Source organism: Janibacter sp. Soil728 (assembly GCF_001428305.1).
GTDB lineage: Bacteria > Actinomycetota > Actinomycetes > Actinomycetales > Dermatophilaceae > Janibacter.
This window is the reverse complement of sequence record NZ_LMRZ01000005.1, coordinates 1-454,107: the sequence shown is the minus strand read 5'-3', so window position 1 is coordinate 454,107 and position 454,107 is coordinate 1. Positions and strand designations below refer to the sequence as shown.

At 69.6% G+C, this 454,107-nt stretch carries 434 protein-coding genes, 9 tRNA genes, 1 pseudogene and 1 riboswitch (1 of these 445 only partly in view); of the genes and pseudogenes, 220 read left to right on the top strand and 224 right to left on the bottom strand.

The annotated features are described in order from the left end of the window. From trpC to ASG73_RS12850, 11 genes are all read left to right on the top strand, one after another. Nucleotides 1-284: the 3' end of an indole-3-glycerol phosphate synthase TrpC gene (gene trpC / locus ASG73_RS12900; protein ID WP_055995792.1), read on the top strand. The gene continues 508 nt to the left of window position 1, outside the view; the window shows 284 of its 792 coding nt (coding positions 509-792); the start codon falls outside the window, past its left edge; it ends in the stop codon at nt 282-284. Beyond that, nucleotides 281-1,573 (top strand): tryptophan synthase subunit beta, encoded by a 1,293-nt coding sequence (trpB, locus tag ASG73_RS12895; protein ID WP_235499450.1) that lies wholly within the window; start codon nt 281-283, stop codon nt 1,571-1,573. Before trpC ends, trpB begins: the two co-directional genes overlap by 4 nt. Next, complete coding sequence (gene trpA, locus ASG73_RS12890; RefSeq protein ID WP_055995789.1) at nt 1,570-2,367, top strand: tryptophan synthase subunit alpha; 798 nt, start codon at nt 1,570-1,572, stop codon at nt 2,365-2,367. Before trpB ends, trpA begins: the two co-directional genes overlap by 4 nt. Next, nucleotides 2,364-2,846 (top strand): DoxX family protein, encoded by a 483-nt coding sequence (locus ASG73_RS12885; RefSeq protein WP_055995786.1) that lies wholly within the window; start codon nt 2,364-2,366, stop codon nt 2,844-2,846. Before trpA ends, ASG73_RS12885 begins: the two co-directional genes overlap by 4 nt. Next, nucleotides 2,843-3,643: a DsbA family protein gene (locus ASG73_RS12880; RefSeq protein WP_055995784.1), complete on the top strand. Its 801-nt coding sequence runs from the start codon at nt 2,843-2,845 to the stop codon at nt 3,641-3,643. Before ASG73_RS12885 ends, ASG73_RS12880 begins: the two co-directional genes overlap by 4 nt. Then, nucleotides 3,643-4,515 (top strand): prolipoprotein diacylglyceryl transferase, encoded by an 873-nt coding sequence (gene lgt, locus ASG73_RS12875; RefSeq protein WP_156466282.1) that lies wholly within the window; start codon nt 3,643-3,645, stop codon nt 4,513-4,515. The genes ASG73_RS12880 and lgt overlap by 1 nt, the downstream gene beginning before the upstream one ends. Before the next feature lie 123 nt (nt 4,516-4,638). Next, entirely contained in the window at nt 4,639-9,210 is a 4,572-nt protein-coding gene (gene gltB, locus ASG73_RS12870; protein WP_055995779.1) for a glutamate synthase large subunit, read from the top strand. Beyond that, on the top strand, nt 9,203-10,660 hold the full coding sequence (locus ASG73_RS12865) for a glutamate synthase subunit beta (protein WP_055995777.1): 1,458 nt from the start codon (nt 9,203-9,205) through the stop codon (nt 10,658-10,660). Before gltB ends, ASG73_RS12865 begins: the two co-directional genes overlap by 8 nt. 81 nt (nt 10,661-10,741) lie before the next feature. Continuing rightward, on the top strand, nt 10,742-12,238 hold the full coding sequence (pyk, locus tag ASG73_RS12860; RefSeq protein WP_055995775.1) for a pyruvate kinase: 1,497 nt from the start codon (nt 10,742-10,744) through the stop codon (nt 12,236-12,238). Nucleotides 12,239-12,283: 45 nt separating this feature from the next. Then, nucleotides 12,284-12,369 (top strand) — tRNA-Leu (locus ASG73_RS12855). Nucleotides 12,370-12,398: 29 nt separating this feature from the next. Next, nucleotides 12,399-12,998, top strand: coding sequence for an ANTAR domain-containing response regulator (locus tag ASG73_RS12850; RefSeq protein WP_055995772.1), 600 nt, complete (start codon nt 12,399-12,401; stop codon nt 12,996-12,998). Between the two features lie 36 nt (nt 12,999-13,034). On the opposite strand, the gene ASG73_RS12845 is transcribed toward ASG73_RS12850, so the two are convergent. From ASG73_RS12845 to ASG73_RS12835, 3 genes are all read right to left on the bottom strand, one after another. After that, nucleotides 13,035-13,787: a DUF554 domain-containing protein gene (locus tag ASG73_RS12845; protein ID WP_082567223.1), complete on the bottom strand. Its 753-nt coding sequence runs from the start codon at nt 13,785-13,787 to the stop codon at nt 13,035-13,037. A 101-nt stretch (nt 13,788-13,888) separates the two neighbouring features. Then, nucleotides 13,889-14,332, bottom strand: a complete 444-nt coding sequence (locus ASG73_RS12840; RefSeq protein ID WP_055995769.1) for a hotdog fold thioesterase — start codon at nt 14,330-14,332, stop codon at nt 13,889-13,891. Between the two features lie 69 nt (nt 14,333-14,401). Further along, nucleotides 14,402-15,994: a hypothetical protein gene (locus ASG73_RS12835; protein WP_156466281.1), complete on the bottom strand. Its 1,593-nt coding sequence runs from the start codon at nt 15,992-15,994 to the stop codon at nt 14,402-14,404. A gap of 207 nt (nt 15,995-16,201) precedes the next feature. Between ASG73_RS12835 and polA the strand changes: the two genes are divergently transcribed. Then, nucleotides 16,202-18,868, top strand: coding sequence for a DNA polymerase I (gene polA, locus ASG73_RS12830; protein ID WP_055995763.1), 2,667 nt, complete (start codon nt 16,202-16,204; stop codon nt 18,866-18,868). Nucleotides 18,869-18,873: 5 nt separating this feature from the next. Here polA and ASG73_RS12825 read toward each other — a convergent pair whose 3' ends face one another. Then, nucleotides 18,874-19,923: a nucleotidyltransferase family protein gene (locus ASG73_RS12825; protein WP_082567222.1), complete on the bottom strand. Its 1,050-nt coding sequence runs from the start codon at nt 19,921-19,923 to the stop codon at nt 18,874-18,876. Next, nucleotides 19,872-21,815, bottom strand: a complete 1,944-nt coding sequence (locus tag ASG73_RS12820; RefSeq protein ID WP_162253988.1) for an acyltransferase family protein — start codon at nt 21,813-21,815, stop codon at nt 19,872-19,874. Before ASG73_RS12820 ends, ASG73_RS12825 begins: the two co-directional genes overlap by 52 nt. A 57-nt stretch (nt 21,816-21,872) precedes the next feature. Here ASG73_RS12820 and ASG73_RS12815 point away from each other — a divergent pair, with 57 nt between their 5' ends. Both ASG73_RS12815 and ASG73_RS12810 read left to right on the top strand, forming a co-directional pair. Further along, a complete protein-coding gene (locus ASG73_RS12815; protein WP_156466279.1) occupies nt 21,873-22,514 on the top strand; it encodes a hypothetical protein in 642 nt (213 codons plus the stop codon). Between the two features lie 5 nt (nt 22,515-22,519). Continuing rightward, the gene (locus ASG73_RS12810) at nt 22,520-23,350 is read left to right on the top strand and encodes a class I SAM-dependent methyltransferase (protein ID WP_235499449.1); all 831 of its coding nucleotides are present in this window, start codon (nt 22,520-22,522) and stop codon (nt 23,348-23,350) included. A 45-nt stretch (nt 23,351-23,395) separates the two neighbouring features. Here the strand turns inward: ASG73_RS12810 and ASG73_RS12805 are convergent, their stop codons facing one another. Beyond that, on the bottom strand, nt 23,396-24,664 hold the full coding sequence (locus ASG73_RS12805) for an oligosaccharide flippase family protein (protein WP_055995748.1): 1,269 nt from the start codon (nt 24,662-24,664) through the stop codon (nt 23,396-23,398). A gap of 149 nt (nt 24,665-24,813) precedes the next feature. On the opposite strand from ASG73_RS12805, the gene ASG73_RS12800 reads away from it, so the two are divergent. From ASG73_RS12800 to ASG73_RS17940, 5 genes are all read left to right on the top strand, one after another. Continuing rightward, entirely contained in the window at nt 24,814-29,103 is a 4,290-nt protein-coding gene (locus ASG73_RS12800) for an alpha-(1->3)-arabinofuranosyltransferase domain-containing protein (RefSeq protein WP_162253987.1), read from the top strand. Then, complete coding sequence (locus ASG73_RS12795) at nt 29,100-29,942, top strand: glycosyltransferase family 2 protein (protein WP_055995742.1); 843 nt, start codon at nt 29,100-29,102, stop codon at nt 29,940-29,942. The genes ASG73_RS12800 and ASG73_RS12795 overlap by 4 nt, the downstream gene beginning before the upstream one ends. Continuing rightward, nucleotides 29,939-31,048, top strand: coding sequence for a glycosyltransferase family 4 protein (locus ASG73_RS12790; protein ID WP_055995739.1), 1,110 nt, complete (start codon nt 29,939-29,941; stop codon nt 31,046-31,048). The genes ASG73_RS12795 and ASG73_RS12790 overlap by 4 nt, the downstream gene beginning before the upstream one ends. Before the next feature lies 1 nt (nt 31,049). After that, nucleotides 31,050-32,726 carry a hypothetical protein gene (locus tag ASG73_RS12785; protein ID WP_055995736.1) on the top strand — a complete coding sequence of 559 codons (1,677 nt, stop codon included), beginning with the start codon at nt 31,050-31,052 and terminating at the stop codon, nt 32,724-32,726. 90 nt (nt 32,727-32,816) lie between these two features. Next, nucleotides 32,817-32,972 carry a DUF2613 family protein gene (locus ASG73_RS17940; protein ID WP_156466278.1) on the top strand — a complete coding sequence of 52 codons (156 nt, stop codon included), beginning with the start codon at nt 32,817-32,819 and terminating at the stop codon, nt 32,970-32,972. Between the two features lie 81 nt (nt 32,973-33,053). Here the strand turns inward: ASG73_RS17940 and ASG73_RS12780 are convergent, their stop codons facing one another. Continuing rightward, complete coding sequence (locus ASG73_RS12780) at nt 33,054-34,292, bottom strand: glycosyltransferase family 4 protein (RefSeq protein WP_055995733.1); 1,239 nt, start codon at nt 34,290-34,292, stop codon at nt 33,054-33,056. Nucleotides 34,293-34,347: 55 nt separating this feature from the next. On the opposite strand from ASG73_RS12780, the gene ASG73_RS12775 reads away from it, so the two are divergent. Genes ASG73_RS12775 through ASG73_RS12765 form a run of 3 tightly spaced genes read left to right on the top strand, consistent with a single transcriptional unit; the run spans nt 34,348 to nt 40,029 of the window. Then, a complete protein-coding gene (locus ASG73_RS12775; protein ID WP_235499448.1) occupies nt 34,348-35,220 on the top strand; it encodes a class I SAM-dependent methyltransferase in 873 nt (290 codons plus the stop codon). 13 nt (nt 35,221-35,233) lie between these two features. Then, nucleotides 35,234-35,956 (top strand): class I SAM-dependent methyltransferase, encoded by a 723-nt coding sequence (locus ASG73_RS12770; protein WP_055996099.1) that lies wholly within the window; start codon nt 35,234-35,236, stop codon nt 35,954-35,956. Beyond that, entirely contained in the window at nt 35,953-40,029 is a 4,077-nt protein-coding gene (locus ASG73_RS12765; protein ID WP_055995728.1) for an alpha-(1->3)-arabinofuranosyltransferase domain-containing protein, read from the top strand. The genes ASG73_RS12770 and ASG73_RS12765 overlap by 4 nt, the downstream gene beginning before the upstream one ends. Here the strand turns inward: ASG73_RS12765 and ASG73_RS17610 are convergent. Continuing rightward, the gene (locus ASG73_RS17610; RefSeq protein WP_162253986.1) at nt 39,920-41,137 is read right to left on the bottom strand and encodes an acyltransferase family protein; all 1,218 of its coding nucleotides are present in this window, start codon (nt 41,135-41,137) and stop codon (nt 39,920-39,922) included. The genes ASG73_RS12765 and ASG73_RS17610 overlap by 110 nt on opposite strands. Nucleotides 41,138-41,177: 40 nt before the next feature. On the opposite strand from ASG73_RS17610, the gene ASG73_RS12755 reads away from it, so the two are divergent. The 4 genes from ASG73_RS12755 (at nt 41,178) to ASG73_RS12740 (ending at nt 44,495) form a co-directional block, all read left to right on the top strand. Further along, the gene (locus tag ASG73_RS12755; protein ID WP_055995721.1) at nt 41,178-42,221 is read left to right on the top strand and encodes a GHMP family kinase ATP-binding protein; all 1,044 of its coding nucleotides are present in this window, start codon (nt 41,178-41,180) and stop codon (nt 42,219-42,221) included. Beyond that, nucleotides 42,218-42,826, top strand: a complete 609-nt coding sequence (locus ASG73_RS12750) for a D-sedoheptulose-7-phosphate isomerase (RefSeq protein WP_055995718.1) — start codon at nt 42,218-42,220, stop codon at nt 42,824-42,826. The genes ASG73_RS12755 and ASG73_RS12750 overlap by 4 nt, the downstream gene beginning before the upstream one ends. 44 nt (nt 42,827-42,870) lie before the next feature. Continuing rightward, complete coding sequence (locus tag ASG73_RS12745) at nt 42,871-43,380, top strand: D-glycero-alpha-D-manno-heptose-1,7-bisphosphate 7-phosphatase (protein ID WP_055995715.1); 510 nt, start codon at nt 42,871-42,873, stop codon at nt 43,378-43,380. Between the two features lie 122 nt (nt 43,381-43,502). Further along, nucleotides 43,503-44,495 carry a DUF3068 domain-containing protein gene (locus ASG73_RS12740; protein WP_055995712.1) on the top strand — a complete coding sequence of 331 codons (993 nt, stop codon included), beginning with the start codon at nt 43,503-43,505 and terminating at the stop codon, nt 44,493-44,495. 88 nt (nt 44,496-44,583) lie between these two features. Here ASG73_RS12740 and ASG73_RS12735 read toward each other — a convergent pair whose 3' ends face one another. Next, nucleotides 44,584-45,411, bottom strand: a complete 828-nt coding sequence (locus ASG73_RS12735; protein ID WP_055995709.1) for a class I SAM-dependent methyltransferase — start codon at nt 45,409-45,411, stop codon at nt 44,584-44,586. A gap of 148 nt (nt 45,412-45,559) precedes the next feature. Between ASG73_RS12735 and rpsA the strand changes: the two genes are divergently transcribed. From rpsA to ASG73_RS12710, 5 genes are all read left to right on the top strand, one after another. Continuing rightward, entirely contained in the window at nt 45,560-47,077 is a 1,518-nt protein-coding gene (gene rpsA, locus ASG73_RS12730) for a 30S ribosomal protein S1 (protein ID WP_055995706.1), read from the top strand. 130 nt (nt 47,078-47,207) lie between these two features. Then, nucleotides 47,208-48,407: a dephospho-CoA kinase gene (coaE, locus tag ASG73_RS12725; RefSeq protein WP_055995703.1), complete on the top strand. Its 1,200-nt coding sequence runs from the start codon at nt 47,208-47,210 to the stop codon at nt 48,405-48,407. Next, on the top strand, nt 48,408-48,761 hold the full coding sequence (locus ASG73_RS12720; RefSeq protein WP_055995700.1) for a hypothetical protein: 354 nt from the start codon (nt 48,408-48,410) through the stop codon (nt 48,759-48,761). It abuts the gene before it with no gap. A gap of 114 nt (nt 48,762-48,875) precedes the next feature. Then, entirely contained in the window at nt 48,876-50,963 is a 2,088-nt protein-coding gene (uvrB, locus tag ASG73_RS12715) for an excinuclease ABC subunit UvrB (RefSeq protein ID WP_055995697.1), read from the top strand. A 232-nt stretch (nt 50,964-51,195) separates the two neighbouring features. After that, a complete protein-coding gene (locus tag ASG73_RS12710; protein WP_055996096.1) occupies nt 51,196-52,185 on the top strand; it encodes a TerC family protein in 990 nt (329 codons plus the stop codon). Between the two features lie 90 nt (nt 52,186-52,275). Here the strand turns inward: ASG73_RS12710 and ASG73_RS12705 are convergent, their stop codons facing one another. Beyond that, complete coding sequence (locus tag ASG73_RS12705) at nt 52,276-53,163, bottom strand: EamA family transporter (RefSeq protein ID WP_055995694.1); 888 nt, start codon at nt 53,161-53,163, stop codon at nt 52,276-52,278. A gap of 24 nt (nt 53,164-53,187) precedes the next feature. Between ASG73_RS12705 and ASG73_RS12700 the strand changes: the two genes are divergently transcribed. After that, the gene (locus ASG73_RS12700; protein ID WP_055996092.1) at nt 53,188-53,820 is read left to right on the top strand and encodes a LysE family translocator; all 633 of its coding nucleotides are present in this window, start codon (nt 53,188-53,190) and stop codon (nt 53,818-53,820) included. A gap of 16 nt (nt 53,821-53,836) precedes the next feature. Here ASG73_RS12700 and ASG73_RS12695 read toward each other — a convergent pair whose 3' ends face one another. From ASG73_RS12695 to ASG73_RS12685, 3 genes are all read right to left on the bottom strand, one after another. Next, on the bottom strand, nt 53,837-54,727 hold the full coding sequence (locus ASG73_RS12695; RefSeq protein WP_055995692.1) for a bile acid:sodium symporter family protein: 891 nt from the start codon (nt 54,725-54,727) through the stop codon (nt 53,837-53,839). Nucleotides 54,728-54,877: 150 nt separating this feature from the next. Next, entirely contained in the window at nt 54,878-55,546 is a 669-nt protein-coding gene (locus tag ASG73_RS12690; RefSeq protein WP_055995689.1) for an MBL fold metallo-hydrolase, read from the bottom strand. Further along, nucleotides 55,543-57,399 carry a glycoside hydrolase family 15 protein gene (locus ASG73_RS12685; RefSeq protein ID WP_235499447.1) on the bottom strand — a complete coding sequence of 619 codons (1,857 nt, stop codon included), beginning with the start codon at nt 57,397-57,399 and terminating at the stop codon, nt 55,543-55,545. Before ASG73_RS12685 ends, ASG73_RS12690 begins: the two co-directional genes overlap by 4 nt. A 79-nt stretch (nt 57,400-57,478) precedes the next feature. On the opposite strand from ASG73_RS12685, the gene uvrA reads away from it, so the two are divergent. Continuing rightward, nucleotides 57,479-60,571: an excinuclease ABC subunit UvrA gene (uvrA, locus tag ASG73_RS12680; protein ID WP_055995687.1), complete on the top strand. Its 3,093-nt coding sequence runs from the start codon at nt 57,479-57,481 to the stop codon at nt 60,569-60,571. Nucleotides 60,572-60,719: 148 nt separating this feature from the next. Here uvrA and ASG73_RS12675 read toward each other — a convergent pair whose 3' ends face one another. The 5 genes from ASG73_RS12675 to ASG73_RS12655 form a co-directional block, all read right to left on the bottom strand. After that, nucleotides 60,720-61,424, bottom strand: a complete 705-nt coding sequence (locus tag ASG73_RS12675; protein WP_268766363.1) for an ABC transporter ATP-binding protein — start codon at nt 61,422-61,424, stop codon at nt 60,720-60,722. 5 nt (nt 61,425-61,429) lie between these two features. Beyond that, nucleotides 61,430-62,314: an ABC transporter ATP-binding protein gene (locus ASG73_RS12670; RefSeq protein WP_055995681.1), complete on the bottom strand. Its 885-nt coding sequence runs from the start codon at nt 62,312-62,314 to the stop codon at nt 61,430-61,432. Continuing rightward, nucleotides 62,311-63,978 (bottom strand): branched-chain amino acid ABC transporter permease, encoded by a 1,668-nt coding sequence (locus ASG73_RS12665; protein WP_055995678.1) that lies wholly within the window; start codon nt 63,976-63,978, stop codon nt 62,311-62,313. Before ASG73_RS12665 ends, ASG73_RS12670 begins: the two co-directional genes overlap by 4 nt. After that, nucleotides 63,975-64,934, bottom strand: a complete 960-nt coding sequence (locus ASG73_RS12660) for a branched-chain amino acid ABC transporter permease (RefSeq protein ID WP_055995675.1) — start codon at nt 64,932-64,934, stop codon at nt 63,975-63,977. The genes ASG73_RS12665 and ASG73_RS12660 overlap by 4 nt, the downstream gene beginning before the upstream one ends. A gap of 167 nt (nt 64,935-65,101) precedes the next feature. After that, on the bottom strand, nt 65,102-66,331 hold the full coding sequence (locus tag ASG73_RS12655) for a branched-chain amino acid ABC transporter substrate-binding protein (protein ID WP_055995672.1): 1,230 nt from the start codon (nt 66,329-66,331) through the stop codon (nt 65,102-65,104). A gap of 211 nt (nt 66,332-66,542) precedes the next feature. Between ASG73_RS12655 and ASG73_RS12650 the strand changes: the two genes are divergently transcribed. The 10 genes from ASG73_RS12650 to ASG73_RS12605 all read left to right on the top strand — a co-directional run bounded on the left by ASG73_RS12650 (nt 66,543) and on the right by ASG73_RS12605 (nt 75,657). Then, nucleotides 66,543-66,929, top strand: coding sequence for a Rieske (2Fe-2S) protein (locus ASG73_RS12650; RefSeq protein ID WP_055995669.1), 387 nt, complete (start codon nt 66,543-66,545; stop codon nt 66,927-66,929). A gap of 9 nt (nt 66,930-66,938) precedes the next feature. Then, on the top strand, nt 66,939-68,882 hold the full coding sequence (gene uvrC / locus ASG73_RS12645; protein WP_055995666.1) for an excinuclease ABC subunit UvrC: 1,944 nt from the start codon (nt 66,939-66,941) through the stop codon (nt 68,880-68,882). Between the two features lie 17 nt (nt 68,883-68,899). Next, complete coding sequence (gene rapZ, locus ASG73_RS12640; protein ID WP_055996089.1) at nt 68,900-69,793, top strand: RNase adapter RapZ; 894 nt, start codon at nt 68,900-68,902, stop codon at nt 69,791-69,793. A gap of 2 nt (nt 69,794-69,795) precedes the next feature. Then, the gene (locus tag ASG73_RS12635) at nt 69,796-70,746 is read left to right on the top strand and encodes a gluconeogenesis factor YvcK family protein (RefSeq protein ID WP_055995663.1); all 951 of its coding nucleotides are present in this window, start codon (nt 69,796-69,798) and stop codon (nt 70,744-70,746) included. A gap of 57 nt (nt 70,747-70,803) precedes the next feature. Continuing rightward, nucleotides 70,804-71,787: a DNA-binding protein WhiA gene (gene whiA, locus ASG73_RS12630; RefSeq protein WP_055995660.1), complete on the top strand. Its 984-nt coding sequence runs from the start codon at nt 70,804-70,806 to the stop codon at nt 71,785-71,787. Nucleotides 71,788-71,890: 103 nt separating this feature from the next. Beyond that, nucleotides 71,891-72,898: a type I glyceraldehyde-3-phosphate dehydrogenase gene (gene gap, locus ASG73_RS12625; protein ID WP_055995657.1), complete on the top strand. Its 1,008-nt coding sequence runs from the start codon at nt 71,891-71,893 to the stop codon at nt 72,896-72,898. 36 nt (nt 72,899-72,934) lie between these two features. Further along, entirely contained in the window at nt 72,935-74,143 is a 1,209-nt protein-coding gene (locus tag ASG73_RS12620) for a phosphoglycerate kinase (RefSeq protein WP_055995654.1), read from the top strand. A gap of 1 nt (nt 74,144) precedes the next feature. Next, on the top strand, nt 74,145-74,939 hold the full coding sequence (gene tpiA / locus ASG73_RS12615) for a triose-phosphate isomerase (RefSeq protein WP_055995651.1): 795 nt from the start codon (nt 74,145-74,147) through the stop codon (nt 74,937-74,939). A gap of 94 nt (nt 74,940-75,033) precedes the next feature. Further along, the gene (secG, locus tag ASG73_RS12610) at nt 75,034-75,279 is read left to right on the top strand and encodes a preprotein translocase subunit SecG (protein WP_055995648.1); all 246 of its coding nucleotides are present in this window, start codon (nt 75,034-75,036) and stop codon (nt 75,277-75,279) included. A gap of 27 nt (nt 75,280-75,306) precedes the next feature. Further along, nucleotides 75,307-75,657, top strand: coding sequence for an RNA polymerase-binding protein RbpA (locus ASG73_RS12605; RefSeq protein WP_055995645.1), 351 nt, complete (start codon nt 75,307-75,309; stop codon nt 75,655-75,657). 65 nt (nt 75,658-75,722) lie between these two features. Here ASG73_RS12605 and pgl read toward each other — a convergent pair whose 3' ends face one another. Genes pgl through tkt form a run of 6 tightly spaced genes read right to left on the bottom strand, consistent with a single transcriptional unit; the run spans nt 75,723 to nt 83,961 of the window. Next, on the bottom strand, nt 75,723-76,457 hold the full coding sequence (gene pgl / locus ASG73_RS12600) for a 6-phosphogluconolactonase (protein ID WP_055995642.1): 735 nt from the start codon (nt 76,455-76,457) through the stop codon (nt 75,723-75,725). After that, nucleotides 76,454-77,578 (bottom strand): glucose-6-phosphate dehydrogenase assembly protein OpcA, encoded by a 1,125-nt coding sequence (locus ASG73_RS12595; RefSeq protein WP_055995639.1) that lies wholly within the window; start codon nt 77,576-77,578, stop codon nt 76,454-76,456. Before ASG73_RS12595 ends, pgl begins: the two co-directional genes overlap by 4 nt. Then, the gene (gene zwf / locus ASG73_RS12590) at nt 77,575-79,119 is read right to left on the bottom strand and encodes a glucose-6-phosphate dehydrogenase (RefSeq protein WP_055995636.1); all 1,545 of its coding nucleotides are present in this window, start codon (nt 79,117-79,119) and stop codon (nt 77,575-77,577) included. The genes ASG73_RS12595 and zwf overlap by 4 nt, the downstream gene beginning before the upstream one ends. Next, complete coding sequence (locus tag ASG73_RS12585; protein ID WP_055995633.1) at nt 79,116-80,732, bottom strand: glucose-6-phosphate isomerase; 1,617 nt, start codon at nt 80,730-80,732, stop codon at nt 79,116-79,118. The genes zwf and ASG73_RS12585 overlap by 4 nt, the downstream gene beginning before the upstream one ends. Beyond that, entirely contained in the window at nt 80,729-81,868 is a 1,140-nt protein-coding gene (gene tal, locus ASG73_RS12580) for a transaldolase (RefSeq protein WP_055995630.1), read from the bottom strand. The genes ASG73_RS12585 and tal overlap by 4 nt, the downstream gene beginning before the upstream one ends. Further along, complete coding sequence (gene tkt, locus ASG73_RS12575; RefSeq protein WP_055996086.1) at nt 81,865-83,961, bottom strand: transketolase; 2,097 nt, start codon at nt 83,959-83,961, stop codon at nt 81,865-81,867. The genes tal and tkt overlap by 4 nt, the downstream gene beginning before the upstream one ends. Nucleotides 83,962-84,275: 314 nt before the next feature. On the opposite strand from tkt, the gene ASG73_RS12570 reads away from it, so the two are divergent. Then, entirely contained in the window at nt 84,276-85,229 is a 954-nt protein-coding gene (locus ASG73_RS12570; protein ID WP_055995627.1) for a heme o synthase, read from the top strand. Nucleotides 85,230-85,608: 379 nt separating this feature from the next. Here ASG73_RS12570 and ASG73_RS12565 read toward each other — a convergent pair whose 3' ends face one another. From ASG73_RS12565 to ASG73_RS12555, 3 genes are read right to left on the bottom strand one after another with little or no spacing between them, the layout of a single operon-like run. Then, nucleotides 85,609-86,523: a COX15/CtaA family protein gene (locus ASG73_RS12565; RefSeq protein WP_055995624.1), complete on the bottom strand. Its 915-nt coding sequence runs from the start codon at nt 86,521-86,523 to the stop codon at nt 85,609-85,611. 52 nt (nt 86,524-86,575) lie between these two features. Continuing rightward, nucleotides 86,576-87,331, bottom strand: coding sequence for an ABC transporter permease (locus ASG73_RS12560; RefSeq protein ID WP_055995621.1), 756 nt, complete (start codon nt 87,329-87,331; stop codon nt 86,576-86,578). Further along, nucleotides 87,324-88,031 carry an ABC transporter ATP-binding protein gene (locus ASG73_RS12555; RefSeq protein WP_055995618.1) on the bottom strand — a complete coding sequence of 236 codons (708 nt, stop codon included), beginning with the start codon at nt 88,029-88,031 and terminating at the stop codon, nt 87,324-87,326. The genes ASG73_RS12560 and ASG73_RS12555 overlap by 8 nt, the downstream gene beginning before the upstream one ends. Before the next feature lie 87 nt (nt 88,032-88,118). Between ASG73_RS12555 and ASG73_RS12550 the strand changes: the two genes are divergently transcribed. The 9 genes from ASG73_RS12550 to ASG73_RS12510 are packed head-to-tail and all read left to right on the top strand — an operon-like array spanning nt 88,119 to nt 95,281. After that, nucleotides 88,119-88,847: a helix-turn-helix transcriptional regulator gene (locus tag ASG73_RS12550; protein ID WP_082567217.1), complete on the top strand. Its 729-nt coding sequence runs from the start codon at nt 88,119-88,121 to the stop codon at nt 88,845-88,847. Then, entirely contained in the window at nt 88,844-90,265 is a 1,422-nt protein-coding gene (gene sufB, locus ASG73_RS12545; RefSeq protein ID WP_055995612.1) for a Fe-S cluster assembly protein SufB, read from the top strand. The genes ASG73_RS12550 and sufB overlap by 4 nt, the downstream gene beginning before the upstream one ends. Next, complete coding sequence (gene sufD, locus ASG73_RS12540; protein WP_055995609.1) at nt 90,265-91,434, top strand: Fe-S cluster assembly protein SufD; 1,170 nt, start codon at nt 90,265-90,267, stop codon at nt 91,432-91,434. Before sufB ends, sufD begins: the two co-directional genes overlap by 1 nt. Further along, nucleotides 91,431-91,766, top strand: a complete 336-nt coding sequence (locus tag ASG73_RS12535) for a non-heme iron oxygenase ferredoxin subunit (protein ID WP_055995606.1) — start codon at nt 91,431-91,433, stop codon at nt 91,764-91,766. The genes sufD and ASG73_RS12535 overlap by 4 nt, the downstream gene beginning before the upstream one ends. A 31-nt stretch (nt 91,767-91,797) precedes the next feature. Continuing rightward, on the top strand, nt 91,798-92,577 hold the full coding sequence (gene sufC, locus ASG73_RS12530) for a Fe-S cluster assembly ATPase SufC (protein WP_055995603.1): 780 nt from the start codon (nt 91,798-91,800) through the stop codon (nt 92,575-92,577). A gap of 2 nt (nt 92,578-92,579) precedes the next feature. Continuing rightward, a complete protein-coding gene (locus tag ASG73_RS12525; RefSeq protein ID WP_055995600.1) occupies nt 92,580-93,860 on the top strand; it encodes a cysteine desulfurase in 1,281 nt (426 codons plus the stop codon). Next, entirely contained in the window at nt 93,860-94,330 is a 471-nt protein-coding gene (gene sufU, locus ASG73_RS12520) for a Fe-S cluster assembly sulfur transfer protein SufU (protein WP_055995597.1), read from the top strand. The genes ASG73_RS12525 and sufU overlap by 1 nt, the downstream gene beginning before the upstream one ends. Further along, nucleotides 94,327-94,656, top strand: coding sequence for a metal-sulfur cluster assembly factor (locus ASG73_RS12515; RefSeq protein WP_055995594.1), 330 nt, complete (start codon nt 94,327-94,329; stop codon nt 94,654-94,656). Before sufU ends, ASG73_RS12515 begins: the two co-directional genes overlap by 4 nt. A gap of 28 nt (nt 94,657-94,684) precedes the next feature. Further along, on the top strand, nt 94,685-95,281 hold the full coding sequence (locus tag ASG73_RS12510; protein ID WP_055995591.1) for an acVLRF1 family peptidyl-tRNA hydrolase: 597 nt from the start codon (nt 94,685-94,687) through the stop codon (nt 95,279-95,281). 372 nt (nt 95,282-95,653) lie between these two features. Here the strand turns inward: ASG73_RS12510 and ypfJ are convergent, their stop codons facing one another. Further along, nucleotides 95,654-96,568, bottom strand: coding sequence for a KPN_02809 family neutral zinc metallopeptidase (gene ypfJ, locus ASG73_RS12505; RefSeq protein WP_055995588.1), 915 nt, complete (start codon nt 96,566-96,568; stop codon nt 95,654-95,656). Nucleotides 96,569-96,682: 114 nt separating this feature from the next. Between ypfJ and abc-f the strand changes: the two genes are divergently transcribed. The 5 genes from abc-f (at nt 96,683) to ASG73_RS12480 (ending at nt 103,369) form a co-directional block, all read left to right on the top strand. Continuing rightward, entirely contained in the window at nt 96,683-98,281 is a 1,599-nt protein-coding gene (gene abc-f, locus ASG73_RS12500) for a ribosomal protection-like ABC-F family protein (protein WP_055995585.1), read from the top strand. Nucleotides 98,282-98,360: 79 nt separating this feature from the next. After that, on the top strand, nt 98,361-100,013 hold the full coding sequence (locus ASG73_RS12495; protein WP_082567216.1) for a nitrite/sulfite reductase: 1,653 nt from the start codon (nt 98,361-98,363) through the stop codon (nt 100,011-100,013). Further along, entirely contained in the window at nt 100,010-100,750 is a 741-nt protein-coding gene (locus tag ASG73_RS12490) for a phosphoadenylyl-sulfate reductase (RefSeq protein WP_156466277.1), read from the top strand. The genes ASG73_RS12495 and ASG73_RS12490 overlap by 4 nt, the downstream gene beginning before the upstream one ends. Before the next feature lie 10 nt (nt 100,751-100,760). Then, nucleotides 100,761-101,408: a sirohydrochlorin chelatase gene (locus ASG73_RS12485; RefSeq protein WP_055995578.1), complete on the top strand. Its 648-nt coding sequence runs from the start codon at nt 100,761-100,763 to the stop codon at nt 101,406-101,408. A 68-nt stretch (nt 101,409-101,476) separates the two neighbouring features. Continuing rightward, entirely contained in the window at nt 101,477-103,369 is a 1,893-nt protein-coding gene (locus ASG73_RS12480; RefSeq protein WP_055995575.1) for an ABC transporter ATP-binding protein, read from the top strand. A gap of 3 nt (nt 103,370-103,372) precedes the next feature. Here ASG73_RS12480 and ASG73_RS12475 read toward each other — a convergent pair whose 3' ends face one another. The 3 genes from ASG73_RS12475 to ASG73_RS12465 are packed head-to-tail and all read right to left on the bottom strand — an operon-like array spanning nt 103,373 to nt 104,633. Then, nucleotides 103,373-104,143, bottom strand: a complete 771-nt coding sequence (locus tag ASG73_RS12475; protein ID WP_055995572.1) for an SURF1 family cytochrome oxidase biogenesis protein — start codon at nt 104,141-104,143, stop codon at nt 103,373-103,375. Next, nucleotides 104,143-104,358: a hypothetical protein gene (locus ASG73_RS12470; protein ID WP_055995568.1), complete on the bottom strand. Its 216-nt coding sequence runs from the start codon at nt 104,356-104,358 to the stop codon at nt 104,143-104,145. Before ASG73_RS12470 ends, ASG73_RS12475 begins: the two co-directional genes overlap by 1 nt. Further along, on the bottom strand, nt 104,355-104,633 hold the full coding sequence (locus ASG73_RS12465; protein WP_055995565.1) for a DUF3099 domain-containing protein: 279 nt from the start codon (nt 104,631-104,633) through the stop codon (nt 104,355-104,357). The genes ASG73_RS12470 and ASG73_RS12465 overlap by 4 nt, the downstream gene beginning before the upstream one ends. 130 nt (nt 104,634-104,763) lie before the next feature. Between ASG73_RS12465 and fabG the strand changes: the two genes are divergently transcribed. Both fabG and fabI read left to right on the top strand, forming a co-directional pair. Beyond that, nucleotides 104,764-105,474 (top strand): 3-oxoacyl-ACP reductase FabG, encoded by a 711-nt coding sequence (gene fabG, locus ASG73_RS12460; protein ID WP_055995562.1) that lies wholly within the window; start codon nt 104,764-104,766, stop codon nt 105,472-105,474. A 34-nt stretch (nt 105,475-105,508) separates the two neighbouring features. Then, nucleotides 105,509-106,264 carry an enoyl-ACP reductase FabI gene (gene fabI, locus ASG73_RS12455; protein WP_055995559.1) on the top strand — a complete coding sequence of 252 codons (756 nt, stop codon included), beginning with the start codon at nt 105,509-105,511 and terminating at the stop codon, nt 106,262-106,264. 292 nt (nt 106,265-106,556) lie between these two features. Here the strand turns inward: fabI and serB are convergent, their stop codons facing one another. After that, nucleotides 106,557-107,288 carry a phosphoserine phosphatase SerB gene (gene serB / locus ASG73_RS12450; RefSeq protein WP_055995556.1) on the bottom strand — a complete coding sequence of 244 codons (732 nt, stop codon included), beginning with the start codon at nt 107,286-107,288 and terminating at the stop codon, nt 106,557-106,559. Nucleotides 107,289-107,297: 9 nt separating this feature from the next. Continuing rightward, on the bottom strand, nt 107,298-108,545 hold the full coding sequence (gene glgC / locus ASG73_RS12445; protein WP_055995553.1) for a glucose-1-phosphate adenylyltransferase: 1,248 nt from the start codon (nt 108,543-108,545) through the stop codon (nt 107,298-107,300). A 95-nt stretch (nt 108,546-108,640) separates the two neighbouring features. Here glgC and glgA point away from each other — a divergent pair, with 95 nt between their 5' ends. Further along, nucleotides 108,641-109,837 (top strand): glycogen synthase, encoded by a 1,197-nt coding sequence (gene glgA / locus ASG73_RS12440; protein WP_055995550.1) that lies wholly within the window; start codon nt 108,641-108,643, stop codon nt 109,835-109,837. On the opposite strand, the gene ASG73_RS12435 is transcribed toward glgA, so the two are convergent. Together ASG73_RS12435 and ASG73_RS12430 are read right to left on the bottom strand one after the other, a co-directional pair. After that, complete coding sequence (locus ASG73_RS12435; protein ID WP_200946818.1) at nt 109,810-110,214, bottom strand: GNAT family N-acetyltransferase; 405 nt, start codon at nt 110,212-110,214, stop codon at nt 109,810-109,812. The two genes, glgA and ASG73_RS12435, sit on opposite strands and share 28 nt — an antisense overlap. Before the next feature lie 117 nt (nt 110,215-110,331). Beyond that, nucleotides 110,332-111,087 carry a hypothetical protein gene (locus tag ASG73_RS12430; RefSeq protein WP_055995544.1) on the bottom strand — a complete coding sequence of 252 codons (756 nt, stop codon included), beginning with the start codon at nt 111,085-111,087 and terminating at the stop codon, nt 110,332-110,334. Between the two features lie 38 nt (nt 111,088-111,125). Here ASG73_RS12430 and ASG73_RS12425 point away from each other — a divergent pair, with 38 nt between their 5' ends. From ASG73_RS12425 to ASG73_RS12395, 7 genes are all read left to right on the top strand, one after another. Further along, nucleotides 111,126-111,911 carry an ABC transporter ATP-binding protein gene (locus ASG73_RS12425; protein WP_055995541.1) on the top strand — a complete coding sequence of 262 codons (786 nt, stop codon included), beginning with the start codon at nt 111,126-111,128 and terminating at the stop codon, nt 111,909-111,911. Nucleotides 111,912-112,009: 98 nt separating this feature from the next. After that, nucleotides 112,010-112,465: an NfeD family protein gene (locus tag ASG73_RS12420; RefSeq protein ID WP_055996080.1), complete on the top strand. Its 456-nt coding sequence runs from the start codon at nt 112,010-112,012 to the stop codon at nt 112,463-112,465. A 94-nt stretch (nt 112,466-112,559) separates the two neighbouring features. After that, the gene (locus tag ASG73_RS12415) at nt 112,560-113,744 is read left to right on the top strand and encodes an SPFH domain-containing protein (RefSeq protein ID WP_055995538.1); all 1,185 of its coding nucleotides are present in this window, start codon (nt 112,560-112,562) and stop codon (nt 113,742-113,744) included. Nucleotides 113,745-113,805: 61 nt separating this feature from the next. Next, nucleotides 113,806-114,579, top strand: a complete 774-nt coding sequence (locus ASG73_RS12410; RefSeq protein ID WP_055996077.1) for a sulfite exporter TauE/SafE family protein — start codon at nt 113,806-113,808, stop codon at nt 114,577-114,579. Next, the gene (locus ASG73_RS12405; RefSeq protein ID WP_055995535.1) at nt 114,576-115,301 is read left to right on the top strand and encodes a sulfite exporter TauE/SafE family protein; all 726 of its coding nucleotides are present in this window, start codon (nt 114,576-114,578) and stop codon (nt 115,299-115,301) included. The genes ASG73_RS12410 and ASG73_RS12405 overlap by 4 nt, the downstream gene beginning before the upstream one ends. A gap of 10 nt (nt 115,302-115,311) precedes the next feature. Next, nucleotides 115,312-116,121, top strand: coding sequence for a TrmH family RNA methyltransferase (locus ASG73_RS12400; protein WP_055995532.1), 810 nt, complete (start codon nt 115,312-115,314; stop codon nt 116,119-116,121). A 45-nt stretch (nt 116,122-116,166) separates the two neighbouring features. Further along, nucleotides 116,167-116,400 (top strand): DivIVA domain-containing protein, encoded by a 234-nt coding sequence (locus tag ASG73_RS12395; protein WP_055995529.1) that lies wholly within the window; start codon nt 116,167-116,169, stop codon nt 116,398-116,400. Between the two features lie 32 nt (nt 116,401-116,432). On the opposite strand, the gene ASG73_RS12390 is transcribed toward ASG73_RS12395, so the two are convergent. Beyond that, a complete protein-coding gene (locus ASG73_RS12390) occupies nt 116,433-116,978 on the bottom strand; it encodes a YbhB/YbcL family Raf kinase inhibitor-like protein (RefSeq protein WP_055995526.1) in 546 nt (181 codons plus the stop codon). A gap of 31 nt (nt 116,979-117,009) precedes the next feature. Beyond that, nucleotides 117,010-117,201, bottom strand: a complete 192-nt coding sequence (locus ASG73_RS12385) for a hypothetical protein (protein ID WP_055995523.1) — start codon at nt 117,199-117,201, stop codon at nt 117,010-117,012. Between the two features lie 14 nt (nt 117,202-117,215). Here ASG73_RS12385 and ASG73_RS12380 point away from each other — a divergent pair, with 14 nt between their 5' ends. From ASG73_RS12380 to ASG73_RS12340, 8 genes are all read left to right on the top strand, one after another. Next, nucleotides 117,216-117,626, top strand: a complete 411-nt coding sequence (locus ASG73_RS12380; protein WP_055996074.1) for a VOC family protein — start codon at nt 117,216-117,218, stop codon at nt 117,624-117,626. An 87-nt stretch (nt 117,627-117,713) separates the two neighbouring features. Then, nucleotides 117,714-117,799, top strand: a tRNA-Leu gene (locus ASG73_RS12375). Between the two features lie 665 nt (nt 117,800-118,464). Next, nucleotides 118,465-119,028 (top strand): hypothetical protein, encoded by a 564-nt coding sequence (locus ASG73_RS12365; RefSeq protein ID WP_156466276.1) that lies wholly within the window; start codon nt 118,465-118,467, stop codon nt 119,026-119,028. Between the two features lie 338 nt (nt 119,029-119,366). Further along, nucleotides 119,367-120,029, top strand: coding sequence for a hypothetical protein (locus tag ASG73_RS12360; protein WP_156466275.1), 663 nt, complete (start codon nt 119,367-119,369; stop codon nt 120,027-120,029). A gap of 17 nt (nt 120,030-120,046) precedes the next feature. Further along, nucleotides 120,047-121,456: a DNA/RNA non-specific endonuclease gene (locus ASG73_RS12355; RefSeq protein ID WP_055995514.1), complete on the top strand. Its 1,410-nt coding sequence runs from the start codon at nt 120,047-120,049 to the stop codon at nt 121,454-121,456. Between the two features lie 9 nt (nt 121,457-121,465). Next, nucleotides 121,466-121,960: a hypothetical protein gene (locus ASG73_RS12350; RefSeq protein WP_055995511.1), complete on the top strand. Its 495-nt coding sequence runs from the start codon at nt 121,466-121,468 to the stop codon at nt 121,958-121,960. Between the two features lie 335 nt (nt 121,961-122,295). Then, nucleotides 122,296-123,210, top strand: coding sequence for a hypothetical protein (locus tag ASG73_RS12345; protein WP_055995507.1), 915 nt, complete (start codon nt 122,296-122,298; stop codon nt 123,208-123,210). 100 nt (nt 123,211-123,310) lie between these two features. After that, nucleotides 123,311-123,586, top strand: a complete 276-nt coding sequence (locus tag ASG73_RS12340) for a hypothetical protein (protein ID WP_055995504.1) — start codon at nt 123,311-123,313, stop codon at nt 123,584-123,586. A 224-nt stretch (nt 123,587-123,810) separates the two neighbouring features. On the opposite strand, the gene ASG73_RS12335 is transcribed toward ASG73_RS12340, so the two are convergent. Continuing rightward, a complete protein-coding gene (locus ASG73_RS12335) occupies nt 123,811-124,917 on the bottom strand; it encodes a sterol desaturase family protein (protein ID WP_055995502.1) in 1,107 nt (368 codons plus the stop codon). Nucleotides 124,918-125,125: 208 nt separating this feature from the next. Here ASG73_RS12335 and thrS point away from each other — a divergent pair, with 208 nt between their 5' ends. Then, nucleotides 125,126-127,174 (top strand): threonine--tRNA ligase, encoded by a 2,049-nt coding sequence (gene thrS, locus ASG73_RS12330; RefSeq protein WP_055995499.1) that lies wholly within the window; start codon nt 125,126-125,128, stop codon nt 127,172-127,174. A gap of 25 nt (nt 127,175-127,199) precedes the next feature. Beyond that, a complete protein-coding gene (locus tag ASG73_RS12325; RefSeq protein WP_055995496.1) occupies nt 127,200-127,682 on the top strand; it encodes a GNAT family N-acetyltransferase in 483 nt (160 codons plus the stop codon). A gap of 21 nt (nt 127,683-127,703) precedes the next feature. Here ASG73_RS12325 and ASG73_RS12320 read toward each other — a convergent pair whose 3' ends face one another. After that, nucleotides 127,704-128,405 (bottom strand): DUF6882 domain-containing protein, encoded by a 702-nt coding sequence (locus tag ASG73_RS12320; RefSeq protein WP_156466274.1) that lies wholly within the window; start codon nt 128,403-128,405, stop codon nt 127,704-127,706. An 89-nt stretch (nt 128,406-128,494) separates the two neighbouring features. Here ASG73_RS12320 and ASG73_RS12315 point away from each other — a divergent pair, with 89 nt between their 5' ends. The 6 genes from ASG73_RS12315 (at nt 128,495) to ASG73_RS12290 (ending at nt 133,024) form a co-directional block, all read left to right on the top strand. After that, a complete protein-coding gene (locus ASG73_RS12315) occupies nt 128,495-129,058 on the top strand; it encodes an HIT family protein (protein ID WP_055995491.1) in 564 nt (187 codons plus the stop codon). 61 nt (nt 129,059-129,119) lie between these two features. After that, complete coding sequence (gene pgsA, locus ASG73_RS12310) at nt 129,120-129,755, top strand: phosphatidylinositol phosphate synthase (RefSeq protein WP_055995489.1); 636 nt, start codon at nt 129,120-129,122, stop codon at nt 129,753-129,755. Continuing rightward, complete coding sequence (locus ASG73_RS12305) at nt 129,752-130,687, top strand: phosphatidylinositol mannoside acyltransferase (RefSeq protein ID WP_055996071.1); 936 nt, start codon at nt 129,752-129,754, stop codon at nt 130,685-130,687. The genes pgsA and ASG73_RS12305 overlap by 4 nt, the downstream gene beginning before the upstream one ends. Beyond that, entirely contained in the window at nt 130,684-131,871 is a 1,188-nt protein-coding gene (locus ASG73_RS12300; protein ID WP_055995486.1) for a glycosyltransferase family 4 protein, read from the top strand. The genes ASG73_RS12305 and ASG73_RS12300 overlap by 4 nt, the downstream gene beginning before the upstream one ends. Continuing rightward, the gene (locus ASG73_RS12295; RefSeq protein ID WP_055995484.1) at nt 131,868-132,440 is read left to right on the top strand and encodes a hypothetical protein; all 573 of its coding nucleotides are present in this window, start codon (nt 131,868-131,870) and stop codon (nt 132,438-132,440) included. The genes ASG73_RS12300 and ASG73_RS12295 overlap by 4 nt, the downstream gene beginning before the upstream one ends. A gap of 92 nt (nt 132,441-132,532) precedes the next feature. Further along, nucleotides 132,533-133,024, top strand: a complete 492-nt coding sequence (locus ASG73_RS12290) for a hypothetical protein (RefSeq protein WP_055995481.1) — start codon at nt 132,533-132,535, stop codon at nt 133,022-133,024. 62 nt (nt 133,025-133,086) lie between these two features. On the opposite strand, the gene ASG73_RS12285 is transcribed toward ASG73_RS12290, so the two are convergent. Further along, a complete protein-coding gene (locus ASG73_RS12285) occupies nt 133,087-134,418 on the bottom strand; it encodes an aminotransferase class I/II-fold pyridoxal phosphate-dependent enzyme (protein WP_055995478.1) in 1,332 nt (443 codons plus the stop codon). 129 nt (nt 134,419-134,547) lie between these two features. Here ASG73_RS12285 and pdxS point away from each other — a divergent pair, with 129 nt between their 5' ends. After that, nucleotides 134,548-135,441, top strand: coding sequence for a pyridoxal 5'-phosphate synthase lyase subunit PdxS (gene pdxS, locus ASG73_RS12280; protein WP_055995476.1), 894 nt, complete (start codon nt 134,548-134,550; stop codon nt 135,439-135,441). Nucleotides 135,442-135,538: 97 nt separating this feature from the next. On the opposite strand, the gene ASG73_RS12275 is transcribed toward pdxS, so the two are convergent. The 4 genes from ASG73_RS12275 to ASG73_RS12260 are packed head-to-tail and all read right to left on the bottom strand — an operon-like array spanning nt 135,539 to nt 137,715. Continuing rightward, nucleotides 135,539-136,594 (bottom strand): YihY/virulence factor BrkB family protein, encoded by a 1,056-nt coding sequence (locus ASG73_RS12275; RefSeq protein ID WP_055996069.1) that lies wholly within the window; start codon nt 136,592-136,594, stop codon nt 135,539-135,541. Further along, a complete protein-coding gene (locus ASG73_RS12270) occupies nt 136,594-136,962 on the bottom strand; it encodes a DUF3618 domain-containing protein (RefSeq protein WP_055995472.1) in 369 nt (122 codons plus the stop codon). The genes ASG73_RS12275 and ASG73_RS12270 overlap by 1 nt, the downstream gene beginning before the upstream one ends. Further along, on the bottom strand, nt 136,959-137,396 hold the full coding sequence (locus tag ASG73_RS12265; RefSeq protein WP_055995469.1) for a phage holin family protein: 438 nt from the start codon (nt 137,394-137,396) through the stop codon (nt 136,959-136,961). The genes ASG73_RS12270 and ASG73_RS12265 overlap by 4 nt, the downstream gene beginning before the upstream one ends. Beyond that, nucleotides 137,389-137,715 carry a hypothetical protein gene (locus ASG73_RS12260; protein ID WP_055995466.1) on the bottom strand — a complete coding sequence of 109 codons (327 nt, stop codon included), beginning with the start codon at nt 137,713-137,715 and terminating at the stop codon, nt 137,389-137,391. Before ASG73_RS12260 ends, ASG73_RS12265 begins: the two co-directional genes overlap by 8 nt. Before the next feature lie 157 nt (nt 137,716-137,872). On the opposite strand from ASG73_RS12260, the gene pdxT reads away from it, so the two are divergent. The 12 genes from pdxT to ASG73_RS12200 all read left to right on the top strand — a co-directional run bounded on the left by pdxT (nt 137,873) and on the right by ASG73_RS12200 (nt 149,256). After that, a complete protein-coding gene (gene pdxT, locus ASG73_RS12255) occupies nt 137,873-138,487 on the top strand; it encodes a pyridoxal 5'-phosphate synthase glutaminase subunit PdxT (protein ID WP_055995463.1) in 615 nt (204 codons plus the stop codon). Between the two features lie 44 nt (nt 138,488-138,531). Then, complete coding sequence (locus ASG73_RS12250; RefSeq protein ID WP_055995460.1) at nt 138,532-139,293, top strand: YebC/PmpR family DNA-binding transcriptional regulator; 762 nt, start codon at nt 138,532-138,534, stop codon at nt 139,291-139,293. A gap of 85 nt (nt 139,294-139,378) precedes the next feature. Further along, nucleotides 139,379-139,915, top strand: a complete 537-nt coding sequence (gene ruvC, locus ASG73_RS12245) for a crossover junction endodeoxyribonuclease RuvC (RefSeq protein WP_055996067.1) — start codon at nt 139,379-139,381, stop codon at nt 139,913-139,915. Continuing rightward, on the top strand, nt 139,912-140,505 hold the full coding sequence (ruvA, locus tag ASG73_RS12240; RefSeq protein WP_055995457.1) for a Holliday junction branch migration protein RuvA: 594 nt from the start codon (nt 139,912-139,914) through the stop codon (nt 140,503-140,505). Before ruvC ends, ruvA begins: the two co-directional genes overlap by 4 nt. Continuing rightward, entirely contained in the window at nt 140,502-141,623 is a 1,122-nt protein-coding gene (gene ruvB / locus ASG73_RS12235; RefSeq protein ID WP_055995454.1) for a Holliday junction branch migration DNA helicase RuvB, read from the top strand. The genes ruvA and ruvB overlap by 4 nt, the downstream gene beginning before the upstream one ends. A gap of 140 nt (nt 141,624-141,763) precedes the next feature. Then, complete coding sequence (gene yajC, locus ASG73_RS12230; protein WP_055995451.1) at nt 141,764-142,069, top strand: preprotein translocase subunit YajC; 306 nt, start codon at nt 141,764-141,766, stop codon at nt 142,067-142,069. Nucleotide 142,070: 1 nt separating this feature from the next. Continuing rightward, nucleotides 142,071-143,984, top strand: a complete 1,914-nt coding sequence (secD, locus tag ASG73_RS12225) for a protein translocase subunit SecD (protein ID WP_055995448.1) — start codon at nt 142,071-142,073, stop codon at nt 143,982-143,984. A gap of 5 nt (nt 143,985-143,989) precedes the next feature. Further along, on the top strand, nt 143,990-145,204 hold the full coding sequence (secF, locus tag ASG73_RS12220) for a protein translocase subunit SecF (RefSeq protein WP_082567211.1): 1,215 nt from the start codon (nt 143,990-143,992) through the stop codon (nt 145,202-145,204). After that, entirely contained in the window at nt 145,201-145,731 is a 531-nt protein-coding gene (locus ASG73_RS12215; protein WP_055995442.1) for an adenine phosphoribosyltransferase, read from the top strand. The genes secF and ASG73_RS12215 overlap by 4 nt, the downstream gene beginning before the upstream one ends. A gap of 9 nt (nt 145,732-145,740) precedes the next feature. Next, nucleotides 145,741-148,032, top strand: a complete 2,292-nt coding sequence (locus ASG73_RS12210) for a RelA/SpoT family protein (protein WP_055995438.1) — start codon at nt 145,741-145,743, stop codon at nt 148,030-148,032. A 94-nt stretch (nt 148,033-148,126) separates the two neighbouring features. Then, a complete protein-coding gene (locus ASG73_RS12205; RefSeq protein ID WP_055995435.1) occupies nt 148,127-148,438 on the top strand; it encodes a hypothetical protein in 312 nt (103 codons plus the stop codon). After that, a complete protein-coding gene (locus ASG73_RS12200) occupies nt 148,432-149,256 on the top strand; it encodes an HTTM domain-containing protein (RefSeq protein WP_055995432.1) in 825 nt (274 codons plus the stop codon). The genes ASG73_RS12205 and ASG73_RS12200 overlap by 7 nt, the downstream gene beginning before the upstream one ends. A gap of 33 nt (nt 149,257-149,289) precedes the next feature. Here ASG73_RS12200 and ASG73_RS12195 read toward each other — a convergent pair whose 3' ends face one another. Beyond that, nucleotides 149,290-150,663 (bottom strand): DUF349 domain-containing protein, encoded by a 1,374-nt coding sequence (locus ASG73_RS12195; protein ID WP_235499446.1) that lies wholly within the window; start codon nt 150,661-150,663, stop codon nt 149,290-149,292. 56 nt (nt 150,664-150,719) lie between these two features. Between ASG73_RS12195 and ASG73_RS12190 the strand changes: the two genes are divergently transcribed. After that, nucleotides 150,720-151,424, top strand: a complete 705-nt coding sequence (locus ASG73_RS12190; RefSeq protein ID WP_055995430.1) for an MBL fold metallo-hydrolase — start codon at nt 150,720-150,722, stop codon at nt 151,422-151,424. After that, entirely contained in the window at nt 151,421-152,788 is a 1,368-nt protein-coding gene (gene hisS / locus ASG73_RS12185) for a histidine--tRNA ligase (protein ID WP_055995427.1), read from the top strand. The genes ASG73_RS12190 and hisS overlap by 4 nt, the downstream gene beginning before the upstream one ends. 20 nt (nt 152,789-152,808) lie before the next feature. On the opposite strand, the gene ASG73_RS12180 is transcribed toward hisS, so the two are convergent. Then, nucleotides 152,809-153,402, bottom strand: a complete 594-nt coding sequence (locus tag ASG73_RS12180; protein ID WP_055995424.1) for a helix-turn-helix domain-containing protein — start codon at nt 153,400-153,402, stop codon at nt 152,809-152,811. Nucleotides 153,403-153,709: 307 nt separating this feature from the next. Beyond that, nucleotides 153,710-154,333 (bottom strand): hypothetical protein, encoded by a 624-nt coding sequence (locus tag ASG73_RS12175; protein WP_055995421.1) that lies wholly within the window; start codon nt 154,331-154,333, stop codon nt 153,710-153,712. Nucleotides 154,334-154,459: 126 nt separating this feature from the next. Between ASG73_RS12175 and xerD the strand changes: the two genes are divergently transcribed. From xerD to der, 8 genes are all read left to right on the top strand, one after another. After that, on the top strand, nt 154,460-155,386 hold the full coding sequence (gene xerD / locus ASG73_RS12170; protein WP_055995418.1) for a site-specific tyrosine recombinase XerD: 927 nt from the start codon (nt 154,460-154,462) through the stop codon (nt 155,384-155,386). Between the two features lie 62 nt (nt 155,387-155,448). Next, complete coding sequence (locus ASG73_RS12165; protein WP_055995415.1) at nt 155,449-156,336, top strand: ParA family protein; 888 nt, start codon at nt 155,449-155,451, stop codon at nt 156,334-156,336. A 5-nt stretch (nt 156,337-156,341) separates the two neighbouring features. Beyond that, nucleotides 156,342-157,265 carry a segregation and condensation protein A gene (locus ASG73_RS12160; RefSeq protein ID WP_055995412.1) on the top strand — a complete coding sequence of 308 codons (924 nt, stop codon included), beginning with the start codon at nt 156,342-156,344 and terminating at the stop codon, nt 157,263-157,265. After that, nucleotides 157,258-157,902: an SMC-Scp complex subunit ScpB gene (scpB, locus tag ASG73_RS12155; protein ID WP_055995409.1), complete on the top strand. Its 645-nt coding sequence runs from the start codon at nt 157,258-157,260 to the stop codon at nt 157,900-157,902. Before ASG73_RS12160 ends, scpB begins: the two co-directional genes overlap by 8 nt. Then, complete coding sequence (locus ASG73_RS12150; protein WP_055995406.1) at nt 157,899-158,810, top strand: pseudouridine synthase; 912 nt, start codon at nt 157,899-157,901, stop codon at nt 158,808-158,810. The genes scpB and ASG73_RS12150 overlap by 4 nt, the downstream gene beginning before the upstream one ends. After that, nucleotides 158,807-159,931, top strand: coding sequence for a prephenate dehydrogenase (locus ASG73_RS12145; RefSeq protein WP_082567210.1), 1,125 nt, complete (start codon nt 158,807-158,809; stop codon nt 159,929-159,931). Before ASG73_RS12150 ends, ASG73_RS12145 begins: the two co-directional genes overlap by 4 nt. Nucleotides 159,932-159,953: 22 nt before the next feature. Further along, nucleotides 159,954-160,652, top strand: a complete 699-nt coding sequence (cmk, locus tag ASG73_RS18420; RefSeq protein ID WP_055995402.1) for a (d)CMP kinase — start codon at nt 159,954-159,956, stop codon at nt 160,650-160,652. Between the two features lie 51 nt (nt 160,653-160,703). Beyond that, on the top strand, nt 160,704-162,224 hold the full coding sequence (der, locus tag ASG73_RS12135; protein ID WP_442905390.1) for a ribosome biogenesis GTPase Der: 1,521 nt from the start codon (nt 160,704-160,706) through the stop codon (nt 162,222-162,224). Nucleotides 162,225-162,233: 9 nt separating this feature from the next. Here der and ASG73_RS12130 read toward each other — a convergent pair whose 3' ends face one another. Both ASG73_RS12130 and ASG73_RS12125 read right to left on the bottom strand, forming a co-directional pair. Continuing rightward, nucleotides 162,234-162,605, bottom strand: coding sequence for a hypothetical protein (locus ASG73_RS12130; protein WP_156466273.1), 372 nt, complete (start codon nt 162,603-162,605; stop codon nt 162,234-162,236). Next, complete coding sequence (locus ASG73_RS12125; RefSeq protein WP_156466272.1) at nt 162,602-162,967, bottom strand: hypothetical protein; 366 nt, start codon at nt 162,965-162,967, stop codon at nt 162,602-162,604. Before ASG73_RS12125 ends, ASG73_RS12130 begins: the two co-directional genes overlap by 4 nt. A 167-nt stretch (nt 162,968-163,134) precedes the next feature. On the opposite strand from ASG73_RS12125, the gene ASG73_RS12120 reads away from it, so the two are divergent. After that, nucleotides 163,135-163,208, top strand: a tRNA-Pro gene (locus ASG73_RS12120). 103 nt (nt 163,209-163,311) lie between these two features. Here ASG73_RS12120 and ASG73_RS12115 read toward each other — a convergent pair. Then, nucleotides 163,312-164,519: pseudogene (locus ASG73_RS12115) on the bottom strand (IS481 family transposase). A gap of 342 nt (nt 164,520-164,861) precedes the next feature. Then, nucleotides 164,862-165,110, bottom strand: coding sequence for a DUF3775 domain-containing protein (locus ASG73_RS12110; RefSeq protein WP_055995392.1), 249 nt, complete (start codon nt 165,108-165,110; stop codon nt 164,862-164,864). 129 nt (nt 165,111-165,239) lie between these two features. Here ASG73_RS12110 and ASG73_RS12105 point away from each other — a divergent pair, with 129 nt between their 5' ends. Beyond that, nucleotides 165,240-165,593, top strand: a complete 354-nt coding sequence (locus ASG73_RS12105; RefSeq protein ID WP_082567209.1) for a helix-turn-helix domain-containing protein — start codon at nt 165,240-165,242, stop codon at nt 165,591-165,593. A 3-nt stretch (nt 165,594-165,596) separates the two neighbouring features. On the opposite strand, the gene ASG73_RS12100 is transcribed toward ASG73_RS12105, so the two are convergent. After that, nucleotides 165,597-166,184: a ClpP family protease gene (locus ASG73_RS12100; RefSeq protein ID WP_055995389.1), complete on the bottom strand. Its 588-nt coding sequence runs from the start codon at nt 166,182-166,184 to the stop codon at nt 165,597-165,599. Next, nucleotides 166,181-166,810 carry a ClpP family protease gene (locus ASG73_RS12095; protein WP_055995384.1) on the bottom strand — a complete coding sequence of 210 codons (630 nt, stop codon included), beginning with the start codon at nt 166,808-166,810 and terminating at the stop codon, nt 166,181-166,183. The genes ASG73_RS12100 and ASG73_RS12095 overlap by 4 nt, the downstream gene beginning before the upstream one ends. Nucleotides 166,811-166,900: 90 nt before the next feature. Between ASG73_RS12095 and ASG73_RS12090 the strand changes: the two genes are divergently transcribed. Together ASG73_RS12090 and ASG73_RS12085 are read left to right on the top strand one after the other, a co-directional pair. After that, nucleotides 166,901-168,301 carry a sigma 54-interacting transcriptional regulator gene (locus ASG73_RS12090; protein WP_235499444.1) on the top strand — a complete coding sequence of 467 codons (1,401 nt, stop codon included), beginning with the start codon at nt 166,901-166,903 and terminating at the stop codon, nt 168,299-168,301. Beyond that, complete coding sequence (locus ASG73_RS12085) at nt 168,291-170,324, top strand: vWA domain-containing protein (protein WP_055995378.1); 2,034 nt, start codon at nt 168,291-168,293, stop codon at nt 170,322-170,324. The genes ASG73_RS12090 and ASG73_RS12085 overlap by 11 nt, the downstream gene beginning before the upstream one ends. Nucleotides 170,325-170,331: 7 nt before the next feature. On the opposite strand, the gene ASG73_RS12080 is transcribed toward ASG73_RS12085, so the two are convergent. Genes ASG73_RS12080 through ASG73_RS12060 form a run of 5 tightly spaced genes read right to left on the bottom strand, consistent with a single transcriptional unit; the run spans nt 170,332 to nt 174,693 of the window. Next, entirely contained in the window at nt 170,332-171,120 is a 789-nt protein-coding gene (locus ASG73_RS12080) for a putative hydro-lyase (protein WP_055996052.1), read from the bottom strand. A gap of 4 nt (nt 171,121-171,124) precedes the next feature. After that, nucleotides 171,125-172,009 (bottom strand): biotin-dependent carboxyltransferase family protein, encoded by an 885-nt coding sequence (locus ASG73_RS12075; RefSeq protein WP_055995375.1) that lies wholly within the window; start codon nt 172,007-172,009, stop codon nt 171,125-171,127. Beyond that, nucleotides 172,006-172,620 (bottom strand): 5-oxoprolinase subunit B family protein, encoded by a 615-nt coding sequence (locus ASG73_RS12070; protein ID WP_055995372.1) that lies wholly within the window; start codon nt 172,618-172,620, stop codon nt 172,006-172,008. The genes ASG73_RS12075 and ASG73_RS12070 overlap by 4 nt, the downstream gene beginning before the upstream one ends. Beyond that, a complete protein-coding gene (locus ASG73_RS12065; RefSeq protein ID WP_055995370.1) occupies nt 172,617-173,384 on the bottom strand; it encodes a LamB/YcsF family protein in 768 nt (255 codons plus the stop codon). Before ASG73_RS12065 ends, ASG73_RS12070 begins: the two co-directional genes overlap by 4 nt. Nucleotides 173,385-173,433: 49 nt before the next feature. Next, nucleotides 173,434-174,693, bottom strand: coding sequence for an NRAMP family divalent metal transporter (locus ASG73_RS12060; RefSeq protein ID WP_082567208.1), 1,260 nt, complete (start codon nt 174,691-174,693; stop codon nt 173,434-173,436). 133 nt (nt 174,694-174,826) lie between these two features. Here ASG73_RS12060 and ASG73_RS12055 point away from each other — a divergent pair, with 133 nt between their 5' ends. Both ASG73_RS12055 and ASG73_RS12050 read left to right on the top strand, forming a co-directional pair. Continuing rightward, complete coding sequence (locus ASG73_RS12055; protein ID WP_055995367.1) at nt 174,827-175,507, top strand: GntR family transcriptional regulator; 681 nt, start codon at nt 174,827-174,829, stop codon at nt 175,505-175,507. 62 nt (nt 175,508-175,569) lie between these two features. Continuing rightward, on the top strand, nt 175,570-176,472 hold the full coding sequence (locus ASG73_RS12050; protein ID WP_055995364.1) for an SDR family oxidoreductase: 903 nt from the start codon (nt 175,570-175,572) through the stop codon (nt 176,470-176,472). A gap of 5 nt (nt 176,473-176,477) precedes the next feature. Here the strand turns inward: ASG73_RS12050 and nhaA are convergent, their stop codons facing one another. The 4 genes from nhaA to ASG73_RS12035 all read right to left on the bottom strand — a co-directional run bounded on the left by nhaA (nt 176,478) and on the right by ASG73_RS12035 (nt 180,104). Next, the gene (gene nhaA, locus ASG73_RS12045) at nt 176,478-177,761 is read right to left on the bottom strand and encodes a Na+/H+ antiporter NhaA (protein WP_055995361.1); all 1,284 of its coding nucleotides are present in this window, start codon (nt 177,759-177,761) and stop codon (nt 176,478-176,480) included. A 62-nt stretch (nt 177,762-177,823) separates the two neighbouring features. Further along, complete coding sequence (locus tag ASG73_RS18185; RefSeq protein WP_200946815.1) at nt 177,824-177,994, bottom strand: hypothetical protein; 171 nt, start codon at nt 177,992-177,994, stop codon at nt 177,824-177,826. A gap of 77 nt (nt 177,995-178,071) precedes the next feature. Then, on the bottom strand, nt 178,072-179,496 hold the full coding sequence (locus ASG73_RS12040; RefSeq protein WP_055995358.1) for an MFS transporter: 1,425 nt from the start codon (nt 179,494-179,496) through the stop codon (nt 178,072-178,074). Between the two features lie 107 nt (nt 179,497-179,603). Then, nucleotides 179,604-180,104 (bottom strand): DUF6328 family protein, encoded by a 501-nt coding sequence (locus ASG73_RS12035; RefSeq protein WP_055995354.1) that lies wholly within the window; start codon nt 180,102-180,104, stop codon nt 179,604-179,606. Between the two features lie 93 nt (nt 180,105-180,197). Between ASG73_RS12035 and ASG73_RS12030 the strand changes: the two genes are divergently transcribed. Then, on the top strand, nt 180,198-180,746 hold the full coding sequence (locus ASG73_RS12030; RefSeq protein WP_055995351.1) for a type 1 glutamine amidotransferase domain-containing protein: 549 nt from the start codon (nt 180,198-180,200) through the stop codon (nt 180,744-180,746). Nucleotides 180,747-180,777: 31 nt separating this feature from the next. Here the strand turns inward: ASG73_RS12030 and ASG73_RS12025 are convergent, their stop codons facing one another. Then, nucleotides 180,778-181,398 (bottom strand): cysteine hydrolase family protein, encoded by a 621-nt coding sequence (locus ASG73_RS12025; RefSeq protein WP_162253985.1) that lies wholly within the window; start codon nt 181,396-181,398, stop codon nt 180,778-180,780. A 106-nt stretch (nt 181,399-181,504) separates the two neighbouring features. On the opposite strand from ASG73_RS12025, the gene ASG73_RS12020 reads away from it, so the two are divergent. Beyond that, nucleotides 181,505-181,774, top strand: a complete 270-nt coding sequence (locus ASG73_RS12020; protein ID WP_055995345.1) for a DUF7218 family protein — start codon at nt 181,505-181,507, stop codon at nt 181,772-181,774. Between the two features lie 55 nt (nt 181,775-181,829). On the opposite strand, the gene ASG73_RS12015 is transcribed toward ASG73_RS12020, so the two are convergent. The 4 genes from ASG73_RS12015 to ASG73_RS12000 all read right to left on the bottom strand — a co-directional run bounded on the left by ASG73_RS12015 (nt 181,830) and on the right by ASG73_RS12000 (nt 185,392). Further along, the gene (locus tag ASG73_RS12015) at nt 181,830-182,219 is read right to left on the bottom strand and encodes an ectoine synthase (RefSeq protein ID WP_055995342.1); all 390 of its coding nucleotides are present in this window, start codon (nt 182,217-182,219) and stop codon (nt 181,830-181,832) included. 42 nt (nt 182,220-182,261) lie between these two features. Continuing rightward, nucleotides 182,262-183,542 (bottom strand): diaminobutyrate--2-oxoglutarate transaminase, encoded by a 1,281-nt coding sequence (gene ectB, locus ASG73_RS12010; RefSeq protein ID WP_055995339.1) that lies wholly within the window; start codon nt 183,540-183,542, stop codon nt 182,262-182,264. Nucleotides 183,543-183,598: 56 nt separating this feature from the next. Then, nucleotides 183,599-184,114, bottom strand: coding sequence for a diaminobutyrate acetyltransferase (gene ectA, locus ASG73_RS12005; RefSeq protein WP_055995336.1), 516 nt, complete (start codon nt 184,112-184,114; stop codon nt 183,599-183,601). Nucleotides 184,115-184,252: 138 nt separating this feature from the next. Next, on the bottom strand, nt 184,253-185,392 hold the full coding sequence (locus tag ASG73_RS12000; protein ID WP_055995333.1) for a MalY/PatB family protein: 1,140 nt from the start codon (nt 185,390-185,392) through the stop codon (nt 184,253-184,255). Nucleotides 185,393-185,478: 86 nt separating this feature from the next. Between ASG73_RS12000 and ASG73_RS11995 the strand changes: the two genes are divergently transcribed. The 9 genes from ASG73_RS11995 to gcvP all read left to right on the top strand — a co-directional run bounded on the left by ASG73_RS11995 (nt 185,479) and on the right by gcvP (nt 193,691). Further along, nucleotides 185,479-186,471, top strand: coding sequence for a DUF881 domain-containing protein (locus ASG73_RS11995; RefSeq protein WP_156466271.1), 993 nt, complete (start codon nt 185,479-185,481; stop codon nt 186,469-186,471). Beyond that, nucleotides 186,468-186,800, top strand: coding sequence for a small basic family protein (locus ASG73_RS11990; protein ID WP_055995328.1), 333 nt, complete (start codon nt 186,468-186,470; stop codon nt 186,798-186,800). Before ASG73_RS11995 ends, ASG73_RS11990 begins: the two co-directional genes overlap by 4 nt. After that, on the top strand, nt 186,797-187,687 hold the full coding sequence (locus ASG73_RS11985; RefSeq protein WP_055995325.1) for a DUF881 domain-containing protein: 891 nt from the start codon (nt 186,797-186,799) through the stop codon (nt 187,685-187,687). The genes ASG73_RS11990 and ASG73_RS11985 overlap by 4 nt, the downstream gene beginning before the upstream one ends. Nucleotides 187,688-187,707: 20 nt before the next feature. After that, nucleotides 187,708-188,097: a glycine cleavage system protein GcvH gene (gene gcvH / locus ASG73_RS11980; protein WP_055995322.1), complete on the top strand. Its 390-nt coding sequence runs from the start codon at nt 187,708-187,710 to the stop codon at nt 188,095-188,097. A gap of 80 nt (nt 188,098-188,177) precedes the next feature. Further along, a complete protein-coding gene (locus tag ASG73_RS11975) occupies nt 188,178-188,630 on the top strand; it encodes an FHA domain-containing protein (protein ID WP_055995319.1) in 453 nt (150 codons plus the stop codon). A 2-nt stretch (nt 188,631-188,632) separates the two neighbouring features. Continuing rightward, nucleotides 188,633-189,334, top strand: a complete 702-nt coding sequence (ftsR, locus tag ASG73_RS11970; RefSeq protein WP_235499443.1) for a transcriptional regulator FtsR — start codon at nt 188,633-188,635, stop codon at nt 189,332-189,334. A 20-nt stretch (nt 189,335-189,354) separates the two neighbouring features. Continuing rightward, entirely contained in the window at nt 189,355-189,843 is a 489-nt protein-coding gene (locus ASG73_RS11965; protein ID WP_082567206.1) for a bifunctional nuclease family protein, read from the top strand. Between the two features lie 163 nt (nt 189,844-190,006). Further along, nucleotides 190,007-190,582: a MerR family transcriptional regulator gene (locus tag ASG73_RS11960; protein ID WP_055995313.1), complete on the top strand. Its 576-nt coding sequence runs from the start codon at nt 190,007-190,009 to the stop codon at nt 190,580-190,582. Between the two features lie 43 nt (nt 190,583-190,625). Next, nucleotides 190,626-190,719: riboswitch (glycine riboswitch) on the top strand. Nucleotides 190,720-190,790: 71 nt separating this feature from the next. Beyond that, complete coding sequence (gcvP, locus tag ASG73_RS11955; RefSeq protein ID WP_055995310.1) at nt 190,791-193,691, top strand: aminomethyl-transferring glycine dehydrogenase; 2,901 nt, start codon at nt 190,791-190,793, stop codon at nt 193,689-193,691. A 114-nt stretch (nt 193,692-193,805) separates the two neighbouring features. Here the strand turns inward: gcvP and ASG73_RS11950 are convergent, their stop codons facing one another. From ASG73_RS11950 to ASG73_RS11925, 6 genes are all read right to left on the bottom strand, one after another. Continuing rightward, complete coding sequence (locus tag ASG73_RS11950) at nt 193,806-196,979, bottom strand: AAA family ATPase (protein WP_055995307.1); 3,174 nt, start codon at nt 196,977-196,979, stop codon at nt 193,806-193,808. Then, complete coding sequence (locus ASG73_RS11945) at nt 196,976-198,151, bottom strand: exonuclease SbcCD subunit D (protein WP_055995304.1); 1,176 nt, start codon at nt 198,149-198,151, stop codon at nt 196,976-196,978. Before ASG73_RS11945 ends, ASG73_RS11950 begins: the two co-directional genes overlap by 4 nt. A 111-nt stretch (nt 198,152-198,262) precedes the next feature. Next, the gene (locus ASG73_RS11940; protein WP_055995301.1) at nt 198,263-200,740 is read right to left on the bottom strand and encodes an ABC transporter permease; all 2,478 of its coding nucleotides are present in this window, start codon (nt 200,738-200,740) and stop codon (nt 198,263-198,265) included. Nucleotides 200,741-200,742: 2 nt separating this feature from the next. Further along, nucleotides 200,743-201,513, bottom strand: coding sequence for an ABC transporter ATP-binding protein (locus ASG73_RS11935; RefSeq protein WP_055995298.1), 771 nt, complete (start codon nt 201,511-201,513; stop codon nt 200,743-200,745). Nucleotides 201,514-201,590: 77 nt separating this feature from the next. Next, on the bottom strand, nt 201,591-202,280 hold the full coding sequence (locus ASG73_RS11930; protein ID WP_055995295.1) for a response regulator transcription factor: 690 nt from the start codon (nt 202,278-202,280) through the stop codon (nt 201,591-201,593). Next, complete coding sequence (locus ASG73_RS11925) at nt 202,277-203,536, bottom strand: sensor histidine kinase (protein WP_162253984.1); 1,260 nt, start codon at nt 203,534-203,536, stop codon at nt 202,277-202,279. The genes ASG73_RS11930 and ASG73_RS11925 overlap by 4 nt, the downstream gene beginning before the upstream one ends. A gap of 114 nt (nt 203,537-203,650) precedes the next feature. On the opposite strand from ASG73_RS11925, the gene ASG73_RS11920 reads away from it, so the two are divergent. Continuing rightward, a complete protein-coding gene (locus ASG73_RS11920) occupies nt 203,651-205,132 on the top strand; it encodes a hypothetical protein (protein WP_055995289.1) in 1,482 nt (493 codons plus the stop codon). Between the two features lie 6 nt (nt 205,133-205,138). On the opposite strand, the gene ASG73_RS11915 is transcribed toward ASG73_RS11920, so the two are convergent. Continuing rightward, complete coding sequence (locus tag ASG73_RS11915; RefSeq protein ID WP_055995286.1) at nt 205,139-205,735, bottom strand: histidine phosphatase family protein; 597 nt, start codon at nt 205,733-205,735, stop codon at nt 205,139-205,141. Nucleotides 205,736-205,817: 82 nt separating this feature from the next. On the opposite strand from ASG73_RS11915, the gene ASG73_RS11910 reads away from it, so the two are divergent. From ASG73_RS11910 to ASG73_RS11900, 3 genes are read left to right on the top strand one after another with little or no spacing between them, the layout of a single operon-like run. Beyond that, nucleotides 205,818-206,273: an OsmC family protein gene (locus ASG73_RS11910; protein ID WP_055995283.1), complete on the top strand. Its 456-nt coding sequence runs from the start codon at nt 205,818-205,820 to the stop codon at nt 206,271-206,273. 6 nt (nt 206,274-206,279) lie between these two features. Further along, nucleotides 206,280-207,332: an ArsO family NAD(P)H-dependent flavin-containing monooxygenase gene (locus ASG73_RS11905; protein ID WP_055995280.1), complete on the top strand. Its 1,053-nt coding sequence runs from the start codon at nt 206,280-206,282 to the stop codon at nt 207,330-207,332. 18 nt (nt 207,333-207,350) lie between these two features. Next, complete coding sequence (locus ASG73_RS11900; protein ID WP_055995277.1) at nt 207,351-207,971, top strand: L-threonylcarbamoyladenylate synthase; 621 nt, start codon at nt 207,351-207,353, stop codon at nt 207,969-207,971. Nucleotides 207,972-208,004: 33 nt separating this feature from the next. Here the strand turns inward: ASG73_RS11900 and ASG73_RS11895 are convergent, their stop codons facing one another. Then, nucleotides 208,005-209,198, bottom strand: a complete 1,194-nt coding sequence (locus tag ASG73_RS11895; RefSeq protein ID WP_055995274.1) for a glycine C-acetyltransferase — start codon at nt 209,196-209,198, stop codon at nt 208,005-208,007. 3 nt (nt 209,199-209,201) lie between these two features. After that, a complete protein-coding gene (gene tdh, locus ASG73_RS11890) occupies nt 209,202-210,242 on the bottom strand; it encodes an L-threonine 3-dehydrogenase (protein WP_055996043.1) in 1,041 nt (346 codons plus the stop codon). Nucleotides 210,243-210,351: 109 nt separating this feature from the next. On the opposite strand from tdh, the gene ASG73_RS11885 reads away from it, so the two are divergent. Beyond that, entirely contained in the window at nt 210,352-210,675 is a 324-nt protein-coding gene (locus tag ASG73_RS11885) for a DUF4190 domain-containing protein (protein WP_055995271.1), read from the top strand. Between the two features lie 6 nt (nt 210,676-210,681). On the opposite strand, the gene ASG73_RS11880 is transcribed toward ASG73_RS11885, so the two are convergent. Beyond that, nucleotides 210,682-211,758: a methyltransferase domain-containing protein gene (locus ASG73_RS11880; RefSeq protein ID WP_327077494.1), complete on the bottom strand. Its 1,077-nt coding sequence runs from the start codon at nt 211,756-211,758 to the stop codon at nt 210,682-210,684. Nucleotides 211,759-211,954: 196 nt separating this feature from the next. Between ASG73_RS11880 and ASG73_RS11875 the strand changes: the two genes are divergently transcribed. Then, nucleotides 211,955-213,286 (top strand): mechanosensitive ion channel, encoded by a 1,332-nt coding sequence (locus ASG73_RS11875; protein ID WP_055995265.1) that lies wholly within the window; start codon nt 211,955-211,957, stop codon nt 213,284-213,286. Between the two features lie 97 nt (nt 213,287-213,383). Here ASG73_RS11875 and ASG73_RS11870 read toward each other — a convergent pair whose 3' ends face one another. Beyond that, on the bottom strand, nt 213,384-213,749 hold the full coding sequence (locus ASG73_RS11870) for a hypothetical protein (protein WP_055995262.1): 366 nt from the start codon (nt 213,747-213,749) through the stop codon (nt 213,384-213,386). Next, entirely contained in the window at nt 213,742-215,373 is a 1,632-nt protein-coding gene (locus ASG73_RS11865; RefSeq protein WP_055995258.1) for an AMP-binding protein, read from the bottom strand. Before ASG73_RS11865 ends, ASG73_RS11870 begins: the two co-directional genes overlap by 8 nt. A gap of 52 nt (nt 215,374-215,425) precedes the next feature. On the opposite strand from ASG73_RS11865, the gene ASG73_RS11860 reads away from it, so the two are divergent. Further along, nucleotides 215,426-215,947, top strand: coding sequence for a GNAT family N-acetyltransferase (locus ASG73_RS11860; RefSeq protein WP_327077493.1), 522 nt, complete (start codon nt 215,426-215,428; stop codon nt 215,945-215,947). 24 nt (nt 215,948-215,971) lie between these two features. On the opposite strand, the gene ASG73_RS11855 is transcribed toward ASG73_RS11860, so the two are convergent. Then, nucleotides 215,972-216,706 carry a class I SAM-dependent DNA methyltransferase gene (locus ASG73_RS11855; RefSeq protein ID WP_055995255.1) on the bottom strand — a complete coding sequence of 245 codons (735 nt, stop codon included), beginning with the start codon at nt 216,704-216,706 and terminating at the stop codon, nt 215,972-215,974. 7 nt (nt 216,707-216,713) lie between these two features. Continuing rightward, nucleotides 216,714-216,869 (bottom strand): hypothetical protein, encoded by a 156-nt coding sequence (locus ASG73_RS17935; RefSeq protein ID WP_156466270.1) that lies wholly within the window; start codon nt 216,867-216,869, stop codon nt 216,714-216,716. A gap of 61 nt (nt 216,870-216,930) precedes the next feature. Between ASG73_RS17935 and ASG73_RS11850 the strand changes: the two genes are divergently transcribed. Beyond that, nucleotides 216,931-219,288 carry an ATP-binding cassette domain-containing protein gene (locus tag ASG73_RS11850; protein WP_055995252.1) on the top strand — a complete coding sequence of 786 codons (2,358 nt, stop codon included), beginning with the start codon at nt 216,931-216,933 and terminating at the stop codon, nt 219,286-219,288. On the opposite strand, the gene ASG73_RS11845 is transcribed toward ASG73_RS11850, so the two are convergent. The 4 genes from ASG73_RS11845 to ASG73_RS11830 all read right to left on the bottom strand — a co-directional run bounded on the left by ASG73_RS11845 (nt 219,251) and on the right by ASG73_RS11830 (nt 223,815). Next, complete coding sequence (locus ASG73_RS11845) at nt 219,251-220,117, bottom strand: SDR family oxidoreductase (RefSeq protein WP_055995249.1); 867 nt, start codon at nt 220,115-220,117, stop codon at nt 219,251-219,253. The two genes, ASG73_RS11850 and ASG73_RS11845, sit on opposite strands and share 38 nt — an antisense overlap. After that, a complete protein-coding gene (locus tag ASG73_RS11840) occupies nt 220,114-221,247 on the bottom strand; it encodes a hypothetical protein (RefSeq protein WP_055995246.1) in 1,134 nt (377 codons plus the stop codon). Before ASG73_RS11840 ends, ASG73_RS11845 begins: the two co-directional genes overlap by 4 nt. 74 nt (nt 221,248-221,321) lie before the next feature. Continuing rightward, nucleotides 221,322-222,374, bottom strand: coding sequence for an AraC family transcriptional regulator (locus ASG73_RS11835; protein ID WP_055996036.1), 1,053 nt, complete (start codon nt 222,372-222,374; stop codon nt 221,322-221,324). A 25-nt stretch (nt 222,375-222,399) separates the two neighbouring features. Next, a complete protein-coding gene (locus tag ASG73_RS11830) occupies nt 222,400-223,815 on the bottom strand; it encodes an FAD-binding oxidoreductase (protein WP_055995244.1) in 1,416 nt (471 codons plus the stop codon). Nucleotides 223,816-223,987: 172 nt separating this feature from the next. Here ASG73_RS11830 and ASG73_RS11825 point away from each other — a divergent pair, with 172 nt between their 5' ends. From ASG73_RS11825 to ASG73_RS11795, 7 genes are all read left to right on the top strand, one after another. Then, the gene (locus ASG73_RS11825; RefSeq protein WP_055995241.1) at nt 223,988-224,320 is read left to right on the top strand and encodes a single-stranded DNA-binding protein; all 333 of its coding nucleotides are present in this window, start codon (nt 223,988-223,990) and stop codon (nt 224,318-224,320) included. Between the two features lie 47 nt (nt 224,321-224,367). Further along, entirely contained in the window at nt 224,368-224,694 is a 327-nt protein-coding gene (locus ASG73_RS11820) for a hypothetical protein (RefSeq protein ID WP_055995238.1), read from the top strand. A 182-nt stretch (nt 224,695-224,876) separates the two neighbouring features. Next, the gene (locus tag ASG73_RS11815; protein WP_055995236.1) at nt 224,877-225,395 is read left to right on the top strand and encodes a putative immunity protein; all 519 of its coding nucleotides are present in this window, start codon (nt 224,877-224,879) and stop codon (nt 225,393-225,395) included. 54 nt (nt 225,396-225,449) lie between these two features. Next, nucleotides 225,450-226,313: a GNAT family N-acetyltransferase gene (locus tag ASG73_RS11810; RefSeq protein WP_055995233.1), complete on the top strand. Its 864-nt coding sequence runs from the start codon at nt 225,450-225,452 to the stop codon at nt 226,311-226,313. 52 nt (nt 226,314-226,365) lie between these two features. After that, nucleotides 226,366-226,602, top strand: coding sequence for a FitA-like ribbon-helix-helix domain-containing protein (locus tag ASG73_RS11805; protein ID WP_156466268.1), 237 nt, complete (start codon nt 226,366-226,368; stop codon nt 226,600-226,602). A 162-nt stretch (nt 226,603-226,764) separates the two neighbouring features. Next, on the top strand, nt 226,765-227,160 hold the full coding sequence (locus tag ASG73_RS11800; RefSeq protein ID WP_055996033.1) for a VOC family protein: 396 nt from the start codon (nt 226,765-226,767) through the stop codon (nt 227,158-227,160). Between the two features lie 21 nt (nt 227,161-227,181). After that, nucleotides 227,182-227,748, top strand: a complete 567-nt coding sequence (locus tag ASG73_RS11795) for a 2'-5' RNA ligase family protein (protein ID WP_055995228.1) — start codon at nt 227,182-227,184, stop codon at nt 227,746-227,748. A 122-nt stretch (nt 227,749-227,870) separates the two neighbouring features. Here the strand turns inward: ASG73_RS11795 and ASG73_RS11790 are convergent, their stop codons facing one another. Next, nucleotides 227,871-228,158 carry a hypothetical protein gene (locus tag ASG73_RS11790; RefSeq protein WP_055995226.1) on the bottom strand — a complete coding sequence of 96 codons (288 nt, stop codon included), beginning with the start codon at nt 228,156-228,158 and terminating at the stop codon, nt 227,871-227,873. A 726-nt stretch (nt 228,159-228,884) separates the two neighbouring features. Between ASG73_RS11790 and ASG73_RS11785 the strand changes: the two genes are divergently transcribed. Genes ASG73_RS11785 through ASG73_RS11775 form a run of 3 tightly spaced genes read left to right on the top strand, consistent with a single transcriptional unit; the run spans nt 228,885 to nt 231,841 of the window. After that, a complete protein-coding gene (locus ASG73_RS11785; RefSeq protein ID WP_055995223.1) occupies nt 228,885-229,991 on the top strand; it encodes a tyrosine-type recombinase/integrase in 1,107 nt (368 codons plus the stop codon). Then, nucleotides 229,988-230,320, top strand: a complete 333-nt coding sequence (locus tag ASG73_RS11780; RefSeq protein WP_055995220.1) for a helix-turn-helix domain-containing protein — start codon at nt 229,988-229,990, stop codon at nt 230,318-230,320. Before ASG73_RS11785 ends, ASG73_RS11780 begins: the two co-directional genes overlap by 4 nt. A 15-nt stretch (nt 230,321-230,335) precedes the next feature. After that, on the top strand, nt 230,336-231,841 hold the full coding sequence (locus ASG73_RS11775; protein ID WP_055995219.1) for a hypothetical protein: 1,506 nt from the start codon (nt 230,336-230,338) through the stop codon (nt 231,839-231,841). Nucleotides 231,842-232,233: 392 nt separating this feature from the next. Here ASG73_RS11775 and ASG73_RS17605 read toward each other — a convergent pair whose 3' ends face one another. The 4 genes from ASG73_RS17605 to ASG73_RS11760 all read right to left on the bottom strand — a co-directional run bounded on the left by ASG73_RS17605 (nt 232,234) and on the right by ASG73_RS11760 (nt 235,033). Beyond that, a complete protein-coding gene (locus ASG73_RS17605; protein WP_162253983.1) occupies nt 232,234-232,686 on the bottom strand; it encodes a GNAT family N-acetyltransferase in 453 nt (150 codons plus the stop codon). 238 nt (nt 232,687-232,924) lie between these two features. Further along, on the bottom strand, nt 232,925-234,094 hold the full coding sequence (locus ASG73_RS11770) for an NAD(P)/FAD-dependent oxidoreductase (protein ID WP_055995216.1): 1,170 nt from the start codon (nt 234,092-234,094) through the stop codon (nt 232,925-232,927). A gap of 389 nt (nt 234,095-234,483) precedes the next feature. Next, nucleotides 234,484-234,729, bottom strand: coding sequence for a YlcI/YnfO family protein (locus ASG73_RS11765; protein ID WP_055995213.1), 246 nt, complete (start codon nt 234,727-234,729; stop codon nt 234,484-234,486). Beyond that, nucleotides 234,719-235,033 (bottom strand): hypothetical protein, encoded by a 315-nt coding sequence (locus ASG73_RS11760; RefSeq protein WP_055995211.1) that lies wholly within the window; start codon nt 235,031-235,033, stop codon nt 234,719-234,721. Before ASG73_RS11760 ends, ASG73_RS11765 begins: the two co-directional genes overlap by 11 nt. Before the next feature lie 519 nt (nt 235,034-235,552). On the opposite strand from ASG73_RS11760, the gene ASG73_RS11755 reads away from it, so the two are divergent. Beyond that, nucleotides 235,553-235,987, top strand: coding sequence for a hypothetical protein (locus ASG73_RS11755; RefSeq protein ID WP_055995208.1), 435 nt, complete (start codon nt 235,553-235,555; stop codon nt 235,985-235,987). A 325-nt stretch (nt 235,988-236,312) separates the two neighbouring features. Here the strand turns inward: ASG73_RS11755 and ASG73_RS11750 are convergent, their stop codons facing one another. The 4 genes from ASG73_RS11750 to ASG73_RS18075 all read right to left on the bottom strand — a co-directional run bounded on the left by ASG73_RS11750 (nt 236,313) and on the right by ASG73_RS18075 (nt 238,993). Continuing rightward, nucleotides 236,313-236,621 (bottom strand): AbrB/MazE/SpoVT family DNA-binding domain-containing protein, encoded by a 309-nt coding sequence (locus ASG73_RS11750; RefSeq protein ID WP_055995205.1) that lies wholly within the window; start codon nt 236,619-236,621, stop codon nt 236,313-236,315. Nucleotides 236,622-236,679: 58 nt separating this feature from the next. Next, entirely contained in the window at nt 236,680-237,387 is a 708-nt protein-coding gene (locus ASG73_RS11745) for a VOC family protein (RefSeq protein WP_055995202.1), read from the bottom strand. A gap of 30 nt (nt 237,388-237,417) precedes the next feature. After that, nucleotides 237,418-238,461, bottom strand: coding sequence for an FUSC family protein (locus ASG73_RS11740; protein ID WP_055995199.1), 1,044 nt, complete (start codon nt 238,459-238,461; stop codon nt 237,418-237,420). Nucleotides 238,462-238,534: 73 nt separating this feature from the next. Further along, complete coding sequence (locus ASG73_RS18075) at nt 238,535-238,993, bottom strand: Lrp/AsnC family transcriptional regulator (protein WP_055995196.1); 459 nt, start codon at nt 238,991-238,993, stop codon at nt 238,535-238,537. A gap of 90 nt (nt 238,994-239,083) precedes the next feature. Here ASG73_RS18075 and ASG73_RS11730 point away from each other — a divergent pair, with 90 nt between their 5' ends. The 8 genes from ASG73_RS11730 (at nt 239,084) to ASG73_RS11695 (ending at nt 246,341) form a co-directional block, all read left to right on the top strand. Further along, on the top strand, nt 239,084-239,902 hold the full coding sequence (locus tag ASG73_RS11730) for a hypothetical protein (RefSeq protein ID WP_055995193.1): 819 nt from the start codon (nt 239,084-239,086) through the stop codon (nt 239,900-239,902). Between the two features lie 15 nt (nt 239,903-239,917). Continuing rightward, nucleotides 239,918-240,826 carry a ketopantoate reductase family protein gene (locus ASG73_RS11725; protein WP_156466266.1) on the top strand — a complete coding sequence of 303 codons (909 nt, stop codon included), beginning with the start codon at nt 239,918-239,920 and terminating at the stop codon, nt 240,824-240,826. 5 nt (nt 240,827-240,831) lie between these two features. Continuing rightward, entirely contained in the window at nt 240,832-241,269 is a 438-nt protein-coding gene (gene arfB, locus ASG73_RS11720) for an alternative ribosome rescue aminoacyl-tRNA hydrolase ArfB (protein ID WP_055996027.1), read from the top strand. A gap of 129 nt (nt 241,270-241,398) precedes the next feature. After that, a complete protein-coding gene (locus ASG73_RS11715) occupies nt 241,399-242,775 on the top strand; it encodes an APC family permease (RefSeq protein ID WP_055995190.1) in 1,377 nt (458 codons plus the stop codon). A 3-nt stretch (nt 242,776-242,778) separates the two neighbouring features. Continuing rightward, a complete protein-coding gene (locus tag ASG73_RS11710) occupies nt 242,779-243,258 on the top strand; it encodes a universal stress protein (protein WP_055995187.1) in 480 nt (159 codons plus the stop codon). Between the two features lies 1 nt (nt 243,259). After that, nucleotides 243,260-244,003, top strand: a complete 744-nt coding sequence (locus ASG73_RS11705; RefSeq protein WP_055995184.1) for an SDR family oxidoreductase — start codon at nt 243,260-243,262, stop codon at nt 244,001-244,003. Nucleotides 244,004-244,032: 29 nt separating this feature from the next. Beyond that, the gene (locus ASG73_RS11700; RefSeq protein WP_055995181.1) at nt 244,033-244,884 is read left to right on the top strand and encodes an NYN domain-containing protein; all 852 of its coding nucleotides are present in this window, start codon (nt 244,033-244,035) and stop codon (nt 244,882-244,884) included. A gap of 146 nt (nt 244,885-245,030) precedes the next feature. Beyond that, nucleotides 245,031-246,341 (top strand): M15 family metallopeptidase, encoded by a 1,311-nt coding sequence (locus ASG73_RS11695; protein ID WP_162253982.1) that lies wholly within the window; start codon nt 245,031-245,033, stop codon nt 246,339-246,341. A 21-nt stretch (nt 246,342-246,362) separates the two neighbouring features. On the opposite strand, the gene ASG73_RS11690 is transcribed toward ASG73_RS11695, so the two are convergent. After that, nucleotides 246,363-247,718 carry an MFS transporter gene (locus ASG73_RS11690; RefSeq protein ID WP_082567199.1) on the bottom strand — a complete coding sequence of 452 codons (1,356 nt, stop codon included), beginning with the start codon at nt 247,716-247,718 and terminating at the stop codon, nt 246,363-246,365. Between the two features lie 252 nt (nt 247,719-247,970). Between ASG73_RS11690 and ASG73_RS11685 the strand changes: the two genes are divergently transcribed. Beyond that, nucleotides 247,971-248,333, top strand: coding sequence for an RNA polymerase-binding protein RbpA (locus tag ASG73_RS11685; protein WP_055995175.1), 363 nt, complete (start codon nt 247,971-247,973; stop codon nt 248,331-248,333). Between the two features lie 199 nt (nt 248,334-248,532). Here the strand turns inward: ASG73_RS11685 and ASG73_RS11680 are convergent, their stop codons facing one another. Genes ASG73_RS11680 through ASG73_RS11665 form a run of 4 tightly spaced genes read right to left on the bottom strand, consistent with a single transcriptional unit; the run spans nt 248,533 to nt 251,816 of the window. Beyond that, nucleotides 248,533-249,042, bottom strand: a complete 510-nt coding sequence (locus ASG73_RS11680) for an FxsA family protein (RefSeq protein WP_055995172.1) — start codon at nt 249,040-249,042, stop codon at nt 248,533-248,535. Further along, nucleotides 249,039-249,824 carry a polyprenol monophosphomannose synthase gene (locus tag ASG73_RS11675; protein ID WP_055995169.1) on the bottom strand — a complete coding sequence of 262 codons (786 nt, stop codon included), beginning with the start codon at nt 249,822-249,824 and terminating at the stop codon, nt 249,039-249,041. The genes ASG73_RS11680 and ASG73_RS11675 overlap by 4 nt, the downstream gene beginning before the upstream one ends. Further along, a complete protein-coding gene (gene lnt, locus ASG73_RS11670; RefSeq protein ID WP_055995166.1) occupies nt 249,817-251,403 on the bottom strand; it encodes an apolipoprotein N-acyltransferase in 1,587 nt (528 codons plus the stop codon). The genes ASG73_RS11675 and lnt overlap by 8 nt, the downstream gene beginning before the upstream one ends. Next, the gene (locus ASG73_RS11665; protein WP_055995163.1) at nt 251,394-251,816 is read right to left on the bottom strand and encodes an Lrp/AsnC family transcriptional regulator; all 423 of its coding nucleotides are present in this window, start codon (nt 251,814-251,816) and stop codon (nt 251,394-251,396) included. Before ASG73_RS11665 ends, lnt begins: the two co-directional genes overlap by 10 nt. Before the next feature lie 38 nt (nt 251,817-251,854). Between ASG73_RS11665 and ASG73_RS11660 the strand changes: the two genes are divergently transcribed. Continuing rightward, complete coding sequence (locus tag ASG73_RS11660; RefSeq protein WP_055995160.1) at nt 251,855-252,799, top strand: 5'-3' exonuclease; 945 nt, start codon at nt 251,855-251,857, stop codon at nt 252,797-252,799. 70 nt (nt 252,800-252,869) lie between these two features. Here ASG73_RS11660 and ASG73_RS11655 read toward each other — a convergent pair whose 3' ends face one another. From ASG73_RS11655 to ASG73_RS11635, 5 genes are all read right to left on the bottom strand, one after another. Then, nucleotides 252,870-255,725 carry a DEAD/DEAH box helicase gene (locus tag ASG73_RS11655; protein ID WP_055995158.1) on the bottom strand — a complete coding sequence of 952 codons (2,856 nt, stop codon included), beginning with the start codon at nt 255,723-255,725 and terminating at the stop codon, nt 252,870-252,872. Between the two features lie 42 nt (nt 255,726-255,767). Next, the gene (gene tatC / locus ASG73_RS11650; protein ID WP_235499441.1) at nt 255,768-256,625 is read right to left on the bottom strand and encodes a twin-arginine translocase subunit TatC; all 858 of its coding nucleotides are present in this window, start codon (nt 256,623-256,625) and stop codon (nt 255,768-255,770) included. A gap of 25 nt (nt 256,626-256,650) precedes the next feature. Beyond that, nucleotides 256,651-256,914: a Sec-independent protein translocase subunit TatA gene (gene tatA / locus ASG73_RS11645; RefSeq protein ID WP_235499440.1), complete on the bottom strand. Its 264-nt coding sequence runs from the start codon at nt 256,912-256,914 to the stop codon at nt 256,651-256,653. Nucleotides 256,915-257,001: 87 nt separating this feature from the next. After that, entirely contained in the window at nt 257,002-257,964 is a 963-nt protein-coding gene (locus ASG73_RS11640) for a helix-turn-helix transcriptional regulator (protein ID WP_055995149.1), read from the bottom strand. Beyond that, nucleotides 257,961-258,950, bottom strand: a complete 990-nt coding sequence (locus ASG73_RS11635) for a helix-turn-helix transcriptional regulator (RefSeq protein WP_055995146.1) — start codon at nt 258,948-258,950, stop codon at nt 257,961-257,963. The genes ASG73_RS11640 and ASG73_RS11635 overlap by 4 nt, the downstream gene beginning before the upstream one ends. A gap of 38 nt (nt 258,951-258,988) precedes the next feature. On the opposite strand from ASG73_RS11635, the gene ASG73_RS11630 reads away from it, so the two are divergent. Then, nucleotides 258,989-260,092 carry a DUF3866 family protein gene (locus tag ASG73_RS11630; protein ID WP_055995144.1) on the top strand — a complete coding sequence of 368 codons (1,104 nt, stop codon included), beginning with the start codon at nt 258,989-258,991 and terminating at the stop codon, nt 260,090-260,092. An 82-nt stretch (nt 260,093-260,174) separates the two neighbouring features. Here the strand turns inward: ASG73_RS11630 and ASG73_RS11625 are convergent, their stop codons facing one another. The 7 genes from ASG73_RS11625 to dop form a co-directional block, all read right to left on the bottom strand. Beyond that, complete coding sequence (locus ASG73_RS11625) at nt 260,175-260,561, bottom strand: FKBP-type peptidyl-prolyl cis-trans isomerase (protein ID WP_055995141.1); 387 nt, start codon at nt 260,559-260,561, stop codon at nt 260,175-260,177. A 72-nt stretch (nt 260,562-260,633) separates the two neighbouring features. After that, on the bottom strand, nt 260,634-261,668 hold the full coding sequence (locus ASG73_RS11620; RefSeq protein ID WP_055995138.1) for an FKBP-type peptidyl-prolyl cis-trans isomerase: 1,035 nt from the start codon (nt 261,666-261,668) through the stop codon (nt 260,634-260,636). 70 nt (nt 261,669-261,738) lie between these two features. Beyond that, on the bottom strand, nt 261,739-263,127 hold the full coding sequence (gene pafA / locus ASG73_RS11615) for a Pup--protein ligase (RefSeq protein ID WP_055995135.1): 1,389 nt from the start codon (nt 263,125-263,127) through the stop codon (nt 261,739-261,741). 9 nt (nt 263,128-263,136) lie between these two features. Next, the gene (gene prcA / locus ASG73_RS11610; RefSeq protein ID WP_082567197.1) at nt 263,137-263,832 is read right to left on the bottom strand and encodes a proteasome subunit alpha; all 696 of its coding nucleotides are present in this window, start codon (nt 263,830-263,832) and stop codon (nt 263,137-263,139) included. After that, entirely contained in the window at nt 263,829-264,653 is an 825-nt protein-coding gene (prcB, locus tag ASG73_RS11605) for a proteasome subunit beta (protein ID WP_055995131.1), read from the bottom strand. The genes prcA and prcB overlap by 4 nt, the downstream gene beginning before the upstream one ends. Next, the gene (locus ASG73_RS11600) at nt 264,650-264,847 is read right to left on the bottom strand and encodes a ubiquitin-like protein Pup (protein WP_055995128.1); all 198 of its coding nucleotides are present in this window, start codon (nt 264,845-264,847) and stop codon (nt 264,650-264,652) included. The genes prcB and ASG73_RS11600 overlap by 4 nt, the downstream gene beginning before the upstream one ends. Before the next feature lie 33 nt (nt 264,848-264,880). Next, on the bottom strand, nt 264,881-266,377 hold the full coding sequence (gene dop / locus ASG73_RS11595; protein ID WP_055995125.1) for a depupylase/deamidase Dop: 1,497 nt from the start codon (nt 266,375-266,377) through the stop codon (nt 264,881-264,883). Between the two features lie 114 nt (nt 266,378-266,491). Between dop and ASG73_RS11590 the strand changes: the two genes are divergently transcribed. From ASG73_RS11590 to ASG73_RS11580, 3 genes are read left to right on the top strand one after another with little or no spacing between them, the layout of a single operon-like run. Continuing rightward, on the top strand, nt 266,492-267,445 hold the full coding sequence (locus ASG73_RS11590; RefSeq protein ID WP_055995122.1) for an alpha/beta hydrolase: 954 nt from the start codon (nt 266,492-266,494) through the stop codon (nt 267,443-267,445). Beyond that, on the top strand, nt 267,445-268,449 hold the full coding sequence (locus ASG73_RS11585) for an alpha/beta hydrolase (protein WP_055995119.1): 1,005 nt from the start codon (nt 267,445-267,447) through the stop codon (nt 268,447-268,449). Before ASG73_RS11590 ends, ASG73_RS11585 begins: the two co-directional genes overlap by 1 nt. Next, on the top strand, nt 268,442-269,041 hold the full coding sequence (locus ASG73_RS11580) for a DUF3054 domain-containing protein (protein WP_235499439.1): 600 nt from the start codon (nt 268,442-268,444) through the stop codon (nt 269,039-269,041). The genes ASG73_RS11585 and ASG73_RS11580 overlap by 8 nt, the downstream gene beginning before the upstream one ends. Here ASG73_RS11580 and arc read toward each other — a convergent pair. Genes arc through ASG73_RS11565 form a run of 3 tightly spaced genes read right to left on the bottom strand, consistent with a single transcriptional unit; the run spans nt 269,038 to nt 272,902 of the window. Continuing rightward, nucleotides 269,038-270,699: a proteasome ATPase gene (gene arc, locus ASG73_RS11575; protein ID WP_156466264.1), complete on the bottom strand. Its 1,662-nt coding sequence runs from the start codon at nt 270,697-270,699 to the stop codon at nt 269,038-269,040. The genes ASG73_RS11580 and arc overlap by 4 nt on opposite strands. Nucleotides 270,700-270,758: 59 nt before the next feature. Further along, complete coding sequence (locus tag ASG73_RS11570) at nt 270,759-271,781, bottom strand: tRNA (adenine-N1)-methyltransferase (protein ID WP_055995116.1); 1,023 nt, start codon at nt 271,779-271,781, stop codon at nt 270,759-270,761. Between the two features lie 11 nt (nt 271,782-271,792). Next, nucleotides 271,793-272,902: a site-2 protease family protein gene (locus ASG73_RS11565; protein ID WP_055995113.1), complete on the bottom strand. Its 1,110-nt coding sequence runs from the start codon at nt 272,900-272,902 to the stop codon at nt 271,793-271,795. Nucleotides 272,903-272,938: 36 nt separating this feature from the next. Between ASG73_RS11565 and metH the strand changes: the two genes are divergently transcribed. Both metH and ASG73_RS11555 read left to right on the top strand, forming a co-directional pair. Beyond that, entirely contained in the window at nt 272,939-276,700 is a 3,762-nt protein-coding gene (metH, locus tag ASG73_RS11560) for a methionine synthase (protein WP_055995110.1), read from the top strand. After that, a complete protein-coding gene (locus ASG73_RS11555; RefSeq protein WP_055995107.1) occupies nt 276,697-277,554 on the top strand; it encodes a RecB family exonuclease in 858 nt (285 codons plus the stop codon). The genes metH and ASG73_RS11555 overlap by 4 nt, the downstream gene beginning before the upstream one ends. A 42-nt stretch (nt 277,555-277,596) precedes the next feature. On the opposite strand, the gene ASG73_RS11550 is transcribed toward ASG73_RS11555, so the two are convergent. Then, a complete protein-coding gene (locus tag ASG73_RS11550; protein WP_156466291.1) occupies nt 277,597-278,247 on the bottom strand; it encodes an HAD family hydrolase in 651 nt (216 codons plus the stop codon). Nucleotides 278,248-278,342: 95 nt separating this feature from the next. On the opposite strand from ASG73_RS11550, the gene ASG73_RS11545 reads away from it, so the two are divergent. Continuing rightward, nucleotides 278,343-279,200: a PAC2 family protein gene (locus ASG73_RS11545; protein ID WP_055996017.1), complete on the top strand. Its 858-nt coding sequence runs from the start codon at nt 278,343-278,345 to the stop codon at nt 279,198-279,200. 32 nt (nt 279,201-279,232) lie between these two features. Here the strand turns inward: ASG73_RS11545 and mshC are convergent, their stop codons facing one another. From mshC to ASG73_RS11525, 4 genes are read right to left on the bottom strand one after another with little or no spacing between them, the layout of a single operon-like run. Beyond that, nucleotides 279,233-280,474, bottom strand: coding sequence for a cysteine--1-D-myo-inosityl 2-amino-2-deoxy-alpha-D-glucopyranoside ligase (gene mshC / locus ASG73_RS11540; protein ID WP_055995101.1), 1,242 nt, complete (start codon nt 280,472-280,474; stop codon nt 279,233-279,235). A gap of 23 nt (nt 280,475-280,497) precedes the next feature. Continuing rightward, the gene (locus ASG73_RS11535) at nt 280,498-281,286 is read right to left on the bottom strand and encodes an SCO1664 family protein (protein WP_055995098.1); all 789 of its coding nucleotides are present in this window, start codon (nt 281,284-281,286) and stop codon (nt 280,498-280,500) included. 3 nt (nt 281,287-281,289) lie between these two features. Then, a complete protein-coding gene (locus ASG73_RS11530) occupies nt 281,290-281,817 on the bottom strand; it encodes a DUF3090 domain-containing protein (protein WP_055995095.1) in 528 nt (175 codons plus the stop codon). Further along, nucleotides 281,814-282,530, bottom strand: a complete 717-nt coding sequence (locus ASG73_RS11525) for an MSMEG_4193 family putative phosphomutase (RefSeq protein ID WP_055995092.1) — start codon at nt 282,528-282,530, stop codon at nt 281,814-281,816. The genes ASG73_RS11530 and ASG73_RS11525 overlap by 4 nt, the downstream gene beginning before the upstream one ends. A 49-nt stretch (nt 282,531-282,579) precedes the next feature. Between ASG73_RS11525 and ASG73_RS11520 the strand changes: the two genes are divergently transcribed. Beyond that, nucleotides 282,580-283,584, top strand: coding sequence for a magnesium and cobalt transport protein CorA (locus tag ASG73_RS11520; protein ID WP_055995089.1), 1,005 nt, complete (start codon nt 282,580-282,582; stop codon nt 283,582-283,584). A 22-nt stretch (nt 283,585-283,606) separates the two neighbouring features. On the opposite strand, the gene ASG73_RS11515 is transcribed toward ASG73_RS11520, so the two are convergent. Continuing rightward, nucleotides 283,607-283,942 (bottom strand): hypothetical protein, encoded by a 336-nt coding sequence (locus ASG73_RS11515; protein WP_055995086.1) that lies wholly within the window; start codon nt 283,940-283,942, stop codon nt 283,607-283,609. A 38-nt stretch (nt 283,943-283,980) separates the two neighbouring features. On the opposite strand from ASG73_RS11515, the gene ASG73_RS11510 reads away from it, so the two are divergent. After that, nucleotides 283,981-284,181, top strand: a complete 201-nt coding sequence (locus ASG73_RS11510) for a DUF5703 family protein (RefSeq protein WP_442905375.1) — start codon at nt 283,981-283,983, stop codon at nt 284,179-284,181. Nucleotides 284,182-284,205: 24 nt separating this feature from the next. Here ASG73_RS11510 and ASG73_RS11505 read toward each other — a convergent pair whose 3' ends face one another. From ASG73_RS11505 to ASG73_RS11495, 3 genes are read right to left on the bottom strand one after another with little or no spacing between them, the layout of a single operon-like run. Beyond that, complete coding sequence (locus tag ASG73_RS11505) at nt 284,206-285,531, bottom strand: M20/M25/M40 family metallo-hydrolase (RefSeq protein ID WP_055995079.1); 1,326 nt, start codon at nt 285,529-285,531, stop codon at nt 284,206-284,208. Beyond that, on the bottom strand, nt 285,528-286,253 hold the full coding sequence (locus ASG73_RS17930; RefSeq protein ID WP_055995076.1) for a DUF3592 domain-containing protein: 726 nt from the start codon (nt 286,251-286,253) through the stop codon (nt 285,528-285,530). The genes ASG73_RS11505 and ASG73_RS17930 overlap by 4 nt, the downstream gene beginning before the upstream one ends. Before the next feature lie 7 nt (nt 286,254-286,260). Beyond that, on the bottom strand, nt 286,261-287,040 hold the full coding sequence (locus ASG73_RS11495; protein WP_055996014.1) for an alpha/beta hydrolase family protein: 780 nt from the start codon (nt 287,038-287,040) through the stop codon (nt 286,261-286,263). A 51-nt stretch (nt 287,041-287,091) separates the two neighbouring features. On the opposite strand from ASG73_RS11495, the gene ASG73_RS11490 reads away from it, so the two are divergent. After that, a complete protein-coding gene (locus tag ASG73_RS11490) occupies nt 287,092-287,859 on the top strand; it encodes an MOSC domain-containing protein (protein ID WP_055995073.1) in 768 nt (255 codons plus the stop codon). Here ASG73_RS11490 and ASG73_RS11485 read toward each other — a convergent pair. The 4 genes from ASG73_RS11485 to ASG73_RS11470 all read right to left on the bottom strand — a co-directional run bounded on the left by ASG73_RS11485 (nt 287,832) and on the right by ASG73_RS11470 (nt 291,812). Continuing rightward, nucleotides 287,832-288,197, bottom strand: coding sequence for a VOC family protein (locus tag ASG73_RS11485; RefSeq protein WP_055996011.1), 366 nt, complete (start codon nt 288,195-288,197; stop codon nt 287,832-287,834). The genes ASG73_RS11490 and ASG73_RS11485 overlap by 28 nt on opposite strands. A 109-nt stretch (nt 288,198-288,306) precedes the next feature. Further along, entirely contained in the window at nt 288,307-289,152 is an 846-nt protein-coding gene (locus tag ASG73_RS11480; RefSeq protein ID WP_055995070.1) for a MaoC/PaaZ C-terminal domain-containing protein, read from the bottom strand. Beyond that, nucleotides 289,152-290,489: a 3-oxoacyl-ACP reductase gene (locus tag ASG73_RS11475; protein WP_055995067.1), complete on the bottom strand. Its 1,338-nt coding sequence runs from the start codon at nt 290,487-290,489 to the stop codon at nt 289,152-289,154. Before ASG73_RS11475 ends, ASG73_RS11480 begins: the two co-directional genes overlap by 1 nt. A 33-nt stretch (nt 290,490-290,522) precedes the next feature. Further along, the gene (locus tag ASG73_RS11470) at nt 290,523-291,812 is read right to left on the bottom strand and encodes an acetyl-CoA C-acetyltransferase (protein ID WP_156466263.1); all 1,290 of its coding nucleotides are present in this window, start codon (nt 291,810-291,812) and stop codon (nt 290,523-290,525) included. 125 nt (nt 291,813-291,937) lie between these two features. Here ASG73_RS11470 and ASG73_RS11465 point away from each other — a divergent pair, with 125 nt between their 5' ends. Continuing rightward, nucleotides 291,938-292,612 (top strand): TetR/AcrR family transcriptional regulator, encoded by a 675-nt coding sequence (locus ASG73_RS11465; RefSeq protein ID WP_055995061.1) that lies wholly within the window; start codon nt 291,938-291,940, stop codon nt 292,610-292,612. 109 nt (nt 292,613-292,721) lie between these two features. Here the strand turns inward: ASG73_RS11465 and ASG73_RS11460 are convergent, their stop codons facing one another. Then, nucleotides 292,722-293,606, bottom strand: coding sequence for a TetR family transcriptional regulator (locus tag ASG73_RS11460; RefSeq protein WP_200946810.1), 885 nt, complete (start codon nt 293,604-293,606; stop codon nt 292,722-292,724). Between the two features lie 158 nt (nt 293,607-293,764). Between ASG73_RS11460 and ASG73_RS11455 the strand changes: the two genes are divergently transcribed. The 5 genes from ASG73_RS11455 (at nt 293,765) to ASG73_RS11435 (ending at nt 300,670) form a co-directional block, all read left to right on the top strand. Then, nucleotides 293,765-294,721, top strand: a complete 957-nt coding sequence (locus ASG73_RS11455; RefSeq protein ID WP_055995058.1) for a cyclase family protein — start codon at nt 293,765-293,767, stop codon at nt 294,719-294,721. A 7-nt stretch (nt 294,722-294,728) separates the two neighbouring features. Then, the gene (locus ASG73_RS11450) at nt 294,729-296,375 is read left to right on the top strand and encodes an AMP-binding protein (protein ID WP_055995054.1); all 1,647 of its coding nucleotides are present in this window, start codon (nt 294,729-294,731) and stop codon (nt 296,373-296,375) included. After that, a complete protein-coding gene (locus ASG73_RS11445; protein WP_055995053.1) occupies nt 296,368-297,420 on the top strand; it encodes a phosphotransferase family protein in 1,053 nt (350 codons plus the stop codon). Before ASG73_RS11450 ends, ASG73_RS11445 begins: the two co-directional genes overlap by 8 nt. An 88-nt stretch (nt 297,421-297,508) precedes the next feature. Further along, nucleotides 297,509-298,678 (top strand): acyl-CoA dehydrogenase family protein, encoded by a 1,170-nt coding sequence (locus tag ASG73_RS11440; RefSeq protein ID WP_055995050.1) that lies wholly within the window; start codon nt 297,509-297,511, stop codon nt 298,676-298,678. 57 nt (nt 298,679-298,735) lie between these two features. Beyond that, nucleotides 298,736-300,670 (top strand): acyl-CoA dehydrogenase family protein, encoded by a 1,935-nt coding sequence (locus ASG73_RS11435; RefSeq protein ID WP_055995047.1) that lies wholly within the window; start codon nt 298,736-298,738, stop codon nt 300,668-300,670. Nucleotides 300,671-300,684: 14 nt separating this feature from the next. Here ASG73_RS11435 and ASG73_RS11430 read toward each other — a convergent pair whose 3' ends face one another. The 3 genes from ASG73_RS11430 to ASG73_RS11420 all read right to left on the bottom strand — a co-directional run bounded on the left by ASG73_RS11430 (nt 300,685) and on the right by ASG73_RS11420 (nt 303,530). Next, the gene (locus tag ASG73_RS11430) at nt 300,685-302,370 is read right to left on the bottom strand and encodes an ABC-F family ATP-binding cassette domain-containing protein (protein WP_055995044.1); all 1,686 of its coding nucleotides are present in this window, start codon (nt 302,368-302,370) and stop codon (nt 300,685-300,687) included. 71 nt (nt 302,371-302,441) lie between these two features. After that, entirely contained in the window at nt 302,442-302,675 is a 234-nt protein-coding gene (locus tag ASG73_RS11425) for a superinfection immunity protein (RefSeq protein ID WP_055995042.1), read from the bottom strand. Between the two features lie 15 nt (nt 302,676-302,690). After that, on the bottom strand, nt 302,691-303,530 hold the full coding sequence (locus ASG73_RS11420) for a PhzF family phenazine biosynthesis protein (protein WP_055995040.1): 840 nt from the start codon (nt 303,528-303,530) through the stop codon (nt 302,691-302,693). Between the two features lie 31 nt (nt 303,531-303,561). Here ASG73_RS11420 and ASG73_RS11415 point away from each other — a divergent pair, with 31 nt between their 5' ends. Beyond that, nucleotides 303,562-304,686 (top strand): cysteine desulfurase family protein, encoded by a 1,125-nt coding sequence (locus tag ASG73_RS11415; RefSeq protein ID WP_055995037.1) that lies wholly within the window; start codon nt 303,562-303,564, stop codon nt 304,684-304,686. Here the strand turns inward: ASG73_RS11415 and ASG73_RS11410 are convergent. The 8 genes from ASG73_RS11410 to ASG73_RS11380 form a co-directional block, all read right to left on the bottom strand. Beyond that, on the bottom strand, nt 304,673-305,785 hold the full coding sequence (locus ASG73_RS11410) for a methyltransferase (RefSeq protein WP_055995034.1): 1,113 nt from the start codon (nt 305,783-305,785) through the stop codon (nt 304,673-304,675). The two genes, ASG73_RS11415 and ASG73_RS11410, sit on opposite strands and share 14 nt — an antisense overlap. A gap of 79 nt (nt 305,786-305,864) precedes the next feature. Beyond that, the gene (locus ASG73_RS11405) at nt 305,865-306,740 is read right to left on the bottom strand and encodes an HNH endonuclease (protein ID WP_055995032.1); all 876 of its coding nucleotides are present in this window, start codon (nt 306,738-306,740) and stop codon (nt 305,865-305,867) included. Next, a complete protein-coding gene (locus tag ASG73_RS18640; RefSeq protein ID WP_162253981.1) occupies nt 306,631-307,203 on the bottom strand; it encodes a DUF222 domain-containing protein in 573 nt (190 codons plus the stop codon). Before ASG73_RS18640 ends, ASG73_RS11405 begins: the two co-directional genes overlap by 110 nt. Beyond that, nucleotides 307,193-307,546: a hypothetical protein gene (locus ASG73_RS18070; RefSeq protein WP_055995029.1), complete on the bottom strand. Its 354-nt coding sequence runs from the start codon at nt 307,544-307,546 to the stop codon at nt 307,193-307,195. The genes ASG73_RS18640 and ASG73_RS18070 overlap by 11 nt, the downstream gene beginning before the upstream one ends. Nucleotides 307,547-307,743: 197 nt before the next feature. Next, a tRNA-Val gene (locus tag ASG73_RS11395) sits at nt 307,744-307,817 on the bottom strand. Between the two features lie 218 nt (nt 307,818-308,035). Then, a complete protein-coding gene (locus tag ASG73_RS11390; RefSeq protein WP_162253980.1) occupies nt 308,036-308,593 on the bottom strand; it encodes a PGPGW domain-containing protein in 558 nt (185 codons plus the stop codon). A gap of 26 nt (nt 308,594-308,619) precedes the next feature. After that, nucleotides 308,620-309,468, bottom strand: coding sequence for an aminotransferase class IV (locus tag ASG73_RS11385; RefSeq protein ID WP_055995024.1), 849 nt, complete (start codon nt 309,466-309,468; stop codon nt 308,620-308,622). Continuing rightward, on the bottom strand, nt 309,465-310,487 hold the full coding sequence (locus ASG73_RS11380) for a chorismate-binding protein (RefSeq protein WP_055995020.1): 1,023 nt from the start codon (nt 310,485-310,487) through the stop codon (nt 309,465-309,467). Before ASG73_RS11380 ends, ASG73_RS11385 begins: the two co-directional genes overlap by 4 nt. 226 nt (nt 310,488-310,713) lie before the next feature. On the opposite strand from ASG73_RS11380, the gene ASG73_RS11375 reads away from it, so the two are divergent. Continuing rightward, the gene (locus ASG73_RS11375) at nt 310,714-311,568 is read left to right on the top strand and encodes a helix-turn-helix domain-containing protein (protein WP_055995017.1); all 855 of its coding nucleotides are present in this window, start codon (nt 310,714-310,716) and stop codon (nt 311,566-311,568) included. Between the two features lie 23 nt (nt 311,569-311,591). On the opposite strand, the gene ASG73_RS11370 is transcribed toward ASG73_RS11375, so the two are convergent. Next, nucleotides 311,592-312,356, bottom strand: a complete 765-nt coding sequence (locus ASG73_RS11370) for a sigma-70 family RNA polymerase sigma factor (protein ID WP_055995014.1) — start codon at nt 312,354-312,356, stop codon at nt 311,592-311,594. A gap of 196 nt (nt 312,357-312,552) precedes the next feature. On the opposite strand from ASG73_RS11370, the gene ASG73_RS11365 reads away from it, so the two are divergent. Both ASG73_RS11365 and ASG73_RS11360 read left to right on the top strand, forming a co-directional pair. Then, nucleotides 312,553-312,870, top strand: coding sequence for a PRC-barrel domain-containing protein (locus ASG73_RS11365; protein ID WP_055995011.1), 318 nt, complete (start codon nt 312,553-312,555; stop codon nt 312,868-312,870). An 88-nt stretch (nt 312,871-312,958) separates the two neighbouring features. Then, nucleotides 312,959-313,633, top strand: coding sequence for a GAF and ANTAR domain-containing protein (locus ASG73_RS11360; protein WP_055995008.1), 675 nt, complete (start codon nt 312,959-312,961; stop codon nt 313,631-313,633). Nucleotides 313,634-313,678: 45 nt separating this feature from the next. On the opposite strand, the gene ASG73_RS11355 is transcribed toward ASG73_RS11360, so the two are convergent. Continuing rightward, complete coding sequence (locus tag ASG73_RS11355) at nt 313,679-314,290, bottom strand: flavodoxin family protein (protein ID WP_055995005.1); 612 nt, start codon at nt 314,288-314,290, stop codon at nt 313,679-313,681. A 253-nt stretch (nt 314,291-314,543) separates the two neighbouring features. On the opposite strand from ASG73_RS11355, the gene ASG73_RS11350 reads away from it, so the two are divergent. Then, nucleotides 314,544-315,539, top strand: coding sequence for an FUSC family protein (locus tag ASG73_RS11350; RefSeq protein ID WP_162253979.1), 996 nt, complete (start codon nt 314,544-314,546; stop codon nt 315,537-315,539). Nucleotides 315,540-315,639: 100 nt separating this feature from the next. On the opposite strand, the gene ASG73_RS11345 is transcribed toward ASG73_RS11350, so the two are convergent. The 4 genes from ASG73_RS11345 to ASG73_RS11330 are packed head-to-tail and all read right to left on the bottom strand — an operon-like array spanning nt 315,640 to nt 322,759. After that, nucleotides 315,640-317,874 carry a catalase gene (locus ASG73_RS11345; protein ID WP_055994999.1) on the bottom strand — a complete coding sequence of 745 codons (2,235 nt, stop codon included), beginning with the start codon at nt 317,872-317,874 and terminating at the stop codon, nt 315,640-315,642. A 34-nt stretch (nt 317,875-317,908) separates the two neighbouring features. Beyond that, nucleotides 317,909-319,396 (bottom strand): FAD-dependent oxidoreductase, encoded by a 1,488-nt coding sequence (locus ASG73_RS11340; protein ID WP_055994996.1) that lies wholly within the window; start codon nt 319,394-319,396, stop codon nt 317,909-317,911. A 14-nt stretch (nt 319,397-319,410) separates the two neighbouring features. After that, nucleotides 319,411-321,456, bottom strand: a complete 2,046-nt coding sequence (locus ASG73_RS11335) for a CocE/NonD family hydrolase (RefSeq protein WP_055994993.1) — start codon at nt 321,454-321,456, stop codon at nt 319,411-319,413. Nucleotides 321,457-321,460: 4 nt separating this feature from the next. Continuing rightward, nucleotides 321,461-322,759, bottom strand: coding sequence for an ATP-grasp domain-containing protein (locus tag ASG73_RS11330; protein WP_055994990.1), 1,299 nt, complete (start codon nt 322,757-322,759; stop codon nt 321,461-321,463). A 129-nt stretch (nt 322,760-322,888) separates the two neighbouring features. Between ASG73_RS11330 and ASG73_RS11325 the strand changes: the two genes are divergently transcribed. Further along, complete coding sequence (locus ASG73_RS11325) at nt 322,889-324,265, top strand: NAD-dependent succinate-semialdehyde dehydrogenase (RefSeq protein WP_055994987.1); 1,377 nt, start codon at nt 322,889-322,891, stop codon at nt 324,263-324,265. A 62-nt stretch (nt 324,266-324,327) separates the two neighbouring features. Here the strand turns inward: ASG73_RS11325 and ASG73_RS11320 are convergent. From ASG73_RS11320 to ASG73_RS11300, 5 genes are all read right to left on the bottom strand, one after another. Next, nucleotides 324,328-324,402: transfer RNA gene (locus ASG73_RS11320), tRNA-Val, on the bottom strand. Nucleotides 324,403-324,429: 27 nt separating this feature from the next. Continuing rightward, a tRNA-Cys gene (locus tag ASG73_RS11315) sits at nt 324,430-324,500 on the bottom strand. 23 nt (nt 324,501-324,523) lie between these two features. Further along, a tRNA-Gly gene (locus ASG73_RS11310) sits at nt 324,524-324,596 on the bottom strand. Between the two features lie 182 nt (nt 324,597-324,778). Beyond that, nucleotides 324,779-324,853: transfer RNA gene (locus ASG73_RS11305), tRNA-Val, on the bottom strand. A gap of 42 nt (nt 324,854-324,895) precedes the next feature. Then, nucleotides 324,896-324,968: transfer RNA gene (locus tag ASG73_RS11300), tRNA-Gly, on the bottom strand. A 123-nt stretch (nt 324,969-325,091) separates the two neighbouring features. On the opposite strand from ASG73_RS11300, the gene ASG73_RS11295 reads away from it, so the two are divergent. Further along, nucleotides 325,092-326,768: an acyl-CoA dehydrogenase family protein gene (locus tag ASG73_RS11295; protein ID WP_055994984.1), complete on the top strand. Its 1,677-nt coding sequence runs from the start codon at nt 325,092-325,094 to the stop codon at nt 326,766-326,768. A gap of 14 nt (nt 326,769-326,782) precedes the next feature. Here the strand turns inward: ASG73_RS11295 and ASG73_RS11290 are convergent, their stop codons facing one another. Next, nucleotides 326,783-327,661, bottom strand: coding sequence for a polyphosphate kinase 2 family protein (locus ASG73_RS11290; protein ID WP_327077491.1), 879 nt, complete (start codon nt 327,659-327,661; stop codon nt 326,783-326,785). Nucleotides 327,662-327,709: 48 nt separating this feature from the next. Between ASG73_RS11290 and ASG73_RS11285 the strand changes: the two genes are divergently transcribed. Then, complete coding sequence (locus tag ASG73_RS11285; protein ID WP_235499437.1) at nt 327,710-328,417, top strand: dihydrofolate reductase family protein; 708 nt, start codon at nt 327,710-327,712, stop codon at nt 328,415-328,417. Here the strand turns inward: ASG73_RS11285 and ASG73_RS11280 are convergent. After that, complete coding sequence (locus tag ASG73_RS11280) at nt 328,386-328,760, bottom strand: DUF3592 domain-containing protein (protein ID WP_055994978.1); 375 nt, start codon at nt 328,758-328,760, stop codon at nt 328,386-328,388. The two genes, ASG73_RS11285 and ASG73_RS11280, sit on opposite strands and share 32 nt — an antisense overlap. Before the next feature lie 73 nt (nt 328,761-328,833). After that, nucleotides 328,834-330,000, bottom strand: a complete 1,167-nt coding sequence (locus ASG73_RS11275; protein WP_055994975.1) for an alpha/beta hydrolase family protein — start codon at nt 329,998-330,000, stop codon at nt 328,834-328,836. A 46-nt stretch (nt 330,001-330,046) separates the two neighbouring features. Between ASG73_RS11275 and ASG73_RS11270 the strand changes: the two genes are divergently transcribed. Further along, nucleotides 330,047-331,108 (top strand): ATP-dependent DNA ligase, encoded by a 1,062-nt coding sequence (locus ASG73_RS11270; RefSeq protein ID WP_442905374.1) that lies wholly within the window; start codon nt 330,047-330,049, stop codon nt 331,106-331,108. Nucleotides 331,109-331,119: 11 nt separating this feature from the next. Here ASG73_RS11270 and ASG73_RS11265 read toward each other — a convergent pair whose 3' ends face one another. Beyond that, complete coding sequence (locus ASG73_RS11265) at nt 331,120-332,202, bottom strand: DNA polymerase domain-containing protein (protein WP_055994972.1); 1,083 nt, start codon at nt 332,200-332,202, stop codon at nt 331,120-331,122. A gap of 55 nt (nt 332,203-332,257) precedes the next feature. After that, a complete protein-coding gene (locus tag ASG73_RS11260) occupies nt 332,258-334,192 on the bottom strand; it encodes a penicillin-binding transpeptidase domain-containing protein (RefSeq protein WP_055994969.1) in 1,935 nt (644 codons plus the stop codon). 114 nt (nt 334,193-334,306) lie between these two features. Here ASG73_RS11260 and ASG73_RS11255 point away from each other — a divergent pair, with 114 nt between their 5' ends. The 5 genes from ASG73_RS11255 to msrB all read left to right on the top strand — a co-directional run bounded on the left by ASG73_RS11255 (nt 334,307) and on the right by msrB (nt 340,010). Then, nucleotides 334,307-335,164 carry a LysR family transcriptional regulator gene (locus ASG73_RS11255; protein ID WP_055994966.1) on the top strand — a complete coding sequence of 286 codons (858 nt, stop codon included), beginning with the start codon at nt 334,307-334,309 and terminating at the stop codon, nt 335,162-335,164. Next, on the top strand, nt 335,133-336,038 hold the full coding sequence (locus ASG73_RS11250; protein ID WP_055994964.1) for a serine hydrolase: 906 nt from the start codon (nt 335,133-335,135) through the stop codon (nt 336,036-336,038). Before ASG73_RS11255 ends, ASG73_RS11250 begins: the two co-directional genes overlap by 32 nt. Before the next feature lie 14 nt (nt 336,039-336,052). Next, a complete protein-coding gene (locus tag ASG73_RS11245) occupies nt 336,053-336,958 on the top strand; it encodes a hypothetical protein (RefSeq protein ID WP_055994961.1) in 906 nt (301 codons plus the stop codon). Between the two features lie 98 nt (nt 336,959-337,056). Continuing rightward, on the top strand, nt 337,057-339,483 hold the full coding sequence (locus tag ASG73_RS11240) for a lamin tail domain-containing protein (RefSeq protein WP_055994958.1): 2,427 nt from the start codon (nt 337,057-337,059) through the stop codon (nt 339,481-339,483). Between the two features lie 98 nt (nt 339,484-339,581). Next, nucleotides 339,582-340,010: a peptide-methionine (R)-S-oxide reductase MsrB gene (msrB, locus tag ASG73_RS11235; protein ID WP_082567186.1), complete on the top strand. Its 429-nt coding sequence runs from the start codon at nt 339,582-339,584 to the stop codon at nt 340,008-340,010. Between the two features lie 2 nt (nt 340,011-340,012). On the opposite strand, the gene ASG73_RS11230 is transcribed toward msrB, so the two are convergent. The 3 genes from ASG73_RS11230 to hemG are packed head-to-tail and all read right to left on the bottom strand — an operon-like array spanning nt 340,013 to nt 342,662. After that, the gene (locus ASG73_RS11230) at nt 340,013-340,498 is read right to left on the bottom strand and encodes a hypothetical protein (RefSeq protein ID WP_055994955.1); all 486 of its coding nucleotides are present in this window, start codon (nt 340,496-340,498) and stop codon (nt 340,013-340,015) included. Continuing rightward, nucleotides 340,498-341,217 carry a hydrogen peroxide-dependent heme synthase gene (gene hemQ, locus ASG73_RS11225; RefSeq protein ID WP_055994952.1) on the bottom strand — a complete coding sequence of 240 codons (720 nt, stop codon included), beginning with the start codon at nt 341,215-341,217 and terminating at the stop codon, nt 340,498-340,500. The genes ASG73_RS11230 and hemQ overlap by 1 nt, the downstream gene beginning before the upstream one ends. Next, entirely contained in the window at nt 341,214-342,662 is a 1,449-nt protein-coding gene (hemG, locus tag ASG73_RS11220; protein WP_055994949.1) for a protoporphyrinogen oxidase, read from the bottom strand. Before hemG ends, hemQ begins: the two co-directional genes overlap by 4 nt. 106 nt (nt 342,663-342,768) lie before the next feature. On the opposite strand from hemG, the gene ASG73_RS11215 reads away from it, so the two are divergent. After that, nucleotides 342,769-343,728, top strand: a complete 960-nt coding sequence (locus ASG73_RS11215) for a DUF4349 domain-containing protein (protein WP_055994946.1) — start codon at nt 342,769-342,771, stop codon at nt 343,726-343,728. Between the two features lie 3 nt (nt 343,729-343,731). Here ASG73_RS11215 and hemE read toward each other — a convergent pair whose 3' ends face one another. After that, complete coding sequence (gene hemE / locus ASG73_RS11210) at nt 343,732-344,775, bottom strand: uroporphyrinogen decarboxylase (protein WP_235499436.1); 1,044 nt, start codon at nt 344,773-344,775, stop codon at nt 343,732-343,734. A gap of 103 nt (nt 344,776-344,878) precedes the next feature. Here hemE and ASG73_RS11205 point away from each other — a divergent pair, with 103 nt between their 5' ends. The 3 genes from ASG73_RS11205 (at nt 344,879) to ASG73_RS11195 (ending at nt 348,300) form a co-directional block, all read left to right on the top strand. Next, entirely contained in the window at nt 344,879-345,460 is a 582-nt protein-coding gene (locus tag ASG73_RS11205) for a DUF3000 domain-containing protein (RefSeq protein WP_055994942.1), read from the top strand. Then, nucleotides 345,457-346,683, top strand: coding sequence for an HRDC domain-containing protein (locus ASG73_RS11200; protein WP_055994939.1), 1,227 nt, complete (start codon nt 345,457-345,459; stop codon nt 346,681-346,683). The genes ASG73_RS11205 and ASG73_RS11200 overlap by 4 nt, the downstream gene beginning before the upstream one ends. Nucleotides 346,684-346,758: 75 nt before the next feature. Further along, a complete protein-coding gene (locus ASG73_RS11195) occupies nt 346,759-348,300 on the top strand; it encodes a helix-turn-helix domain-containing protein (protein ID WP_055994936.1) in 1,542 nt (513 codons plus the stop codon). Between the two features lie 134 nt (nt 348,301-348,434). On the opposite strand, the gene ASG73_RS11190 is transcribed toward ASG73_RS11195, so the two are convergent. Then, nucleotides 348,435-349,907: a GntP family permease gene (locus ASG73_RS11190; RefSeq protein WP_055994933.1), complete on the bottom strand. Its 1,473-nt coding sequence runs from the start codon at nt 349,905-349,907 to the stop codon at nt 348,435-348,437. A gap of 176 nt (nt 349,908-350,083) precedes the next feature. On the opposite strand from ASG73_RS11190, the gene ASG73_RS11185 reads away from it, so the two are divergent. Next, a complete protein-coding gene (locus tag ASG73_RS11185) occupies nt 350,084-350,863 on the top strand; it encodes a 3-hydroxybutyrate dehydrogenase (protein WP_055995996.1) in 780 nt (259 codons plus the stop codon). 25 nt (nt 350,864-350,888) lie between these two features. After that, the gene (locus tag ASG73_RS11180; protein WP_235499435.1) at nt 350,889-352,742 is read left to right on the top strand and encodes a helix-turn-helix domain-containing protein; all 1,854 of its coding nucleotides are present in this window, start codon (nt 350,889-350,891) and stop codon (nt 352,740-352,742) included. A gap of 50 nt (nt 352,743-352,792) precedes the next feature. Here the strand turns inward: ASG73_RS11180 and ASG73_RS11175 are convergent, their stop codons facing one another. From ASG73_RS11175 to ASG73_RS11125, 11 genes are all read right to left on the bottom strand, one after another. Next, entirely contained in the window at nt 352,793-353,719 is a 927-nt protein-coding gene (locus ASG73_RS11175; RefSeq protein WP_055994927.1) for an alpha/beta fold hydrolase, read from the bottom strand. Beyond that, entirely contained in the window at nt 353,716-354,750 is a 1,035-nt protein-coding gene (locus ASG73_RS11170) for a branched-chain amino acid ABC transporter permease (RefSeq protein WP_055994923.1), read from the bottom strand. Before ASG73_RS11170 ends, ASG73_RS11175 begins: the two co-directional genes overlap by 4 nt. Next, nucleotides 354,747-355,631, bottom strand: coding sequence for a branched-chain amino acid ABC transporter permease (locus tag ASG73_RS11165; RefSeq protein WP_055994920.1), 885 nt, complete (start codon nt 355,629-355,631; stop codon nt 354,747-354,749). Before ASG73_RS11165 ends, ASG73_RS11170 begins: the two co-directional genes overlap by 4 nt. Continuing rightward, on the bottom strand, nt 355,628-356,386 hold the full coding sequence (locus ASG73_RS11160; RefSeq protein ID WP_235499434.1) for an ABC transporter ATP-binding protein: 759 nt from the start codon (nt 356,384-356,386) through the stop codon (nt 355,628-355,630). The genes ASG73_RS11165 and ASG73_RS11160 overlap by 4 nt, the downstream gene beginning before the upstream one ends. Next, a complete protein-coding gene (locus ASG73_RS11155) occupies nt 356,383-357,117 on the bottom strand; it encodes an ABC transporter ATP-binding protein (protein WP_055994917.1) in 735 nt (244 codons plus the stop codon). The genes ASG73_RS11160 and ASG73_RS11155 overlap by 4 nt, the downstream gene beginning before the upstream one ends. Beyond that, nucleotides 357,114-358,316 (bottom strand): substrate-binding domain-containing protein, encoded by a 1,203-nt coding sequence (locus ASG73_RS11150; protein WP_055994914.1) that lies wholly within the window; start codon nt 358,314-358,316, stop codon nt 357,114-357,116. Before ASG73_RS11150 ends, ASG73_RS11155 begins: the two co-directional genes overlap by 4 nt. Nucleotides 358,317-358,493: 177 nt before the next feature. Next, nucleotides 358,494-360,356 (bottom strand): 1-deoxy-D-xylulose-5-phosphate synthase, encoded by a 1,863-nt coding sequence (dxs, locus tag ASG73_RS11145; RefSeq protein WP_055994912.1) that lies wholly within the window; start codon nt 360,354-360,356, stop codon nt 358,494-358,496. A gap of 90 nt (nt 360,357-360,446) precedes the next feature. After that, the gene (locus ASG73_RS11140) at nt 360,447-360,890 is read right to left on the bottom strand and encodes a hypothetical protein (RefSeq protein ID WP_235499433.1); all 444 of its coding nucleotides are present in this window, start codon (nt 360,888-360,890) and stop codon (nt 360,447-360,449) included. A 175-nt stretch (nt 360,891-361,065) separates the two neighbouring features. Next, the gene (locus ASG73_RS11135; RefSeq protein ID WP_055994906.1) at nt 361,066-363,867 is read right to left on the bottom strand and encodes an aconitate hydratase; all 2,802 of its coding nucleotides are present in this window, start codon (nt 363,865-363,867) and stop codon (nt 361,066-361,068) included. A 112-nt stretch (nt 363,868-363,979) separates the two neighbouring features. Continuing rightward, nucleotides 363,980-365,317 carry a class I SAM-dependent RNA methyltransferase gene (locus ASG73_RS11130; RefSeq protein ID WP_055994904.1) on the bottom strand — a complete coding sequence of 446 codons (1,338 nt, stop codon included), beginning with the start codon at nt 365,315-365,317 and terminating at the stop codon, nt 363,980-363,982. Beyond that, entirely contained in the window at nt 365,314-367,275 is a 1,962-nt protein-coding gene (locus ASG73_RS11125; RefSeq protein WP_055995990.1) for an APC family permease, read from the bottom strand. Before ASG73_RS11125 ends, ASG73_RS11130 begins: the two co-directional genes overlap by 4 nt. Nucleotides 367,276-367,362: 87 nt before the next feature. Here ASG73_RS11125 and ASG73_RS11120 point away from each other — a divergent pair, with 87 nt between their 5' ends. Then, nucleotides 367,363-368,028, top strand: a complete 666-nt coding sequence (locus ASG73_RS11120) for a potassium channel family protein (RefSeq protein WP_055994901.1) — start codon at nt 367,363-367,365, stop codon at nt 368,026-368,028. A 3-nt stretch (nt 368,029-368,031) separates the two neighbouring features. Continuing rightward, nucleotides 368,032-368,724 carry a potassium channel family protein gene (locus ASG73_RS11115; RefSeq protein ID WP_055994897.1) on the top strand — a complete coding sequence of 231 codons (693 nt, stop codon included), beginning with the start codon at nt 368,032-368,034 and terminating at the stop codon, nt 368,722-368,724. Nucleotides 368,725-368,835: 111 nt separating this feature from the next. Here ASG73_RS11115 and ASG73_RS11110 read toward each other — a convergent pair whose 3' ends face one another. The 7 genes from ASG73_RS11110 to ASG73_RS11080 form a co-directional block, all read right to left on the bottom strand. Further along, nucleotides 368,836-369,546: a DUF3159 domain-containing protein gene (locus ASG73_RS11110; protein WP_055994895.1), complete on the bottom strand. Its 711-nt coding sequence runs from the start codon at nt 369,544-369,546 to the stop codon at nt 368,836-368,838. Then, complete coding sequence (locus ASG73_RS11105) at nt 369,539-369,904, bottom strand: OB-fold nucleic acid binding domain-containing protein (RefSeq protein WP_055994892.1); 366 nt, start codon at nt 369,902-369,904, stop codon at nt 369,539-369,541. Before ASG73_RS11105 ends, ASG73_RS11110 begins: the two co-directional genes overlap by 8 nt. Next, nucleotides 369,904-370,626: a DUF3710 domain-containing protein gene (locus tag ASG73_RS11100; protein WP_055994888.1), complete on the bottom strand. Its 723-nt coding sequence runs from the start codon at nt 370,624-370,626 to the stop codon at nt 369,904-369,906. The genes ASG73_RS11105 and ASG73_RS11100 overlap by 1 nt, the downstream gene beginning before the upstream one ends. Further along, nucleotides 370,626-371,108 (bottom strand): dUTP diphosphatase, encoded by a 483-nt coding sequence (dut, locus tag ASG73_RS11095; protein ID WP_055994884.1) that lies wholly within the window; start codon nt 371,106-371,108, stop codon nt 370,626-370,628. Before dut ends, ASG73_RS11100 begins: the two co-directional genes overlap by 1 nt. A 3-nt stretch (nt 371,109-371,111) precedes the next feature. Further along, on the bottom strand, nt 371,112-371,411 hold the full coding sequence (locus tag ASG73_RS11090) for a DUF4193 domain-containing protein (protein WP_055994881.1): 300 nt from the start codon (nt 371,409-371,411) through the stop codon (nt 371,112-371,114). A gap of 132 nt (nt 371,412-371,543) precedes the next feature. Continuing rightward, nucleotides 371,544-372,404, bottom strand: coding sequence for an inositol monophosphatase family protein (locus ASG73_RS11085; protein WP_055994878.1), 861 nt, complete (start codon nt 372,402-372,404; stop codon nt 371,544-371,546). 1 nt (nt 372,405) lies between these two features. After that, nucleotides 372,406-373,515 carry a ferrochelatase gene (locus ASG73_RS11080; RefSeq protein WP_055994875.1) on the bottom strand — a complete coding sequence of 370 codons (1,110 nt, stop codon included), beginning with the start codon at nt 373,513-373,515 and terminating at the stop codon, nt 372,406-372,408. Between the two features lie 95 nt (nt 373,516-373,610). On the opposite strand from ASG73_RS11080, the gene sepH reads away from it, so the two are divergent. Further along, on the top strand, nt 373,611-374,948 hold the full coding sequence (gene sepH / locus ASG73_RS11075; protein ID WP_055994872.1) for a septation protein SepH: 1,338 nt from the start codon (nt 373,611-373,613) through the stop codon (nt 374,946-374,948). A 39-nt stretch (nt 374,949-374,987) separates the two neighbouring features. On the opposite strand, the gene ASG73_RS11070 is transcribed toward sepH, so the two are convergent. Genes ASG73_RS11070 through ASG73_RS11055 form a run of 4 tightly spaced genes read right to left on the bottom strand, consistent with a single transcriptional unit; the run spans nt 374,988 to nt 380,136 of the window. Then, entirely contained in the window at nt 374,988-375,668 is a 681-nt protein-coding gene (locus ASG73_RS11070; RefSeq protein WP_055994869.1) for a thymidine kinase, read from the bottom strand. Nucleotide 375,669: 1 nt separating this feature from the next. Continuing rightward, the gene (locus ASG73_RS11065; protein WP_055994866.1) at nt 375,670-376,830 is read right to left on the bottom strand and encodes an alkaline phosphatase family protein; all 1,161 of its coding nucleotides are present in this window, start codon (nt 376,828-376,830) and stop codon (nt 375,670-375,672) included. A gap of 7 nt (nt 376,831-376,837) precedes the next feature. Further along, nucleotides 376,838-377,434 carry a DUF5998 family protein gene (locus ASG73_RS11060; protein WP_055994864.1) on the bottom strand — a complete coding sequence of 199 codons (597 nt, stop codon included), beginning with the start codon at nt 377,432-377,434 and terminating at the stop codon, nt 376,838-376,840. Between the two features lie 20 nt (nt 377,435-377,454). Then, nucleotides 377,455-380,136 carry a bifunctional acetate--CoA ligase family protein/GNAT family N-acetyltransferase gene (locus ASG73_RS11055; RefSeq protein ID WP_055994861.1) on the bottom strand — a complete coding sequence of 894 codons (2,682 nt, stop codon included), beginning with the start codon at nt 380,134-380,136 and terminating at the stop codon, nt 377,455-377,457. A 135-nt stretch (nt 380,137-380,271) separates the two neighbouring features. Between ASG73_RS11055 and ASG73_RS11050 the strand changes: the two genes are divergently transcribed. Further along, a complete protein-coding gene (locus tag ASG73_RS11050) occupies nt 380,272-382,707 on the top strand; it encodes a DNA gyrase/topoisomerase IV subunit A (protein WP_055994858.1) in 2,436 nt (811 codons plus the stop codon). Nucleotides 382,708-382,835: 128 nt separating this feature from the next. Here the strand turns inward: ASG73_RS11050 and ASG73_RS11045 are convergent, their stop codons facing one another. Together ASG73_RS11045 and ASG73_RS11040 are read right to left on the bottom strand one after the other, a co-directional pair. Then, nucleotides 382,836-384,278 carry an APC family permease gene (locus tag ASG73_RS11045; protein ID WP_055994854.1) on the bottom strand — a complete coding sequence of 481 codons (1,443 nt, stop codon included), beginning with the start codon at nt 384,276-384,278 and terminating at the stop codon, nt 382,836-382,838. A 132-nt stretch (nt 384,279-384,410) separates the two neighbouring features. After that, on the bottom strand, nt 384,411-386,546 hold the full coding sequence (locus ASG73_RS11040; RefSeq protein ID WP_055994851.1) for a DNA gyrase/topoisomerase IV subunit B: 2,136 nt from the start codon (nt 386,544-386,546) through the stop codon (nt 384,411-384,413). Between the two features lie 218 nt (nt 386,547-386,764). On the opposite strand from ASG73_RS11040, the gene ASG73_RS11035 reads away from it, so the two are divergent. Together ASG73_RS11035 and ASG73_RS11030 are read left to right on the top strand one after the other, a co-directional pair. Continuing rightward, nucleotides 386,765-386,989 (top strand): DUF7455 domain-containing protein, encoded by a 225-nt coding sequence (locus tag ASG73_RS11035; RefSeq protein ID WP_442905372.1) that lies wholly within the window; start codon nt 386,765-386,767, stop codon nt 386,987-386,989. Between the two features lie 13 nt (nt 386,990-387,002). Next, complete coding sequence (locus tag ASG73_RS11030; protein ID WP_055994845.1) at nt 387,003-387,518, top strand: DUF456 domain-containing protein; 516 nt, start codon at nt 387,003-387,005, stop codon at nt 387,516-387,518. A 48-nt stretch (nt 387,519-387,566) separates the two neighbouring features. Here the strand turns inward: ASG73_RS11030 and ASG73_RS11025 are convergent, their stop codons facing one another. From ASG73_RS11025 to ASG73_RS11000, 6 genes are all read right to left on the bottom strand, one after another. After that, entirely contained in the window at nt 387,567-388,007 is a 441-nt protein-coding gene (locus tag ASG73_RS11025; protein ID WP_055994842.1) for a DUF3040 domain-containing protein, read from the bottom strand. Nucleotides 388,008-388,084: 77 nt separating this feature from the next. Then, nucleotides 388,085-389,353 (bottom strand): DNA polymerase IV, encoded by a 1,269-nt coding sequence (gene dinB, locus ASG73_RS11020; protein WP_055994839.1) that lies wholly within the window; start codon nt 389,351-389,353, stop codon nt 388,085-388,087. 6 nt (nt 389,354-389,359) lie between these two features. Then, entirely contained in the window at nt 389,360-390,139 is a 780-nt protein-coding gene (locus ASG73_RS11015) for a class I SAM-dependent methyltransferase (RefSeq protein ID WP_055994835.1), read from the bottom strand. Nucleotides 390,140-390,307: 168 nt separating this feature from the next. Further along, nucleotides 390,308-394,033, bottom strand: a complete 3,726-nt coding sequence (locus tag ASG73_RS11010; RefSeq protein WP_055994831.1) for a DNA polymerase III subunit alpha — start codon at nt 394,031-394,033, stop codon at nt 390,308-390,310. Continuing rightward, a complete protein-coding gene (locus ASG73_RS11005; RefSeq protein ID WP_055994828.1) occupies nt 394,030-394,506 on the bottom strand; it encodes an SAV_6107 family HEPN domain-containing protein in 477 nt (158 codons plus the stop codon). The genes ASG73_RS11010 and ASG73_RS11005 overlap by 4 nt, the downstream gene beginning before the upstream one ends. A 10-nt stretch (nt 394,507-394,516) precedes the next feature. Beyond that, nucleotides 394,517-394,813 (bottom strand): DUF6504 family protein, encoded by a 297-nt coding sequence (locus ASG73_RS11000; RefSeq protein ID WP_055994825.1) that lies wholly within the window; start codon nt 394,811-394,813, stop codon nt 394,517-394,519. 140 nt (nt 394,814-394,953) lie between these two features. Here ASG73_RS11000 and ASG73_RS10995 point away from each other — a divergent pair, with 140 nt between their 5' ends. The 3 genes from ASG73_RS10995 to ASG73_RS10990 all read left to right on the top strand — a co-directional run bounded on the left by ASG73_RS10995 (nt 394,954) and on the right by ASG73_RS10990 (nt 397,871). Continuing rightward, nucleotides 394,954-396,039, top strand: a complete 1,086-nt coding sequence (locus ASG73_RS10995) for a polyprenyl synthetase family protein (RefSeq protein ID WP_055994822.1) — start codon at nt 394,954-394,956, stop codon at nt 396,037-396,039. A gap of 447 nt (nt 396,040-396,486) precedes the next feature. After that, complete coding sequence (locus tag ASG73_RS17925) at nt 396,487-396,903, top strand: DUF6318 family protein (RefSeq protein WP_156466261.1); 417 nt, start codon at nt 396,487-396,489, stop codon at nt 396,901-396,903. A 116-nt stretch (nt 396,904-397,019) separates the two neighbouring features. Next, nucleotides 397,020-397,871 (top strand): hypothetical protein, encoded by an 852-nt coding sequence (locus ASG73_RS10990; protein ID WP_055994819.1) that lies wholly within the window; start codon nt 397,020-397,022, stop codon nt 397,869-397,871. Between the two features lie 9 nt (nt 397,872-397,880). Here the strand turns inward: ASG73_RS10990 and ASG73_RS10985 are convergent, their stop codons facing one another. Then, complete coding sequence (locus ASG73_RS10985) at nt 397,881-398,234, bottom strand: Rv2175c family DNA-binding protein (RefSeq protein WP_055994815.1); 354 nt, start codon at nt 398,232-398,234, stop codon at nt 397,881-397,883. Between the two features lie 228 nt (nt 398,235-398,462). Between ASG73_RS10985 and ASG73_RS10980 the strand changes: the two genes are divergently transcribed. The 3 genes from ASG73_RS10980 to ASG73_RS10970 are packed head-to-tail and all read left to right on the top strand — an operon-like array spanning nt 398,463 to nt 401,925. After that, the gene (locus ASG73_RS10980) at nt 398,463-399,584 is read left to right on the top strand and encodes a LysM peptidoglycan-binding domain-containing protein (protein WP_055994812.1); all 1,122 of its coding nucleotides are present in this window, start codon (nt 398,463-398,465) and stop codon (nt 399,582-399,584) included. Between the two features lie 35 nt (nt 399,585-399,619). Beyond that, nucleotides 399,620-401,485: a Stk1 family PASTA domain-containing Ser/Thr kinase gene (gene pknB / locus ASG73_RS10975; protein ID WP_055994810.1), complete on the top strand. Its 1,866-nt coding sequence runs from the start codon at nt 399,620-399,622 to the stop codon at nt 401,483-401,485. Then, nucleotides 401,485-401,925: a DUF2177 family protein gene (locus tag ASG73_RS10970; protein ID WP_055994808.1), complete on the top strand. Its 441-nt coding sequence runs from the start codon at nt 401,485-401,487 to the stop codon at nt 401,923-401,925. The genes pknB and ASG73_RS10970 overlap by 1 nt, the downstream gene beginning before the upstream one ends. A 68-nt stretch (nt 401,926-401,993) precedes the next feature. Here the strand turns inward: ASG73_RS10970 and ASG73_RS10965 are convergent, their stop codons facing one another. From ASG73_RS10965 to ASG73_RS10950, 4 genes are all read right to left on the bottom strand, one after another. Beyond that, entirely contained in the window at nt 401,994-403,319 is a 1,326-nt protein-coding gene (locus ASG73_RS10965; RefSeq protein WP_055995987.1) for a class II 3-deoxy-7-phosphoheptulonate synthase, read from the bottom strand. Between the two features lie 88 nt (nt 403,320-403,407). Continuing rightward, entirely contained in the window at nt 403,408-404,088 is a 681-nt protein-coding gene (locus tag ASG73_RS10960; RefSeq protein ID WP_055994805.1) for a response regulator, read from the bottom strand. Beyond that, nucleotides 404,085-405,269: a MacS family sensor histidine kinase gene (macS, locus tag ASG73_RS10955; protein ID WP_055994802.1), complete on the bottom strand. Its 1,185-nt coding sequence runs from the start codon at nt 405,267-405,269 to the stop codon at nt 404,085-404,087. Before macS ends, ASG73_RS10960 begins: the two co-directional genes overlap by 4 nt. A 4-nt stretch (nt 405,270-405,273) precedes the next feature. Then, nucleotides 405,274-406,104 carry a lysophospholipid acyltransferase family protein gene (locus ASG73_RS10950; protein WP_055994799.1) on the bottom strand — a complete coding sequence of 277 codons (831 nt, stop codon included), beginning with the start codon at nt 406,102-406,104 and terminating at the stop codon, nt 405,274-405,276. A 107-nt stretch (nt 406,105-406,211) separates the two neighbouring features. Between ASG73_RS10950 and ASG73_RS10945 the strand changes: the two genes are divergently transcribed. Then, a complete protein-coding gene (locus tag ASG73_RS10945) occupies nt 406,212-406,754 on the top strand; it encodes a hypothetical protein (protein WP_156466260.1) in 543 nt (180 codons plus the stop codon). A 9-nt stretch (nt 406,755-406,763) separates the two neighbouring features. Here the strand turns inward: ASG73_RS10945 and ASG73_RS10940 are convergent, their stop codons facing one another. Genes ASG73_RS10940 through ASG73_RS10910 form a run of 7 tightly spaced genes read right to left on the bottom strand, consistent with a single transcriptional unit; the run spans nt 406,764 to nt 411,515 of the window. Next, nucleotides 406,764-407,471, bottom strand: a complete 708-nt coding sequence (locus ASG73_RS10940) for an endonuclease/exonuclease/phosphatase family protein (protein ID WP_055994793.1) — start codon at nt 407,469-407,471, stop codon at nt 406,764-406,766. Continuing rightward, nucleotides 407,468-408,442, bottom strand: coding sequence for an ROK family glucokinase (locus tag ASG73_RS10935; RefSeq protein ID WP_055994790.1), 975 nt, complete (start codon nt 408,440-408,442; stop codon nt 407,468-407,470). Before ASG73_RS10935 ends, ASG73_RS10940 begins: the two co-directional genes overlap by 4 nt. Continuing rightward, the gene (locus ASG73_RS10930) at nt 408,439-409,413 is read right to left on the bottom strand and encodes an ROK family protein (protein ID WP_055994788.1); all 975 of its coding nucleotides are present in this window, start codon (nt 409,411-409,413) and stop codon (nt 408,439-408,441) included. The genes ASG73_RS10935 and ASG73_RS10930 overlap by 4 nt, the downstream gene beginning before the upstream one ends. After that, nucleotides 409,413-409,739: a hypothetical protein gene (locus ASG73_RS10925; RefSeq protein WP_055994785.1), complete on the bottom strand. Its 327-nt coding sequence runs from the start codon at nt 409,737-409,739 to the stop codon at nt 409,413-409,415. Before ASG73_RS10925 ends, ASG73_RS10930 begins: the two co-directional genes overlap by 1 nt. Beyond that, nucleotides 409,732-410,643, bottom strand: a complete 912-nt coding sequence (locus ASG73_RS10920) for an ArsA family ATPase (RefSeq protein ID WP_055994782.1) — start codon at nt 410,641-410,643, stop codon at nt 409,732-409,734. The genes ASG73_RS10925 and ASG73_RS10920 overlap by 8 nt, the downstream gene beginning before the upstream one ends. A 7-nt stretch (nt 410,644-410,650) precedes the next feature. After that, nucleotides 410,651-411,094: an SRPBCC family protein gene (locus ASG73_RS10915; protein ID WP_055994779.1), complete on the bottom strand. Its 444-nt coding sequence runs from the start codon at nt 411,092-411,094 to the stop codon at nt 410,651-410,653. Nucleotides 411,095-411,104: 10 nt separating this feature from the next. Beyond that, the gene (locus ASG73_RS10910) at nt 411,105-411,515 is read right to left on the bottom strand and encodes a hypothetical protein (RefSeq protein ID WP_156466259.1); all 411 of its coding nucleotides are present in this window, start codon (nt 411,513-411,515) and stop codon (nt 411,105-411,107) included. A gap of 97 nt (nt 411,516-411,612) precedes the next feature. Between ASG73_RS10910 and ASG73_RS10905 the strand changes: the two genes are divergently transcribed. After that, nucleotides 411,613-413,403 (top strand): AMP-dependent synthetase/ligase, encoded by a 1,791-nt coding sequence (locus ASG73_RS10905; RefSeq protein ID WP_055994773.1) that lies wholly within the window; start codon nt 411,613-411,615, stop codon nt 413,401-413,403. 12 nt (nt 413,404-413,415) lie between these two features. On the opposite strand, the gene ASG73_RS10900 is transcribed toward ASG73_RS10905, so the two are convergent. Further along, on the bottom strand, nt 413,416-413,691 hold the full coding sequence (locus ASG73_RS10900; RefSeq protein WP_235499432.1) for a hypothetical protein: 276 nt from the start codon (nt 413,689-413,691) through the stop codon (nt 413,416-413,418). Nucleotides 413,692-413,767: 76 nt separating this feature from the next. Further along, nucleotides 413,768-414,802 (bottom strand): DUF2332 domain-containing protein, encoded by a 1,035-nt coding sequence (locus ASG73_RS10895; RefSeq protein ID WP_055994767.1) that lies wholly within the window; start codon nt 414,800-414,802, stop codon nt 413,768-413,770. Between the two features lie 63 nt (nt 414,803-414,865). On the opposite strand from ASG73_RS10895, the gene ASG73_RS10890 reads away from it, so the two are divergent. Further along, nucleotides 414,866-416,557, top strand: a complete 1,692-nt coding sequence (locus ASG73_RS10890; RefSeq protein WP_055994764.1) for a DEDD exonuclease domain-containing protein — start codon at nt 414,866-414,868, stop codon at nt 416,555-416,557. Further along, the gene (locus ASG73_RS10885; RefSeq protein WP_055995983.1) at nt 416,554-416,832 is read left to right on the top strand and encodes an Lrp/AsnC family transcriptional regulator; all 279 of its coding nucleotides are present in this window, start codon (nt 416,554-416,556) and stop codon (nt 416,830-416,832) included. The genes ASG73_RS10890 and ASG73_RS10885 overlap by 4 nt, the downstream gene beginning before the upstream one ends. 56 nt (nt 416,833-416,888) lie before the next feature. Here ASG73_RS10885 and trpD read toward each other — a convergent pair whose 3' ends face one another. Beyond that, nucleotides 416,889-417,950 carry an anthranilate phosphoribosyltransferase gene (gene trpD / locus ASG73_RS10880; RefSeq protein WP_055994761.1) on the bottom strand — a complete coding sequence of 354 codons (1,062 nt, stop codon included), beginning with the start codon at nt 417,948-417,950 and terminating at the stop codon, nt 416,889-416,891. After that, a complete protein-coding gene (locus tag ASG73_RS10875; RefSeq protein WP_055994758.1) occupies nt 417,947-418,411 on the bottom strand; it encodes a response regulator transcription factor in 465 nt (154 codons plus the stop codon). The genes trpD and ASG73_RS10875 overlap by 4 nt, the downstream gene beginning before the upstream one ends. A 105-nt stretch (nt 418,412-418,516) precedes the next feature. Between ASG73_RS10875 and ctaE the strand changes: the two genes are divergently transcribed. The 6 genes from ctaE (at nt 418,517) to ASG73_RS10845 (ending at nt 424,609) form a co-directional block, all read left to right on the top strand. Then, nucleotides 418,517-419,164 (top strand): aa3-type cytochrome oxidase subunit III, encoded by a 648-nt coding sequence (gene ctaE / locus ASG73_RS10870; RefSeq protein ID WP_055994755.1) that lies wholly within the window; start codon nt 418,517-418,519, stop codon nt 419,162-419,164. Between the two features lie 56 nt (nt 419,165-419,220). Beyond that, the gene (gene qcrC / locus ASG73_RS10865; protein WP_055994752.1) at nt 419,221-420,003 is read left to right on the top strand and encodes a cytochrome bc1 complex diheme cytochrome c subunit; all 783 of its coding nucleotides are present in this window, start codon (nt 419,221-419,223) and stop codon (nt 420,001-420,003) included. 40 nt (nt 420,004-420,043) lie between these two features. Further along, nucleotides 420,044-421,168 carry a cytochrome bc1 complex Rieske iron-sulfur subunit gene (gene qcrA, locus ASG73_RS10860; protein ID WP_055994749.1) on the top strand — a complete coding sequence of 375 codons (1,125 nt, stop codon included), beginning with the start codon at nt 420,044-420,046 and terminating at the stop codon, nt 421,166-421,168. Between the two features lie 2 nt (nt 421,169-421,170). Continuing rightward, nucleotides 421,171-422,877: a cytochrome bc1 complex cytochrome b subunit gene (gene qcrB / locus ASG73_RS10855; RefSeq protein ID WP_055994745.1), complete on the top strand. Its 1,707-nt coding sequence runs from the start codon at nt 421,171-421,173 to the stop codon at nt 422,875-422,877. Between the two features lie 132 nt (nt 422,878-423,009). Beyond that, the gene (locus ASG73_RS10850) at nt 423,010-424,227 is read left to right on the top strand and encodes a multidrug effflux MFS transporter (protein ID WP_055994742.1); all 1,218 of its coding nucleotides are present in this window, start codon (nt 423,010-423,012) and stop codon (nt 424,225-424,227) included. Between the two features lies 1 nt (nt 424,228). Next, a complete protein-coding gene (locus tag ASG73_RS10845; protein ID WP_055994739.1) occupies nt 424,229-424,609 on the top strand; it encodes a metallopeptidase family protein in 381 nt (126 codons plus the stop codon). 26 nt (nt 424,610-424,635) lie between these two features. Here the strand turns inward: ASG73_RS10845 and ASG73_RS10840 are convergent, their stop codons facing one another. The 4 genes from ASG73_RS10840 to ctaC form a co-directional block, all read right to left on the bottom strand. Next, nucleotides 424,636-425,847, bottom strand: coding sequence for a L,D-transpeptidase (locus tag ASG73_RS10840; protein WP_235499431.1), 1,212 nt, complete (start codon nt 425,845-425,847; stop codon nt 424,636-424,638). A 115-nt stretch (nt 425,848-425,962) separates the two neighbouring features. After that, on the bottom strand, nt 425,963-426,364 hold the full coding sequence (locus tag ASG73_RS10835) for a cytochrome c oxidase subunit 4 (protein WP_055994736.1): 402 nt from the start codon (nt 426,362-426,364) through the stop codon (nt 425,963-425,965). Continuing rightward, on the bottom strand, nt 426,361-428,106 hold the full coding sequence (ctaD, locus tag ASG73_RS10830; RefSeq protein ID WP_156466258.1) for an aa3-type cytochrome oxidase subunit I: 1,746 nt from the start codon (nt 428,104-428,106) through the stop codon (nt 426,361-426,363). The genes ASG73_RS10835 and ctaD overlap by 4 nt, the downstream gene beginning before the upstream one ends. Further along, a complete protein-coding gene (gene ctaC / locus ASG73_RS10825; RefSeq protein ID WP_442905371.1) occupies nt 428,106-429,014 on the bottom strand; it encodes an aa3-type cytochrome oxidase subunit II in 909 nt (302 codons plus the stop codon). Before ctaC ends, ctaD begins: the two co-directional genes overlap by 1 nt. Nucleotides 429,015-429,151: 137 nt before the next feature. Between ctaC and ASG73_RS10820 the strand changes: the two genes are divergently transcribed. Beyond that, nucleotides 429,152-430,321: a cysteine desulfurase family protein gene (locus tag ASG73_RS10820; protein ID WP_055994730.1), complete on the top strand. Its 1,170-nt coding sequence runs from the start codon at nt 429,152-429,154 to the stop codon at nt 430,319-430,321. Here the strand turns inward: ASG73_RS10820 and aat are convergent. The 4 genes from aat to ASG73_RS10800 form a co-directional block, all read right to left on the bottom strand. Continuing rightward, nucleotides 430,284-431,048, bottom strand: a complete 765-nt coding sequence (gene aat / locus ASG73_RS10815; RefSeq protein ID WP_200946807.1) for a leucyl/phenylalanyl-tRNA--protein transferase — start codon at nt 431,046-431,048, stop codon at nt 430,284-430,286. The genes ASG73_RS10820 and aat overlap by 38 nt on opposite strands. A 19-nt stretch (nt 431,049-431,067) precedes the next feature. Beyond that, nucleotides 431,068-432,057, bottom strand: coding sequence for a carbohydrate kinase family protein (locus ASG73_RS10810; RefSeq protein ID WP_055994727.1), 990 nt, complete (start codon nt 432,055-432,057; stop codon nt 431,068-431,070). Between the two features lie 102 nt (nt 432,058-432,159). Then, the gene (locus ASG73_RS10805; RefSeq protein ID WP_055994724.1) at nt 432,160-432,546 is read right to left on the bottom strand and encodes a HesB/IscA family protein; all 387 of its coding nucleotides are present in this window, start codon (nt 432,544-432,546) and stop codon (nt 432,160-432,162) included. Nucleotides 432,547-432,661: 115 nt separating this feature from the next. Beyond that, a complete protein-coding gene (locus ASG73_RS10800) occupies nt 432,662-433,828 on the bottom strand; it encodes a glycerate kinase family protein (protein ID WP_055994721.1) in 1,167 nt (388 codons plus the stop codon). Between the two features lie 40 nt (nt 433,829-433,868). On the opposite strand from ASG73_RS10800, the gene nadA reads away from it, so the two are divergent. Continuing rightward, entirely contained in the window at nt 433,869-435,080 is a 1,212-nt protein-coding gene (nadA, locus tag ASG73_RS10795; protein ID WP_055994718.1) for a quinolinate synthase NadA, read from the top strand. Between the two features lie 568 nt (nt 435,081-435,648). After that, nucleotides 435,649-436,581, top strand: a complete 933-nt coding sequence (locus ASG73_RS10790) for a hypothetical protein (RefSeq protein ID WP_055994715.1) — start codon at nt 435,649-435,651, stop codon at nt 436,579-436,581. 81 nt (nt 436,582-436,662) lie between these two features. Here the strand turns inward: ASG73_RS10790 and ASG73_RS10785 are convergent, their stop codons facing one another. The 6 genes from ASG73_RS10785 to ASG73_RS10760 form a co-directional block, all read right to left on the bottom strand. Beyond that, nucleotides 436,663-437,301 carry a maleylpyruvate isomerase family mycothiol-dependent enzyme gene (locus tag ASG73_RS10785; RefSeq protein WP_156466257.1) on the bottom strand — a complete coding sequence of 213 codons (639 nt, stop codon included), beginning with the start codon at nt 437,299-437,301 and terminating at the stop codon, nt 436,663-436,665. Nucleotides 437,302-437,404: 103 nt separating this feature from the next. Beyond that, on the bottom strand, nt 437,405-438,250 hold the full coding sequence (locus ASG73_RS10780; RefSeq protein WP_055994710.1) for a phosphatidylinositol-specific phospholipase C/glycerophosphodiester phosphodiesterase family protein: 846 nt from the start codon (nt 438,248-438,250) through the stop codon (nt 437,405-437,407). A 238-nt stretch (nt 438,251-438,488) separates the two neighbouring features. Next, on the bottom strand, nt 438,489-439,526 hold the full coding sequence (locus ASG73_RS10775; RefSeq protein ID WP_055994708.1) for a glutathione S-transferase family protein: 1,038 nt from the start codon (nt 439,524-439,526) through the stop codon (nt 438,489-438,491). Between the two features lie 26 nt (nt 439,527-439,552). After that, the gene (locus tag ASG73_RS10770) at nt 439,553-440,080 is read right to left on the bottom strand and encodes an O-acetyl-ADP-ribose deacetylase (protein ID WP_055994706.1); all 528 of its coding nucleotides are present in this window, start codon (nt 440,078-440,080) and stop codon (nt 439,553-439,555) included. 3 nt (nt 440,081-440,083) lie between these two features. Beyond that, nucleotides 440,084-440,677, bottom strand: coding sequence for a hypothetical protein (locus ASG73_RS10765; RefSeq protein ID WP_055994703.1), 594 nt, complete (start codon nt 440,675-440,677; stop codon nt 440,084-440,086). Nucleotides 440,678-440,691: 14 nt separating this feature from the next. Beyond that, complete coding sequence (locus tag ASG73_RS10760) at nt 440,692-442,056, bottom strand: dipeptidase (protein ID WP_055994701.1); 1,365 nt, start codon at nt 442,054-442,056, stop codon at nt 440,692-440,694. Nucleotides 442,057-442,121: 65 nt separating this feature from the next. Between ASG73_RS10760 and ASG73_RS10755 the strand changes: the two genes are divergently transcribed. Next, a complete protein-coding gene (locus tag ASG73_RS10755) occupies nt 442,122-442,706 on the top strand; it encodes a DUF3043 domain-containing protein (RefSeq protein WP_055994699.1) in 585 nt (194 codons plus the stop codon). Between the two features lie 70 nt (nt 442,707-442,776). Here ASG73_RS10755 and ASG73_RS10750 read toward each other — a convergent pair whose 3' ends face one another. Then, nucleotides 442,777-442,983: a hypothetical protein gene (locus ASG73_RS10750; RefSeq protein WP_055994694.1), complete on the bottom strand. Its 207-nt coding sequence runs from the start codon at nt 442,981-442,983 to the stop codon at nt 442,777-442,779. Next, nucleotides 442,980-444,089, bottom strand: coding sequence for a glycine cleavage system aminomethyltransferase GcvT (gcvT, locus tag ASG73_RS10745; protein WP_055994691.1), 1,110 nt, complete (start codon nt 444,087-444,089; stop codon nt 442,980-442,982). Before gcvT ends, ASG73_RS10750 begins: the two co-directional genes overlap by 4 nt. Before the next feature lie 83 nt (nt 444,090-444,172). On the opposite strand from gcvT, the gene ASG73_RS10740 reads away from it, so the two are divergent. Further along, a complete protein-coding gene (locus ASG73_RS10740) occupies nt 444,173-445,660 on the top strand; it encodes a leucyl aminopeptidase (protein ID WP_055994688.1) in 1,488 nt (495 codons plus the stop codon). Nucleotides 445,661-445,733: 73 nt separating this feature from the next. On the opposite strand, the gene ASG73_RS10735 is transcribed toward ASG73_RS10740, so the two are convergent. Further along, on the bottom strand, nt 445,734-446,777 hold the full coding sequence (locus ASG73_RS10735; protein WP_156466256.1) for a hypothetical protein: 1,044 nt from the start codon (nt 446,775-446,777) through the stop codon (nt 445,734-445,736). Between the two features lie 143 nt (nt 446,778-446,920). On the opposite strand from ASG73_RS10735, the gene lpdA reads away from it, so the two are divergent. The 3 genes from lpdA (at nt 446,921) to ASG73_RS10720 (ending at nt 451,264) form a co-directional block, all read left to right on the top strand. Beyond that, nucleotides 446,921-448,321 carry a dihydrolipoyl dehydrogenase gene (gene lpdA / locus ASG73_RS10730; RefSeq protein WP_055994682.1) on the top strand — a complete coding sequence of 467 codons (1,401 nt, stop codon included), beginning with the start codon at nt 446,921-446,923 and terminating at the stop codon, nt 448,319-448,321. Nucleotides 448,322-448,449: 128 nt separating this feature from the next. Further along, nucleotides 448,450-450,354 carry a 2-oxoglutarate dehydrogenase, E2 component, dihydrolipoamide succinyltransferase gene (gene sucB / locus ASG73_RS10725; protein WP_055994678.1) on the top strand — a complete coding sequence of 635 codons (1,905 nt, stop codon included), beginning with the start codon at nt 448,450-448,452 and terminating at the stop codon, nt 450,352-450,354. A gap of 1 nt (nt 450,355) precedes the next feature. Continuing rightward, on the top strand, nt 450,356-451,264 hold the full coding sequence (locus ASG73_RS10720; protein ID WP_055994675.1) for a TIGR01777 family oxidoreductase: 909 nt from the start codon (nt 450,356-450,358) through the stop codon (nt 451,262-451,264). Nucleotides 451,265-451,444: 180 nt separating this feature from the next. Here ASG73_RS10720 and ASG73_RS10715 read toward each other — a convergent pair whose 3' ends face one another. Further along, nucleotides 451,445-453,124 carry a serine/threonine-protein kinase gene (locus tag ASG73_RS10715; protein WP_055994673.1) on the bottom strand — a complete coding sequence of 560 codons (1,680 nt, stop codon included), beginning with the start codon at nt 453,122-453,124 and terminating at the stop codon, nt 451,445-451,447. A gap of 85 nt (nt 453,125-453,209) precedes the next feature. Here ASG73_RS10715 and ASG73_RS10710 point away from each other — a divergent pair, with 85 nt between their 5' ends. Beyond that, the gene (locus ASG73_RS10710; protein ID WP_055994670.1) at nt 453,210-453,941 is read left to right on the top strand and encodes a peptidase E; all 732 of its coding nucleotides are present in this window, start codon (nt 453,210-453,212) and stop codon (nt 453,939-453,941) included. The last annotated feature ends 166 nt before the right edge of the window (nt 453,942-454,107 follow it).

Genomic DNA, 454,107 nt, shown 5'->3' with positions numbered 1-454,107 from the left:
AGGCCGAGGCCGCCCGCGCCGTCGACCTGGGCGCCACCGTCATCGGGGTCAACAACCGCAACCTCAAGACACTGACGGTCGATACCGACACCTTCGCCCGGCTGGCTCCGCTGGTGCCCGCATCGTGCGTTCGCGTCGCCGAGTCCGGCGTTCGTGGGCCGGAGGAGGCAGCGCTCTTCGCCCGGGCCGGCGCCGATGCGATCCTCGTCGGCGAGGCTCTCGTGATCGGCGGCGACCCAGCCACCGCAGTCCGGTCCATGATCGAAGCGGCCACCCACGCATGAGTGAGGACGAGATGACCACCGAGCAGCCAGGGACCGAGCAGGCAGGGACCGAGCAGGCAGGGACCGAGCAGGCAGAGTCCGTCCCGGCACAGGTCCACGTGCCGGGACGCTTCGGCGCCTTCGGCGGACGGTACGTCCCCGAGGCCCTCATCCCGGCGCTCGAGGAGCTCGACGAGGCGCGGCAGAAGGCGCTGGTCGACCCCGAGTTCATCGACGAGCTGGCCACCCTCCACCGCACCTACACCGGCCGCCCGAGCATCATCACCGAGGTCCCGCGGTTCGCCGAGCACGCCGGGGGCGCCCGGATCATCCTCAAGCGTGAGGACCTCAACCACACGGGCAGCCACAAGATCAACAACGTCCTCGCCCAGACGCTGCTCACCAAGCGCATGGGCAAGCGGCGAGTCATCGCCGAGACCGGGGCCGGTCAGCACGGCGTGGCCACCGCCACGGCAGCCGCCCTGATGGGGCTGGAGTGCACGATCTACATGGGCAAGGTCGACACCGAGCGGCAGGCCCTCAATGTCGCGAGGATGAAGATCCTCGGCGCCACCGTCGTCGCCGTCGAGCACGGCAGCGCGACGCTCAAGGACGCCATCAACGAGGCCATGCGCGACTGGGTGACCAATGTCGACCACACGCACTACGTCCTCGGTACGGTCACCGGGCCCCACCCCTTCCCAGAGATGGTCCGCGACTTCCACAAGATCATCGGCGAGGAGGCTCGTGGTCAGGTCCTCGAGCTGACCGGCCGCCTGCCCGACGCGGTGATCGCCTGTGTCGGTGGCGGTTCCAACGCCATGGGGATCTTCCACCGCTTCGTCACTGATCAAGGTGTGCGCCTGATCGGTGTCGAGGCCGGCGGCGACGGCATCGACACCGGCCGGCACGCGGCTCGCTTCGCGACCGCGGAGCCCGGGGTGCTGCACGGGGCGATGAGCTATCTCATGCAGGACGACCAGGGGCAGACGCTGGAGACGCACTCCATCTCGGCGGGGCTGGACTACCCCAGCGTCGGGCCCGAGCACTCGTTCCTGCGCGACAGCGGGAGAGCCGAGTACCGCTATGCGACAGACGATCAGGTGATGCACGCCTTCCAGCTGCTGTGCCGCACCGAGGGCATCATCCCGGCGCTCGAGTCCGCACACGCACTCGCTGCGACGCTCGACGTGGGCAAGGAGCTCGGCCCGGACGCTCTGCTCCTGGTCAACCTCTCGGGGCGCGGTGACAAGGACATGCACACCGCGGCCGAGTGGTTCGGCCTCGTCGACAAGGACGGCCAGGCATGAGTGCGCTCAGCGAGGTCTTCGCCCGTTGCAAGGCCGAGGGCCGCGCCGCCCTCATCGGCTACCTGCCCGTCGGCTACCCCGACGTCGAGGGCTCGCTCGCCGCGATGACCGCGCTGGCCGAGGCCGGCGCCGACATCGTCGAGGTCGGCATGCCCTACAGCGACCCCGTCATGGACGGTCCCGTCATCCAGCGGGCCGCGACCGAGGCGCTGGCGAAGGGGGTGCACGTCGACGATGTCTTCCGCGCGACCGCCGCGGTCCGAGACGCCGGTGCCGTCCCCGTGGTCATGTCCTACTGGAACCTCGTCCTGCGACGCGGCGTCGATCGCTATGCGGCTGATCTGGCCGCGTCGGGTGGGGTCGGCATGATCACGCCGGACCTGATCCCGGAGGAAGCAGGGGAGTGGCACGAGGCCAGCGAACGCCATGGCCTGGATCGGATCTTCCTCGTCGCACCCAGCTCCACGGCCGAGCGCATATCGGTGGTCACCGGCGCATCCAGCGGCTTCGTCTACACCGCCTCCACGATGGGCATCACCGGCACCCGCGGCAGCGTCGGCAGCGGCGCTTCCGAGCTCGTGGCGCGGCTGCGTGAGGCGACCGACCTGCCGCTGTGCGTGGGGCTGGGCGTGAGCAACGGCGCGCAGGCGGCCGAGGTAGCCTCCTTCGCCGACGGCGTCATCGTCGGATCCGCCCTCGTGAGCACGCTGCTCGACCGCGGTCGGGACGAAGGTCTGGCCGCTCTGCGCGAGCTGACCGCAGAGCTCGCCGAGGGTGTCCGGGGACGCGCGTGAGCGCTGGCCGTCTGCGTGACCACGTCGGACTCGTCGCCCGGCTGGTCCTCGGTGGCGTCCTCGTCGTGGCCGGCGTGCTCAAGGTGGGCAACCCTCTGGGTGCCGCCCGGGCGGTCCAGGCCTACGACGTGATGCCCTTCGAGCTGGCCCGCTGGATCGGTTATGCCCTGCCGTGGGTCGAGATCGTCGTCGGGGTGCTGCTCGTCATCGGCCTCTTCACCCGCGTCTCGGCGGTCGTCGGGGCCGTGCTGATGGCCGCCTTCGTCGTGGGTATCGCCCAGGCGTGGGCGCGCGGTCTGAGCATCGACTGCGGCTGCTTCGGCGGCGGCGGGCAGGTCGCGTCCGACCAGACCGAGTACGGCCGTGAGATCGCCCGTGACCTCGGGCTCGCCCTGTGCGGCGCGTGGCTCGTCGTCCGTCCCGCCTCCACCCTGAGCCTCGACCGGGCCCTCTTCGGCGCCCACAAGGAGTCAGCATGACCACCAACGACCGCAAGGCCAAGGCACGGGCTGCCGGCCAGGCGGCAGCGAGCGGTGGCGCCAATGTCATCGTCGTCGCCGGCATCGTCGTCGTCCTGGCGATGGCGCTGATCATCGGCGGCGTCGTGTGGGCCAGCCAGGACACCGGGAGCAGCGCCGGTGGCGCGAGCCAGCTGCCCGACGGCGTGACCAAGGGCCAGCCGATCGAGCCCTTCGCCTCCGCGAAGCCGGCCGAGGACGCGCCCGTCGTGGACGTCTACGAGGACTTCCGCTGCCCCATCTGCCAGGTCTTCGAGCAGTCGATGGGCAGCACGATCAACGAGCTGGCCAAGGACGGCACGATCCGGCTGCGGGTCCACCTCAAGACCGTGATCGACAGCAACACCGGTGGCGACTCCTCCGCCGTGGCCGGGGCGAGCGCGGTCTGTGCGGCCGACCAGGGCGTCTGGGAGAAGTACCACACGGCACTCTTCGCGCTCCAGCCCGCGCAGGAGACGAGCGCCGGTTTCCCCTCGTCCGACTACACCAAGGCGGCCAAGGGCGCCGGGCTGTCCGGTGAGCGCCTCGCCGCCTGGCAGAAGTGCACCGACCAGGGCACCTACGTCGACTACGTCAAGAGCGTCGACGACGAGACGGTCAAGCAGGGCATCACCGGCACCCCCGTCATCGAGGTCGCCGGCACCAAGCTGAGCTGGGGCGCCCTGATCGACCAGAACACACGGCGGGCCGACACCGCCACGCTGACCGAGGTCCTCACCTCCGGCTCGGTCCCCGCTGACCTGGTGCAGAAGCCGTGATGCCGACAGCGCTCCCTTCGCCCACCGTCGGGGTCATCGACCTCGGTCCGTTGACCATCCACGGCTACGCCCTGTGCATCCTCGCGGGGATCTTCATCGCCGTCTGGATGGGCGACCGGCGCCTGCAAGACCGCGGGGGAGAGCCGGGCGTGGTCCTGGACATCGCCATGTGGGCGGTGCCCTTCGGGATCATCGGCGGTCGGCTCTACCACGTCATCACCACGCCCCAGCCGTACTTCGGCGACGGTGGACACCCCATCGACGCGCTGAAGATCTGGCAAGGGGGCCTTGGCATCTGGGGCGCCGTCGCCCTGGGTGCCGTGGGTGCCTGGATCGGCTGCCGCAAGGAGGGGGTGCGATTCCTCACCTTCGCCGACGCCGCCGTGCCGGGCATCCTCGTCGCCCAGGCCGTCGGCCGCTGGGGCAACTGGTTCAACAACGAGATCTACGGTCCCCGCACCGACCTGCCGTGGGCTCTGGAGATCCACCGGTGGGACAGCAGCACGGGCCGGGCTGTGGTCGACGGCGCCGGCCAACCCGTGGTGCTCGGGACCTTCCACCCGACCTTCCTCTACGAGTCGCTCTTCCTTCTCGGGCTCGCCGTGCTCCTGCTCGTCCTCGACCGGCGCGTCCGCTTCGCGCCCGGGCAGGTGATGGCCCTCTACATCGGTGGCTACCCCGTCGGGCGGCTCTTCATCGAGATGATCCGCACGGACGCGGCCAACACGATCCTCGGTCTGCGGGTCAACATCTGGACGAGCATCCTCGTCTTCGTCCTCGGTGTGGTTCTCTACACCCTCCTCGGTCGCAGGGCCGAGGAGCCCGATGAGTCGAGTATCTCACCTAGTGAGACATCAACTCTCACTAGGTAAGACAAAAAAGCTGTACACTCAGCGCACCGCGGCCGTCGACGTCCGCGCCCATCCCTGACGAAGCGCGCCCGTCGTTCGCCACTCGAACGCCGGGCGTCTTCTCGATCCCACACACCGAGGACGGTGACCGACGTGACCCCAAAGTCCTTCTCCCCATATGAGCGCTGGTCGGCACTTCCCCCTGACACCGGTCTGTACCGGCGTGACGCGGAGAAGGACGCCTGCGGTGTGGCCATGGTCGCCACCATGCGTGGGCACGCGGGGCACGACATCGTCGAGCACGCGCTGCTGGCACTGACCAACCTCGAGCACCGTGGTGCCACCGGCGCCGACCCGCTCGTCGGTGATGGCGCGGGCATCTTGTCGCAGGTTCCTGACCGGTTCTTCCGCGAGGTCGTCGACTTCGCGTTGCCCGAGGCCGGTCACTACGCCGTCGGGACGGCCTATGTGCCGACCGATGCCGCCGAGCGCGAGGCGATGACCCAGCGCATCGAGGCGATCGCCAAGGAGGAGGGCCTACGGGTCCTCGGTTGGCGACAGGTCCCCGTCCAGCGCGACATCGTCGGTCAGATGGCCCGCGACTGCATGCCTGACTTCTGGCAGCTCTTCGTCGCAGCACCCGGTGGCGAGGTGTCCGGCCTGACCCTGGAGCGGTTGGCCTTCGTCACCCGCAAGCGCGCCGAGCGTGAGACCGGGGTCTACCTCGCCTCGTTGTCCGCTCGCACCATCGTCTACAAGGGCATGCTCACGACGGCGCAGCTCGAGCCCTTCTACCCCGACCTGTCCGACGAGCGCTTCGAGAGCGAGCTGGCCCTGGTCCACTCGCGCTTCTCGACCAACACCTTCCCGAGCTGGCCGCTCAGCCACCCCTTCCGGTTCATCGCCCACAACGGCGAGATCAACACGGTCAAGGGCAACCGCAACTGGATGCGGGCGCGGGAGTCGCTGCTCTCCAGCGACATCATCCCGGGCGACCTGCAGCGGATCATGCCGATCTGCGCACCCGAGGCCTCCGACTCCGCGTCCTTCGACGAGGTCCTGGAGCTGCTCCACCTGGGCGGTCGCTCCCTTCCTCACTCGGTGCTGATGATGATCCCCGAGGCGTGGGAGAACCACGCGACGATGCCCCAGGAGCTCAAGGACTTCTACGAGTTCCACTCGATGTTCATGGAGCCGTGGGACGGGCCCGCGTGCGTCACCTTCACCGACGGCCGCTACGCCGGTGCAGTCCTGGACCGCAACGGCCTGCGACCGGGTCGCTACTGGGTCACCGATGACGGACTCGTCGTGCTCGCCTCCGAGTCAGGGGTCCTGGACCTCGATCCCGAGCACGTGGTCCAGAAGGGTCGGCTCATGCCGGGCCGGATGTTCCTCGTCGACACCGCAGAGGGCCGGATCGTCGAGGACGACGAGATCAAGGGCCAGCTGGCGGGGGAGCACCCCTACGGGGAGTGGCTCGACGACGGTCGCATCATGCTCGGTGACCTCCCGCCGCGCGAGCACATCCTGCACACCCCGGCCTCCGTCGCCCGACGCCAGCAGACCTTCGGCTACACGCAGGAGGAGCTGAAGATCCTGCTGACGCCGATGGCGAGCACGGGCATGGAGGCCCTCGGGTCGATGGGCACCGACACCCCGGTGGCCGTCCTGTCGCAGAAGCCGCGGCTGGTCTTCGACTACTTCACCCAGGTCTTCGCCCAGGTCACCAACCCGCCGCTGGACTCCATCCGCGAGGAGCTGGTCACCGCCCTGGGCACCGCCATCGGTCCTGAGGGCAACATGCTCACGGCCGATCCGCAGCACGCCCGCCAGGTCGTCCTGCCCTTCCCGGTCATCGACAACGACGAGCTGGCCAAGATCGTCCACATCGACGCCGACCGCGACCACGCGGGACGCGCCAGCCACGTCGTGCGCGGTCTCTTCGACGTCTTGGCCGGTGAGGAGGGGCTGCGCGCAGAGCTCACCCGGATCTGCTCCGAGGTCTCCGAGGCGATCGCGCGTGGAGCGCGCTACATCGTGCTGTCCGACCGCGACTCCGGACGGGACCTGGCGCCGATCCCGTCGCTCCTGCTCACCTCCGCCGTGCACCACCACCTCATCCGCGAGAAGACCCGCACCCAGGTCGGCCTGATCGTCGAGGCCGGTGACGTCCGCGAGGTCCACCACATCGCGCTGCTCATCGGCTACGGCGCGGCGGCGGTCAACCCGTACCTCGCGATGGAGTCCGTCGAGGACATGGTCCGACGTGAGGTCATCACCACGGTCGACGAGGAGACCGCGGTCCGCAACCTGATCAAGGCCCTCGGCAAGGGGGTGCTGAAGGTGATGTCGAAGATGGGCATCTCGACCGTCGCCTCATACCGTGGCGCCCAGGTCTTCGAGGCGCTCGGCCTGTCCCAGGAGCTCGTCGACGAGTACTTCACCGGCACCGTGAGCCAGCTCGGTGGGGTCGGTCTCGACGTCATCGCCGCCGAGGCAACGGCCCGTCACGCCACGGCCTACCCGCCCGAGGGGATGCGCCCGCCGCACCGCAAGCTCGAGGTCGGCGGCGAGTACAAGTGGCGTCGAGAGGGCGAGCCGCACCTCTTCGACCCCGATACCGTCTTCCGGCTCCAGCACTCCACGCGGGCGCGCCGGTACGACATCTTCAAGCAGTACACGGCCCGGGTCAACGAGCAGTCGGAGCGCCTGATGACCCTCCGCGGCCTCTTCGCCCTCGCCGACGGCGAGGAGCGGCCGTCGATCCCCGTCGACGAGGTGGAGCCGATCGGCGCCATCATCAAGCGCTTCTCCACCGGCGCCATGAGCTACGGCTCGATCAGCCAGGAGGCGCACGAGACCCTCGCTGTGGCGATGAACCGACTCGGGGCCCGCTCCAACACCGGTGAGGGCGGCGAGGACCTCGACCGCCTCATGGACCCGGTGCGTCGCAGCTCGATCAAGCAGGTCGCCTCCGGTCGCTTCGGCGTCACCTCGGCCTACCTCACCAACAGCGATGACATCCAGATCAAGATGGCCCAGGGTGCCAAGCCCGGCGAAGGGGGGCAGCTGCCCGGCCCCAAGGTCTACCCGTGGGTGGCGCGCACCCGGCACTCCACGCCCGGCGTGGGCCTGATCAGCCCCCCGCCCCACCACGACATCTACTCGATCGAGGACCTGGCCCAGCTGATCCACGACCTCAAGAACGCCAACCCGCAGGCGCGCGTGCACGTCAAGCTCGTCAGCGAGGTCGGTGTGGGTACGGTCGCGGCCGGCGTCAGCAAGGCGCACGCCGACGTGGTGCTCATCTCCGGTCACGACGGCGGGACCGGCGCCTCGCCGCTCACCTCGCTCAAGCACGCGGGCGGCCCCTGGGAGCTCGGTCTGGCCTCCACGCAGCAGACCTTGGTCCTCAACGGCCTGCGCGACCGGATCGTCGTGCAGGTGGACGGTCAGATCAAGACCGGGCGTGACGTGATCATCGGCGCCCTGCTCGGCGCGGAGGAGTTCGGCTTCGCGACCGCCCCGCTCGTCGTCAGCGGCTGCATCCTCATGCGGGTCTGTCATCTCGACACCTGCCCCGTCGGCATCGCGACGCAGAACCCCGAGCTGCGCGCGCGCTACTCCGGCCAGCCGGAGTTCGTCGAGACCTTCTTCGAGTACATCGCCGAGGAGGTGCGCGAGCTGCTCGCCGAGCTGGGCTTCCGCACGCTCGAGGAGGCCATCGGGCGGGTCGACCTGCTCGACACGCGCAAGGCCATCGACCACTGGAAGGCCTCGGGCCTCGACCTCGGCCCGATCTTCGCCAAGGTCGCGTCCGTGGACGGCTCCGGGGTGCGGCACACCAAGGCCCAGGAGCACGGGCTGGAAGGCGCGCTCGACCATCAGCTGATCGAGCTCGCTGCACCCGCGCTCGAGGACGGCACCGCTGTCAGCGGCGAGTTCCCGGTCCGCAATGTCAACCGGACCCTCGGCACGATGCTCGGTCACGAGGTGACCAAGCGCCACCCCGAGGGACTGCCGGACGGCACCATCGAGCTGACCTTCACCGGGTCGGCCGGGCAGAGCCTGGGGGCCTTCCTGCCTCGGGGCATCACCCTGACGATGGTCGGTGACGCCAACGACTACGTCGGCAAGGGCCTCTCCGGAGGTCGCGTCATCGTGCGTCCGCCAGAGGGCGCGCGATACGTCGCCGAGAGCAATGTCATCGCCGGCAATGTCATCGGCTACGGCGCGACCTCGGGTCAGCTCTTCCTGCGCGGGGTCGTCGGCGAGCGCTTCTGCGTGCGCAACTCCGGCGCCTCCGCGGTCGTCGAAGGCGTCGGTGACCACGGGTGCGAGTACATGACCGGTGGCACGGTCCTCGTCCTCGGCCCCACCGGACGCAACTTCGCTGCCGGGATGTCCGGTGGCAATGCCTTCGTCCTCGACCTCGACGAGTCCTTGGTCAACCCCGAGCTCGTCGACATCACCCCCCTTCGCACCGGCGACCGCGAGGTCGTGCGCGAGCTGCTCACCCAGCACCTCGAGCACACCGGCTCCGCCGTCGCCCAGCGGCTGCTCGACGAGGGCGAGGCGGCCTACGACCGCTTCTCGCTCGTCCTGCCCCGCGACTACCAGCGCGTCCTCGACGTGCGAGCCGCTGCCGAGGCCGAGGGCCTCGACCTTGATGGCACGCAGGTCTGGGACCGGATCATGGAGGCTTCCCGTGGCTGACCCGACCGGCTTTCTCACCACTCGCGAGCGCGAGCTGCCCGCCCGTCGACCCGTCGACGTGCGCATCAAGGACTGGAAGGAGGTCTACGAGGAGCAGCAGTCAGGACAGCTGCAGCGCCAGGCCGGCCGCTGCATGGACTGCGGCATCCCCTTCTGCCACTCCGGCTGCCCGCTGGGAAACCTCATCCCCGAGTGGAACGACCTCGCGTGGCGTGGCGACTGGCACGACGCCATCGAGCGGCTGCACGCGACCAACAACTTCCCCGAGTTCACCGGCCGGCTCTGCCCGGCCCCCTGCGAGACCGCGTGCGTGCTCGGCATCAACCAGCCGGCCGTGACCATCAAGCAGATCGAGGTGACGACGATCGAGGAGGCCTTCGGTCGTGGTGACGTGCCGCCGCAGATCCCCGACCGCCTCACGGGCAAGACCGTGGCCGTCGTGGGCTCCGGGCCAGCCGGTCTGGCTGCCGCGCAGCAGCTGACCCGCGCCGGTCACACCGTCGCGGTCTACGAGCGTGCCGACAAGCCGGGCGGCCTGCTGCGGTACGGCATCCCTGAGTTCAAGATGGAGAAGCGGATCGTCGACCGCCGCATCCAGCAGATGAAGGCCGAGGGCACCCGCTTCCGCTCCGGCGTCGACATCGGCACCGAGATCACCGGCCAGCAGCTGCGTGACCGGTACGACGCGGTCGTCCTGGCCGTCGGCTCGACCGTCCCGCGCGACCTGCCGGTCCCGGGCCGTGAGCTCGACGGCGTGCTCCAGGCGATGGACTTCCTGCCTCCGGCCAACCGGGTGGCGCTCGGCGAGGAGGTCGAGGGACAGGTCACCGCAGAGGGCAAGGACGTCATCATCATCGGTGGTGGCGACACCGGTGCCGACTGCCTCGGTACCTCGATCCGGCAGGGCGCGCGCTCGGTGACGAGCCTCGAGATCATGCCGCAGCCGGGCGAGGACCGTCCGGGCAACCAGCCCTGGCCCACCTATCCGATGCTCTTCCGGGTCGCCTCCGCCCACGAGGAGGGCGGCGACCGGGTCTACGCGGTCTCCACCACCGAGATCATCGGCGACGAGGACGGCGCCGTCTCCGGCCTGCGTCTCACCGAGGTCGAGCGCACCGACTCCGGCTTCGGGCCGGTCGAGGGCACCGAGCGGGTCCTGCCGGCCCAGCTCGTGCTCCTGGCGATGGGCTTCCTCGGTCCGGAGCCGGAGGGCGTCGTCGCCCAGCTGGGCGTGGAGACCGACGAGCGCTCCAATGTCGTGCGTGGCACCGACTACCAGACCGGCGTCCCCGGCGTCTTCGTCGCCGGCGACGCGGGCCGTGGGCAGTCGCTCATCGTCTGGGCCATCGCGGAGGGTCGCGCTGCCGCTCACGGGGTCGACAGCTACCTCATGGGTTCCTCGCAGCTGCCGCGCCCGATCAACCCGAACGACCGGCCGCTGATCGCCTGAGGGGCAGGATGACGACGGCGAAGGGGAGGGGGACCGCTTCAGGTGGTCACCCTCCCTTCGTCATGGTCATAGGCTGGCAGCATGCGTCGCGCCAAGATCGTCTCCACTCTCGGCCCTTCCACCTCCACCCCTGAGCGCATCCGCGAGCTCGTCGCCGCCGGCATGGATGTCGCCCGGCTCAACCTCTCGCACGGTGAGTACTCGGTCCACGAGGCCAACTACCGCAGCGTCCGGGAGGCGAGCGACGCGACCGGCCACGCGGTGGGCGTCCTCGTCGACCTGCAGGGCCCCAAGATCCGCACCGGGCGCTTCGCCGACGGGCCGATCGTCCTGGCCGCAGGCGACCACTTCACCATCACGACCCGTGACGTCCCGGGTGACGAGCAGGTCGTCGGGACGACCTACCCGGGCCTTGCCGGTGACGTCAGCGCGGGGGACACGATCCTCGTCGACGACGGCAAGATCACCCTGGCCGTGCATGACGTCGACGAGACCGACGTGCGGTGCGTCGTCGTCTACGGCGGACCGCTCTCGAACAACAAGGGCATCAACCTGCCCGGCGCGGCCGTGAGCGCACCGGCACTGTCGGACAAGGACGAGCAGGACCTGCGATGGGCGCTCGGTCTACGTGCCGACTACATCGCGTTGAGCTTTGTCCGGTCGGCGCAGGACATCACCCGGGTGCACGAGATCATGGACGAGATCGGGGTGCGTCTGCCCGTCATCGCCAAGATCGAGAAGCCCCAGGCGGTCGAGGCGCTCGAGGAGATCATCGACGCCTTCGACGGCATCATGGTCGCCCGCGGCGACCTCGGGGTGGAGCTCCCCCTCGAGCAGGTCCCGATCGTGCAGAAGCGTGCCGTCGAGATGTGCCGGCAGAAGGCCAAGCCGGTCATCGTCGCCACCCAGGTGCTCGAGTCGATGATCGACAACTCGCGACCGACCCGGGCAGAGGCCAGCGACGCCGCCAATGCCGTGCTCGACGGCGCGGACGCGCTCATGCTCTCGGGGGAGACCGCGATCGGGAAGTTCCCCATCGAGGTGGTCAAGACGATGTCCAAGATCATCGAGACCACCGAGGAGGAGGGCCTGAGCCGGATGCGCGACCTCATGGGTCCGCCCACCACCCAGGGTGGGGTCGTCACGGCGGCCGCCGCGGAGGCGGGGGAGGCCCTAGGCGTGAAGTACCTCATCGCCTTCACCCAGACCGGTGGCTCCGCGCGTCGTCTCGCCCAGGTCCGCTCCGGCTTGCCCATGCTCGCGTTCTCCCCGGTGCAGGACACCCGTTCCCAGCTGTCGCTGGTGTGGGGGATGCAGACCTTCCTGACGCCGGCCGTGACGCACACCGACCAGTACGCCCTGATGGTCGACGAGCAGCTCCTCGAGCTGGGCTGGGTCGAGGAGGGAGACCGCGTGGTCATCGTCGCCGGTTCGCCCCCCGGGGTGCCCGGCTCGACCAATGCGATGCGGGTGCACCGGATCGGTGACGCGAAGAACAAGACGACCGTCGCCTACCGGGACGGTGCCTCCGATGTCCCGGACGGCACCACCGGCGCGCTACCCGGCGGGATGGGCTGAGTCGGAAGCACCCCCCTTCGGTCGGTATGCTTGCGGCGCACTCCGGCCGGGGTGGTGGAATGGCAGACACGGAGCACTCAAAATGCTCTGCCCGCAAGGGCGTGCGGGTTCAAGTCCCGCCCTCGGCACCAGACAGTCACCAACGACGGAGGACAAGACCATGACGGCGGAGACCGAGAGCCACCAGGGCCTGCGGGTACTGCTCGCCGAGGACGAGGCACTGATCCGCCTCGACCTGGCCGAGATGCTCACCGACGCCGGCTACGACGTCGTCGGGCAGGCCAGCAACGGTGAGGAGGCCGTCTCCCTCGCCGACTCGCTGCGACCGGACCTGATCATCATGGACGTCAAGATGCCGGTCATGGACGGGCTGACGGCCGCCGAGACCATCGGGAGCAAGCGCATCTGCCCCGTGATCATGCTCACGGCCTTCTCGCAGAAGGAGCTCGTCGAGCGGGCTCGTGACGCAGGCGTCATGGCCTACATCGTCAAGCCCTTCACCGTCTCCGACGTCACGCCCGCGATCGAGGTCGCGACCTCCCGCTGGGCGGAGCTGAAGGCCCTGGAGTCAGAGGTCGCCGACCTCGGCGAGCGTCTGGAGACGCGCAAGGCCGTCGAGAAGGCCAAGGGCGTGCTGATGAAGAAGCTGAAGATCACCGAGGCGGAGGCCTTCCGCTGGATTCAGAAGACGGCGATGGATCGCCGTCTGGGGATGCGCGAGGTCGCCGATGCCGTCGTCGCCGGGATGGACAAGGCCTGACCGGCGCCAGCCGGGTCCGGCGTGGTTCGGACCGGGTCAGCCCAGCCAGACGACGAGCTGGGTGAGCAGGGGAGCGATGATCAACGCGGGGAGCATGTCCCCGACCGGGATCTGACGGATCCTCAGCAGCCGCAACGCGATCCCCACGAGGATCAGACCACCGGTGGCCGTGAGCGCGGCGATGTGCGCATCGGGCAGGAGCGCGCCGAGGCCCACTCCGAGGATCGTCAGCGAGCCCTGGACGACGGCGACGCTCACCGCTGAGAGCAGCACTCCCACCCCGAAGGTCGAGGCGAAGGCCAGGGCGGCGAAGCCGTCGAGGACGGACTTCAGGGCGAGCTTGTCGATGCCGCGTCCCAGACCGTCGTCCAGGGAGCCCAGGATCGTCAGCGGTCCGACGCAGAAGAGCAGGCTCGCGGTCAGCCAGCCCTCGATGAAGCGCTCACGTCCTTCGGAGTCGTCGTTGCCCCGGCCGACGAGCGACTGCACGCGACCTGCGAGGGTGCCGAGCCACCTCTCGATGCCGAGCAACGAGCCCACGACGCTGCCGACCAGCAGCGAGCCAAGGACGATGAGCACCGGTGCGCCGGAGCCGACGGCGTCCCCCAGGGCCGGCGAGGTGACGTCCATGACCGACAGGCCGGCCATGAGCAGGGTGACGAGCCCGAGGCAGTCCGTGACGACGTCACGGGTGTGCTCGGGCAGGCGACCGCCGATGGCCATGCCGAGCAGCGCTCCGGCGATGACCGTGAGCACGTTGAGCACCGTCCCGGCACCGATGAAGTCCACGGGTCTCCTTGTCGTCAGCTGCCGGGGTCACGATAGACGCCGAGCTCACCCTCCCGGTGTCCACATCTCGACCGCCGAAGGAGAGGGGAGCCGCGTCCCACTCAGGCGCCGGGCGGCAGATCGCGCAGGATGCAGGTGATGCGCGAGGTGCAAACGCGACGGCCCTCGTCGTCGCTGATCGTCACCTCGTAGCAGGCCACGCTGCCGCCGAGCGTCACGGGCACGGCGGTCGCGGTGACCCACCCGGTGCGCACCGCGCGGTGGTGGGTGGCGTTGATGTCGAGCCCGACCGCGATCTTGCCGAGGGTGTGCGCGTGCAGCGCCGAGCCGATGGAGCCGACGGTCTCGGCCAGGACGACGCTCGCGCCGCCGTGCAGGATCCCGTACGGCTGGGTGTTGCCCTCGACGGGCATGCGCGCGACGATGCGGTCGGCCGTGGCCTCGAGGACCTCGACGCCCATCCGTTCCGGAAGGGTGCCCCGGACCGCGTTGAGCTCGTCCACGGTCGGGGGTTGGCTCCGCGTGGGAAGGGTGGCGTCGGTCATCGTGACTCCTACATCTGTTGATCCGGACGCGGGTCAGCCTGCCATGGGCGCCGGTCGTCGTTCCACTCCCTACCAGGGGGACGGCACCTGGACGTAGACGGCGACGGAGTCCTGCGAGGAGACCTCGACGGTGCCGAGCGAGCGGAATCCCGCCGGGGGAGTGCGATTGGCCGTGTCGCTCCCGATGAGGTGGACGCGCACCGTGTCCGCCGGCGCCCTGACCGTGGCGAACCGCTCGGCGTCCTCGGACGTCGGCCACGCGTAGAGGTAGTGGGTGGTGAACCCGGCTCGTTCCAGCTGCAGCGCGACCGCGGGGGTGGTGGACAGGCCCGCCAGGTAACCGCGTCCGCTCACCGCGACAGAGGATCCCGGAGAGAACTCGCTGCTCGCCTCGAGCACGAGCGCGCTGGCGCCGCGCCCCAGGTCGGAGCCGACGGTGCCCACCGGGTGGGCCAGTACGGCCAGGAGCAGTGAGACAGCGGCGGCAGGCGGGACGAGCCTCATGACGACCAGCCGGTCGAATGCCCGCGGCAGCTGGCGCACGTGCATGGCGGCCCGCCACGCGACGGCTGCCCAGGCGAAGACCACGACGGGGATCACGCTGGCCAGGTAGTGGCTGGCAAACCCGTCGACAGGAAGGCGGGCCACCGTCACGAGGAGCAGAGCCGCTCCGAGCAGCGCCACCCGGGCGGGCACGGGTGCGACGCGCCGGCGGCGGGCGGCTCCCCACGGCACGGCGGAGCCGGCCAGGAGACCCAGGACCAGCGCCCCCAGCACCTGGATGGTCCACGACGGCTCGTAGACGAGGTCCAGACCGAGGGGCCGGAATCCGCCGGGCACCGGGGCGAAGAGTCCCACGCGCCCCAGGGCGCCCTCGAGCCCCTGGGCGGCGACACCGGAGCGGGCGGCCCTGGCCAGCTGCACGAGATTGCCCGGGTCGTGGCGCAGGGGCTCGAGGAGGACCGGTGCCCAGACCAGCCCGGCACAGACCAGGGCCCACGTGACTGCGGGCGACGGGCGGATCTGGGCCAAGGAGCGACCAGGGGTGCGGCGTGGTGGACGACGCTCCCGGAGGGCTCGCCACCCGGCCACCGCGAGCGCGGCCGCCGCGATGCCCAGCCCGATCGGCGCGTAGGCGAGATTTGCCTGCGCGACGACGGCTGTCGTGACGACGAGCGGCCAGCCGGTCCCCGGCAGGCCGGCCACGCAGGCCGTCAGGAGGACGAGCGCCAGGTAGATGGGCAGGAGACCGAAGTAGGGGTTGAAGGGACGAAAGAGTGCCTCGGGACCCAGCGCCGCCTGCACCACCAGCAAGCCGGCGCCGAAGACCACGACGGCAGGGTCGCCACCGATGCGGTGGGCCCAGTGGATGGKGGCCACCGAGCACACCGCCGCCACCACGACGCAGGTGAGGGCGATGGCCCAGCCGCTCCCCACGAAGCCGGCCGGCATGAGGATGTGCAGCTCCAGGGGGCCCAGATGGTGGTTCGCCAGCGCCGCTTCGCCGCCACCGGCGGTCGAGCGCATCCCTTGCAGCGGAAGTTCGCCGTTCAGGAGCTCACGGGAGCGCAGCACGATGGTGGCGTCGTCACCTTCTGGTGTCCACGAGGTCAGCACGGCCCGGATGAAGGCGCCCAGGGGCGCCAGGACCACGAGTGCCATCCACAGGTGACGATGTGTCAGGTGTCTGCCGACGGGTGGGGCGATGGCAGACCTCCGGGAGCAGATGTGTGGACTGGTTGTCCCTGAGGGCTCGTGGGCCATGAGCGACAGGTCCGTAGAGTAGCGGGCCCTCGACGGTGGAAGGCCTCGGAGACCGGCATCCAACGCCTGCGGGGAGTGTCGGCGCGAGCGCCTAGGCTGTCTCGCGTGAGTCGACTACTGCTGTTGGATGGACACTCCTTGGCCTATCGGGCCTTCTTCGCGCTCCCCGCGGAAAATTTCTCGACGAGCACAGGTCAGCACACCAACGGTGTCTACGGCTTCGTCGCCATGCTGATCAATGTGCTGCGGGACGAGGAACCGACGCACGTTGCGGTGGCCTTCGACGTCTCCCGGGCCAACTTCCGCAGCGCGGAGTACCCCGAGTACAAGGCAGGCCGCAGCGCCACGCCGGACGCCTTCTCCGGGCAGATCCCGCTGCTCCAGGAGGTCCTGGACGCGCTCAACATCACCCATGTCGAGCTCGAGGGCTACGAGGCGGACGATGTCATCGCCACCCTGGCCGCCCACGGGCGTGCCGCGGGGATGGACGTCCTGATCTGCTCCGGCGACCGGGACACCTTGCAGCTCGTCGACGAGCACTCGACGGTCCTCTACCCCAAGAAGGGCGTGTCGGACCTGGCCCGCATGACCCCCGACGCCGTCACCGACAAGTACGGCGTGGGCCCGCAGCTCTACAGCGACCTCGCTGCACTCGTCGGGGAGGCGAGCGACAACCTCCCGGGTGTGCCCGGTGTGGGCCCCAAGACGGCGGCCAAGTGGCTCAACGCCCACGGTGACCTCCAGGGCATCGTGGCCGCCATCGACCAGATCGGCGGCAAGGCCGGTCAGTCGCTGCGCGACAACATCGACCAGGTCCTGCGCAACCGTCGACTCAACGGCCTGCTGCGCGACGTCCCGGTGCCGGTCGGCATCGACGACACGGAGCGAAGGGAGTGGGACCGCGAGCGGGTGCACACCCTCTTCGACAGCCTGGAGTTCAGGGTCCTGCGTGAGCGCCTCTTCGCCACCTTCGACACCGCGGAGTCCGAGGTCACCGGTGGGGTGGAGATCGATGGCCGCGTCCTGGGTGCGGGCGAGGTCGCGCCCTGGCTGGCCGAGAACGGCGTTGCTCGTCTGGGTGTCGACGTCGTCGGTGAGTGGGGCAGAGGACGAGGTGAGGTGACCGGGCTGGGTCTGGCCACCGTCGAGGGGAAGGCCGCCTTCGTCGACGTGCTGCAGCTCGCAGCCGAGGACGAGAGCGCACTGCGCTCCTGGCTCGTCGATGCGGAGCGACTCAAGGTCCTGCACGATGCCAAGGGCCCGATGCTCGCACTCGCGTCCTCAGGTCTGCCGTTGGCCGGGCTCGTCGTCGACACCGCCATCGCCGCCTATCTCGTGCGTCCCGACCAGCGTTCCTACGACCTCGGCGACCTGGCCGTGCGCCACCTCGGAAGGGACCTCTCCGGCGGCGAGGACGAGTCCGACCAGGGCATGCTCGACTTCTCGGCCGACGACTCCGAGATGGGCCGGACCTCGATGATCCGTGCGGCCGCGGCCGTCGAGCTCGCCCCCGTGCTCGAGGAGCAGGTCGAGGAGACCGGCGGCGCAGAGCTGATGCGGGCGGTGGAGCTGCCGGTGGTGGGCGTGCTCGCCCAGATGGAGACCGCGGGGATCGCGGTGGACGCAGATGCGCTCACCGCTCTCGAGTCGGACTTCGCCGCCAAGGTCGCCGCCGCGCAGGCCGATGCGTGGGCCGCGATCGGCGACGAGCAGATCAACCTCGGGTCGCCCAAGCAGCTGCAGACGGTTCTCTTCGACACCCTCGGGCTGCCCAAGACCCGCAAGACCAAGACGGGGTACACGACCGACGCCGACGCGCTCGCGGACCTCCACGCCAAGACCGAGCACCCCTTCCTCGAAGCCCTCCTGCGGCACCGGGACGCCACGCGCCTGCGGGTGACGGTCGAGGGCCTGATCAAGTCGGTCGCCGACGACGGACGCATCCACACGACCTACCAGCAGACGATCGCTGCGACCGGGCGCCTGTCGTCGACCGACCCCAACCTGCAGAACATCCCGATCCGCACCGAGGAGGGACGGCGCATCCGCGAGGTCTTCGTCGTGGGATCGGGCTACGAGTCACTGATGTCCGCCGACTACAGCCAGGTCGAGATGCGCGTCATGGCCCATCTGTCCGGGGACGAGGGGCTCATCGAGGCCTTCCGCACGGGGGAGGACCTGCACCGCTTCGTCGGGGCGCGGGTCTTCGGCGTCGAGCCGGAGGGGGTCACTCCCGAGATGCGCAGCAAGGTCAAGGCGATGTCCTACGGCCTCGCCTACGGCCTGAGCGCCTTCGGTCTGTCCAAGCAGCTGAACATCTCCACGGGTGAGGCCACGGACCTCATGGACGAGTACTTCCAACGCTTCGGCGGGGTGCGTGACTACCTCGAGGAGATCGTCGACCGCGCCCGCGCGACCGGCTACACCGAGACGATGCTGGGCCGGCGCCGCTACCTGCCGGACCTGACGAGCGACAACCGTCAGCGACGTCAGATGGCCGAGCGGATGGCACTCAACGCCCCGATCCAGGGGTCGGCGGCCGACATCATGAAGCTGGCCATGCTCCGCGTCGACCGGGCCATCGCGCAGGAGGGGCTGACCTCACGTGTGCTGCTCCAGGTCCACGACGAGCTCGTCCTCGAGGTCGGGGCGGGGGAGGACGATCAGGTCGAGGCACTGGTGCACCGAGAGATGGGCAGCGCCGTCGAGATGGATGTCCCCCTCGACGTGTCGGTCGGACGCGGTCACAGCTGGCACGAAGCCGCGCACTGAGCGAGTCAGCCGGCGACGGCGGTGCGGGCCTCTTCCGTGCCCAGGGCATCGTCGGTGACCACGACGTCCGCGCCCACGTGCGCGCGGCGGCCGATGACCGAGCGCAGGACCTGACAGTGTGCGTCGAGGTGGGCCCCGGCCAGGACGAGCGCTGACTCCAGGCGCGCCCCGGCGCCGATCACGGCTCCCGGGTGGACCACCGTCCCGCCGGTGAGGACCGCACTCGGGTCGACAGCGGCGCCGGGCAGCACGAGGGAGGGCCCCCGAGGTGCGGGAGCGGCGCCCGGCCACGGTGCGAGCAGGAGGTCACGGTTGGCGGTCACGAGGGCAGCGGGGGAGCCCACATCGAGGAAGTAGGCGCTCTCGCGATAGGCCCGCAGGGCTCCTCGCTCGACGAGCGCGGGGAAGACCTCCTTCTCGAGAGAGACCTCGCCGTCGCGGGCGATGTCGTCCACGAGCTCGGGTCGCACCACGTAGGTGCCCGCGTTGACGGTGAGCGAAGGGGGAGACGCGGACTTCTCGACGAAGGCCGTGATCCGCCCGTCGTCGTCGGCGACGACGCTGCCGTAGGCGCGAGCGTCCTCGACCTCACGCACGTGCACGATCCCGGTGGTCTCCCCGGACGCCGCCCGGAGCATGGCCACCTGCGCCGCGAGGTCGTGCCCTGACAGCAGGTCACCGTTGAGGACCACGACCGCGGCTGCGTCGGGTAGTGCCTTCAGCGCCTCCCGCAGGCCGCCGCCCGTCCCGAGAGGGGTCTCCTCCACGACGGTGACGAGCTCCATGCCGGTGGCGCGCAGCCGCTGGACGAGGACGTCGAAGTCCTCGTGCCGATAACCGGTCGACAGCACGACCCGGTCGACGCCGAGCGCACGCAGTGCCGTGATCTGGTGCTCGACCAATGTCCACGGGCCCACCGGCAGCAGAGGTTTGGGGCTGTCAGCCGTCAGGGGGAGCATCCTGCGGCCCCGACCTCCCGCCAGGATGACGGCGGCCAGCCCGGTCAGGAGGGGTCCTGTCCGTGCGCGATCCGCTGCAGCCGCGGCGCGAGCCACTTCCAGAAGATCGGACCGGACTGATCGGTGAAGTGGATCCCGTCCTTGTAGAGCGGGACCTTGTTGATCGTGGAGTGGACCTTGTCGTCGGGGCAGAGCAGGGAGTACTGGTCGACGACGGGGACGCCGTTCTTGTCGGCCCAGTCCGCGACGGTGGCATTGAGGTCACGGACGTACTGCGTGTCGTTGACCCGCTCGATCTCCTCGCTGCCGAAGGTGGGCATCGAGTGGCAGGAGAGGTTGAGCACCGCGAAGTGGCTGTCACCGGCCGCAACCTTGGCCTTGTCCAGGTTGTCGTCGATGAGCTGCGTCCAGGCATCGGACCCGAAGGTGACCACACGGCCGTCGACCTTGCGGTCGGTCACCATCGTCTGCGCGACGAAGTAGAGCACCACGTCCGGAGTCTCTGCGGACAAGGTCGTGGCCCAGCTCTTGCGCCAGTCGGCACAGCCCGGCTGCTCCGGCAGGGTGGCCCCGTCGGCATACCGGGGGGAGTCGAGAGGGTCGCACCCGACATTGGTCAGTCCTTGGATCTCCAGGTCCGGATGGTTGGCGGATCGAAAGCTGGCGATGAGGCTGTCCGGAACCGAGTTGCCGATGAAGGTGACCGAGGTCATCTGGCCCCCCGGCCGATAGGGCACCTGCGGGACGGCGACGTCGGACGAGTCGGTCAGCTGGGTCGACACCGTCCGTGCGGCGGCCGGCATCGCGAGGGCCCCGAGGACGAGAAGCGGAACCGTGCCCCAGCAGACGGCGGCGCTCACTCGTGGAACCTTGGGGATCAGCGCGCGGACGCCGTCGCGGCGGACCGGGCGCTCGATGAAGCGGAAGGACAGCCAGGAGAGCAGCGCCGTGAGTGCCACCTGCAGCGTCACCCGGGCGGCTGTGGGCCAGGGCAACACCTGGTCGTTGAGGAAGACGATGATCGGCCAGTGCCAGAGGTAGAGCCCGTACGACACCATCCCGATGCGGCGAAGAGGCTCCCACGACAGGGCACGCTGGACCACGGAGGTGGCGGGGCTGGTCGCGGCGACGAGCACGATGGTGATGAGGACCGACAGGGGTACGGCGAGTCCCTCGAAGAGGACGGACTGGGCCTGCCCGGCCCACCAGAAGGCGGACACGACCACGAGCAGGGCCGGCAGCGCCAACCGCCGGCACCAGAGGTCCGCGACCCGGACACGTCCACGGTCCACAGACCCGGGGCCACCACTGACGAGCGCTGCCACGGCCGCCCCGACGAGCAGCTGGTGGGCCCGAGTGTCAGTGCCGTAGTACACGCGACTGGGGTCGAGCCCCGGGTGGTGAAGGAGCGCCATGAGCAGCGCGGAGGCAGCGCTGAGCACGATGAGCACCCCTGCGAGGTGCACGCGTCGGCGGATCATGGCCAGCAGCCCGACGAGAAGGAGCGGGTAGATGATGTAGAACTGCTCCTCCACCGCCAAGGACCAGGCGTGCCGCAGCGGCGAAGGAGCCGCCACCTGACCGAAGTACGCCTCGTCCCCGAGCACGAACCGCCAGTTGGCCACATATCCGAGGGTGGCCAGGACATCGCCGGAGACATTGCTCGTGCGGCCGGAGACGGTGAGGAAGGTCGCGCAGACGAGGACCGCTGCGAGCACGATGAAGAGAGCGGGAAGCAGTCTGCGCGCGCGTGCCTTCCAGAATCCGACGAGGTCGATGCGGCCCCGGTTGCGTCGGTACTCGGACAGGAGGAGCGAGGTGATGAGGAACCCGGAGATGACGAAGAAGACATCGACACCGAACCAACCACCCGGCAACCACGTCGGCAGCAGGTGGTAGATGATCACCGATATGACGGCAAATGCCCGAAGCCCGTCGATGGCTGGGCGGTAGGGCAGGGATGTGTGCGTGGCTGCTGGCGTCGTCATGTCCTGATTCCGAAGGGGGTCACCATTATGACCCGACTGGTGGGTAATATGCGCTGCATGAATGAGCATCCCGTGGCGCCCTCGCCCACACGGCAGTTCGCCCCACTGGCCGTCATCCTGGGCATCCCGCTGTTGTTTGCGGCCATCTTCTTCTACACCACGCCGATCATGATTCCGTCGGGTGGCGCCCAAGGGATCTTCAAGTGCGGCTCACCGAGCTCGCCCAACGTCGAGGCCAAGAATGTCTGCCTGGAGCCGGAGTCCGTGGGCAAGAACAAGGCGGTGTACTCGGGACTCTCCGGGGTGGCACTGATCGGCCTGGGCGCGGTCTGGATGCTGCGTGGGCAGCGTGACGAGGACGACGAGTGGGAGGGCGACGCACGGCGTTCGCGCCGCGACGACGACATCGACCTGCGTTCTGACGATCGCGGCCGGGACACCGCGCGTGGCACCGACCGTGACGCCGGACGAGGCTCCCTTCGAGGAGGCCCCCGATCGGGGGAGGACAGCGAGTGGCAGCGTTCTCGCCCGGCCGACGACTCCGAAGCACACACCGACGAGGGTGACGACACGGACGAGACCCGCGTGTCGCGACGCTCCTCCGGCAAGCGGCGCTCCGTGCTGCGCGACGACGACTTCGCCGACCCGCCGGCACGGCGGCGTTCGGACGACGACTGGGAATCGGACGGCTGGCGCTGATGCGGGTGGATGACTTCCTCGCCGAGGTCGACAAGGCCTTCGACGGGGACCCTCGCACGAGCGCGCCCATCGACCCCACCTTCGAGCGCATCGCCGCGACGGTCAACGGCTACACCTCGGCCAACGAGCTGGCCGTGCTCAACGCCGCTGCGCGGGTCATGCCCGCCGACGAGTGCTACCTCGAGGTCGGCAGCTACAAGGGCCGCTCGATGTGCGCGGCCGTCCAGGGGGTCGCCGACAAGGCCTTCTACGTGGTCGAGAACTACCTCGAGTTCGGGATGCAGGGGCAGGAGGCCCGGGCGGAGCTCCAGGACAACCTGCGCACCCACGCGGCACACGCCGACGTACGCCTGATCGAGGGCAACTGCTTCTCGCTCCTGCGCCGACCCGGCCTGATCGACCGACCGGTCGGGGTCTACTTCTACGACGGCGAGCACACCGGCCTGTCGCACTACCTGGCGCTGGGGATCATCGAGCCGTGGCTGGCCGACGAGGCGATCATCCTCGTCGACGACGCCACCTACCCGATGGTGAGCGACGCGCACGAGGACTTCATCGCACGGCACCCGCAGTGGCGGGTCGAGCGCCGCTGGGACGCCGAGACCAACGGCGACCCGCGCTGGGCCAACGGCCTGCACGCCCTGAGCTTCCGGCGTGACGCGGCCACGGCGCGCGGCAGCGACGAGCCGTGGGACGTGCGGTGGCGTCGGCTGGCCTACCTGTCCTCTCTCGGTCCGGGGCAGAAGGCGGCCTGGAAGGCCATCCACCGCTTCCCCGAGCTCATCCCGCTCGCGAAGAAGCTCTACCCGTCCAAGAAGGCCAGCTCGATCGACTGAGCGGCACCGGGCTCGCCGGCGGGTGTCATCCGCCGGCGGGTGTCATCACTCGCGGGTGAGGCCCAACGCCTCCGTGGTCTCGAGAGAGTCCGGGCCGGGGGTGACCTCCCCGCGCGGGACCCGCAGCAGCCCGACGAGGGCGACGACGGCTGCCGTGCCGCCGACGGTCGCGAAGATCTGGTAGGGCGAGTCGTTGAACCAGAGGAGGACCAGGACACTCTGGACCGCGGCTGCCGCCCAGACGGCGACGGTCATCACGTGGTCCCCCCGGCTCATGCCGGCGAAGAGCCAGACCTGGACGACGGCCCACAGGGTTCCGATGACGGCGGCCCAGACGAGCAACGGCTCGGCGTCCACGTAGGCGGCCCCTCCGGAGAGCGCGACGAGTGGGCCGGGAAGCAGCGCGCACCCCAGCGCCACGCCCGTGCCGATCGCCAGAACCGCCAGCGCCGAGCGGTGGAGCGTCAGCCGCACCTGGCCGCCGCCACCCGCGTCGGCGACGGCGGGAACGACGGCCAGCGCGACGAACTGGGTGCCCCAGAAGACGACCTTGCCGAAGAGTGCCGCCAGGGCGTACGAGCCGCTGTCATGGTCGGAGAGCACGGTCCGGGCCAGCACGACGTCGAGGCTCGACAGGGCCATCAGGCCGGCGAGCGCGACATTGCTGCGGACGAGGTCGCTGATCACCTCGAGGGCACGAGGAGCCCGGCCCCCGGGGGCGAGCTCTCGTCGAGAGAGCACGAGGGCGACCACCAGCGTCACCGCCGACGCGGCGAAGGTCGCGGCGAAGACCTCGGCCACCGAGAACTCCCACCCGACGGCGCACACGGCGGCGAGCACCCGGGTGCCGGCCGTGACGAGATAGATGACGGACAGCCGCCCGAAGGCCTCGCGCCCGAGGAGGACTCCTTGGATGGCGCCGGTGGCCGTCATCGGGGGAAGCATGAGTGCCATCCACACGACTGACCACGGGGTGTCCAGGCGCAGCAGATCACTCAGCAGGGGAGCGGTCACGATCGCCGCGACGGCCAGCACGATGCCGACCGTGGCCGATGTCCTCAGCCCGGTGACCTGACGGTCAGCCGCCCGGTGAGCGCGCGTCTGACGGCGGGCGATGACCACCTGGAAGGCGCCCGCGGGCATCGCGAGGAGCACTCCGTAGGTGTTGAGGGCGGAGAATCCGCCGAAGTCCGCCGGGCCGAGGCTCGAGGAGACCAGGGCGACGAAGACGTAGCCCATGACATTGGCCAGGCCCATCGCCAGACCGAGCCCCAGCCCCGCCATCGGCAGGGCGCGACGCATGTGCGCGGACATGGCGGTCCTCCGGCGGGGTTCGAGGCGATGGGATGGGTCGAGCCAGATGTTACGCCCCGGTAGCGCGGTCGGGGTCGTCGGTTAGGATCGATCGTCCGGCGTGCTGCAGGCGCGTCATCCTTCAAACCCGGACGAGAGGAGACGACAGCGTGCGCAGCCGGCTACGGCTTCCCCGTGTGGTCTCCGGGCGGCCGGTGACCCTGGTGCTCATCCTCGTCCTGGGCGCCATCGTCTTCGCCAACAGCTGGGGCGTCTTCCAGACCGACATCAAGCCGGAGGTCTACCTCGCGCCCGGGGAGATGCTCCCCAGGTACCTCGCCGCCTGGACCTCCTCGCCGTATCTCGGCTCGCCGAACTTCAACGTCGGGCTGGTGCCCGTGCTGCTCGTCACCGCGGCACTGCGGGCGGTCGGGCTGGACCCGGAGATGGCCTTCAAGGTCTACCACCTGATCCTCTGGGTCCTGGCCGCGTGGGGGACCAACCGTCTCCTGCGCACCCTCGTCCCGGCCGCCAGCGTGTGGGCAGGGTTGCTCGCCGGAGTCGCCTACATCGCCAACCCGTACGCGGTGGCCGGTGGGAGCACTCTGGCCATCGCCCTGCCGATGGCCCTGCTGCCGTGGTTGCTCGTGGCGATGACCAAGGCGCTGCGCGACCCCTCGAGCTGGGCCTGGCCCGCCGGGGTGGCACTCGTGTTCTTCGGCATGAGTGGCATGAATGTCGGTGTCGTGCCCGTCTACCAGCTGCTGCTGGTCATCCCGCTCGCCCTGTACGTGCGTTCTGACAGTGACCTCACGTGGCGGCAGGTCGCCCGGACCCTGGCCAAGTGCGCCCTCCTCGTCGTGCTCGTCTCGCTCTACTGGCTCGTCCCGGGAGCTGCCGCATCGGCCACCGGTAGCCAGATCGCGGAGGGCTCGGAGACGCTCGACGGCATCGCTCGCACGAGCTCCTTCGTCGAGGTCCTGCGCGGACTGGGGCTGTGGTCCTACTACGGGTCGTCGGACGCAGGTCCCTGGCTCCCGCAGTACGCCCTCTACTTCACCAGCTCCGTGATCATCCTCTTGACGATGGTCTGGCCGTCGGCGGCGCTCCTGTCCCTCAAGGTCGTCCCGGCCCGTCTGGCGCGGTTCTGCGCGATCGCCGCCGGCATGGTGGCCGTCGTGATGGTCGGTCTCTACCCGGGTGGGAACGGCAGCTCGCCCTTCGCCGTCGTGCTCCGGCTGGTCTTCGAGCACGTCGGACCGCTGATCGCCTTCCGGACGACCAACAAGATCGGCGCCGGTCTCGCGCTGGCCTTCGCCCTGCTCCTCGGGCTCGCCCTCGTGAGGGTCCTCCCTCGGCTCCTGCGCGGGCACGGCCGTGCACCGCTCGCGGCCGGTGCTGGCACGGCGGTCGTCCTCGCGCTCATCGCGCCCGCGGTGACTGGCAATCTCTACGTGTCGCCCCTGGACGTCCCGGACTACTGGCGTGAGGCCTCCGCCGCCATCGACCGAGGCAACCCGGACCAGCGGGTCCTGGTGCTGCCTGGCCAGACCCGTTCGAGCTATCGCTGGAGTCTGGACCGTCCCGATGACCTGCCCAACTCGCTCTTCACCAGGGACGCGGTCATCCCGGAGACCATCCCCAACACCTCGCAGAGCGGGGGCAACTTCTTGGCCGCTCTGGACAGCACGCTGCAGTCGGGGACGGCCGGGACACACGACATCTCTCCCTTCGCCCGCTACCTCGGGGCCGACCAGGTCCTCCTGCGTCACGACGTCGTGTGGGAGGACACCGGCGGGGCCCGACCGGCCAGCACCGCGCGTGCCCTCGCCGAGGACTCGGGTCTGCAGGGGCTGCGCAACTTCGGCGCCCCGGGTCAGAACATGTTCACGCGGGCCAACCCTCCGCTCTCGCAGGAGGAAGCGGTCCTGACACCGCTGCAGCTCTACGGGGTCCACAACTCGCAGGGCATGGTGCGCGCGACGAGCGCCAGCGACAGCCTGGTCGTCGCCGGTGACGCCTGGGCGATCCCTCCGCTGCAGCAGGAGGGGCTCCTCGACGGGTCGCCGGCGATCCGCTACGCCCACGGCATGACGAGCGACCAGCTGCGCACCCTGCTGTCCGATGACGGTCGGATGGTGGTCACCGACACCAACCAGCGACGCGCGGCCATCACCAACCGGCTGACCTCCAACCAGGGCGCCATCCTGCCGGCCGACGAGACGCCCAAGGTCACGCGCACGCTCGGCGACGACCCGCGGGACCAGAGCACGCTCGTGCCCGAGGGCATCCGGGTCAAGGCCACCTCGGCGGGTGGCGCCTTCTTCGACCTGCCGCACGGCGTCGCCGAGAACGCGATCGACGGCGACCCCACGACGTCCTGGCTCTTCGGGGACTTCCGACGAGCAAAGGGGCAGTCGCTCACCCTCACGCTGCCGAAGGAGCAGCGACTCGGCAAGGTCGAGGTGGACACGACCTCCTTGGGGGACGTGCGCATCGACAGCCTCGACGTGCAGGCGGGTGACGCCCACGAGAAGGTCAAGGTGCGCAAGGACGGCACCGCAGTGCTCAACCTCGGGGGGGTCACCACCGATGAGGTGAAGCTGACCGTGGGCGGCATCCGCGGCAAGGGCTTCAGCCTCGTGGGCGTCTCCGAGATCACCATCGGTGGGGTGTCCGCGACCGCGGCCCGGACCACGCGGGTGCCCGACACCCTCACCCGGCTCTACGGCGAGCTCAGCCCCGCGGAACGGCAGGACTTCGCCGACCGCCCCCTCGACGTCTTCTTCAGCAGGGTCAAGAACACCGACGCCACCAACGACGACACCGAGCAGGGACTGCGTCGGGACTTCACGATCCCCGATGACCGGACCTACCGCGTCGAGGCCCAGATCCGCTCGCTCGGCCCTCGTGAGGTCCTTGCGGACGAGCTGGCCGGGCTCGACACGACCTACCGGGCCCGCTCCAACCGCACCTACTTCGACTCCCTGACCCGCCGGGCCTCCAAGGCCGTCGACAGCTCGTCCTCCACAGGCTGGGTCCCCGGCGGCGACATCACCGACGGGTGGTGGGAGATCGTCGGGCCCGAGCGCACGCTGCCTCGGGTCACCATCACCCAGGCGCCCGGCCCCGGCGACGAGGGTGACACGGCCTGGGCCACCCGAGCCTCCGTGATCGTCGACGGCACCAAGGTCGCGTCCGGACGGATCGGCCAGGGCACCTCGAGCATCGACCTGCCGTCGGGCACGCGCGGCAAGAAGGTCCGGATCACGCTGGACGAGGTCGACGACTCGAAGGGGAGCCGACCGGCCCGCTTCACGACCATCGACACCGGAGCCACGATCACGAAGGGGGCTGGCGGGGACCGGTGCATCACCGTCGCCACCCTGGACGGCAAGCCGGTCATGATGCGACCCGAGGACCCCGAGGCAATCGCTGGGCCCGGGGATCCCGCCACGGCGTGGACGGGCTGCGGCAAGGAGTCCATCGTCTGGGGTGAGCACCAGCTGCGCCCGGTGGACGACGTGCAGCTCGACCGGGTCTCCCTGCACGACGTGGTGGGTACCACGGCTCCCGAGCGCGTGCCCTCACCGGTCGTCGAGGTGCGGCGGAGCAAGGTCTCGTCGTCGATGAAGGTCGAGGTCGGGGCTGCCAGCACGCCCTACTTCCTGTCGATCGGGCAGGGCCACGACCCTCGGTGGAAGGCCACCCTCGAGGACGGGACCGACCTGGGAGCGCCGGTCGTCGTCAACGGGTATGCGGCTGGTTGGTACGTCGACGACCTCAGCGCGCACACCGTCACCATCGGCTACGGCCCCCAGCGCTCCGCCAACGTGGCCCTTGCACTCTCCGTGCTCGGACTGCTCCTGTGCGGGCTCCTCTTCTTCGTCCCGGTCATCCGGCGTCGCGTCGCCGCGATCCGTGCGCAGCGCGAGAGCGAGTGGGGGGACCAGGCAGCAGACCCGGCAGAGCCGACAGCGCCTGTGGCCGACGACGGGGCGCTCGAGCCCGCCGGGGCGACGATCACGGCGGCCCCGGAGCAGGACGGCGAGGACGGCGAGGATCCGGTACGTCCGGTGCGCCGACCGGTGACCCACGCGTTGGGAGACCTCCTCATGGGTCTCGACGGACGGCATCGTCTGGCTCTCGAAGCCGGGATCGTCGTGGGTGCGGCGGTGCTGACCGGGGTCGGCGGGGGCCTCGCGGCACTGGCCGCGATGCTCCTCGTCCGGCGATTCGGTCCCCGGGCCGGGCTGTTGATCTCTGTCGGTGCCGGGCTCGTCCTGGTGTCCGCTCTGGCCTTCGTCCTCCAGAGTGCCATCGGCGGAACCCTGGGCACGGTCAGCGCCGACGCCGTCAAGGCGGCCCTGGTGCCCCACCACATCGCAGGCGCCGGGCTCGTGCTCGCCGTCCTCGGAACCTTCATGCGCCACGACCCACCTGAGGAGCAGGACACGTGACCGGACCAGACCAGGACGCCGAGCGGGCGACCGTCACCGTGGTGGTCCCCACCCGCAACAACATCCGCACGATCGAGGCCTGCCTGCGTTCGGTGGTCGAGCAGACCCACCGCGGGGTCGAGCTCGTCGTCGTCGACAACCACAGCACGGACGGCACGCCGCAGGTCGCCGAGCGCTTCGCCGACCGGGTGATCACTGCCGGGCCGGAGCGCTCCGTCCAGCGCAACACCGGCATCGAGGCCGCCGGATCGGAGTGGGTGCTCTGGCTGGACAGCGACATGATCCTCCCGCCCCGCACGATCGCCCTGGCGCTGGACACGGCCCGGGCAACGGGGGCCACGGGGATCGCGCTGCCCGAGCGGACCATCGGTGACGGGTTCTGGACCGCCTGCCGCGCTCTCGAGCGGGAGTGCTACCTGGACGACCCGTGGCTGCACAACCCCCGCCTGGTACGTCGCGACTACCTGCTCGGCGACGGTGCCTTCCATCCCGACATGTCAGGTCCCGAGGACGCGGACCTGCGGATGAAGATGCGCAGCTCCGGAGCCGGGATCGAGCTCGCGCCGATCATCATCGATCACGACGAGGGTCGCCTGACCGTGCGTGACGTCATGAGCAAGCGCTACTACTACGGACGCAGCATCCCTGCCTTCGCCGAGCAGCACGAGGGAGCGGTGGGCGCCCAGGGCAAGGCGGTGCTGAGGTCCTACCTGCGCAACCACCGCCGACTGCTCGGGGACCCGGCACACGCCATCGGCATGGTCGCGCTGCGGGCGATGGAGGCCGGCGGCTACGCGATGGGCGCGCGTCGCGGACGCAAGGACCGGACGACGCCATGAGTGACGACCTGCGTCGCCTGCTCTGGGTCTCTCTCCCGGACCAGCGCGCCCGACGCGAGCTGTACTGGATGTCGCGGATGCCGAGGACCCTCGTGCGGGCGATGTCCCAGCAGGAGCCCGTCGGGGAGATCGACTGGATCCCGAGCACGTACAACCGACCGATCAAGCGCTTCGTCGAGGCGGGAGCCCTGGCCTGGGTGCGTGGGCTCACCGACCAGGACCCGGGGGAGTACGACTGGGTGACCTCGCTCGAGCTGTGCTCCCTGGTGACGGGACAGGCCTCTCGCTGGCGACGGGCCGCTCGATCCGCCGGCGCGGGCCGTCCGCTCCAGGCCGTCATCACCTGGGAGAACCTGCCGAACCAGCCGCTCTACAAGGTGCCGCCCTACCGTCAGGCCCTGAACTCCTGCCGCGATGCGGATCTGCTCTTGTGCATGGTCGACGCCGCGCGCGACCACCTCCTGGCCAACGACTTCGACGACGAGCTCATCCGCGTGGTCAAGCCCGGCGTCGACACCGAGCTCTTCCACCCGGCCACCGAGCCGGTGACGGAGCCGATCGTCGTCTTCGCCTCGCCCCTGGCCGACAACAAGGGCATCGACCGGGTGCTCGAGGCGATGGCGATCGTCCGACGTGAGATCCCCGAGGCCCGGCTCAAGGTGGCCGGTCGTGGCCCGCTCGAGCACCTCGTGCAGGCAGCGGCGCAGGACCCGCACTCGGGCATCGAGCTCATGGGCTCTCTCGACACCGCAGGGGTCGCTGACCTGATGCGGTCCGCGGCCGTCTTCACCACGGCGCCGCGTCCGACGTGGAAGTGGACCGAGCAGCTCGGTCTGGCCTACCTCGAGGCGCTGGCCTGCGGGCTGCCGATCGTGACCACCCGCTGTGGCACCAACGACGAAGCCGTCCAGCCCCCGAACCGTCTGGTGGAGGACGACGCCGAAGCACTCGCGGACTCGCTCCTGCACTTCCTGCGGGACCCGCGTGTGCGGGCGGAGGTCGCCGTGGCCAACCGCGCCCATGCGCTCACCCACCACGACCTGCCCACCCAGTGCGCGGCCATAGGTTCCGCCTTCGCCGAGATCGAAGCCCTGCACCGGTCCTGACGTGTCGATGACGAAGGGGGAGCGGCACCTCACCGCCGTCGGCGCGGCCATCGGGGTGGTGCTCGGGCTGCTGGCCCTGGGGCCGGCGCTGGCCCCGGGCTACACCCTCCACTACGACCTCGTCTTCGTCCCTGACCTGTCCCTGTCGGCACGCACCCTCGGGATCGACGGCAGTGTCCCCAGGGCGGTTCCCAATGACCTCGTCGTCGCGCTCCTCGGCCTGGTGCTGCCCGGTTGGCTCGTGCAGAAGATCCTGCTTCTCGGTGCCTTCGTCGTGGGAGGAGCCGGTGCGGGACGTCTCGCGCGGACGGTGCCCGGTGCTGCGGCGGCCGCGGTCTTGTGGTCCTGGAACCCGTGGGTCGGCGAGCGTCTGGGCATCGGCCACTGGGGTTACCTGCTCGGCTTCGCGATGCTGCCCTGGGTCCTGTCGGCTGCCACCCGGGTGAGGCACCGGCGCGGCCGGGCGCTGCTGGTGGTCGCGCTCACGGCCGCGGCACTCGGCGGGTCCACCCCGGGTGTGCTGGCCACCGTGCTGGCCACCGTCACCGTCGTGTGCATCGGCGGACCTCTTCGCGCGGTGCTGCGCGACCTCGCGATCGTCATCGGGACCTCGTTGCTGGCCAACGCGGCGTGGTGGTGGCCCTTCCTCCGCTCGGCGCCCAAGGCGGCCGATGCCCAGGGGGCCGATGCCTTCGCGGCGGGCGCGGACACCCCCTTCGGTGTCGTGGGATCTCTCGTCCTCGGCGGCGGGCTGTGGAACGACCGCACCTGGTTCGTCGAACGGACGACCTGGCCGGTCGCTCTGGCTGCCCTTGTCGCGGTCCTCCTGGTGCTCGCACTCGCCGTGGGTCGACGCAGCTGGTGGAGCGAACCCAGGGAGCGGGCCGCGACGGCTGCCGGCGTGATCGGACTGCTCGTGGCCGCCCTGGCGGCGGTGCCCGGAGGCCCCGGCCTGCTCGAGGCGGTCGTGACACACGTCCCGGGCGGCGGGCTCCTGCGGGACGCTCAGAAGTTCACTGCACTGTGGGTCCTGCTGCTCGCGGTGGCCACCGCGGTCGTCGTGGACCGGCTGGTCGAGCGCAAGGCCCCCGTGGTGCCGATGCTCCTCGCCGTGGCGTGGCCGGTGGCCACCCTCCCTTCGCTCGCCTGGGGCCACGCCGGAGCGTGGGGAAGCGTCGACTACCCGCAGGACGTGCGCACGGTGACCCAGCAGCTCGCGGACTCGGGCGACCCTGTCGCCGTCTTCCCCTGGTCCACATATCGGCGCTACGCGTGGAATGACGACCGGGTGGTCCTCGACCCGTGGAACCGGCTCCTGCCGCAGCCCGTGGTCTCCGACGACCGACTCCCGCTGAGGGACGGCACGGTGGCGGGCGAGGACCCGGCGGCAGCACGGGTCACCCGTTCCCTGGACGAAGGGGGTGACACCGTCGCGGTGCTGCGCTCGCTCGGCGTCCGGTGGGTCGTCGTGCAGCGGGACCAACCCGCTCCGGCCGGCTCCGTGCCGGACCTGTCGGGCACCCCGACCACCACGGTGGGCGACCTCGAGGTGCACGACCTGGGCCCGAGCACCCAGAGCGCACCTCCACCGGACCGGCTGCGCGCACTGGGACTGCTGGGCACGGCCGGCGCCGTCCTGCTCAGCGCTGTGGTGCTCCTTCGTCACCGTCGTGAGTGAGACGAGGGCGACACCCCGGACGGGGTCGCGGCAAGTGACCGGCCGGTATACAGTGGGCACGATTCGTATCCGCACCATGGAGGACCACCAGTGAACAACGACGCCTCGAAGAAGATCGCCTACAACGTGGGCGGCACCGTCGTCGGCGCGCTCTTGGCCGCCCTCGCGATCTTCGGCATCGTCCAGGTGCAGAGCAGTGCCTCGATGCCGCAGACCAACGACCAGGTCATCAACTACAACAGCTGACCTGCCCCACACCCCACGCGAAGGGGGCGTCCGCTCAGCTGAGCGGACGCCCCCTTCGGCGTGGTGCGGTGTGGTGACCGGTCAGGAGGCCACGGCCGCCAGCTCGTCGACGGGCGACTCCTCGACCGTGCGGTGGGCGATGAGCGCGTCGAGGTCGATGACGTCGTCGCGGTAGCGATCGCTGAGGCCGAGGACGGAACGGATCACCGACTCCAGGCGGTGGCCGGCGCGGACCCAGTCGAAGGAGCTCGCGTACAGCCGGGCGGTGCGGCCGAGGTCGCGGCGCAGGGCGGCCTCGTCGACGAGGGTGATGACGTGCTCCTCGAACTCGCTGACGGAGTCGGCGAGCAGGCCGGTGCGTCCATGGACGATCGACTCGCTGGGGCCGCCGGCGAAGCTGTAGGCGACCGCGGGGGTGGCGTGCAGGCCGGCCTCGACGATGGTCAGCCCCCAGCCCTCCTTGTGCGAGGGCATGACGACGACCCACGCCCGAGCGAGCAGCTCGTGCTTGTGCGACTCCTCGACGAAGCCGTGCAGGTGCACGCGGTCGGAGACCCCGAGGGCGCGCGCGTGGTCGGCGATCGCTGCCTCCCAGTAGCCGCCACCGACGACGTGCAGCTCCAGATCAGGGTGGGTCTGAGCGCGGGAGGCCAGGATGTCGACGGCCTGCTCGACGTGCTTGTGGGGGACGAGCCGCCCCAGGAAGAGCATGGTCGGGGTCTCGGTGCGCTCCAGACGGGCATAACGATCGAGATCGGCGGGACGGTCATTGCCCGAGTAGACGAGGTCGACGCGCTGGGGGTCGACTCCCAGCTCCTCGAGCTCGGCGCGCGTGGACTTCGAGACGGTGACGTACCGGCTGCCGCGGTAGACCCGCGGTGCGACCTTGGACTCCAGGAGCCAGCCCAGGCGGGCGATCTTGGGGCCGAAGACGGCACCCCACTGGTCGCGGTGGACGTGGTGGACGATGTTGATGACCGGCACCCTGGCCACGAGGGGCGCCCAGAAGGGCACGCCGTTCTGCACGTCGAGGATGACGTCGTAGCTGCGGCCGTGCCGCAGGACGTGCCACATGCCGTGGAGGTAGACGCTGAACTTCGAGCCGCGGCGCACGACGGACACGTCTCCGTGCTGGGTGCGCGGGCTGGCGCCGGGGAAGGACGCGGTGAAGATCGTCACCTCGTGCCCGGCCTGCGTCAGGACCTCGGAGGTCCGCTCGGTGAAGGTCTCTGCCCCTCCGGCCTCGGGATTCTCCCGGTCGCGCCACGAGAGGTAGAGGACCCGAAGTCGTTCCTTCGGGGCTGCCGTGGTCGGCGTCATCGTCACTCCTTGTCGGCGTCACGGCTGTCGCGGCACCGACGGATAGGCTAACGCTGTGAGTTACCCAACGGTAGGTGAGAGTGGCCACGTCGGCTGTGAGGTGTGCGATGCCGTCGTGCGCGGGTACGCGATCCGCGGGGGGTGCGTGGTGGAGCAGTGCGAGCGCTGCGGGCACCTGCGGCGTGACCTGGAGCGGTGCCCCGCCGACCACCGTGACCTGGCCTATGGCGGCGAGCCGACCCTGGACCGCATCCGGCTCGACCTGACCTATCGGGAGCTGGTGCGTGATGGTGTGCCGTCGCGGGTCTTCGAGGTCGGCTACGGGTCCGGGTCGATGCTGCGGCGCTTCCTCGACGACGGTGCCGAGGTCGCCGGCGTCGATCCCGACCAGCTCGGTGTCGGTGTCGACGAGGTCGTGCGGGCCCGCGGCGACCTGCGGGTCGGGGGGATCGAGGACGCCTCGAGACTTCCGGGCGAGCAGGATCTCGTCTACGGCATCCACGTCCTCGAGCACGTCACCGACCCGCACATCGCGCTGCGCTCGTCCTGGGAGCTGCTGCGCCCCGGGGGCCGGGCCAGCTTCATCACGCCGGCCGGCGACAGCTCCGGGGTCGAGCGCTACGGGGCCGCCTGGTGGATGCTCGAGGACCCGACCCACATCCGATTCTTCTCGGCCGACTCGCTGGCCCGCGCCGCCGCGAAGGCCGGCTTCGTCGACATCCGGGTCCGCCGGCTGCTCCTCGACAGCCTGAGCGTCGATGCGGCCAGCCTCGCGAGGGCGGTGCGTCCCGGCCCGCGACCTCGCGGTGTCCTCGGTTCCCGGTCGGTCCTCGCGGCCGCGGTCGCCAGCGTTCCCCTCGTCGTCGGGCAGCGTCTGGTCTCGCCGCGCAGCCGCCCGACCATCCAGCTGATCGCGCGTCGTCCATGATGGAGGCGTGCCGATGACCTCCAGTGAGCCGATGCCTCGCGGCGTGCGCCGCTCGGTGCGCCTCTTCCGCTCCTTCCTGGTGGAGCAGAGCGACCCGCACCGCTTCTACTCCGAGCTGGCCGGGGACTCGATCGCCCTCCTGCGGGAGCACACCTCCCTCGAGGGGCGCACCGTCCTCGATGTGGGGGCGGGACCCAGCGAGTTCGCTCGGGCCTTCCGCGCCGCAGGCGCCCACTACGTCCCCGTCGACCACGACGCCAGCGTCGCGTCCGTCCGCGACGGGGGAGTGGTGGGCGATGCCCTCCGCCTACCGGTCGCCGACGGCAGCGTGGACATCGTCTTCTCCAGCAACATGTGGGAGCACGTCCCCGACCCGGAGGCCGTGGCCGACGAGCTCTTGCGGGTGACGCGACCCGGCGGGTTGGTCTTCCTGTCCTACACCAACTGGCTCTCGCCCTGGGGTGGTCACGAGACCTCACCGTGGCACTGGCTGGGCGGTCAGCGAGCGATCGCGCGCTACGAGCGCAAGCACGGTCACCCGCCCAAGAACCGGGTCGGAGAGACCTTGCACCGGGTGAGCGTGCGGCAGGGGCTGGACTGGGCGCACGGGGCGGATGCCGACGTGCTCGCCGCCCGCCCGCGCTATCTGCCGGACGTGGCGGCACACGTCCTGCGGCTGCCCGGCGTGCGTGAGGTCATCACCTGGAACCTGCTGCTCATCCTGCGTCGCCGATGACCGAAGGGAGCGACCCGAGCGTCGTCGACGTCGCCAGGGCGCGCCTGCAGCGGATCGTCGCGGTCCTGCTCGTCGCGGTGATCCCCTGGCTGGTGGCCCCGGGCATGCTCGAACCCGACACCAAGAGCGACCTCGTCATCTCCCCGGGCCGTTACCTGGGACGGGCCCTGTGGGCGTGGAACGACCACACCGGCATCGGAGAGCTGCAGAACCAGGCCTACGGGTACCTCTGGCCGATGGGCCCGGTCTTCCTGGCGGGAGATGCTGTCGGAGCCCCCGGCTGGGTGACCCAGCGGGTGTGGTGGACGCTCATCCTCGTCGTCTCCTTCGTGGGTGCGGAGCTGTTGGCTCGACGCGTGGGCGGACTGCCCACGATCCCGGCACTGGTCGTCGGCGCGGCCTTCGCGTTGTCGCCTCGGGTGCTCACCGTGCTGTCCGAGATCTCGGTGGAGGTGTGGCCCCAGGCGCTCGCCCCGTGGTTGGTCCTGCTCGCCGCGAAGGGGGTGGCCCCCGGTGCCCTGCCCGCGACCCGTCGGCGCATGGCGGTGGGGACCGGTCTGCTGACCGCGTGCCTCGGCGGTGTCAACGCCACCGTCTCGCTGGTGGCCCTGGTCCCTGCGGCCGCGTGGATCGTGCTGGCGCCGGGCGGGCGACGCCGCTGGCGCGCACTGCTCTGGTGGTGCGGGGGAGCAGCCCTCGGCTCCGCGTGGTGGCTCGGTCCGCTCGTGGTCCTCGGCCGCTACTCGTACCCCTTCCTCGACCACATCGAGCTCGCCTCGACGACGACCGCGGTCGCGTCCGTCACCAATGTGCTGCGGGGCGCCAACCACTGGATCGCCTACATCCTCACGGGGGGCGATCACCCGACCTGGCAGAGCGGCTGGCTGCTGGCCCAGTCGGTGACCGGGATCATCGCGACGACGACGGTGGCGGGCCTCGGGCTCGCCGGTCTCGTCCGTCGCCGCTCGGGTCACGACGACGCCGGGGGGGAGGCTGCGTCCGTGGCCGGTCGCCACCTCACCCGGTGGGCGCTCACGCTCGTCCTCGTCGGGGTCGTCGTCATGGCGGTGGGCCGCTCCGGGTCGGCTTCCGGCCCCCTGTCGACGACGGTCCAGGGCTGGCTCGACGGGTCCCTCGCTCCCTTCCGCAATGTCCACAAGGCGGATGTGCTGATCCGGCTGCCCGTGGCGATCGGCGTCGGACTGCTCGCGCACTGGGCCACCCGGGTCGAGCGTGGTGCCGGGGCACTCGTGCGTCAGGTGGTCGTCGTCGGGACGGTGCTGGCCCTCGTCGGCTCGCTGGCTCCGTTGTGGGCATCACGGGTGGGCGATGCCTGGGCCGCGGACGGGGTGCCGACCGCGTGGCAGGACATCGCCGCCGACATCGACTCGATGGCCGCGACCGACGGGGGGACCACGCTCGTCCTGCCGGGCGCGCGCAGTGCGGACTTCACGTGGGGTCGGCTCACCGACGAGCCCCTGACGGCGCTCGCCAGCTCGCCGGTGCTCGTCCGGGCGGCCGCGCCCTTGGGACACCCCGGCGCGACCCGCATCCTCGACCGGGTGGACGATCTCACCGCGACCGGACGCAGCCAGCCCACGCTCGCCCAGGGCCTGCGGCGGTTGGGCGTCTCACGGGTCGTCGTCCGAGGAGGCCTCGACCCGGATGTCGGTGCCGTGGACTCGCGGCAGGTGGCAGCGACCTTCTCCGCGAGTCCCGGGGTGAGCCTCGCCGGATCGGTGGGGGAGGGCACCGAGCGGATCAGCGTGTGGCGGCTGGACGAGCCGGCAACCCCGGCGTCCCTCGTGCCGAGCGCGAGCACGGTCTCCGTGGCGGGTGCGCCCGAGGCCTGGTTCGCGCTCGTCGCGGCGGGGCTGCTCGACCCCGACGCACTGACCACGGCGTCCGACGGCGCACACGCTGACGTCCGGTCCGACACCTTGCGGTGGCAGGCACTGAACTCCGGTCGCCCCCCGGCACGCGGCCACGGGCCGACACTGCCTGCTGACGACGTGCGACCAGGAGTCGTGGGGACCCGCGATCTGGCCCCGGGAGGCACCGCGGTGGGGCGGACGACGCGGTTCTACGAGGGGCTCGACGCGCTGCACGTCAGCTCCAGCGCTGCTGACCCCTTCGCCGCCGACTGGCGCGGGGCGGGCCACGGACCGGCCGCGATGGTCGACGGTGACTCACGCACTGCCTGGCTGAGTGGCGACGAGGCACCCACCCAGACCGTCACCGTGGACCTGCCGGACGGCAGCCGACCGGACGCGCTCCTGCTCCACGAGGCCTGGGGTGCGGACATCGCCAGGATCGCCGGGGTCGAGGTCGACGGGAGCGAGGGCCACCGCCTGCGGGGGACGACGACCTGGCGGGTGCCGCTCGACGGCCGGGAACGCCGGACACTGACCATCTCGTTGACGGCTGACGCAGGCCTCGCCGGCACCGCACAGCAACCCCTGGGGGTGCGTGAGCTCGAGCTGGAGGACGGACCACGGCTGTCGACGGGCCTGAGCGTCCCGGAGGGACCCGGACCGGTCCTCCTCACGAGGGACCCCCGAGGCGCGGCGGACCCCGAGCTGGGGGAGGACCCGCCAGACCTCGTGCGGCGCGTGGGGCCGCTGCCGCAGACCACGGTGTCCGCGACGGTCCGAGCCCGCGCGGACGAGTCCGGTCAGGCGGTGGTCGCCGCGCCGTGGAGTCTTGGCGGCAGCACCCTGCCCGACGACGCCCGGCCCGCCGACGGGCTGACGGCGTGGCCGATCGCCGCGATCGACAAGGATCCCGCGACCCGCTGGCGTCCGTCCGCACGCACCGCCGAACCCACCCTCGCGCTCGACTTCGGCGCCGAGAAGCAGGTCAGCACCCTCACGCTCGATCGTCCTGCCGGGTCGGTGACCGTGGCGACGGACTCCGGGCGCTACGTGCTCCCGACCGGGACGAGCCTGCGGATCCCCGAGCAACGCACGCGGACCCTCTCCCTGACCTTCACCCGGCCTGCGGGGCGGGCCTCGTGGTCAGCGCCCGAGGTGAGCCTCGACGGCCTCTCCGGGCCGACAGGTCCGCTCACCCTGCCCTGCAGCGAGGCTGGCGCGGTCGGTCGGGACGACGGGCGGATCGGGCTGTCCCTCACCGCCTCACGTCGCGCCCTCATCGCCGGTGAGCCGGTCCCGGCGACGGCATGCGGTGATCTCCCGGCGGGAGACGGTGAGGTCAGCGCGCGCGCCGTCCCCGGGTTGCTGCCGGAGACGGTCTCGCTCGTCCCGACCGGGTGGACCCGCACGCAGGTCGCGCCGGAGCGCACGGTGACCAGCCGCCGTGAGCACGTCGGCCGGTGGGTCTTCGACGTCGGCCCCGGCGGGCGGTCCGTGCTGGCCCTGAGCCAGGGAGCCAATGCCGGGTGGCGCGCCACGGACGATCAGGGGCGCCAGCTCGAGCCCGTGACCGTGGACGGGTGGCGGCAGGCCTTCGTCGTCCCGGAGGGCAGTACGTCCCGGGTCGTGGTCGACTTCGCGCCCAACGAGCAGCACCGACTCGCGCTGGCCGGTGGAGCAGCGCTCGTCGTGCTCCTGTGCCTGTGGGCGCTGCTCGAGATCGTGGTGCGGCGCCGCGCCGCAGCGCGTGGCCCTGACGCGACGGACGCAGTGGACGGCGAGAGCCGTGCTGAGGATGACCATGCCGATGACAGCGTGGACGGCAGTGCGGCGTCGGCCGAGGGGGCAGGGCCCGGCGCACCCGCCGTTCTGGTCGTGCTCACCCCAGCCCTTGCCGCCGCGGTCGTCGGCCTCCTGGTGGCCGGCCCGCTGGGGATGCTGGCCTCCGTCGTCGGGGCCCTGGTGCCGCTGCGCCGCCGCGCCCTGGCCGTCGCCCTGGTCCTGACCGGAGCCGGTGTCGCGCTCGCCGTGCTCGGAGTGGCCGAGCGTCAGTCAGCCGGCTCGCTCGTCTCGCAGCTGCTCGGGGCACTCACCCTCGGGGTGCTGGTTGCGGCTCTGGTGCGACCGAGGCGCGGTGTGCGCGGTCCAGGATCGGACGCTCGACCAGCGTCCACGACAGGTGCCCCAGGCCAACGCTGACGACCGTCACGAGGAGCAGTGTCGGGGCGAAGGGCGCCGCGAAGAGTCGTAGGTCCAGCATGGCGAAGACCACCTGCAGGACGAGGACGTGCCAGAGGAAGACGGCGTACGAGATGTTGCCGAGCCAGCGCAGCAGACCCGCCCAGGGTGAGGACGTGAGGGACTCGGTGAGGCCGCGCGAGGTCCCGGCGAGCAGCAGGCAGGCGGCGACGACCCCGTAGAGCAGCTCGGCGGCCAATGCCTCAGCAGGTGTCGGGGCCTCGATGCCTCGTGGACCGGCAACGGGGGTCGAGGCGATGATCCACACGACGAGGGCCAGCAGCAGGAGTGTCCCGGGGCTCGAGCGCAGGACCGACAGCATCGGTCGCGGGCTCACCTCGATGTCGGCCCGCTCGGCCTCGACCAGCACCGCCGTCGCCGTGCCGATCGCGAACCACGCCGCGTGCCCGGCAGCACTCGTGGCCAGCACGCCGGCCCACTGGGGGTCGGGCACGAGGACCGAGGCTGCCTGCACGCACAGTCCACCGACGGCGATCACGGCACACAGCACGAGCATCCGCCGCGCCCGGGCGGCGGGGGAGTCGGCGCGCACGAGGGGGGCGACGACGAGCGCGATGAGAGGCAGGAGGAGGTAGAAGGTGATCTCTGTGGTCAGGCTCCAGGTCTGGGTGAAGGACTGGAAGGTGCGACCGCTGAACCCCTGGCCGACCACGAGGTGCACGAGCACCGTGGGCAGGTCGAGCACGCTGCCCGCCGCGCCACCCAGGGCGGCGGCGACGGCGACGACCGCGACGAGCGTCACCAGGTACGCGGGGAGGATGCGCGCCGCGCGCCGCACGAGATATCGGCCCGTGGACCACAGCGCGTGCCCGCCCAGCCCACGACGGACGAAGGGGGTGGACAGCAGGAAGGCGGAGAGCGCGAAGAAGACCGCCACACCCAGCTCTCCCCGAACGGCCAGACCACCGAGCGTGCCGTGCGCCCCGGCCCCGGTCCAGAAGGCGACGTGCGAGAGCAGGACGAGCCATGCCGCGACGGCCCGGAGCAGGTCGAGTCCCAGGATGCGTCCCGGACGATGCCTCGCGGTGCTGATCTCGTCGCCTACCATTCGGTAATAATCGCTGATTTCCACTCTGGGGAGGACATCCATGACCGTGCGTCCCGTGCTGCGCGCCCGCGCACCCCTTCGGGTCAGTTTCGCCGGTGGGGGCACCGATGTCGCCCCCTTCCCCCAGCGCGAAGGGGGAGCCGTCCTCAGTGCGACGATCGGCAGCTATGCCTACGCGACCCTTCGGCCGCGCTCCGACGGGCACATCACGGTCGAGTCGCACGACTACGGGACCTCGATCGGGTACGAGGTGGGGACCCCCCTCGTGCTCGACGGGACCCTCGACCTGCCCAAGGCCGCGATCGCTCGGATCATGACCCTCGAGGGCGCCATCCGCTCCGACGGGTTCGACCTCTTCCTGCACACCAATGCGCCTCCCGGCTCCGGCCTGGGCAGCTCGAGCGCCGTCATGGTCGCGGTCATCGACCTCGTCGCCAGGCACTGCGGTCTGGACCTGGGGCCGCACGAGATCGCCGAGCTGGCCTACCGGCTCGAGCGTGAGGACCTGCAGATCCCCGGCGGGTACCAGGACCAGTACGCGGCCGCCTTCGGCGGGTTCAACTTCATGGAGTTCCGTCAGGACGGCCAGGTCGTCGTCAACCCGCTGCGGATCCGTCCCGACACCGTCCACGAGCTCGAGCACAACATGCTGCTGGCCTACACCGGCCGCACGCGGGTGAGCGACCACATCATCGAGGACCAGGTCACCCGGTACGAGACGGGCAACGAGGACGCCGTGGCGGGCCTGCGGGCCCAACGCGACCTCGCCGACGCCATGCGCGTGGCCCTCCTGCGCGGCAAGGTCGACGAGATCGGCCACCTCCTCGGCCAGGCCTGGCAGCAGAAGCAGAAGATGTCCTCGCGCATCACCACGCCCCTCATCGCCGAGGCCGTGGAGACGGCACTCGGCTGCGGGGCCTTCGGTGGCAAGGTCACGGGTGCCGGCGGTGGCGGGCACATGATCTTCATCTGCGAGTTCGAGAAGCGGCACGTCGTCGCCGACGAGCTCATCCGCCTGGGGCTGTCGGTCTCGGAGTTCACCTTCACCAAGCACGGCGTCACGACCTGGAAGGGGCAGCAATGACATCCACCGAGACCGGGACCGGCCTCGTGGCCCAGCAGCTCGGTGCCGGGATCGCCGCCTGGGTAGCGCTCGCGGAGCAGATCGGCGCGCCCGCGAAGCGTCAGGCCGTCGAGGCCGCGGGACAGGTCGTGCTCGATGCGCTGCGTGCGGGTGGGACCCTGCTCGTCGCGGGCAACGGCGGCTCGGCGGCCATCGCCAGCCATGTGGCCGCGGAGTTCCTCGGCAAGTGCATCCACGACCGCCACCCCCTTCCCGCCATCAGCCTTGCCGAGTCGCACTCGTCGCTCACCGCGATCGGCAACGACTACGGCTTCGACCAGGTCTTCCTGCGCGGCGTGCAGGCCTTCGGGCGACCGGGAGACGTCCTGCTGGCGATGTCGACCTCGGGCACGAGCCCCAATGTCGTCGCGGCGCTGGCCGAGGCTCGACGACGTGGCGTGGCGACCATCCTCATGACCGGCGCGAAGGGGGCCGGTCAGGGCGCTCTGGCCGATCACCTCCTCGTCGTGCCGTCCAGCGAGACCCCCCGGATCCAGGAGGTCCACATGTTGTGGGCGCATGCCTGGTGCGAGGCGGTCGACCTGGCCATGCAGGACCCGTCCTGATACCGAGCCCGTGGTGGTTCGGCCCGCCGGCGCTTCCCGCGCCCGTGGACGGTGCTCCCTTCGATCTCGCCCTCCTCGATCGCGACGGGACGCTCAATGTCCGCGTCCCGGACGGCTATGTCACCCGCCCTGACGATCTCGAGCTGCTCCCCGGGGCGGCCGAGGCGGTCGGTCGGCTCACGCGTGCCGGGTGTCGCACGGTGCTCGTCACCAACCAGCGGGCGATCGCGCGCGGCCTGATGAGCCGCGCCGACCTCGTGGCGGTGCACGCACGACTCGCCGGCCTTCTCGCGGGGGAGGGCGGCCGGCTGGACGCGATCGTGGTGTGCCCGCACGGTCGTGACGAGTGCGGCTGTCGCAAGCCCCTCGACGGCCTCTTCCGCGAGGCCCTGCGTCGGGCGCCGTGGGCGGACGCGCGTCGGTGCGTCATGGTGGGCGACATGCCGTCCGACCTGGCGCCCGCTGACCATCTCGGGATGCGGACCGAGCGGGTCGGGGTGGACCGTCCGGTCGACCTCGTCGTCTCCCGGCTCTTCGGGGCCGCGGGCCGGTGACACGGCGCTCGCGTTCATCCGACGTGGTGAAGGCCACGTCGCCTAGTCTGTCCTCGGACGGAGGCGGCGCTCACGAGGTGCTACTGTCCGGTAAGTTATTTAGGGCCAAGGAGGGTTCTCTCGTGCGCAAGTACCTGCTGCCGATGATCATCATGTGTGTCGGCGCGTTCATCCTCACCATGGGACTGCTCTTCAAGTTCTATGCATATCCGCGTCTGGCGGTCGTTCCGACCGACCAGAACACGACCCAGGTCGTGCAGGACTCGAATGCCAAGTTCTTCGACGCCGACAATGTCGAGCCCGGCCAGGGTGAGCTGACGACGACGGCGCGCATCATCGGTGACCCGGAGGCGTCCAAGCAGGCCTCGGAGGAGACCGGCAAGGACGTCGCGATCTGGAACAGCGGTCAGGTCAGCGACAACAACGGTGACAACATCCCGATGGACGGCAGCACCGAGGTGCTCGTCTTCGACCGGCACACCGGCGAAGCCATCAACTGCTGCGGCGAGTCGAAGAACGGCGAGGCCGTCGAGCGCTCTGGCCTGCTCGTGAAGTTCCCCTTCGACACCCAGCCGGTCGACACCTACACGTGGTGGGACAGCACGGTCGGCGACGCCTTCCCCGTCAAGTTCACCGGTGAGGAGGACCTGCAGGGGATGAACACCTACGTGTTCACCCAGGAGGTCCCGGAGACCAAGTACGCGACGCGTGAGCTTCCGGGCAACCTCTTCGGCGGGTCCGCCAGTTCCGGCGCTGTCGAGGCCGACCGCTACTACTCCAACAAGCGCACCTTCTGGGTCGACCCGGTCACCGGCGTCGTCCTCGACCGCGTCGAGGAGCAGAAGCAGGAGTTCCGGTACAACGGCAAGACGCTCAACGCGCTCGAGACGACCTCCCGGTTCACGCCGGACACGGTCGCCGGCAATGTCGAGGACTACAAGTCCAAGTCGGCGCAGCTGCACATGGTCCAGTCGACCCTGCCCCTGATCTTCACGATCCTCGGGATCGTGCTGCTCCTCGGCGGGCTGGTGCTCTCGCTCGTCATCGGGCGCCGCCGCACCCCCGAGACGGAGCGCAACGACGACCCGCGCGAGGACCCGGTCTTCGGGCGCTGAGACACCCGCACCACACAAGGGCCGGGCCGACGTCATCCATGACGCCGACCCGGCCCTTGGTGTCTCGGCTCCGGGGTCGGGGCCCGGCTCAGCTGGGCCGGGTGGCGACGAAGATCGCCGTCCCCGGGAGGTGCTGGCCCCGCAAGGGTGACCAGCCGCCCCACACCTCGGTGTTGTCCTGAGGCCATTCCGGCTCGTGCACGGCGCGCAGGATCAGCCCGGCGTCGAGGATCTCTGCGATCCGGTGTCCCATGGTGCGGTGGTGCTCCACATAGCTGGCCTCGTCCCACTCGGCCTCGACATAGGGCCGCTCGTCGAAGTAGGACATGGTGGCGGTCAGGCCCTCCGGACCCGGCACGTCGGGGAAGGCCCATCGGATCGGGTGGGTCGTCGAGAAGGCGAGCCGGCCCCCGGGTCGCAGCACCCGGGCCAGCTCCGCCATGAGCCCCGCGGAATCGGCGACGAAGGGGGTGGCCCCGTATGCGGAGAAGACGATGTCGAAGCTCGCGTCGGCGAAGGGCAGCCGCGTGGCGTCCGCCTGAGTGAGCAGTGGGGCCGTTCCCTCGGTGCGGGCATCGATCGTCCGGGCCGAGCGCAGCATCCCGGCGGACAGGTCGGTCGAGACGACCCGGGCGCCACGAGCGGCGCACCACCGCCCACCTTGAGCACCACCGCCGCCGAACTCGAGGACGGTGCGGCCCTCGAGGCTGCCCGGGTCCCCGAGCACGTGCAGGTCGGCCTCCGACCATCCCTCAGGGCCCCAGACGAGGTCGGCGTCACCGAGGAAGGGCCCGTGCTCGACGAGGTAGGCAGAGGCCTCCTGGTCCCACCAGCCACGGTTGGCCGTGACCGTCTCGGCCTGGCTGCTCGCCCGGCGGCTGACCGCTTCTGTGTACTCGACGTGCTGCTCGTCCATGGGGCGGACGCTAGTCGACGACCCTGCTTTGCTCCCTTCGCCCCGGACCCACTACGATGAGCAAGCGTATTTGTGTGCCCACCCGGGCACGCGGGTGCGATGCACCCGTCCCGCACAATCATCTGTCCACAATCGGAGTTCCTACTACATGACTGCCAGCACGGTCGACACGACCGCCGCCCCTCAGGTTGCCATCAACGACATCGGCTCTGAGGAAGATCTTCTCGCCGCCATCGACGCCACGATCAAGGACTTCAACGATGGCGACATCGTCGAGGGCCACATCGTCAAGGTCGACCGCGACGAGGTGCTTCTCGACATCGGCTACAAGACCGAGGGCGTCATTCCCTCGCGTGAGCTGTCCATCAAGCACGATGTCGACCCCTCGGAGATCGTCGCCGTCGGCGACCTCGTCGAGGCCCTCGTCCTCCAGAAGGAGGACAAGGAAGGCCGGCTCATCCTGTCCAAGAAGCGCGCGCAGTACGAGCGCGCCTGGGGCACCATCGAGAAGATCAAGGAAGAGGACGGCGTCGTCACCGGCACCGTCATCGAGGTCGTCAAGGGTGGACTCATCCTCGACATCGGCCTGCGTGGCTTCCTCCCCGCCTCCCTCGTGGAGATGCGTCGCGTCCGCGACCTCCAGCCGTACGTCGGCAAGGAGATCGAGGCCAAGATCATCGAGCTCGACAAGAACCGCAACAACGTGGTCCTGTCGCGTCGTGCCTGGCTCGAGCAGACCCAGTCCGAGGTCCGCACGACCTTCCTCAAGGAGCTCCAGAAGGGGCAGGTCCGCACGGGCGTCGTCTCCTCGATCGTCAACTTCGGTGCCTTCGTGGACCTGGGTGGCGTCGACGGTCTCGTCCACGTCTCCGAGCTGTCCTGGAAGCACATCGACCACCCGTCCGAGGTCGTCGAGGTCGGCGACGACGTCACGGTCGAGGTCCTGGACGTCGACATGGACCGCGAGCGCGTCTCCCTGTCGCTCAAGGCGACGCAGGAGGACCCGTGGCAGCACTTCGCCCGGACCCACGCGATCGGTCAGGTCGTCCCGGGCAAGGTCACCAAGCTGGTTCCCTTCGGTGCGTTCGTGCGCGTCGAGGACGGCATCGAGGGTCTGGTCCACATCTCCGAGCTGGCCGAGCGCCACGTGGAGCTGCCCGAGCAGGTCGTCAACGTCGGCCAGGAGATCTTCGTCAAGGTCATCGACATCGACCTCGAGCGTCGCCGCATCTCGCTGAGCCTCAAGCAGGCCAACGAGGACGGCTCCAACGTCACGGAGTTCGACCCCACGCTCTACGGCATGGCTGCCGAGTACGACGAGCAGGGCAACTACAAGTACCCCGAGGGCTTCGACTCCGAGACCAACGAGTGGCTCGAGGGCTACGACACGCAGCGTGAGGCCTGGGAGAAGCAGTACGCCGACGCCCACTCGCGCTGGGAGGCGCACCGCGCCCAGGTCGAGAAGGCTGCTGCGGACGACGCAGCCGCCGCCGAGGGTGGCAACGACACCGTCGCCGCCACCTCGTACAGCTCGGACAGCAGTGGCAGCAGCAGCAGCAGCAGCTCGTCCACCCCGAGCGCCGGTGCCCAGGCACCGACCAACGAGGGCACGCTGGCTTCCGACGAGGCGCTCGCCGCGCTCCGCGAGAAGCTCACGGGCAACTGACCCGAGCAGCACCTCTGACAAGGGGGCGTCGCACCGATCCGGTGCGGCGCCCCCTTCTCGTGACGCGGGCAGAGCACGTCTCCCCAAGACGGCGCCTTCGTCGTCGGTGGACGTGCATAGGATCGGGCCCATGCTGCGCATCGGACTCACAGGTGGAATCGGGTCGGGCAAGTCGACGGTCTCCCGCCGGCTGGCCGAGCTCGGGGCCGTCGTCGTCGACGCCGACCTCATCGCGCGGGAGGTGGTCGAGCCGGGGGAGCCTGCGCTGGACCAGATCCGGGAGCGGTTCGGCGACGGCGTCTTCACGACCGACGGCGCCCTGGACCGGCCCGCTCTGGGACGCGTGGTTTTCGGCGACCCGCAGGCGCTGACTGCCCTGGAGGGCATCACCCACCCGGCGATCTGGGGGCGGACGGCGCAGCGTCTCGCCGCGGCGCAGGAGGCCGGCACCGCGATCGCCGTGCACGACATGCCATTGCTCGTCGAGAAGGGCATGGCGGGGGAGTACCACCTCGTCCTCGTCGTCGACACCGACGAGGAGGAGCGGGTGCATCGCCTCGTGGAGCTGCGGGGGATGCCGCAGGACGAGGCCCGCTCACGCATCGCGGCGCAGGCCACGGACGAGGAGCGTCGCGCCGTCGCCGACGTGCTGCTCGACAACAACGGCAGCCCCGAGGACCTCGTCGTGGCCGTCGACCGGCTGCGGCAGGAGCGGCTGGCCCCCTTCGCCGACAACCTGGCGACGTCCACCGCGGTGCGGGCGCCGCACGAGGTGGTCCTGCACGAGGTTGATCCCGACTGGGCCGGTCAGGCCGCGCGAGAGATTGCCCGCCTGCGCCACCGACTCGGTGATCTTGCCGTCACGGTGGACCACATCGGCTCGACGGCGGTGCCGATGTACGCCAAGCCGATCATCGACCTGCAGATCGGGGTCACCGATCTCGCCGTGGCGGACTCCTCGGCCTTCCGCCAGGCCATGGTCGAAGGGGGGTGGCCCCGGATCGAGGGGATCGACCAGGACTCGTCGAAGGACGGAGCGCCCTGGCCCAAGCGCTACCACCTCGGCTGCGATCCCGCGGTGCTCCTTCACCTGCACGTGCGCGAGGTGGGTTCACCCGGCTGGCGGTGGGCGGTGCTCTTCCGCGACTGGTTGCGTTCCGAGGAGTCGGCGCGGGTGGACTACCGCGCCGAGAAGGAGCGACTCGCCGCCTCCGGCCTTCGGCGGGGTGAGTACGCAGAGGCCAAGGAGCCGTGGTTCGACGCAGCGCACGAGCGGATCGAGGCCTGGGCGCGCGAGACCGGGTGGTCCCCCGAGGGTCAGGGGGCCTGAGTGCCGTCCTACCGCGTCGCGGTCGACGTCCACGGGGTCTCGCCGGGCATCCCACCCGAGAGCCTGCTGCCCCGGGCCGAGGAGCTGCTCACCCTCGGGCACCGCGTCGAGGACCGGTCGGTCGAGATCGTGAGAGGGCAGCCGCAGATCCACCTGCGCTTCCTCGTGACCGGCGCCAACGACGCCGCCGAGGATGAGGAGGCCGAGGACGCCGTGCGTGGCCTGGTGATGGCGCTTGCGCCCATCGCGCGGCTGGGTCGATGGACCCTGCGCCGCGGTCCCGGCGGCCACTGGAGGGTCATTCGCAGCGGCGACTCCCGCGAGCGGCTGACGGAGTACCCGGTCGACTTCTGAGGGCCCTTCGAGGCGGCGCTGGCGCGCCTCGGGTCCTGAGGGGGAGTCCGCGCAGCGGGCGAGCGTCTCGAAGGGCAGGAACCGCTGTCGGTGGAGTGACATACGGTTGACGTCATGCGCCCGGTGACTGATCTGCAACGCACGGTGGCTCCCTTCGAGGTCGTCTCGGACTTCGAGCCGGCCGGTGACCAGCCCAAGGCGATCGCCGAGCTGACGCAGCGGGTCCGGGCGGGAGAGCAGGACGTCGTCCTCCTCGGCGCCACGGGCACCGGCAAGTCCGCGACGACCGCATGGCTCATCGAGCAGGTCCAGCGACCCACCCTGGTGATGGCGCCCAACAAGACGCTGGCCGCACAGCTGGCCAACGAGTTCCGCGAGCTGCTGCCCAACAATGCCGTCGAGTACTTCGTCAGCTACTACGACTACTTCCAGCCCGAGGCCTATGTGCCCCAGTCGGACACCTACATCGAGAAGGACTCCTCGGTCAACGAGGAGGTCGAGCGGCTGCGTCACAGCGCCACCAACAACCTGCTCACCCGACGCGATGTCGTCGTCGTCGCCTCGGTCTCCTGCATCTACGGCCTCGGCACCCCCCAGGAGTACGTCGACCGGATGGTCACGCTCGAGGTCGGGGCCGAGATCGACCGTGACGAGCTGCTGCGCAAGTTCGTCACGATGCAGTACACGCGCAACGACCTGGCCTTCACCCGCGGCACCTTCCGGGTGCGCGGCGACACGGTGGAGATCATCCCGGTCTACGAGGAGCTCGCCGTGCGGATCGAGTTCTTCGGCGACGAGATCGAGCGCATCCACACCCTCAACCCGCTCACCGGCGAGATCGTGCGTGAGGAGGAGCAGATGCACATCTTCCCGGCGACCCACTACGTCGCCGGGCCGGAGCGCATGGAGCGCGCCATCGCGGGCATCGAGACCGAGCTCGAGGAGACGCTGGCGAGCATGGAGCGCCAGGGCAAGATGCTGGAGGCCCAGCGGCTGCGCATGCGCACCACCTATGACATCGAGATGATGCGCCAGGTCGGCAGCTGTGCAGGCATCGAGAACTACTCGATGCACATCGACGGACGCCTGCCCGGCACCGCCCCCAACTGCCTGCTCGACTACTTCCCCGAGGACTTCCTCCTCGTCATCGACGAGTCGCACCAGACCGTGCCGCAGATCGGTGCCATGTACGAGGGCGACGCCTCCCGCAAGCGCACCCTCGTCGAGCACGGCTTCCGGCTGCCCAGCGCGATGGACAACCGCCCGTTGACGTGGGAGGAGTTCCTCGAGCGCACCGGGCAGACGGTCTACCTCTCGGCGACGCCCGGCGACTACGAGATGGCCAAGTCCGACGGGTACGTCGAGCAGGTCATCCGGCCGACCGGCCTCATCGACCCCGAGGTCGTCCTCAAGCCGACCAAGGGCCAGATCGACGACCTGCTGCACGAGATCCGCCAGCGGGCCGATCGTGACGAGCGGGTGCTGGTGACGACCCTGACCAAGAAGATGGCCGAGGACCTGACCGACTACCTCCTCGACAAGGGGGTGCGGGTGCGCTACCTCCACTCAGACATCGACACACTCCGGCGCGTGGAGCTGCTGCGCGAGCTGCGGCTGGGCGAGTACGACGTCCTCGTGGGGATCAACCTGCTGCGCGAGGGGCTCGACCTGCCCGAGGTCTCGCTCGTGAGCATCCTCGATGCCGACAAGGAGGGCTTCCTGCGCAGTGCGCGTTCGCTCATCCAGACCATCGGTCGCGCCGCGCGCAATGTGTCGGGTCAGGTGCACATGTACGCCGACAAGGTCACTCCGTCGATGCAGCAGGCGCTCGACGAGACCCAGCGTCGCCGGGTCAAGCAGATCGCCTACAACCGCGAGCGCGGGCTCGACCCCCAGCCGCTTCGCAAGAAGATCGCGGACATCACCGACATGCTCCGACGAGAGGACGCCGACACCGCCGAGCTGCTCGGGTCCGGGCGGAGCCAGTCCCGAGGCAAGAGCCGGGGCGGCACGGCGGGCGCGGAGCCGGCCGAGCGCGGACGGGACCTGCCGGCGACCGAGCTGGCTCGCCTCATCCAGGAGCTCACCGACCAGATGCACCAGGCGGCCACCGACCTGCACTTCGAGCTGGCAGCCCGGCTGCGCGACGAGATCGGTGACCTGAAGAAGGAGCTGCGGCAGATGACGGCCGCGACCCGCTGACGCAGGCCCTCGCCTCGGGGTTCGGCACATCAGCTCCCATGGCGTGAGAGACTCGAGGCAACGGAGGGGAGTATCCCCGGAGCTCTGTCTCGTCAGCACGGTCGGTCCGTCCGGCCCGGGGCAGGGGCCTGACCCAGGTGGGAGAGACCTCCGGACGTGTGTTCCTCTGTCCGGAAGGCTTCTCTTGTCCACCATTTCCTCGCTCCAGCCGGCGATCATCAGCGGCGGCACCATGGAGGTGCCGACGTGGGTGTGGCTGCTCACGCTCGCCGTGGCCGCAGCGGTGCTGACCTTCGACGTGATCATGGTGGCCCGCCGGCCACACGTGCCCTCGACGAAGGAGGTCTCGGTCACCCTCGGGATCTACGTCACGGCAGCCATCGCCTTCGGCATCGGGCTGTGGCTGGCCGAAGGCGGTGACCGCGGCACCGAGTTCTTCGCCGGCTGGTTGACCGAGTACTCGCTCTCGGTCGACAACCTCTTCATCTTCATCATCATCATGGCGAAGTTCGGCGTCCCGCAGCGCTTCCAGCAGACCGCCTTGCTGTGGGGCATCATCATCGCGATCGTGCTGCGGACGATCTTCATCTTCGTCGGCGCTGCCGCGATCAACCAGTTCGCCTGGGTCTTCTACATCTTCGGCGCCTTCCTCATCTACACCGCGATCAAGCTCGCGACCAGCGGCGACGACGAGGAGGAGGACTGGGAGCCCAACGGGGTCGTCAAGTGGTTCCAGCGCACCGTGCCGAGCACGAGCGAGTGGTCGGCCAAGCTCTTCACCAAGGAGAACGGCAAGCGGGTCGCGACCCCGATCTTCATCGTGGTCGTCGCACTCGGCATGACGGACCTGCTCTTCGCGCTCGACTCGATCCCGGCGATCTACGGCCTGACCAAGGAGCCGTACATCGTCCTCACGGCCAACCTCTTCGCCCTCATGGGTCTGCGGCAGCTGTACTTCCTCATCGGTGGTCTGCTGAAGAAGCTGGTCTACATGAGTCTGGGTCTGTCGGTCCTGCTGGCCTTCATCGGTGTCAAGCTCATCCTCCATGCGCTGCACGAGAACACGCTGCCCTTCATCAACGGTGGAGAGCACGTGGCCGTCCCAGAGATCTCGACGGTCTTCTCGCTCGGCGCCATCGTCGTCATCCTCGGTGTGACGACGATCGCCAGCCTGTGGAAGTCCAACAAGGACGCCAAGGCGGACATCGGCTCGCGGAGCTGATCACAGGTCCTCCCGTCCTCCGACGAAGGGGGCCGCTCACCATCACGGTGAGCGGCCCCCTTCGTCATGTCTGCCGAGCAGGACGGGCCGTCAGACGGGGAGTTCGGCCTTCGGCCGACGGGCCGCGCCCAGGCCCAGGACAAGGACGCTGGCGAGGACGACGAGGGCCATCCCGAAGAGCTGCACCCCGGAGAGCCTCTGACCGAGGACGATGAGGCCCGCAAGAGCGGCGACCGCGGGCTCGAGGCTGAGCAGGATGCCGAAGACGGCCGGAGCCAGACGCCGCAGGGCGAAGAGCTCGAGCGAGTACGGCAGGACCGAGGAGAGCACGGCGATGCCCAGGCCCTTGAGCAGGACCTCCCCGTCCCAGGCAGCGGTGCCGTGCCGAGCGACATCCCACAGCCCGAAGGGCAGGACGACCACCGTCGCGACGACCATGGCCAGGGCCAGGCCCTCGAGCTGGGGGAAGGCTGCGCCGGTGCGGCCGGAGAAGACGATGTACGCGGCCCAGCAGGCTCCGGCCGCGAGGGCCAGCAGGATGCCGGTGGTCTCGAGCTGGTCGAAGGGCAGGCTCAGGGCACGTGAGATCAGCACGACGCCGATCGCGGCGGTGGCGACGGCGAGCAGGTCGCGCGGGCGGCGGGAGAGGACGGCCGCGAGCGTCAACGGTCCGACGAACTCGATGGTCACGGCCACCCCGATCGGCAGGTGGCCGAGCGAGGCGTAGAACGCGAAGTTCATCAGGCCCATCGCGATTCCGAAGCAGATGATGGTCCCGAGGTCACGACGGCTGTGCCCACGCCACCGGGGCCGGGCGATCGCGAGGAGCACGAGGGTGGCGATGCCCAGCCGGAGGATGACCGATCCGGCCGCGCCGATCTGGGGGACGAGTGTCGCAGCCAGAGCTCCACCGAACTGGACGGAGAGCACGCCACCCAGCACGAGGACGGGTGCTGGGATGGCATCGACACGACTCACGGCCTCACCCTAGTGTTCGCTCTCATGACGACCTACCTCTCCTTCCTCGCGCTGGTGCTCGTCATCACGATTGCGCCGGGGCCGGACACCGCGCTCACCCTGCGGGCGTCACTCGTGCGTGGCCGCTCCGAGGGGCTGCTCACCATGGCAGGGGTCAGTGCTGCGGGGGCCGTCCAGGGACTGCTGGCGGCCGGGGGTCTCGGGGCGATCATCGTCGCGAGCGAACCGCTCTTCCTGACCGTCAAGTGGGTGGGCGCGGCATACCTGCTCCTCCTCGGCGCGCAGGCACTGCGAGCTGCGTGGAAGGGCGACTTCAGCGGCACTCCCGAGGAGGAGTCGACGGCTCGATCCGGGGCGCGCGGTGACCGTCGCCGAACCCTCGCTCAGGGCTTCTTGTGCAACATCACCAACCCCAAGGTGCTGGCCTTCAACCTGGCCGTCCTCCCGCAATTTGTCGGGGGTGGGGCCGGACTGCCGGTCCTGGCGGTCTACGCGCTCAGTCTCGTGGCCATCGGCGCGGTGTGGCTCACCGGCATCGTCCTGCTCGCCGACCGGGCCCGGGGTGCGCTGACCGCCCCGCGTGCCCGGCGCCGGATCGAGGCGACCATGGGCGTGGTGATGATCGGCTTCGGTGCAACCGTCGCCGCCACCCACTGACGACCGCTGGAGCCGGTCAGTCCACCCGTTGCGCTGCCGGGCTGCTCGCCGCGGCACGGGTGCCGCGGCTGATGGCGAAGCCAAAGGCGGGCGCGAAGATGTACATGAAGATGGAGTAGATGGCGGCCGCGATCGCGACCTCGGTGCTGCCCAGCACGCTGAGGGCGATGGTCAGGGCGATCGTCGTGTTGTGGATGCCGACCTCCATCGCGGTGGCGATGGCTTGGGGGGCGTCCAGTCGCATGACGCGGGCGCCGACGTAGCCGAGCGTCAGGCTCGCGAGGCAGAAGAGCGCCGTCACCACTCCGACCTGCTCGAGGTACGTGCCCAGGTTGGCCCGCTCGCCGACCAGGGCCCCGACGGCCACGATGACGAGCACGGTGATGGAGAAGATGCGCACGGGCTTGTCGGCGCGCACGGCGAAGGCGGGTGAGCGCCGACGGACGGCCATGCCCAGCGCCACGGGGACGAGGACGATGGCGACGACCTGAAGGACCTTGCCGAACTGCAGTCCGAGCTCGCCGTCCGCGGCGAAGTAGTTGATCGCGAGATTGGTGATCACCGGGATGCTCACCGCTGCCAACACCGAGTTGATGGCCGTGAGCGTGATGTTGAGGGCCACGTCGCCCCGGAAGAGATGGCTGAAGAGGTTGGCAGTGGTCCCGCCGGGGGAGGCTGCCAGCAGCATCACACCGACCGCCAGCAACGGATCGACGTCGAAGGCGATGACCAGGCCGAAGGCGACGAGCGGCAGCACGAGGATCTGCAGGACGAGCGCCACGACGACGGCCTTGGGCGAACGAGCGATCCGGCGGAAGTCGCCGACCGTGAGGCTCAGCCCGAGGCCGAACATGATGATCGCGAGCGCAATCGGCAGCCCGATGGAGATGAGTGCGGAGTCGTTCATGACGGGTGTCCTCGAGTCTGGTCAGGCCTCTGTGGCCAGAGGGACACCGCCGAAACGTTACTGGCGGGTAGCGATGTCGTGAAGTGATGATTGTGATGGCTCGGTCATGGGCCGTCAACCTCGCACGTCACGACGTCGCGCCCGGGAACCTCACCAGCCGCGCTCGCGCCACTCGTCGAGGTGCGGCCGCTCCGTGCCCAAGGTCGTGTCCGACCCGTGGCCCGGGTAGACCCAGGTGTCGTCGTCGTACACGTCGAAGACCCGCTGGGTGACGTCGGCGAACAGGGCCTGGAAGCTCTGGCCCGCCATCTTGGTGTTGCCGACACCGCCGGGGAAGAGGCTGTCACCGCTGAAGAGGTGGACATGTCCGTCAGGGTCGTCGTAGGCCAGCGCCACCGACCCGGGAGTGTGCCCCCGCAGGTGGACGACGTCGAGCACCGCGTCACCGAAGGCGATCCGGTCGCCATGACGCAGCCGGTGGTCCGGCAGCTGGGGAAGCGAGGAGGCGTCGTCCTCACCGGCGTGGGTCTCGGGGGACAGGTCCTTGGTCACCTCGACGAGTGCCCGCACGTGGTCCCAGTGCTGGTGGGTCGTCACGAGGTGGTCCAGACCGGAGCCACCGACCGCGACGAGGTCCCGGATCCGCTCGGCCTCGTCGGCCGCGTCGATGAGCAGCTGGGCGCCGCTCGTGCGACAGGTGAGCAGGTAGACGTTGTTGTGCATCTCGGACACGGACATCTTGCGGATGATCAACCCGGTCAGCTCGCGGGTGGACCAGGGCCCACCGGGCGTGACGTCGGGGTCGTAGGTCTGGCTCATGCTGGTGCTCCTTCGACGGGGTGGATGGGAGTGGCGGTGTCGTCGGTCTCGGGCTCCTGCCCGTGCTCCTCGGCGGCCTCCGCGTCGCGCAGCGCGTACGCAGCGCCGATGAGGGTGAGGTGGCTGAAGGCCTGGGGGAAGTTGCCGGCCTGGCGCTGTCCGCCGACGTCGTACTCCTCGGCGACGAGACCGACGTCGTTGAGCAGACCGCACAGGCGTCGCATGAGCGCATGGCCCTTGTCGAGCTGGCCGGTGAGGGCATAGGCGCTGACGAGCCACCACGAGCAGGCGAGGAAGGGGTGCTCGTCGCCTTCGAGACCGTCGACGCCGCTCTGGGTGCGGTACCGCAGGAGGAGGCCGTCGCGCATGAGGTCGCGCTCGATGGCCGCCACGGTGCTCAGTACCCGAGGGTCGTCGGGGGGCAGGAAGCCGACCATGGGGATCAGGAGCAGGGAGGCGTCGACCTCGTCGGTCTCGAAGTGCTGCGTGAAGGACTGCTTCTCCTCGTTCCATCCCTTCGCGAGGACGTCCGCGCGCACCCGCTCGCGCAGGTCCCGCCACCGCTCCACGTCCCCTTCGTACCCGTGCAGCTCCACGGCCCGGATCGCTCGGTCGAAGGCGGCCCACACCATCACCCGGGAGTGGGTGAAGTGGCGCAAGGGCCCGCGGATCTCCCACAACCCGTTGTCGGCCTGGTCCCAGTGCTCCGCGAGGTTGCCCACGAGGGCTCGCTGAACGGCCCAGGACTGGGGCGACTCCTTCAGGCCCTGGGCGCGCGCGTCCTCGAGGGCGATCATGACCTCGCCGAGGACGTCGGTCTGCTTCTGGTTCACGGCGCCGTTGCCGATGCGCACCGGGAGGCTGTCGGCATAGCCGGGCAGGTGGTCCAGCTCGCGCTCGGGCAGCTCGCGGCCACCATCGACCGCGTACATGATCTGCATGTCCTCGGGATCGCCGGCGATCGCGCGCACCAGCCAGTCGCGCCACAGCTTGGTCGCGCCGACGTAGCCCGACTTCAGGAGCGACTCGAGGGTGAGAGAGGCGTCTCGGAGCCAGCAGTAGCGGTAGTCCCAGTTGCGGCTGCCGCCGAAGTCCTCCGGGAGGCTCGTCGTGGCTGCGGCGACGATGCCGCCCCTCCGGGTGTCGGTCAGCAGTCGCAGGGTGAGCAGCGAACGAACCACCTCGGCCCGGTACGGGCCCTCATAGGTGCAGCGTGCGGCCCACCGCGAGGAACGGTCGTGGGTGGCCTCGATGCGCGAGTGGATGTCCAGCGGCGGGGGGATGGGCTTGTACGACGCCACCCAGGTCGTCGAGAAGTTGTAGTGCTCGCCGGCCCGGACCGTCCACCGGTCGCGGTGGTGTGCGCCGTCGGGTCGGGGAAGTCGAGAACCGCGGAAGACCAGCATGTCGTTGCCGGCGATGGCGGTGATGACCTCGGTGTCCTGCTCGTGACCGGGGGAGTGCGCCACCCAGGGACGGATGCGGCCGTAGCCGAAGCGCACGACCCACTCCTGCTGCATCTCCACCTCGCCCTCGAGGCCCTCGACGACGCGCACGAGGTCGGCTCGGCCATCGCCGAGCGGCATGAGGTCGATGACCTTGACCGCGCCCGTGGCCGTCCGGTGAACGGTCTCGAGGATGAAGGAATCACCGCGGTAGGCGCGCGTGGTCTCGGCATCGGCGACCGGCCCGATGAGCCACCGGCCGTGCTCGGGGGTACCCAGCAGTGCGGTGAAGCTCGACGATGAGTCGAAGCGCGGCAGGCACAACCAGTCCACCGACCCCTTCATCGACACCAGGGCCGCGGTCTCGGTGTCGCCGATGGCTGCGTAGTCCTCGATCGGGGTGCTCATCGTCACAGGCTAGGCCGTGAGGACCAGCCCTGCGCAGAGGGTGGAGTGGGCTGTCGGTGGCGGCACCTAAGGTGGAGGCGTGACTGTTGCCAAGGCCTCCGGCTCCCGCCTGCACGACCGGATCGTCGTCCAGGGTGCCCGCGAGCACAATCTCAAGAACATCCACATCGACATCCCCCGAGACTCGCTCGTGGTCTTCACCGGCCTGTCGGGCTCGGGCAAGTCCTCGCTCGCCTTCGACACCATCTTCGCCGAGGGCCAGCGCCGCTACGTCGAGTCGTTGTCGGCATACGCGCGTCAGTTCCTCGGCCAGATGGACAAGCCGGACGTCGACTTCATCGAGGGTCTGTCCCCGGCCGTCTCCATCGACCAGAAGTCGACCAACCGCAACCCGCGCTCCACCGTCGGCACGATCACCGAGGTGCACGACTACCTGCGTCTGCTCTTCGCGCGGGTCGGCCGACCGCACTGCCCGGTCTGCGGTGAGCCCATCACCCGGCAGAGCCCCCAGCAGATCGTCGACCGGCTGCTCGAGCTGCCCGAGCGCACCCGCTTCCAGGTCCTGGCACCCGTGGTCCGCGCGCGCAAGGGGGAGTTCGTCGACCTCTTCTCCGAGCTTCGGGCGAAGGGGTACAGCCGGGCCCTCGTCGACGGCGAGGTCGTCGCGCTCTCGGAGCCGCCGACGCTGGAGAAGCAGGTCAAGCACACGATCGACGTGGTCGTCGACCGCCTCGTGGCGAAGGGGGAGGAGGACCGCGCGGCCAAGCAGCGCCTCACCGACTCCGTCGAGACCGCCCTCGGGCTCGCCGGTGGGGTCCTGACGATCGACTTCGTCGATCTCGAGGAGGACGACCCCGATCGGCAGCGCCGTTACTCCGAGACGATGGCCTGCCCCAACAACCACGCCCTCAACATCGACGAGATCGAGCCGCGCTCCTTCTCCTTCAACTCGCCCTTCGGCGCGTGCCCGGTCTGCACCGGTCTGGGGACCGAGCTCGAGGTCGACGCCGACCTCGTCATCCCGGACGACGACCTGACCCTCGGTGAGGGCGCGATCGCACCGTGGGCGCAGGGCACGCAGTCCGCCCAGTACTTCCAGCGCACCATGGCTGCGCTCGGCGACGACCTCGGCTTCGACATGGACACGCCGTGGCGGGCCCTGCCGAGCCGTGCCCGCGAGGCGCTGCTCGAGGGACGCAACCACAAGGTCCACGTCAAGTACCGCAACCGCTTCGGTCGGGAGCGCTCCTACAGCACGGGCTTCGAGGGTGTCATCCCCTTCATCAAGCGGCGGCACACCGAGACCGAGTCGGAGTGGAGTCGTGAGAAGTACGAGGGGTACATGCGGGAGATCCCGTGCCCCACGTGCTCGGGCACCCGACTGAAGCCGGAGTCCCTCGCCGTCCTCGTCGGCGGTCACAGCATCGCCGATGTCTCCTCGCTGTCCATCCGCGAGGCCGCCGGCTTCCTCGACACCGTGGACTTCAGCGAGCGTGAGCAGCAGATCGCCGAGCAGGTCATCAAGGAGATCAACGCCCGGCTGGGCTTCCTCCTCGACGTGGGCCTGGAGTACCTCTCGCTCTCGCGAGCGGCGGGCACCCTGTCCGGCGGCGAGGCGCAGCGCATCCGGCTGGCCACCCAGATCGGCTCGGGCCTCGTGGGTGTCCTCTACGTCCTCGACGAGCCGAGCATCGGCCTGCACCAGCGTGACAACCACCGGCTCATCGAGACCCTGACCCGGCTGCGCGACCTCGGCAACACCCTCATCGTCGTCGAGCACGACGAGGACACCATCGCGGCATCCGACTGGGTCGTCGACATCGGTCCGGGAGCCGGCGAGCACGGTGGTCACGTCGTGCACTCCGGACCGATGGCAGACCTGCTGACCAACGACCGGTCGGTCACCGGGCGCTACCTCTCGGGCGAGCTGGAGATCCCGCTGCCGGCCGTGCGTCGTCCCCAGGATCCCGGGCGTGAGCTGACCGTCAAGGGAGCCAAGGAAAACAACCTGACCGACATCGAGGTGTCCTTCCCCCTGGGCAACTTCGTCGCCATCACCGGGGTCTCGGGCTCGGGCAAGTCGACCCTCGTCAACGACATCCTCTACAACGTCCTGGCCAACAAGCTCAACGGAGCCCGCAGGGTCCCGGGCCGACACAAGACGGTCACCGGTCTGGACAACCTCGACAAGGTCGTCCACGTCGACCAGAGCCCCATCGGGCGGACCCCGCGGTCCAACCCGGCGACGTACACGGGCGTCTTCGACCACGTGCGCAAGCTCTTCGCCCAGACGAGCGAGGCCAAGGTCCGTGGCTACCAGCCGGGCCGGTTCTCCTTCAACGTCAAGGGCGGCCGCTGCGATGCGTGCTCGGGCGACGGCACGCTGAAGATCGAGATGAACTTCCTGCCGGACGTCTACGTCCCGTGCGAGGTGTGCCACGGCGCGCGGTACAACCGCGAGACCCTCGAGGTGCACTTCAAGGGCAAGAGCATCTCCGAGGTCCTCGACATGCCCATCGAAGAAGCCGAGGACTTCTTCGCCGCGGTACCGGCGATCGCCCGTCACATGAAGACCCTCAACGCCGTGGGGCTGGGCTATGTGCGACTCGGCCAGCCGGCCACCACCTTGTCCGGCGGCGAGGCCCAGCGCGTCAAGCTCGCGGCCGAGCTGCAGAAGCGCTCCAACGGGCGCACCATCTACGTGCTCGACGAGCCCACGACGGGTCTGCACTTCGAGGACATCCGCAAGCTCTTGATCGTCCTGCAGGGCTTGGTCGACAAGGGCAACAGCGTGCTGGTCATCGAGCACAACCTCGACGTCATCAAGTGCGCCGACTGGGTCATCGACATGGGCCCCGAAGGGGGATCCGGCGGCGGCCAGGTCGTCGCGAGCGGGACACCCGAGCAGGTGGCCGCGGTGCCGCGGTCCTTCACCGGCCAGTTCCTGAAGCCCGTCCTCACCTCGGCCGTGACCAAGCCGATCGTGGGCGAGCTGGTCATCGAGGACGACGTGGCCCCCGTGACCAAGGCGGCGAAGAAGACCGCCAGGAAGACCACCACGAAGAAGGCCGTGGCCGCGAAGAATGCCCCGGCCAAGAAGGCAGCAGCCAAGAAGAAGGCCGTCTCCAGCCAGGCGAGCGCAGCAGCCCGCCGCGCGAAGAAGGCAGGCTGACGGGAAGGCGGGGAGTGGGGGTGGCGCGCATCAAACCGAAGTTCGCCTGACAGGTCCAGGTGACGTGCACGATCACTTGGCGAACTTCGGCGTGCGCCACCCCCACTCCTCGCCGACCGACAGACCAACAGGCGGCGAGGAGCGAGCGTCAGTCCTCGCCGAGATATGCCTTGCGGACCTCGTCGCTGTGCAGCAGGTCGTGGCCGGTGCCCTCGGTGACGATCTTGCCGACCTCGAGCACATAGCCCTTGGTCGCCAGACGCAGGGCGGCGCGCGCATTCTGCTCCACGAGCAGGATGGTCGTGCCCTGGGCTTGCAAGGTCTTCACCGTGGACATGATCTTCTTCATCATGATCGGGGAGAGACCCATCGAGGGCTCGTCGAGCATGAGCAGCTTCGGCCGCGAGAGCATGGCCCGACCCATGGCGAGCATCTGCTGCTCGCCACCGGAGAAGGTGCCGGCCGGCTGGTTGTTGCGCTCACCCAGGATCGGGAAGAGCTCGTACGCGGCATGGATGTCCTTGGTGATCTCCTTGTCGCGACGCCCGAAGGCGCCCAGACGAAGGTTTTCCTCCACGGTCATCTTCGGGAAGATGCGTCGACCCTCGGGGGAGTGGGCCAAGCCCATGGTGACGATCTCGTGCGCCGGCATGCTGTCGATCCGCTTGCCCTGGAAGGTGATCTCGCCACCACTGGGCCGGAGCAGACCGGAGATCGTGCGCAGGGTGGTCGTCTTGCCGGCACCGTTGGTCCCGATGAGGGTGACGACCTCCCCTTCGTCGACGGAGAAGGAGATGCCCTTGACCGCGACGATCTTGCCGTAGGAGACCTCCAGGTCCTTCACCTCGAGCATCGCGCTCATCGGCCCTCCTCCTCGTGGTCGGGTTCGCTGAAGGCCGTCGTGACCTCGAGCGGCTCCACCTCTTCGTCCTCGTCATCAGCCGCACCGATGTAGGCCTCGATGACCCGGTGGTCCGACTGCACCTCGCCGGGGGTGCCCTCGACGAGCACCTCGCCCCGCACGAGGCAGAGGACACGATCACAGAGGTTGAAGATGAAGCGCATGTCGTGCTCGATGACGACGACGGCCAGACCGGAGTCGCGGATCTTGAAGATCAGCGCCATGGCCTGCTCGGTCTCCTTGGGGTTCATCCCCGCGGTCGGCTCGTCGAGCAGCAGCACCTTGGGATCGGTCGCGAGGGCGCGCGCGATCTCGAGGCGACGCTGGTCACCGTAGGGCATGTTGCGAGCCAGCAGGTGGGCACTGGCCTCGAGCCCCACGTACTTGAGCAGCTCGTGCGCCCGCGCGGTCGTCTCGGCCTCCTCCCGGCGGAACTTCGGACCTCGGATGATCGAGGTGAAGGCTCCGGAGGAGGTGCGGCAGAAGCGGCCGACCATGACGTTCTCGAGCGCGGTCATGTTGCTGAAGAGGCGGATGTTCTGGAAGGTGCGAGCCATCCCCGCCTTGACCACGGCCCGAGGCTTCGGCGGGATCGTGGTGCCGAAGAGCGAGACCTGTCCCTCCGTCGGTTTGTACATCCCGGTGAGGCAGTTGAAGAAGGTCGTCTTGCCGGCGCCGTTGGGTCCGATGAGGCCGACGATCTCGCCTTCTCTCACCTCCATCGACACATCGCCGACGGCGACGAGGCCGCCGAAGCGCATCGTGACGTTGCGGGCATCGAGGATGACCTTGCCCTCGCCCGAGGCCTCGGCGTCGGACGGTGTGACGGTCGCGGTGCTCACTTGGCTGCCTCCAGCTCGTCGATGACCACTGTCTCGGCCAACTCCTCGTCGTCGTCGTGGAACTCCAGCTGACGCCGCTTGCTCGCGATGAGTCCCTCGGGGCGCACCCGCATCATGACGACGAGCACGAGGCCGAACATCAGGAGCCGGTAGTCGTCGAGGAAGCGCAGCTTCTCGGGAAGGAACTTCAAGATGGCGGCCCCGATGAGGACACCACCGACCGTGCCCATACCGCCGAGGACGACGGCAGCGAGCAGGAAGGCCGACTCGAGGAAGATGTAGCTGTCGGGAGAGACGGCCTGGTCCATGTGGGCCTTGACCGTCCCCGCCATACCGGCGAGCGAGGCGCCGCCGGCGAAGGCCAGGATCTTCAGTCCGAAGACGTTGACACCCATCGCCTCGGCCGCCCGCTCGTCCTCGCGGATCGCCACCCAGCCACGCCCGATGCGTGAGTTGTTCAGGTGGGTGAAGACGATGATGACGAAGACGATGAGGGCGATGAGGACGAAGTAGTAGTTGCCTGCTCGGGGGATGTCGATGCCCAGGATGTTGTGGGTCTGCCCGAAGTTGAACCCGAAGAAGTTCAGGTCCGGGATGGCGTTGATGCCGTTGGACCCACGGGTGATCATCGGGCCTGACTGGCCGTCGAGGTTGAACATCGCCAGTCGGAAGATCTCACCGAAGGCGAGGGTCACGATCGCGAGGTAGTCACCGGACACCCGCAGGGTGGGGGAGCCGATGATCAGGCCGAGGATGCTGGAGACGAGGCCGCCGATGAGCATCACGACGAGGAAGGGCGGCTTCCACCCGATCGTCGCGAAGGCCGAGTACGACATCGTCGCGCCGACATAGGCGCCGGCACCGAGGAAGGCGATGTAGCCCAGGTCGAGCAGGCCGGCCAGCCCGACGACGATGTTGAGCCCGAGCGCGGTGGCCGCGAAGATCAGGACATTGCCCGCGATGTTGAGGTTGGCCTCCGACCCACCCTGGGTGAAGGGGAAGGCGAGGACGACGACGAAGGTCGCGAGCAGGAAGACCCGCTGGTGTCGCATCGTGACGCCACCCACCCACGAGGCCATGTTGGAGCGGGTCGCCGTCAGGGTCACGCCGATGAGCATGCCGACGAGCAGCACGAGCACCCACGGGTCTGTCTGCTTCAGGGCGTACTGCGCCGTGTAGAGACCGAGCCCGACGAGCAGGGCGATGACGATGATCTCCAGCCAGGCCGGCAGTGCGATCTCAGCCGGGTCGAGGACCTTGGTCTCCGGCCGCAGGTAGCCGGCGGCCGCGATGAGCAGGCCCCCGACGAGAGCAATCCAGACGCCCTCGTTGGCGTTGATGAGGCCACCGGTCTGGTGCGTGATGGCCACGAGTGTCGTGACGGCGAAGATCGCAGCCGTGACACCCATGGTGCGCAGCCCGCGGGCTGGGTCGATGTGCTGTGACCAGCGGCCCAGCGGCCCGGCGGCGACGAGCGCGAGGAGCAGTGCGATCACGCCCATGACGATGGCGTAGACCTGCAGGGTGACCGGCCAGAAGCGGACCGAGATGTCGCCCAGGATCGGCTCGTAGCTCCAGGACAGCAGGCCGGAGACGATGAGGAGGACGGAGCCGGCCAGCGCGAGCGGGCCCGCGAGACGGGGATTGTGGGACAGCTTGCTCATGCGCGGTCCACCACCTTTGCGCCCATGATTCCTTGGGGTCTGAAGACGAGGACGAGGATGAGGATCGAGAAGGCCCAGATGTCCTTCCACGGCGAGCCGCCGGGGAAGTACTGGATGGCGATCGACTCGAGGATCCCGAGGACCAGGCCACCGACGACGGCGCCCTGGATGTTGCCGATCCCTCCGAGGACGGCGGCGGTGAAGGCCTTGAGCCCGTAGATGAAGCCCATCTTGAAGTTGATGTTGGTCGTCTGCAGGCCGTAGGCGACACCGGCGACGGCCGCGAGCGCCGCGCCGATCGCGAAGGCGGTGACGATGATCCGGTCGACATTGATCCCCATGAGACGGGCGGTGTCCGGATCCTGCGAGACGGCCTGCATGGCACGGCCGCTGCGGGTGCGGTTGATGTAGTACCAGAGCCAGATCGCGCTGATGGCCAGACAGGCCACGGTGAAGATCGCCGGTCGCTGCAGGATGATCCCGCCGAGGTCGAAGGACTCTCCGGAGATGCCGTCGACCCGGGGGAAGACGACCTTCTGCTTGGCGGAGGGGAAGTCGAAGGGGTTGGCGTCCGAGATGAAGAGCGTCGGGTCGTTGTAGCCCACCCGGACGAGCTCCTGCAGGAAGACCGAGATGCCGATGGCCGTGATGAGTGGAGCCAGGCGCGGCGCGTTGCGCAGCGGGCGGTAGGCGATCCGCTCCATGACGACGGCAACCGCGACGGCCGCAGCGACGGCACCGATGAGGATGAGGGGGAGGGTCCACAGGGCGGTCTGGCCCGGGAAGAGGATCAGTGAGGTCGAGAGCGCACCGAACGCGCCGATCATGAAGATCTCACCGTGCGCGAAGTTGATCAGCTGGATGATGCCGTAGACGACGGTGTAGCCGACGGCGATGAGCGCGTACAGGGACCCGATGGTCAGACCGTTGACGATCTGCTGGGCGACTAGTTCCACGTGTCCTCCTGGGGCGTGAGCGCAGGTCGTGCGGTCACCACGTGTCGAGGGAAGTGTCGAGAGGTGTGTCGACTGGCGTCGAGAGGTCGTGCTCAACGCTGGGGTGGAGAGGCGTGACGCCTCCCCACCCCAGCGGTTGGTCCGACGTGGGAGTCAGACCAGGTCGATCACTTGAACTCTTCGGTGTTGACGTCCTTCCAAGCGCCGCCCTTGACCTCGTAGACCGTCAGGATGCGGGTCTTGGTGTCGCCGTACTCGTCGAAGGCGACCTTGCCGGTGACGCCGTCGAAGGAGACATCCTTCATCGCGTCGATGGTGGCCTGACGGGCGTCCTCGACCGTCTCGGCGTCCTTGAGGGAGACCTTCATCGCGTTGATGATGGCGGTGGCGGCGTCGTAGGCGTAGGCGCCGTAGGCCTCCGCGGGGTCGCTGTAGCCAGCCGCCTTGTAGTCGTCGAGGAACTTCTTGCCGGCCTCGAGGCTCTCGGTGGGCGCGCCGACCGAGGTGGCCAGATCGCCGGCGGAGCCCTTGCCGGCGAGCTTGATGTACTCACCCGAGAAGATGCCGTCTCCGCCCATGAGGGGGACGTCGAGACCGCCGGCCTTCATCTGCTGGCTCAGCGGTGCGGCCTGCGGGTACTCGCCACCGTAGTAGACCGCCTTCGGCTTCTTGGCCTTGAGCGAGGAGACGACGGCCGAGAACTTGTCCTCGTCCGGGTTGATGGTCTCGGCCGCGACGATCTTGCCGCCGAGCTTCTTGTACTCGGCGGAGAAGGCGTCGACGAGGCCCTGACCGTAGGTCTTCTTGTCGTGGACGGTGGCCAGCTCCTTGATGCCGGCCTTCTCGTAGAGGTAACGCGCGGCGAAGGGGCCCTGCACGTCGTCCGTGGTGCAGGTGCGGAAGTAGTTGTCGTAGGTGCGCGCGGGCGCATCGACCGGCTTGGCCCCACGGGTCAGGGTCGGGTTGGTGTTGGCCGGCGAGACCATGGTGATCTTCGCCTTGTCGAGGATCGGCTGCACCGGTCCTGCGACGGAGGAGTTCAGGGTGCCGACGACGCCGATGACGTCCTTGTCGGAGGCGAGCTTGGAGGCAGCGTTCTTGCCGACCTCGGGCTTGCCCTCGTCGTCCTCGGGAGCGACCTCGATCTTCCAGTCGCCGAGGTCGCCTGACTCGTTCGCCTGCTTGGCTGCCAGCTCCACGGAGTGCTGGATGCCGAGGCCGAGGGCGGAGAGGTCGCCGGACAGCGGCGAGATGACACCGATCTTGACGACCTTGTCGCCGCTGCCGCCTGCATCGCCGGAGCCGCCGCTGTCGCCGCCGCGGGTTCCGCATGCGGTCAGGGCCATGGATGCGACGAGGAGCGTCGCACCGGTAGAGATGACGGAACGCCTGTTCACGAGTCCTCCTGGTTAGGGGTCTGGCCGTGGGGCCGCGGCCGGCAACGTCGGTGTCGCAGGCTGTGGAGGGGAATCTAGGCCCCCGAAGGGCGAGATCGGTCTCACGTGGCAAGACCGTGTCCGGCTCGTTACCAAGTCCTGACGATCAGCCGTTGAGCGGCGGTGGTGGGACGATGGCAACCTTCCAACCATCACACGCCCGGAGGCCACCGTGACGACCACTCGCCGAACAGCCATCTGCCTCACGGCCGCATCCGTGGGCGGGGTCGGCGCACTGAGCGCCTGCGCTTCCACGCAGGACTCCGAGAAGAAGAGCGCAGGCGCTCGGGTCGCGACGAGTGACGTGCCCGAGGGCGGGGGGCTGGTCCGCGACGGGGTCGTCGTCACCCAGCCTCGACCAGGCGAGTTCAAGGCCTTTGACGTGCGCTGCCCCCACCAGGGGTGCGCGGTCGACCAGGTGACGGCCGAGGCGATCGTCTGCCCCTGCCACGGCAGCCAGTTCGCCCTCGCAGACGGCGCCGTGACCCAGGGCCCGGCCACCGAGGGCCTGACACCGAGGACCGCGACCGTCGACGGGGCTGACGTGGTCGTCTCGTAGGCTCGAGGGGTGGCAGATCCGGCAACCTATCGTCCCGCTCCGGGGGCTATCCCGACCGACCCCGGGGTCTATCGCTTCCGGGACGAGCACGGCCGAGTCATCTATGTGGGCAAGGCCAAGTCGCTGCGCTCTCGCCTCTCGTCCTACTTTCAGGACATCGGTGCGCTTCACCCCCGCACCTCCCGCATGGTGCGCACCGGCGCGAGCGTCGAGTGGACGGTCGTCTCCACCGAGGTCGAGGCCCTGCAGCTCGAGTACTCGTGGATCAAGGAGTACGACCCGCGGTTCAACGTCAAGTACCGCGATGACAAGTCCTATCCCTACCTCGCGGTGACCCTGGGCGAGGAGTACCCCCGAGCCCAGGTCCTGCGCGGGGCCAAGCGCAAGGGGACGCGGTACTTCGGTCCCTACACGCACGCGTGGGCGATCCGCGAGACGCTCGACCTGCTCCTGAGGGTCTTCCCGGTGCGTACCTGCAGCGCAGGCGTCTTCAAGCGCGCCGAGCAGTCGGGGCGCCCGTGTCTCCTGGGCTACATCGACAAGTGCTCGGCACCCTGTGTGGGCCGCGTCAGCGAGCAGGAGCACCGCGCCCTCGCCCAAGAGCTGTGCGACTTCCTGGCCGGGGACACGGCGCGTTTCGTCCGACGTCTGGAGCGCCGGATGAAGTCCGCCGCAGCCGACCTCGACTTCGAGCAGGCAGCACGTCTGCGCGACGACGTCGCAGCCCTGACCAAGGCCCTCGAGAAGTCCGCGGTCGTTCTGCCGGACGGAACCGACGCCGATGTCTTCGCCCTCGCCGACGACGAGCTCGAGGTGGCCATCCAGGTCTTCCACGTGCGCGGGGGACGTATCCGGGGCCAGCGGGGCTGGGTCGCGGAGAAGGACGCCGAGGACCTGCCCGGACTCGTCGAGCACCTCCTCCAGCAGGTGTACGGCGGCGAAGGGGGCGAGAACGTCCCGAAGGAGGTCCTCGTCCCGGTGCTGCCGCCCGACCCCACGCAGGTCGCCGCGTGGCTCAGTGAGAGACGGGGGAGCAGCGCCGACCTGCGCGTACCCCGACGTGGTGACAAGCGCTCCCTGATGGAGACCGTCGCCCGCAATGCCCACCAGTCGCTGGCTCGCCACAAGGTCGCCCGAGCGGGCGACCTGACCGCACGCAGCCAGGCACTGCAGGACCTGCAGGAGATCCTCGGTCTGGACGACGCCCCCCTACGTATCGAGGGTTACGACATCAGCCACATCCAGGGCAGCGACGTCGTCGGGTCGATGGTCGTCTTCGAGGACGGGCTGGTCCGCAAGGCCGAGTACCGCCGATTCATCGTCCGAGGCGACATCGACGGCCGCACCGACGACACCGCGGCCATGCACGAGGTCCTCACCCGGCGCTTCCAGCGGCACCTGAAGGACCGTGAGCGCGAGGCGACCGACCCTGACACGGGGGAGACGCGCCGCTTCGCCTACCCACCCAACCTCGTGGTCGTGGACGGTGGGGCCCCCCAGGTCGCCGCTGCCCAGCAGGTGCTCGACGAGCTGGGTGTCGACGACGTGGCCATCGTGGGTCTGGCCAAACGGCTGGAGGAGGTCTGGGTGCCGGGGGACGAGCACCCCGTGATCCTCCCGCGGACCAGCGAGGCGCTCTACCTGCTGCAACGTCTGCGCGACGAGTCGCACCGCTTTGCCAACACCTTCCACCGGGAGCGTCGCAGCAAGTCGATGACCCGGAGTGCACTCGACGGGATCCCCGGTCTCGGCGAGGCCAGACGTGGGGCACTTCTGGCTCGTTTCGGCTCCGTCAAGCAGATCCGAGCCGCCAGCCCGGAGGAGATCGCGACCACCGCGGGGATCGGACCTGCACTGGCGCAGCGGATTGCGGCAGAGTTGGCCGGGGAGACCCCGACACCCGCCGTGAACCTCACCACCGGTGAGGTCCTCGACGAAGGAGAGCAGCCGTGAGTGAAGTCGACACCGTGATGCGTGAAGCAGGTGGCCCCGGGCCCGAGATCGTCGTCGTCACCGGCATGAGCGGTGCCGGCCGGTCGACGGTCGGCAAGGTCATGGAGGACCAGGGCTGGTATGTCATCGACAACCTGCCCATCAGCCTGCTGCCGGACCTCCTGCAGGTCTCGGCCGAGCGCGAGGGCAAGCTCGTCGGTGACAGCCCCATCCAGCGCATCGGCATCGTGCTCAACGTGCGAGCGCAGGGCTTCGAGACTCTCGCCGAGTCGATCCGGCTGCTGAAGGAGCGTGGCTGGCGTACCCACCTGATCTTCCTCGACGCCACCAACGAGGCACTCGTGCGTCGCTTCGAGAGCGTGCGGCGCCCGCACCCGCTCCAGGGCACGGGACGGCTGCTGGACGCCATCGTGCGTGAGCGGGAGGTCCTGGCCGACCTGCGGGCCACGGCTGAGAGTGTCGTCGACACCTCGGGACTCAACGTCCACCAGCTCGGTCGCAAGGTCAGCCCCCTCTTCATGACGGGTAGCGCCGAGCGGCTGCGGCTGGCGGTGCTGTCCTTCGGCTTCAAGTACGGGGTCCCCCTGGACGCCGACTTCGTCTTCGACATGCGCTTCCTGCCCAACCCCTTCTGGGTACCTGAGCTGCGTCCGCACACCGGTCGCGAGACCCAGGTCGCCGACTTCGTGCTCTCCCAGCCGGGCGCCCAGGAGTTCATCGATGGCGTGGACACCCTGATGGACCCGGTCATCGCCGGTTACCAGCGCGAGAACCGCCGCTACGTCACGCTCGCCGTCGGCTGCACCGGAGGCAAGCACCGATCCGTCGCCATCGCGGAGGCCGTCGCCGCGCGACTGGCCTCGGACGAGGTCACGACCTTCGTGGTCCATCGCGACCTGGGGCAGGAGTAGTGATGGTGGACGCCCTGAGGTCGGCCAAGGTGGTCGCCCTCGGTGGTGGCCACGGGCTGGCGGCGAGCCTGTCCGCCCTTCGTCTCGTCTGCGACCAGGTCACCGCGATCGTGACGGTCGCGGACAATGGTGGGTCCTCTGGCCGGCTGCGCACCGATTACGGGGTCCTGCCCCCCGGGGATCTGCGGATGGCCCTCACCGCGCTGTGCGACGACAGCGAGTGGGGCCAGACGTGGAGCGACGTCCTCCAGCACCGGTTCACGGGCGAGGGTGAGATGTCTGGCCACGCGCTGGGCAACCTGCTCATCGTCGCCCTCTGGCAGCTGCACGAGGACCCGGTGAGCGGGTTGGACCTCGTGGGCCGGCTGCTCAGCACGCGCGGACGAGTGCTGCCCATGGCTGCGGTCCCCCTCGATCTCGTCGCCGAGGTCAGCGGTCTGGACCCTGCGGACCCAGCGGCGATCACCACGGTCCGCGGTCAGGTGGAGGTGGCCGGCACGACGGGCCTCGTCGAGTCGATCTCCCTCGTCCCCGCCAATCCTCCGGTCCGGCCCGAGGCGGTCGAGGCGGTCGAGGAGGCGGATCACATCATCCTGGGGCCCGGGTCCTGGTACACCTCGGTCCTCACGCACCTGCTGGTCCCAGAGCTTCGCGACGCCCTGACCCGGGCGAGCGCCCGCAAGGTGCTGACGCTCAACCTGGAGATGCACACCGCGGAGACGCGCGGGTTCTCCGCCACCCAGCACCTGGAGACCCTGCACGCGATGGCACCGGAGCTGCGCTTCGACACCGTGCTGGCAGATCCCTCCACCATCGAGGAGCACGACCGGCTCGAGCGCGCCTGCATCACGCTCGGCGCAGAACTGGCCGTCGCCCCGCTCGCGCGGCTGGACCGGGCGGGGGAGCATGACGCACTGCGACTCGCGGCGGCCTATCGTGACATCCTCTCGTGAACCCGGCGACGCAGCAGCGATGACGGGAACAGCAGACGACGTGGAAGGAACCCACCGATGGCGATGACCGACAAGGTCAAGGACGAGCTGAGCCGAGTAGAGGTGACCAAGACCTGCTGCCGCAAGGCGGAGGTTGCCAGCCTGCTCCGTTTCGCCAACGGTCTGCACCTGGTCAACCGCCAGATCGTCATCGAGGTCGAGCTCGACAGTGCGCAGACGGCCCGCCGGCTGCGCAAGAACATCAAGGAGCTCTACGGCTACGACTGCGACCCGATCGAGCAGCTGGCCGCTGGTGGCCTGCGCCGCGGGAGTCGCTACCTGGTCCGGGTGAGCAAGGACGGGCAGGCGCTGGCTCGCCAGACGGGGATCATCGATGCCGACGGGCGACCTGTCCGCGGGCTGCCCCCACGGGTCGTCGGCGGGTCCCAGTGTGATGCCGAGGCTGCGTGGCGGGGGGCCTTCCTCGCGCACGGGTCGCTGACCGAGCCGGGCCGCAGCTCCTCCCTCGAGATCACCTGCCCGGGTCAGGAGGCCGCGCTCGCCCTCGTCGGAGCGGCGCGACGTCTGGACATCCCGTCCAAGGCCCGTGAGGTCCGGGGGATCGACCGGGTCGTCATCCGTGACGGCGACGCGATCGGCGCCATGCTCACGCGTCTGGGCGCTCACGAGGCCGTGCTGGCCTGGGAGGAGCGCCGCATGCGCCGTGAGGTGCGCGCCACGGCCAACCGCCTGGCCAACTTCGACGACGCCAACCTGCGTCGCTCGGCCCGTGCTGCCGTCGCTGCCGGCGCTCGGGTGCACCGCGCTCTGGAGATCCTCGGTGACGACATCCCCGACCACCTGCGCGAGGCCGGTCAGCTCCGGCTGGAGCACAAGGAGGCCTCTCTCGAGGAGTTGGGTCAGCGCGCCGACCCGCCGATGACCAAGGACGCGGTCGCCGGTCGTATCCGGCGCCTGCTGGCCATGGCGGACAAGCGTGCCGAGGACGATGGCATCCCCGGGACCGAGTCCACGCTCACCTCGGACATGCTCGACGGCTGATCGCGCCCGGGCGGCCTCCCGTGCACGTGACGCAGGCCATAGGGTGAAGGAGAGCGGAGCCGCGCTCGCGGCGATCGTGGAATCTCCCAGGGAGGCACCCACAGTGACTGTTCGTGTAGGTATCAACGGTTTCGGCCGGATCGGCCGTAACTTCTTCCGCGCCATCGCGGCGTCCGGAGCTGACGTGGAGGTGGTGGCCTTCAACGATCTGGGTGATGACGCCACCCAGGCGCACCTGCTCAGGTATGACTCGATCCTCGGACGCTTCGACGGCACGGTCGAGGTCGTCGAGGGCGGGATCAGCGTCGACGGACGCCTCATCACCTCGCTGGCCGAGCGCGACCCCGCGCAGCTGCCGTGGGACGACCTCGGCGTCGACGTCGTCATCGAGTCGACCGGTCTGTTCACCGACGCTGACGCGGCCCGCGCCCACATCGACGGTGGCGCCAAGAAGGTCATCATCTCCGCGCCCGCCAAGAATGCCGACATCACGATCGTCATGGGCGTCAACCACGACCGATACGACGCCGTCGAGCACACGATCATCTCCAATGCCTCGTGCACGACCAACTGCCTGGCCCCCATGGCCAAGGTCCTCAACGACGGGCTCGGGATCACCAAGGGCCTGATGACGACCATCCACGCCTACACGGCCGACCAAAACCTGCAGGACGGGCCGCACAAGGACCTGCGGCGGGCGCGGGCCGCCGGTCTCAACATCGTCCCGACGTCCACGGGTGCGGCCAAGGCCGTGGCGCTCGTGCTGCCCGAGCTGGAGGGCAAGCTCGACGGCTACGCCCTTCGGGTCCCGGTTCCGACCGGATCGGTCACGGACCTCACCTTCGAGGCGGGACGCGAGACCACGGTCGAGGAGGTCAACGAGATCATGCGGGCAGCGGCCACCGAGGGCCCTCTCGTGGGCAAGCTCGTGTACACGCAGGACCCGATCGTGTCCAAGGACATCGAGACCGACCCCGCGAGCTGTATCTTCGACTCCGGCCTCACCAAGGTCATCGGCAACCAGGTCAAGGTGGTCGGCTGGTACGACAACGAGTGGGGCTACTCCAACCGCCTCGTCGATCTCGTCGTCCACATCGGCGCAACACTGTGAACCACCGCACGCACCACCCGAAAGGCACCTCACCTCGTGAAGACCCTCGCTGAGCTCGGCGACCTGCGCGGCAAGCGCGTCCTCGTCCGCTCCGACCTCAACGTCCCGCTGGACGGCCAGAGCATCACTGACGACGGCCGGATCCGGGCTTCGCTGCCCACGATCACGCAGCTGTCCGGAGCGGGTGCGCGGGTGGTCGTGTGCGCCCACCTCGGGCGACCCAAGGGGGCGCCGGACCCGCAGTTCTCCCTGGCGCCGGTCGCGGTCCGTCTCGGCGAGCTGATCGGCGCCGACGTGGCCTTCGCCGACGACACGGTCGGTGACTCGGCACGGTCCACTGTCGAGGGACTGCAGGACGGCCAGGTGGCCCTGCTGGAGAACCTTCGCTTCAACCCGGGCGAGACGAGCAAGGACGCGGCCGAGCGGGGCGCGTTCGCCGACCAGCTGGCACAGCTCGCGGACGCCTACGTGTCCGACGGCTTCGGCGTCGTGCATCGTGCGCAGGCATCCGTCTACGACATCGCCACCCGGCTGCCTGCCGCGATGGGCGGGCTGGTGCAGACCGAGGTCGATGTCCTGCAGCGTCTGACCAACGACCCGGAGCGTCCCTACGCCGTCGTCCTCGGTGGCGCCAAGGTCAGCGACAAGCTCGGTGTCATCGACAACCTGCTCGGCACGGCCGACCGGCTCCTCATCGGTGGGGGGATGGTCTTCACCTTCCTCAAGGCCCAGGGGCACGAGGTCGGCAGGAGCCTCCTCGAGGAGGACCAGCTCGGCGTCGTGACCGAGTACCTCGAGCGAGCCGAGCGCGACGGCGTCGAGATCGTCCTCCCGACTGACGTCGTGGCCGCCACGGACTTCTCCGCGGACGCCGACCACGAGGTCGTCGCCGCCGATGCGATCCCGGCCGACCGGATGGGCCTGGACATCGGCCCCGACTCGGCCAAGCACTTCGCCGACAAGCTCGCCGACTGCCGGACCGTCTTCTGGAACGGACCGATGGGGGCCTTCGAGATGGCTCCGTACGCGGCCGGCACCGAGACCGTGGCCCGCGCGCTCGTCGAGGTGACGAAGGGGGGAGCCCTCACCGTGGTCGGTGGTGGTGACTCGGCTGCCGCCGTGCGCCAGCTCGGCTTCGCCGACAGCGACTTCGGCCACATCAGCACCGGTGGAGGCGCCAGCCTCGAGTACCTCGAGGGCAAGGAACTGCCGGGACTGTCCGTCTTCGATGGTGAGGAGGGCTGACATGGCCCGGGCACGCACCCCGCTCATGGCGGGCAACTGGAAGATGAACCTCGACCACCGCCAGGGCACCCACCTGGTACAAAAGCTCGACTGGACGCTGCGCGACGCCAAGCACGACGTGGCCAGCGTCGAGGTCGTCGTGATCCCTCCCTTCACCGACCTGCGCTCGGTCCAGACGCTCGTCGAGGGCGACCGGCTCGCGCTGCGTTATGGCGCCCAGGACCTCAGTCCCCACGACGAGGGCGCCTACACCGGCGACATCTCGGGAGCCTTCCTCGCCAAGCTCGGCTGCAGCTACGTCGTGGTCGGTCACAGCGAGCGTCGTGACGGGCACGGCGAGGACGACGAGCTCGTCGCAGGCAAGGCCGTCGCGGCCTTCCGTCACGGGCTCGTGCCGATCGTCTGCGTGGGCGAGGGCCTCGAGGTGCGACAGGCGGGCGAGCACGTCGCGCACGTCCTGGCGCAGGTCGAGGGGAGCCTCGCGGGCGTCACCCCGGAGCAGGCACAGACCGTCGTCGTCGCCTACGAACCCGTGTGGGCCATCGGCACCGGCGAGGTCGCGACACCCGAGGACGCGCAGGAGGTGTGTGCGGCGATCCGCGGCAAGCTGGCACAGCTGTACTCGTCAGAGACTGCTGACGCGGTGCGGGTCCTCTACGGCGGCTCGGTGAAGTCGGGCAATGTCGCCTCGATCATGGCCGGTGCCGATGTCGACGGGGCGCTGGTCGGTGGAGCCTCGCTGCAGCCCGAGGAGTTCGCCGCGATCTGCCGATATCAGCAGCACCTGACCACCTGAGGTCCATGTGCCGGCCCGCGAGGTATCCTGACGCGGGCGCCATCATCACGATGGCACCACACCCGAATGTTCCGACCGACAAGGACCTGATCGCGTGAACGCCGTCCGCATCGGACTGCAGGTGATCCTCGTGATCACCGGCTTGATCCTCACTCTGCTCGTTCTCATGCACAAGGGGAAGGGCGGTGGCATGTCCGACATGTTCGGTGGCGGCATGTCCGCGTCCCTGGGCAGTTCCTCCGTCGCCGAGCGCAACCTCTCGAGGTTCACCGTGGTCATTGGGCTGATCTGGTTCACGGCCATCGTCGGCATCGGCCTCGTCGACCGCTTCGACGCCTGACGCGTCACTCACACACCAGGAGCTCGTATGGCAGGTGGCAGCGCGATCCGCGGTAGCCGAATCGGCGCCGGACCCATGGGCGAGGCCGAGCGTGGCGACGCAGCCCCGCGAGCCTTCGTGACGTACTGGTGCGCCAACGGCCACGAGGTCACGCCGTCCTTCTCGGTTGACGACAGCGTCGAGATCCCCGAGCAGTGGCGCTGCCAGCGCTGCGGCCTGCCCGCAGGGCAGGACAAGGACAACCCGCCGGCCGCTCCGACCGCAGAGGTCTACAAGACCCACCTCGCCTACGTCAAGGAGCGTCGCTCCGACACCGAGGGTGAAGCCATCCTCGAGGAGCGTCTGGGCGAGCTGCGTGACCGTGGCCTGATCCAGTGATCGACTGACCACAGCACGGCCGAAGGGCGGCACCTCCGCGAGGAGGTGCCGCCCTTCGGCCGTGCTCAGGCCAGGCGGGACGCGGCGGCCTCGTCGACCAGCCAGAGGGTGCGCTCGAGTCCACGGACCTGCGCTGCGCTGCTCTGCGCGGCAGCGGCCCCGCCGACCCCTGCGGCCACAGCCTCGGCCTTGTCCTGGCCGGCCACGACGAACCACACCTCGCGAGAGTTGGACAGGCACTCGATCGTGATCGTGACCCGCACGGGCGGAGGCTTGGGGGCGTCGTGCACCGCCACTGCGAGGACGTCGGCGGTCAACTGTGCAGGGTGCCCGGGGAAGAGCGAGGCGACGTGACCGTCGGGACCCACGCCGAGCAGGACGATGTCCCACAGCCCGGCCCCGTGCTCGCGCAGTGCCTGCTCGTAGGCAGCGGCTGATTCCTCCGCCGACGCCGAGGTGTCCGGGCCGGCGACCCGGTGCACGTGCTCCGGCAGCAGACCCAGCGACGACAGGCCGGCACGGTCGTTCTGGGTGTCATTGCGGTCGCCGTCACCAGCCGGCAGGTAGCGCTCGTCGCCCCACCAGACGTGCACGCGGGACCAGTCCACGATCTGTCGCTGAGGGTGCTGGGCCAAGGCGGAGACCAGGGCCGACCCCATCGACCCACCGGTCAGGGCCACGTGGGCGATGCCCCGCTCCACGACCGCGTCCTGGACGGCAGCCAGCAGCCGCCCACCCGCCATGGCGGCCACGCTCGTCGTGTCCGGGTGGCGCAGCACGAGCGGTGCCGCACCGCTCATGCCGGGTCCGCCGAGTCGAGGCGGTCGAGGACAGCGGACTTGACCGCCTCGGTGTCAGAGTGTGCCTGCTCTGGCGCGGCCTCGACCATGGCGCTGCGCAGAGCCTTCTTGGAGCTGTCCGCGAGCTCCTCCGTCACCCGTCGGGCGTCGCTCGGGGAGGGGACGAGCCCGTCCTCGACCGCATCGGTCATCGTCATCCGTCGCCGGGTGACCTTGGGCAGACCGCGGGTGAGGGCGTCCTCGTAGACCTCGTCGGGGTCCAGACGGCGCAGCTCGTCGGCCAGGCACTCGGCATCGGAGCGCGGTGCCAAGGCGATGGCTCGACGCGGCTGGCCGGCCTGGTCGAGGGTTGCGGTGTCGTCAGAGAGCGGGCGCACGAGGTCGATCGGACCGGAGGCTCGCTCGAGTCGCACGCTGACCAGCCCGGACCCGGTGCGTGAGCGCACGAGGGAGACCGGGCAACGCAGACGGTGCTGGAGCCACCCGGCCAGCAGGTCGGCCGAGGGGGAGTCCTCGCCGCCGACGACAGTCGCAGCGGTGACCTGGTCGAAGGGAGCCTGGTCCAGCGTCGTCGCGAGCAGCCCGCGCCACAGCGTGATCCGGCTCCACGCGAGATCGGTGTCGCCCGGTGCGTAGGTGCGTGCCAACCGCTTGAGGGTCGACGAGATGCCCTCGGCCGCAGCGCAGTCGGTGATCCGTCGCTGCGCCATGGCCCCCACGGGGTCGGCTGCAGGGTCCTTGGGTGCGTCGGTGGGCCACCAGGCGACGACCGGTGAGTCCGGCAGCACGAGTGGCGTGACGACGCTGCGGGCATGCCGGGTCAGCTCACCGTAGAGACGCAGGACGACCACCTCGGAGGCCCCGGCATCGCCCCCGACCCGGATCTGGGCATCGAGGCGAGCCTTGCCGCGCGGGTTGGCGATGATCACGCAGATGATCCGCGCCGGGTGCTGGTGGCTTGCCGAGTTGGCGACGGCCAGCGCGTCCTCGGCGTCGTCCTCGGGCACCACGACCACGAGGGTGAGCACGCGGCTGAGGGCCATGGCCCCGACGTCCCCGCGGATCTCGATCAGCCGCTGGCTGACGGCGGAGGTGCTGGCGTTGGGCAGATCGACGATCACGGCATCCTCCAGGTTCGTCCGTCACGCTGCATCATCGTGTCGGCCGAGGGCGGGCCCCACGTGCCGGCGCCGTACTGCTCGACGCGACCCTTCTGCTTGCTCCAGTGCCGCTCGATCGGGTCGAGGATCTTCCAGGAGAGCTCGACCTCCTCGTGGCGCGGGAAGAGCGGTGGGTCACCGAGCAGCACGTCGAGGATGAGTCGCTCGTAGGCCTCGGGGCTGGACTCGGTGAAGGCGCGCCCGTAGCCGAAGTCCATCGTCACGTCCCGCACCTCCATCTGGTTGCCCGGGACCTTCGCGCCGAACCGCATGGTCACCCCTTCGTCCGGCTGGACCCGGATGACGACGGCGTTCTGGCCCAGCTCCTCGGTCTCGGTGTCGGCGAAGGGCAGGTGCGGCGCCCTCTTGAAGACGACCGCGATCTCGGTCACCCGCCGACCCAGCCGTTTGCCGGTGCGCAGGTAGAAGGGCACTCCGGCCCAGCGGCGATTCTCGATGTCGAGACGCACGGCGGCATAGGTCTCGGTCGTCGAGTCAGCGGCCACGCCGTCCTCGTCGAGGTAGCCGATGACCTTGTCGCCGCCCTGCCAGCCCGCGGCGTACTGACCGCGGACGGTGCCGCGACCGAGGTCCTCGGGGACCCGGACGGCCTCCAGCACTTTTTCCTTCTCGGCGCGCAGGGAGCCGGCCGCGAAGCTCGTCGGCTCCTCCATGGCGGTGAGGGCGAGCAGCTGGAGGAGGTGGTTCTGGATGACATCTCGTGCTGCCCCGATGCCGTCGTAGTACCCCGCCCGGCCACCGATGCCGATGTCCTCGGCCATGGTGATCTGGACGTGGTCCACGTAGTGGCTGTTCCACACCGGCTCGAACATCTGGTTGGCGAACCGCAGCGCGAGGAGGTTCTGGACCGTCTCCTTGCCGAGGTAGTGGTCGATGCGGAAGATCGCGTCCGGGGGGAAGACCTCCTCGACGATGGCGTTGAGCTCCTGTGCGCTGCCCAGGTCGTGCCCGAAGGGCTTCTCGATGACCACCCGTCGCCAGGAGTCCTCGGTGCCGGTGGCCAGGCCGGACCGCTGCAGCTGCTGGCAGACGGTCGAGAAGTACCCCGGAGGGATCGACAGGTAGAAGGCGTGGTTGCCTCCGGTACCGCGCTGCTCGTCGAGCTCCCGGACGGTCTGCGCGAGCAGGTCGAAGGCGTCGTCGTCGTCGAAGGTGCCCGGGACGAATCGGAAGCCCTCGGACAGGCTGCGCCAGACCTCCTCGCGGAAGGGGGTGCGGGAGTGCGCTCGGACCGCGTCGTAGACGACCTTGCCGAAGTCCTGGTCGGCCCAGTCACGGCGGGCGAATCCCACGAGCGAGAAGCCGGGGGGCAGCAGGCCGCGGTTGGCCAGGTCGTAGATGGCCGGCATGAGCTTCTTGCGGGCGAGGTCACCCGTCACACCGAAGAGCACGAGGCTGCACGGGCCGGCGATGCGCGGCAGACGCTTGTCGCGGGGGTCGCGCAGCGGGTTGGACTCGGCCGTGACGCGAGCCGGGCTCATGCCTGCCCACCGCGCAGGGCCTCGGTGACGCGGGCGAGACCGGCATCGTGGTCGCTCAGGCGCAGGACCAGCACCGGTCGACCGTGGTCGGCGAGCACCTGGGCGTCGCCGGCCGACTGCGCAGTGATGAACTCGCCGAGGGTGAAGTCACGCCCGGGGACCGGCAGGTCCTGCTGAGGCACGTCGGTGACCTGGATGTAGACGCCGGTGGCCGGACCACCCTTGTGGTACTGCCCCGTGGAGTGCAGGAACCGAGGCCCCCAGCCGAAGGTCACGGGGCGCTGCACGCGCTCCGCGAGCGCGTCGGCGACCTGGGCGAAGGGGGCGTCCGCCTCCCGATCGAGGTAGGCCATCACGGCCACGTACCCGTGCTCGGGGTCGAGCTGACCCAGGAGCGCCTCGACGGCGCCCTCGAGCGTGCTCGCTCCACCCAACCAGTCGTCTCCGTAGTGGGCGATCGTCACCGGTCCGTCGCTCGCGTCGGCGGTGGTGGTGGTCTCGCCGTCGCCGGACATCAGGTCACGTGCGGCCTGCTTGGCGCTCTCGACATCGGGCTGGTCGAAGGGGTTGATCCCCAGGAGCCGGCCGGCAACTGCCGTCGCCGTCTCCCACAGGAGGAACTGCGCTCCGAGGGAGCCACCGACATCGACGGTCGAGGCGGCCTCCGGGGCAGCCTCGTCGCCGTCCTCGGGCACGAGCCGCACGATCGTCGCGTCGTCCGGGGGAGTGCTGTGACCCGGTGCGAGCAGGACCACGGGCAGCAGCCCCTTGCCCTGCTTGCCCGTGGACTCGGCGATGAGCTGCTCGGCCCAGTCACCGAGGCCGTGAGCGGCGCTCCCGTGGTCGACGAGGTAGATCTTGTCTCGTAGGGGATCGGTCCCGCCCATGGCCGCACCCAGACGCAGGGCAGGGTTGGCCTCGTCATCCTCGGCGAGGAGGTCGGCGACCGACTCGGCGTCGTCGAGAAGGTCCTCGATGTCCACGCCGGCCAGACCGGAGGGGACGAGGCCGAAGGCGGTGAGGGCCGAGTACCTGCCACCCACGTCCGGGTCGGCATTGACGACCCGTTGGCCCTTGGACCGAGCGTCCTCCTCGAGGGGGCTGCCGGGGTCGGTGACCACGACGATGCGCTGCGAGGGGTCGATGTCCGCGTCCGTGAAGGCCTGCTCGAAGATCCGCCGCTGGCTGTCGGTCTCGACGGTGGAGCCCGACTTGCTGGAGACGACGACGACGGTGCGCTCCAGGTCCACCGCGGCCGCGCGTACCTGGTCAGGGTGGCTCGAGTCGAGGACGACGAGGGGGACGCCTGCCGTGGCACAGATGACCTCGGGGGCGAGTGAGGATCCACCCATGCCGCACAGCACGACTCGGTCGACACCCTGCTCGCGCAGCTGCTCGCGCAGGGCCGCGACCTCACCGACGAGGTGGCGGGAGGTGCGTGGCAGACCGACCCACGACAGGCGCTTGGTGGCCTCTTCCTGCGCGTCAGGACCCCACAGGGTGGCGTCCTGCGCGAAGATCCGGCTCGCGACGGCGTCAGCGACGAGCGAGGGCACGTGGCCGGCGACGGCGTCCGCGGCGGCTCCTGCAGCGGCGACCGTCAGGCTGGTCACTTCGAGGCCGCCTTGGACAGCTCGGCCTCGACCCCGCCGAGCAGCTCGGCCCAGGCCTTCTCGAACTTCTCCACGCCCTCCTTCTCGAGCTTGGCGGTGACCTCGGTGTAGCTGATGCCCAGGCCCTCCAGGGCGTCGAGGACCTGCTGCGACTCCACGTAGGTGCCGGTCACGGCGTCCCCGGTGATCTCACCGTGGTCGATGGTCGCGTCGAGCGTCTTCTCGGGCATGGTGTTGACCGTGTTGTCGACGGCCAGCTCGGTGACATAGAGGGTGTCCGGGTAGGCCGGGTCCTTGACGCCGGTGGAGGCCCACAACGGACGCTGGCGGCGTCCCCCTTCGGTCTCGAGGCGCTGCCACCGTGGCGTGGCGAAGACCTCTTCGTAGGCCTGGTAGGCGAGCCGGGCGTTGGCCAGGCCGGCCTTGCCGCGCAGTGCCTTGGCGGCCTCCGTGCCGATCTCGCCGAGCCGGCCGTCGACCTCGCTGTCGACGCGGGAGACGAAGAAGGACGCGACCGAGTGGATCGTGGAGATGTCCTTGCCGGCGGCCAGGGCCTGCTCGATGCCCTCGACGAAGGCGTTCATCACTGCGCGGTAGCGCTCGAGGCTGAAGATCAGCGTGACGTTGACGCTGATGCCCTCGGCGAGCGTCGCGGTGATGGCGGGCAGACCCGCCTGCGTCGCGGGGATCTTGATGTAGACCTGCGGGCGGTCGACCGTCTCGGAGAGCTGCTTGGCGACGACAGCGGTCTGGTCGGCGTCCTGCGCCAGGCGCGGATCGACCTCGATGGAGACGCGGCCGTCGACCCCGTCGGTGGCCTCGTAGATCGGGGCGAAGAGGTCGCACGCCTCGCGCACGTCGTCAGTGGTCAGGGCGAAGACGACCTCGTCGACGCCCTTGCCCTCGCCGGCCAGCTGGGTCAGCTGCTCGGTGTAGGCGTCGCCGTCGGCCAGTGCGGCCTGGAAGATCGACGGGTTGGTCGTCACGCCGACGATCCCGCTCGTGTCGATGAGCTCCTGCAGGTTGCCGGAGCGCAGGCGCTCACGGCTGAGGTCGTCGAGCCAGACCGAGACTCCGGCCTCGCGCAGCGCGGCGATGGGTGGGGGTGCGGTGGGCAGCTGTGCCATGTCGATCATCCCTTCGCATTCTTGATGGAGGCCTTGGCCGCCTTGACGACGGCGGCCGGCGTGATGCCGAACTTCTCGTAGAGGGTCCCGGCGTCGGCCGAGGCGCCGAAGTGGTCGATGGCGACGCTCTCTCCGGCGTCACCGATGATGTCGCGCCAGCCGAAGGGGGTGGCCGCCTCGACGGACACGCGGGCCCGCACGCCAGCCGGGAGGACCTTGTCCTTGTAGGCCTTGCTCTGCTGGTCGAACCACTCGCGGCAGGGCATCGAGACCACACGGGTGCCGATCTTGGCCTTCTCGAGGGTGATCCGTGCCTCCATGGCGACGGCCACCTCGGTGCCGGTGGCGACGAGGATGACGTCGGGGACGTCGGTCGACGACTCGGCGAGGACGTACGCGCCCTTGGCCGCTCCCTTCGCGGGGGCGAACTCGGACCGGTCGATCGTCGGGGTGCCCTGACGGGAGAGCGCGAGAGCCGCGGTCGAGGTGTTCTTCAGGATCTGACCCCAGCAGACACTGACCTCGTTGGCGTCGGCCGGACGCACGACGTCGAGCCCGGGCATCGCACGCAGCGCGGCGAGGTGCTCGATCGGCTGGTGGGTCGGACCGTCCTCCCCGAGACCGATCGAGTCATGGGTCCACACATAGGTGACGGGCAGCTGCTGCAGCGCCGCGAGGCGGACTGCGGGGCGCATGTAGTCGGAGAAGACGAGGAAGGTGCCTCCGTACACGCGGGTCAGTCCCTCGAGGGCGATGCCGTTCATGGCCATGCCCATGCCGTTCTCGCGGATCCCGAAGTGGAGGGTGCGGCCGTACTCGTTGCCCTTCCACGTGTTGGTCTGCTTGCCCTTCGGGATGAAGGAGGGTTGGCCGTCCATCGTCGTGTTGTTGGAGCCGGCGAGGTCTGCGGACCCGCCCCACAGCTCGGGCATGACGTCGGCGAGGGCGGTGAGGACCTTGCCCGACGCGGCGCGCGTGGCCAGGCCCTTGTCCGAGGTCTCGAAGGTCGGGAGCGCCTTGTCGAGGCCGGCGGGGAGCTTGCCCGCGACGATCCGGTCGAGCATCTCTGCACGCTCCGGGTTGGCCTTGCGCCAGGTCGTGAACTTCTTGTCCCAGTCCTTGTGGGCGGCCTTGCCGCGCTTCTTGACCTCGCGGGTGTGGTCGAGGACGGCCTTCTCGACCGCGAAGTCCTTCTTCGGGTCGAAGCCGAGCAGCTCCTTGGTCGCCGCGACCTCGTCCACGCCGAGCGCTGAGCCGTGCGAGGCGCCGGTGTCCTGCTTGGTGGGGGCCGGCCACGCGATGATCGTGTGCAGGACGATCAGGGTGGGCGCCTTGGTGTTCTTCTTCGCCTGCTGGGTCGCCGCGTAGAGCGCGTCGACGTCCTCGACATAGGCGTTGCCGTCACCGGTCTTGCGCCAGTCGACGTCGATGACCTCCCAGCCGTAGGCCCGGTAGCGCGCACCCACGTCCTCGGTGAAGGCGATATCGGTGTCGTCCTCGATGGAGATCTGGTTGGCGTCGTAGATGACGTTGAGGTTGCCGAGCTCCTGGTGGCCGGCGAGCGAGCTGCCCTCCGCGGACACGCCCTCCTGCAGGTCACCGTCGGAGGCGAGGCACCAGATCGTGTGGTCGAAGGGGGAGGCCCCCGCCTTGGCCTCGGGGTCGAAGAGCCCACGCTGGCGACGCTGGGCCATCGCCATGCCGACGGCGGAGGCGATGCCGGACCCGAGGGGACCGGTGGTGATCTCGACGCCGGGCGTGTGGTGGACCTCCGGGTGGCCAGGAGTCAACGAGCCCCAGGTGCGCAGCGCCTTGAGGTCGCTCAGCTCGAGGCCGTAGCCGGAGAGGAAGAGCTGGATGTACTGCGTGAGCGAGGAGTGCCCGATCGACAGCACGAAACGGTCTCGACCCAGCCAGGTGGGGTCGGAGGGGTCGTGCGTCATGACCTGCTGGTAGAGCAGGTACGCGGCGGGCGCGAGGCTCATCGCCGTCCCCGGGTGGCCGCTGCCGCACTCCTGCACCGCATCCGCGGCGAGCAGGCGGACCGTGTCGACCGCGCGGACGTCCAGGTCCTTCCAGCCGGTCTTCTTGGCGACCGGCATCGGCAGGTCCGCTGACCGGGAGGAGGTTCCTGCCTTGCCGCCGGGGTTCGCCGAGGCGACGGTGCGGGTGGTGCCCTTGGGGGCAGCGCTGCTGGCTGCCTTCTTCGCGGGAGCCTTGGGGGAGGTGCCGGTGTCCGTGCTCACGGAGGACCTTTCTGCTGCGGAGGCGTGCGTGCTCGCCTCCACACTAGTGCGCACGTGATGTGCGCGACGCTCCGTGGGGCGGGGCCGGATCGACTCCGGGGCACGGGTAGAGTGGGCCTCAGGCCAGCGTCCGGCGCGGCCCGACCAACCCCCTTCGGCAAAGGCAGTCCGTGACCACTCTCGAGTCGACGCGCGAGCTGTCGCCGGCGACCCGCCCGTGGCGTCGCACCGTGCGTGCGTACGTCGCCCTCACGAAGCCTCGGATCATCGAGCTGCTCCTCGTGACGACGGTCCCGGTGATGTTCCTCGCCCAGCGCGGCGTCCCGTCCCTCTCGCTCATCCTGCTCACGCTCGTCGGTGGCAGCCTGAGCGCTGGGGCGGCCAACACCTTCAACATGGTCTACGACCGTGACATCGACGCGCAGATGGGCCGCACGCAGAACCGTCCGCTCGTCACCGGCGAGGCCTCGGCCCGCGGTGCGCTGATCTTCGCCTTCGTGCTGACGGCTCTCGCGACTGCGTGGCTATGGTTGCTCGTCAACCCGCTGTCGGCCATGCTCTCGCTCGCTGCGATCGTCCTCTACGCCGTCCTCTACACGATGATCCTCAAGCGGCGCACCTCGCAGAACATCGTCTGGGGCGGCATCGCCGGGTGCATGCCGACACTCATCGGCTGGTCCGCCGTGACCAACTCCGTCGAGTGGCCCGCGATCATCCTCTTCCTCGTGATCTTCTTCTGGACGCCGCCGCACTACTGGCCGCTGTCCATCGGCTTCGCCGACGACTACGCCGCAGCCGGTGTGCCGATGCTCCCCGTCGTCAGGCAGATGACGACCGTGGCCCGCCAGATCGTCGCCTACTCGTGGGTGATGGTCCTGACCTCCCTCGTGCTCATCCCGGTGGCCGACATGGGGTGGATCTACGTCGTGGCCGCAGTCGCCTCGGGGGCGCTCTTCGTCGCCGAGGCGCACCGCCTGCTGGCCGTGGCCAAGACGGGCGAGACCAAGCAGTCGGTCCTCAAGCCGATGCGGCTCTTCCACTTCTCGATCACCTACGTCACCCTGCTCTTCCTCGGTGTCGCGATCGACCCGCTGCTGCACCTGCCGCTGCCCGGCCTCGCCTGACGCATTCGAGCCTGCACGACCCGCGTGGTCGGGTGTCGTGGATGCCATCGCTCCCGAAGGGGGCAGGTCGACGCGCTGTCCCGCTTGCGCGTCGCTCCCGGCGAGGAGGGTCGGCGCGCTGCCGAAGTCCGGTTCCTGAGGAGATTGCGCAGCAAGCGTCTCGAAGGGTCGTCGTCGTGTGGCCGGCGGTTGTCGTGCCGGACTTCGGCTTGATGCTGCGCCGCCCCCCCTCGCCGTCCGCTGTGCGCCTCATGGCCGGCTCGGGGGTCAACGACACCTCGCGTGCTCGGGGACGCGGGGTGTCGTTGACTCGCTGGTTCGAAGAAGGACCGCGACCCCGAGGTCGCGGTCCTTCTTCGAACCAGCTGTGTGGTGGGGCTCAGTCGGTTGAGGGGAGGGGCTCAGGGCTTCTCGACAGGACGACTGCGCGGACGATGACGACGACGAGGGCGCTGGCACCGAACATGTGGGCCAGGACGAGGACCTCGGGCAGATCGGTCAGGTACTGGACATATCCGATCAGGCCCTGGGCGAGAGTGACCATCAGGACCAACCACCAGGCGCGGGCCGGGCCGGCTGCCTTCTCGGTGAGCCTGGCTCCAAGCCAGACGGCCACACAGATCCCGATGAAGAGCATCACGGCGTCGGCGTGCAGCCACGAGATGGTGCGCGGGTCGAAGCCGGTGCGGGCGGGGGCGTCGGCGTCGCCGGAGTGGGGTCCGGAGCCGGTGACGACGGTGCCGAGCACGAGGACGACGACGGCGACGGCCGAGAGCACCCACTCCAGACGGGTGACGAGCGGGTGGAGCAGCGAGCGGGTCGCACCGCCCGGCTGCGTGTATCGCCAGTACAGCCATGCAGAGACGGCGACGAGCCCCATCGAGCACAGGAAGTGGAAGGCCACGATCCAGGGGTTGAGGCCGGTGCGCACCGTGATGCCGCCGACGATCGCCTGGGCGCCCACGCCGGCCAGCACGACCCACGCGGCCCGGATCAGCTCGGGACGCTCACGAGCCCAGCGGTAGAGGCCCCACAGCACGAGCAGGGCGAGGATGCCCACGACACCCGTGAGTGTGCGGTTGCCGAACTCGATGAACTTGTGGAGGCCCTCCTCCTGCTCCACCGTCGGCACGTACGAACCGGGCACGCACTCGGGCCACGTCGGGCAGCCGAGCCCGGACCCGGTGAGGCGGACGAGCCCGCCGGTGACGACGATGCCGACCTCGGCGATCAGGTTGAGCAGCAGCAGGCGGGGCAGCCACGCGCGGGCTGCCGAGGAGAGGGTCTGTGACACGCCACTACGGTATGTCGTAGCCAGAGCGTGCTCGACCACGGGGGCGAAGGGGTCAGTCCCGCCAGCGGAAGGTGCGCACCACCGCGAGGCTGAGCACGGCGCCCCACAGCGCGAGCACCGCCCAGGGCAGCAGGGGCACTCCGGCACCGGTCAGGCCGTCGCGGAAGGCGTCGCCCAGGGCTCCGGAGGGCAGCCAGCGCACGATCGCGTCGAGGCCGCCCACGGTGTCGCCGGGCAGGAGCAGACCCCCGACACCGGCGAGCAGGACCCAGACGAGGTTGGCCAGTGCCAGGACGGCCTCCGCCCGCAGCGCTCCGGCCAGGAGGAGCGCGAGAGAGACGAAGACCCAGACGCCCAGCGCCGCAGAGAGCGGTGCGAGGAGCAGGCCGAGCAGGTCCGGCCGCCAGCCGAGGGCGACACCGAGTGCGCCGAGGACGACGAGCTGGACGATGGCGATCACGGCCACGGCCACCGCCTTGCCGGCGAGCAGCCCGTCACTGCCGACGGGCGAGGTGGCCAGGAGGCGCAGCACGCCGTAGCGCCGGTCGAAGGCGGTCTGGATCGCCTGGCCGGTGAAGGCCGTCGACACGACGGCCAGGGCGAGCACGCCAGGGACGACGAGAGCCACTCGTGGCTCGGGCAGATCCGGGTAGGGCGAGGCGATGAGGGCCACCATCGCCAGGGCGGGCAGCACGAGCGAGACGAGCAGCTGCTCGCCGTTGCGGGCGAGGATCTCTGCCTCGAAGCGTGCCTGCGCGAGGATGCGGCGCCCCTGCGGCTCGGCGGGGGAGAGTGTGGTCTCAGCCACGGGTTCCTCCGGTCAGGGCGAAGTAGGCGTCCTCGAGCCGGCCCCCCGCGGCGATGGCAGCGGGGGTGCCGTCCGCGACGACCGTGCCGCCGTCGAGGATGACGATGCGGTCTGCCAGGCGCTCGGCCTCGTCGAAGCCGTGGGTGGTGACGACGAGCGCGACGCCTTCGTCCCGCCGCTCACGGAGCAGGTCCCAGACGGCCAGCCGGGCGTGCGGGTCCAGCCCCGCGGTCGGCTCGTCGAGGAAGGCGACCTGCGGGTCACCGAGCAGCGCGGCGGCCAGGGCGACGCGCTGGCGTTGCCCACCGCTCAGGCGGCGCACCGGCGTCCGGGCGAAGGGGGCGATGTCCAGACGCTCGATCAGCTCGTCCACGCGGTGGCTCCGGTAGAGCCGCTGCAGGTGCCCGAGGAGGCGCGCGGCCGAGACGCTCTGGGGGAGCCCGCCGTCCTGGAGCATGACGCCGACGCGGGCCCGGTGGTCGGCGCCTGCCTGCCACGGGTCGGTGCCGAGGACCCGGCAGGTCCCGGAGTCGGGACGCTGGAGGCCTTCGAGGCACTCGATGGTGGTCGTCTTGCCGGCGCCGTTGGGGCCGAGGACGCAGGTGATCTCGCCCGTCTCGGCAGCCCACGTGGCCCCGTCGACGGCGCGGGTGTCGCCGAAGACGCGGCGCAGGTCCTCCACGACGACGGCACGTGTCACGAGAGGCGAGTCTAGGCAGCATGGTCGACGGCCTCGGGTTAGGGATGCCTTTGTTGCCTTGTGCCGCTAATTACGTAACATGGATGTGTGGTTAATTCTCCGCACCTCACGAAGACGCCGTCGGTCCCCGACGACGTGACTCGTGATGCGCGCACGCGAGACCGCGTCCTGGCTGTCATCAGCGAGCAGGGACCGATCACCGCGGCCGTGCTGGCCGCCCAGCTGGGTCTGACCGCCACCGGCGTGCGCCGACACCTCGACCAGCTGGCCGAGACCGGTGCCGTGACCAGTCGGGCGCCCCACACGGGCAAGCGCGGCCGCGGCCGCCCTGCCCGCGAGTGGGTCGTCGGTGACACCGGGCACGAGCACCTGACCGCGGACTACGACGAGCTGGCCGCCGATGCCATGCGCTTCCTGCGCGAGACCAGCGGCGAGGACGCCGTGCGCGCCTTCGCCGACCAGCGCATCCGCTCCCTCGAGGAGCGGTGCGAGAGCCAGATCGCGGCCGCGGGCGACGACCCGCGCGCCCGCACCGAGGCACTCGTCGACGCCCTTCGCGTCGAGGGCTACGCTGCCAGCGCCCGCACGGTCGGCGACGACGTCGTCGTCGGCCTGCAGCTGTGCCAGGGCCACTGCCCGGTCCAGCACGTCGCTGCGGAGTTCCCCGAGCTGTGCGAGGCGGAGACCGACGCCTTCTCCCGCCTCCTCGGCGTCCATGTCCAACGCCTGGCCACCCTGGCCCAAGGCGATCACGTCTGCACCACCTTCGTCCCCACCCCGGGGGCGCGTCCCCACACAGAGAGGTCCACCCGATGAGCACCAACATCGAAGAGCTCAACCCTGGGCTCAAGGACATCGGCCGTTACGAGTTCGGCTGGTCCGACAGCGACGCGGCAGGCCAGAACGCCAAGCGTGGCCTCAACGAGGATGTCGTCCTCGACATCAGCGACCGCAAGAGCGAGCCGCAGTGGATGCGCGACCTGCGTCTGAAGTCCCTGCGCCTCTTCGGCAAGAAGCCCATGCCGAGCTGGGGGAGCGACCTCACCGGGATCGACTTCCAGAACATCAAGTACTTCGTGAAGTCCACCGAGAACCAGGCCGCCTCGTGGGACGAGCTGCCCGACGACATCAAGAACACCTACGACCGACTCGGCATCCCCGAGGCGGAGAAGCAGCGCCTCGTCGCCGGCGTCGCCGCCCAGTACGAGTCCGAGGTCGTCTACCACCAGATCCGCGAGGACCTGGAGCAGCAGGGCGTCATCTTCGTCGACACCGACACCGGGCTGCGCGAGCACGAGGACCTCTTCCGCGAGTACTTCGGCACCGTCATCCCCGCCGGTGACAACAAGTTCGCGGCGCTCAACACGGCCGTGTGGTCGGGTGGCTCCTTCATCTACGTCCCGCCGGGCGTCCACGTCGACATCCCGCTGCAGGCCTACTTCCGGATCAACACCGAGAACATGGGCCAGTTCGAGCGGACGCTGATCATCGCGGACGAGGGCTCCTCCGTGCACTACGTCGAGGGGTGCACCGCGCCCATCTACACGACCGCGTCGCTGCACAGCGCCGTCGTCGAGATCGTCGTGAAGAAGAACGCCCGCGTGCGCTACACGACCATCCAGAACTGGTCCAACAACGTCTACAACCTCGTCACCAAGCGCACCACGGTCGCCGAGGGCGGGACGATGGAGTGGGTCGACGGCAACATCGGCTCCAAGGTGACGATGAAGTACCCCGCGTGCTTCCTCATGGGCGAGTACGCGAAGGGGGAGACCCTCTCGATCGCCTTCGCCGGCGAGGGGCAGCACCAGGACGCGGGCGCCAAGATGGTGCACGCCGCCCCCAACACCTCGAGCTCGATCATCTCCAAGTCCGTGGCACGTGGTGGCGGTCGCACCTCCTACCGAGGCCTCGTGCAGGTCCTCGAGGGAGCGACCAACAGCAAGTCCAATGTCGTGTGTGATGCCTTGCTCGTCGACACGATCAGCCGGTCCGACACCTACCCCTACGTCGACGTCCGCGAGGACGAGGTGCAGATGGGTCACGAGGCCACGGTCTCGAAGGTGTCCGCGGACCAGCTCTTCTACCTCATGTCCCGCGGGCTCAACGAGGAGGAGGCCATGGCGACGATCGTGCGTGGCTTCGTCGAGCCCATCGCGCGCGAGCTGCCGATGGAGTACGCCCTCGAGCTCAACCGTCTCATCGAACTCCAGATGGAAGGAGCCGTCGGCTGATGAGCCTGCTGGCTGACTCGGGCCCCAAGGCCCATACCCATTCCGCGGACACACTCGTCCCGGACCAGTCCCGCGCGGAGCGCATCCGCTCCTGGCAGGTCTCCGACTTCGAGGTGCCCACCGGGCGCGAGGAGGACTGGCGCTTCACGCCGGTCGGCGAGCTGACCGATCTCTTCAGCGACGCCGGTGACAGCTCCTCCCTCGCCGTCACGCACGAGCTGCCCGAAGGTGTGACCCGCTCGACGGTGTCCGCCGACGAGGTGCGCGCTGCTGGCGTCCCGTTGCCGTCCGACCGCGCTGCTGCTGTGGCGGCGAGCGGTGACTCGGTCGTCGTCATCGACGTCCCGGCCGAGGCGGAGCTCACCGAGCCGGTGCGCATCCGGCTCGACGGTGCGACCCGCGAGACCGTGCGTTCGCACCACGTCGTGCGCGTCGGCGCCTTCGCCAAGGCGACGGTCGTGGTCGAGCACTCGGGTACGACCGACTACACCGAGCTGCTCTCCGTCATCTCCGGTGACAGCTCGCAGCTGACCATCGTCTCGCTGCAGGACTGGGCCGATGACGCCCACCACCTCGGCCAGCACGACGTCGTCGTCGGTCGTGACGCGAGCGTGCGACACATCGCCATCACCATCGGTGGCGGCATCGTGCGACTGAACACCAACGCGACCTACGCCGGTCCCGGTGGCTCCTTCGAGGGCCTGGGCGTGTACTTCGCCGACGCCGGGCAGCACCTCGAGCACCGGCTCTTCGTCGACCACGAGGCGCCGCACTGCACGAGCAATGTCGAGTACAAGGGCGCGCTCCAGGGCGAGACCGCGCACACCGTGTGGGTCGGCGATGTCCTCATCCGCGCGGCGGCCGAGGGCACCGAGACCTACGAGCTCAACCGCAACCTCGTCCTCACCGACGGCGCGCGTGCCGACTCCGTCCCCAACCTCGAGATCGAGACGGGCGAGATCATCGGTGCCGGCCACGCGTCGACGACGGGTCGCTTCGACGACCAGCAGCTGTTCTACCTGCAGTCGCGTGGTGTGCCCGAGGACGAGGCTCGTCGACTGGTCGTGCGCGGCTTCTTCAACAGCATCGTCCAGCGGGTAGGTGACCCCGAGATCAGCGAGCGCATCATGGCCGCGATCGACGTCGAGCTCGAAGGGGGCGCTGCATGAGCGCTGTCGCCGAGCCCGGCTTCATCCGGGTCTGCCACCTCGACGAGCTGACGACCGGGGAGGCCGCCAAGGCCGAGGTCTCCGGTCGCGTCATCGCCGTGGTGCGCACCGAGGACGGCACCGTCCACGCGATCGACGACGAGTGCACCCACGGCAAGGTCTCGCTCTCCGAGGGCGAGGTCGACGGCTGCACCATCGAGTGCTGGCTGCACGGCTCCCGCTTCGACCTGCTCTCCGGTCGGCCCACCAGCCTCCCGGCGACCGTCCCCGTCGCCGTGCACACCGTCCAGGTGAGCGCCGACGGTGACGTCCTCGTCGCGCTGGCCGACTGACCACACACTTCACGAAGGAAAGACGACGAACATGGCAACGCTAGAGATCACCGACCTGCACGTCAGCGTCTCCACCGAGGACGGCCCCAAGGAGATCCTCAAGGGCGTCACGCTCACCATCAACTCCGGTGAGACGCACGCGATCATGGGCCCCAACGGGTCCGGCAAGTCCACGCTGGCCTACTCCATCGCCGGCCACCCCAAGTACACCGTCACCTCCGGCACGGTGACCCTCGACGGCGAGGACGTGCTGGCCATGTCCGTCGACGAGCGGGCTCGCGCCGGGCTCTTCCTCGCGATGCAGTACCCCGTCGAGGTTCCCGGTGTCACGGTGAGCAACTTCCTGCGGACCGCCAAGACGGCGATCGACGGCGAGGCTCCCAAGCTGCGGCACTGGGTCAAGGACGTCCGCAATGCGATGGACGAACTGCGGATGGACCCCGCCTTCGCCGAGCGCAATGTCAACGAAGGCTTCTCCGGTGGCGAGAAGAAGCGCCACGAGATCCTCCAGATGGAGCTGCTCAAGCCGAAGTTCGCGATCCTCGACGAGACCGACTCGGGTCTGGACGTCGATGCCCTGCGGGTCGTCTCCGAGGGTGTCAACCGCGCCAAGGCGGGCACCGATGCCGGCGTCCTGCTCATCACGCACTACACGCGGATCCTGCGCTACATCACCCCCGACCAGGTGCACGTCTTCGTCGACGGACGCATCGCCGAGCAGGGTGGGGCCGAGCTGGCCGACCGGCTCGAGGCCGAGGGCTATGACCGCTTCCTGACGACGGGGGAGCCCGCCACGACCGCTGGGGCCTGAGCATGACGCCGCAGCTGATCCCCGAGGGCGAGCTGGCCGCGATCCGCGGCCAGTTCCCCATCCTCGAGCGCACGGTGCGCGGCGGGACGCCTCTCGTCTACCTCGACTCCGGTGCGACCTCGCAGAAGCCGCTCGCCGTCCTGGACGCCGAGCGGGACTTCCTGCTCACCGCCAACTCGGCGCCCCACCGCGGGGCGCACGCGCTGTCCGAGGAGGCCACCGAGGCCTACGAGGGTGCCCGGGCCGCCATCGCCGACCTCATCGGTGCGCAGGAGCGTGAGGTGGTCTTCACCAAGAACGCCACCGAGGCGCTCAACCTCGCTGCCTACGCCTTCTCCAACGCGGAGGTGGGATCCCCCCTTCGTGTCGGTGAAGGGGACGAGATCCTGATCACCGAGGCCGAGCACCACGCCAACCTCATCCCCTGGCAGGAGCTGTGCCGTCGTACCGGTGCCACCCTGCGCTGGATCGGCGTGACGGACGAGGGGCGTCTCGACCTCGACCAGCTCGACGAGATGGTCACCGATCGCACCAAGGTCCTGGCCTTCACCCACGCGTCCAACGTGCTGGGCGCCGTCAGTGATGTCCCACGTATAGTCGCCGCTGCCAAGGCTGTCGGGGCCATCACGGTCCTCGACGCCTGCCAGTCGGTGCCGCATCTGCCGGTGGACGTCACCGAGCTCGGCGTGGACCTGCTCGCCTTCTCCGGCCACAAGATGTACGGCCCGAGTGGCATCGGCGTGCTGTGGGGCCGCTACGACCTCCTCGAGCAGATGCCCGCCTTCCTCACCGGCGGGTCGATGATCGAGATCGTGCGGATGGAGGGCAGCACCTATGCGCCGCCGCCCACCCGCTTCGAGGCCGGCGTGCCGATGACCAGCCAGGCCATCGGCCTGGGCGCCGCAGTGCGCTGGATGCAGGACATCGGTGTCGAGCGCATCGCCGCGCACGAGCAGGCCCTCACGGCGCAGCTGCTCGAGGCAATCGCCCAGCGCCCGTGGGTCCGGCTCATCGGTCCGGCCGACGTGGTGCACCGCGGAGCAGCAGTGTCCTTCGTCGTCGAGGGTGTCCACGCGCACGACGTGGGCCAGGTCCTCGACGACCAGGGCGTCGCCGTCCGCGTGGGTCACCACTGCGCGTGGCCGCTGCACCGCGCCTTCGGCGTCGCAGCGACCACCCGCGCCTCGCTGGCCGTCTACAACACCCCGGCCGAGATCGACACGCTCGTCGCGGCACTCGACCGCGTGCCCGCGATCTTCGGCGTCGAGACAGGAGCCGCCTGATGGACCTGTACCAAGAGCTCATCCTCGACCACTCCAAGCGTCAGGTCGGTCACGGCCTGCGCGAGGGTCAGCTGGCCGAGGTGCACCACGTCAACCCGACCTGCGGTGACGAGGTGACATTGCGCGTCCACCTCGACGGCACCGGGCGCGACGCAAAGATCACCGACATCTCCTACGAGGCGATGGGCTGCTCGATCTCCATGGCGAGCACCTCGATCCTCGCCGAGGAGATCACCGGGGTGGACGTCGACGACGCCATGGTCGTGCACGAGGCCATGCGCCAGATGCTGACCAGCCGCGGCCAGGACCCGGGTGACGAAGACGTCATCGGCGACGGCGTCGCCCTGGCCGGCGTCGCCCAGTACCCAGCGCGCGTGAAGTGTGCTCTGCTGGGCTGGATGGCCCTCACCGACGCGCTGGCCCAGGCCGGCGTCGACATCGCGACCGCATCCCAAGGAGAGACCGCATGACTGCCCAGGCACCGACCCCGAGCAATGTCGCTGATGTCGAGGAGGCGCTGCGCGACGTCGTCGACCCCGAGCTGGGGATCAACGTCGTCGACCTCGGCCTCGTCTACGGCATCACCGTCGACCCGCAGAACCACGCGGTCATCGACATGACCCTCACCTCCGCGGCCTGCCCGCTCACCGATGTCATCGAGGACCAGGTCTCCCAGGCCCTCACCGACCTCGTGACCGACTCCCGGATCAACTGGGTCTGGATGCCGCCGTGGGGTCCCGACAAGATCACCGATGACGGGCGCGAGCAGCTGCGCGCTCTCGGCTTCAACATCTGAGTCCCCAGAACACCTGAGAGGACATCCCATGTCCCGCACCGTCGAGGTGGCCCCGGCTCSCCTCGACCGGTGGGTCGAGGGATTTGCAGCCCGGCACGACGGCGCCACCCGCGCCGACGTGCCGGGCTCCTTCGTGCTCACCGGCGGTGATGGCGCCACGGCGACGGGGGAGTGCTTCGAGCACTCCCGGATCGGGCTGGTCCTCGTGCGGCGCGGCGGCCACGCGGTCGGCCGTGACGAAGGGGGCGAGCTCGTCGCCCACACGTGTGGCACCGCCTACGTGCAGGGACGCACCAAGAAGGGCGGCTGGAGCCAGCAGCGCTACGCGCGCCGTCGTGGCAACCAGGCCGACGGGGTGATCGACAAGGTGGGCGAGCTCGCCCTTCGTCATCTCCCGGCGGGCGGCAGTGACGCGCTCGTCCTCGGAGGTGATCGACGGATGGCCGAGCAGGTGCTCGACGACGATCGGCTCGCGTACCTGCGCGACCTGCCGCGCCGGGTCCTGTGGGACCTGCCCGACCCGCGCTACTCGGTGCTCGCGGACGCGGCTCGACGGGCGCGCGTCGTGCGGATCACCCTCGAGGACGCCGGCGACGGGCGGACCAGTCACCCTGTCGAAGCCTGACCCGCGAACCCCGACGGGTGAAAGACGCTGCGCGTCCCCCAGCACGCGCTGCGTCTTTGACTGCCGGGTGGACCACTCAGGCGCCGCCATTCGAAGAAGGACCGCGCCCCAGAGTCCGCGGTCCTTCTTCGAACCAGCCACCCTGTCGAAGCCTGACCCGCGAACCCCGACGAGTGAAAAACACTGCGCGTCCCCCAGCACGCGCTGCGTCTTGACTGCCGGCCCTGGGCGCCTCAGCGGAGGGCGATGAGGGTCGGCGCAGCAGCAAGCCGAAGTCCGACACGACAACCGCCGCACGCACGACGACGACCCTTCGAGACGCTTGCTGCTCAAGTTCCTCAGGAACCGGACTTCGGCAGCTCGCGGACCGGGTCAGATGTTGTTGGGGTCGCTGACCTCGAAGGTGTCGCACTGGTTGACCGAGTCGGCCTTCATCCCGCGCAGCAGCCAGGCCTGACGGGCCTTGGCCGAGCCGTGGGTCCACGACTCGGGCTGGACGCCGCCACCGGACTTCTTCTGGATCTCGTCATCACCGACGGACTTGGCAGCGCCCATGGCGTTGGTGACGTCCGAGTCGCTGACATCGGTGAGCAGCGCCTCACCCTGGGCGTCCTTGGTCTCGGTCGCGTGCTGGATCCACATGCCGGCGAAGCAGTCGGCCATCAGCTCCACCCGCACGGCGCCCGAGTCGGCGCCCTGGGGGTCCTTCTGCGCCTCGCCGAGCACCCCGTAGACATTCTGGATGTGGTGGCCGTACTCGTGGGCCAGGACGTAGAGCTCGGCCATCACGCCGTCCTCGGCACCCAGCTGCTGCTCCATGATGTCGAAGAAGTCGGTGTCGATGAAGATCTGCTCGTCGACGGGGCAGTAGAAGGGGCCGACCTGGTTGCTCGCCGTGCCGCACTGCGACTGCGTCTGTCCGGTGTAGACCACGACCTTGTTGGGTCCGCGGAAGTCCTGGTTGGCGTCCTGCAGCGCCTTGGCCAGGTCGGGCTGGCCGCTCCAGAAGTCGTAGAGGCTGTTCTCGCCGAGCACCATGAGGCAGTCGCGATCCTTCTTGGCGTCCGCGCCGCTCTTGCACTTCGCGGAGAGGCTGTCGCCAGAGCCGGTGTCCTGCGACGTGCTGTCGCCGCCGGTGATGTCCCCGCCGAGGAGGTAGACGACGAGAGCGATGATGATGCCGACGACGCCACCACCTCCAGCGAGCACCGGACCGCGGCCCCTGCCTCCGCCACCGCCGCCGCCCATGCGTGAGGTGTCGAGCGAGGCGTTGTCGTTGATGCTCATGGGCGGTTCCTCCATGGGACTCGGTCCGGTGGACCGGGACGGATGCGGTGACCGGCGGGTCTGCGACTTACACTAACCGGCGACCCACCATTCGTACGTGCAGGAGAACCACCCGTGATCACAGCAAGCAGCATCGAGCTGCGGGCAGGCTCGCGGATCCTGCTGGACGGCGCCTCCTTCCGCATGGCAGCAGGCGATCGCGTCGGCCTCGTGGGCCGCAACGGAGCCGGCAAGACGACCCTGACCAAGGTGCTCGCCGGCCAGGCCCAGGCCGCCTCGGGGAATGTCTCCTCGACCGGCGGGATCGGCTACCTGCCCCAGGACCCGCGCACCGGTGACCTGACCGTCACTGGTCGCCAGCGGATCCTCTCGGCCCGTGGGCTCGACCGGATCGTCACCGACCTGCGCGCCACCGAGAAGAAGATGACGAGCGCCGACCCGCAGACGCTGGAGAAGGCCATCGGGCGCTTCGGGCGGCTGCAGGAGGAGTTCGAGGCGGCTGGCGGGTATGCCGCAGAGTCCGAGGCCGCGAGCCTCGCCTCGGCCCTCGGGATCGACGAGGACCGGCTCGACCAGAGCCTCGAGACGCTCTCGGGTGGTCAGCGACGAAGGGTGGAGCTGGCCCGGATCCTCTTCTCCGGCAATGAGACGCTCCTGCTCGACGAGCCGACCAACCACCTCGACGCCGACTCGATCGGGTGGCTGCGCGAGCACCTGCGCAACTACAAGGGCGGGCTGATCATCATCAGCCACGACGTCGAGCTGCTCGAGGTCGTCGTCAACCGGGTCTTCCACCTCGACGCCAACCGGTGCGAGCTGGACATCTACAACATGGGCTGGAAGAACTACCTCCAGCAGCGCGAGACCGATGAGCGCCGTCGCAAGCGCGAGGTGCAGAACGCCACCAAGAAGGCGACCGTCCTGCTCGAGCAGGCCGACAAGATGCGCGCCAAGGCCACCAAGGCCACCGCTGCCCAGCAGATGATCAAGCGCGCCGAGCGGATGCTCGCCGGCGTCGAGGGCGAGCGGACCGAGGACCGGGTGGCCAAGCTGCGCTTCCCGGACCCGGCGCCCTGTGGCCGGACCCCCCTTCGTGCCACAGGCCTGTCGCGGTCCTACGGCAGCCTCGAGATCTTCACCGACGTCGACCTGGCCATCGACCGGGGGACCAAGGTGGTCGTCCTGGGGTTCAACGGTGCCGGCAAGACGACCCTGCTGCGGATGCTCGCCGGGGTCGACGCGCCGGACACCGGGCAGGTCGAGCCGGGGCACGGCCTCAAGCTCGGGTACTACGCCCAGGAGCACGAGAACCTCGACGTCGACCGGTCGGTGCTGGCCAACATGAAGTCGGCCGCTCCTGACCTGGGTGAGACCGAGGTCCGCAAGGTGCTCGGCTCCTTCCTCTTCAGCGGGGATGACGTCAACAAGCCCGCCGGCGTCCTGTCGGGTGGGGAGAAGACCCGACTGTCGCTCGCGCTGCTCGTCGTCTCCAGCGCCAACGTCCTGCTCCTCGACGAGCCGACCAACAACCTCGACCCGGCCAGCCGTGAGGAGATCCTCGGCGCGCTGTCGACCTTCAAGGGTGCCGTCGTCCTCGTGACGCACGACGAGGGCGCCGTCGACGCCTTGAAGCCCGAGCGGATCCTGCTGCTGCCCGACGGCGTCGAGGACTACTACAGCCCGGACTACCGGGATCTCGTCACCCTCGCCTGAGGATCTCGCTCCAGCACGTGAGACACATAACGACGGGTTATGAGTTCCATAAGTAGGCCCCTACTATGGGCGTGTGACTGTGACGACCCGACCCACCCGTACGAAGTCCACCGGCGCCTGGGCTGACGGCGACCGGACCCCGCTGAACCCCAATGAGGCGTTCAAGCAGGAGGACGACGCGCTCAACGTGCGCGCGCGGATCATCGACGAGTACTCGAAGCAGGGCTTCGACTCCATCGCCGAGGACGACCTGACGGGGCGCTTCCGCTGGATGGGTCTGTACACCCAGCGCAAGCAGGGACTGGACGGGACGCACACCGGTGAGGACGACATCTCGGACTCCCGCTTCATGATGCGCGTGCGCAGCGACGGGGGACAGCTGACGACCGAGCAGCTGCGCGCCATCGCCACGATCAGCACCGACTTCGCGCAGGACACGGCCGACATCTCCGACCGGCAGAACATCCAGCTGCACTACATCAACATCGAGGACGTCCCCGAGATCTGGCGTCGGCTGGAGGCGGTCGGGCTGTCGACGACCGAGGCCTGCGGTGACTGCCCCCGCACGATGATCGCCTCGCCCGTCGCCGGGATCGAGAAGAACGAGATCGTCGACGGCACCGATGCGCTGCTGGAGATCAAGCGGAAGTTCATCGGCAACCCCGAGTTCTCCAACCTGCCGCGCAAGTACAAGACCGCGATCTCCGGCTCGCCCACCCACGACATCGCGCACGAGATCAACGACATCTCCTTCGTCGGGGTCGTCCACCCCGAGCACGGCCCGGGATTCGACGTCTGGGTCGGTGGCGGACTGTCGGTCAAGCCGATCTTCGCCCAGCGCCTGGGCGTGTGGGTCTCGGCTGCCGAGGTCCCCGACGTCTGGGAGGCCGTGACGGGGATCTTCCGCGACCACGGCTACCGGCGGCTGCGCAACAAGGCCCGGCTGAAGTTCCTCATGGCTGACTGGGGACCGGAGAAGTTCCGCGAGATCCTCGAGCAGGACTACCTCGGGCGTCGTCTCGCTGATGGGCCGGAGGCCACGGTCGCACCCGGCACCCGCCGTGACCACGTGGGGATCCACGAGCAGAAGGACGGCAACGTCTGGGTCGGCGCAGCGCCGATCGCCGGGCGCATGACCGGGACCAAGCTGACCCGGCTGGCCGAGCTCGCCGAGGCCGTGGGCAGCCACCGCATCCGCTTCACGCCGCACCAGAAGGTCCTCGTCCTCGACGTGCCGCCGGCCGATGCGGACCAGCTCGCCCTCGACCTCAAGGAGCTCGACCTCGAGGTCCACCCGAGCGAATGGCGCCGCAATGTCCTCGCGTGCACCGGCCTGGAGTTCTGCAAGCTGGCCCTGACCGACACCAAGAACCGCGCCCGTTGGACGGTCGAGGAGCTCGAGAAGCGCCTGCCGGACATGGACGTCCCCTTCAGCATCCACCTCAACGGTTGCCCCAACGCCTGCGCCCGCAGCCAGGTCGCCGACGTCGGCCTCAAGGGCATGCTCGAGCAGAAGGAGGACGGCAGCTACATCGAGGTCTTCCAGGTGCTGCTCGGCGGCTCGCTCGCCGAGGACACCTCGCTGGCCCGCAAGACCCGCGCACTCAAGGTCGCCGGCGATGACCTGCCCGACTACATCGAGCGCCTCGCCCGCACCTACCTGGCCCAGCGCGAGGACGCCGAGTCCTTCGCCCACTGGGTGCGCCAGGCCGACGAGGACGACATCCGATGAGCACGGCGATCTCCACCGACCGCCTGCGGGAGCTCGCGAGCGAGGGCGAGTCGCTCTTCGCCGAGCTCGAGGAGCAGCTGGGCGGGGACCACGAAGGTCGGATCGAGCTCGGCCGTCGGGCACTGCTGTGGGCGCACGAGACCTTCGGCGACGACCTCACCGTGGCCAGCTCGATGGGTGACGAGGTGCTCGTCCACCTCGTCGGCACGACCCTCGACACGGCCGACGTGTTCTTCCTGGACACCGGGTACCACTTCGCGGAGACCCTCGGCACCCGTGACGCCTACGAGGCGATGCTGCCGATCACCATCCGCACCATCTACCCGAAGCTGACCGTCCCCGAGCAGGACGCCGAGCACGGGCCGAAGCTGCACGACCGCGACCCGAACCTGTGCTGCGCCATGCGCAAGGTCGAGCCGCTGAACCGCGCCCTCGAGGAGCACGGAGCCTGGGTCACCGGCATGCGCCGCGAGGACGCGCCGACCCGCACCGACATCACGATCGTCGGCTGGGACGAGCGCCGCGGCATGGTCAAGCTCAACCCGATCGCTGGCTGGACCCAGGACGACGTCGACCAGTACGCGGCCGAGAAATCGGTCTTCCTCAACCCCCTTCGTCAGAGCGGGTACGCCTCCATCGGGTGTGCCCCCTGCACCCGGCCCGTCGCCGAGGGCGAGGATGCCCGCGCCGGACGTTGGTCGGGAACCGACAAGGTGGAGTGCGGACTCCACACGTGACGAGCCCGGCATGACCACCGTCCTGCTGGCGCACGGGTCCCCGGACCAACGGCACTCGCACACGTTGGAGCGGTTGTGCGAGCGCGTCGCTGGCCCACTGCGGGAGGCCGGTCACGGCGAGACCCAGCTGGCCTACATCGAGCACGACCACCCGCGCCCGCAGGACCTCGGGCCGACCCTGACCGACGAGGTCACCGTCGTCCCCATGCTCATCACCCCTGCCTTCCACGCCCGCGTCGATGTCCCTGCGGCGGTGCGGGCCCTCGGTGCAGCAGGGGCGCCCGTTCGAGTGGCTCCCGCGCTCGGGGGAGACCCGCTGCTGCTCGACGCCGTCGACGAGCGGCTGCGCGCCGCCGGGCACGCTGTCGACCGACCGGTCCTGCTCGTCGCCGGGGGATCACGCTCCGGGCAGGCTGGGCAGAGCATCCGCACACTGCTCGATGCGCATCCACGACCGGGCTGGCTGACGATGACCCTCGCAGCTCCCAGAGCCGGCGCCACGACCGGTCGCGTCGTCGTCCCGGCGACCCTCGCCGAAGGGGTCCTCCACGACAAGGTGGCCGCCATCGCGCAGGCCGCAGGGTCCCCCTTCGTCCCCGGGGGACTGGCGGACACCACCGCCGTCGCCTCGCTCGTCCTGCGCCGCGCCCTGGGCTGACACACCCGTAGGGAATCCTGAGGGGACCGGCGGGGTTGTCGCCTCCGGACGACGAGGAGCAGACACGGATGACGATGAACAACGCCTGGGGCCTCATGCGCTCGATGAGCAGCAACGAGACGACGCGAGCGCCCCTGCCCCCCGGGACCGCCCGGCGGGTTCTGGGCTATGCCCGACCCTTCAGCCGGGTCATCGCCGGGTTCCTCGTGCTGGTCGCCGTCGGATCAGTCACGGTCGTCGCAGTGCCCCTGCTGCTGCAGCGCCTCATCGACGACGGAGTGATCCCCCAGGAGCGTGGCGTCGTCGTCACGATCTCGCTCCTCGTGGCGCTCATCGCGCTCGTCGAGGGCGTGACCACACTCGTGCAGCGCTGGCTGTCCGCGCGCATCGGCGAGGGGCTCATCCATCACCTGCGCACCGAGGTCTTCGCACACGTGCTGCGCCAGCCGATCGCCTTCTTCACCCGGGCACAGACCGGTGCGCTGGTCAGCCGGCTCAACAACGACGTCATCGGCGCCCAGCAGGCCTTCACGACCGTGCTGTCCTCCGTCGTCAGCAATGTCATCTCGCTCGTGCTCATCCTCGGCGCGATGTTCGCCCTGTCGTGGCAGCTGACGCTCGCCGCCCTGGTGCTCGTGCCCTTCTTCATCCTCCCGGCCAAGTGGATGGGCCGGCGCCTGGCCTCACTCTCGTCGGAGCAGATGAACCTCAACGCCGACCTGGGCAACCAGATGACCGAGCGCTTCAACGTCGCCGGCGCGCTGCTCGTGAAGATCTTCGGGCAGCCCTCACTCGAGGTGACCCAGTACGACCAGCGCGCTGCCAGGGTGCGCGACATCGGCGTGCGGATCGCGGTCAACCGCGCGGTCTTCTTCGTCATGCTCACGCTCCTGGCCTCGCTCGCCACCGCGATGGTCTACGGTTTCGGCGGCATCATGGCCGTCGAGGGAACCCTGACGGTCGGCACGCTCCTGGCCCTCGCGGCACTGCTGGCCCGCCTCTACGGTCCGCTCACCGCCATCTCCAATGTCCACATCGACATCCTCACGGCGCTCGTCTCCTTCGCCAGGCTCTTCGAGCTGCTCGACATGCCCTCGAGCATCCAGGAGAAGCCCGATGCGCAGCCGCTGCCCACGGGGGAGGCGCTGTCGGTCGAGATGGACGACGTGCACTTCACCTACCCGGGAGCCGACTCGATCTCCCTGCGCTCCCTCGAGGGCACGACCACGGGCGATCGCGAAGAGGGGGGCCCTGTCCTGCAGGGAGTGAGCCTGCGGGCCGAGCCCGGTCAGCTCATCGCCCTCGTCGGGCCGAGCGGCGCCGGCAAGAGCACGATCACCTCGCTCGTCACGCGCTTCTACGACCCGACGGGTGGGGCGGTGCGCATCGGCGGGCGCGACCTGCGCGACGCGACCCTCGAGTCGGTCAGCGCCACCGTGGGGATGGTGACCCAGGAGGCGCACCTCTTCCACGACACCCTGCGGGCCAACCTCGCCTACGCGCGGCCCGAGGCGACCGAGGCGGAGATGTGGGAGGCGCTCGAGTCCGCCCGGATCGGCCACCTCGTCCACACGCTGCCGGCAGGGCTGGACACCGTTGTCGGGGATCGCGGGCACCGGCTCTCCGGCGGTGAGAAGCAGCGCTTCGCCATCGCCCGCCTGCTGCTGAAGTCGCCCGCCGTGCTCATCCTCGACGAGGCCACCGCCCACCTGGACAGCGAGTCGGAGGTGGCCGTGCAGCGCGCGCTCGACGCCGCACTCGAAGGGCGTACCGCGATCGTCATCGCCCACCGCCTGTCGACGATCCGGGCAGCCGACCAGATCCTCGTGGTGGACGACGGCCGGGTCGTCGAGCGCGGCACCCACGAGGAGCTGCTCGCGGCCGCTGGCCTCTACGCCACCCTCTACGCCACGCAGTACGACGGGGGCGTGTCGCAGGACGCAGCCGAGGTCACCGGCTGAGGATCACCCGTCCTCCTCGTCCCAGATGCGCACCTTCTTGGTGCGCGGCGTGCGCTCAGAGCCGTCCTGCGCCTCGCGCCGCAGCGCCATGACGAGGAAGACCCAGAAGGCGGGGATGGCCAACCACCACTGGATGGCATAGGCCATGTGCGGCCCGGTGCCGGTGTCGGGGACCTCGAGCGGGTCCGGTCGCGGGACCTTCGGGTCCTCGGACTGGAGCGACAGGTAGCCACCGAGCAGCGTGCCGTCGACCTCTGCGTCAGCCTCCGGCAGGTTGATGCTGGCGAGCTGACCCGGCTGCATGTCGCGACCCAGACTCTTCTCGCCCAGTCGGATCCAGCCGGTTGCAGTGACCTCACCCGAGGGTGCCGGCGGGACCTCGGGGTCGACGTCGGCCCCCTTCGGGCTGTTGTCCACCCACCCGCGGTCGACGAGGAGAACCTCCCCACTCCTGAGGCGAAGGGGGACGAGCACCTCATAGCCGTAGGTGCCGTCGAGCGGTCGGTTGCGCACGAGGAGCTGCTCGTCGGCCAGGTACTCACCTGTGGCGGTGACGCGTATCCACTCGTCCTCCAGGGACGCCGGTGTGTCCGTGAGGACATCGGTCACCGGGACGGGAGTGGCCGCGTAGTGGTTCTCGATGCGGTCGGCGCCAGCGGCCTTGTCCTCGTACTTGCCCCACTGCCACTGGCCCAGCCAGACGAAGACGATGGACATCAGGACCGCGAGGGCGAACCACCCGAGCCATCTCGGGGTGAGGGCACGACGCAGCATCAGCCGGCGTCGGCAGGGATCTCGTCGACCGCGCAGGTGGCCACGGGGAAGCCGCGAACCGCGAGGTGGTCACGCAGGACATCTTCGTGCTCGCCGCACGCCAGCCACACCTTGCGGCGGGACTCGTCGTGGATGCGCGGGTTGCGCCACAGGACCGCTCGGGTCGCCTGCTGGCGGCACGCCTTGCGGCTGCAGACCAGGTCCTCGGTGCTCACCGGTGGCCCACCTGTCGTCGCGGGTCGTCCACCGCGGTCATCGTCGTGTCCTCGGGGCGGGGCCGCACGGCGTTGACGAGGACGACCGCGATGTAGGGCAGGACCACAGCCAGGGCGACACAGACCCAGCGCAGCCACCCTTCGAAGAAGTAGGCGCCGATGAAGCAGGCCGTCCGCAGGGCCATCGTCGCCAGGTACTGACGCATGCGTCCGATCTGCTCGTCGTGGAGCGAGATCGGGGCGGTCGTGACCGACGGGATGGACGTGTGTGGCACGTCTTCAGACTACGCCGCACGCCGCCAGGGCGTTCCACGGGGCGGGCTCGGTGCCACATACCCGGCGGTAGTGCTCTAGCGTCGTGCCCAGACGTGATCTGACGCACTTGAACCACGACGAAGGAGCAGGATGACACCGCGCCGAGTGCTCGTCACCGGAGGTAATCGAGGCATCGGCGAGGCCATCGCCCGACGCCTGCAGCAGGACGGCCACACGGTCGTCGTGACCTCGCGGTCGGGCGACCCCGTCGACGGGCTCGACGTCGTCGCCTGCGAGATCACCGACAGTGACTCCGTGGACGCCGCCTTCGTCCAGGCCAAGGAACGCCTGGGAGGTGACGTGGAGGTGCTCGTCGCCAACGCGGGGATCACCAAGGACACCCTGCTCATGCGGATGACCGATGACGAGTTCTCCTCGGTCGTCGACACCAACCTGCACGGCACCTTCCGCTGCGTGCGCCGCTCGGCGACCCCGATGGTCAAGGCCCGCTTCGGTCGGGTCGTCCTCATCTCCAGCGTCGTCGGTCTCTACGGCTCGCCCGGCCAGGCCAACTACGCCGCCTCCAAGGCAGGGCTCGTCGGCCTCGTCCGGTCGATGACGCGTGAGCTCGGAGCGCGGGGCATCACTGCCAATGTCGTCGCACCCGGATTCATCGAGACCGACATGACGGCGGAGCTGCCCGACAAGACCAAGGCCGAGTACCAGGCCGCCATCCCGGCACGTCGATACGGCGGGGCGCACGAGGTGGCCGCGGCCGTCTCCTTCCTCGCCTCCGACGACGCGTCCTACATCTCCGGCGCGGTCATCCCCGTCGACGGCGGCCTCGGCATGGGCCACTGACACACCTTCCTTCCCGCAGAACGAAAGGCAGCAGATGCTCACCGGCAAGACCTTCCTCATCACGGGCGTCCTCATGGAGTCCTCGATCGCCTTCCATGTCGCCAAGCTCGCTCAGGAGCAGGGCGCCAAGGTGATCCTCACCAGCTTCGGCCGGACCATGAAGATCACCAGGACGATCGCCAAGCGGCTGCCCCAGGAGGCGCCGGTCATCGAGCTCGACGTGACGAGCGAGGAAGACCTCGCCGCGCTGGCTGACCGCATCGGCGAGCACACCGAGCGACTCGACGGGGTCCTGCACTCGATCGGCTTCGCCCCCGAGGGAGCCTTCAACTTCCTCGAGGCGAAGTGGGAGGACGTCGCCACCGCGGTGCACGTGTCGGCCTACTCGCTCAAGGCGCTCGGCGTCGCCGCACTGCCACGCATGACCGAAGGCGGCTCGATCGTCGGCCTGACCTTCGACGCGTCCTTCGCCTGGCCGGTCTACGACTGGATGGGAGTCGCCAAGGCGGCCTTCGAGTCCACCAACCGCTACCTCGCACGTGACCTCGGTCCGAAGGGGGTCCGCTGCAACCTCGTCGCCGCCGGCCCGATCCGCACGACCGCAGCCAAGTCGATCCCCGGCTTCGAGCAGTTCGAGGAGTCCTGGGACGACCGCTCGCCCATCGGCTGGGATGTCAACGACCCGGTACCGACGGCCAAGGCCTGCACGATGCTGCTGTCGGACTGGTTCCCCGCGACGACCGGCGAGATCATCCACGTCGACGGTGGCGTGCACGCGATGGGAATCTGAGCCCCGCTCGCTGAGAGGCCGTCCGCGGCCGTCCGAAGGGTCGCGCTCCCGGTGAGGACGGCCGGCGCGCTGCCGAAGTCCCTCGTCGGTGGGTGGGTGCGTTGTCGTTCTCGACTTCGGCTTGAGGCTGCGCCGACCCTCCTCACCGTCCGCTCGGCTTGAGGCTGCGCCGACCCTCCCTTCGGCCCGTGGCGGTCGACCTGGCGTCGTTGTGCCCACCTGGTCGACGTAGGACTGCCAGCCGGGCGCACGTATCGACACCGGGCGCTGGTATCGACGCCGGGCGCAGGGCTCAGGCGAGGGGGTGACCGCCCTCGTCGTCGGGCTGGGCGAGCGGGGTGATGCCCAGGATGTCCAGGACTCGCCGCAGGTCGGGCTCGTCGATCGAGACGTCCGCCTGCTCGCGCACGGCGGGCTTGGCGCAGAAGGCGATGCCGAGCTGGGCCGCGGCCATCATGTCGAGGTCGTTGGCTCCGTCACCCACAGCGACCGTCCGGTCCATCTCGATGCCGGAGGCGGCGGCGAGCCGGGTGATGAACTCGGCCTTTGCCGCACGGTCGACCACATCGCCGAGCACCTTGCCGGTGAGGCGACCGTCGACGATCTCGAGGTGGTTGGCCCGGGCGTGGGCGATCCCGAGCTCGCTCGCCAGATCGTCGACGACCTCGGTGAAGCCACCGCTCACGAGCCCGACGGTGTGGCCGGCCTCGACGAGCGTCGTGACGAGGGTACGGGCGCCTGGCGTCAGCCGGACCGCGGCGCGAACCCGATCGAGCACCTCGACGGGCAGCGCCGCGAGAGTGGCCACCCTCGCGTGCAGACTCTGCGCGAAGTCCAGCTCACCTCGCATTGCTGCCTCGGTGACCGCAGCGACCTCCTCGCGGGTCCCGGCGTGCTCGGCGATGAGCTCGATCACCTCGTCGCGGATGAGGGTGCTGTCGACGTCCATGACGAGGACGAGCGGTCCTTCGCCGGGGAGGGCGGGTGCCGGTGCCTGCTCGGTCGTGCCCGGGGTGCGTGCCATGGCAGGAGTCTAGGTCTGGTCGAAGACGTATCCCTTGCCCACCACGGTGATCCCCGACTCGGTGACGTGCAGGCCACGCGCCCGGTCCTCGTCGTGGTCGTGCCCGAGGCGGATTCCCTCCGGAAGGTGCACCCCCTTGTCGACGATGACCCTGTTCAGATGTGCGTACCGGCCCACGTCCACACCGTCGAGCAGCACGCTGTCCAGCACGTCGCTGTAGCTGTGGACAAAGACGCCGGGGGACAAGACGCTGTTGTGCACGTGCCCGCCGGAGACGACCACGCCGGGGGAGACGATCGAGTTGTTGGCCCCGCCGGCCCGCTCGCCGTCGGCGTGGACGAACTTCGCCGGCGGGTAGGGGCCGTGGTTGGTGTTGATCGGCCAGCTGTAGTTGTAGAGGTTGAAGACGGGGTGGATCGACGTCAGGTCCATGTGTGCGTCGAAGTAGCTGTCGAGCGTCCCGACGTCGCGCCAGTAGCCGCGGTCGCGGTCGCTCGACCCCGGCACGGTGTTGTCCGCGAAGTCGTAGGCGTATGCCGACCCCCGCGAGACGAGGTCAGGGACGATGTCCCCACCCATGTCGTGCTTGCTCTCCAGCTCGGCATCGCGCTTGACCGCGTCCATGAGCGCCTGCGCGCTGAAGACGTAGTTGCCCATCGACGCGTAGATCTCGTGGGGTGCATCGGGCAGCCCGGCCGGGTCGCTCGGCTTCTCCCGGAAGGCGGTGATCCGTCGCCCGTCGTCAGCCACCTCCATGACGCCGAACTGGTCGGCCATGGCGATCGGTTGCCGGATGGCCGCGACCGTGCAGTCGGCGCCGGTCTCGATGTGCTGGGCGACCATGTCGGAGAAGTCCATCCGGTACACGTGGTCGGCACCGACGACCACGACGATGTCGGGCCGCTCGTCGACGATCGCGTTGAGGGACTGGTAGATCGCGTCCGCGCTGCCCGTGTACCAGCTCTTGCCGCGCCGCTGCTGGGCCGGGATGGGTGCCACGTAGTGGCCCAGGGGCGAGGCCAGCCGCCAGGCCTGGCTGACGTGCCGGTCGAGGCTGTGCGACTTGTACTGGGTGAGCACGATGATCTTGGCGTAGCCCGAGTTGACGACATTGCTCAGGGCGAAGTCGACGAGGCGATAGATCCCGCCGAAGGGGACGGCTGGCTTGGCGCGGTCAGCGGTCAGCGGCATGAGGCGTTTGCCCTCGCCGCCGGCGAGCACGATGGTCAGGACCTTGGGTTGGCTGCGCACGATCAGGCTCCCTCTCGTCGCTCACTGACGTCCGGCCGGGGCCGGCGCCTTCGTCCTGCCCAAACCTAGTCGCAAGAGCAGGCCGGCCATAGGGTGACGCCATGCGCGTCGACATCCTCAGCAAGGAGTACCCACCCGCGGTGTACGGCGGGGCGGGGGTCCACGTCGCGGAGCTGACCCGGGCCTTGCGCGAGCGTGGTGACACCGACGTGCGCGTGCGCTGCTTCGGCGACCCGCGGGGCGAAGGGGGGACCACCGGCTACGCGGACCCGCCCGGCCTCGCAGGGGCCAACCCCGCCCTCACGACGATGGGCGTCGACCTGGCGATGGCGGCCGACTGCGGGGGGACGGACCTGGTCCACAGCCACACCTGGTACGCCAACTTCGCCGGTCACACCGCCTCGCTCCTGCACGGGGTCCCGCACGTCGTCTCCGCGCACAGCCTCGAGCCGCTGCGCCCGTGGAAGGCCGAGCAGCTCGGCGGCGGTTACGCCCTGAGCTCGTGGGTGGAGCGCACCGCCTACGAGGCCGCCGCCGGTGTCATCGCCGTCAGCCATGGCATGCGGGCCGACATCCTGCGCAGCTACCCGGCGATCGATCCCGATCGCGTCCACGTCGTGCACAACGGCATCGACTCGCAGCTGTGGCAGCCAGCAGAGGACCTGACGGTCCTGCGCCGCCACGGCGTCGACCCTGACCGTCCCTCGGTGCTCTTCGTCGGGCGCATCACCCGACAGAAGGGCCTGCCCCACCTCCTGCGGGCCGCCCGTGCACTGCCGCCGGAGGTGCAGCTCGTGCTCTGCGCCGGCGCCCCGGACACCCCGGAGATCCTCGCCGAGGTCGAACAGCTGATCACGCAGCTGCGGTCCGTGCGTGACGGCGTCGTCTGGATCCCCGAGATGCTCCCGCGGGCCGAGGTCATCGCGCTGCTGACGTCCGCGACCGTCTTCGCCTGCCCCTCGGTCTACGAGCCCCTGGGCATCGTCAACCTCGAGGCGATGGCGTGCGGGCTGCCGGTCGTCGCCACCGCCACGGGCGGGATCCCCGAGGTCGTGGTCGACGGGGAGACCGGGTGGCTCGTCCCGATCGAGCAGGTTCAGGACGGCACGGGTGCCCCGGTGGACACCGACGGGTTCGAGGCCGATCTCGCGGGTGCCCTCACCGACGCGCTGTCCGATCCTGCGCGGGCACGCGAACGGGGAGCCGCTGGGCGTGAGCGCGCCGTCTCGCAGTTTTCGTGGACGAGCATCGGCGACCAGACCATGGCCGTCTACGAGAGCGTGCGGCACCAGTCCTGACGGGTGATCTCGCTGATCACCTCGCCGAGCTCCGCGCCCGGGAGCGGCTCGCCCCACTCACGAACCTCCGTGCGCAGCTCACGCATACCGAGCCGGCGCATCACGCCGCGCGACCCGGTGTTGACGACCATCGTCTCGGCTCGCACGACGTCGAGCTGCGGGTCGGCGAAGGCTTCGGTCACTACGGCACTGGCACCCTCGACGGCCAGGCCCTGCCGCCACCAGCGACGAGCGAGCCGGTAGCCGAGCTCGGCCACGCCCCCTTCGCGCGGCCACACGGCCCACCAACCCACCGGTTGGTCGTCGACGTGCCCGATCCACATCGGCCCGGGCAGCTGCGGTGCCCAGTGGTCGCGCCTCCTGCGCGGTCCGGCCACGGCCGAGGATGTGGCGCAGCACCTCCGGGTCGGAGTCGAGCTCGACGAGGAAGGGGAGGTCCTGCGGCTGCGCAGGGAGCAGCCGGAGTCGCTCCGTGTGCAGCGGCCGGACGCACGTCACCGGATGGGGACCCAGCCGGCCATCTGGGCGCACGCGGCATTGGTGGCATCGGCGAGGCTCTGCTCGCAGGTCCGAGCGAGCCGGCGCAGCGCGGCGGACCGGGTCGCGTCGTGAGCGGCGGTGACCGCTCCCGAGGAGCTGAGGCCGATCTCGGCGGCCACGGCGACGGTTCCTGCCAGGCCGATCACCTTGCGGGCGCGCTCTGGCAGGGCGTCGGGCAAGGACCAGTCGGCCCCGAGGCGGTCGTCGACGAGATCACGCGACAGGTCATCCGCCCAGGGCGCACCGCCGATGCGGTCCAGCTCCTCGACGGAGGCGAGCAGCTCGCGGCGCAGGTGCCGCTCGAGCTGCGAGGGCTCCAGCGCCTCGATGCGGTGGGGTGGCACCGGGTCGGCATCGTGCTCGACCCAGTCGATGCGCAGACCCTGGGCCCCCTCCGAGCCGAAGGTCGAGATCGATGGCACGAGCATCCCGCCGAGACCGGCCACGAAGACGGCCTCGCCGGCGTGGACTGCGGCGTCGGTCGCGATGGGGCCACAGCGTGGCAGTCCGCCGAGGTCTCCGGGACCGGGGAGCGCGACGAGGAGGGCTGCTTCGCCCATGTCCCGCCACACGCGGACCTGCTCGACGAGGCCCTCGGTGTGGTCGACATCGGGCAGTGCGCGCTCGATCGCGTGGGTGAGTGTCGTGCCGCCGGACCAGGCATGCGTGACCCACAGGGCGACACGGACGGAGGCAGGCAGCTCGGGCATCGCAACGATGGTAGTTCGCGGTCGATAGGGTCGGGTCCATGAGTGATGTCCTCGCACTGGCCGGTGCCACCGTCGTCCGTGGTGAGTCGACGCTCGTCTCCGAGATCGACTGGGAGGTCGAGGAGGGCCAGCGGTGGGTCGTCCTCGGGCCCAACGGTGCTGGCAAGACCACGCTTCTGCAGCTCGCTTCGGCTCGCATGCACCCCACCCGAGGGGTCGTCGGCATCCTCGGCGAGGTCCTCGGCGCCGTCGACGTCTTCGACCTGAGGCCGCGCATCGGGCTGGCCTCGGCCTCTCTCGCCGACCGCATCCCCGGCAGCGAGAGAGTCTCCGATGTCGTCGTCACGGCGTCGTGGGGCGTCGTCGGTCGCTGGCGCGAGGGCTACGACGATCTCGACCACGCGCGTGCTCGCGAGCTCCTCGAGGCGCTCGGAGCGGGCCACCTGAGCGACCGCACCTACGGGACCTTGTCGGAGGGGGAGCGCAAGCGCGTCCAGATCGCCCGGGCGCTCATGACCGACCCGGAGCTGATGCTCCTCGACGAGCCTGCCGCCGGTCTCGACCTCGGCGGCCGCGAGGACCTCGTCCAGCGCCTCGGTGCCATCGCCGGCGACCTGGAGGCTCCTGCCCTCGTGATGGTCACCCACCACGTCGAGGAGATCCCGCCCAACTTCACCGATGTGCTCCTCCTGCGCGAGGGCCGGGTCGTCGCGCAGGGGCCGATCGAGATCACGCTCACCGAGGCCAACCTGTCGGACACCTTCGGTCTCGACCTGGTGCTGGAGCAGCACGGGGACCGCTGGTCGGCACGAGCGCGCGGCTGACCCCCTTCGACACTGGGTGGTCGCACCCGGTGCGCCGGTGATCACTCTCACAGCACCGTTGGGCATGATGGACACACGCGAGCACAAGGGGGATGAGCATGGACTGGTTGGGTGACAACCTGTGGCTGGCCTGGATGGGGCTGGCACTCGTGCTCATCGCCATCGAGGCGATGACCGTGGACTTCGTCTTCGTCATGCTCTTCGGCGGCGCCCTCATGGGTGCCCTTGCGGCAGCGCTGGGCGCGCCGGTCGTCCTCCAGGTCGTGGTGGCCGTCATCGTTGCGCTGCTGCTCATCGCCGTCGTGCGGCCGATCATCAAGCGCCAGTTCACCAACCCGGCAGCCTCCGCCGACATCGGGTCGGGCGCACTGTCCGGGAGGAGCGCGCGGGTGCTCGAGACGGTGACGGAGACCGACGGCCGAGTCCGTCTGGCCGGCGAGACGTGGAGCGCGCGGGTCCCCGACGGCAGCCCCGCGTGCGAACCGGGTACCGAGGTCCGAGTGCTCTCCATCGACGGCGCCACGGCGATCGTCACCCACCAGAACCTGACCTGACGGCCCGGTCCGTCACGCACGAGGGACGTCCATCGGGCGTCTCCCCAAGGAGGACCGGGGCACAGCGACCGGTCCGACACCCGAAAGGACACCCATGGGCATCCTGATCTTCCTCGCAGTACTGCTCGTCTTCGCGCTCGTCATGCTCTTCAAGACGGTGCGGATCGTTCCGCAGCAGACCGCGCTGATCATCGAGCGACTCGGCCGCTACTCCCGCACCCTCGAGGGCGGGATCCACATCCTCATCCCCTTCGTCGACAGGGTGCGCGCCAGCGTCGACCTGCGTGAGCAGGTTGTGAGCTTCCCGCCGCAGCCGGTCATCACGTCCGACAACCTGGTCGTCAACATCGACACGGTCATCTACTACACGGTCACCGACGCCAAGCGGGCCGTGTACGAGATCGCCAACTTCATCCAGGGCATCGAGCAGCTGACGGTCACGACCCTGCGCAATGTCATCGGCTCCCTCGACCTGGAGCAGGCCCTGACCAGTCGCGACCAGATCAATGGCCGGCTGCGAGGGGCGCTCGACGAGGCGACCGGACGCTGGGGCATCCGCGTCAACCGCGTCGAGCTCAAGGCGATCGACCCGCCGTTGTCGATCCAGGAGTCGATGGAGAAGCAGATGAAGGCCGAGCGCGACCGCCGTGCGGCGATCCTCAACGCCGAGGGCGTCAAGCAGTCCTCCATCCTCACCGCAGAGGGCGAGAAGCAGTCGGCCATCCTGCGTGCCGAGGGCTCGGCCCAGGCGGCTGTCCTGGAGGCCCAGGGCCAGTCCCGCGCCATCAAGCAGGTCTTCGACGCGATCCACCGCGGCAAGCCGACGCAGAAGCTGCTCGCCTACCAGTACCTGCAGGTGCTGCCCCAGATCGCGACGGGTGATGCCAACAAGATGTGGATCATCCCGAGCGAGCTCACTGACGCCCTGCGCGGCATCGGTGGGGCACTTGGCGGCAATGGCACTGACGGACACGGCGTCGACGCCGAGGAATTTGTCGACCCGGGTCCCGAGGACGACTCCAATGTCTTCGCCGAGACCGCGCTGGAGGACCCGGGCCAGGCGCTGGCCGAGGCACGCGGTCAGGCCGGCCAGGCCTCGCGCGAGGCCAGTGAGCACGCGACCCCCGCATCACGGGTGCAGCCCTCGCAGGCAGCGCCTGGGCGTCCGCAGGTACCGACCGAGGAGACGCAGCCGCAGGGGAGTGGCCCGGAGGGTCCCGAGGCACCCGAGCAGCCGCCGGCCCCGCCGGTGCAGGGCGACCCGGACGCCTCGCACTGACGCGTTCCGCGTGGCATCCCGATGACCTGACACCCGGTCCGCCCCGTCTAGGGTGGGCCGGGTGTCGTGGCTCGAGATGGGTGCAGTGGTCCTCGCAGGCGTATGGGCCGGAGGGATCAACACCCTCGTCGGGTCAGGCACGCTCGTGACCTTCCCCGTCCTGCTCGCGCTGGGTGTCCCTGCCGTCACGGCCAATGTCTCCAACTCCATCGGCCTGGTCCCCGGGGGTGTGAGCGGCAGCCTGGGCTACCTGCCCGAGATGAAGGGGATGGGCCGCCGGCTCGCGCAGCTGGCCCCGATGTCGATCCTCGGCGCGATCACGGGAGCCCTGCTCCTGCTGTGGCTGCCGGCGGAAGCCTTCGAGGCGATCGTCCCGGTCCTCATCGGCATCGGCATCCTGCTGGTGATCTTCGGCCCCCGACTCCAGGCCTGGACCAAGGGGCACCACGAGGACGGCGGGCCGATGCCCACCGGTCACCTCGTCGCGCTCATGGCAGGGGTGCTCGTCGCGGGTGTCTACGGCGGATACTTCGGTGCCGCCCAGGGCGTCATCCTCATCGGCCTGCTCTCGGCCCTGTCCACCGAGCCGCTCCAGGCGCTCAACGGGCTGAAGAACGTCCTGGGTCTCGTGGTCAACGCGGTCGGGTCGCTGGTCTTCATCATCACCGCTCCCGAGCTGATCGACTGGCGGATCGCCGGACTCGTCGGCATCGGTGCCGTAGTCGGGGGCATCCTCGGGGCTCGCTACGGACGCCGTCTGCCGCCGAACGCCTTGCGCGCCGTCATCGTCGTCGTGGGCGTGGTGGGCATCGTGAAGTTCGTGTTCTTCCCGTGATCGAGTGGATCGACCCGGTCCTCCTCTGCCTGGGGCTCGTCGTCGCCGTCGGCGCCTTCGTCCAGTCCTCGATCGGCTTCGGGATCGCGGTGGTCTCCGCTCCCTTCGTCGTCGTGCTGCGACCCGACCTCATGCCGACGTCCATGCTCGTGTGCGCCTTCGTCCTGCCCATCCTGCAGCTGGCCTCCGGCCCCCGTGAGATCTCGTGGCGTCCCCTCGGGTGGGCCGTCGGCGCACGCCTGGTCGCAACACCGCTCGGCGTGTGGCTCGTCGCGTCGACGTCCACCGACGTGATCGCCCTCTCAGTGGGAATCCTCATCCTCGTCACGGTCATCGCCTCGGTCGTGGCGGTCGACATCCGACTCACGCGCAGCAACGCGATGGCGGCGGGTGCCATCAGCGGGGTCTCCGGCACAGCAGCCTCCATCGGCGGGCCCTTCTTCGCGCTCGTCCTGCGCCACGAGCCGCCCGACCGGTTGCGGGCCACGCTGGCCGTCTTCTTCATCGCCGGCGCCGTGATGGCCGTCGCCGGTCTCGCCCTGGCGGGCGCCGCGACGTGGGAGCAGGTCCGCGCGGGAGCGATGTGGACCCCCTTCGTCCTGCTCGGTCACCTCGTGGCCGGTCCGGTGAGGCGGCGGTTGCCCGCCGCCGCGGTGCGTCGGGGCGTCCTCGTCTTCTGTGTCGTCGCGAGCGTGAGTGTCATCGCCCGCACGCTCATCTAGCCTCACACCTGTGCCGATCCCCATCACCGACCCCACTGACGAGCGCCTGCGCGACTTCGTCGGGCTGACCGATGTCAAGATGCGCCGCGTCCTCGAGCCGGAGGGTGGGCTCTATCTCGCCGAGAGCGAGAAGGTCATCCGACGGGCACTGGCCGCCGGGCATCGACCACGCGCGATGCTCATGGGCGAGCGGTGGCTGACGGATCTGGCCGACGTGGTCGCGGACGCCGAGGCTGGCGGCGTGCCGGTCTACACCGGCACGGCCGAGATCATCGAGGACATCACGGGGTTCAACCTGCATCGCGGGGCGCTGGCGTCGATGCACCGGCCGGCCGTCAGGCCGCTCGCCGAGGTCCTCGACGGGGCGAGGCGGGTCCTCGTCATCGAGGACGTGGTCGACCACACCAACGTCGGAGCGATCTTCCGGTCGGCGGCTGCGCTCGGGACAGATGCCGTGCTCGTGACACCCCGATGCGCAGACCCGTTGTACCGCAGGGCCATCCGGGTCTCGATGGGGACGGTCTTCCAGGTCCCGTGGACGCGGATCGAGCCGTGGCCGGCGGGGATCGAGGACCTGCGTGCCGCGGGGTTCACCGTCGCCGCCCTGGCCCTCACGGACGACGCGATCAGTCTCGACGAGCTCGCGGCGGACCCGCCAGAGCGGCTCGCGCTCGTCCTCGGGACCGAGGGCGACGGGCTCGCCCACCGCACCCTCGGCCGCGTCGACGTCACGGTGACGATCCCCATGGCCGGGGGAGTGGACTCCCTCAACGTGGCCGCCGCCGGGGCAGTCGCCGCCTGGGAGCTCCGGGTGCGCTGAGCGTGCCGGCTGGTCGCAGCGGACCCGACAGGAGAGAATCGTGCGATGAGCAGCACAGGAGCCTCTCGCCCCACGTTCACCACGACCCGGTTCCGCGAGGGCTATGCCGTCGGTGACGTCGATGCCTTCCTCGACTCGGTCTTCACCGCCATCTCGACCGGGCAGCCTGTGCCTCGCATCGCCACCGCGGTCTTCCGTCCGGTCCGCATGGGGAGCGGCTACGACATGGCGGAGGTCGACGCCTTCCTGGACGAGCTCGAGGCGGGTCTGACGCGCTGACCCTCAGCGCGCGGACACGTCCGTCATACCCCTCAGGCCCGGTAGGTGCCGGTGATGACGGCCCGCCCGATCGTGTGCTGGAGGTAGGTGAAGGCAGCGACGGTGCAGGTCACCGAGTCGTCGATGCCCAGGTCGTCGGTGTCGAGGGCGTGCACGGCGAAGACGTAGCGGTGGGCGACATCGCCCTGCGGCGGAGCGGCCCCACCGAAGGCCTTGGAGCCGAAGTCGGTTGCCGTCATGAAGGCACCCTCGGGCAGCTGCGCGCCACCCTCGGCGCCCCCGCCCTCCGGCAGGGAGGTCGTGCTGGCGGGCAGCCCCACGACGGTCCAGTGCCAGAAGCCGGCGGGGGTGGGCGCGTCGGGGTCGAAGCACGAGACGGCGAAGCTGCGGGTGCCCTCGGGGGCCCCGGTCCAGGCGAGCTGAGGGCTGCGGTTGCCACCGCTGAAGCCCCAGTCGTCGAAGACCTGGGCATCGGCGAGCGGGCCGCCGTCGGTGAAGCTCTCGCTCGTCACCTCGAAGGGGGCCGTGGCGGGCAGCAGGTCGTAGGGAGCCGGTGCGGTCGGTCGCGTGAGATCCATGGATCCGACCCTAGGACGTGAGGATCGTGCGTCAAGCGCTCGTCCAGTGGGCCGGTCGGCGCACGAGTCGGTCGAGGAGACGCTGGACCTCGGCGGCATGGTCGTCGGTGAGCCCGCTGTGCACGCACCCGGACGCACGACGGTGGACCGCGAACCGGGTCGCGGTGACGGTCTCGAGCACGGGGCCAGAGCGGGTCCGGTTGGCGTGGAGGGCCGCTTTCACGCAAGGTGGACGTCATGCTCCATGGACGACGACCGCCCCACGACTACCTCGGCACCGTGATCGGCACGCCTGACCCGAGGGGGTTGGCGCGCTTCTACGCGGAGGTCCTCGGGTGGCGGATCCAGAACGACGAGGAGGACTGGGCGACCATCGCGCCGGAACGCGCCCACGTCTACCTGGGCTTCCAGCTCGAGCGGGAGCACGTCATGCCGGCCTGGCCCGCCCTGCCGGGCGACCAGCAGATGCAGATGCACCTGGACATCGAGGTCAGCGATCTCGACGTGGCCGTCGAGTCCGCGCTACGCCTCGGTGGGCGACTGTCGGAGCACCAGCCGCAGGAGGAGGTCCGGGTCCTGATCGACCCGTCGGGGCACCCCTTCTGCCTCTATGTCGGCGCTGCTGAGGTGGCTGCGGAGACCCCGTGACGGGCGGATTTCTCACTCTCGACATCCGCGTGTAAAGTTTCACGTCGTTGCCCCGGTGGTCCCAAAAGACTGCCGGATGCACCACTCGTCCGGGTGGCGGAATTGGCAGACGCGCTAGCTTGAGGTGCTAGTGCCCGTATTAGGGCATGGGGGTTCAAGTCCCCCCTCGGACACAGAGAGTCGCTCACGAAACTGTGAGCGTGGGTTCACGAAACCTCGGTCAGATCTTCGATCTGGCCGAGGTTTCGTGCTGTTCAGGGCCTTTTGGTGCTGAGTAGCTGTTTGGGAACGACGAAGGCCCCGCCGGGTGGACGGGGCCTTCGGCATGAGTGCCTCGCCCGTGTGGGTGCGTGCCTCGGTCCAGCGGCGCAGGCACGCGGCAGACGCAGGCTCTGTGGCGGTCGGTGGCCCGCGACCTGCGGGAGCGGTTCGGGTGGAGCCTGTCCGCGCAGTCCCTGTACAGGCGCAGTGGGGTGGTGCCGCCTCCCGATGGCAGGGAGGGCCCGAGGCGCTGGTGGTGGGCGGCGACGATCGACGACTGGGCAGCACAGGTAGAACTGCACTGGTGCGAGGTATGTCGGCACGCCTTCATCACGTCGGGAGGGTTGAAGGAGCACTGGACGCGCGTGCACGAGGGCTGAGCCTCTCGTCACAGACGAGGCTCTCGTCCTGCAGGTCGCCTCTTCTTGTGGTCGTATGGTCGCGAAAGTGGCTCGATCTGAATCCGCTGGCGAGGGGGTCGCCGGAAGTGCTGCCCCTTCGTGAGTGGATCACGGTGTGAGTTCAAGACGTGAGTCAGGGGGGCGTGCATCTGCCCCTTGGGTTTGAGGAGCAGATGATGAACACGCGACGAGCAATGAGCACGGCGTTGGCCTTGGTCGCCAGTGGGGTGCTGCTGACCGGGTGCGGTTCCGACCCCGATCAGCCGACCGACACGGCCGCGACGTCTTCGAGCAGCTCGAGCACGTCATCGACCTCAAGCTCGGCTACCACACCAGCGGACCCGAACGCCGCTCGAGCGATCCAGGCGGTCAAGGGCCTTGAAGCGACCTCGGACAAGCTCTATACGACCCCGTCGATGAGCAACGGTGAGTTCGGAGCGTATGCGACGGGGGATGTGTTCAAGCAGCGGTCGTACTCGCTGTCCCAAGCCCGCTCTGCGGGGGAAGAATGGGAGGGGAAGACAAAGGTAGAGGTGCTGACCGTGACCGAGCGTTCAGACACCAGGCAGATGGTCGTCGCTTGCCTCGACCTAACGCGCGTGTCTGCGACCGACTCGTCGGGTCAGCCGATGGACCTGGGTAAGCGCTACAGGCAGGAATACACGGTCGACAAGAGCGATGGTCCAGGACAGGACGGCAAGTGGCGAGTGTCTGCGGAGAAAGCCACCACGGAATGCTGATGCTTCGGACGGCTGCGACGCTGTCTGTATCAGTTGTCTTGTTGTCGGGTGCGGCGATTGGATACGCATCCACGTCCGAGAGACCTGCTGATTGCACAGCAAACGAGGTGTACGACAAAGGCACGTGTCGTCTTGTTATCCCACTGGAGGAGGAACGGACTGAGGACCGGCCGGGCGAGACGGAGAAGGCGCAGGACGGTTCGACTCGACCGGCGAGTCAGTCTAGGAATGCTTCGACCGCCAAGCCGGTGTGTCGTGACGACGGGAAGGTCATCCCCTGTGTGCAGAAGGGGACTGGCGCGTGGTGGTCTGCCTCGGCTGGGTGTTATGTCAGCGCGATGGCCTCGCCGCCACCGAAGTCGGCCGGGGTGTGGCAGGGGAATACGAACGGTGCGATCTACTCGTGTCTGGTCGACAGTGCTGGGGGGATGACCGTTGGTGGTCCAGGCGACGGTGCTATGCGCAACCGGATCTTCTGGTCGGCCACGCCTCCGGATGGGTCTGAGGCGGTGACTCGTCTGCCGAATGCGCGCACCTTGGCCGACCAGGCGATCGCGCTGATGAAGTTGCGCGCTCCGAAGCTCGGGATCGCGCCCAAGGACGCGCCGGGCAGTGTCGGCCTTGTGGGGTTGCCGGTGTGGATGTGGGTGGAGGACGCTGGCAAGCACACCATGGGCCCGGTCACCGCGTCGGCGTCCTCGGGTGGCCACACGGTCACTGCGAACGCGAAGGTCACGAAGCTGACGTGGGACATGGATGACGGCACGACGGTCACCTGCACCGGCAAGGGCACGAAGTACGACACGTCGTTCGGGGTGACCGAGTCCCCGGACTGTGGGCACATGTACGACGCGATGGGCGAGTACGACGTGTCGGTGACTGCCACCTGGAGCATCGCGTGGTCCGGGTTGGGGCAGTCGGGCACCATCCCGATGGAGCTTGAGCGGTCGACGACCATCCGCATCGGTGAAGCGCAGGCCGTCGTGACCTCGACGGGCTGAGCAAGGGAGGGCAGGGGATGAGCACGGGGGTTTCGCACGGCGCGGACACGGATCGTCTGCGGTCGGTGGCGCAGGGCCTGTCGGGGTCTGCGCGGACTGTGCTGCAGGTGCAGCATTCGGGGACGTCGTCGATGGGTGCGCTGGTCGAGTCGTGGGCGGGTCCGGACACGGAGGTCTTCGCGGCTGACTGGCAGCAGTCAGTGGAGGTGTTGGCGGCTGCGGCGGAGCGGTTGTCGACGCTGGCGATGCTGTTGGTCGAGCAGGCCGAGCAGCAGGATCAAGGTTCACGCGGGTCGGGTCGCGGCGGTCCCGGGACGGTGGAGAGGCCCTTGGATGTGCGAGACGTCCTGGGTGATCTCGCAGCCCCGCTGAGCCCACCGCGGCTGCCGTGGGTGAACGCCAGCACGGCGTTGCCGCCGTCGATGCCGTTCGCGGACAACCCGGTCAGCCGATGGTTGACGGATGTCCGGAAGAAGTTCGGTCGGTTCGGTATCCCGATGCCGCCTGCGCCTGGGGAGGTGCTCGACGGAGCGAACGACTGGTGGCGCCGCGAGGTGATCTTCACCGACCAGGGCGCTGATGTCCTCGACGGGATCGACGGTGCTGCTGACTGGGTGGAGCGCGTTCCTGAGCTGGGGTACTCCATCCCGGTCCCCGGGTCCTTCTTCGCGATCCCCGTCGACAATCCGTTGAGTCGTAAGGGCGCGCAGTACGCGGCTGACGAGATCAGGTCCTACGGCGACATGGCTGAGGACCCCTTGGGGTATGTGAAGAACGAGCTGAGCACGAACGCTGGCCGGGCCGGGCTGGCGGCCGGTGTCTTGCTGGGGCCGTTGGGTCACAGCCTGCGTCACCCCATCGGGGATGCGGTGGAAGGGGTCGCGAAGCATCTTCCGGGCATACACACACCGGTCAGGCGCATCGGTTCCTACGAGATCCCAGATCATGCCGTGCGAGTGGACAGCGGGAAGAAGTTCGCGTGGAACAAGGACTTGAACAACCCGGAGCCGAACAGCACCTATGTCGTGGACAACCGGTTCGTGTACGTCACCGACGAGCAGGGTCGGATCGCGGAAGCCCATGGTGTCCTGACGGATGAGAAGGGGCACCGCAATGGGTACCAGCAACGCACGGCCGGCGGGAGTGACCGGTTGCCGGGCGACCAGGGTGGACATATCTTCGGCAGGGGCGTGGGAGGGCCGGGGGAGGGCATCAACCAGTGGGCGATGTCGAGGCAGGCCAACCAGTCCGACTACGCGCGTCTGGAGCGCCAGTGGATGACGTTGCTGAAGGAGAACCCGCCCCCGACCATCGAGTCCAAAGTCGTCCCGGTCTACTCAGGAGACTCCAAACGCCCCGACAATTTCATGGTCGAATGGACCAAGAACGGCCAACGGCAAGAACGAGTGATGATCCGAAACAAGTGAGGAGGCGCGATGGACATTGTGCAGGTGGGGCAGATGCAGGAGGCGATCGTGCGTGACCTCGCGGAGCAAGCTCCGCCGGGATGGACTCAGGTGAGGGTGGCGGCCACATCGATCGATGGCTTCATGCAGTTCTCAGCCCTGGGGTATGTGCCTGGTGAAGAACCTGACGTCATGTGGCCGGACACGGCAACCATCGTCACGTCGGATCTGAGCGAGGCAATGTACGAGCCGGGCAAGGGCACGTGGTTCTCGATGGAATGCACGGTCGAGCCCGCTGGGGAGTATCACTTCACGTTCAACTACGACCAGCCCGCCTCGTTCGGGGATCGTGAGCCCGCAGAGGAGTCGTGGATCAATGATCTGCGTCGTTACCCGCGTGACTGGGACAACATCCCGGACTGGCACTTGGTGAAGCAGCGCTACACCGAGGACGAGTGGCTCGCCAGCGTCCAACGGTACAAGGAGTGGCTCGACAGCGACGACGAGAAGCCGTTCCAAGGCTGACCGAGTGGGGTGTGCTTTCAGCCGCCTCGGGCACCGGTGGGTCCTATCAGTGCGCGGGGCGTGGTCAGGGCACGAAGCCGTTCCCCTCGCACCAAGCAGCGAGCAACTCGTTCAGTCGCTGGGCGCCCACCGCGGTCCCGCGAGGTTCGAGAGACTCGAAGCCGTCCCTTGCCGGATGGCACTCCGGTGAGGGTCAGGGCCACGGACTACGACCAGAAGGTGCTCGAGGTGTTCGTGCGGAAGGATTCCATGGGGGACGATGATTGGGCTGCCGTCGATCGCGCGCGGGCCAGTGCCAAGACGAAGGGAATCTTCGGGGAGGTCAAGGAGTGGCCGTGAAGCAGCGGGTCAGCATCTACAAGCATGGTGAGGACGTCCTCATCGGTGTCAACACCTTCTTCGCATCTCATCCGGGTTCGACAGACACCACCATCTGCGAGTTGCTGCACGCCCCGGACGACGAGACCTTGGGTGGCACGGTGCTGCGCTTGTTGGACCAGTCGGGGATCCTCGACCTGGCGTTGATCGCGAAGGGCTCTCCGGGGCGTTCGTATGCAGCTGCCACGTTGGGGCTGCCGTCGGACACGGTCCTGACCACGGAGGCAGTCTGCGTAGACGTCACTCGTCGCGGCCAGCGGTTGATCCTCGAGCCGTCGATTTCCGACGGTGCCGGAGGAGGATTTGAAGGGGGTCTAGAGCCGGTCGTGGTCGACGAACCCGCGGAAGCTGGGGTCGTGGGGCACGTAGTTCGAGAGTGCGCCACCCGCGCTCAGGAGGCCAGTGCCGGTGTCCTGCGTCCGGCCGGGTCGTGGCGGGGGCAGCAGGCAGGTGCTGGGTCGATCCCTTCCGAGGGTGTGGTCACGGCCCGTCGTGCCCACAGTGGATGGTCGGTGACAGCTCGTATTGATGCTCGCGGGGGTGGACAGTCCGGTGTGGCGTCGTCGAGTGTTGGCTACGTCGCCAGAGAGGGCTCGCTGACGCGTCTGGGTCAGGTGGTTGTCGAGGTGCTGGATCAGGCCCACGGGCGCGACCTGCAGCCAGGCGATGAGGACCCGGCCGGTGGCGAGCGTCAGGTGCTTGTCGAGGCAGACGAGTCCGGCTTGACGATCTACCCGCAGGCGATCAGTGTCGACACGGGGGTGTGGGATTTTCCCGCTCACCAGGATGTGCGGACCCTTCCGCGGCAGGCGTCGTTAGCAGACATCGGCCAGGCGGTTTCTTTGGCGGCGGAAGAGGCGGCTGACTGGTGACGCCTGCAGTCGAGGTGTAGCAGCCGGCTTGTCGAGCGTGATGGTTGAGGTGACGTGCCCGCTTTGGAGGAGTCATCCACCCGCCAGCAGGCCGGGGCGTGTGTCGACCTCTCCCTCGATGGAATGCACGGTCGAGCCCGCTGGGGAGTATCATTTCACGTTCAACTACGACCAGCCCGCCTCGTTCGGTGACCGTGAGCCCGCAGAGGAGTCGTGGATCAATGATCTGCGTCGTTACCCGCGGGACTGGGACAACATCCCCGGACCGGACTGGCACTTGGTGAAGCAGCGCTACACCGAGGACGAGTGGCTCGCCAGCGTCCAGCGGTACAAGGAGTGGCGCGAGAGCGACGACAAGAGGCCGTTCCAGGGCTGACCGAATTGAGTGCTTGCAGGCCGCCAAGCGGCAGGCCGGTGGCCCTGTCACAGTGACGACCCAGTGTTCGCTGCGGGATCTCACACACCATCAGGACGCCTGCTTGCTGGCGCCCTGCGTCGCCCGTGAGTGGACCGCCATACGCTCCGGCATTCATCGTCGTCGCACCGCGAGTTTGGCTGCCACGCCCACGGTGGCGTTGGCGCTTCGGCGCGACCGCGCGACTAGGCGACGTGCTCCTCGTACTCGCGGTCCCCGCGGAAGGGCATCAGCGTCTGGGCGACGAGTCCGCGGGGCACGGTCTCGAGCTTGAGCACGCCGTACTCCTGCGGCCAGCTGCCGTCACGCGGGAGCTTGAAGCTGCCCATGAGCATGTCCACGATCGGCAGGTGAATGGCGTAGTTGCGGTCCCAGTAGTCGACGTGACGGGCGTGGTGCCAGTGGTGGTAGCGGGGGAGCACCACGAGGTACTCGAGCCAGCCGAAGCGCACCCCGATGTTGGCGTGCGCTACGACCGCCTGCAGCCCGACGAGGATGACGTAGGCGTTGATGGCAGCGGTGGAGAAGCCCAGCACCATCAGCGGCAGGAGCACGATGCTGCGAGTGAGCACCGTCTCGACGAGGTGGACGCGCGACCCGGCCAGCCAGTCCAGGTCGCGGCTGGAGTGGTGCACCGCGTGGAAGCGCCACAGCGTCTTGATCCGGTGGTAGGCCCGGTGCAGCGTGGCCTGCGCGAGGTCGGCGGCGAAGACCGCGAGGAGGAACTGCGCCCACAGGGGGAAGCCGATGACGACCTCCTTGACCGGGTCGATCGCGATGGCCGCCGCGACCGTGGTCGTCGTGGTCGTCACGACGATGAGGATGAACTGAACGAGGACGTGGCTGAGGAAGAAGTAGCAGACGTCCGTGCGCCAGCCGGCCCGCAGGATGGCGTGCGGTCGGTGGGCCAGGTAGTGCTCGAGGGGGATGAAGACCACGGCCGAGAAGAACAGCGACAGGATGAACCAGTCGACGCCCAGCGAGTAGGGGGTCGCTGCCACCTTGTCCATGGGGACGGCGGCACCGCCGAGGAAGACGGCGAGTGACGCCGCGACAAGACCGATGAGAGCGATCCGCCGGCGCTGACCGGCCAGGATGGCCACGGTGCCCACGAGGAAGGTCGCGACGAACCCGAAGAGCAGCAGACCGCGGGCGAAGTCGGAGGTGTAGACGCTCCGGAACTCCTGACTGGTCAGCACCTCGGGGTAGTGGAAGCACAGCACGGCCAGCAGACACAGGACGCCGAACCAGGCAGCGGCGTGCGGCAGGAGGCGACGGTCGGTGGAGAGCATGGCCCGAGCGTACGAATCCCACGGAGCCCACCGCCTGAGGTGCCGTACTCAAACCGGGGCCTCGAGACGCCCGCTGCGCGGGCTCCTCGGCCAGCGTTGATGGACGTGCTGGGCGGGCTCCTCGGCCAGCGTTGGTGCACCCCCTTCGCGGGGATAGAGTTCGACGGTGCCCGACCGGGCACCTCGCACCGTCCCACAGGAGTTCCCCGTGTCTGCCCAGATCACCATCAACGTCGCCGGAGATGAGCGATCGGTGGACCAGGGCACTACCGCCGCGGACCTCTTCGAGGGTGACCGCGCGGTGCTCGTCGCTCGCGTCAACGGCGAGCTGCGCGACCTGGCCCACGAAGTTGCCGTCGGCGACGTCGTCGAGGCCGTCACGGCCGCGGAGCAGGACGGACTCGACGTGCTGCGCCACTCCACCGCCCACGTGCTCGCCCAGGCCGTCCAGCAGATCAACCCGTCCGCCAAGCTCGGGATCGGCCCGCCGATCCGTGACGGTTTCTACTACGACTTCGACGTCGAGGAGCCTTTCACCCCCGAGGACCTCAAGGCCCTCGACAAGGCGATGCAGCGGATCATCAACGAGGGCCAGACCTTCGTGCGCCGCGAGATCAGCGACGACGATGCTCTCGTCGAGCTGAGCGACGAGCCGTACAAGTGCGAGCTCATCGGCCTCAAGGGCGGTGCATCCGAGGACGCCGCCGAGGGCGCGTCCGTCGAGGTCGGTGGTGCCCAGCTGACGATCTACGACAACGTGCGTCGCGACGGCACCCGCGCCTGGGGCGACCTGTGCCGGGGGCCCCACGTGCCGAGCACCAAGGTCATCGGCAACGCCTACAAGGTGATGCGCAGCGCCGCCGCCTACTGGCGCGGCAGCGAGAAGAACAAGCAGCTGCAGCGCGTCTACGGCACGGCGTGGCCCACCAAGGACGAGCTGAAGGCCTACCTCGACCGCCTCGCCGAGGCCGAGAAGCGTGACCACCGCAGGCTCGGCCGCGAGCTGGACCTCTACTCCTTCCCCGACGAGATCGGCTCCGGCCTGCCCGTCTTCCACCCCAAGGGCGGTGTCATCAAGCGCGAGATGGAGGACTACGTCCGCGCCCGGCACATCGAGGAGGGCTTCGAGTACGTCGGGACCCCCCACATCGCCAAGGAGCAGCTCTTCCACACCTCGGGCCACCTGCCCTACTACGGCGAAGGGATGTTCCCTGCCCTCGACGTCGACGGCATGGACTATCGCCTCAAGGCGATGAACTGCCCGATGCACAACCTCATCTACCGCAGCAAGCAGCGCTCCTACCGTGAGCTGCCGTTGCGGCTCTTCGAGTTCGGCCACGTCTACCGCCACGAGAAGTCGGGTGTCATCCACGGACTGACCCGTGTGCGCGGCTTTGCCCAGGACGACAGCCACTCCTATGTCACCAAGGAGCAGGCACCGGACGAGATCCGCCACCTCCTGGACTTCGTGCTGTCACTGCTGCGCGACTTCGGCCTCGATGACTTCTACCTCGAGCTGTCCACGCGTGACGAGGACGGCGACAAGAGCGACAAGTTCATCGGCTCCGACGCGGACTGGGCCGAGGCGACCCAGGTCCTCGAGGACGTCTGCCGTGAGACCGGGCTCGAGCTCGTCCCGGACCCGGGTGGCGCCGCCTACTACGGCCCCAAGGTCTCGGTGCAGGCGCGCGACGCCATCGGTCGCACCTGGCAGATGAGCACGATCCAGTACGACTTCAACCAGCCCTCGCCGGAGCGCTTCGCCCTCGAGTACCAGGCTGCCGACGGATCCCGTCAGCAGCCGGTGATGATCCACTCGGCGAAGTTCGGCTCGATCGAGCGCTTCGTCGGCGTGCTCGTGGAGCACTACGCGGGCGCCTTCCCCGTCTGGCTCAGCCCCGTCCAGGTCCTCGGGGTCCCGGTCGCCGAGGAGTACAACGACTACCTCTGGGACGTGCTGAAGCAGATGAAGGCCCAGGGGATCCGCGTTGAGCTCGACGACAGCGACGACCGCTTCCCCAAGAAGATCCGCAATGCCAGCAAGTCCAAGGTGCCCTACACGCTCATCGCCGGTGAGGAGGACCGCAGCAACAACGCGGTCTCCTTCCGCTACCGCGACGGCTCCCAGGAGAACGGCGTGCCGATCCAGATCGCGATCGAGCGGGTGCTCGCCGCGATCGGGTCCAAGGACCAGGTCATGTCGGCGCCCAGCCTGACCAACCCGGGCCCGGATGCCCGTCCCGCCGGGACGATCTGACGACCCGAGCCGCTAGGTTGCCGTCATGGACGTGAACCAGCGCCCCGTGCACCTGCGCCCCGTCGAGCGCGAGGACGCCTTCTCGCTGGCAGCCCTGCGCCTGCAGCAGGACAAGGAGCTCGACCGAGCGACGCGCGAGGGGTTCGTCGGTGAGTACGCCGACGCCTTCCTCGAGGACTTCACCACCTATCGCGGGTGGCTGGCGGAGCAGGGCGACGGCCGCCCCGTCGGATGTCTGCTCGCGCTGCGCGTGCGCAAGCTGCCGACGCTCGCCCGCACGGGGCGGCCGGAGTGGTGGTACGTCCAGCAGGTCTTCGTCTCGACCGACCGTCGCCGTGAGGGCATCGGCCGTCGCCTCGTCCACGCTGCCCAGGAGGCCGCGGGCGCGGAGCGGGTGCGGTGGCTGCGGCTCAACGCCAGCGACGCCGGCGCGCCGCTCTTCGACGCGATGGGCTTCGGTGACCCGATGGACCGCCTGCGCGAGTGGGTGCCGGGCCACGCCCCCTGAGGGAGCCCCGAGGCCGTGGCGTCAGGCGCCGTGGAGCGACATCTTGGCTCCGGTGATGCGGCGCTGCTCGTCGAAGGTGAAGTCGACCGTTCCCGTCTCGTCCGACAGCAGGACGTGCTCGCCGTCCTCGGTGACGGTGAATCCGGGGCGGTGCTCCGCCAGTCCCAGGACCGACGAGCGGTGATCGGTGATGTTGCCGGCACTGAGGACGTACTCCAGGCGGGCGGCGACCTGCATCAGCTCGGGCTCGGGGACGTCGAGGCCCTCGAGGACGAAGACCAGCCGGGTTCCCTGACCGGCGTTGACCGTGTAATAGGGGGAGAGGCGAGTTGCCTCGACGGCCACGTAGCCGACGAGGTGCGCCAGCTGGATGACGGCCTCGGCGATGTCTTCACCCGGCTCGAAGGGCAGCTCGGGTGTCGTGAGATCGGTGATGCCGTAGCGCTCACCGAGGGCCTTGACCCGGGCCGCCACCTCGCCGCCGCCCAGAGGGTGGGCCCAGCCCCACAGCATCGAGCGGGGTCCGGGGGCGACCGAGGCGATGAGATGGGCGGTGGCGTCGAGCGAGCGCTCTGCGCCGACGAAGCGGAGCGTGCCCTCCTCGAGGTCTCCCTCGAAGCGGTGCTCGCCGAGCTGCTCCTCGAGGTACTCGCCGAAGAGGGTCTGCTTGAGGTTGGCATAGAAGGCGGCGCGGTTGGCGACATCCTGAAGTCCCGGGTGCATGTCCACCATGCTGCCGGACCGCACAGCGTCCGTCGTGACGAAGGGGGGAGGACCCTCCCTTCGTCATCGGCCGTGACAGGATCGGCCCCATGACCGAGCCGCACGACCCCCAGCTCGAGGACGAGCGATCCTTCGCCGGTGTCCCGGACGGCTTCGACCGGCTGTGGACTCCTCACCGGATGGCCTACGTGACGGGGGAGCGGCCCAGCGACGAGGCCGGGGACGGGTGCCCCTTCTGCGCCGCACCGGGCAAGGAGGACGCCGAGGGACTGGTCGTCCACCGAGGCGAGACCTGCTTCGTCGTCATGAACCTCTTCCCCTACAACGCCGGTCACGTGCTCATCTGCCCCTACCGGCACGTCTCCCTCTACATCGACCTCACGGACGAGGAGACGGCAGAGTTCACGGCGCTGACCAAGACCGCGATCCGGGTGCTGCAGAAGACGTCCAACCCGCACGGCTTCAACCTCGGGATGAACCAGGGGGCCGTGGCCGGCGCGGGAGTGGCCGCACACCTGCACCAGCACGTCATCCCTCGCTGGGGTGGCGACATGAACTTCCTGCCGATCATCGCCCAGACCAAGGCCCTGCCGATCCTCCTCGAGGACGCCCGGGCGGCGCTCGTGGCTGCTTGGCCGACGGATGGTGACTGAGCGGGACATCACCGCGAGCCGTTCGGGAGGAGCGGCGCGTCGCAGTTACTCTTGACGCGAGATGCTCAATCGATACGCACGCGCCGCGGCCACCCGGATCCTGACTCCCGTGGCGAAGTTCCTCATTCGTCTCGGCCTCAGTCCCGACGCGGTGACGATCCTCGGCACGCTCGGTGTGTGCCTTGGCGCGTTGGTCTTCTTCCCGCGGGGTGAGCTGCTGATCGGCGTGCTCGTCATCACCGCCTTTGTCTTCTCCGACACCCTCGACGGTGTCATGGCGCGACTGCTCGGCCGTACGAGCAAGTGGGGCGCCTTCCTCGACTCGACGCTCGACCGCGTCGGGGACGCGGCGATCTTCTCCGGGCTGGCCATCTGGTTCTTCCAGGGTGGCGACGATCGGGTGATGGCGTGGCTCGCGTTGGGCTGTCTCATCCTTGGCAGCGTCGTCTCCTACGCCCGCGCCCGTGCCGAGGGGCTGGGGATGACCGCGAGCGTCGGTATCGCCGAACGTGCGGACCGCCTCGTCGTGGCCCTCGTGACGACCGGTCTGGTCGGTCTGGGTCTGCCCGAGGTCGTCCTCAAGGTCGTCCTCGCCCTGCTCTTCGTCGCCAGCGCCGTCACGATCATGCAGCGCGTGTTGTTCGTGCGTCAGCAGTGCCTCGACGCCGAGGCCGACGCGGCGACCCCCACGCCGTGACCCGGGTACGTCGTCTGGCCACGGTCTGGGGCTTCCTGCTGGCCTGGCGGGTGTTGCGGCTGCTGCCGGCCGGCCTGACCTACCGCCTCTTCGACCTGGCCGCTGACCGGACCCACGCCGGCAACGGTTCGTCGGTCCAGCGGCTGCGGGCCAACTACGCCCGGATCCGCCCCGAGCTGAGCCCTGCCGAGCTCGAGGACCTCACGGCGAAGGGGGTGCGTGCCGCCCTTCGCTACTACGTCGAGGCCTTCCGTCTGCCGGCCATCGCCGGTGACCACGTCGACTCCGTCGTCCGCTACGAGGGGGCCATGCCCCAGATGAAGGCGGACCTGCTGGCAGGACGACCGGTGCTGGCGTTCTTGGGGCACACCGGCAACTGGGACCTCGCGGGCGTCTGGTGCGCCCGCCACCTGGGAACCGTGGTCACCGTCGCCGAGCGGCTGGAACCCGAGGAGATGTTTCAAGCCTTCCTCGACTACCGCGAGGGTCTGGGCATGGTGATCCACCCGGCCGAGCACGGGACCTTCGCCAGGCTGCGCGCACAGCTCGCGACCGGCGAGCCTGTCGTCATGCCGCTGCTGGCAGACCGGGACCTGTCCGCCAGTGGGGTCGAGGTCGACCTGTGCGGGCACCGAGCCCGTATGGCCGCCGGCCCCGCTGCCCTCGCCGTCGAGAGCGGTGCGCCGCTCTATCCCGTCACCCTGCGCCACGAGCGGGTCGGTCGCACGTGGGGCATGGTCATCACCATCCACGACGCGGTGGACGTTGCGCCGCAAGGCAGCCCGGACGCTGTCGCTCGCACCACCCAGGCGTGCGCCGACGCCTTCGGCTCGGCGCTCGTCGCACACACGCAGGACTGGCACATGATGCAGCGGGTCTTCGTCGACGACCTCGATCCCGCGCGGGATGCTGCCAGGACGGAGGCAGCATGAAGATCGGTCTGGTCAGTCCTTACTCCTTCGACGTGCCCGGCGGCGTCCAGTTCCACATCCGGGACCTGGCCGAGTACCTCATCAGGAACGGCCACGAGGCATCGGTGCTCGCCCCCGCGGACGAGGGGACGGACCTGCCGCCCTATGTCGTGCCGGCGGGCCGAGCGGTCCCGATCCGCTACAACGGCTCGACCGCGCGACTGCTCTTCGGGCCGGTGGCGGCGGCCAAGGTCGGGCGGTGGTTGGACGAGGGTGACTTCGACGTCATCCACATCCACGAGCCGCTCGCGCCCAGCCTGTCGTTGCTCGCGCTGTGGGCCGCGACCAGCCCGGTGGTGACGACCTTCCACACCTCCAACGTCCGTTCCCGGGTCATGCAGGCCACCTACCCGCTGCTGCGACCCTCCCTGGAGAAGATCCGCGGGCGCATCGCCGTCTCCGAGGACGCGCGCCGCACCGTCACGACCCACATCGGCGGCGACGCGGTCGTCATCCCCAACGGCGTCGACACCGCAGCCTTCGCCCGGGCCACCGGGGACCCCCGGTGGGTCGGCGGTCCCGGCAGTCCCACCATCGTCTTCCTCGGACGCATCGACGAGCCCCGCAAGGGCCTGCCGGTACTGGCCGCTGCCATGCCGGCCATCCTCGATGCCGTGCCGGGAGCCCGACTGCTCGTCGTGGGCCCGGGCGGCACGGAGGCGGCCAGAGCCAAGCTCCCCGAGCGGGTCCGGGCCGCCACCGAGTTCCTCGGGGCGCTCTCCGACGAGGACAAGGCCTCGGCGCTGGCGTCCGCGGACCTCTACATCGCGCCGCACACCGGCGGAGAGAGCTTCGGCATCGTGCTCGTCGAGGCGATGGCTGCCGGTGCGCCGGTCCTGGCCAGCGACCTGGCTGCCTTCCAGCGGGTGCTCGACGGTGGCCGCGCCGGGATGTCCGGTGCGCTCTTCGCCAACGGCCGCTCCGAGGACCTCTCCGCTCGTGCGGTGGAGCTGCTGCGGGACCCGGCCCGGTTGCAGGTGCTCAGCGACCTCGGACGTCAACGAGCCCAGACCTTCGACTGGCAGGTCGTGGCCAAGGAGATCCTTGCGGTCTACGACACCGTCGCCGATGCCGGGTCCCACCACCGCGAGGTCACCCGCCTGCGACCCGGACTCGAGCGCCGCACCGGGGGAGGGCCCGCATGACCGTCATCAGCTGGATCGTCGTCGTCATCTGTCTGCTCGTGATCATGGCCTGGTACCTCTCCTACAGCGCAGCGCGGCTCGACCGGCTGCACGCCAAGGTCGAAGGCGCGCTGTCTGCCCTCGACGCCCACGTCGTGCGGCGGGCCGAGGCCGGCCTCGAGCTGGCCAACTCCGGTGCCATCGACCCCGCGAGCGGCTTCCTGCTCGCAGCGGCCGCGAGCGAGTCCCTCGAGCGGGTCAACGAGCGGACCTTCGAGTCCGATCTCCTCGAGGGCCAGCACTTCGCCGGACGGGAGACCGTCGAGAGCGAGCTGACCGAGGTGCTCCATGCGGCGCTGCCACCGGAGGTCTCCGGCGACATCGAGGCGAAGGGGGGAGTCGGCGCGGCTGCGCTGGAGCGGGTCCGCGAGGCCGGCCTGCGCGTGCAGCTCGCCCGGCGCTTCCACAATGAGGCCGTCAAGGAGGTCCAGCGGGTGCGGGCCAAGCGCGTGGTGCGGCTCTTCCGCCTGGCCGGCTACGCGGACCTGCCGCAGACCGTCGAGTTCGACGACGCCCAGATCGGCAGCTGAACCGGACCACTCGTCAGCCGGCCGGGTGACGACGTCGCGGTGCGGGTGGCGAGGCCCTCGCCAGAAGCCGTCCGGGCAGGCATGATCTGGGCATGAGCCTGACAGACCTGACCCTCGTGACACCGCTCAACGAGCTGCTCACCCTGACCGGCCTGCCCCGGGTCGGTCTGGAGCAGCTCGCCGTGGCCCAGCTGGCCCTCGTGGGTGGTGACCGCGCGCTGGCGGCGCTCCCGATGCGACGTCGTCGCCGACGCCGGGGTGGCGGCATCGGGTTCCTCGGTCTCTGCTGCTGCCTCCTGCCCTTGGCGGTCGTCGGGCTCATCGTCTATCTGCTGTGGGCGCGGCAGAAGGGCAAGGACCCTCGCGCAGCCCTCGGCGACATCCGCTCCAATGTCATGGGCAACTCCTCGCAGCCGACCCAGCAGGCACCCCCGCCGCCCGGCACCGGACACCAGGCGCCACAGCCCCCTTCGTCCCACGGCGAGACGCCACCGCCTCCCGCGTCCGATCGCACCGCACCGCCGCCCCCTCCGGGAGAGGGCCCGGTCGACCCTCCACCGCCGAGCGGTCCGGACCGCCTCTGACCCGGGGGCCCTGGGCCCACGGGCTCACCGTCCGCTGAGGTGAGTCGTGCGGGAGGTGTCTCTCAACCGACCTCGTGGACAGCGTCCACGAGATCTCCGGCAAGGGTGGCCGCGTCATCGTCACCGAGGTCGTGCACGGTCAACCTCAGGTGGTGCGAGGGCTCGTCGCTCTCCTCGAGCCGGAAGTCGTCGCCAGTGCGCACGAGCCATCCCCGACGGGTCAGCCGCTCTGCGACGTCACGCGCGGGCACGGGCAGGCCGACCCACAGGCTCATCCCGTCGCCGGCGACGGTGGGCAGGCCGCGCTCGGTGAGACGCTCGGCGAAGGAGTCATTGCGCTGCGCATAGTGCGCACTCGCCTGCTCGATGAGGGTCAGTGCGGCCTCGTCCGTCATCACGGAGTGCGTGATCCGTTGCAGCAGGTGGCTCACCCACGTCGTGCCGGGGCTGAGGCGCATCTCGAGCCTCGCGGCCGTGTCGGCATCGCAGGCCGTCACCGCGAGGCACATGTCGGGCCCCGCGAACTTCGAGACCGACCGCACGAGCGCCCAGCGCTGGTGCTCAGGTCCGACGATCGAGTGGAAGGGCTGCCGGGACAGGTAGGAGTAGTAGTCGTCCTGCACGACGAGGACGTACGGGTGCTTCGACATCACCTCGCGGAGGGCCTCGGCCCGGCGGGCGCTCAGTGACGCGCCCGTGGGGTTCTGCGCGCGGGGCGTGCTCACGACGGCTCGTACTCCCTGGTCGAGGGCCTGGCGCAGGCCGTCGACGGTCATCCCCTCGGCGTCGACGGGGACCGGCACGGCGCGGTAGCCCCCGAGCTGGGCGAGATGGATGCTCGCGAGGAAGCAGGGATCCTCGAGGGCCACGGTGTCGTCACGCAGCAGTGCCTGTGCCAAGAGTCGCTCGACGGCGTCGACGGCGCCACTGGTGAGTGTGAGGTGCAGCTCCGCGGTGGCCGCCGGCACGTCGGGAGCCATCCACCCGCGCGCCCAGGACAGGAGGTCGCGATCGATCGTGGGTTCGCCGTAGAGCACGTGCCGGCCCGCGGCGGCAGCGAGAGCCGGTCCCAGGTCCGGGATGAGTCGGGGGTCGGGATTGCCGGTGCCGACGTCGCGGAGCGAGCCCGCGGCGGCGAAGCCCTCCTGCGGGACTCGTGAGCGCCGCGCGACCCGGGTGCCGGCCCGGCCCTGCGAGACGACGACACCGGAGCGGGCCAGCACGCGGTAGGCGGCGACTGCCGTGTTGCGATTGACCCCGAGCTGCTCGGCCAGCGCCCGCACCGGCGGAAGGACGTCACCGGGGGAGAGGTGGCCGCGCTCGACGAGTCCGCGCACGCTGTCGGCGATCTCGGCGGCCGTCCCCCCGGTGATGGGGGCTGCTTCGGTAGTCACGTCCCGGAGTCTAGATGGGGTTCTCGTCACGCGAGCGGCAGGGAGGACTTTGATCTGTGCCGTGCTAGTTTCTGGCCTAGATCAAACATTGGCCCGGGTGCGCCGGGACCACGGACGAGGGAGAAGACCATGGGTAGCGACACGACGACCGGGACCGCGCGCGTCAAGCGTGGCATGGCGGAGATGCTCAAGGGTGGCGTCATCATGGACGTCGTCACGCCTGACCAGGCCAAGATCGCCGAGGACGCCGGCGCCGTCGCCGTCATGGCGCTCGAACGCGTCCCCGCCGACATCCGCGCCCAGGGTGGCGTCTCGCGGATGAGCGACCCCGACATGATCGACGGCATCATCGAGGCCGTCTCGATCCCCGTCATGGCCAAGGCGCGCATCGGACACTTCGTCGAGGCGCAGATCCTGGAGTCCCTCGGCGTCGACTACATCGACGAGTCCGAGGTCCTCACCCCGGCCGACTACGCCAACCACATCGACAAGTGGAACTACACCGTCCCCTTCGTCTGTGGTGCGACCAACCTGGGTGAGGCACTGCGTCGCATCACCGAGGGCGCGGCGATGATCCGTAGCAAGGGCGAGGCCGGTACCGGTGACGTCTCCAACGCGACCACGCACATGCGTCAGATCCGCCAGCAGCTCGCTCGTCTGAGCACGATGGCCGACGACGAGCTGTATGTCGCAGCCAAGGAGCTGCAGGCCCCCTACGAGCTCGTCAAGGAGGTCGCTGCCAACGGCAAGCTGCCCGTCGTGCTCTTCACCGCCGGCGGCATCGCCACTCCCGCGGACGCCGCGATGATGATGCAGCTGGGCGCCGAGGGTGTCTTCGTCGGCTCCGGCATCTTCAAGTCCGGCAACCCCGTCGAGCGCGCCGAGGCGATCGTCAAGGCGACCACCTTCTTCGACGACCCGGACGCCCTGGCCAAGATCTCCCGCGGACTGGGGGAGGCCATGGTCGGCATCAACGTCGACGAGATCCCCGAGCCGCACCGGCTGTCCGAGCGCGGCTGGTGACGGCCAGCTGATCCAGTCAGAAGGGCGCCCCGACCGACGGCCGGGGCGCCCTTCTGCCAGTACGTGGGTCAAGGAGCCGTGGGGATGATCCGGCCGATCAGTCCGGGTCCCGGTGGGAGTGGTTGCGCAGCCGACGTCCCTCCCGCACATCGGCCTCGTGCTTCTCCCGCTTCTTGTCGATGCCCCTGGAGTCCCGGGCCGGCAGCTGGATCTCCTCCTCCGCGGGCATGCCGGCCTGCAGCTCCCGGCCACGCTCGAGCTCGGTGTCGAGCTCGGCCCCGAAGAGCAGGGCGACATTGGTCAGCCACAGCCACAGGAGGAAGACGATGATGCCGGCCATCGAGCCGTACGTCTTGTTGTACGACCCGAAGCTGGCGACGTACACCCCGAAGACGACCGAGGCGAGCACCCAGACGAGGATCGCCAGCAGTGCGCCCGGGCTCATCCACCGCATCCTGGGCTGGCGAACGTTGGGCGTGGCGTAGTAGAGGATCGCGACGATGAGGACCACCACAGCCAGGAGTACCGGCCACTTGGCGATCTGCCAGATCGTCACCGCGGCCGATCCGAGGCCCAGTGCCGAGCCGATCGACGTCGCCACGGGACCCGAGACCACGAGCCCCACGAGCACGAGGGCGACGAGCACGAGCAGCACCAGGGTGACGAGCAAGGTGATGGGACGCAGCTTCCAGAAGGGGCGCCCCTCCCTGAAGCCGTAGATGCGGTTCATCGCCCGGGAGAACGCGTTGACGTACCCGGACGCTGACCAGAGGGCGCCGACGAGACCCAGGACGAGGGCGAGGCCCGCCCCCGGAGTCTGCGACAACGAGGTCATGACCGGCTCGATGGCGTCGGCCACGGAGGCGCCGGCGGTGTCCCGCACGACTCCCAGGATGGTCTCGACCGTCTGGGGTCCCTGCCCGACGAGGCCCACGAGGGACATCAGCGCGATGAAGGCGGGGAAGAGCGCCAGGACCGCGTAGTACGTCAATGCTGCGGCGAGGTCGGTGCACTCGTCCGCGGAGAACTCCCGCGCCGTCTTGCGCAGCACGTAGCGCAAGGTGGGCCTGGTGATGTCCGTCGGCGCGTCGGGCTTGCGGGATTCCTCCGGGTGCGGCGCCGTGCCGTCGCCGCGACGTGCTCGTGCGGCCATCAGCGCGCGGACCGCACGGAGCGGGCCCACCGGGTGCGTGAGCGGAGGGCCCGCACGACGAGCGGCCCGCCCACGACCACGGCGAGCGCGAGCCCTCCCGCCAGCCATGCCAGGGGCAGCGGCCTGCCGTCGCGGTCGGTCGCGGTGCGCCGGACGTCGGCCACGGCGTGCTGCGCCCTGGCCAGCTGGGCGTCGGCGCCGTGCTTGGCCCTGCTCCTGACGTCGAGCTTGGCGGTGAGTGCGTCGACCGTGTCCGCCAGGTCGGCCCTGGCTGCGGCCGCATCGCGCTCGAGCCGCTCGACGTCCGCGTCCTGGCCCGTAGACCCGTTGCCGTCGAGCCCGCGCTCGTGCTCGTCGAATGTGCTCATGTGTGCTGTCCTCCCTTGACGGTGTCGATGTCCGCCCTGACGTTGTGGACGGTGCGCTCGACCGGCGGCGTCGCCTGCGTCACCTGCTTCTTGCCGACGAGGGCGAGCACCCCCGCGACGGCGAGCAGGACGATCCCCACGACGAGGGCGGCCAGCCAGAGCGGCATGACGAGGTCCAACGCGATGACGGCGGTCGCGATGAGCACCGCGACGCCGTAGAGCGCGACGAGACCTGCTCCGCCGAAGAGGCCGGCGCCGGTGCCCGCCTTCTTGGCGCTCTGGGTCAGCTCCGCCCTGGCGAGCGCCATCTCCTGCCGGACGAGCTGGCCGATCTGCTCGGTCGCGTCTGCGATGAGCTGTCCGGTCGTCTCGTGCTGCGCCCCGATGTCGGTGCGTCCTGCGGCGTGAGCGCCTTCGTGGTGCTGATCAGCCATGCGGCCCCCCGCCGTGCGTCGTGCCGCCACCTGTCGGAGGCATACCGAGGTCCGGCGTCGTGCCCGAGGTGGAACTGCTCCGCGAGTCGGTGGACGAGTCACCGCCGGTGTGCTCCTTGACCTTCGACGTGACCTTGTCCCCGGCCTTCTGCCCGAGGTCGCCGGCCGCCTGCTGCGCCTGACCGGCCTTGCGTTGCACCTTGGGGTCACGCCAGATCTTGCGGGCCGTCGTCGCCATCGTGTCGTACTGCTCTCGTCCTGCTCGGGTACCGAGCACGTAGCCGGCAACGCCGGCCACGATCATCGAGATCTTGTTCATGACAACCTCCAGGGTCTCTTCGTGTTGCTGGGTCAACGGGCTTACCCCGGTTCCGGCCATCAAAACCGAGGCCACGCCGGCACGTGGTGCGGCGGTCGCGGACTGTGTCCCGGGGCGCGTGCGGGTGCCCCACTCGATGCGGACTACATTCCGTGACATGAGCGATCCCTCCCGGCCCGTCATCGGCGTCCTCGCAGTCCAGGGCGATGTCCGTGAGCACCGTGCTGCGCTCGAGGAGTCCGGGGCGAGCACCGTCGCCGTGCGCCGCCCCGAGGAGCTGGCTGCGGTGGATGCCCTGGTCCTTCCCGGCGGGGAGTCGACGACCATCGACAAGCTGACGCGCATCTTCGGGCTGCGGGACCCCCTTCGCTCCCGCATCGCCGACGGCATGCCGGTCTACGGCAGCTGCGCCGGGATGATCCTGCTCGCCGACCGGATCCTCGACGGGCATCGCGACCAGCAGACCCTCGGTGGTCTCGACGTCACGGTGCGCCGCAATGCCTTCGGGCGACAGGTCGACTCCTACGAGGTCGACCTCGACGTGGCGGGCGTGGCCGGGGGACCGCTGCGGGCCGTCTTCATCCGCGCGCCCTGGGTGGAGGCCTGCGGCCCGGACGTCGAGGTCCTCGCGAGCGTCGAGACCGAGGGTGAGTCCCATCCTGTCGTCGTCCGTCAGGGCCATCTGCTCGCGACGAGCTTCCACCCCGAGGTGACCGGTGACCACCGCATCCACCGGCTCTTCGTCGACATGGTGCAAAAGACGAGCGCGTAAGATCCTTTTTCGGACCACCTGCCAGCCACACCGAGGAGACCTACGTGTCCGGCCACTCCAAATGGGCAACCACGAAGCACAAGAAGGCGGCGATCGACGCCAAGCGCGGCAAGCTCTTCGCCAAGCTGATCAAGTACATCGAGGTCGCGGCCCGCACGGGCGGTGCTGACCTCACGGGCAACCCCACCCTCTACGACGCCGTGCAGAAGGCGAAGAAGAACTCGGTCCCCATCGACAACATCGAGCGCGCGATCAAGCGCGGGTCCGGTGCTGAGACCGGCGGCGCCGACTGGGAGAACATCACCTACGAGGGCTACGCGCCCGGCGGTGTCGCGATCCTCATCGAGTGCCTCACCGACAACAAGAACCGCGCGGCCACCGAGGTGCGAACTGCCCTGAGCCGCAACGGCGGCAACCTGGCCGACCCCAACTCGGTCGCGTACCTCTTCAACCGCAAGGGCGTCGTCATGGTGCCCAAGTCGGAGCAGAGCGAGGACCAGCTGCTCGAGGTCGTGCTCGAGGCCGGTGCCGAGGAGATCAACGACTTCGGCGAGTCCTGGCAGATCGTGTCCGAGGCGACCGACTTCGTCGCCGTGCGCACCGCTCTGCAGGAGGCGGGCGTCGACTACGACTCCGCCGAGGCCTCCTTCCTGCCGAGCATGCAGGTGCCCCTCGACGCCGACGGCGCGAAGAAGCTGATGCGGGTCGTCGAGGCGCTCGAGGACAGCGACGACGTCCAGGACGTCTTCTCCAACGGAGACATCTCCGACGAGGTCATGGCCCAGCTCGAGGCCGAGGACGAGTGATCCGGCGTGTCGGCGGCGCCGCGCGCGTCGCCGACACGTAGCCTCGACCAGAACAGGTGTTCGAGTCGAGGGTCGGAGGATGCACGTGCGAGTGCTGGGCGTGGACCCCGGGCTGACCCGGTGCGGACTCGGGGTCGTCGAAGGGGAGGCCCGCGCGCTGCGGATGGTCGCGGTGGGCGTCGTGCGCACCTCGGCGGGGCGTGACACCGGTGATCGTCTCGCCTACGTGCAGGACGAGCTCGACGCGTGGCTCGACCGCTTCACGCCCGACGTCATCGCCCTGGAGCGGGTCTATGCCGCCGAGCACGTCCCCACCGTCATGACGACCGCCCAGGTCAGCGGACTGGTGCTCCTGGCCGGCGCCCGGCGCGGCCTGCCCGTCACCCTGCACACCCCCACCGAGGTCAAGGCAGCCGTCTCCGGCTCCGGCCGAGCAGACAAGGCCCAGATCACGACCATGGTCACCCGTATCCTCTCCCTCTCCGAGCCGCCCAAGCCGGCTGACGCCGCCGACGCCCTGGCCCTGGCGATCTGCCACCAGTGGCGAGGTGCGGGCAACACCCGCCGTGAGCTCGCCGCGGCCAGTGAGCGGGCCCGTCTGCGATCGGTGGCGGGGGCATGATCGCGTCCGTCACGGGTACCGCCCAGCACGTCGGCCTCGACCGGGTCGTCGTCGACGTGCACGGCGTCGGTCTGCTCGTCCACACGCCGCCGTCGGTCGCTGCCGGATGCCGCACCGGCTCGTCCGTGGCGCTGGCCACGAGCATGGTCGTGCGCGAGGACTCGATGACGCTCTACGGCTTCGCGACAGCGGGGGAGCGCGACACCTTCGAGCTCGCCCAGACCGTCAGTGGGGTCGGCCCCAGGGTGGCGTTGGCCATCCTGTCGGTCCTCAGCCCTGACGAGCTGTCCGCAGCCGTCGCCGCCGAGGACATCGCCACCCTGACCAAGGTCCCCGGCATCGGCAAGAAGGGCGCGGAGCGGATCGCTCTCGAGCTGCGGGACAAGTTGCCGCAGGCCCCCGGTGCAGGGGCAGCGAATGGTGCTGCGGTGCCCGCAAGGGCCTGGCAGGAGCACGTCGCCGACGCCCTCGTCGGTCTGGGCTACTCGACCAAGCAGTCCAGCGATGCGGTGGCCACGGTCGCCGACGAGCACGGCAGTGAGGACGTCTCCAGCGCCCTGCGGGCCGCCCTGCAGGTGCTGGCCAGATGAGCGGCTTCAGCTCAGAGATCCGGGTGGCCGACGAGGACCCCCGGGAGGGAGATGGCTCCTTCGACGCGACGGCGCGCATCGTCGACGCGGGCGGGAGCGATGACGAGGGGGCCGTCGAGGCGGCGCTGCGACCGCGGCGCCTCTCGGAGTTCCCCGGCCAGACCAAGGTGCGCAACCAGCTGGGTCTCGTCCTCGAGGCGGCCCGCCGCCGTGGCTCCCCACCCGACCACGTCCTGCTCTCGGGTCCTCCCGGGCTCGGCAAGACGACGCTGGCCATGATCGTCGCGGCCGAGCTCGAGCAACCCATCCGCGTGACCTCCGGACCGGCCATCCAGCACGCCGGTGACCTGGCCTCGGTCCTGTCCTCCCTCGTCGAGGGCGAGGTCCTCTTCCTCGACGAGATCCACCGCATGTCCCGGCCCGCAGAGGAGATGCTCTATCTCGCGATGGAGGACTTCCGTGTCGACGTCATCGTGGGCAAGGGCCCGGGTGCGACCGCCATCCCGCTGGAGCTGCCCCCCTTCACCGTCGTCGGCGCGACGACCCGAGCGGGACTGCTGCCGGCGCCCCTGCGCGACCGCTTCGGCTTCACCGGGCACCTCGACTTCTACGAGGTCGCCGACCTCGAGCGAATCCTGCAACGCAGCGCCCGCCTGCTGTCCGTCCCCGCTGATGCCGACGCCCTGGCGGAGATCGCCCTGCGCTCACGCGGCACACCACGCATCGCCAACCGGTTGCTCCGACGTGTGCGCGACTGGGCCCAGGTGCACGGCACGGGGGAGGTCGACCTGACGGCCGCCCGGTCGGCACTGACCCTCTTCGATGTCGACGAGGCGGGGTTGGACCGCCTGGACCGTGCTGTGCTCGAGGCGATGTGTCGACGATTCGCCGGTGGACCGGTGGGGCTGTCGACCCTGGCCGTGGCCGTGGGGGAGGAGACCGACACCGTCGAGACGGTGGCCGAGCCGTACCTGGTGCGGCAGGGTTACATCGTGCGCAGCCCCCGTGGCCGACTCGCCACGCCTCAGGCGTGGGAGCACCTCGGACTCACCCCGCCACCGGGGGTACAGCCTCCCCTGCAGCTGCCTGAGGCGTCGGATGGTGGCCGTTTCGGCTGATGCAGACACGAAACCTTCTGGCCGTCGTGTCCGTTGGTGACGTCGGAGATGTCTGACCTAGACTCGACCCTTGGCTCGGGTCCACCCGAGCCTCTGCGACGTCCCCCGACCGACCAGCCCCGACTCAGGAAGTCCCCCTCATGAATCAAGGCTCGCAGACCGCCAGCCTGCTCCTGCTGCTCCTCCCGCTCGTGCTCATCGGCTTCATGCTCTGGTCTGCGCGACGACGGCAGCGCACGATGGCGCAGTTCGCGGCCTCGCTGCAGGTAGGAGACGAGGTCTTCACGACCTCCGGCATCCTCGGACGGATCATCGAGCTCGACGATGAGCGCGCGCGGCTGGAGGTGGCTCCGGGCACCGTGCTGACCTTTGACCGTCGGGCCATCGGCATGAAGGTCGAGGCCCCGACTGCGGGGCCCACCACGGAGCAGGGCGGACAGGACTGAGATGGCTGAGCGTCGACGCAGCAAGGACACCGCGCGCAAGGACCACGCCAAGCGCACCCTCGTCTGGCTCTTCGCCGGGATCATCGTGCTCACCGGCGCGCTGGGCTTCGGTGTGGTCAAGAAGGACGCGACCTGGGCCCCGCGGCTCGGTCTGGACCTGGCCGGCGGCACCCAGATCGTGCTCGAGCCCCGGGTCACCGGTGGCGGCAGCGTCTCCCAGGAACAGCTGGCCGAGGCGCGCGACATCATCGTGCAGCGCATCGACTCGCAGGGCACCACCGGCGCCGAGGTGACCACGCAGGGCAACTCCAACATCGTGGTCGCGATGCCGGGCACACCGACCAAGGAGCAGGAGGACGCCATCGCGGCGTCCTCGCAGATGCAGTTCCGTCCCGTGCTGGCAACGGCCGTCGGCGATCCTGCGCTGCTCCAGCCGCAGCCCTCGGACACCAGCACGTCCGGATCCTCCAGCCCCTCCTCGAGCGGAGAGAAGTCCGACGGTGCCTCGTCCAGCGGCGGGTCCAAGACGACCCAGCCGAGCGCCAGTCGCAGCGAGACCCCGGCGTCCCGCGACCAGGCCCGTACCGCCGAGCCGAGCCCGTCGAAGACCACGTCGCCCAAGAGCGCGAAGACCTCCCCGTCGAAGGACGCGTCGGCCAAGCCCTCGGCGACGGCCCCCGCTGACCCGGCCCAGCAGAGCTGGAAGCCCTCCGGCAAGCCGACCGGTCCGATGGACCCCAACAACATCAGCACCAAGGTCTGGCAGAAGTTCCAGGACCTCGACTGCTCCAAGCCTCCCGAGCCGACGCCTTCCGGGCAGGAGGGTGAGGCGATCGTCGCCTGCAAGCAGGACGGCTCGATCAAGTACGTCCTCGGCCCGGTCGTCGTTGCCGGTACCGAGATCGCCAACGCCGAGGCCGGGTATCGCGTCGGCCCGCAGGGCCAGCAGACCAACGAGCCGGAGATCTCGCTCACGCTGACGAGCAAGGGTCGCGGTGAGTACGGAGACATCTCCAAGAAGATGGTCCAGATGCCCAGCCTGCAGCCGCCGGTCAACCCCCCGGGTTCCTACAACGCGCTGGCTGCGGTCCTCGACTCGCAGGTCCTCATCGACCCCGGTTTCAACGAGGCCATCCCCAGCGGCCAGGCGAGCATCTCCGGCTTCACCATCGACGAGGCCCGCAACCTCGCGAAGTCGCTGAAGTTCGGCGCGCTTCCGCTGTCCTTCGACGTGCAGACGCGTCAGGAGATCAGCCCGACCCTGGGCTCGGAACAGCTGCGCTACGGCATCATCGCCGGCATCATCGGCCTGCTCATCGTCTTCGGCTACGCCATGGTCCAGTACCGCGCGCTGTCGATCGTCGTCGTGGGCTCGATGCTCATCGCCTTCGCCATCACGTATCTGGCGATCGCCTTGTTGGCGTGGGGATACAACTATCGCCTCGACATGGCGGGGGTGACAGGTCTGATCATCGCCATCGGTGTCACCGCCGACAGCTTCATCGTGTACTTCGAGAGAGTCAGGGACGAGCTACGCGAAGGGAGGAACCTGCGCGCAGCAGTCGAGGCAGGTTGGGCCCGGGCCAAGGGCACGATCCTCGTCGCCGACGGCGTCAACTTCCTGGCGGCGGTCGTCCTCTACGTCCTGGCCAGCTCCGGTGTGCGGGGCTTTGCCTTCACTCTCGGCCTGACCACGCTCATCGACCTCGCGATCTTCTGGCTCTTCACCCACCCGATGCTCACCATCTTGGCGCGCGGCAAGTTCTTCGCCTCCGGACACCCGTGGTCCGGCTTCGACGTCAACACGCTGCGTCAGGCCAAGGTGCGCTACAAGGGCCGGGGCAACTTCGACATCGACGGCCCGGCCGATCGTGACAACCCGGCACAGGTGCCGGTAGAGGGAGGCGCACGATGAGCCGCATGGCGGACTGGGGCAATGACCTCTACACCGGACGGCGATCGTTCGACTTCGTCGGCCAGTCGAAGAAGTGGTACGTCTGGTCGGCGGTCATCATGGCGATCGCCGCTCTGGGCTTCGTCGTGCGACCGATCAACCTCAGCCTCGAGTTCACCGGCGGGTCCGAGTTCCGGGTCGCCACGCAGTCGGCGCCGGCCAACTACGAGGAGCGGGCCACTGCGGCCGTCCGGGACATCGCCGGAGCAGGCTCCTCGGCCAATGTCTCCACGCTCGGTGGCAGCACCGTGCGGGTGCAGACCGAGGAGCTGAGCGCCGACGAGGGCCGCGAGGTCTCCGACGCACTGGCCAAGACCTTCGAGGTGCAGGACAACAAGGTCAGCTCCAACTTCATCGGCCCCTCATGGGGTAAGTCGGTCAGCCAGCAGGCACTGCGTGCACTCGTCGTCTTCATCGTGCTGACCACGGCGATGATGGCTTTGTACTACCGCAACCTCAAGATGGCTCTGGCGTCGATGATCGCCTTGGCGCACGACATGCTCATCACCGTCGGCATCTACAGCTGGACCGGCTTCGAGGTGTCGCCGGCAACGATGATCGGGTTCCTGACCGTCTTGGGCTACTCGCTCTACGACACCGTCGTGGTCTTCGACCACGTCAAGGAGAACACTCGAGCCTCCTTCGCCAACCGTCGGATGAGCTTCGACCGGGCGGCCAACCTGGCCGTCAACCAGACCCTGGTCCGCTCGATCAACACCACGGTGATCGCCAACCTGCCCGTTGTGGCAGTCCTGATCATCGGCTTCGCCGTCCTCGGCCCGGGCACCCTGCTCGACCTGTCACTCGCCCTCTTCGTCGGCACGACCGTGGGTGCCTTCTCGTCCGTCTTCATCGCCACGCCTCTGCTGGTGGACCTGCGGCGCAAGGACCCCGAGGTCGTCAAGCTGGCCAAGGATGCGGAGAAGTACCAAGCCCGCCAGTCGCGTGAACCGGCTCTGGCCACTGCGGGAGCCCAGGCCTCCGCCAGCAGCAGCACGGTGACGTCGGCACAGCCCCGGGATGCCAGATCGGAAACCTCCTCTGTCGACGCGGCGAGTGACGTGTCGGGGGAGGCGCAGGGGCAGACCCTCACCGGACGCAAGGTCCACAAGTACGCGCAGTCCGGTGGCCCGCGCAATCAGCCGAAGAAGACCCCGCGCAACCGTCGGGGCAAGGAGTGACCACGAGTTCCCTCGCGCAGCGCATCCTCGATGCGCTGCGCGATGTGCCCGACTTCCCCGAGCCCGGTGTCAGCTTCAAGGACATCACGCCGCTGATCGCGGATGCGGAGCTCTTTGCCGAGGTCGTACGTGCGCACGCGCAGCCGTGGCAGGGCAAGGTCGATGCCATCGCTGGGCTCGAGGCGCGAGGCTTCATCTTCGGTGCAGCCATCGCCCTGCACATGGGACTGGGCTTCATCCCTGTCCGCAAGGCTGGCAAGCTGCCGGGCCCGACCGTGGGTGTCGACTACGCGCTGGAGTACGGCACGGCACGCATCGAGATCCACGAGGATGCGGTGTCCGACGGCACCCGGGTCCTCGTCGTGGACGACGTCCTGGCGACCGGCGGGACCGCGGCTGCGGCCTGCATCTTGCTCGAGACCTGTGGTGCGGTGGTGCCCGGCGTCGAGATCCTCGTGGAGATCGAGGCACTGCCCGGTCGAGACGCTCTGGCAGGTCGTGCCGTGCGGAGCCTGGTCACGGTCTAGGCTCCCTTCATGAGCGAGCGCAACACCGGTAGTGGCAGCGGGTTCTCCCCCCGCTCGCTCGCCCGTGCGTCCTTGGCCCGGCTGGGCAGTGGTCGCGCGGCAACCCCAGGTGTCCTCGACCCCCTGCTCCAGATCGTGCGACAGAGCCATCCCAAGTCCGACCTGTCGATCATCGAGCGCGCCTACGACGTCGCCGAGCGGGCTCACGAAGGTCAACGGCGCAAGAGCGGTGACCCGTACATCACGCACCCGCTGGCGGTCACCACGATCCTCGCCGAGCTCGGCATGACCCCGGTGACTCTCGCGGCAGCGCTGCTCCACGACACCGTGGAGGACACCGACTACTCGCTCGATGAGCTCGAGGAGGAGTTCGGCGCCGAGGTCGCCAAGCTCGTCGATGGCGTCACCAAGCTCGACAAGGTCACCTACGGCGACAACGCCCAGGCCGAGACCGTGCGCAAGATGATCGTGGCGATGGCTCGCGACATCCGCGTGCTCGTCATCAAGCTGGCCGACCGGCTGCACAACGCGCGGACCTGGCGCTATGTCTCGGCGGCGTCCGCGCAGCGCAAGGCCCAGGAGACCCTGGAGATCTACGCGCCCTTGGCCCACCGCCTCGGGATGAACACCATCAAGTGGGAGCTGGAGGACCTCTCCTTCGCCACGCTCTACCCCAAGGTCTACGAGGAGATCGTCCGGCTCGTCGCCGAGCGTGCCCCCGCTCGCGAGGAGTACCTGACGACGGTCAAGAGCCAGGTGGTGACGGATCTGCGTGAGGCGCGGATCAAGGCCACGGTCACCGGGCGACCCAAGCACTACTACTCCGTGTACCAGAAGATGATCGTCGGCGGCCGGGAGTTCGGCGAGATCTATGACCTCGTCGCCGTGCGAGTCCTCGTCGACACCGTGCGGGACTGCTACGCGGCGCTGGGTGCTCTGCATGCCCGGTGGAACCCCCTTCCGGGGCGGTTCAAGGACTACATCTCGCTGCCGAAGTTCAACATGTACCAGTCGCTGCACACGACGGTCATCGGTCCGCAGGGCAAGCCCGTCGAGATCCAGATCCGTACCCACCAGATGCACCGCCGGGCCGAGTACGGCGTCGCGGCCCACTGGAAGTACAAGGACCGCGGCAACCCGGACGGTGGCCGGGTCGACGACGGTCAGGCGGGGGAGATGGCGTGGCTGCGCCAGTTGCTCGACTGGCAGAAGGAGACCGCGGACCCCAGTGAGTTCCTGGACTCCTTGCGCTACGAGATCAACACCCGTGAGGTCTATGCCTTCACGCCCAAGGGGCAGGTCATCGCCCTTCCTGCCGGGGCGACCACCGTCGACTTCGCCTACGCGGTGCACACGGAGGTCGGGCACCGATGCATCGGCGCCCGGGTCAACGGCCGGCTCGTGCCACTGGACTCACCGCTGGAGAACGGCGATGCCGTCGAGGTCCTGACCTCCAAGGCCGAGGGGGCGGGCCCCTCACGCGACTGGCTCAACTTCGTCCGCTCGGCCCGCGCGCGCAACAAGATCAAGCAGTGGTTCACCAAGGAACGTCGTGAGGAGATGGTCGACTCCGGCAAGGAGGCCATCGCCAAGGTCGTGCGCAAGCAGAACCTGCCGCTGCACCGCCTGGTCACCGTGGAGTCACTCACGTCCGTCGCGAGTGAGCTACGACGTCAGGACGTCGACGGTCTCTACGCCGCGGTCGGTGAGGGGCACGTGTCGGCGCAGCATGTCGTCTCGCGGCTCATCGCGGCTGCCGGGGGACAGGACGGCGCGACCGAGGACCTCGCTGAGGCAACGGTGCCCGGTCCGATCGGCCGCAGCCGCAGCACCAATGACCCCGGTGTGGTGGTCAAGGGCATGGACGACCTGTGGGTCAAGCTCGCCAAGTGCTGCACCCCGGTCCCGGGCGACGAGATCATGGGCTTCATCACCCGCGGCAACGGCGTCTCCGTCCACCGGGTCAAGTGTCCCAACGCCACCTCGCTGAAGAAGGAGTCCGAGCGGCTCATCGAGGTGGAGTGGGCACCGAGCAGCACGAGCGTCTTCCTCGTGCAGGTCCAGGTCGAAGCACTCGATCGGGCCGGCCTGCTCTCCGATGTCACTCGCGTGCTCTCCGAGTCGGGGGTCAACATCCTCTCGGCCGCAGTGCAGACCTCCCGCGATCGGGTGGCGATCCTGCGCTTCTCCTTCGAGATGGGCGAGGTTGCCCACCTCAGTCACGTCATCCAGCAGGTCAAGCGCATCGAGTCGGTCTTCGACTGCTTCCGCATCAACGGCGGGAACGGCAAGAAGCGCTGATCACACCCCCTTCGAGCAGAAGCGGGAGGGAGTCGGCGAGGACCGCTCATCCGGCCCCTGCCCAAGCGCCAGGAACGTCGCTAGGCTGCCCGCCATGGGAGTGCCGCGGGGGGTCGTGCTGGGCGTGATCGCTGCACAATTCTGTGTGCCGCTCATCGCGCTGGTCGCCAGCGAGCCGCCCACGCGGCTGGGGTTCCAGATGTACTCAGGGCTCGGCAGTCTCGACGTGACCGTCGAGGACGAGCACGGGCAGGACGTGGAGTACGACCCGGCGGAGGTCTTCGCCGTCTCACCGCGGGTCGAGATCGACTGGACCCGGCGACTGCCAGAACGTCTGTGCGCCATACCGGGAGCCGCGCAGGTGACGGTCGAGCGACCTGATGGGTTGAGGACCGTGAGGTGCTGAGGCTTGCGCTGCACGTCGATCCACGTCCGGTCGCGGTCGCCCGCATCGGGCTGGCACTAGCCGCACTCATCAACACCTTGGAGATGTACGCCCTCCTCAGCGGTCTGGCCGCGGGCAAGCTGGCGATGCCGCTCACCGACTGGGTGCCGTCGGTCTCCCATGTGGCAGTGCAGGTGGTTCTGGCCGTGGGCGTCACCGCGTCGGTGTCGATCCTCCTGGGGGTTGGCACCGCGGCAGCCGCCATTGCCTACTCCCTGACCATGGGGACCGTGCTCCTGTGGGACCAGCAGACGTACAGCAGCCATCAGGTCATCGTCGTGCTTCTGATCGCCTATCTGGCCTTCGCTCGCTCTGACCGGGCCTACAGTCTGGTGAGCCGTGGCCGACCGCGACGTGAGGTCCCCTGGTGGCCGCAGCTGCTGATGATGACCCAGCTGAGTGCGCTCTACCTGTTCGCTGGCCTGTCCAAGATCAACCACATGTTCCTGCCCGGTGACGCACTCGCAGGCTGGATGCGCTATCCGTTGCCAGAGTGGGTCTACCAGCCCATGGCCGTGGCGACGATCGTGACCGAGATGGGGCTTCTGGCCGTGGGCCTGTGGGTGCCCCGATTGCGGATGGTCGCCGTGGTTGCCGGCATGGGCCTGCACCTGAGCATCCTCACGCTGCTGGCGGACAGCACTATCCAGCTGGTGGCCTTCGCCCTCGCGTGTGTGCCCCTCTACCCGCTGTTCCTGGCTCGTCCGAGTCTGCGTCGATACGGGCAGGACGATCCCGGACCACTCATGACGGGAGCCCCGGGACCGACGCTGTCGTGATCTCGGGGCTCCCGTGCGTGGTTGGCCGAAGCGTCAGCCGCCGAACTCGTCGAGGCCCTTGCGTGCCTGGTCGAGCCAGGCCTGCTGAGCCTCCAGCTGCTCGCGCAGCTTGGCCGCCCGGGAGGTGTCGCCCTTGGCCTCCGCGGCCTCGACGTCCTCGCGCAGCTCAGCCACCTTGGACTCCAGCTGGGTGGCCATCGACGAGGCGCGAGCCGACAGCTCGGGGTTGGTGTTGGACCACTTCTTGTCCTCGAGGTCGCGGACGGACTGCTCGACCTTCTGCATGCCCTTCTCCATCCGAGCGATGTCCGCACGCGGCACCTTGCCCGCGGCCTCCCACCGGTCCTGGATGTCGCGCAGCGCAGCCTTGGTCTTCTCGAGGTCCTTGATCGGCAGCAGCGCCTGTGCCTCCGCGAGGATGGTCTCCTTGGCCTCGAGGTTGCCTCTGTGGGCCTCGTCCTCGGCCGCCGCATCGGCGTCCTTGGCGTTGAAGAAGGCATCCTGGGCGGTACGGAAGCGCTCCCACAGCTTGTCGTCGTCGTTGCGTCCGGCGCGGCCGGCACTGCGCCAGTCGTCCATGAGGCGCTTGAAGGCTCCGGCCGTGGAGTTCCAGTCGGTGGACGTCGACAGACGCTCGGCCTGCACGACCAGGTCCTCCTTGACGGCCTTGATCTCGCCGCGGCTGACCTCGAGGTGCGCGAAGTGGGAACGACGCGCCTTGTCGAAGCCATTGCGGGCCTTGGAGAAGCGCTGCCACAGCGAGCTCTCGACATCCTTGTCCAACCGGACCTTGCCGCGCTGGTGGGTCTTCCACTCGTCGAGCAGGGCGCGCATGCGGGCCGTGGACTGCTTCCACTGGACCTTCTCGATGGGCTGCGCGGCAATGGTCTCGGCCTCGGCCACGATGGCCTCACGCTCGGCGCTGGCCACCTTCTTGGCCTCGGCGCGCTGAGCGGACTCGGTCTGGCGCTTGGTGGCCAGCCCCTCCTCGAGCTCGGTGATCAGGGTGGCCAGGGCCGGCAGGTCACCGACGACATTGGGTTCCTGGGCGTGCTCACGCAGGCTCTTCAGGCCGTCGCCGATCTCCTTCGCGGAGACATCCGGGACGTCGAGGCGCTGGCGCAGCAGGGTCGCGGAGGCGAAGAGCTCGTCGTACTTGCGGGCGAAGTACTGCAGGGCTTCCTCGGGCGTGGCGTCGGGGTAGGACCCGACCTCGCGTTCGTCTTCGCCCTCACGGACGAAGACCTTGCCCTCCTCGTCCACTCGACCAAAAGCGGCCGATGCCGAGTGGTCCGTCGTGATCGCCGGCACCTCGGGGGCGGGGGTGGCAGGCGGTCGGGGGGCCATGCGGGCCAGGGCCGCAGGCGAGGGCGCCGAAGGGCGCGGGGCGTTGGTCTCGTCACTCACATGCCCGAGGTTACCCAAGGGCGCGGCGCGAGGGGGCCCGCACGTAGGCTTGAGCCGTGCTGACCCTCTCCTTCCCGGCGCAGGCCTTCGGGACAAACTGCTATGTCATCGCCGATGCCCCCGGCGAGGAGTGCATCATCGTCGACCCGGGCATCGGGATCGAGGAGACCTTGCGGGAGGTGCTGACGACCCACCGGCTCAAGCCGGCCGCGGTGCTCCTCACGCACGGTCACATCGACCACATCTTCTCCGTGACCCCTGTCTGCGGAGGGGATCTGGCCGCCTACATCCACACTGACGACCGCTACCGCCTCGTCGACCCGCTGGGGTCCTCGTCCCTGGGACCGCAGCTGAGCGGGATGCTCGAGCAGCAGTTCGGCAAGAAGGTCACCTGGCGTGAGCCCGACACGATCGTCGAGGTCACCGACAGCCAGGTGGTCACGGTGGCTGGGATCGACCTCGAGGTCATCCACGCGCCGGGGCACACCGAGGGCTCCGTGATGTTCGCGATGGGGCAGGTGCCCGAGGGCGTCCCCGCCGGGGCCGAGGTGGACCGCACCCTCATCACGGGTGACGTGCTCTTCGCCGGGTCCATCGGGCGGACCGATCTGCCGGGCGGGTCGCACGAGGCCATGCAGGACTCCCTTCGTCGGGCTGTCCATCCGCGCCCTGACTCCAGTCTCGTCCTGCCCGGTCACGGCCCCGCGACGACGCTGGGCCGCGAGAAGGCGACCAACCCGTATCTGCAAGGACTGTCATGAGCACCCCCCGCGCCACCAAGATCACGCCGCTGTCCGGCTTCCCGGAGTACCTGCCTGAGCAGCGGGTCGTCGAGCAGCACTTCATCGATGTCATCCGCTCGACCTTCGAGCTGCACGGCTTCCCGTCGATCGAGACCAGGTCGGTCGAGCCGGTCGAGAGGCTCCTCGGCAAGGGTGGCGATGCGGACAAGGAGATCTACGGGATCCACCGCCTGGCTGATGCCGAAGGCGGCAGCACCGGCGCAGGTCGTGAGAGCGAGCTCGGTCTGCACTTCGACCTCACGGTGCCCTTTGCCCGGTATGTCGTGGAGAACGCCGGACGGTTGAGCTTCCCCTTCCGCCGCCACCAGATCCAGAAGGTCTGGCGCGGTGAGCGGCCCCAGGAGGGGCGCTACCGCGAGTTCACCCAGTGCGACATCGATGTCGTCGACACCGGGGAGCTGGCGCCGCACTTCGAGGCCGAGATGCCGCTCGTCATGGCCGAGATCTTCGCCAAGCTGCCGATCCCGCCGATGGTCATCCAGGTCAACAACCGGATGATCCCGGAGGGCTTCTACCGGGGGCTGGGGATCGAGGACGTCGCCGGCACCCTGCGCATCGTCGACAAGCTGGACAAGATCGGCCCGGACAAGGTCGCGGCGCTGCTCGTCGAGGCCGGACGGACCGCGGAGCAGGCGCAGGCCTGCCTCGACCTGGCGGCGATCCGGACTCAGGACACCTCCTTCGTCGAGCGGGTCCGGGCGCTTGGCGTCGAGCACACCGTGCTCGACGAGGGCCTCGCAGCGCTCTCTGCCGTCATCGAGACCGGTGCCGCGGCGGCGCCGGGCGCGATGGTCGCGGACCTGAAGATCGCCCGCGGTCTGGACTACTACACGGGCACTGTCTACGAGACGCAGCTCATCGGCTACGAGTCGTGGGGCTCCTTCTGCTCCGGTGGTCGCTATGACGAGCTGGCCAGCGATGGCAAGAACACCTACCCCGGTGTCGGCATCTCGATCGGCCTCTCTCGGCTCCTCGGCCTGCTCCTGGGCAAGGGACTGGTCGGTGCGAGCCGCAAGTCGCCCTCCGCTGTCCTCGTGGCCGTCACGGACGAAGGGAGCCGCCCCGCCTCCGTGGCGGTGGCGACGGCACTGCGTGCGCGGGGGATCCCGTGTGAAGTCGCGCCTGCTGCTGCCAAGTTCGGCAAGCAGATCCGCTTCGCCGAACGTCGTGGGCTCCCGTACGTCTGGTTCCCCGACTCCGGGGAGTCCGGTGGGGACCAGGTCAAGGACATCCGCTCCGGTGAACAGGTCGACGCCGACGCGGCGACATGGGAGTGCCCCGTGGAGGACCTGCGTCCGCAGGTCGTCGCGCTGGGGGAGTAGGCAGAGAGGTATCAGCGGTATCAGCTTGCGGGCCGCTGCCAGGTCCACTCACGACCCCGCAGGGACGAGTCCTGGCGGAGGTCCTCGGGCGGGTGCCACGTGACCGACCCCAGCGGGCTGGGCCTGCGCCCGGCCTGATCCCGGGCGATGAGGTCTGCGGCCTCCCACAGGTCGTCAGACGCTTCGGTGGGCGTGGCAGCGTCTTTGGCAACGATGGCGAACCGGTAGCCCGCGCGTTGGAGCAGGGCCTCGATCTTGCCCAGAGGCATCGTGGCTGCGTCCTTCTCCATCCGACCCACCGACGTATGGCTCCATCCGAGCTCAGCAGCGAGCTCGCGCTGGCTGAGGCGGGCCAGACGACGGAATCTGCGCGAGACCAGGCCCACGCGTCGGCTTGTCACGATCCGGCTGCGCGCGTCCTCCATCTGCGCGGTCTTGGTCGGCAGGGAGCGGCCGCGGGGCGCGGGTGGGTGCCACAGGTCGTCCTCCACCACATTGGGCCAGTACAGGCAGTCGAGACAGTCCTCGCAGTCACCCGGCTCCTTGCACACCGCGCAGTCCATGGGGCAGGTGAGTGAAGACTGCTCCGCAGGGTCGACGTCGACGGGTTCCATGACCCAAGTCTGCGACGCGGGGCATGACCACCGACGGGCTTGTGCCGACCTGTGGATGACGGAGGGGCGTGGCGTCGCCGTGTTGATCGAGCGGGTCGATCGTGTCGCTCTGCTGTTGCTCCGTACTTTGTGCCAGGACACCTGTCGCAGGAGACCTGTCGCCAGGAGACCTGTGTGTCACGAGACCTGTGTGCCAGGACACCCCTGGCACAAAGTACGGGCCAACGGCATAGGCGGTGGCACACCCTTCGGCCTGAGCCGGTGTCGCCAGCTCAGTCAGTCAGTCAACTCAGTCAACTCAGTCAACTCAGTCAGCGGAGATCGTGGGCTCGGGAGGCCGCAGGCCGCAGTCGCTCAGCTCGAGCAGGGCGAGCTCACGGATCACCTCGGAGTCACCACGCCGCCAGGCGCCCGTCGGGTCGTCGCTGATCCGGGCCAGCCGCTGCAGGGGCTGGTTGGCCATGGCGCGAAGGGCGAAGAGGTCCAGGTCGTCGACCGAGCCCACCAAGGCCTGGGCGGCGGTGGCTCGCCGCACAAAGCGCCATCTCGACGCCAACCAGAAGGCACCGACGATGAGGATCGGGGTCAGCGCGGTGACCCACCCCAAGGTCGTCGCCAGCGTGTCGACCGCAGACACCAGGTCACGACCGGCGTCCTCGATCGACGATCCGGCACCCGCTGCATCGCGGAAGGGCTTGGCCACCTTGTCGTCGAGGAGCGGCAAGTCGTCGACATTGTCACCGGCTGTCGTCAGCTTGTCCCGGAAGCCTTGGCCCGCACTCTCCAGTCGATGGCCCGGCTCGCCCAGCTTGAGCGTCGTCGCGTGCACGACTGTCCCGACCCATGCCCAGAGCAGAATCCAACCGAGCATGAGCAGGTCCGCGACGATCTGACCGGTCCGACGGGCGGGTAGATCCGCATACAGCTTCATGTGCCCATTAGACTCCCCGGCGTGGTCGCGACCACCCGTGGGCACAATGGAGTGCCCACGGTTCGACCACCCTCACGGTTCAGCCACGCAGAACGGTTCAGCCACGCAGATCTCAGGAGTGAGCCGGTGACCACGACGCCCCTGGAGCGCGCGGTGCGGACCTGGCTCACCCAGCTGGACGTCGAGCGCGGAGTCTCCGCCCACACCCTCTCCGCGTACACGCGGGACTCCGGCCGCTACGTCGAGCACCTCGCCGCCGATGGCATCAGCGACCCGCTGGACGTCACCGAGGCCCACGTCGCCGGTTTTCTCGCCGCTCTGCGCACGGGGGACGACTCCCACCCGCCCCTGGCCGCCAGCTCCGCGGCACGCACGCTCGTCGCGGTCCGTGGACTGCACAAGTTCCTTGCTCTCGAGGGAGTCACCCAGCACAACCCCGCCGAGGACGTCGCCCCGCCGACCCCCCCTTCGCGCCTGCCCAAGGCCATCAGCCTCGACGAGGTCACCCGACTCATCGACGCCGCGGGGGTGGGGGACGGGCCCGTCCCGATGCGGGACCGCGCTCTCCTGGAGCTGCTCTACGCGACCGGAGCACGCATCTCGGAGGCCGTCGGCCTCGACATCGACGACCTCGACCTGGAGATCGGAGCGGTCCGGCTCCTGGGCAAGGGCAACAAGGAGCGGGTCGTCCCCGTCGGCTCCTACGCGACGCAGGCCGTGCAGTCGTGGCTGGTCCGCGGACGACCCGAGCTGTCGACGAAGGGCAAGGCGGGACCAGCACTCTTCCTGAACAGGCGAGGAGCCCGGCTGTCGCGGCAGAGCGCCTGGGCGGCCATCACGGCCGCCGCGGACCGAGCCGGCCTGACGGGGCACGTCTCCCCGCACACGATGCGCCACTCCTTCGCCACCCACCTGCTGGAGGGCGGCGCCGACGTGCGGGTCGTCCAGGAGCTCCTCGGCCACGCCTCCGTGACGACCACTCAGATCTACACGATGGTCACGGTGCAGCAGCTGCGCGAGGTCTATGCGCAAAGCCACCCCCGCGCCCGCTGATAGTCTCATCGCTGATCAGCGAGAGGCTGACCGACCGCCAGACCCGATGGAGTGATCCGACTGTGGCATCCGAGGTGACGCCGCCGCTCGAATTCGAGCACGACCTGACCCAGTACGGTCCGACCGGCAGGCCCCTGCCCACCTTCCCAGAGCCAGCACCGCTGGACTCGCACGGGCCGGCCCGCATCATCGCCATGTGCAACCAGAAGGGCGGGGTCGGCAAGACGACCACGACCATCAACCTGGGCGCTGCACTGGCCGAGGCCGGCCGCCGTGTCCTGCTCGTGGACTTCGACCCGCAGGGCGCCCTGTCCGTGGGACTCGGTGTCCCGACCCACATGCTGGACATCACGATCTACGACCTGCTCGTCTCCCGCGGGCACGAGATCAGCGAGATCATCCAGCACACCTCGGTCGAGGGCCTGGACGTCGCCCCGGCCAACATCGACCTGTCGGCTGCCGAGGTGCAGCTCGTCGGTGAGGTCGCGCGCGAGCAGATCCTCTCCCGCGTCCTGCGCCCCGTCCTGGACGACTACGACGTCATCCTGATCGACTGCCAACCCTCGCTGGGGCTGCTGACGGTCAACGCGCTGACGGCCGCTCACGGGGTCGTCATCCCGCTGGAGACCGAGTACTTCGCCATGCGTGGTGTCGCGCTGCTCGTCGAGACGATCGACAAGATCACCGACCGGCTCAACCCCGGCCTGACCGTCGACGGCATCCTCGCCACGATGTACGACGGGCGCACCCTGCACAGTCGTGAGGTCGTCGGGTCCGTCGTCGAGCACTTCGGCGACCGGGTCTTCCACACCGTCATCTCGCGCACGGTGAAGTTCCCCGACGCAACTCTTGCCGCCGAGCCGATCACCACCTACGCCACCGGGCACTCCGGGGCCAATGCCTACCGGCAGCTGGCCCGTGAGCTGATCTCGCGCGGCGGCGCTCCCTGACGACAGTGGAGGCCCCCGCGGCCACTGCGCCCACCCCCTCGCCCCTCACGACCCCGCCAGAGGCCACCGTCCCCGGTGGTGTCATCACCAAGCGGGGCGCCGAGCAGGCCTTCACCGTGCATCTCGACAACTTCGAGGGGCCCTTCGACCTCCTGCTCGGTCTGATCAGCAAGCACCAGCTGGACATCACCGAGATCGCTCTGGCCAAGGTCACCGACGAGTTCATGGTGCACCTGCGGGCCCTCCAGGCCAGCGAGCCGGCATGGGACCTGGGCCAGACGAGCGAGTTCCTCCTCGTCGCCGCGACATTGCTCGACATCAAGGCCTCGCGGCTGCTGCCCAACACCGGCGACGGGGATGAGGAGGACCTCGAGCTCATCGAGGCCCGCGACCTCCTCTTCGCGCGGCTCATGCAGTACCGCGCCTTCAAGGATGTCGCGGCCCAGTTCGGCGAGACCATGGCGGGCACCGGTCGGATGACACCGCGTCAGGCGGGCCTGGAGCCGCACCTGGCAGCGCTGCTGCCCGAGCTCGTCATGAGCATCACGCCCGAGCAGCTGGCCATGATCGCTGCCCGCGCCCTCACCCCTAAGGAGCCCGAGACCATCGGGCTGACTCATCTGCACGCACCCGCCGTCAGCGTGCGCGAGCAGGCCGTCATCGTCGTCGACCGGCTGCGCGCCGAGGGCGCGCTGTCCTTCCGGTCGCTCGTGCGCGATGCGGACACGACCCTCGTGGTCGTCGCCCGCTTCCTCGCCCTGCTCGAGCTCTTCCGCGACAAGCAGGTCACCTTCGACCAGCCGGAGGCACTCGGAGACCTCGAGGTCAGCTGGACCGGCAGCCAGGAGAGCACCGTGGACGTCGGTGCCGAGTTCGACGAAGGGGAGCCACCGCCCCCTTCGCTCGCGGAGGAGGAGCCCAATGAGTGAACCCACCCAGGCCGACCCACTGACCCAGGCCGAACCACTGGCCGAGGGCGACGACGTCCAGGTGGCCTTCGACGTCGGTGAGCTGCCCGGAGGTGCCCGAGCGGCCATCGCGGCGGTCCTGATGATCGTCGAGGAACCGGTCACCGACCATGCCCTCGCGTCGGCACTCGAGCTGCCCGTCGAGGAGATCCGCGAGCACCTCGGTGCGCTCGAGAGCACCTACGCCGACGGCCAGCACGGCTTCACCGTGCGCAATGTCGGCGGGGGATGGCGCTTCTACAGCCACCACGCCTACGCGCCGGTCGTCGAGCGCTTCGTCATCGACGGCCAGCAGTCCAAGCTGACGACCGCCTCCTTGGAGACGCTCGCCGTGATCGCCTACCGGCAGCCGATCGCCAGGGGTCGCATCAGCGCGATCCGAGGAGTCACCGTCGACGGCGTCGTGCGCACGCTGCTGACCCGCGGACTGATCGTCGAGGTCACCAAGGACGAAGAGTCCAACGCGACGCTCTACGGGACCACCCCCTACTTCCTGGAGCGGATGGGTCTGAACTCTCTGGACGACCTGCCGCCCATCGCCCCTTACCTACCCGACGCAACAGTGCTCGACGAACTCATGAATGAGGCCCGCCCATGACCCCGCCCCAGAACCGCCGTCCCGGAGGCCCCCAAGGCGCAGGCCGTGGCAAGGGACCCAAGAAGCCGCCGCGTCCCGGCCGCCGCAACCAGCCCGACCGGGGGACCACCGGCCGCAGCCGCAGCGGCCAGGCCGAGCTGGCGCCGCAGCCCCCGCAGGCCGCTCCGATCGACATCCACGACCCCGAGGGGACCCGCCTGCAGAAGGTTCTGGCCGCGGCCGGGATCGGCTCCCGACGTGCCTGCGAGCTCCTCATCAGCGAGGGCCGGGTCGAGGTCGACGGTCAGGTCGTGCGCGAGCTCGGCGTGCGCGTGGACCCCATCCGCCAGACCGTGCACGTCGACGGCGAGCGCGTCCACCTCGACGAGTCGCGCGTCTACCTCGCCTTCAACAAGCCGACGGGTGTCGTCACGACGATGTCCGACGAGCTGGGTCGGTTGAGCATCGGTGACTACGTCGCCGGTCGCCCGGAGCGCCTCTTCCACGTCGGTCGACTCGACGCCGACACCGAGGGTCTGCTCATCCTCACCAACGACGGCGACCTCGCCCACCGGCTGCAGCACCCGGCCCACGGTGTGCTGAAGACCTACATCGCCGAGATCCCGGGCCCGGTGCCCAGGGACCTGGGCAAGCAGCTGCGCGAGGGCGTCATGCTCGAGGACGGCCCGGTGAAGGTCGACTCCTTCAAGATCGTCGACTCGCGTCCGGGCAAGGCGCTCGTCGAGGTGATCCTCCACGAGGGCCGCAAGCACATCGTGCGCCGCATGCTCGAGCACGTCGGTCACCCCGTCCTCTCGCTGGTGCGCGTGCAGGTCGGGCCGATCACCCTCGGCACGACCAAGTCGGGCCGCTGGCGCAACCTGAGCCGTCAGGAGATCAGCGAGCTGTACAAGGCCGCGGGTCTGTGACCGCTTCGGTCGAGGCGAAGGGAGCGGCCGCCTCGCTTCCTCCCGTGCACGTGATCGGGACCGGGCTCATCGGGGCGAGCATCGGACTGGCCCTCACGGGTGCCGGCGCCGACGTGACGCTGGAGGACCAGTCGGAGACCTCCGTCGCCCTCGCCCGTGATCTGGGTGCAGGTCGGATCACCGGCCCGGTGGATCCCGGAATCGTCGTCGTCGCAGCGCCACCCGACGTCGCCCCACGGCTCGTCCTCACCGCCCTCGAGAGGTGGCCCGAGGCCGTCGTCACGGATGTCGCCTCCGTCAAGCAGGTCGTGCTCGCCGACCTCCTGCGCGCCGGCGCGCCGATCGAGCGCTATGTGGGCAGCCACCCGATGGCCGGGCGGGAGCGCTCCGGTGCCATCAGCGCCCGGGCCGACCTCTTCGAGGGGCGGGCGTGGGTGCTCTGCCCGCACGAAGGGAGCGACCCCGGGGCCACTCGACTCGTCTCGACCCTGGCGCGGGCCACCGGAGCAGCGGTCACGACGCTGACCGCCGAGGACCACGACGCGGCCGTCGCGGCCGTCTCGCACGTCCCGCAGCTCGCGGCCTCCCTCGTGGCAGCGCGCCTGGAGCACCTGAGCGAGCAGGCCATCGGTCTGGCCGGTCAGGGCGTGCGTGATGTCACGCGGATCGCTGCGAGCGACCCCGGCCTGTGGACCCAGATCCTCTCCGGCAACGCCGGCGCGGTCGCCGAGGTGCTGCGTGCCATGTCCGTGGACCTCGTCGGGGTCGTCGACGCCCTCGAGGCGCTCGCGCAGGACGCCCACGTCGCCGATGCGCCCGGAGCACGGGCGGTCCTGGCCCGCAGGATCGCCGACGGCAACGCCGGGCACGCCCGGATCCCGGGCAAGCACGGCGCCCCGCCGGCCGCCTACGCCATCGTCCGGGTCGTCGTCGACGACCGCCCCGGAGAGCTGGCACGACTGCTCGTGGAGATCGGCGAAGAAGGGGTCAACCTCGAGGAGCTGCGCCTCGACCACGGTCTCGGCCTGCCCTTCGGCCTCGCCGAGGTCTCCGTCCTTCCGGCCGCCGCCGGACCGCTGAGCGAGGCCCTGGGGGCCCGTGGTTGGCAGATCCACTCCTGAGCGGCGACTAGGCTGACCCATCATGACCAGCCAGCCCACCCCCTTCGTCATCGGTATCGACGGACCCTCAGGGTCCGGCAAGTCGAGCGTCTCGCGCGCTGTGGCCACCCGCCTCGGCGCGGGCTACCTCGACACCGGGGCGATGTACCGGGCGCTCACGTGGTGGTGCCGCCACACCGAGGTCGATCTCGGTGACGCAGCGGCGATCACCCGAGCCGCTCTCGGGCTGCCGCTGACCATCGGCGACGACCCCGCGGCTCCGACGGTCCTGGTCGACGGCACGGATGTCGCCGAGGCGATCCGCACGAGCGAGATCTCCTCACTCGTGTCGACCATCGCAACCGTCCCCGAGGTGCGGGTGGAGATGCAGCGGCGCCAGCGCGAGCTCATCGAGGACATCGCCGAGCGGCACGGGGCGTGCGTTGCCGAGGGCCGTGACGTCACGACCGTCATCGCGCCGGACGCACCCGTGCGCATCCTCCTCACGGCCAGCGAGGAGGCCCGCCTGCGGCGCCGCTCGCTCGAGGTCCACGGTGCCAGCGACCGGGCCGCGATCGAGGCCACCCGCGACCAGGTCGTGCGTCGGGACCGCGACGACTCCACCGTCTCGCAGTTCACCGAGGCTGCCGAGGGCGTGAGGGTCGTCGACACATCCGACCTCGACTTCGAGGGGTCCGTCGCGGCCGTCATGGCGCTCGTGGACGCCGCCCGCACGCGCTGACCGACGCCCCCTTCCGTCTCACTGCGGCTGATGCCGCCCATGGCTGCGACAATGGCCATGACCACCGACTTTCCAGGAGCACCGTTGAACACCACCCCAGAACCCACCGACCCCACCGGGACCGATGACCCGGCGCTGGCCGAGGGCGTCGAGCGGGTGCTGCGTGCCGGGCTCGAGGACTTCGACCTGACCCCCGAGGACCGGGCGCTCATCGACGGCTTCCAGCCGGACGAGGTCGAGACCGTCACCGGACCGCTCCCCATCGTGGCGATCGTCGGTCGGCCCAATGTCGGCAAGTCGACCTTCGTCAACCGCGTGCTGCGCCGCCGTGAGGCCGTCGTCGAGGACACCCCGGGTGTCACCCGTGACCGCGTCGCCTATGACGCGGAGTGGTCCGGGCGACGCTTCACGCTGCTCGACACCGGCGGCTGGGAGATCGGCGCCGAGGGCATCCACCTGCGCGTTGCCGAGCAGGCCGAGGTCGCCATCGAGATGGCCGATGTCGTGGTCTTCGTCGTCGACGCGATCGTCGGCGCCACCGATACCGACGAAGCCGTCGTCAAGCTGCTGCGTCGCTCGGGCAAGCCCGTCATCCTGGTGGCCAACAAGGTCGACGACCAGCGCTTCGAGCCCGACGCCGCTGCACTGTGGAACCTCGGTCTCGGGATGCCTTACCCGGTCTCGTCACTGCACGGCCGGGGGAGCGGCGACGTCCTGGACGCCGTCCTCGACGTCATGCCCGCGGTCTCGGCCAGCGGCGGCACGGTCGCCGAAGGGGGACCCCGTCGGGTCGCGCTCATCGGACGTCCCAACGTCGGCAAGTCCAGCATGCTCAACCAGCTCGCCGGGGAGGAGCGGGTCGTCGTCGACAATGTCGCCGGTACCACCCGTGACCCGGTCGACGAGATCATCGAGCTCGGTGGCCGACAGTGGCGCTTCGTCGACACGGCTGGTATCCGTCGGCGTGTGCACCAGACCAAGGGTGCGGACTTCTACGCGTCGCTGCGCACCCAGGCCGCACTGGAGAAGGCCGAGGTCGCCGTCGTCCTCATCGACACCCACGAGCCGATCGCCGAGCAGGACCTGCGGATCATCACCCAGGTCGTCGAGAGCGGCCGCGCGCTGGTCATCGCCTACAACAAGTGGGACCTGCTCGACGAGGAGCGTCGCTTCTACCTCGAGCGCGAGATCGGACGCGACCTCGTGCAGGTCACCTGGGCGCCGCGGGTCAACCTCTCGGCCCTGACCGGACGGCACGTCGACCGGCTCACCCCGGCCCTGGACACGGCCCTGAACTCCTGGGACAGCCGAGTACCGACCTCGAAGCTCAACTCGGTGCTGGGCGAGATCGCGTCGTCGCACCCGCACCCCCTGCGTGGGGGCAAGCAGCCCCGCATCCTCTTCGCGACCCAGGCCTCGACGCGCCCGCCGCGCTTCGTCATCTTCGCCTCCGGCTTCATCGAGGCCGGTTACCGCCGGTTCCTGGAGCGTCGTCTGCGCGAGGAGTTCGGCTTCGAAGGGACCCCGATCGAGATCAGCGTGCGAGTGCGGGAGAAGCGCGGACGTCGCTGAGCCCGCGCCTCAGTAGTGGCTGCCGTCCATCGCGGCGGACAGCCACACCGTCGTCGCGATCAGCGCGCTCACCTCGAGGAGCACGACGACCACCCAGGTGAGGGCGCCGACGAAGCAGGCCGTCGCGAGGAGACGCAATGACTCCCTCGACCTGCTGAAGGCACCCACCAGCAGCATGAGCAGGGGGCCGAGCAGGGCAGCGGTCGCCGTGACGAGCACGACCGGGACGAAGTTGGCCAGGTGCCCCTCACCCGCGTACCGCTCCATGGCCACGGTGCTCAGGACTGCGCCGACCAGTGGCGTGACGAGCCCGACGCCCACGCCGACGAGCACGGCAGCCGCCCTCGAGGACGGCTCCGGCGTGGGCGCGTGAGGAGTCACATGCCCTCGAAGATGGCGGTCAGCCCGCCGATCAGGAAGAGGATGCCGACGGCGACGGTCGAGACGAGCCAGGTCCCCGACGCGACGAAGGCCCCCAGGCCCCACCCCGGGAGCTGGTCCGACGCCACCAGTGAGAAGCCCAGGATGATCAGGGCAAGAGGAAGGGTCACGACGGCGATGACCACGAGGAGCGCGACGAGCACGGCGGCGTCGCTGTCGGAGGTGACGGCGAAGGCCCCCCACACCAGCAGACCGAGGAGCACGGGGCCCAGCAGGCCCGCGAGGGCGCCGATCGCGGACCCGAGTCCCACCCCCGGATCGCGCGTGGGTGCAGACTCCTTCGGCAGTTGATACGTGCTCATGCTCGGCTCTCGGGTGTCGACATCGGTTCGCGATGACGCTACGCCAGATGGCAGGCCAAGGCCGTCCGTGGGCAGTGCGCACAGGGGAGATGCCCACGTCGTGGGGCCGATTCGGTGAGTGCCGCTGACGTGGGTTAAGGTGACGTTCGCTCCTTCGGGAGCAGCCACGGGCTGTGGCGCAGCTTGGTAGCGCACTTGACTGGGGGTCAAGGGGTCGCAGGTTCAAATCCTGTCAGCCCGACGTTGTCCTGAGTCGCGACATCGTTGACACGGTGTCGCGACTCAGGACTTTTTTTGTAGGTTCGCGCGGGTTGTCGTGGATGTCGCGACTCATCGGTCAACGATCATGACGGGGGTCGGGTCGGGGGTTGGTAGTCGCGGTCAGGGTCGATGTGGTGCTCGGTCAGGACTTCTCCGGTGGCGGCGTGGCTGGTGATGACGTGGTTGTCGTGGATGAGCATCAGGACGGGTTGGCCGGCGTGGGCGCGGCCGATGCCCAGGTGGCGTAGCTTGCCGGCGTAGCGCAGTGACACGGTGCCGGAGGTGGCGATCTTGTCGGTGCGGGAGCGCCATTCGGGCTCGGTCGCTGGGGTCACGGCCGTGGCTTTGGGCAGTGCCGTGTACGCGGTCGCGGGGGTTCGCCGGGCCACGGATCGGTGGGGTCGCTGGTGGTTGTACCAGCGCTCGAACTCGTCGAGGAGTTGTTGTAGGTCGGCGATCGTTTCCGGGCGGGGGTGGGCGCGGAGCCACCGTTTGAGGGTTTGGTGGAAGCGCTCGATCTTGCCTTGGGTCTGGGGGTGGCCGGGGTGGCCGTTCTTCTGCTGGATGTGGTGGGCCTCCAGGAGCTTTTCGAAGCCGTTGCGTCCACCTTTGCGGCCGGCCAGCCGGGCGGTGAAGACCAGTCCGTTGTCGGTCAGCGTGGAGGCTGGCACGCCGTGCTGGTCGATCAGGGACTGCAGTGCGTCCACGACCATGGGTCCGCTGTAGGCCGATGCGGCGCGGATGTGCAGCAGGTAGCGGGAGTGGTCGTCCAGGAAGTCCAAGACCTCGACACGGGTGCCGTCGGCCAGGTGCCAGTGGGTGGGGGCACCTCCCTGCACGAAGTGCTTGGGGGAATGTCGGCCTGCCAGCAGCCGTTGGGCAGGTCGGCCTCGAAGCGGATGTAGGAGGACTTCGGGCGCTTCTTCGGTTCGGGAATGACCAAGCCTTGCGAGTGCAGGATCCGGCGGATGGTCGAGGTCGAGGGCGCCGGCATCCCTTCGTGCTGCAGGTGCCAGGCGATGGTTTCTGGGCCGGCGTCGGCGCCCGTGGTGCTCAGCTGTCGCCGTAGCTCGATGATCCGTTCGCGTACCGCCGCGCTCGTGGTCTTTGGGCGTGACTTCGGGGCGCGGCTTCGCGGGGCCAGACCGTCGGGGCCTTCGGCCTCGTAACGGCGGATGAGGGTATGGACCCACTGGCGGGTGACGCCGAAACGCTGCGCTGCTTGGGTCGCGGTCAGACCCTGGTCAAGCACGGACCGCACGATCACCAGATTCTTGTCACGAGAGCTCATGACCGATCGTCGACGAATTTGGAGTGTCAACGATGTCGCGACTCACCGGTCAACGATCACCACCACGAGTTCGTCAACGATGTCGCGACTCACCAGTCAACGATCACTCGCGGATCTAGCGCCCCGACCTGTAGACGATGTCGTGAACTCGGACACTGTCAGCCCGACGTTGTGATGTCTCAGGACATCGGAAGAGCCGGACCTACAGAAATGTAGGTCCGGCTCTTGCGTTCTGCGGGCCAGAGCCGCTCGTTCGAAGAACAAGCGCGACTCCTGGGTCGCGGTTCTTCTTCGAACCACACCCCCGGGTGGACCCGCTGCCATCACGGCTGACCCGACGCCTCAGCGTGGAGAGGCCGCCGTCACCGTCGGCGGCCCGATCGACTCGTCCGCGGCGATGGCGTCGATCTCGGTGACCAGACGGGCGAACTCCTCGTCGTCCACCGTGACGCCGGCGGCGTCGAGCCCTTCGCGCAACTTGTCCGCGATCTTGGTCTCCCCGGCGCTGTAGTCCCACGAGGTGGCGGTGTCGACCGCCTTCTGCGCGGCCTCGCGAGCCGCGTCCATCTCCTCGGTCGAGTACTCGGTCATCTGCGGTCCTCTCGTCGTGGGGCGGACATGTCCATGCGGCCCTACCCGGGGCAGGCGCTGCCATGCACGAGGGTTCTGCCCAGAGCAGAATCTCCGTCGGGCCGGACCCCGCCGGATCTACGCTGAGGCATGAGCGACGCAGCGCTGACCCGAGGCCGTGAGGCGACCCCCTTCGAGCAGGCACTCCTGGCCCGGCGACGGCGCCGCGAGCCCTTGTGGCGAGAGGCGCTGGGCACCGAGCTGCGCCGACTGCGGCACGAGCGGGGCCACACCCTGGGGGAGACCGCAGACCGGGCGGGCATCTCGCCCCAATATCTCTCCGAGATCGAGCGCGGCCGCAAGGAACCCTCGAGCGAGATGATCGCCGCGGTGGGTGGTGCCCTCGACGTCACCATCCTCGACCTCACCCTGGCCGTCGCCGAGGCGGTCCGGACGCCGCAGCACTCCCGCACCACGGCGTCCGTCCTCGCCCTCGCTGCCTGACCCTCAGCGCGTGGCCATCACCTCGTCGATGAGCCCGTAGTCCCTGGCGGCCGTCGCGGTGAAGACCCGGTCCCGGTCTGTGTCCGTGCGCAGCTCCGCGACAGGCCGCCCGGTGGCCGACGCCAGGACCTCCTCGATGTCCGAGCGCACCCGAACGAGCTCGTCGGCCTGGAGGATCAGGTCGGGGATGGGACCGCGACCCTGCGCTGACGGCTGGTGCAGCACGACCCGGGCGTGGGAGAGCGCAGCACGCTTGCCGGGTGCCCCCGCGGCGAGCAGCACCGCCCCGACGGACACGGCCTGACCGACGCAGGTCGTCGCGACATCGGGTCGGATGTAGCGCATGGTGTCCAGGACGGCGAGCATCGCGCTGGGGTCACCCCCTTCGCAGTTGATGTAGAGCTGGACGTCCCGGTCCGGCGCGACCGACTCGAGGTGGATCAGCTGGGCGATGAGCGCATTGGCGACACCCGCGTCGATGCCGGTCCCCAGGTAGATGATGCGTTCGGTGAGCAGGTGCGAGTAGACGTCCATGATCCGCTCGCCGCGCGGGTGCTGGGCGATGACACTGGGGATCGGGTAGGTGCTCATCGGGTGCTCCCCACGAGAGCGCCGGCGAACCCCGTGCGTTCCCGCGCTTGCGGGGAGACCTCGTCGAAGGTCGCGACGATCGCGTCGACGAAGCCGTAGTCGACCGCCTCCTGCGCCGAGTACCACCGGTCCCGCAGCGAGTCCCCGAAGACCCGCTCCAGCGGCTGCCCGGTGTCCCGCGCGATCAGGCCGAGGACCGTGTCGCGGGTGTGCCGCAGGTCGTCGGCCTGCAGCTCGACATCCACCGCGGTCCCGCCGATCCCGGCTGAACCCTGGTGCATGAGGACCCGGGAGTGCGGCAGAGCGCGACGCTTCCCCTTCGTCCCTGAGGAGAGCAGGAACTGCCCTGCGCTGCAGGCGATCCCGAGCGCCAGCGTGCTCACGTCGTTGGGCACCAGTCGCATGACGTCACGGATCGCGAGCATCGCCGACACGGAGCCGCCTGGGGAATGGATCCACAGCGCGATGTCCGCGACCGGGTCAGAGGCGGCCAGAGTCATCACCTGGGCCGCGAGGAGGGTGCCGTTGTCGTCGTCCAGCACGCCGTCCAGGACGAGCACGCGCTGGTCGAGCAGCTCGCGCCTGGTCCGGTCGTCGAAGAGTCGTGGGGTCGGTGTGTCAGCCATGCCTCCACCCTGCTCCGACGAAGGGGGAGGACCGTCACCCTTCTGCTCCGGGCAGATCCGCTGTCAGCAGAGGGGTCTAGCCTCATGCAGGTGAGCACCTCGACTGCCGCCCCGACCGCCTCGACCGTCGGCGAGCTGCGTGCCGCCGGACACGTCGCCAAGCCCCTGCGTGTGGAGATCCGCGACAACCTGCTCGATCGTCTGCGGGCAGGTGAGGACCCGTGGCCGGGACTGCACGGCTACGAGGAGACGGTCATCCCGCAGGTGGAGCGAGCGCTGCTCGCGGGCCACGACATCGTCCTCCTCGGCGAGCGCGGTCAGGGCAAGACGAGACTCTTGCGCACCATCGTCGGACTCCTCGACGAGTGGACCCCCGTCATCGCCGGCTCCGACCTGGCAGAGCATCCCTTCGAGCCGATCACGCACGAGTCCCAGCGGCGTGCACAAGAGCTGGGCGACTCCCTTCCCATCCTCTGGCGGCACCGCGACGAGCGCTATGTCGAAAAGCTGGCGACACCCGACACCTCCGTCGCTGATCTCATCGGTGACGTCGACCCGATGAAGGTCGCCGAGGGGCGTGCCCTGGGCGACCCCGAGACGATCCACTTCGGGCTCATCCCGCGCAGCCACCGCGGCATCGTGACGATCAACGAGCTGCCGGACCTCGCCGAGCGGATCCAGGTGGCGATGCTCAATGTCATGGAGGAGCGCGACATCCAGGTCCGCGGTCATGTCCTGCGTCTGCCCCTCGACGTCCTCGTGCTCGCGAGCGCCAACCCCGAGGACTACACCAACCGCGGTCGGATCATCACCCCGCTCAAGGACCGCTTCGGCGCAGAGATCCGCACCCACTACCCCCGCGAGCTCGAGGCGGAGATCGCCGTGACGCGGCAGGAGGCACAGCTCGTCGCCGAGGTCCCCGACCACCTGATCGAGGTCCTTGCCCGCTTCACCCGCAATCTGCGCGAGTCCTCCGCGGTGGACCAACGCAGCGGCGTCAGTGCCCGCTTCGCCATCGCCGGTGCCGAGACCATCGCCGCCTCGGCGCTGCACCGCGCGGCCACCCAGGGCGAGGACGAGCCGGTGGCCAGGGTCGTCGACCTCGAGACCGCCGTCGAGGTCCTCGGCGGCAAGATCGAGTTCGAGAGCGGGGAGGAGGGGCGTGAGCTCGAGGTCCTCACCCACCTGCTCCGCACCGCGGTCGCCGACACCGTCCGACACCTCGTGCACGGGATCGACTTCGGACCGCTCGTGCGGGCGGTCGAGGAGGGCGCCGAGATCTCGACCGGCGAGCAGGTCACCGCGCGTGACTTCCTCGACGGGCTCCCCGCGTTGGGCGAGTCGACCGTCTACGACGAGATCTTCGAGCGCTTCACCGCCGACTCCGACGGCGAGCGGGCCGCCGCCCTCGAGCTGGTCCTCGAGGGCCTGTACCTGGCCCGCAAGATCGGCAAGGACTCGTCGGGAGGCGCGACCGTGTATGGCCACTAGCCGCAGCCGCAGCCGCAGCCGCAGCCGCTTCCGTCGTTACGACGGCGGAGACCCGCTCGCGCCACCCGTCGACATCGCCGAGGCCCTCGACGCCATCGGCGAGGACGTCATGGGCGGTTCCTCGCCGGAGCGTGCACTGCGGGAGTTCCTCCGGCGGGGCGGTCGGCAGCAGACCGGGCTGGACGACCTCGCCCGCCAGGTCAACGAACGCCGCCGTGAGCTGCTCCAGCAGCATGGTCTCGACGGCACCCTCCGCGAGGTCCGCGAGCTGCTGGACCGTGCTGTCCTCGAGGAGCGCAAGCAGCTCGCACGCGATGTCCACCTCGACGACCTCGAGCGCGACTTCGCCGAGATGAGGCTGGACAACCTCTCCGCGTCGACCGCGGCCGCGGTGAGCGAGCTGCAGGACTACCCCTGGCAGTCCACCCGGGCCCGGGCGGACTACGAGCAGATCAAGGACCTGCTCGGACGCGAGGTGCTCGATCAGCGCTTCGCCGGCATGAAGCAGGCCATGGAGGGCGCCACGGATGCCGACCGGGCCGCCATCGACGCGATGCTGCGCGATCTCAACGAGCTCCTCGAGAAGCACCAGCGGGACGAGGACACCCCGCAGGACTTCGCCGAGTTCATGGACAAGCACGGGGACTTCTTCCCTGAGGGCCCGCAGGACGTCGATGAGCTCATCGATGCCATGGCCCAGCGTGCCGCAGCGGCGCAGCGGCTGCTCAACTCCATGACACCGGAGCAGCGCGAGGAGCTGATGCAGCTGTCCTCGCAGGCCTTCGGCTCACCTGCGCTCATGGAGTCGCTGGATCGGCTCGACGGCAACCTGCAAGCGCTGCGTCCCGGTGAGGACTGGAACGGGGCCGAGCAGTTCGGGGGAGAGCAGGGGCTCGGCCTCGGCGACGGCACCGGCATGCTGCAGGACATCGCCCGGCTCGATGCGCTCGGTGACCAGCTCTCCCAGTCACATGCCGGGGCGGGCCTGGACGACATCGACCTCGACGAGCTGGCTCGAGCACTCGGCGACGAGGCGGCGATCGACGCGCGCGCCCTGCGTGATCTCGAGCAGGCGTTGCGCAGCAGCGGCTCGGTGCGACGCGACTCCGAGGGGCAGCTGCGGCTCACCCCCAAGGCCATGCGTCAGCTGGGCAAGGCGCTGCTGCGCGACATCGCGCAACGGATGTCAGGACGGCAGGGCCAGCGCGACCTGCGCCAGGCCGGCGCGGCCGGCGAGCGGTCCGGAGCCTCACGCGCATGGGAGTTCGGCGACACCGAACCCTGGGACATCCCGCGCACCGTGCTCAACGGCGTCCTGCGTCGGGCCGCCGATGGCAGCCGCCGCAGCATCACGACCGACGACATCGAGGTCTCCGAGACAGAGGCGCGCACCCAGGCGGCAGTCGCGCTGCTCGTGGACACCTCCTTCTCCATGGCGATGGACGGGCGCTGGGTTCCCATGAAGAGGACCGCGCTGGCCCTGCACACCCTCATCCGCACGCGATTTCGCGGAGACCATCTCCAGCTCATCGGCTTCGGTCGGCACGCCAGCGTCATGGAGATCGAGGAGCTGACCGGCCTCGACGCGTACTGGGACAAGGGGACCAACCTCCACCACGCGCTCCTCCTGGCCAACCGTCACTTCCGGCGGCACCCCAATGCCCAGCCCGTGCTGCTGATCGTCACGGACGGCGAACCGACGGCCCACCTCGAGTCCGGCGGCGAGGCCTTCTTCGACTACCCACCGCACCCGCTCACCATTGCCATCACGGTCCGCGAGCTCGACCACGCGGCGCGGCTCGGGGCGCAGACGACCTTCTTCCGCCTCGGGGAGGACCCCGGGCTCGCGCGCTTCGTCGAGACGCTGGCCCGACGCGCCGGGGGCAGGGTCGTGGCTCCAGAGCTGGACGACCTCGGCGCCGCGGTCGTGGGGTCCTACCTGGGATCGCGCCAGCCCGGTGGGGGAGCGCCCGGCGAGTACGGCGACTGGTTCGGCGGGCGCGGGTTCTGGTTCGGGACCTGAGCCGGCCCTACGGCACGAGGTAGTCGCTGTCCCGAGCGTCGGTGATCGCCATCATCCCGGGCGCGTGACCGATGGCGAAGGGGGGCCGAGACTGCATCACCGCGGCCTGAGGAGTCACCCCGCACGCCCAGAAGACGGGGATCTCCCCATCAGCGATCGGCACCGACTCACCGAAGTCGGGCGATGCGAGATCCGTGATCCCGAGTGCCTCGGGATCACCGATGTGCACAGGCGCACCGTGCACGGCCGGGTATCGCGAGGTGACCCGGACGGCGGTCGCGACCTTGTCCGCCGACATCGGCCGCATCGACACCACGAGAGGGCCGCCGATCGACCCGGCGGACCGGCACGGCCGGTTGGTGCGGTACATCGGGACATTGCTGCCGACCTCGACATGGCGCACCGGTACTCCTGCCTCGAGCAGGGCTGCCTCGAAGGTGAAGCTGCACCCGATGAGGAAGGCCACGAGGTCCGTGCGCCACAGCTCGCGCACATCCGACACCTCGGCCACGAGCTCCCCGTGCTCGTAGACGCGATAGCCGGGCAGGTCGGTCCGCAGGTCGCCGTCGAAGATCCCGCAGCCCACCTCCCCGGGCTCGGTGACATCGAGGACGGGGCAGGACTTCGGGTTGCGCTGCGCGAAGAGCAGGACGTCGTAGGCCTGCTCCCGGGGGACGGCGATGAGGTTGGCCTGGGTCCAGCCTGCGCTCCAGCCGGAGGTGGGGACGCGCAGCCCGTCGCGGAAGCGTGCCCGCGCCGCCGTGGGGTCGAGCGCTGCCTTCGAGGTGGTGATCATCGAGTCACCCACGCCGAGCACCACCGATCAGGACGAAGCGCAGTCGTTGCCCCGGCTGGGCCTGTGCAGCCAGACCGACGTCGTCCGAGAGGACGACCCCGATCACGGGGTAGCCACCGGTCACGGGATGGTCGGCGAGGAAGAGGGTGGGCTGCCCGGTGGGCGGCACCTGCAGCGCGCCGGGGACCATCCCTTCGCTCTTGAGCTCGTCGTCCCGGGCGCGCGCGAGCACTGGTCCGGACAGGCGCATCCCGACGCGATTGCTCTCGGCCGTGACCTCGTAGGTGCCGCCCGTGAGCGCATCGAGGGCAGCAGGCACGAACCAGTCCGTCCGGGGGCCGGGGGCCACCCGCAGACGGACCTCGCCCGTGGTGGGTGTGGCCACTGGGGCGACGTCGACCAGGGGAGGAGCACCCGGGGTCGGGCCGATCGGCAGCAGGTCGCCCGGGGCGGGTACCGCAGGTCCGAGCACGGCCATCGTGTCGGTCGAGCGCGACTGCAGGACCGGCGCCACGTCGATCCCACCACGCACGGCCAGATAGCTGCGCAGACCGGCCGTCGCCGGCCCCAGACGAAGGGAGGCTCCGTCCGGCAGCCAGGTCACGGCGGCGTGCCCGACGGGCCGTCCGTCGATGGTCGCGGGCGTCATCGCACCCGTCACGGTCACCCACATGCCACCGCGGGCCCGGACCTCGAGCCCTCCGAAGGTCACCTCGAGCGCAGCGGCTCCCTCACGATTGCCGAGCAGGCGGTTGGCCAGCCGGAGCGAGCCGAGGTCTGCTGCACCGGAGCGACCGACGCCCAGGCCCGCGAGGCCCTCACGGCCGAGGTCCTGGACCGTCGACTGGGGCCCGGTCGCGACGATCTCGAGCGCGCGGAAGGTGCTCATGCCGCCGACTCCACGTAGCGCACCACGGTCCCCGGCACGAGCAGCGCTGGCGGCTCGCGGTGGATGTCCCAGACCTCCAGCGCGGTCCGGCCGATGAGCTGCCAGCCACCGGGCGACTCCCGGGGGTAGACGCTCGCGAACTCACCGGCGAGCGCGACGGACCCCGGCGGCACCTTGGTCCGTGGGTTGTCACGGCGAGGTACCTGCAGGCGCTCGTCGCCACCCACCATGTAGCCGAAGCCGGGTGCGAACCCGCAGAAGGCGACCGTCCACGGGGTCCCGGTGTGCGCCTCGATGACTCCGCGCTCGTCGAGTCCCGTGAGTCGGGCGACCTCTGACAGGTCCTCACCGTCGTAGACCACGGGGATCTCCACCTCGCCGGTCTTCGCCCGGTGGTGGGTCCCCACGGAGATGCTCGAGACCTGTCGGGCCAGTCGCTCCACGTCCGTCACCGTGCGGTCGATGGTGATCAGGAGCGTCGTCGCGGCCGGCACCATGTCGATGACGCCGTCCGGCAGGTCCTCGTCGAGGTGGGCGTAGAGCGCGAGCACCTCGTCCATGTCGGACATCTCCACGAGCAGCCCGGAGTCGGCGCATGGCATGAGCTTCATCCGACCTCCCCGACGAAGGGAGTGAGTGGCACCCCGGCCTGCTCCAGGCCGGCACGCACCTGCCGCGCGATCTCCACCGCTCCGGGGCTGTCGCCGTGCACGCACAGCGACCCTGCTGGTGCGGCGACGATGCTGCCGTCCGTGGCGACGACCTCTCCCTTCGTCGCGATGCGGATGCACCGCTCGGCGATCTCGGCGGGGTCGTGCAGCACGGCGCCGGGCTCGCGACGGGAGACGAGGGTGCCCTCCGGTGTGTAGGCACGGTCGGCGAAGGCCTCGCCCACCGTGGTCAGGCCGGCCTCCTCCGCGAGTCGTAGCCACGCCGACCCCGGCAGCCCGAGGACGGGCAGGGTGCGGTCGTAGGAGACGACGGCCTCGACGACCGCTGCTGCCTGCGCCTCGTGGTGGACGATCGCGTTGTACAGCGCGCCATGGGGCTTGACGTAGCGCACCCGCGTGCCCGCCACCTTGGCGAAGGCCTCGAGCGCACCGATCTGGTAGAGCACGTCATCGGTGAGCTCGGCCGGCACCATGTCGATGAAGCGCCGGCCGAAGCCCGCCAGGTCGCGGTAGCCGACCTGGGCGCCGATGGCGACCCCTCGGTCAGCAGCACGGTCACAGCTGTGCCGCAGGACCGAGGGGTCGCCGGCGTGGAAGCCGCAGGCGACATTGGCGCTGGTCACCACCTCGAGCATCGCGTCGTCGTCACCCAGGGTCCAGCTGCCGAAGCTCTCGCCGAGGTCTGCATTGAGGTCGATCTGCATCTTGCTGCTCCTGTCAGTCACACGGGCTGCTGGTCAAGGCGGAAGTGGGTCACTGGCTCCAGAGGTCGACGATCCCGCTGAAGGACTGGTAGCCCAGGTAGATCGTGAGCAGCCAGATCACGAGACCCAGGTAGGCGAGCCACTTGGGGTAGACGTACCCGCCCAGCAGGTCCTGGCGGCGCAGGGCGACCCAGACGAGGATCCCGAAGCCGAAGGGCAGGATCAGGCCGTTGAGGGCGCCGGCGAGGATGAGCAGTGTGGCAGGGGACTGCCCGAGGGAGAGGTAGATCGAGGCCGAGATGACGATGAAGCCGACGACGACCCACTGGCTGTGCTTCTTGATCCTCTCGTTGAAGGTCGTGAGGAAGCTGACCGAGGTGTACGAGGCGCCGATGACACTCGTGATGCTCGCGGCCCACAGGATGACGCCGAAGATGCGCAGGCCCACCGTCCCCAGTGCGGCCTCGAAGGCGACAGCCGGCGGGTTGTCGACACCGATGAGGTTCACCCCACCGACGACGACGCCGAGGATGGCCAGGAAGAGCAGCCCGCGCATGACGCCGGTGACGAGGATGCCGGTGATCGAGCCCCTGCTGATCTCGGCGACGCGCTCAGGACCGGTGATGCCGGAGTCCACGATGCGGTGGGCGCCGGCATAGGTGATGTAGCCGCCCACGGTTCCGCCGATGAGGGTGGTGATGATGAGGAAGTTGACCTTGTCGGGAAGCACGGTCTGCTTGAGCGCATCGCCGTAGGGGGGCTGAGTGGCGATGGCCGCGTAGGCGACCATGGCGATCATCAGCACGCCGAGGACCACGACGATACGGTCCATCGCGACACCAGCCTTCTTGCTGACGAAGATCGCGATGGCGATGAGAGCGGACACCGCACCACCGACCTTGGCGTCGAGGCCGAACATCGCATTGGCCCCGAGACCGGTGCCGCCGATGTTGCCGATGTTGAAGACGAGCCCGCCGAAGACGACGAGGGCGGCCAAGACGTAGCCGAAGCCGGGGATCACCTTGTTGGCGAGGTCCTGGGCGCGCATGCCGGAGACGCCGATGACGCGCCAGACATTCAGCTGGACGGCGATGTCGACGATGATCGAGATGAGGATCGCGAAGGCGAATGCCGCGCCGAGCTGTGCGGTGAAGACCGTGGTCTGGGTGATGAAGCCGGGTCCGATCGCGCTGGTCGCCATGAGGAACATGGCTCCGAGGAGTGCTCCCTTGGTCGCCGTCCCTGCAGTGCCGGGCGGTGGCATCTTCGAGGGCTTCGGTGTCGCGTCTGGGACTGGAGCCTGCGTCATGGTGGTTCTCCTCAATGCTCACGGGACCACCTCATTGTGCTCCCGATCACGTAAACTAGCGATTGTTGAACAATCCCGCAATACCCCCTTCGGCTAGTGTCGGACTCACAGCGGCGACGAAGGGGTGTGCAGCATGGTGGACGACTGGATCTCGGCACTCGAGTCCGAGCGCGCGTCGATGGGACGTGCGAGCGCGAGCGAGAAGGTCGCTGATGCCTTGCGCACCCGGATCATCGAGGGGGATCTGCGGCCTCGTACCCGGCTGTCCGAGGAGCGCATCGGCGCGGCCCTGGGCGTCTCGCGCAACACGCTGCGCGAGGCCTTCCACCTCCTGGGCCACGAGCGTCTGGTGGTGCGCGAGTTCAACCGCGGGGTCTTCGTCCGGGCGCTCGACCACGACGATGTGCGCGACCTCTACCGCTTCCGTCGGATCCTCGAGGTGTCCTCGATCCGGCAGGCGGCGCTCGATGGCTCCGACCTCACCCGCCTGCACGCGGCCGTGGACGAAGGGGGTGCTGCCGCCGCTGTCGAGGACTGGCGGGGCCTGGGGTCGGCCAACATGCACTTCCACGAGGCCCTGGCTGCGCTGGCCGGCAGTCGCCGGGTCGACGAGGCGATGCGACAGGTCCTCGCCGAGATGCGGCTGGTCTTCAGCACGATGTCCGACCCGCGCACCTTCCACGAGCCCTATCTCGAGGGCAACCGACAGCTGGCCGCACTGCTGTCGGCCGGGAACCACGACGAGGCCGAGCGTGCGCTGCTCACCTACCTCGATCGGGCTGAGGCCCAGCTGCTCGCCGCGATGTCCGCGTAGGTCGGTTTCCCCCGCCATCCGCTCGGGTAGTGCAGCCACGTCCCCATGACGAAGGAGTGCACATGATCGAGTCAGAGCTCAGCCGGCGGGCTGCCGACATGGCCACCGGACCCGATGGAGGGTTCCCCGCACAGCAGCAGTCGCTCCCCGGCTCCACGGCCGCCATGGATCCCGTCCCTGACCACGGTGAAGAGAGCTGGGTGGGGTCGGGGCGTCTGGAGGGCCTGCGCGCCCTGATCACCGGCGGCGACTCCGGTATCGGCCGTGCCGTCGCGATCGCCTATGCCCGCGAGGATGCAGACGTGGCGATCTCCTTCCTGCCCGAGGAGCAGGAGGACGCCGAGACGACCGCCGGATGGATCAGGGACGCCGGCCGTACCGCAGTGCTCTGCCCCGGCGACATCAGTGAGCGCAGCACCTGCGACGAGGTCGTCGCGACCGCGGTCGATGGTCTGGGCGGCCTGGACGTCCTCGTCAACAACGCCGGCGTCCAGATGGCCCGTGACAAGGGCCTGGAGGCCATGAGCGACGAGCGCATCGAGCGGGTGCTGCGCACCAACCTGCACGCCCTCTTCTGGCTGACCCGCGCTGCGCTGCCGCACCTGGGCCGCGGCGCCAGCATCATCAACGTCAGCTCGATCCAGGCGTACGAGCCGTCGACCTCGCTGCTCGACTACGCGTCGACCAAGGCGGCGATCAACAACTTCACGGTCAACCTGGCCGCGGAGGTCGGGTCACGAGGAATCCGGGTCAATGCCGTCGCGCCGGGGCCCATCTGGACGCCGCTGCAGCCGGCGACCCAGGAGGAGAAGAAGATCGAGGCGTTCGGGGCCGACACCCCGCTAGGACGTGCCGGACAACCGGGTGAGCTCGCGGGGGCCTTCGTCTTCCTCGCTGCTCCCAAGGAGGCCAGCTATGTTTCGGGCACCGTGGTCGGGGTGACGGGCGGCAAGCCCGTCTTCTGACCGGGTCAGGCCGCTTGGGCTCCAGCACGTCTGGCGGCTCGGCTGCGCATGGCGAGGAAGCCGCCACCCACCAGTGCCGAGATGAGTGACCCGAGCAGGACGCCGATCTTGACGTGCTCGTCCGCGACGCTTGCCGCACCGTAGGCGAGCTCACCGACGAGCAGGGAGACCGTGAATCCGACGCCTGCCACGAAACCCATCCCGATGATGTCCGGCCAGCGCAGGTCGTCGTCGAGCTGGAAGGCGGGCAGGCGACTGAGCAGGAAGGTCGTCAGGGTGATGCCGATCGGCTTGCCGAGGAAGAGGCCGGCGATGATGCCGATGGTGATGGGGTCCTGCATCGCCGTGCGGAGACCGTCGAGGCCTCCCACCGCCACACCAGCGGAAAAGAAGGCGAAGACGGGCACGGCGACGAGCGTGGTGAAGACGCCCCACTGATCGGCCAGGTAGGCGGCGACACCGTCATGGACGGGCGCACCGTCGGAGTCGGTCGACGTCTGCACTCTCGCCCGCTGGGTGGCGATGACCGGGACGGTGAAGCCGAGGAGGACCCCTGCGACGGTCGCATGGATGCCGGAGGCGTGGACAAGTCCCCACGTGAGGACACCCAGTGGCACGAGCAGCCACCACGAGATGATCCCGCGCTGGGTCGCGAGGGCGAAGAGTGCCAGCGGGACGACCGCCAGGAGCAGCCACTGCAGCTGCAGTCCCTCGGTGTAGACGATGGCGATGATCGTGATCGCGATGAAGTCGTCGACGATCGCGAGGGTCAGCAGGAAGACACGCAGTGCCGGCGGCAGGAAGCGACCCACGACGGCGAGCACCGCCACGGCGAAGGCGATGTCGGTGGCCGTGGGGATGGCCCAACCGCGCATGGCCCCCTCGGAGTCGGACGAGAGCGCGATCGCAGCGAAGATCAGGGCCGGCAGCGCGACGCCGCCGAAGGCGGCCGCGATGGGCAGCGCGGCCTCCCTCGGGTTGCGCAGCTTGCCGGCGACGAACTCCTCCTTCAGCTCCAGGCCGACGACGAAGAAGAAGATGGCGAGCAGCCCGTCAGCCGCCCACGCCCCGACGCTCAGGTTGAGATGGAGGAACTCCGGACCGAAGGTGGTGTCACGCAGGCTCGTGTATGCATCGACACCGCCCGAGTTGGCGAGGACGAGGGCGAAGAGGGTGGCGCCCAGGAGCAGAGCTCCGCCGAAGGCATCGCTCTGAGCCGTGGCATGGGCGCCGCGCCACAGCTGGTGCGGCGCCAGACGGCTGGGGGGCGTGGGGGAGGAGTTGGACACAGGACGGCCTTGTCGTCGACGCGGGTGGTGGGCGTGGGTGGATCACCGTGAAGGGTGATTCCTCAGCCGGATGGTGGCGGGCAGCCCGCGATCTCCCCGTGGGCATTGGTGCCCCAGGTGCTGGTCCAGCCATTGGTCCCCGGGTGACGCACGGTCCTCAGGAGCCGCCGCATGCGGGCGGCCTGAGCCGCCAGACGGGGTGGCGCAGCGTCGCGCGATGTGGGACCGGTCACGCACAGAGTCTATGGAACGCCTCGACGGGAGGTGCCCGCGGGGCCGTGGGCACCTCCCGTCGAGGTTGTCGAGCAGGTCAGCGGCCAGCCGCGTCCATCGCGTCGGACTCCTCGGCAATGGCCTCGCTCCCGTAGTCCTGCGGCTCGGACTCGGGGATGTGCGTCCCGTGCAGCGATGCGCCGGCCGTCTCCTTGACGAAGAACATCGCGATCATCCCGATGACACAGGCGCCCATCATGTAAGCGGCGGGGAACTCCAGGAACCCGGTGCCCTCGACCGCGGCCTCGTTGACCGATGCGGCCGTCCCGCCGAAGGCTGCGGTGAAGACGTTGTACGTCACGGCGAAGCCGGCGAAGCGCACGTGGGCCGGGAACATCGCGGGGAAGGTCGCCGAGATCGTCGACAGCTGCGGGATGTACAGCAGGCCCAGCACCGCGAAGCCGACCATGGCGCCCACGAACCCGGTGCCCATGAGGTAGTACATCGGCAGCGCGAAGACGAAGAGTCCGATGAGCGAGAACCACCACATCGGGCGACGCCCGACGAGATCGGAGTAGTGCCCGGCGAAGGGCAGCAGGGCCATCATGATCAGCTCACCGACGATGATGACGATGAGGGACTGGTTTTCACCGATGCCGATCTTGGTCTGCAGATAGGTCGGCATGTAGGTCAGCAGCGTGTAGTTGACGACATTGAGCGGGACGACCAGGCCGGCCATCGTGAGCATCGGCTTCCAGTACTCGACCATGAGGTCGCGCAGGCCGTGGCTTGCCGACTCCTCGCTCTCGCCGGCGTCCTCGAGGTCGGCGTAGACGGGCGTCTCGTCGAGCTTGGAGCGCAGGTAGAGGCCGATGCCACCCAGCGGTCCGGCGACGAAGAAGGGCAGACGCCAGCCCCAGTCGCTCATCGCCTCGTCACCGAGGACGATCTGCAGGACCAGGACGATGCCGGCACCGAGGGCGAATCCACCCAGGGTGCCGAACTCCAGGAAGCTGCCGTAGAGACCGCGACGCTTGTCCGGCGCGTACTCGGCCATGAAGGTCGCTGCGCCGCCGTACTCACCGCCGGTCGAGAAGCCCTGGACCAGGCGCAGGATGATCAGCAGGATCGGGGCGGCGATCCCGATGGTCTCCGCGGTCGGCAGCAGGCCGATGCAGAAGGTTGCTGCTGACATCATGATGATCGTCATCGCCAGGACGCCCTTGCGGCCCAGCCGGTCGCCGAGAGGGCCCCAGAAGAAGCCGCCGAAGGGGCGCGCGATGAAGGAGACCGCGAGGGTCGCCAGCGTCAGCAGCGTTGCGTGCTCACCGGGGAAGAAGTGTTGTCCGATGTACGTCGCGACGACGGCGTAGGCGCCGTAGTCGTACCACTCGGTCGCGTTACCCATCGCGGAGGCGGCGACGGCCTTGCGGATGGTCTTGCGGGGCGGCAGGTCCTCGAAGGCCGTGCCGCCCGACCCCGCTTCGGGGATGGGTTCACCAGAGGTGCCAAGGGTGCTCATGGATCTCCTTGTCGTTGATCATTTGTCCGCGCCGAGGCGGCTTTGCACCCGACCCAACGTACGGAGAAGGCCACCTCGTTGCATGCCGAAACGCCACATTCCAAGAATCAGCGGTGTGAGGAGACTCGCCTTCCCACGAGCCACGGCACCACGACGGTGGCGCCGATCACGGCGACCGCCATGCAGGCGCAGACCGCCGCCGCGGCGGTGCGACCGACGACGACGTCCACGACGAAGGACGCCAGACCCACGATCAGCAGACTGACGGCGACGAGCACGTAGCGGGCGACGAGGTGTCCCACCCGGACCAGCTGGTCCTTGCGCTGCAGCCGGAACAGGCGGCGGTGCACGGCGATCGGCGTGACGAGCAAGGTGGTCGTCAGGAAGGCCAGCAGGACCAGGACGAGGTAGAGGCCTCGCTGGGCACTGTCGAGGTCGGCGAAGGCGGACTGGAAGGGCAGCGTGAGCAGGAACCCCGCAAGGATCTGGACGCCGGTCTGCAGCACGCGGAACTCCTGCAGCAGGTCGTTCCAGTTGCGGTCCGCACGCTCGTCCGCCGTCTCCCGCCGGCCCGGCGTGCCCTCGTCCGCCTCTTCGTGCCCGCTCATGGGTCCATCCTGCCGGGATGTGGTGCTCGCGCATGTCGAGCGGCCCGCCGGGTAGGCCGGGTCCTGACAACACCTCGACGAAGGGAGCACAGCATGAGCAGCCAGGACCAGACGGACAGCCGCCGCGTCGCCGTCCTCGTGGCGATGGAGGGCATCGAGCAGGTCGAGCTCACCGGCCCGTGGAAGGCCTTGGAGGAGGCCGGTTGGGAGCCGGTGCTCGTGGCGCCCGAGACGGGCGAGGTGCAGGCCTTCGAGCACCTCGAGCCGGCAGACACCTTCCCCGTCGACACCACGGTCGCCGATGCCTCGATGGACGACTTCGCGGGTCTGGTGCTGCCGGGTGGCGTGGCCAACCCCGACGCGCTCCGGCTCGACGAGGCCGCGGTCCGGCTCGTACGTGACGCGGTCACGGGTGGCAGACCGGTCGCTGCCATCTGCCACGCCATCTGGATGCTCGTCGAGGCCGATGTCCTGCGCGATCGTCGGGTCACCTCGTGGCCCAGCCTGCAGACCGATGTACGCAACGCCGGCGGCACCTGGGTGGACGAGGAGGTCGTGCGTGACGGTCGGCTCGTGACCAGCCGCAAGCCGGACGACCTGCCGGCCTTCAACGCCGCACTCCTGGACCTGCTCTCGACCTGAGCCGAGGGCACGGCTCGTGCCTGTGGGGGCCTCATGCGGGTGCCCTGTCCTCGGACGCCGTGACGCGGCACAGCGCATCGGGGCTCAGGACGGGGAATCGGTACTCGTCCCTGAGGGTGTCGAGGGTCAGCTCGTGCAGCTCGGGCCGGTGCGAGGCGATGGCGTCGCGCACCAGCACGACCTCGATGTCGTTGGCGAAGGCATGCGCTGCGGTGAGCAGGACGCAGGTGTGCGTGGAGACGCCGATGACGACCACTGCCTCGATGTCGAGGTCGAGCAGGGTCGATCCCAGATCGGTCCCCACGAAGGCATCGTCGCGCGTCTTGGTGACCTCGATCGCCGCTGAGAGGTCGAGCTCGGAGAGGTTCTCGGTGTGGTCGTCCCCCTCGAAGAGGTATCCCTGGTCGTCCTCGAGCATCGTGATCGTCCAGGTCGAACGGTCGCGCTGGTGCATCGTGCGCACGTTGACGATCGGGAGGTGCTCCCGCTCGGCCCACCGGATGACCTGTCGGGCACGGGTCACGATCTCCTCGCGGTGGGCCGCGAGAGCCTGGTCCTCGAAGAAGGCCTCCTGCAGGTCGACGACGAGCAGGGCGGTGCGGTCCAACGGCGCACGCCATGGTGCGCGCGTCCTGAGCGACGGGGAGGTCATGCCCCCTTCGTACCCCGCTGCGCCGCAGTCATGCCGAGCACAAGCATGTCGGTGTGAGTTGCGGGTAGGGCGAAGAGCACACGACAGAGAGAGGACGTGGATCGAGATGCCCGAGGACAAGCCCGGACCCAGCATCAAGGACCCTGAGCTCTACGAGGAGCTGCGCGACGACGGCGCCAGCAAGGAGAAGTCGGCGCGTATCGCCAACGCTGCGGCAAACACCTCACGGGAGGAGGTCGGTCGTCGTGGCGGCGAGTCCGGATCCTACGACGACTGGAGCGTCGACGAGCTGCACGACCGGGCCCGCGAGCTCGAGATCGAGGGGCGCTCCTCGATGGACAAGGACGAGCTCATCGAAGCACTGCGCAACCACTGACGACATGTCGAAGGGGACGGACCCGGATGGTCCGTCCCCTTCGTCGGGTCGTGGCTCAGTCCTCGGTGAGGACCGGGTAGACGCCGTTCTCGTCGTGGACCTCACGGCCGGTGACCGGGGGGTTGAAGACACACGCGCAGTGGATGTCCTCCTCGACGGTCACGGTGTGCTTGTCCGCGTCGTCGAGCATGTACATCACGCCGGGCTCGAGGGGGTAGGTCTCCCCGGTGTCGCGGTCGAGGAGCGTGCCCCTGCCCTGGTAGACGTAGACCGCCTCGACGTGGTTGGCGTACCAGAACTCCGAGGACGTGCCGGCCTTGAGGATCGTGATGTGGAAGCTGAAGCCGACCTTGTCCTTGGCGAGGACCATGCGCCGGCTCTGCCAGTTGCCGTGCGTGACGTCGTACTCGGTGCCATCGAGGTCGTTGACGTTCAGAACCTTCATGTGGATCTCCTTGTCGTGGTCTGTCGGGGTGGGGAAGGGGGATCAGGCCGTCGTGCGGGCGGGCGCGCCGAGGACCTCGCGAGCAGCGTCCTCGAGCTGGTCCAGACCCCCGGCCAGCTCCTCCTGCGTGATGGTCAGCGGCGGCATGATCTTGACGACCTCGCTGGACGGGCCGGAGGTCTCGACGAGCAGCTTGCGGGCAAAGGCCGCCTTGGCGATCTTCTCCGCCACCTCGACGTCCTTGAAGGCGACGCCGGACAGCAGTCCACGGCCCCGCAGCTCGCTGCCCTCGGCGAGGCCGGCGAGGACCTCCAGGCGCTCGGTGAGCTGCTGGGCGCGCGCCGCGATGTTCTTCTCGAGGGTGTCGTCGGCCCAGTAGGTGCGCAGTGCCTTGGCCCCGGTGACGAAGGCGGGGTTGTGGCCGCGGAAGGTGCCGTTGTGCTCGCCGGGCTCCCAGTCGTCGATCTCGGGCTTCATCAGGGTCAGCGCCATCGGCAGACCGTAGCCGGAGATGGACTTGCTGAGGGTGATGATGTCCGGGTCCAGGCCGAAGTCCTCGAAGGAGAAGAACGTGCCGGTACGGCCGCACCCTGCCTGCACGTCGTCGACGATCATCAGCACGCCGTACTCGCGGCACAGGTCCTGCAGCTCCTTGAGCCACTGGCCACGAGCCGCCTTGAGGCCACCCTCGCCCTGGACCGTCTCGACGATCACCGCGGCGGGCAGGCTCGTGCCCGAGCCGCTGTCGGCCCAGATGCGCTTGAGCCAGGCGAAGTCCGAGGTCTCGCCGACGATGTAGTCGTCGTAGGGGGCCGCGGTCGCGTGGTAGAGCGGGGTCCCGGCGCCGGCGCGCTTGAAGGCGTTGCCGGTGACGGCGAGCGAGCCGAGGGTCATGCCGTGGAAGGCATTGGTGAAGTGCACGACGTCCTCGCGACCGGTCGCCTTGCGGGCGGTCTTGAGTGCGGTCTCGACGGCGTTGGTCCCGGTCGGGCCGGGGAACTGGATCTTGTGGGTCATCCCGCGCGGCTCGAGGATCAGCTCGGTGAAGGCCTCGAGGAACTCACGCTTGGCCTTGGTGTGCATGTCCATCGAGTGGGTGACGCCATCGCGGGAGATGTACTCGACGAGCGCCTCCTTGAGGATGTCGTTGTTGTGCCCGTAGTTGAGGGCGCCGGCGCCGGAGAAGAAGTCCGTGTAGCGCTCGCCGTCCTCGGTCGTCTGGTACGCGCCCTTGGAGGTGTCGAAGACGACGGGCCAGTTGCGGCAGTAGCTGCGCACCTCGGACTCGCGCTCGGTGAAGATGGCTGTGGCGGGGTTGCTCATGGGGTGGTCCTTCCGTGGAGGGATCGGCAGGTGTGGGTCGGTCGGTGCGGCAGGGATCAGAACGGTCCGATGCGGTGCAGCACCTCCGGGTCATGGCCTTCGTCTGGGAAGTGGGCCTTCACGAAGAGGTCGATCTCCTCGTGCTGTGCGCCGTGGGTGCGCGCGAAACCGGCGAAGAGGGCTCGCGAGGCGGCGTTGTCGTCGGTGATGGTCGTCTCCAGGACGTTCACCCCGGGGACGTGCGCTGCGAGGTGGTCGAGCATGCGCCCGGCCAGACCGTGCCCCCGCTGGTCCGCGTCGACGGCGACCTGCCAGACCATGAGGGTCTGGGGCGCGTCCGGACGGACATAGCCGCTGACGAAACCGACGACCCTGCCCTCGCGCTGCGCGACGACGCTCGTCGCGGCGAAGTCCCGTGCCCACAGCAGGTAGGCATAGGAGGAATTGAGGTCGAGTGTCTGCGAGTCCCTGGCCACGCGCCACATCTCGCCGCCGTCCTCGATGGACGGTTGGCGCAGGATGAACGGGGCCGACGGGGAGCTCTGGCGGGGTGTCTCTTCGTCGTTGGTCACCTGTTTCAACCTAACGTGACCAGCGCAGAGATCAAATCCGCACCGCTCGACATCGACGAAATCGGTTGTGCGACAACAAATCTGGCGCCTTCGTGATCCGAGACACCTTGCGGTCGTGGCTGACGGAAGAGGCGCAGGTCACTCCCTTCGAGCCTGCAACGACGCTGCCATCCGCTCGATCGCCTCGGTGAGGATGGCGGGGGAGGTGGCGAAGTTGAGCCGGGCATACCCCTCTCCGTCTCCGAAGGGGGGTCCGGGCGTGAGGGCCACCCGTGCGACGTCGCGGAAGTGGGCGGCAGGGTCCGTCCCGAGATCCAGCCGGGCGCAGTCGAGCCACGCGAGATAGGTGGCCTCCACGGGGAGCCAACTGACGTCGGGGAGGTGCTCGGCCAGCAGCTGTGCGAGCAGCGTCCGGTTGGCGTCCAGGTCGTGCACGAGGTCTGCGAGCCAGTCGCGTCCTGCGAGCAGGGCGGCCGTGTGCAGCCGCACCCCCACGTGGCTCGTCGTGTACTCGAGTCCCGGTGGCAGGGCCCGCACGGCGTCGGCCGCCTGCGACCCACCGAAGATGACGGCGGCCTTGGCCCCGGCGAGGTTCCACCCCTTCGCGGGGGAGAAGACCGTCATGCCCGACTGGGCCTCCGGCAGGGAGAGAAGGGGGGTGAAGCTCGCCCCGGGCAGGACGAGCGGGGCGTGGATCTCGTCGCTGACGATCCTGACGCCACGACGCTCGGCCGCGAGGGCGACCTGCGTGAGCTCTTCGCGCGTCGGCACGGTCCCGGTCGGGTTGTGCGGGTTGGACAGCAGCAGCGCTCCCCGGCCGTGCTCGGCGAAGGCGGCGTCGAGCGCTGCGCAGTCGAGGCGACCTGCGGGCGAGAGGGGGACCGGCACCAGACGGCGGCCCAGCTCGTGCACGACCGCATGGAAGGGCGGGTACACGGGGACGGTGATGTACACCGGGTCGTCCGGGCCGGTGAGCGCGGCGAGCCCGGCGCGGACCCCAGCCATGACGTCGGCCACCGGGCGGGCGAGGGAGATCTCGACCTGAGTGCCCCACTCGGCGTAGAGCGCGGCGCCGGCCTCGGTGTACGGGCGGGTTACGGGGTACCCCAGGTCGCCGTCCCGGGCGATGCGGGCCAGCTCGTCCGTCACGGCTGGCGCTGGGACGGCGTCCATCTCCGCGACCCACAGGGGGAGCACGTCGGGGCCGTGGAGCCGCCACTTGATGCTGGTACGGCGGCGCAGAGCCGCCTCGTCGAGGGTGAGGACGCGTCTTTCCATGCCTCCACTCTCGCAGGCCGTGGACCACCTAGGGTGGTGCGTGTGGCCATGAGGTCACGGTGATCCCGACCCTGAAGGAGCGGCGCGTGAGGTCCGAGCTGCCCGAAGACGCCACGCCTTCGGACGCCCGCTCGGCCAACGACCTCGGCGAGGGCGAGGAGGACTACGCGGACGCCCGCGGTGTGGCTCATCCCGCTCCTCGCCCGGACGCCTCCATGACGCTGCTGACCTCGATGCTCGAGCGCCCGCTCGATCCCGGCTACCAGGCCGCGGCCGAGGCCCGCATGGCCCAGGGGAAGCCGCCCAGCACGGGCACCCGACGACTGCGGCTGCTCGTGTGGCTGCTCCTCATCGGCCTGATGATCGGGGTCTGCACCGCCCAGCTCCGCGATCGTGACGGGTCGCGAGCGGCCGTACGCGCGGACCTCATCCGCCAGATCGGTGAGCGGCAGGCCGTCGTCGACGAGCGAGGCGTCACGATCCGTGGGCTGCAGACAGAGATCGATGTCGCCACGGCCCATCTGGACCCTGACCTCGTCGGAACCCAGCGCAAGGTCCTCGAGGACCAGCGCGTGGCCAGTGGACTCGCAGCAGTGAAGGGACCCGGGGTGCGGCTGACGCTGGACGACTCCCCGGGGACGTCGAACAGCGCTGATGGTGACCCGCGCACGGGCCTGTCCGATGAGGGCCGGGTCAAGTCCAGTGACATGCAGGTCGTCACCAACGCCCTGTGGCAGGCCGGCGCCGAAGCCATCACGATCAACGGCCAGCGGCTCACCTCGCGCACCGCGATCCGGTTCGCCGGTGAGGCGATCCTGGTCAACTTCCGTCCCCTCACCCGGCCGTACACCATCGAGGCGATCGGCGATCCCAACGCCATGCAGACGAACTTCGCCGAGGGCCAGGGCGGCTCGTACCTCACCAGCCTGCGCCTGAACTACGGCATCCAGACCTCGTTGACCGCGCAGGACGAGCTCACGCTCCCCAGCGCCGTCAATGTCAGCACGCGGGAGGCCAAGGTCGTCCCGGACGGCCAAGAGCCACCTCGTGTGAAGCCACTGAAGAAGGAGACCTCGTGATCCCCGCCCTGGGACTCGTGGCCGGCATCGTGCTCGGTCTCGTGGTGCAGCCGGACGTACCGGTGTGGCTCCAGCCGTACCTGCCGATCGCGGTGATCGCCGCCCTCGACGCCGTCTTCGGCGCCGTGCGAGCCACTCTCGACGGCATCTTCGACGACAAGGTCTTCGTCGTCAGCTTCCTGTCCAATGTGGTCGTGGCCGCGTTCATCGTCTTCCTGGGCGACCAGCTCGGGGTCGGCTCGCAGCTCTCGACAGGCGTCGTGGTCGTCCTCGGCGTCCGCATCTTCTCCAACGTCGCCTCGATCCGTCGACACCTCTTCAAGGCATGACGGACGCACGCGACCCGGCCCGGCCCGAGGACCTGGAGCCGGAGGACCTGGAGCCCGAGGACCTCGGAGCCGACACGAGCCACACGAGCACGCCGGACGAGGCGCCCGCTCCGGATGCGGCGGAGACGCCTGCCGCTGCGGCCAAGCAGCCGGGACCGAGCCCGTGGCGACGCGTCTACCTCATGGCCCGCCCACGGTTGACGCGGGCCAACGCCTTCGCGCTGCTGCTGGCCGCCCTCCTCGGCTTCGCCATCGCGACCCAGGTGCGCCAGACCCAGTCGCAGGGCCTGGAGGACCTGCGGCAGGACGAGCTGGTGCGCATCCTCGACGACGTGACCCAGAACGGCGTGAGGCTCGACGACGAGATCACCGACCTGCAGTCCACCAAGGACGGCCTGGCCAACAGCGATGCCAGCTCGCCCGAGGCCATCGCGGCAGCCCAGGAGCGGGCCGACACCCTCGGCATCCTGGCGGGCACCGAGCGGGCGACCGGTCCCGGGATCCGGCTACGGATCACCGACACCGACGGCCAGGTCGGCGCGCCCGCCCTGCTCGACGCCGTGCAGGAGCTGCGCGACGCAGGAGCAGAGGCGATGCAGATCGGCGATGTACGAGTCGTGGCCAGCACCTGGTTCCGTGACGCCGATGGCGGCATCGAGGTCGACGGGGTCCAGCTGAAGGCGCCGTACGAGCTCATCGTCATCGGAGACCCCCAGACCATGAGCTCCGCGATGGAGATTCCCGGGGGCGTCTCGGAGTCGGTTCGGAGCAAGGGCGGCAAGGTCGAGATCACCGAGTTCGCGTCGATCAACGTGGAGGCGTTGCATACCGAATCATCGCCTCGTTACGCTCGGCCCGTCCCGGAGCCGACTGACGGCTCGCAGTGAATGGATCGTTGAGGAGACAGATGAGCGACGCCACCTATCCCGAGAACCTTCGGTACACGAGCGATCACGAGTGGGTCAGCGAGGCGGGCGAGGGCATTGTCCGCGTCGGCATCACCCACTACGCCCAGGAGGCTCTCGGCGACGTCGTCTACGTGAGCCTGCCCGCCGTGGGCGACGCCATCGAGCCGGGGGACTCCTGCGGCGAGGTCGAGTCCACCAAGTCGGTCAGTGACCTCTACGCACCGCTCGGAGGCACCATCACCGCTGTCAACGACGCGCTCGAGGCGACTCCCGAGCTGGTCAACTCCGACCCGTACGAGCAGGGCTGGATGTACGAGCTGGAGCTGGCCGACGGGGCTGACACGTCGGCATTGCTCGATGCCACGGCGTACCAGACCGAGATCGGCTGAGACCAGATCACCCCCAGGGCCGGCCCGTTGTCGGGCCGGTCACGTAGGCTTGACCACGGACACCAAGGAGGGAGCGCTGGATGAGCGGCAACGAGACCAACCGACCTGCACGACAGGACCCGGCGACGCAGCAGTTCACGGGGATCGAGAGCAGCCAGCCTGCCGATCTGCCGGACTCGGACTATCACCTGACCCGCGAGGAGCAGGCGACTGTCGATGCCCTGCAGCCGTCGACGGCACTGCTCATCGTGCTGAGGGGCCCCAACACGGGTGCCCGCTTCCTCCTCGATGACGCCGAGGTGACCACTGGGCGCGGGCCCGACAGCGACATCTTCCTCGACGACGTCACCGTCTCCCGCAAGCATGCGGTCTTCTCACGTGAGGACCAGGGCTTCGGCGTGCGCGACGTGGGGTCGCTCAACGGCACCTACGTCAACAAGGAGCGCATCGACCAGTCGACACTGCGCACCGGCGACGAGGTCCAGATCGGCAAGTTCCGGCTCGTCTACTACGCCAGCTCCTCTGCCAGCTGACCTTGGCTGACGATCGCGTCGGCATCGGCGCCCTCATCCGGCAGCTCGAGGGCGACTTCCCGGACGTCACCATCAGCAAGATCCGCTTCCTCGAGAGCGAGGGGCTGGTCGAGCCGGCACGTACGCCGTCGGGGTACCGCAAGTACTCCGACGGCGACGTCGAGCGTCTGCGCTTCGTGCTGACCGCTCAGCGTGACCGCTTCTGGCCGCTCAAGGTGATCCGTGAGCGGCTCGACGCGATGGACCGCGGCCTTGCCGTGGCAGACGATGGCGTGGTCGCCCCACCAGCAGGCCCCGCCGACGAACCCAGTCGACTGTCGCCACGTGCGGCCCGGCCGCTGCGCCTGACCGCGATCGAGCTGCAGCACGCAGCAGACATCGACACGGGCACCTTCCGTGAGCTGATCTCCTACGGCCTGCTGCCCAAGAACCGTGAGCACTTCGATGCCGAAGACCTCGACGTCGCACGGATCTGCGGCTCTCTCGTCACGGCCGGCATCGACGTGCGCCACCTTCGCCCCTTCAAGAGTGCCGCCGAGCGTGAGCTGTCCTTGGCAGATCACGTCCTGGGTCAGCAGACCCTGCGCGGACGAGGTGCGGCCACCGCAGCAGTTGATGACGAGTCGGTTCGACGTGAGGTCCTCGAGGACTGCCTCGACCTTCACATCGCTCTCGTGCGCCGTGTGCTGGGTCCGACGGAGTGAACGCGGGATACGGTAGGAGCGTGAAGTCGCTCGACGTCCTTGGTGTCCGCGTGGAGATGCCCACCTCCCAGCCGATCGTTCTCCTGCGGGAGCGCGACGGAGGTCGGCATGTCCCGATCTGGATCGGCGCGGCGGAGGCGACTGCCATCGCCTACGCGCAGGAGGGGGTCGTACCGCCCCGACCACTGACCCACGACCTGCTCGTGGACGTCATCGCCGCGGTGGGCCGTGAGCTCGTGACCGTGCGGATCGATGCCGTGCTCGAAGGCGTCTTCCACTCCACGCTCGTGCTCGACGACGCGACCGAGATCTCGGCCCGCACCTCCGACGGCGTCGCCCTGGCGCTGCGCACCGGTGCGCAGATCGTCGCCACGGACGAGGTGCTCGACGAGGTCGGCATCGAGTCGTCCGACGAGGAGGAGGACGAGGTCGCCAAGTTCAAGGAGTTCCTCGACGATGTCTCGCCCGAAGATTTCGATGCCCCGGACGAAGGTCCGCCGGCCAGCTGATCGGTTCACCGCGACCTGATCGTTACCGACATGTGCGCGACCGCTCGGCGAGGATGTTTGACGACCCCCTCGGTGCGCCGTAGCGTCGAAGACACACCCGTACGACAATGGTGTGATTCCCATCCGAACCGGCTGGGACCGACGGTGAAGTGGGGAGGGCGCAGTGGACGCCACGAACGACGAGGGTAGGACTCAGTTCCGCACCCAGGGCGTGCTGTTCGACGACGACCTGCCCGAGCTCTCCGAGGACATCGGCTACCGGGGACCTGCTGCCTGCAGCGCGGCCGGCATCACCTATCGACAGCTCGACTACTGGGCCCGCACCGGGCTCGTCCAACCGTCCGTGCGCGGCGCTGCGGGCTCCGGCAGCCAGCGCCTCTACGGGTTCCGCGACATCCTCGTGCTCAAGGTCGTCAAGCGGCTGCTCGACACAGGAGTCTCCCTGCAGCAGATCCGAGTCGCGATCAACCACTTGCGCGAGCGTGGTGTCGAGGACCTGGCCCAGATCACCCTCATGAGTGATGGCGCCAGCGTCTACGAGTGCACCTCCGCCGATGAGGTCATCGACCTCGTCCAGGGCGGGCAGGGTGTCTTCGGCATCGCCGTCGGACGCGTCTGGCGCGAGGTCGAGGGGTCCCTCCTCGAGATCCCCAGCGAGCGGATGGCCCCTGAGGACTCAGCTCCCACGGAGCTGCCGGGCGATGAGCTGTCGGCTCGCCGCCGCGCCAAGCTCGCCTGACGCGCTGACTCGCGTCGGGCGCTGATAGCCTTGAGCCCGCTGCTCACCCCGCGGGGGAGAGTCCTCGCGCATTGCGCGGGGCGCCGAAGGGGCAAATCTCCCCGGAACCTCTCAGGCGCCAGGACCTCGTGGATCAGGCACTTCTGAAGCGTTGATCGTGACAGAAGGGGAGGCTGACTGTGTGTCCACCCACGCCCAAGGGAGCCTCATGAGCGTCTCGTCCCCCCTGTCCGAATTCGTCGGTCGTCACATCGGTCCCCGTGAGGACGATGTCGAGCAGATGCTGACCGCGATCGGGCAACCCGGCCTCGACGCACTGTGCGACGCTGCCGTTCCCGGCGCCATCCGCCAGACCCAGGCCCTCGACATCGAGGCCTCGCCGAGCGAGCTCGCCGTCCTGGAGGAGATGCGGGGCCTGGCGGACAAGAACACTGTCCTGACCTCGATGATCGGACTGGGCTACTACGGCACGATCACCCCGTCGGTCATCCAGCGCAATGTCCTGGAGAACCCGGCCTGGTACACGGCATACACGCCCTACCAGCCGGAGATCAGCCAGGGCCGGCTCGAGGCACTGCTGAACTTCCAGACGATGGTCGCCGACCTCACCGGTCTGCAGACCTCCGGTTCATCACTCCTCGATGAGGGCACGGCCGCCGCCGAGGCGATGACGGTCATGCGCCGCTCGAGCAAGGTGGCCAAGGATGCCGTCCTGCTCCTCGACGCCAATGTCTTCCCGCAGACCCGCGCCGTGGTGCAGACCCGATCGGTGCCCCTCGGACTCGATGTGGTGGTCGCCGACCTCACTGCCGTCACCACGGCAGACGCGCTGCGGTCCGTGGCGGGCGATCGTGAGGTCTTCGGAGTCCTGGTCCAGTACCCCGGCGCGGACGGCGCCATCACGAACTGGCACGCGCTGACCGACGCGGCTCACGAGGCGGGCGCCCTCGTCACTGCTGCCGCTGACCTGCTGGCGCTCACCCTGCTCACCCCGCCGGGGGAGTGGGGCGCCGACGTCGCCATCGGAACCACCCAGCGCTTCGGTGTGCCGATGGCCTTCGGTGGTCCACACGCCGGTTACATGTCGGTGCGCGCGGGTCTCGAGCGGACCCTGCCGGGCCGACTGGTCGGCGTGTCGGTCGATGCGGCCGGTCGTCCGGCCTACCGTCTGGCGCTGCAGACCCGAGAGCAGCACATCCGTCGGGACAAGGCGACGTCCAACATCTGCACGGCTCAGGTTCTCCTGGCCGTCATGGCCTCGATGTACGCGGTGTACCACGGCCCCCAGGGTCTGAAGGCCATCGCCGAGCGCGTGCACGGCACCGCGGTCACCCTCGCCGAGCGTCTCCGTGGCGCTGGCGTCGAGGTCGCCGACGCCCCGTGGTTCGACACGCTGCGCATCACCCTCCCCGGTGGCGCCGACGCGGCCGTGTCCGCTGCGGTGAGCGCGGGGGTCAACATCTGGAAGGCCGACGAGGACACCGTCCTGGTGTCGGTGGACGAGACGACTGACGCGAGTGAGGTCGCTGCCGTCGCGCGGGCCCTCGGCGCCAGCAGCCCTGACTCTGCCGAGCACGAGGCCGGCACGTCTCCCGCGCCGCGCGTCACCCCGGCCTGGCCGGGTGAGCTGCTGCGCACCAGCGAGTACCTCACGCACCCTGTCTTCCACTCCCACCGCAGCGAGACCGCGATGCTGCGGTACCTGCGTCGCCTGTCCGACCGTGACTTCGCGCTCGACCGAGGCATGATCCCGCTGGGCTCCTGCACGATGAAGCTCAACGCCACGACCGAGATGGCGGCGATCACGTGGCCGGAGTTCGCCGGCCTGCACCCCTTCGCCCCCGACGACCAGACGGTCGGTATCCGCGAGCTCGTGGGTCAGCTGAGCACCTGGCTGAGTGAGATCACCGGGTACCACTCCGTCTCCCTGCAGCCCAACGCCGGCTCCCAGGGTGAGCTCGCCGGGCTGCTCGCGATCCGCGCCCACCACGCAGCCCAGGGCCAGGTGCAGCGGCGCGTCTGCCTCATCCCCGCCAGTGCCCACGGCACCAATGCTGCGTCTGCGGTGATGGCAGGGATGAAGGTCGTCGTCGTCAAGACCGCAGAGGGCGGTGACATCGACATGGACGACCTGCGCGCCAAGGTCGAGCAGCACAAGGACGACCTCGCCGCGATCATGGTCACCTACCCCAGCACGCACGGGGTCTTCGAGGACACGATCAGCGACCTGTGCGCCCTCGTGCACGACGCCGGTGGTCAGGTCTACGTCGACGGTGCCAACCTCAACGCGCTGGTCGGTCTCGCCCAGCCGGGCAAGTTCGGCGCCGACGTCAGCCACCTCAACCTGCACAAGACCTTCTGCATCCCGCACGGTGGCGGCGGCCCGGGCGTCGGGCCGGTCGCCGTGCGCGAGCACCTGGCTCCCTATCTGCCGAACCACCCTCTGGCAGCGGCCGCCGGCCCGGCGACGGGAGTCGGGCCGATCAGCGCCGCACCCTACGGATCGGCGGGGATCCTGCCGATCTCCTGGGCCTATGTCCGCCTCATGGGCGGTGCGGGTCTCTCCCGTGCGACGCAGATCGCGGTGCTCAACGCCAACTACATCGCGCACCGGCTGGGCGATCACTACCCGGTCCTCTACGCCGGCCCCGGCGGCATCGTCGCGCACGAGTGCATCATCGACCTGCGCGGCCTCACGAGGGACTCGGGCGTGACCGTCGACGATGTCGCCAAGCGCCTCATCGACTACGGCTTCCACGCCCCGACGATGAGCTTCCCCGTGGCGGGGACGTTCATGGTCGAGCCGACCGAGTCCGAGGACAAGGGCGAGATCGACCGCTTCTGCGATGCGATGATCGCCATCCGTCAGGAGATCGACGAGGTGACGGCCAGCGGCGACGTCGACTCCTCCGTCCTGCGTCATGCCCCGCACACCGCCGCCGAGCTCGCGGGGGAGTGGGCGCACTCCTACGACCGCGCCACGGCCGTCTTCCCGGTCGGCGTGGCGCCAGCCGACAAGTACTGGCCCCCGGTCGCCCGCATCGACGGAGCCTACGGAGACCGCAACCTCGTGTGCTCCTGCCCCTCGCCGGAGGCCTTCGAGGACTGATCATCCAGTCTCAGGGCCTCCCGATTTCGGGGTGACCCGATGAACCGCCCCTTCGCACGAGTTCGAAACTCATGCGAAGGGGCGGTTCTTCTTGCTGAGCGAAGGGGGGCGGGCTCAGGCTGCGTCGGTGGCGGAGTCCGAGGTGCCTTCGACGTGGACCGTCGACCCGTGCTGGCTCTTGTCCACCCGCACTCGCGTGGTGATGCGGGTACGCATCTCTGCCACATGGCTGACGACGCCGACCGTCCTGCCGCCGTCACGCAACCGGTCGAGGACGTCGAGCACCTGCTCGAGGCTGTCCTGGTCAAGGCTGCCGAAGCCCTCGTCGACGAAGAGGGTCCCGAACTCCTGGCCCCCGGACTCCTCACGGATCGCGTCCGCCAGACCGAGGGCCAGTGCGAGCGACGTGGTGAAGGACTCACCGCCCGAGAGGGTGCTCGTGGGGCGCTCTCGCCCGGTCCACAGGTCGCGGACCAGCAGCCCGAGCCCGCCTCGGCGCTGCCCACGCGCCGAGGAGTCGTCATGGGCCAACTCATAGCGCCCGTCGGCCATGACGGTCAGGCGCTCGTTGGCCAGCTCGACGATCCGCTCGAGGCGGGCCGCGAGGACATAGGTCGACAACCGCATCCGCTTGTCGTTGTCGCTGCTCGTGCCGTTGACCAGATCGGCCATCCTGCGGACCACGGCAGCCTCGTCGGCCGCTGGGCCGAGAGTGACGCACTCGCCCCGGATGTGACCGGCGATGCGAGAGAGCTGTCGCTGGGTGGCGGCAGCCGTGGCCTGACGCTGCTTCGCCTCGTCGGCCCGGCTCCGCGCCGACTGGGCCGCTGACGTCAAGGCCTCGACGTCAGGCAGGTCCGTGGCAAGGGCCGTCACGACATCGTCCTCCTCGAGGACGGCCATGGCTGCGCGCAGCCGGCTCTGGTGGTCCTCGACCTGCGTCTGCAGGTCAGCGACATCGCGCGTGGTCCGGGCGGCGGCCAGGACGGAGTCGACGTCGTCGAAGTCGTGGGCACCAAGCGTCGCGCCGAGCAACGCGGACGCCTCATCACGTGTCGCGCTCGCCCGGGTCGCCGCACGGGTGGCACCGGCGAGTCGCTCGACGAGCGCGACGACCTCACGGTGATGACGCATGGCAGCCTTCACGGCTCGGGGCGCCGTGTCGACGGCGTCGTCAGCATCTGGATCGGTCAGCTCGTGCTGGGACGGAGCCTGGTCGTTGGGGTCGACCAGATCGACGCAGGGGCAACCGGCTGCGTGCTCGCCCAGCAGCTCACGGAGACGCTCGAGGGCGCCGACCCGGTGGTCGGCGATCTGCTCGTGGCGGGCGCGCAGGGCGGTGAGTCGCGCCTCGATGCTGCGGACGGCGTCCTGGGCCTGCTCGACGGCAGTGGTCCGTGCGGTCACGAGCCCGGCGACCTCATCGGCTCGCGCCGTCACCCGGGTCAGGTCAGCGTGCTCCTGGGTGAGGGCCGCGCGCTGCACCTCCTCGCGCGCTGCCACTGTCTCGTCGACGTCAGGCGCCGAACCGTCTGGCGCTGCTCCCTCAGGGTCCGTGGCCGTGCGCTGCTCGAGCAGCTGTGCGATCTCAGCACGCACGACATCGAGTCGGGAGGTGGCCTCTGCGCGCACCTGTGCGGCCCGGTCGTGCTGGTGCGCCTGCGCCGTCGCCGCGTGCTCTGCCGCCGTGATCTCCTCTGGTGTGACCACGCGGGCAGCCTGTGCCGGCAGCGGGTGCTCCGTGGAACCGCACACCGCGCAGGCGTCACCGTCGTGCAGCTGGGTGGCGAGCTCACCGGCCATGTTGTCCAGACGGGCAGTGACGAGCTCCTGCACGGCAGCACGCAGGTCCTGGACGTGCTCTCGCAGCGACTGCGCGGCGTCGGTCGCCTCGTGCACCTCGGTGACCGCACGACGCTGCCGGGCGCGTGCCTCGATGATCTGGGTCAGCGTGCGCAGCCGGGGCACCAGCTCGTCCATCCGGGCTCGGGCGCGGTCGATCTCGGACTGCTGCACAGCTGCGGCCCTCACCTGGGCATCCACAGCGATCACGGCCTCCTGAGCGCCCTCGAGGAGCTCGGCCTGCTCGGTGATCTGCTGCGCCACACCAGGGGACTCGGACCTCAGTCGAGTCAGGGCCTCTGCGTCGTGCTGGGCACGGGTGAGCAACACCTCGTGCTCGCGAGCCGTCGCCACCCACTCATCCGTCTCGACCTCACGCAGGGGCTCAGGGAGCGCGTCGAGGATGCGCGCTCGCTCGGCGACGGCAGCAGCTTGGGCTGCCGCCGACCGGGTGTGTGCCTCGATCAGGGGAAGGACCTCGGCCGCGGCACGGGCGCGGTGCAATGTCGCACGTCGCGCCGCGTGCTGGGGCGCCAGCTCGTCGAGTACACCCAGCGCTCGGCGCGCCGCCAGCCCGCGGGTGCGCAGGTCGATGACACGGCGGGCCCGAACCAGCGCCGAGGCGGCCCGGCCATCGGCCTGCTGGGCCTCGTCGACCTCGGTCATCACCTCGGCCGCGTGGGTGTCGAAGACTGCGGTGACGGACTCCAGGGAGAGCACGAGGGGCGCGGGGGAGAGCTCTGACCACTGGAGGTCCGGCTCCGGCAGGTCGACGTCCACCGAGGAGAGCAGCTCGACCAGGTGAGCGACGTGACTGCCCAACCGGGTCCGAGACTCCTTCAGCGAGCTCTCGACCTGCTGCCGACGCTCGACCAGATGACTCTCGACACCGGTGTACTCCGTGATGTCGAAGAGCCGTTCGAGGACCTCACGCCGCTCCTCGTCGGTGGCTCGCAGGAAGGCCGAGAAGTCACCCTGGGGGAGCATCACGACCCGCCGGAACTGGTCCAGCCCCATGCCGAGCAGGTCGTCGAGCAGCTGTGCGCTCTCGTCGATGCGGGTGCTCAGGGTGATCCAGGAGTGCCCGGTGAGCTCCTCGAGCTGGACTCCCGCAGGCTCTGTCGTGGTGCCGGTTCCGCGCTTCTTCGGGCGCTCGTGGGCGGGGCGGCGGCGGATGCGCAGTCGACGTCCGGCCAGGGTCAGCTCGAGCTCGACGATGGTCGGTGCCGACTCCTCGGCATGCTGGCTGCGCAGACTGGTCGACAGGCGGTCCCCGGGGACATTGGCGTACAACGCGAAGCAGATCGCGTCGAGCAGGCTCGTCTTGCCCGCGCCCGTGGCACCGTGGATGAGGAAGAGACCGGAGGAGCTGATCTCCTCGAGGTCGAGGTCGATCGTCCCGGCGAAGGGCCCGAAGGCGGTGGCCGTGAGGCGGTGCAGCCTCATGCCGCACCCCGACGCCTGGTGCGTCCCGCGTCCTCGGAGCGGTCCTGCCGCCGCCGCCCGGCCTCGAGTGCGCTCTGCAGCAGGTCGCGCTCGGCCTCGTCGGCCGCAGCACCGTGCCGCACATCGGTGACGAAGTCGCAGCAGACCTCGAGCGGCTCGCGCCGATCGACACGTGAGGCATAGCTGCGCACCGACTGCACCCGGCCGCTGGGCTCGAATCGCAGCTGGAGCAGGTGCGGGAACCGCTGGCGCAGCCGCCCGAGCGCGCCGATCGGCCGGACGGGGTCGGTCAGGGTGATCTGGACCCAGCTCGCCTCGGCGCCGGCGTGCTCACGGCCGCCGAGGATGTCGTCGAGGTCGCCTCGCAGGACGGCCAGCTCGCGGTGGACCGGAGCGGCGACCTGCTCGGTGTGAGCGCTGCCGTCCACGTCGAGGGTGAACAGCACGGAGCCCTTGGTGTGGCCCGCCTCGCTGAAGGACATCGCCACGGGGGAGCCGCTGTAGCGCACGCTCTCGCTCACCTGCTGAGGGCCGTGCAGGTGACCCAACGCCCCGTAGGCGACTCCGTCGAAGGTGCTCGCCGGGACCATGGCCACGCCACCGGTCGTGATGTCGCGCTCGGAGTCGCTGGTGGCGCCTCCGCTGGCGAAGCAGTGAGCCATCGCCACCGTGCGCGGACCCCGTCCTGCCGCGTCCGTGCGGACGCGGTCCATGGCCGCGGCGAGGACAGCCGTGTGGGAGCGCTCGGTGACGCCCAGGGCATCGGTGACCGAGCTCGCAGCCGGCTCGAGGTAGGGGATGGGATAGATCGCGGTGTCGTCGACGAGCACCGGCTGACCGATGCTCCGGGCGTCCGACCGAATGTGCAGCCCCGCCCGCGAGAGCAGGTCCGAGGCGAAACCCAGTCGGATCGCTGAGTCGTGGTTGCCGCTGGAGAGGATGACCTGCGCTCCGGCGTCGATGAGTCGGGTTGCGGCCTCGGAGAGCAGCCGTACCGCGTCGGGCGCCGGCAGCGCACGGTCGTAGACGTCACCGGAGACGAGGACGGCGTCGACCCCCTCGCTGCGGACGGTCTCGACGAGATGATCCACGTACTGCGCCTGCGCACCGAGCAGCCCCACCCCGTGGAAGGAGCGGCCCAGGTGCCAGTCGGAGGTGTGGATCAACTTCATGAGCCCCACGCTATGAGTGAGCACCGACAACCCGCCGGTGCGACACCCCCTTCGCCCGACGAAGGGGGTGGGACGGCCCCCTGCGCCGCCCCACCCCCGGTCCGGGCCCGCCTACTCCACGGCGAGGGCCTGCGCCGGCGAGACCCTGGCGGCCCTGCGCGCAGGCAGCACGGACGCGAGGAGCCCGGCGATGATCGCGACGAGCGCCACGGCCGTCAGCTGTCCCCACGGCAGCGTCGGTGAGACCGTCATGTGCTCCCCGAAGAGGCTGCGTACCCCAGCCAGGCCGTAGGCGACACCGAGCGCTGTACCGAGGACGACGCCGACGAGGGACAGCAGCACCGCTTCGATGGCGAGCATCGCGCGCAGCTGGCCCCGGGTGAGGCCCAGCGCGCGCAGGAGCGCCGACTCCCGGGTGCGCTCGATGACGCTCAGCGAGAGCGTGTTGGCGATCCCCACGACGGCGATGACCACCGAGATCGCGAGCAGTGCGAGGACGACCGCGAGGGCGATGTCGAGGGCTTGCATGTTGGCTGCCCTCACGGGAGCTGCTCCACCCACCTGCCCTTCGTCGATCCCGGCAGCCAGCTCGGTCACGCCGTCGAGCGTTGCGGTGGCGTCGGCACCGTCGGCGACCCTCGCGAAGAGTGCCGTCGTCGCCGGCTGACGGTCGACCTCCGCGAGGGTCGCGGCAGTCACGAGCCAGCCCGTGTCGAAGCCGCCCTCGACCTGCGCTCGGACCCGGGTGCGACCGTCTGGCCCCTGCAGGATGACCTCGTCACCGGTGTGGATCCCGGCGGAGCCGGCAGCCTCGTCAGAGACGACCACCGTCCCGTCAGGGACCGTGGGCATCGCGGCGGGGTCGCGGACGACGTCGCGCAGCCCGTCGCTCACCGCGGTGAGCATCGGCCGGGCCGACGAGGCGCCCCAGCTCGCGCTCACGCTCGACCCGGTCAGCGTGGTGGTGGCGGCGACTCCTTCGGTGGAGCGGATGGCCGCGGCCGTGGCATCGGGGATGCTCGTGCCCGCGACCACGACATCGACCGGGTACTGCGCGTTGATGAAGTCGGTGAGGGCCGTGCGCGTCGTCGCGGCACCGACCGCCGTCATCGTCACGAGCGTGACTCCGACGAGCAGGGCCGAGGCGGTGGCCGCGGCCCGCGCCGGGTTGCGCACCGCGTTGTCGATCGCCAACCGGCCCGCCGGACCGAAGGGTCGTGCGGCGAAGAGCCCGACGGCACGGGCGGCCCAGGGCACGAGGACGCTGCCGGCCATGATCACCCCGGTGAAGGAGACGAGTCCGCCGACGACGCCGACCGCAACCGAGGGAAGGGAGCCGGAGAGCACGAGCGCGGCTGCACCGGCGGCGATGAGGACGAGACCGAGAGCGATCCGCAGGCGACCGCCGCGACTACGGCCCGTGATCGCGGCATCCGGTCGCAGTGCGGCGAGCGGCGCCACCCGTGAGGACCTGACCACCGGACGCAGCGCGGCGACGAGCACGACGACCACCCCGACGACGAGGGGCACGATGACGGCGCGGACAGGCACGGTGAAGACGAGGTCGGGCAGGGCGTCCCCGGCCAGCGAGGCGCCAGCCCTCGTGAGTCCCCAGGCCATGGCGATGCCGACCAGCACCCCCATCACGGAGAAGACGACACCCACCACGAGCGACTCTGCGAGAGCAGAGCGGATGACCTGCCCGCGGGTCGCGCCCACGGCTCGCAGCATGGCTGTCTCCCTGGCGCGGCGGGCCAGCAGGATCGCGAAGGTGTTGGCGATGACGATGGCGGAGACGAAGAGCGCGATGACCGCGAAGGCGAGGAAGAAGACCGCGAGGAAGTCGGTGCCGCCGGTGAACTCGGTGACCGTGTTGTCCGCGTGCTCAGTAGCGGTCAGGACGGTGACGTCCGCTCCCTTCGTCTCGAGGGCGGAGCGGATGGCGGCGGTGGTGGCCGCCTCATCAGTGGCGGCCACGACGGCGATCTCTTCCCACCCCTTCGCGCCGGTGAACCCCGTGACGCCCTCCGGTGTGGCGAAGACCGCGGGTGTGCCGCCGCCGTAGCGCGGGTCGTCGGCGACGTCGACGATCCCGACGACCGTGGCCCGGACGGGTTCAGCGGACTCACCAGAAGCGGCGGTCACAGGAACGGTGTCGCCCACCTCGAGCTGACTGCCCGCGGCCACGGTCCTGGACAGGGCGATCTCGGTCGGTGCACGCGGTGCGCGGCCCTCGAGCACGGGGTGCGAAGTGATGGCCGACTCGGTCGTGATCATCGCGTAGGACTCGCCCGTGGCGGTGCGCAGGAGCCCGGCGCCAGTGCGGACAGGGTCCACTGCGGTGACTCCCTTGACCGCAGCGACCTGGTCGGCCACCCCCGACGGGATCTCCGTGTCCGTTGCCTCAGCGACGACGACGGACTGGTAGGGCTCGTACTGCCCGGCCACGGCCTGCCGGATCGAGGAGCTCATCGTGCCGGTGAGCACGAGTGTGGCGGCGATGAAGGCGATGCCGAGCACGACCGCGAGGCCGGGTGCGAGGTACTGCCGCGACTGGTGGCGCAGCGATGCGAGAGAGAGGGAGAGCACCGTTAGTCACCCAGACCCTTCATGGCTGCCAGGACGGAGTCCTCGGTCGGGTCGAGCAGCTCGCCGGCGAGCCGGCCGTCAGCCAGCAGCAGGACCCGATCGGCGTAGGACGCGGCCCGCGGGTCGTGGGTGACCATGACGATCGTCTGGCCGAGCTCGCGAACGCTGCTGCGCAGGAAGGCCAGCATCTGCGTCGAGGAGCGGGAGTCCAGCGCTCCGGTCGGTTCGTCGGCGAAGAGCACGTCCGGGGCGGTGATCAGCGCGCGGGCGACGGCGACCCGTTGCTGCTGGCCGCCGGAGAGCTCGCTCGGGCGGTGACTCAGCCGGTCGTCGATCCCCAGGATCCCGGTGATGTGGGCGAGTCGCTCGGCATCGACCGAGCGCCCGGCGAGGGTGAGCGGGAGGACGATGTTCTGCCGCGCAGTGAGCATCGGCAGCAGGTTGAAGGACTGGAAGACGAAGCCGATCCGCTCCCGTCTCAGGAGCGTGAGCGCCTTGTCTGACAACCGGGTCAGGTCGGTGTCACCGACGAGGACCTGGCCGCTCGTGGGTGTCTCGAGACCGGCGAGGCAGTGCATGAGGGTCGACTTGCCGGACCCGGAGGGACCCATGATCGCGGTGAAGCGCCCTGACTCGATGCTCACGTCGACCGCGTCGAGGGCGGTGACGCCGGCTCCCTTCGCACCAAACGTCTTGGTCAGGCCCGATGTCCGTGCGGCGATGGCACCGGGTGGCGTGGTCGCCGGGTGTGTGTGCTGGGTCGTTGTCGTCATACCCACCACCTTCGTCGCGAAGGGGGGTGCCGCACATCGGTCCCCGGTCTGGTTGTGCAGGCCTGGGAGAGAGGCGACTACGACCGTGGTCGTACGTCCACGAGACCGCTCTCGTAGGCGAGCAGCACCATCTGGACGCGGTCGCGCAGCTGGGCCTTGGACAGGATCCGACCGATGTGGGTCTTGACCGTCGCCTCGGCGAGGAAGAGCTCGGCAGCGATCTCGCCGTTGGTCAGGCCCTGGGCGACTGCGACGAGGACCTCGATCTCGCGCGCCGTGAGGTCGGCGAGGCGAGGGTCCGTGGCCGGGTCGAGAGCGGGCGAAGGGGGAGTCCCCAGCCGGTCGGAGAAGTGCTCGATGAGCCGTCGGGTCGTGCTCGGGGCGATCACCGAGTCCCCACCGTGCACCGCCCGGATCGCGCTGAGCAGCTCCTCGGGCCCCGCGTCCTTGAGCATGAAGCCGGACGCGCCGGCCCGCAGTGCCGCGTGCGCGTACTCGTCGAGGTCGAAGGTCGTGAGCACGATGACCCGCGGGGGGTCGGGCTGCGCGCACAGTCGCTCTGTGGCGGCGACACCGTCCATGCGCGGCATCCGGATGTCCATGAGCACGACATCGGCAGGGGTCCTCGAGAGCAGGTCCAGGGCAGCGACCCCGTCGCCCGCCTCGCCGACCACCTCCATGTCGGCCTGTGCGTCCAGGACCATCCGGAACCCCGCGCGCACCAAGGCCTGGTCGTCGACGAGTGCCAGACGGATCGGGTCGCTCATCGGGTGTCCTCAGGGTCGAAGGGGAGGTGGGCAGCAACGACGTAGCCACCACCGGTCGCCGGGCCGGCCGTCATCGTCCCACCCACGCTGACAGCTCGTTCGCGCATCCCGATCAGGCCGTGTCCGTTGCCGTCGTCGCTCGCTGCCGCACCCCGGCCGTCGTCGCGGACCTCCACCCGCAGGCCGCGGGCGGACTCGACGAGGACACGCACCCGGGCACCGGGACCAGCGTGTTTGATGACATTGGTCAGCGACTCCTGGACGATCCGGTACGCAGCCAGCCCGGTTTCCCGGGGCACCGTCGCCAGGTCGACATCCTGCTCCAGGACGACGTCGATCCCTGATGCCGCAACGCGGTCCACCAGCTCGGCCAGATCACCCAGGCTCTCGGTGGGGGTGTACACGAGGCCGGTGGGGTCACCCCCTTCGTCCTCCGCGGTACGCAGCACCCCGACCAGCCGACGTGTCTCCGACAGCGCCTCACGCGCGGTGGTCCCGATCGTCGTGAGCGCCCGGCGAGCCTGCTCCCGGTCGAAGTCCGCCGAGTGCGCTGCGGCGTAGGCGGCCCCGTCGGCCTGCACGACGACGACGCTCAGCGAGTGGGCGACGATGTCGTGCATCTCCCGGGCGATGCGGGTCCGCTCGTCCTGCGCTGCCAGTCGTGCACGCTGGTCACGGTCGCGACGCAGGGCATCGTTCTGCTCGCGCAGGCGAGAGACCAGCTCCCGACGCTTGCGCGTGAGGTCGCCCCACAGCCAGCACACGAGGGCCAGCCCGCTGTAGAAGGTGGCGAGCAGCACGTGGCCCGACACGCTGGTCTGGCCGTAGCTGACCCAGTCCCAGCTCGCGAGGGCACCGCCCAGAGCCGCGGCCAGGAGAGCCACCTGCCGCACCGGGCGGCGCCGCGAGTACGCGGCGACCGCGTAGGCGGACAGCAGCACCGAGATGTTGGAGGGCATCGGGGCATCCGTCAGCACCAGTTGGGCGACGTGCGCCACGGCGATGATGCCGAAGGAGACGTCGGGCCGGGTGCGTCGCCAGGTGAGCGGCAGGGTGTGCGCCGAGGCGATGACGAGGAGGGTGAGCAGCCCCGGATCACTGTCCGGCAGCCCGGAGTAGGAGACGCCGAAGAGCGCACCCGTCATGAGCCAGATGACTCCGGCGAGGAGCAGGTCGACGAGGGCCCGGTGCGCACGGAACCACGCCGGGACCGCGTCGCGCGGACCCCGACGCGCCTCGCTGGCCTCGGGTGTCACCCGGCGAGCGTAGGCATGACGGAGGGGACCGCGCATCCGACCATGGTCTGATCCTCGCCACAGGGGCGACCCGTGGGTAGATTCATCACAGTCGCTCGGCGGAGAGGTGGAGTCATGGGTAAGGAAGTCACTGCGCAGAGCTACTCGCGTGAGGAGCGCCAGCGCTACCGCGAGAAGGTACGGCAGAACCTCGACGTCTTCGAACGGATGCTCGCCGAGCGTGCCTTCGACGACGAGGTGCCGCTCACCGGCATCGAGATCGAGCTCAACCTCGTCGACGAGGACCAGCAGCCCGCCTTCGTCAACGACGAGGTGCTCGAGGCCATCGCCGACCCCGATTACCAGACCGAGCTCGCGCAGTTCAACATCGAGCTCAACGTGGCACCGCGTCCGTTGCCGGGTGACTCCGCACTCGAGCTCGAGGAGAGCCTGCGCACCTCCCTCAACCGAGCTGAGGGCAAGGCGCGGGAGGCCGGCGCGAGCATCCTGCAGGTCGGGATCCTGCCGACGATCCGGCCCGAGCACTTCCAGGGCGAGTGGATCAGTGCCAACAACCGGTACACCGCGCTCAACGACTCGATCTTCGTCGCCCGCGGCGAGGACATCGTCATCGACATCGAGGGGCCGACGGGGGAGCGGCTGCACACCTTCGCCGACTCGATCGCGCCCGAGTCGGCCTGCACCTCCGTCCAGCTCCACCTCCAGGTCGGGCCCGGTCAGTTCGCCGACCACTGGAACGCCGCCCAGGTGATCTCGGCACCCCAGATCGCGCTCGCCGCCAACTCACCCTTCTTCTTCGGACGGCGCCTGCATGCCGAGACCAGGATCGCGCTCTTCAGCCAGGCCACGGACACCCGCCCGATCGAGCTGAAGAACCAGGGGGTCAGGCCGCGGGTCTTCTTCGGCGAGCGGTGGATCACCTCCATCTTCGACCTCTTCGAGGAAAATGTGCGCTACTTCCCCGCACTCCTGGCGGAGGCCACCGAAGAGGACCCCGTCGCGGTGCTCGACGCCGGTGGGACCCCGGAGCTGGGGGAGCTCAACCTGCACAACGGCACGGTCTACCGGTGGAACCGACCGATCTACGACCCGGGCGACGGCCGCCCTCACGTCCGCGTCGAGAATCGCGTGCTGCCGGCCGGCCCGACAATCATCGACACCCTCGCCAATGCGGCCTTCTACTACGGCACGGTGCGCATGCTCGCCAGCGAGGACCGGCCCATCTGGACGCAGATGTCCTTCCCCGCTGCGCAGGCCAACTTCGAGGCGGCGGCCCGCGACGGGATCAACGCCCGCCTGTACTGGCCGGGCCTGGGTGAGCTGGGCGCCGACGAGCTGGTGGTCAGGCACCTGCTGCCGATGGCCAGGCGTGGCCTCGAGGACTGGGGCGTGTCCGACACCGTGATCACGCGCTACCTCGACGTCATCGAGGGCCGCTGCACCACCGGCGTCAACGGAGCCGTGTGGCAGACGGAGTGCGTGCGACGGCTCGAGGACGGGGGCCTCGAACGGGCCGGTGCCCTGGCCGAGATGACCAGGCTCTACTCCGAGCACATGCACAGCAACGACCCGGTGCACACGTGGCCGCTGCCCTGAGGTGGGTCAGCAGTTCCAGCTGACGATGCACGGGTCCTCGCGGTGGTGGCCCAGCACCGACAACCGAGCCGGGTCGAGGGTGAGCTGCGCCGCCAGTCGCGGTGAGGTGCGCAACCACACCGTCGCCAGGATGCGAGAGGTGTGCCCGTGCCCGACGAGCACGACGTCCCCGCGCTCCAGGTGAGGCCGTGCGCGCACCAGCACGCGAGATGCCCTCGCGGCGACCTCCTCCACGGTCTCGCCGGGAGTGGCCCCCGGCACGACACCGTCGCGGAAGACATCCCAGTCGGTGCCGCTCTCCTGACGGATCTCGGCGGTGGAGCGGCCTTCGTACCCGCCGTAGTCCCACTCGCGCAGGTCAGGGTCGACCTGTGCGGCAAGTCCGGCGATCTCGGCGGTGACCCGGGCGCGCTGCAGGTCCGAGGAGAGCACCAGCACGGGGTCTGTCGTCAGCTCGGTCAACCGCTGCCCGCTGGCCCGTGCCTGGGAGCGACCGATCTCGGTGAGCGGTACGTCCGTGGTGCCGGTGTGACGCCCCTCCCGGCTCCACTGCGTCTCCCCGTGGCGTAGGAGGATGAGGCGGCCGGGTGAGGTGTCGGACATGCGCTCAGGCTAGTCGGCCGAGTCTGCGAGGATCGGACCGACAGATCGGGACGCGGACCGGACCCAGCAGGTGGAGGCAGACATGACGAGTGACGAGACGACGGGCGGATCGGGCCCGGGGCACCGCAGCGTGGAGCTGACGCGGTTGGCCCTCGGACGCTACGAGCTGCACAACGCCCGTGGTGGCACGATCACCATCGGCGACGGCTCGACCGACGACTTCACCCCGGTGGAGCTCCTCCTCGCCGCCCTCGCAGGGTGCAGCTCCGTCGACGTGGACCACATCACCTCACGTCGGGCCGAGCCGGACTCCTTCGTCGTCGTCGCCCAGGGGGACAAGGCCTCGACGCCGCAGGACGGCAACCACATGACCGATCTCGAGCTGACCTTCCGGATCGGTTTCCCCGAGGGCGAAGGGGGTGACGCCGCCCGCGCGGCCTTCCCCCGGTCGGTGGCCCAGTCCCGCGACCGCCTGTGCACCGTCTCTCGGACGGTCCAGATCGGCACGCCCGTCGAGATGTCGGCAGAGGACGCCTGAGCCTGCATGCGCGATGACGTCGATGTCGCGATCGTCGGAGGTGGTCAGGCGGGGCTCGTGACCGCCTACCACCTGCGGCGGGTCGGCATCGAGCACGTCGTCCTCGACGAGCAGCGCGAGCCGGGTGGTGCCTGGCAGGCGACCTGGCCCTCCCTTCGCCTGTTCTCGCCAGCGACCTACTCCTCCCTCCACGGTCGTCCGATGCCACCTCACCCCGACACCTTCCCGCCGGTCGACCACGTGATCGCCTACCTGCGCTCCTACGAGGAGCGCTACGGCCTGGCCGTGGAGCGTCCGGTCACCGTCCACGACGTGCGCTCGGCACCGGACGCGCTCACCGTCGTCACCGACCGCGGCGACCTGCGCGCGAGACATGTCGTCAACGCGACCGGCACGTGGTCGGCTCCCTTCGTGCCCCTCGTGGAGGGCCAGGCCAGCTTCGCCGGTCGCCAGCTGCACAGCGCCCACTACCGCGGCCCCGCGGACTTCGCCGGCCAGCGCGTGGCAGTCGTGGGCGGCGGCAACTCCGGGGTCCAGATCACCGCTGATCTCATCGGGACCGCAGAGCATGTCTCCCTCGTGTCGGCCCGGCGGCTGCGCTTCCTCCCGGACGACGTCGACGGCAGACACCTCTTCGACCGGGCCACGGCCCAGCAGCGCACGTCGGATCCCGGGGAGATGGAGGCGGAGTTCGTCGGCAACATCGTCGCGCTGCCGCAGGTCCGCGAGGCCCGTGCTCAGGGGGCCCTTCGGGTGCGGGCGATGTTCGACCGGATGGTCCCGGAGGGGGCCGTCATCGGCCGTGACCGGCTCGATCTCGACGCAATCATCTGGTGCACCGGGTACCGCCCGGCGCTGCGGCACCTGCGATCGCTGCGGCTGCGCACGTCTGACGGCCACCCGGAGGTCGTGGACAACCGGTCGGTGAAGGATCCTCGGGTCTCCTTCGTGGGGTACGGCGACTGGACGGGTCCTGCGTCCGCGACCCTCATCGGCGTGGGCCGCACCGCCAGAGCGCTGGCAGCACACCTGGCGCAGGATCTGGGCACGTCGACCTGACGGACCTAGGGTGGGCACATGGCCATCTTCGTCGAAGTCCACCCCGACAACCCCCAGCCCCGCACCGTCGGACAGGTCGTCGAGCGGGTGCGTGACGGCGCGCTCGTCGCCTTCCCGACCGACTCCGGCTATGCCCTCGGGGGGCGGCTGGACGACCAGCTGATCAAGGACCGCATCCGCGACATCCGCCAGCTGGACGACAAGCACCACTACACCCTGCTGTGCGCCGACTTCGCCCAGCTCGGACAGCTCGTCATGATCGACAACTCGATCTTCCGCGCGATCAAGTCCGCGACCCCCGGTCCGTACACCTTCATCCTCCCGGCGACCAAGGAGGTGCCCAAGCGCCTGCTGCACGCCAAGAAGAAGACGGTGGGTGTGCGCATCCCGAGCCATCCGCTCTCCCGGGCGCTGCTCGACGGGCTCGGTGACCCGATGCTCATCTCGACCTTGCTCCTGCCGGGCGAGGAAGCGACCCCGACCTTCGGGTGGGACGTCAAGGAGGCGCTGGACCACCAGGTCGACATCGTCATCGACGCCGGCGAGGTGAGCACCGAGCCGACGACCGTCGTCGACCTGTCGTCGGGCGAGGCCGTCATCGCCCGTCACGGCGCGGGCGACCCGACCCCCTTCGAGTGAGGGTCGGTCCACCACAGCCGTGAGCGAAGGGCGTCAGCGCTCGCCGAGCACCTCGGTCCGGGCCGCCACGAAGGCGGCCACGCAGGTGCGCACGTCCTGCTCGCTGTGCGCCGCGGACAGCTGCACCCGGATCCGCGCCTGCCCCCGCGGGACGACGGGGTGGCTGAAGGCGATGACGTAGACGCCGTGCTCGAGCATGACGTCGGCGATCTGGGCTGCCTGCCGCGCTCCGTCATCCCCGGGGAACATGACGGGGGTGATGGGGTGGGTACCGGGCAGCAGGTCGAAACCTGCCTCGGTCATGAGCTCGCGGAACATCAGGGTGTTGCGCCGCAAGGTTGCTCGTCCGTCATCCGCTGCGCGCGCGATCTCGATCGCCTTGAGCGACCCGGCGGCCACGACCGGCGCGACGGCATTGGAGAACAGGTACGGGCGCGAGCGCTGCCGCAGCAGGGCCACCACCTCGGCGGGGCCGCTGACGTAGCCACCGCTGGCGCCGCCGAGGGCCTTGCCGAGCGTGCCCGTGACGAGGTCGACCCGGTCCATCACCCCGCAGGCCTCGGGAGTGCCCCGGCCGCCGTCGCCGACGAAGCCCACCGCGTGCGAGTCGTCCACGAGCACCATGGCGCCGTACTCCTCGGCGAGATCGCAGATCTGCTCCAACGGCGCCAGGTAGCCGTCCATGGAGAAGACGCCGTCGGTGACGACCACCGTGCGGCGGGCCCCCTTCGCCGCCTCGAGCTGGGCCCGCAGGTCGGCCATGTCGGCGTTGGCGTAGCGGTACCGCGCCGCCTTGGACAGACGGATGCCGTCGATGAGCGAGGCATGGTTGAGCGCATCGGAGATGATCGCGTCCCCCTCGCCGAAGAGCACCTCGAAGACACCGCCGTTGGCGTCGAAGCAGCTCGAGTAGAGGATCGTCTCCTCCATCTGCAGGAAGTCGGAGATGCTCGCCTCGAGACGGGTGTGCAGCTCCTGGGTGCCGCAGATGAAGCGCACGCTGGCCATGCCGAAGCCCCACTCCTGCAAGGCCGTCGACGCGGCGGCCAGGACGTCGGGGTGATCGGCGAGGCCGAGGTAGTTGTTGGCGCAGAAGTTGATGGCCTGCGCCTTGGTGGTCGTGATGTGGGCCTGCTGCGGGCTGGTGAGCTCGCGCTCGGCCTTCCACAGACCCGCGTCGCGGATCTCCTGCAGGGTGGTCGAGAGGTCGTCCTTGATCGTGTACATGCGTCAGCTCCAGTCCATGATGACCTTGCCGCACTCTCCCGAGGCGGCGGTGGCGAAGGCGTCCTGCCACTGCTCCGCGGGGAAGCGGTGGGTGATGACCGATGAGATCGCCTCGCGCAGCACGGGCGAGGTCGAGAGCATCGCGCTCATCGTGTACCAGGTGTCATACATCTCCCGGCCATAGATCCCCTTGATGGTGATCATGTGGGTGATCACCTTGCCCCAGTCGACGGGGTAGGCGTCCTTGGGCAGACCGAGCATCGCGATCCGGCCACCGTGGTTGAGGTGGTCGATCATGTCGGCCACCGCCGGGGGAGCGCCCGACATCTCGAGCCCGACGTCGAAGCCCTCCTTCATCCCCAGCTCACGCATCGCCTCGCCGAGGTTGGACCGGCCGGCGTTGACGAGCAGGTCGGCGCCGGCCCCCTTCGCCAGCTCGAGGCGGGTGTCCGACAGGTCGGTGACGGCGATGTAGCGGGCGCCGACGTGGCGGGCGATGGCCGCGGCCATGACGCCGATCGGTCCGGCACCGGTGATGACGACGTCCTCGCCCGCCAGGGGGAAGGACAGCGTCGTGTGCACCGCATTGCCCAGCGGGTCGAAGACCGCTCCGAGGTCAGGATCGATGTCGTCACGGTGCACCCAGGCGTTGTCCGCGGGGATGACGACATGGTCGGCGAAGGCGCCGTCGCGGTTGACCCCCACACCGACGGTGTTGATGCACAGGTGGCGGCGCCCGGCCCGACAGTTGCGACAGGTACCGCACACGAGGTGGCCCTCGCCGGAGACCCGGTCGCCGACCTCGATGCCGGTGACACCGCGACCGACCTCGTCGATCTCGCCGTAGAACTCGTGGCCGATGATCTGGGGCGTGCGGGGAACCGCCGCGGCTGCCCACTCGTCCCACCCTTGCAGGTGCAGGTCGGTGCCGCAGAGCCCGGCACGCAGCACCCTGATCCTCACCTCACCGTCGCCGGCGTGGGGCTCGGGGACGTCGACCAGCTCGAGGCCGGGTCCCGGTCGGGGTTTGACCAGTGCGCGCATCATTTCTCCTGTCGAGGGTGCGGGGGTGACCGCGGTCACGACAGTAGCGCGAAGGGGGGAGTGCTCCCCGTGGTGTGCGTGGCGTGGCGCCCATTACGGTGGTCGCATCATGACGACCCCTCAGCTGCCGCCGCCGTCGCCCTTCCCGGCCCAGATCAGCCATGGCGGTGCGACCGCTGCACTGGTCATCGGGATCGTGGGGCTGACCCTCGTCCCGGGCCTGGGCATTGTGGCGTGGGTCCTCGGGGTCAAGGCGCTCCAGGAGATCGACGCCCAACCACAGGCCGGCTACACCAACCGTGAGTACGCCAAGGTCGGCAAGATCCTGGGCATCGTGGGCACGGTCTACTTCGTCGGGTTGATCCTCTTCATCTGCTGCTATGTCGGCGCCATCCTCCTGACGTTCGGCGCCACTGCCTCGTCGACCTACTGAGCCCGGTCAGCCTCGCTCCAGCAGCACGATGACCTCGTGGTGGCGCGTCTGGGGAAACATGTCGAAGAGCCGGGACCGCGTCACGCGGTAGCCCGGCAGCGCATCGAGGTCGCGGGCGAGGCTGGCCGCGTTGCAGCTGGAGTAGATGACGTGGTCCGGCGCGGCCGACTCGATCGCCGCGCACAGGCCTGCTCCGATCCCACGTCGCGGCGGGTTGACGACCACCAGCTGGTGGTCGACGTCGGTCAGCGCCCTCGCGTCACCGACCTCGAAGCCCACGTCCACGCCGAGCTCGAGCGCTGAGCGGCGCGCGCTGGCGACGGCGTCCGGGGCGACCTCGACCCCGTCGACCCGTCGCGCCCGACCCGGAGCGAGGGCCGCGTTGAGGGCGAACCCGCCCACGCCGCAGTAGAGGTCGAGGACGCTGCGTGGATCGATGTGGCTGACCCACTCACGCGCCTGCCGGTACAGACCCGCAGCGACGACGGTGTTGGTCTGGAAAAAGCTGCGTGGGCGCAGGTGGAAGGTGATGTCGTCCAGGCGCATGGGCAGCGTCTCGTGCTCGCCGAGCACGATCTCTTCCTCGCCCTCGAGGACCGCCTTGTGCTCGGGCTGGATGTTGGCCGAGACCACTCGCAGTCCGGGGGCGGCGGACCGCAGGTCGCCGAGCCCCCTTCGGATCCGGGGGAGCTGTCCGGGGGAGCGCAGGACGAAGCGGGTCATCAGCTCGCCGTCGGGTGATCCCGTGACGATGAGGTGCTTGAGCTCGCCCTGGCGCGTCGGGACGTCGTAGGGGACCAGTCCCAGATCGGCGACCGCCGGCAGGAGCCGGTCCAGTGCCTCGGCGAGCTGCGGCTCGTACAGCCCGCACTCGGGGAGGGCGACGCCGCGCAGGTTGGCGTCGAGGATGCCGAAGGTGGGCGCTGCCTTCGTCCCGCCGACCACGAGCTTGGCCTTGTTGCGGAAGCCGGACTCAGCCCCGACGAAGGGGGGCGACCACTGGTCGTCCGCCACGTGCCCCTGGAGCAGGTCTGCGACCACGCTCTCCAGCTCGGTGACCTGGGTGGGGTAGGGGACCTCCATGAGGGTGCACGAGCGGCATTCCCCAGCGTCGAAGTGGGGGCATCTCACCGCTCAGCCACCCCATCCGCCAGCGTCCCAGTGCATGTGATCACCCTAACCATCAGGAATCGGTGGACTGCTCACCCGGCGTGAGGCGCCGAAGGTCGTTACGGTCAATGGGTAAGAAGTACCTCACAACGTCCACCGGGAGGACATCATGCAAGCGCAGAACTTCCTCAACGACATCGACTGGGCAGGATTGCTGGGCAAGGCACTTTCGGCCCTGGCCATCCTCGTCGTCACCTGGCTGGTGGCGATGATCGTCAAGTCGCTGATCGCCAAGCTCTCCACCAAGGTCCCCGCCCTCCAGCGTGCCGGATCGGACGGATCCAGCGTCGGGACCACGCTGGGCTCGATCGCGTCCCTCATCATCTGGATGCTCGGACTCGTCGCGATCCTCCAGGTCCTGGGCCTCAACCAGGTCCTCGCGCCCATCCAGGGCATGGTCGACGGGGTCCTGGGCTTCCTGCCCAACCTCATCGGTGCGGGCATCGTCTTCTTCGTCGGCGCACTGCTGGCCAAGGTCGTGCGTCAGCTCGTCCAGACGGCCCTGTCCGCGCTGCCCTTCGACAAGTGGCTCAAGAGCGCTGGGTCCAAGGCCGGTTCCCTCCCCGGGGCACCGGCGACGGCCTCTGCCGGACCGCCCCCGCCGCCCCCCGGCCAGCCCTCCGCGCCCCAGGCGCAGCACCCGGACCAGCCGCAGCCGCCCGCCGGGTACGGCTCCGCTCCCGCCGGTGGCCAGAGTGCCGGCACGTCGATCCCCAAGACGATCGCCACGGTCATCTACGCGCTCATCATGATCGTCGTGACGATCGCCGCCCTGCAGATCCTGGGCATCGAGTCGATCTCCCGTCCGGCGGAGCAGATGCTCCAGTCGATCTTCGACGCGATCCCGCTGATCATCGCGGCCGGTGTGATGCTCGCGCTGGGCATCTTCATCGCCAAGTTCGCCGGTGACATCATCGAGCAGGTCCTCGACGGTGTCGGTGTCGACCGTCAGCTCGCTGAGCTCGACGTGCTGCCTGCCGGTACCAAGGTCGTCCCGGTCATCGCCAAGGTGGCGCAGATCGCGATCGTGCTCTTCTTCGCGGTCATGGCCGCTCAGCTGCTGAACTTCCCGCAGATCACGAAGTTCCTCAGCGAGGTCCTGAGCCTCGGTGGCAAGGTGCTCTTCGGGGCCGCGATCATCGCTGCCGGCTTCTTCGTCGCCAACCTCCTGGCGAAGATGCTCTCCGGTGTCGGCGCGACGATCGTCAAGTACGCGACGATCGTGCTCTTCGTGGCCATGGGCCTGAAGTACATGGGCATCGCGGACTCGATCATCGAGCTCGGCTTCGGTGCGCTCGTCGTCGGTGGCGCCGCTGCAGCGGCCCTGGCCTTCGGCCTCGGTGGTCGCGACGCGGCCGCCCGTCAGCTGGACCGCCTCTCGGCCAAGGCCGAGGCGCAGCCCACGCAGGCTCCGCACCAGGGTGACACCCAGCAGCTCTGACCAGCTGCTGACCACATGACGAAGGGTGGTACCCCCGGTCGGGGGTGCCACCCTTCGTCATGCCCTCCACGGAGAGGTTGATGCCCGTGTCAGCCCGTCACGGAACACCGGTCTCCGCGATGAGCGCGCCGATGAGGACGAGCAGCACCGGCAGCGGCGAGACCGCCAGGCCGACAAACCAGATCGTCCGGCCCGTGAACCAGCGTCGCAGGAGCCAACCACCCGCCAGCGCGAGCGGCACCAGCTGACCGATCGTCGCGATGACGACTCCGAGCATGATCACGCCTTCGCGGCACTGGTCCTGCCGGCCGACGCAGCCATCGGAGGCCATGCCCACGAAGGCACCGAAGGAGCCGACCACGAGACACTCGAGCAGCAGGAGGCCGAGGAGCAGCACGCCGACGCACCGGTCGAGGACCGATGGGGGAGTGATGGGGTCAGCGACGATCGACGCGTCAGCCACGTCCGAGAATCTCGTCGGCGCGCTCTCGCATCTCGATCTTGCGCACCTTGCCGGTGACGGTCATGGGGAAGGCCTCGGTGACGTGGACGTAGCGGGGGATCTTGTAGTGGGCGAGCTTGCCGCTCGCGAACTCGCGCACGCCCTCGGCGGTGAGCGTCGCAGCACCCTCTCGCAGCACGACCCAGGCCATGAGCTCCTCGCCGTACTTGTCGTCCGGGACGCCGATCACCTGGACGTCCGCGATGTCGGGGTGAGTGTAGAGGAACTCCTCGACCTCCCGCGGGTAGATGTTCTCACCACCGCGGATGACGAGGTCCTTGATCCGACCGACGATGTTGACGTAGCCGTCCTCGTCCATCGTGGCGAGGTCACCGGTGTGCATCCAGCGCGCCGCGTCGATCGCCTCGGCGGTCTTGTCCGGGTCCTTCCAGTAGCCGAGCATGACGCTGTAGCCGCGGGTGCACAGCTCGCCGGTCTCGCCGCGGGGGAGCGGGACCCCCGAGAGCGGATCGACGACCTTGCTCTCGATGTGCGGCATGGAGCGACCGACGCTCTCGGTGCGCCGGACCAGGTCGTCATCGGTGCGGGTCATCGTCGACACCGGTGAGGTCTCCGTCATGCCGTAGCTGATGGCGACCTCGGACATGTTCATCTGCGCCACCACGCGCTTCATCACCTCGACCGGGCAGATGGAGCCGGCCATGATGCCGGTCCGCAGCGTGCTCAGGTCATGGTCGGCGAAGTCGGGCAGGTCGAGCTCGGCGATGAACATCGTCGGCACCCCGTAGAGGGAGGTGCAGCGCTCCTGCGCGATCGCTCGCAGCGTGGCGCCCGGGTCGAAGGAGGGCGCCGGGATGACCATGCAGGCCCCGTGCGAGGTGGCCGCGAGATTGCCCATGACCATGCCGAAGCAGTGGTAGAAGGGGACCGGGATGCAGATCCGGTCGGCCTCGGTGTAGTCGATCATCTCGCCGACGAAGTACCCGTTGTTGAGGATGTTGTGGTGGCTGAGGGTCGCGCCCTTGGGGAACCCGGTCGTGCCGGACGTGTACTGGATGTTGATCGGGTCGTCGGGCGTGAGAGAGGCTCCGCGCTCGGCCAGCTGCTCGTCGGTGATGGAGGAGCCACCCGTGGCGAGCTCGTCCCAGGACGCGTCACCGATGTAGACGACATCGCTCAGCTCCGGTGTCTCCGGACGGGCCTCGTCGACCATCGCGCGGTAGTCGGAGCTCTTGTGCGACATCGCGCTCACCAGCATCCGCATCCCCGACTGGTTGACCACATAGGTCAGCTCGTGGGTGCGGTAGGCCGGGTTGACGTTGACGAGGATCGCCCCCATCCGCGCGGTCGCGTACTGCAGGATCGTCCACTCGGGGCAGTTGGGCGCCCAGATGCCGATCCGGTCGCCGGCGGCCACTCCCTTCGCAATCAGCGCCTTGGCCACGGCGTCCACGTCGGCGAGCAGCTCGGCGTAGGTCCACCGGCGCCCGCTCGGGACGTCGACGAGTGCCTCGCGGGCGCCGTGCACGGCCACGGTGCGCTCGAGGTTGGCGCCGATCGTGTCGCCGAGGAGCGGGGTGTCCGAGGTGCCCGAGGAGTAGCTGGGCAGGGCGGTCTGGGTCATGCGGGTCTACCTCCAGTGGTCGCTTCGTTGCGATACCCAGAAGACTGCCACGGTGACGACTGCAATGCTGCACCCCATGCACGACGACCTGACGATCCGGCCGGCCACCGACGACGACTGGTCGGCGATCTTCCCCTTCTACGCGCGCATCGTGGCCGAGGGCAGGACCTACGCCTTCCCCCTCGAGCAGACCTCTGACGAGGCTCGGCCGTGGTGGATGGAGCCAGGCCCCGGACGCACGGTCGTCGCCGTCGTGGGTGGACGGGTCGTCGGCTCGGCCAAGATGGGACCGAACAGACCCGGCCGTGGGGCGCACATCGCCACCGCCAGCTTCATGGTCGACCCGGCATGCGGGGTGCGCGGCGTCGGTCGGGCACTCGGCGAGGAGATGATCACCTGGGCCCGGTCCGAGGGGTATGCCGGTATCCAGTTCAACGCCGTCGTCGAGACCAACACCCGTGCAGTGCACCTGTGGCGGTCGCTCGGCTTCGAGGTGATCGGCACGGTGCCCGGGGCCTTCGACCACGCGGAGCACGGCCCGGTGGGGCTGCACGTGATGTTCCTGAGGCTCTGATGCCTGCTCGGGCTGGGGGCCCGCTCAGCTGATCGGCCGCCACACGCTCACGTGCGTCTCGCTGTCCGGGCCGAAGGGGGTGCCCACCCAGTCCTCGTGGCGGCTCTCGAGCTCCATGCCCGCCAGCCGGGCCATCAGGTCGAGCTCACTCGGCCAGACGTAGCGATAGTTGTGCGTCCCGCGGCGGTAGGTCTCATCCGGCTGCCGGTTGAGATGGTGCGAGGTCGCCTGCTGCGTGACGAGGTCGAAGGTGTCGAACCCCAGGTGCTCGTCGGTGACGTCGAAGGGAACTGCCACCTGACCCGGCACCAACCGACGAAGGGGAGGGAGGCCGACCTCGATGACGAAGCGCCCTCTCGGGGCCAGATGGCGCGCAGCATTGCGGAAGCACTCGACCTGCTCCTCCTGGGTCCGTAGGTTGCCGATGGTGTTGAAGACGAGGAACACGAGGGTGAACTCGCCAGGCACCCGCGTGGTGGCCATGTCACCGACGACCACGGGCAGCTCGTCGGCGCTGACCTTGGTGCGCAGCTGGTCGACCATCGGAGCGGACAGCTCGATCCCGGTCACGGGTACACCCTTCGCCAGGAGCGGGACGCCAATGCGGCCGGTGCCGATCGCGAGCTCGAGGGCGCGGCCCCCTTCGGCCAGGTCTGCGAGGAGGTCGACCGTCGGCCCCACGACCTCAGGGCTGAAGGTCCCGTCGATGCTGTCGTATCGCGCTGCCTGCTCGGCCGTCCACACGTCGCTGCTCGTCATGCCTCCATCAGACCAGCATCGCCTGCGCGATGACCAGCGAGTTGTTGGTCGCGAGATCTCCACGGGCCCGGCGTCGTTGAGGGTGCCCGGCGTCGTTGGGGGAGCCCGGTTGACCGTAGAGCGTCGGCCAAGTGCCCACAACGACGCCGGGCTCAGTGCTCACCCGGTCCACCCGTATCTGCTTGGATCGTCTGGTCCCTCCCGACCACCCCGCAGGAGCGCCGATGCCACACGATGCCGACAGCCACGACCTCATCCGCGTGCAGGGAGCGAGGGAGAACAACCTCAAGGACATCAGCGTCGACCTGCCCAAGCGGCGCCTGACGGTCTTCACCGGGGTCTCCGGGTCGGGCAAGAGCTCGCTCGTCTTCGGCACGATCGCCGCGGAGTCACGCAGGCTCATCGACGAGACCTACAGCGCCTTCCTGCAGGGCTTCATGCCCTCGCTCGCCCGGCCGGAGGTCGACCATCTGGAGGGCCTGACCACGGCGATCATCGTCGACCAGGAGCGCATGGGAGCCAACCCGCGCTCGACGGTCGGCACCGCGACCGACGCCAACGCGATGCTGCGCATCCTCTTCTCCCGCCTCGGCCAGCCGCACGTCGGACCGCCGACCGCCTACTCCTTCAACGTCCCCACGCGTAAGGCCAGCGGGTCGATGACGACCGACAAGGGCACCCACACCGAGCGCAAGACGGTCAAGCAGCAGGTCTACCTCGGCGGCATGTGCCCGCGCTGCGAAGGCATGGGGCAGGTCAGCGACATCGACCTCACCGCTCTCTACGACGACAGCCTGACACTGCTCGAGGGCGCACTCACCGTGCCCGGCTACTCGATGGACGGCTGGTACGGACGCCTCTTCGAGGGCATGGGCCTGCCGATGGACAAGCCGATCGCGAAGTTCACGCAGAAGCAGCTCGAGACGATGCTGTACGCCGAGCCGACCAGGATCAAGGTCGAGGGCGTCAACCTCACCTTCGAGGGGATCATCCCCAAGATCCAGAAGTCGATGCTCTCCAAGGACCCCGAGGCGATGCAGCCGCACGTGCGCCGGTTCGTCGAGCGGGCCGTGACCTTCCAGACCTGCCCCGAGTGCGAGGGGACGCGACTGACGCCCGAGGCCCGCTCGTCGAAGATCCGGGGCAAGAGCATCGCGGACCTGTGCGGCATGCAGATCAACGACCTCGCCGGGTGGGTGCGCGAGCTCGACGAGCCGGGCTTCGAGCCGCTCCTGAAGGGGCTGCAGCACCTGCTCGACTCCTTCACCGAGATCGGTCTGGGCTACCTCTCGCTGGACCGACCGGCAGGGACCCTGTCCGGGGGAGAGGCACAGCGGGCCAAGATGATCCGTCACCTCGGGTCCTCGCTCACCGATGTCACCTATGTCTTCGACGAGCCGACGATCGGGCTGCACCCGCACGACATCGCCCGGATGAACGACCTGCTGCTGCGGCTGCGCGACAAGGGCAACACCGTCCTCGTGGTCGAGCACAAGCCGGAGACCATCGCGATCGCCGACCATGCCGTCGATCTCGGTCCGCTGGCCGGGTCGAAGGGGGGCGAGGTCGTCTTCGAGGGCACCGTCGCGGAGCTGCGTGCGAGCGACACGCTCACCGGCCGGCACCTCGACCACCGGGCCGCGCTCAAGGACGAGGTCCGCTCTGCGACAGGTGCGCTGGAGATCCGCGGCGCCGACACCCACAACCTCAAGGACGTCGACGTCGACATCCCGCTCGGCGTGCTCGCGGTCGTGACGGGTGTGGCCGGCTCCGGCAAGAGCTCGCTCGTCCACGGTGGTCTCGACCACCGCGACGAGGTCGTCGTCGTCGACCAGGCAGCGATCAAGGGCTCCCGTCGCAGCAACCCCGCGACCTACACCGGTCTGCTCGAGCCGGTCCGCAAGGCCTTCGCCAAGGCCAACGGCGTCAAGCCCGCCCTCTTCAGCTCCAACTCCGAGGGTGCCTGCCCGACGTGCAACGGCGCGGGCGTGATCTTCACCGAGCTCGGCGTCATGGCGACGGTCGAATCGCCCTGCGAGGACTGCGAGGGACGCCGCTTCCAGGACGCGGTCCTCGTGTACGAGCTCGCCGGCAAGAACATCGCTGACGTCCTCGAGATGTCGATGAGCGACGCGCTCGACTTCTTCGCCAAGGACGGCCCGGCGGGCCTACCGGCTGCCCACAAGATCCTCACCCGCCTCGTCGATGTCGGCCTGGGCTATCTCACCCTCGGCCAACCGCTCACGGCACTGTCCGGCGGCGAGCGTCAGCGCCTCAAGCTCGCCGTGCACATGGGGGACAAGGGAGAGGTCTACGTCCTCGACGAACCCACGACCGGTCTGCACCTCGCCGATGTCGACAACCTGCTCGGCCTCCTCGACCGTCTCGTCGACTCCGGCAAGTCGGTCATCGTCATCGAGCACCACCAGGCCGTCATGGCCCACGCCGACTGGATCATCGACCTCGGGCCCGGGGCGGGCTACGAGGGCGGCGAGGTGGTCTTCGAGGGCACACCCGCCGACCTCGTGGCGAAGGGAGCCACCCTCACCGCCCAGCACCTCGCCAACTACGTCGGGGGCTGACAGCTCGCTTCTTGAGCATCTTCTTCTGCGTCCTGCGGCCCTGGGCGATCACGAGGGGGAGCGCGGCCATGCCCAGGGAGGGGAAGACGTCACCCAGTCGGCAGACCGCGCCACGCCAGCCGGGGACGGTGGTGACCAGGCGCGGGTTGTCGAGCACCTTGGCGACGGCCGCCACGACGTCCTCCGGCTGCAGCAACCCGGAGAAGGACAGGGCCGCCCCGGGATCGTCGAGCTTGTCGTGCAGCATCGGCGTCCAGATCCCGTCGGGGCAGATGCAGGAGATGTCGATGTCCTTGATCTTGGCCGCCCGCAGGTCGGCGATGGCGCTCAGGCTGAACCCCATGACCGCGTGCTTGGAGGCCGCGTACACGCTCTCGCCGGGTACCGCGGAGATGCCGGCGAGCGAGGCGATGTTGACGATGTGGCCGCCACCGGAGGAGCGCATGGCGGCCACGGCCGCGAGGGTGCCGTTCATGGTGCCGAGCGCGTTGACCTCGAGCATCAGTCGTCGCTGCTGCTCGTCGTGCTCCCAGACGGGTCCGGTGAAGAGGACTCCGGCGTTGTTGACCCAGACGTCGAGGCGACCGGCCCACTCCACGACGCGGTCCCGGGCGGCGAGCACGGCTGCCTCGTCGCGGACGTCGACCACCATGGCCTGTGCACGCTCGCCGAGCTCGGCGGCAGCCGCCTGCGCGGCGTCCCCGTCCACGTCGGTGATCAGGACCTGGTACTCACGCTTCACGAGCAGCTCGGCGATCTGCCGTCCAAGGCCACGACCAGCCCCGGTCACGACCGCGCCTGCAGGCCAACGGTGCTCCGGCGCGCTCATCGACGGCCAGCCGTGATCGTGCCGTAGTCGATACCGCCATGGGTGTAGGTAGGTACGACGGGCCAGAAGCGCTTCCAGGGAGCAAGCTCGCTGGAGGGAAGGATCTGCAGCCAGCGCGGGTCGTCCTTGCACGGGTCGGCCAATGTCTTCTCCTTGATCATCGAGTCGTACTGGTCGAGCGAGTCCTCGAGGGTGTTGCCGTTGGGGCAGATCTCGCGACCATACTGCTGGTGGTAGATCTTCACACCGGGGATCTTGGACTGCTCCGGCTGCCAGTTGTCCAGGGCGATGCCGTTCTCGGAGGAGACCCACACGCCATCGGGGGTGTTGACCACGAGGGAGTGGTTGCCGTCGGTGTGCCCCGGGGTCCACAGCAAAGCGATACCGGGGCCCAGCTCGATGTCGCCCTCGAAGGTCGCGAACTTCGACATGTCGACGCCCTCGAGGCTGCCCTCGACGTACCAGGCCCACTGCATCGGGTGCAGGGACTGCAGGGTCGCGAGCTCACGGGAGTTCACGAGCATCCTCGCGTCGCCGAAGATCGGCTGGCGGGGAGCGCGCTCGCCGGGGATGGTCGCTGACGAGCCCAGGATCATCCGCGGGTCCTGCACGTGCAGGTGGTCGAAGGCGCAGTAGTCGATGTCGTGGGCCGTCAGTCCGAGCTGGCGCAGGACGTCGTCGGGCTCGTTGTAGTAGTTGACGATGAACTTCTCGGCCCGGTTGGCATAGGGGATCTTGTTGGTCAGCTTCTGCAGCTTGGCGAAGAAGGGCGCCTGCGCCGAGCCCTCGGGCACGGTCGGCTCGAAGACGAGGGTGCGGGGGTTGCCGTCCCAGTCGTCGTACTGGACGACGACCATGCGGTTGATGATCGGGATGAGGGGGCTGTGGGGCCCGATGACGGCGGTGTTGAAGCCGTACTTGACCGGATAGGGGGCCGAGGCGATGTCGACCGACTTCACGGCCTTGACCCGGCCCTCGGCCTTGAAGCGCGTCTTGTAGGCCAGCGCGGCCTCACGCACAGCAGCGAGCCGGTCCCCGCGCGGCCAGACCTCGTGGACGCCGTCGAACTCGGGGATGGTGCGGGCGCCGATCGTCTCGACGGGGGTGGTGCTCGGGCTGGTCGTTGTCACGTTGAGCCTCCTTGATCGCGGTGAGTGGCTGGGCTGGCTCCAGCATCCCCTGCCTTCCACTCCGGTGACTTGACTCAGCGCGACATCGTGGCGTGGATCTCGTCGCTGTCGCGCAGCTCGCGAGGGGCCCGGCCGGTCCAGCGCCGCACCGCGCGACTCAGGGTGCTCTGGGCGGAGAAGCCGACCATGGTCGCGATCTGCGTCAGTCGCAGGTCGGTCGTGGTGATGAGGCGAAGGGCGGCGACGCGCCGGACGTCGTCCAGAACGAGCTCGTAGGTGGTGCCTTCGACAGCGAGCGCGCGCTGCAGGGTCCGCGGATGGGTGTCCAAGAGACGGGCGACGTCGTCCAGGACGAGGCCGGCGGTCCCGAGGGTCTCGGCGAGCAGCCGACGCACTCTCGCCGAGACCAGCTCGGTCGGGTTGGAGTGGTCTCGCGCCAGGTGGGCGATCGCCAGAGCGCGGATCACGGCGTCGGCGCCTTCGAATCGCAGGTCGAGCGTCTGTCGGTCGACCCTGAGCGCGGCGACGCTGCTGTTGAAGCGCACCGTCGTACCGAAGAGGGCGGTGTAGCGGGCGACGGGGGAGATGGGGGCGTGCGGCAGGTCGATCGACCGGAGCCCGACGTCGGTCCCGACCAGGGCCGTGGCGATGCGGACGAGCAGACCGATCCCGAGCTCCATGGCCTGCGGGGAGTAGGGCGACTCGTGCAGGTCCTTGCGATAGGTGATCGCCACGACGCCACGGGCTCCGCTCGGATCATCCTCGACGGCGATGCGTAGTGCGGGACTGTGCACGAAGAGGAATCGGGTGACGCACTCGAGCGCCTCGGCGACCGTCGGCGACGCCTCGACGGCGAGCGCCAGCGGGCCGAGGATGCTCAGGTCCTGTGCCTGGGAGAGCCGCAGCCCGAAGTCGGAGCAGCCCAGCTCCCTTCCCGCTGCGTCGAGCATGAGGTCGTGCGCCGTGATGGGGATGAACCCGTCATCGTCCTGCAGGACCCTCGGGTCGAGTCCGAACCGCCTCAGCAGCGCGTCAGGGTCGCCACCCAGGTCGTGCACGAGCGGGGAGAACCCGCGCAGGCTGGCCGCGCGGATGACGGAGACATCACTGAGGCCCGACCGCTGCATCCGGTCAGTCTGGTGCACGGCGTCCTCACAGGAGGATCGAGTCCGGGTCGTAGCGAAGACGGGCTGCCGCGAGCTGGGGGTAGTTGCCGGCGAAGTACGCGTCCATGGGCCTGCCCGACTCGACGTATCCGAAGTAGCCACCCCTGCTGTGCGCGCTGAGGAGGTCATGCGCGTGAGCGATCCAGTCCTGTGCCGGGGCGTACCCGCTCGAGGACCCGACGCCCACGTACCACTGGATGCTCGCCACGTGGTTTCGCCAGGGGAAGGCCGTGGCGGCCATCGCCGGTGTCGCCATGGCCCCGTCGAGGGGATCGAGGATGGCCGAGGCGCTCAGCCCTCGGGAGGCAGCCGAGCGCATGGCCGCAACCACGGCTTCTGCGCCGTCCGAGGTCATCGTGCGCAGGATGTCCGACCCGGCGGCGAAACGGGTGCGGGGCGTGGTCGACCCGCCCCCCAGGTACCTGATGCCGGCCAGGTGCGTGCGCGTCGTCGTGCTCGTGCTCAGCGGGGTGATGCCGACGGCTCGACGCAGGGAGGCCGCACGCGTCGCCTCCAGTCCGACGGGGGTGACGCCGAAGACGCGCACCGAGATCGACGACCCCGCGGTGTCGACGTGCGCGTTGGCCCAGGTGTCCCTCGGCTGGTCGGCCATCCAGACGGCCCACTGACGCAGGACCGTCGCGGTGGAGCTGGCCGGGAAGGAGACGTTGAAGAAGCCCATCGACGTGGCGGGGATCGTGCGGTAGGTGAGGTCGGCGACCATCGCAGCTCCGGACCCGCCGCCACGCAATGCCCAGAAGAGGTCGGGGTCACGGTTGGCGTCGACCTTGCGGATGACACCGCGCCCGTCGATGACGGTGGCGGACACCAGTCGGTCGATGGTCAGGCCGTACCGGCGGCTGTCGACGCCCAGTCCTCCGACGAGGGTGAGTCCGGCCGAGCCGACGGTCGGGCAGGTCCCGGTCGGGATGGACCGCCCGTACCTCGAGATCTGGGCGTGCACGGAGTAGAGGTTCGCCCCGGCCTGCACCGTGGTCTCGGCGCGGTCGGTGGGGAAGTGGACCTTCGTGTAGGAACGGGTGTCGATGACCAGGGAGCCTGCTGCCCTGGACGCTCCGATGTAGGAGTGTCCGCCGGAGCGTCCGGTGATCGTGAGGCCGTGGTCGCGGGCGAAGGTGATGCAGGTGGAGATGTCCTGCCGGGAGAGGATCCGGGCCAGCGCTGCGGGCCGGCGGTAGTCCCATCTCGGGTCGAAGAGTGGGACCCGGCTCTCGTACCGGTAGGACCCCGGTAGTGAGGCACTTCCGGCGAGCGTGCGGTCGAGATCGGCCCAGTCCCCGGGGCTGGGGCCGGTGACCGTGGGTGCGGCGAAGGCACTGCTGGCGGCGGTCAGGGGCAGCGCTGCCCCGGCGCCGATGACGGTTCGGCGGGAGATGTCCATGCAGAAGCAGACGTCTGCAGGCTGCACATGGTTGGGACCGTGATCCAGTCGTGACTCCCTTCGTGTCCACACCCTCGGGAGGCTGCCGGCAGCCGCCCACAGTCAGGAGCCGCACCCCGCGCGGCCTCCGTGTCGCGCGCAGTCTGGGACCACGACGACGAAGGGGGACGACGTGGCTGACACGACCACGGACGAGCGGGTCCAGGAGACCAACCAGGTCGAGATCACCGGGCGGGTGAGCGGCGACCCGACCGTGCGGGAGATGCCCAGCGGCGACGAGCTGGTGACGCTGCGCGTGGTGGTGAGCAGGGGAGAGGGGCAGCCGGTCGACACGATCGACTGCGCCTGCTGGAGCGCTGGTGCCAGGCGGGCGGCGCTGCGCCTGGTCGACGGCACGCGCGTGAGGGTCGAAGGGAGTCTGCGTCGCCGCTTCTTCCGCACCCCCGGCGGGGCCGCCAGCCGCTACGAGGTCGAAGTCGCGCGGCTCGTCCGAGACCGTCGCTGATCAGCGACTCGCTGATCGCCGCCGGGCGGGCGTGGGAGGCTGGACTGGTGACCGGAGATCGGCAGTGGGGCCGTGCCGTGCGGCTCGTCGAGCACCTCGAGTCCCTTGACGGCGTCAAGCGCAAGGGGACGAGCGCCGTGCCTGCCTGGTACGTGCACAACCGTCTCGTGGCGCGCGCGGAGTCGGCGGAGCGATGGATCGTCCGCTGCCCCTTCGACCTGAGGGAGACCCTGCTGCGGGAGCACCCCGAGACCTTCGGCGTGCGGCCCCGTCTCGAGGCCCACACCAAGGTCGAGGCCTATCCGCAGGAGGGAGACCTCGACGCGATCTGCAGGGCCATCGATGCGGCGTGGGAGATGCAGCAGCCGCGGTGATCCGCCCTCGACCTCACATCTCCGCGCTCCCGGCCAAGATCGCATCCGGTGTGGTCGTGGTCCCGCAACCGACGACGCGAGGTCCTCGAGGCGTCCCGGGAGCCGCTCCCACTGCTGCCTCACGGTCTCCGCGAGCATCGCCATCGCTTCATGATGCCGGGTCCGACCGTAGTGTTGACGTCATGATCCTGTCGACGGTCCGGGACCCACGGCTCATCACCATCCGGCGCGGCGGGACGCTCACCGACACCGACCACCAGCTGCTGGCACGCTGGGCCGCCGACTGCGCCGAGCACGTGCTCGCGCTCTTCGAGCACGACCGACCAGGCGATGCTCGCCCCCGGGAGGCCATTGCCGCCACGCGAGCCTGGGCCGCAGGTGGGCTGCCGATGATGCAGGCTCGGGCCGTTGGTGGGCACGCGATGGGAGCTGCCCGGGACCTCGTCGGGCCGGCACGCTTCGCTGCCTACGCAGCCGGTCAGGCGGCCTGCGTCGGCCACGTCGCCGAGCACGATCTCGGCGCTGCCGCGTATGCCATCAAGGCCGCCGTTGCCGCCGCACCGCACGGCGAAGGGGAGTCCGCCCGCCTCGGCGAAAATGCCTGGCAGCGGGCCCGGCTGCCCGAGGCCGTGCGAGAGCTGGTCCTCGAGGACCAACGCCGACGCAACGACATCTGCTGGTCCGTCTTCGACGTCACCTGACGGACGATCAAAAATTGGGTGGCGCCGAGCACTCGCCACTGATGGACTCGCTGCATGGTCATCTCCTTGCGTACCCCCTCGGCCGACGAGCTCGGTGCGATCACGCGAGAGGTGGGGGAGTGGCACACCGACTCGACCCCCTTCCAGCTGCACCCCGGCGACATCGGGTGGTTCGGTTGGCGCGGGGACGAGGTCACTGCTGCGGCGCTGCGGACCTGGTGGCGTGATGGTCGGCTCGTCGCGGCAGGGCTGCTCGACGGACCGGGGTTGCTCAGACTGGCCGTGACGCCGTCTGCCATGACGGACCGGGACCTGGCCGATGCCATGGCGGGTGACATCGCCCATGAAGACGGCCGTGCACTACCCGCTGGCGAGGCCGACGTGGAGGCCCCTGCAGGTGCCACCGTCAGGGATGCTCTCGTCACCCGTGGCTGGACATCGGGTGACGAGTGGACCCACCTTCGTCGGGACCTCTCGAGGCCGATCACCGTGCCGGCCAGCTTGCGTGTCGAGGTCGTCGACCAGCGAAATGCCCACGCACGCACGGACGTCCACCGCGCGGCCTTCGGCAGCGAGGCCTTCACGGACGACCGGTGGCGTTCGGTCGCCGCCACACCCGCCTACCGGAGTGCCCGGTGTCTCGTCGGACTCGACGGGGACTCGCCAGCGGCCGCCATCACGGTGTGGTCGGCAGGGGAGGGGCGACCGGGGATCATCGAGCCGATGGGCGTGCACCCGGACCATCGTGGGCACGGCCACGGAGTGGCCATCACCCTGGCCGGCGCTGCAGCTCTGCACGACATGGGTTGCTCGAGCGCGCGGGTCGGGACTCCGTCGAGCAACCCTGCGGCGGTGGCCACCTACATCGCTGCCGGCTTCGAGCCGTGGGCCGTCGTCGACGACCTCCGTCGCGCGTAGAGACACCGTCGACGGGCTCGAGTATCTTGAGTCGAGAAGGGGTGTGATCCAGATGACATTCACCATCAGCAACCTCGACACAGGCGTCGAGACCCGACTGACGGAGCTCGCGACCAGCCATGGCCGCACGATGGAGGCCGAGGCCGCCGAGATCCTCACGGCCGCGACCCGAGGTGATGCCCAGGACAGCGACGCAGTCATGGGGTTGTACGTCTCGGCCCGCCGCATTGTCTCCAAGGAGGCCTTGGCCCCGCCGACGCAGGTCGACTTCTGCCCCGACGGGTTCTGAGCGCACATCCTGAGCACGCATGTCGTGAGCACGTGGAGACCGTCGCAGACTCTTGCGCCCACTGTGCCTGAGCGCGATGCTTGACCCACCAGTCGTCGCCGGCGTCCGCTTGCCAGATCCCCCGGGCACCACGGACCCGACCTGGTGCTCACGGAGGTCGCCATGCCGTTCCCTGCCCTGACCCACGTCGCCATCACCGTCACGGACCTGGAGGCCAGCACCCGCTGGTACAGCCAGCTCTTCGGCGCCGATCCCGTCCTCGACGAGGACGAGGAGTCGGGCGCCTTCCACCACGCGGTCTTCGCTCTCGGGGGCGGCACCCTCTTCGGGGTCCACACCCACACGGGTTCGTCCGCCACGGGCTCGTTCGACGAGAAGCAGACCGGGCTGGACCACATCGCCTTCGCGATCGAGCGCAGCGAGCTCGAGACCTGGGTGTCCACCCTCGACGGTCTGGGCATCAGCCACAGCGGGGTCAAGGACGCGTCCTACGGGTCGGGCATCTCCTTCCGGGACCCGGACAACATCGCCCTGGAGTTCTTCGCGCCGCCGGCCTGAGCGAAGGACCATGATGGTCGGATGACTCGACAGGGGAGCGTTCTGCGGACGGCGCTCGTCGTGGAGGTGCCCGAGGTCGAGCCTGCCGTGGGCGACATCCGACGCGATCTGGACCCGATGGCGGGCAGGGGAGTGCCGCCCCACGTGACGGTGCTCTTCCCCTTCGTCCCGCTCGACCAGCTCGATGCCACGATCGTGGCCCGACTCGAATCGATATTCCGGCAGGCTGCTCCCTTCGAGCACTGCCTTGTCGGGACCCAGTGGTTCGGTGACAAGGTCCTGTGGCTCGCCTCCGATGCGGACGTGCAGCTGCGAGGTCTCATCGATCTCGTCGTTGTCGAGTTCCCCGCGTATCAGCCCTACGGTGGTGAGCACGCAGAGGTCGTCCCGCACCTGACGATCGCCGACCACGCACCACTCGACGCCATGCGCTCCGCAGCAACCGAGGTGGACGCCCGGCTGCCGATCTGCGTGGTCACGACTTCGGTTGCACTGCTGACCGAGCAGCCGTCGGGTGACTGGATTCTGGAGCGACGCTTCGGTCTGGGACAGGGTGTGCGCACAGCCCGCCGACCGCTCGTCGACTGAAGCCGGTCAGGCCAGTAGTCGGCCTTGATGACGAAACAGGTGCCGCGAATGGTGCCAGCCAGCTTCGACTTCTGCCGGGCCCACTTGAAGGCCGCGAGATCCTCGGGCGCGTTCATGCCCTCCTAGGGCTTGGAGCCGTCAGCACGTTTGCCACCCTCGGCGAGCGTGTAGAGGACGTTGACTGCCAGGCCGGACTCGTAGAAGACGTGCGCCCACCGGATCCCGTCGACCTCGGCGAGGCTGGCTTCGAGTGCGGGGGAGGAGATGACGATGTCCCGCTCCTCTCGCAGGATCCGGGTCACCCAGTCGACGATCTGCTCGGCCTTCGCTGTCGGCTCGACCGTGAAGACGTGGTGGTACGCGTTCTTGAAGTAGCGAGCCTCGTTGGCACGCGTTGGCCACGAGGTCAATGCTCAGCCGGGCGCATCTGGGCAACTGCGCTCGTACGTTATGTCAGATTACTTCTCGGGTCGTCTACTGAAAGCACAAGAGACCTCGACAGATGGCCCCGCGAAAGGGGCCGGACGCCAAGGGGCGAGGCACCAGCGAGCCCACCGCTGCACGCCCGTGAGGTCCGTCGTCGAGGGGGTCCGTCATCGAGGGCCCCAGGGTCGTCTTGCGGCACTGGCAGGCCTAGCGTTGGCCAGCGCGGAGGCCGGACGCTGGACGCGCTGCTGCAGGAGGACCTGGCGTCAGGACCGACGTAGCGGCAGACCTCCACCACAGTGGATTCCGGCAGAGCATCGCGCGCGTCGAGGGCAGTCGTCGGCAGTGGCTTCTCAACAGCATCCGTGGACGAGGCCCTAGCCCCAGAAGCGATCCTGACCCGCCTGTCCCCAGAACGCCGATAATCCACATTATGTCAGTCTGTAGGCTGCGTATTGCATCAGATGAATCAACTTCACAGGCTCCCCCCACCCCCCCCACCACCCCCGCTGCCGGCGATGAAAGTGGCCGTTGACCTGCATAAATACTGGAGTGGCAGGGGCGCTCATAGGGGCAGACGGCCGCGGTTGACCGGCGATTGGCGTGGATGGCGGCCTCAGGGACACGCCGCTGACCTGCACAAACACCCTTGACGTCTCATCAGATGCATCATTGAATCACTGGATGTAACGGGAATTTCGGGAGTTTCGATGCAGATTGACGGCTCAGGACGAGTCCACCTGGTGCAGTCGGTACCGGTCCTCCGGCCCGACGAACAGGTCCTCCAGAAGATGTTTGACGGCTGGCGTAACCAGCAGCTGTCACGCAACCTCCAGTTCGCCACCATCGAGCAGCGGCTGCGCTGCGTGCAACGGTTCATCGCCCACGTCAACGAGGACCCATGGAACTGGACGCCAGCCATGGTCGAGGAGTTCTCCGCAGACCTGCGCACCGTCAACCACGTCTCCCACTCGACGCTCCGCGGCTACCACTCCGCGCTCCGCGCGTTCACCAGCTACATCAGCAACCCCGACTACGGGTGGGACCGGATCTGCGAGAACTACTTCGGCACCCACCCCGCCCAGGTCTTCTTCGACTGGAACACCGCTTCCCACGTTCAGGAGTACGACGGCCGCCCGACCAAGCGCCCGTACACCCGCGAAGAGATCAGCGGGGTCTTCGACCACGCCGACGACGAGGTCGAGCGGATCGGCAAGTCGGGACGCAAGGGCTGGCAACCCGCGTACCGCGACGCGGTCATGATGAAGATCGCCTACGCCTACGGCCTGCGGTTTAACGAACTGCGGCACCTCCAGACCGTCGACTTCGCACGCAACCCACACGCCCGTGAGTTCGGTGCCTTCGGCGTCTGCAAGGTCCGCTACGGCAAGGCACGACGAGGCTCCCCACACAAGCCCCGCAGTGTGCTCGCGGTGTGGCGCTGGACCCCCGGCATCCTCGAGGACTGGCTCGCCAACGGCCGCGGCGAACCCGGCACCCTCGACCTCTTCCCCAGCGAACGCGGCGGCCTGGTCGTCGAGTCAACCCTGATCCGGCGGGTGCGCCGCTACTGCCAAGAACTGGGCTTCTCCGACGGCCTCGATCTGCACTCCTTCCGCCGCTCGTACGCCACCCACCTGCTCGAAGCGGGCTGGGATCCAAGGTTCGTCCAGGACCAGATGGGCCACGAGCACGCCTCGACCACGGGGATCTACCAGTTCGTCTCCGACGAGTTCCGACGCTCCACTCTCAGGAGCGCGCTGGACCGTACGGTGAAGGAAGCCATGCAACGTAGGACCGAGGACGGCACATCATGAAGCGCAAGGTCGACTACACGTGGCGCCTGGCCGAGCTGATGGCGGCCCGGGGCCTGCACAACACCACAGACCTGATTCCCCTGCTGGCCGAACGCGACATCGTCCTGTCGCGGCCGCAGGTCTACCGCCTGGTGAACCAGCGCCCGGAGCGGATGTCGCTGCAGGTGGTCGCTGCACTCTGCGACATCTTCGAATGCACTCCTGCGGACCTCCTCACCACCACCGCTGCCGACCTACGTGTCCGCAAGACCGGTACGGCTTCCCCGCCGAACGTCGTCTCTCTCGACCGCACCGTGCGGCCGCGTCGTGCGAACATCCTCGACGAGTAGAGCCAAGGAGCAGCGATGGATCCGAAACCGATCGGCCTCTCCCCTCGCTCCACCGTTCGCGGTCGACCGCGAACTACGAACACCCGCGAAGACCCGTGCGCGCGCTGCGGCCGGAACATTCCCCGACTCGCAGCCAGGTGGCCAGAAGGCAGGCTCTGCAACATCTGCTACTTCGACGCCATCCACACCCGGGGCATCTGCCCTGAGTGCCTCCAACACCGGCTGTTGCCGGGCCCGCCCAACGCCGACGGTCAACCGATCTGCGCAACCTGCGCCGAGCTCTCCTACGACTTCCACTGCGATCGATGCGACGCCGAAGCCGGACACCACCGCGGCCGGCTCTGCGCCCGCTGCGCCCTGCGCGACGACCTCCAGGGGCTGCTCGGCGGTGAGCCGAGCGCCCCTGCGCTGGTCGCGCTCGTCGACTCACTGTGCGCCTCGGATCGCCCAGAATCGATCATCGTCTGGAAACGCTCGTCGAAGGTCCAGGCACTGCTTCGCGGGCTGGGCGACGGCAGCATCCCGGTATCCCACGAAGGTCTCGACGCCGCGTCCAGCAAGCAGGCTGAGCATCTGCGTGCACTGCTGCAGCATCACGGCCTGCTCCCCCAGCGCGACCCCTACCTCCCCCGCTTCGAGCTATGGATCGACGCCAAGCTCGACGGGCTCCCGGACGAGGTGCGTCAACCCGTTCAGCACTTCGCCACCTGGCACCACCTCCGGCGCATCCGGGCCAAGGCAGCCTCAGGCGCGTCCACACGAGGCCCGGTCCACTCGGCCAAGCAGGAGATCACCGAAACAGTGAAGTTCCTCGTGTGGCTTCACGAGACATACCAACGCACCGCCGCCACCTGCACACAGCTAGATGTCGGCGAGTGGTTGGCCTCCGGACCGACGACACGCACCGCGATCAGGACCTTCTTCGTAGTCGCGAAGAAGGCGCGCCTCAACACCGCGGTCACGATCCAGCACCGGTCTGCCAAGACCAGTCCGTCGCTGAGTCAGGACCAGCGGCTCGCCTGGATTCACGAGCTCCTCACCGGCACCAGCGAGTCGCTCCCCTACCGAGTTGCCGGGATGCTCCTGCTGCTCTACGCCCAGCCGCTCGTCAAGGTCGTCAGCGTCCCGACCACCTTCGTCGACGACGGTGTCACGGGCATGAGTATCACTCTCGGCGCGCACCCGACCGACGTTCCCGAACCGTTCGCCTCACTCGTTCGCGAGCACCTCGCCGCGCGGCCAAACCTCCGAACCGGCGCCGGGCCCGAGAGCCCCTGGCTCTTCCCCAGCACACTGGCCGGCCGTCACCTGCACCCGAACACGGTTATGAACCGGCTCCGGGACCTCGGAATGAACCTCCTCGGCGCCCGCAACCGTGCCATCGGCGAACTCGTACTCGAATGCCCACCGTCACTCGTCGCTGAGGCCCTCGGCTACAGCACCCAGGTCGCGTTCCTGCATGCCGACAAGACCGCTGAGCCATGGGCCCGCTACGCCGGACGTTCGATCAGGCAGCCTTGAAGATCCACGCGCACATGCCGATGAGCGCCCGGTTCGCTTCGACGCGCTTGCGCTGCGTACCTGGCTCGTTTCGAGGGCCAATCGCGAGTGCACACCGAGTCTGACCTGCGCTCGTTCGTCACGTGGTGCGAGGAACGCAGCTTGCACCACGTGGCAGCGGAACGTGCCCATGTCGAGCTGTACGTGCGGTGGATGCAGGATGCGCCGGTACAAGGCGTCCAGAATCAGTCGACGCGTGGCAGCGGTGTCCGACTTCTACCGGACCTGCGTCATCGACGGAGTGCTGGCGCAGTCCCCGGCCGAGTATGTCCGCGGGCCCAATGTCCCGCCCGAGTCGCCGACGTTGGGGCTGTGGCCTGGTGGAGTTCGGTCGCTACGCCAGGGTGTAGTGGTCAAGTCCGTCGTGGTTGGTCGCAAGTTGGAATCCGCGGCGGGTGAGAAGCTTCGCGGAGGCTGGCCGGGTCCACGCGGGCCACCAACTGCTTGGTTCCGTAGACGTCGGGAATGGTGGCCAGGGCGCCATCGACCATGGCCCCGGCGATGCCGCGGCCCCAATGGTCCGGTGACACCCAATAGCCGATCTCAATGCCCTCGTCCTTGCGCGAGGAAACCACGATGCCAACAGGTCCGTTTGCCTCTGTGGCCAGGAACCAGCGGGATGCTCCAACGATGTCGAGCGGGTCCTGATGGAGTGCTGCGTCGATGCGGTCTTGGATGGTTTGCTGGTCCCATGGCTGTCCGTCTCCAATGAAGCGGGTCACCCGTTCGTCAGAGGCCATGCCAGCGAAGAATGCCGTGTCAGATGCGTGAAATGGGCGCAGGTCGATCGAGGGAGGGCGCAGCATTAGAGAAGCCTTCGCGGTTCGTGGTGTTATCGCCAACTTACAAGGGCCTCGCATTGTTCTGAATCTGCAAGTCCTCGCACACACTCGTGCGGCGTGGAGGTGCTCGACGAGCAGCGGCACGACGCACGAGCACGTTTTGGATTTATGAGTCCAGAACGAGTCTATGACTTGGTGGCAATTTCCGAAGCCGTCTGACGGCTGGATGGGCGGGCCCTCCTCAGGGCACCTCTCAGACCGTTCATTGGGAGTCGTTGGCGTAGATGTCACGGTAGAGGCGCATCGCGCGCTCGTCGAGAACGTCGGAGCTGGTTCCCTCGAACCTGGAGACGCGCAGCTCGCCAGGCAGCTCAGACCCCTCGAACATGGCTTCGGTCAGCATCACGGCAGCTCCTGCGGCGTGAGTCACCCAGATGGCCTGCGCCATCCACACGCTCTCCGACTCGGTCAGACGGCCAAGGAACGGTAAATTGTCCGGCGTCATCGCGAAGACGCCGTTGACCCGGGACTCTGGGGCGAATCGGACCTCAGGACGCAGAAGTCGCTGGGCGGACTCGATGACAGGACCGAAGTCCGTTGACCATTGGAGCCCTGCGCCAGAAGCGAGTTCGCCCTGCTCTACCGGAACGGGTCGGTGATCGTAGCTGCCGATCCCCAGCCGATCGCCGTGAATCCGCGAGTACACATGGTGCTCGGGCCAGCGCACGAAAGGCCCGTCATCCCACACCGTCGCAGCCGAGTCGTAGACGTAGGGGTGCGCAACAGGAAACAACGGCAGATCCAGACCGACCAGCGAGGCAAGAGTCGGCCCCCAGATCCCGCCGGCGAGCACGATGTCGTCTGCGGCGAAGCGATCTCCGGACTCTGTGGTCACGACTGCGCCTGTGCCGTGCGGGTTGATGCCCGTGACTCTCTGGCTTGGCAGGAACCGTGCGCCCCGTTCGATCGCCTGCGTTTTGAGGCCGAGTGTCAGAACCTGCACGTCGGCTGAGCCGTCATCGGGGAAGTGACCTGCCGCGAGCACGTTCGAGGTGTCGACGAACGCGGTCACCGAGGCTGGCAGGTCTGCCGGGCCCAGCAGCTCCGCACGGAGCCCCTTCGCCCGGGCTGACTCGACGCGGCTCTCGATCTCGGCAACTCCCGCATCCGATGTGGCGACCTCCAGCCCGCCGGAGCGTCGGAACCCGACGCCGGCTGCGTCGTAGACGGCGGCCGAATCTCGCGCCAACCGCGTCAAGACCGGAACGTCGTTGTAGACCCCGACGAATCCCGGCGCAAAGGCGGTCGACCCGAGAGGCTCCTGCACGCACTGATCGAGGACGGTGACAGTGACGCCGTCACGCTCGGACAACGTATGAGCGAGCGCCACACCGACGACCCCAGCACCAACAACGACTACTTCGCGCTTCACAACTTCTCCTTCGATTGCCGACTACGAAAAGTACCCATCGCGAAGGCGACAGTTAGCACCGCTGCCCATGTTGCGCGCAGGTCTCGAACGTCCCAAGCGTCTGCGCCAGGCCAACTACTAGCAGTGAGGGCCAAGAACCGCGGGAGCAAGAGCTGAAACTCGAGAGACGAGACACACACCCCGCTACTCGAGGACCGATTCCATGAGAACACCGCGCCGCCACACACGACCGTAAGGACTACGGCCACGACGAGGCTGGCCAACGGTCCGAGTTTCGGCTTCACGCGTGGGACGTACCAGCGAGCGCGCATGCTCTCCGGGGAAAGTCGCCTCAGTGGGGCCTCCTTCGACGTCCGGATTTGCCGCGATCCGCGCTGGGTGTACGTGGGTCAGGCGGAGCGGGAAAGCTCGTGCTCGACGGCCCGGCGGATCCAGGCCGAGACTGAGCGGTCATCTGCTTCTGCGGCGCGCTTGACGTTTTCGAGCAGGTCAGCCGGGAAGCGCACCGGTACAGGCGTGCTCAGCGGACTCTTGCGACGCCGCGCGGGCCCTTGGGGCTCCTGGTTGCGCGGCTCGGCGTAGAACTCGTACTCCTGCTCGGGCGTCATCTGCTTGGAGCTGTTGTCAGCACTCATCACGGTCCCTTCGGTAGGTGGCGGTGAGGCCCGAAGTTGCCTCGTAGCAGCCGATCGGTCGGCACTTGCCCGGATCACCCGAGCGCGATGGGGCCAGTGGGACGATGAGAACTCGCCCGCCGACCTCGGCGAGCATCAGCCAGTGGGCCGGCGGTTTGGCCGGGTAGAACAGTGGGTCGCTGTTCCATACGTCCATCACGTCCTCCAGCCCTAGGTGCGGATGCTTGAACAGGTGAGCCGCTTGCTTGTCGACGTCGAAGGGCTCTGCGTCATCGAGCACATCGAGGTCGAACGGTTCACTCACTCACGAATTGTATAACAAACGACTACGTCCGACCATGCCGCTGACGTGTCGATCTGTCGTACAGCCCGGCTCGACATCGTTAATGTGGTGCTCCCGCTGGCAGCAACAGGGAGAAGCGATCTCATGGCACACCCCCAAGGTCAGGGACCCCCGATTTCCTACGCTGGCTGGCGGGAGCTGGCTGCTCAAGGTCTGATGGGCGTCGTTGCAGTCTTTTTCCTCATCAGGTACGCCAAGGGTGGAACTGATACCTACTGGTGGATCTGTCTGGTTCTGTTCGTCGTGGGGCTCGCTGCGTGGATCCGTGCTCTCCGGCGAGCGTGGATCCAGCGCGGGCATTAGGTCTTCACTCCAGATCGCGCATTGGAGGCCCTCGGACTCACATCCGGAAATGCCGCGTTGAGTGCGGATCGGGGTGCTTTACGCCCGGAGTTGATACGCAGGGTGTCCGGTAGCAGTCTGCACATGCACCGCCACTGCCCGCCCCGCCACGAACCTGCGGCACTGAGGAGAAGCGACATGATCAGGATGGCCCAAGCCCGGGGCGCCTTCCGCAGCCGGAGCACCGCACAAGAACTGGTCGCGGCGGGATACGTCCTCACCGTGGCTGTCGTCGCCACCGTGGGGTTCGTCACCGAATCGACCGCTGGGATTCTCCTGGCGGCGCTGCTGTCGCTGCCGGCCAGCGTGATTGCCCTCCCCAGCTACTACGTGGCGTACGGACTGTTGGCGCTCATCCCCGGCGCAAACCCATCCGAGAGCTCAGGGAGCGGTGCATGCAACACCGACGGCGTCGACTGTCAGTGGTCCTCGACCGGCGACCTGGCCGGGTGGTTCCACGTCACAACAGAGGTCATCGGCATCCTCGCGTTGACCTGCGCCGCGGTACTCAACGTGCTTGCCATCTGCATCGTGACCGCTCTTGCCCGCGGGCGGGAGTCAACGAAGCCGTGAACGGTTGGGCAACCTGGCTAGGGCCTCTTGAAGACGTCGTGGTCGCCGACGCGACGCCATCGACACCGCACCTCGCCGTCGACGGTGATCAATTCAAAGGTCGCTCGCCCGTCTGGACTGGCGAATGACCACGTCATCTCCAGGACGCCCGAGGCCGATCTCACGGACTTCACTCGCAACGATGCGGGCCATGGAGTTGCTGGATCCGTAGCCCACGCCTGACAGGCCGGAGAAAACTTGTCTCGGACGACCCTCTTGAAGGCGTCCGCGTGCTCACGCTTCAATCCTTGAAAGTCGTTGTCGAATGCCGGCGTGGTCTCGAACTTCACTCGCGTCCGAGGTCGTCGAGGTGACTCAGGAAGGCATCTGTGGACTCGTGAGACGTCACTCGACCGGCTGCGAGGTGCTCGTCCACCTCCCGCTCGCGCTCTTGCCAACGCTCGGTCCAGAACCACTTCTGGTCTGCCGGAACCGGAAGCGCAGCACGCAGCTCGACCACGCCATCGGCGCGTTCAGTCATCTCGACCTGTGCGCCCGGCTCGTCCAAGTGCAGCCGACGCCGAACGTCTGCGGGCAGAGTGATCGTGCCTCGACGTTGGACACCGAGGTACTGGTGGCTGGCTGACGCGCTCATGCCCTCTAGAGTAGGCCGTATTGCCGCATTGCGGTAATACGGCAGGTCGGTGCGCTCCTCAACGGCCAGCCGACGAGGTGTCGGCGCAGACGATGTCTCGGTGACCGTCCTGGTCGGCGACCACGGTCAGGCCCGGAGACTGGCTGTCGTCGACGATCGTGCCACCAGCAGCGACCGCCGCGGCGATGCGTTGCTCGACGATCTCTGGTGCCACGTAGACCTCGACGTGGAAGGTCTGTCGAGCCTCTCCCCCTTCGTCGGGCTCACCGAACCACAGGTTGGGCACGCGGCCTGCCGGGTCCCTGATCTCGTCGCTCGGTGACCCGTGTCCCTGCGCCTGCGCGATCCCGGTCAGCAACGCCGCCCACACCGGGGCGATCCTCGAGGAGTCGGCAGCGTCCAGACCGAGCTCGACATGGCTGACCGACGCCGGGTCGGCCGTGAGTCCACGCTCGGCCGCGACGCTCGAGATACGACGCGCCAGGTCGACGTCCTGCTGGGTCACCCACTCGAAGACCAGCTCGGTGCCGTCATCGTCGTCGCGGTACACGGCGTCGGGGGTGATCAGCTTCAGGTCCACGAACCCGGGCCCCATCGACACCCGAGGGTGGTAACCGATCGAGTCGCCCTCCTCCCCCACTGCCACGACGAATCTCGCGCTCGTTGTGAAGTCGTCCACCAGATATCGGGCGTGCAGGCCCTGCGCCAGCTTGCGCCAGTCGGCCAGGCCTGCCCGGGCGATCTGCTCCCCCATGAGTGCGTCCATGACACTCGAGGTTAGCGCCGAGCCACGCCCTCAGGTGCTCTGTGCCCCGAGCTCGTGCCGGATCCGACGCAGGTCCTCCATGAGGGACCCGATGAGGATCCACCGCATTCCGTGGGGTGCGCTGACGTCCAGGGGCGCGGTGAGGGCCGGGGCCGTGTCGTCGAGGCGCTCGGCTCGACGCGCAGGCATCGCCAGTCGCAGGTGCAACCGGGTGTCGTGGGCTGCGCGCAGCAGCTCCTCCGCGATGCCTGCCACGACGGGCTCCTCGCGCACCTGGTCGTCGTAGTGGTCGACGTAGGCACGGGTCATCCCCCGCACCTGCGTGCCCATCTTGGTCAGGAGGTCAAGGCTCTCTCGCATTGCGGTGAGCTCGCCGCGATACCGACGGGCGCGGGGGTTGAGGTGCAGCGAGTCCTCCGCGCCGTCCAGGGCCTCCAGCGCCTCGTCGCGCAGCGGGTGCAACCGACGGGCGTCGTGGAGCAGCAGTAGCCTCCCCGGCCGCGTCTTGCGCGCCACGAGCGCGTCGGCCAGCCGCTCGAGCGACTGGGCGGTCTCCTCCCCCAGCTCGTCGAGCGCCGTGCGCGCCGGTTCGAGCGCCACGGGAGGGACGAGCGCCAGGTGGATCACGATGCCGATGACCGCCCCGATGACGGTCTCGATGACCCGGACATAGGCGTAGTCCGGGGTTGACGCTCCGATGGCGAGGACGAGCAACGCGCTGATGGCGATCTGGTTGGCCGACCCCGGCGTCAGACGCAGCGCCCACGACAGGGCCAACGCGGCCGACACGGCGACGAGGACGACCCACGACGCGTCGCCGAAGGCCATCCCGAGACCCGTGGCGAGCACGACCCCGGCGACCACACCGGCGCTGCGCTCCACCCCCTTCGTCAACGACTGGTTGAGACTCGGCTGGACGACGAGCATCGCGGCGATCGCGGCGAAGACCGGCGGTGGACCATCAGGGATGATCAGATCGGACACGACCCAGGCAAGGATCGTGGCGAGGGCGGTCTTGACCATCTGGAGAAGGGGGTCGCGTTTGGTGGCGCGCACGGCTCCAGTCAGAGGCATGGCCCCACCGTAAGGTGCGCGCGTCAGGGTGCACCGTCCGGGAGCAGGTGCGCAGCGCCCCGCAACGCAGAACTCATCGGCGCGTGAGTCCGCCGGGGTCCACCTCGAGGTCGTGCAGCACCATCCTCGAGCGGATGGCGACGACACCGTGGTCCTGCCGCAGGCGATCGACGACGGCTTCGAACTCCTGCGCATCCCGGCAGGCGATCCGCAGCTCGTAGTCGTAGTCCCCGGTGAGCCGTGAGCCGGCAACGACCTGCGGGACGGCCCGCAGGCTCTCGGCGAACTCACGCCGCACGGTCCTCTCCCCCAGCCGGATCTCACTCACCATCGTGAGGGTCCGCCCCAACGCGGCGGCATCGAGCTCTGCCCGGTACCCGCGGATGACTCCCGACGCCCGCAGCCGCCGGACGCGCTCGGCCACCGAGTTCGCCGAGAGTCGCACCTCCCGGGAGAGCTCCTGGTAGGTGGCGCGACCGTCGGCGACGAGCAGGCGCAAGATGTGTCGATCGAGGTCGTCCCAGGTGTTCACAGTGACATTCTCCCTCAGAAGCGCTGCTCGCAGTGATTCTCTCTGCAGATGGCCTCTCGGGGCGCGCAACTCCGCGACAATCGCGCCCGGATGTCGACCACAGTCGAGGGCGTGGAAGCCATCGCCCTTCGTCTCGTCCTCCCGCCCCTGTGCATCGCCCTCGCGACTCTGGCCCAGCACCGCCTGGGTGACCGCCTCGGTGGCGTCGTCGTGGGACTGCCCCTCACCTCGGGGACCTTCCTCGGGATCGTCCTGCTCACCCATGGCCGCGCCGCAGTGACCGAGGCAGCCGCCGGCATGCTCGCCGGTCAGATCAGCGTCATCGCCATGACGGTCGCCTATGCGTGGCTGGCCGGCCGTGCCGGCGTCCTCACCGCGCTGCTCGGCACCGTCGCCGCATGGGCCGGGTCAGTGGCGCTCGTCCAGCTCGTCGACGGTCCACTGGCTGCCGGCCTCGTGTACGTCGTGGTTGCCGCAGCCACCCTCGGCCTGTGGCCGCGCTGCGCTGCACCGGCAAAAGGTTCGCCCCTCCGCCCGCGCAGGTACCTGACCGCCGGCCGCATCGCGCTCGGGTCCGGCCTCGTCATCACCCTCACGGCCGGGATGAGCCTGCTCGGCCCAGCACTTGCCGGCACCCTGGCCGCGGCGCCCCTCGTCGCACTCGTCATCACCCCGTCGACCCATCGCACCCGGGGTGTCGACTCCACCCGGGTGCTCCTCGGAGGGGTCGCTCGCGGCTCTGTCGGTGCGGCCGTCTTCGCCGTCGTGCTCTTCGCCACGGCATCGGTCCTCGGGGGTCCTTCACTCCTGGTCGCCACGACCGCCTGCCTGTCGGTGGTCGCGCTCGTCGGTCGCGGCGGCCGCGGGCCGCAGCGCGAGGAACGCCCGTCGGCGGGCTCCCCGCCGTGACATACCTTGGGCGGTGTGAGCACGAGAGAGATCCAGTCAGTGGCCGTCGTCGGAGCCGGCGCCATGGGAGCCATGTATGCGGCGCACCTGGTCGAAGGGGGTCTGCGTACCGTCCTCGTCGCCTCGGGTCAGCGGGCGGAGCGGTTGCGCACCGAGGGACTGACGGTCAACGGCACCCCCCTGGCGGCCGACGTCGCCGGCCCTGCCGGTGACGAGCTGTCGCCGGTCGACCTGGCCATCGTGGCCGTCAAGCACCACGACCTGGCGGCTGCACTCGACGACCTCGCCCCCTTCGTCGGGCCGAGCACGACCTGTGTCTCCGTGCTCAACGGGCTGGACAGCGAGGAGACCATCGCCGAGCGGTTCGGGGCCGACAAGGTGCTGCTGTGCATCGCGCTCGGCATGGCTGCGGGCCGCCAGGGCAACGAGGTCACCTTCCTCTCCCCCGGCCGACTCGTCATCGGGACTGCTGACGGACTGGCCGATCCCTCTCGCGTTGCTGCCGTCGGCGCGGCGCTCGACCGGGCCGGCCTGGAGTGGGAGGCGCCAGAGGACATGCAGCACGAGATGTGGTGGAAGTTCATGGTCAACACCTGCATCAACCAGTCCTCGGCCGTCCTGCGCGCGCCCTACGCGGACTTCACCGAGGACGGCCCCGCGCGCTCCTTGATGCTCGCCCTGCGCGACGAGGTCATCGCCGTCTCCTCCCCCGCCGGCGTCCCGCTCGACGCGTCCGACGCCGAGCGCTGGGACGAGGTGCTGCGTGGCCTGCCCGGTGCCGGGCAGACCTCGATGCTGCAGGACGTCCTGGCCGGGCGACCGACGGAGGTCGGCCTCTTCGCGGGACGGGTCGTCGCGCTGGGTGAGGAGCACGGGATCCCGACGCCGTACAACCAGACGATGGCCTGGGTCCTGAGCCGGTGACCGGCATGCGCGTCCCACCGGGGCCCGGTGTCCCCCAGGGGCTCGTGGTCCCGGAGGCGGAGCTCATGGAGCAGTTCAGCCGCTCCAGCGGCCCGGGCGGGCAAGGCGTCAACACGACGGACTCCCGCGTCCAGCTCTCGCTCGACCTCGCGACGACCACGGCGCTCACCGACCGGCAGCGCGAGCGAGTCCTGGAGCGTCTCGCCGGGCGCCTCGTCGGCACGGTCCTGACCGTCGATGCCTCCGAGTTCCGCTCCCAGAGACGCAACCGCAGCGCTGCCCGCGAGCGGGTCGCCTCCCTTCTGCGCGAAGCCCTCTCGCCCCCTCCCCCGCCACGCCGGCCCACCAAGCGCACCCGGGGGTCACAACGCCGCCGGCTCGAGGCCAAGTCGCAACGCGGTCAGGTCAAGCGCGGCCGGGCACGCCCCTCGGACGACGGATAGCACTCGCGAGAACCCCTGGCGACACTCCGCAGGACCCCTTCCAGTTGACAGGACCCACCATCCGTTGTGGTCTGGATCACGGGACCCACGGCGCCACATGGGTGGCGCCCCCGGGAGGAAGGTCCGCTCATGTCGGTCGACACAGCGAGCCCAGGGGGCTCACCCCGGGTCAACGAGGACTCGGAGCTCAAGCAGGGCGTCACCGGACGACTGCTCTACTTCTACGTCCTGGGCGATGTCCTGGGGTCCGGGATCTACGTCCTCATCGGGTTGGTGGCCGGAGCCGTCGGAGGCGCCTTCTGGGCGGCCTTCGCCGTCGGTGTCACGGTCGCGACGATCACCGGTCTGGCCTACGCCGAGCTCGTCACCAAGTACCCGCAGGCCGCTGGTGCGGCGCTCTACGTCAACAAGGCGTTCAAGAACAAGACGCTGACCTTCTTCATCACCTTCTGCATGCTTTCCGCGAGTTACGCCGCAGCCGGGTCGCTCGCCACGGGCTTCGCGCAGTACTTCGGTGAGGTGTGGGCAGCCGCCCCGGCTCTCGTCGTGGCCCTGGCCTTCATCATCGGCCTGGCGATCATCAACTTCGTCGGCATCACCGAGTCGGTCGTGGCCAACATGATCATGACCTTCATCGAGATCGCCGGCCTGATCATCGTGCTCATCATCGGCATCGTGGCCACCGTCCAGGGCAAGGTCGACTTCTCGCGCATCACCGAGTTCTCCACCGAGAGCAATCCTGCGCTCGGGCTGCTCGCGGGTGTCGCCCTGGCCTTCTTCGCGATGACCGGCTTCGAGAACGCCGCCAACGTGGCCGAGGAGACGCAGAACCCTCGCCGTGACTTCCCGCGTGCCCTCATCGGGGGCATGGCGACCGCCGGTGTCCTCTACGTCCTCATCGCGGTCACCGCCGCGATCACCGTCCCGATCGAGCAGCTGGCCCAGTCCGACGCCGCGCTCCTCGAGGTCGTCAAGGCGGGAGTCCTTCCCTTCTCCGTGGCCGTCCTGACGATCGTCTTCGCGATCATCGCCATGGTCGCCATCACCAACACCTGTCTTGTCTGCCTCGTGACCGAGTCGCGCATCCTGTACGGAATGGCCCGCGAGGACGTCGTCCCCGCTCCCTTCGCCAAGGTCAGCAGCCGTCGGGTGCCGTGGCTGGCCATCCTCTTCTCCGTGCTCGTGATCGCTGGTCTGCTGTTCTCGGGGGCCGACCTGGCCCAGCTGGCCAATGTCACGGTGGTCTTCACGCTGCTGATCTACGCGCTGGTCATCATCTCCGCGGTCAAGCTCGACAAGCTCGACCGCACCGAGGAGGCCTTCCGTGCTCCCCGGTTCCTGCTGGCCATCGGAGTTGTCGCCAACTTCCTCATCCTCGGTTACGTGATCTACGACGACCCCGGGTCGCTCGTCTACTGCGCCGCCCTGCTGGCCGTCGGCGTCGTCCTCTTCATCGCCGAACGCCTTCTCGGCGGTGGCCGTCCCACGACCAACCTGGAGAGCTGAGACATGCACGTACTCATCGCCACAGACGGTTCCCGACAGTCCCTGCGCGCGGCCCGTCACTTCAAGTCCTTCGCCGACCCGTCCAAGGTCACCGAGATCATCGTGCTCGCCGTGACCCGCCCGCTGGCCAGCGTCTCCTTCGTCGACGAGATCTCCGCCGACGCCAAGGCCCCCAAGCCGCTGCTCAGCAGCTCCTTCAAGGCTGAGGCCGAGTCCGCCGTCGCCGTCATCGCCGCGGAGTTCGACGACTGGTCGGACACCAAGGTCCGGACCCGGGTACGCAGCGGCACCCCGTCCGCCGAGATCAACCGGGCGGCCAAGATGTCGAACATCGAGCTGATCGTCCTCGCGAGCGGCAGCCGCGGTCTGACCGACACGGTCCTCATCGGGAGCACCGCGCAGCGCGTGCAGGCAACCGCCCCGTGCCCGGTCCTCGTCGTGCGTCCGGTACCCCGCGTCAAGCGCACCAAGAAGAAGCCCTGACATGCGTCTGGCCATCGCCGGTGGCACCGGGGTCGTGGGTCGACCCGTGGTCGCCGCCGCAGAGCGGCGCGGGCACGAGGTCGTCGTCCTCGCCCGGGCGAAGGGGGTGGACCTCACCTCCTCGTCCGGTCTGGCGCGCCATCTCGCCGGAGTCGACTCGGTCATCGATGTCACGTCCGTACTCACGATGTCGGGGTCGCGGTCGATCGAGTTCTTCGAGCGGGTGACGGACAACCTCCTGACCGTTGGCCGAGCGGCAGGTGTGCTCCACCACGTCGCCCTGTCGATCCTCGGCGCCCGTGAGATCGACTCCGGGTACTACGCCGGCAAGCGGGCCCAGGAGGTGGCGGTCCTCGCCGACCCGACAGGGACCATCGTGCGCGCTGCCCAGTTCCACGAGTTCGGCCTGCAGACCCTCGAGCGCACCCGCTTCGGTCCGCTCGCCCTGGTCCCGAGGATCCGCTCGCAGCCCGTCGCCACGAGCGAGGTCGCCGACCTGCTCGTCGACGTGGCCGAGGGGCGACCACTCGCAGATGGCCCGTCGATCGCCGGGCCCGACGTGCTCTCGGTCGCCGAGATGTCACGCCGGGTGCTGTCGGCGCAGGGTGAGCGCGTGCGCGTCGTCGAGTTCCCGATGCCCGGCGCCTTCGGTCGCGGGCTGCGAGGAGACCTCCTCCTCGCCCGGCCGGACAGCAGGATCGGGACGATCAGCTACGCACAGTGGTTGGAGACGCGGCGGGCCTGAGCAGGTCGTCGAGCGGTAGGTTCCGGACCATGGACGCAGACACCAGCACCTCCACCCGCATCGCCGTGCTCATCGACTGCGACAACGTCTCGGCCAAGCACACGGCCGCCGTCCTGGAGGAGCTGGCGAAGTACGGCACCCCGACGGTCAAGCGTGCCTACGGCGACTGGACGACCACCCAGCTGGGCGGCTGGAAGCCCGAGCTGCACCGCAACGCCATCCAGCCCGTGCAGCAGTTCGCCTACACGGTCGGCAAGAACTCCACCGACTCGGCGCTGATCATCGACGCGATGGACCTGCTGTGGCAGGGCAATGTCGAGGCCTTCGCCCTCGTCTCCTCTGACTCGGACTTCACCCGGCTGGCCACGCGGCTGCGAGAGTCGGGCAAGCGCGTCTACGGCCTGGGTCTGCGCAAGACGCCGGAGTCCCTGCGTCGCGCCGTCGACCAGTTCATCTTCCTCGAGCTGCTGCAGGAGCAGGCTCGTGACGAGGACGACGCCAAGGACGAAGGGGGTCGCCCCGGTGAGCCCACCGACTCCCCCGAGACGACGATCAACCTGCAGTCCGCCCTGACCAAGGCGATCAACGCCACCTCCGGAGACGATGGCTGGAGCGCACTCGGCACCGTCGGCCAGCACCTGAGTCGGGCCCAGGCAGACTTCGACCCGAGGGCCTTCGGTCACCAGAAGCTGTCCACTCTCCTCGAGGAGCAGCCCTATCTGGAGACCCGCGCGGAGGGCTCGCAGCGTCAGGTGCGGCTGCGGACCAAGGCTCGCAAGAGCCCTGCCAAGGCAGCCTCCTCCCCCACCGTCAAGGCCACGAAGACGGCCAAGAAGGCGGCCAGCACCAAGAAGGCGACGAACGACACACGAGGCAGCTGACCCCCTTCGTCATCACGAGGGAGGAGTGGCCCTGTGCACACGGCCATGTACTCGGGGACCGCACGGGCCTAAGATGTCCCCGGTCTGCTTCCAGGAGAAAATTGATGCTTCGTGGTACCCGCCGTCCCAACGGCACCGTTCGGGCTGTGCTCGCCCTCTGTCTCGTCGGCGGAGTCGCTCTGGCACCCTCTGCCACCGCGGAGCCCACCGACCCTCCGGCCTCGGCCACCACACAGCCGACAGACCAGACCCCCACGGGTGACCCGACGCAGGACAGCCCCAGCCTGGCGTGGACGCCCGACGGCACCTCACCCGTCGGCGACACGAGCGACACCCCCCTCAGCGGTACGGACCTCGACTCCCAGGTCGCCGAGGCCGACCGACTGACCGCAGACCTCGTCAAGGACAACAAGGACATCGCCGCCGCGGTGAAGTCGCTGAAGTCCTACTCCAAGAAGGCCAACAAGCTCCTTCAGAAGAAGGCGACCGCGCGCGACGAGTACAACACCGCCAAGACCGAGGCGGACGACGCGCAGAAGGCGCTCGACACCTACAAGAGCCGTCTGTCCGAAGGACGGCAGGACCTGCGCAGCTGGGCCTTCAACACCTACACCCAGGGCGGGTACTCCGACACGGTCACGATGCTCGGGACCATCACCAGCGGTTCGCAGACCTCGGGCAACTCCGCCGGTGACCTGTCCTACCTCACCGACGCGCGCATCCGCACCGTCGACGTCGTGCGGCAGGACACCGTCACCCAGGCCTCGCTGACCAAGAAGAAGAACTCGGCCCTCGCCAAGGCGAAGAAGGCCAAGAAGCGGGCGGACAGCGCGAAGGCGAAGGCGGACACAGTCCTCAAGGACCGCAAGACCGCGCTGGAGGACCTGCGTCGCAAGCACTCTGAGGAGCTGGCCAAGGCCGGGCCGGTGATCAACGCGCTCATCGGTCTTCCGGACGACAAGGCCCAGGGGGCCGGCGATCGCCTGACCAAGGCGCTGAAGGACCTCGGTCAGGACGTCACCCAGTTCGAGGACGCCAAGCCGTGCTCCACCGAGACCGGGACCTACCCCAACGGTCAGATCCCGCCCGGAAGCCTGTGCCCACTCCTGGGTGCCCCCGGCGAGTCACTTCGGCCCGGGGCCGCGGCCGCCTTCAACTCGATGAGCAAGGCCTACCAGCGCGACACCGGCAACCTGCTGTGCGTGACCGACAGCTATCGCTCCTACGCCGAGCAGGTCGTCACCAAGCAGAACAGAGGTGGCTGGGCGGCAGCGCCGGGGTCGAGCACCCACGGCCTGGGCAAGGCGCTCGACCTGTGCGGTGGCGTCAACAACTTCGGTCACCCGGCACACGCGTGGATGCAGCAGAACGCACCCCTGTACGGCTGGTTCCACCCCTCGTGGGCGGCGGCCGGTGGATCCCTCCCCGAGCCGTGGCACTGGGAGTACTCGGGCTGAGTCGGGCGTCCTCGGGCCGGGTCAGCCAGCCTGACTGCCCACCTGCTCCTGCGGAGTCTTGACGGGGATGAGGACGACCAGCCCTGCGACGAGGACGAGGGCGATCCCGAGGATCCCCCAGTACTGGGTGTTGGCGTCGTCGGTCACCAGCGAACCGATCCAGATGAAGAGCCCGAAGGCTGCGGGTGCCAGGAAGGAGACGACCCGGCCGGTGGTCGCGTAGAGCCCGAAGATCTCGCCGCCCTGCCCCTCCGGGATGACCCGGGCGAGGAAGCTGCGCGACGACGCCTGGGCCGGACCGACGAAGGCGGTCATCGCCAGTCCCAGGGTCCAGAAGACCGTCTTGCCGCCGTCGTGGAGGACGAAGATCCCCAGTCCGAGCACGGTCAGGGCGACGAGCGAGATGAGGATGACCCGCTTGGGCCCCAGCACGTCGTCGAGGAGGCCGAAGACCATCGTCGCGATGCCGGCCACGATGTTGGCGACGGCACCGAAGATGATGACCTCGCCGGCCGACAGGCCGAAGGTGCCGGCAGCCAGGATCGCGCCGAAGGCGAAGACGCCCGCCAGCCCGTCGCGGAAGAGTGCCGAGGCACCGAGGAAGTAGACGGTGTGACGCGACTGGCCCCACAGGCGACGCAGCGAGTCCCACACGAGCTTGTAGGAGTCGACGACGCCGATCCGCGCCACCTTGTCCTTGGGGGTGTCCTTGAGGACGAAGAAGGCCGGCAGGGTGAACAACAGGATCCACACCCCGCACACGATCATCGACACGCGAATGTCGAGACCCTCGGCTCCGGTGACTCCGAAGAGGCCCACCTCGGGCTGGATGAAGGTGAAGTAGATGAGCAGCAGCACGAGGATGCCGCCGAGGTAGCCCATGCCCCAGCCGAAACCGGAGACACGGCCCACGTTGCGGGGTGAGGCGACCTGCTCGATCGAAGCGTTGTAGTTGACGCTGGCGATCTCGGAGATGATCGAGCCGGCGCCGAGCAGCACGAGGCCCAGGACGAGGAAGGCCGGCTCTGGCTTGATGAAGAAGAGCCCGGCGGAGAGCACAGCCAGGATCCATGTCTGGATGCGCAGGTTGCGCACACCGCGACCCGAGCGGTCCGAGTTCTGCCCCAGCACCGGCGCCAGCAGCGCCACGAGGAGCCCGGAGATCGCGGTCGAGATCGCCAGTGCCGTCGAGGTCGTGTTGGTGGAGCCGAAGCTCTCGCTCGTCAGGTAGACGGCGAAGACGAAGGTGGTGATGACCGTGTTGAAGGGCTGCGCGCCCCAGTCCCACATGGCCCAGCCGATGATCCGACCCAAGCCTCCTGGGGCTTCGGCACGCAGGGCGGTGGTCGGCTCCGCAGGCCTCGTCGCGTCGGTCACGAGGTGAGGCTATCGCCCCGCACATGGCTCGAGGTGCGCGACACGGCCTCGACGCGCTATCCTGTGGGGTCGCCCCAGTCGTTGACCCGTGAGGATCGCGGTTCGAGCCGCTCACGCGGAGGTCTGCCGGGGCCGCTGCACCGCAACGATGCGAGCAGCAGGAACATCCAACGCACCTACGGCGTTATGGCACATGAGACGTTTTGCGCGCGCAGGGGCGCAGACATCGCGAGAAACCAGGAGATACGCAACATGGCAGAGCGCACGCTGCGCGGGACGCGCATGGTCAGTTTCAGCATGGAGACGACGGACAACGTCGTGCCCAGCGACCGTCAGATCACGGGCTATGCCTGTGAGGACGGCCACAAGACCGAGCTGCCCTTCTCCGTCGAGGCAGACATCCCCAGCACCTGGGAGTGCCGTTGCGGCAAGCTCGGCAAGCTCATCGACGGCCCGGAGCCGGAGCTCAAGCCGGTCAAGCACGTCCGTACCCACTGGGACATGCTGCTCGAGCGTCGCTCCATCCCCGAGCTCGAGGAGCTCCTCGAGGAGCGGCTTGCGCTCCTGCGGGCCAAGCGCGGCGAGAAGCCGAAGGCGCGCAAGCGCAGCGCCTGAGACACGGCCGACGCACGAAGGGGGCGCCCCCACCGATCACCGGTGGGGGCGCCCCCTTCGTCATGTGGTTGCTGCCTGAGGGCCTTGCCCCGCTGCCTGAGGAACTTGCGCAGGGCCCTACCCCGCTGCCTGAGGAACTTGCGCAGGGCCCTACCCCGCTGCCTGAGGAACTTGCGCAGCAAGCGTCTCGAAGGCCGCCTCACTCGTCGACGATCTCTCCCTCGACGACCTCTCCGTCGCGGTTGTCGTCCCCACGGTCGCGGGTGCGACGTACGCGCGCCTCCCCCGGCGCCACGGACATGCCGGCGGCGAGCAGCCGCCGGGCCACGAGCGTCTCGAGGCCGATCCGCGCCACCGGCCGGGTGAAGGGCAGCACGAAGACGAGGCCGACGACGGCCGAGACGAAGCCGGGCAGGGTGAGCAGCACACCGCCGACGAAGACGACCACGGCGTCCGCGATCTCCCGGCTGGGCATCTGACCGCTGCGCAGCGCGGTGCGCAGCGCTTGCCAGGTCCGTCGGCCTTCGCGCCGCAGGAGCCACGCGCCGAGCGCGGACAGCGCGATGATGAGCAGCAGCGTCGGCCAGAAGCCGATCCAGCGGCCGACCGCGATGAGGACGGCCACCTCGAGGACCACCCAGAGCACCAGGGCGAGGGGCAGCAGCGCCAGCCTGCGGCGGCGCCGTCGTGGGGCAGGTCCGTGGATCACAGGCGGTGCCAGGTCGGCTCTCGGTCGAGCAGTCCGCGCACCTGTCGCCTGCGGTGGGTCAGGCCCCATCGCGTGATGCGAGCCATCGACTCACGCACGACGTCGCCGTCCATCTTGGAGACGCCGATCTCTCGCTCGATGAAGGTGATCGGCACCTCGACGACCGTGAGACCGGCGCGCACGGTCCGCACGGTCAGGTCGGTCTGGAAGACATAGCCCGCGCTCTCGACCTGGTCGAGCCCGATGATGCGCAGGGTCTCGGCGCGGTAGACGCGGTAGCCGGCGGTCGCGTCGTTGACCGGCATCCCGAGGATGACCTTGATGTAGAGGTTGCCCGCCATGCTGATCGCCTTGCGGTCGATCGGCCAGTTGACGATCTTGCCGCCGCGCACGTAGCGCGACCCGATGACCAGGTCGGCGTCTGCGGCGACCTCGAGCATCGTGGGCAGGTGCTCGGGGCGGTGCGACCCATCGGCATCCATCTCGACGACGGCGTCGTACCCGCGCTCGAGGGCCCAGGCGAAGCCGGCGAGGTATGCGGCGCCGAGTCCCTCCTTGCCCTCGCGGTGCATGACCTTGACGTGGTCGTCAGCGGCGGCGAGCTCGTCCGCGATGTCACCGGTGCCGTCGGGCGAGTTGTCGTCGAGCACCACGACGTCGGCGGTGGGCACCGAGGCACGTACCCGCTCGACGACCAGCGGCAGGTTCTCGCGCTCGTTGTAGGTGGGGATGAGCACGGCGACCCGCTCGATCGGCGGTCGCGGCTGGGTGGAGTCAGGCACCGGTGGAGGCTTCCTCGCTCTGGACGGGGGGACGACGGTCGTCGGTCGACCGGTTGTCGAGACTACCCGGCCGGGCCCGACGCAGCCGCCACGCCACGGCGATCAGCAGCAGGAGCGCGCTGCCCCACTCGACCCACGGTCCGAGGCGGTCCGAGAGGGTCAGGCCGCTGCGCAGCACGACGTCGTCGACTGGTTGGGCAGCGGTGAAGAGCTCGGTGGTCGGGGTGCTCGTCCCGTCGGGGTTGACGAAGCCGGAGACCCCGACCGTCGACACGTGCGCGACGCTGCGCCCGTGCTCGATGGCCCGGATGCGCGAGATGGCGTACTGCTGCGTCGACTCGGCGGAGTAGCCGAAGGTCGCGTTGTTGGTCTGCACGACGAGGAGGCTGGGCTCCCCCTTCGCCTCTGCGTCCCGGACCGCCGAGCGCATCAGTCCGTCGTACGCCACCTCGAAGCAGATGGTCGGCACCGCGGTGAAGCTGCCGTCGCGGCCCTCCACCCGGAAGGCGGCATTGCGGTCGCCCTTGGCGAAACCGACCCGCACCAGGTCGACCTTGGAGCTGAAGAGCCGGTAGAAGTCGCGGTGGGGGATGTACTCGGCGAAGGGGACGGGGTGCTGCTTGACGTAGCGCTGCGGCGCTCCCCCACCGGGCTGGTAGAAGAGCGAGGCATTGGAGACGGCCGGAGCCGGCTCGTCGAGGATGGCACCGACGATGATGGGAGTGTCGACCGCGTCCAGGGCACGCTGCACCTGTGCCTTGGCATCAGGGTTGCGCAGCGGGTCGATGTCGGAGGAGTTCTCCGGCCAGATGACCAGGTCGAGGTCGTGGTGGCGCTCGGCCAGCGCCTCCGTGCCGGCCACGTGGTTGTCGAGGACCTTGCGGCGCTCGGCGTTGAAGTTCAGCCCCGGTCGCGGCACGTTGCCCTGCACGAGGCCGACCTTGGCCGTGGACTCACCGCTGGTCGGCACGGGCACGGCGAAGGCACCCAGACCCGCCACGAGGGCCACCACCATGGCGACGACGGGAAGACGTCGGGTCACCACGAGCAGCACGAGCGGTACGGCGATCAGGGCCACGACGAAGGTGATGAGCGGCGCTCCCCCGATCGCGGCCCATCGGGCGAAGGGGGTGTCCGCCTGGGAGAAGGCGATCCGCGCCCACGGGAAGCCCCCGTAGGGCAGGCTCCCCCGGGTCCACTCCTGCAGCACCCACAGCACGGGGACGAGCAGTGCGGCCGGCAGCAACCGGCCAGCTCGCAGGAGGGGACGCTGGACCGCCGCCAGCACGGCGCCCATCGCGGCGACGTAGAGACCCTCGGTGATGGCCAGGGCGAACCACGGGAACTTGCCGACGAAGATGCCCGACCAGCTGAGGGTCGGCAGGAAGCAGGCAACGCCCGCGACCAGTCCGAGCAGGGCGCCCGTGCGCGGCGACACGTCCCACATCGAGATGCCCACGAGGGCGACGCCGACGATCGCGAGGTACGCGAGGTCGTGGTCGGGGAAGGACAGCCACAGGCACAGGCCACCGGCCAGAGCCAGCAGCAGCCGTGCGGGCAGCCGCTCGATCACTCCCACGAGGTGCTGAGCACGACGGTGGTGCGGGTCGAGACCCCGCCGCGGTTGCGGACCCGGCCCAGCAGCTCCTCGAGGGCCTGGGGGGTGCTCACCCGCACGCGGAGCAGGTAGTTGGCGTCACCGGCGACGGAGTAGCAGGCGTCGATCTCCTCGATGCCCTGCAGGCGGTCCGGCACGTCGTCGGGTGCGCTGGGATCGAGCGGCGCGACCGAGATGAAGGCAGTCAGGGGGGTGCCCATCGAGGCGGGATCCACGACCGCGGTGTAGCTCGTGATCGCTCCGCGCTCCTCCAGGCGCCGCACCCGCTGGTGCACGGCAGAGGTGGACAGCCCGATCGCCTTGCCCAGGTCGGTGTAGCTCATCCGCCCGTCGGCGCGCAGGAGGTCGATGATGCGTCGATCTGCCGCTTCCATGGGTGAACCATAGGCGAGGGACCCGTAAGGTCGGGCCCATGTCCGACTCGGCGCGTGACCGCCTGCTCCTGCTCGACTCCGCCTCGCTGTACTTCCGTGCCTTCTACGGGGTGCCCTCGCGGGCGCCGGTGCCCTCCGGTCTTCCGACCAATGCCGTTGCCGGCTTCCTCGACATGCTCGCCACACTGATCACGCGATACCGGCCCACGCACGTCGTGGCCTGCTGGGACGACGACTGGCGGCCGCAGTGGCGCGTCGACGCCATCCCCACCTACAAGGCCCACCGGGTCGCCGAGGACACCGCCGACGGCGAGGAGGTCCCCGACGAGCTGTCGCCGCAGGTCCCGCTCATCATCGCCGCGCTCGAGGCCATCGGTGTCGCCCGCGTCGGAGCCGCCCACTACGAGGCCGACGACGTCATCGGCACCTACGCGATGCGCTACCGCGATGTGATGCCGGTCGACATCGTCACCGGCGACCGTGACCTCTTCCAGCTCGTCGACGACGCCTCGTCCACCCGGGTGCTCTACACCGCCCGCGGTGGGGTACGCGATCCCGACGTCGTCACGCAGGCCTTCCTCGAGGACAAGTACGGGGTGACGACGGGCGATGCCTACGCCGACATGGCGGCGCTGCGCGGCGACACCAGCGACGGGCTACCTGGCGTCAAGGGGATCGGCGACAAGACGGCCGCGACCCTCATCCGGGACTTCGGCTCCCTGGCCGGTGTGCGTGCGGCCCTCGCGGCCGGTGACCCGACGATCAAGGGTGCGCGACGACTGCGCCTCGAGGAGGCCAGCGACTACCTCGACGTCGCTCCGCTCGTCGTGGGCGTCGCGCACGACGTCCCGGTCGGAGACGGCGACATCCGACTCCCTTCGGACATCGTCGACCCGGCCGCGATGAGCCGGCTGGCCGTGGAGCACGGACTGACCTCCGCCTTCGACCGCGTCGCCACCGCCCTCCACTCGCTCCCCTCCTGACCTTGCATTGCCCTATGGCAATGCGTGTCCTTCCTACCGTTCGTCTGCATTGCCATAGGGCAATGCAGGGTCAGTCCAGCCGGTCGGCGGCGACGACCCCGCGCATCACCTTGTCGACGGCCGTGCGGGCCACCCCGCGCAGGTGCGGCTCGGGGGCCGCGTCGCCGACCTGGTCGAGCAGGTCGACGACCTGCTTGCAGCGGCGCACGAAGTCGCCGGCGGTGAGGTCCGACCCGGACAGCACCTCGTCCAGGCGCCGGCCGCTGGCCCACCGGTGGACCGCCCAGGCCAGTCCCCCGTCGGGCTCACCGGTCTGCTTCAGGGCGTGCACGCCCTCCAGGTCCTCCAGCTCGCTCCAGCGCCGCACCATGTCCAGCCAGGCGTCGGAGACCCCTTCGGTGGGCATCCGGGGGAAGGCCTCGTGCTCATCACGCCGCGGCTCGTGGACGAGCATCGACACGACGGCCGCCAGCTCGGCCGGGTCGAGCCGCTTCCAGGCTCCTCCGCGCAGGCACTCGGCCGCGAGCAGGTCCTTCTCCGTGTAGAGGCGGCGCAGCCGACCCCCGAGCTCGGTGACGCTCTCGCCGTCCTCGCCGAGATAGCCCATCTGGACGAGGACGGTGCAGATCCGGTCGAAGGTCTGGGCCACCGAGTTGGTCCGCATCTCCACCTTGCGCTGCAGGGCTGAGTTGTCCCGCTTGAGCTTCCACCAGCGAGCTGCCCACCGCGCGTGGTCCTCCCGCTCCGGGCACTGGTGGCAGGGGTGCGACTTCAGCTCCCGCCGCAGCTGCTCGAGGCGCTCGTCATCCCCCTTCGCGCTCTCCTTGGCGTGCCGCCGCACGCTGGGGGCGTCCTCGTGGGGCGCCTTGATCCTCAAGGTCGCGGCGAGGTCGGAGCGCTGCTTGACCGACTTGGGGTTGAAGCCCTTGGGCACCGCCAACCGGCCGAAGGGTGTGAGTGGACCATCGAGGTCCGTGACCGTCAGGCGGCGGACCTGCTTGTCCTCGGTGAGGACCGTGGGAGCAGACTGCTCGCCCTTGTAGGAGCGCGGCGGCGCGATGACGAGAGCGACTCCGGCACGTCGACCACCCAGGCGCACGATGTCACCGACGCGCAGCGACTCGAGCGACATGGCGATCTCGGCGCGACGGTTGGAATTGCGCTTGCGAGAGCCCTCTTTTTCCAGATCAGTGATCCGGCGGCGCAGGGCCGCGTACTCGCGGAAGTCGCCGACGTGGCAGTGCATGGCGTCCGCGTAGGCCTGCAGGGACTCCTGCTGGTCGCGCACCTGGGTCGCGATGCCCACGACGGACCGGTCGGCCTGGAACTGGGCGAAGGAGGTCTCCAGCACCTCCTTGGCCGTCTGCCGACCCACCTGGGCGACGAGGTTGACGGCCATGTTGTAGGTCGGCTTGAAGCTGGAGCGAAGGGGGTAGGTCCGCGTCTGCGCAAGACCGGCCACCGCCATCGGGTCCATCCCTCGCGACCACACGACCAGGGCGTGCCCCTCGACGTCGATGCCGCGGCGGCCGGCGCGGCCGGTGAGCTGGGTGTACTCCGCCGGCGTGATCTCGACGTGGGACTCACCGTTGAACTTCACCAGCTTCTCGAGCACCACGGTGCGGGCGGGCATGTTGATGCCCAGGGCGAGCGTCTCGGTCGCGAAGACCGCCCGGATGCGTCCGGCGGTGAAGAGCTCCTCGACGACCTCGCGGAAGAGCGGGAGCATCCCGGCGTGATGGGCAGCGAAACCGCGCGAGATGCCCTCGACGAACTGGTGGTAGCCCAGGACGTCCAGGTCCTCGCCCTCGAGGGACGCGGTGCGCTCCTCCACGGTGCGCCGGTTGCGTTCGCCGTCGCGCTCGGAGACCAGCCGCATGTCGTTGCCCAGGAGCTGGCCCACGGCACCGTCGCAGCCAGCACGGCTGAAGATGAAGGTGATCGCCGGCAGCAGCCCGTCGCGATCGAGCTCACGAATGACCTCTGTGCGCGACGCGGCGCCGCCGAAGCGGCCCCCTCCTCCGCGCGGGCCCGGAGCGTTGTGCCCGCCGCGGCCTCGCGAGTCCCTGTCGCCGCGACCGCTGTGGCGGTCGCGCCCTCCACGGCCGCCCCGCCCCGCGTGCCCGCCTCGACCCGAGGGTCCGCCACGGCCCCCGTGCGAGGGTCCGTCGCCGCCACCGGAGCGCACCCGATCGCGAATGGCATCGAGCAGCTCGGGGTTGACCTTGGCCGGTGACCCATCGGCTGCACCCAGCTCGTCGACGAAGAGGTCGTGCACGTCGCGTCCCACCTGCATGTGCTGCCACAGCGGCACCGGGCGCACCTCGGAGACGATGACCTCGGTGCCACCGCGGACCTCCGCGAGCCAGTCCCCGAACTCCTCGGCATTGCTGACCGTCGCGGACAGCGAGATCACCTGCACCGACCTGGGCAGGTGGATGATCACCTCTTCCCAGACGGCCCCACGGAAGCGGTCGGCGAGATAGTGGACCTCGTCCATGACGACGAAGGCGAGCGTGTCGAGCGTCGTCGACCCCGCATAGATCATGTTGCGCAGGACCTCGGTCGTCATGACGACGACCGGCGCCTCGCCGTTGACCGAGGTGTCGCCGGTCAGCAGGCCGACGTTGTCGTGACCGTACCGAGCGGCGAGCTCGTGGTACTTCTGGTTGCTCAGCGCCTTGATCGGCGTCGTGTAGAAGGCCTTCTGCCCGCGGACGAGGGCAAGGTGAACGGCGAACTCACCGACGATCGTCTTGCCCGCCCCGGTCGGAGCCGCCACGAGGACCCCGTGACCCGCCTCGACTGCCTCGCAGCCCTCGATCTGGAAGGGATCGAGCTCGAAGCCGACGGATGTGGCGAAGGTGGTCAGCTCCGCACCGCTGCGTCGGCGGGAGGCAGCGTATCGGTCAGCCGGAGAGGACATGCCCCCACGCTATGCCAGCGAGAGCGCGCCCTCGTGCAGCGACTAGGTGAGCGGCGAGGCCTCGTCGTCGGACAGGTCCGACCAGTCGGGCTCCGCGCCCGACTCGACGCGGCGCCTGTCGATGACGAGGCAGATCGCCAACGCGATGAAGTAGAGCGCACACAGCGGGCCGGCCAGCAGGAACATCGTGAAGGGGTCCGGTGTGGGTGTGATGACCGCGGAGGCGATGAAGATCAGCAGGATCGCCATCCGCCAGGACTTCTTGAGCGTCTTGCCCGAGAGGATCCCGAGGGCGTTCAGGCCGACGAGGAAGACCGGCAGGAGCCAGGCCAGGCCGAAGGCCAGGATGAAGCGGGTGATGAAGGTGAAGTAGTCGCTCGCCTGCTGGATGTTGCTCGACTTGTCGTCGTCGGGGGTGAAGCCGAAGAGGATGAGCAGCGCCTTGGGCAGGGTCTGGTAGGCGAAGAAGCACCCGGCGAGGAAGAGCGGCAGAGCCGTGCCGAAGACGCCCAGCGACATCCGCTTCTCGCGCTTGGTCAGGCCCGGCAGGATGAAGGCCCAGATCTGCCACAGCCAGATCGGGCTGGAGATGATCACGCCGGTGAAGATCGACAGGCCGAGCTGCGTGGTGAAGGCCGAGGTCGCGTTGCCGAAGTTCAGCGTGACGACACTGTTCGGGTTGGTGGCCTTGTACTCGTCGAAGGGGTAGGTCAGCTGGTCGTACACCCCGGCATAGCTCCACGACCCGATGTGCACCGGGTTGTAGACGATCCACCCGATGATCGCGCCGACCACGATCGCCAGAGCGGCCTTGATCAACCGGTTGCGGAACTCGAGCAGGTGCGCCTTGAGCGGCATCCGCCCTTCGGGGTCCCGGAGGGTGCGCTCTCGTCTGGTCATGCGTGCGACGGCGAAGGGAGCGGGCTCAGGCAACCGGGCCGGACTGGTCGTCCGTGCGGGGCCTGGCCTCGTCGATGGCGTTGCCATCGGTGGTCGGCGTGGTGCTCGTGGGCGCCGTGCCGGTCTCGCGAGACTTCTTGGCCTCCTCGCGCTGGCGGTCCTCTTCCTTCATCTCGTTGACCTCGGACTTGAAGACGCGAGCGGACTTGCCGACGCTGCGCGCGGCATCCGGGAGCTTCTTGAAGCCGAAGAGGAGCAGGATGACGACGAGGATGAGGATGATTTCCATGGGGCCCAGATTGGGCATGGCAGAACCTTTCGGATGGCGACCAACGAATTCAGTGTATGCCTCGTCCCTGAGCGTCAGGGACAACGCTCAGGGCGTGCCGTATGCCGACAGTGCCTCCGTCGCGTGGGTGGCCATGGCGTCGCGCAGGGACGCGGGGCCGGTGACCTCGACGGATCCCCCCAACCGCAGCACCAGGCGGCGCAGGAAGCCCTCGTTGCTCGTGGGCAGGGTGACGACAAGGTCTTCGCCGGATGTTTCCCGAGATGTCACCGGGTAGTACTCCGCGACCCAGTGGGCAGCCGGGCTGAGCCGCAGCGTGACGGGCACGTCGGCCGCGCCCTGCTGGTAGGCGCCGGCGCTGAGGTCACGGCGGGCCACGCCCTCGGGGGGCGTCGACGCCTCGTCGAGGACCTCGACCTGCTCGATCCGGTCCACGCGGAAGAGGCGCACGTCCTGCGCCCGGTGGCACCAGCCCTCGAGGTACCAGTGGCCCTCGACGTGGGCCAGCCGCATCGGGTCGACATCGCGCTCGGTGCGCTCGTCCCGGCTCGGGACGACATAGCTCAGGTGCACGCGACGGGCGGCCGCCAAGGCGTCACGCAGCATCGCGGTCGTCTGCCCCACCCGGGTGTCGTCCTCGACGACGACCACGCGGTCCATCCCCGGGATGGACCCGGTGGCCTCCCCGAGCTTGGTCAGAGCCCGCTCGACGGCGCTGCTCTCCCCCGCCCCGCTCGCGGCGAGCGAGCGCAGCCCGACGATCAGCGAGATCGCCTCGTCGACGCTCAGGCGCAGCGGCCGAGCGATCGCGTCGGCGTTGGTCACGAAGATGCGTCCGCCCTCGTAGCTGGCCTCGATCATCTCGTCGGGCAGCTGCCCGTAGCCGCACATGAAGAGCAGGTCGAGGTCCGCGACGAGCTGCGCCTCGGTGATGCCCAGGCCGGCTGCGGCCTCCTCGATCTCGATGCCCTGACGGCTGACGAGCCACGGGACCATCGTGAGCAGACGCTGGACGCGGCTCGTGGCGGACTCCACGCTCGTACGACTCATCGGACGCTCCCTTCGTGCTCCTCGACGACGGCCCGCAGCCGGTCGATGACCGCGTCCCGAAGCTCGGCGGGTTCCTCCACGACCACGTCGGGGCCGTGGCTGGCGATCTCGCTGGCGAAGGCGTGCAGACCGGAGTGCTGCAGGTGCACCCGGTCCCACTGCTCGTCGACCGGCTCGACCAGGTCGGCGCGCCGGCGCAGCCAGTGACCGGCGTCGGTGCGCACGCGCAGCACGGCCGGAGTCCGTGTGGGCTCCCGGCCGTCGATCGCGGCGATCATCCGCACGGGGTCGATGTCGTCGGGGATCGCCGCCGTGATCGGGTCACGTGTCACCGTCACGGCCGTGGTGATGCGCGAGAGCCGGAAGACGCGGGTGGCCTCGCGGTCGAGATCGTGCCCGACGAGGTACCAGCGACCGTGCCAGGCGGTGAGGTACCAGGGCTCGACCCGGCGGGGCGCGGCGCCGTCGGTCCCGGGGCGGGCGTAGTCGAAGCGCACCGACGTCCCCGACAGGACAGCGTCCTTGAGCGGCTCGAAGGCTGGCTCCGCGCCACCCAGCTGCGGCTCGAGACCGACGAAGGGGTCCTCCCCCACCTCGTCGTTCGCAGCCACCTTGCGCCAGGCGGTCGCCGCGGTGCCGGCCATCGTCGCGTGCGCCCAGGCGCGGCTGGCGAGGCCGACGACGGCCCGCTCGTCCGCGGCGAGCTCGACGGGCGGCAGCGCGTACTCGCGCTGGTCGATGCGATAGCCCTGCTCGTCCTCGAAGACCCCGATGTCCTCGGTGACGAGCGGGATGCCCATCGCGCGCAGGTCCTCCTTGTCGCGCTCGAACATCCGGTCGAAGGCCTCGTCCGACTCGACGAGCTGGTAGGCCTCGACCATGCGTCGGATCCGCTGCTTGGGTACCGGGATCCGCGACGAGAGCAGGCTCATCGTCAGGTTGAGCAGGCGCTCGGTCTTCGCGGCGGGCGTGTTGGGTGCAGCCACATCGCTCCCTTCGTCACGCTGAGGCTAACCTGCCGGACATGATCCACTGGCGCAGCGGCACGGTCCGCGAGATCACCGGCTCGCGTCCGGGGGCCCTGCGCCTGCGCGTCGAGGTCGAAGGGAGCGACACCCCCGCCCTTGCCCTCACCGGTCTCGTGGGCTCGCCCCGGGTCGGCGACACCGTCCTGCTCAACATCTCGGCCCTGCGCCGGCGGCTCGGCACCGGTGGCCACGCGCTCGTCGTGGGCAACACCTCACAGCTGCCGGCGGACCCGCCCGAGTCCCCCGGCCACATCGTCAAGGCGCGCTACACGCCGCTGCAGGAGATGGTCCTGGCCCTCGAGGAGCAGGAGTCCCCGCACCACGAGGCGATGCGTGACCACCCCGACATCGCCGCTGGCGACCTGCACGGGATGCCGGTCGTCGTCGCGGAGCTGCACTCCTCCCTTCCCGCAGTGCTCGCCGGGATCCGCTCCGTCGCACCCGAGGCCCGCGTGGCGTACGTGATGACGGACTCGGCGGCCCTCCCCTTCGCCCTGTCGGACAGCGCCGCCCAGCTCGTCGCCGCAGGGTGGCTGGCCACGACGATCACGGCCGGGCAGGCCTTCGGCGGGGAGCACGAGGCGATCACCGTCCACTCGGCCCTGCTCGCCGCGCGGCATGTCCTGGGGTGCGATCTCGCGGTCGTCGCCCAGGGTCCCGGCAATGCCGGGTCGTCGACGACGTGGGGGTGGTCGGGGCTGTCCACCGGCGACGCGCTCAACGCCGTCCACGTGCTGCGGGGGCACGGCATCGCGGTCCCGCGCGTGTCGAGCAGCGACCCCCGCCCGCGGCACCTCGGGCTGTCCCACCACACCGCCACGGTGCTCTCGCGCACGCTCCTCGGAGCCGCGGACGTCGTCGTGCCGGACGGCGATCAGCAGCCGTGGCCGCGCGTGCGTGACGAGGTCGCGGCCGCGGTGCAGGGAGCTGCGGGCTCCCCCCGGCTGGTGACCCTGCCCGCCGACGAGGTCGCCGAGGCACTGTCGAGCAGCCCGGTCCCCCTCGCGAGCATGGGCAGGGCCGCGGCGGAGGACATGACGCCCTTCCTCACCGCGGCCCTGGCCGGCCGCCACGCGGCCTCCCTGCTCGCATTGCCCTAGGGCAATGTCAGTTCTGCTTGCATTGCCCTAGGGCAATGCAAATCTTGCGTGCATTGCCATAGGGCAATGCAGGTCTCGAGGGTCAGCCGACCTGCACGAGGTCGACGACGAAGATCAGCGTCTCGCCGCCCTTGATGGCTGCGCCCGCGCCAGCGTCGCCGTAGCCCAGGTGCGGCGGGATGGTGATCTTGCGACGACCACCCTCCTTCATGCCGAGCAGGCCGTCGTCCCAGCCCTTGATGACCTGACCGATGCCGGCGGTGAAGCCGAGCGGGGCGCCGCGGTTCCACGAGGCGTCGAACTCCTCGCCGGTCGAGTGAGCGACACCGACGTAGTGGGCCTGGATGGGCGACCCGGGGGTCACCTCGGCGCCGTCACCGACGGTGATGTCCTCGACGACGAGCTCGGTGGGAGCATCGCCCTCGGGGAAGTCGATCTCGGGCTTGGTGGTGCTGGGGTCAAAAGGCATGCGTCTCTCCTGTGGTTGGGATGGCCCTTCGAGACGCTTGCTGCGCAAGCTCCTCGGGGACCGTCGAGGATGTCAGTTGGCGGCGAGGATGTCGATGACGAAGACCAGGTCCGTGTTGGGCTTGATGCTCCCGTCGGGCGAACCCTTCTTGCCGTAACCGACCTTGGAGGGTGCGACGAGGACCAGCCGGTCACCGACGTGGGCGCCCTTGACGGCCTTCTGCCAGGCCTCGATGGTGCCCGGCTGACCGACGACGAAGGGGAAGGGTTGGCCGTCCTTCTTGAAGGACGTGTCGAACATCGTGCCGTCCTTCAGGCGCACGCCGGTGTAGCTGGCGTAGACCTGATCGCCGGTCTTGATCTCCTTGCCCTTGCCCGCGATGAGCTTCTCGGTCACGAGCTTCTTGGGCTTCGCGACGCCCTCGGTGCTGATGTCCGCCGGGGCGTCGTCGTGGAACTTCACCTTCGGCATGCCCTTCTTGGGCGGCACGGGGGTGCCCTCGGCCTTGTCGGGGAGGACCCCGCGCACGTCGTAGACGAGCACGAGGTTGTCCTTGCCGTCGACGCCGTACTGAGGCGCGCCCTGCTCGCCGAAGAGGTCCTCGGGAGGCATCACGGCGACGCCGTGCGCGCCGATCTTCTGGCCCTTGAGCGACTTCACCAGACCGGGCAGCGAGCCCTCGTTGCCCAGGGTGAGGACGATCGGTGAGGACGAGTAGGTCTCCGAGCCCTGGATCAGCTTGCCGTCCTTGCCGGAGAACATCGCCAGATCAACCTCGACGAAGGCATCGTCGGGCAGTGTCTTGCCCTGGCCCTTGTCCAGGACCGTGCGGGTCGTCTGCGACACCGACAGCGGCTTGTCCTTGAGCTTGATCGAGGGGGCCTTCTTGCCCTTGCCCTCCACGATCTTGATGCTGTCGACCTGCTTGGCGTCCGCCGGCTTCGGGTCGGCCAGAGTCATGGGCGACGCGGACGGGGACGCCGACGCCTTGCTCTTCGCGTCACTCGTGGGGTCGGACCCGGAATCGCCGCCGCACGCGCTCAGCGCGAGCATCGCGGCAACGGACGCCGCGGCGGCAGCGGTCAGACGGGTGGCCTTCTTCGGCACGATCTACCTCGATGGTTCGGGGACACGATTGCCGGATCACCCTAACCACGGAGTCTGGGCGTCACCTGACTCAGGGTCCGGTGGGGGTGCGTCGGGCCGAGAGGATCTCCATCAGCCGGTCGACCCGCTCGTCCACGGCAGCGAAGGGGTCCTTGCACAGGACGGTGCGCTGCGCCTCGTCGTTGATCTTCAGGTGCACCCAGTCGACCGTGACGTCCCGCCCGTACTCGCGGGCCGTGCGGACGAACTCGCCACGCAGCCGGGCGCGGGTCGTCTGCGGTGGGGTGTCGACGGCCGCAGCGATGTCGTCGTCGGTCACGACCCGCGCGATCCGGCCCGCCCGCTGGAGCACGTGGTGGACGCCGCGACGGCGGTCGATGTCGTGGTAGGCAAGATCGAGCTGAGCCAGGCGCGGGTCGGCGATGTCGAGACCGTGCTTGGCGGCGTAGGCGTCGAGCAGGCGGTACTTGATGACCCAGTCGATCTCGGTGCCGACCGCCGCCAGGTCGTCGGTGGCTATCGCGTCGAGGGTGCGCTCCCACAGGTCGAGCACCTGCACGCTCACGGGGTCGTCGATGCCCTCGCGGGCCGCGTAGTCCTTGGCCCGACTCAGGTACTCCCCCTGGATCTCCAGGGCGCTCATCCGGCGTCCGTCGGCGAGCTTGACCGTGGTGCGACCGGTCCGGTCGAGGCTGATGTCGCGGATCGCCCGGATCGGGTTGTCCAGGGCCATGTCCGGCAGGGCCACGCCGTCCTCGAGCATGCGCAGCACGAGGTGGGCCGAGCCCACCTTGAGCAGCGTGGTGGTCTCGGTCATCGTCGAGTCGCCGACGATGACGTGCATGCGGCGGTAGTGCTCGGCGTCGGCGTGCGGCTCGTCGCGCGTGTTGATGATGGGCCGCGAGCGGGTCGTCGCCGAGGAGACGCCCTCCCAGATGTGGTCGGCCCGCTGGCTGACCGAGAACTGCTTTCCGCGCCCGCTCGCCATGAGCTTGCCCGTGCCCGCGATCAGCTGCCGGGTGATGAGGAAGGGCAGGAGTCGCTCGGTCACCTGACCGAAGTCGGACGTGCGCGCGACGAGGAAGTTCTCGTGGCAGCCGTAGGAGTTGCCCGCTGAGTCGACGTTGTTCTTGAAGACATAGATCTCGCCCGCGACCCCGTCCTCCGTCAGGCGGGCCTGCGCATCGTCGACGAGGTCCTGGACGATCAGCTCGCCCGCCCGGTCGTGCGCGATGAGGGTCACGAGGTCGTCGCACTCTGCGGTCGCGTACTCGGGGTGGCTCCCGACGTCGAGGTACAGACGAGAGCCGTTGGGCAGGAAGACATTGCTCGAGCGGCCCCACGTCACGACCTTGCGGAAGAGATAGCGCGCCACCTCGTCCGGCGTCAGCCGTCGTTGGCCGTCGGAGACAGCGGTGATGCCGAACTCGGTCTCGATCCCGAAGATGCGTCGTTCCACGTCTGCAGGCTATCCGTCGTCGCGAAGGGGGGTGGTGATCCGACGAAAGCAGCGTCGGGTGCGGCGTCGCTCCAGCACAGCCATCTCGAGGGACTCGTCGGCGATGCGCTCGGCCGGGTCGCCCCCTTCGGCCGGGAGGGAGAGTACGTCCACCGCCAGCGCGAAGGCGTCCTGCAGGTCCATCCCCGGACGCCAGCGCTCACCGAGCGCCTCGTTGAGTCTCGCGCTGTCGCCACCGACCGCCACCCAGCCGTGCTCGTCGGCGACCGACCCGTCGTAGGTGAGCCGGTAGATGCGGTCGTCCGCGATGACCGCGCCCACCTCGGCGACGACGATCTCGACCTCGTAGGGCTTCTGGTCCTGGGTGAAGACCGTGCCGAGGGTCTGCGCGTAGGCATTGGCCAACCCGCGGGCTGTCACGTCGGAGCGGTCGTAGGAGTAGCCGCGCAGGTCGGCGTAGCGGATCCCGGCGACGCGCAGGTTCTCGAACTCGTTGTACTTGCCGACCCCCGCGAAGGCGATCCGGTCGTAGATCTCGCCGATCTTGTTCAGCGACCGGCTGCTCGGGTTGTCGGCGACGAGCAGGATGCCCTCGTCGTAGCCGAGGACGACGACGGAGCGACCGCGGGCGATGCCGGCGCGGGCGAAGTCGGCCCGATCGGCCATGACCTGCTCGGGTGAGACGTAGAAGGGGGGTTGGGTCACCGCGTGCTCCTGCCGTCGCGCCGGTCGGCGAGGATCGTGGCGACGATGCTCTCGCACTCGGCCTCGTCGACGAAGGTCACGCCGGACGCGTCGACGACGCCCACCATCGGCCAGATACGGCGGTGCACGTCGGGGCCACCGGTGGCCGAGTCGTCGTCGGCGGCGTCGTAGAGGGCCTCCAGTGCGACCCGGATCGCGCTGGAGCGGTCGACGTCGGGCTGCCAGAGCTTCTTGAGCGCGCCGCGGGCGAAGAGGGAGCCCGACCCGATGCTGTGGTGCTCCTGCTCCTCGTAGCAGCCACCGGTCACGTCATAGGAAAAGATGCGACCCGAGGCCCGGCTGGCGTCGTACCCACCGAGGACGGGCAGGACCGAGAGGCCTTGCATGGCCAGCCCGAGGTTGCCGCGCAGCATCGCGGCGAGGCGGTTGGACTTGCCCTCGAGGGACATCAGGGTGCCCTCGACCTTGTCGTAGTGCTCGAGCTCGACCTGGAAGAGGCGGACCATCTCGATGGCCGGGCCGGCCGCGCCGGCGATGCCGACGAGGCTGTGATCGTCCGCGGCGAAGACCTTGCGCATGTCGCGGTTGGCGATGAGGCTGCCCATCGTCGCCCGTCGATCCCCCGCCATGACGAGCCCGCCGGAGCAGACCAGGGTGACGATCGTCGTGCCGTGCGGGGCGTCGAGCATCGGCGTCGCCGGCACTGCGCGCCCACCGGGCAGCAGGTGCGGGTCGTGCTGGCTCACGAACTCCGTGAAGGACGAGCCGCCGGTGGCGAGGAAGGCCGCCGGCAGTCGTCCCTGCTCGGGGTCACGGCTCACTGACCACCCTTTTGCACGAAGCCCTTGACGAACTCCTCGGCGTTGGACTCCAGGACTCCGTCGATCTCGTCGAGCACCGAGTCGATGTCCTCGTCACGGGCGGCGTTGCTCGCGCCCACCTGCCCGAAGCCGTCCTCGGGCTGGGCGTCGTCGCCACCACCGCTGGACTGGGGTCGGATCTGCTCCTGCGCCATCGCTGCTCCTATCGGTAGGGGTCTGCCCCGAGCCTATGCCCCGAGGGCCGCCACGAGGTCGTCGATGTCGCCCGCAGACACGAGTGCCTCGGTCGCCTCGCGGCCGAAGGCCAGCGGGTCGAGCATGGACAGTCGGGCGACGCGACCGGCTCGCGGCAGACGCAGCACGACCGAGTCCCACGAGGCGGAGATGACCTGGGGTCCGAAGGCCTCGACGATGCGGCCACGCAGCCAGGCGCGGGTGTCTGCGGGCGGGGTGGCCACGGCGGCCATCACGTCCTCGTCGGAGGTGAGTCGCGTGATCCGTCCGCCCGCCTCGAGCTTGTGGAAGATGCCCTTGGCCGGGCGGACGTCCGACCACTGGATGTCGATCGCGCGCAGCCGGTTGTCGTCCCACGCAAGATCGTCGCGGTCCCGGTAGCGCTGCAGGAGAGCGAGCTTGGCGACCCAGTCGATGTCGGCCGCCGCATCCATCGGGTCGCCGGCGAGCAGTCCGACAAGCCGCTCCCAGTGGTGCAGGACCTCGTCGGTGGCGGGGTCGCTCCCTTCGCGCTCGACGAAGGCGGTCGCCATCTCGAGGTACTCGGTGAGGATCTGGACTGCGGTGAGATCGCGGCCGTCGCGCAGCCGCACGCTCGCCCGGCAGGTGGGGTCGTGGGAGATGACCTTGAGCGACTCGACGGGGTACAGGAGCGACAGGTCCCGGTCGATCGCGCCGGCCTCGATCAGGCGCAGGACGAGCGAGGTCGAGCCGAGCTTGACGAGGTTGGCGACATCCGCCTGGTTGGCGTCGCCGATGATCACGTGCAGCCGCCGCCACCTGTCGGGGTCGGCGTGCGGCTCGTCGCGGGTGTTGATGATCGGCCGCTTGAAGGTCGTCTCCAACCCGACCTCGGCCTCGAAGAAGTCACTACGAGAGGCGATCTGGTAGCCGTCCCGCTCGCTCTCCTGCCCGATGCCGACGCGCCCGGCACCACACATCACCTGGCGCGCGACGAAGAAGGGAGTGAGGCCCGAGACGATGCGGTCGAAGGGGGTCGCCCGGCTCACGAGGTAGTTCTCGTGGGTCCCGTACGACGCACCCTTGCCGTCGGTGTTGTTCTTGTAGAGGTTGATCCCCGGCTCGCGCTGCGCCAGCCGCGCGACGATCTCGCGCATGACGAGCTCGCCGGCGCGGTCCCACACGATCGCGTCGCGCGGAGAGGTCACCTCCGGCGACGAGTACTCCGGGTGCGCGTGGTCGACGTAGAGGCGGGCGCCGTTGGCGAGGACGACATTGGCCAAGGACGGGTCCTCGGCATCGGTCAGCTGGGAGATGTGGGCCCGCGCCCGCGGCATCTCGAACCCTCGCGCGTCGACCAGCGGGTGCTCGTCGCTGTAGTCCCAGGCGCCGTGGCCCGCCCGCAGCCCGTGCGCGCGGGCGTAGGCCGTCACGACCTCCCCCGACGCCGCCATCGGGTTGGCCCAGGGCTGCCCCGGCACCGCGATCCCGTACTCCGTCTCGATGCCCATGACCCGACGCACGCTCATGCCCTCAGCCTAGGTCGCGCGGTGGAGGGGGACGCGCGGGCCATTCATCGGCGCGTACACCTCCACCCGGAGGTGGGTGCGACATGCTGGAATGGGGCCGTGACGAGACCTTGGATGCCATGGCGCACGCGCCTGCTCGACCGACTCACCCGGTCGGCGGCAATCGCGGAGGAGATGACGCCCGCTGAGCTGTCCCGGATGCGCGGCAACATGCCGATGCGACGGCCGTACACGTGGGTCCTGGGCACGCCCACCCCTGGTGTCACGTCGACCTCACGACGGATCACCGCGCGCGACGGGTACGAGCTCAAGGTCCGGGTGCACCGGCCGGAGGGCGCGAGCGGCCCCATACCGCTGCTCGTGCACTTCCACGGTGGCGGCTTCGTCATCGGCAACATCGGCATCTACGACCCGTGGTGCACAGCGGTCGCGGCACGGGCGCAGGTCGTCGTCGTCACCGTCGCCTACCGGATGGCCCCCGAGCACCGTGCTCCCCTGGCCGTCAACGACTGCCTCGACGCGACCCACTGGGCCATCGAGCACGCCACCGAGCTGGGCGCCCGCGCCGACTCCGTCGGGGTCACCGGTGACTCGGCTGGCGGCAACCTGGCAGCCGCGGTGGCCCAGCAGCTGCGCGACGCCGGTTTCGCCGGACTGCGACACCAGGCCCTGATCTACCCGGCGCCCGACCTCACCGAGCGCGAGGTCGAGGCGCTCCAGGAGGCCGACCGACGTTTCGTCCTGCTGACGCCGGACATGATGCGTTCCTTCCGCAGCCTCTACCTCGGCGACGAGGGCGACGACCGCGACCCGCTCCTCTCCCCTGCCCTCGGCGAGCTCGCCGGTCTCCCACCGGCGCTCGTCCAGACCGCCGAGCACGACCCCCTTCGTCCTGACGGGTTGGCCTATGCCGCGGCCCTGCAGGACGCCGGCGTCGAGGTGCGCGCGACGACCTATCGCGGCGCGCCGCACGGCTTCATCTCCTTCCCGGGGTTCGCCCCGGCCGCCCACGCGGCACTCGACGAGCTCGTCGCCGAAGTCACCCACCACCTGCACCAGGAGTCCTGATGAAGCGCCCCTACCCCGGTCTGTCGCCGCTCCTCGGCGTGCTCACCACCTACCTCGACAACGGCGGTCGTGGGTCGATCCTCGACGCGACGCACGAGGACATCCTCGAGGCGCGGGCCAAGGTCTTCCCGACCTCGCCCCCCTTCTCCTGGATCACCGGCCGCGTCTCGCCGCGGGTGACGATCGACGAAGGGAGCGCGCCGGCACGTGATGGGGCGAGCATCCCCCTTCGCTGGTACACACCGGTGACGCGAAGGGCGGGACGTCCGGTCGTCGTCTACCTCCACGGCGGTGGGTGGGTGCAGGGCAACACCCCGATGTACGACCCGCTGTGCACCCACCTGGCGGCCGAGCTCGACGCACTCGTCGTGAGCGTGGACTACCGGATGGCACCGGAGCACCGGGCGCCCGTCGCGGCCCACGACGCCGTCGACGTGACCCGGTGGCTGCACGAGGAGCCTCAGCGCGGCGCCGACGCCACCCGGATCGCGCTCTGCGGCGACTCGGCCGGTGGCAACCTGTCGGCGGTCGTCGCGCAACAGCTGCGGGACCTGCGAACGGTCGACGGCGAGCCGGTCATCCGCCACCAGGCGCTGATCTACCCCGCGACCGACCTCACGCTGGCCTCGCCCTCGATCGACGAGCACGCCGAGGGCGCGATCCTCTCCAAGGCGAAGGTCCTCGCCTTCCGCGCCCACTACCTCGGCGAGCAGCCGGACGCGGTCCGGGCCGACGACCCGATCGTCTCCCCGCTCTTCGGCGACGCCACCGGCGTGGCCCCGGCCCTCGTCCAGACCGCCGACCTCGACCCGATCCGCGACGACGGGCTGCGCTACGCCGAGGTGCTGCGGGCAGCGGGCGTCGAGGTGCGTGCCACCAACTACGTCGGGCTGCCGCACGGGTTCGCCAGCTTCCCCGGGGTGGCGCGCTCCGGTGCCCAGAGCCGCCACGAGCTCGTCACCGAGATCCGTCGACACCTGCTCGGGAGCACCCCCGGTGCGTGAGCGGGACGAGCGCCTGGGCTCGCCGGGCCGGCGCACGGCCCTGGCCGCAGGTCTCGACGTGCTCGTCGTGGCCGTCTTCACCCTCATCGGGCGACGCACCCACGCGGAGCCGCTGGACCCCGCCGGCTGGTGGGACACGGCCTGGCCCTTCATGGCCGGCCTGGCCATCGGGTGGACCGTCGTCGCCTTGTCGAGCCGCGCCTGGCCGACGCGGCTGTGGCACGGGGTGACCGTGTGGATCGCCACGGTCTTCGGCGGGATGGCGCTGCGCGACATGGTCGGCCAGGGGACGGCGCTCCCCTTCGTCATCGTCGCGACGATCTTCCTCGGCGCGACGCTCGTCGGGTGGCGGCTCCTGGTGTGGGCCGTCGACCGTCGTCGTCCGGAGCCGGCCCGCCCGAACGGGACCGGACGCGGACGTGTGCACCCACCGATGGAGCACACCGAGGTGGGTGACCCCTTGGGGCTGGAGGAGCTCACCGGACCTCGCGAGGCCGCCCCCGGACGGGGCGTGGTGCCGCCCGCAGACCGGGAGAGGATCGCCGGCGAGCTGGGTGTCCGGCAGCCGCGCACCCCCGAGGACGAGTCCTAGAGGTACTGGCCGGTCCGTGATCCGGTGTCGATCGAGCGGCCGGGCTCGGTGCCCCCGGTCTTGCCGCCGATGAGCGTGCGGATGTAGACGATCCGCTCGCCCTTCTTGCCCGAGATCCTCGCCCAGTCGTCGGGGTTGGTCGTGTTGGGCAGGTCCTCGTTCTCCTTGAACTCCGCGATGCACGCGTCGAGGACGTGGCCGACGCGGACACCTTCGATGCCCGTGGTGAGGAAGTCCTTGATCGCAGCCTTCTTGGAGCGGTCGACGATGTTCTGGATCATCGCGCCGGAGTTGAAGTCCTTGAAGTACAGGACCTCCTTGTCGCCACCCTGGTAGGTGACCTCGAGGAACTGGTTGGCATCCGACTCCGCGTACATGTGCTCCACCGCGGCGTCGATCATGCCCTGGACCGTGGCCTGACGATCGCCGTCGTGCTCCTCGAGGTCCTCGGGGTGCAGCGGCAGGTCGGCGGTGAGGTACTTGCTGAAGATGTCGCGCGCACCCTCGGCGTCCGGCCGCTCGATCTTGATCTTCACGTCGAGCCGGCCGGGGCGCAGGATCGCGGGGTCGATCATGTCCTCGCGATTGGTCGCGCCGATGACGATGACATTGTCCAGGCCCTCGACGCCGTCGATCTCGGCGAGCAGCTGCGGCACGATCGTCGTCTCGACGTCGGACGAGACGCCGGACCCACGGGTGCGGAAGAGGCTGTCCATCTCGTCGAAGAAGACGACCACGGGGGTGCCGTCGCTCGACTTCTCGCGGGCACGGTGGAAGATCAGCCGGATGTGCCGCTCGGTCTCGCCGACGTACTTGTTGAGCAGCTCCGGGCCCTTGATGTTGAGGAAGTACGCCGTCGCGCTCTCCTGTCCCGTGCGCTCGGCGACCTTGCGCGCCAGCGATGCCGCGACGGCCTTGGCGATCATCGTCTTGCCGTTGCCGGGAGGACCGTAGAGCAGGACCCCCTTCGGCGCCTTGAGCTGGTGACGCTCGTAGAGGTCTGCGTGCAGGTAGGGCAGCTCGACACTGTCGCGGATCGCCTCGATCTGCGCGCTGAGCCCACCGATGTCGTCGTAGTCGAGGTCAGGGACCTCCTCGAGGACGAGGTCGGCGACCTCTGCCCGAGGGATCCGCTCGACCGCGATGTTGCTGCGCTGGTCGACGAGCACGGCATCGCCGACACGGACCTGCTTGCCGGTGACGCGGCTGCCGCGGCGCACGACCCGCTCCTCGTCCTGGCGCATGATCACGAGCAGGCGGTCCTCGTCGAGGACCTCCTTGACGACCACGACCTCGCCGGCGACGTCCTCGGCGTGGACGGAGACAACATTCATCGCCTCGTTGAGTCGCACCTCGCGACCGACGCCGAGCTCGCCCGGCTCGACTGCCGGGGAGACGGCCACGTGCATCTTGCGTCCGCCGGAGAGCACGTCGACCGTGTTGTCGCTCTCGTGGACGTCGACGATCACCGCATACGACGAAGGGGGCTGGGCCAGACGCTCGATCTCCTCACGAAGGGAGACGATCTGCTGCCGGGCGTCCTTGAGCGTGCGCACGAGGCGCTCGTTCTGGGAGGCCACGGTCGACATCTGCGACTGCTGGTGCGTCAGCTTGTCCTGCAGTGCCCGCACGTCCTGGGGGGTGGGGTCGGTGGTCATGGACGTGTGCTCCCTTCCCGCCGTGGTGACGGCGCTCCCTGCAAGTCTCTCGCGTCTGCTCAGCGTGGGCTCGGTGGGACCACTCCGCGAGTCAGCTTGCGCATCTTCTTCTCCGACGCGGTCCGCTCGCCCAGCGCCTCGGGAGTCCACTCTGCGTCGTCGGCCCCCGGTGCCGGCTCGACCTGGGGGGCCTCGGTCTCGCTGCCCTCCTCCTGCGCCGCGTACCCCTTGCCCGGGCGACGCTTGCGCACCGGCGGGGTGGTGTCGGGTGCCAGGCGGCGGGTGGTGATGAGGAACCCGGTGTGGCCGTGCATCCGGTGCTGCGGACGGACGGCCAGGCCCTCGAGGTGCCAGCCGCGCAGGAGGGTCTCGAAGGCCTCGGGCTCGGTGAAGGTCCCGAAGTCGCGCATCGCCTCGGCGACCTTGCTCAGCTGGGTCGCCGTGGCGACGTAGCAGATGAGGACCCCGCCGGGCACGAGCGCATCAGCGACGACCTCGAGGCACTCCCAGGGGGCGAGCATGTCGAGGACGACGCGGTCGACCGTGCCGGGCTCGACAGCGCTGGGCAAGGACTCGACGAGATCCCCCACGGTGACGGTCCACGCCGGGTGGTGCTCACCGAAGAAGGCCTGCGCATTGGCCTTGGCGATCTCTGCGAAGTCGGCGCGCCGCTCGAAGGAGTGCACCGAGCCGGTGTCCCCCACGGCCCGCAGCAGCGACATCGACAGGGCCCCGGAGCCCACGCCGGCCTCGACGACGCTCGCGCCGGGGAAGACATCGGCCATGGTGACGATCTGGCCGGCGTCCTTGGGGTAGACGACCGCCGCCCCGCGCGGCATCGACATGACGTAGTCGGACAGCAGCGGACGCAGCGCGAGGTACTCGCTCCCCGACGTGTGGGTGATCGTGGATCCGTCGGGCGCACCGATGAGGTCGTCGTGCTTGATGTGGCCCCGGTGGGTGTGGAACTCCTTGCCCGGAGTCAGGGAGATGGTGTGCAGCCGCCCCTTGGGGTCGGTCAGCTGGACGCGGTCCCCTTCACGGAAGGGGCCGCGACGGTAGGCAGATCCGGTGGCGCTCATGGGGGCCAAGTCTAGGTGCGCGCGAGTGCCGCGTTGACCCGCTCGACCCGCACGATGCCCCGCAGCACTCCCCCTTCGCTCACGGCGACGATCCGCGAGCGTGACTGCTGGAAGGCGTTGACCAGCTCGATGGCCTCGCGCCCCGGGGTGAGGTCGACGGCCCAGCCGTCGGGTGCACCGGCCACGACGGCCGAGACCGGGGTGGACTCGATCGCGTGGACGGGGACGCTGCGCAGGGCGTCGTTGTCGATGAGACCGAGCGGCGTCCCGGCTGCGTCGACGACGACGGGCAGGGCGCGAAGGGAGGTCAGCTCGCTGACGGGACGATCGTGGGCGATGCCCGCGGCCGGCTCGAGCAACGACTGCACGTCCAGACCCGAGAGGGTCCCGAGGGTCTTGCCGTGCCGGATGGCCTGGGTGGCCCCCGACCAGAGGAAGGACGCGACGAGCACGGTCCACAGCACGGTGGACATGTTGGGTGACTTGCCCTGCAGGAGTGGGACCCCGACGACGGCCATGACGATGACGATGACCATGCCCCGGCCCAGGTACCCGGCGATGACCCGGGCTCGCCCCTGGTCCTTGGTGATCCCCCACACAACCGACTCGACGATCTGGCCGCCGTCCAGCGGGAGTCCGGGGAGCATGTTGAGCACGGCCAGGGCGCCGTTGACGAAGGCGATGCCGCCCAGGACCATCGCCGGGACTCCGACACCGAGCACCGTGGAGATCACGAGGCAGACGATGGCGATCACGGCATTGGTGAGCGGGCCGACGACCGCGATCGCGGCGGAGGTCATCGGGGTGGCTCGCGAGGCCTCGAAGGCCGTGTGCCCGCCCCACAGGTCAGCAACGACGCGGTGGACGGTGTGACCGAAGGACTTGGCGGTCACTGCGTGAGCCGCCTCATGGGCCAGGACACTCACCAGGAGTGCGAGGGCGTAGATCACCGCGACCGAGTAGCCGATGGTCGTGCCGTGGACCTGCGCGGTGGACGGCCCGACGAGGAAGACGATCAGGCCACCCATGAGCAACCAGGACCAGCCGAGGTAGACCGGCACGGAGCCGATCGTGGCCAGACGGATGCCGCGAGGGGGGTGGTCGTCCGGAGGGGCTGCCATGGACCTGACCTTAGGCGAGAGACCTTGGTGGGGATAATGAAGGCGCACTCCGCCCCCTTCGACAGGATCTTCACGGTGACTGACACCGATCTGCGCCCCGACGCCACCGACCAGCTGAGGGAGACGCTGAGCCAGCGCATCCTCCTCATGGACGGCGGCATGGGGACCATGATCCAGCGTCAGGGGTTGTCGGAGCCCGACTTCCGCGGGGAGCGCTTCGCCGACTGGCCCAGTGACCTGCAGGGCAACAACGACCTGCTCTGCCTCACCCAGCCCGAGATCATCACGGACCTGCACCGGCAGTACCTCGAGGCCGGCGCCGAGCTGATCGAGACCAACACCTTCAACGCGCAACGCGTCTCCATGGCCGACTACGGCATGCAGGACCTGGCGCGGGAGATCAACGTCGCCGCCGCCCGTCTGGCCCGCCAGGCCGCTGACGAGTTCACCGCTCGTGACCCGCAGCGCCCCCGCTGGGTCATGGGGGCGTTGGGCCCGACGGTGCGCACCGCGTCGATCTCCCCCGACGTCAACGACCCGGCGATCCGCAACATCACCTTCGACCAGCTCGTCGAGGCCTACCTCGAGCAGGCCAGCGGCCTCGTCGAGGGTGGCGTCGACATCCTGCTCGTCGAGACGATCTTCGACACGCTCAACGCCAAGGCGGCGATCTTCGCCCTCGAGACGCTCTTCGAGCAGCACGGCCGGCGCTGGCCCGTCATCATCTCGGGCACGATCACGGATGCCTCCGGGCGCACGCTGACCGGGCAGACCACCGAGGCCTTCTGGAACTCCATCCGTCATGCCCAGCCCCTGGCCGTGGGCCTGAACTGCGCTCTCGGCGCCGAGGAGCTGCGCCAGTACATCGTCGAGCTCGGCCGTGTCGCCGACACCTACATCTCGGCCTACCCCAACGCCGGCCTGCCCAATGCCTTCGGCGAGTACGACCAGGACCCGGCCTACATGGCCACTCTCGTGGCCGAGTTCGCCACCTCCGGACTGGTCAACCTCGTCGGCGGCTGCTGTGGCACCACGCCCGAGCACATCGCCGAGATCGCGAAGGGGGTGGGCTCGGCCGCCCCGCACGTCCCGGTCGAGGTCGCTCCCGCACTGCGACTGTCGGGTCTGGAGCCCTTCAACGTCACGCCCGACTCGCTCTTCGTCAACGTCGGCGAGCGGACCAATGTCACCGGTTCGGCGAAGTTCCGCAAGCTCATCGAGGCCAACGACTACCCCGCCGCCCTCGCCGTCGCCGCCCAGCAGGTCGAGAGCGGCGCGCAGATCATCGACATCAACATGGACGAGGGCATGCTCGACGGCGTCGCCGCCATGGGCACCTTCGTCAACCTCGTCGGCTCCGAGCCGGACATCTCCCGCGTGCCGCTGATGATCGACTCCTCCAAGTGGGAGGTCATCGAGACCGGGCTCAAGCGCACCCAGGGCAAGGCGATCGTCAACTCGATCTCCATGAAGGAGGGCGTCGAGCCCTTCATCGAGCAGGCCCGCCTGTGCCGCAAGTACGGCGCAGCGATCGTCGTCATGGGCTTCGACGAGGACGGCCAGGCCGACAACCTGCAGCGGCGCAAGGAGATCGCCCAGCGGGCGTACACGATCCTCACCGAGGAGGTCGGGTTCCCCGCCGAGGACATCGTCTTCGACCCCAACATCTTCGCGCTGGCCACCGGTATCGAGGAGCACGCCGAGTACGGCACGGACTACATCGAGGGTGTGCGCTGGATCAAGGACAACCTGCCGGGCGTGCTCGTCTCCGGCGGCGTCTCCAATGTCTCCTTCAGCTTCCGCGGCAACAACCCGGTGCGGGAGGCGATCCACGCCGTCTTCCTCTACCACGCGATCAGCGCGGGGATGGACATGGGGATCGTCAACGCCGGCGCCCTCGTCCCCTACGACACGATCGATGCCGACCTGCGTGAGCGCATCGAGGACGTCGTCCTCAACCGGCGGGAGGACTCCACCGAACGGCTCCTCGAGATCGCGGAGGACCACCGCGGTAACGGTGCCAAGGCAGAGGTCGCCACCGAGGAGTGGCGCGAGCTCCCCCTTCGCGAGCGGATCACGCACTCCTTGGTCAAGGGCATCGACACGTGGGTCGTCGAGGACACCGAGTCGCTGCGCGTCGAGATCGAGCAGGCCGGAGGCCAGCCGATCGAGGTGATCGAGGGCCCGCTGATGGACGGCATGGGCGTCGTCGGCGATCTCTTCGGTGCCGGCAAGATGTTCCTCCCGCAGGTCGTGAAGTCCGCCCGAGTGATGAAGAAGGCTGTCGCGCACCTCATCCCGTACATCGAGGCCGCCAAGAAGCCGGGCGATGTCTCCACCTCCAACGGCCTGATCGTCATGGCGACGGTCAAGGGGGATGTGCACGACATCGGCAAGAACATCGTCGGCGTGGTCCTCCAGTGCAACAACTACGACGTCATCGACCTGGGCGTCATGGTCCCGACACAAAAGATCCTCGAGACGGCCCGCGAGCACGACGCCGACGTCATCGGCCTGTCCGGGCTCATCACCCCCTCGCTCGACGAGATGGTCGGCGTGGCCTCCGAGATGCAGCGTCAGGGCTTCGACATCCCGCTGCTCATCGGCGGCGCGACGACCTCACGCGCCCACACCGCGGTCAAGGTCGACCAGCAGTACGACGGGCCGGTGGTCTGGGTCAAGGACGCCTCGCGCTCCGTCCCGGTCGTCAGCCAGCTGCTCAGCGAGACGGGCAAGACCAAGCTGCTCGACGAGGTGGCGGCCGACTACGAGGCCCTGCGCACGCGGCACGCCTCCAAGAACAACGACCGCCCGATGCTCACCTACGAGCAGGCGCAGGAGGCGCGCACCCCGATCGACTGGGGCGCGCAGCAGCCGCACCTGGCCGGCGTGACGCCGACGCGTGAGGTGTTCGAGGACTACGACCTGGCCGTGCTGCGCGAGTACTTCGACTGGCAGCCCTTCTTCAACGCGTGGGAGCTCAAGGGCTCCTTCCCGGACATCCTCAACAACCCGGCCACGGGTGAGGTCGCCCGCAAGCTCTACGACGAGGCCCAGGAGATGCTCGACCAGATCATCGAGCACAAGTGGCTGACGGCGAAGGGGGTCATCGGCCTCTTCCCCGCAAACGCCGTGGGCGACGACATCGAGATCTACACCGATGAGTCACGGTCCGAGGTGGCGCACACGCTGCACATGCTGCGTCAGCAGGGCAAGCACCGCGCGGGTGTGCCCAACCGCAGCCTCGCGGACTTCGTCGCGCCCAAGGACACCGGCGTCAAGGACTGGATCGGCGCCTTCGCAGTCACCGGTGGCATCGGCGCCGCTGACAAGATCATGGAGTTCAAGGCCGACAACGACGACTACAACGCGATCCTTCTCGAGGCACTGGCCGATCGCTTCGCCGAGGCCTTCGCCGAGCATCTCCACGAGCGCGTCCGCACGGAGTTCTGGGGTTATGCGCCCGACGAGTCGCTCGGCAACAAGGAGCTGATCAAGGAGGCCTACGACGGCATCCGCCCGGCGCCCGGCTACCCGGCCTGCCCCGACCACACGGAGAAGAAGACCCTGTGGTCGCTGCTCGACGTCGACGAGATCGGCATCGAGCTCACCGACGGGATGGCGATGTGGCCGGGAGCGGCCGTCTCCGGCTGGTACCTCGGGCACCCGGACAGCCAGTACTTCGTCGTGGGTCGCCTGGCCAAGGACCAGGTCGAGGACTACGCCGCCCGCAAGGGGTGGACGATGCGAGAGGCCGAGCGCTGGCTCGGACCCAATCTCGGTTACGCCCCCGAGTGAGGGCCGCGCTCTCCCCCTCACGGGCTGCTGACTTCAAGCAGTGCCCGCTGAAGTTTCGCTTCCGCACGATCGACCGCCTCGAGGAGGCACCGTCACCGGCGGCAGCTCGCGGGACGCTCGTGCACGCCGTGCTCGAGGAGATCTTCGAGCTGCCCGCGGCCGAGCGCACGCCCGAGGCAGCGCGGGCACTCGTGCCGGGTCAGTGGGCCGCACTGGTCGCCGAGCGGCCCGAGCTGGCGGAGATGCTGGCCGACGATGCCTCGCTCAGCGAGGAGTCGTGGTTTGCCGCTGCCGAGAAGCTCGTCGACCGATGGTTCACCCTCGAGGATCCGTCGAGACTCGAGCCCTCTCAACGTGAGGTCAAGGTAGAGACCGAGGTCGACGGGCTGGTCCTGCGCGGCATCATCGACCGGCTGGACGTCGCCCCCACCGGGGAGGTGCGCGTCGTCGACTACAAGACGGGGCGCACGCCGGCTGCCGGCTTCGAGGGCAAGGCGCTCTTCCAGATGAAGTTCTACGGCCTCGTCATCTGGCGCCGCACCGGCCGGGTCCCGGATCTGCTGCAGCTGGTCTACCTCAAGGACGGAACGGTCATCCGCTATGTCCCTGACGAGGCCGACCTGCTGGCGCTGGAGCGCAATGTCCGCGCGGTGTGGGCAGCGATCGAGCAGGCGGTGGCGGCACGCGACTTCCGTCCCAACCCGACGAAGCTGTGCGGGTGGTGCGACTTCAAGGCGCTCTGCCCCGCCTTCGGCGGGACTCCCCCGGAGCTGCCCGAGACGATCGAGATCATCACCCCCGAGGCCCGGGTGACCGCCGAAGCCGGCACTCCCCCTTCCTCTGCATTGCCCTAGGGCAATGCACGGCCCTCCCACGTACCGTTCGTCTGCATTGCCCTAGGGCAATGCAGACGTGGGTTCGTGCGCGCCGGTGGCGAGTGGGACGAGGTCGAAGGGGGTGACCCCCACCAGCGTGGTCAGCGGCACCGCGCCGTCGATGGCCGGGACCTCGACGACGTGCGGGACGGCCAGGGTCGGCACGCCTGCGGCGACGGCCGAGCGGACACCCGTCGGCGAGTCCTCGATGGCGACGCAGGCGGCGGGCTCGACGCCCAGCTGGGCAGCAGCCGTCAGGTACGGCTCAGGGTGCGGCTTGCCGTGGGTGACGAGGTCACCCGAGACCACGAGACCGAAGGAGCCGGGGTCGGTCGCGTCGACGACGGCCTGCGCCAGGTCCGTCCACGACATCGTCACCAGCGCCGAGGGGATGTCCGCCTCGCGGCAGGCGGCCAGCAGCTCGCGGGCCCCGGGTCGCCACGGCACCTCGTCGGCGATCTGCTCGATGACCCGCGACTGGAGCCGGTGGACGACCTCCTCAGGAGTGAGGTCGACCGGTGAGTGATCGAGGATGAACTGTGCCGAGACGAGCAACGGGTTGCCGACGAGCTGGATGGCCAGGTCGTGGGTCCAAGTCCCCCCGAACTCCTCGACGAGCTCGTGCTCGGCACGCATCCAGTAGGGCTCCGTGTCGACGAGGGTGCCGTCCATGTCCCACAGGACGGCTGCCGGCAGATCGCGCGACTTCGGCGCGGGGCTCACAGTGCTCACAAGGCCACACGGTAGCCCGACGTAGGCTGGTGGGTGTGATCGAGATCGAGGACCTGCCCGAGCTGCACGACCCCGTGATGATCTGTGCCTTCGAGGGCTGGAACGACGCCGGCGAGGCCGCCTCACGGGTCATCGAGCACCTGGGCGACCTCTGGGACGCCGAGACCGTGGCTGCAGTCGATCCCGAGGACTACTACGACTTCCAGGTCACCCGACCCCGGGTCATCAACCAGGGCCAGGGGCGTGGCCTCCACTGGAACACCACCCGCATCCTGCTCGCCTCGCCCGACAGCCTGGGTCGGGACGTGCTCCTCGTGACGGGGATCGAGCCCTCCTTCCGCTGGCGGGCCTTCACGGCCGAGATCCTCGACCTCGCGGCCTCCCACGGCGTGACGACGGTGATCACTCTGGGGGCCCTGCTGGCCGATGTCGCCCACACGCGGCCGATCCCCGTCACCTGCTCCAGCGAGGACGAGGCCACCGCCTACCGTCACGAGCTCGAGCCGGCGCGCTACGAGGGCCCCACCGGCATCACCGGCGTGGTCGCGGACGGGGCGGTGCAGGCCGAGATGATCTCGATCTCCGCCTGGGCGGCCGTTCCGCACTATGCCTCGCAGGTCCCCTGCCCCAAGGCATCGCTCGCCCTGCTCGTCCAGCTCGAGGACCTCCTCGACACGGTCATCGAGCACGGCGAGCTCGAGGACGAGACCCGTGCCTGGGAGCGCGGAGTCGATGAGCTCGCCAGCACCGACGAGGACGTCGCCGAGTACGTCTCCGCGCTCGAGAGCGCGCAGGACACCTCTGAGCTGCCCGAGGCCAGTGGCGACGCGATCGCCAAGGAGTTCGAGCGCTACCTGCGCCGCCGAGGCGGCGACACCGCTGGCCCCACCTGACCCGCCGACGAGTGCCGGGCCGGGTCAGCGCCTCAGAGGCGGATGCCCAGCAGCGCGTCGATCGCCCGGGCGAGCTCGCCGGGTGCTGAGCGCACGTCGCCACCAGAGCTGAGCGACCGCTCCGCCCACGCATCGACGGCCGCCAGCGCCGTCGGGGTGTCGAGGTCATCGGCCAGCGCAGCGCGCACTGCGGCGACAGCCTCACTCGCGTCAGGGCCGCCGTCGGTCGACAGCCCAGAGCGCCAGCGCGCGAGTCGCTCCTGCGCCGTCGTCAGGTCGGCGTCGGTCCACTCCCACTCACCGCGGTAGTGGTGCGCCAGCAGCACGAGCCGGATCGCCATCGGGTCCACGCCCTGGCCGCGCAGCGTCGAGACGCGCACGAGGTTGCCCTTGGACTTGCTCATCTTCTCGCCGTCGTAGGCGACCATCGCCTGGTGCGTCGTGTGCGCCGCGAAGGGCCGTTCCCCCGTGAGCGCCTCGGCCTGCACGACCGACATCTCGTGATGGGGGAAGACGAGGTCGGTGCCGCCGCCCTGCACGTCGATGCGGTCACCGAGGTGCTCCATCGCGATCGCCGTGCACTCGATGTGCCAACCGGGTCGGCCACGGCCGAGCGCGCCTGCGTCCCAAGCGGGCTCGCCGTCACGCTCACCGCGCCACAGCATCGGGTCGAGAGGGTCGCGCTTGCCGGTGCGCTGCGGGTCTCCGCCTCGCTCGGCAGAGAACTCGAGCATGGTCTCGCGGCTGAGGTGGCTCAGCTCCCCGAGGCCTCCTGCTGCGGCCAGGTCGAGATAGGTGTCACGGATCCCGTCCTCGACGACCTCGTAGGTGACACCACGGTCGACGAGCCCCTGCACGGCGTCGATGATCACGGGCATCGACTCCATGACACCCATGAAGTGCTCCGGCGGGATCACGCCGAGCGCGGTCATGTCCTCGAGGAAGAGGGCGATCTGGTCCTGGCCCAGGTCCCGCCAGTCGACGCCGTCGCGAGCGGCGCGCTCGAAGAGCGGGTCGTCGACATCGGTGACATTTTGCACGTAGGTGACCGCTCGGCCGCCGTCCCGCAGCGCGCGGCCCACGAGGTCGAAGGTCACATAGGTCGCAGCATGGCCCATGTGGGTGGTGTCGTAGGGCGTCACGCCACAGACGTAGAGGCGGGCGGGGTCGGCAGCCTCGACCGGTGCCACCTCACCGCGCGCCACATCATGCAGGCGAAGGGAGATGGGCTCTCCGGGGATGACGGGAAGGTTGGGGGTCGGCCAGGCTCTCACGCGGACAGCCTACGAGGTCCCGGTCACAGCGGTGGCCACGGGATGGCTGGCCACTCCCCGGAGGGCTCAGGGTGCGTGCCTGCCGTCAGCAGGGACTCCGCCCGCGCGCCCAGGGCATCCACCTCGAGGGAGGTGAGCAGGACACCGAGCTCGGCGACCACGTCTTCGCGCTCCAGCGCTCCTGCCAGACGGGTGAGCCGGGCCAGATCCTCCTGCGGGATCGGCTCACCGGCCCACCCCCACAGCACCGTGCGCAGCTTGGGCTCGGCGCTCAGCCCCACCCCGTGGTCGATCCCCCAGAGGCGGCCGTCGTGGAGCAGGAGGTGACCACCCTTGCGGTCAGAGTTGTTGAGGACCGCATCCAGGACGGCCATCGATCGCAGGCGAGGGTCGTCGGGGTGCGAGAGGTGGAGGGGGGCGCCCCCTTCGTCCTCGCCCTCCAGGACCACGAGGTTGCCGGCGGGGACGGCGTGGGGCGGGGTCACGGCGACCGGCGTAGGGCACAGGCTGGTCACCTCGCCGATCCATCGCTGCACCGCTCCGGGACCGGCCGGACCGTCGCGCCAGACCGTCTCGGGCACGAGGTCGAAGCCCCCGAGATCACTGATCCGCGCCGCCGCGACCTCGCGGGCAGCCAGGGTGCCGTCGGGGAAGTCCCAGAGCGGGCGCTCCCCGTCCACGGGCTTGTAGGCGACCGTCACCGCGGGCGCGCCGGCACGACGCACCTCACCGACGAGCACGACATTGCTCGCGAGCGGGTGACGGCCGAGGATGACGAGCTCACCGGCGGCGAGGGAAGGGGGCGTACCCACGGGTCAGCGCTTGTAGCCGTTGGCTCGGGGACAGATGTGCCCGCTCTCGTCGACCGGACCGCCGCAGAAGGGGCAGGGCGGTCGTCCGGCGCGCACGACGGTCTCGCAGCGGCGGGCGAAGGCGCGGGCCTGGGCGGGCGGGAGCCAGGCACGCAAGGTGCTGTGCTCCTGCGTCGGGTCGAGCTCGTCGATCTCATCGGGGTCGTGGTCGTGCGCCTCGATGAGCACGACGTGCCGGTCGTCGTCCCAGGACAGCGCGAGTGCGCTGACCCGGAAGTCCTCGGAGATGGGCGTGTCCAGCGGGGCGTTGTCCGCCGCTGCGGCCGCGGCAGCGATCGTGGCCTCCCGCCCGGCGACCTGGTCGAGCAGCTCACCAATCCGCTCCGCTAGCACCTGCGCGTGCAACTTCTCGAGGGCGACCTGCACGCGGCGCGTGCCGTCGCTGGCCTGGAGGAAGAAGGTGCGCTGTCCGGCGGGGCCCACCGTGCCCAGCACGAAGCGCTCCGGAGGGTCGAACTCGACGACGGTCATGACCCCGACCCTAGCCCCGCGCCCCCGCCGACCGCGGCGTCCCCGCCCGTCGTGGACTCTGCCGTCGGCACCGGCGGACGAAGGGAGGAGCTCCCGGTGTCGTTGCTGCGCAAGAGCATCGGGCGCGACTGCGTGTAGTGCACGACGGAGATCGAAGCCGGGTCGACGTGCACGCGCTGGAAGTCGTCGAGCGGCGTACCCACCGCGTCGGCGATGATCGACTTGATGACGTCACCGTGGCTGACCGCCGCCCAGACGGCGTGCGCGCCGTGCTCCTTGCTGACCGCCGCGTCGATCTCACGGATCGCCGCGACGGCTCGCTCGGCCATCGCGGCGATCGACTCCCCCGGGAAGGTCTCGCCATCGGGGAAGACGGCCTTGCTCGGGGTGTCCTGGACGGTGCGCCACAGCGGCTCCTTGACGAGCTCCTTCAGCGAGCGGCCGGTCCACGCCCCGTAGCGGCACTCCCCCAGGCCTTCGTGGACCTGGGCCCCGAGGCCGTGGGCACCGAGCAGAGGCTCGGCCGTCTCGCGGCACCGTTGGAGCGGTGAGGTCGCGAGGTGCACGAGGGGCGTGCCGTCGAGCCGGTCGACGAGCGCTGCGGCCTGCTCGATCCCGGTCTCGTCGAGGGCGACACCCTCCGTCCAGCCCGCGAGGACACCTTGGGTGTTGGCGGTCGACCGCCCGTGCCGGATGAGGATGCAGTACGCCACGCCAACCACCTTAGGCGCCCGACCCGAGTGGGCCTGAGACGATGCCGGGATGATCGTCGACCAGGCCCGCTACAGCGCAGGACACCGCCAGCCCTGCGAGGACATCGGGCAAACCCTCGAGGAGATCCGCGCGAGCGACTCGCAGGACTTCCTGTGGATCGGCATGCGCGATCCCTCCGCGGAGTCGTTCGACCAGGTCTCAGGGGCGCTCGGCCTGCACCGGCTCGCCGTCGAGGACTCGGTCAAGGGCGACCAACGACCCAAGATCGAGCGCTACGGCGATGTGCACTTCGTCGTCCTGCGGCCGCTGCGCTACGTCGAGGCCACCTCTGACGTGGAGTCCGGGGAGCTCATGGTCTTCGTCGGTCCCGACTACATCGTGACCGTCCGGCGTGGCGAGGCCGGCCCCCTCGCAGGACTGCGCAGCCGGCTCGAGGAGCACGGCCACGGCGCGCTGCGACACGGGCCGTGGGGCGTCTTCCACGCCATCATCGACTTCGTCGTCGACCAGTACCTCGAGATCGAGGACGAGCTGCAGATCGACCTCGACGAGATCGAGTCGAGTGTCTTCTCCTCCGGCCGTACCGTCGACACCAGTGACATCTACGCGCTCAAGCGTGAGGTCCTGGAGTTCAAGCGAGCCGCGCAGCCGCTCGCCCGACCGCTGTCACAGCTCGTCGGACCCACGACCCCCGTACCCGGCGAGGAGCTCCGGCTGCTCTTCCGCGACGTGTTCGACCACCTGTCGCTCGTCAACGACAACACCGAGTCGCAGGACCGGCTGCTGTCCGACGTCCTGAGCGCCCACCTCGCCCAGGTCGGGGTCCAGCAGAACCAGGACATGCGCAAGATCTCGGCGTGGGCCGCGATGGCTGCGCTCGCGACGATGATCGCCGGTGTCTACGGGATGAACTTCGAGGGCATGCCCGAGCTGTCCCTGAGCGTGCACGTCGGTGATGGCGAGTTCTACTACGGCTACCCGCTCGCCCTGCTGGCGATGGCTCTGCTGTGCCTCGTGCTCTACCGGCTCTTCAAGCGGTCCGGCTGGCTGTGAGTCGGACCGTGGCCGGTGGGGCTCAGCGCTTGGACTCGTCCGAGTCGTAGTCCTCGCCGTCCAGACCGGAGTAGGTCTGGTCGTCCTCCGAGTCGTCGTCGTAGTCGTCATCCGAGTCGTCGTCAGAGTCATCATCGTCGTCGTCATCGACCATGAACTGCTCGTCGACGACGACAAGGGGCGTCATCTCACCGGTCGCGTCGTGGAGGGCGTCGTCGTAGGCCTCGAAGGCATCGGCCAGGTCCTCGTAGGCGGCGACAACCGTCGGGTCGTCCTCGCCACGACGCTGGGAGGAGGCTTCGAGGTGGCGCTCGAAGGCGGCGATCAGCTGGTTGAGTGCGGGGCGCGGGTCGCTCATGGGCCTGACGCTACAGCCCTTGGGCCACAATGGCACTGATGCCCGAGTACGAGTTCCGCACCATCCAGTTCCCCAGGGGCGCTGGACGCGCTGCCATCCGCCAAGAGCTGACCGACCACGCCGAGTACGGCCACTGGGAGCTGCACCGCACAGTCGTCTATCTCAGCGGGATCGAGAGGGCCTGGTTGCGACGAAAGATCATTCGGGTCCCGCGCCCGCCGACCCTCCCGTCGCGCTGAGTCCGCCCGTCTGCCGACCCGCCCTCAGCAGTCCTCGACGAGACGCCACAGCACCTTGGCGCCGAACTCCAGCGACTCCAGGGGCACTCGTTCGTCGATGCCGTGGAACATGGGGGCGAAGTCGAGATCGGCGGGCAGGCGCAGCGGCGCGAACCCGTAACCGGTGACGCCGATCGTCGACAGCGCCTTGTTGTCCGTCCCACCGGAGAGGCAGTACGGCAAGATCGACGCCTCCGGGTCCTCCGCCAGAAGCGCGGCCTGCATCCGGTCGACCAGGTCCCCCTCGAAGGGGGAGTCCAGCGAGATGTCCCTGTGGTCCACGACGACCTCGACGTGCTCGCCGGCCAGCTCGCGGATGGTCGACATGAGGTCCTCCTCGTGGCCGGGGAGGAAACGGCAGTCCAGTGCCGCCGAAGCGGTCTGCGGGATGACATTGTGCTTGTACCCGGCGTCGAGCATCGTCACATTGGCCGTGTCCTGCAGCGCCCCTCGCACGAAGCCGGCAGCCGGGCCGATGCGCTCGAGGAGTGCCTCTGCATCCTCGTCGCTGTAGCCGACACCGGTGATCTCGGAGAGCCCGTCGAGCAGACCGCGCACGGAGACGATGAACTCGCGGGGCCACTTGTGGGCGTCGATCCGCGAGATCGCCTCGGCCAGATGGACGATCGGGTTGTCGGACGTCGGGACGGACCCGTGGCCCGCGGTGCCCTTGGCCTCGAGGTGCAGCCAGGCAATCCCCTTCTCCGCGGTCTGCAGCAGGTAGGCCCGGTGCGGCAGGCCCTGCGCGTCCTCGACGGTGACGCTGTAGCCGCCGACCTCGCTGATCGCCTCGGTGACCCCCTCGAAGACCTCGGGGTGCTCCTTGATCATGAACTGGCTGCCGAGGACTCCCCCGGCCTCCTCGTCGGCGAAGAAGACGAAGAGCAGGTCCCGCGGCGGCACGGTCTCGGTGCGGGCGAGCTGCCGTACGCACGCGAGCATCATGGCGACCATGTCCTTCATGTCGACCGCGCCCCGTCCCCAGAGGCAGCCGTCGCGTTCCACCCCGTCGAAGGGGGGAACGCTCCAGTCCTCGGCATTGGCCGGCACGACGTCGAGGTGGCCGTGGATGCACAGCGCGCCCCGCTCTCGGTCGGCGCCGGGGACGCGGACGGAGACGGTCGTGCGGCCGGGCTCGGACTCGAAGACCTGCGGTTCGAGGCCGACCTCGCGCAGCTGGGCGACGACGTAGTCGGCAGCCTCGCGCTCCCCCGGACCGTCCTGGCCGGGGCCGTAGTTGCTCGTGTCGATGCGCAGCAGGTCGCGGCAGATGCGCACGACCTCCTGCTCGGGCGCGGTGATCTCGCTCATGACCGCAGCCTACGTCCGCGCCGTCGGTGGCCGCGGGCGACGTGGACCGCGAAGACCGCGAGGCACCCCGCGACCGCGGCGAGCCCCATGACGAGCCCGGTGCGGTCGCTGCCGCCCAGGTCGGAGCTCGCCGGGTCCTGCGGGTCGTAACGGACGGTGACCTCGTCCCCGGCCCGGTCGTCGCCGCTGCACTCGGACGCACCGGTGCGGTTGGTGCCGGCGACGACGTACGCGTAGGTGCAGACGTGGCGACGGCCTCCCTTCGACCATCCGCCTCGCTGCTCGAGGACCACACCCGTCGTCGAGGCCACCCGAGCAGTCGCGTCGCGGTAGTCGTCGGCGAGGAGCAGTGGGATCCCGACGACGAAGAAGAGCGCCGCCGGCGCCACGACCAGGACGAGGAGGACCGCGCGGAGCCGGCGCCACTCCCGCGTCGGCCCGGCGGGAGGGCTCGAGGTGCGGCCGAGGAGGTGGTCGAGCCGCTCGGGCCAGCGCTCGTCGGCCAGCCCGGCGTCCATCAGGAGGTCCCGGACATCCAGACGGGCCAGCTCGAAGGCCGCCTCCAAGCGCCCTTCGTCACCGTCGGCGACGAGCAGGAGAGCAGCCTGCTCCCGCTCCGTGCGACCGACCACGCAGATCTCGACCGCGAGCCGTTCGGCCTCCGAGCCGAAGTCTCGACGCAGCCGTCTGGCGATGCGGGTGGGGAGTCGATCGATCGACATCGTCGGCTCAGTCGATCTCCGGCGTGAAACCCGGTAGGTAGGGGTCGGCCCAGGCGGCGATCAGCTGGGCGGCCCGCGCGGCGTCCCGGGCACCGGTGAGCAGGTGGTCGGCCCCGTCGAGGCTGATGAAGGACTTCGGGTGCTTCGCTGCGCGGTAGAGCCCCTCGGCGTTGGCGAGCTCGACGACCTCGTCCTGCGGCGAGTGGAGGATGAGGAGGGGCCTCCCGAGCCGGGCGGCCTGCTCGTCGACGTCGACCGACCGGATGTCCTCGAGGAACTCGCGACCCACGACGACCCGCTGGCCACCGAGCAGCACCTCCGCGCGCCCCTCCCGCTCGACCTCGGGGACGACCGACGCGAAGAGGTGCGCGACGTGCGCGGGGTCGTCCGGCGCACCGATGGTGGCCAGTGCCGCCACCTCAGGGATGCGCCCGGCCGCCGCGATGACCGCGGCGCCACCGAGCGAGTGACCCACCAGGAGAGAGGGCGCCCCGTGGTGAGCTCGCAGCCAGTCGGCCGCGAGGACGATGTCCGCGACATTGGACGAGAATGTCGACTCCGCGAACTCCCCGCCCGAGTCGCCGAAACCGGTGAAGTCGAAGCGCAGGACGGCCAGGCCCCGCTCGCACAGCGCCCTGGAGACCCTCCTCGTCGCCGGGTGCCGGCGACCACCGGTGAAGCAGTGCGCCATCAGGGCGTACCCCTCGGGCTCCTTGGGTGGCATGTCGAGGGTCCCCACGAGGGTCTCGCCGCCCGTTCCGCTGAAGGTGATCTCTGTCGGCTCCATGGTGCGAGCATGCCAAACCGAGCGGGCCGGCACCGACTGGTTGACTGAGGCATGCACGTCACCCGGATCGGCCTCACCCCGCTCAAGGGCGCCCGCCACGCCCAGCTCGATCAGGTGGCGCTCGAACGCCAAGGACCGGTGGGCGACCGCGTCTTCTGCCTGGTCGAGGCCGACCGGCCCCACGTCCTGCGCACGGTCGACAACCCGCGGATGCTCCTCGTCGACGCAGCGTGGGACGGGTCGACCCTCACGGTCGGCGCCCCCGGGCAGGGTGTCGTCTCCGAGGTCCCCGGCACCACCGGCGAGGAGCTCGTGAGCGACTACTGGGGGCGTGACGCCCGGCTCGAGATCATGGCCTCACGCCATGCGCAGCTCCTGGGGCGCCATCTGGGACGCGAGGTGCGCCTGGCGCGCACGCGCCGTCCCGGTGAGGTCGTCTACGGCGCGCCCGTCTCGATCGTCACGACGAGCGCCCTCGCGTCCTTGTCCGAGCCGGAGTCCGAACGCTTCCGCGCCACCTTCACCATCGACGCCGAGCGCGACCCCGCCCCGGGCACGGTGCTGGCGATGGGTGGAGCCGTGGTGCGCGTGCGCGCGGCCATCCCCCGGTGCCGGGTCATCGACCTCGACCCGACGACCGGACGACTCGACCGGACGCATCTGGCCACCCTGGCGGGCCGGCCGCGCCCGGTCGGGCTGCTCCCGTTCGGTGTGGACGCGGACGTGCTCGTGCCGGGCACGGTCCGGACCGGCGACCCGGTCACTGCCGAGCACGGCGAGGAGGGCGAGGGTCAGCCCGCGTCGGTGGTGCCCTCGTAGAGCCCGATGTGGTTGCCATCGGGGTCGGCGAGGACGGCGAACCAGCTGGTCTCGGAGATCGGCGACTTGTCCATGACGACCGAGCCCCCGGACGCCGTGGCCTTGGCCAGCGTGTCGTCGATCGAGTCGACCTCGACATAGGAGCGTGGGTGCTCGAAGCCGTCGCCTCGCGGTGCCAGCCCGCCGCCGCTGATCTTGTTGGGCGCCTGCCACATGGGATAGCCCTCGTAGCCGGGGATCTCCGCGATCTGCCAGCCGAAGAGCCCGCTGTAGAAGGTCGTGGCCGTCTGCATGTCGGCGACCGGGATGTCGATGTGGGTGATGTCTCCGTGTGCCATGCCGTCAAGCATGGCAGCCACATGTGACACGCGCCACACACCGATGCGGCAGGGGCACGCCGAAGGCCCGTGTCTCCTTGCGGGACACGGGCCTTCGACACAGCCGAGATCAGCTCAGGCTGAGCACCAGGTGCTCTGTCTCGGGCTTGCGCGAGCTGCGCAGACCCGCAACGACCTGGTCACCGCTCTTGTCGATGACGAAGTCGACCTTGCCCGGGAGCAGGACCGGCTTCTTGAACCACACGTGGCTCGTGCACGGACCGCTGGTCACGGGACCGATCGCACCGAGGACTCGGGCATAGGTCCACATGCCGTGCGCGATGGCCTTGGGGAAGCCCATCGCCTTGGCCGTGACGGCGCTCATGTGGATCGGGTTGATGTCGCCGGAGGCGAGTCCGTAGGTGCGACCGAGGCCGCCCGGCAGGCTCCACCTCGCCGCTGCCTGCCCGGTCGGGATCGTCGGCGGCTGCTCACCGCGCTCGGCCCCGGCGTCGCCGCGACCGCGTGCGAGATAGGTCGAGCGACCCTCCCAGACCCGCTCCCCGTCGACGTCCACCTCGGTGACGAGGTCGACGACCTTGCCCTTGGGGTGGGCACGCAGGTTGTCCGCCGACACGGTGATGTCCAGCGCCTCGTCGAAGCGGATCTCACGGTGGACCGTGATGACGTTCTCGACGTGGACCAGACCCATGAGGGGCAGGGGGAACCCCTTGCCCGCCATGAGCTGCATCTGCAGCGGGAAGCCCACGACGTGCGGGTAGGTGTGCGGCAGCACGTCACTGTTGTTGAAGCCGCAGATCCGCTGGTACGCGAGCAGGTCGCTCCGGTCGACCGCGTGGCCGGCCAGCCGCAGCTGCGTGTCCGGCAGGTCCTTGCCCGGGCTCTTGCCGGGCAGGGCGGCCTTGGCATAGATCGGGCCGAGCGCCGGGATGCTCTTGACGGTCTTGACGGCCATCAGGCGCCCAGGATCATCTGACCGCACACGCGCACGGTGTCACCCGTGACGGCGCGGTTGCTGTCCCAGGCGAACCAGCCGATCGTCTCGGCGACGTCGACCGGCTGACCACCCTGCGAGAGGGAGTTGGTCAGGCGACCGATCTCGCGGGTCGCGAGCGGGATCTTGGCCGTCATCTCGGTCTCGATGAAGCCCGGGGCGACCGCGTTGACGGTGATGCCCTTGGCGAGCACCTGCGGGTCCTTGGCCAGGCTCGAGGTCATGCCGATGACGCCGGCCTTGCTCGCACCGTAGTTGGCCTGACCGCGGTTGCCCGCGATGCCCGCGATGGACGAGACGTTGACGATGTGCCCACCCTCGTTGATCGCCGGGACGAGCGCCTCGTTCATCTTCAGGATCGACAGCAGGTTGACGTTGAGGACCGAGCCCCAGCGGTCGGCGTCGGTGTTGACCAGGAGCTTGTCCCGGGTGATGCCGGCGTTGTGCACGACGATGTCGAAGCCACCGTGCAGCTGCGCGGCGTGCTCGACGATCTTGGTGCCCGCGTCCTCGGCCGTGACGTCGACCTGCAATGCGGTGCCACCGATCTTGTTGGCCACCGCGGCCAGTGGACCGCCGGCGGCAGGGATGTCGACGCAGACGACGGTCGCGCCGTCGCGGGCGAGGACCTCGGCGATGGCCGCGCCGATGCCGCGAGCGGCACCGGTGACGACGGCGACCTTGCCCTCGAGCGGGGCGTCCCAGCTCTGCGGCAGCTCGATGTCGGCGACCGCGTCACCGACGTGCACGACCTGCGCGGAGACGTAGGCGGAGCGCCCGGAGAGGAAGAAACGGACCGTGGCCTCGGCGTTGGCGTCCGCGCCTTCGGCGACGTAGACCATGTTGGCCGTGCCACCGGCACGCATCTCCTTGCCGACGGAGCGGACGATGCCCTCGAGGGCGCGGCGGGCCGCGGCCTGGGCGACGTCGTCGGTGTCCGCGACCGGACGGCCGATGACGATGACCCGGCCCGTGGGGGCGAGGGTCTTCAGGGCCGGGGCGAGGATCCCGCGGAGGGTCTCCAGGTCGGCCGGCGTCCTGGCCTGGGTCATGTCGACGATGACACCGGCGACCGAGGTCGACGGCGACGTGGCGATCTGCACCCCGTCGGCGGACAGGACCTCGGTCAGCACAGCAGCGACGGGAGCGTCACCGTGGCCGGCCAGGAGCACCGCACCGTTGATGAGCGGGGCACCTGCCTTGTGGCGACGCAGGGTGGTCGGCCGCGGGAGACCGAGGGTGTTGGCGATCTGCTTGCCCAGACCGGAGCTGACGAACTTGCCGTACTCGAATCCCATGTGGGTTCTCCTTGAAAAAAGGTCGGGGAAGGCTCAGGCGCCTTCGAGGATGGCCACGACGCCCTGTCCACCTGCGGCGCAGATGGAGATCAGGCCGCGGCTGCCCGCGCCCTTGGCGTGGAGCATCTTCGACAGGGAGGCCACGATCCGGCCGCCGGTGGCGGCGAAGGGGTGACCGGCAGCCAGCGAGGAGCCGTTGACGTTGAGCTTGTCGCGGTCGATGGAGCCGAGCGCGCCGTCACTGCCCAGCTTCTCGCGGCACCACTCGTCGTTCTCCCACGCCTTGAGCGTGGACAGCACGGTAGCGGCGAATGCCTCGTGGATCTCGTAGTAGTCGAAGTCCTGGAGGGTGAGGCCCTGACGCTCGAGCATGCGCGGGATGGCGTAGGCGGGGGCCATGAGCAGACCCTCGGCGCCGTGGACGTAGTCCACCGCGGCGGCCTGACCGTCGACGAAGTAGGCGAGCGGGGTCAGACCCTGCTCGGCCGCCCACTCGTCGGAGCCCAGCAGCACGACGGACGCACCGTCGGTCAGCGGGGTGGAGTTGCCGGCGGTCATCGTCGCGTCGTCGCCCTTGCCGAAGGCCGGCTTGAGCTTGGCGAGCTTCTCCATCGAGGAGTCGGCACGCAGGTTCTGGTCCCGGGAGACACCCATGAAGCTGGTCATGAGGTCGTCCTGGAAGCCCTCGTCGTAGGCACGCGCGAGGTTGTGATGGCTCTTCATGGCCAGCTCGTCCTGCGCCTCGCGCGTGATGCCCCACTTCTTGGCCGTGATGGCCATGTGGTCGCCCATCGACAGACCGGTGCGCGGCTCGACATTGGCCGGCGTGGAGATGCCGATGTCGGTCGGGCGGATCCTGGCCAGGGCGAGGACCTGGGCCTTGCCGCCCTTCGCGCGGTTGACCTTGAGCAGCTTCTTGCGCAGCGACTCGGTCACCATGATCGGTGCGTCGGACGCAGTGTCGACGCCGCCGGCGACGCCCGCCTCGATCTGGCCGAGCTTGATCTTGTTGGAGACGAGGATGGCGGCCTCGAGGCCGGTGCCACACGCCTGCTGGAGGTCGTAGGCGCTGGTGGTCGGTGCGAGGGCGGAGCCGAGGACCGCCTCACGGGTGAGGTTGAAGTCGCGGGAGTGCTTGATGACCGCACCGCCGACGACCTCGTCGAGGTGCTTGCCACCGAGGTTGTACCGGGCGACGAGGCCGTCCAGGGCAGCAGTGAACATGTCCTGGTTGGACGCCTCGGCGTACGGGCCGAACTGGCGGGCGAAGGGGATGCGGTTGCCACCGAGAACGGCAGCACGACGCGGCAGGTTGTTAGCCACCACAGGTCTCCTGGTCGTGAGTTGGAGTCGATTCGGGACCAGGGCGTGTGGCCCTGGTCCCATCCGTGCACTTATACGATACGGACGGTAGCAGGTACCGTCAGTACCTGCTACCGTCGAGCATTGTGAGCACCACCACCGACGGCCGCAGCGCCCGCTGGGAGGCGCATCGTCAAGAGCGACGCAAGACGCTCGTCGAATCGGCGATCCGCACCATCCGCACGCGGGGCGCTTCTGTGGGCATGGACGAGATCGCCTCCGAGGCAGGGACCTCCAAGACGGTCTTCTACCGTCACTTCACCGACCGGCACGGCCTCTACCAGGCGGTTGCTGATCGCGTCGACGAGCTGATCCTGCGCGACATCGGCACGGTCCTCGGGCAGAACACCAAGGGTGCGGGCCTGAGCGCCCTCGACCTCGACCCACAGGCGGTCATCCGTGCGGCGATCGACGCCTATCTCCAGCTCGTCGAGCGCGACCCCGAGCTCTACCGCTTCATCGTCTCCGCCCCCATCGTCGGCGGCACCACGTCCGGCAACGCCGCCGAGGCAGTCGCCAACGCGACCGGCAGGATGGCTGGTCAGATCAGCGACCTCATCGCGGCCGCCTTCGTCGACCGGGGCAATGACCCGGCACCTGCCCGCCTGTGGGGCCATTCCCTCGTCGGCCTGGTCCGTGCCGGCGCCGATGCCTGGCTCGTCGGCCTCGCCGGGGACTTCTCCCGTGAGGAGCTCACCGACCAGCTGACCAACCTCGCGTGGTCCGGCATCAAGATCGCCTGGAAGCGCCCCTCCGACTGACCTGCATTGCCCTAGGGCAATGCAGGTTTCGTTGCCGTTCGTCTGCATTGCCCTAGGGCAATGCAGCAGTGGATCGACACCACCGTCGCGTAGGTGTCCGGCGGCCGAGTCAGTCGCCCTGGGGCCGCTTGGCCGGGTCGCACTGCACGAGGTCGAGAGCGAAGTCGACATAGGAGGCAGCGACCTGCTCCGGCGATGAGTCCCCACCGTGCCGGTACCACTGCGGGATGGCGGTGCACATCGTCACCACGGCCCGAGCCGCCTCTCGAGGACGGGGCGTGCCGAAGGCCCCGTTCAGGCAGCCGGCCAGGACCTCGGAGTCGATCCGAGCCTGCTCCTCTCGGCGCGCGTGAGCGATCCGCTCGCGTGCCGGCCCCGCCAGGCTGCGCATCTCGGTCGCGCCGATGAAGCCCAGCTCGCGCCGGTGGCTGTGGAAGAGCGCCTGGCACTCGACGAGGACAGCGAAGCGGGTCCACGGGTCGTCCGTCGTCGCGACGGCCGCAGTGGTGCGCAGCTGCAGCTCTTCCATCGTCGTGTCGAGGATCGTCACGAGGAGCTGCTGCTTGCTCGAGTAGTGGTGATAGAGACCGGCGACCGAGAGGCCGGCGCGCTCGGCCACGCCGCGCATCGTCGACCCGTGGTAGCCCAGCTCGAGAAAGCTCGCCAGCGCACCTCTCAGCGCAGGGTGCAGCTCGAGTGGCTCGTAGTGACGCCAGTCCCCCACACCCGCCTGCGCGGAGTCCCCCGCGGCGACACCCCAGCGCTCGTCACGGATCGGTTCCGCGATGCCGACGAGCAGGCGATCAGCACGCACACCGAGCGCGTCGGCCAGGGTCACGACACGCTCGGACGAGATGCCGACGCGGCCGTTCTCGATCGCACTGACGGTGCCGATGCTCACGCCGATCTGGTGCGCCAGCTGCCGCACCGTCAGGCCCCGCCGATGCCTCAGCTCGCGCACGGCGCGGCCCATCGACGTCCGGTGGAGTGACACCGCCGCACCCTCCAGCACCCGGACCACCTCCCTTCCTCCCGTGTTCAGATCCGCTGAACAGAGTCATCGTTGACAACGGTAGACCCTGATAGCACGGTAGTCATGTCTGCACCTGAACCTAGTGATTGTTCGATATTTCCATCGCTCAAGGAGACGTCATGACCAACCCTGCACCCGACCTGACCGACCTGCTCAAGGACTCCCCGTCGAACTGGGGCAAGTGGGGGCCGGACGACGAGGTGGGCAGCCTGAACTACCTCGGGCCCGAGCAGGTCATCGCCGCCGCCGGACTCATCCGCAGCGGCAAGGTCTTCCCCATCCAGCGACTCATCGGCGACCCCAAGGGTGACCCGGTCTGGCCCAGCCGCAAGCCAGCCGTTCGCACCCAGCTCCTCGACGAGTCCACCTGGGACTCCGACGACGCACCGGCCTTCCCCGGGGGTCTGCACTACGCCGACGACAAGATCGAGGCCTTCCTCCAGGGGTCGACGCAGTACGACGCTCTCGGTCACGTCTGGTACGGCGGCAAGCTGTGGAACGGCTACGACGCACGGACCACGGTCGGTGGCATGGACAAGGCAAGCGTCCGGCCGATCGCCGACCGTGGGGTCGTGGGCCGGGCCGTCCTGCTGGACATGGCTCGCTTCCTCGGCAAGGACTACCTGGAGTCGGCCGAGACCTACACCCACGACGACCTCCTCGCCTGCGCGGCGAAGCAGGGTGTCGAGCTGCGCAAGCGCGACATCATCATCATCCGCACCAACTACCTCGCCCTCTTCCACAAGCTCGGTGACGCGTTCTACGAGGACTTCTGCGAGCCGGGCCTGCAGTACAGCCCGGAGCTGGTCCAGTGGTTCGCCGACATGGAGATCCCCAACCTCGTCACGGACACCATCGCCAACGAGGTCACCACGGATCCCGACACCGGAGTTGCCCTCACGCTCCACAACGCCCTCATGCGCAACCTCGGGATCGCCTTCACGGAGATCGTCGACCTCGAAGCCCTCGCGGCGGACTGCGCCGAGGACGGCGTCTACGAGGTCTTCTACGCGGCTGCGCCCCTCAAGGTCGACCGGGGCAGCGGCTCGCCCGTGAACCCCATCGTCATCAAGTGAGGCGGCGATGACGTCGTACGACGACAAGCCGTGGCTGGGCCTGTACGGAGACCAGACCGCCACGATGGAGCTTGAGCACCCCTCCGCGCTGGACATGTTCAGGGCGGGCGTCGGGTCCGATCCCGACGGGGATGCCGTCAAGTACTTCGATGGCGTCCTCAGTCGGGGTGAGCTGGACGAGCTGAGCGATGCCCTGGCCTGCGGTCTGCTGACCGAAGGGTTCGCACCTGGTGACCGGTTGGCCGTCTACCTGCAGAACATCCCGCAGTTCGTCATCGCGATGATCGCCGCGTGGAAGGCCGGCGGGATGCTCGTGTCGATCAACCCGATGAGTCGCGAACGAGAGCTGACATACCTCCTCAAGGACTCCGGGGCCACCGTCCTGCTGTCCCAGGAGGGGCTCTACGACGAGGTCGCCCGCCACGTCGTCCCGGAGTCCACCGTGCGTCTGGTCCTGACGACGAGCGAGCTCGAGTACCAGAGCGAGGCGGACGAGCGGCTCTTCGTCGGCAGCACCCGCGCCCGTCACGACGGTACGACCGATCTGGCAGACCTCATGGACCGTCACCGCGGTCAGACACCTCCGCCGGTCAGTCCGACGGCGCAGGACATCGCCTTCCTCACCTACACCTCGGGGACCACCGGACAACCGAAGGGAGCGATGAACACCCATGGCAATGTCGTCTTCACCGCCATGGTCTATCGCGACTGTGCGAAGTTCGCCCCCGGCGGCTCGGTGCTGGCCATCGCACCGCTCTTCCACATCACCGGTCTCATCGGGCACATCGCCGTCAGCCTCCTGGCGCCGATGCCCCTTGTGCTGGCCTACCGCTTCGAGCCCGGGGTCATCCTCGACACCCTGACGCGGCACCGTCCGACGTGCACGATCGGGGCGATCACTGCCTTCAACGCGCTGCTCGATCACCCCGATGTCACCGAGGACCACTTCGCGTCGCTGCAGACGGTCTACTCGGGCGGGGCGGCGATCTCACCCACGGCCGAGCGTCGGTTCCGGGAGGCGACGGGACGCCAGGTGCACAACGCCTATGGGCTCACCGAGACGACCAGCCCCATGACGCTCACCCCCTTCGGGTCGGCCTCACCGGTCGACCCCGCGTCAGGCGCGCTCTCGGTCGGCGCGCCAGTGCCCTCGACGATCGTGCGCATCCAGGACGACGACGGCAATGACGTCCCCCTCGGCGAGATCGGCGAGATCGTCGCCGAGGGTCCGCAGGTCGTCGCGGGCTACTGGAACAAGCCCGAGGAGACCGCGGCGTCCCTGCCCGGCGGAGCACTGCACAGCGGGGACGTCGGGTTCATGAACGAGGACGGCTGGATCTTCATCGTCGACCGCAAGAAGGACATGATCAACGCGTCGGGCTACAAGGTCTGGCCGCGCGAGGTCGAGGACGTGCTCGCCGAGCATCCGGCAGTCCGCGAAGCGGCCGTCATCGGCGTCCCCGACGACAAGCGGGGCGAGACCGTCAAGGCCTTCATCAGCCTCCGCCAGGGCCAGCACGTGGAGCCGGAGGAGATCATCGCCTTCTGCAAGGAGCGGATGGCGGCCTACAAGTACCCTCGCCAGCTCGAGATCATCGAGGAGCTCCCCAAGACGGTGACGGGCAAGATCCTGCGCAGGCAGCTTCGTGGCTGAGCCGACGACAACGCCGACGGTCGGCGATCTGCCGGGACTCCCCCTTCGCCGGCTCGGTCCGTACCTCCGCGAGCAGGTGAGCGAGATCAGCGATGCCCCACTGCAGGCATCGCTGATCTCGGGCGGCCGCTCCAACCTCACCTACCTGCTCACCGACGGTGAGCGTCGCTGGGTCCTGCGGCGACCACCGCTGGGCTTGGTCCTCGAGAGCGCCCATGACATGGGGCGCGAGTTCCGCATGATCGACGCGCTCCACGCCTCCGCGGTCCCCGTCCCGCGACCGGTGCACCTGGCCGGCCCCGCGGGCGAGGCCATCGTGGGGGCGCCCTTCTTCGTCATGGGCTTCGCCGAAGGGGAGGTCCTGAGGGATCACGAACAGCTCGCCTCCGTGGCGCACCCGCAGAGCCTGACGCGACACCTGATGCAGACGCTTGCCGAGCTGCACGCCGTCGTTCCCGACGACGTGGGCCTGGGTGAGCTCGGGCGCGCTGACGGGTATCTCGAGCGACAGCTCGACCGGTGGCTGCGACAGGTGGCCTCCATCGACGCACCCCTGCAGGCCCGCTTCGAGGAGGTTGCGGCCTCCCTTCGCCACCGCCTGCCGACGACGCAGCGCACGCGACTCGTCCACGGCGACTACCGACTGGACAATGTCGTCGTCGGCGATCAGGAGGAGATCGTCGCGGTCCTGGACTGGGAGATGGCCACCCGCGGGGACCCGCTGGCCGACATCGCCTCCACGCTTGTGTGGTGGGACGGCATGCGGGGCCTCGACTCTCCGGTCGCCGCGCACCCCGGCGACGTTCGCGGCTACCCGGGACGCGAGGCGCTGGTGGACGCCTACGCGGAGGCGTCCGACCTTGATCTGAGCGAGCTCGACTGGTACCTCGGTTTCGCCTTCTACAAGATCGCGGCGATCTTCGAGGGGATCCGCCACCGCCACGACGAGGGACTGACCATGGGTGACGGGTTCGACCGACTCGGTCCGCTCGTCCCTCACCTCCTCGACTCCGCCGCAGCCGCCTTCGCCAGCCACCACCCCTGAGGACGACGATGACCAACAGCGCACCCCTACCACTGCCCCAGCCCTCCGAGCGTGCCGAGCAGCTGCGCATCACGATGCAGCGCGCTTCATGCGCGACGAGGTCCTTCCCGCGGAGGCGACCTACGCGAGCCAGCGAGCCCAGGGTGACCTGCACGACCCACCGCCCGTGCTGGAGGAGCTGAAGTCGCGAGCCAAGCAGCTCGGCCTGTGGAACACCTTCTTGCCCGCAGAATCGGGACTGACCCAGCTCGAGTACGCACCCATCGCCGAGCTCGCGGGGTGGAGCCTGGAGCTGGGACCGGAGGCCATCAACGGTGCCGCCCCGGACACCGGCAACATGGAGCTGCTCCACCTCGTGGGTACCCCGCAGCAGCAGCGGGACTGGCTCGAGCCGCTGCTGGACGGCCGTGTCCGCTCGGCCTTCGCGATGACCGAGCCGGATGTCGCGAGCAGCGACGCCACCAACATCCGCACGAGCATCGAGCGCGACGGCGACACCTATGTCATCAACGGTCGCAAGTGGTGGACCAGCGGCGCCATGGACCCGAGGTGCCAGGTCCTCGTCGTCATGGGACGCACCCACCCCGACGCCGAGACCCACCGACAGCAGTCCATGGTGCTCGTCCCCACCGACACCCCAGGGGTGCGGATCGTGCGTGACCTGCCCGTCTTCGGCCACCACGACCAGCACGGCCACGCCCTCGTCGAGTTCACCGATGTGCGCGTCCCGGTCACCAACCTCCTCGGTGACGAGGGCGGCGGCTTCGCCGCGGCCCAGATGCGACTCGGCCCGGGCCGCATCCACCACTGCATGCGGGCACTCGGCGCTGCCGAGCGCGCCCTGGCGCTGCTGGTGGCCCGTGCCACGAGTCGCGTCGCCTTCGGCGGGCCGCTGAGCGATCAGGGCGTCGTCCAGCAGCAGATCGCCGAGTCGCGGCTGGAGATCACCCAGGCGCGCCTGATCTGCCACCAGGCCTGCCAGGTCATCGACACCGAGGGCAACCGCGCGGCCCGGCACCTCGTCGCCATGGCCAAGGTGGCCGTACCCCGCGCTGCCACCCGGGTCATCGACCGCGCGATCCAGGTCCACGGTGGAGCGGGCATGACCGACGTGACGCCGCTGTCGGCGATGTACGCCTGGCACCGCGCCATGCGCCTCTTCGACGGCCCCGACGAGGTCCACCTGCGATCCCTGGCGCGCACCGAGCTCGGCAGCACGCCCGAGCTGCCGCCGGGAGTGATCCGCATCCCGCAGTGACGCCGCGAGGACGCCTCCGGCGCCCACGTGCTGGCCTGATCTGCGACGATGCGAGACATGAGCGCCGAGCAGATCAAGGACCCAGTCGCCGAGCAGATCCGGACCGTCCTCGACGGGCGGTGGGAGGCCATCAGGCAGGAGCTGCGTGCCGATGAGCGCTTCCCCGTCGCGCAGCCCGACCTGCGACTGGATCTGGACGAGCACCGTCAGCGCACCCTGGACCTCGTCGCTGCGCTGAGCACGACGGAGCTGGTGCACGCCACCCTCCCGGAGTCCGTCGGGGGCACCGGCGACGTCGGCGCATCGGTCACCGGTCTGGAGATGATCGGGCACGGTGACCTGTCGGTCTTCGTCAAGGCTGGCGTGCAGTTCGGCCTCTTCGGCGGGGCCATCGTCAACCTCGGGACCGAGCGACACCACGAGCGCTACCTCCCGAGCATGGCGGACCTGTCCATCCCGGGGTGCTTCGCGATGACCGAGACGGGTCACGGCTCCGACGTGCAGTCGATCCTCACGACCGCCACGCACGACCCCGAGACGGACGAGCTGGTGATCCACTCCCCTTCGCCTGCTGCTCGCAAGGACTACATCGGGGGCGCCGCCCGGGACGGCCGGTTGGCCGCCGTCTTCGCCCAGCTGGTCGTCGGCGGCGCGAGCCAGGGTGTCCACTGCGTCCTCGTGCCGATCCGTGACGATGCCGGCCGCCCGATGCAGGGGGTGACGATCAGTGACTGCGGGGCCAAGATGGGACTGCTGGGCGTCGACAACGGCCGGCTGATGTTCGACCAGGTCCGGGTTCCACGCGCCAACCTGCTGGGCAAGTACGGCGACATCGACGACGAGGGCCGCTACTCCTCCCCCATCGAGAGCATCAACCGCCGCTTCTTCACCATGCTCGGCACTCTCGTCCGCGGACGGGTCACGGTTGCTGCCGGCGCGGGGGCAGCCGCCCGTAGCGCGCTGACGATCGCCGTCCGCTACGGCCTGCAGCGCACGCAGTTCCACTACCCCGACGGCGAGCACGAGGTCGTCGTGCTCGACTACCGCGCCCACCAGCGCAAGCTCCTCCCGCGTCTGGCGAAGTCCTACGCGCTGGCCTTGGCGCAGAACGCCCTGGTGGAGAAGCTGGCGGCCATCAACTCAGGTGACATCACCGACGACGGCGAGCAGCGCGAGCTCGAGGCACGCGCGGCCGGGCTCAAGGCGATCACCACCGAGCATGCGACCGACACGATCCAGGTCTGCCGCGAGGCCTGCGGCGGCGCCGGCTACATGGCGCTCAACCGGTTCGCCGACCTCAAGGCGGACACCGACGTCTTCACGACCTTCGAGGGCGACAACACCGTCCTGCTCCAGCTCGTGGCCAAGGGCATGCTCACCGAGTACAAGAGCGACTTCCAGGAGCTCGACACCCGACGCGCGATCCTCTTCGGCGCTCGCCAGGTGACCACCTCGGTCATCGAGCGCACCATCGGTGGCTCGCTCATCCAGCGCCTGATCTCGGGTGCCCCGGGCAAGGACGGCGACGACGCCCTGCTCGACCGGGGCGGCCAGCTCGCCTTCTTCGAGGACCGCGAGTCGCACCTCACCGAGACGCTGGCGATGCGCCTGCGCAGGGCCGGTGATGACGACGCCGACGCCTTCAAGGTGTTCAACGAGGCACAGGACCACCTCCTCGACGCAGCCCGTGCCCACGTCGACCGGATCATGCTCGAGGCCTTCGTCACCGCCATCAACGAGGCGCCCGACGGGCCCGGTCGCGACCTGCTCGACCTGGTCTGCGACCTCTTCGTCTTCAGCACCGTCGAGGCCGACCGGGCGTGGTTCATCGAGCACGGCCGTCTCAGCTCCAGCCAGTCGAAGGGAGTCGTGGCGCGAGTCAACCAGCTGTGCGGCGAGCTGCGTCCGCATGCTGCCACCCTCGTCGGTGGATTCGGCATCCCCGACGCCTGGCTGACCACCGAGATGATGGCCGACCTCGCCGAGTTCTGAGGGTGGGGTGCACCTCAGCGTGCGCGGGCGACCCGCCCTTCGTCCCAGACGGGGCCGTCGGTCTCCCGCACCCGACCGTCCGCCCCGTAGACGAGGTAACGGTCGAAGTCCCGGGCGAACCAGCGGTCGTGAGTGACGGCGAGGACCGTCCCCTCGAAGGCATCCAAGCCCTCTTCGAGCGCCTCGGCGGACTCGACGTCGAGGTTGTCGGTGGGCTCGTCGAGCAGCAGCAGGGTGGCGCCGGACAGCTCGAGCAGCAGGATCTGGAAGCGCGCCTGCTGACCACCCGACAGTGACTCGAAGACCTGCTCGCCCTGGTGGGCCAGCTCGTAGCGGTCGAGCACCCGGCTGGCGGCCTCGCGCCCCAGACCGGAGCGGTGGTCATCACCGCGGTGCAGGATCGCCAGCAGGGTGCGACCGATCAGCTCCGGGTGCTCGTGGGTCTGCACGAACCAGCCAGGGCGCACTCGCGCGCCGAGCCGGGCCAGACCGGTGTGGGCGACGGGCGCGATGACGGCTTCACCGACCGGCAGGTTGTCCATCTCCGGGTCGGTGCCACCGGCGGCGAGCAGCCGCAGGAAGTGTGACTTGCCGGATCCGTTGGACCCGAGAACGGCCACCCGCTCGCCGTACCAGACCTCCAGGTCGAAGGGCTGCATGAGACCCGTCAGCTCGAGCCGCTCGCAGACGACGGCGCGCTTGCCGGTGCGGCCGCCGTGAAGGCGCATCGTGACCTTCTGCTCGCGAGGCTGCTCGCTCGGCGGCCCCTCGGACTCGAAGCGCGCCAACCGGGTCTGTGCCGACTGGTAGCGCGTGGCCATGTCGGAGTTGTACTTGGCCTTCTGCCTGTACATGAGCACGAGCGCCTTGAGCTTGGCGCGCTCCTCGTCCCAGCGCTTGCGCAGCTCCTCGAAACGGGCGAAGCGCTCCTGCCGGGCATCGTGGTAGCTGCCGAAGCCGCCCGGGTGCGTCCACACCCGGTTGCCGGCGCTGCCGAGCTCGACGGTGACGACGCGGGTCGCGGTGTTGGCGAGCAGCTCACGGTCGTGGCTGATGTAGAGGATCGTCTTGTCCGAGGCACGGATCTGCTCCTCCATCCAGATCTTGCCCGGGACGTCGAGGTAGTTGTCGGGCTCGTCGAGCAGGAGCACCTCGTCGGGCCCGCGCAGCAGGTACTCGAGGACGAGCCGCTTTTGCTCGCCACCGGAGAGGGTCGACAGCTCGCGGTACTTGCACCGCTCGAAGGGGACACCGAGACCGGCGATCGTGCACACGTCCCAGACGACCTCTTGGTCGTAGCCGCCCGCGTCGCCGTAGTCGGACAGCGCCGTCGCGTACTGCATCTGGGTGCGCTCGTCCTCGGTCTCCATCAGGCGCAGCTCGAGTCGGTCGACCTCGGCAGCGGCGGCTCGGACGGCCTTGGGAGAGACCGACATCAGCAGATCGGCGACGGTGGGCGTCTCCCCCAGCCCGGCCCCGACGTGCTGGCGCATGATGCCGAGCCCACCGGTGCGGGCGACCGCGCCGGCGTGCGGTGTCAGCTCGCCGGTGATGATGCGCATGAGGGTGGTCTTGCCCGCGCCGTTGGCCCCCACGAGCGCGACCTTGGCTCCCTCGCCGACGCGGAAGGAGACCTCGTCGAGCAGCACCCGCCCGTCAGAGAGCTCGTATCGGACTCCGGTCACATCAACATGTCCCACGAAGGGGGATCCTTCCCCATCGCGGCGTCCTCACCAACCGGGTTGACCGCGCGACCTCAAGGAGATGCGGGTCAGCGCACCTGCAGGATGCGGTGCTCCTTGATCGACATGACCAGGGCGACGACCCAACCGACGACGGTCCAGCCCAGGAGCAGGTTGACCCAGAACACCGACCACGCGTTGTGCGTGCCGCGCACGGCGGCGATCGCCCACGGCAGCATGTAGCCGGCGGAGAGGATGGCGACGATGATCGCCACGGGAGCGCTGACGACGCGCGTCTTCTGGTCGGTCACGATGCGAGGCATACCGCCAGCCTACGGTCACAGGCTGATGGTGCCCCGGACCAGGGTGGTGGTCGCCCCGCCGACCCAGACCGTCCCGTCGTCGTCGCCATCGATGGTGACGAGACCCTCGCGACCGACCTTGCTCCCCTGGGTCGCGGTATATCGCTGCGGCGCTTCCCCGGTGCCGATCAGCCACTGGGCGATGCTCGCGTTGAGGCTGCCCGTGACCGGGTCCTCGACGGCCAGGTCGCCGACCAGTGCGCGGGTCTCGTAGAGCACTTCGCTCCCAGAGGGGTGGAACCCGACCAACCCCAGCTTGCACCCCCGCAGCCGTGACCAGTCCGGCTCGAGAGCCAGGACGTCATCGGCGGACGCGAGCCGGATCGCCACCCAGCCGGGTCCGTTGTCGACCCATTGGTGGGACACGACGGCTTCACGTCCGATGCCCAGCCCCGTGCAGATGCTCCGGAGGTCTGCGTCGTCGACGAGTCCCCCACGCACGATCGGTGGCGCAGCGAAGGCCAGGCCGGTCTTCCCCCTTCGCACCTCGATGAGGCCCGCAGCGCACTCCTGCACCACGCCGCCCTCCGCACGAGGGACACCACCGTGCTCGAGCCAAGCATGCGCCGTGCCGAGCGTCGGATGCCCGGCGAAGGGAAGCTCCCGGGATGGGGTGAAGATGCGCACCCGGTAGTCCGCGGCGCTGGTCGTGGGCGGCAGGACGAAGGAGGTCTCGGAGAGGTTGCTCCACAGTGCGACGCGTTGCATCTGCTCGTCGGTCAGATCCTCGGCGTCGACGATGACCGCGAGCGGGTTGCCGCGGTAGGGCTGTGAACCGAAGACGTCGACCTGGGCGAAGGGGCGGGTGCGGGGCATGACGTCATCATCGCGCAGGCAGGATGGAGGTATGAGCGACCACGCTGCCGCGTACCTCGACCACAACGCCACGACCCCGATCGCGAGAGAGGTCGCGGACGCGATGTGGCCCTACCTCACGCAGCACTTCGGCAACCCGTCGAGCGCGTCACCCCAGGGCCGCACGGCGCGCGTTGCCGTCGACCGGGCCCGTGAGCAAGTCGCTGCCGTGATCGGCGCCCACGCCGACGAGGTCGTCTTCACCTCCGGAGGCACCGAGTCCAACAACCTGGCCATCCGGGGCAGCGCTGCCGTCGCCACGACCCATGTGGCAGTGACCTCTGCGATCGAGCACCCAGCGACCATGGAGCCGTTGGCCCACCTCGCCGCCCAGCACGGGTGGGTCGTCCTGGAGCAGCCGGTCGACGTCGAGTGCCGGGTCCGCAGCGACGAGCTGCCCTCAGGCCGCGTCGGGTTGGGCACGCTGATCCTGGCGCACAACGAGACCGGCGCGCTCCAGCCGATGGCCGAGTTCGCCGAGCGCATCCACGCGGCCGGAGGCGTCGTGCATGCCGACGCCGCCCAGTCCGTCGGCAAGGTCCCGGTCGCGGTCGACGACCTCGACGTGGACCTGCTGTCCATCGCAGGGCACAAGCTCTACGGGCCGAAGGGGGTCGGTGCCCTGTACGTGCGTCGTGGCACCCGGCTGGCTCCGGTACTGCGCGGCGGCGGCCAGGAAGGGGGCATCCGCCCCGGGACCGAGGACGTGGCCAGCATCGTCGGGCTCGGCACGGCCGCCGAGCTCGCCGGTCGCCTGCTGCAGACCGAGGCGGCCCGGCAGCGTGCCCTGCGCGACCTGCTGTGGGACCGGCTGGTCGCCGCCGTCCCGGACCTCGTCCGGGTCTCACCCGTGGAGCACTGCCTCCCCAACACCCTCATGGTGGCCGTTCCGGGTCACGTCAGCGCGCAGCTGCTCGAGTCGATGAGCGGCCTGTCGGCCTCCACCGGCAGCGCGTGTCATGCCAGTACCCACACCCCGTCAGCGGCCCTGCTGGCGATGGGGATCGACCACGACACGGCTCTCGGTGCCCTGCGGCTGAGCCTGGGCAGGGGGACGACGCAGACCGAGATCGAGCACGCGGCCACCTCGATCATCGAGGCGGTCAGGACCGCCTGAGACGCCACAGCGAGGTGATCTCACCTCGACGGGCCTCGTGGAGCGCGTCCTTGGCGTCGCTTGCCCGTCCATGCCTGGGCACCGTCTCGAGCCGGTCGACGACGCCCAGCCCGGCATCGGTGATCCAACCGAGCAGTTCCTCGTGGGTGCGCATCCCGAGCCGCTCGGCGAGGTCTGACAGGACCAGCCACCCTTCGCCCCCCGGCTCGAGGTGATCGGCGAGTCCGCTGAGGAACCGGCGAAGCATGTCGGAGCCGGGGTCGTAGATGCCGGCCTCGAGGGCGGAGGTCGGCTCGCCCGGCAGCCACGGGGGGTTGCACACGATGAGATCGGCGCGACCCCGCGGGTACAGGTCCGCCTCGACGACGCTCACCCACTCCTCGACCCCGAGGCGCGCTGCATTGTCAGCGGCGCTGGCCACGGCACGCGGGTTGATGTCGGTGGCCACGACGCGACCGATACCCCTGCGAGCCAGGACGGCTGCCAGGACACCGGTGCCGGTGCCGAGGTCGAAGGCGGTCCGCGGAAAGGGGTCACTCAAGGGTGCGTTGACGACCAGGTCGACGTACTCGCCCCGCACGGGCGAGAAGACGCCGTAGCCGGGATGGACGCTCTCCCCCAGCCCCGGGACGTGCACGCCCTTCGTCTGCCACTGGTGGGCACCGATGACCCCGAGGAGCTCGGTGAGGGCGATGACCTTGCTGCTCGGCCCGCCATAGGCAGCGGTGCATGCCTCACGGACGTCGGGGGCGCGTCGCAGGTCGAGCGAGTGATCGGCGTCGAGCTCGACGACCAGTCGGCCCAGGAGGGTGGCGCGCTCGGTGCGCACGGTCCGGTGCCCGGCGAAGGTCACGCCGCCGCGCTCACGCTGGGCAGTGCGTCGCTGCACGCGACGATCCAGAGCCTTCAGCAGCTGTCGCGCGTTGTGGTAGTCGCCGCGCCAGAGGATCACGCTCCCGGAGCGCACCATCCGCATCGCGGTGTCCGCAGTCAGTGCGTCATCGGCCACGACGACCTTGGTCGGGGCAGGGGCACCGCTCTCGGAGTGCCACTCGGTCAACCGATCGGCGCCGTCCTCGACCCAGCTGATGTTGTCCATGGTCCGGCGAGTCTAGGTGGGTCCTGACGTCGGTTGTGGATGGGGCCGCTTCTGTGGTCAAGCTTTCGATGGCAGTGACCTATGCAGCCCCGAGGAGTCCCTCGAAGTGCACCTCGATCGGTGACCTCGTGGTGTCGAATGGACGCCGGCGCTCCCGGGCGGGTGCGGGTGGACGTCCATGCCCCAGCAAGGGTGGTGCGGTGCAGGTGTACTCGCTGCCGGTCGGTGTCGTGAGAGTGGCCTCGTGGGGGCCGCCGCCGGGATCCAGGCCGGTCGAGGTGACCTCGGCCCGCCAACCGGGAGCCTCCTTGACCAGGTTGTGTCCCTGACACCCACCCAACGCGTTCGCCGCGGAGGTTTCACCCCCTCGCGCGTGCGGGCTGACGTGGTCGATGTCGCGGATCGGTGCGTCGCAGAACGGGACCCGGCAGGTCGCGTCCCGCAGCTGCACCAGCTGGCGTAGCACCCCGCTGAACAGCCGCCGCTTCGAGTCCATCGCCACCAGGTCGCTCCCACCAGGCGCGGTCCACAACCGCCGCAACCACGTCGCGGTCCCGGCGTCACACAGACGCAGCAGGTGCTCACGAGCCATCTCCCCGGGCATCGCACCCCACCCCGGGACCTCAACCTCATCCCGGTCACCAGCGCCGGTAGCGCCGCGGCGGAAGAACACCGAGCCAGCATCAGCGCCAGAGCTTTCGCCGGTGCGCACGATCGCTTCCTCACGCATCACCAGAGCCACCTCGACCGGCTGCACCTGCCCCTCAGCCCGCCCCGACAACAGCTCCAACGCGGTGTCCGCCATCCACGCCCCACGCCCCCGCTCGTCCGCCGCACGCGCCGCATCAACCTGAGGGTCGCCGGTGGCGACGTAGCGGGACTGCTCGGCCTTCTTCAACGCCGCAAACGCACCGACCACATCCTGCAACGGGCCCAGCACGCTCAACCACGCCATCCCATCCGGCCTTCTTCAACGCCGCAAACGCACCGACCACATCCTGCAACGGGCCCAGCACGCTCAACCACGCCATCCCATCCGCCGCCGGCCGCACACTCACACTCCTCGACGCCACCGCCCTACGACGCCGACGCACCAACGCCTCCGCATCCAGATCCGCACTCGCCCGATGCGCCGCAGCCGCCAGCTCCCGATCCCCCACCGACGTCAAGCACCCCGCCAACCTGCGGTCGGCCTCCACACGATCATCGTGCGACAAGCACGCAGTCTCCCGAGCCACGATCGTCGCTCGCCACTCACTCAACTCACCACTGGTCAACGCTGCCATCGTATGCGGCAAGTCGTGCACCAGCGCCTTCGCCAACCCCACATGCCGATCCGCCTGACCCGGCGCGCACCGCCGCGCCAACGCCAGCTCCGCCCGCGCACCCCGACGACGACACGACGCCTCACGCCACATGCCGATCCGCCTGACCCGGCGCGCACCGCCGCGCCAACGCCAGCTCCGCCCGCGCACCCCGACGACGACACGACGCCTCACGCGCCGAGACCACACCATCCGCACGGTCCTGCGCCACCCTCGCGTCGCGGTCCTCGACAAACCGAGCGGTCGCGCGAGCCTGCAACGCGGCAGCCGCCCCCTTCGTCGCCTCGCACACCGTCACGACCTGCAACAGCTCCGCCTCCGACAACCCCTCCGCACGAGCCCCGCTCAACACCCCCAGAGCAGCAGCAAGACGATCAGGCAGCGCGCCACCGACCACAGACTCACCCGCCGTGCTGGTCGTCCCCTGATCGGTCATCGCGCCCCCCCTTCGCTACTTCAAAATTAGTACATGTGTTCGAATGATTCAAGAGGGGTGGGGACAACTTCTCCGCCGCCCCACCACCCCTGCTGTCGCCTCAAGACCACACTGCCACCGACCCCCGACAACCGAGCCGCGCACGACGAAAGCCCCAGACTCTGCGTCTTCTGCAGAGTCTGGGGCTTTCGTGTCGGTGGACGTAAAGGGACTCGAACCCCTGACCTTTCGCGTGTGAAGCGAACGCTCTAACCAACTGAGCTATACGTCCATGGTGCTCCCCGGGCCAGCGTCCCGGCCGGGCAACCTGAGCAGAGTACCCGGCTGCCCCTCGTTGGTGCCAATCGCCTCCACCCCTTCGAGACGGTTGCTGCGCAACCTCAGGGAGCGTCCTTGCTGTCGGCTGGGCGACCCCCTCAGGGAGCGTCCTTGCTCTCGGCTGGGCGCCCCCCTCAGGGAGCGTCCTTGCTGTCGGCTGGGCGCCCCCCTTCAGGCGGCCCTCAACCCGGGCACCTGCAGCAGCAGCTCCTCCACCTGGTCCGGCGCCCATCCGGGCACCCCGGTGACGAGCAGCGCGAGATAGAAGCAGAACCAGCCGAAGGCCGCCGACAGCAGGAGCATCGGGATCTTCGCCTTCCACGGCAGCGCCCGCACATACTGGTCGAAGGCCTTGACCTCCGCCTTGACGAACTGCGTCACGCGTCGCGCCCAGAGGAACTCGGTGCTCCACAGGAAGAGCCCGATGAAGATGACTGCCCACCCGGGACCGATGAGCGGGATCATCGGGATGCCCGCGATGATCAGGGCCAGGCCGAGAATCGCGATGACGATCCGGTACACCGGTCCGGTCACCGGATGGGTGCGAATCGCCCGGCGCCAGGCGACCGGGTCCTCGTGCGGGTCGATCCTGCCGTCGTTGCCGAAGCGGTCGAGCAGCTCCTGGCGCACGATCGCGTGCTGCTCCCGACGGATGTCCCGGTAGGAGCGGCGCCGCCCCTGCCCGTCCTTGCCCTGCCCGGCGTGCTCGGCAGCTGTGTCCACGTCCACGTCCCCCACGGTGGTCGCCACGGGGCTCAGGGGTTGAGGTCCGACGCTGAGGCCTTGGCGAAGGCCTCACGCACCCGGGTCGTGATCGGGCCCGGCGCACCCAGCTGGCGACCGTCGATGGCGTGGACCGGCTGGACGTCACGCGTGCTGCTGGTGAGGAAGGCCTCCTCGGCGGACTCGAGCACGGTGAAGGGCATCGTCTCCTCGACGATGTCGATGCCCACCTCACGGGCGTACTCGATCGTCAGCTCGCGGGTGATGCCGGCCAGGCAGGCACTCTCGAGCGGCGGGGTCCGCAGCACACCGTCGACGACGACGAAGATGTTGCTCCCGGTGCCCTCGCACAGCTCGTCACGGTCGTTGGCGAAGAGTGCCTCGCTCCCGCCCTTGGACTTGGCGTGCGCCAAGGCGATGACGTTCTCCGCGTAGGACGTGGTCTTCAGGCCGGCGGTCGCAGCGCGCGAGTTGCGGGTCCACGGGACCGTGGCCACTGCGGTGCTGTCGGCGAAGGGGGTGACCTCCGTGGCCGTGACGATGTAGGTCTGTCCCTGGTCGCCTCGGTCAGAACCGAGGGGGCCCGGCCCGCCGGTGATCGTGTAGCGCAGCCGCCCGAAGGGGATCTGCTCCCCGGCAGCCAGCACGGCGCCGATGCCTTGCTGCAACCGCGCGCGGTCCACGGACGGCAGCCCGAGGCCGGCGAGAGTGCGGTCCATGCGCGCCAGGTGACGGTCGGCCGCGAAGACCTCGCCGTCGACGATCTTGCACGTCTCGAAGGCACCGTCACCCACGGTGATGCCGTGGTCGAGTGCCGCCAGTGCCGGCTGATCCTCCCCCACGAGCGATCCGTTGACCCAGATCCTGACCTCGTTGCTCATGTCCCCACTCTTCCAGATGCCAGCCCGATGAGGGTCTGTGCCTTGAGCTCGCACTCAGCCCACTCCCCTTCGGGGTCGGATGCCCAGGTGATGCCCGCCCCGGTGCCGAAGCGCAGCCGGCGCACCCCGTCGGGATCCACCGTCGCGTAGAACGTGCGAATACCCACCGCGAGTTCCCCGCGCGGACCAGCGGGATGCTCGGCGTCGATCCACCCGACGGCCCCGCAGTACGGACCGCGGGGCACCGGCTCGAGGTCGGCGATGGTGGTGAGGGCGCTGGACTTGGGTGCACCACTGACCGACCCGGGAGGGAAGCTCGCGGCAAGCACGTCCGACCACGTCGTCCCGGCACGCAGGTTGCCCGCGACATCGCTGACCAGGTGGACCAGGCCGGGGTGCTCCTCGGGCGCGCAGAGCCGTTGCACCACAACGCTCCCCGGCTCGCAGACGTGCTGCAGGTCGTTGCGCACGAGGTCGACGATCATGACATTCTCCGCGAAGTCCTTGGCGAGCATCTGCTCGGCGGTCGGCGCGGTCCCCTTGATCGGGCTGGACTGCAATCGGTCACCGACCCGGGTCAGGTAGCGCTCGGGTGACGCGGTGACGAGGTCCACCCCGGCCGAGGGGACGTGCACGACCCCGGCGAAGGGGGCGGGGTTGCCTCGAGCGAGCACCGCCGCCAGATCTGGCAGCCGGGCATCCTCGGGCAACGGCGCCTGCAGCATCGTCGTGAGGTTGACCTGGTAGACGCTCCCGGACGCGATCCGCGAGCGGATCTCCTGCACTCCTGCGACATAGGCCGAGCGCCCGAGTGACGAGCTCCAGCCAGTGACCGCCGGCCAGCGCGTGTGATCGCCGGGAGGGTCTCCCCCTTCGTCCCGACGCGCGAAACGGATGGCCGTGAGGGCACCCTCGAAGTCGAGTACGACGGCCCAGCACCCGGACTCGAGATCGGCCGGGTCGTGGCTGACCTCGACGGGGTCGCACCACGTCGTCGTGCCGAATCTCGCGAACTCCACGCGCTGAGGATAGGCGGACTCCGCCGACCTTCTGCTGCCCAGCGGCAAGTTGACGGCAAGTTCACCTCACCCTCTGGCACGCGCGTGGCTCTGCGAAATACCTTGACCCGCGAGAGCTCCGGGGATCGAGGGAATGAGGGGCCGTCCTCATCGAGGACGGTCCCTCCGCGACTGTGGGGCAGGGCAAGTGACGACGGGGCCCGCGGGTTTCAGGCAAGGTGTTGGCATGAGACAGTCCCCTGGCGGCACGTGGCTCCACCGGCTCCGACGCGAGAGCGGACACACGCAGAGCGGCTTGAGCCGCCTGTCCGGGGTCAGCGTGCGCACGATCCGAGGACTCGAGCGCGGCGAGATCCTCACCCCGCAGATCGCCACCCTGCAGCAGCTCGTCCTCACCTTGGGCCTGTCGCCCGAGACCCAGGCAGAGTTCATGCATGCCTGGGCCACGCCGCCGCAGGCAGGCTTCGACCAGCTGCTCGTCGACCCGCACCTGAGCGAGATCGAGCACATCGATGCGCTCACCCGCGCCACGCTCGGCAGCTATCGCGTCATCAGCCAGGTGTGGCGCACCCGGGTGTCGGCTGATCGACGCCTGGTCCACACCTGGTGCCACTCGTCCATCGTCGCCGTCGAGGACGGGCTGGACCGGGTCTTCAACGTGCAGAGCGGGGACGAGGGGACCATGGCCGCGGACCTGGACTTCACTCCGCTGCTCGGTTGTCGCCTGCGCAGTCGACGCGACTTCCCCGAGAGCAATGTCGCCGTCTTCGAGGTGGCACTCCCCCGCTCCTTGGCCAAGGGCCAGACGCACGCCTACGCCTACCAGGTCGACGACAACAGCGATCCCACAGCGCACCTGGCCGACTCCGACGGTTTCGTCTGGGGACCACCGCACACGGCCCGCTCGCTCGTCGTCTCGGTGGAGTTCGAGACGGCGCCCGCACAGGTGACCCGCATCGAGCGGCCCCCGGGCCAGGACTTCCACTTCCACGACGTCGTGCAGCTCGACGAGGCGAATCGCGCCTCCCTCGTCATGGAGGATGCTGGGCCCGGCGCCTTCGGCTTCGCCTGGACCTGGTGACCGCGGGGCCCGACCTCCCGCCGTCAGGCCTCGATCCGGGTGCGCAGGCGCGTGCAGATGCTCGTGAGGATCCTCGAGACCTGCATCTGGCTGACGCCGACGCGCTCACCGATCTCCTTCTGGGTGAGATCGGCGCCGAACCTCAGACTGATGATCCGCCGCTCCCTCGCGTCGAGATCCTTCATCGCCGCCCGGAGCGAGATCAGGGTCACCGACCTGGTGTAGGGATCCTCGTCCGAGGAGAGCGTGTCGGCCAAGGGCATGGACGACTCCGCACCTACGGGTACGTCGAGCGATGAGGACCGGTAGCGCTCCCCGGCCGCGCGTGCGTCGCGCACCGCCTGCACGTCGACACCGAGCTCTTCGGCCACCTCGGCATCGCCGACCTCGCGTTGCTTCTCCTGCCGCAGCAGGGCGATGGCGTCACGCACGTCGTGGTGCAGCTCCTGCAGACCTCGCGGCGGGCGCACGGCCCAGCCATGGTCCCGGAAGTATCGCTTCAGCTCTCCGTTGATGGTCGGTGCCGCGAAGGCGGTGAAGCCGTGGCCGCGGTCGGGCCGGTAGCGCCGGGCGGCGAGGACGAGACCGAGCATGGCTACCTGTTCCAGGTCCTCGCCCTCGATCCCTCGGCCCTCGAAGCGCCGGGCCAACGCGATGGCGAGGCCGCGGTTGCGGACGACGACCTGCTCTCGCAGACGACTGGCCTCAGCGGGGTCAACCTGCTCACACGCCCTGGCGAGCAACTCGCTCGCCTCGTGGTCACGGCTCTCGAAGACGGGTTGCGACATCGTTGACATGGGGGGCCTTCCAAAAAAGGAGCCACACCCAGCCACGGTCTCGAGCCGGTCGTTGTGCTCACAGCAAAGCACATGTCATCGGTGCGGGCAACGGATACGTGCCCAGATGCGGTCTCGGTGCATGCATGTCCTGTCATCCGGGTAGCCACCGTGCGTTGAACCGCATCCTCGGTCAGGAAGTCATGTCGTGCCCGATCCACTCGCCACCGCGCGCAGGTACCTGGGTCGGCCGGTGCGCACACGCAGGGGCGTCCTCCTCGGGCGGGTCAGCGACGTCCTCTCCGACGCGGAGTCGAGGGATCCCCAGTGGCTGGTCGTGCGTCTGCGAGGAGTCGTCCCTCGCCACCGACCGTTGCCGCTCCAGCTCGTGCTCGAAGAGGAGCACGCTCTCGTCGCCCCGATCAGCGCCGACGTGCTGCGCTCCGCACCGGTGGCCACCGTGGCCACCGACCTGAGGTCGAGCCAGGAGATGAGCTGGCGCCGCTACTGGTCCCTGGCCTGGTGAGCCCTGGGCGGGACCCGGGCGTGACCTTTGGCCTCCCATCGGCCATGCTCTGATCAGCACGACGCGTCGACCCATCGATAGGTGACTCATGCACAACGATCAGCTGGCCCGCATCGTCGAAGCCCTGTCGCAGGAGCCCGAGGAGGACTACACCCTGCAGCAGGTCGTGACCGAGGCGGTGAAGAACATCCCCGGCTGCACCATGTGCAGCGTCTTCCTCCGTCAGGGCTCCACCGTCGAGATCGCTGCGAGCACCGACCCCACGGCCAAGCACGTCGACGAGCTGCAGTTCGAGATGGACCAGGGTCCGTGCCTGTCCGTCCTGAGCGAGCACGAGATCGCCCTCGTGCGCGACACCGAGCACGAGGCGCGCTGGCCCCTGTGGGCCGTGTCGGCGCATGAGCTCGGTGTGCGCTCCTCCCTGAGCGTGCGCTTGGACTACTCCGCCCCCCGGCTCGCCAGCCTGAACATGTACTCGGACTCCGTCGACGGTTTCGACCAGGACGCCATCGACCGCGCCATGGTCTACGCGCGCCTGGCATCGGTGGCCCTGGGCCTCGCACGGGAGATCACCGGGCTGCGCAGCGCCCTGCAGAACCGTCTGGTGATCGGTGCCGCGCAGGGCATCCTCATGGAGCGGTACGGCCTCAGCCTCAACCGCGCCTTCGAGGTCCTGCGCCGACGCTCCAACGAGACCAACACCAAGCTCCACGAGGTGGCGCAGACCGTCCTCGAGGGCGGAGACGTCCTGGCCGCCAGCTGAGGGTGCCGGGCGTGGGTGAGGGGTGCAGTGCGCCCGCCCCTGCGCTCACCCCTTCGAGGGCGGCGCGGGGATGGGGTGGTGCTGCAGGGCGGTGGCCACGGCCACGAGATTGGCCGCCATCGTGCGACCCGTCGACCGTGACCACTCGTGCCCGTGGTCGGTCTCCGTGTAGGACGGTCCGGGGCCCGGGCCCATGTTCCAGTACGTCCAGGCCTGGCCGGGGATGGTGAAGCCGATGTCGGCCAGGCCTCCGCTCACCTCGGCGATGACGTGGTGGGCACCGTCCTCGTTGCCCGTGACGATGACGCCGGCGACCTTGTTGTAGGCCAGCGGGACGCCGGCGTCGTCGGTCTCGCTGATCATCGCGTCCAGACGCTCCAGGACGACCTTGGCCACGCTCGCCGGCTGGCCCAGCCACGTGGGCGTCGCGATGACGAGGATGTCGCTCGCCACGATCTGGGCGCGGACCGCCGGCCACTCGTCGCCCGCCCCCATGTCGCTCTGGACGCCGAAGGGGATGTGCAGGTCGACGACGCGCTGGACATCGACATCGACGCCGTGGTCGGTGAGCGCTTGGATGACCTCCTCGGCCAGCGCCCGGGTGTTGGACGGCTCGGGCGACGGCTTGAGCGTGCAGTTCAGGATGAGTGCCTTCATGCTCGCGTCCTACCCTCCTCTCCCGCCGACAAACGACACGCCGCTGCGGCCCGGGCGCATGCGATCCGGCTCTCCGGGGTACCCGGTGAGGGAACCCAGACGTGGAGGTGGCATGAGAACGCCCCGACAGGGACCCGCGCATGACACCCCCGGCGCAGGCTCTTGGCGCGCGCCGCACAGGCAAGATCGAGTGTGGGCGCGCGCCAGCGCCGTGATGCCGCCGCTGCGCTCGCCCGCGACCCGTGGCGAGCTCATGCAGATCGTCAAAGCGGTCGTGGCCGGCGTCCTTGCCTGGCTCGTCGCCGACGACCTGCTGGGACTCGGATCAGCCTTCCTGGCTCCCTGGACGGCGCTGCTCACGGTCCACGCCACGGTGTACCGCTCACTGACCCGCGGCGCCCAGGTCGTTGGCGCCACGGTGCTCGGGGTCCTCGTCTCCTATCTCGTCGTCGAGATGGCCGGCTACAACGCGATCGCCCTCGGCGCAGCCATGCTCGTAGGGATGCTCGCCGGCCTGCTCCGGCCGATCCGCAACGAGGGCAGCACCGTGGCGACCACGGCGCTCTTCGTCATCACCGCCGGGCAGGCGGAGCAGGCGCCCATGCTGGTCGACCGGCTCTCCGCGACGGGTATCGGCGTGGCAGCCGGTCTGGTGGTCAACGCACTGCTCGTCGCGCCCTTGGACGACCTCAGCGCCCGCCAGCAGATCGACTCGGTGTGCCGCCGCCTGGGCACGCTCATCGGGAACATGGCCGACGAGGTGGGTTCCCGCAAGGATGTGGATGCGCAGAGCTGGATCGAGCAGTCGCGCCAGACGGATGCCGCTCTCGGCCGGGCCTGGGAGCTCGTACGCCACACCCGCGAGGCCAGGTTCGCCAATCCTCGCAGGCTGCCCCAAGACCTCGGTCCCTCCGACTACGCCGCCCTGCTCCTGCGTCTCGAGGAGGGGATCGCGCAGACCCGCGCCATCGCCCGGACGATCGATCAGGCCAAGGGAGGGCACACCGGATGGAGTGAGCAGTTCTGCCCACGGTGGCTGCATGCCCTCGCGGTCCTCGGCGACCAGCTCGAGCATCCTGAAGAGGAGGCGCGGAGCCAACGTCCAGAGCTCGAGTCGCTGGTGGCCGAGCTGTCCTCCACGGACCTGTCCCAGGACCACTGGCTCGCGTACGGGTCTCTCATCGACTCCACCATCCACATCAGCGACGTCGTCGACGACATCACGGCCTCACGTCGCGTGTCCGTCTGAGTCGCGTGTCCGTCTGAGTCGCGTGTCGGTCTGAGTCGCGTATCACCGTCGACGACGTGCTGGCCGCCGTGACCACGCTGACCGGTCGGGCGGCCGGCACTCATGCGGGCGCGAACCGCTCCCACACCCGGTGGCCGGCCAGCAGCGTCAGCAGCTGGGCGCAGACGTCGGTGACGTCCTCCCCGGCGACCACGCCGGGAGCCCCTCCCGGGGTCAGCGCCGTAACGGCATCGGTGCCCGGGCCCCAGGCCCCGATGGCCTTGCCGTGACGGAAGGCCTCCGCCACGAGCAGCTGCAGCCGCGGGTCTATCGCCGTGCTCCCCGCCGCACCCGATGGATCGAAGGCCCGGGCATCGGTGCCCGACTGAGGATCCGCCTGGGCGCCCGGCGCCCCGACGAGCAGCAGCGCGTCGAGCTCGACGGACCGCGCGGTGAGGAGTGTGCGCTGCACGGGCACGGCCTTCTTCCCGCTCCCGAGCATCCCACCGACGGGGGCGATGACCAGTGGGACCAGTCCGGCGTCGTGGATCGCGGCGCGCACCTCGAACAGCTCTGCGAGATCGGCATCGACATCGACATCGACATCGACCACGATGCCGACCGTGCGTCCGTCGATCGGCCACTCCTTGCCCAGCTGCGAGAGCGCTGGGCTGGGCTCGACCTCTGCGAGGTCCTGCGCCCCGGGCGACGGGAGGCCGAGCCCCTGGGCCACCCTCTCGGCCAGCTCGCCGTCGACCTGGGCCAGCGCAGCGACCTGACGCTCACGGATGGCCTGCTCGTAGCACCGGCCCAGCTCGAAGGTGTACGCCGAGACGACGTGGTCCTGCTCGGTCTCCGTCAGGCTGAGCCAGAAGAGACGGACCTGGCTGAAGTGGTCGTCGAAGGAGGCAGCGGCCGTGCGGGACTTCTCCCCCACGACCACCTGCGGCACCTCGATGAGGGGCGCGTCCTGCGTGCCCGCGTGGAAGGGGCAGCCACCGTCCAGCGAGTTGGGGCGGTAGGGCGCGACGCCACCGTGGTCGGCGGTCTGGTGCATGCCGTCGCGGAGCATGTCGTTGACAGGGGCGTGCGGCCGGTTGATCGGGATCTGGCCGAAGTTCGGTCCGCCGAGCCGGCTGATCTGGGTGTCGAGGTAGGAGAAGAGCCGCCCCTGCAGCAGCGGGTCGTCGGTGACGTCGATCCCGGGCACGAGGTGACCGGGGTGGAAGGCGACCTGCTCGGTCTCGGCGAAGTAGTTGGTGGGGTTCGCATTCAGCTGCAGCTTGCCGATCGTCTGGACGGGCACGAGCTCCTCAGGCACCAGCTTCGTCGGGTCGAGCAGGTCGATGCCCTTGTAGGTCTGGTCCTCGCTGTCCGGCATGACCTGGATGCCGAGCTCCCACTCGGGGAAGGCGCCGGCCTCGATCGCGTCCGCGAGGTCGCGGCGGTGGAAGTCCGGGTCGGCGCCGTTGACCAGCTGGGCCTCGTCCCACACGAGGGAGTGGACCCCGAGCTTGGGCTTCCAGTGGAACTTCACCAAGCTCGTCTCCCCCGACTCGTTGACGAGGCGGAAGGTGTGGATCCCGAAGCCCTCCATCATCCGGTAGGACCGCGGGATCGCCCGGTCCGACATCTGCCAGATCGCGTGGTGCTGGGCCTCGGTGTGCAAGGAGACGAAGTCCCAGAAGGTGTCGTGGGCGCTCTGTGCCTGCGGGATCTCGCGGTCCGGGTGCGGCTTGGCAGCGTGCACGATGTCGGGGAACTTGATCGCGTCCTGGATGAAGAAGACCGGCATGTTGTTGCCGACGAGGTCGAAGGTGCCCTCGGAGGTGTAGAACTTCGTCGCGAACCCCCGGGTGTCACGGACCGCGTCAGCCGATCCACGCGATCCGACGACGGTGGAGAAGCGCGTGAAGACCGGCGTCTCCACCCCGTCACCGAGGAAGGCCGCGCGGCAGACCCCGACTCCGGTGCCGTACCCGGTGAAGGTGCCGTGGGCGGCCGCACCACGGGCGTGCACCACTCGCTCGGGGATGCGCTCGTGGTCGAAGTGCGTGATCTTCTCCCGCAGGTGATGGTCCTGCAGGAGCGTCGGACCGCGCTCTCCGGCCTTGAGCGAGTGGTCGGTGTCGCGCAGGCGAGCGCCCTGTGCGGTGGTGAGGTACGCGCCCGCCTGCGCGCGGTCGCCCTCGGCCCCGCTCGGTCGTCCCGTCGGTGAGATCGGCGCCACGGGCTGCTGGTCGTCGGCCGGGGGAAGCGGCTCGCGCGGCTCGGTCGGCTCCTCCACCGTGGGCGTGCCCGATCCCGGCGAGCCGGGGACGGGGATGTCGTCGTGAGGCTTGTTGGCGGCGCTCATGGATCTCTCCTGTGGGTCGAAGGGGGCTGACGCACTACCCCTGCTCACCGTCCTGCATTCGCCGCTCGGGCAGCGGTCGCGACGCCGGTCCTTCGAGCACCTCGCCCGTGGCCGCGAACCGCGATCCGTGCAGGGGGCAGTCCCAGCTCTGCTCGGCGTCATTCCACTCGACCACCCCACCGAGGTGGGTGCACAGCGCGGAGACCGCACAGCTGCGTCCATCGACCGTGGAGCGCGCGACGGGGACGACCCCTCGCCGGCCGACCTCCCCTTCGCCCTCCGCCGGTGCTCCGGGACGCAGTGGGTGCAGCGCCACGCCGGCAGCCCGCGTGACGAGGCTCAGTCCGACACTGGCGTTCATGCCCACGAGGTGGGCCATCGCCGCGGGCCGGCTGATCCGTCGGTGGATGGGACGTGACCACGGCATCTGCCCACCCAGGATGCTTGCGCTGAGGTCGAGCGCCGCCGCGACACCGTTGGTCATCCCCCACTTGTCGAAGCCGGTGGCGACGTGCACGTGGCCCATGCCGCGCGGCATCTTGCCGACGAAGGGGAAGCCGTCGTGCGAGCGGTAGTCCTGTGCCGACCAGGCATGGGTCTCCACGGCGTCGGGGAAGTGGGTGGCGGTCCACTCGCGCAGACGGTCGACGTGCTCCCGCTCGGACCGGGCGCGTCCGACGGGATGACCCTCGCCACCCACGAGCAGCATCGGCCCGGGGGCGTCACGTACGGAGCGGGTCGGCCCGCCGGCCGAGATGAGCATCAGCTCCGGCGGGCTGGGGTGCTCGAAGGACAGGGAGTAGGAGCGCGAGGCGCTGACCTTGGCGAAGTAGCCCCCACGGTCGAGCACCGGTGTGCCCGTGGCGAGTACGACCTGGTCGCATCGGGTGCTGCCCCGGGTGTGCCGCACGACCGGACGCATGGACTGGCCCATCCCGGTGACCCTGGCCCCCGTGACCAGTCGTCCTCCGTGGGCGCGCAGGTCCTCGACGAGGGCTTCGACGAGGTCCATCGGGTCGATCTGCGCCTGACCGTCCAGGACCACCCCGCCCGCGTGCTCGAAGGGCACGTCCAGCTCGCTCGCCCAGCGCACGGGCAGGCCCATGCGCGAGGCGGCGTCGAGCTCTGCCCGCGCCCGGTCGAGCTCCCGCCCGGCGTCCGCCGCATAGGTCACCGCGGGGCGGGTCTGGTACGGCACGTCCTGCTCGTCGCAGTACCGCAGCAGCCAGTCACGCCCCTCACGGTTGCCCTCGACATAGCCGGCCACGACCTCCTCGGACTGGTGCCGCAGCAGCTGCGAGTAGCGGGTGCCCTGCAGCAGCGAGATCTTGGCGGTGCTGTGCCCGGTCGTCACCGCCCCAGCGTCGCGTGCCTCGAGCACGACGACGTCGCGGCCCGCTCGTGCGAGCAGGAGGGCGGTGACGAGACCGGTGATGCCCGCGCCGACGACGACGTCGTCGCACCGCTCCACCGGTTCGTCGGAGCTGGCAGGTCCACGGGGTGCGCGCCACAGCGAGGTCATGTTGGCTCCTTGGGTCAGACGAGGTCCCGGGCGATGACCCGGTCCCAGCTCTCGGAGTGGACGCGGCGGTGGCCCCGCTCGTCGTCCAGCTCGTAGGCATCGAGGTCGGCGCGGATGATGAAGTCGTCCTCGGTGCACGTGAGGACCGTGCGCGTGACGACCTCGGTGCGCCAGTCATCACGCTCGATCCGCCGGACGGTGCGCGTCTCCCCCCGCACGGACGTGACGTCGTCCCAGCGGAAGGAGTACCACTCGGTCGTCGAGCGACGGATGACCGTCCCCGTCTCCTCGATGCGGAAGGCACCTTGGTCGTTGACGATCTCCAATGTCGAGACATCGCTGGCGAGGTCTCGCGTGACCCGCCAGTCGTGCTCGCTCGGCTCGAGGATCGTCGTCTCCACCTCCGGCGCCATGGCCGGCTCGTGGAAGGGGGACTCCGTCGCGTCGTCGTCCTGCCGCGGCCGGACCGGGACCTTCAGGACGCTCTCCGCGGGGTGGATGGTCAGCTCGGCCGCTCGCGGCGCGGGCCACACCAGGGGCCAGTAGGACGTCGACACCGACAGGCGCAGCCGGTGCCCCGCGGGGAGCGAGTGGGCCACGCCGTTGAGCGGCACCTGGACGTCGTAGCGCTGCCCCGGCACGAGCGGCTCGGGCTGGGTGCTGGAGGTGCGATGGGTGAGGTTGAGCACGCCGTAGGTGATGCGCGTCGCCTCCCCGGACGGTGCGACATCGGACAGACGGACGGCCACCTGTGCCACTGGCTGGTCCGCCGACAGCGTGACCTCCAGACGCGGCAGACCGAAGACCTCGGTCTGCTCGGTGAGCGGCCTGCTCTCCCAGACGAGCGCCCCGCCGTCCTCCTCGCGCTGGTCGTACGGCAGGTCGGGCACGGCCGCGTAGGAGGCCCACTTGCCGGCGAACATGCCCACGCTGAGCGGTGACCTCAGGGTGAGGGGCGCGTCGTCCTCGTCACTCTGGCCACCCTCGGCCAGGCTTGCCCGGGTCAGGCGGAACTCCCGCTCGTGGATGCGCGGTGAGGGCCACTGGTCCTCGGCTACCCATCGTCCGGGCCGTTCCTCGTAGGAGGCTCGCGGGGGGACGCTGTCCTGCATCCAGGCCCTCAGCGCCGGGTCCTCGTCGATCCCGGTGTCCTCGTCCTTGAGCCAGTGGTCCCACCAGCGAACGAGCTCCTGCAGGAAGCCGATGGCCGGGCCGGGCACCCCGAGGTGGGGGTACTTGTGTCCCCAGGGACCGATGAGGCCGTGGCACGGCACCTCGAGATGCTCGAGCAGGCGGAAGATGGCATTGGTGTACCCGTCGGCCCAGCCGCCGACCGCCATGACGGGGCACTGGATCGCGGAGTAGTCCTCGCTGACCGAGGCGGGCCGCCAGTACTCGTCACGCCACTGGTGGCTGAGCCAGGTGTCGAGCCACAGGCCGCTGCCCCGTAGCCGCTCCAGCCACATGTCACGCCACCCCTCACCGACGATGGCGGGGTCGGGCGGGAGGCTGTTGAAGGCGAGCATCACCGTCGCCTCGGAGAGGTTGTCCCCCAGCAGGCAACCGCCCATGTAGTGCATGTTGTCGACGTAGAGGTCCTCGGTCGCGGACGCGCTCACGATCGCCTTGAGCGCGGGCGGCTGGCGGGCCGCCACCTGGAGGCTGTTGAAGCCGCCCCAGGAGATGCCCATCATGCCGACCTTGCCGTCGCACCAGTCCTGCTCGGCCAGCCAGGCGATGACGTCCTCGGCGTCCTCCAGCTCCTGCTCGCGGTACTCGTCGACGAGCACGCCGTCGGAGTCGCCGCTCCCGCGCAGGTCCACCCGGGCACACACGTACCCGTGCGCCGCGATGTAGGGGTGGTTGACGGCGTCCCGCCCCCGGGTCAGGTCGCGCTTGCGGTAGGGGATGTACTCCAGGACCGCCGGGAGCGGACCTACCTCCCCGGCCGGTCGCCACAGGCGTGCTGCCACGCGTTGACCGTCGCGAAGGGGGATGAAGACATTTTCCTCGGTCTCCACCTCGTGCGTGATCTCGGTGTCGATGGTGGTGGCCGTCATACGCTCATGCACTCCCTTCGCTGCAGTCCTCCAGGTCGAACTGCAGCACCTGCTCGATGTCGTGGATCCGCTCCTGCAGTGCCTCACGGTCGGGCGCACCGACGTAGACGATGGCCAGCAGGTAGCGGTAGGAGTCCTGGTGCGGGAGCTCGGACAGGCGATCTCCCACTGCGACGGGAAAGGTGATCCTGGTCCCGGGGTACCGCTCGGCGATCTGCTCCAGCACGGAGTCGCCGGGGATCCCCCGGACGATCGCGTCGCCCTCGTGAGCCACCACGTACTGGGCGGCGACGGTGAGGTCCCCGTCCCCCTTCGGCATACAGGGTGCATGCCCCAGCGCGACGTCCACGGCGACCTGGTGGTTGGACCGGCCGTCGACGAGGGCGAACATCTCGCTGTGCGACTGCGAGATGCGGGTGTTGACCTCGATGATGCGCAACTCCTGGCGCTCCTCGTCCCACATGAACTCGGAGTTGAAGCAACCGTCGTCGAACCCGATGTGCTCGAGCAGGCGGGCCGTGACGTCGCGAGCCTGCTGCTGGACGTGCTCCGGCACGGTGGCCGCCGGGTAGTCGATCCGCTCGATGCTCAGCCCGCTCTCGGCCTTGAGCATGTCCACGACGCCGTGGACGGCGAACTGGCCCCCGGACACACTCCCCTCGGGCGCGAACTGCGTGCCGGTGATGATCTCCTCCGCGAGACACGCCGATCCACCGAGACCGTGCAGCTCCTCGGGCAGGTCGACGCGCGCCAGCACCTGGTCGAAGGCGTCTCCGACATCGGTGATCTCGGCACGGATCTCCTCCAGTGCCGCCAAGAGGTCGGCATCGTCCCTGATCTCGAAGCCGAGGTTGGACGAGTGGCCCTTGATCGGCTTGACCCAGTAGGGGAAGTCGAGATCGATCTGCTCGGCGACGTCATCGGCGAAGGGGTCGAAGGCCACGAAGCCGGGCACGACCTCGGGCACGGCCTGACGTTGCTCGAGCCGGCTCCAGTACTTGTGCTCCAGCTTGAGCAGGCTCGTCAGCGACGGCGCGGGCAGCCCACGCTCAGCGGCCAGCACGGGCCCGAGCACCGAGGTCGGGAAGTCCCAGTGACTGACGATGGCGTCGACGCTCCCGTCGAAGGCGTCGAGCTGGGCGCGCGCCCGGTCGAGCAGTGCGTCGAAGTCGATCTCCTCGGTCTCGACGAGGGTCTCGTGGTCGAGCAGGTCGTGGAACTGCAGGTCACCGCTCTCGTGGACGGTGGCGAGCTCCTCTCGTTGCAGGGGGGTCAGGCCCAGGACGAAGACATTTCGTGTCATGAGGCCCCCGTACCCACTCTCCCTCCTTCCACACACCGCACGTCGAGACGATGCGGGGCGCGCGCATGTGCTGAGAGGGCCGGGGTAGTGCCTCGAGGCACACTTGGACCAACACCAAGAGAGGACTCCATGTCGAACTACCGCACCGAGAACCCGACCACCGGTGAGATCGAGCGCACCTTCGACGAGGTCGACCGGGCCGGTGCCCTCGCGGCAGTCGAGCGAGCGCACCGCGCCTACGAGCAGTGGCGCGAGCGGCCGCTGGACGAACGGGCCCAGGTCCTGCGCCGCGCCGCTGACCTGTACGACGAGCGCGCCGACGAGCTGGCCCGCGCGATCGCCATCGAGATGGGCAAGCCGCTGAAGGAGGCGAAGGGGGAGGCCCGGCTCGCCGGGTCGATCTACCGGTGGTACGCCGACCACGGCCCCGAGCTGCTCGCCGAGGAAGAGCTCGAGGCCCAGGGCGCCCTGCGCAGCGTCGTCCGCAAGGAGCCGGTCGGCGTCCTGCTCGGCGTCATGCCGTGGAACTACCCCTACTACCAGGTGGCTCGCTTCGCTGCCCCGAACCTCATGCTCGGCAACACGATCCTGCTCAAGCACGCGGGGATCTGCGCCGGGTCCAATGCCCTCATGGAGGAGATCCTGCTGCAGGCAGGTCTGCCAGAGGGTGGCTTCATCAATCTGCTCGCGTCGAGCAAGATCATCCCTGACGTCATCGCCGACCCACGGGTGCAGGGCGTCTCACTCACCGGCAGCGAGCAGGCCGGCGCTGCGGTCGGCAGGTCGGCCGGTGAGAATCTCACCAAGTCGGTGCTCGAGCTGGGCGGGTCCGACGCGATGATCGTGCTCGACGCCGCTGACATCGACGCGATGGCCAAGACGGCTGCCCGGGCGCGCCTGTCCAACTGCGGTCAGGCGTGCAACTCCCCCAAACGGATGTTCGTGGCGGACGCGATCCACGACGACTTCGTCGCGGCACTGACCCGTCACGTCGAGGCGACCGTGGTCGGGGACCCGCTGGACGAGGACACCCGGATGGGACCGATGTCCACCACGCAGGCACGCGACGACCTCGACGAGCAGGTCCAGGACGCCGTCGGCAAGGGAGCCACGGTCCACACCGGCGGACAACCAGTTGATCGGGCCGGAGCCTTCTACGCACCGACGGTGCTCACCGGCATCACCCCGGACATGCGCGCGTGGACCGAGGAGCTCTTCGGGCCCGTGGTGATGGTCTACCGGATGACCGACGTCGACGCGGCGCTGGAGCAGGCCAACGACTCCCCCTTCGGCCTGTCGGGGTCCGTGTGGAGCGATCACCCGGAGCAGGCCGCGAAGGTCGCGGCCCGACTCGACGTCGGCATGGCCTACGTCAACGAGCACGGCACGACCATGCCGGGTCTGCCCTTCGGAGGGGTCAAGCGCTCCGGCTACGGACGCGAGCTCGCCGCCGACGGGATGAACGAGTTCGTCAACCGCAAGCTCGTGCGCGTGGCCGCCCGGTAGAAGCCACCCAGAGTGCACGAAGGCCCCGGTCCGCGTCTCCGCGGGCCGGGGCCTCGTCGTGCTGGTGGGCGATACTGGGATCGAACCAGTGACCTCTTCCGTGTCAGGGAAGCGCGCTACCGCTGCGCCAATCGCCCAGGTCATGCACACGATCTGCATGGTCGAGGTGGAGACGGGATTTGAACCCGTGTAGACGGCTTTGCAGGCCGTTGCCTCGCCTCTCGGCCACTCCACCACCGAAGGTGGTCTCACCTTGCGAGCGGATGACCGGGTTCGAACCGGCGACCTCAACCTTGGCAAGGTTGCGCTCTACCAACTGAGCTACATCCGCGTGTCCCCAGGTCGCTTTGCGCAACCGGGGCACGAGGAGAAACATTAACCCATCGAGAGGCGTCTCTCCCAACCGGGCCCACTCGGCGTGGCGTCGGCTGCGCGGGTCAGGCCCCGAGGGCCCGCGCCCGTGGACGACAAAGGCCCCGGGTCGCTGTCGCGAGCTCGGAGCCGTGATCGTGCTGGTGGGCGATACTGGGATCGAACCAGTGACCTCTTCCGTGTCAGGGAAGCGCGCTACCGCTGCGCCAATCGCCCGGGGTGTACCCGGCACCTCCTGCGAGAGGAAGGTTCCGTCCGAGCGGATGACCGGGTTCGAACCGGCGACCTCAACCTTGGCAAGGTTGCGCTCTACCAACTGAGCTACATCCGCACTCGAGGCCCACATCACTGCGTGCCTGCGCTGGGTGAGATTAGCCCAGAGCATCCTCAGATTCCAAACCCGGGCACGACGACCACCTCCCGGGTGCCCTGGCCCGGCCCGTATCGTGCGGTCATGTCCACGCATGAGGTCACCAACCAGGTCCCGCCGTACGGCGGTCACGACGTCTTCGGCAGCGATCCGGTCCTGAGTGAAGGGGTGACCCGCTGGGTCCCGATGCCGCAGCGCAACGAGGCGATCACCGAGCTGACCGCTCTCGGCGAGCTGGCCGGTTCGTCGCGCGCCGAGCAGTGGGCCGATCTCGCCCAGCGCAACACCCCGCGGTTGGTCACCCACGACAGGTGGGGCCACCGCGTCGACGAGGTGGAGTTCGACCCGGCGTGGCACGAGCTGATGAGCGTCGCCGCCGGCGCCGGTCTGACCGCCGTGCCGTGGACCCAGCCGCCGGCCAGTGGCGCACACGTGCGGCGAGCCGCAGGATTCGTCACCTGGAGCCAGGTCGAGCCGGGGCACATCTGCCCCATCACCATGACCAACGCGGCGGTCCCCGCCCTTCGTCACTCCCCCGAGCTCGCCGTCCGCTGGGAGGGCAAGCTCGCCTCCCGGGAGTACGACTTCGGGTTGCGGGAGGTGCAGACCAAGGCGGGTGCCATCGCCGGCATGGGGATGACCGAGAAGCAGGGCGGGTCGGACGTGCGCGCCAACTCGACGCTCGCCGTGCGCACCCCCGGCGGACCGCTCACCGGTGACACCTACCGGCTCACCGGCCACAAGTGGTTCTGCTCCGCGCCGATGAGCGATGTCTTCCTCGTCCTGGCCAAGACCTCACCCGAGGCGGCCCCGAGCTGCTTCCTCGTCCCGCGCGTCCTCGAGGACGGGAGCCGCAACCCCTTCGCCCTGCAGCGCCTGAAGGACAAGCTCGGCGACCGCTCCAACGCCTCCTCCGAGATCGAGCTCGACGGCACCTGGGGTGCGCTCGTCGGAGAGGAGGGAAGGGGGGTCCGCACGATCATCGAGATGGTCTCCGCCACCAGGTTGGACTGCGTGCTCGGCTCCGCCGCGACGATGCGCGCCGCACTGACGCGCGCGGTGCACCACACGAGCCACCGACGAGCCTTCGGGGCGACCTTGGTCGACCAACCGCTCATGCGCAATGTGCTCACCGATCTCGCGCTGGAGTCGGAGGCGGCCACGCTGCTCGGGCTGCGCCTGGCGCACGCCCTCGACGAGGGCGACACCGAGCTGACCCGCCTGGGGGTGGCGGTGGGCAAGTACTGGGTGTGCAAGCGCACCTCCCCCTTCGTCGCGGAGGCGATGGAGTGCCTCGGCGGCAACGGCTACGTCGAGGAGCACGGCATGGCCCGGCTCTACCGCCAGGCGCCGCTCAACTCGATCTGGGAGGGCTCGGGCAATGTCAACGCGCTCGACGTCCTGCGGGCGATCTCCCGCGAGCCGGCGTCGCTCATGGCGCTGCTCAAGGAGGCCTCGACGGCCCGTGGCCATCTGTCGGTGCTCGACGCGGCGCTGGACGATCTCGAACGCGACTGCGCAGGCCTGGCGGCCCTGGACGGCGCCGACATCGCGATGGGTGCGCGACGGCTCGTCGAGCGACTGGCCCTGACCCTCCAGGCGAGCCTGATGGTGCTGCACTCCCCCGCCGAGATGGCCGAGGCCTTCGTCGCCTCGCGCCTGGGCGGGGCCACGGGCGCGAGCTTCGGCACCCTCGACGCCGGCTTGGTGACCCTCTCCGGCGCCACCGCGATCACCCGCTCAAATCCTGCATTGCCCTAGGGCAATGCAGGTCGTCAGCTCTTCTCGAGCCGCCCCTTCTGCTCCTCGACATCGAAGTCGGCCTTCGGCCACTGCGGGTCGAGGGCAGCGAGGTGCTCGTGGAGCAGGTTCATCACCGCGAGCCGGGCAAACCACTTGCGGTCGGCGGGAACGACGTACCAGGGCGCGACATCGGTCGAGCACTTGTCGATGACGGCCTGGTAGGCCTCCTGGTAGTCCTCCCAACGCTCGCGCTCGTCGATGTCGCCGGGGTTGAACTTCCAGTGCTTGTCCGGCCGGTCCAGGCGCTCGGTCAGGCGCGCCTTCTGCTCGTCCTTGCTGATGTGGAGCATCACCTTGATGATCGTCGTGTCGTCGTCGACGACGCTCTGCTCGAAGGTGTTGATCTGCCCGTAGCGGCGGGCCCACTGGGCCCTGGGCACGAGGTCGTGGACGCGCACGATGAGCACGTCCTCGTAGTGGCTGCGGTCGAAGACGCCGATCATCCCCGGATCCGGCAGGGCATTGCGGATGCGCCATAGGAAGGGGTGCTTCTGCTCCTGCGCGCTCGGCGCCTTGAAACTCGTGATGGCCACCCCCTGCGGGTCGACGGCACCGACGGCGTGGCGCATGATCCCGCCCTTGCCCGAGGTGTCCATGCCCTGCACGACGAGCAGGATGCTGCGCGTGCCACCGGCGCGGGACTCCGCGAAGAGCCGCTCCTGCAGCTCGGAGACGGGTTCGGTGAGCGCCTCCAGCGCCTCCTTGCCGGCGTCCTTGTCCCCCTCGAAGCCCGGGGTGCTGCGCGGGTCGATCGCCGCGAGGTCCGTGCCGGGGTCTACGCGCAGCGCGTCGCTGAAGGGGGTGGGAGCGGACGTCGACGTCTTCTTGGCTGCCTTCTTTTGCTTGGCCATGTCTCGCATCATGTCAGCCGGACGGCCGGTTGGGGCAGACTCGACGTCATGCGGATCCTCATGGCCGACGACGCTCCCTTCGACGTCCAGCCCGGCGCCACCGTCGGTGAGGCCGAGATCGACGCCCTCTATGCGAGCACCGATGCGCTCCTGCGCCTGAACTTCGTCGCGACGCTCGATGGTGCGGCCAACGGCCCCGACGGGGTGTCCGGGTCGATCAACTCGGGGGCCGACCACCAGGGCTTCGCCGCCATGAGGCGAGCCGCGGACGTGCTGCTCGTCGGTGCGGGCACGGTGCGGGCGGAGGAGTACGGGCCGGCACGCACGCCGATGGTCGTCGTCTCACGCCGCGCCCAACGACCCGAGTCGGTCCGGGACAAGGACGGCATCGTGCTGGCGACGACCCGCGCCTCGGGAGCGCAGGAGGACGAGCGCATCTGGGTGTGCGGCGAGGACACCGTGGACCTGGCGGCGGTCATCGAGAGGGCGCGGGCAAGCTTCGGTCCCCACGTGCTGTGCGAAGGGGGTCCCACTCTCGCGGCCGAGCTGGTCGCCACGGGGCTCGTCGACGAGCTGGGCCTGTCGTGGACGCCTCACCTGGTCGGGGGGAGCCGGGCCGCGCACCCGCGCATCCTCGACGGCACGGACGTCCAGGTCGACCTGACCTGCCGGCACCTGCTCGAGGAGGACGGCACGCTGCTCGGGCTCTGGCGGGTCGCGTCGCTCACCGAGCAGGCTCGGCGGTCTCCACGGTGAAGGCGATGAAGTCGTCGCCGCAGACCTCGGTGCCGTCCGTGCGCAGTGCGTGTCTCTCCGGCGCGTCGGGGTCCACGCACGCGCTCAGCGGCTCACCGGGCATCCAGCCCGTGTTGGTGATCCACGTCTGGTTGACGAACCGCTGCGCCCCGATGCGATAGGCGTAGTCGACCGTGTGACCGCTGCTGCTCCTGCGCTTCTCCTCGGACGTGGTGACGGTGACGTCGACCTCCGTGCTCAGACCACTCTGGTCCTCGGTGTCGGAGATGACGAAGAAGGTCAGGCCAAGCAGGAGGACGAAGGCCAGGGCGACCACCGCCAAGCAGCCCACTGCGGCCTTCATCGCGGCACGTCCCCAGACTGGACGACGAACCTCGTCGTACGCGTCACCGTCGCGCGACGGCCAAGGGCAGCCACTAGCGCACGAACCCGGTCACGACGGACTCCCAGCGCCTGGGGTCGACATTCCACTCCTTGCAGTGACGGGCGAGCGACCACGGCTCGAAGGTGATCAGGTCCGGCCGGGCGGAGGCGAGCGCCTCGCTGGGTCCGACGGGCACGAACTCGTCATCGCGCGAGTGGATGAGCAGGATCCGGTGCGAGAGCTCCTCGGCGCGCTTGACCCAGTTGGTCCGTGCGACGTCGACGCTCTCGGAGACCCCGACGAGACGCTTGGCCCAGTGCTGGCCCATCAGGGCACTGCCGAGGTGGCCGACCGCAGCCGGGACCCGGTGCATCGCCGCGTGGTGCTTCAGGACATCGCCCCAGTCGACGACAGGACCGTCGAGCACCGCCCGGGAGACGACCGAGGACAGCGGCGAACGGTCGAGGAACTGGAGCACGATGGCGCCGCCCATCGACCAACCCACGAGGACGATCTCGTGGGCCCCACGGGCGAGAGCGAGCTTGATGGCGTCCTCGATGTCGCGCCACTCCGACAGACCCAGGTTGTAGCGGCCGTCAGGACCCACCGGCGCGTCGCCGTCGTTGCGGTAGCTCGGGACGAGGCTGGTCAACCCGGCAGCGTGCATCGCCGGGAGCGCGCGCAGGGTCTCGTGCCGACGCGCGCCACGACCATGGACGAGCACCGCCCAGCGTGACCCGTCCCCGTGCTCGCTCGGCACCACCCATGCCGGCATGGGGCCCAGCTCGGTCGGGACGGCAATGTCCTCGTAGGCGAGCCCGAGGTCGGATCCGGGGGTGCCGCCGTAGTAGTAGCCGTTGAAGCGGGCCGAGCCCGGTTGCAGCACACCGCAGTCGACACCCAGCAGCTCCCGCCGCACGGTCTGGCGACGGTGGTCCACCTCGAGCATCGCCCCGATCCGGGCATGGCCTCGACCGCCGTCCAGCCAGAGTCCGTAGCGTCCGGGGACGAGCAGGTCGGGCGAACCCGAGAGGGTGAGGCTGTCGGAGTGGATGACGTGGATCTGGGTGTCGTCGGGGCGCACGAGGTCGGGCGTGAGCACCCTGCGGGCGAAGTAGGTCGCTCCGCCCATCCACACCGAGCCTGCGCCGACGAGCGCCGAGCCCACGGCCACCGAGCCGTACGTCAGCGCCTTCTGGGCCCCCGTCGTCTTTGCCACGCCCACATCGTCTCAAAAGTCTTGCCGGACGGGCAGAATGTGACGAGTGACACCGCTGCCTGCTGACCTCGTGCTCGACCCCATGCTCGCCAAGGCCGTCAAGGAGGTGCCGGCGGCCGACGCCGTCGAGGGCGGCTACTCCTACGAGCCCAAGTGGGACGGGTTTCGCTGCATCGTGCGCAAGGACGGCGACGATGTCGAGCTGATCAGCCGCGGCAAGAAGCCGCTCACCAGGTACTTCCCGGAGCTCGTCGAGGCCATCCGTACGCACCTACCCGGCAGCGCTGTCGTCGACGGCGAGATCGTCGTGCGCAGCGGTGAGCCCGGCGCGCAGCGCCTGGACTGGGAGGCCCTCGGGCAGCGCATCCACCCTGCCGAGTCACGCATCGCCAAGCTGTCGGCGGAGACGCCGGCCGAGCTCATTGCCTTCGACCTGCTGGCGATCGGCGACGAGGACGTGACGGGCTCCCCCTTCGCCCAGCGTCGGGAGCGGCTCGAGGCGCTCTTCGCGACCATCACGAAGGGAGCGTCCCTGCACCTGACGAGGGTGACCCGGGACGCGGACGAGGCGAGCGACTGGTTCGCCCGCTTCGAGGGAGCCGGGCTCGACGGCGTGGTCGCCAAGGCGCTGAGCTCGCCCTACTCCCCCGGCAAGCGCACGATGCTCAAGATCAAGCACAAGCGCACGGCGGAGGCCGTCGTCACCGGCTACCGGGTGCACAAGTCCGGTCAGGGTGTCGGGTCGCTGCTGCTCGGGCTCTTCCACGAGGGGCAGCTCGTGGGCGTCGGCGGGATCGCGGCCTTCACCGCCGCGCGCCGGCTGGAGCTGATCGAGGAGCTGGAGCCGCTCGTGCGACGTGACGCCGACGGGGAGGTCGAGCACGCCGAGACCGACCGGTCGCGCTTCTCGTCGGCCAAGGACGTCAGCTTCGTGCCGCTGCGGCCCGAGCGCGTCGTCGAGGTGGCCTTCGACCAGCTCGAGGGCTGGCGCTTCCGGCACACCGTGCAGTTCCTGCGGTGGCGCCCCGACCGGGACCCCGAGTCGTGCACGCTCGACCAGATCGACCGAGCGGCGGCCTACGACCTCGGGCAGGTCCTCGACGACTGACCCGGATCGGCCTACTCCTCCACCCGGTTGCCGTCCTCGTCCCAGTGCTCGGCCACCTTCTTGCTCGGCTGCACGCGCGGGGGTTCGCCGGGCATCTTCGGGTAGTCGGGCGGGAAGTTCAGCTCACCGCCGGGGAGGTTCTCCCAGAGCTCGAGCAGCGGGTCGAGCGACGCTGCAGCAGAGTCGATCTCGGCCCAGGGGTCACCCTCGGCCAGGTGGTCGAGGACGGTGGTGAGGTTGTACTCGGCGGGGTCGGTGACGGCCGCGACCTGCTCCCACGTCATCGGGGTGCTGACCGGGGCGCCGGGGCGAGCGCGCAGGCTCCACGCGCCGGCGATCGTGCGGTCGCGGTTGTTCTGGTTGAAGTCGACGAAGATCCGCTCCCCCCGTTGCTCCTTCCACCAGGCGGTCGTCACGCCGTCGTCACGTCGCTCCAGCTCGCGGCCGAAGCCGATCGCCGCGTGCCGCAGCTCCTCGAAGGACCAGCGTGGTTCGATGCGGACATAGATGTGGATGCCACGGTTGCCGCTCGTCTTGGCGAACCCGCGCATCCCGAGCTCCTCGAGGAGCTCCCGGCCCACGTCGGCCACCCGCTGGACGTCGGCGAAGGTCGTGCCCGGCTGCGGGTCGAGGTCGATGCGCAGCTCGTCGGGGTGGTCGACGTCTGGCCGACGCACCGGCCACGGGTGGAAGGTCAGCGTCCCCATGTGTGCCGCCCAGACGAGCGCCGCCGGCTCGCTCGGGCACAGCTCGTCAGCGGTGCGCCCGCTCGGGAAGGTGATCTCGACGGTCTCGATGTAGTCGGGCGCGCCCCGCGGCAGCCGCTTCTGGTAGAACCCGTCCGCGTCCTTGTCGCGCGGGCCGACCGCCAGCCGCATGCCCTCGCGCCATCCGTCGGGCCAGCGCTCCATGGCCGTCGGCCGGTCCCCGATGGTGCGCATCATCGTCTCGCCGACGTCGGCCACGTACTGGCAGACCTCGAGCTTGCTGATCGCCGGGGTCCGCGCGGTCGCCTCGTAGATCACCCGGTCGGGGCTGGAGACGCGCACCTCCCGCTCACCGACGGTCACCATCGCAGCGGGGGTCTTGGCCATGCGATCAGCGTATGGGCTGCGCCGGACGAAGGGGGGCCGCCGCGCCCCCTTCGTCCTACCGACGCACGAGCCCCAGGTACCGGTCGGCGATCGACCCGGCGACCGAGGCGCCCCCGGAGCCGTCCTCCACGAAGACCGCGACCGCGAGGTCGTCCTGGGCGACGATCATCCAGGCGTGCGTGCGCGGGGGCGAGGCGGAGCCGTACTCGGCCGTCCCGGTCTTGGCGATGACGGGGCCACCCGGGTTGTCGCCCAGGAAGGTGGCCGAGCCGTCGGTGACGACCGCCCGCAGCATCTCGCGCAGCTGGCCGGCCTCACCGGCGGTGATCGGCGCGCCGCCCTTCGCCGGTGCCGTGGTGGCGCCCGGGAGCAGGACCGGCGTGACCCGGTCCTCCGCGACGATGCTCGCCATGACGGTCGCCATCGACAGGGGCGTCGCGACGACCTCGCCCTGACCGATGCTCGTAGCGGCCAGGTCAGTGCCCGTCGGCCTTGCCGGCACCTGGCCCATCGCCGCGGGGACGCCGAGCGTGGGAGTCTGGGTCATGCCGAGCGCCGCTGCGGCAGAGCTGATCCCGTCAGCAGGGAGCCGGTCGCGGGCGCCGATGAGCGCGGTGTTGCACGAGGTGGCGATCGCGTCCTTCAGGGTCATGGCGCCGTTGCGGCCGGACGGGTAGTCGTCGTAGTTCTTGAACTCGCGCCCGTCGACGGTGATCGTGGGCGGGCACTGCAGCTGGGTCCCGGGCGTGGCCCCCGCGCGCAGCTGGGCGAGCGCCGTGACGGGCTTGAAGGTCGACCCGGGGGCGTACTGCCCCAGGGTCGCCGTCGGCTGGCCGGATCCTCCCTTCGCGCTGGCGAGTGCGAGCACGTGACCGTCGGAGGGGCGGATGGCGACGACCGCACCGGCCTTGGGCACGTCGGCGAGGGCGTCCTCCGCGGCGGTCTGGTGATTGATGCTCAAGGTGGTGCGCAGCGGCGTGCCGTCGACCGCGTCGAGGCGGTGCAGGTCCCGTGCGGTGCCGTCCTCGGCCACCGCTTCGACGACGAAGCCGGAGGTGCCACGCAGCTCCTTGTCGTGCGTCGCCTGCAGGCCGCTCAGGCCGACCACGTCCCCTGCGCGCACCTGCGGGTCCGCGGAGATGATCTCGGCCGTCGCCGGGCCCACCCGTCCCAGGACGGCCGAGGCGAACCCGGAGGACGGTGGCAGGTCCATGCTCCCGTCGACGAGGCGAGCGCCCGCGATGCCGGGGACGGCCCGGCGCACCCGCTCCAGCTCCTTCGCATCGGCCCGCAGGACGATCGCCTCGACGAAGGCCTTGTCCCCCGCCGACTCCACCGCAGTGACGAAGGGAGCGACCGTCACGTCCGCCGCCTCGGCCAGCTGACGGGCCGAGCTGCCCGCTTGCGCGGCGGGCACCTGGCCACGGTCGATGCCGACGCGCACCACCGGACGTCGGGTCACGATGGTCTCGCCGCCGTCACCCAGCACCTCGCCCCGCTCCGGGGTGACCCGGGTGGCGCGCAGGACCTCGCCCTCGCCCAGCTCGGGTGCGAGCACTGTCGCAGCCCAGTCGCCGGTCCACGAATCACCGCTCCTGCGGACCGGGACGGTCGACGAGTAGCGCCAGGGCGCCTTGCCCTCGTGGACGGTCCACGTCAGGTCGAGGTGCACCGTGCCCGTGTCGCCGCCGTCGGGGACCTCGACCGCACCGACAGTCACTGACGGGCGCAGGCGGCCCATGCCGGCCAGCACCGCGTCGAGGTGCTCCTGCGCGGCGTCACGGTCGTCCACCCGCAGCCCGTCGGGCACCGTACCGGCCCTCAGGTCCATGGCGATCTGCTGCCCCAACCTGCGCACGGCGTCGGTGTCGTCATCGCGGTGGATCCACCACCAACCGCCCAGGGCGAGCAGGAGTGCCAGGGCCACTGCGGCGGCGACCAGGGAGCGGGAGCGTCGACGGCTGCGTCGGGGAAGGTCGGTCACGGACATGCAGTCTCCTCGTGTGGGGACCTCATCGCAGCGCATGCAGTCCTCATAGCGCAAAGTGCGCAACGGACTGGCCGACATATCGCCTGCATATGACGTGGTCACTACGCTCGCCCCGTGGACCTCATCAAGCACCTGCGGTACTTCGTCACGGTGGCCGAGGAGCAGCACATCGGTCATGCGGCCGACGAGCTCAGCATGACGCAGCCGCCCCTCTCGCAGGGCATCCAGCGGCTCGAGCGCCGGTGGGGCCTGCGCCTGTTCGACCGACGCCCCCGCGGCGTCCAGCTGACCGAGGCCGGCGCAGCGCTGCTCGCCTCGGCCCAGCACGTGCTCGACGCGGCCGACGACCTCGACCGGGAGGCCGGCGAGAAGTCCGACGACGGACGGCCCCGGCGCCTGGGGCTCCCCGGCGACCTCGGGTCCGTCGCCATGGACTGCGCGGCCCTGGCCGCAGAGGCGCTGACGCCGACGGGCACCACCCTCCAACCGGTCATCGCTGCGACGACCTCCCTCGTCGACCAGCTGGGCCGTGGCGAGATCGACCTCGCGGTCGTCCAGCACCCGGCGGTCGTCGACGGGCTCGACCTGGGTCCGGTGCACTCCCTGCCCCGCACCCTCGCCGTGGCCACCAGTCACGCCGCGGCCGCTGCCCACGAGGTCCACCTGCCGGTGGCCCTGCCGCCGAGATCGCACAACCCGCCCGCCCACGACCAGCTCGTCGACGCGCTGCGACGCGCTGGGTACACGGGCGCCGTTCGCAGTGTCGCAACGCCTGCCGAGGCGGCGGCCCTCACCGCGTCCGGACTCACCTGCACGGTCCACACGCTCGCGGACCTGCCCGCCCGCCTGCGTCCGCTGGCCGGGCCCGCGGTGGACCTGCGGGTCCGGGTCGCCACGGCCCGGCTCGCGCCTGCGGACGAGCAACGAGACCTCGTCGCGCATGCCCTGGAGACCCGCCTTGCGTCCGGCTGAACGAGCGGGCGCGATCCTGCGGGACGCGGGCTGCCGCGGCTGGGTGCACGCCCGACGAGTCGACGATCCCGACGACGACATCGGCCTCGACCCCGACGACATCGTCCCGATCGCCTCGGTCTACAAGGCGGCACTGGCGCTCGTCTGGGCCCTCGACGCCGACGCTGGTGCCCTCGACCCACGCGAGCGACTCTCCCTTCGCCCCTCGGGCCGGACACCGGGACCGACGGGGCTGTCGATCCTGTCCGACGACGTCGAGATGAGCTCCCGCGATCTCGTGCGACTGGCACTGACGCTCTCCGACAACGCAGCGGCCGACCACCTCCTCGACCTCCTCGGCGGACCGGCGCGGGTGAGCGCGGTCCTCGCCGGTCTCGGGCACGAGATCACCGTCAGAGGTGGCACCCGACACTCCCTCGCGATGGGGCTGCAGGAGACCGGGACACCGGACGAGGCCTCGTACATGCGCGCGCTCGCGGACATCCACCGGGACGTCGTCACGAGCCAGTACGACCCCGCGCTGGCCACATCGGCCTCGGCCCGCACCCTCACCGGGCTCCTCGCGGACCTGTGGGGCGACCGGCTCGTCCCCGGGGAGCACGGCGACGTCGTCCGCGGGGCGATGACACGGCAGGTCTCGTCGCACCGGCTGCGCTCCGGTCTGCCCCACGACGACGTGGACATTGCCGGCAAGACCGGAACGCTCGGCACCCTGCGCCACGAGGTCGGAGTCGTCACCTTCCCCGACGAGGTCCCGATCGCCGTCGCCGTGCTCACCCGCTCCGCTCGGCCCGAGCGACACCTCCCGGTCGTCGACGCGGCCATCGGTGCCGCGGCCGCAGCCGTCGTCCACCCCCTGCGCGCCCCCCTCTGACCCGAAGGCCACCCATGTCCTCGAGCTCCTCCCTCCTGCGCGGCACCGCCGTCGTCCTCGTCGCCGGGTCCCTCGGCTGGCTCGCCGCTGCCCTGCCGTGGCTGCTCGAAGGGGGCCGCCTCCCGATCTCGTCGGCGTGGCCCTCCGTGGTGCCGGATGCGGGACCGTGGGTGGCGCTACCCGCCGGCGAGCACCGGCTGAGCGCGCTGCTCGTGACCTGCGGACTCGTCGGGGTGGTCCCCGTCGTGGTCGGGCACCTCCTCAGGAGGTCGCTGTGGCCCGGCGTGGCCGGCGCCCTCGTGGCCGCGACGCTGTCGATCGGCGATACCTGGCGCACCATCGACTCCCTGTCCGGTGGCAGCCGTGGCGCCGAGCTGCTCGTCGCAGCGCACCTCGGGCTCGCCCTGCTCGGACTCCTCGTGGGGCTGGTCGTCGCGATCGCGTCCTGCCGCGGTCCGCGGTGGTTGCGGACGACGGCCCGGGGTGCCGTCGCCACGGTCCTGGTCTCGTGGGTCCTCGACCTCGTGGTCACCGACCCGATCTCGATCAGCGGCTGGCAGACCTGGGTGATCGCTCACCAGCAGCACCTGCTCGCCGCCGTCCTGGCCGTCGTCCTCGCCGTCGCCGGGTGGCGCCCGCTGACCACGCTCCTCGGCTGGCTCGGTGCGCTCGCCGTCGTCTGGGTCATCCCGGCCGGGCTGACGGCACTGACCTATCTGGGCAGCTACGCCGGAGGATGGGCGAGCACGAGCGCCGGGCAGTCCGAGCTCGTCGACGGCGCCCTCGACGTGCTGCGCGCCGCGCTGGACCCGACGAACCGCCCCGTCTGGCCACTGGCCGCCGCGCTCGTCGCCGGTGCCGGTGGTGCCGCCGTGCTGGCCCTGGTGCGCTCCCGCCGGGCCGGCACCGCGGCGCTGTGAGATGGACTCCCGGCGTTCACCTGCTCGCACTGCAGGACGCCCCCAGCGGTCCTAGTGTGCGGGAGGCCACACCCTCGCCCTCTTTCAGGAGCCATCCCATGCTCGCTCGACGTCGCCGCGCCCTCGCGGCACTCACCCTTGCACCGATCACCCTGGCCGGTCTGGCCGTCACCGCCCCGAGTGCCACCGCGGCCTCGCCGGATGTCGTCATCTCGGAGGCCTACGGGGGTGGCGGCAACTCCAAGGCCACCCTGCGCAGCGACTTCGTCGAGCTGGCCAACCGCGCCACGTCCGAGGTCGACCTCACCGGATGGACCCTGCGCTACTACTCCAAGAGCGGCACGACCCCGCAGACGACCGCGCTGAGCGGGAGCGTCAAGGCGGGCGGCCGCTACCTCGTCCAGCAGGCCGACGGCGCCAACACGGCCGCCGACCCTCTGCCCACCCCTGATGCCACCGGCACGGTGCCGATGTCCGGGTCGGGTGCCCGCGTCGACGTCGTCAACCCCGACGGCGCCGTCGTCGACCGGCTCGGCTGGGGCGGCGCCGCACCCGCCGAGGGTGTCGCCGCCGATGGCACGGACAACACCACCTCGGTGGCCCGCCGCGACATCTGCACCGACACCGACAACAACGCCGCCGATTTCGTCGTCGGGGCCCCCACCCCGCAGAACTCCGCCACCGAGACGGTCACCTGTGAGCCGGGCACCGGTGAGCCTCCGGTCGTGCCGACCCGGACGATCCCGCAGATCCAGGGAGCCGCGCACCTCTCCCCCTTCGACGGGACCAAGGTCGCCGAGGTCGAGGGTGTCGTGACCGCGGTGTCGCGCAACGGGTTCTGGATCCAGAGCGCCACTCCCGACGGCGACGCCGCCACGTCCGAAGGCCTCTACGTTTACACGCGCACGGCACCAAGCACCTCGGTCGGGGACACGGTGAGCGTGGACGGGTACGTCGAGGAGTACCGCCCGGGCGGTTCGGGCGGCTGGGACAACCTCACGACGACCGAGCTCACCTCCCCCGTCGTGCGAGTGACCGGCACCGCCGAGGTGCCCGCACCGATCGTGCTCGGTGAGGACCGAGCCGCTCCCCAGCAGACGATCGACGCCGACGACCCCAAGAGCGTCGAGTACGCCGACGCCGACTTCCTCCCCGAGCGTGACGCCATCGACTTCTACGAGTCCCTCGAGGGCATGCAGGTCGGCGTACGTGACGCCCAGGTGGTCGGCCCGACCGGCTACGAGATCCCGGTCGTCCCCGGGAGCGGCGTCGATGCCACCCGCTCCTCCGTCGGTGGCGTCGTGTACTCGGGCTACGACCGTCCCAACGCGATGCGCGTGCTCGTCGACGACGCCCTGCTCCCGAGCGGCTCGCTGCCCGACGCCGACGTCAAGGACACGCTGCCTGGCCTTGTCGCCGGTCCGCTCGACTACTCCTTCAGCAACTTCAAGCTGCTGGCGACGCAGGTGCCGACCGTGCAGGACGGCCGCCTCGAGCGCGAGGTGACCCAGCCGCAGCACGACCGTGAGCTGTCCGTCGCGTCCTTCAACGTCGAAAACCTCGCGCCGAGCAATGACCAGGGCAAGTTCGACCGCCTCGCCGGCCAGATCGTCACCAACCTGCGCAGCCCCGACATCCTCGCCGTCGAGGAGATCCAGGACGCGAGCGGCCCGACCGACGACGGGACCGTCGACTCGACGGCGACGACCGACAAGCTCATCGCCGCCATCGAGGCACAGGGCGGCCCGACCTACGAGGCCAACTGGGTCAACCCGCAGGACAAGGCCGACGGTGGTCAGCCGGGCGGCAACATCCGCAATGTCCTGCTGCACCGCACGGACCGCGACATCGACTTCACCAAGCGCAGCTCCGGCGCTGCCGACCACGCCACGAGCGTCGTCAAGGACAGCAAGGGTCCGCTGCTCACCGAGTCCCCCGGCCGCATCGCGCCCTCGTCACCGGCCTTCGACAACTCGCGCAAGCCGCTCATCGGCGAGTACCGCTACCGCGGCGAGCGCGTCTTCGTCGCGGCCGTGCACTTCAGCTCCAAGGGAGGCGACGACCCGCTCTTCGGCCGCTGGCAGCAGCCGGTCCGCTCGAGCGAGGACGACCGCCACGCACAGGCCCGTGAGGTGCGCTCCATCGCCGACGACCTGCTCGCAGCCGACCCTGGGGCGAAGTTCGTCGTCGCGGGTGACGTCAACGACTTCGAGTTCAGCCAGACCACCGACATCCTCACGGACATCGTCGAGGGCTCCGGCAGCACCGCGATGACCGACCTGCCGCGCACGCTGCCGGAGTCGGAGCGCTGGACCTATGTCTACGAGGGCAACAGCCAGGTGCTCGACCACATCCTCGTCTCGCCGTCGCTCGCGACGCTCGACGGCACGGTCAACGGCCCCTGGCGACCGGGCAAGGGTCAGCGCCCTGCCTTCACCTACGACATCGTCCACACCAACTCTCCCTTCGCCGACCAGGACAGCGACCACGACCCGCAGGTCGTGCACCTGGACCTGAAGAAGTGAGCTGACCCCACGCCCACAGCGCGCGCCCGCGGCCCCCGGATGAAAGTCCGGGGGTCTCGGCGTTGCATGATGGTCAGACCAAGTGCGAGGAGCAGATCATGATGGAATCCACCGGCCGCGACTACGCCGTCACCAAGAGCGAAGAAGAGTGGCGCGCTGAGCTCTCGCCCGAGGAGTACTCCGTGCTCCGTGCCGCGGGGACCGAGCGTCCCTTCGTCGGGGAGTACACCGACACCGCCACCGAGGGTGTCTACGCCTGCCGCGCCTGCGGTACCGAGCTCTTCACCTCGGGCACGAAGTTCGAGAGCCACTGCGGCTGGCCGAGCTTCTACAGCCCGCTCGCCGAGGACCGGGTCGAGTACATCAAGGACGACTCGCTGCCGGGCCGTCCCCGTGTCGAGGTGCGCTGCGGCAACTGCGGCAGCCACATGGGTCACGTCTTCGAGGGCGAGGGCTACGAGACCCCGACCGACCAGCGCTACTGCATCAACTCGATCTCGATGACGCTGCGGCCCGCCCAGGGCTGAGCTCAGTCGAAGACCCGCCGCTCCTGGGTGGTCTCGCTGGCGAGCACGAACCCGACGAGACCACCCAGGACCAGCAGCAGCGCCCCTCGCCAGAGGTGGTAGCCCGCGACGAAGGCCGCAGGGTCGGACCCCTCGCCGGGCAGCTGGACGCCGCTCCTGACGACGAGGAAGAGGGCCACGACGACGGCGGCGGTCGCCGCGAGCGGCCAGCGCGCGCCCGTGGTGGCCACGAGGTGGCAGAGCAGCGCCAGCACCACGGTGCCGATGACCACGGTGAACGCCACCGTCGCGCTCGCGGGCGCGTACGTGTCCCAGATCTGCTGGGCCAGCCACACCCCGTGCGCGTCGTGCGGCAGACGGAAGCTCGCGGGGTGGAGCTCACCGGCCACCCACGGCAGCGGCAACGAGACCAGGGACAGCCAGGCGCCGACCAGGACGGCCATCCGGCTCACGGTCTCGCCGGACAGTCGCGTGCTCGAGGCGGTCATCAACGCAGCCCCGCCACCAGCCCCTCGACGCTCACCCGCGGGCCGGTGAAGAAGGGGACCTCTTCGCGCACGTGCAGCCGGGCCTTGGAGGCACGCAGCTCGCGCATGAGGTCGACGATGCGGTGCAGCTCGTCGGCCTCGAAGGCGAGGATCCACTCGTAGTCACCCAGCGCGAAGGCGGGGATGGTGTTGGCCCGCACGTCCGGGAAGTCGCGCGCCATGCCACCGTGCTCCGCGAGCATGCCGCGACGGTCCTTGTCGTCCAGGACGTACCAGTCGTAGGACCGCACGAAGGGGTAGACGCACACGTAGTCGCGCGGCTCGTCACCAGCGAGGAAGGCCGGGATGTGGCTGCGGTTGAACTCCGCCTGGCGGTGCACGGCCGCGTTGGACCACACCGGGTCGAGGTGACCGCCGAGCTCGGTGCGCAGCAGCCGCTTGTAGGCGTCCTGGAGCATCTCGATCTCGTCCGCGTGCCACCAGATCAGGACATCCGCGTCGGCGCGCAGACCGGCGACGTCGTAGACACCGCGGATGCGCACGCCGGCCTCGGTGAGCTCGGCGAAGAGCGCCTCGACCTCCTCGGTGATCGCGCCTCGGTCGTCGTCACCGATCGGGTTGACGAGCGCAAAGGCGGAGAACATCGCGTAGTGCACGCTGCTGTTGATCGCCTCGAGCTGCTCGCGGGTGGGCTTGGCGGGGCTGGGCCTCGTGGTCATCTGGGCTCCTGTCGGATGGTGGACGAAGGGGGAAGAGCATCGAGGATCGTCGTGGCGGTCTCGGCGGCACCGGTCAGGACCGCGCCGATGCCCACTCCGTCGTAGGCGGCACCGGTCACCTCGAGACCGGGCAGGCCGGCCACCGCGGAGCGCACCGCGGCGACCCGTCCAGTGTGCCCGAGGTCGTACTGCGGCAGACCGCCGCCCCAGCGCTGCACGTGGGCATCGACGGGCCGCGGCAGGTCGGTGCGGAGGGCGCTGCCGATCTCGGCGAGCGCGTCGGCGACGAGGTCGGCGTCGTCGCGCTGGAGGGTGGCGACCTCGCCGGCTCGACCGGCTGAGGCGCGCAGGAGCACCACGTCATCGGCGGCCTCACGCACCCAGGCCCACTTGGAGGCGGAGAAGGTGCTCGCCTTGATCGGCCGTCCGTCGACCGCGGGGACGAGGAAGCCGCTGCCGGGCAGCGCGCCCACCCCGTTGCCGGAGGACGTCGCGAAGCGACCGTCTCGAAGGGCGGGCAGGGCGATCGTCATGACCGCCATCGATGCGTACTCGATGCCTCCGAGTGCGCTCGCTGCTGCCGGTGCGTGGTCGGCCAGGAGACGAGAGGTCGCTGCAGCAGGGGTCGAGACGACGACGAGGTCCGCATCCCGAGCGACCTCCGCGTTGGTCGCGCCGGAGACCACTCGCCACCCCGACTGCGTGCGCTCGATCCGGCGCACGAGGGTGGCACCCTCCACGTGGCCCCCGGCGTCGAGCACGCTGCGCCACAAGGCCCCGACGAGCGTGCCGACCCCGCCGGCCAGGCCCATCACCCGGGGGCGCGGCGTCGACGTCGGCGGTGGGAGCAGCGACTCGACGGCCGCCGGCATGGACCGCCCGCCGACCATCGCCGCCCACAGCGCAGGCATCGTCGAGCGCAACGACAGGTGGTCGACGCGACCGGCGTAGACCCCACCGAGGAGGGGCTCGACGACCCGGTCGACGACCGCCCTCCCGTAGACGGCGCCCACCGCGTCGGCGATCGTCACGTCATCGCTCTCGAGGACGAAGGGGGCCGGCTGCGCGGCGCGAGCGACCTCCCCTTCGTCGAGGAGACCCGTGAGGTCGGTCTGCGGACCGGGGACACCCATGAAGGTGCGGCCGGGGATGGCATGACGCGCACCTCGGGACCAGAAGGACGCCGGGACGGGCTCGGGGTGCACGACCTGCTCGGCCAGCCCGAGCTCGGCGAAGAGCTCCCGTGCCGCGACGCTGCTCGCGACGATCGACTCGGCACCGACGTCGACTCTCACGCCGCCGACGGTCTGCTGGCGGACCTTGCCGCCGAGCCGGTCGGCGCCGTCCAGGAGGGTCAGGTCGAGGTCCGGGCGGGCGTGCAGCAGATGGTGGGCGGTGGCCAGGCCGGCCAGTCCCCCACCGATGACGACAACGCGCTGACCCATGCCCCCAACTCTCCCACCACGTCGATGGAACCGATCCACCACCTCACCCCGTCACAGCACCATCAGACGGCCGGGATCACCCGGCCACCGAGCAGGGGGTTCAAAAATGACCAGGACGACACACGGGCGATGGGCAGCACTGGTCGCGGCCGGCGGGCTGGCGCTCACCGGGTGCGCCGTCGGCAGCGACTCGGGCGCCAGCTCCGAGGGCGGCGACTCGGTCCCCCACCAGTCGCAGGCGAGAGGCGGCGACTCGGACGCGCGGCCGGAGTCGGCCGCGAGCTCCGCCTCCGGCGGTCAGGGCAAGGGCTCAGGCGACAGTGGCTCAGGCAGCAGCGCCGCGAGCGGCTACAAGGCCCCCGCCGACGCACGCATCGCGCGCACGGCCAGCCTGTCGCTCACCGTCGAGGACCTCGAGCAGGCGGCCGCCAAGGTGCGCTCCACGGCCCGCACGGCCGGCGGCTACGTGTCCGACGAGGACTCTCGCGCCGCCACGTACGAAGGGGGCCGCTCCTGGGCAGAGATCACCATCACCGTCCCCGTCGACAAGCTCGACTCCACGACCACGGACCTCTCTGAGCTCGGCAAGGTCACCAAGCGCGCGAGCAGCGCCGAGGACCTCACGTCGCAGTACACCGACACCACGGCGCGGGTGCGCACCAAGACGAAGTCGGTCGAGCGCCTGCGCACGCTCATCGACTCCACCGACGACCTCGACCAGATCGTCACGCTCGAGCGCGAGCTGTCCACCCGCGAGGCGGATCTGGAGTCGATGACGAGTCAGCAGAAGTCGCTGGAGCAGCGCACCGCCACCGCACCGATCACCGTCAGCCTGTCCACCGACGCGACCGGGACCGATGCCTCCGAGGAGGAGGCGAGCGGGTTCGTCGCCGGGCTCAGCGAGGGCTGGGGTGCCTTCACCTCCGCGCTGACGGTCGGGCTGACCGCGCTCGGGGCGATCACCCCCTTCGCCCTCACCGGACTGGTGCTGCTGGCCCCCGGGCTCTGGTGGCTGCGCCGTCGCACCACTCGCCCGGCACCGGTGGTCGCGACCACCGACGAGTGAGCGTCAGCGCGCGCTGACCTCGTGGACCAGCTCGACGACGCGGGTGAGGACCACGGGGTCGGTGTCCGGGAGGACCCCATGACCGAGGTTGAAGATGTGGCCGGGCGCCGCACGCCCCTCCTCGAGGATGCGGCGGACCTCGCGCTCGACGACCTCCCAGGGGGCGAAGAGCAGCGCGGGGTCGAGGTTGCCCTGGACCGGCTGGTTGCCGCCGACCCGCTCGATGGCGTCCGCGAGGTTGACGCGGTAGTCCACACCGATGACCTCGGTCCCGGCGTCGGCCATGTCCGGGAGCAGCTCGCCGGTGCCGACACCGAAGTGGATGCGCGGGACACCGGAGTCGGCGAGCGCGGCCAGCGTCGCCCGGCTGTGCGGGAGGACGTACTTGCGGTAGTCGGCGCGGGAGAGGAACCCGGCCCACGAGTCGAAGAGCTGGACCGCGCTGGCGCCCGCCTCGACCTGGACCTTGAGGAAGGCCGCAGAGATCTGCGTCAGACGCTCGCACAGGTCGTTCCACAGCTGGGGGTCACCGTGCATGAGCGACTTGGTCAGCTCGTGGTTCTTGCTCGGCCCGCCCTCGATCAGGTAAGACGCGAGGGTGAAGGGGGCGCCGGCGAACCCGATGAGCGGCGTCGAGCCCAGCTCGAGGACCGTACGGCGGACCGACTCGGCGATGTCGGGGATCATCTCGGGAGTCAGCTCGGGGATCCGGTCGAGGTCGGCGCGGGACTCGAAGGGGTCGTCCAGGACCGGACCGACGCCGGGCTCGATGTCGATCTCGATACCGGTGGCCTCGAGCGGCACGACGATGTCGGAGAAGAAGATCGCCGCGTCGACCCGGTGGCGGCGCACCGGCTGCAGGGTGATCTCGGTGACGAGGTCCGGGGTGCGGCAGGCCTGCAGCATGTCGGTCCCGCGACGCAGCTCGCGGTACTCGGGCAGCGAGCGCCCGGCCTGACGCATGAACCACACCGGCGTGTGCGGGACGGACTCCCCTCGGGCCGCGCGGACCAGGGGGCTGTCGGAAGGATCGGCTGAGTTCGTCACGGCCGCATCATCCCATGCAGGCCCCAGGGAGCTCCCCCGGTGTCTCCCCGCTCCACGGCGTGCCTTCCCGCGTCTGCCGCTCCCCGAGACCTAGTCTCACGGGGTGGCAACCCGACAGATCTCCGATGTGCAGTCCCCGGACTTCGCGCACGCGCTGCGCACTCTGCACGCGGCCCGACTGCGACCTGAGGTCCGACTCACCGAGGTCCCCGCGCCGACGCGCTTGGCCCCCCATGCCGTGGCGATGACCGCCGACATCGTCGACCCCGCCGACAACGAGGACATCGCGACCGGTCGCTTCGTCCTGCTGCACGACCCGGACGAGCCCGAGCCGTGGGGCAGCGCATGGCGCGTCGTCACCTTCTCCCGGGCCGAGCTCGAGGCCGAGGTCGCGGGTGACCCGATGCTCGGCGCCGTCGGCTGGTCCTGGCTGACCGATGCGCTCGAGTCCCATGACATCGACCCGGTCAACCTCGCCGGCACCGTCACCCACGTCGTCTCGGAGTCCTTCGCCGACCTCGAGGCGCGCGAGCCTGAGGTCGAGATGGAGATCCGCGCCTCGTGGAGCCCCACCGACTCGTCGGTCGGTCGCCACCTCGAGGCGTGGGTCGACATGCTGGGCACGGTCGGCGGTCTGCCGCCACTGCCCTCAGGAGTCGTGGCCCTCCCGGGACGGCGCCGGTGAGCGAGGACCATGAGAGCGAAGGGAGCGAGGCCGCGCCTCTCCCCGTCCTCACCGAACCTGCCGAGGGCGTCCCGCCCGTCATCACGCGCGAGTCCGAGCTCGACGACTGCGCCTCCGCGATCGCCGCTGGCTACGGCCCGGTCGCGCTGGACGCCGAGCGCGCCTCCGGGTACCGCTACGGGCAGGCCGCCTACCTGGTGCAGGTGCGGCGCGAGGGCTCCGGCACCTGGCTCATCGACCCCGTCTACCTACCGGACCTGGCCCCGCTGGACCGGGCCATCGGCACCGGCGAGTGGATCCTGCACGCCGCGACGCAGGACCTGACCTGTCTGGCCGAGGTCGGTCTGCGGCCCCGTCAGATCTTCGACACCGAGCTCGCCGCGCGGCTGATCGGGCTCCCCCGCGTCGGGCTCGCCGCCGTCATCGAGCACTACCTCGGGATCAGTCTGGCCAAGGAGCACTCGGCCGTCGACTGGTCCACCCGGCCGCTTCCCGAGCCGTGGCTGCGCTACGCCGCGCTCGACGTCGAGGTGCTCACCGAGGTGCGCAACCTCATGGGCATCGACCTGGCCGAGCAGGGCAAGAGCGAGTGGGCCCGGCAGGAGTTCGAGTCCCTCCTCACCTGGCGTCCTGCGGTCAAGGAGGACCCGTGGCGGCGCACCTCCGGCCTGCACAAGATCCGCCAGCCACGCGTCCTCGCGACCGTCCGTGAGCTCTGGTACGAGCGCGACCGCATCGCCCGCGACCGCGACACCTCGCCGGGACGGGTCATCCCCGACACCGCACTCGTCGACATCGCGCTCGCCAACCCCGACTCCCCCGGCGACCTGCCGCGCGGGCACCGAGCCATCCAGCGCAGCCAGCGGGCCTGGCTCGAGGCCGTCTCCCGCGCTCGGGCCATGGCCGAGGACGAGCTGCCCCCCGCATCCGTGAAGTCCGACGGCCCACCCCCGCAGCGCTCGTGGGTGAGCCGTGACCCGGTCGCCGCCGAGCGGTTGTCGGACACCCGTGAGCGGCTGAGCGTCTTTGCCCAGGAGCACACGATCCCGATCGAGAATGTCTGCTCGCCCGACCCCCTTCGTCGGGTCATCTGGACACCGCCGGCGCAGCTCTCCCCCGAGGCCTTCGCCGACTCCTTGGCGGCGCTCGGAGTGCGTCCCTGGCAGCGTGAGATCGTCGCGCCACTGATCGCTGACGCGTTCGCCGCCCATCCCGACGTCTGAGCAGGCAGCATGTCCCTCGACACGCAGACACCACACAACCTGCATCTATCTCATATATGGGTTACCTTGGGAGGTATGTCTGATGACTATCTCGCCCGGATCGGCACCACGATCAAGGAAGCGCGTCACCGCGCTGGCCTGTCCCAGTCCGATCTCGCCACCAAGCTCGAGACCAGCCAGAGCGCGGTCGCACGGATCGAGGCCGGAGGCCAGAACTTGACCCTCGACAACCTCGCCCGGATCAGCGAAGCCCTGGACACCGAGCTCGTGGCGCTCACCCGCACCCCCAGCAGTGGCGCCGTCCACCTGAAGATCGAGGGTGGCCGGCAGCTGTCCGGTGCCATCGACGTCAAGACGAGCAAGAACGCTGCCGTCGCCCTGCTCTGCGCCTCCCTGCTCAACAAGGGCACGACGACCCTGCGCAACCTCGCTCGCATCGAGGAGGTCAACCGCATCCTCGAGGTGCTCAACTCCATCGGCGTGCAGACCCGGTGGCTGCCCGACAGCTCCGACCTGGAGATCACGCCCCCGGCGCGTCTGAGCCTGGACACGATGGACGAGCAGGCGGCGCGCCGCACCCGCACGGTCATCATGTTCCTCGGCCCGCTGCTGCACGAGTTCGAGCACTTCAGCCTGCCCTACGCCGGCGGATGCGACCTCGGCACGCGCACGGTCGAGCCCCACATGACCTCGCTGACCCACTTCGGCCTCGACGTCGAGGCCACCCAGGGCTCGTACGAGGCCACCGCCTCCGGCAAGGTCGACTCGGACAAGGCGATCATCCTCACCGAGCGCGGCGACACCGTCACCGAGAACGCGCTGATGGCCGCCGCCCGTCACCCGGGCCGCACGACCATCCGCAACGCCTCGCCCAACTACATGGTCCAGGACCTGTGCTTCTTCCTCGAGAAGCTCGGCGTGGTCGTCGAGGGCATCGGCACGACCACGCTCGTCATCACGGGAAAGAAGGACATCGACGTCGACGTCGAGTACTCCCCCAGCGAGGACCCGATCGAGGCGATGAGCCTCATCGCCGCCGCGGTGGTCACCAAGTCCGAGATCACGATCCGGCGTTCGCCCATCGAGTTCCTCGAGATCGAGCTCGCCACCTTGTCGGGGATGGGCATGAAGTACTCGCTGTCCCAGGAGTACCTCGCCGACAACGGCCGGACCCGGCTCGTCGACATCACGACGCACCCCGGTCCGCTCAAGGCACCGATCGACAAGATCCACCCGATGCCCTTCCCGGGTCTCAACATCGACAACCTGCCCTTCTTCGCACTCATCGCAGCCTGCGCGGAGGGCACCACGACGATCCACGACTGGGTCTACGACAACCGCGCCATCTACCTCACCGAGCTCAACAAGATCGGCGGCAAGGTGACGCTCATGGACCCGCACCGCGTCCTGGTCGAGGGCCCCAACCGCTGGCGCGCCAACGAGGTCACCTGCCCGCCGGCGCTGCGCCCCGGCGTGGTCGTTCTGCTGGCGATGCTCGCCGCGCCGGGCACGTCGTACCTGCGCAATGTCTACGTCATCCACCGCGGCTACGAGGACCTGGCCGAGCGCCTCAACGCGCTGGGGGCCAGCGTGCAGCCCTTCCGCGACATCGGCTGAGCACCACCACCACGCACGACGAAGGCGCCGCCCTGAGGAGCTTGCTCAGCAAGCGTCACGAAGGGGAGGCCCCCACCGGATCACCGGTGGGGGCCTCCCTTCGTCATGGGCGACACGTGCGCGTGGGCGCTCGATCAGAAGCTGCCGAAGATCGTGCCGAGCACGATGATGACGATGAGCGCGAGCACCGGGACGAGGATCGCGACGACCGCGATGTCCTTGTAGGACTGCCGGTGGCTCAGGCCGCAGATGGCGAGCAGGGTGATGACGGCGCCGTTGTGCGGCAGTGCGTCGAAGCCACCGGACGAGATCGCCGTGACCCGGTGGACCAGCTCCAGGGAGATGCCCTGGGAGATGGCCATCTCCTTGAACTGGGTACCGAGCGCCTCGAGCGCGATGCTCATGCCGCCGGACGCCGAGCCGGTGATCCCGGCCAGGACGTTGACCGACAACGCGAGCGAGACGAGCGGGTTGCCCGAGACGCCCAGGACCGCGTCCTTGATCGTCGTGAAGGCCGCCAGGGAGGCGATGACCGCCCCATAGCCGACCTCGGAGGCAGTGTTGAAGATCGGCAGGAGCGAGCCCATCGTGCCCTCGTTGACGGCGCCCTTGACGTCGCCGATACGGGTCCAGTTGGCCGCCAGGACGATGGCGATCGAGGCCACCAGCGCGACGATGATGCCCCAGATGCCAGCGACGTCGTCGATGCCGACCGAGCCGTAGGCGTCCTGCTTGAGGTAGTCGAAGTCCATGCCGGGGAAGATCCAGTTGACCAGCGCGTAGTTGAGCGCGATGACGACGACGATCGGGAGGAAGGCCAGGGCCCACGGGACCGTAGGGCGCTCCATGATGTGCTCGTCGGCCTCGGAGGACTCGGTGGTCGCCGCAACCGGCGCCTCGTCCCCGGTCTCCACGTCCTTGTTCTTGCCGCGTCCGAAGAAGCCGCCGCCCTTCATCACCGGCGGCTCGTAGATCTCCCCGGCCGCGACGAGCTTGCTCGAGCGGTGGTTGAGGTAGGCGACGCCACCGCCGAACATGATCAGGCCGGCGATCAGGCCCAGGCCGGGGGCGGCGAAGGCGTTGGTGCCGAAGTACGGCGAGGGGATCGCGTTCTGGATCGCGGGCGTGCCGGGCAGCGCCGTCATGGTGAAGGTGAAGGAGCCCAGGGCGATCGTTGCCGGGATGAGCCGCTTGGGGATGCCCGACTCCTTGAAGAGCGCCGCCGCGATCGGGAAGACCGCGAAGGCCACGACGAAGAGCGAGACACCGCCGTAGGTGAGGATGCCGCAGGCGAGGACGATCGCGAGGATCGCCCGCTGGGCACCGATCTTGTCGACGATGAAGTCGGCGATCGCCTTGGCCGAGCCGCTGACGTCCATCACCTTGCCGAAGATGGCGCCCAGGAGGAAGAGGGGGAAGTAGGTCATGGCGTACTTGCCCAGGGCCGGCATGAAGACCTGGGTGTAGGTGGCCAGCATCGGGCCGCCTGCCATGAGGGTCGCCAGGAGGGCGAGCAGTGGGGCGAGGATCAGCACGTTGATGCCGCGGTAGGCCAGGTACATGAGCAGGCCAAGCGACAGGATGATGCCGATGAGTCCGAGGGACATCGGTGTCTCCTACAGTCGAGTTCAGGACGCGACGTCGAGCGGGCGACGTCACTGTGGCTTGACCGATGGTGGCACCCTCGATCCGAGAACAACGCGTGTGCCGCCACACCATCTGCGGCAAATCATGTGGTGATGGCCCATGCGCACGTCGAAGGTCGACTCATACGTTGCTCGTCATGACCCACTCCCACATCACCCTCGCTCCGGACCTGACCGGCCGTCATGTGATGGTCACGGGCGCCGCGAGCGGCATCGGGGCGGCCTGCGTGGCGGCCTTCGCGTCCGCCGGGGCCCGCGTCACCGCCGTCGACCTCGACCAGGGTGGCCTCGATCGTCTCGCCGACGAGCTGTCGGGGCTGACCGTGACCCCCTGCCCCGCTGACCTGGCTGACCTCGACGGGCTGGCCGACCTCCCCGGTGAGGTCGATGTCCTCGTCAACAACGCCGGCATCCAGCACGTGAGCCCGGTGCACGAGTTTCCGGTCGAGAAGTTCGACCTCATCCAGAGGTTGATGCTCCAGTCACCCTTCAGGCTCATCCGGGCCAACCTCCCCCACATGTACGAGCAGCGCTGGGGCCGCATCGTCAACATCTCGAGCGTCCACGGGCTGCGGGCCAGCGCCTTCAAGTCCGCGTACGTCTCGGCGAAGCACGGGCTCGAGGGCCTGAGCAAGGTCGTGGCGCTGGAGGGAGCCGAGCACGGGGTGACGAGCAACTGCCTCAACCCCGCCTACGTGCGCACTCCCCTCGTGGAGAAGCAGATCGCCGACCAGGCCCGTACGCACGACATCCCCGAGGAGGAGGTGCTCGAGCAGATCATGCTCGCCCCGGTCGCCCTGAAGCGTCTGGTCGAGGTGGACGAGGTCGCTGCGCTGGCACTCTTCCTCTGCTCCACGGCGGCGACGAGCATCACCGGATCATCGCTACCGCTGGACGGCGGCTGGACTGCCCACTGATTCCCTCATGCCTAGGATGCAGAGCATGCCCAGCGACGAGCCCCTGACGCAGGTCACCCACCTGCTCGAGCTCTTGGTGTCCGATGTGCCGATCGCCCAGCTGGCCGATGCCCCCGCGCCGGAGGCGGCCAAGGACCTCGCCCTGCGCATCGGGGGGCTGCGCGAGACCCACCGGCGAAGGGAGTCGGCCCAGTCCGCACTCCTCGACACCGCACGGGAGCTCGCCTCCGAGTCGAGCCCGTCCATCGTCCTCGAGGCGATCGTGCGTCGGGCTCGGACCCTCCTGGGCACGGACCTGGCCTACCTGACCCTCTACGACGCCGACGCCGGCGACACCTTCATGCGGGTGACAGACGGGTCGGTGTCCGCGGACTTCCAGTCGCTGCGGCTGTCGCTCGGTGACGGTCTCGGTGGTCTCGTGGCCTCGACCCACAAGCCGTACTGGACGGCGGACTACTCGTCGGACCAACGCTTCAGCCACACCTCCACGATCGACCACGGTGTGGGCGACGAGGGCATCATCGCCATCTGCGGCACGCCGCTGATCGTGGAGTCCACCTTCGTCGGAGTGCTCTTCGCTGCCAACCGCACGCCGCGACCCTTCTCCCACGCCGAGATCGGCCTGCTGGGCAACCTGGCGGCCCTCGCTGCGATCGCCATCGTGCAGACGCGGGCACTCGCCGACGCCGAGCACGCGCTCGCGGCGCTGTCCGAGGCCCACGACATCGTGCGGCAGCAGGCCGTCGGCGTGGAGCGGGCAGCGGCCGCCCACGACCGGTTTGCCTCCGTCGTCCTCGAAGGTGGGGGTGTCGGTGACGTCACGCAGGCCCTGGTCGACCTGCTCGGAGGGTGGGCCGTCCTCTTCGACGGTGCCGGCGAGCGCCGCAGCGTCGCCGGAGTCGCCCCGGAGGCCGAGAAGGATCCCCTCCTCGCCCATCCGGTCGTGGACCGGGCCCGTCACGAGGTCGGTCGACTCGTCGAGGACGACGGCATCCACGCCATCGGCGTCATCGCCGCACACGAGCAGCTGGGGACCCTCGTCGTCGGTGCACCGGATGCCCTCGAGGACGCCGACCAGCGCACGGTCGAGCGCGCTGCCGTCGTCACGGCCCTCGTCCTGCTCTTCGAGCGTCAGGCCGACGATGCACGGCAGAGCGAGCGCGACCGCGTCCTCGCCGACCTCCTCACCGCGCGCGGCGGCCGCGACGACCGCACCGGGTACCTGCGCTCGGCGTCGGTCGAGCCGCGGGACCCGTGGTGCCTGCTCGTCGTGCGAGGCGGTGACCCCACGCAGCAGCGGGCGCTGGCCCTGACCGTGAGCACGATCCTCGGAGACGGCACGCTCGTGGGGACGCACGAGGACAGCATCGTCGCGATCGTCCCCGGTGAGAATCCCGACGCCCTGGCCCGAACATTGGCCGAGCGGGTCACCAGGGGCCCGCAGATCACCGTCGGTGGGTGCGGGCCCGTCGGCGACGTCGACGACCTGCCGGGTGCGCTCGAGGAAGGGTCCCGCACGGTGCGCGCGCTCGTGGCGCTCGGCCGGGCGGGGACGGGCGCCGCGGCCACCGAGCTCGGTTTTGCCGGGCTCATCGTCGGGGCCGATCCTGATGTCCACGACTACGTCCGCTCGGTCCTCGGCCCAGTCCTCGACTACGACGACGAGCGCGGCAGCGACCTCGCGGGCACGCTCGTCGCCTACTTCGCGGCCGGATCCAGCCCGAGGCACGCCGCCGGTTCTCTCCACGTGCACGTCAACACGGTCGCCCAGCGCCTCGGCCGTATCGCGGCCCTGCTCGGCGACGACTGGCAGCACCCCGACCGCGCCCTGGAGATCCAGCTGGCCCTGCGCATGCGCCGCCTCCTCGAGTCCCCCTGAGCCCGCCACCTGCGCGCCGCCCGACCGGACCGCACGCCACTGCCCCGCAGTCAGTCCAGGGCGCGATCGACGGCATCGGCGACTGCGGTCAGCCCCTCCCCCTTCAGGATGACGTCGTAGTGGTTGGCGTCGGTCTCGTGCGTCACGAGACCGACGGGCAGGTCGAGGGCGGCGAGCCGCCCTTCGTCGTACAGACCCTGGGGCTCGTCCTGCAGGCCGCGTCGGGCCCACACCAGCTCGACGCTGATCCCCTGCTCCACCGCCCGACCGGCGGCCGCGTGGGCGGCGGGGTCGGCGAGGACATCGGCGCCGTCTGCCCGCACGGCATCGAGGACGCACGAGCTCATGGACCGCCCATCCCCCTCGGGCGCAGCCATCAGGTCGTGGTCGAGGTAGCGCCGCACGATCCCGCCGACCGGACCCTCGAGCAAGGGCCCGACGGCCGGGTGCTTCGCCCAGAAGGCGAGATGGTCTGCCTCGTCGTCGAAGCGCATGGACAGTCTGTCCATGGCCGGGCCGATGACCGCTTGGAGGGCCGCATCGACATCCAGGTCCGGGGGCGGAGGGAAGGCCAGCCCCCCGTCGACGAGCACGACCGACGGGAAGAGGTCGGGTCGCTCCGCAGCCGTGAGAGCGACGACGAAACCGCCCATCGAGTGGCCCACGAGGATCGGGTGCGTGCCGAAGACACCGGCGACGGTGGCCAGGTCCACGGCGTGCGCGGCGAGACCGTAGGGCCCCGGCGCCTCGCGGCTGGCCGCCCGACCACGCAGGTCGGGCGCCAGCACTCGCACGGCTCCCGGTCCGTGCCGACGGTGCATCTCCTCGGCCAGGCCCGCCCAGGACAACCCGTTGGCCGTGATGCCGTGGACGGCCAGGACGACGGGAGCGTCGGGTGCGGCTGCTCCCACCGTGAGGTCGTGGATGGCCAGGCTGCCCACCGGCAGCTCGATGACGAAGTCCGGGTCGTTGGTCATGCCCTCTCCTTGCGCAACAACCGCGCGCCGAGCCCGGTCAGGCCCTGCGGCGCGAAGTACACGACGATGATGAAGAGCACGCCGAGGATGAGCAGCGGCTGCCCGAGGAGGCGCTGCACGATGTCCGGCATCGCTCCCAGCGCCGAGGAGCTGCTGAACTCGACGAGCCGGGAGTCCAGGTAGTGGTAGACGAAACCACCGATGACCGCTCCCCACAGGCGGCCCGCGCCGCCGAGGACGACCATGACGAGCAGCGCGAGGGTGAACTCCGTGGTCGTCAGGTGTGGGGTCGAGCCACCGAGGACGATGGCGTGGACGATGCCACCGAGCCCACCGATCAGGGCGCCGACGACGATCGCGAGCAGCTTGACCTTGTAGACGTCGTAGCCGAGCACCGCCGCACGGGCCTCGTTCTCCCGGACCGCGGCCATCGCATGCCCGGCCCGCGAGCGCACCAGGAGTGCCACGAGTGCCCAGGCGATGACGACGAAGCCCAGCGCCAGCCAGTACCGGTACGGAGCGTTGTGCACCCCGACGAGCAGCTGAGGGATCGCCGAGCGGTCCAGGACCAGCCCTTCCTCACCACCGGTGAGGTCGCCCGGGTTGCGCAGGACGATGATCGACGCCGCCTGGGCGAAGGCCAGGGTCACCATCGCGAAGGCGATGCCTCCGACCCGTAGTGCGATCCCTCCGACGACGAGCGCCAGGACGAGCGTGCTGGTCAGCGCCACGACGATCGCCAGCGGCAGCGGCAGGTCCCACGAGGAGAGCGATATCGTCAGCAGGTAGCTGCCGGCAGCGACGAAGAGCGCGTGCCCGAAGCTCAGCAGGCCGGTCCGTCCGAAGATCACGTCGTAGCTGAGGGCGAAGCCCGCGAAGATGAAGCAGGTGGCCAGCAGCGTCAGCGACCCGGGGCCGTTGACCCGACCGGGCAGGATGCCCGGGATCGTCACCGTCACGTACGGGAGCACGACGAGGGCGACCAGGACGACCAGACCCGGCAGGGCCTTGATCAGGGATGTGGCTCTCATGCGTGACCACCCTTCATGGATGCGGGCCGAACGAGCAGGACGACGGCCAGGAGCAGGACGACCGACAGGTCGCCCACCCCGCTGGCGGCGTAGTAGTTCGCCATCTGCTGCACGAGCCCGACGGCGACGGCTGCCACCGCGGTGCCGGGGAGCGACCCCATACCGCCGATGACGACGACGATGAAGGCGTAGATGAGCAGTGACCCGCCCTGGGCCGGCGAGACCGACCCGGCGTACTGCGAGTACAGGACTCCCGCGAGCGCCGCTGCGGCGCCACCCATGGCGAAGACGATGGTGAAGGTGCCCTGCACGTTGATGCCGAGCGCCTCGACCATCGTGCGGTTCTCCACCCCGGCCCGGATGATCAGACCCAGGCGCGTGTAGCGCAGCAGGGCCATCAGTCCGGCGAAGACGAGGAGCGCGACGACGACGAAGAGCAGTCGGTCGTTGGGCAGGTGGGCTCCACCGATGTCGGTCGTCGACGCCATCCAGGTCGGCTTCTGCACCGGCTTGGGGTCGGCGGACCACACCGCTTGGGCCACGGCGACCGCCGCGAGCGAGAGGCCGACGGTCACCAGCACCTGCTGGATGTGGTGCTTGTAGAGCGGCCGGATGAGGCAGACCTCGACGACCGCCCCGATGAGGGCCCCGACGACGAGTGCCACGACGACCGCGAGGACGAGCCGGACGCCGACGGACATCCCATCCGGCAGCCGTTGCATCGTCTCCCAGCCGGCATAGGCACCGAGCATCATGAAGGCGCTGTGGGCGAAGTTCAGCACGCCCATGAGTCCGTAGATGAGGCTCAGGCCGCTCGCGGCGAGGAAGTAGAGCGCACCGAGGCCGAGCCCGGTGGCGAGGATCAGGATGAGCTCGCTCATGCGGCACCGTCCCGTCGCATCGCGACGCCGAGGAGCTCACGGGTCAGCTCCTGGTCCGCGATCAGGTCGGCTGCCGAGCCTGCGTGCACGACCTGTCCGGCATCGAGGACGATGACGGTGTCGGCGATGCGGCGCACGAGGGGCAGGTTCTGCTCGACGAGCAGGATCGGGGTCGCCTCGGCCACCTCGGCGAGAACATCCGCCACCTCGGTCACGAGCTTGGGCGCCAGGCCCTTGGTCGGCTCGTCGATGAGGAGCAGACGGTTGTCCCGCAGCAGCACCCGCGCGAGCGCGACCATCTGCTGCTGACCCCCGGAGAGGGTGCCGGCGCGCTGCGCCCGACGGGTCACGAGGTCCGGGAAGAGCTTCTGGACGATGGGCGCGTCGGTCCCGGTGCTCGGGTCGACGAGGCGCAGGTTCTCCTCGACGGTCAACCCCCCGAAGACCTCACGGTCCTCGGGGACGTAGCCGATGCCCTCCCGCACGATGCGGGTCGTGGTCCGGGTCTGGATCTCCTCACCGTCGAGCACGATGCGCCCGGTGCGGGGGGCCAGACCGATGAGTGACTTGAGCGTCGTCGTCTTGCCGACGCCGTTGCGCCCGAGCAGTGCGGTGACGCCGGTCGCTGGTACCTCGAAGGAGACCCCCTGGAGGATGTGCGAGCCGCCGTAGCGCACGTGCAGGTCGTCGACCGTGAGCACGGGTGCGGGGCTCCGTGTGGTCTCCACCGGCGGTGCGCTGGTCTCGTCGTTCACAGCGCTTCTCCCAGATAGGCCTGTTGCACGCGTTCGTCAGAGGTGACCTCGGTCGGGCTCCCGATCGCCAGGAGCTGCCCGTGGTGGAGGACTGCGACCCGGTCGGCCAGGCCGAGCACCACGTGCATGTGGTGCTCGACCATGGCGACGGACACCCCTTCGTCCCTGACCTCGCCGATGATCTCGGTGAGCCCGTCGACGTCCTCGGCCGAGACTCCGGCCATCGGCTCGTCGAGCAGGAGGACCGTGGGGTCCGAGGCGAGTGACATCGCCAGCTCCAGCTTGCGCCGGTCGCCGTGCGAGAGGTCCCGCGCGAGGGTCTCCCCCTTGCCCGGCATCCGCACCCGTTCCAGGAGTGGGTCGATGCTCTCGGTACCCGTGGCGCTCGCGGGGTGGAAGGGCGAGAAGGGGGCCGAGCCGGTGGCCTGGATGGCCAGCCGGACGTTTTCCCTGGCGGTGAGCCCGTCGAAGAGGGCCGAGGTCTGGAAGGACCGGGCCAGGCCGCGGTGGGCGCGGCGGGTCGAGCTCATCCTCGTCACGTCCGCCTCCCCCAGGGTGACCCGGCCGGTGGTCGGCCGGGTCACCCCGGAGAGGATGTTGACGAGTGAGGACTTGCCCGCACCGTTGGGTCCGATGATGCCGAGCAGCTCACCGGTCCCGACCTCGAGCGAGATGTCCTCGAGGATGCGTGCTCCACCGATGCGCCACCCGATCCCGGTGGCGGCGATCACTTGGACTCGGCGAGGGGCGGGGCCACCTCGGCGGCGTCGATGGTCTTGCCCAGGACCGGCACGTAGTTCGTGCCGTCCTTCTTCAGCGAGACGGTGAACATCGGCTGGAGCATGGCGTGGTCCTCGGCGCGGATCTCCATGTCGCCCTTGGGGCCTTCGAATGTCCAACCCTCGAGGGCGCTGACCATCTTGTCGGGGTCGTTGCCACCCTCCTTGACGGCCCGGACGACCATCTGCGCGGCGACGAAGCCGTCGTTGCTGAAGAGGTCGACCTCGTCACCCTTCTTCTTCAGGCCGTCCTCGAGCGCCGTGTACGCAGGGTTGTCAGCCGCGCCGGCGAAGAAGTGCGACAGGAAGTCGATCTTGGTGCTGGCCTCACCGAAGAGCTTGTGCGTGGGCTTGATGTCCAGGCCGGTGACGACCTTGGTCTCGTCGAAGACACCCTGCTGGGAGAGCGTGCTCCACATCGAGGTCGCGTTGTCCCCCGCCCAGGCGACGAAGAGCAGGTCCGGGGAGCCGCTCTTGATCTTGGTGGCGAAGGGGGTGAAGTCCTTCGCTGCCGCCGGAGCCTCGATCGCGGTGACCGTGGCGCCCTTGTCACCCAGCACCGCCTTGACCGCGTCGACATTGGCCTTGCCGAAGGCGCTGTCCTGCGCGAGGACGGTGACCTTCTTGCCCTTGACGTCGCCGAGCATGGTGCCCGCGGTCGCGACGTCCTGGTAGGTCTGTCGACCCGAGCGGAAGGTGTAGTCGTTGGCGCCGGTGATGCCGTCGACGGCGGCCGGGCCGGAGATGAAGAGCACCTTGTTGTCCTGCGCGAGCGGGGCGACCTGCAGGGCGACGCCCGACGCGGTCGATCCGGCGAGGATCTTGGTGTCCTGTCCGATGAGGTCGGTCGCGGCGGCGACGGCCTTGGCCGGGTCTCCCGCGTCGTCCTTCTCGGTGATCTCGATCGTGCGACCGTCGACCTCGCCCGTTCCGTCGGTCGCGTAGTCCAGACCGACGTCGAAGGCGGCCTTGTACTGGGCGCCGTACGTGGCGAGCGGACCGGACTTGCTGTAGACGAGACCGACCTTGACCGGGCCCTCGCCCGCGTCACCCGAGGCGCCGGAGTCGCCGGCCCCGCCCGGGGTGCCGCACGCGGCGACGGTTGCAGTGACAGCGATGCTCGCCAGGGCGAGCTTCCACGAGTTGGACATGAGCGTTCCTCCACCTGCGGTGAGCGCTCGCGCCTTTGCTGCAACGAGAACCGTTGACGCTCAACCGATGGGCAGAGTCAATCGGGGCAAGGCTCCCGCCGGTGTGGATGGTCGAGACACATTCGCCCGGCCCTCATGTCCTGCGACGACACGCGGAGAAGGGGGTGGCAGCGCGCCTCAGAGGTGGGTGCGCAACCGCTCCACGATCGGGTCGGGAGTCAGGCCCACAGTCTCGAGCACCTGGGCTCGGGAGGCGTGGTCGAGGAACTCCTTGGGCAGGCCGAAGCGGTGCACGGGCACGGCCAGACCGGCCTCGTCGAGGGCGCGCGCGACCTCGGCACCCACCCCGCCGGCGACATTGTTGTCCTCGATGACGGCGACCCGACCGGCGCGGCGGGCGAGGTCGACGAGCGCGGTCGGCACGGGCAGGACCCACCGGGGATCCACGACCAGGGTCGAGTGGCCCTCTGCAGCAAGCTTCTCCGCGACGGTCGCCGCGGTCCCGGCCATGGAACCGATGGCGACGAGGAGGACCTCGGGGTCGACGGCAGGGTCCCCGGAGAGCACGTCGAGACCGTCGATGGTCGCCGTGGCCTCGATGGGGTCACCGACGCTCCCCTTCGGGAAACGGATGACGGTCGGTGCGTCGTCGACGTCGGCCGCCTCACGCACGGCGAGACGGATCTGCTGCCCGTCGCGGGGTGCGGCCAGCCGCAGGCCCGGGACCAAGGAGACGAGGGACATGTCCCACATGCCGTGGTGACTGGCGCCATCAGGACCGGTGACGCCGGAGCGGTCGAGGACGAAGGTCACGCCCGCCTTGTGCATCGCGCAGTCCATGAGCAGCTGGTCGAAGGCACGGTTCAAGAAGGTCGCGTAGATCGCGACGACCGGGTGCATGCCGGCGAAGGCCAGACCGGCGGCCATCGTCGTCGCGTGCTGCTCGGCGATACCGACGTCGAAGATCCGGTCGGGGTACGCCTCGGCGAAGGGCTGCAGGCCCACCGGCATCATCATCGCCGCGGTGATCGCGACGATGTCGGGCCGCTGCGCGCCCAGACGGAGCATCTCGTCACCGAACTCGTCGGTCCACGAGCGTCCGGAGATCTCCAGGGGCAGACCGGTCTCCGGGTTGATCTTGCCGACGGCGTGGAACTGGTCGGCCACGTTGTTGTAGGCGTGCTCGTAACCACGCCCCTTCTGCGTGATGACATGCACGAGGACCGGCCCACCGAAGGCCCGCGCGCGGCGCAGGGCCTGCTCGACGCTCGCCTCGTCGTGCCCGTCGACCGGACCCAGGTACTTGATGCCCAGGTCCTCGAACATCCCCTGCGGCGCCCAGAAGTCCTTGGCGCCCTTCTTCATCGAGTGGAAGGCCTGGTAGGCCGCCCGCCCGACGACGGGCGTGCGGTGGAGCTTGTCCTTGCCCCAGTCGAGGACCTGCTCGTACTGGCGGTTGGTGCGCAGCATCGCGAGGTGGTCGGCGAGCCCGCCGATCGTCGGGGCGTAGGAACGCTCGTTGTCGTTGACCACCACGACGAGCGGGAGGTCCTTGCGGGCGGCGATGTTGTTCAGCGCCTCCCAGGCCATGCCGCCGGTCAGCGCGCCGTCACCGATGACCGCGACCGCGTGGCGCTCCTCGCCACGCAGGCGATAACCGGTGGCGATGCCCTCTGCCCACGACAGGGAGGTCGAGGCGTGGCTGTTCTCGACCACGTCGTGCGGGGACTCGGCGCGGCTCGGGTACCCGGACAGCCCGCCGCGGGTGCGCAGCCCGCTGAAGTCCTGGCGTCCCGTGAGCAGCTTGTGCACGTAGGACTGGTGGCCGGTGTCGAAGACGACGGTGTCGCTCGGCGAGTCGAAGACCCGGTGGATCGCGATGGTCAGCTCGACGACCCCGAGGTTGGGTCCGAGGTGTCCCCCACTGCGCGAGACCTCCGCGACGAGAAAGGTTCGGATCTCCTGCGCCAAGGTCTCGAGCTGCTCCGCGGGGAGTCGCTTGAGGTCGGCGGGAGAGGTGATCGTCTCGAGGACTGCCACGCTGGCGTTCCTTCCGGGGGTCGGGGACCGCACGAGTCTACGTCTCACGTACTGGGAAGTGGCTGTGACCCTGCCCGCACTCACCGCGCGTCACAACCGCTCGACGAAGATGCTCCCGTCCATCGCCTCACGGATGAGCACGATGGCGCGCTGAGCGGCCCGCAACCGCAGCCCTTCGTGCTCGAGGCAGACGAGCAGCGCGTCGAGCGTCCCGTCGGGCAGGGACTCGGCCAGGTCGACCCGCACCGTGCGATAGGCCTGCCGCATCGCCTCGACCTGCGCGGCGACGTGCTGCTCGGTCAGCCAGGCCAGCGCTGCCGGGTGGCGGCGCAGCACGGCGTGCCCGCGGTAGTCGGGTGGACACAGGTCGAGCAGCCACGAGACAGCCGCTGCCTGCCAGTTGCGCACGCTGGGCGGTGGGACGCGGTCCGGCCACCCCGGAGGTCCTCCTGCCGCCCTCCCGGCAGCGGTACGCGCCCCGGGCGACCCTGGCAGCGCCGTCCGTACCGGAGGAGCCGCCGTGTGATCGAACATGTGTTCGAGTGTACGCCGTTCCGGCGACATGACGAAGGGGGCCGCCCAACCGGGCGACCCCCTTCCTCACGTTCCCTGAGGACCCCTCACGTTCCCTGAGGATCGATCACGTTCCCCGAGGGTCCCTCACGTTCCCTGAGGAGCTTGCGCAGCAAGCGTCTCGAAGGGTCGGACGTCAGCTGACCAGCGACCGCAGCACGTACTGCAGGATGCCGCCGTTGCGGTAGTAGTCCGCCTCGCCGGGGGTGTCGATGCGCACGACCGCGTCGAAGGTGACGGGCTCGCCACCCTCCTTGGTGGCGGTGACCTTGACCGTCTTCGGGATCGAGCCCTCGTTGAGGGCTGCGATGCCGGCGAAGTCGAAGGTCTCCGTCCCGTCCAGGCCGAGCGACTCCGCGCTCTCACCTGAAGGGAACTGGAGCGGGATGACGCCCATGCCGATGAGGTTGGAGCGGTGGATGCGCTCGTAGGACTGCGCGATGACCGCCTTGACACCGAGCAGGACCGTGCCCTTGGCCGCCCAGTCACGCGAGGAGCCGGAGCCGTACTCCTTGCCCGCGAGGACGACGAGCGGGATGCCCGCCTCGATGTACTTCTCCGAGGCCTCGAAGATCGTGGTCTGCTCGCCACCGTTCTGGAAGTCGCGGGTGAAGCCACCCTCGACGCCGTCGAGCAGCAGGTTCTTCAGCCGGATGTTGGCGAAGGTGCCACGGATCATGACCTCGTGGTTGCCACGACGCGAGCCGTAGGAGTTGAAGTCCTTGCGGTCCACACCGTGCTCGGCGAGGTAGACGCCCGCCGGGCTGTCGGCCTTGATCGCACCGGCCGGGCTGATGTGGTCGGTGGTGACCGAGTCACCGAGCAGTGCGAGCACCCGTGCGCCAGAGATGTCCTCGACCTGGTCGAGCTCCATCTTCATGCCGTCGAAGTATGGGGGCTTGCGCACGTAGGTGGAGTCTTCTGCCCACTCGAAGGTGTTGCCCTCCGGCGTCTCCAGCGAGGTCCAGCGCTCGTCACCGGCGAAGACGTCGGCGTACTTCTCGACGAACATCTCCTGGTTGACAGCGTGGTCGATGACGTCCTGCACGTCGGCCGGCGCGGGCCAGATGTCGGTGAGGAAGACGTCCTTGCCCTCGGAGTCCTGACCCAGCGGCTCGGACTCGAAGTCGAAGTCCATCGTCCCGGCCAGGGCGTAGGCGATGACGAGCGGCGGCGACGCGAGGTAGTTCATCTTCACGTCGGGGTTGATGCGCCCCTCGAAGTTGCGGTTGCCCGACAGGACCGAGGTCACCGCGAGGTCGCTGGCGTTGACCGCCTCGGAGACCTCCTCGATGATCGGGCCGGAGTTACCGATGCAGGTCGTGCAGCCGTAGCCGACGAGGTGGTAGCCCAGCTTCTCGAGGTAGGGCCACATGCCGGCCTTCTCGTAGTACGAGGTGACGACCTTGGACCCGGGGGCCATCGAGGTCTTGACCCAGGGCTTGACCTGCAGACCGCGCTCGACGGCGTTCTTCGCGAGCATCGCGGCCGCCATCATCACCGACGGGTTGGAGGTGTTGGTGCAGCTGGTGATCGAGGCGATGACGACGTGACCGTGGTCGATCTCGACCTCGGTGCCGTCGATGACCACCTTGGTGGGCTTGGAGGCCCGGTCACCGTTGGTCCGCTGGGCGGAGTGCTCCGGACGGCCAGCCGACTCGGAGGCCTCGAGCGCGTCGTGGCTCGGCGAGTCGGACGCCGGGAAGCTGTCCTTCAGCTCCTCGTCGACCGAGGACTTGACGATGCCGTTGCCGTCGACGACGTAGTTCTTCAGGTCGCCACGGAACTGGTGCTTGGACTCGCTGACCGAGATGCGGTCCTGCGGACGCTTCGGCCCGGCGATCGACGGGACGACCGTCGACAGGTCGAGCTCGAGGTACTCGGAGAAGCGCGGCTCGACGGCTGGGTCCAGCCACATGCCCTGCGTCTTGGCGTAGGCCTCGACGAGCGCGACCTGCTGCTCGGAGCGGCCGGTGAGGCGCAGGTAGTCCAGCGTGACGTCGTCGATGGGGAACATCGCGGCGGTGGAGCCGAACTCGGGGCTCATGTTGCCGATGGTGGCGCGGTTGGCCAGCGGCACGGCCGCGACACCCTCGCCGTAGAACTCGACGAACTTGCCGACGACACCGTGGTCGCGCAGCATCTCGGTGATCGTCAGCACGACATCGGTCGCGGTGGCGCCGGCCGGGATGTTGCCGGAGAGCTTGAAGCCCACGACGCGCGGGATGAGCATCGACACGGGCTGACCGAGCATCGCAGCCTCGGCCTCGATGCCGCCGACGCCCCAGCCCAGGACACCCAGGCCGTTTTCCATCGTCGTGTGCGAGTCGGTGCCGACGCAGGTGTCGGGGTAGGCCACGCCGTCGCGCGTCATGGTGACGCGGGCCAGGTGCTCGATGTTGACCTGGTGGACGATGCCGGTACCCGGGGGGACGACCTTGAAGTCGTCGAAGGCCGTCTGGCCCCAGCGCAGGAACTGGTAGCGCTCGTTGTTGCGCTCGTACTCGAAGTCGACATTGCGCTCGAAGGCGTCGGCCGAGCCGAAGACGTCGATCTGCACGGAGTGGTCGATGACCAGCTCGGCGGGCGCGAGCGGGTTGATCTTGGTCGGGTCGCCACCGAGCTCGGCGACGGCCTCGCGCATGGTGGCCAGGTCGACGACGCAGGGCACGCCGGTGAAGTCCTGCATGATCACGCGGGCGGGCGTGAACTGGACCTCGATGCTCGGCTGGGCGTCCTTGTCCCAGGACCCGAGCGCGTTGATGTGATCCGCGGTGACATTGCTGCCGTCCTCGGTCCGCAGCTGGTTCTCCAGCAGGACCTTGAGGCTGTAGGGCAGGTCCGCAGAGCCCTCCACCGCGTCGAGGCGGTAGAACTCATAGGACTCGTCACCGACGGTGAGCTGGTCCTTGGCGTTGAAGGTGTTCGCACTGGCCACAGTCGACTCCTCTGTCGTAGTTATCTTGACGTCAAGATAAAACTATCACAGGGCCGTGGACACCGATCCGTCGGCCCGCTCGCTCCCACTCTTCCCCAAAACCGCCCAACCGTCACGGGGTGAGGGTCTCCCCCTTCGCCTCGAAGGTCGCCACGCACTCGACGTGATGGGTCATGGGGAAGGCGTCGAAGGCCCGCAGGCCGGTCATCGCGAACCCGAGGTCGGCCAGGTAGGCGGTGTCTCGGGCCAGCGCTGCCGGGTCGCAGGCGACGTACACGAGACGACGAGGACGAAGGGAGGCGAGCGCCCCGACGATCTCGCGGCCAGCCCCGGTGCGGGGCGGGTCCAGGACGACGACATCGGCGCTGGGCGGCAGCAGGTCGGAGCGTGCCGTCCGCCCGCGGGTACGGCCGCGACCGTTGCGACCCCCCTTCGAGCCCTTGGGTCCCTTGCGGGCGATGCCGAAGAGGTCGTCGACACGACCGGGGACGACGAGCGCCTGCGGCGTCGCGGCGAGGTTGTCGCGCAGGTGGTCGACCGCCCGACGGTCGGACTCGATGGCCACGAGCTGACCGTCCGACCCGGCCGCCTCGGCGAGCGGGACGGAGAAGAGGCCGACGCCGCAGTACAGGTCGAGCACGCGCTCGCCCTCCTGCACGTCGGCAGCCGTGAGGACCGCCTCGACGAAGGCACGGGGGGCATCGCGGTGCACCTGCCAGAAGCCGCGGGCGTCCACGCCCATGACCCGCTCCCCCGCAGGGGTGGCGACGCGCTCGGTGACGGTGATGGGTGGCGTGGGCCCGTCCGCCGGGACCTCCACGACGACCGTGTCGTCCTCGGCCGACGGGACGACCACGTCCAGGGCAGAGATGCCCGTGAGCGCTCCCTTCGCCTGCGCGGTCTCCTCGAGCGTCTCGGCCAGTGCCTCGTCGATGCCGGGGACCGAGATGGGGCAACCGGTCAGCGGGACGATGTCGTGGCTGCGGTGGCGACGCAGCCCGACCTTGCCGTCGCCGACGGCGAACTCGACCCGGGTGCGGTAGCGCAGCCCGTCGGCGTCGTCGAGCGGCTCGACGACGACCTGACGCTCGAGGCCGGCCAGCCGCTGCAGCTGCTCGGCGACGACGCGCGCCTTGAGGTCACGCTGGTGACCCGTGGCCACGTGCTGGAAGTCGCAACCGCCGCACCCACCGGGGCCGGCGACCGGGCAGCGCGAGTCCACGCGGTGCTCCGAGGCCTCGGTGACGGCGACCGCGTCCGCGCGCAGGAATCTGTCACCGGGGCCCCCTTCGGTGATCCTGGCCCGCACCCGCTCCCCCGGCAGCGAGTGCCGGACGAAGAGGACTCTGCCCTCGTAACGAGCCACGCAGTGGCCACCGTGCGCCACGGGTCCCACCTCGACGTCGATCTCGTCGCCCACGGTCAGGTCATCTGCTGCTGGTCCGCTCATGCTCCACCTCGTCGTACGTCGCCCGCTACGGGGCCGTCCATGCGTTCCTCGGCTCCAGCCGAGCTCGCGAGCTGCCAGGGCACCGAGGACACCATGACACCCGGCGTGAAGAGCAGTCGACTGCGCAGGCGCAGCGCCGACTGGTTGTGCAGGGCCTGTTCCCACCAGTGCCCGAGCACATACTGCGGGATGTAGACCACGACGAGGTCGCGCGGGTTGCCCGAGCGGATCGACTTGACGTAGTCGACGACCGGACGAGTGATCTCCCGGTAGGGCGAGTCGAGGGCCTTCAGCGCCACCGGGATGCCCCTGCGGTCCCACTCGTCCTGCAACTCCCTGGTCGCCTCCGCGTCGACATCGACCGTGACCGCTTCCAGCCGCGAGGGCCGGGTCGCCGAGGCATAGGCCAGCGCTCGCAGGGCCGGACGGTGGATGGTGCTCACGAGGACGATGGCGTGCACGCGCGAAGGGAGGAGCTGGTGCTGGGTGTCCCCCTCCGGCACGGAGAGCTCCTCGCTCACGTGGCGATAGTGCCTGCGGATCGATCCCATGAGCAGGAAGATGACGGCCATCGCGGCCATCGCGAAGCCGGCTCCGTGGGTGAACTTCGTGACGACGACAACGACCAGGACGGTGCCGGACATCGCGGCCCCGACGGCGTTGATGGCACGCCGGCGCTTCATGGACCGTTGCTCGGAGCGGTCGCTCTCGACGGCCAGGTGACGGTTCCAGTGCCGCACCATGCCGGTCTGGCTGAGGGTGAAGGAGACGAAGACCCCGACGATGTAGAGCTGGATCAGTCGGGTCACGCTGGCGTCGAAGATGATCACGAGCAACCCCGCCGCACCAGCGAGCAGGATGATGCCGTTGGAGAAGGCGAGCCGGTCACCGCGCGTGTGCAGCTGACGCGGCAGGAAGCCGTCGCGGGCCAGGATCGACCCGAGCACGGGGAAGCCGTTGAAGGCGGTGTTGGCCGCGAGGACAAGGATGAGCCCGGTCACGACCGAGACGAAGACGACGCCCGCCGGGAAGCCGTCGAAGACCGCCGTCGCGACCTGCGCCATGACCGTGTGCTGCACATAGCCGTCACCGACGGGGACACCGTTGTTCAGCAGCTGGTGCGCCGGGTCGTCGGCCATCTTGACCCCGGTCCACGTGGCCAGGGCGATCATCGACAGCAGCATCGTCACCGAGACGGTGCCCATGAGGAGCAGTGTCGTCGCGGCGTTCTTGCTCTTGGGCTTGCGGAAGGCGGGCACCCCGTTGCTGATCGCCTCGACACCGGTGAGTGCCGCAGCGCCGGAGCTGAAGGCGCGCAGCAGGAGGAAGGCCATCGCCAGGGTGCCGAGCTGCTCCATCCCGGGCTCGGGAGCCAGGGTGAAGCCGGCGCTCTCGGCCGAGGGGAGGGTGCCGGACGTCCGGCGGACGACGCCCACGAGCGCCATGGCCAGGATGGCGAACATGAAGAGATAGGTCGGGATGGCGAAGGCCTTGCCGGACTCACGCACCCCACGAAGGTTCATGGCGGTCAGTGCCGCGATGAGCAGGACCGCGGCCAGCACCTCGTGACCACGCAGCCAGGGGAAGGCTGCAGCGGCGTTCTGCACACCCGAGGAGATCGACACGGCGACGGTCAGGACGTAGTCGACGAGCAACGCGCTCGCGACCGTCAGCCCGGCCTTGGGACCGAGGTTGGTGCTGGCGATCTCGTAGTCCCCGCCGCCTGAGGGATAGGCGTGCACGTTCTGTCGGTAGCTCGCGACGACGACCACCATCACCGCAACGACCGCGAGGGCGACGGGCCACGAGTGGGTCATCGCGAGGGCACCGCCAGCCAGCCCGAGGGTCAGCAGGATCTCGTCCGGCGCATAGGCGACCGAGCTGAGGGCGTCGCTGGCGAAGACGGGAAGGGCGAGGCGTTTTGGAAGGAGGGTCTCGCCGAGGTGATCGCTGCGCATGGCGCGGCCGACGAGGACGCGCTTGATCAGTCGTCCGGAAGACACCGTGTGAGTGTAGGCCCGTCCGAGGAGGGGTACCGTCAACCCGTGCACTTCGTCATCATGGGTTGCGGCCGCGTCGGCGCCTCGCTCGCTCGCTCACTCGAACGCCTCGGCCACGACGTGGCGGTCGTCGACCAGGATCCCATTGCCTTCCGCCGCCTCGGCAGCGAGTTCAACGGCCGCCGCATCGCCGGGGTCGGCTTCGACCGCGACACCCTCGAGCAGGCCGGCATCACCCAGGCATATGCCTTCGCCGCTGTCTCCAGCGGTGACAACTCCAACATCCTCGCCGCCCGGGTGGCACGCGAGACCTTCGGCGTCGAGCACGTCGTCGCGCGGATCTACGACCCCGACCGGGCGCAGGTCTACCAGCGCCTGGGCATCCCCACCGTGGCCACGGTCCGCTGGACCGCTGACCAGGTGCTGCGCCGGATGCTCCCCCAGGGCCAGGCCTCCGAGATGACCGACGCGTCGGGCCGGCTCGTCGTCGCCGAGATCCAGATCTCGTCCGCGTGGGTCGGCCGTCGTCTGACCGCCATCGAGGAGGCGACCGGGGCGCGGGTCGCATACATCACCCGTCTGGGCGAAGGCGTGCTGCCGGGCCCGGACACGGTCCACCAGGAGGACGACCTCGTGCATCTGGTCATCCGCAAGGAGTACGTCCACGACGTCGAGCGCATCCTCGACGGCCAGCCCCCGCAGGAGGACTGAGGCATGCGCGTCGCCATCGTCGGAGCCGGCTCAGTCGGCCGGTCCATCGCCCAAGAGCTCCTGCAGAACGACCACACCGTCCTGCTCATCGACAAGGACGCCAACGAGGTCCGGGTGGCCAAGCTGGCCGAGGCCAACTGGCTCTCCGGCGACGCCTGCGAGCTGTCCACGCTGCAGGAGGCCGAGATCCAGTCCTGCGATGTCGTCGTCTGCGCGACCGGTGACGACAAGGTCAACCTCGTCGTGTCGCTGCTGGCCAAGACCGAGTTCGGCGTCCCCCGCACCGTTGCCCGGGTCAACAACCCGAAGAACGAATGGATGTTCGACGAGTCCTGGGGCGTGGACGTCGCCGTGTCGACCCCGCGCCTGATGACCGCACTCGTCGAGGAGGCCGTCAGCGTCGGCGATCTCGTGCGCATCTTCGACTTCCAGCAGGGCAATGCGGCGATGGCCGAGATCACCCTGCCCGCGGACAACCCCAACGTGGGTCGCCGGGTCGGCGACATCACCTTCCCGATCGACACGTTGCTCGTCGGCATCATCCGCGACGGCCGTCCCATCGGACCGACCCCGGACGACTCCCTCGAGGCGCACGACGAGCTGCTCCTGCTCACCACCACCGAGGCCGAGCCGGAGCTCGAGGCGATGATGCGTCCTGGCAGCAAGAGCCGCCGGCGCCCCACCCCTTCGTCCTGACCCACCCCGACGCCGCCTCCTCGAGGTCATACCGAGAAACCGCACGACCTCAAGGTCGTGCGGTTTCTTGTGGGCCGTGGGCGACTCGGGAGGTGCCGCGGACGAAGGGGGTCAGCGCGACCAGACGTCGACCGGCTGGACGAGATCGTCGTCCGGGTCGATCGGGGTGTTGCCCTTGAGGAGCATCGCGCCCATGATCGCCACGGCGCCCGCCCACAGGGGCCAGCCGAGGACGACCTTGGAGATCGTGAGCCCGGCAACATTGTCAGCGAGGTAGAGCGGCCCCATGATGCCGACCCGGATGGCGTAGACCGCGACGAGGACGAGGGTCAGTCGGCTGCACACCTTGACCGCGGCCGCATTACGGCGCCAGCGGAAGGGGTCGCCCGCGGCGACGGCCGCCTGATCGGCGAGGCCCACCATGAGCCCGACGGCGGGCCAGCGCAGCACGACGGACAGCACCGTCCCGACGAGATAGGCGCAGGACGTGAGGATCCCCGGGAGGAAGGCGTCCTGGGCGTCGCCCGAGCGCAGCGCGAAGAAGGCCGCCAGCCCGGTCGCGATGATCGACCCAAGGACGAACTGGAGGGTCTGCCTCTGGACCAGGCGGACGAGGCCGAGCACCACCGTCAGTGCGGCGGCGGCCCCCAGGGAGATGGTGCGGTCCTTGGTGGTCGACCACGCGATGACGAAGACGAGCATCGGCATCGCCGCCTCCAGCGAACCGCGCAGCCCACCGAATGCCTCACCCAGACGATGGCGGATGAGGGCCTCGACCGTCGGGTGCATGGGCTCGGCGATGCCGTCGGGCTGCTCAGCCATGGTGCGGGAGGAGCTCGTACGCCGGGTTGAAGATCACGGCTGAGCCGTGCGGCCGGCACAGGAGTCCGGTGGCCTTGAGATAGGCCCCGGGCTCGATGCCGTGGATGCTGCGTCGCCCCAGCCAGACGAGCTGCACCGTGGCGGACCCGTCAAAGACCTCGGCCACGAGCGCAGGGACCGTCGCCCGCGGGCGCAGGGTCACAGCCGTGAGGGTGCCCGCGATCGTCACGAACTGCCGGTCGACCTCGTCCGTGATCGGCGCACACCCGTGGGCGGTCGCCGCCTCGCGCAGCTCCCCTGCCGCGACATCGTCATCGGTGCGAGCGAGGTCGACGAGCCGACGCAGCAGGGTGGGCATCAGCGCACCTCGGTGATCTCGGGTCCGCGTTGGAAGGGCTTGAGGTCGTCGACCTGAGCGTCGCCGTCCTCCTCCACCGGGTCCTGCCCGCTGGGAGCAGTGGGCATCTGGAGCGGGAGCATCTCACGCGGGGCGCGGGGCTCCTCGCCGCGCGAGACCACGATCGAGCGCATGACCTCGTCGAAGCGTGCGCGCGTGCTCTCGTCGACGGCAGCCGCACCGGAGTACACCGCGCGCAGGAACCACCGCGGGCCCTCGGCCCCGGCGAAGATCGCGGGAGCGAAGACGGTGCGACCCTGGGGTCCCGGCTGGGCCAGCCGGGTGAGCAGCTCGGCGCCGAAGGGACCCTTGGCCTGCTCGACGGTGCCGCCGTTGCCGGTGATCTGGGCGGCGATCTCGTCGCGGATGTCGTCCCAGATGCCCGAGGACCGGGGCGCCGCGAAGACCTGCACCTGCACGGCGCCGTCATCGTCGGCAATCTGCACGGCCGTGACGTCATTGGTGCCCTGGTCCACCTCGAGCCGCAGCTCGGTACCGCTGGAAGGTGCGAGCAGGATCGACCCGAGATCGACGAGGGAGCTGGTGTCAGTGACGTCAGAGATGTCCCGGGGGCCCTGTGCCGGCGCGTCCTCGCTCGGTGCCAGGTCAGCACCGTCGGACGCGGTCGTCGTGTCGGGCTCGGTCGCCTCGTCAGCTGCGTTCTTCTTCTTGCGCCCGAACATCATTCACGTCCTGTCGTCGACTGTGGGCCGAAGCCCCCGCTGGATCCATGTCCAGTCTCGCCCCGCTTGCTGGGTGGAAGCGAATCGACGGGGAGGAACTCCCCTTCGCCCACTTCCTGGAGCACGAGCTGGGCGATCCGGTCCCCCACCCGCACCGTGAAGGACTCGGCCCGATCGAGGTTGACGAGGTTGACGAGGATCTCACCCCGATACCCCGAGTCGATCGTCCCGGGCGCGTTGACGACCGAGATGCCATGGCGGGCCGCGAGGCCCGAGCGCGGGTGGACGAGTCCGACCCAGCCATGAGGTAGGGCGATCGCCACCCCCGTGGGTACGAGAGCACGCTCGCCCGGAGCGAGGGTCAGCTCGGCGACGGACGTGAGGTCCGCGCCCGCGTCGCCGTGCTTGGCGTATGAGGGCAGGACTGCGTCCCGGTGCAGCAGCTGCACCGGGAGCGCGATCTGACGGGGGCCGTCAGTCACGTGTCACGCAGCGCACTCGGTGCAGACCGGGCCGTTCTTGCCGTCGCTGGCCAGCTGGCTGCGGTGGTGGACGAGGAAGCAGCTCGTGCAGGTGAATTCATCCGCCTGGCGGGGAACAACCCGCACCGACATCTCCTCACCGGAGAGGTCAGCGCCGGGCAGCTCGAAGCCTTCGGCCATCTCGGTCTCATCGACGTCGACGTTGGAGGAGGTCGCGTCGCCGCGACGGGACTTGAGCTCCTCGATGGAGTCCTCGGACAGATCGTCGTCGGTCTTGCGAGGAGCGTCGTAATCGGTCGCCATCTCTCCTGTTTCCTTGGGGGCTAGAAGGGCTTGAAAAGCTCTGTTGCCGACATCAACGCAGCAGGTGCTGGATTTGTGCCCGGCGCGCCGGATTGTGCCCCATCCGGCGCCATCACGCCACCCGGTTCCTGATCAGCGAACGTTCTCGGGCCCGACCTGCTCGATGGCGCGCTCCAGCGCCGTCCCCAGACTCGTGTGGAGCACCGGTGCGCCAGCAAGCGTGAGCTCCGCCCGGGGGGCCTGTCCGTGCAGGTCGGAGACCACCGCGCCGGCCTCGGTGGCCACGAGCCACCCGGCCGCCACGTCCCACGGGTTGAGACCTCGCTCGTAGTACACGTCGAGGCTGCCCTCGGCCACCCGGCAGAGGTCCAGAGCGGCGCTGCCGAGCCGTCGGATGTCTCGCACCCGAGGCAGGACGTGGGTCAGCACGGCTGCCTGCCACGCCCTGCGATCCGCGTCGTACCCGAAACCGGTCCCGCACAGGGCCTGCCCCAACGAGGTCTCGGTGACGTGCAGCCGGCGAGGCTCCTCGTCGCCGACCGACCGCCAGGACCCGCCGCCGAGCCACGCCGTGTACCGCTCCCCCGTCACCGGGTTGACGACCGCGCCGGCCACCGGCTGCCATGCGCCGTCGACGCCCGGGTCACCCACCACCGCGGCCACCGAGACCGCGTAGGCGGGGATCTCGTAGAGGTAGTTGACGGTGCCGTCGATCGGGTCGACGACCCAGGTGATGCCCGACTCGCTCGCGCGAGCGCCGCGCTCCTCCCCGGCGAAGCCGTCCTGCGGCCGCAGCTCCCCCAGTCGCGCGAGCAGGTGGTCCTGACTGCGCTGGTCCATGACGGTGACGATGTCGGTCGCCGAGCTCTTGGTCTCGGCGACGCCGAGGCCGGCGGGCCGCTCGTCGACGACGAGGCGGCCGGCCTCGACCGCCACCGTCAGCGCGATCCGGGCCAGCTCGGCGGGGTCGACCCCCGGGGGCAGTGCGTGCATGTCAGTCCGATCCGCAGAGCGCGGGGCGGGCCTCGCGCAGGTTGGGGCAGCAACCCATGGGGCAGACCGCCGGGTGGGAGTCCAGGTCACGCCAGGTGGCCCGCACCGGCTGCTCGCCACGCGCCTGGGCGGCGCGCTCGAGCATGAGGTCGACGAGCCCTGCCACGAAGGCGTGGTCGCCACCGGGCGTCGGTACGCGAGTCATCGCCAGACCGACCTCGGCGGCCGTCGCGGCGGCCTCGACGTCCAGGTCGTAGAAGACCTCCATGTGGTCGGAGATGAAGCCGATCGGCACCACGACCACGTGCTCGACCCCGTCGACGGCCAGCTCACGCAGTCGATCGTTGACATCGGGCTCGAGCCACGGGGTGCGCGGGGAACCGGACCTCGAGCAGAAGGCCAGCCCGGCGGGCAGATCGGTGCCGAGCACCGTGTCCACCTCCGCCGTGATCGCCGCGGCCACCTCGGCCTGGTCCGCGGAGTAGGCGCGCCCCTCGCCGTCGCCCGGTCCGGAGGTCTCGTCCATCGCGTCGGGGATGGAGTGGGTGACGTAGACGATGGCGACCTTGTCGGCGCCGACCGCGTCCACGGCCGCTCGGGCAGCCGCCAGCGTGTCCCGGGCCAGCGTGGCCGCGAAGCCGGGGTGCTCGCCGAAGGGCCGCACCTTGTCCAGGACGAGCCCTCCCCTCCCTTCGGCCGCGTCTGCCAGACCCTCCCGGTACTGCCGGCAGGAGGAGTAGCTGCGCCAGGCGCTCGTCGGGACGACGAGGATCCGCTGGGCGCCGTCGGCGGTGAGCTCGTCGAGCGCCTCCGGGACGAAGGGGGCGGAGTTGCGGTTGCCGAGCACGACCGGGAGGGGGCACTCGCGGGCCGCGAGCTCCGCAACGAGGTCCGCGACGAGGCGACGGTTGAGCGCAGGCAGTGGGCTGACCCCGTCGACGCGCTCGTAGTGGGACCCGACCTCGGCCAGCCTGTCGTCGGGTACTCCGCGGCCGGCCGTGACCCGTCGCAGGAAGGGCAGCACCTCGTCAGGCCCCTCGGGCCCACCGAAGGACTGGACCATCACGGCGTCGTAGGGACGAAGGGGGTGCTCTGGGGCCTGATCCGACATGAAGACAAGGTATCGCCGCGGCGTGTACGTCCCCGGATCGGGCCGAGCAGATGGCAGAGTCTGACTGGAGCCATGCTGGACGAGAGGGATAGTTGATGCGCGACCTGCGACTCATCGGTGTGCACGACGACGGCGAGCACCTCGTTGTCACCGACGACGCCGGCGAGGAGTACCGCCTGCGGATCGACGAACCATTGCGCGCTGCAGCCCGGCGCGACCGCCCCCGGCTCGGGCAGCTGCAGATCGCCATCGACAACGATGTGCGACCGCGTGAGGTGCAGGCCATGATCCGTGCCGGTGCCAGCGCGGAAGAGGTCGCTGCCCGCACCGGGTGGGACCTGGACAAGATCGCTCGCTTCGAGGGACCGGTGATCGCCGAGCGCGAGCACATCGCCAGCCGGGCCCAGACCGTGCGCATGCGCGGCACCAACCAGGCCGGCTCTCCCGAGACCTTGGCGCAACGCGCCGCGACCCGGCTCACCGGCCGCGGCGTCGAGCCCTCCTCCGTCGCGTGGGACGCCTACCGCGACCCTGAGGGTCAGTGGAGCGTCTCGGCGATCTTCGCTGCCGGTGGCCGCGAGCGCACGGCCACCTGGTGGTTCGACATGGCCGGCATGAGCGTCGTCGCCAAGAACGACGAGGCCAAGTGGCTCTCCGAGGCAGACACCCCGGCCGGGCCGGTGCCCGTCGGCGTGCACCGCCCCACGGCCGTCTTCGACGTCGAGGTCGAGGAGACCAAGGTCGAGCGCGCCACGCGCGCCAACACCGACGACCTCATCAACTCCATGCGCGAGCACTCCGGCGCCAAGAACCGCCGGCGCGGCGGGCGACGCAAGGGCCGTGGCTCCGACCCGACGCCTCCCGTGACCGAGGACGAGCTGCCGCTGGACGAGCTGCCGCCGCCGGCAAGCGGGACGCACCCGCAGGACGAGAAGCCTCGCGACAAATCGTCCGCCACGCCCAAGGCTGCTGCAGCGACCGCTGCACCCACGTCCGAGCCCGCCACGCCCAAGCCCGCCACGTCCAAGCCCGAGCTGATGTCTGATGACGCCGCCACGAGCGAAACCGGCACGGGTGGGACTCAGCAGAGCACCACGGCCGCTCCGGCCGCGGAGATGAAGGCCGAGCACGAGCCCGACGCGGACCCGGTCGACACGCAGGAGGAGTCCGCCGACATGACCGACGCTGCCGACCGGCCCGACCCGACTCAGGTGCCGGAGCCGACGAAGGCCGTCGAGTCCGGCCAGGGCAAGGACGAGTCCGAGACGGCGAAGCCTGACGGCGACCGCGCCGGCACGCAGACCGCCGACGCGGCAGAAGCAAGCACGGAGACCGCCGACACCGAGGCTGGCGCCAAGGGGCGCGGTGGCCGCAAGGGCCGGGCCAAGGTGCCCAGCTGGGACGACGTGATGTTCGGGACCACTCGGGACTGACCCCCTTCGTCCTCCGCGACGGGTGGCCGCACGTGTGGGTCAGGCCGGTGGCGGAACCGGGCAGGCGTCGAGGTCGAAGGGCAGGACGTCGGCCGACAACGCCGCTGCCTGGGCGGCGCGTGAGTTCATCCGCCGCATGTGGTGGCGGCGGCAGAGCACCTCGTACTCGACCTCGCTCTCGTGCGTGGGGTCGGCCGTGTCCCCGACGACGACCTGCTCGCCCTCGACGACCATGACGCCGTCGACCACGCGGGCGTTGTGCGTGGCTCGACGACCGCACCAGCACAGCGCGGAGACCTGCAGGACCTGGGTGCGATCGGCGAGCTCGATGAGGCGCCGGCTCCCCGGGAAGAGCTCGGTGCGGAAGTCGCTCGTGATCCCGAAGGCGAAGACCTCGATGTCCAGCTCGTCGACGATGCGCGCGAGCTGCTCGACCTGCTCGGGCGTGTAGAACTGCGCCTCGTCGCAGATGAGGTAGTCCACCCGACCGCCGGCGGTCAGCTGGGCGACGACGGTGTCCCACAGGTCTCGGTCCTGTGCGACCTCGACCGCGGGTGTCTCGAGCCCCAGGCGTGAGGACAGCACCGCCTCGCCGGAGCGGTCGAGGCGGGTGAAGATGATGCCGACCTGCCCACGCGCCCGGTGGTTGTGGTCCATCTGCAGGGCGAGCGTGGACTTGCCGCAGTCCATCGTCCCGGCGAAGAAGCTCAGCTCGGCCACGTCACTGCTCCCGCGCGGACAAGGTCAGCCACGGGATCGCCACCTCGTCGGCGGTGATCGAGCCGTGCACCCCGATGAGGGCCCGCAGCTCGGGCCGGTGACGGCGCGAGTCCTGGACGGCGATCGGTCCGGTCATCGCGGCGATGACGTCGCCGATGCGGGGCCGCACCGTCTCGCTGACCGTCCCGAACCAGCCCGCCGAGATGGCTTCCTCCCGCGTGACGATCAGGGCCTCCTCCCCGAGCCGGCCCCGCCAGGTCGCCAGGACGTCGTCGAGCGCACCCGGCTGCACGTGCAGCTGGACGCACCGAGGTTCGCCCGAGACGTGGCGGATCCCGGTGTCGAGCTCGGCGTCCTCGGCGATGTCCGGCCGAGCAGCGATCGGGACGTCGACCATGCCGTGGTCGGCCGTGATGTGCAGGGAGGTGTCGGCAGGCAGCAGGTCGGCCAACCTGGCCAGCTGCGCGTCCACCTCCTCGAGCTCGGCCACCCACTCGTGGGAGTCACAGCCGTGGACGTGCCCGATCTTGTCGACATCACCCCAGTAGAGGTAGACCAGCGAGCGCGGCTGCGCGCGCACGGCGGTGATCGTCGCGTCTACCCTCGCCGCCAGGCTCTTGGCCGCGATGAAGCGGCCGCCGCGCAGAGCCGCCTCGGTCAGGCCTGAACCGTCGAAGAAGCCGGGGCCGATCCGGGTGACCGTCACCCCGTGGTCCGCTGCCGCCTCGAAGACGGTCGGGGCCGGCTGCCACTGGTGCGGCGCCGGACCGTCCTCCCAGGACAGCTCGTTGAAGACGGTGTCCGTGTCGGGGTCGTAGGCCTCGTACCCGACGAGACCGTGAGCGCCGGCGAGCGACCCGGTGCCGAAGCTGCCCATCGAGGTCGCGGTGGTCGAGGGGAACCCACAGTCGATCGTCACCGCGGCCTCGGGGTCCTGCAGCAGACGCCGCAGGAAGGGGGCATGCCCGCCGCGGCGCGCCAGCAGCTGGGCTCCCAGGCCGTCCACGAGGACGACGACGGTGCGGCGCGCCGGACGAAGGTCGCGGTCCGTACCGCGAGTCAGCCCGGGGACGCCCAGGCTGGTGGCCACAGCTGGCAGCAGACGGTCCAGCCGAGGGGTCGCCGGCAGGAGGGTGGCGGGCTGGTTGCCGTGGTGCGCCATCAGCGGGTCAGTGCCCGATGCTCGCCGAGAGGTCCCGGGCGAACTCGATGGCTCGGTCGAGCGCGGTCCGTCCCTCGGCCTCGGCGCTGATGCGCAGGGCGATGTCGTCACTGGTGACCGTGCCCTCGTAGCCGTGGTCGCCGCCGTCGCACTCGGGGTCGTTGCACTGGGCGGGCAGGAGGTCGACCCGGCTGACCGCGCCCCAGCCGACCGTGAGCGTCAGCTCGCGGCCCAGGGACCCGGGCACGTACGACGAGGGGTCGCCGACGACGTGGGTGAGCATGACGCCGCGAACGTTGGACAGCGGGATGCACTCGGTCGTGGCCGTGGCGATCTCCTGCGCACCCGAGAAGTGGTCCGGGTAGTCGTCGGCGTGCGCCACGACCAGGCGCGTGGTCGTACGGGCGAAGACGGTGATGTGTCGACGAACGGTGTCCTGGTCGAAGGTCGTCTCCTGGTGCACGAGATGCCCGTGCACGTCCTCGGCGCCGACCGCCGCCTTGATGACATCGGCCACGAGCGCCGGGTAGTAGCCGGCCCTCTCGATGTCGGCGGTGAGGGCCGGCGGCAGGGTGATCGCCGTGAGGTCAGCAGGTGCGGGCATCCCGCCATTGTGCCCCAGCCTCAGGTCAGGCTCCGCGCGTCGGTGTCGATGCGCCGGGTCGCGGGAGTGATCATGACGTCGGCCCCGAGGACCGTCACCCCGCTCACGTGAGCGATCACCGGGTTGAGCTCCACGGAGGACAGCTCGAGGAAGTCGTCGGACATGATCGACAGCCGCCCGAGCACATCCTCGATCGCGGCCCGGTCGACCGGCGCCGCGCCATCGTGCCCGGTGAGCAGCGGCGACAGCTTGATCCCTTCGACGAGCTCACGCACGTCGACATCGGTGAGTGGCGGGATCCGGTAGGCGATGTCGTCGAGCAGCTTGGTCGGTGCACCGGCGATGCTGAAGGAGACCACCGGGCCGAAGAGCGGGTCCTCGATCGTGGAGAGCACCGTGGAGACGCCGGGCCCCGCCATCCGCTGGACGACGAAGTAGTTGGCGTCCATCGGGGCCAGCCTCCGGTCGAGAGCCTCGAAGGCTGCCCGCACCGACGGGGCATCGTGCAGGTCCACCCGGATGCCCTCGAGCATCGCCTGGCCCCGCACGAGCGGCGAGAGGGACTTGACGACGACGGGGTAGCCGACCGCGTCGGCTGCCGCGACCGCCTCGTCTGCCGTGGCGGCCTCGTGGCGCGGCCAGACGTCGATCCCGTAGGCAGCGAGCAGCTCGCGGGCCTCATCGGTGGTGAGCGCACGCCCCTCCGGGTCCTCCTCGAGCACCCGGTCGAGGAGGGCACGGACCGCCCAACGGTCGATCCCCTCGCGCACGACGGTCTCGCCCTTGTCCTTGTCACGCCACTGCCCGTAGTCCGTCGCGGCAGCGAGCGCTCGGATGGCCTCCTCGGGCATGGAGTAGAGGGGCACGGCCTGCCGGGGAACGTCGTCGGCGAAGTCGCCGGTCTCGTGGAGGAAGGCGGCGTCACCACCGTCGTCGACGCCCCGCATCCCCAGCAGTGTGGCGACACAGGGCTTGTCCGAGCGCGAGGCTGCGTGCCGCAGTGCCTCGACGACCTCCTGGTCGAGCGCTCCGACGGGAGGGATGAAGCAGACGATGACCGAGTCGACCTCGTCGTCGGCGAAAGCGGCATCCACGGCGGTCTGGAACTCGATGGCGCTGGCCTCGGTGGGCACCGCCACCGGACCGTGGACCACCTCGAGCCCGCGCTCGTTGGCGTTGTCGGCGCACAGTGCCGCGAGCTGGCTGGAGTTGCCGACGATCGCGACCCGGCGGCCGGCTGGGAGTGGCTGGTGGACGAGCAGCTGGGCGACGTCGAACATCTGGTGGACGTTTTCGCAGTGGATGACCCCGGCCTGCTCCAGCATCGCGCTGAAGGCGTGCGGCTTGACCTTGGGCTTGCGCACCTTGTGCCCAGGGGGCGCCCCGTAGCTCGCCGAGGCGGGCTTGACGACGATGACGGGCTTGTTGGAGGCGAGGTGGCGAGCCACTCTGGAGAACTTGCGCGGGTTGCCCATGGACTCCAGATAGAGCCCGACCGCCCGGGTGCGCTCGTCCTCGACCCAGTACTGCATGAGGTCGTTGCCGGAGACGTCGACCCGGTTGCCGGCGGAGGCGAAGACCGAGATCCCGAGGTTGCGGCGGGCCGCGGAGTCGAGGTTGGCGATCGCCAGCGCACCGCTCTGGGAGAAGAGGCCGAGGAACCCCGGCTTGGGGATGCCCGACGTCAGGGTCGCGTTGAGGCTGACTGCCGGATCGGTGTTGATCAGGCCGAAGGAGTTGGGCCCCAGGATCCGCATCCCGTGGTCGCGGGCCAGGCGCAGGACCTCCTGCTGCCGTCGGGCGCCCTCCTCGTCCACCTCCGCGAAGCCGGAGGAGATGATGAGCAGCGTCCGCACCCCGGCCGCGGCGCACTCGGCGACGATCTGGGTGACCAGGTCGGCGGGCACCGCGATCACGGCCAGCTCCACGCCCCCTTCGATCTCGCCGATGGACCCGACCGCAGGCACCCCGAGGATCTCGTCCGTACCGGGGTTGACCGCGTGCACCCTCCCGGTGAAACCGCCATCGACGATGTGCTTGAGCACCTGATGGCCGATGGCGCGCTCGCGCCGACTGGCGCCGACCACGGCGACCGAGCTCGGGTGCAGCAGCGCTCGCAGGCTCTGCGACTCGGCACGGTGCTCCCGGGCGAAGCGGACCGAGAGCGACTCCGCGGTCGGCTCGATCGCGAAGTGCAATGTCACGACGCCGTCCTCGAGACGACGGCTGACCTGGTACCCGGCGTCGGCGAAGACCGACAGCATCTTGCGGTTGTGCGGCAGGACCTCGGCCTCGAACTCGGCGAGATCGTGCGACTTGGCAATGGCCGCGAGGTGCTCCAGCAGGACCGAACCGATGCCCTTGCCGTGGTAATGATCGGAGATGTTGAAGGCGACCTCGGCGCTGCGCTCGCTCACCCGGTCATAGCGGCCGATCCCGATGATGTCGTCACCGATGGTGGCCACGAGGGCCATCCGGTCGTGGTAGTCGACCTCGGTGAAGCGCTTGATGTCACGGTCGCTGAGCGTGCGCATCGGAGCGAAGAAGCGGAGGTAGATCGACTCGTCCGACTGGCCTGCGTGGAATCTGCGAATCCCTTCAGCGTCCGAGGGCTTGATCGGCCGCAGTCTGCAGACCGACCCGTCCCGCAGGACGACGTCGGCCTCTGCCAGCACCGGGTACCCCGGTGGGAGGTCCGTCATGTCCTCAATCCTGCCACGCCAACTCGCACCTGCACGCCGAGGGATGACACGTGTGTCGGTACCGGCGTCGACGGGGCGCAGGGGTGAGGATGGGTGGGCTCAGAGCATCACCCCCACGAGGAGTCCACAGCCAGCATGGCCCGCCGCACCGCAGCCTCTCCCCCTCCCGACGCCCCGGAGCGGATCGTCGACATCGATGTCGCGGACGAGATGCGCAATGCCTTCCTCGAGTACAGCTACTCGGTGATCCACGCGCGGGCCCTGCCCGACGCCCGCGACGGCCTGAAGCCGGTCCACCGGCGGATCCTCTACTCGATGAGCGAGATGGGCCTGCGACCGGAGCGCGGCCACGTGAAGTCCTCCCGCGTCGTCGGTGAGGTCATGGGCAAGTACCACCCGCACGGTGACACGGCCATCTACGACGCCCTCGTGCGTCTGGCCCAGCCCTTCTCGATGCGACTGCCCCTGGTCGACGGGCACGGCAACTTCGGCTCGCTCGACGACGGGCCTGCCGCGAGCCGCTACACCGAGGCGCGCATGGCCCCGGCCGCGCTGCTCATGGTGACCGGCCTCGACGAGGACACTGTCCCCTTCGTCCCCAACTACGACGACCAACTGCTCCAGCCGGAGGTCCTCCCTTCGGCCTATCCCAACCTCCTGGTCAACGGAACGACGGGTATCGCCGTCGGCATGGCGACCAACATGCCGCCGCACAACCTCGTCGAGGTCGTCGGCGCCGCCCGTCACCTGCTGACCCACCCAGACGCCAGCCTGGACGACCTGATGAAGTTCGTACCCGGCCCCGATCTGCCCGGTGGCGGTCGGATCGTCGGCCTCGACGGGATCCGCGATGCCTACCTCACCGGTCGCGGCAGCTTCCGCACCCGGGCGACCACGCGGATCGAGAAGGTCTCTCCCCGGCGCCAGGGCATCATCGTCACCGAGCTGCCCTACCTCGTCGGCCCGGAGAAGGTCATCGAGAAGATCAAGGACGCGGTGCAGTCCAAGAAGCTGCAGGGCATCGCCGACGTCAAGGACCTCACCGACCGCCAGTCCGGCATGCAGCTGGTCATCGAGATCAAGAACGGCTTCAACCCCGAGGCGGTTCTCGACAAGCTCTACAAGCTCACCCCGATGGAGGACTCCTTCTCCATCAACAATGTCGCGCTCGTCGAGGGGCAGCCGCGCACGATGGGGCTCAAGGAGCTGCTCACCGTCTACGTCGACTTCCGACGTGACGTCGTGCGCCGGCGCACCGAGTACCGCCTGGCCAAACGTCGTGAGCGCCTGCACCTCGTCGAGGGCCTGCTCATCGCCATCGTCGACATCGACGAGGTCATCCAGGTCATCCGCACCAGTGACGACGCCAACATCGCGCGCGAGCGTCTGCGGGAGGTCTTCGACCTCTCCGAGCCACAGGCGACCTACATCCTCGACCTGCAGCTGCGGCGCCTGACCAAGTTCTCCCGGATCGAGCTCGAGAAGGAACAGAGCGACCTGCTCGAGCAGATCGCCGCGCTCGAGGAGATCCTCGGCGACGACAAGGTCCTCACCCGGCTCATCTCGACCGAGCTGGCCGACGTGGCCAAGCGGCACGGCGATCCTCGTCGCACGGTCCTGCTCGAGTCGGCCGGGCAGCCTGCTGCCTCGAGCACGCCGCTCGAGGTCGCCGACGACCCCTGCTGGGTGCTCCTGTCGAGCACCGGCCTGCTGGCCCGCACCAGCGACGCAGAGCCGCTGAGCACCGAAGGGGGCCGGGCCAAGCACGACGCGATCGTCGCCGCCACCCGCACGACCGCCCGCGGCGAGGTCGCGGTCGTCACCTCGGCCGGTCGTGTGGTGCGGGTGAGCGCCCTCGATCTGCCCACCCTGCCGCCGTCCAACGGCGCGCCCAACCTCTCAGGTGGGGCACCCCTGGCTGCCTATGTGGACCTGCCGGGCGGCGAGTCCCCGCTCACCCTGATGAGCCTGTCGACCGGCTCCCCCGGCCTCGCTCTCGGCACCGCCAACGGGATCGTCAAGCGCGTGAGCACCGACTACCCCAAGGGGAGCGCCTGGGAGGCGATCTCGCTCAAGGACGGCGACCGCGTCGTTGGTGCGGTCGAGCTGATCACGGGCGAGGAGGAGCTGGTCTTCGTCACCGACCACGCCAGCCTGCTGCACTTCTCCGCCGGCGACGTCCGGCCACAGGGCCGCTCCGGTGGTGGCATCGCCGGCATTCGTCTGACCGACGGGGCCAAGGTGATCTTCTTCGGCGCCGCCAACCTCAACTTCGACAACATCGTCGTGACCGTGTCGGGTTCCTCCGACGCGCTGCCCGGGACCGACACCGGCGCATGGAAGGTCACGTCCTTCGACGAGTACCCGAGCAAGGGCCGCGCGACCTCTGGCATGCGGGCCCACCGCTTCCTCAAGGGCGAGGACGGGCTGGTCCTGGCCTGGGTGGGTCGCGCTGGTGCTCGGGCCTCCCAGCCCAACGGCGTCGCGGTCAACCTGCCCGAGGCCGACGGCCGCCGCGATGGCTCCGGCACCCCCGCCAGCGCCGTCATCGGGGGCATCGGCTCCCTCTGACCCTCCCCGCATCTCCTCAAGGTCGTGCGCCCGAGGTTCGCATCTCCTCAAGGTCGTGCGCATCAGCGGACATGACGAAGGGGGCGGAGCCGGTTGATCGCCGGCTCCGCCCCCTTCGTCATGCCGGCTCACTCGTGGTCGATGTGCTCCGGGTCGCGCATGTAGGTCTTCTTGGCGTAGAGCGCCCGGTTGAGGAACCAGGTGATGGCCCACAGGACGATGCCCAGGACCAGCAACCCGCCAGCGATGACGTACTGCTCCTGCTGCTCCTCGCTGCGGGCCCACGGACCGACGAGGAAGGCGCAGGTCAGCGCACCGAGGATCGGCATGAATGTCGGGGTGCGGAAGTGCTTGCGTCCGACATCGTCGCGACGCAGCACCAGGACCGCGATGTTGACGACCGTGAAGACGGCCAGGAGCAGCAGAGCGGTCGTGCCACCGAGCAACTTCACGATCGGGCTGCCGCTGCCGAGCACCACGTAGCTGATCAGTGCGTAGGAGACGAGGGTGGTGAAGATGATGGCCGCCCACGGGGTCCGACGGGTGCGGTGCACCAGGCCCATCCCCGGGGGGAGGACCTCCTGGCGCGCCATGCCGTAGACGAGACGCGAGGCCATCAGCATGTTGATCAGGGCCGAGTTGGCCACGGCGAACATCCCGATGAAGGGGAAGATCTTGTCGAAGGGCAGACCGGGCGCACCGGTCGCCACCACCTGGGTGAGCGCGGACCTCTCCCCGCCGACGAGCTGGTCGACCGGGACGAGCGCAACCGCGGTGATCGAGACGAGCACGTAGATGACACCGGTGATCGCCAGGCCCGAGAGCATGACCTTGGGGAAGATCTTCGACGGCTCGTGGGTCTCCTCGGCCATGTTGACCGAGTCCTCGAAGCCGACCATCGCGAAGAAGGCCAGCGCGGTGGCCATGGAGATGGAGATGAAGACGCTCTTGTCACTCGCACTCTCGAAGACGATGACGCGGGAGAAGTCGGCCTTGTCCTGGGTCACGGCGTAGATGCCGACGAAGATGATGAGCAGCAGACCCGAGAGCTCGACGCAGGTCAGGACGATGTTGGCCTTGACGCTCTCGCCGACGCCGCGGAAGTTGATGAGCGCGATGAGCGTCATGAAGCCGAGCGCGATGAGCAGCAGCGGCGTCGAGCCCGCCTCCCAGTCCGCACCGAGACCGTCGCGCAGGAACCCCGCGAAGGCACTGGACGCGGTGGAGGCCGAGGTGATGCCGGAGCACATGACGGCGAAGGCGACGATGAAGGTCACGAAGTGGATGCCGAAGGCCTTGTGCACGAACGTGGCCGCACCGCCGGCCAGCGGGTACTTGGTCACGAGCTCCAGGTAGGACAACGCCGTGATCGTCGCGACGAGGAAGGCCGCGATGAAGGGCGCCCACGCGGCGCCACCCACCTCGGCGGCGACATCGCCGGTGAGCGCGTAGACGCCGGTGCCGAGGATGTCCCCGACGATGAAGAGGAGGAGGAGCTTGGGTCCCATGACCCGCTTGAGCTCAGTGGGTTCCTCGCCCGCGGCACGGTCCGAGGTGGCGACGTCGGACATGGGTCCTCCTGGGTCTGCGGCGCACCCGATGCGCACCGATCCTCCTACCGTGACCCACGCCACGGTCAGGCGCAACTGCATCGGCCACGACGCGCCGACAACCGCTCGATTTGTGACAGTCGACGAGGTCGATCAGGCGTCGATGCGCTCGCGGTCGAGCTGGTCGGCGGAGGAGACGATGAACTCGCGCCGAGGGTCGACGTCCTTGCCCATGAGCAGCTCGAAGACCTCCTCGGCGGCCTCGAGGTCGGCGGTGGTCACGCGGCGCAGCATGCGGTGACGCGGGTCCATCGTCGTCTCGGCGAGCTGGTCGGCGTCCATCTCACCCAGACCCTTGTAGCGCTGGATCGGCTGCTTGATGTTCTTGCCGCGAGAGCTCAACGAGCTGAGCTTCTTGCGCATCTCGGCCTCGGAGTAGGTGTAGATCAGCTCGTTCTTCTTCGACCCGGGGTTGATGACCTCGATCCGGTGCAGCGGCGGGACCGCTGCGTAGACCTTGCCGGCCTCGACGAGCGGGCGCATGTAGCGGAAGAAGAGGGTGAGCAGCAGCGTGCGGATGTGGGCGCCGTCGACATCGGCGTCGGTCATGATGATGATCTTGCCGTAGCGAGCGACGTCGACGTCGAAGCTGCGCCCGGACCCGGCGCCGATGACCTGGATGATCGAGGCGCACTCGGCATTCTTGAGCATGTCGCCGACCGCGGCCTTCTGCACGTTGAGGATCTTGCCGCGGATGGGCAGCAGTGCCTGGAACTCGCTGTTGCGTGCCTCCTTGGCCGTGCCCATGGCGGAGTCACCCTCGACGATGAAGAGCTCGGTCGCCTCGACGTCGGTGCTGCGGCAGTCGCGCAGCTTGGGCGGGAGGGACGAGGTCTCCAGTGCGTTCTTGCGGCGCTGGGTCTCCTTGTGCTGCCGCGCGGAGATGCGCGACTTCATCTCGGCGACGACCTTCTCCAGCAGCTGGGCGGCCATCTGCTTGTCGCCACGCCTGGTCGAGGTGAGCAGCGAGGTCAGCTCGGTCTCGACGACCTTGCTGACGATGGAGCGGACGGCGTTGGTGCCGAGCACCTCCTTGGTCTGCCCCTCGAACTGCGGCTCGGCCAGCCTGACGGTGACGACAGCGGTCATGCCCGCGAGGACGTCGTCCTTCTCCACCTTGTCGTTGCCCACCTTGAGCTTGCGGGCATTGGTCTCGAGCTGCTTGCGGAAGACCTTGAGCAGCGACTGCTCGAAGCCGGCCACATGGGTACCGCCCTTGGGGGTGGCGATGATGTTGACGAAGGAGGCGAGCTTGGCGTCGTAGCCGGTCCCCCACCGCAGGGCGATGTCCACGCCGCACTCACGCTCGACCTCGGTCGGGGTCATGTGCCCCTTGGCGTCGAGGACGGGCACGGTCTCGGTGAAGGTCCCGGTGCCCTCGAGCCGCCACACATCGGTGACCGCAGCATCCGGCGAGAGGTAGTCGACGAACTCGCTGATGCCGCCGTCGTGGTGGAAGGTCTCCTCCACGGTCTCCTCGCCACGCTGGTCGCGTACGACGAGGGTCAGGCCGGGCACGAGGAAGGATGTCTGACGAGCGCGAGAGGCCAGGGCCTCACGGTCGAGCTCGGCCCCCTTCAAGAAGATCTGCGAGTCGGCCCAGTACCGCACCCGGGTGCCCGTCACGCCGCGCTTGGCCTTGCCGACGACAGCCAGCTCGCTGCCCTTTTCGTAGGGGCTGAACTCGTTGTCGGGGGACTTCGCCCCCTTCGCCCCGGCCACGTCGGAGAAGGTGCCGGGCTCGCCACGGCGGAAGCTCATCGCGTAGGTCTTGCCGCCGCGGTCGACCTCGACGTCCAGCCGTGAGGAGAGGGCGTTGACGACCGAGGCACCGACACCGTGCAGACCACCAGAGGCCGTGTAGGAACCGCCGCCGAACTTCCCGCCGGCGTGCAGCTTGGTGTAGACGACCTCGACGCCCGTCAGGCCCGTGCGCGGCTCGATGTCGACCGGGATGCCACGACCGTTGTCATGCACCTCGACCGAACCGTCGGCGTGCAGGACGATGGCGATGTGGTCGCCGTGCCCGCCCAGCGCCTCGTCGACCGCGTTGTCGATGATCTCCCACATGCAGTGCATGAGGCCGCGCTGGTCGGTGGACCCGATGTACATGCCCGGGCGCTTGCGAACGGCCTCGAGCCCCTCGAGCACCTGCAGGTGGTGCGCGGTGTAGTCCTGCGCGGTCTTGCTGCTGGCGGTCTTCTGGGCGGTGCTGGCTGCCGGAGGCACGAAGGTGGCCTGTCCTGTCGTCGGTCATGGATGGACTTCTCGCAGGGTAGTCCGCGGCACCGACGACGCCGTGGAGGTCGCCCGTCGTGGTGTCGCACGCACCCCGCCGAGCTGTGCCGTGCATCACGCCACGAAGAACAGGTGCTACTCGGGAAGCCTTTCGCATGTTTGACTGTTGACTCGGACGTCCACGAAATACGCAGGAAATGAGGCAACACGTGAACGCGACCCTGGTAAGCCCCTTGACCGCAGCCGATCGCTGCGACCGCTGCGGAGCCAAGGCCTACGTGCGTGCCCGCCTCCACGCGGGCGGGGAACTGCTCTTCTGCGCCCACCACGGGCGTGAGCACCTCCCGGCACTGAAGGATCTCGCCGAGATCGACGACGACTCGGCACGGCTCGACGAGAGCACCACCCCCTCGGCGCCGGTCGACGAGCGCTGACCGGCCCCCGGTCGTGCTGAGCCAGGCCGCTGAGGTCATCCACGATCCGACCACGGCCGTGCTGTGGTTCGCCGTCGCGATCTATGTCGTCGGCGTGCTCGGCATCGTCATCCCGGTGCTGCCGGGACTGCTGCTGTGCGTCGCCGCTGTACTGCTGTGGGCCGCCGAGACCGGCGGCGCCATCGCGTGGGTGACCCTCGGCATCGTCGTGGCGATCTATGCGATCTGCCTGACGCTGCAGTTCCTGCTGCCCGGGCGACGGATGAAGCGGGAGGGCGTCGGTGGCCTGACCCTGGCGCTGGGTGTGGTCGGAGCCGTCGTCGGCTTCTTCGTCATCCCCGTCGTCGGTCTGCCGATCGGCTTCGTGCTCGGAGTCTTCGCCGCGGAGTACGTCCGCTTCCACGAGCTCGACCGGGCGTGGCAGGCGACGAAGTCAGCGCTGCGCGGGGTCCTGCACAGCATGGGCATCGAGCTCAGCGGTGCACTGCTCATCGCGATCACCTGGACCGTGGGCATCGTCGTCCACTGAGCGCTTTCGCTCCCTGAGGAGGCGCGCCAGCGCCGTCTCGAAGGTCCGCTACCAGCCCTGACCCTGCTGGCGACGCTCTTCCCAACGCTGCTCCATGCGTTGCATGAAGGTGCCCTGCTTGGCGGCCTTGCCGGCCTTCTTTGCCCGGGTCCGCTTGTGTCCCGTACGCGGCTGACGGACCGAGCCGTCGTCACCGACGAGACCGAGTCCCTGGCCTCTGGAGCGGCCACTGCCACCGGGCGTGATCGCCAGGGCGATGGACGCGACGATGAGGGCGAAGCCTGCGACGCCGACCCACAGATTGGTGTTGATACCCAGCAGGACGAGCCCCAGCCCGGCGACCGCGCCGATGACTCCGAGGATGACTCGGCGGCGATCGGTGCGCTGGGCGTCCGATCCGTTCATCTGCGAGGCAAAGCGAGGGTCTTCGGCCCGGATGGCCTCTTCCATCTCCTCGAGCATCTGCCGCTCACGCTCTGACAGCGCCACGGTGACCTCCCTACCAGCCTGATCTCGTGCGGGGTGAGCCCGCGGGTCCCCACGCCGGGTGGACCGCCGTGGTCCTCTCAGTCTAGGTCGCGTCCGCGGCCTGCGGTAGGTGGGCTCGCCTTGGGACTGCGGTCGGCGAAGAGGCTCGCCGGCCGCACGCTGCCGGCGCCGAAGCGTGCGCTCGCCCTGTCGATGGCCCGGTCGGCCTCGCGCCAGCCGTGCTCGGGCTCGTCGAGGGCCACCTGGACAGGGGTCGACGAAGCCTCGGACAGCTGCTCGACCCGCACCCCGACGAGCCGGACGCGGGCGCGCTGCAGGCCGAGGGCGTCGTAGAGCTCACGGGCCAGCGCCGAGATGTCCCGGGAGACATCGGTGGCGTCACGAAGGGAGCGGGAGCGGCTGATCGTCGTGAAGTCGGCGAAGCGCACCTTGATGCTCACGGTCCGTCCGACGAGACCCGCGGCCCGCAGGCGAGAGGCGGTCTTGTCGCTCAGGCCCAGCAGGGTGCGGTGGACGATGTCGGGGTCGTCGACGTCGTGGTCGAAGGTGCGCTCGTTGCCGATGCTGCGCTCGCGACGGACGGGTTGGACGGATCGCGGGTCGCGGCCCCAGGACAGGTCGTGCAGGTGGTTGCCGGTGGCCTCACCGAGCCCTCGCACGAGCGTGGCCCGGGGGGTGTGGGCGATGTCGGCCACGGTCTTCAGACCGAGACGGGCGAGGGCCTCCTCGGTCTTGTCCCCCACGCCCCACAGCGCGCCGACGGGCAGCTGCTGGACGAAGGGGACGACCTCGTCGGCCGGGATGACGAGGAGCCCGTCGGGTTTGGCCAGGCCGGAGGCCATCTTGGCGACGAACTTGCTGCTCGCGACACCCACGGAGCAGGTGATGCCCTGCTCGTCGGCGACCGTGTCGCGGATCCGCTGGGCGATCCTCGCGGGTGAGCCCATGAGTCGCACTGCGCCGGCGACGTCCAGGAAGGCCTCGTCGCTGCTCAGCGGCTCGACGTAGGGGGTGATGTCGGCGAAGGTCGCCATGATGGCCGAGGAGATGCGCGAGTAGAGCTCGTGCTCGGGCGGCAGGATCGTCGCCTGCGGGCACAGCCGTCGAGCGCGCCCCATCGGCATGGCGGAGGCGACGCCGAAGGCACGCGCTTCGTAGGTCGCGGACAGGACGACCCCGCGGTTGCCACCGCCGACGATGACGGGTGTCCCGACGAGCTCTGGGTGGGCGATGAGGGACGCCGAGGCGAAGAAGGCGTCCATGTCGACGTGCAGGATCGTGCACCCGGTGTCATCCGGGGGCCCTTGGCCGGCCCGCGGTGGGGGCCGGTACTGACGCCGGCTCATCGTCGATCAGTCGCGGCGGGCGATGAGGTGGACGGCGCCACCCAGCGCGGACAACCCGATGCGGCCGGCGTCGGCGGAAGCCAGCTCCTCGAGCTCGAGGAGGGCCTGACGGTCGGCCTCGGTGTCGACGAAGGTGCTGGGCACGACATCGCTGAAGATCCGCACTCCCTTGGTCTCGAGGGTGGTGAAGCCGGCGCGGGTGAGCATCTCGGCGAGCGTCGCCCGGTCGAAGCGGCGCGGCACCGGGTCGTCCTCACCCCACCGTCCGTCGGGGGCGGTCAGTGCTGTCGTGGCCTGGTCGAAGCGGCCGGCGAGGGCACGGGCGATGACGGCGGCCACACGCTGCGCGGTGACGAGGGACAGGTGCCCGCCCGGGGCGAGGACCTCGGCGATGCGGGCCAGGGTGGCCCCGGGGTCCTCGACGTACTCGAGGGTGCCGTGGCAGCACAGCAGGTCGATGCTGCCGGGCGCGACGATGCCGGCGAGGGTGTCGGCGTCGCCCTGGACCGCGCTGATCCGGTCTGCGGCGTCGGACTCGGCGACGCGACGGCTCATCGAGGCGAGCGCGTCGGGGCTCGGGTCGACGACGGTGACGGTGTGGCCCTGCTCGGCGAGGGCGACGGCCAGTCCGCCGGTGCCGCCACCGAGGTCGAGGACGCGCAACGGCCGGGAGAGCTCGCTCTGGCGGGACTCGCTGAGCTCACGCACCTGCGACCAGATCGCTGCGGTCCGGACATTGCCCTCGACACCGCTGCCGCCACGGCGCCATGCTCGCTCGTCAGTCATGGCTGCAACCCTAGTCGCCGCGGGTGACACCCCTTCGCCCCATGCCCGCCATTCAAAGACACATCGCGTGTCAGGGCACGCGGGTTGTCTTTGTCCCGGTCTCCGCGGGCTCCCGACGATCCGCTGCGGCGCGAAGGGAGGTTCGCCCCCTCTGGAGGGGGCGAAGGTTCAGTGCCCCGAGCTGCCGGGCGAGGAGTGCCACAGCTTGCGCGGGGGCTCGACACCCGTGCCCGCGGGACGGGTGTCGGCCCACGGTGACTGGCGGAAACCCGAGGCGTGGACGAGCACGCGGTGACCCTCGGGCTGATGGTGCGCGGCGTCGCGGGCCCGGGCGAGATCGTCGGCCTCGTCGAGCGCGGCGTGCACGGCCTCGATCCCGCCACGTTCCCAGGCCTCCCACAGCGTCGACAGCTCCCAGGCGCCAGAGGCGAGCACCGAGACCCCGCGCGGCCCGGCCCGACGGATCGTGCCGCGCACGAGCAACAACCAGGAGTGGAAGATCGTCGCCGCGTAGGGCCCCTGCACGTCCTCGAAGAAGGTCGCGTCGACCGGGCCGGTCGAGTCGTCGACGGTGAGGAAGACGACCCGGCGACCAGAGCGGATCGGTGGGGTCTGGGTCGCGACCTTGACTCCTGCGGCGAGGATCCGCGCACCGTTGCGCACCGAGAGCAGGTCGGTACTGCGGGTCACCCCGAGCGCCTGGAGCATCGGCGCGTAGAAGTCCATGACATGCCGTGAGGCATCGAGCCCGAGGATCTCCAGCTCGGCGCTCACCTGGTCGGGGACGGTCATCTCGGGCAGGCCGACGCCGTCACCGAGCTCCGGGGAGTCGCCGAGGTCGAGGGTCAGCTGACTGGCGACCGGGGTGACGGTGCTCGTGCGCACCTGCTGCGCCCCCGGCTTCCCTGCTGCCCAGGTCGGGACATCGGCCCGCCGTGCCCGCCCTCGGGAGCGACCTGATGCGGCCCGTGACCAGCGGTCGAGCTCGGCGACGTGCAGCAGCAGGTCACGGCGGGTCAGTCGCCCGCGGCTGCCGAGTCCCGGCCCCGCGCGCCCCGCCCCGGTGCCGTGCACGGAGTCGAAGGCCCCGACGAGGATCAACCGCTCGACGACCGGCCGGCTCACCGCAGCCCGCTGCCAGAAGTCGGCGAGCGAGTCGTAGGGCGCTCCGGCGACGACGCGAGCGATCTCGCCGTCGCTCATGCCCTTGACGTCGGCGAGCGAGAGGCGGATCCCCCAGCCGGACCCGTCGGGCAGGTCCGGGTCGTCCGGAGGCTGCCCCGGCACGGGCGCGCGCTCGATGCGGTACTCCCCCGTGCTCGCGTTGACGTCGACGCCGAGGACCGTGACGCCGAGCGAGCGGGCCTCCTCGAGGAGCAGTCGCTTGGGGTACATGCCCGGGTCGTGGGTGAGGACACCGGCGAGGAAGGCTGCCGGGTGGTGGGTCTTGAGCCACGCGGACTGATAGGTCGGCATGGCGAAGGCGGCAGCGTGCGCCTTGCAGAAACCGAAGGAGGCGAAGGCTGCCAGCACCGTCCAGATCCGGTCGACGTCGGCCTGCGGGTAACCACGGGCGGCCGCAGCGGGCCGCCACCACGCCTCGATGCGCGCCTGCCCGTCGGGACTGCCCATGGTGCGCCGCACCTCGTCGGCCTGCGCCAGGGTCGCGCCGCTCGTCTCGGAGATGATCCGCAGCATCTGCTCGTGGAAGACGACGACCCCCTCGGTCTCGGCGAGCGCCGGGACGAGCCGGTCGTGGAGGAACTGCGGCCGCGACCAGCCGTGCCGGGCCTCGAGGAAGGGTCGGATCATGTCCGACTTCACCGGGCCGGGGCGGAAGAGCGAGATGTCGATGATCAGGTCGTCGAAGACGGTGGGTGCGAGCTTGCCGATGAGCTCGCGCTGTCCCGGGCTCTCGATCTGGAAGCACCCGAGCGTGCGGGTCGTACGGATCATCGCGAAGGTCGCCGGGTCGTCGAGCGGGACATCGGCCCGGTCGTCGAGGTCGATCCGCCCCCCGTCGGCCCGCTCGACCTCGCCGACCGCGTGCGCCATCGCCGACTGCATCCGGATGCCGAGGATGTCGAGCTTGAGCAGCCCGAGCGCCTCGACGTCGTCCTTGTCGAACTGGCTCATCGGGAAGCCCAGCCAGCTCGACTCGACCGGGGTGCGGTCGAGCAGACCACCGTCGGACAGGACGACACCGCAGGGGTGCAGGGCGATGTGTCGTGGCAGTCCGTCGAGCCGCTCCACCAGGTCGAAGAGCACTCCGAGACGTGGTCCGTCGAGGCTGCGGGTGCGCAGCTCGGGCAGCTCGGCCATCGCCGAGCGCACATCCTTGGCGCGGATGTGCGGGAAGGCCTTGGCGATCTCGTCGACCTCCGAAGGGGGGACCCCCAGCGCCGCGCCGACGTCACGGATGGCGTGCCGCGCCTTGTAGGTGTCCATCATCGACACGCACGTCACCCGGTCGCGGCCGAAGCGCTCCAGGACCAGCCCGTACATCTCGGTCCGGCGCGCGGACTCCACGTCGATGTCGATGTCGGGCAGCTCGGCCCTCAGCGGCGAGCAGAAGCGCTCCATGAGCAGGTCGTGCCGGATCGGGTCGATGGCGCTGATGCCGAGCAGGTGGTTGACGAGGCTGCCCGCCCCGGAGCCGCGGGCGGCGACGCGCACCCCGGCGCCGGTGATGAGGTCGACGACCTCGGCGACGGTCAGGAAGTAGGTCGGGTACCCCAAGGCATCGACGACGTCGAGCTCGTCGGCCAGCCGCTCCTCGACCTGTCGCAGCATCGACGGCAGCGCGTCGGGGTAGCGCGCGCCGATCGCTGCCCGGCACCGCTGCGCGAGCACCGCCTGCGGGTCCTGGTCCGGTCGTAGCCCCAGCACGTGCGCCTCCGGCAGGTGCACCCGGCCGATGCCCAGGTCCAGGCGGTCATCCAGAGCGCACCCCATCGCCGTGCGCACCGTCTCGTCGAGGAGCACCCGGGCTCGCTCGGCCGGACTCGCGCAGGACCAGCCGCCGGCGCCGCCGCCGAGTGCGGTCGTCACCCGGTGGGCGCTCGCAGCCATCGTGGCGTCGTCGGCGAGGTGCCCGGCGGTCGTCACCCGGTCGAGGTGACGGGCGTCGAGGGCGACGAGTCGACGGGTCGCGTCGAGGACGTCTGCGGTCGCCGCGTCCTCCGGCCGCAGATGGCGCACGGCCGCGGTGAGCACGGCGGGGACACCGCAGGAGTCGGCGAGGCCGAGCAGGTGCGCGGCGTGGCCGGTCGAGGCCGGCGTGCCGGGCGGACCGCCGTGGTCGACGACCTCGATCGCGAGCGCACCGGCGGGCAGGACCTGCTGCCAGGCCTGCAGCCGTTGACGCGCGAGGTCCGGCCGACGGGCGAGCAGCGCGGCGCCGACGTCGGAGGTCGGGCCGAGCAGGACGAGCAGCGGTCCCGGCTCGTCGGGTCCTGGCGCCGCTGCATGCCGGGCGACCATCGCCGCCGTCGCCACGGCTTCGCCGCGCTCGCCCGTCAGGTGCACCTCGCTGACGAGTCGGCACAGCCTGGCCCAGCCGACCCCGTGCGGGACCCCGGCTCCGGTGCCGCGGGCCAGGACGGTGACCCGTGGGTGACGAGGGTCGACCTCGGCGCCACCTCGTACGGGCGTGCGTCGGCGCGAGGGAGTCCGGGACCCGTCGTCGACGGCCAGGTCCACCCCGAGGATCGGCACGATCCCGGCCGCGGTCGCCGCGCGGACGAAGCGCACCGCCCCGTAGAGCCCGTCGCGGTCGGTCAGGGCGAGAGCCGGCTGCCCGAGCTCCGCGGCCCGGGCCACGAGGTCCTCCGGAGTCGTCGTGCCATGACGAAGGGAGAACCCCGACGCCACGTGCAGATGGGCGAAGCTCACCCGGCACCACCGCCGTACCGCATCTCCTTGAGGTCAGGCGCGCCCGTGATCGCGACGAGGTCACCGGGCACCGGCACCGGTGACAGGCCGAGGAGACCGGCGACGATCCGCACGAAGTCCTCTCCCTGGCGCAGCAGGTCGTCGACCTCGCGCACGCTCATCGGTCCGGCCGCTCCATGACCGGGGCGGGTCCCCCCTTCGGGCAGGACCACCTCGAAGAAGTCCGCCCACTCGGTCAGCTCGGGCGCCACCTGGGGCAGCAGCTGCCACACGTCGACGGGACCGGAGCGCATGGGACGACCACGCACGCACAGCACGGCGGCAGCAGCCCGGAGCACGGCAAGCCGGGTCCCGGCACTGCGATCAGGCACGCTGCGAGCCATGTGCGCGGCCGCGAGGCTCTCTCCCGCGCTGAAGAGCAGGTCCATCGCCCCGTCGAGGCGATCGGGGTGGAGGACGGCAACGGCAACCATCACCGCCCCCTCAGTCCTGGGTCCGCAGGAGCAGCCAGTCGGACGCGCCCGACGAGCCACCGTCCACGCCCAGGTCGTAGACCCCTGGCGTGCCGCTGCGGCCCCGGCTCGCGGACACCCGCCACACGTCCCGGGCGAGCGGGACCTGCGAGAGCGACTGCCCGTCTGTCGCGCGCCACCAGGCACGCCTCTCCTGCCAGTGATCGACCACCTCGGTGACCCGGTAGAGCCGCCCTCTCCAGAGGAACTGCTCCGGTCGTGTCTCCGCCACTCGTACCTCTATGGCCTCCTCGACGAGCCTGACCATGACCACTCCTTTGCTCGAACATCTGTTCGAACAACAGTAGACCGGGGGGCTGACAGCCAGTCAACCCCGCTCGACGTAGGCTGGTCGCGACCCAAGGATCCGACCACGGACCACCGACACCTCTCGCCACTGGAGCCCACGTGCCGCACCCGCTGGACCTGGCCGACCTGCGTTCGCGGGTCCAGGACCGCATCGACACCGAGCTGGACCGCTGGGAGGTCGAGCTCGCCGAGATCGGACCTGATGTGGCCGACCTCACCGGCCCCGTGCGCACCCTCCTGCAGGGCGGCAAGCGGCTGCGGGCCGGGTTCGCCTACTGGGGCTGGCGCGCTGCCGGGCGCGACGACGACGAGGGCGCAATCTCCCTCGCCGCCTCGATGGAGCTCTTCCAGGCCGCTGCGCTCATCCACGACGACGTCATGGACGACAGCGAGACCCGCCGCGGTCAGCCGGCGATGCACCGGGCCCTCGCACGGACCCACGCAGAGCGCGTCTGGCACGGCGATCCGGACCGCTTCGGCGTGGCTGGCGCGATCCTCGCCGGCAACCTCTGCCTCGGCTGGTGCGACGACCTCTACGCCGACTCGGGTCTGCCCACGGAGGCGCTCGCTGCAGCCCGCCCGGCCTTCGAGCGGATGCGCGGACAGCTCATGGCCGGCCAGTTCCTCGACATCGTCACCTCGATGCGCCCATGGCACCGGCTGGACGACGCCGAGCGGATCGAACGCTCGCGGCACGTCATCCGCTACAAGAGCGCCAAGTACTCGATCGAGCACCCGCTGCTCATCGGGGCGACCGCTGGCGGCGCGTCCGAGAGCGACCTCGCGGCCCTGTCCCGCTACGGGCTGGCGCTGGGTGAGGCCTTCCAGCTGCGCGACGACGTGCTCGGCGTCTTCGGCGACCCAGAGGTCACCGGCAAGCCCGCGGGCGACGACCTGCGCGAGGGCAAGCGCACCGTGCTCATCGCCCGCACCCTCGCGGGTGCGGACGACGTCGCGACGACCAAGGTCGACCAGTGGCTCGGGGCACCCGACCTGGGCGCCGAAGAGGTCGAGTCCTTCCGCGAGCTGATCGTCGACACGGGCGCCCTCGACGGGGTCGAGCGCGACATCACCGTCGGCGCCGAGGCGGCCCGCGCTGCTCTCGCTGAGGCGACCGGGGTCGCCGACCCCGCGCGGTCGGTCCTCGCCGATCTCGTCGACGTCACCACCGCGCGCACCACCTGAGACCAGCCCGGCCACTGCGTGTCGGACTGCAGTTGGCGTCCGCCACACCCCAGGACCCGCGACTCCTCGTCGGTTGCTGCGCGAACTGCAGTACGACACTCCCCGTCTGACGCTCGTCTCGGCGCCTGTGGACGGTCAAGATGCGAGTTGGCCGGAAGTCGCTAGCGTTGACGGCGTTCTCGGGGGTGGCCACACGGTTCGCGCCCGTCGTCGACGAAAGCGAAGATCGTGCAGTTCACGCGTGGAGCAGCAGTCCTGACCGCAGCCGCCCTCCTGACCGGAGGCCTGGCCGCGTGCAGTGGTGACGAGCCTGTCGAGCCGACGTCTTCGACGACCGTCTCTCCCCTGCCCGGGGACTCGACGTCGCCGCCCTCCTCGAGCGCATCCGGCTCGAGCTCTTCGTCGAGCAGCCCCTCCAGCAGCAGCGCTACCAGCGAGGGGCCCGAGATGCCCAGCGATCTGCCTGCGGCCGCTCGGGAAGAGACGAAGGAAGGAGCTGCGGCCTTCGGGAAGTACTACTACGAGGCCCTGGGCGAGGCAGGTCACAGTGGAGAGACGATTGCTCTCGAACAGATGGACACCAGCGACTGCCAGGTGTGCAGCACCGCGATCAAGCACATCAACGAGGAGCACGCCAAGGGCTGGTCGCGGGACAAGAATCCCTATTCAGTGTCTAACGTCAAAGCAGTCAAACGTCCAGACGCCGGCTACAAAGTGTCGATGAATGTCAAGGTGGCCGCCCACAAACGCGTCGATTCGAACGGCGAGCCAAACGGCACGGTGAAAGCTGCCCAATACACACTCACTGAGCACCTGATTTGGCAGAACGGGCGATGGCAGATGGCAGATTGGGTTGCCACATGACCAGCCGCATCTCCCCGATCGCGATACTCGCCGCATTCTGCTTCACGGTTCTTTCGATCCAATCGGCCCACGCAGACCCCATCGGAGTGATCTCCGACATTGGCGCTGGAGCATCGGTGGAAGAACATCGCATCATCCCACCCGGCCTCGCCAAAGGCGCAGACGCAGGCGGAGCACCAACCCTCCCCTCCGGCCGGGCCCTGTCGGCCAACATCGTCTCGACAGACATCAAGGGCGCGAAGCCCAAGGACGAGGTGAAGGTCAGGTACGAGACCTGCGAGAACCGCAACACGGATTGCGCCGGCACCCGCGCCGGGTGCATCACCGAGTCAGGCGACCCCAACTACTTCCAACCGCCCACCATCACCTACGTCTCCGTCAACGACGGCCCATGGCAGAACTCCCGCACCACGTGCGGAGTCGCCGACTCCGTGACCATCGACCAAGGCCCTGGCCGACCGCCTCTGGTCGTTCCCATCCAGGCCCCACCCGTCCCGACCTTCGCCCAGATCCAGACCGCCTTCAAAGAGCTCCCCTTCAGCAAGCCGACCGTCAGCGTCGAGCCCAAGGGCATGAAGACCCTGACCAACTTCACGACCTACTACGCCGCGACATGGCCCGAGGACACCGGCCTGGAGCCGGGCGAGACCAGCAAGCCCGTCAAGCTCTTGTCCTGGACCATCGACTTCAAGGTCGATGCACAGGACTACCGCTACGACTTCGGTGACGGCACCCACTCCGAGTGGACCACCAGCCCGGGCGGCACCCACCTCGACGGCGACATCACGCACAAGTACACGAAGACCGGCGACGTCGACATCAAGGTCGACGCCCGACTGACCGGCCGATACCGCGTCAACGGCGGCCAATGGCAAGACATCGCCACCACCGCCGACCTGCAGGACGAGCCCGTCGACACCCTCGCCGTGGTCGGCACAAAGACTCGGCTCACTGCCGACGAAGGCTGACCCGCCGCTCTACGCCTCTTCCATCGCCCGGCGGCGCACCTCGGTCTTGAATCCCGCGAGCATCGCCTCGATCGCGGTCGACCCTGCGGGCCACGTCTCGTCACGAGCAAACATCCACTCGAGGATCTCCTCGTCGGAGAAGGCAGCATCGCTCAGCACCGTGAAGGTCCCGGCAAGCTCGGGCAACGGACCGTCCTCGCCGAGGAAGACCTCCGGCACGCAGAGCGTGTTGCGCTCCCCGCGGCGCGAGGCGAGGAGCTCGCGATCGTCGAGCATCCGTCGCACGTCGGACAGGCGGACGCCGAGCCGCTCGGCCACGTCGGGGAGAGGCAGCCAGACATCAAGATCAGGGGTGTCATTCACGCCCGCCAGTGTGTCAGAGCGCGGGTCCGGCCCAGCACATCGAAGCGCGCCACGTGTCGGACAACGCGCGAAACAGGCTCATCTTCGGTACCGTCGTCGCAGAAACCACATACGCCACATCAGTAACAGGTCCCACACGCGCCACATCTCCCACCCCCGGGCGTTCCCCTGCGTCCCCGACATCGGAGTCCCCACATGGTCCTTCCGCTTCTCGTCACTGCCCCCGCCATGCCCGTGGTCGCAGAGATCGACCAGACCGCCGAGACCACGGCCCACGCGTCCCAAGGCACGCCCAGCCACACCGTCCGCGCCGGCGAGACGATCTACGACATCGCCGCCCGCTACCACGTGAGCCCGGCGGCCCTGCTGTCGCGCAACCACCTCTCCGCCGACTCCTTCATCCACCCGGGACAGAAGCTGCGAGTCCCCGGACGCTCGGCATCCACCGCCCCTGAGCGTTCCGCGTCGAAGCCCGCCCGCTCTGGTTCCACCCGCTCGTACGTCGTGCGCAGCGGTGACACCTTGACCGGCATCGCCGCCCGCCACCACATGAGCGTCGAGCGACTGCGCTCGCTCAACGACCTCAGCGGCAAGTTCATCCACCCCGGTGAAAAGCTCCGTGTCACGGGCGCCGCGACCAAGCCTGCCAAGCGCGCCAGCCGCCCGGCGACCACGTCGCGCCACACGGTGCGCGACGGGGAGACCCTCACGGGCATCGCCGCCCGCCACCACATGAGCGTCGCGCGCCTGGCCAAGCTCAACCGAATCTCCAGCAACGAGTTCATCCACCCCGGCACCAGCCTCAAGGTCACCGGCGCGTCCAAGAGCTCCTCGAACGCCACCCACGCCAAGAAGAAGCCGACCGCGACGAAGAACAACACCTTCGCCGGTCGCACCTACTCGGACAAGATCGTCGACGCCGCGGACCGCAACCGCAGCATCCTCGCCGGGCGGGCGGTCCCGAGCCGCGCTGAGACCAAGGCCAAGATCACCCGCATCTCCCGCCAGCACGGGGTCGACCCGTCGATCGCCCTGGCCATCTCCTACCAGGAGTCCGGCTGGAACCAACGCCAGGTGTCCGTCGCCAACGCCGTCGGCACCATGCAGGTCATCCCGAGCACCGGCGAGTGGACCTCGCAGCTCGCCGGTCGCCAGCTCGACCTGCTCGACACCGACGACAACATCACGGCCGGTGTCCTGCTGCTCAAGGTCCTCACCGAGCAGGCAGACAGCACCTCCGACGCCATCGCCGGCTACTACCAGGGCCTGGCGTCCGTGGAGTCCAACGGCATGTACACCGACACCAAGCAGTACGTGAAGAACGTCAAGGCGCTCCGAACCCGGATGTGACGGATGGACGAAGGGGGCGAACCTAGACTTTGAGCGTGACCACCGCATCCACGCACCCGCTCGTCGGCGACCTCGTCGACGGTCGGTACAAGGTGCTGCGCCACCTCGCTGACGGCGGGATGGCCACGGTCCTGCTCGCCACCGACACCCGGCTGGACCGGGAGGTGGCCCTGAAGGTCATGCGCCCCGACCTCGCGGCGGACGAGACCTTCGTGTCGCGCTTCCGTCGCGAGGCCCGATCGGCCGCTCGCTTGAGCCACCCCAATGTCGTGCCCGTCTTCGACCAGGGCGAGGACAACGGTCAGGTCTTCCTCGCGATGGAGTACATCGAAGGGCGCACCGCACGGGCCGTCATGGACGCCGAGGGCGCCCTCACCCCCCGCGCTGCGCTCGACATCCTCGAGCCGGTCCTCACCGGTCTGGCCGCCGCGCACGAGGCCGGTTACATCCACCGCGACGTCAAGCCCGAGAACGTGCTCATCGCCGACCGCGGCCAGATCAAGGTCGCGGACTTCGGGCTGGCCCGAGCCGTCACCTCCCAGACCACCACCGCCGATGACGGCGTGCTCTTCGGCACGGTGGCCTACCTCTCCCCCGAGCAGGTCGAGCGCGGCATCGCGGACGCTCGCAGCGATGTCTACGCGGCCGGTCTCATCCTCTTCGAGCTGCTCACCGGGCAGCGAGCCGTCGAGGGCGAGTCCCCGATCCATGTCGCCTTCCAGCACGTCCACGGGTCCTTGGCCGCGCCCTCTGATGTGGTGGAGGGGCTGCCGGTACAGCTCGACGACCTGTTCGCGCTGGCGACCCACCGCGATCCCGACGGACGCCCACGCGACGCGGGTGCCTACCTCGCCGAGCTGCAGCGGGTCCGGGCCGACCTGACCACCGACGAGCTGGACCGCCGCCCCGGCGCCAGCCGGCGCACGACCTCCGTCGGGACGGCGACGATCGCCCACCCGCGCCCCCGTCCGACCACCGCCATCGCCACGTCTGCTCCGGCTCCCCCTTCGCGCCGCCGTCGCCGTGCTCGAGGTGTCCTCGTGGCACTCCTGCTCGCCGCCCTCCTCGCCGCCGGCGGTGGCTGGTGGTGGACCCAGGAGGGTCCCGGCAGCATGGTCCTCGTACCCGACACCGCTGGTCAGACCCAGCAGGACGTCGAGTCCACTCTCACCCAGAACGATCTGTCGCTCACCGAGCAGAGCGCCTTCGACGAGAAGGTGCCCAAGGGGCAGGCGATCACCTCCAACCCACCCACCGGCACCGAGCTGTCGAAGGGCAGCGAGGTCACCATCGTCTTCTCCAAGGGACCGGAGCGGTACAAGGTCCCCGACCTCGACGGCAAGACCACCGCACAGGCGACGGCCGCCCTCAAGTCCACCCACCTGGTCGTCGACACGACGACGCAGGCGTGGGACGACACCGTGCCCAAGGGCGAGGTCGTCTCCACCACGCCCAAGACCGGTACCAGCCTCAAGCGCGACGCCCCGGTCGACCTCGTGATCTCCAAGGGCCCCGAGCCGATCGACGTCCCGGGCGTCACGGGCAAGACCTCCGCCGACGCCACGACTGCCCTCGAGGGCGCCGGGCTGGATGTCGCCACGTCCGACGAGGTCTACTCCTCGTCGGTCACCAAGGGTTCGGTCGTCAGCCAGAGCCCCTCGAGCGGAACCCTCCTGCCCGGGGAGACGGTGACGATCACCGTGTCCAAGGGCCCGGAGATGATCGCGGTCCCCGACGTCGACGGCCTCAGCCGCGCCGCGGCGACCACGAAGCTGCAGGACGCCGGCTTCAAGGTCTCGGTGCAGACCTTCCTCGGCGGGGTCCTCGACGAGGTCCGCGCCTCACGCCCCGGCGGCGGCAGCGCACCCAAGGGCTCCACAGTCACGATCCTCGTCGTCTGATGGCAGTCCGCGATCACGACCAGGCCGGACCGGTCCGCCGCTGGGTGCTGCCCGCCCTCGTCGCCGCACTCGTCCTCGGTCTGCTCGATGCCGTGTGGATCGGTCTGGTCGCCGGGCCGCTGTACGACGCCGAGCTCGGTGGGGGGCTCGCCGACCCGCCGGTCGCCTGGGCAGCCGCCGTCTTCTACGTCGTGTACGTCCTCGGCACGACCGTCCTCGTCGTCCGCCCTGCGCTCGACGCGGGATCCGTGCGCATCGCGCTGGTCCGGGGACTCGCGCTCGGCCTCACCGCCTACGCGACCTTCGGGTTCACCAACCTTGCCGTCCTCGACGGCTGGCCCTTGGCCATCTCCGCGCTCGACACCCTCTGGGGTGGGGTCCTCACGGCCACGACGTCCGTCGTCACCGTGCTCGTGTGCCGGCGCCGACACACGTCGTGATCCCGTAGCCGGGGGTAGCAGCGCGACGCGTCACCGACTCACGGGACAGCGGGTCGTGCGATGGCCCGTCAGCGCTCGCTGAGCATCTCCGCGGTGAGGAAGGCCAGCTCGAGGCTCTGCTGGTGGTTCAGGCGCGGGTCGCAGACGCTCTCGTAACGCTTGTTGAGGTCCGCGTCGAGGATCCGCTCGGCGCCACCGAGGCACTCGGTGACGTCGTTGCCGGTGAGCTCGATGTGCAGGCCACCCGGGACGGTACCGAGCGAGCGGTGCACCTCGAAGAAGCCACGCACCTCGTCGACGACGTCGTCGAAGTCGCGGGTCTTGAAGCCCGACGCCGACTCGAAGGTGTTGCCGTGCATCGGGTCGCAGATCCACGTGACGATGGCGCCGGAGTCACGCACCTTCTCCACGATGGAGGGCATGGCGTCGCGGATCTTGCCCGAGCCCATGCGGGTGATGAAGGTCAGGCGGCCCGGCTCGCGGTGCGGGTCGAGCAGGTCGATGATCCGCAGCAGCTCGTCGGGGTCGGCCTTGTCCGAGACCTTCATCCCGATCGGGTTGCGGATGCGGCTGACGAAGTCGAGGTGCGCGTGGTCGATCTGGCGGGTGCGCTCGCCGATCCACAGGAAGTGGCCGGAGGTGTCGTAGAGGTCGCCGGTGCGTGAGTCGACACGGGTCATCGGCCGCTCGTAGTCCAGCAGCAGCGCCTCGTGAGCGGACCAGAACTCGGTCGCGCGCATCGCCTCGAAGTCGACCCCGCAGGCGGCCATGAAGCGCATCGCCTTGTCGATCTCGTGGGCCAGGCCCTCGTAGCGACGGTTGGCGGAGTTGGAGACGAAGCCGACATTCCAGTCGTGCACCCGACGCAGGTCGGCGAAGCCACCCTGGGTGAAGGCACGCACGAGGTTCAGCGTCGACGCGCTCGTGTGGTACCCGCGCAGCAGGCGGCCCGGGTCGGGGTTGCGCGACTCGGGGGTGAAGGCGAAGTCGTTGACCATGTCGCCGCGGTAGGCGGGCAGGGTGACGCCGTCTCGCGTCTCGGTGTCCTTGCTGCGGGGCTTGGCGAACTGGCCCGCCATCCGACCCATCTTGATCACGGGCATGCCCGCGCCGTAGGTGAGCACGGCTGCCATCTGCAGCACGGTCTTGATCCGGTCGCGGATGTTGTCGGCGGTGGCGTGGACGAAGGTCTCGGCGCAGTCGCCTCCCTGGAGCACGAAGGCCTCACCGACGGCGGCCGCAGCCATCCGGTCGCGCAGGTTGTCGCACTCCCCCGCGAAGACGAGCGGCGGATAGGTCGCCAGCTGCGCGATGGCGTCGTCGAGGACAGCACGGTCGGGCCAGTTGGGCTGCTGCGCTGCAGGCAGGTCGCTGGAGATCGTGGCTGGGGACATGGAGGAGGGCACTGCGGTGGTCACCTGCCAAGGATAGGCCGCGTCACCCGACGCGCTTGCACCCGTCCAACCACAGGACGAAGGGAGGTCACTCCGGCTGGTCGAGTCCCCGGCTGATGGCGAAGCGGGTCAGCTCCACACGGTTGTGCAGGTGGAGCTTGCCGAGGATGTTCTGCACGTGGTTCTGCACGGTCCGGTGCGAGATGACCAGATCGGCGGCGATCTCCTTGGCGGTCATCCCCATCGCCACGTAACGCAGGATCTCCGTCTCGCGCTCGGTGAGCTCGGGCACCCGCGAGGTCTCTTCGGCCGGCTCGGGCTCGGTCCGCGCGCGGCTGCTCATCTCGCGGAACTCCCCGAGCACCAGGCCGGCCAGACCGGGGGTGAAGACGGCTTCCCCGGCCCCGGTCGCGCTCACGGCGTCCCGGATCTCGGCCGGCGAGGCCGACTTCACGAGGTAGCCGCTCGCCCCGGCCTTGACCGCGGCGAGCACGTCGTGCTCTTCGCCGCTGGCGGAGAGGATGAGCACCTTGGTCGACAGGTCGCTGATCGCGGTGCACACCTCGTCTCCGCGCAGGTGCGGCAGGTTGAGGTCGAGGACGAGGACGTCCGGCACCGTCGCCTTGGTACGGCGCACGGTCGACGGGCCGTCGGCCGCGGTGCCGACGATGTCGAACCCGGCTTCCTCGAGGTCGCGCACCAGGGCGTCTCGCCAGAGCGGGTGGTCGTCGGCGACGAGGACCGTCAGGGGCGTCGTGGGCTCGCTCATGGGGTGGAGCCTGCCACGTCCGATGACGGGAGGCTGAGGGTGACCGTCGTGCCTCCGGCCGACGGTGAGCGCCAGCTCGCGTCACCACCGAGGTCGAGCATCCGTCCACGGATCGAGCTGCTCGCCCCGAGACGGCCCTCCTCGACCGCACGGACGAGTCGGTCGGACTCGATGCCCACGCCGTTGTCCCGGATGACGATCTCGATCCCACGGTCGTCGGCATCGAGGAGCACCCACGCCCTGGCACCCGGCCCGGCGTGCTGGGCGACGTTGTCGAGGGCCGCCGCGACGGCTGCCTCCACCTCCTGCGCGGCGTGGGCCGGCAACCTCACCGGGCCGGCCGGCAGGACCACCTCGACCGAGGACGAGCGAAGGGAGGCCAGCCCGGCCGTGAGGTCACGGACCTCCTCGCTGCCGGGCGCGGAGGACTCTGCCGCAGCCGGCTCGAAGCGCGTGATGAGGGTGCGCAGGGAGCGCTCCTGGTCGGCGGCGAGGTCGGCCAGGACCCTCCCTTCGCTCCCGAGCTCGCGACCGCGGCGGTTGATCATCGCCAGCGCCTGGAGGACGCCGTCGTGCACCTCGCGGCCGATGCGCTCGCGCTCGGCGAGACGTGCGCTGACCGCGAGGGCCCGCTCGAGGTTCTTCTGGCTCTCCCGGGCCAGCTGGACCGCGAGACCGACGAGGATGCCGAGGAGGAAGAGCAGGAAGATGTTGTGCCAGGTCAGCTGGCTGTCGTCCTCGGCCTGGATGATGTTGGCCGCGGCGACGACGGTGGCCGCGACGACCCCGCCGGGGATCTCGCAGAGCAGTGCTGCGGCCATGACCGGCGCCGCGGACCAGACACCCGGCAGGGTCGAGATGCCGTCGCTGACCGCGGCGGCCGAGTAGACCACGCTGGTGAGGAGGATGCCGGTACAGGCGATGACCAGCTCGACCGCGATGGCCGTCTTGGTCGGGCGCGGCAGCAGCGGCGCGGCGATCGACCAGGCGAGGACCACGACCCCGAAGAGGATGATGGGCCACCAGAGGATGACGTGCTCACGGTGGAGGCCGACGAGGATCGCGGCATAGCCGAGGGACAGGAACCGGTAGAGGGCCAGCCCACGGCCGCCGGCACTGTCGATGAGCGGTGAGGGGTTGTAGTGCCGCCGCAGCGAGCTCTCCCCCGGGTCCACCTGCATGGGACTAGAGCCCGTCCTTCTCCTCGGACCACGGGCTGTCCCCGGGTCGGTCACCCTGCTCGGGTCGGTCACCCTGCTCGATGATGTGCTCGAGCTCGGCGACCGCACGGCCCGGACGTGCCGCTTCCTGCAGCTCGCGAGCGCGGCGCTTGGCCTTGGTGAGCAGCTTTTCCTTCATCGACGTGGCGTACATGTCGACGTACTCCTGGTCGGACAGCTGCATGAGCTCGTACATGATCTCGTCGGTGATCGAGCGCAGGACGAAGCGGTCGCCCTCCATGCCCTCGTACCGGGAGAAGTCCAGCGGCTTGCCGATCTTGATGCCGATGCGGCGGATGTTGGGGATCAGCTGCCCGGTCGGTTGGGCCTTGTCGGTGTCGATCATCGCGACGGGGATGACGGGGACACCGGCAGTGAGCGCCATCCGGGCGACGCCGGTGCGGCCTCGGTAGAGACGCGAGTCGGGCGAGCGGGTGCCCTCGGGATAGAGACCGAGCAGCTCACCACGCTCGAGCACGCTGAGCCCGGCGCGCAGTGCGGCCTCGCTCGCCCTGCCTCCGCTGCGGTCGATCGGCAGCTGGCCCATGCTGCGGAAGAAGGCTGCGGTGAGCCGTCCCTTGATCCCCGGTCCGGTGAAGTAGTCGGACTTCGCCAAGAAGGTGAGCCGACGCTCCATCTCGAGCGGCAGGAAGATCGAGTCCGAGAAGGACAAGTGGTTGCTGGCAAGGATCGCCGCACCGTCCGCAGGGATGTGCTCGAGACCCTCCACCTTGGGTCGAAAGAGCAGCTTGAGCAGTGGTCCGAGGACCACTCGCTTGACAAACCAGTACAGCACCTTTGCCTCACCTCCAGATCGCAGCGAACTCTACGGTAAGGACTACGCCTACGGTACGTGCGAGGATGTCCACCAGGCGATGACGGCGTCAGATGGGCGGACAGCAGATGACCGAGCGGCAGCAGCCCGACGACCGCGATGTCGACACGGCCTTCGAGGCGATGGTCGCGCGCTGGGACGAGCCGACGTCCGACGAGGACCAGCCCGCCCACGACCGTCTGCCCTCCCCTCTCGACACCCCGCCGCGTCGCCCACGACAGACCACGGCCGGGGTGCACGGCACCTTCCCTCCCCCGCGGCCGGTCGACCCGCAGCGCAACGACGTCCCGTGGCGGGTGGACCCGACCAACTCGGTTGCCGACGCCCTGATGGGTTCCGACGACGACCCCGGCTCTGCGGACGACGACGAGGGCTTCCGACCGCCTCCCCCTGCTCCCCTGCCGCCCGCGACGGACCGGCTCTTCTGGGGCGCGCTCCTGGGCCTGGGTCTGGGCATCCTCGGACTGCTCTGGCTGGCCATCGCCCGCCCCTACGTCGGCAGCTGGGTGACCTTCCTCGTCGCCGGGGCGATCATCGGTGGCTTCGTCTGTCTGGTCATCCGCCAGCCGCACGACCGGGACGACGACCCCTCGAACGGCGCGAGGGTCTGACCCCGTCGCTCACTCCCCCGAGCGCGGCACCGTCGGGTCGGCCAGGGGCGAGGTCTCGATGTCGACCCACACCGGTCGGTGATCGGTGGCGGCCTTGAGGTCCTCCCACACCCACGGCACCTCCCGGTGCGGCAGCACCGTCACGTCGGGCGTGGCGAAGACGACGTCGAGCACGCGGTCGGGCGACGCGGACGGATAGGTCGGGACCAGTGGGCTGATCGGCTGCATCGACGAGCCGAAGAGCTGCCAGGCCGCGCCGTCGGACTGCTCGTTGAGGTCACCGGCGAGCAGCGCCGGCCCCGGCACCGCGGAGAGCCGCTCCATGATCTGCCGGGCGTGGGTGAGCCGCTCGTCGGCGTCGAGACCGAGGTGGACGCTCGCGACCGAGACGGACGTGCGGCCGAAGGGGGCCACCCGGGTCACCGCGAACCCTCGCCGATCGCGCCACGAACGGGTGGGCAGGCGGTGATGGGTCACCGCCAGGACGTTGGTGCGCTGGTTGGTCAGGACGCTGGTCTGGCCGGCCCGCTGGCTACGACCGGACCACACGAGACCGCAGCGCTGGGCGAAGTCGGCGATGCGGTGGTTGGTCGGCCCGAGCCAGGGCACCTCCTGCAGGCACAGCACGTCGGGATCGATGACGCGGACCGTCCGGGCCAGTGCCGCGATGTCGTCCTGCAGCGCGCGCAGGTTGTACGAGGCGACGCGCAGGCTCACATCTGCTCCTCGGCCCCCAGCGCGGCCGCTCCGATGAGCCCGGCGTCCGGACCGAAGCGGGCCGCGACGATCGTGGCGGCCGGCCGGTACCCACGACCGGGCAGCTGACGGGCGAAGGTGTCACGGGCCGGGCCGAGGAGCAGGTCCCCGGCCGCGCTCACGCCACCACCGATGACGAAGACCTCGGGGTCGAGAGCGGCCGCGAGGTTGGCGATGCCCACGCCGAGCCAGTGACCGATCTCGGCCAGCAGCTCGGTGGCCGTGGCGTCACCGTGGCGCGCGGCCTCGGTGATCATCGGGCCGGTGAGCGAGGCCGGGTCGCCGCCGACGTGCGCGAGCAGGTCGGTGGCCATCGGCGAGTTGGCCATGGCCAGGCCACGCGCCTCGCGCACGAGGGCATTGCCCGAGGAGTACTGCTCCCAGCAGCCGCGGTTGCCGCACTCGCAGCGCTGGCCGCCGGGGACGACCTGCATGTGCCCGAACTCCCCCGCGATGCCGTAGCGGCCGCGCACCAGCTGGCCGCCGACGAGGATCGCTCCCCCGATGCCGGTCCCGAGCGTGATCATCACGGCGTGGCTGGCTCCGCGCGCTGCACCGAAGCGGTGCTCGGCCCACAGGGCGGCATTGGCGTCGTTGTCGATGGAGATCGGCAGGTCGAGCCGCTTGCCGAGAGCCTCACGCAGCGGCTCGTTGCGCCAGGAGAGGTGCGGCGCGAAGACGACGGTCGAGCGGTCCGCGGCGACGAAGCCGGCCGCGCCGACACCCACCGTGACGGGGCGCTCGACACCCTCGGCGTCGGCCTGGACGAGCAGCTCCTCGATGACCTCGACGATGGTGTCCTCGACGACCCGGGGAGCGTTGGACCGGTCCGGGGTGTCGCGCCGCGTGCGGACGAGGATGCGACCGTCCTCGTCGAGGACGCCGCCGGAGACCTTGGTCCCGCCGATGTCGATACCGATGCTCGTGCTCATGCGCGGCCCTCCCGGGCGATCGTGGCGGCACCGACGATGCCTGCGTCGTTGCCGAGCGTGGCCACGACGATCTCGGGCGAAGGGCGGTGCCCCCGGCCGATGAGGTGCTTGGCGAAGGCGGTGCGGGTCGGGCCGACGAGCAGGTCGCCGGCGTCGGCGACACCGCCGCCGATGGCCACACGGCCCGGGTCCAGCACGGCGCAGATCGAGGCGATCCCTTGTCCGAGGCGGGTGCCCAGCTCGTCGAGCAGCTCGACCGAGGCACCGTCGCCCTCGCGGGCGAGCTCGGTGATGTCGTGACCCGTCAGGGCATCGGGGTCACCGCCGCAGCGGGCGCGCAGGGCCTCCCCGAGGGGTGAGGGCGAGGTGACGAGCTCGCGGGCATTGCGCACCAGTGCCGTCCCCGAGGCGAAGACCTCGAGACAGCCGAGATTGCCGCACCCGCAGCGGGGGCCGCTCGGGTCGAGGACCACGTGGCCGATCTCGCCGCCGATCCCGAAGGCGCCGCGGATGAGGCGGTCGTCGTTGATGCAGCCGCCGCCGACGCCGGTCCCGACGGTCACCAGGAGCATGTCGTCGCAGTCGCTGCCCGCGCCGAAGCGGTACTCGCCCCAGGCCGCGGCATTGGCGTCGTTCTCGACGACGACCTCACGGCCCACTCGGGAGGAGACCTCGGCCGCGAGGTCGAGATCGCGCCACGGCAGGTTGGGCGCGAACCAGACATGGCCGGCGCGGGCATCGACGAAGGCGGCGCACGCGATGCCCACGCCCTGGATCTCGCCCTCGGCCGCCGCCGTCAGGGTCGTGATGAGCTGCGCCGTGGCTTCGATGATGGCGGTCGTGTCGTCCGCGGGTGTCGCCACCTGCTCGCGGTGGGTGATCCGACCGGCACCGTCGACCAGGGCGCCGGCGATCTTGGTGCCACCGATGTCGATGCCGATGGCCGTGCGGTGGTCGTCGTGCTGGTCCATCAGGCCTCGCTCGCGTGATCGGTCGTCGCAGTCGCGACCTCGTCGTCGTGGATCGTGATCCGCTGGCCCCGCTCGCGATGGGGCACGTGGCTCGCCGGCCCACCGAACTCGGTCCCGAGCGCGTCGGCCACGGTCTCCGAGCCCAGGGTGGCCCGGGTCAGTGCCTCCGCAAGGAGGCTGGCACCGGTCATGGCGCGCTGGGCCGTGGCCGTGTCCAGTCCGCGCAGGTCGTCACCGAGGGCCTCGAGGTCGACCTCGGAGAGCACCCGCAGCAGCTGGACGACGATCTCCTCGGGCCCCCCGAGCGGCTCGTTCTGGTCAACCACGGGGCCACACCGCCGGGTCGGGCGCCATCGACAGGGTGAGCACGCCGCCGGCGACCCCTGCGCGCTCGATCTCGCACCGTCGCAGGACCGAAGGGAGCAGCACCCGCCGCGTGCGGCCGGCGCAGCCCAGGACGATCTCGTCGTCGTGACGCACGAGCTCGAGGTCTGCGGCCCGCACACCGGGGACGTCGATCTGCAGGACCCAGCGGTCGTCGTCACGCTGCACGCGGGGGCCGGAGTCGGCTGAGGGGGCGGGCAGGTACTCGACCCCGGCACCGCTCACGGGGTGGACCGCGGTGAGCGTGCGCCCCATGAGGGCCAGCAGGACCTCGGCGTCGGCGCGACGGGCTGCGCCGACCGGTCCGTCGGGGGCGGCCAGGTGCAGGCTCGTCACCATCGGGTCGGCGAGCGCACGGTCGAGGCCATCGAGCATCTCGGCCCCCTCACGCAGGGCGGCCAGGACCGGCGGGTCGGGCATCGGCAGTGCCCCGATGCCTTCCGGTGCGACGAGGACCTCCCACCGGCCGACGACGGGGACGAAGGCGGCGAAGGCACGCGCGACGCGCTGCGGGACGTCGAGGAGTCGAGCGACCTCGATGTCGACGTCCACGACCAGGTCGTGGCCGGCCGTCTGCGCCTGAGCGATCTCGCGCGCCAGGCGCAGCAGCTGTGGCAGGTCCCTCGGCAAGATCGTGGCGATCAGATCGGCCACGACAGGCGCGGGCAGGTCGAGAGCCGCGAGGACCCGGTCCAGGTGGGTGTCGATCGCCAGGACGACCGGGTCGACGGGGGTCTCGAGGTTCGAGGGCCGCGCACCCGGCTGACGGTTCCTCAGCGCGGCCACGACTTCGGCGGTGACGGCGCTGCTGTGGTCGCCTCCTCCGACGACGAGGTGGGCTCGCACGGTCCTCTCAGGCCTCGGCGTGCTTCTTGAGGTCGCGCAGCGCCGTGTCGACGATGACCTTCTCGGCCTTGCGCTTGAGCATGCCGAGCATCGGGACCTTGACGTCCACCGTGAGCTCATAGGTCACCTCGGTACCGTCCCCCTTCGCCACCAGGGTGTACGAGCCGTCCATCGCCTTGAGCATCGTGGCGGAGACGAGGGTCCACGACGCGACGCCGACCCCGTCCTCCTCGACGTCCCACGCGTAGTCGAGCGTGTAGGTGTCCTTGATCGCCCCGGCGTCGAGGGTGAAGACCGCCTGGTCGGGCCATCCGTCACCGTCCTCGGAGAGGATCTCGACCTTCTTGATCTCCTTGGCCCAGTCCGGGTAGGCCTCGAGGTCGGCGATGATGTCGAGGACCTCGCCGGGCGAGGCGTCGACGAGGATGCTGGAGCGGGTGCTGTCGGCCATGCGGGCGACACTATCGCGAACGACCCTCGAGTCGATCCTTGATCTGGTTGAGTCCCTGCTTCCACCGCCGACGGTGGACCTTCGACCACCGGGCAGGAGAACCCTGACTCCGGCCGTGGACGAAATGGTGGACGATCGTCCCGCCACCCGACGCCTCCAACCAGATCTCCAGACGTCCCTCGACCTCGCCCGCGCAGAGCCAGCGCACCCCCTTCGCCCCTCGGTCCTGCACGGTCTGGCGTTGGAGCCCCGGCCACAGCCCGTCGAGCACGCCGGGCACGTCGAGCTCAGCGCGCACGGCCTGCGGCTCGGCTCGCACATAGCTCTCGTCGACGATGTCGATCATGGGGCGGCGATGACGAAGGAGCACGAGGACCTCTCGACGGGGGTGGACGTCAGCGAAGAATATGGTCACCGTCACGGGTTCGTCAGGATGGGGCACGCGTGCCCACAGGTAGTCTCGTGCGCGGGCCAGCCTTCGGTTGAGGCTGGCTGGGACGGCGAACGAAGGAGATCCCGTGAACGACAGCGTGATGCCCCGACTCATCGAGGGCGACCCCAACGACTCCCTGGCGGACCTGCCGGGGCGTAACGCGGGTAAGAACCCTCAGCGGGTGGCCTTCACCGTGAAGGAGCAGGACGCCTGGCGCGACATCACCACCGCTCAGTTCAACACCGACGTCCGCACCCTCGCCAAGGGCCTGATCGCCCAGGGTCTGGGAGTCGGCGACCGGCTGGCGATCATGGCTCGCACTCGCTACGAGTGGACCGTGCTCGACTTCGCCACGTGGACTGCCGGCGGTGTGCCGGTGCCGATCTACGAGACGAGCTCCGCCGAGCAGGTCGAGTGGATCGTCAAGGACTCCGGGACCAAGTTCCTCGTCGTGGAGACCGTCAAGCACGCCTCCGTCGCCGAGGAGGCCGACGCCAACGTCAGCAGTCTCGAGCGGGTCTTCGTCATCGACAACGGTGACCTCGAGACGATCAACGCCTCCGGTGCCGACGTCACCGAGGAGCAGCTGCAGGAGCGCATCGACGCCCAGGGTCGTGACTCGATCGCCACGATCATCTACACCTCGGGCACCACGGGTCGTCCCAAGGGCTGCGAGCTGACGCACGAGAACTTCCTCGGTCTGGCCGAGAACGCCATCGCCAAGCTCGGCGACGTGCTCAACAAGGAGGAGGCCTCGACCCTGCTCTTCCTGCCGCTGGCGCACGTCTTCGCCCGCTTCATCCAGGTGCTGGCCATCACTGCCGACCGACGCATGGGCCACAGCGCCGACATCGCCAACATCCTCGACGACTTCCAGGCCTTCCAGCCGACCTTCATCCTCGCGGTGCCCCGGGTCTTCGAGAAGATCTACAACAAGGCCAACGAGACCGCGACCGCCGGCGGCAAGGGCAAGATCTTCGCTCGCGCCTCCGACGTCGCCATCGCCTGGTCCGAGGCCCAGGACACCGGCAAGCTCCCGCTGAAGCTCAAGGTCCAGCACGCCGTCTTCGACAAGCTCGTCTACAGCACTCTGCGGGCCAAGATGGGCAACAAGGTCGAGTACGCCGTCTCCGGCGGCGCCCCGCTCGGCACGCGCCTGGGCCACTTCTTCCGCGGGATCGGCGTCACCATCCTCGAGGGCTACGGCCTCACCGAGACCACGGCGCCGGCCACCGTCAACATCCCGGAGAAGGTCAAGATCGGCACCGTCGGTCCCCCGCTGCCCGGCGTCTCCATCCGGATCGCCGACGACGGCGAGATCCTCATCCAGGGCGTCAACGTCCTCAAGGGCTACCACGACAACGAGCAGGCCACCCTCGATGCGCTGCAGGACGGCTGGTTCCGCACCGGCGACCTCGGCGAGCTCGACCGGGACGGGTACCTGAAGATCACCGGCCGCAAGAAGGAGATCCTCGTGACCGCGGGCGGCAAGAACGTCGCCCCCGGTGTCCTCGAGGACCGGCTGCGCGCCCACCCGATCATCAGCCAGTGCCTCGTCGTCGGTGACGGCAAGCCCTTCATCGCGGCGCTCGTCACGCTCGACGAGGAGATGCTGCCGGGCTGGGCCGCCAACATCGGCCTCGGCAGCCTGACCGTCGAGCAGGCGCGCACCCACGAGACCGTCCTCGCGGCGGTCCAGGGCGCTGTCGACGACGCCAACAAGGCCGTGTCCAAGGCGGAGTCGATCCGCAAGTTCTCGATCCTGGGTGAGGACTTCACCGAGGACAACGGGACGCTCACGCCCTCGCTGAAGCTCAAGCGCAACATCATCATGCGCGACTTCGAGGACGAGGTCGAAGCCCTCTACGGCAGCTGATCCGGTGCGGGCTCAGCCCGCGAACCTCCGCAGCTCGTCGTACCCCGAACGAGGCTCGTGCACTGCACGGGCCTCGTTCGCCGTCTCGGCGCTCACCAGCCCGGCGGCGACCAGGCGCGAGACGACCTCGCGCTCGCGACGGTCCAGCGGCAGCTGCGTCGCCAGCCCGGGGTCGGCGAGAGCGGTCGGCGACCCCAACGCGGTCACCATGCAGTCGGCGCAGCCGACGTGCTGGACCGGGCAGGTTCCGCAGTCGATCATCAGTGGTGCTCCGGGTCGACGGGCCATGTCCGTCACCTCCTCGTCGTCACCGGGTCCATCCCGGCACCGACAACGCTAGGAGTCACCCCCGACAGCCCTCCCGTCAGCACCAGGTGAGGTGCCTCCCGTGCGCGTGGCTCCACCCCAGCGCACGAGCGTCCAGAGCGAGGCAGAAGTCGGGCCCGGTCTGCGCGCACCCGGCCGTGGCGCTCACGCTCGGCAGCACCCGGGCGCCCTCGTTGCTGATCCAGTGGGCGCGGCCCCCGTCGTCGCGGACCTGCTGCACCACGGCGCCGACGATGCCGGGCCAGCGGTCGCGGCCCCCTTCGTCCAGGTAGGCGATGACGGCCGAGTGGAAGATGACGACCGTCGCCTCGGGTGCTGCCTCACGGGCTCGCGCCACGGCCTCGTCGAGGCCGGTGAGCAGGTCTCCACGGATGATGTCCACCGGGTGGCCGGCGACGACGCGGCACGCAGCGGCCAACCGTGCGCGGCGGTCCTCGTGCTCCGGCCACACCAGCGTCTGCAACCAGTCCGCCGTGTCACCGGACGCCAGGTCGAGCGGGTTGAGGTCCACCCCGCCGCGGTGGACGATCTCGGGGATCGCGGCGGGCAACGGGAGCGGTCCTCGCACGGTGCAGTCGAGCACGACCGGGGAGGCCCCGCCGGCCGGGTCCAGTCGGGCGACCTGCGCACCCGTGGCATCGACATAGCGGTAGGACCAGCGGTCGGGGTGCAGGCACAGCCCGGCGCTGGCGCCGACCTCGACGAGGGCGAGCGGCCCCTCGAGGCCGGCCAGCACGGGGAGCAGCGTCGCACACCGTCCGACCTCGTTGGTCTGGGTGGAGCGCGCGAGGATCGTCTCGCGGACGGCCGGCCAGTCCTCGAGCAGGACGGTGCGCAGGTCCGCGTAGTCGGGGTCCGCCGACGTCACCGCGCCGTGCCACCGCGCCGCCGCGAAGACGAGGTTGGGCTGGCGCTTGGGCACCGGGAGGCCGGAGAGCAGCTCAAGGACCTCAGGGTCCTGCGCCACACCGGCCGCCCACCTCTGGAAGGTGAGGGACTCCCCCTTCGCCTCACGGTCGGCGAAGTCACGGTAGAAGTCGCGGACATCGGCCAGGTCGTCCATCGATCGCATGGCCTCAGGCTGCCACGCCGCGCCTCCCGGTCGTTGTCGGTGGCCCCGCCTAACGTCAGCGACATGGAGATCGTCCAGGACAGACTCGGGGATCTCGGCACACCACTGGCCGAGGTCACCTTCGTCGTGGTCGACCTCGAGACCACGGGTGGCTCCGCTCGCGACTGCGGCATCACCGAGATCGGCGCCGTCAAGGTGCGCGGGGGTGTCGAGCTCGGCGAGCTGCAGACCTTCGTCAACCCGGGCGAGCCGATCCCCGCCTTCATCCAGTCGCTCACCGGCATCACCAACTCGATGGTCGCCGACGCACCCCGCACCGCCGAGGCCGTGGCCAGCTTCCTCGAGTTCGCGAAGGGAGCGGTCCTCGTCGCGCACAACGCAGGCTTCGACATCGGCTTCCTCAAGGCGGCCTGCTCGGCCCACGACCTGCGCTGGCCCGGGCCGGCCGTCCTCGACACCGTGCGGCTGGCCCGTCAGGTCGTCTCGCGCGACGAGGTCGCCAACCACAAGCTGGGCACCCTCGCCCGATACTTCGGTGCGGCGACCACACCCGACCACCGGGCCCTGCACGACGCCCGGGCGACCGTCGACGTCCTGCACGGCCTGATCGGGCGGCTCGGGTCCGTCGGCGTCGACACCCTCGAGGAGCTCAGCTCCTACAGCTCGCGGGTCAGCGACGACCTTCGCCGCAAGCGGCACCTGGCCGATGGACTGCCCTCTGCCCCCGGGGTCTACGTCTTCAAGGACGATCGCGGCGAGGCGCTCTACGTGGGCACCTCGGTCGACATCCGCGCGCGGGCGCGCAACTACTTCACGGCCTCCGAGCAGCGCCGACGGATGGGCGAGATGGTCCATCTGGCCACCGAGATCACCCCCATCGTCTGCGCGACGACCCTCGAGGCCCAGGTGCGTGAGCTGCGGCTGATCGCCCAGCACCAGCCGCGCTACAACCGTCGCTCGCGTCGCCCCGACAAGGTGTGGTGGCTCAAGCTCACCGACGAGGCCTTCCCCCGGTTGTCGATCGTCCGCTCCGTCGGCCCTGACGACCTGGCCTACGCGGGTCCCTTCGGCACCCGTCGTTCGGCCGAGGACGCCGCGGCCGCGTTGTACGACGCGGTCCCGCTGCGGCAGTGCCTGACCCGCCTGTCCCCCACTCGTGCGACCTCGGCGTGCGCCCTGGCCGACATGGGCCGCTGCGCGGCGCCGTGCACCGGTGCCGCGACGGTCGAGGACTACGCCGTGACGGTGGCCGACGCCGTCCGGGTGCTCGTCGGCGACTCACGTCCGGCCGTCGCCATGGTGCGCGAGCGCCTGCACACCCTCTCCGAGGACGAGCGCTACGAGGAGGCCGCTGCCCTGCGCGATCGGCTCGGCGCGCTCGTCCGGGCGACCTCGCGCAGTCAGCGGGCGACCCCGGTGCGCGAGGCGAGCGAGATCATCGCCGCCCGCCGGACGCCACGAGGAGGCTGGGACCTGGTCTGCGTGCGCCACGGGCGTCTGGCCGCCAGCTCCAACTCCCCCGCCGGCGCCGACCCGATGCCCTACGTGGCGGCCCTGCGCGCCTGCGCCGAGGTCGTCGCACCGCCGACCGGTCCGGGCACCAGCGCCCTGCCCGAGGAGACCGAGCTCGTCCTGCGCTGGCTCGAGGCCGAGGGGACCCGGCTGGTCGACATCGAGGGCGAGTGGACCTGCCCTGTCGGAGGCGCTGCAGCCGCCCACAAGGAGCTGGCACCTGCTCTAGGGTGGGCCTCGTGATCACTGCCATCGTCCTCATCCACGCCGAGACCGCACGCATCCCCGAGGTGGCCGAGACCGTCGCCGGCATCGACGGCGTCAGCGAGGTCTACTCCGTCGCCGGGGACGCCGACCTGATCGCGATGGTGCGCGTGCACCAGCACGAGGACCTCGACGACGTCATCGCCGGCCGACTCAACAAGGTCGACGGCATCGTCGACACCTCGACCCAGATCGCCTTCCGCGCCTACAGCAAGCACGACCTCGACGCAGCCTTCAGCATCGGCCTGGAGTAACCCCCGGGCCAGAGCGGCAGACCCAGGGATGGTCGACCATCCCCTGTGCTGCCCCTTCAGGCAGGGCTGGCGTCGCGTGTCGCCGCGACCCACCGGTCGAGCTGCTCGGCGGCACGGCCCGAGTCCAGGACCGCCTCGACCGTGTCCATCCCCCCACGGATCGCGGCGATCGGGTCGGCCGGCAGCTGCGCACCCGACTGCGACAGGGCGACCGCCGCGCCTGCATTGAGGACCACGGCGTCCCGCACGGGGCCGGTCCGGCCCGCGAAGAGCCGTCGAGCGACCTCGGCGTTGAAGTCCGCGTCCCCACCCCGGAGGGAGTCGAGCGGGCTGCGCTGCAGGCCCACGTCCTCCGGCGTCAGGGTGAGCTCGCTGATCTGACCGCCCGCGACCCACCACACGTGCGAGGAGTCGGCGACCGTCAGCTCGTCGAGCCCGTCGTCACCGCGGAAGACCAGGGCGTCCGTGCCGCGATCGGCGAAGACACCGGCCATGAGGGGCGCCACACGCTCGTCGGCGACCCCCACGACCGAGTAGGTCGGACGGCTCGGGTTGGTCATCGGTCCCAGCACGTTGAGTGCCGTACCGACCCCCAGGTCCCGCCGCGGGGCCGCCGTGTGCCGGAAGGAGGGGTGGAAGGTCTGCGCGAAGCAGAAGGTGATGCCCGCGACGTCCACGACGCTCGTGACCGCCTCGGGAGGAAGGGAGAGGTTGACACCCAGCGACTCGAGGACGTCGGCGGAGCCGGACTTGGACGACGAGGCCCGGTTGCCGTGCTTGACCACCCGGACGCCGGTCGCGGCGATGCAGATGGAGGACATCGTCGAGATGTTCACGGTGCCGGCCATGTCCCCGCCGGTCCCCACGATGTCCAGGGTCGGCCCGGCCACGTCGATCGGCAGCGCGTGCTCGAGCATGACATCAGCCAGCGCCCGCAGCTCGGTGACGGTCTCCCCCTTCGCCCGCAGCGCCACGAGGAACCCGGCGATCTGCGCCGGGGCCGCGTCGCCGGACATCATCTCGCGCATGGCCCATGACGTCTCGTCCGACGAGAGGTCGTGCCCTGAGAGAAGCGTGGTGAGGACGGCGGGCCAGGTGTGCGTGCCCGTCGCGGTCATCGGTGGGACACGCCTCGGGCGAGGTCGGCCACCGCGTCAGCCAGGGTGATCGGGTCGAGAGGGTGCGGCACGGACGCGTCGGCCATCGACCAGGTCGCCAGCCACCCGTCCTGCGGCCGGCCGGTGAGCACGAGCACCGGGGGGCACTGGTGGATCTCGGACTTCAGCTGACGGCACAGACCCATGCCGCCGAGCCTGGCCGCCTCGCCGTCGAGCACCAGGAGGTCGATGCCGCCGGCCTCGACGGCCTCGATCACGGCGTCCGCTGTCGCACACTCACGCCACCCTGCGATCTCGACATCCTTGGCGGGGCGACGGCCGATGGCCGCACGCACGGCGTCCCGCGTGGTGATGTTGTCGCTGTGCAGGAGGACCTGCACCGAAACGACGTCGCGTGCCCCGGCCCCGACGTGCGCGTCGGACGCGGAGGCGGAAGGGGTCTGCTGGGGGGTACCGGTCATGCGCAAGATCGTAGCGGTGAGGGGGGTCACGAGACTCGCGGAGGGGGGTGGCGCACAACCGCCCGGACTTATAGACATAATGGGCCCGTGGCCACTGCAACCTCTATGCCTTCAACCGTGTCCGGGCACTCCGTCGCCGACCCCTCCATGGGTCCGGTCAGCCGACCCAACATGGTGTCTGTCGGCACCATCGTCTGGCTGTCCAGCGAGCTGATGTTCTTCGCCGGGCTCTTCGCGATCTTCTTCACGGTCCGGTCGATGCGACCCGACTTGTGGGAGCACAACATCGCGCTGCTCAACGTGCCCTTCGCGGCTGCCAACACCCTGATCCTCGTGGTCTCGTCGGTGTGGTGCCAGCTGGGTGTCCTCAGGGCCGAGCACGGTCAGAAGTCGCGTACCGGCTCCCTGCTGAACGTCGCCGGCTGGGGCATGCGTGAGTGGTACATCCTCACCTACATCTTCGGCGCGATCTTCGTCTCGGGTCAGATCCTCGAGTACGCCACGCTCGTCAGCGAGGGCGTGACGATCTCGACGGACTCCTGGTCCTCGATCTTCTACCTCACCACGGGCCTGCACGGCATCCACGTCACGGGTGGCCTCATCGCCTTCCTGCTGATCATCGGCCGCACGTACACCACCCGTGACTACAGCCACGCCCAGCAGACCGGTGCCGTCGTCACCTCGTACTACTGGCACTTCGTCGACGTCGTGTGGATCGCGCTCTTCGCCGCGATCTACCTCCTCGGAGCATGATCTCGATGCGTCGCCCTTCGCCCCGATCCCCCCGACCCAAGAGGACAGGACTTTCCATGCCCACCCTCTCTCGCCGTCACCCTGCGGCGATTGCCCTGCTGCTCATGCTCGGGCTCCTCGTGACCGGCACCGCCTACGCCGCCGTGGCCCCCAAGCAGGCGCAGGCCTCGGTCACCGCCGCGGACAGCGTGGCCAGCGGCAAGAAGCTCTTCATCGCCAACTGCGCGACCTGCCACGGCGCCAACGGCCTGGGCATCAACGAGGTCGGGCCCAGCCTGGCCGGCGTGGGTGCCGCCTCGGTCGACTTCCAGATGGGCACCGGCCGCATGCCGATGACCGAGCCCGGGGTCCAGGCCAAGTCCGGCGGCATGGTCAAGTTCTCCGACGAGGAGATCTCCGACATCGCCGCCTACGTCGCCTCGCTCGGCCCCGGCCCGGCAGTTCCCGACTCGGAGTACACCGACGCCTCCAAGGGTGACCCGGGCAAGGGTGGCCAGATCTTCCGCGTCAACTGCGCCATGTGCCACAACAGCGCCGGCGCCGGTGGCGCCCTGACCCGCGGCAAGGACGCCCCGCCCGTCACCGGCGTCACGGGCAAGCACATCTACGAGGCGATGGAGACGGGCCCGCAGAGCATGCCGGTCTTCAACGACGCCAACATCGACCCCGAGTCCAAGCGCGACGTGATCGCCTACCTCGACGCCCAGCAGGAAGCCGGCAACCCCGGCGGCAACCCCCTCGGCGGTCTCGGCCCGGTGCCCGAGGGACTCTTCATTTGGACGATCGGTCTGGGCCTCCTCGTGGGCATCGCCGTCTGGCTCGGCCAGAAGTCCGCCTGATCCACACTGACCATCGCCACACAGACAGGACCGACGACAGATGAGTGAGCACACCCCGACGGGGGCACAGCCGGAGGAGCCCATCGGCTCTGAGCCGGTACGCCTCGACCAGGGCCACGTGCAGGGCTCCGGTGGTATCCCGGAGCGGTTCGCCAACCCCGGGCTGCCCCCCCACGTGCTGCGCAATGCCGACCTCGACGACAAGGCGGCCAAGCGCGCCGAGGGTCAGGTGGCGATCCTCTTCATCCTGTCCATCCTCGGCACGGTGCTCTTCCTCGTGGCCTACTTCATGGTCGACGTGCGCACCCAGGTCTGGGTGCCCTTCACCAACGAGATGAGCCTGTCCAACCTGCTCCTCGGACTGGGTCTGGCCTTCAGCCTGCTGGGCATCGGCCTGGGTGCCGTGCACTGGGCCAAGACGCTCATGCCCGACACCGAGGTCGTCGAGATGCGTCACCCGATGCGCTCGAGCGACGAGGACCGTCAGGGTTTCGTCGACACGATGCTCGAGGGTGGCGAGAGCTCGCAGCTGACGCGACGCCCCCTGCTCAAGGCGACCTTCGGTGCCGCGATGGGTCTCTTCGCCCTGCCGCTGCTCATCCAGCTGGGTGGCTCGATGGGCCCGCTCCCGCGCAATGACCTCTCCGTGACCTTCTGGAACGGCGAGAAGGGCAAGGACGGCAAGTACGTCCCGAAGAAGCTGCGCCTGCACCGTGACCCCGAGGACACGCCGATCAAGCCCAGCGACGTCACCATCGGCTCGGTGTTCCACATCCAGCCCGAGGGGCTCCTCGAGCTGCACGACGACATCCTCAACGAGATGAGCAAGGCCTCCGTCCTGCTCATGCGCCTGAACCCCACGGACTTCCAGGAGACCGACAAGGGCCGCAAGGCCCGCGAGTGGGGCTACGAGGGCATCGTCGCCTACTCCAAGGTCTGCACCCACGTCGGCTGCCCCGTCGGTCTCTACGAGCAGACCACGCACCACCTGCTCTGCCCCTGCCACCAGTCCACCTTCGACGTGACCAACGACTGCGAGGTCATCTTCGGTCCTGCTGGGCACCCCCTGCCGCAGCTGAAGATCGGCGTTGACAGCGAGGGTTACCTCATCGCCGAGCAGCCCTTCCAGGAACCTGTCGGCCCGAGCTTCTGGGAGCGTGGTTGATCGTGACCGCCAACACCCGTCCCGCTGACGCGCTGCGTGCAGATGACGCACCTGCCGTGGCGCCCGCCTCCCCCGGCCTGAAGAAGGTCGGCGGCGTCGCTGGCTGGATCGATGACCGGACCGGCGCCGCCAAGGGCGTCGGGTACCTCATGAAGAAGGTCTTCCCCGACCACTGGTCCTTCATGCTCGGTGAGATCGCGATGTACTCGATGATCGTGTGCATGCTCACCGGGGTCTTCCTGACCTTCTGGTTCGACCCGTCGATGGCCCACACCACCTACGAGGGCAGCTACGCGCCCCTGCAGGGTGTCGAGATGTCCCGGGCCTACGCCTCGACGCTCGACATCTCCTTCGACGTCAAGGGCGGTCTGCTCATCCGGCAGATCCACCACTGGTCGGCGCTGCTCTTCATCGTCGCCCTGTCGGTGCACATGCTCCGCGTCTTCTTCACCGGCGCCTTCCGCAAGCCGCGTGAGCTCAACTGGATCATCGGCTGCGTCCTGTCGCTCCTGGCGCTCGTCGAGGGCTTCGCTGGCTACTCCCTCCCGGACGACCTGCTGTCCGGTACGGGTCTGCGCGCTGCGCAGGGCTTCATGGTCGCTGCGCCGGTCATCGGCAGCTACCTCAGCTACGGCCTCTTCGGTGGCACCTTCCCGGGCGATGACATCATCCCGCGCCTGTACTCCGTCCACATCCTGCTGCTGCCGGCGCTGCTCATCGCGCTCTTCACGGTGCACATCGTCCTCGTCGCGCTGCAGAAGCACACGCAGTACCCGGGCCCGGGCAAGACCAACGACAATGTCGTCGGCTTCCCCGTGATGCCCGTGTACGCGGCCAAGGCCGGTGGCTTCTTCTTCATCGTCTTCGGTGGCATCGCCCTGATCTCCGCACTGGTGCAGATCAACGCGGTCTGGGTGCACGGTCCCTACGAGCCCAACGCCACCACGGCCGGCGCACAGCCTGACTGGTACATGGGTTTCCCGGACGGGGCGCTGCGTCTGCTCCCGGGCTTCATGGAGTTCGAGACCTTCGGCTTCACCTGGGCGTTCCCGGTCATCATCGGTGCTCTGCTGGTGATCCCCGCGTTCTACGGCGGCATGATGGCCTATCCCTTCATCGAGGCCTGGGTCACCGGTGACAAGCGCGAGCACCACCTGCTCGACCGCCCGCGCAATGTCCCGACGCGCACTGCCCTCGGTATGGCTGCACTGACGCTCTACGGCGTGCTCATGTTCGCTGCGAGCAACGACATCATCGCGATCAAGTTCGGGATGTCGATCAACGACATCACGTGGATCCTGCGCGTGCTGACCTTCGTCGGGCCCGTGATCGCCTTCTGGGCGACCAAGCGGATCTGCCTGAGCCTGCAGCGTCACGACCGCGACCTCGTGCTCCACGGTCGTGAGACCGGACGCCTCGAGCGCGGTGCCGCCGGTGACTTCCACGAGGTCCACGAGCCCGTCGACGAGCAGACGCGTTGGACCCTCGTCCAGCACGAGGAGACTCCCCCGCTGGAGCTCACCTCGACCGTGGACGCCAATGGTGTCGCGAACAAGAAGGGTGCGCGCAAGAACAAGCTGCGCGCGAAGCTGCACTCCTTCTACTTCGACGGCGCGGTCGAGCCGGTCTCGCCGGCCGAGCTCGAGGCGGCCCACCACGAGCACGGTCACGAGGCCATCGAGTCCGGAGACAAGATCTCCACTCACTGACCTCGGTCGGACACCACGACGCAGGCCCCGGAGGACATCCTCCGGGGCCTGCGTCATACCCCGACACCCGCGGTGCGAGGATGTCTCGAGATGCCCAGCCCTCGCTCTTCTCCCCTCGTCACGACAACGCCCTTGGCCGTCACCACGGTCCTGCTGGCGCTGCTCGGCATGTTCGGCCCGTTCTCCATCGACGCGGCCTTCCCTGCCTTCCAGGCAATGGGTGAGGACTTCGCCGCCTCGGACGCATCGATGCAGCTGGTGGTGAGTGCCTACCTGGGCGCGTTCGCGGTGATGAGCCTCTTCCACGGGCCCCTCAGCGACGCGGTCGGCCGCAAACCGGTCATGGTCACCGGCGCCGCCGTCTACGCGTTGGCCTCGATCGGGTGCGCGCTCTCCCCTTCGCTGCCCGTGCTCCTGGCCTTCCGCGTGCTGCAGGGGATGTCGGCCGGTGCCGGGACGATCGTCTCGCGCACGGTCGTGCGTGATCTCTTCGAGGGAGCCCGGGCCCAACGCCTGATGGCCACCATCGCGATGATCTTCGGCATCGCGCCCGCGCTCGCGCCCATCATCGGGGGCTGGTTGCTCCTCTCGGGGCCGTGGCCACTGGTCTTCTGGTTCCTCAGCGGCTTCGGCGCCTTCATCGCCATAGCCGTCCTCGCGCTGCTCCCCGAGAGCCACCCTCCGGAGCGACGAACGCCCATGGACCTGCGCTCCATCATCGGCGGGGTCATGGCGGTCGTACGGATGCGACGCTTTCAGGTGCTGTCGGCCGCCTCGGCATTTTCCTTCGCCGGGCAGTTCCTCTACATCGGCGCAGCGCCGATCTTCGTCGTCTCCCTGCTGGGCAAGGGAGCCCAGGACTTCTGGGTCTTCTTCGTCCCCATGGTCACCGGGATGATCCTGGGGTCCTTCACCAACAGCCGTCTGGCCGGGAGGGTCAGCGGGGACCGCCTGATCATCAGCGGTCAGGCCGTCGCCCTGACCGGCGCGGTCCTGGGGCTCGGACTTGCCCTCCTGCCGGGCACCGCATCACTCCCCTGGGCGGTGGTGGGTCCCACTGCCATCGCCTTCGGGACGGGGATCTCCCTGCCGGTCTACCAGCTGGCCCTGCTCGACGCAGTGCCGCACGCCCGGGGCACTGCGGCCTCCGTCTCGACCTTCTTGATGCTGCTGCTCAATGCCACGCTCACCGCCGTCGTCGTACCCATCGCGGCGACGACGCTCGCCGGGCTCGCCGCGACGAGCCTCGGGCTGCTGGCCCTCGGCATCGCCTTGTTCCACCTGTACCGCCGGACCGCCCGCCCCCCACGGTCGGTACCGGTGCAGCAACTCACACCGGAGGTGACCTGAGATGGTCGAGATCAGCCAAGAGGACTTCGAGCTGGCGGTGAGCGACGCCCTCGACCAGGTCCCTCAAGAGCTCCTCGCGATGCTCGACAACGTCGCCTTCTTCGTCGAGGACGAGCCAGGGCTCGAGCACGCCGACCCGCAGCTGTCTGCTGAGGACAACGGCGAGCTGCTCGGGATCTACCTCGGCGTCCCGTTGACCGAGCGCGACGGGATGTGGGCTGGTGCGCTCCCCGACCGCATCGTGCTCTTCCGAGGGCCGTTGACGCGGATGTGTCAGGACCTCGAGGAGCTGCGGGAGGAGATCACCATCACCATCGTGCACGAGGCCGGTCACCACGTCGGGATCGACGAGGAGCGCCTCCACGAGCTCGGCTGGGGCTAGGCGCCCGAGCCGGAGCGTGAACTCGGTCAGACCAGTGCGCTCTGCTGCTGCCAGTGTGCATAGTCGAACTGCCACACGCCGATGCCCTCGGTCGGCTTGAACTGACGTGCGGATCCTTCGAAGTCCACCGGGTCACCCGGCAAGGAGTTGTCGTAGAACCACTTCGCCGCCGAGGGCGCCATGTTGACACAGCCGTGCGAGACATTGGTGCTGCCCTGCGCGCCCACCGACCACGGCGCTGAGTGCACGAACTCCCCCGTCCAGGTCACGCGGACGTTGAAGTTGGTGTCGACCTTGTAGTACCCGGGCTCGCCCTTGTCGATGCCGATGGTCGCGGAGTCCATGGTCATCTCGCGCTGCTTGCCGATGACGACCTTCATCCCCGAGCGAGTCTCGGTCTCCTTGCCGGGCTTGCCGCTGCTCACCGGGAAGGTCTTGATCGTCGCGCCATCTCGGGAGACGGTCATCTGGTGCTTGTCGATGTCGACGCGACTCATCTGCTGACGACCGATGGTCATCGAACCGGAGAGGTCCTCGGCCACCCACTTGTCCTCACCGGTCTGGAAGCCGGTGAGAGGGGCGTTGATCGTGACGGTCGTGCCGGGGGCCCAGAAGTCCTTGGGGCGCCACATCAGCTGCCGGTTGTCGAGCCATCCCCACGACCCCTCGGTCTTGGGGGTGGTCGTCACCGAGACGGCCTGCTCGATCTTCTTGCGGTAGGCGGCGTCGGTCACCACCGAGTCGAACTGGATGCTGGCCGGCATGGCCACGCCCACGGTCTGCTGGTTGTACACGATGCCGTAGGTCGCCGTGATCGCCGGCTTGTGCGTGGTGAAGGTCGAGGTCTGGGTGCTCTCCCCGCCCTCGGGACCGGCTGCGGTGACAGCGACGGTGTAGCTCGTGTCCGGCTTCAGCCTGGCGGTCGAGGACCACGCCTGGCCGGACACCTTGCCTGCGAGCTCGTCGCCTGCATCAGTGGTCACCGACACCTTGCCCAGGTCGCCGCGCATCACCTGCACGTGCACGACAGCGTCGGGCATGACCTCGGTGGTGTCCGCGGCCGGGCTGACCTTGATCTCTGCAGGGGGCTTGTCCGGCGTCGTCGAGGACTCGCTCGCCGAGCCCTGGCCCCGCGAACCCGTCGGGGACCCGTCGTCGCCACTGCCGCACGCGGCCACCAGGAGCGCGAGCACGACCGCCAGCCCGAGGATCCGCAGCCGGCGCAGCACGACAATCACGAGAACATTCCCCCAGAAGGACGAGACGAGGCTCCACGCGGGATCGCCGCCGTGGACGCACTGAAGGGGCCCGGACCGTGGTCCGTGGCCCCTTCAGGCGAGTGTACGCGCCAGATCAGTGCGCGTGCTCACCCGAGTAGTACTCGAAGACCCACCCGCAGAGGGCCCAGACACCAAGGATCGCACCGAAGGCGGAGATCCACAGGCCCGCGGCCACACCGAGGAAGACCAGCGCGCCCGACAGGGCGAGCCACAGCGGCCACCACGAGAAGGGCGAGAAGGCGCCGTACGCGCCAGCGATCTGGTCGATCTCGCCGTCCTCGTCGTCGTCCGGGCGCAGCGGCAGCTTGCGTCCGGTGTGCCACAGGAAGAAGGTGATCATGAAGCAGAGGCCGGCACTCAGGCCGAGCGCGACCCAGCCCACGGGCTCGACCCAGTCGGTCCAGAAACCGTAGAGCGCGCAGACGAAGGCGAAGAACACGCCGATGAAGCCAAAGAACTGAACCTCGGTCTTCATCGGGTGCCCTCACCATCGGTCGTGGCCGTGACGGCGGCCGTGTCGTGCGCGAAGCGCGAACGGATCGCGGCCGGTGCGTACTCAGGGTGGTTCATGTCGAAGACCGGGCGCTCGGAGCGGATCGGCGGGATCGACGTGAAGTTGTGCCGCGGCGGCGGGCAGGAGGTCGCCCACTCGAGGCTGCCTCCGTAGCCCCACGGGTCGTCGACCTCGACCTTGGGCGCGCTCACGTGAGTCTTCCACACGTTGTAGAAGAAGGGCAGGAAGCTGACCGCCAGGATGAGCGAGCCGACCGTGGAGATCTGGTTGGCGAGCTGGAAGTTGTCCTCCGGCATGTAGTCCGCGTATCGGCGCGGCATGCCCTCGACTCCCAGCCAGTGCTGGATGAGGAAGGTCATGTGGAAGCCGACGAACAGCAGCCAGAAGTGCAGCTTGCCCAGACCTTCGTCGAGCATCTTTCCGGTGAGCTTGGGCCACCAGAAGTACAGCCCGCCGAAGAAGGAGAAGACGATCGTGCCGAAGAGCACGTAGTGGAAGTGCGCGACGATGAAGTACGTGTCGGTGATGTGGAAGTCCAGCGCGGGGCTGGCCATGATGACACCGGTCAGACCGCCGAAGAGGAAGGTGACGAGGAAGCCGATCGCCCAGACCAGCGGGGTGGCGAAGACGAGCTTGCCGCCCCACATCGTGCCGATCCAGTTGAAGAACTTCACCCCGGTCGGTACCGAGATCGCCATCGTCATGATCGCGAAGAAGGGTAGGAAGACCTGGCCGGTGCCGTACATGTGGTGCGCCCACACGGAGACGGACAGGGCCGCGATGGCGATCGTCGCGAAGACCAGCGTCTTGTAGCCGAAGATCGGCTTGCGGGAGAAGACCGGCAGGATCTCGGAGATCACTCCGAAGAACGGCAGGGCGAGGATGTAGACCTCTGGGTGCCCGAAGAACCAGAAGAGGTGCTGCCAGAGCAGTGCTCCACCGCTGGCCGCGTCAAAGATCTGCCCGCCGAACCTTCGATCGACGCCGAGGCCGATCAGGGCCGCCGCGAGGACCGGGAAGGCCATGAGGACCAGGACGGACGTGATCAGGATGCCCCAGGTGAAGATCGGCATCCGGAACATCGTCATGCCGGGCGCGCGCATGCAGATGATCGTGGTGATGAAGTTGACGGCACCGAGGATCGTGCCGAATCCGCTGAGCGCCAGGCCCCAGACCCACAGGTCGCCACCGATGCCGGGGCTGTAGGTCGGGTCGGACAGCGGGGTGTAGGCGGTCCAGCCGAAGGAGGCCGCGCCACCGGGGGTGAGCAGACCACCAGCAGCGATGATGCCGCCGAAGAGGTAGAGCCAGTAGGCGAACATGTTCAGCCGCGGGAAGGCGACATCGGGGGCGCCGATCTGCAGCGGCATCAGCGCGTTGGCGAAGGCCGCGAAGGCCGGCGTCGCGAAGAGCAGCAGCATGATCGTGCCGTGCATCGTGAACATCTCGTTGAACTGCTCGGGGTTGTCCACCACCTGCAGGCCGGGAGCCCACAGCTCGAGCCGGATGACCAGCGCCATGAGTCCTCCGAGGAGGAACCACACGAAGCTGGTGACCATGTAGAGGTTGCCGATGACCTTGTGGTCGGTCGTCGTGATGTAGCGGAAGAACTGCGAGCCCGCCTTCTCACGCCTCGCGATCGTGCGTTCCGAGACCTCGGCCTCGGTCGTGCTCCTGGCGAGTGCGCCGGATACGGTCGACATCAGTTCTCCTCGGAGGTTCGCGCGGAGTCGTCCTTGCCCAGGAGGTCTTGATCGCGCGGGTTGATCTTCTCGCGGTTGAGGCCGTTGTCGAGCAGACCGGTCTGGCCCTTGGCCTTGAGGTCGGCCATGTGCTTGTCGAACTCAGCAGGCTCCACGACCTTGACGTTGAACAGCATCTGCGAGTGGTAGGCGCCGCACAGCTCTGCGCACTTGCCCTGGAAGGTGCCGGTCTGGGTCGGCGTCACCTGGAAACGGTTGACGATGCCCGGGTTGACGTCCATCTTCTCGAGGAAGGCAGGCACCCAGAAGGAGTGGATGACGTCGCGGGAGGTCAGGACGAACTCGACGCGCTCGCCCTTGGGCACGTAGAGGGTCGGCAGGTCCTTCTCCGCGCCCACCTTGCCGTCGAGCACGGCCATCTGGCCAGCCTCGTGGACATCCTCGTCGATGTAGTTGAAGTCCCAGCTCCACTGCTTGCCGACGATGTTGATCGTCTGGTCGGGCTCCTGGGAGACGTCGTTCAGCTTGGTCGTGGCGTCCTGGGTGTAGTAGAAGAGCGCACCCACCATGAGCATGGGAACCACGGTGTAGAGGATCTCCAGCGGCACGTTGTACTGCAGCTGGATCGGCAGCGAGCCGTCGTCGTCCTTGCGCCGGCGGTAGGCCGTCATGCACCAGAGGATCAGCCCCCAGACGAGCACGCCGACGGCCAGCGCCGCGACCCAGGCCCAGATCCAGAGGTTCTCCACGATCTGGGCCTCCTCCGTGACCCCCTCTGGGAGGTACCCGTTTTTGGGGTCGGTGTGGACACCGACCGCACTGCAGGCCGAGAGAGCCACGACGGCGATGGTTAGTCCGATGGCACCGACTCCACGGCGCGTACGCCGAGAGGATGGGCTCAAAGACACAGGCAAGGGGCACCTACTACTGGTCCGAAGGTTTCTTGAAGACGTGGGTCACGTTACCGCAGCACGAGCGCACTTCCGACGAAGGGGGGCATTAGCCTCGACACGTGGCGCGACAGTGCGATTCGTCTTCCGAGGACATGACCGACCCAACCCCTGTGCGGGCCGACGTGGGCGGCCCTCCCGGTCTCCTCGACGCCTCTCCCGGGCCGGTCCTTCCCAGGGCCCTCGACACCCTCCTCGGAGCCCACGAGATCGCCTGGGCCGACCCCTCCGCGCGCCACGCAGCGGGGCGTCGTAGCCGGGCTCTGCTCGACCAGGCTCGAGAGGTCCTCGCGCAGGGGCTGGGTGTGCGAGCGGACGAGGTCAGCTTCCACGCCAGCGGTGACCAGGCGGCCCGCTCCGCGATGGCGTTGCTCTCGCGTGGGCGACGCCGCCTGCCGGGTCCGGTGGTCGCATCGGCCGTCGAGCACTCCGCGCTGCTGCGCTGGCTGCGGGCCGGGGAGGTCCCCCCGTCGCAGGTGGCGGTCTCCCCCACGGGCGCGATCGACCTCCCGGCCTGGCGGGACGCGATCACTTCGGCAACCCCCTTCGCTGCGCTGCAGTCGGCCAACCAAGAGGTCGGGACCCGCCAGCCGTTGGCCGCCGCGCGAGAGGTGACGCGGGAGCACGGAGTCCCGCTGCTCGTCGATGCCCGCGCGGGTCTGGGCCGCGACGCCACCCCGACGGACTTCGACGTGCTGGTGGGCGATGCGACCTCCTGGGGTGGACCACGTCTGGGCGTGCTGGTCGTGCGCACCGGCACGCGGGTCTCCCCCCACCACCCACCGAGCCCGCACGAGGGCGGCTACGCCCTCGACCCCGTCGACGTGCCGACCGCACTCGCCGCGGCCGAGGCATGGCAGCAGTGTGCTGCGCACCAGGAGGACGAAGGGAGGGACGCGAGAGCGCTCATCGACCGCATCCGGGCAGTGGCCGGAGCCATCGAGGAGGTCGACGTCGTCGGCGACCCGCAGGACCGCCTCCCGCACGTGTGCACCTTCTCCGTGCTGTACGTCGACGGCGAGACGATCGTCGACGAGCTGGCCCGACGCGGCCTGGCGGTGGCCTCCGGCTCTGCCTGCACGGCCGACACCCTCGAGCCGAGCCACGTGCTGGCCGCGATGGGCGCGCTCACGCAGGGCAATGTGCGCATCACGCTGCCACTGCGGGCGGTCGCACCCGGTCGTGACGACGCGGTCGAGCGCCTGTGCAGGCAGCTCGACGACGTGGTCAGGCAGTGCCGCGCCCGGCTCCTCGCAGATCCGTGAGCCCGACCCCGAAGTCGAGAGCGGGGGCCTGCAGCGCCCCGGCCAGCCGCGCGTGGTACTCCCGCCGGTGGATCTCCTCGATCCCGAGCGTCTCGAGGTGCGGGGTGCGCCACTGGACGTCGATGATCCGGCGCGGATCGCCGTCTGCGCAGACGAGGCGGTCGAGGGCGACCAGCGCCACCTTCGACGCGTCGGTGGCGTGGTGGAACATCGACTCCCCGGCGAAGAGGCCGCCCACGGCGATGCCGTAGAGGCCACCGACGAGGGTGCCCGCGTCATCGCGCACCTCGATGCTGTGCGCCCAGCCCAGCTCGTGCAGCCGCCCGTAGGCGTCCGCGACGTCGTCGGTGATCCAGTAGCCCTCACGGCTGGGGTCGGCGCACGCGGTGACGACCGCCGCGAAGTCCTGGTCGACGGTCACGGTGAAGCTGGACAGGGAACGTCGTAGGGACCGGCTGATGTGCACGTGGCCCGGCCGCAGCACCCCACGCCAGGTCGGGCTCCACCACCCCATCGGTGGGGACCCCCCTTCGCCCAGTCCCATGGGGAAGACGCCGAGGCGGTAGGCGGTGAGGATCGACGCCGGGTCGAGCCGTCCGCCCACACCCACCACCTCACCGGTCTCGCGAGGCGCCAGCTGCGCCGACTGCAGACCGGCACGCAGGTAGCCCGCCCAGAGCTGCGAGGCGCCCGTGGGCTCGACCGGCGGGAAGGGAGAGGGGCTCACGTCGGCCGGTGGGTGGGGCTCAGGGGCGCGGGCAGGTGACGTGCCCGGCGATCAGGTCGGCGCTCTCCTGGCCGTATGCCTCGGCGAGACGCTCGAAGAAGCGAGCGGTGCCCAGCTCGTACTCCTGGGTGCCGACCGTCTCGATGACATAGGTCGCGAGCATCGAGCCGAGCTCGGCCGACTCGCGCAGCGGGAGCCCCTCGGTGATCCCGGTGAGGAAGCCGGCACGGAAGGCATCACCGACCCCCGTGGGGTCGGCCTTGGTGACCTCGCGCGCGATGCCAACGACGATCGGCTCGTCGAGACCCTTGCCGGTGATCCGCACTCCGTCCTTGCCGAGGGTGGTCACGCGGTAGGTGACGCGCGCGTTGATCTCGTCCTGGGTCCAGCCGGTCTTCTGCTCGGTCAGGTGCGACTCGTACTCGTTGGTGATGAGGTACTCGGCGCCGTCGACGAGGTCGCGGATCAGCTCGCCGTCGCCGAAGGCCAGCTGCTGGCTGGGGTCGGCGACGAAGGGGATGCCCCGGGTGCGGCACTCGCGGGTGTGACGGCGCATGGCGTCCGGGTCGTCGGGGCCGACCAGCACGAGGTCGAGGCCACCGACGCGGGCGGCGATGGGGGTCAGCTCGATCTCGCGGGCCTCGCTCATGGCACCGGCGTAGAAGGTCGCGATCTGGGCCATGTCGTCGTCGGTCGTGCAGACGAAACGGGCGGTGTGCTGGGTCTCGGAGACCCGGACCGACTCGCAGTCGACGCCGTGGCGCTCGAGCCAGCTGCGGTAGTCGGCGAAGTCCTCACCGACCGAGCCGACGAGGACCGGCCGCTGGCCGAGGTTGGCCATGCCGAAGCAGATGTTGGCGGCCACTCCCCCTCGGCGGATCTCCAGCTTGTGGGCCAGGAAGCTCACGGAGATCTTGTCGAGCTGCTCGACCACGAGCGAGTCGGCAAAGCGACCCGCGAAGGTCATCAGGTGGTCAGTGGCAATGGATCCGGCAATCGCGATGGGCACCGGGCCACCTTACAGAGACGCCACGACACCGCCGCCACAACGACGAAGGGGGCGTCCTCACCGTGGTGAGAACGCCCCCTTCGGGCTCGATGCCTCGGTCGATCAGCTGAAGCTGTCGCCGCAGGCGCACGAGCTGCCCGCATTGGGGTTGTCGATGGTGAAGCCCTGCTTCTCGATGGTGTCGGCGAAGTCGATCGTCGCGTCCGAGAGGTACGGGGCGCTCATGCGGTCGACGACGACCTGAACTCCACCGAAGTCACGCACGAGATCACCGTCGAGCGAGCGCTCGTCGAAGTACAGCTGGTAGATCAGGCCGGAGCAGCCGCCCGGCTGGACGCCGATGCGCAGGCGCAGGTCGTCGCGACCCTCCTGCTCGAGCAGCGACTTGACCTTGCCCGCGGCAACGTCGGTGAGGACGATGCCGTGGGTCTCGGTGGCCGCCTCGGCAGCGCCGTCGGGGGTGGTGGCCTGGGTGTCCTGGACGCTCATGCGATGTCCTCACGACTCGGGGTTGAAGTCCGTGACGGAGCCCGCCACGACGGGGTCAACATGCGCGGTGCGCGGGTTGTTCCCGTCCATCCACCATACGGCAGACATCCACGGGTCACCGCCGGGGTGACCACGTCACGGCCACCCTCTCGGCGCGGGCCCTCAGGGTCCCCACCGGGTCGGCCATCGCAGCCTCGACGTCCTCCTCGCGGTCAGCGACCGCGTAGGCACCGCTCAGCCCGAGCGCCATCGACTCGCGGCGGCCGATGAGGACCCGGCCGGCCAGCGCGACCGCAGGGGTCGCGTGGGCGGCAGCGACCTGCGCGACCCCCGCCACGACCTTGCCCTGCAGGCTCTGCCAGTCCAGCGAACCCTCTCCGGTGATGACGAGGTCCGCGGCGGCGACGAGACCGGACAACCCGACGGCCTCGAGCACGATCTCGACGCCGCTCGCCCGACGGGCCCCGAGCAGCATCAGGCCGAAGCCGACCCCTCCGGCGGCGCCCGCACCGGGCTCCCTGTCGAGACGGCGCTCGCGGCCGCTCAGCAGGTCCGTCCCGGGCGGCAGGACGCGTCGCACCTGGTCGGCGAAGTGCCCGAGCGCCCCCTCGAGGACCTGCGACTGCTCGGGGGTCGCCCCCTTCTGCTCGGAGAAGATGGCGCTGGCTCCCTGCATGCCGAGCAGCGGGGAGGCGACATCGGTGGCGGCCACCAGCTCGATGCCGGCGAAGCGCTCTCGCGCGGCGGTCAGGCCCACGAGGTCGCCCTCGCGGGTGGCGATGAGGCCCGCGCCCCCGCCGGCCAGCACGTCACGCGGACCGGCGCCGAGGGCAGCGAGCATCCCCGCGCCGGCGTCATTGGTGGAGGAACCTCCCAGGCCCACGACGATGCGGTCCACGCCCAGGGTCAGCGCGGCCTCGAGCAGCTCGCCCAGGCCCCACGTGCTCGTCAGGCCGGGGTCGCGCTCGGGGACCTCGAGCAGGTGCAGACCGATGGCCTGGGCCGACTCCACCCAGGCGGTGCGTCGGCCCCCTTCGTCGGTGGTGATGTGCAGAGCCGCCGGGACGGGGGCGCCACGTGGGCCGGAGACGGTGACGATCGAGGAGTCGCCGGGAACGCTCGTGGTGAGGACGTCGAGGAACCCGGGCCCACCGTCGGAGAGCGGGACGACGGTCAGCAGGTCGTCGGGGGCCTTGCGGCGCCACCCTTCGGCGATCGCCTCAGCCGCCTGGGTCGCGGTGAGGGTGCCGGTGAAGCAGTCCGGAGCAATGATCACGTGCACGCATGGACTCTACCGAGCCGCTCCGGGTCCCTGTGGGAGCATGCCTCCCGTGAGCGCCACGACGCAGTCAACGCCGAAGCCCCTCTCCCTGCTCGTCCTCGGACAGGGCAACGACCCGCACTCCGAACGCGGGGTGGAGTGTCCGGGTGACCTGCCGGCCCCGTCCGACCCGGGCCTCGTCGCCCGGGCCCGCGCGGCCAAGGAGACGCTCGGCGACACGGTCTTCGTCCTCGGGCACCACTACCAGCGCGACGAGGTCATCGAGTTCGCCGATGTCACCGGCGACTCCTTCAAGCTGGCCAAGGAGGCCGCGGCGCGTCCCGATGCGCCGTACATCGTCTTTTGCGGTGTGCACTTCATGGCCGAGTCGGCCGACATCCTGACCAACGACGAGCAGACCGTCGTCCTGCCCGACCTCGCGGCCGGCTGCTCGATGGCCGACATGGCCGCGCTGCACCAGGTCGAGGACTGCTGGGACGACCTCGTCGAGGCGGGGGTCGCCGACGTGACGGTCCCCGTGACGTACATGAACTCCTCCGCCGCGATCAAGGCCTTCACCGGTCGCCACGGCGGGACGATCTGCACCTCCTCGAATGCCAGGACGGCGCTGACCTGGGCCTTCGACGAGCGGGGTGGGGTGGAGTCCGAGGGCAAGGTCCTCTTCCTCCCCGACCAGCACCTCGGCCGCAACACCTGGGCGCGCGACCTCGGTCGTGACCTCGAGGACTGCGTCGTCTGGGACCCGCACCAGCCGATGGGCGGGCTGACGGTCCAGCAGATCCGCGACGCCCGGATGATCCTGTGGCGCGGGCACTGCTCGGTGCACGGGCGCTTCTCGGTCGACGCGGTGGAGACGGCGCGGAGGGAGATCCCCGGCGTGCGCGTCATCGTGCACCCGGAGTGCCGCAACGAGGTCGTCTCGATCGCCGACGAGGTCGGCTCGACCGAGAAGATCATCAAGACCGTGGCCGCGGCTCCCCCGGGCACCAAGTGGGTCGTCGGCACCGAGCTCAACCTCGTGCAGCGGCTGGGCCAGATGTTCCCCGAGCAGGAGATCAGCTTCCTCGAGAAGAACGTCTGCTACTGCTCGACGATGAACCGGATCGACCTGCCCCACCTCGTCTGGGCCCTCGAGTCGATCGTCGAGGGCCGCGTGGTCAACCCGATCGTCGTCGACCCCGAGGTCGCGCACTGGGCCAAGGTCGCGCTCGACCAGATGCTCGCGCTGCCGGGTGAGACCTCGAAGGACTGAGTTCTCCGGTCGCCCGATTCCCCGGTGGCCAGTTCGCCTGAGTCCCGGGTGGAGGTAAACACGCGGACGAATCGTCGGCGAGTTGGCATCCACTCCCGATGACCGAGTCCCCGGTAGAGGTGAACGCGCGGACGAATCGTCCGCGAGTCGACATCCACCCAAGGCGAAGGGGGGATCCCCGCGCCTCCTCCCCCTGGCGCCCAAATCCCCGGTGGAGGTAAACGCGCGGACGAATCATCCGCAAGTCGACATCCACCCAAGGCGAAGGGGGTATCCCCGGACTGTCAGCGGTGTCCCTTCACATACCTGTCAGACATGTCCCTTCACATCACGCGGACGAATCGTCGGCGAGTTGGCATCCACTCCCGATGACCAAGTCCCGGTGGAGGTAAACACGCGGACGAATCGTCGGCGAGTCGACATCCACCCAAGGCGAAGGGGGGATCCCCGCGCCTCCTCCCCCGGTCGCCAGGGACGATTCGTCCCCACCCACGGCACGTCCGGCCGGTTCATCCACAGCCAGCAAGCGCCCCTCGCTCCCGGCGCTCCGTCCCCTTGGGATGGGGTCATGGACGCACGCATCCTCGGGATCCACGACACAGCGACGGCGGCCGCTGCCCCATACGGCGGCGTCATCAGCCGCACACATCTGCGCGCCCTGGGGATCGACCGTGACGAGGTGCGCCTCCAGCTGCGTCATCGCAGGTGGGTCGCGCACGGGCGGTGGACCATCGCGACCCACACCGGTGACCTGGGCGATCTGGCCCGTCGATGGCGCGCGGTCTGGGAGGTCGGCTCGGGCATCGCGGCACTGGATGGCCCCACTGCGCTGCAGCATGCCGGTCTCGAGCGGTGGAACGACGACTTGGTGCACGTCTCCGTCCCCCACACCGCCAGCATCACCCCGGTCGACGGCGTCGTCGTGCACAAGGTGCGCTCCCGCCCGCCGTCGCTCCTCGCTCCCGGTGAGCTCCCGGTCGTCAGGCCGGCACCGGCTGCCGTGCGCGCCGCTCACTGGGCCGTGTCCGACCGACAAGCGGCGCTCGTCCTCATCATGCCGGTGCAGCAGCGGCTGTGCACCGGCGCGCAGCTCCTCGAGGCCACGAGCCTCGTACGGGGCCGGACACGCCGAGCACTGATCGCAGGTGTGGCCCCGGACGTCGCCCTCGGCGTCCAGGCATTGGGCGAGCTGGACTTCGCGGCGCTGTGCCGTCGGTACCGACTCCCGGAGCCGGCCCGTCAGGTCGTGCGCAACGGACAGAGAGGCCGTGTCTACCTCGACGTGAGGTGGGAGTGCGGGCTGGTCGTCGAGATCGACGGCGCCGGCCACCGGTGGGGACTCGCCGTCACCGATGACAACCTCCGGCAGAACTCCGTGACCCTCCACGGCGACACCGTCCTGCGCATCGACGTGCTCGGGCTGCGCATCGCCGAGGAGCAGTTCATGGGCCAGGTCGTGGCCGCCCACGCCCGACTGTCCGGTCTTCGCCTCGCCGGGTGATCCTGCGCGCGGACGGCCGCGGGTGGATGCCGACTCGCGGACGACTCGTCAGCGCATTCACCTCCAACGGGAGGTGGTGGCTCACTCCAGCCGAGCTCGAAGCACCGCGAGGCCCTCCCCACGGATGCGGTCGAGGTAGCCGGATCGTCCCGACATGACCATGGCGAGGGCTTCGGCGCTGCCGGTGACGGCGCTCCCTTCGCCATGGACCCACGCCACGTCCGTGGCCGCCCAGCGCAGGCCGTCGAGCAGGCCCTCTACAGGGAGGAAGGACGCACGGCCACGCGGCGACACGATGATCTCAAGGGCCGTCCGCCAGTCCTCGATCGGCACAGTGACGTCCAGGCCCTGCGGTTCGGCGAGGTCACGCAGGTGGATGCACGAGTCCGTGAAGGGCCCGGCACGGCCGATGAACCAGGGTCTCGACCCATCAGTCGCGCGCTCCCGCAGCTCCGCTGCGATCTCGGCCAGCGGCCGGTCCCCCAGCCGGACCGCATGCACATCACACGCGCGAGCCATCGATCGCTGCCGGGCAGCAGTGAGCAGGAAGCGCCACGACGGCACGTGTACCGGCTGCAGCTGGTGACCGGCGAGGGTGCGCACGTCCCAGCCCGCGCACAGGGTGGCGTCGTGGGCGTGGGCCTCACCGAGCTCGTCGAGGACATCGGCGAAGAGTCGTCGGTTGGCAGCCGTCCGGGAGATGAGCCGTGCATCGTCCATGGCCCCAGCCTGCCAAGCCGACGCCGCCGGGTGGATGCCAACCCGCCGACGAATCGTCAGCGTGTCCACCTCCACCCGGCGGCGGGAGGGTCTGGCGCCGCACTCACTCCTCGGTGAGGAACTCCTGCAGCCCGTCGAGGTCGTCGGTGTTGATGTGGTCGACGCCGGCGTCACGCAGCTCGCGCCAGAGGTCCTCACGGGCGGGACCAGCGATGTCGTTGGTCGCCCAGAACCTCACTCGGTACCCGTCCGCGTGGGCCTGCTCGACGTAGGAGTGGAGCTTGTCCCGCTCAGCCGCAGGCATCTCGCCGATGCCCTGCCAGGTGAAGAGCTTCGTCCAGTTCTCGCTGACGAGGGGCATGAGGTCAGCGTCGGTCCCGGAGCCGAGGTCGCTCGAGCGTCCGTCGTAGAAGGAGTAGCGGGTCGTCGCCGCCTCCATCTGCGCGCGAGGACGGTTGCCGCTGATGACAGCCTCGACCGCGCGGTCCTTGACCTTGCCCTTGTGGACGCGCGTGAAGACCTGCTCGTGCTCCTCGAGCTCCTCCTCGATGGCCTTCCACGTGGTCGGCCCGTCGCTCTTGATGTCGATGAGCAGCTGGAAGTCACCGGTGTACCCGGGGTAGATCTGCTGCCCACCGCGCGTGGCGATCTCGGAGAGCGGGTCGAGGTAGGCCTCCTCGAGGGTGGGCGCGTCGGCGACCTCCCACTCGTCATGGGCGACGCGCAGCTCGCCGTCGACGAGCCACACGTCTGCCTCGACCGACGTGAAGCCGTGCTCCAGCGCGTCGAGCAGCGGCCGGTCGTGCTCGTAGTCGTTGTGGGCGTGGGCCGCCGGCAACGGCGTGCCCAGCTCGACGGGTGCGGCGCTGGCCGCGCCGACGGGCAGGGTCAGCGCCAGGGCAGCGACAGCAGCGGTGGCGAGGGGACGGTGACGGACATGACGGGCCATGGTGGCGATCTCCTGGGTCGGGTGAGCGCCACGGTGCCGCGGCCCGGTGTCGATCCCGGCCCGCGCCGGTGAACACCCACCCAACACCGGCGGAATGACTCGCCCTCCCGAGGCCGGTGGACCAACCCACCCAGCCAGCCTGGCGGGCCGACGCCGCCGGGTGGATGCCAACCCGCCGACGAATCGTCAGCGTGTTTACCTCCACCCGGCGGGTCGAGCAACGAGACGAGGAGCGCCCTCAGGCGATGCGGACCATCCCGGTCTCGTCGAGCAACGGGTTGTGCGCCGTGGGGACCCGCTCGGCCTCGCTCGGGGCGCCGGGGGCGGTCCCACTGCCGAAGGGGGATCCCCCGAGCGACTCGCGGCCGTGCGGCTCCAGCCAGTTGGAGTAGTCCGGACCGGCGGGGACGATGCCGGTCGGGTTGATGTCCGTGTGCACCTCGTAGTAGTGGCTCTTGATGTGCACGAAGTCCGTCGTGTCACCGAAGCCCGGCGTGGTGAAGAGGTCGCGCGCGTAGGCCCACAGCACCGGCATCTCGGAGAGCTTGGACCGGTTGGCCTTGAAGTGCCCGTGGTAGACGGGGTCGAAGCGCGCCAGCGTGGTGAAGAGGCGCACGTCGGCCTCGGTGATGTGGTCGCCCATGAGGTAGCGACGGGTGGCGAGGCGCTCCTCGAGCCAGTCCATCGCGGTCCACAGCCGGTCGTAGGCAGCCTCGTAGGCGGCCTGGTCGCCGGAGAAGCCGCAGCGGTAGACGCCGTTGTTGATCTCGGTGTAGATGCGCTTGTTGACGACCGCCATCTCCTCGAGGAGGTCCTCGGGCCACAGGTCCGGAGCGCCCTCGCGGTGGAACTCGCGCCACTGCGTGGAGAAGTCCTGCGTGATCTGCGGGAAGTCGTTGGTCACGACCTGACCCGTCGGGATGTCGACCATTGCGGGGACGGTGATGCCCTTGGGGTAGTCGGGGAAGCGCGCCAGGTAGGCGTCCTTGATCCGCGGGATCTGCAGCACGGGGTCGAGGTGGCCCTCGTCGAGGTCGAAGGTCCACGAGTCCGCGTCGTGCGTCGGTCCGGTGACGCCCATGGAGATGACGTCCTCGAGGCCGAGCAGTCGGCGCACGATGATCGTGCGGTTGGCCCACGGGCAGGCGCGGGAGACGACGAGGCGGTATCGCCCCGGCTCGACCGGCCACGCGCTCGACCCGTCCGAGGTGATGCGGTCCTCGATGTAGGTCGTGTCGCGGGTGAATTCCTTCTCGACGTAGCTGCCCTGTGTCATGCCGCCCACTTTAGTTGAAGATTGAACTATTGTCCACCGACGCCTGCCTCGGCTGCGCACGCGATCTGCTCGCGCACCTGCTCGAAGGTCGCCTCGTCGAAGGCGACGATCCGCACCTGCTCGACCCGCGTCGCCGCGCCCGCGATCGTCTCGACCGCGGCCGCGATCGCGTCGTCCTTGGGCCAGCCGTAGATCCCAGCGCTGATGAGCGGGAAGGCGACGCTACGGGCGCCGACCTCGTCGGCGACCTCGAGCGAGCGCCGGTAGCAGGAGGTGAGCAAGGAGCGGTCGCGTTGTCCCGCAGCGTGGTTGGGCCCGACCGTGTGGATGACCCAGCGCGAAGGGAGGTCCCCTCCCGTCGTCCACCCGGCGTCCCCGGTGGCCAGTCCGTCGGGGAAACGCACGATGCAGTCCTCGAGGACCGCCGGCCCACCGACCCGGTGGATGGCCCCGTCCACTCCCCCGCCGCCGCGCATCGCGTTGTTGGCGGCGTTGACGATCGCGTCGACCTGCTGGGTCGTGATGTCTCCATGCACCGCGGTCAGCGTGACCATGGCTCAGACCGCGTCGCCCGTGGCCATGACGACTGCCACCTCGTCGACCTCGCGCTGCCAGACATCCTCGGGTACGGGCGGCAGGAGGTCGTCCCACTCGACGGCGAAGGAGCCGATGACCTGGGGCAGACGCGCCGGCCGCACCATCGCCAGGACGTGCAGGTGCGCGCTGCCGTCGCCCCACTTGCCCAGGTGCACCCGACCTGCGTTGGGCAGGGCGAGCATCGCGTTGTGCAGCCGCAGGGTCAGCCGACCGAACTCCGCGGCCAGGTCCTCGCCCATGTCACCGAAGTCCATGTGCTCACGGGTCTGCAGCCACAGCGTCAGCAGTCCGCCCCGTCCCTCGCGGTCCGTCGAGAGGATCCACCGCTCGTTGCGCCACACCACGCCCTCGTCGGGGTGCTCGCACCGCCAGCAGTCGACACCCCCTTCGCCATCGCGGACGCGGTCGTGGTCGGCGGGCGGATCGAGCTCCTTGGCCACGATCCGACCACCGTCGACAGCCCACGGGAAGGCCGGCCACTCGACGAAACCCAGGTCAGGGGCGTCCGTCCGGGACCGCGCCAGCTGGTGGATCTCCTCCGCACTCTGCGGCATCCCTCAAGCCCCTCTCAGGACCGCATCGCGCCGAGCCGGGCAAGGAGCAGCGCCTCGGCGACACAGACCTTCTCGAACTCGCCCAGGTGCAGTGACTCGTTGGCACCGTGCGCGCGGGTGTCGGGGTCCTCGACGCCGGTGACGAGGATCGCCGCGTCCGGGAACTTCTCGGCGAAGGCCTGGACGAAGGGGATCGACCCACCGATCCCGACGTCGACCGGGTCGTTGCCCCAGGCATCGGCGAAGGCGGCGCGCGCCTGGTCGTAAACCGGACCCTGCGCGTCGGCGGCGAAGCCCCAGCCCTGCTCGTCGAGCTCGACCTCGACGCTCGCGCCCCACGGGGCGTACTCCTGCAGGTGCTTCTGCAGGGCCTTCCACGCGTCCTGCGGGTCCTGTGTCGGGTTCAGCCGCAGGTTGATCTTGGCGCTCGCGGACGCGTTGAGGACGTTGCCTGCCTCGTCGACGCTCGGGGCATCGATGCCGATGACGATCGCAGCAGGCTTGGTCCACAGCCGCGACGGGATCGAGCCGGTACCGATGAGCTGGGTGCCGTCGAGCAGCCCGGACTCCTCACGCAGCCGCGCCTCGTCGTAGTCGATCTCGGGGGCGTCTGCGTGCAGCAGACCCTCGATCGCGACATCGCCCTGGTCGTCGTGGAGCGTGGCGAGCAGCCGGCACATGGTCGTGATCGCGTCGGGGCAGGCGCCGCCGAACATGCCGGAGTGCACGCCGTGGTCGAGTGTGCGCACGGTGACGACGGCGCGGATCGAACCGCGCAGCGTCGTCGTCAGCGCGGGGGTCCCGATGGCCCAGTTGAGCGAGTCAGCGAGGACGATCGCGTCGGACGTCAGGCGGTCACCGTGACGCTCCAGCAGGCGCGGCAGCGACTCGCTGGCGATCTCCTCCTCGCCCTCGACGAAGATCGTCACGCCGACCGGCAGGTTGCCGGAGTGGGCGCGCAGGGCGGCGACGTGTGCCATGACTCCCGCCTTGTCGTCGGCCGCGCCTCGACCGTAGAGACGGCCGTCGACCTCGGTCGGCTCGAAGGGGTCGGTGTCCCAGTCCTCGACGTTGCCCGGGGGCTGCACGTCGTGGTGCGCGTAGAGCAGGACGGTGGGCGCACCCTCGGGGCCGTCGATGTGCCCGATGACGGCCGGTCGCCCCCCTTCCTCCACGATCTCCACGTCGAGGCCCTCCGCGCGCAACAGCTCGGCGGTGCGCTCGGCGGAGGCCTGCACGTGGGCCTGGTCGAAGGAGTCGAGGCTGACGCTCGGGATCCGGGTGAGGTCCTCGAGGTCGGTGCGCACCTGCGGCATCAGCTCGCGCACGCGGGCGCGCAGGGTCTCGATCTGGTCTGCGGTGAGAGTGGTGTCGGTCACGGGCCCGACGCTATCGCGACCGGCCGACGGTTGGTGCCCACGGCGCTACGCCTAGAGTGCACCTCGTGTTCGGACGCAAGAAGGATGACCAAGCTGCTGCCCAGGACTCTGCCGTCCGGGAGCGGTCCCCGCGCGATGGCGCCAAGAACCGGCCGACGCCCAAGCGGCGCGAGCAGGAGGCGGCCCGTCGGCGTCCCCTGGTGCAGACCGACCGCAAGTCGGCCAAGTCCGCGGACCGCGCCGCCCGCCGCGAGAATGCGCAGAAGATGCGCGCCGCGATGGTCACCGGCGACGAGAAGCACCTGCCCGCCCGTGACAAGGGTCCGGTCCGGCGCTACGTCCGCGACACGGTCGACGCCCGCTTCAACCTCGGCGAGTGGCTGCTGCCGCTCATGCTCGCCGTGCTGGTGCTGAGCCTCTTCGCCGGTCAGTGGGCGACCTACGTCTTCCTCGGCGTCTACGTCCTGATCATCATCGCGATCCTCGACGCCTACCTGCTGTGGCGCCGGACCAAGGTCAAGATCCTCGATCGCTTCGGCGCCGACACCGAGACCCGTGGCCTGGGGATGTACCTCGTCATGCGGGCCTTCCAGATCCGCCGCAGCCGGATGCCCAAGCCGATGGTGGGGCGCGGCGACACCCCGCGCTGACCCACACCGCACGCACGAAGGGGGCGCCTCCACCGATCGGTGGAGGCGCCCCCTTCGTGCGTGGTCGCGGTCAGCCGGCCGACAACGACATCGGCCCGTAGACGACCTCGGCCTCGCGCAGCAGGCTCACCTGGGCGACGCCCGCGCCGGCGAGGTCCTCCCACGACTCGGCAAACCACGCCTCGGCCTCGGCCTGGGTCGGGAAGGGCACCGAGTGCCCGCTCGGCAGCGGTGCGCCCGAGGAGTCCTCGAGCCGCCAGCGGTAGGACTCACTCATGACTGACGCACCTGCACCTGGACGAAGGGGGGCTTGGTCACCGTGGCGGCGACCTCACGGCCGCGGACGTCGATGACGACCTCGTCGCCCTCGGCGACGGACCGGTCGAGCAACGCCAGGGCGATGCCCTGCTTGAGCGAGGGGCTGAAGGTGCCGGAGGTGACCTCTCCGACCTCGGCCCCGTCGACCGTGACCGCGCAGTGGCTGCGCGGGATGCCGCGGCCGGTGACGAGCAGGCCGCGCAGCAGGCGGGAGGACTTGGCGACACGCTGGGCGACGAGCGCGTCCTTGCCCCAGAAGGTCTCCTTGTCCCAGCCGACCGCCCACGCGGAGCGCGCCATGACGGGGGTGATCTCCGGGGAGAGATCGTTGCCGTGCAACGGGTAGCCCATCTCGGTGCGCAGCGTGTCGCGGGCACCGAGGCCACAGGGCAGTCCGTCGAAGGGGGCCATCGCCTCGACGATCGCGTCCCACAGCTCCAGGCCGGCAGCGGCCGGGGCGACGAGCTCGTAGCCGCGCTCCCCCGTGTAGCCGGTGCGGCAGACGGTGAGGTCGTGGCCCTGCCACTGCGCCTCGTCGAAGGACATGTAGTCGTGGTCGACCGGCAGGCCGAGCGCGGTGAGGACCTCGTCGCTCTTGGGGCCCTGGACGGCGAGCACGACGTAGTCCTCGTGCAGGTTGCGCACCTCGACGCCCTCGGGAGCGGCCTCCTGCAGCATCCGCACGACCGTCGCGGTGTTGGCGGCGTTGGGGATGAGGAAGACATCTTCCTCGCTGCGCAGGTAGGCGATGAGGTCGTCGACCACGCCACCGGACTCGTTGCAGCACAACGTGTACTGCGCCTGGCCGGTACCGATCCGACCGAGGTCGTTGGTCAGTGTGGAGTTGATCAGGTCGATGGCGCCGGGGCCGGTGACACTGGCCTTGCCCAGGTGGCTCACGTCGAACAGGCCCACCCGTTCACGCACGGCGGTGTGCTCGGCGACGACGCCGCCGCCGGGGTACTCGATGGGCATCTCCCAGCCACCGAAGTCGGCCATCTTGGCGTTGAGCGCGACATGGCGGTCATGGATCGAAGAGGTGCGCAGGACGTCACTGTCGGTCATGCGGCAGACGCTACCGTCTCGCCATCCGGGATAGCCTGCCGGAGGTACACCCACCATCTCCCCGATCGAAAGGCGCCACGCACGTGCCCTCGTTGATCCTCGGTTCCCACCCCCTCGCCGCCTGGTCCGGCCGCACCCTCGTCATCGGGGTCACCGGCTCCGACCCGGCCACCGCCACCGCGAGCGAAGAGCTGCCCAAGCCCACCGCCAAGCACCTCGACCAGGTCCTGCCCCTCCTCGAGGTGAGCACCAAGGTCGGCGCGACCACCACCCTTCCCGCAGTGCCGGGTCTGAAGGCGGACAAGGTCGTGCTCGTCGGTCTGGGCACGGACGAAGGGGGGAGCGACGTCCTGCGCCGGGCCGCCGGCGCCGCAGTGCGCGCCGCGGGCAAGGGCTCGGTCGCGCTCGCCCTGCCGCACGCCGACGCCACCGAGCTCGCGGCGATCGCCGAGGGCGCCGTGGCGGGTGGCTACGCCTTCACCGAGCACAAGTCCGCCCCGGCCACGGCCGATGACCGCGAGATCACGGTCTTCTCATCGCTCGACCGCAAGGACGCCCCCAAGGACGTGCTCGCCACCGCCGAGACCGTCGCGCGCAATGTCGCGTGGGCCCGCGACCTGGTCAACACCGCGCCCAACCTGCTCTTCCCGCAGTCCTTCGCCGAGCAGGTGCAGCAGGTGGCCAAGGCCTCCTCGGGCAAGCTGACGGTCAAGGTGCTCGACGACAAGGCGCTCGTCGAGGGCGGCTTCGGCGGCATCGTCGGCGTGGGCCAGGGCAGCAGCCGCCCCCCGCGCATCGTCACCCTCTCCTACACGCCGCGCAGCAAGAAGGTCCCGCACATCGCGCTCGTCGGCAAGGGCATCACCTTCGACTCCGGCGGTGTGTGCATCAAGCCGTCTGCGGGCATGCTGACCATGAAGTCCGACATGGCCGGCGCTGCCGCCGTGGCCGCGACCGTCGTCGCCGCCGCCGAGCTCGGTCTGCCCGTCGCGGTCACCGGCTACCTCTGCCTCGCGGAGAACATGCCCGGCGACAACGCCCAGCGCCCCGGTGACGTCGTCACCATGCGCAACGGCACGACCGTCGAGATCATCGACACCGACGCCGAGGGCCGGATGGTCCTCGCCGACGGCATGGCCCTGGCCGCCGAGTCGGGTCCCGACCAGATCCTCGACGTCGCCACCCTGACCGGCGCGTGCGTCGTCGCGCTCGGCCCGAAGATCTTCGGCGTCATGGGCAACGACGACGACCTGCGCACCGCGATCACCGAGGCGTCCGACCGCGCCGACGAGCCGAGCTGGCCGCTGCCGCTGCCGGTCGACCTCCGGTCAGGTCTCGACTCCTTCGTCGCGGACCTCGCCCACAAGGGTGACCGCTGGGGTGGCGCGCTGACCGCGGGCCTCTTCCTGCAGGAGTTCGCCAAGGACGCCGAGGGCGAGCCCATCCCGTGGGCGCACCTCGACATCGCCGGCCCCTCCTTCAACGAGGGCAGCCCCTGGGGTCACGTCCCCAAGGGCGGCACCGGCGTCGCCGTCGGCACCATGCTGGAGCACATCGCGTCGCTGGGCTGATCCTCTTCGCTCCGACGCACGAGACCCCCTGCCCGTCGTGACGGGCAGGGGGTCTCGTGCATCCGGCGGGTGCTCAGGCGGGGAAGGGTCCCGTGTCCGCCCGGTTGTTGCTGTCGTCCCGGTCCCGCTGGGACATGAACTGCGTCCAGGCCCCGCTGTAGACGAACTCGCGGGTCGAGGTGGCGATGTCGACGTCGACGTCGACGACCAGCTGCTGGCCGGCCGGGATCGCGACCCCGATCCGCCACTCGACGCGGTCGTCGCCACCGCTGCTCGGCTGCTTCACGAACGTGTCCGCGACGTCCTGCCCGTCGAGCGTGGCGCTGACGATCCGCACGTCCTCGAAGACATCCACGTAGCCCGTGCCGTCGTGCACGGTCGGGCCGCCGATGATCAGGGAGCTGTCCGTCGGGATGTCACCCGGGGTGTTCGCCGTGACGGTGAGGGTGTCCTGCACGTTGATCGGCAGCGGGTCGCCGGCGGCCGTCACCAGGTTGTGCTCCCTCCAGGTAGCGGTCAGCGCTGCATCGTTCGTGTCGTAGTACCGCGCCGTCGTCGACACGCTGTTGTTGTCGGGCACCGAGTCGGTGGTACCCGTCGCGGGCGTGATCGTCACCGTGTACGGCTCGATGTCCGTGGCCCATGCCGCCTCTGGTCCCCCTACCCGAACCAGTGACGGCCGCAGGGACACCAGGCCCCCGACGGGGATCGGGTTGTCCAGGCGGAAGGGGATCGTGGTCAGGTTCCCGCTCGTCCGGGGCGTGCCCGCCGTCACTGCGACGTCGTCGGCCGTCAGCGTCACTCCGCTGAAGAGCCGGGAGTCGAAGGACAGGTTCACCGTGCTGCCAGCAGGCGCAGCAGCCGTCCCCATGTTGGTGGCGTCGAACCCACCGATGAGAGTCAGCTCGTACATCCGGGATCGATCCTCGCTGTACCCCGCGACCCCGTCACCGAAGGGCTGGCCCTGGAGCATCAGGTCGACCGTCGCCGCCGTGCTCGCGGCCAGCGTGGGCGCTGCGGCAGCGACCGTGACGGCGGGCACCGACCACGCGGCAGTCTTCGCCACCGTCCTGCGCGAGACACCTGCGGACGTGTGGGCAGCAAAACGTGAAGTCATGAAATTTTCCCCTGAAGTGATGGCTGGTGACACGCACTTTAGCCATCCCTCACCTCGCCGCCTTCGCGGCACCGGCTCCTCTGCCTCTACGCTGGGGCCCGGTCCGTGACCCCGGACACATCACCCGCGCAAAGGAGCAACCCGTGGCCGACCCCACGAACTCGACCTCGTCCCCCTTCGACCTCGTCATCCTCGGAGCCGGCAGCGGCGGGTACGCCTGCGCCCTGCGCGCCTCGCAGCTGGGCCTCACGGTCGCGCTCGTCGAGGAGGACAAGATCGGCGGGACCTGCCTGCACCGCGGGTGCATCCCGACCAAGGCCCTGCTGCACGCGGCCGAGCTCGCCGACGGTGCCCGCGCAGGGGCGTCCCACGGGATCCTCACGACCTTCGAGGGGATCGACACCACGGCCCTCCACGCACGCAAGGACAAGGTCGTCTCGCAGCTCTACAAGGGGCTGACCGGGCTCGTCGGGCAGGCCGGCATCGAGGTCGTCACCGGCCGTGGTCGGCTCGTCGACGCGAGCACCGTGGAGGTCGAGGGCGAAGGGGGGACCACTCGCCTGAGCGCGAAGACCGTTGTCCTGGCGACCGGTTCGTACGCCCGCACCATCCCGGGCGTGGAGCTCGGCCCGCGGGTCATGACGAGCGACCAGGCGATGAACCTCACCGAGATCCCCCAGCGTGTCGCCGTGCTCGGCGGCGGCGTGATCGGTGTCGAGTTCGCCTCGATGCTGCGCAGCTTCGGCGCCGAGGTGACGATCGTCGAGGCTCTCGACCGGATCGTCGCGGCCGAGGAGCCGTCGATCTCCAAGCACCTCACCCGCGAGTTCAAGAAGCGCAAGATCACCGCTCTCACGTCCACCCGGGTCGCGTCGGTCGAGGCCGACGACCAGCGTGCCGTCGTGCACCTCGAGAGCGGCGACCCACTGGAGGTCGACCTCGTCCTCGTCGCCGTGGGCCGAGGTCCGCGCAGCGAGGGACTGGGCTTCGAGGAGGCCGGTGTCAGCGTCGACCGCGGGTTCGTCCCGACCGACGAGCGCCTGCGCACCAATGTCGACGGCGTGCGCGCGGTCGGCGACCTGGTGCCCGGACTGCAGCTGGCTCATCGCGGCTTCGCCCACGGGATCTTCGTCGCGGAGGACATCGCCGGCCTCGACCCCACGCCGATCGACGACATCATCATCCCCAAGGTGACCTACTGCGACCCCGAGATCGCCTCCGTCGGACTGACGAGCAAGGCGGCGAAGGGAGCCGGCAAGGACGTCGAGACCGTCGTCTACCCCTTGGGCGGCAACGGCCGCAGCATCATCCGTGGCACCACCGGCTCGGTGACCCTCATCCGCGAGAAGGACGGTCCGGTCCTCGGCGTGCACATGGTCGGACTGGGCGTCAGCGAGATGATCAGCGAGGCACAGCTGGCCGTCGGCTGGGAGGCACACCCCGAGGACATCGCGCCTCTGGTGCACGCGCACCCGAGTCAGGGAGAGGCCTTCGGCGAGGCAGCCATGCTTGCCGCCGGACGGCCGTTGCACGCACACGCATGATGACCACACCATGGGGTCGAACCTGTTGCCGATACGTGTCCGACGCGGACGTGGGCCCCATGGACATGACCACACCGACTCGTGAGAGTCTGTGACGTAAACCATCTTTATTGAAGGAGCAGAGGCGCATGTCTGAGCGGGTGACAATGCCGGCCCTGGGCGAGTCGGTGACCGAGGGCACCGTGACGCGATGGCTGAAGAATGTTGGCGACACTGTCGAGATCGACGAGCCGCTGCTCGAGGTCTCGACCGACAAGGTCGACACCGAGATCCCTTCGCCGGTCGCAGGCACCATCCAGGAGATCCTCGTCGAAGAGGACGAGACCGTCGAGGTCGGAGCCGACCTCGCTGTGATCGGTGACGGAGACGCCCCGGCGTCCTCGGACTCCGGTGACGACGAGCAGGCTGCTCCTGCCGCCGAGGAGGCCCCCGCTGAGGAGGCTGCTCCTGCCGCTGAGGAGGCCCCCGCTGAGGAGGCCCCCGCTGAGGAGGCTCCTGCTGAGGAGCCCAAGGCTGAAGAGGCACCCGCTGCGGAGGCCAAGCCGGCCTCCGGTGACGGCGAGGGCACCAAGGTGGCCATGCCGGCTCTGGGTGAGTCCGTCACCGAGGGCACCGTCTCCCGTTGGCTCAAGGCCGAGGGCGACACCGTCGAGGTCGACGAGCCCCTCCTGGAGGTCTCCACCGACAAGGTCGACACCGAGATCCCCTCCCCCGTCGCGGGCACGCTGACCAAGATCCTCGTCCAGGAGGACGAGACCGTCGAGGTCGGCGCTGACCTGGCCATCGTCGGTGGCTCGGGTGGCGGCGAGTCCTCCTCCGAGGACGCCGAGGAGTCCCCTGTCCCGCAGGCCGACGAGTCGGACCCCAAGACCGCAGGCAATGACGCCCAAGAGGCCGCTGCGCAGGAGCCCGAGGCCGCTCAGGAGGAGCCGGCAGAGGCTCCCGCCCCCAAGCAGGAGGCTCCGAAGGCCGAGGCCCCCAAGCAGGAGGCCCCGAAGGCCGAGGCACCGAAGCAGGAGGCCCCGAAGGCCGAGGCTCCGAAGGCGGAAGCACCCAAGACGGAGGCTCCCGCTGCCTCCGGTGGCGACGCCGCCGCCTACGTGACTCCGCTCGTGCGCAAGCTCGCCTCGGACAACGGCATCGACCTCTCGCAGATCACGGGCACCGGCATCGGTGGCCGCATCCGCAAGCAGGACGTGCTCGAGGCTGCCAAGGCCAAGAACCAGCCGCAGGAGTCCGCCCCGGCGGCCGCTCCCGCTGCTGCCCCGGCTGCCGCTGCTGCGCCGTCGGCCGTCCCCGCAGGCTTCGAGTCCAATGTCCCGAAGTCCAAGCGCGGCACCCGCGAGAAGATGTCCCGTCTGCGCAAGGTCATCGCCGAGCGCATGGTCGAGTCGCTGCAGGTCAGCGCCCAGCTGACCACGGTCGTCGAGGTCGACATGACCAAGGTGTCGCGGGTGCGTGACGCGGCCAAGGCCGAGTTCGTCAGCCGCGAGGGCACCAAGCTCTCCTTCCTCCCCTTCATCGCCCTGGCCACGGCCGAGGCGCTCAAGGAGCACCCGGGCGTCAACGCCAGCGTCGAGGGTGAGGAGATCGTCTACCACGGTCAGGAAAACCTCTCCATCGCCGTGGACACGCCGAAGGGCCTCTTCACCCCGGTCGTCAAGAACGCCGGTGACCTCAACGTCGCCGGCCTCGCCCGCGCCATCGCGGACGTCGCCGACCGCACCCGCAACAACAAGATCACGCCGGACGACCTGTCCGGTGGGACCTTCACCATCACCAACACCGGCAGCCGGGGTGCGCTCTTCGACACCCCGATCCTCAACCAGCCGCAGGTCGCGATGCTCGGGACGGGTGCCATCGTGCGCCGCCCCGTGGTCATCGTGACCGACGACGGTGGGGAGACCCTGGCGATCCGGTCGATGATGTACCTGGCCCTCAGCTACGACCACCGTGTCGTGGACGGGGCGGACGCCGCGAGGTTCCTCGGGACCATCAAGGCTCGCCTCGAAGAAGGCCGTTTCGAGGCCTGACATGACCGCACGCCGACAGCGCGTCGCCATCACCGGAGCTTCCGGACTGATTGGTGGCGCGCTGTCGTCGTCCCTGCGCGAAGGGGGTCACGACGTCGTCCACCTCGTGCGCCGTGAGCCCTCGGCCGGCCACGAGCGGCAGTGGGACCCGGCGGCCGGGCAGCTGACGCGCGATGTCCTCGCGGACGTCGACACCGTGGTGCACCTCGCGGGCGCCGGCGTCGGTGATCGGCGCTGGACCCCCGAGTACAAGTCGCTGATCCACTCCTCGCGGGTCGACGGCACCGATCTCGTCGCGCGCGCGATCGCCGACGGGGCGGGTCCCACGCGGCTGGTCAGCGCGTCCGCCATCGGGATCTACGGCGACCGCGGCGACGAGGTGCTCACCGAGGCCTCCGCGGAGGCCGTCACCTTCCTCGCCAATGTCGTGCGCGACTGGGAGGCGGCGACCATCCCCGCCAAGGACGCGGGTGTCCCTGTGGCTCATGCCCGCACGGGGATCGTGCTGTCGACGAAGGGCGGCGCCCTCACCCCGATGCTGCGGCTGGGACGACTCGGTCTCGGCGGACCACTCGGGTCCGGACGGCAGTGGATGCCCTGGATCACGCTCGCCGACACCGTCGCCGCCTACACCCGGCTCATCGAGGACCCCTCGATCACCGGACCGGTCAACCTCACCGCTCCTCACCCGGTACGCCAGCGCGAGCTGGCCCGCGGGCTCGGCCGGGCGTTGCACCGTCCCGCCGTCCTCCCCGCACCGCGGGCAGCCATGCGACTCGTGCTCGGCGAGTTCGCCGACGAAGCGCTCGCCTCGGTCAGGGTGCTCCCCCAGCGGTTGCTCGACGAAGGCTTCGAGCATGCCCACCCCCGCCTCGACGACGCGCTCGCCCACCTCCTCGCACGACCCTGAGCAGCCGCGAACGACCCTGATCCCCGCATTGCCATAGGGCAATGCACGGTCCCCCTGGCGTGGAAGGGTGCATTGCCATAGGGGAATGCACGGTCCATGGCTTGGAAGGGTGCATTGCCATAGGGGAATGCACGGTCCCCCTGGCGTGGAAGGGTGCACTGCCATAGGTGAATGCAGGGTTCAGGGGGTGGCGGAGTCAGCGGGCGCGGTGACGTCGCGGACCCGCCACGCGCCGTCGTGCCAGGCAAGGACGAGGTCGAGCGGCTGACCCCGCCGAGCCGGTCGGGCGCTGCGTCCGCCGTCTGCCGCGACGACGTCATAGGCGCCTTCGTCGACAATCGTGCGCAACACCGCCGTGGACCCGTGGGTGCGCTCCAGCCGGGCCGAGCGCACGGTCATCGTGACCCCGCGGAAGCGCTCACCACTCTGCGTCAGCCGGTCGACGAGTTCTCGGTCCTTCGTCGCGGCCAGCGATCCGGGAAGGTCGAGACGGGCGAGCGCGTCGACGTCCAGGTCGACGACCACCTGCTGGCGAAGGGAGGTCAGCTCCTGTGCGAGCAGTCGCGGGGACTGCCGTGGCGAGGAACGGTCGTGCAGCACGCCTGATGACTCCACCTGCGTCGCGGCCATCGCGCTCCGGTCCGTCCTGACCGGCGCGCTCTCCTCCTCCTCGGCCCCACCCGCGCTCGCCAGCTGCTGCCACGGCACGAGGACCGCGAGAAGCAGCGCGAGCCCCACGGTGACAAGCACCCCGACGCGACGGGCACCGTCAGCAGGCGCCAGCGCCGAGCGGGCGATCGCGCGCGGGACGCTCACCTCGACCAGGTCCGGGTCGACATCACGCGTGAGGTCGATGGGCTCGTCGCGCTCGCGCTCGCGGCGCGGGGCGGCGTGGCGACCCCCCTTCGCCATGGGCGGACGCTCCCGTCTCACGCGAGGTCCACGACGTCGCCACCATCGGTGATCGGCCTCGTCCGGCAGGACGCGGGCCAGCTCCTCCTGCCACTCGGGTACGCGGATGCCCTCCTCGCTGGCGGCCTCACGGATCCGTCGCGTCAGGCTGCTCCCGACATCGCCGGACGCGGTCATGCGCAGCGGCTGGGCACTCACGGCGTCGAAGACCGCGCGCGCCACCTCGTCGGCCTCCGGTCGGTCGTCCGGGTGCGGTGAGAGGCAGGCCTCCACGACATCGGTCAGCGCCGGCTCGTCCGGCACGAGGTCGCGCAGGTCAGGTCGTTCGGCGATGTGGGCGGGAGCCGCACCCACCAGGCACAGCCACGCGAGCGCGCCGAGGGCGTGCACATCACTCTCCCGAGTCGGGTCGCTGCCCTCGAGCACCTCCGGGGCGACGTGCCCCTCGGTCCCGTAGACGTCCCCGGGAGACTCGCCGGTCAAACGCGAGTACCCGAGGTCGGCGAGCACCGGTCGCCCGGTCGAGTCGAGCAGGACATTGCCCGGGCTGAGGTCCCCGTGGACGATCCCGAGATCGTGCAGCCCGGCCACCGCCTGCGCGATGGGAGCGATCACCGTGACGCTCTCCCCCGGGGTGAGGTGTCCCCGCTCCGCGACGACCCGCTCCAGACTGCCTCCCGCGAGGTACTCGAGGACCAGCGCCAGGCCCGGTCCGTCATCCGTGTCGATCTCGAGCGTCTCGTGCAGGGTGACGACGTGCTCAGCAGCAGCGATCTGGAGCATCGCGTACTCGCGCACCGCCTCGTCATCGGCCTGCGCGGCAACGAGCTTGACCGCGACGAGCTCGTCGTCGGCGTCCCGGCGGGCTCGCCACACCGTCGCCGTCGACCCGGTGCCGAGCAGTCGGGTGAGCCGATACCCGGGTACTGACGGAGGGATCTCGTCCATGGCTCCACGATGGCGGATCTGCGGGCGAGGGTCGTCGAGTTTTCCACAGCGCCCCCCTTCGGCCGACGCTGGATAGCCTGCGGTCATGACCGCTGACCGGCCCACGATCCTCGCCACCTCCGGTGGCTACATCCGTCCCGAGCGGGGCGACCTCGCCTTCGCCGGCCTCGTGCACCACGCAGTCGACCTGTCGGGGACGACCTCGCGCCCCAGGATCTGCCAGCTCGGCACGGCCAGCGGCGACCCGCGGCCCTTCAACGCCGCCTTCTCCGAGGCCGGCGCGGTCGCGGGCTACGAGGTCACTCACCTCAACCTCTTCCCGATGCCCAATGTCGAGGACATCGAGGCTCACCTGCTCGCCCAGGACGTCGTGTGGGTCAACGGCGGTTCCGTCGCCAACCTGCTCGCGGTGTGGCGGGTGCACGGTCTGGACGCGATCTTCCGCCGCGTGTGGGAGGCGGGCGTCGTCCTCGCCGGCGTGAGCGCGGGCTCGATCTGCTGGTACCGCGGAGGGACGACCGACTCCTTCGGTCCGCAGCTGCAGTCCGTGGACAACGGTCTGGCGCTGCTGCCCTACGACAGCGGCGTGCACTACGACAGCGAGGCCCGTCGCCGACCGACCGTGCACCGCATGGTCGCCGACGGCACGCTCGGCGAGACGCACTGCACCGACGACGGAGTCGGTCTGGTCTACCACGGCACCGAGCTCGTCGAGGCGGTCACCGAGGTCGACGGCAAGGGTGCCTACATCGTGACGAAGGGGGCTGACGGCCAGGTCGTCGAGACCCCCGTCGAGACCCGCCGGCTCCCCCGCTGAGCGACTCCCCCTTCGCCCACTCACCTCCCATCGCCCGATTGGAGGTAAACGCGCCGACGATTCACCGGTGTCCTGTGAAGGGACATGTCGGACAGTCGTGAAGGGACATGTCGGACAGTCAGGGGTGTGTGTCTATTCGGACATGGTCGCGTTGTCCGGCTGGTTT

Excerpts from the sequence above, each read along its gene's own strand:
- sufC (WP_055995603.1), top strand. The coding sequence starts at position 91,798 with ATGGCAACGCTAGAGATCACCGACCTGCACGTCAGCGTCTCCACCGAG.
- ASG73_RS11455 (WP_055995058.1), top strand. The coding sequence starts at position 293,765 with ATGACCAACCCTGCACCCGACCTGACCGACCTGCTCAAGGACTCCCCG.
- ASG73_RS11085 (WP_055994878.1), bottom strand. The coding sequence starts at position 372,404 with ATGCACGCACTGCCCCCGGGGGTCGACCCCGCCGAGCTGGCCCGGATC.
- ASG73_RS11195 (WP_055994936.1), top strand. The coding sequence starts at position 346,759 with ATGTCTGATGACTATCTCGCCCGGATCGGCACCACGATCAAGGAAGCG.
- tdh (WP_055996043.1), bottom strand. The coding sequence starts at position 210,242 with ATGCGCGCACTGGTCAAACCCCGACCGGGACCCGGCCTCGAGCTGGTC.
- trpA (WP_055995789.1), top strand. The coding sequence starts at position 1,570 with ATGAGTGCGCTCAGCGAGGTCTTCGCCCGTTGCAAGGCCGAGGGCCGC.
- ASG73_RS12755 (WP_055995721.1), top strand. The coding sequence starts at position 41,178 with ATGACCGTGCGTCCCGTGCTGCGCGCCCGCGCACCCCTTCGGGTCAGT.
- ASG73_RS11485 (WP_055996011.1), bottom strand. The coding sequence starts at position 288,197 with ATGGCACACGGAGACATCACCCACATCGACATCCCGGTCGCCGACATG.
- ASG73_RS12040 (WP_055995358.1), bottom strand. The coding sequence starts at position 179,496 with ATGAGCACCCTTGGCACCTCTGGTGAACCCATCCCCGAAGCGGGGTCG.
- ASG73_RS11100 (WP_055994888.1), bottom strand. The coding sequence starts at position 370,626 with ATGTTCGGGCGCAAGAAGAAGAACGCAGCTGACGAGGCGACCGAGCCC.
- ASG73_RS12415 (WP_055995538.1), top strand. The coding sequence starts at position 112,560 with ATGGGCATCCTGATCTTCCTCGCAGTACTGCTCGTCTTCGCGCTCGTC.
- ASG73_RS11240 (WP_055994958.1), top strand. The coding sequence starts at position 337,057 with ATGCTCGCTCGACGTCGCCGCGCCCTCGCGGCACTCACCCTTGCACCG.
- tatA (WP_235499440.1), bottom strand. The coding sequence starts at position 256,914 with ATGGAAATCATCCTCATCCTCGTCGTCATCCTGCTCCTCTTCGGCTTC.
- ruvB (WP_055995454.1), top strand. The coding sequence starts at position 140,502 with ATGAGCGGCTTCAGCTCAGAGATCCGGGTGGCCGACGAGGACCCCCGG.
- ASG73_RS10935 (WP_055994790.1), bottom strand. The coding sequence starts at position 408,442 with ATGAGCACGAGCATCGGTATCGACATCGGCGGGACCAAGGTCTCCGGC.
- ASG73_RS12025 (WP_162253985.1), bottom strand. The coding sequence starts at position 181,398 with ATGACCTCCCCGTCGCTCAGGACGCGCGCACCATGGCGTGCGCCGTTG.
- pgsA (WP_055995489.1), top strand. The coding sequence starts at position 129,120 with ATGCTCAATCGATACGCACGCGCCGCGGCCACCCGGATCCTGACTCCC.
- ASG73_RS11335 (WP_055994993.1), bottom strand. The coding sequence starts at position 321,456 with ATGACGGCCACCACCATCGACACCGAGATCACGCACGAGGTGGAGACC.
- ASG73_RS11945 (WP_055995304.1), bottom strand. The coding sequence starts at position 198,151 with ATGAAGTTGATCCACACCTCCGACTGGCACCTGGGCCGCTCCTTCCAC.
- ASG73_RS12175 (WP_055995421.1), bottom strand. The coding sequence starts at position 154,333 with ATGAAGCTGTATGCGGATCTACCCGCCCGTCGGACCGGTCAGATCGTC.
- ASG73_RS12380 (WP_055996074.1), top strand. The coding sequence starts at position 117,216 with ATGCTCCATGGACGACGACCGCCCCACGACTACCTCGGCACCGTGATC.
- ASG73_RS10895 (WP_055994767.1), bottom strand. The coding sequence starts at position 414,802 with ATGCGATCGATGGACGACCTGGCCGATGTCCGCGACTTCTACCGTGAC.
- ASG73_RS11140 (WP_235499433.1), bottom strand. The coding sequence starts at position 360,890 with ATGTTCGATCACACGGCGGCTCCTCCGGTACGGACGGCGCTGCCAGGG.
- ASG73_RS11800 (WP_055996033.1), top strand. The coding sequence starts at position 226,765 with ATGCCGTTCCCTGCCCTGACCCACGTCGCCATCACCGTCACGGACCTG.
- ASG73_RS11590 (WP_055995122.1), top strand. The coding sequence starts at position 266,492 with ATGCCATGGCGCACGCGCCTGCTCGACCGACTCACCCGGTCGGCGGCA.
- ASG73_RS11050 (WP_055994858.1), top strand. The coding sequence starts at position 380,272 with ATGGCCCGCCGCACCGCAGCCTCTCCCCCTCCCGACGCCCCGGAGCGG.
- ASG73_RS12635 (WP_055995663.1), top strand. The coding sequence starts at position 69,796 with ATGGTGGACGCCCTGAGGTCGGCCAAGGTGGTCGCCCTCGGTGGTGGC.
- ASG73_RS11490 (WP_055995073.1), top strand. The coding sequence starts at position 287,092 with ATGCACGTCACCCGGATCGGCCTCACCCCGCTCAAGGGCGCCCGCCAC.
- ASG73_RS11265 (WP_055994972.1), bottom strand. The coding sequence starts at position 332,202 with ATGGCCAAGACCCCCGCTGCGATGGTGACCGTCGGTGAGCGGGAGGTG.
- ASG73_RS11115 (WP_055994897.1), top strand. The coding sequence starts at position 368,032 with ATGCGCGTCGCCATCGTCGGAGCCGGCTCAGTCGGCCGGTCCATCGCC.
- ASG73_RS11835 (WP_055996036.1), bottom strand. The coding sequence starts at position 222,374 with ATGCAGCGGTCGGGCCTCAGTGATGTCTCCGTCATCCGCGCGGCCAGC.
- ASG73_RS11435 (WP_055995047.1), top strand. The coding sequence starts at position 298,736 with ATGAGCGCCGAGCAGATCAAGGACCCAGTCGCCGAGCAGATCCGGACC.
- ASG73_RS11065 (WP_055994866.1), bottom strand. The coding sequence starts at position 376,830 with ATGGCGCACCACGGCAACCAGCCCGCCACCCTCCTGCCGGCGACCCCT.
- ASG73_RS11810 (WP_055995233.1), top strand. The coding sequence starts at position 225,450 with ATGGTCATCTCCTTGCGTACCCCCTCGGCCGACGAGCTCGGTGCGATC.
- ASG73_RS12300 (WP_055995486.1), top strand. The coding sequence starts at position 130,684 with ATGAAGATCGGTCTGGTCAGTCCTTACTCCTTCGACGTGCCCGGCGGC.
- trpD (WP_055994761.1), bottom strand. The coding sequence starts at position 417,950 with ATGACCGCGACGGGCACGCACACCTGGCCCGCCGTCCTCACCACGCTT.
- ASG73_RS10980 (WP_055994812.1), top strand. The coding sequence starts at position 398,463 with ATGCCCGTGGTCGCAGAGATCGACCAGACCGCCGAGACCACGGCCCAC.
- whiA (WP_055995660.1), top strand. The coding sequence starts at position 70,804 with ATGGCGATGACCGACAAGGTCAAGGACGAGCTGAGCCGAGTAGAGGTG.
- ASG73_RS11090 (WP_055994881.1), bottom strand. The coding sequence starts at position 371,411 with ATGGCGACCGATTACGACGCTCCTCGCAAGACCGACGACGATCTGTCC.
- pyk (WP_055995775.1), top strand. The coding sequence starts at position 10,742 with ATGCGTCGCGCCAAGATCGTCTCCACTCTCGGCCCTTCCACCTCCACC.
- ASG73_RS18070 (WP_055995029.1), bottom strand. The coding sequence starts at position 307,546 with ATGACCGATCAGGGGACGACCAGCACGGCGGGTGAGTCTGTGGTCGGT.
- rpsA (WP_055995706.1), top strand. The coding sequence starts at position 45,560 with ATGACTGCCAGCACGGTCGACACGACCGCCGCCCCTCAGGTTGCCATC.
- ASG73_RS10945 (WP_156466260.1), top strand. The coding sequence starts at position 406,212 with ATGACCGAGCGGCAGCAGCCCGACGACCGCGATGTCGACACGGCCTTC.
- ASG73_RS11250 (WP_055994964.1), top strand. The coding sequence starts at position 335,133 with ATGCCCTGGAGACCCGCCTTGCGTCCGGCTGAACGAGCGGGCGCGATC.
- sepH (WP_055994872.1), top strand. The coding sequence starts at position 373,611 with ATGCGCGACCTGCGACTCATCGGTGTGCACGACGACGGCGAGCACCTC.
- ASG73_RS11280 (WP_055994978.1), bottom strand. The coding sequence starts at position 328,760 with ATGAAGGCCGCAGTGGGCTGCTTGGCGGTGGTCGCCCTGGCCTTCGTC.
- ASG73_RS11745 (WP_055995202.1), bottom strand. The coding sequence starts at position 237,387 with ATGGACGCACTCATGGGGGAGCAGATCGCCCGGGCAGGCCTGGCCGAC.
- ASG73_RS12295 (WP_055995484.1), top strand. The coding sequence starts at position 131,868 with ATGACCGTCATCAGCTGGATCGTCGTCGTCATCTGTCTGCTCGTGATC.
- secF (WP_082567211.1), top strand. The coding sequence starts at position 143,990 with ATGGCGGACTGGGGCAATGACCTCTACACCGGACGGCGATCGTTCGAC.
- dop (WP_055995125.1), bottom strand. The coding sequence starts at position 266,377 with ATGAGCGTGCGTCGGGTCATGGGCATCGAGACGGAGTACGGGATCGCG.
- ASG73_RS11420 (WP_055995040.1), bottom strand. The coding sequence starts at position 303,530 with ATGCCCCGCACCCGCCCCTTCGCCCAGGTCGACGTCTTCGGTTCACAG.
- ASG73_RS12075 (WP_055995375.1), bottom strand. The coding sequence starts at position 172,009 with ATGAGCACCTTCCGCGCGCTCGAGATCGTCGCGACCGGGCCCCAGTCG.
- ASG73_RS17930 (WP_055995076.1), bottom strand. The coding sequence starts at position 286,253 with ATGTCGATCGATCGACTCCCCACCCGCATCGCCAGACGGCTGCGTCGA.
- ASG73_RS12765 (WP_055995728.1), top strand. The coding sequence starts at position 35,953 with ATGACCGAAGGGAGCGACCCGAGCGTCGTCGACGTCGCCAGGGCGCGC.
- ASG73_RS10890 (WP_055994764.1), top strand. The coding sequence starts at position 414,866 with ATGGAGATCGTCCAGGACAGACTCGGGGATCTCGGCACACCACTGGCC.
- ASG73_RS12055 (WP_055995367.1), top strand. The coding sequence starts at position 174,827 with ATGGTGGACGACTGGATCTCGGCACTCGAGTCCGAGCGCGCGTCGATG.
- tpiA (WP_055995651.1), top strand. The coding sequence starts at position 74,145 with ATGGCCCGGGCACGCACCCCGCTCATGGCGGGCAACTGGAAGATGAAC.
- ASG73_RS11425 (WP_055995042.1), bottom strand. The coding sequence starts at position 302,675 with ATGCCTCGCATCGTGACCGACCAGAAGACGCGCGTCGTCAGCGCTCCC.
- lgt (WP_156466282.1), top strand. The coding sequence starts at position 3,643 with ATGCCGACAGCGCTCCCTTCGCCCACCGTCGGGGTCATCGACCTCGGT.
- ASG73_RS11565 (WP_055995113.1), bottom strand. The coding sequence starts at position 272,902 with ATGGCAGCCCCTCCGGACGACCACCCCCCTCGCGGCATCCGTCTGGCC.
- ASG73_RS11480 (WP_055995070.1), bottom strand. The coding sequence starts at position 289,152 with ATGGCCGTCAAGACCGTCAAGAGCATCCCGGCGCTCGGCCCGATCTAT.
- ASG73_RS11375 (WP_055995017.1), top strand. The coding sequence starts at position 310,714 with ATGAGACAGTCCCCTGGCGGCACGTGGCTCCACCGGCTCCGACGCGAG.
- ASG73_RS10735 (WP_156466256.1), bottom strand. The coding sequence starts at position 446,777 with ATGACTTCACGTTTTGCTGCCCACACGTCCGCAGGTGTCTCGCGCAGG.
- ASG73_RS11755 (WP_055995208.1), top strand. The coding sequence starts at position 235,553 with ATGATCAGGATGGCCCAAGCCCGGGGCGCCTTCCGCAGCCGGAGCACC.
- ASG73_RS12360 (WP_156466275.1), top strand. The coding sequence starts at position 119,367 with ATGGCCTCGCCGCCACCGAAGTCGGCCGGGGTGTGGCAGGGGAATACG.
- ASG73_RS11880 (WP_327077494.1), bottom strand. The coding sequence starts at position 211,758 with ATGGAGGTCCCCTACCCCACCCAGGTCACCGAGCTGGAGAGCGTGGTC.
- ASG73_RS11775 (WP_055995219.1), top strand. The coding sequence starts at position 230,336 with ATGGATCCGAAACCGATCGGCCTCTCCCCTCGCTCCACCGTTCGCGGT.
- ASG73_RS11000 (WP_055994825.1), bottom strand. The coding sequence starts at position 394,813 with ATGGTCAGGCTCGTCGAGGAGGCCATAGAGGTACGAGTGGCGGAGACA.
- ASG73_RS11950 (WP_055995307.1), bottom strand. The coding sequence starts at position 196,979 with ATGAGGCTGCACCGCCTCACGGCCACCGCCTTCGGGCCCTTCGCCGGG.
- ASG73_RS11105 (WP_055994892.1), bottom strand. The coding sequence starts at position 369,904 with ATGCCCACCCTGCTGCGTCGGCTCGTCGACCTCGCTCGCACCGATGAC.
- ASG73_RS11625 (WP_055995141.1), bottom strand. The coding sequence starts at position 260,561 with ATGCCTTTTGACCCCAGCACCACCAAGCCCGAGATCGACTTCCCCGAG.
- ASG73_RS12685 (WP_235499447.1), bottom strand. The coding sequence starts at position 57,399 with ATGAGCACCCCGATCGAGGACTACGCAGCCATCGGCGACACCGAGACC.
- ASG73_RS11355 (WP_055995005.1), bottom strand. The coding sequence starts at position 314,290 with ATGAAGGCACTCATCCTGAACTGCACGCTCAAGCCGTCGCCCGAGCCG.
- ASG73_RS11665 (WP_055995163.1), bottom strand. The coding sequence starts at position 251,816 with ATGGAAGCGGCAGATCGACGCATCATCGACCTCCTGCGCGCCGACGGG.
- ASG73_RS11180 (WP_235499435.1), top strand. The coding sequence starts at position 350,889 with ATGCCCAGCGACGAGCCCCTGACGCAGGTCACCCACCTGCTCGAGCTC.
- ASG73_RS11285 (WP_235499437.1), top strand. The coding sequence starts at position 327,710 with ATGCGGATCCTCATGGCCGACGACGCTCCCTTCGACGTCCAGCCCGGC.
- ASG73_RS11260 (WP_055994969.1), bottom strand. The coding sequence starts at position 334,192 with ATGTCCGTGACCGACCTTCCCCGACGCAGCCGTCGACGCTCCCGCTCC.
- tal (WP_055995630.1), bottom strand. The coding sequence starts at position 81,868 with ATGATCGACATGGCACAGCTGCCCACCGCACCCCCACCCATCGCCGCG.
- ASG73_RS12690 (WP_055995689.1), bottom strand. The coding sequence starts at position 55,546 with ATGAGCCAGACCTACGACCCCGACGTCACGCCCGGTGGGCCCTGGTCC.
- ASG73_RS12430 (WP_055995544.1), bottom strand. The coding sequence starts at position 111,087 with ATGCCCGAGCTGCCTGCCTCCGTCCGTGTCGCCCTGTGGGTCACGCAT.
- secD (WP_055995448.1), top strand. The coding sequence starts at position 142,071 with ATGGCTGAGCGTCGACGCAGCAAGGACACCGCGCGCAAGGACCACGCC.
- sufU (WP_055995597.1), top strand. The coding sequence starts at position 93,860 with ATGGACCTGTACCAAGAGCTCATCCTCGACCACTCCAAGCGTCAGGTC.
- ASG73_RS11805 (WP_156466268.1), top strand. The coding sequence starts at position 226,366 with ATGACATTCACCATCAGCAACCTCGACACAGGCGTCGAGACCCGACTG.
- qcrC (WP_055994752.1), top strand. The coding sequence starts at position 419,221 with ATGCCCACCCTCTCTCGCCGTCACCCTGCGGCGATTGCCCTGCTGCTC.
- ASG73_RS11935 (WP_055995298.1), bottom strand. The coding sequence starts at position 201,513 with ATGACGACAACGACCCAGCACACACACCCGGCGACCACGCCACCCGGT.
- arfB (WP_055996027.1), top strand. The coding sequence starts at position 240,832 with ATGCGCGTCCCACCGGGGCCCGGTGTCCCCCAGGGGCTCGTGGTCCCG.
- ASG73_RS12065 (WP_055995370.1), bottom strand. The coding sequence starts at position 173,384 with ATGCAGATCGACCTCAATGCAGACCTCGGCGAGAGCTTCGGCAGCTGG.
- ASG73_RS12395 (WP_055995529.1), top strand. The coding sequence starts at position 116,167 with ATGAGCAGCACAGGAGCCTCTCGCCCCACGTTCACCACGACCCGGTTC.
- ASG73_RS12490 (WP_156466277.1), top strand. The coding sequence starts at position 100,010 with ATGAGCACGGCGATCTCCACCGACCGCCTGCGGGAGCTCGCGAGCGAG.
- ASG73_RS11110 (WP_055994895.1), bottom strand. The coding sequence starts at position 369,546 with ATGGCTGAGCAGCCCGACGGCATCGCCGAGCCCATGCACCCGACGGTC.
- ASG73_RS11765 (WP_055995213.1), bottom strand. The coding sequence starts at position 234,729 with ATGAGTGCTGACAACAGCTCCAAGCAGATGACGCCCGAGCAGGAGTAC.
- ASG73_RS11385 (WP_055995024.1), bottom strand. The coding sequence starts at position 309,468 with ATGAGCAACGAGGTCAGGATCTGGGTCAACGGATCGCTCGTGGGGGAG.
- ASG73_RS12110 (WP_055995392.1), bottom strand. The coding sequence starts at position 165,110 with ATGACCGAGTACTCGACCGAGGAGATGGACGCGGCTCGCGAGGCCGCG.
- ASG73_RS11975 (WP_055995319.1), top strand. The coding sequence starts at position 188,178 with ATGAGCGGCAACGAGACCAACCGACCTGCACGACAGGACCCGGCGACG.
- ASG73_RS11295 (WP_055994984.1), top strand. The coding sequence starts at position 325,092 with ATGTCCACGCATGAGGTCACCAACCAGGTCCCGCCGTACGGCGGTCAC.
- ASG73_RS11830 (WP_055995244.1), bottom strand. The coding sequence starts at position 223,815 with ATGGACATCTCCCGCCGAACCGTCATCGGCGCCGGGGCAGCGCTGCCC.
- ASG73_RS12050 (WP_055995364.1), top strand. The coding sequence starts at position 175,570 with ATGATCGAGTCAGAGCTCAGCCGGCGGGCTGCCGACATGGCCACCGGA.
- ASG73_RS12315 (WP_055995491.1), top strand. The coding sequence starts at position 128,495 with ATGACCGAGCCGCACGACCCCCAGCTCGAGGACGAGCGATCCTTCGCC.
- ASG73_RS10960 (WP_055994805.1), bottom strand. The coding sequence starts at position 404,088 with ATGAGCGAGCCCACGACGCCCCTGACGGTCCTCGTCGCCGACGACCAC.
- ASG73_RS12035 (WP_055995354.1), bottom strand. The coding sequence starts at position 180,104 with ATGAGCGGGCACGAAGAGGCGGACGAGGGCACGCCGGGCCGGCGGGAG.
- ASG73_RS11230 (WP_055994955.1), bottom strand. The coding sequence starts at position 340,498 with ATGACCGCCTCGAGCACGCGACTGTCCGGCGAGACCGTGAGCCGGATG.
- ASG73_RS10710 (WP_055994670.1), top strand. The coding sequence starts at position 453,210 with ATGACCGCTGACCGGCCCACGATCCTCGCCACCTCCGGTGGCTACATC.
- trpB (WP_235499450.1), top strand. The coding sequence starts at position 281 with ATGAGTGAGGACGAGATGACCACCGAGCAGCCAGGGACCGAGCAGGCA.
- ASG73_RS12480 (WP_055995575.1), top strand. The coding sequence starts at position 101,477 with ATGACGATGAACAACGCCTGGGGCCTCATGCGCTCGATGAGCAGCAAC.
- tkt (WP_055996086.1), bottom strand. The coding sequence starts at position 83,961 with ATGCCGGTCGCCAAGAAGACCGGCTGGAAGGACCTGGACGTCCGCGCG.
- ASG73_RS11005 (WP_055994828.1), bottom strand. The coding sequence starts at position 394,506 with ATGGTTGCCGTTGCCGTCCTCCACCCCGATCGCCTCGACGGGGCGATG.
- ASG73_RS11475 (WP_055995067.1), bottom strand. The coding sequence starts at position 290,489 with ATGGGATTCGAGTACGGCAAGTTCGTCAGCTCCGGTCTGGGCAAGCAG.
- ASG73_RS11710 (WP_055995187.1), top strand. The coding sequence starts at position 242,779 with ATGCACGTACTCATCGCCACAGACGGTTCCCGACAGTCCCTGCGCGCG.
- fabI (WP_055995559.1), top strand. The coding sequence starts at position 105,509 with ATGCTCACCGGCAAGACCTTCCTCATCACGGGCGTCCTCATGGAGTCC.
- ASG73_RS12695 (WP_055995692.1), bottom strand. The coding sequence starts at position 54,727 with ATGAACGACTCCGCACTCATCTCCATCGGGCTGCCGATTGCGCTCGCG.
- ASG73_RS12675 (WP_268766363.1), bottom strand. The coding sequence starts at position 61,424 with ATGCTCGAGGTGAAGGACCTGGAGGTCTCCTACGGCAAGATCGTCGCG.
- ASG73_RS12015 (WP_055995342.1), bottom strand. The coding sequence starts at position 182,219 with ATGAAGGTTCTGAACGTCAACGACCTCGATGGCACCGAGTACGACGTC.
- ASG73_RS11290 (WP_327077491.1), bottom strand. The coding sequence starts at position 327,661 with ATGGCCAAGCAAAAGAAGGCAGCCAAGAAGACGTCGACGTCCGCTCCC.
- ASG73_RS12805 (WP_055995748.1), bottom strand. The coding sequence starts at position 24,664 with ATGTCCGCGCACATGCGTCGCGCCCTGCCGATGGCGGGGCTGGGGCTC.
- ASG73_RS12665 (WP_055995678.1), bottom strand. The coding sequence starts at position 63,978 with ATGAGCAAGCTGTCCCACAATCCCCGTCTCGCGGGCCCGCTCGCGCTG.
- ypfJ (WP_055995588.1), bottom strand. The coding sequence starts at position 96,568 with ATGAGCATCAACGACAACGCCTCGCTCGACACCTCACGCATGGGCGGC.
- gcvT (WP_055994691.1), bottom strand. The coding sequence starts at position 444,089 with ATGACCGACAGTGACGTCCTGCGCACCTCTTCGATCCATGACCGCCAT.
- ASG73_RS11845 (WP_055995249.1), bottom strand. The coding sequence starts at position 220,117 with ATGAGCGCGCCGGAGCACCGTTGGCCTGCAGGCGCGGTCGTGACCGGG.
- ASG73_RS10835 (WP_055994736.1), bottom strand. The coding sequence starts at position 426,364 with ATGAAGACCGAGGTTCAGTTCTTTGGCTTCATCGGCGTGTTCTTCGCC.
- ASG73_RS12475 (WP_055995572.1), bottom strand. The coding sequence starts at position 104,143 with ATGCTGCGTCGTGCCCTCACCCCGAGATGGCTCGGGTGGTTCGCCCTC.
- ASG73_RS11780 (WP_055995220.1), top strand. The coding sequence starts at position 229,988 with ATGAAGCGCAAGGTCGACTACACGTGGCGCCTGGCCGAGCTGATGGCG.
- ASG73_RS12080 (WP_055996052.1), bottom strand. The coding sequence starts at position 171,120 with ATGATCACCACCTCGAAGGCAGCGCTCGACCCCACGGCGGCGCGGGCA.
- uvrB (WP_055995697.1), top strand. The coding sequence starts at position 48,876 with ATGCGCCCGGTGACTGATCTGCAACGCACGGTGGCTCCCTTCGAGGTC.
- ASG73_RS11245 (WP_055994961.1), top strand. The coding sequence starts at position 336,053 with ATGTCCTCGAGCTCCTCCCTCCTGCGCGGCACCGCCGTCGTCCTCGTC.
- ASG73_RS11125 (WP_055995990.1), bottom strand. The coding sequence starts at position 367,275 with ATGCGCAGCGATCACCTCGGCGAGACCCTCCTTCCAAAACGCCTCGCC.
- ASG73_RS11855 (WP_055995255.1), bottom strand. The coding sequence starts at position 216,706 with ATGACGAGCAGCGACGTGTGGACGGCCGAGCAGGCAGCGCGATACGAC.
- ASG73_RS12020 (WP_055995345.1), top strand. The coding sequence starts at position 181,505 with ATGCCCGAGGACAAGCCCGGACCCAGCATCAAGGACCCTGAGCTCTAC.
- ASG73_RS11640 (WP_055995149.1), bottom strand. The coding sequence starts at position 257,964 with ATGAGTCGTACGAGCGTGGAGTCCGCCACGAGCCGCGTCCAGCGTCTG.
- ASG73_RS11345 (WP_055994999.1), bottom strand. The coding sequence starts at position 317,874 with ATGAGCGCCGCCAACAAGCCTCACGACGACATCCCCGTCCCCGGCTCG.
- ASG73_RS12880 (WP_055995784.1), top strand. The coding sequence starts at position 2,843 with ATGACCACCAACGACCGCAAGGCCAAGGCACGGGCTGCCGGCCAGGCG.
- ASG73_RS11895 (WP_055995274.1), bottom strand. The coding sequence starts at position 209,198 with ATGTACACGATCAAGGACGACCTCTCGACCACCCTGCAGGAGATCCGC.
- ASG73_RS12095 (WP_055995384.1), bottom strand. The coding sequence starts at position 166,810 with ATGGCTGACACACCGACCCCACGACTCTTCGACGACCGGACCAGGCGC.
- ASG73_RS11685 (WP_055995175.1), top strand. The coding sequence starts at position 247,971 with ATGGCAGAGCGCACGCTGCGCGGGACGCGCATGGTCAGTTTCAGCATG.
- ASG73_RS11130 (WP_055994904.1), bottom strand. The coding sequence starts at position 365,317 with ATGAGCGGACCAGCAGCAGATGACCTGACCGTGGGCGACGAGATCGAC.
- ASG73_RS10775 (WP_055994708.1), bottom strand. The coding sequence starts at position 439,526 with ATGACACAGGGCAGCTACGTCGAGAAGGAATTCACCCGCGACACGACC.
- ASG73_RS11405 (WP_055995032.1), bottom strand. The coding sequence starts at position 306,740 with ATGGCGTGGTTGAGCGTGCTGGGCCCGTTGCAGGATGTGGTCGGTGCG.
- pgl (WP_055995642.1), bottom strand. The coding sequence starts at position 76,457 with ATGAGCGGTGCGGCACCGCTCGTGCTGCGCCACCCGGACACGACGAGC.
- ASG73_RS12355 (WP_055995514.1), top strand. The coding sequence starts at position 120,047 with ATGAGCACGGGGGTTTCGCACGGCGCGGACACGGATCGTCTGCGGTCG.
- ASG73_RS11630 (WP_055995144.1), top strand. The coding sequence starts at position 258,989 with ATGATCCACTGGCGCAGCGGCACGGTCCGCGAGATCACCGGCTCGCGT.
- ASG73_RS11215 (WP_055994946.1), top strand. The coding sequence starts at position 342,769 with ATGACCAGGACGACACACGGGCGATGGGCAGCACTGGTCGCGGCCGGC.
- ASG73_RS11850 (WP_055995252.1), top strand. The coding sequence starts at position 216,931 with ATGCCACACGATGCCGACAGCCACGACCTCATCCGCGTGCAGGGAGCG.
- ASG73_RS12100 (WP_055995389.1), bottom strand. The coding sequence starts at position 166,184 with ATGAGCACCTACCCGATCCCCAGTGTCATCGCCCAGCACCCGCGCGGC.
- ASG73_RS10715 (WP_055994673.1), bottom strand. The coding sequence starts at position 453,124 with ATGGACGAGATCCCTCCGTCAGTACCCGGGTATCGGCTCACCCGACTG.
- ASG73_RS12060 (WP_082567208.1), bottom strand. The coding sequence starts at position 174,693 with ATGACGCAGGCTCCAGTCCCAGACGCGACACCGAAGCCCTCGAAGATG.
- ASG73_RS11015 (WP_055994835.1), bottom strand. The coding sequence starts at position 390,139 with ATGACTGACGAGCGAGCATGGCGCCGTGGCGGCAGCGGTGTCGAGGGC.
- ASG73_RS11055 (WP_055994861.1), bottom strand. The coding sequence starts at position 380,136 with ATGACGGACCTCCCACCGGGGTACCCGGTGCTGGCAGAGGCCGACGTC.
- sucB (WP_055994678.1), top strand. The coding sequence starts at position 448,450 with ATGTCTGAGCGGGTGACAATGCCGGCCCTGGGCGAGTCGGTGACCGAG.
- ASG73_RS12265 (WP_055995469.1), bottom strand. The coding sequence starts at position 137,396 with ATGGCTGATCAGCACCACGAAGGCGCTCACGCCGCAGGACGCACCGAC.
- ctaD (WP_156466258.1), bottom strand. The coding sequence starts at position 428,106 with ATGTCGACCGTATCCGGCGCACTCGCCAGGAGCACGACCGAGGCCGAG.
- der (WP_442905390.1), top strand. The coding sequence starts at position 160,704 with ATGGCCATGACCACCGACTTTCCAGGAGCACCGTTGAACACCACCCCA.
- ASG73_RS11175 (WP_055994927.1), bottom strand. The coding sequence starts at position 353,719 with ATGACCAACGACCCGGACTTCGTCATCGAGCTGCCGGTGGGCAGCCTG.
- pdxS (WP_055995476.1), top strand. The coding sequence starts at position 134,548 with ATGGGTAGCGACACGACGACCGGGACCGCGCGCGTCAAGCGTGGCATG.
- ASG73_RS11340 (WP_055994996.1), bottom strand. The coding sequence starts at position 319,396 with ATGACCTCGCTGTGGCGCGCACCCCGTGGACCTGCCAGCTCCGACGAA.
- ASG73_RS12735 (WP_055995709.1), bottom strand. The coding sequence starts at position 45,411 with ATGGACGAGCAGCACGTCGAGTACACAGAAGCGGTCAGCCGCCGGGCG.
- ASG73_RS11715 (WP_055995190.1), top strand. The coding sequence starts at position 241,399 with ATGTCGGTCGACACAGCGAGCCCAGGGGGCTCACCCCGGGTCAACGAG.
- ASG73_RS11600 (WP_055995128.1), bottom strand. The coding sequence starts at position 264,847 with ATGGCGCAGGAGCAGATCCGACCCCAGTCCAGCGGTGGTGGCGACGAC.
- ASG73_RS11530 (WP_055995095.1), bottom strand. The coding sequence starts at position 281,817 with ATGACCGTCGTCGAGTTCGACCCTCCGGAGCGCTTCGTGCTGGGCACG.
- ASG73_RS12030 (WP_055995351.1), top strand. The coding sequence starts at position 180,198 with ATGAGCAGCCAGGACCAGACGGACAGCCGCCGCGTCGCCGTCCTCGTG.
- ASG73_RS12290 (WP_055995481.1), top strand. The coding sequence starts at position 132,533 with ATGAGCCTGACAGACCTGACCCTCGTGACACCGCTCAACGAGCTGCTC.
- ASG73_RS10820 (WP_055994730.1), top strand. The coding sequence starts at position 429,152 with ATGACCGACCCAACCCCTGTGCGGGCCGACGTGGGCGGCCCTCCCGGT.
- ASG73_RS12515 (WP_055995594.1), top strand. The coding sequence starts at position 94,327 with ATGACTGCCCAGGCACCGACCCCGAGCAATGTCGCTGATGTCGAGGAG.
- ASG73_RS11550 (WP_156466291.1), bottom strand. The coding sequence starts at position 278,247 with ATGGACGGCACCCTCGTCGACACGGAGCCCTACTGGATGCGTGCCGAG.
- ASG73_RS12320 (WP_156466274.1), bottom strand. The coding sequence starts at position 128,405 with ATGCACCCGGGACTTCAGGATGTCGCCAACCGCGCCGCCTTCTATGCC.
- ASG73_RS11150 (WP_055994914.1), bottom strand. The coding sequence starts at position 358,316 with ATGTCCAACTCGTGGAAGCTCGCCCTGGCGAGCATCGCTGTCACTGCA.
- ASG73_RS12710 (WP_055996096.1), top strand. The coding sequence starts at position 51,196 with ATGGAGGTGCCGACGTGGGTGTGGCTGCTCACGCTCGCCGTGGCCGCA.
- ASG73_RS12790 (WP_055995739.1), top strand. The coding sequence starts at position 29,939 with ATGAGTGACGACCTGCGTCGCCTGCTCTGGGTCTCTCTCCCGGACCAG.
- ASG73_RS12125 (WP_156466272.1), bottom strand. The coding sequence starts at position 162,967 with ATGAGCACGTATCAACTGCCGAAGGAGTCTGCACCCACGCGCGATCCG.
- ASG73_RS11440 (WP_055995050.1), top strand. The coding sequence starts at position 297,509 with ATGCGCGACGAGGTCCTTCCCGCGGAGGCGACCTACGCGAGCCAGCGA.
- ASG73_RS11705 (WP_055995184.1), top strand. The coding sequence starts at position 243,260 with ATGCGTCTGGCCATCGCCGGTGGCACCGGGGTCGTGGGTCGACCCGTG.
- ASG73_RS11360 (WP_055995008.1), top strand. The coding sequence starts at position 312,959 with ATGCACAACGATCAGCTGGCCCGCATCGTCGAAGCCCTGTCGCAGGAG.
- ASG73_RS10720 (WP_055994675.1), top strand. The coding sequence starts at position 450,356 with ATGACCGCACGCCGACAGCGCGTCGCCATCACCGGAGCTTCCGGACTG.
- coaE (WP_055995703.1), top strand. The coding sequence starts at position 47,208 with ATGCTGCGCATCGGACTCACAGGTGGAATCGGGTCGGGCAAGTCGACG.
- ASG73_RS11865 (WP_055995258.1), bottom strand. The coding sequence starts at position 215,373 with ATGACCCAGACCGCCCTGCCCAGCTACTCCTCGGGCACCTCGGACACC.
- ASG73_RS10770 (WP_055994706.1), bottom strand. The coding sequence starts at position 440,080 with ATGGTCACGCTGACCGCGGTGCATGGAGACATCACGACCCAGCAGGTC.
- ASG73_RS11045 (WP_055994854.1), bottom strand. The coding sequence starts at position 384,278 with ATGTCCGACGTCGCCACCTCGGACCGTGCCGCGGGCGAGGAACCCACT.
- ASG73_RS12420 (WP_055996080.1), top strand. The coding sequence starts at position 112,010 with ATGGACTGGTTGGGTGACAACCTGTGGCTGGCCTGGATGGGGCTGGCA.
- ASG73_RS11325 (WP_055994987.1), top strand. The coding sequence starts at position 322,889 with ATGTCGAACTACCGCACCGAGAACCCGACCACCGGTGAGATCGAGCGC.
- ASG73_RS11915 (WP_055995286.1), bottom strand. The coding sequence starts at position 205,735 with ATGTCCGACACCTCACCCGGCCGCCTCATCCTCCTACGCCACGGGGAG.
- ectB (WP_055995339.1), bottom strand. The coding sequence starts at position 183,542 with ATGAGCAACCCCGCCACAGCCATCTTCACCGAGCGCGAGTCCGAGGTG.
- ASG73_RS10930 (WP_055994788.1), bottom strand. The coding sequence starts at position 409,413 with ATGGACCAGCACGACGACCACCGCACGGCCATCGGCATCGACATCGGT.
- ASG73_RS10790 (WP_055994715.1), top strand. The coding sequence starts at position 435,649 with ATGGACGCACGCATCCTCGGGATCCACGACACAGCGACGGCGGCCGCT.
- serB (WP_055995556.1), bottom strand. The coding sequence starts at position 107,288 with ATGGCACGCACCCCGGGCACGACCGAGCAGGCACCGGCACCCGCCCTC.
- metH (WP_055995110.1), top strand. The coding sequence starts at position 272,939 with ATGAAGGCGCACTCCGCCCCCTTCGACAGGATCTTCACGGTGACTGAC.
- ASG73_RS11700 (WP_055995181.1), top strand. The coding sequence starts at position 244,033 with ATGGACGCAGACACCAGCACCTCCACCCGCATCGCCGTGCTCATCGAC.
- ASG73_RS12275 (WP_055996069.1), bottom strand. The coding sequence starts at position 136,594 with ATGGCCGCACGAGCACGTCGCGGCGACGGCACGGCGCCGCACCCGGAG.
- ASG73_RS10900 (WP_235499432.1), bottom strand. The coding sequence starts at position 413,691 with ATGGCCCGTCGACCCGGAGCACCACTGATGATCGACTGCGGAACCTGC.
- ASG73_RS11510 (WP_442905375.1), top strand. The coding sequence starts at position 283,981 with ATGCCCGAGTACGAGTTCCGCACCATCCAGTTCCCCAGGGGCGCTGGA.
- ASG73_RS12750 (WP_055995718.1), top strand. The coding sequence starts at position 42,218 with ATGACATCCACCGAGACCGGGACCGGCCTCGTGGCCCAGCAGCTCGGT.
- ASG73_RS11190 (WP_055994933.1), bottom strand. The coding sequence starts at position 349,907 with ATGTCCCTCGGACTCATCGGCATCATCCTGTCGCTTGGCCTGCTCATG.
- ASG73_RS12335 (WP_055995502.1), bottom strand. The coding sequence starts at position 124,917 with ATGCTCTCCACCGACCGTCGCCTCCTGCCGCACGCCGCTGCCTGGTTC.
- ASG73_RS11515 (WP_055995086.1), bottom strand. The coding sequence starts at position 283,942 with ATGAGCGACCCGCGCCCCGCACTCAACCAGCTGATCGCCGCCTTCGAG.
- ASG73_RS11730 (WP_055995193.1), top strand. The coding sequence starts at position 239,084 with ATGTCGACCACAGTCGAGGGCGTGGAAGCCATCGCCCTTCGTCTCGTC.
- ASG73_RS11815 (WP_055995236.1), top strand. The coding sequence starts at position 224,877 with ATGATCCTGTCGACGGTCCGGGACCCACGGCTCATCACCATCCGGCGC.
- ASG73_RS11985 (WP_055995325.1), top strand. The coding sequence starts at position 186,797 with ATGACGGACGCACGCGACCCGGCCCGGCCCGAGGACCTGGAGCCGGAG.
- ASG73_RS10875 (WP_055994758.1), bottom strand. The coding sequence starts at position 418,411 with ATGACCGGTACCCCCCAGCAGACCCCTTCCGCCTCCGCGTCCGACGCG.
- scpB (WP_055995409.1), top strand. The coding sequence starts at position 157,258 with ATGAGTGAACCCACCCAGGCCGACCCACTGACCCAGGCCGAACCACTG.
- sufB (WP_055995612.1), top strand. The coding sequence starts at position 88,844 with ATGAGCACCAACATCGAAGAGCTCAACCCTGGGCTCAAGGACATCGGC.
- ASG73_RS12210 (WP_055995438.1), top strand. The coding sequence starts at position 145,741 with ATGAGCGAGCGCAACACCGGTAGTGGCAGCGGGTTCTCCCCCCGCTCG.
- ASG73_RS12085 (WP_055995378.1), top strand. The coding sequence starts at position 168,291 with ATGGCCACTAGCCGCAGCCGCAGCCGCAGCCGCAGCCGCTTCCGTCGT.
- ASG73_RS12260 (WP_055995466.1), bottom strand. The coding sequence starts at position 137,715 with ATGAACAAGATCTCGATGATCGTGGCCGGCGTTGCCGGCTACGTGCTC.
- ASG73_RS11910 (WP_055995283.1), top strand. The coding sequence starts at position 205,818 with ATGACGAGTGACGAGACGACGGGCGGATCGGGCCCGGGGCACCGCAGC.
- ASG73_RS12325 (WP_055995496.1), top strand. The coding sequence starts at position 127,200 with ATGGACGTGAACCAGCGCCCCGTGCACCTGCGCCCCGTCGAGCGCGAG.
- hisS (WP_055995427.1), top strand. The coding sequence starts at position 151,421 with ATGAGCACCCCCCGCGCCACCAAGATCACGCCGCTGTCCGGCTTCCCG.
- ASG73_RS11505 (WP_055995079.1), bottom strand. The coding sequence starts at position 285,531 with ATGAGCGAGATCACCGCGCCCGAGCAGGAGGTCGTGCGCATCTGCCGC.
- ASG73_RS11330 (WP_055994990.1), bottom strand. The coding sequence starts at position 322,759 with ATGACACGAAATGTCTTCGTCCTGGGCCTGACCCCCCTGCAACGAGAG.
- ASG73_RS11750 (WP_055995205.1), bottom strand. The coding sequence starts at position 236,621 with ATGAGCGCGTCAGCCAGCCACCAGTACCTCGGTGTCCAACGTCGAGGC.
- ASG73_RS12070 (WP_055995372.1), bottom strand. The coding sequence starts at position 172,620 with ATGAAGCTCATGCCATGCGCCGACTCCGGGCTGCTCGTGGAGATGTCC.
- ASG73_RS12770 (WP_055996099.1), top strand. The coding sequence starts at position 35,234 with ATGACCTCCAGTGAGCCGATGCCTCGCGGCGTGCGCCGCTCGGTGCGC.
- ASG73_RS12000 (WP_055995333.1), bottom strand. The coding sequence starts at position 185,392 with ATGGAAAGACGCGTCCTCACCCTCGACGAGGCGGCTCTGCGCCGCCGT.
- ASG73_RS10915 (WP_055994779.1), bottom strand. The coding sequence starts at position 411,094 with ATGGCCGACAGCACCCGCTCCAGCATCCTCGTCGACGCCTCGCCCGGC.
- ASG73_RS11570 (WP_055995116.1), bottom strand. The coding sequence starts at position 271,781 with ATGAGCGCCACCGGATCTGCCTACCGTCGCGGCCCCTTCCGTGAAGGG.
- ASG73_RS11585 (WP_055995119.1), top strand. The coding sequence starts at position 267,445 with ATGAAGCGCCCCTACCCCGGTCTGTCGCCGCTCCTCGGCGTGCTCACC.
- ASG73_RS11795 (WP_055995228.1), top strand. The coding sequence starts at position 227,182 with ATGACTCGACAGGGGAGCGTTCTGCGGACGGCGCTCGTCGTGGAGGTG.
- ASG73_RS11410 (WP_055995034.1), bottom strand. The coding sequence starts at position 305,785 with ATGGACAACATCAGCTGGGTCGAGGACGGCGCCGATCGGTTGACCGAG.
- ASG73_RS10970 (WP_055994808.1), top strand. The coding sequence starts at position 401,485 with ATGGCAGTCCGCGATCACGACCAGGCCGGACCGGTCCGCCGCTGGGTG.
- ASG73_RS12850 (WP_055995772.1), top strand. The coding sequence starts at position 12,399 with ATGACGGCGGAGACCGAGAGCCACCAGGGCCTGCGGGTACTGCTCGCC.
- fabG (WP_055995562.1), top strand. The coding sequence starts at position 104,764 with ATGACACCGCGCCGAGTGCTCGTCACCGGAGGTAATCGAGGCATCGGC.
- gcvH (WP_055995322.1), top strand. The coding sequence starts at position 187,708 with ATGAGCGACGCCACCTATCCCGAGAACCTTCGGTACACGAGCGATCAC.
- ASG73_RS18640 (WP_162253981.1), bottom strand. The coding sequence starts at position 307,203 with ATGTGGCGTGAGGCGTCGTGTCGTCGTCGGGGTGCGCGGGCGGAGCTG.
- ASG73_RS12605 (WP_055995645.1), top strand. The coding sequence starts at position 75,307 with ATGGCAGGTGGCAGCGCGATCCGCGGTAGCCGAATCGGCGCCGGACCC.
- ASG73_RS12390 (WP_055995526.1), bottom strand. The coding sequence starts at position 116,978 with ATGGATCTCACGCGACCGACCGCACCGGCTCCCTACGACCTGCTGCCC.
- hemG (WP_055994949.1), bottom strand. The coding sequence starts at position 342,662 with ATGGGTCAGCGCGTTGTCGTCATCGGTGGGGGACTGGCCGGCCTGGCC.
- hemQ (WP_055994952.1), bottom strand. The coding sequence starts at position 341,217 with ATGACCACGAGGCCCAGCCCCGCCAAGCCCACCCGCGAGCAGCTCGAG.
- ASG73_RS12105 (WP_082567209.1), top strand. The coding sequence starts at position 165,240 with ATGAGCGACGCAGCGCTGACCCGAGGCCGTGAGGCGACCCCCTTCGAG.
- ASG73_RS12485 (WP_055995578.1), top strand. The coding sequence starts at position 100,761 with ATGACCACCGTCCTGCTGGCGCACGGGTCCCCGGACCAACGGCACTCG.
- rapZ (WP_055996089.1), top strand. The coding sequence starts at position 68,900 with ATGCGTGAAGCAGGTGGCCCCGGGCCCGAGATCGTCGTCGTCACCGGC.
- ASG73_RS11885 (WP_055995271.1), top strand. The coding sequence starts at position 210,352 with ATGACGACCCCTCAGCTGCCGCCGCCGTCGCCCTTCCCGGCCCAGATC.
- ASG73_RS11920 (WP_055995289.1), top strand. The coding sequence starts at position 203,651 with ATGGGTAAGGAAGTCACTGCGCAGAGCTACTCGCGTGAGGAGCGCCAG.
- ASG73_RS12365 (WP_156466276.1), top strand. The coding sequence starts at position 118,465 with ATGAACACGCGACGAGCAATGAGCACGGCGTTGGCCTTGGTCGCCAGT.
- ASG73_RS11080 (WP_055994875.1), bottom strand. The coding sequence starts at position 373,515 with ATGTCGGATCAGGCCCCAGAGCACCCCCTTCGTCCCTACGACGCCGTG.
- ASG73_RS10805 (WP_055994724.1), bottom strand. The coding sequence starts at position 432,546 with ATGAGCGTCCAGGACACCCAGGCCACCACCCCCGACGGCGCTGCCGAG.
- zwf (WP_055995636.1), bottom strand. The coding sequence starts at position 79,119 with ATGAGCCCGGCTCGCGTCACGGCCGAGTCCAACCCGCTGCGCGACCCC.
- ASG73_RS10780 (WP_055994710.1), bottom strand. The coding sequence starts at position 438,250 with ATGGCCCGTCATGTCCGTCACCGTCCCCTCGCCACCGCTGCTGTCGCT.
- ASG73_RS11900 (WP_055995277.1), top strand. The coding sequence starts at position 207,351 with ATGGCCATCTTCGTCGAAGTCCACCCCGACAACCCCCAGCCCCGCACC.
- ASG73_RS11165 (WP_055994920.1), bottom strand. The coding sequence starts at position 355,631 with ATGAGCGAGCTCATCCTGATCCTCGCCACCGGGCTCGGCCTCGGTGCG.
- ruvA (WP_055995457.1), top strand. The coding sequence starts at position 139,912 with ATGATCGCGTCCGTCACGGGTACCGCCCAGCACGTCGGCCTCGACCGG.
- ASG73_RS12700 (WP_055996092.1), top strand. The coding sequence starts at position 53,188 with ATGACGACCTACCTCTCCTTCCTCGCGCTGGTGCTCGTCATCACGATT.
- yajC (WP_055995451.1), top strand. The coding sequence starts at position 141,764 with ATGAATCAAGGCTCGCAGACCGCCAGCCTGCTCCTGCTGCTCCTCCCG.
- pdxT (WP_055995463.1), top strand. The coding sequence starts at position 137,873 with ATGAGCGATCCCTCCCGGCCCGTCATCGGCGTCCTCGCAGTCCAGGGC.
- ASG73_RS11875 (WP_055995265.1), top strand. The coding sequence starts at position 211,955 with ATGCAAGCGCAGAACTTCCTCAACGACATCGACTGGGCAGGATTGCTG.
- ASG73_RS12150 (WP_055995406.1), top strand. The coding sequence starts at position 157,899 with ATGACCCCGCCCCAGAACCGCCGTCCCGGAGGCCCCCAAGGCGCAGGC.
- ASG73_RS12270 (WP_055995472.1), bottom strand. The coding sequence starts at position 136,962 with ATGAGCACATTCGACGAGCACGAGCGCGGGCTCGACGGCAACGGGTCT.
- ASG73_RS12425 (WP_055995541.1), top strand. The coding sequence starts at position 111,126 with ATGAGTGATGTCCTCGCACTGGCCGGTGCCACCGTCGTCCGTGGTGAG.
- ASG73_RS17610 (WP_162253986.1), bottom strand. The coding sequence starts at position 41,137 with ATGGTAGGCGACGAGATCAGCACCGCGAGGCATCGTCCGGGACGCATC.
- ASG73_RS12535 (WP_055995606.1), top strand. The coding sequence starts at position 91,431 with ATGAGCGCTGTCGCCGAGCCCGGCTTCATCCGGGTCTGCCACCTCGAC.
- msrB (WP_082567186.1), top strand. The coding sequence starts at position 339,582 with ATGATGGAATCCACCGGCCGCGACTACGCCGTCACCAAGAGCGAAGAA.
- sufD (WP_055995609.1), top strand. The coding sequence starts at position 90,265 with ATGAGCCTGCTGGCTGACTCGGGCCCCAAGGCCCATACCCATTCCGCG.
- glgA (WP_055995550.1), top strand. The coding sequence starts at position 108,641 with ATGCGCGTCGACATCCTCAGCAAGGAGTACCCACCCGCGGTGTACGGC.
- ASG73_RS12840 (WP_055995769.1), bottom strand. The coding sequence starts at position 14,332 with ATGACCGACGCCACCCTTCCCACGCGGAGCCAACCCCCGACCGTGGAC.
- ASG73_RS11415 (WP_055995037.1), top strand. The coding sequence starts at position 303,562 with ATGAGCGACCACGCTGCCGCGTACCTCGACCACAACGCCACGACCCCG.
- ASG73_RS11660 (WP_055995160.1), top strand. The coding sequence starts at position 251,855 with ATGTCCGACTCGGCGCGTGACCGCCTGCTCCTGCTCGACTCCGCCTCG.
- ASG73_RS17605 (WP_162253983.1), bottom strand. The coding sequence starts at position 232,686 with ATGCTGCGCCCTCCCTCGATCGACCTGCGCCCATTTCACGCATCTGAC.
- ASG73_RS12180 (WP_055995424.1), bottom strand. The coding sequence starts at position 153,402 with ATGGAACCCGTCGACGTCGACCCTGCGGAGCAGTCTTCACTCACCTGC.
- nadA (WP_055994718.1), top strand. The coding sequence starts at position 433,869 with ATGCCTCCCGTGAGCGCCACGACGCAGTCAACGCCGAAGCCCCTCTCC.
- ASG73_RS11930 (WP_055995295.1), bottom strand. The coding sequence starts at position 202,280 with ATGAGCGACCCGATCCGTCTGGCACTCGTCGACGACCAGGCCTTGGTG.
- ASG73_RS12350 (WP_055995511.1), top strand. The coding sequence starts at position 121,466 with ATGGACATTGTGCAGGTGGGGCAGATGCAGGAGGCGATCGTGCGTGAC.
- ASG73_RS11370 (WP_055995014.1), bottom strand. The coding sequence starts at position 312,356 with ATGTCGCAACCCGTCTTCGAGAGCCGTGACCACGAGGCGAGCGAGTTG.
- ASG73_RS11170 (WP_055994923.1), bottom strand. The coding sequence starts at position 354,750 with ATGAGAGCCACATCCCTGATCAAGGCCCTGCCGGGTCTGGTCGTCCTG.
- qcrA (WP_055994749.1), top strand. The coding sequence starts at position 420,044 with ATGAGTGAGCACACCCCGACGGGGGCACAGCCGGAGGAGCCCATCGGC.
- ASG73_RS11905 (WP_055995280.1), top strand. The coding sequence starts at position 206,280 with ATGCGCGATGACGTCGATGTCGCGATCGTCGGAGGTGGTCAGGCGGGG.
- ASG73_RS11185 (WP_055995996.1), top strand. The coding sequence starts at position 350,084 with ATGACCCACTCCCACATCACCCTCGCTCCGGACCTGACCGGCCGTCAT.
- ASG73_RS12820 (WP_162253988.1), bottom strand. The coding sequence starts at position 21,815 with ATGACGACGCCAGCAGCCACGCACACATCCCTGCCCTACCGCCCAGCC.
- ASG73_RS11495 (WP_055996014.1), bottom strand. The coding sequence starts at position 287,040 with ATGGAGCCGACAGAGATCACCTTCAGCGGAACGGGCGGCGAGACCCTC.
- ASG73_RS12525 (WP_055995600.1), top strand. The coding sequence starts at position 92,580 with ATGACGCCGCAGCTGATCCCCGAGGGCGAGCTGGCCGCGATCCGCGGC.
- ASG73_RS10845 (WP_055994739.1), top strand. The coding sequence starts at position 424,229 with ATGGTCGAGATCAGCCAAGAGGACTTCGAGCTGGCGGTGAGCGACGCC.
- ASG73_RS17925 (WP_156466261.1), top strand. The coding sequence starts at position 396,487 with ATGCCCAGCGATCTGCCTGCGGCCGCTCGGGAAGAGACGAAGGAAGGA.
- ASG73_RS10785 (WP_156466257.1), bottom strand. The coding sequence starts at position 437,301 with ATGGACGATGCACGGCTCATCTCCCGGACGGCTGCCAACCGACGACTC.
- ASG73_RS12205 (WP_055995435.1), top strand. The coding sequence starts at position 148,127 with ATGGGAGTGCCGCGGGGGGTCGTGCTGGGCGTGATCGCTGCACAATTC.
- ASG73_RS10750 (WP_055994694.1), bottom strand. The coding sequence starts at position 442,983 with ATGAGTGAGTCCTACCGCTGGCGGCTCGAGGACTCCTCGGGCGCACCG.
- ASG73_RS11520 (WP_055995089.1), top strand. The coding sequence starts at position 282,580 with ATGATCGTCGACCAGGCCCGCTACAGCGCAGGACACCGCCAGCCCTGC.
- ASG73_RS11450 (WP_055995054.1), top strand. The coding sequence starts at position 294,729 with ATGACGTCGTACGACGACAAGCCGTGGCTGGGCCTGTACGGAGACCAG.
- ASG73_RS11350 (WP_162253979.1), top strand. The coding sequence starts at position 314,544 with ATGCAGATCGTCAAAGCGGTCGTGGCCGGCGTCCTTGCCTGGCTCGTC.
- ASG73_RS11655 (WP_055995158.1), bottom strand. The coding sequence starts at position 255,725 with ATGTCCTCTCCGGCTGACCGATACGCTGCCTCCCGCCGACGCAGCGGT.
- ASG73_RS11740 (WP_055995199.1), bottom strand. The coding sequence starts at position 238,461 with ATGCCTCTGACTGGAGCCGTGCGCGCCACCAAACGCGACCCCCTTCTC.
- macS (WP_055994802.1), bottom strand. The coding sequence starts at position 405,269 with ATGCAGGTGGACCCGGGGGAGAGCTCGCTGCGGCGGCACTACAACCCC.
- ASG73_RS11060 (WP_055994864.1), bottom strand. The coding sequence starts at position 377,434 with ATGCCCGCACCTGCTGACCTCACGGCGATCACCCTGCCGCCGGCCCTC.
- arc (WP_156466264.1), bottom strand. The coding sequence starts at position 270,699 with ATGACCACCGACCCCACCCCCCAGGACGTGCGGGCACTGCAGGACAAG.
- tatC (WP_235499441.1), bottom strand. The coding sequence starts at position 256,625 with ATGACCAGACGAGAGCGCACCCTCCGGGACCCCGAAGGGCGGATGCCG.
- ASG73_RS10965 (WP_055995987.1), bottom strand. The coding sequence starts at position 403,319 with ATGTCCCCAGCCACGATCTCCAGCGACCTGCCTGCAGCGCAGCAGCCC.
- ASG73_RS11785 (WP_055995223.1), top strand. The coding sequence starts at position 228,885 with ATGCAGATTGACGGCTCAGGACGAGTCCACCTGGTGCAGTCGGTACCG.
- ctaE (WP_055994755.1), top strand. The coding sequence starts at position 418,517 with ATGCCTTCAACCGTGTCCGGGCACTCCGTCGCCGACCCCTCCATGGGT.
- gcvP (WP_055995310.1), top strand. The coding sequence starts at position 190,791 with ATGAGCGTCTCGTCCCCCCTGTCCGAATTCGTCGGTCGTCACATCGGT.
- ASG73_RS12780 (WP_055995733.1), bottom strand. The coding sequence starts at position 34,292 with ATGACGCCGACCACGGCAGCCCCGAAGGAACGACTTCGGGTCCTCTAC.
- ASG73_RS12815 (WP_156466279.1), top strand. The coding sequence starts at position 21,873 with ATGAATGAGCATCCCGTGGCGCCCTCGCCCACACGGCAGTTCGCCCCA.
- dinB (WP_055994839.1), bottom strand. The coding sequence starts at position 389,353 with ATGAGCCGGCGTCAGTACCGGCCCCCACCGCGGGCCGGCCAAGGGCCC.
- cmk (WP_055995402.1), top strand. The coding sequence starts at position 159,954 with ATGACCAGCCAGCCCACCCCCTTCGTCATCGGTATCGACGGACCCTCA.
- ASG73_RS10765 (WP_055994703.1), bottom strand. The coding sequence starts at position 440,677 with ATGCCGCAGAGTGCGGAGGAGATCCACCAGCTGGCGCGGTCCCGGACG.